The following is a 461,373-nucleotide window of genomic DNA, read 5'->3' as shown; positions in this document are numbered from 1 at the left end:
GTGCCGAAAAAGAGATGGTGGATCTATCAGGGCTGTGCGATGAATTGCAGGATGAGATCGATGGACTGCGCAACAAGATTGCACAACTCAAAAATGAGCGCTTATGCGAGTGTGGACATGTCGCTTCACTGGATGCCAACTTCTGTCCGAAATGCGGACGCAAGTTGGGTGAATTCAAACCCGCAGCAGCATCTGTAGGGGCGACAAACCCTGCGAGACAGGAAGCAGCCGTGGCCCAAAGCCCGGAGCGACCAATCTATGATGCACCAGTTGAAGAGGAACTGGAGGAAGCTGAGCCGTATCACACGGTAATTCCGTCCATTGCGGACCTGGAGACCGAATCCGAGTATAACAGTACGGAATTTACCCAAGAGGAAAAGGAAGCATTCGATGCCGAGTGGGAACGCCGTCGGGATGAAGAAATGCAACGGGAGCGCGAGCGCCAGCAGGAGCTGGATGAGCGCATTCGGTACTGGAAAGAAAATAATCCGATCGTGAACACGGTGGACGTACAGACCGAAGTGCCACGCGAAATGGTGAATTGTCAGATTTGTGCAGCAGAGCTGCCCAAGGGTTCGAAATGGTGCCCACGCTGCGGAGCAGAACAGATCTGATGCAGTAGACGCGCTGCCGAATCATTGTGTGGCAGCGCTGGTTGCTTACAGCATGGGGGGACGGGAATATGGACCAACTGCTGCATCATTTGCGTCATCTGGGGTTTACCGAGATGGAATCTAAAATAATGGTGGAACTCGCTCGTCAAGGCTCGGCCTCGGGATATGAGGTTGCGAAAAGGCTGGGTGTGTCCCGTTCCAATGTATATGCCACCCTGCAACGGTTGGAACAGCGGGGATTCCTGCGTTGCAGCGCAGGCGAGCCTGCAAAATACAGTGTCTTGAAGCCTGAGGAAATGACAAGCATGATTTCCGGTCAGATGCGTGCATCTCTTGAATATGTGCAGAGCAGCATGCCGCAGCATGAGCCAGAGAAGCCGGTCTTTTACAACATTGAAGGCGACAAAAATGTATTTGAGAATCTAAGCCGTGAACTGGCTGAGGCCAAACATGAGATTGTGGTGGACGTGTGGCGTGAGGAAGCGGAGTTGTTGCGTGCCGACTTGCAGCGTGCCGAAGACAGAGGCGTGCGCTTGTTATGGTCATGTGATGGTGGAGAGGGTATTATGGATCAGCCCGCTCCTTGGCCTGGTTTGCCTTCATACGGGGCAGGTAATGGCCGAAAGTTCTCTTTAGTGGTCGATCGTCGTTGGTGTATGTTAGGGATGCGCGGGGAGTCTTGCGCCACTCAAGCGATGGTAACAGAACATCCGGTCATGACTGGACTGCTGCTGAATCATTTTGCTCAGGAATTGGTGTTGTATGAACTGGAGCAGGATATGGGAGAGGAACTGGAATCACGATACGGGCCTCGATACCAAAACCTCTCGGCACGTTATTGGTCCGTACCTTCAGAGTGAGTATGAACTCCAAAATACATGCTTAAAGGAAGCAGGCGTTGCCATGAGGCAGACGCCTCTTCATGCTAGTTAACAGAAGCAGTGATGTTCATCACAGCAAATGTTCCCTGTTGAGCTAATGTAATAGGGTATGAATTCATGCTATTTTTGAGAAAATGAAGCTATGAACGTAACTTTGTTATAGGCAAAATTGGTTAGTTTTTGGGCAAGTGAACTAACGCTTCAAGTACATCGATATAATATTCCGTACCATGTGGCACGAACTCGGTTGCTCTAATCTCACGCAAATGACGTGTTTGAACGGGAAGAGGAACAGAGTTACTATTTGCCAGATCCACCTGATCGGACGCTGACTGCACGGCTTGAACTCCTGCGGCTTGAATCACATGGGTTTCGCCACGGAACAAGGCAATCAGGTCATCCAAGGGTACTTCGTATAGACTGTCGACTTCGCTTGCCTGCAAGGTATAGGCTTCGAGAGACTGGTTCAAGCACAGTCCAAAGACAGAGCTGAATTCCCGATCGATAAACGGTACACCGCGAACCTGCCCTTCAAGTTGCTGTCTTGCCGTCAACAGGTAGGTCAGCGTTTCAAAAGGCGCTTGAACGCCCAGTTCTTCCTCAAGCTCACGGCTGGCTTCATGCAGCTGTTCTCCGGCTGTGAGATGCCCTGCTGCGGTAATGTCGTAACATCCGGGGAAGGTATCCTTGATATCCCGTCTTCGCTGAAATAGAACCAACCGCTGTGAACCTTCGTCCCGCACGATCCAGCAGTGGAATGAACGGTGCCAGAATCCCTCGGCATGGACCACGCTGCGCAGCTCTGTACCTATCCAATTTTGCTGATCGTCGTAAATGTCGAAACGTTCTGGGGTCATGATACGTATCTCCTTATATAGCAAGTTTTAAAGTTCAAAATTTCACAAAGTGTGTTTTAAACGAAAGGGGAACCATCTTATGGAATGCATTGTACACTTTCAGGTAATTTATCCGCAACCTCAGGAACGTAAAAGTCTTAGAGGTCTTATATTTGTTGGACAGGGTCAGGAACCGGCGAATAGCCAGCTAACAACGATGTTTAAGGATATGGGATTCAACGTACGTCTGGAAGACGAGAGCCAATTGTTGTTTAAACCTGTGGATGCTTCGATGAATTTTGATTATATCCGGGTAACAGAGCTCGATACCGGGGAAGAGGTTTATAAGGAAGATCGGGATTTGAAGTCGATTTTGGAGCACTTGTTGCCGCGTCGATTCTAGTTTGTAAGTATAGTGAGCGTAAGATAATAATGACAGTAGAGCAACATACCTGCTTGTGAGATAAAGAAAGGCCCCACCTTTACGGTGAGACCTTTCATGTGGGAGCCGATTTGATTCCACCCGCCCCGTGCGGGATTGCAACAACACGGATGAAGAAGTATTGCTGACAGATCATGCAGGAGTTTTGTTTACATAAAGCTTTAATAAAAATGTACCTCTACTGACCTCTATATAGAGTTTGGGTACACTTTAAATTCTGATGAACTTGAAGCATGGAATCGATTAAGCTGTTGCGCTGTTACCTTCTGCTTCCAGCTCTGAAGTACAGTGCGAACAGCGAGTAGCCGCAGCCGGAATTTCGGACAGACAGTATTTGCAAGCCTTGGTCGTTTTTTGCGGCTCGGGCTTTTTGTGTTCCTTGCTTTTGATGTAATTGATACCCTTCACCAGCATGAAAATACAGAAAGCGACGATGAGAAAATCAATCATCACGTTGATGAACTGCCCATATGCAATCACCGTAGCGCCAGCCTCATTGGCTTGAGCGAGTGTTGTGATCTCCTGTCCGCTGGCAGTACGCATATCCCGATCCAGATTAATGATTTTTTGACTGAAATCAATGCCTCCAAGCAGTTTACCTACAGGTGGCATGATAATATCATTCACGAGGGACGTGACAATTTTACCAAAAGCAGCCCCGATAATGACACCGACTGCCAAATCGATGACGTTGCCACGTACAGCAAATTCTTTAAATTCCTTTAATACGCCTTTCATGTCTGCAAATCTCCTTTACCCAATAAATTCATAATACAGGCGGCGTTTCCATCGATTCTCCGTTCGGACACGCGCTTCCGTTCTCATATTGTACATAAAAAAACCGCAGCAATCATCCCTTTAATGCAAATTAAGACAAGTTTCCGCAACTTCCATGAAAATACTTCTTTATTTCACGGCGCCGATTCGGTATACTTCTAACATTATCAGTTCCGTTCATACTTTTACATTCAGGTTCGCGATCATACATTGTAACGAATCATGGAGCTCTAAAAATTTAATATGCCGACTCGTATATGTGCAGGAATAGGCCTGCATGTTTCTACCCGATCACCGGAATGATCGGACTACGGGAAAGATCCTGCAACGTTGTTAAGGTATGGAGAGAGATGATTCTCGGGCAGTGTGTCTGAAAAAGGATGTTCAGGTAGCTTCATATCCCTTCTTGAATAGGGAGTTTGAGGTTTGCTCTAGTTATCCTGTTATCATGCTCTTCCACTTCATTATACTTGCAGTATCCATGCGGCTTGTCCACATATGTACAAGTCCGTCTTTTCCCGTCTCCGGTTCTTCCGCAGCGTGTAAAAAGGCGGGCTTTTTGTTTTTTACAGCGGGGATCGAGGTCATGCAGGCTTCTGTACGGGAGGGCGCACAGGGGGAAGAATTACGATGCAATTGTTAAAAGACAAGGTAATACAGGAAGGCATTGTCCTGTCCGAGCAGGTACTCAAAGTGGATTCATTCCTGAACCACCAGATGGACCCGGTTCTGATGAAGGAAGTCGGTAAGGAGTTCATCCGCCGTTTTGAAGGGGAGAACATTACGCGTGTACTGACGATTGAATCCTCAGGGATCGCACCTGGCATCATGACTGCGCTGGAACTCAACGTTCCGCTTATTTTTGCACGGAAGCAGAAGTCACTTACACTCACGGAAGACATTCTGGTTGAGAAGGTGTACTCCTTTACGAAGCAGGAGACCAATGAAATTACCGTTGCGAAAAAGTTCATGCAGCCTGGTGACCGTGTACTGATCATTGATGACTTTCTAGCCAATGGTGAGGCAGCATTTGGTCTGGCCCGCATTGTGGAGCAAGTAGGCGCTGAAGTAGTTGGTATTGGCATTGTGATTGAAAAGGCGTTCCAACCAGGAGGCCGCTTGCTGAAAGAAGCAGGATACCGTGTGGAATCACTGGTTCGCATTGGGGCGCTGTCAGACGGGAAAGTTACGTTTGCGGACGAGGAGGTCACGATCTAATATGGCACGCGAACGTATTTTTCAGCGGCATCGACATCCGATCAAAACGTTCTCGCTAGGTCTCCAGCACGTACTGGCGATGTATGCAGGAGCTGTCGTTGTACCGATTATTGTCAGCAAGGCCCTTGGTTTTACAACGGAGCAGTTGACCTATCTGATTGCGATTGACCTGCTCGCCTGTGGTGTGGCAACACTGCTTCAGGTATGGGGCAATCGTTTCTTCGGAGTGGGGCTGCCCGTCATGCTTGGCTGTGCATTCCAGGCTGTATCACCGATGATTTTAATTGGGATGAAGAGCGGTGTGTCTGCCATTTATGGTGCGATCATTGCGTCAGGGATATTCGTTGTATTGTTCTCGGGCATTTTTGGCAAATTGATTCGGCTCTTTCCGCCAGTCGTTACCGGATCAGTAGTAACCATTATTGGTCTAACTCTGATTCCGGTTGCGTTCAACGATCTCGGCGGCGGTCAGGGCGCAGAGGACTTTGGCAGTGGGGTTCATCTTCTGCTCGGATTCGGCGTATTGGTGTTCATCATTCTGATGACACGGTTCACGACAGGATTCGTTCGTTCCATCTCGGTGCTGATTGGCCTTCTCGTAGGCACAGTGGCAGCAGGGCTTATGGGTGAAGTGAACTTTGCGCCAATTCGTGAAGCAAGCTGGTTCCATGTCGTGCAGCCATTCTACTTTGGTACGCCGACATTTGAGATTGTACCGATTCTGACCATGATTCTGGTGGCGATTGTCAGCGTAGCTGAATCCACTGGTGTATTTATGGCTCTTGGCAAAATTTTGGATAAAGACCTGTCTTCCAAAGATCTGGCCCGTGGCTATCGTGCAGAAGGTTTGGCGATTGTGCTGGGTGGTATCTTCAACTCATTCCCTTACACGACCTATTCACAAAACGTAGGGCTTGTACAGATGACTCGTGTCAAAACGCGTGATGTTATCGTTGTAGCGGGTGGACTACTTGTGGTCATCGGCTTTGTACCGAAGATTGCTGCATTGGCACAACTTGTTCCAGGTTCTGTTCTTGGCGGGGCCATGGTTGCTTTGTTCGGTATGGTAGTATCGTCTGGTATTCGTATTCTGGGCAGCCAGGTTGATCTGAACCGTCATGAGAACCTGTTCATCATCGCCTGCTCTGTAGGCATGGGGCTGGGAGTAACGGTTGTGCCTCAATTGTTTGCAGGTGCGCCGGACTGGGCACAGATTATGCTCGGTAACGGAATTATTGCAGGTAGCTTTACGGCCATTTTCATGAATTTACTCTTTAATGGTCTGGGTACTGAAGCAACGGCTGCCAAAATGGCTGAACGTCAAGCGGATGTGATCCTTGGAGATAACGGCAAGTCGGCGTAAAAAGTAAAGATCTTAAATCGTCGTTGTTATTACCCGATGCCTTCAACATGTATATTATGTTAACTTTAAATTCCTCATGGATTGAATAATAAATGTTGTGAATAAAAAAGTTAAACGGCCTGAACTATTCAGGGGATGAATCATCTATCCTGTGAATCGTTGTTGAAGGCATAATAAATGAAATAACGAAACACCGGAGACCTTGCTCGTTAGAGAGCAGGAGATCCGGTGTTTTTTCTTTTTTTTGCCGAAAACAAGATGGATTATTATGTAGACTCACGGGGTGAATTACTTTGGGAGGAAGCCGATAGAGCGTTACATACTACAGATGCCGCATCTGTTTCTCTGCAAAGTCTCCGACCCACGGCAGCTTAAGCCATTTGCCTTGCAGACTGGTCACCACCATGAGAAGCCAGACCACCACACCAAGCAGGGACAACAGTGATGCCAGCAATGGCCCAAACAGTGGGAGAAATGCACACAACACATGACCGACCATAATGAGGCCAAATACCGTGACGGATTGAAGGGCATGAAACAGAACGAATCGGCTTCGTTTCTCTACAGCCAGAAAGACGATTCCACCTACAAAAGTGAATAGATAACAGAGCATGCCGGCAATATTTTCATCCAGACCGCTTGATGATTTCATGGGGGACATTCGGTCCAGCCTCCTTTGTCCTTTTTAACTAGGTTATGAGAGAGGTGGACAGATCTGAACCGGTTTGATCAAGGAATGTTCCAGATGGACAAAGAAAATGTAACACTCAATATAGGTAAACACCACGTGAGACTATAGATTCATTTGAAAATAGAAGTGCGTATATACACATTCAATTTGAGACTTTCTACATATTCAAAATATTCCATAAAATTCCGAATTATATAAATACAATTATAAAGGGGAACCATTGATTCATTTGAGATACAAGGAGGCTTATTCATGAATATATCCGCAACAACATATGGTCAGGTTCGGGTAACAACTTACGAAATCGTTCGTCTTCAAACCCTTGAAGTGAATAAAACGATGAACGGACATGCACGAATGAGAATGACGGCAGTGATACCGGAAGCTCGAAAAGACAGCTATGTGCAAGCAACAACATCCCAAACCGATATTAAAGTGAAAATTACCGATGACGAAGGACATGAGAAGGTGTTCTTCTCCGGTGTGGTGCTGCATGTGAAAGTGAACGTCATTAATGATGTACATACACTAATGGTTGACGCTGTATCCCATACCTACTTATTGGATGTAAAGCTGCATAAGCGTTCCTTCCAAAATCCCAATCTGTCCTACAAGAATTTGGTGCGCAAGATTATTTCTCCCTATGAAGGTTCAGATGTCATTGATTTTGCTACAGATGGCCGTAAAATCGGAGATTTTGTGATGCAGTATGAGGAAACAGATTGGCAATTTATCAAAAGGATGGCTTCGCATTTCTACACTGGAGTTGTTCCGGATACATCTTCAGGAAAACCCAAGTTTTATTTTGGCTTACCGGAAGGCCAGTATAAGGGTGAATTGCAAGCATCCCATTACACAGCAACCAAACGAATTGCCGACTATCGATCTGCCAAGGAAAACAAGGTACCGGGTGTCAAAGATCCGGATTATATCGTATACGAAGCGGACAGCAGGCAATGGTTCGAAGTAGGGAATGAAGTAGAGTTTAAATCCAAAAAGTGGATTGTAGGTGAGGCGAAGACCCGATTCATCGATAGTTTGCTAAATCATACATATTCCTTATTTCCAGCGGAGGGGCTTCGTTATAAGAAGAGTTACAATACTTCCATTATTGGCGCTTCCATTCAGGCTTCGGTTCTTCAAGTCAAGGGGGACAAAGTTCGTGCGAAGCTCGATATGGATGAGCAGCAGGACGAGAGCACAGCCTATTTCTTTCCCTATTCAACGATTTATGCTTCCGAGAACAATACGGGCTGGTATTGCATGCCTGAAGTGAATGATAGCATCCGTATTTATTTTCCAAGCAAAAAAGAGGAAGACGGCATTGCCATAAGCTCTGTAAAAAGGCAAGATCCTGAGATTGTACCGGCTGCACCGAAGCAGGCTTCAACCGTATCACCAGCGATTGGAAAGGGTGGTGCTTCTGGACAGTCTGGGGGAAGTCCAAGTGGGAGCAATCGTAATAGTTCAGGCACGGCTGGAGGTGGAGGGACATCAAGCACGGGCGGCAGAGTAGCCCCGCCCCCGGTGCCGGAAGACCGAATGGGAAATCCAGACATCAAGACATTCCGAACCAAGTATGGGAAAGAGATCATGCTGGCTCCAGATAAAATTGTGATCTCGGCGGGTGGAATGTATATCACGGTTAGTGACGAGAATGGCATCGAGATTGTAAGCGATCAGAATGTCAGTATTACAGCTGGTCAGGATGTCGTCATGTCGGGGCAAACCATTCGCATCGCAGGCGAGAAGGTTGAGTTAACCGGAAAGGGCAATACCATCACTTTGGAAGAAGAGTTGAAGATGCACGGGGCGGAGATCAAGATGAATTAGCCAAGAGTGGTAGAAAGGAAGAGAAATGAACAAAGCGGAAGCAATTGTACATTTGCAGCAGGAAATATTGGAACCCATACTTCAGGATCATCTCTCCAGTCTGAGAGTGTACATTATGGAACATCAAAACTCGTTAATTCAATCTTTCGTAGAGTCTATACGGCAACTCTGTTTAAAAGCAGAGTTGGCACAACAGGAACTCGGGAAAGAACCAATCTCAATCCTTCATTGTTCCATGTTGAGAACATCTATATTGGAAAGGAGTTACACCTACTTATTGGAAGCTTACTCTGATCAATGGTATTGGGATGAGATAGAGTGTATGCACACATATGATGCGACGTGGGCACTCCAGTCGTTATCTTCGTTAGAAGAGCTTCTTCATATCGAAATGAGACGTTATGGAGGTGTACTTAATGCTTCTGACGTGGAACGAATGATATTGCATTCCGTGGGTCGATTCAATGCCTACGTCATTGCGCTTGCACGTCTGGCCGTTCCTCACGTTGTGAATTTGAAAGAGATGGAACACATCGACCGTGCAGATCAGTTTCAGATCAGGGTAGGTGAATATAAGGACTGGAGTGAACCCGTGTATATCAGGGACTATGGGTACAGGGACACGCAGAATATCCGCAAGAAATTATCAGTAGCGGAAGGGCTGGAATGTGCTTATGGAGACTATACTTCACTATCTTTGGCAGAGGGATTATACGACCACGTTGATATCAGATATTCCGATTTCAGTCATGCCGATCTGAACAAGAGTAACTTAAGAGGTGCTGTGATGATTGGGACCAAATGGGAACAGAGTGATCTGAGTGGAGCTGACCTCAGAGGGGCGTTACTTATGGATGCTGTGTTCCGGGAATGCAGTCTGCGTGGAGCCAACCTGTCTGATGTCAGTGACGGAGCAAGTATGGAATTCCAGGAAGGTGTTCTTGGTCTTCAGGGAATCTGTTTTGCCGGAGCCAATCTGGAAGGCGCCGACCTCAGGGGAGCACAGTTATTCCATGCTGATTTTCAGGGGGCTAGGCTGAGTCAGGCACAGATATGGATTCATGACCGTGAACGGTATACACATGTTTTGAATGAAGAGCAGATTGAATCGATACGCTGGGTTGTATCCCATGAGGAAGAGGAGGAGCTATGGTCCCACGATTTTATGAACTGACCGAAGATTATCGGATATTGAATCCGTTCAGGCCTCCCATATTACAAAAAAGTTTTGATGAGTTGCCCATTTCATCTGTCATGATGATTGAACGCAGACTGAATGAAGAGCCGACCGATTGGATAAGTAGGCCTTCATATTTTGTTAGTGATCGCATGAAGCGGCTGATGGAATTGGTCGATGAAGCAATGTTGTTCAAATCCGTCACCTTCATCGATCAGGGGAGTGGGGAACAGTTGAGCTACTGGGCGAGTCATATCCCTGCTGTGCTGGCTTCGTCTGACCATAGCCTGTTTTATCCGAATGGTTCAATACAGCAGCTTGTATTGCAGGGTGAGGCGGTTAAAGATCAACGCATATTTACATTGGAGGGTGTAAGAGGGAGTGGTGTAATCGTGCGTTTTGATGTAGCAGAGAGCATGCTTCGCAGAGGGTTAAGTGGCTTTGTTTTACGAAAGGTGGATCTGGAATGAACCGATATGGTGATGAGATGCTGCTGAAAATGGATCGGGATTTGCGTTTGGCAAAGCGCATTCAGGAAGCTGAAGCGGCAAGTGGGGAGCTGATGACGCAGGAAGAGGTTACATACGGAGTGCGCCAGGGTCTGATCGAGACCGAAGCAGATATCATCACGTTGAACAATCACCAAATCTGGGAGGGGATAATAACCCTTCCTTTACCGGATCATCTGGTCCAGGTTCCCCGAGGCAAACTACAGGAGGGCAGAAACAGCCATGGACGAGATGAGGTCATGTGGATTGATGAGCAAAAGGGTATCAGCTTAAGCCTATCTAGATCATCTCATCCATTGCACGTCAGCCAGATTGAGGGAATGGGCAGGATCATCACAGATCAGATGCGAATGCTCAAAAAGGATGCGCAATGGTTACATGAGGAGACGGTACAAGGAGATAGGCTGATTGTCTTCTATGGAGAATCCATTCAGCCCTCAACCTTGGGGATGGCTTACGATATTGTGATCGTTACATCGGTAAAAGGAAGAGCGGTCACAGGGAATGTCCGTTTTCCGGTTGAACAGCTTCATCTATGGCGACTTCTAACAAGGGCGATATTCACATGTTCCCAGATGAGTGAAAACAGAAATGAACCAATCGATTATTAACATAGGAGGAAATTAGAATGCTGCTACCCATGCTGTTCAAAGCTTTGATGTCAGGAGGTTTCGGTGGTGAATTTACCTATGTGGTCAGAGGTGCCGAGATTTCCTGTAGTCAGGGATCAGATCCGGGTGTGCTGAACCTGCCTCTTTCCCACGGCATCTATATCAAGGAACAGCCTGTATTAAACATTGCGGACGTGATTCCATTGGCTAACGTTGGACGATGCGGGTTTTGCAAAATGGACGGAGCATTGTGTGAACCGGATACGTTCTTCAACAAATGGAGCCAGGGCAAGGAGGACGTGCTGGTGGAAGGTGAGGCCGCTCTGCTCAGTCGATCAGAACTGATATGCCGAAAAGGCGGGATTATCAAGATTGAGGTCGATGGTCAGTTGTAAGATGCAGAAGGATAAGAAAGGGGGAACACTGTGCAGACCTTGGAAAAATCAACGCTAACCTATGGGGATATCCATGTCCATTGGCCGTATGGCAAGATACGCCTGGATAAGCTGGAATTGATCCAGCAAGCAGGGGCACATGGTCGGTTATCCTTCAGTGGATGGGTAGATGAAGAATGGGAAGAAACCATTATCCAGAAAGCTGGGAGTCACGATCGAGTCGGATTCATCCGGATGGATGAATCCGGAAGGGAGTTGCCCCTGTTCAAGGGACAACTCCATGAGATCAAAGTCGAAGCCACCAGGGGGATCGTATATGTGATGGCTGTAGTCATCTCACATACCTATGAACTGGATGCCTTACAGAGAACGAAATCCTATCAGAACGAGAATCTGCGTTATTTGGACATTGTTAATCGTGTTATGAAGGGTTATCCTGAAGGAGACTATATTGATTTTGCCTTTGATGAGACGAAGATGGGCGCTTTTATCATGCAATACCAGGAGACTGATTGGAGCTTTCTGAAACGGCTCGCTTCTCATCTGGGAGCAGATCTGGTGCCGGATGTGACTGCACACAAGCCCAGGTTCTGGATTGGTTATCCCGAAGGCAGAGGGGCATTTGAGCTGAAAGCCATCCCTTTCGAGAAGAGTCGTAATATTGAGCGTTTTTTACATACCGAAGCCCAGGGAAAACATTCGGTAACCGAGGCGGAGTATACAACGTATACCTTCGATCTGGGGCAGGAGCTTCAATTGGGGGATGAAGTATCCTCTGATGGACGTATCTACAACATAACCTCTCGCCAGGCGATGCTGGAACGGAGCTTGCTACAGTGGAAGTATACATGTGCATTGCCAGCATCGCATCCAATGCCCAGACAGCTTCAAACGATGATCACTGGTGCGGCTATCGAAGGGAAAATCATTGATGTGAAACGTAACCAGGTGAAGGTTCATCTGGATATGGATGAGGGTCAGCAGGCTGGGGAGGCACGCTGGTTCCCGTATGCTGCGGAAGGCAGTCAAGTATGGTACATGATGCCCGAACCCGGCGCGAAGGTGAAACTGTATTTCCCAAGTGCGGAAGAAGACGAAGCCATGGTGATGCAGTCGGTTCGTCAGGAACCGACGGAAGCGGGACATGTGGAGAAGAGCGGAAAAGTGATGCAAGACCCGGGTGTAAAGTCTTTCGGTAACCCGCAGGGAAAATCGTTCACCCTTGGCGACAGCGAACTTGTCATGAACGCCCAAGAGGGCGCCTTGTATATCTCGATGGCTGCGGGTAACGGGGTTACCTTGAATAGCACAACCCACGTGCAGATCCAATGCATGGGTGAACTGAACATCAGCGGAGCTAGCGTCAGTCTGGAGGGTACAGAAGGTCTGTATATTCAGACGATGACAGATCATGTGGAGCTCGTAGAAGAGGTTAATGGAAAGAGTGAGAATGTAGTCCTGGAAGCCGAGATCCATCGGTCCTTTGACATGATTCAGTCAGCGTTCGACCAGAGTCTGGCCAGTATGGGAGAGAGCGCGCTGAAGGAAGCGCGGCTGAAACGAAACTGGGAAGCACGTGAAAAGGGCAAATTGGACGGTGTGATCGAAGAGGGGAAAAGCCTGCTCAGTATGGTCGGTGATGTGGCTGACCTTGCATTTACAGGGATCGTCGGGGGTGACAATGCCCAGGGATTATACAGCTGGGTAAAGGGAAAAGAAGTAGGGTCATTAACGGAGCGGAATGCCACGGTACAAGGAACGATTACGGGCGTAAATAACGTCATTGATTATACAGGAGACTTGGTCACGGGTCAGAAATCAGGGAAAGAGATCTGGCAGGATGTATCCAGTGCGGGAGAAGCGTATGCCAAGCCGTTCATGGACCTGAAAGGCGAAGACTACCGTACCATGCTGACCCTGACGGAACAGGAGAGCCACGACGCAGGGTTAAACGATGTTGGTGCTACGATGCGAGTCGTGGATACAGCGGGGGCCATATTTGGCGGGGCATCCTTGGTCAAAAATGGCGTCAAGGTGCTCAAGGGTGGTGGTAAGAAGTCTGGCCATGCAGATGGAGATGGAGCCAAGGGCGGCGTTCCGCATGGTCATGGAGATGGGCCAGATGGAACCCCAGGTGGTGCTATGAAGGATGGCAAGCTCAAGACCAATGCAGCATTAATGCCTTCATCTCTCGCAGAACTGGGAGAACGAATCAACCAGGCTATGGGTAAAATGACCGCAGGCGCAGCAGCCAGTGTTCCATGGCGAGTTCAGCGGGTGAGGCTGAGTAACGGCCAGACCGTGCCTATGATTGTGAAGAATGACAGTCATAGATTCTCGGATACAGGTGGGAATCATGGGAAAGGCAGTGATTCTGGGAGTTCGAAGGGATCGCCGAGCACATCTCATGTGGATTCGAGAGAGAGTAGTGCGCCATCGAAAGGAACCGTTTCTAAAGAATCGTCTAAGACGTCTCCAAACGTTACGCCGGTTAAGCCGAAGGATGCATCTAAACCTAAAGATGCTCCGTCATCGAAAGATGGAACTAAGGCAAGGGATGGGAAAACTGAGGGGACGGGTAATGTTCCAAATGTAAGTCATGGAAAAGTATTCCCAACAAGGGTAATTGATTTAGAAACAGAAGGTTTTATTATTGATAAAGTTAAAGTGTTAAGAAGTAAGCTTTCTAATAGGATTAAAGGTGATCTAAATTTTGCGTATGCGAAGGTAGAAATTGAAGGAATTGACAAGGGTGAATTTTATTCCCACAGTAGTTTGAACGGGGATAATAAGGAAAAGACCTATGCTGATTATTCATTAAAACCAACAAAACCAAAGTACGAGGCTACTGAAGCACCAGATAGGAGTGGTAATGTAAGATTAAGAGACAATGATACTGAGTATAAAATTCTCAATGATTTGGCATCTAGACTTGATAAATTGCCAGATCCATCAAAAGCTCGTGGAAAAATTAAATTATTTACCGAATTAGATACATGTGGAAGTTGTAGTAGAATTATAGAAAAATTTCACAAAGATTATCCCAATATTGATATTGAGGTAATCCATAATGGTGATAAGATAGTTGAGCCATAAGAAATTTATTGGGAGGACATAAAGTGAAACGAAATTATGAGGCTTTATTTGGAGCTTTTTATGAAAACTATTTTTATTTTAAAAGTGAGGGAATGAGTGGTCCTGAAGCCCTTGCTTGCACATGTGAGGCATACTTCGGTATGGATAAAAGAGGTGAAATGGAAAAAGCAGTATTGTCTATTGCGGAAGGGAGAATTCATTTAACACATTCGAAAATTTTTGTTAAATCGAAACAAAAGATAATTGATGCATTAAATTCTCTAGATTTAAATAAGTTACAACATGAAATAGCTCCAGATGATTATCAGGACATATTAGAACGAAGAGATATGGTGCTTGATGGAATTGAAAGTATACCTGTAGATTATAGTCCGAATACAAGATATTACTACTTTGAAATAGAAAAGGAAGTTAAAAATTTCTTTGGGATTGTATTCAATGAGAAGAAAGATGCAGTTGAGCTTGTTGAGGAAATAATGGAACGATTCGAGCGTGAATGTAGGAGTACATTAAGTGAAAAAATAGTTGTTAGAACAACACTTGCAGAACTACTTATCAGATATAGAATTAATGCTAAAGGCGAGTTTTTGAAAATAAAAAATGAATTAGAGCAATTCGATATGAATGATTTGGGGGAACAATTGTCGGAAAATGAAAAGTTGGATCTTTCTATGCGAATTAAGGAAGTCTTAACTAAACTTCAAAATTTATAGGATCAATTTGTTTTTTCAACGATCTGTATTTAGAATGATACAAACAACAACGCCACAATACGAGCTAAACGCTGGGTTGTGGTTTTTTATCCGCCTTTATTATCCAAACAATCCAATCATACAAGCGGCGACTGTTTAAAAGCCCCACCTAGTGCCGAATGAATCCATCATTCAACCAATAACACATATGATTGATACAAGAATTTAGATTGGGTTTACATCGTAATAGTAAGATTGTACAATACAACCAACAAACCAAACAATAAATAATTCAAACACTTGATTAACTTTCAAAGCTCTTTCCCACTTGAATCATGAGTAGGAATGAGCTTTTTTTGCATGCCCAAAATCTATAACGTCATCGATTATACGGGAGACTTGGTCACGGTTCAAAAATCAGGGGAAGAGATCTGGCAAGATGTATCAGGCGCGGGAAAAGCGTATGCCAAACCGTTCATGGATCTGAAAGGTGAAGACAATCGCACAATGCTGACCCTGACGGAACAAGAGAGTTACGACGCTGGGTTAAACGATGTTGGTGCTACGATGCGAGTCGTGGATACGGTAACGGCTGTAGCTGGTGGAGCATCCCTGGTCAAAAATGGTGCCAAAGTGCTCAAGGGTGGTGGCAGAAGTCTGGCCATGCAGATGGAGATGGAGCCAAGGGCGGTGTTCCGCATGGTAATGGAGATGGGCCAGATGGAACCTCAGGTGGTGCCATGAAGGATGGCAAGCTCAAGACCAATGCCGCATTAATGCCTTCATCCTTGCGGAACTGGGGGAACGAATCAACCAGGCTATGGGTAAAATGACCGCAGGCGCAGCAGCCAGTGTTCCATGGCGGGTTCAGCGGGTGAGGCTGAGCAACGGCCAGACCGTGCCTGTGATTGTGATTGTGAAGAATGACAGTCACATGTTCTCGGATACAGGTGGAAATCGTGGGAAAGGCAATGATTCTGGAAGTTCGAAGGGATCGCCGAACACATCCCATGTGGATTCGAAGAAGACAGGGAAGCCACAAAATGTGGAGTCTGGTTCTTCATCAACTTCACCGAAGGTTGGGGCATCCAAACCCCAAAATACATGGGTTCCCAAAGATAGTCCATCCGAAAGCACCAAGCCGAAGACTAGAAATCACCATGAATACGATGATCCACATCTGAATCAACAGAGTATATCCAAACTAAGCAGCTGATGAAGGGATCATTACACCCAACCAATGGACCGGGAAATTGGAATGTAAGAGTGGGGATCTGGATCATCTAACACAACGTGAGTTACAAGAAATTAATAAGCTGCTCATCGCTGGGAAAAATGTGGATGCAGATCGGATTATGACATTGCGCAATCAGCTTTGAAGCTTGCAGAAGATTATTCTGATAAAGTTAAGGGAAGTAACGGATGGGAGCTCAGTAAGGAATATCCTGCATCAAGGCAGGACTCCGAGAGCTAATCGAGAAGTATGGGATTAACATCAATTCCTCGGCAAACGGAGTCTTTCTTCCTCAGAAAGCAATGTCGGATTGGCCAGGGCAAGTAACGCATTTCCCGTTTAACAACATAGATAAAAAAGGGAATCCTATGTTCAGGCATGGTCAGGAGTATATTGAATATATAGGAGAAAATTTTAAAAAAATAGACAAGTTACCTCTCAAGTCAAGAAGGAGCGTATACTATCATTTCTAGAAGAAACAAGAGAAGGCCTGCTAACAGGTAAACTGGAGATTTTATATCAAGATTAATGGAATGAGGGGAATGTCGTTGAAAATATGGAAAATGACTAATGCAGTTGATACTAAAGAGCTCGATGTTGTCAAAGAAAGAGGTTTTATAGATAATATTGGTAGTGGCGTCTCTCTCATTAATCAATGGACAACACTAGAAATGAAGCATACTTATGGAGAAAATAATACTGATATTTACGAAATCACTAGTCAGCTAGCAGATATGGTTATCAACGCTCGGGCAATAGAAGTGTTAAAAGATTATCTAGAAAATAAGGTAGAACTTTTACCAGTAAAATATAATAACGAAAAACATTATGTAATGAATGTTATAAATATTCTGGATTGCATTGATAAAAACAGTTCTATTGCCGACAAGTACGGGGGATTTAAAAATTATGTTTTTATAGAAGAGGAAATTAACAACGAACATATATTCAAGACAATATCATACGATTATGAGCTAACGGAGCTCCCAATTATTTCGAGTTAAACGTTTGTTTCCGATGAGTTCAAACAACGCGTCGAAGAGGGAGGGTTACAGGGATTTCGCTTCCGCCTAGCTTGGTCAAGCGAACCCGAAGCATACGTAGAACGTAATCCACGGATTCGAGTAACGGATCGTCAGGATGCGGAGGCACATATCAGCACATTCTATGGACCTATTCAGCATATGATTCCAGCCGATTCGAACGATGCAGGCGACCCGGAAATTTATATAACTGAACCGACTGCTGCCGTACCATATCAAACGCTGGTTTCATTTGGGAACAGTTACTTCCGGGGGATGACGCCAGCTTCACTGGATACCGGATATGCGGAAATTGTAATGCATCTACCAGTGGATGCGCAGTTGAAGGAAAAGAACTGGGAGAATCGGCCGCTCGGCTGGGTCGTACCTATGATGAGGCACTTTGTGAAAGAGATCATGCAGAGTGGATATTTTATAGGGCAGTGGCTTGTTTGCCCTAACCAAAGTGAGGAGGATTTGGCGGACACGTATCGGGAAATGTTTAGTGAGACAGGAGTACCTGCGCATACACAAATCCTGCCATATGACAAAAGTACTCCCTATTGTGGAGTTATGATTGTCCCGCCGCTACCTCAATGCGCAGAAGCGTTAAACATGCCGTACCGGGATGAAGGTAAGGAGATGGAGGGCGAATGGCCGATCTATTTCCATACATTGCTGCCTTTGTACCGGGAGGAGATCATACACTTTTTTGAGAAAGGCCGCGACTCGCTCATCAGCAAGCTGATGGCCCATGGCGTTGAGGCGGTGTACCAATGGGATCGGCAAAATAGTTGTCTGTAGATAAATGAAATACTTGAAGGATATAGAATATGAAGCTTTTAAATAAAACAGATTGATCTCGGTCAAAGGGATCAATCTGTTTTTTGTTGAAAACTTTGGTGATAAGAACATATTTGAAAAATAGAAGTGCGTATATACACATTCAATTTGAGACTTTCTACATATTCAAAATATTCCATAAAATTCCGATTTAGATTTAGATTTAGATTTTGATAAAAGGGAGGGGGATAGCAAGCTTCATTCGGAATTTAACATTACATAGTGTAGTTGAGGAGTGAAAGTAATTTTGCATTACACAGAGCAAGAGACTTGTCCGGAATGTGCAAACAAGATGAAAGTGAATCCGGGGTACAGCACCTGGTGTGAGAAGTGTAATTGGAATGTTTATGAGGATGAAAGAGGACGAGGAACTGATAAGGGGGTAAACGGAACGGACGGGAATGGTAATGAACGATCATCAGACCGATTGTTAGAGGAGTTTAAGTATAACGTCAATCGGGAACTTCCCTTCACTAAACAGAGGTTTTACACCTATTTGGTTGCTCTAATCGTGCATCTGTCAACGTTATCCATTTTAGGCGTAGCAATCTTTTTCTTTTCAACCAATTCAACATGGCTGGGTATATTTGGTATTTTGTTGCTTTTCCTCTGGATCACAATTATATTGCCATACCGGAAGCGGCTTCCAGGCAGGGTGATCTCTAGAGACGATTTTCCAGAACTGTATGGAATGATTGACGAGATTGGGGAGCGCTTGAATGTTCCACCTGTGGATATGGTCATCATTAGTGAAGAATATAACGCATACAACCTGTATCTCAAAAGAAAAAAGAGAGCACTTGTCCTGGGCATTCCCTTTTTTGCAGCTTTAACGTTACAGGAGAAGATAGCCGCCATCAGTCACCATATGAGTCAATTTGCACATCCGAACATTTCCAACAGCTCATTGGTCGAGAGAGCCATGCATGTACTGAATTCTTGGATTGACACCGTTGATCCACAAGATAGCGGCCTGTTATATTGGGTGGTGTTTCCACTTATAATACTACGTTTATTGTTATTTGCTGTTATAGGCGGTATCTATGTATTGTTAATCAAAAGCATGCGGAATGAGATGCAGCGAGTATTCTACATCGCAGATAATGAAGCATCGGAGACAGCTGGCAGTGAGGCAGTGTTATCTCTATTATTGAAGGCCGAGATGGAAGGTCTTTTTGCACAAACGGCTGAACAGGTTGCGGAATATCAATATAACAAAGAGCTGTATGAGGAGTTTAGAAAACGGATTTCTGCCGTTCCAACTCAGGAAATTCTTCGTATTCAGCGGATACAGGAAATGAATGATACTCAAAACCGTAGCTACCATCCTCCAATGAAGAATCGCATCGAATTGATACGTGAGCACTGGGCGATGATTCCTGCGTATCGGCCGGATGCTGCTAAAGAACGAAGAATCAATGAGGAGTTTCGACAGCTGGAACAGCGTTCCCAGAAAATTCTTCTTAACGATCTAAGGGATGCAAGCTAACCCTCTGTATTCTCAATTGCATATAGTATAGAAAACAGGGCAGCACCAACCAATGATTGGTATGATGCGCCCTAGTTTTAAAGTGATTTATTGCGTTCAGAACTTAACGGTCGCCACGCTGAAAGTGTCTTCGTGGGTGGGTGATCTTGCCGATTTTATCGGTGTCATTCTCTTTAGGAACCAAGCGCTCGTCAGTACGACCTTCGTGATGGTTGTCAAAAGCGAATTCTGTCAGTTCCCATTCTGTCTTGCCCAGAACGGGATCGGCCGGGAAGTGTTGTCCCCGATGCAGATGTTCTTCTTGTCCAGCCTCATTGGTGTATATTCCGTCCACTTCCACCTTTTCATGTGAAAGGGGAAGCATTTCTTTATCTTTCTCAGCCATGAAACAACGCCTCCTTAGATCCCAGTAATTTAACTGTATGGGTTGTCCGTGATAATATCCCCCGAATAGTACAGTGTTATGCTGGATATATTAATTCCGTATAGAAGCAACGTATTTATAACATATGATTCGGAATTAAACTTTTTGGGCATAAAAACCGTTATAAATATTAGGTAAAATCGTCAAGTCGTAAGATACTTCCGAATATGCTACAATAAGATTATGATTCATTCCGAATCATATCGGGTATTTATAGTGTCAGGTACTTGCTTAAGCAAGGGTTCCCGACCTAAAGCTTGCTTTGAGCCGCGCACACAACTTCATGGATGGCATTTAAGACTTATTCGGCATTCTCTAAACGGAGCATTCACTTTCAACGTTTTGGGAGGGAATTACAATGGCAACGAAAGGTCACAATGAGGTCAAAGAAAGTTTGAGGGAAATGACTCGGATTTTCCGTCCTAAAGATCCAAAAAAATTCGTGAAGGAGTACGTGAGAAAATACCGGATTACGGGTGGATACGAGGAAGAATTGACTTCTGTGGTTGAGCATGAGCTTGTCAAGATGGATTCTTCCGTGTCCTGAAACACACACAACTCTGATTATACTGTTCCGATATGAATAGAACCGTCTTCCGGGCGTTAAGCTCCGGCAGACGGTTTTTTTTGTTTAGAAAATTGTATATATATTTTTCCAAAGCTGAACCAGCTCGTCCAAAAAATAAACTCAATAAGCCGGTAAGCTTTCCCTCTACTTTTGGGGGCTTTGTTTCGATCCTACTGCATATAAATGGAAGTACAGATATGGCAGGAAGGATGAATGCAAGTGGACCCTATTTTAAAAACAAAAGAAGAGATTGGCTACATGCGGGAAGCGGGGCGAATCCTGCGAAGCTGTCACGAGCATATTGAAAAGTGGCTGGCCCCCGGTGTAACGACAGGAGATATTGATGAACGGGTGGAGGCTTTTCTAGCTGAAAGAGGAGCTACACCTGAGCAAAAAGGGTACAAAGGTTATCCTTACGCTACATGCGCTTCAGTTAATGAGGTGGTTTGCCACGGCTTCCCTAATGACCGGAAACTGGCCGAAGGGGATGTGGTGACTATTGATATGGTGGTAAACAAAGACGGCTGGCTTGCCGATTCTGCATGGACGTATGGGATCGGTGAACAACGCAGGTCCATACGCAAACTAATGAATCGAACCGAAAGGGCGCTTCATAAGGCGATAGCACAGGCTGTGCCAGGAAATACGCTGGGGGATATCGGTAACGCGATTGAACGGACAGCAAGGCTGTATCGCTACGGGATTGTGAAGCCTCTGATTGGCCATGGAATCGGTCAATACATCCATGAACCCCCGAACGTCCTCCCTTACGGGAAACGCAGGACGGGCATGATGCTGACAGAAGGTATGGTCATCACCATTGAACCCATATTTACAAAAGGCAGTTCAGGGGCGGTTGTATGGGATGAGGATGGCTGGACGGTGAGAACAGTGGATGGAAGCTGGGGCGTCCAGTATGAGCATACGATTGCCATCACAAGTGATGGTCCTCTTATACTAACTGACGGTACTTAGACGCTGTATCTATGGAAAGCTGGTAAGAAAGTTGGTTAATGGTGGCCGGGATGTTCAATAGGTCAGGCTCCATGCCGTTTGGTTCTAAAAGGGAGCGGTATGGGGCTTTACTACGGCTTCCAGTAGTTGTAAAAGAGACAACCTACTGCATGCTTTTCTTTTTTGCATAATACTGCATGTTTTCAATGTGAGAAATATCGGCAAAAAAATCAATTTCATCACCGAAATTTGGCAAAAATTTTCAAAAGTAGAGAGTAATATTTTTAACTGAAATCGGTTACAAATCAAGTTGTGGTGCGGTTTTTTACATATAGTGAACAATTTGTGAACATGTGTCCAAAGATTGACAAAATCATACCCTCAACTTATATTTAATAAGTGATTGAACCATATAGAATGAATTGGAAGAATGCGCAGACATGCCCTTAGCAGGAAATGACGGGAGTGGTGGAAGCGTTATTTTTGTAAGCATTCTGTATGTCGGACAGGATTACGTGTATCGTGCTGAAATGAACTGATTTGAGTTTTATTCGGGCGACAACGGCAATCTACGAAAATGTTAAAAAAGTGGGGTAGATCAATGATGAAACAGTGGCAGGTTGCAAAGCGAATTCTCCCCTTGCTGGCGGTGTTCTCTTTGCTGCTATCCGCATGCGGGCGGGAAGACTTGTCGGTAATGAAACCTCAGGGTCCTGTGGCGCAAGGCCAATATGATCTGATGAAGCTGTCCATTACGATTATGATCGTGGTGCTCATCATTGTATTTGCTATTGCTGCGTATGTGTTGATCCGGTTTCGCAGACGAGCCGGGCAGAATGAAGTGCCCGAACAGGTTGAAGGTAATTTCAAGCTGGAAGTAATATGGACAGCCATTCCGTTGTTGCTTGTTATCGTTCTGGCAGTACCGACGGTAAAAACGATTTTTGCCCAAGGCGAAGATCTGTCCAACGACAAAAATGCAATTCAGGTCAAAGTCACCTCGCATCAGTACTGGTGGGAATTCACTTATCCTCAATATGACGTAACCACCGCTCAAGATCTCATCATCCCGACCGGAAAGAAAATCGCATTCGAATTGAAAACCGCTGACGTGCTTCACTCCTTCTGGGTGCCGTCACTTGCGGGTAAAATGGACACAAACCCGGATGGAACGCTTAACAAGTTCAGCTTCTCGGCGCCAAATGAAGGCGTTTACCGAGGGAAATGTGCTGAATTATGCGGCAGGTCACATGCCTTCATGGAATTCAAGGTAAAAGCGGTCAGCCAGGAATCCTTTGACAAATGGGTCAATGAAATGAAAGCTCCGGCGGTACTTCCGGAAGATACCCAATTGGCTGAGAAGTTCAAAACGAACTGCCTTTCTTGCCATGCAGTTGGGGATCAGGGCGGACCAGTTGCGCCTAACCTTACAGGTATCGGTGGCAAGCAATCCGTAGCAGGTATTCTGCTGAACCAGGGCGAAGGCCAGGAAGACGGTAATCCGGTGCTGGACAACATGAAAGAATGGCTCCATGATCCACAATCCGTGAAGCCAGGCAATACGATGCCTAATCCGAAAGACCTTGGACTCACAGATGAAGAAATCGACGGAATTGCCGAATATTTGGCCAACTACAAATTGGACTATGAATAGAACAGCAAGGACGAAGAAGGGGGTACACAACCTTGGCTCATGCTCATAGCGTCAAGCGGTATAGGGGCTTGATGGACTGGATTACCACCGTCGATCACAAAAAAATCGCCGTGCTCTACTTAATTGCAGGTGGATTTTTCTTTGGAATCGGCGGCATTGAAGCCATTTTGATTCGGATTCAGCTCATGAAACCGATGAATGATTTTGTGTCGGCGCAGGTCTTCAACGAATTGATTACGATGCACGGAACAACAATGATATTCCTTGGTGTCATGCCTATTATTTTTGCCGTTATGAATGCCGTTGTGCCTTTGCAGATTGGGGCACGGGACGTTGCTTTCCCTTTTGTTAACGCGCTTGGTTTCTGGACGTTCCTGTTTGGCGGACTGCTCTTGAACCTGAGCTGGTTGATGGGAGGGGCACCGGATGCCGGCTGGACTTCGTATACGCCACTATCTGGCAGCGAGTACAGTGGCACGCACGGTGTGGACTTCTACACGATAGGTCTCCAGATCGCCGGTCTAGGGACACTCATCGGGGGCATTAACTTTCTCGCCACCATCATTACGATGCGTGCGCCGGGAATGTCCTATATGCGGATGCCGATGTTTACCTGGACCACATTTATTACATCAGCCATCATTCTTTTTGCATTCCCTGCCATTACGGTAGGACTTGTACTGTTAACGTTTGACCGTATACTGGGGGCGAATTTCTTCGATGTTGCAGGTGGCGGTAACCCGGTACTCTGGCAGCATATCTTCTGGATCTTCGGGCACCCTGAAGTATACATTCTCATTTTGCCGGCATTTGGTATTATCTCAGAGGTTATTCCAACCTTTGCACGTAAAAGATTGTTCGGATACAGCTCCATGGTATTTGCAACTATCCTGATTGCCTTTCTGGGATTCATGGTATGGGCGCATCACATGTTTACGACAGGTCTGGGGACAGTCGCCAATGCATTGTTCTCGATCTCAACCATGCTGATTGCTGTACCAACAGGGATCAAAATATTTAACTGGCTCTTCACGATGTGGGGCGGACAGATCCGTTTTACAGCGGCAAACCTGTTTGCTGTTGGATTCGTTCCAACCTTCGTTATGGGCGGGGTAACGGGTGTCATGCTGGCCTCTGCGCCTGCGGATTTCCAGTTCCATGATACGTACTTTGTTGTAGCTCACTTCCATTACGTTATCGTTGGTGGATTGGTGCTAGGTTTGTTCTCGGGTCTACATTACTGGTGGCCGAAGATGTTCGGTCGTGTCCTGAGCGAAACGCTCGGGAAGTGGACGTTCTGGACGTTTATGATCGGTTTCCAACTAACGTTCTTTGTACAGCATTTCCTTGGTTTGATGGGGATGCAGCGCCGGATCGTTACATATTTGCCGAATCAGGATTTCGACCTGCTTAACCTGGTCAGTTCCGTTGGTGCATTCCTGATGGGTGTTGGGGTAATTATGTTCCTCGTGAACATCGTGATCACAACGAGAAAACCAGCAGACGCACCGAATGATCCGTGGGAAGATGGCCGTACGTTGGAATGGTCAATTCCATCTCCACCGCCGGAATACAACTTTAAGCAGACGCCTCTGGTACGTGGAATCGATGCGTATTGGAAGGAAAAGATGGCAGGACATACGGAGATGACACCGGCTGAACCTGTAGGTTCGATCCATATGCCGTCAGCGACGCCGCTACCGTTTGTTATGTCTGTCGGTATATTCATTGCCGGACTTGGTCTAATGTTCAGCAAAGATGATTTTGGCAATGCGTTTATGAACGGACTGTTCAACAATTACATTGTGGTCATTATTGGCCTTCTGATTACATTTGGTGCGATGGCACTGCGGTCACTCTACGATGACCATGGCTGGCATATTGAACCGGAGGATCAGGATGAGAAGGGGGTTAGAACATGACAACTTCACATGCCGAACCGGCAAACGGCAAATTGCCGCATGAGCCGGAGAAAGCAACGCTGGAAGGACGCAACAAGCTTGTCGGCTTCTGGTTGTTCCTTGGCGGCGAGACCGTATTGTTCGGAACCCTCTTCGCAACCTTTTTGGCCCTCCGTGGCCAAACGAATGATGGACCGACGGCGAATGAATTGTTCCATTTGCCACTCGTGGCTGCCGCAACCTTTATTCTCTTGGTCAGCAGTTTGACAAGTGTATTTGCCATCCAGGCTATGCATAAGGGCAAGCGCAATGCTCTTGCTCTCTGGCTTGGCATTACCGTTGTACTGGGTCTCGGATTCCTCGGTCTGGAAATCTACGAGTTCTATGAATATGTGAAACATAAAGAGTTCGGCATGACCACAAGTGCATTCAGCTCAGCGTTCTATACGCTGGTTGGGTTCCACGGAGCGCACGTTGCATTTGGTATTATGTGGATCGGGCTCATTATTGGGCAACTGTTCAGAAAAGGATTAACGGTCGTAACTGCACCTAAAGTATACGTCTCCGCAATGTACTGGCACTTTATTGACGTGGTCTGGGTGTTTATCTTTACGGTCGTGTACCTGCTCGGAAAGGTGGGGTAACACATGTCGGTACAGGATAAGAGTGATCAGCAGCCTGTGAAGCATCGTCACCGGGCGGAAGGTCCACAGAAACACGTCGTTGTTTTTATCTTCTCGATCGTCCTGACGCTAATTGCGTTCGCGGCTGCTGCCGCGGGAGGAGTTAATACGACCTTTACCATTATTATATTGGTGGTTATGGCGATCCTGCAGGTGTTTGTACAGCTCGGTTACTGGATGCACTTGAAGGATAAAGGGCATTTGATGCCGATTCTGTTCATGTGCTTCGGATTTTTCGTAGCTTTTACGTGCATCATTATGGCACTCTATTGGGTTTGGTGGTAAAAGAGATGGCGGCGGCGCAGTGTCGCCGTCTTTTCCCCTTTTAGGCGAACCAATCCTTCAATGGATTCAGGCAACAACCAAATCAGGTCACGGGGAGGTCTCCCGTATGCTCGGGTTGCAATATTTTAGTTTCAACGATTTATGGAGTCCACTTATTCTGGCGTTGTTCCTGCTCATTGCCGCAGCTTACCTGGTGCTCGTTGGTCCTTTCAGTGAGCGGATCAAGGAGGCAGATCAGGCCACAGTTCCACAGAAAATGATGTTTATCACAGGGCTTACGGTGTTGTATCTTGCACAAGCAGGGCCATTCAATCTGCTGGGTCATGTGATGTTCAGCTTCCATATGGTGAGTATGGCTCTGTCCTATCTGGTAGCGCCACCGTTACTGATGAAGGGATTGCCCCTTTGGGTATGGCGTGGGATCATCCGGTGGCTGCCGACACGGCAGTTATCTTTTTTGGCGCATCCAATCGTGGCGGCTGTGCTGTTTAACGGATTGTTCTCGTTATATCATCTACCCGTGGTACATGATTACGTAATGTTAAATTTTACGATTCACCGTTTGTATTACATTGTACTTTTCATTACTTCCATGCTGATGTGGTGGACGCTGCTCAATCCGTTGCCGGAAGGTAGACAAGCGTCGGGATTGTCCAAGATTGGATTTATTTTTCTGAACATGGTGCTTCTGACACCAGCTTGTGGACTGATTATTTTTGCCTCCGAACCGTTGTATGCGACCTACAGCAATCCTGCCGTATGGGCTGAGGCCATGCGGTATTGTGTATCTGGCGATTCTACGGCATTGCTGCGTTCGTTCGGTGGACCGGCGTTCTTCAACTTCCTGTCTTCTGCCAAGGAGGATCAGCAGGTGGGCGGTATTTTGATGAAATTCATACAGGAAGGCATCTTTGTTTCCATGCTCGCGTATGTTTTTTTCCAATGGTACCGCAAGGAAAAACGGGAAGATGATGATGATCCTTACCCTGTAGAGAAAACGGGAGGACCGCTTAATCCTGCAGCGAAATAACACAAGTTTTGTATGGACAAGAGGGGGAAACACACGATGGATATGTATTTTCTGCTACCCACGATCAGTACTTCTTTCATTGTGATTAGCGCGGTGCTGGTTGGAATTGGCTGGGTGCTAATTATCCGTGGCAAACGGGAGGCGCACCAAACCGCGATGATTGCAGGGGCCATTGCTGCCCTTCTGTTCTTTGTCATTTATATGTCTCGTACCATCTTTGTCGGGAATACGGCTTGGGGTGGGGACCCGGAGATGGAGATTTTCTATCGAATATTTCTGATCTTTCATATTATCCTTGCCACGGTGGCAGCGGTCTTCGGCATTTCCACTTTGGTGCTTGGGTTCAAAAAGAAATTCAAGACACATCGCCGCTGGGGAAGATTTACGTCCATGATCTGGTTTAGCAGTGCTATCACAGGCGTTATTGTATACGTTCTGTTGTACCTGCTGTATCCTGGTGGGCACACACGCCCGGTATGGGAAGTCATCCTGGGGGTTTAATGTGATGAATTAAATTCTTTGAAAATATGAAAATGGATGAATCCACCCGTGGATTCGTCCAAGCTTCCTCTCGCATTCATTCATAGAATGAGATCGAGAGGGGGAAAACAAATGAAAAAAACAGTCCATGTTAGTCAAACGTATCCACGTCTCACGGTGTATTCAGAAGAGGGTTATCGCGGAAGAAGCAGAGTATATCGTGGTAACACGGGTCTCCGTAATCTGGATAACATTCTGGGTGGGGTAGAGAGCCTGCGTTTCTTCTCGACAAGTTCGAATGCAACGTTGGTTGTGTTTACGAGACCTAACTTTCAAGGCGGATTCCGCGTCTTTCGTGGGAACACCAACTTGAGAGATTTGGATGATCTGATTCGTGGCAATGATGTGGAATCTTTGATTTCCACCAATCAACGGCTTACTTTGGCCGAAATTCGTGCGATTCGCAGTAATCGCAGCCTGCCAAGTGGCTACAACCTCGTTTAAGGATTAAACCTCTTCAGTATTCAGGTGCCGGAAAAAAGAAAGAGCTGTTTCGAATTGTGTTCGCACAATATCGGATACAGCTCTTTTTTTGATTTGAGGAGTCATCTTAATCTCCACCGCCGCCGCTGTCGCCACCACCACTATCTCCACCACTGTCGTTGCTGCTTCCGCTATCATTGCTGTGATGATGATTAGATTCCAAAAAAGAATCACCATCATGATGCTTATGATCGTGTGTGTGTTTGGAATGTTGAGTATAGGAGTCATCATTGGTGGTAATGACCGGGTACGCAGGAGATGAGTCGGTGTAACCGTTGTTACGCCGCACACGATGTCTGCCTTTTTTGGCAGAATGTCGTTTGGGTTCGTCGCGAACAATGAGCCAGATGACCACGATAAGGAAGAGGAGCACAAACCCGATCTCAACTAACCAATCCATAGGTGAATCAATCCTTTCTATCTATCTCTGCAGTATCTCTATAAGTTGAACGAATGATTTTACAATGAATCATTGTATGTTCAGAATCAAGTTTTATTTTATCGTAACACTGACCTGAATCCCATCCATTCTTCCTGATTCAGGAAAATAAGGGGTTGACGGGAATAGGAAGTGGTCTATATACTGTGTATAATGATATATACAGTAGATACAGTGAGCAAGGAGTTCCAATGACAAGATGGAAAGGCAGGCAATGATATGAGCGCATGGAAGCAGGCGTGGTGGTTGACCCGCAGTGAGATGAAAAAGGATAAGCTCCAATGGCTGTGGACTGCAATTTTTATGATATACACGGGTGGCATGAGTGGTGTGATGTTATTAGGACAACAGAAGACCGATTTCATTAATCCTGTTGTAGATACTTTCTTTTTGATCATGGTGCCATTTCAGGGATTCGTGTTCAGCAGACGATCTTTCCGTTACATACAGGAGGATTCCTATACACAGATGTTGGCCTACTATCGCAGACTTCCTATTCCAAACGAGACAGTGATGTGGTCGAGACTTCAGCAGTCTCTGATGGCGTTTACGTATAATGGTATCTTTTTCTATGGATCACTGTACGTTGTCGGGTTGCAAGAGGAAGGGTTCCGGTGGGATCAGTACCTGGCCTTTGGTATAACTTGTACAGGTTACGGACTTCTCATGACAGGTTTATATATTTACGGAGAGTTTTTGCACAGTGGTAAAAAATATTTGCTTCTCAGTTCGCTGTTCTTGCCGCTTACAATCATCATATCCTTGCTGATTCGAACGTCGGGCCGTTACGGTTTTTCGATTGTAATTGATATGAGTAAATCATGGGGGTTGCTCTCCCCGATTATGTGGGTGGCTTTGGTGGCTGGCATAGCAGGATTATGGCTTTTCAGTCGGTTGACGCTGAAGAAACTTTCCACTCGGGATTTGAGTTAACGGTATGAGGGATGAACGTAAAAATGAATATAGGATGAAACCGGCACGAACAGGTAACAGACTGGAGTGTACCGGAGGGCGAGGTGCAAGATGTGAAAATACCCATTCAAATTAATGAAAATAGCGCTGAACCTTTATACCACCAAATTGAAAATCAGTTAAGATCGTTAATTGTTACGGGTCAGTTGGGGGAGGGGACACATTTACCGTCCATTCGCGAATTCGCCGGATCACTGAATTGCAGTGTTATAACGGTTAGACGGGTCTATCAGGATCTGGAGAATGAAGGTCTGCTTCGTACGAAGCAGGGGACAGGTACATTTGTGGCCCAGGTAGAAGCCGGCGACAGAGAACATTATCGATTGAAGGCCGCACAGGAAGCGATGCAGGCAGCGGTGCAGTCCGGAAAATCGGTAGGATGTACGGAAGAAGAACTGGAGAGTCTGTTCCGGGAAGTCCTGAGGGCTGTTTACTCGAATTGAGGGAGTGATTCATACATGGAACCTATCGCAGTTCAGTTGAACGGCGTATCCAAAATGCGAAAACGCAGAGTTATTGGCCCGATCGATCTGACCATCCCGGAAGGGTATGTAGTTGCTATTCTCGGTCATAACGGTTCAGGTAAAAGCACACTTCTTAACATGTTACAACAAGTGGTACTGCCTGATGCAGGGCAGATTATATGGTTTGGGAAGGAACATGAGGGGCCTCTTCCCATTGAACTGAGACAACAGATCGGTTTTGTGGCTGACAACGCTGGGCTCGAAGAGAACCGGATTACTGCACAGGAAGCAGCTGATTTTCGGGCCTACTGGTACCCGCGTTGGGATATGAAGTTGTTCAACCAACTGATTCACGATATGGAAGTACCTGTTGATGTGAAGCTGAACAAGATGTCCAAGGGAGAACGACGGAAATTCGAAATCGCTGCTGCAATCGCAGCTCGCCCAAGACTATTGCTTTTGGATGAGCCTTCATCAGGACTGGATCCCTTTGCCTGGAAAGTGATGGTCGAGCAGTTCCGTACTTTCATGGCTGAGGGAGACACCACGATTCTGATTGCCACACATATTGCGGATGAAGTCAAAAGGCTCGCAGATTACATCGTATTGATGCACCGTGGTCAGTCCCTGGGGATGGCCGAGAAAGATATGGTGCTCGATCAGTGGAAAGAAGTCTGGTATGAAGGAGATTTACGACCAGAGAGTATCCCTGGGGTTGTGGAATCTTCTTCTGAAGAGAGAGGACTGGTTCGCGTCATTACTACCCGGGTTAGCGAAGCGCAGGAAAGGCTGGAGCTGGCAAATAACCGGGTATTGAAGATCCGTAACTTGGAATTGGATGAAGTCTTGGCATTCTGGATTGCCGGGTATGCACCCGTACAGTGGAAATAACCGAAGGGAGACGATAAATGATGAACCGATTGGAATTGAAGCAGGTTGTCAAGCAATACGCAGACAAAACGGCAGTCAATGGTGTGACGCTTAATGTGAAAGAAGGGGAGATTTACGGTCTGCTCGGAGCCAACGGTGCTGGTAAAACAACAACGATGCGTATGGTGCTTGGGCTGATCCACCCGGATGGCGGAAATATCCAGTACAACGGCAAACCTTATAGCACAGAATTGCAGCAGATTATGGGATATCTACCAGAAGAGCGCGGTTTGTACCCAAAGGTAAAGGTCAGTGAACAGATCAACTATCTGGCCCGTCTGCGTGGCATGAATGGAAAGGATGCGGATCAGAGCCTGAAGTATTGGTTGGATCGATTCGAAGTGCCGGAGTATTACGACAAAAAGATTGAGGAACTATCCAAAGGGAATCAGCAAAAGATGGGCTTTATTGCCGCAGTGGTGCACAGACCGCAAATTCTCATTTTGGATGAAGCCTTTAGCGGACTCGATCCGGTCAACGTGGAATTACTGAAATCCACGGTGAAGGAATTGCGTGACGAAGGCACAGCCATTTTGTTCTCGACACACCGCATGGAGCACGTTGAAGAATTATGTCGTCAGATCACAATTCTGCATCGCTCCAATACCGTTGTGCAAGGAGAGATTAAAGAGATCAAGAGCCGTTATCCACGTGAGCATGTATTCCTGAGCACCACAGGTAATGTGGGTGGTCTGGAACAGCTGCCGGGTGTGAAAAAGGTAGAGCAAAATGAGCGTGGATACCTGATCCATATTGGTCAGATGGAAGCAGCTCAGGAAATTCTGAGAGCAGCCATGGCTCAGACGACCGTTGAACATTTTGAAATCAAGGAACCAACGCTTAACCAAATCTTTATTCGTGAGGTAGGTGAGTCGAATGAATAAAATGGGGACAATTATCGGATTTACGTTCAAAAACAAAGTAAAAACGAAGTCTTTCATGGTAACGACTATTGTACTTGCACTTTTAATTACGATTGGACTCAATATTCCATATTTCATTACCTTATTTAATGGTGGTCCCATCGGTGGAGGCTCGAGCACGAATCCGGTGAATATCGGTCTGCTGAGTACGGGACAAACGGAGGTAGCCGAGAAGCTGGAGACATACTCCTCCGCACAAGGTAACCAGACGTATCGTTTTGTTAACGACGCGAGTAAAGATGAAGCGGCCCTCAAAGCCGATGTGGAGTCGGAGGTTTTGGATGGGTACCTGAAGTTTGAACCCGTTGCTGGGCAAGATTTCCCACAGCCGGTCTTATATTCAAGCGATGATATCTCCCCGCAGGTTATAGCACCCATTGAAGCTGCACTGCAAATTGTGAAGCTGGATGTGGTGGTGAAGGATACACTCACGGCGGAACAAAAACAGCTCATCAGTACGCCAGTAAAACTGACAGAGCAAAGCCTGGATTCTGGCCAAAGCGGAGCTGCTGCGGAGTCGGAAGGTACCATGAGTGGCATCAACTACATTGTGGTATACCTGCTGATTATCCTGTTGTTCACATCAACGATGATGACAGGTAATATGATTGCTTCCGAGATTACGGCCGAGAAGAGCTCTCGTATCATGGAGATTTTGATTACGAGTGTATCCCCGCTCAGTCAGATGTTTGGTAAAATCATCGGTATTTTCATGGTAGGTTTGCTTCAAATCGGTATTTTCGGTGCAGTAGTTGCCGGCAATATGCTGTTACCGCATAACCGCGATGTATTGAGCGATTTCAATATGAATCTGAGTGATGTGAACATAGCAGTCATTGTATATGGACTCATCTTCTACATTCTGGGTTACTTCCTGTATGCCGTGATGTTTGCGGCCATTGGTTCCATGGTGAGTCGGACAGAAGAACTGGGTCAAGCCGTGCTGCCAATTACGATGTTGTCCCTGGTTTCCTTCTATATCGCGATCTTCAGTATTGCTACACCGAACATCTTGTTGTTGAAAGTAGCAAGCTTCATTCCGTTCACATCGCCAACGGCAATTCTGGTACGAATTGGGGCAGGCGTTGCACCAACCTGGCAGATCTGGACGTCCCTGGCCATTCTCGTTGTATCAATTATGATCTTCGGCTGGCTGGCAGCGAAAATCTATCGTACAGGTGTGCTGATGTATGGTAAACGCCCAACGTTTAAGGAATTGTTCAAAGCGATGAAGGCTTATAAGATCTGATCCAATTGAATAGGAGCAGGTGAGGTGGTGCTGCACTAAAGAAAGTCGGTGTGGCACCCATCTCTAACTTCTCTTCTAGTGAACATATCTTTTCATTATTTCATTCTTAAAGGAGAATACATAATATGAAAAACTGGAAACGCATGCTCTTGTCTCTGACGATCTCGGTAGGTTTGCTCGCATCCGCAGTACCGGCTATGGCCTCTCCGCAAGAGACATCGGTAAAGGTAAATGACGAAACGGTTGAATACACGGTGGGTGCACCGATTAACAATAAAGGAACAACACTTGTGCCGCTGCGCTCCACGCTGGACGCAATGGACGTGAAGCTGACGACAGCAACCGATGATACAATTACAGCTGTCGTTAACGGCAAAACGATTACTTTGAAAAGCAAGCTTACACGCATTAATGGCGTAACGTACGCGCCGATTCGCATTGTCGGGGATGCCGCTGGTTATGAAGTTCGCTGGGATGCTGCTACACGCACAGTGCTGCTGGTTTCCAAAGGTGGCGAAACAGAAACTGTTCAAACCGGTGGACGTGGCTTCATGTGGGAAGTCGAAAGCAACGGCAACACCGTGTACCTGGTAGGTTCTATGCATATTGCGGATGAAAGCTTTTATCCATTGCGTAAGGAGTTTGAAGAAGCCTTTGCCGAGGCGGATTACCTAGGCGTAGAGATCGATATCAGCAAAGCGGCTGAAGAAGCGCAGCAGAAGATTGTTCTGGATCTGGGCTCGTATCAGGATGGCACAACACTGAAAGATCACATTTCCAGCGAGACGTATACTCAACTGGGCAATATTTTGAAGCAAAGTGGATTGGAGCCTAATGCACTGGATACCTTTAAGCCTTGGGTAGTAGAGAGCACATTAGCCAGTCTCAAGTCTATGAAAGCGGGCTATGAAGCTTCTGCGGGGGTTGATCTGTACTTCATACAGAAGGCAATTGAGCGCAAACTTCCGGTGATCGAGTTGGAAACCTATGAATCTCAATTGGGAATGTTCAATGACTTCTCTAAGGAGCTGCAAGAGAAAACGTTGAAAGCGACTTTGGACAATTTCGATGTGTTGGATGACAGCGTGAATCAAATGGCCGAAATGTGGAAGACAGGGAATGACGAGCAACTACTGGAGCTGACGAACAGCTTCTCTGATGATGAAGAATACAACAAAGCAATGCTGATCGACCGTAATGTTGGAATGGCTGATAAGATCGATGGTTACCTGAAAAACGGCAAGGGTGAAGAATACTTCATCGTGGTTGGTGCAGCGCACTACTTGGGCGATCATGGGATCGTGAAGTTGCTGAAAGATAAAGGATATACAGTGGTACGAAAATAAAAGAATTATAGCTTCTTATATGGGAGTCTGGTATTCTCCCCAGATGGTAGACAATAGTGGAAAAAAAGATGTATAAAATCCCCCTCAAGCACTGGATACTTGAGGGGGATTTTTGTATGCATGCGAAGAAGCAAGTAGTCATCCATACGTGAGTGAATGGAGGCTTGATATTAATTACGGTAAGAAACCCCCGTGCATTGATTTCCGTTTTTTTACTGGCAAATGTCGAATCAGGACTTTAGATTCAATCTCAGAAATGTCTATTTACAAATATTAGAAGAACAATTAAAATAAATGTAAGCGTTTTAAAAGTTAAAGCGCTTTAACTTTTAGGTGGAGGTGATTGTGTCTCACAAGTCCAATAATGAATCATGGTTTTTTCCTCAAGATGCTGCATTGAATTTTCGGCTTAAAGGTTATGTCATGGATCAAGACCCATTTGGATCTAAAAGGAGCGTAAATTTATGAGAAAAAACAGGGGATTTTCGGTTAGCAGCAAGGCTGTTATGATGTGTTGTCTCGCTTTTCTTCTGATTCCAGCGGGCTTTGCTTTCGCAGCTCCAAACAAGCCGTTCCCGCAGCACACGACATATACCAGCGGCTCGATCAAGCCTAATCATGTTACGCAAAGTGCGATGGACAGCTCCGTTAAAGCGAAATGGGACAGCTGGAAATCAGCTTATCTGAAAACGGCGGGCACAGGCAAGTATTATGTGAAATATCAGTCCAACGGGGATACCGTATCTGAGGCACATGGGTACGGAATGCTGGCAACGGTTCTAATGGCTGGTTATGACGGCAATGCACAGACCTATTTCGACGGACTTTATCAATATTATAAAGCTCATCCGAGCGCCAACAATTCGAAACTGATGGCTTGGAAACAAAACAGCAGCTTCCAGAACATTGAAGGTGCTGACTCGGCCACGGATGGAGACATGGACATTGCTTATTCGCTCCTGCTTGCGGACAAGCAGTGGGGTAGCAGCGGCAGTATCAACTATCTTCAGGCCGGCAAGGACATCATCAATGCCATCATGCAAAGTGACGTGAATCAGTCCCAATGGACGCTGCGTCTTGGCGATTGGGCAACGGACAACACCTTCAAAAATGCTACCCGTCCATCGGACTTTATGCTGAATCACTTGAAGGCGTTCCAGACAGCAACGGGTGATGCCAAATGGGCGAACGTGATCGACAAAACCTATACCATTATCAACTCCTTATACAACGGGTACAGCTCATCAACCGGATTGCTTCCAGACTTCGTCGTTCTGTCTGGCTCGACATACAAGCCTGCTTCAGCCAATTTTCTAGAAGGGGCGAACGATGGCAGCTACGATTACAACTCATGTCGTACGCCTTGGCGGATTGCAACGGATTACCTGATGACTGGTGACAGCCGGGCACTCAATCAGCTCAATCAAATGAATAGCTGGATCTCAGCCAAAGTAAGCGGTAACCCTAGCAACGTAAAGGATGGTTATAAACTCAACGGCACGGTTACAGGTTCTGGCGGCAGCGGGGCGTTCTATGCACCGTTTGGTGTCAGCGCTATGACCTCGTCCGTGAATCAAAACTGGCTGAATTCCGTCTGGACCAAAACGGCCAGCAGCTCGAATGAAGGCTATTATGAAGACAGCATTAAGCTGTTCTCCATGATCGTGATGTCCGGCAACTGGTGGACATACTAAGCAACTCATCATCCGTTGGTTGCTCATATGCAAGTAGGCAGGGAAATTAGCTCCCTGCCTGCTTTTTAATATGGATGGAGCTAGCTAGGAGAATGATTTAATGATTGATTTGAGCAAGCGTTGTAGATGGGCAAATGCCTAGAAACGACAAACCGCCATACCTCAGGAAATCCTGGGATATGGCGGTTTCGTTTAATGTGAAATTACGTCGATAGGCGTTTTTCTAATGGCATCAGGACGAATGGATGACAGCCGAATTATGCATTAGCTGCAGATTCAGTAAAGAACTGCGGTAAATATTCCTTGTTGGCTTCGAGCATTTCATCCAGCATCTGAATCGCCACTTCGACCGAAGGGACCAAAGGATGATGGGCCAATGCCTGTATGGCCAATCCACGATCGCCGGTCACTGCAGCATCGATGGCGAGGCGCTCATAGGTTTTAACCGCATGGATCAGTCCAACTGCCATTGGAGGAACCTTGGTTAGCGGCAGGGGTAGGGGGCCGGTTTTGGTGACCACGCAGTTGACTTCAATGCTGGCATCGTCTGGCAGGAAATCAATGATACCTTGGTTGGCTACGTTCAACGTCTGAATGTCATTCGTTCCGTTGTACAGTGAGCGCATCAGGTTTACGGCTGCTTCGGAATAGAAGGCGCCACCCCGCTGTTCCAACTGTTTCGGTTTATCTTTCAGGTCCGGGTCATTGTAAAGCTCGAACAGTTCTTCTTCGACGCGTTTAACCACTTCCGCACGGTTGCCGCCTGTTTGTAAAGATTCCAACTGCTCTTCGAGCATGGCATCAGTCATATAGAAGTATTTTAAATAGTAGGAAGGCAGGGCATGCAGGGATTGCAGGAATTCCGGATTCCACTCCCGTGCAGGTACGTTCTTCGCGCTGTAACCGGCTGTATCAGCCAGCATGTCGTCCAGTTTGTCTTCTCCGTTCACATCAATACGCGTAATCCAGTGGAGATGGTTCAGGCCAACAAACTCGGCATAGATGCGGTCCGCTTCTACGCCGTATTTGACCGAGGTCTGCTTGATTAGGCCGATTGGTGCATTACAGAGACCAATGCTTTTAACGTTGGAGTACTTCAGAATGGCTTCCGTGACCATACCCGCCGGATTCGTAAAGTTCAGAAGCCAGGCATTAGGAGCGAGTTCTTCAATATCACGACAGATATCAAGCAGGACCGGAATCGTCCGTAGCGCCTTCATCATGCCTCCGGGTCCGGTGGTTTCCTGACCGATCACACCGTATTTCAGGGGGATGGATTCATCGCGGCCACGGGCGTCAAGCATACCGACACGCATTTGAGTGCTGACGAAGTCCGCACCCTTGATGGCTTCGCGGCGGTCGAACGTCAAATGTACTTCAATCGGCAGACCCGATTTCTCCACCATACGTTTGGCCAAGTTGCCGACAATATTTAGTTTGCGTTCTCCCGGCTCAATATCTACCAACCACAGCTCTCGTACAGGAAGCTCGGCATGATGGAGGATGAACCCCTCAACAAGCTCCGGAGTATAGGAAGATCCACCACCGATTACCGCTATTTTTAGCCCTTGTTCATATGCCATTTTGCACACTCCAGTCTTTTAAGAATTTATTATGATGACAGTGTTTATAGACGTTTATCTTGTTGTTTGCTTAATATGTTCGAAGTCACGGAAGGCCCTCATTTTGTCATATACATCATGGCTTACCGCATGTCCGCCTGCATCCATAGCAGACCATAAGGCACCGACAACGGGCTCGGTTGCCAAAGTTACAATGGTCGCATTTGGAGCAACGGTTGCAACAGTCTGTTCAACTTTTCTGCGAATCCAGCCGCGATCTCCCCTTGTTAGCAGACTTCCTGCCAGTATAACGTCAAACGTGTCCTTTTCCATTCCAAGTTTGTGGATCACCGCAGCCGCTGATTTGCCAAGCTCTACGCCTTGACGGTTCAGAATTTCCAGAGCTACAGCATCGTCCTCTACGGCAGCTTCAAACAGCAGCTTCGCTGCATGGACGGGCACATGCTTGCCATGATCCTGAAAGTCATCGAACATATCACTGACACTGTTATACCCAAGAAAGTTCAACAGCAGGGGAGTCAGGAGCGTTGGCTGCTCACGGCCGTCCCAAGAACGGATGACAGAGCGGAACACCTCAATATTGAGGGAACCGCCACCGCCGAAATCGCCATACATATAATCAAAACCACCGACTTGCACATGTTCTCCTGCCGGATTACGGCCTGCAGAGTTGGTGCCTGTGCCGCAGATCAGTGCGACCCCGTAAGGTCGGTTCGTGCCTGCGCGCAGGCTGATCATGGTGTCACAGTTAATCGAGTAATTCTGGGTGAATCCGATTCCCTGAACTAGAGGGTGCAGGATTCGGTAGTCTACTTCCCGATCTGCTCCTGCAAGTCCGAAATAGGTGTGCGAGATTTCATGAATCCGCAGTCCTGCCTCGTTCAGAGCTCCTTCTGCAGCTTCCCGTATGCTTTGTGCGGCCAAGGCGTGGTCAATCTGGTGATTGCCGTTGCCGCCCACGCCTTTGCCAAGCACATTGCCGAAGTCATCGGTCAGCAGGGCGTATGTTTTTGTTCCTCCCCCATCGATTCCCAAGTAGTAAGCCAATGGTCGTCACTCCTATATATAAGGTTATATTTTTTATCCGGTCGTACCTTTTGTTGGTGATCCAGTAGATTCTCGCACGATGAGTTCAGGATCGATCCTTACATTAGCCCCGCGTTTCATCGTACCGTCCATGCGTTTCAGCAGCATATCCGCAGCGGCAACCCCAATGCGGTCGGCAGGCTGCCGGACCGTTGTCAGATGGGGGTGCAATTTGGATGAAATATACTGATCGTCATAGCCGACGATAGCTACCTGTTCAGGCACCTTGATGCCTTCTTCCATGAGGGCGTTCACGACCCCAAGCGCGATATGGTCATCGCCCGCGAACACCGCGGAAGGAAGGCGTCCCTCGCGCAGCCATTTGCGGCTGATGTCATAACCAAAATCGATTTCGAAATCGCCCGTAATCATTTCAAACGGAGCCAGATTTTTTTCCTTTAGTGCCTGCAGGAAACCGCTGCGACGCTCTCTCGTACTGCGGAACATGTTTTGTCCGCTTAAGTGCGCGATGGAGGTATGGCCGAGATCAAGCAGATGCTTCGTAGCGGCATAGCCACCTTTGTAGTTGTCGATCGTTACCGAAAAAGTATCATTCTCCGGCTTTTGATTGTCGATGAGGACATAAGGAATATTGCGCCGCTTCAGTTCCACGATGTAGTTATCCTCTTCCATCGGCGAGAGCAGAATAAGTCCGTCTACCCGGTCCTCCTGGATCAGGTAATGGGTTTCATCGGAGCCGATGCCGGTAGAGACCGAAACGGCAAGAAAATAGCCGTGAAGTGCAAGCACTTCGTTCAGCTCTTTAACGACGGTATCAAAGAAGGAATCCTGAAGAGTGGTCATGATCAAGCCGACGATTCCTGTCTTACCGCGGGCTAAACTCCGCGCAGCAGCGTTGGGATGGTAATCGAGCTCCTTGATAGCCTCCAGAACCTTTTGCCTATTTTTCTCTCGTACGGATTCGGCACCGTTTAAGACGCGAGAGACCGTTACGACGGAGAGCCCTGATTTCTTTGCAACATCAAATATACTAACCTTCATTGTTTATTCTCCTTGCGGCAGATTTTCCGTACTTTATATTGACTTAACATTAGTATACATGTACGGAGGCTTAGCCGCGAAGCTAATTTGATAGATGCACCGCCCCTTGCGGGACGGCACAATGTTTAGCGTTAACGTTTGATAATTTCCATGACCTTTTTCTGAATCGTCGGCATTACTTCTTCAACGGTACTGTGCCCGGTATCGATCGGCTGCATCTCGTTGATGAACATGTCGTTGATCTGAGAATAGTGGGTGATCAGGTGGTTGTAGGATTCAAATCCGTATTCCACAGCGCCTTCGTAAACCTTCTTCACATCTGCCGCATCGATACCATCAAAATGCTTGTAATAGGTTTCGGCTGCCTTCGTATTTACAGGAGGGTTACCACCGCTCAGGTCGATGGATTTTTCCTGAATTTCGTCGCTGACGAGATACTTGATCCATTCAAAAGCTTCCTTCGGATGTTTGGAGCCCTTCAGAATCAAGAGTGGATCGACGAAAAGCACGCTGCGGACCTTGTCATTGCCGCCGGCAGGCACTGCGGCTACGCCAACCTTGAAAGGGAAGTCATTGGAGCCCGCAAGGCTCCATGAGCCGCTGACGGTCATACCGACCTTGCCGGTTACGAATGCATCGCCGTTTTGCCCCGCTACGCTTTTGCTCCATTCCGTTGTCGGAGACACTTTATCTTTTAAGATCAGGTTGAACAGCTTGTTATAGGCTGCGATGACTTCAGGCGAATCGAAATGAGTCTCAGATGGTACGCCGCCGTTGGTCCAGGTATCCTGGGAGTAGGGTTCGGCTCCGAAATAGAGCGGGCGCATATCGCGCTCGGACCATGTGAAGTCAACGCCATATTGAGTTTTGGCAATATCATTGGATACATGCGTCATTTTCTTCGCGTCTTCGACCATTTTGTCAAACGTCCAGCTCTTGTCCTCGTAATCGCTTGGAGGGTAAGGAACATTGGCAGCATCGAACATGTCTTTGTTGTAGAGCATCAGAGAGACGTACATGTTGACCGGAATACCGTAGACTTGGTCTTTGACGGTGTAGATTTTCATAAGATCATCCGGGATGTTGTAGTCGGACGCTTTAAATCCGTCTTCCTTAATAATGTCGTTCATGTCGAGCAGCATGTCTTTGTTGTAATACTCTGCAAAACCGCCGTATCCATAATGGCTTGTGACGTCAGGCGATTTGCCCCCGGCAATCAGTGTTTGGAGTTTACTGTCGAATTGCTCGTAAGGAGCTTTCTCGACTTTTACCTTAATATTTGGATGTTGGGCTTCAAAATCCGGAACGAGCTTTTCGATAAAGGTGCGATCCTCGGAATCGATGGTGTAGTGCGTTATGGTTACTTGCCCTCCTGAGTTAGCGCTATCGCCATCGTTACCAGGTACGACATCTCCTGCTGATTTGCCGCCGCTACAGCCGGACAATGCCAATACGACGAGCATGCTGGTCGCAAGCAAAAGTGTAAAAGACTTTTTGATCCTTATCGTTTTCATGAACTACAGTCCCCCATATATTCAAGTTTTTTTGCCGCCCCTGCGACGGAGTCTTTACTTGATGCCTGTAAGTACAATTCCTTCTACAAACCGCTTCTGGGCTATCGCAAACAGAGTCACGATCGGTAGCATGGCGAGCACGGAGGCAACCATGAGCAGATGCCACGGCGGAATTCGGAAACGCGAAGATGTGAAGGAAGACATACCGACCGGAAGCGTAAACTTATCCGATGAGCTTAAATAGAGTACAGGTGTCAAAAGATCGTTCCAGCTGTAGATGAAGGCAAAGATCGCAACGGTTGCAAGTGCCGGACCGGATAGAGGCAAAGCGATCTGTCGCCACATCCGGAACTCGCTGCAGCCATCGATGCGTCCGGCGTCAAACAGCTCATCCGGCAGCGTGGAGAAGAACTGTCGCAGCAAAAAGATGTTGTATGCCGAACCGAAAAACGCAGGGACAATCAGCGGCAGGAAAGTATCGATCCAGTTCAGCTTGGAAAAGAGAATGAACTGTGGGATCATAATCGCCGGATATGGAAGCATCATGGTGCTGAGCATGAGCATGAACCAGAGGTTGCTGCCTTTGCCCCGATATCTGGCGAAACCATAGCCTGCAAGCGCCGACGAAAACAGGGTGCCCACAACGGTCAAAATGCCGATAATGAGACTGTTCATATACATTTGACCGAAGTTAAGCGTGTCGAAAATTTCTCTGTAGTTACTCCACTGCCAGGACTCCGGCAGAAAGGTCGGAGGAAACGTCAGCAGTTCCTTCTTCGATTTCAGTGAGGTCGAGACCATGAAAAACAAAGGGAGGAGCATGAGAAAGGTGGTGACCACCAGGGCAATGAAGCTGGCAATGCTAACCGCATCGAGTTTGCGCCGGCGTTTATTCACAGAAGGTGAAGCCCCTGGTCCGGCAGTCGGAATCGTACTCATTTGCGTCCGCCTCCTTCATAGTGAACATAACGGTTCGAGAGTTTAATAATGAGCGCCGTAAACGCCATGACGACGATCAGCAGCACCCAAGCGAGTGCCGAGGAGTAGCCTGCCCTGTATTCCTTGAAGGCGCTGGTGTACAGGTTGTAAACATAGAACCAGGTCGAGTAGTTTGGACCCCCTTGGGTCATTACATATGCCTGTGTAAATACCTGGAAGGAATCAATGACGCCCATAATCAACTGGAACAAAAGTACGGGTGAAATCATGGGCAACGTCACGTTCAGGAAAATTCGGAAGCGTCCCGCACCGTCAAGTCTGGCGGCTTCCACGAGGCTTGAAGGAACGCCCTGAAGTCCCGCAAGGAACAAAATCATGCCTGAGCCCACCGTCCAGAAGGACATAATCATCAGAGCGTAAAGCGCATAATCGGGGCTCATGAGCCAGGCTGGGCCGCTAATGCCGAACCAGGACAGCACGTAATTGAACAGACCGATCGATGGGTTGAAAATCCAGTACCACAGCAAGGACATGGCAACGCCGGATACCATGCTCGGAAAATACATGGCCGTGCGGAAAAATCCGCGGAACGGTATTTTCGCATTGAGCAGGAGAGCAAATCCAAGTGCCAGCAGCAGCTGGATCGGTACACTGATAAAGGTATAGCGCACCGTTACGACAACAGATTTCCAAAACAGGTCATTTTGAAACATTTCTTTGTAATTCGCGAGTCCGACATATTTCGGCGGGTGGATAATGTCATAGTCCGTGAAGCTGTAATAAAGGGATGACAGAATCGGATACAAGGCAAACACGAAGAAACCGATAAGCCATGGAGAGATGAAGAGGTACATGTAAAATGTCTGCCGCCGGCTTTCGCGATGGGTCACATAAACACCAACCTTTCTATTTGATATAAAGTTATAACGCTTTAACTTTCAGATTTGAGTTTCCCCATAATAAAAAGGTTTCATATGATGTTATGTAGTTGAAAGTTAAAGTGCTTTAACTTTATTATCCGGACTGATGAGATTATCATAGTGGATGGTTTCTCAATTATCAACCCTTTTTTTGGATATTTGTAAGCGCTACCTTCGTTGAAGCTTCGTAAGTTCTGTCAAAACGCCTCGCAAAAGGCTGATATAGATAGGTTTGGGTGGAATTTTCCAGTCATCCGAAATTCACACAAAATTTCTTGGAAGAAATTTTCACGAAAGGACTGTATTTTTAGGCCAACTGTACTAGTAAGTCCGAATTGGCATTCGTATCATATGCTTCGACTCCGGTCAAGTCGAAGCGAAGTTGATTCCCTAACGCGTCAGTTACCGCATGATAGAATTCGTTCTTCTACTCAAGCAGGTGAGCGGGTCAAAGTAGACCGGTAATTTGTGCACTGCATTCCTTCAATTTTTTACTTAACGCACGGTCTCTCTTTCGACTTAATCGCGCGGCAGGGCCGGATATAGCCAATGCTGCAATCACTTTACCATTATAAAATATTGGAGCAGCAACGCAGCGTAAACCCACTTCTGTTTCTTCATCATCAACGGCGTATCCTTGTTGATGGATTACGTTTAGATGCTCTTTTAATAGATGGTTGTCGTCAAAGGTATGCTTTGTTGCTTTGTGCTGGGTAAGATGTGTAAGCATTTTTTTTAGTTGTTCATCACTTAGGTACGCTAGGATAACTTTCCCAAAGGCACTTAGATGGGCATAAGCTGAATCACCTACACGTGTATGGCTACGGATGGCATGATTGCCCTCCACCACTTGGACTGTCATGACTTTCATTCCATCTAAAACTCCGATATAGGCAGTTTCGCCAAGATCCTGTGCTAATTGATGCAGGGATGGAACAACTAACCAGTGAAGTCGAGTGTTAGCAGACGATGAATGGTGTCCCTTTAATTCAGAAGCTTTGTACGTGTGACCATCTTTTTGAATAAATCCTGTCATTTCCAGCGTATATAGCAGACGGAAAGTTGTAGACTTGTTAAGGTTAAACCGATGCATGATCTCAGTCAGTCTCATGGGTGCACCTTGTTGCAACGCGTCTAGAATGAGTAGTCCTTTTTTTAGGGTTGCAACCTCATATTGATCCATTGATTCACCTCTAAGCGGGAAATTATTATAATTGAATTATTGACATATAAACGGATTACATTCTTTATGCTGACCTCATTACAAATGAAAAAGAGAGGGAAGAGCTTTACGCCCAAACCCTCTCAGGTATATTTAAGTGGTTATGACCATAACCATGACACTTATTCTCCTTTTAAAAATAGGCGAATGCCCTCAACTGCGTAAGCATGATCCAACTCACCGGTTAATCCGCCAACCGTTACAGATCCGACTACGCCAACACCCTTGACACGGATGGGAATAGAACCGCCAACCGCTTGATATTCTGCAGTGGAAAGCAGGGAGTGTTCTGTATGAGAAGCACCGCTTTGGATAAAGCGCTGGTCGATGTAGGCAGAACTGCGGTTATAGTGATCGACAATCCGTTTTTTGCGAAATAACCATACGTAGTTTTCCTCCGAAGTACCATCCATGAGATGTGTAAACACGGGAACTCGGTTACGTTCAATATGCACGGCCACCGCTACGTTGTTTTCTTGAGCATACTGCACAATCTTGTTACCAATGACAAGAGCATCTTGATGGCTAAAACTTGTAAATTCCAATTCTTCCTCTAATAGTTCTAGTGATTTCAAATCCATTTATCCTCTCTCCTCAACAAAAAGATTCTGTTTCTTATCCATTCTGAAGTTTATAGCTGCCAGTAAAAAGGCGAACCCTGCCATAATTGCACCGATCCAAGCCGTGTCCATCATATGCAAGTGGTCTACTGCAAGCCCACCCAATGTTGAACCAGCAGCGATCCCAATATTAAATGCAGAGATGTTTAATGCAGAAGCGACATCCTTGGCAGAAGGAACCAGCTTTTCTGCGAGCATTAGAATGTAAGCCTGTACGCCGGGAGACATCATAAAAGCAAAGAAACCCATTAATATGAGAGACAAAATGGTGAGCGCCTTGTTGGGCAATAGCCATATTTGGAGCAGCAGAGCAATGCCCTGAAACAGAAATACGAATCGAAGTGACTTTACAGGATGTCCATTTGCTAATTTCCCACCGATAATATTCCCAACGGCTACAGCAACACCGTAAATCAACAGTAGCCATGAAATAGACGAAGATGAGTAGCCGCTAATCTCTTCAAGGATAGGAGAGATATACGTGAATAAAGCGAAGGTTCCGCCGAAACCTAAAATCGTCATTAACAAGGCAGTGATGATCCGAGGATTAACAATCAAACTTCCAACATCTCTTAAGGTCGGTGAGTGCATTGAACGTGGGACTTTTTCTACTGCCACAAGACTGACCAACAAGGCTATCAGCCCTAAAACTGCGACCACGGCAAATGACATTCGCCAACCAAATTCCTGCCCGATATAGGTTCCAAGGGGAACACCCAAAATGGTAGCGACGGTTAACCCAGTGAACATAATGGAGATGGCGGTGCCTTTCTTGTTAGCAGGCACCATATCTGCGGCCACTGTAGCTGCAACAGCGAAAAATACACCATGTGCAATAGCTGTAATTATCCTGGATAAAAGCAAAAGGAAATAGGTGGAAGATATTGCTGCTAGAGCATTCCCTAAAGTGAAGACGACCATGAGGAACATCAGGTATCCCTTTTTAGGCAATCTCCCGGTAATAACTACGACGATTGGGGTTCCGATAGCAAGGGCCACTGCATACCCTGACACCAGGGTCCCAGCTTGCGTTACCGATATGCCAAGATCGGTGGCTACCTCTTGCAGAATACCGACAATAACAAATTCTGTCGTTCCAATAGCAAAAGCACTTATTGCAAGTGACATTAGTGCTATAAAAATCTTTGAATTCATACGTTCACCTCCTTATGTAGGCCAATATTAAGTGAGAACTTAATTGAGTTCAAATAAAGAAAAAAAGTTTCTATAAAAGAAACTTTTCTCGGTGGATACAATAATAATACCAATTGGAGGATCGATTGATTTTTACATAAACGATAACAACGTACTTCGCTTTGACCTTATGTCTCAATGCTTTCCAAATGATACACATCCATGCTGTCAATTATGGTTTCTATATTTTTCTGGTATGTTTGATAATGCTCGGTATTCACATGTGCGATTATGGCATTTTCGTCAGCCCAAGACTCATAAAAAACATATGTGTCTTCTTTTTCAAGCGATTTATGCAGCTTGTACTGTATACAACCTTTCTCTGCACGAGACGGTTCAATAAGTTTGATCAATTCATCGCGTAGCCGTTCCTCTTGCCCAGGTTTTGCTTTTAGAATCGCACAAATGGTAATGACATTCATAAAATACACCTCTTAATAAAAATTTTGTTGATCTCTTGTTGATAAAACCTAAACAATAATTGAGTAACGATATTACTGTGTCTCTAAGCCGATATTTTTTCTGTACAGTGATTCTCCAAAGGGGTTAAAAGAAAGATCTGTTACTGAAATATGAAAAAAATGCATGCAGCATGGCCTATCATAGGTGAATCATAGGAGATTTTCAAAAAATGTTAGAAAGTTTCTAATAAAGAACCCATTCAGCAACCTTTCAGTTGATTTTAACGTTCCTTTCGTCTGGATTGGGTATAGTGGAACCAAGAAAGAGGAGGAGATCAACGATGAATATTTCTTCAGCAGCAAGTTCTACGACATCCTACATATCCACATCTTCATCGAGTTCGAACAGCACAAGCGAGTTGGAGAAACAAAAGACGAAGCTTGAGGCCGAATTGGAGAAAGTGCAATCCAGCAAGGACGATGATAAAACCAAGGAGACCAAAACGAAGCAGCTGCAGCAGCAAATCAAGCAAATCGAAGCTCAAATCTCGCAGCAAAGCTCCCAGAGCAGCGGGGCAACCGCCACCAAAGAAGCACCGCCAGCCAAACCGCCAACCAATGGCATACAAGCAGCGTCCCCGCAAGAAATTGCAAATGCAACGACGGACAGCAACGGTCGTTTTGATATACGGGTATAAGAGGGAATACAGGACTTAATTTAAGATATCTTAAAAAAACCTACTAATCGATAAGTTATAGCAGATTGGCTTAACCAAAAAGACCTGCCTTATCTCTATAGATCAAACAGGTCTTTTGAATTTTACATGTACATGCTTTATTCAAGCGTTAAACTGTTTATCCGTTCAGAGATGGATCTTTTTTTATAGTACATGCCGATAGTCACCAGAACCACCATCTCGGATAGCGGAACGGCAAGCCATACGCCGGTGACACCGAAGAATGAAGGGAGGATCGCAATCAGAGCAACCATAATAATCATCTCGCGTGCAGCTGTAATCCAGATGGCCATTTTGGCATTTCCGACAGATTGGAAGTACGTACTCATGACAAAGTTAATACCCATGAACAAGTATGCAAAAGTAAATATTCGCAGACCGTACACGGCGTTATCCGTCACGCTGGCACTGAAGTTCCCGAAGATTTGCACAAAATAAGGTGCGCCTAGTTGTACAACGAGTAACAGCAGGACCCCACATGCCAGAGCCGTTCTGGAGGCTAAACGAATGGTCTGTTTTTCCCGATCCATCTGTTTGGCTCCGTGATAATAACTGACCAAAGGTTGGGCAGCGGAGGCCAGACCGAGGAATGCCAGGAGAACAACACCATGAATATAGTTCAAGACTGTAAAGGATGCTACGCCATCCGTGCCCGCAATCCGATCCAGTGAAATGTTGTGAGAGATGGAGAAGACGGACATGCCCAGTTCAGCCAGGAAGCTGGGGAAACCAATGAGTACAATGGAAGCCAGCAGTTTGGAATTCCAGTTGAAACGGGTAAATTTAAGATTATTATTTTTTCTGAAAAAGTGAGTTAGCAACACAAGAAGCGCCAGAGATGCTGATACAATTGTACCAATCGCAACGCCACGTACGCCCCATTCGAGCACGTATAACGTTATATAGTTGAGCACAATATTGGCTACTGCAAACGTAATCTGAGCATACATGGATGTATTGGGATTTCCGTCGTTACGAACAAAAATCGTGAGTGCATTCTCAATGGTGAAGACAAAACCGAACAAGAGCATAATATTCATATAGTCCGCAGCAAACGGGAATGTTTCAGGATTGGCGCCAAGGGCAAAGACAAGCTTATCTCTGAAAGTATATGCGGTATATCCAATAACCATCGTAATCAGCAAAATAATCGTAATGGATTTGGTGAAGAGTTGTCTCGCTGTCGTGAGATCCTTCTTACCCATATAAGTGGAATACAAGGTTGCCCCGCCCATTCCAATCCATAGCGACATGGCTACAAAAAGCGTATAGACAGGAGAAGCAATTCCGATTCCGGCTAGCGCTGTAGAACCTAGTTTGTGTCCAACCATAATGCCATCGATAATAAAGTTGAAAGCGATAACGAGCATCCCTAATATGGAAGGCACGAGGTAGCTTACAAATGCCTTACCTACAGATTGCCTTTCTAATGGATGCGTCCAATTTGTGTTCATGATGACCTCCGTTAGTATACTGAATGTTCGTTCTATATGTTATTATACTGAACGTTCGTTCTGTATAATAACATGCCGAGAATTTGGTTGGCAACTTTTCCAAAAGATGACCGTTTATATGGTAGAGTTAATAGAGCATCTTTTTTGATACGGGAGGGAATCTCTTTATGAAGCAAAACAAATACGATGAAGCCGGGTTTTTCGGCAATTACAGTCAGATGGCCCGGTCAACCCAAGGGCTGGAGGCTGCTGGCGAGTGGCATGAACTGCAAACGATGCTGCCTGAATTAAAGGGCAAGAACGTACTGGATCTGGGGTGCGGCTTTGGTTGGCACTGTCGATATGTACGTGAGCAACAGGCGAGTTCTGTGGTTGGCGTGGATTTGTCTGAAAATATGTTGCAACGTGCACGCGAGATGACGGATGATCCTCATATCGAGTACCAGCGTATGGCGATTGAGGATATTGATTTTGCACCCGGACAATTTGATGTGGTGATTAGCTCACTGGCTTTGCATTATATCGAGCGTCTGGATCAGGTATACGCCAAAATCAATGCATGTCTTGTTCAAGGAGGTACGTTTGTCTTGTCTGCGGAACATCCCATCTTCACGGCACGAGCGGAGCAGGACTGGCATTATGGACCTCAGGGTGAAATACTGCATTGGCCTTTGGATCATTATCAAGAGGAAGGGCAGCGGGTAGCGAACTTTCTGAACCAAGACGTGGTGAAATATCATCGGACAGTGGCGACACATCTGAATGAATTGATTCAAGCTGGTTTTGTCATTCAACAGGTAGCCGAGTCCAAACCATCTCCTGAGATGATGGAGCAGGTTCCCGGTATGCGAGACGAGAATCGTCGACCGATGTTTCTGATGATTAATGCGGTTAAGGCTTGAGTAGCAGCTTCGGCATCAAAATGAAGTTTATGGGTTTTTATCATAGATAGACCAGCGCGTTCAGTACATGTGGACCTTGCTGGTTTATTTTATTTTGCAGGAGAAGGGTAAGAAATAAACCGATTGGGAACCAAACCCGATGGGATGCAGTCTTATTAAGTGAGGTGAACATCAGTTGGACTATCAATATCTGGCACACGCTCAGACGATCGACAATTACACACTTAGCTGCATGATGGATGAGTACGGGAACGACGTATGGAACTACGCGTACTTTCTGACCAAAAGTACCGAGCAGGCGGATGAATTATCACAAGAGGTGTTTATCCGGGCGTATTCCGGTATCGCCCATTTTCGAGGAGAATGCTCATTGAAGACATGGCTGCTGACCATTACTAGGAACACGACATTTACATACCGGAAGTCCAGATTTTTTCGCAGCAGCTTATGGGGAGAGACACTGCCAATCCACACGGAACAGAGGAATGCGAGCATGGGTGAGATGAAGCCTGAAAAATTTGTTCACCCTTCTGCCGAAGCCGAGGCGATCAGCAGGGAGCACGTTCATGAAATCTGGGACATCATCATGGCTCTGCCGGATAAATTCCGGGAATTACTTTTGCTGCATCTGAAGTATGAGCTTACGACGAGTGAAATTGCGGAAATGCTGGGCATCAGCGCGGGAACGGTCAAATCGAGACTGTCCCGGGCGAGGGCCAAAGTACGGAAACAGTGGGAGGAGTGGAGCGAATGAAACATAAGGACGACGAATGGGGAAAAGTAGTCAGACAGGAGCCGTTTGCGGCGTCTCCTTTTACCGAGGAGCATAAGCAGAACGTACTTCGCCAGGTAGCCTGGCTCAAATCGGGATCTGCACAGGAAATGAGTAATGCTGGGGTTAAGTCTGTCGAGCAAAAAAAACTGCCCAATCCACACAGACGTCGTTTTCGCTCCCGCAGAGCCGTTATGGCGTACACGACGATTGCAGCCGTGGCAGCGGCGGTCATTCTCTGGAACGGACAAATTGTGGAGCCTGTGATTGAAACAGTGTATCCCACAGCAGCGCTGCAATATACGGATGATGCAGGCATGAGCCTGCTCACAGACAAGATGAAAAAGAATGTAGCTGTAACGATGCGAGACTATCTTGGCAAACAATTACGTATAACCAAAGTGCAGGACCTTCCTGTTTCTGGAAGAGTATATGTCGAGGCTGGAAAAGAAGGTGACGAAGAATATGCGTTGATCTGGCTTGATGCGGCAACAGGCAATCTACGTGAGGTACAGATGAGACGGGAGATGGCAGCTAATGAGCTGGAGCATCGGTACTTGCGCCAGATTCCTTCACTTCTTGAAGGGATAAACAGTGACCCTACGCTAAAACCGATCTCAGCCAGACGTTATGTGAAAATGAAGCAGGGTCAGGAAAAACCGGTATGGTTCACTACATTGTTTTTGGAGAATAGTAGGGGCAGTGGCAGTATCGAATGGACAAGGGATGAAGCAGTATCCGTTTCTGGTAGTGTGAGTTCTGATACTGTATCACAAGAATTAATAACAGATGCCAGAATGTCGATTGAAGCCTTGTCTGGTGAGCCCGCACCTGATTTGAAAGATATAATATTTAAACAAAACGACAAGAAGCCTGAAGATACAACGTACCTATATTTTGGAGATCGGTACTTAGTGAGAGAAATTGGTGGGAGATTTAGTAACGAATACACTGTAATGGATTTCCAGAGGGGGATTCCAAATCTTGAAACTGAGGAAGAGTATGAGCATTACTTTGAGAAGTTACGTAACATGAAGGAAAGTGTAATCAGGCAGAATGCAGCACCAATAATCAAACAAATATTCAAAATCGACCTTGATCTATATAAACTTGAAAGAGATCCAAATACGCTTGGAATGGTCACATTCCGTTCAGCAGAGACAGAGGTTTACCATACTTTTAAGGTTCGATATGAAGAAGATGCAAGGATTACGATGATCACATTGGATACCAACCTCTAAGACTTGATTCCATATGGTACAATCAATTTAATAGATGATTGGAGCATAAGGAGCATAACGATGAAATATTTGGTGAGTTCATGTCTAGCTGGCGTAGCCTGCCGTTACAACGGAACAGCGAGTCTGGATGCAAAGATTCAGGAGCTTGTGGAGCAGGAACAGGCAAAGATGGTCTGTCCGGAGCTGCTTGGAGGATTTTCCACCCCGCGAGAACCAGCTGAAATTATCGGTGGTACGGGCAAGGATGTGCTGTCAGGTACAGCCAAGGTGATTGAGAAGAGTGGCAAGGACGTCACGGATCTGTACATTAAAGGGGCCTATCAGACACTTGAATGGGCGCAAAAACTGGATGTCACCTGTGTAGTGCTCAAAGAATTCAGTCCTTCCTGCGGTACACAGATGATCTACGATGGGAATTTTGCCAACCACAAAGTCGTGGGCGAAGGGGTTACGTCTGCTTTGCTGCGGCAAGAGGGATTTACGGTTATCTCGGAAAATGAGTTCATGGAACAGCTCTAAATTGTTGTAATTTTAATTATCTCTGACATGAATCACAGGTAAGTCGCCTTGGAGAGTAGCAGGTCCATGGCGACTTGTTTTTTGTTATAATAGGGCACCATTAATCACTGAAAACCTTGTTAGATAACAATAGTTACTTTTATGAACTAAGAAACATTATTGTGCGTACTTTTATATTTTGATTATAAAATCTAAAATAATACTCAGGTATTCAGGTTTAGACCATAAACTTGAACATAAACAAGAAAAGGATGTGCAGATCATATGGAATCCTCGGCAAAAGCCATTACGAAAGAAAATATTTTGAACGCTTACTATTTCCGGCATGCAACCAAACAGTTTGATGCTTCACGTATCATTTCGCCAGAAGATTTTGAGTTTATTCTAGAAACGGGACGGTTGTCGCCAAGCTCAATTGGTTTGGAACCTTGGAAATTTCTGATTGTGCAGAACACGGACTTGCGCAAGCGTCTGTCCGAAGTTTCTTCCGGGGCTCAGAAACAATTGGCGAAGGCCAGCCATTTTATTGTTATTTTGGCGCGGTCTGATGCGAGTTATAACTCGCCTTACGCGGAATATATGCTGAAAGAAATTAAGGGCATGCCAAATGACGTATTTGAGTTGACTCGTGAAGCTTATGGCAAATTTCAGAAGAACCAACGAATGCTTGAGAACCCGCGTACTTTATTTGACTGGGCGTCGAAACAGACTTATATCGCTCTCGGTAATATGATGACTGCTGCAGCGCTGATTGGTATCGATTCCTGCCCAATTGAAGGGTTTAACTATGAGGCCGTACATCGTATTCTGACAGAGGAAGGTTTACTGGAGGATGGACTATGGGATGTTTCCGTCATGGCAGCCTTTGGTTATCGGGCGGAAGATCCACCACGTGAGAAATCCCGTCAGCCTTTGGATAAAATCACGCAGTGGATTGATTAAGCTTATCAGTCCATGCTCGAACAAGTAAAAGAAACGGTCAGCACCAAGTTCTAAACGTATACACATGTATTTATTGGCAGGCCGGTTCCTTCGTCGAATCGGTCTGTTTGGTTTGCAAAATGAAAGAAAGGCGGTATAATCTTACCCATGGAACCTATACTCATATTCAAAGCATTATCCAACGAGACACGTCGACAGATTCTGTTGTGGCTCAAAAACCCGGAGCAACACTTTCCACCGCTGGAGTTATCCCAGCATCCGGATGCTGGAAAGAGCGGCATATGTGTTGGAACGATTCAGGTGAAGGCCGGACTGGCTCAATCCGTCATATCCAGCTATCTGCTGACCATGCTCAAAGCCGGGTTGCTGATCTCCGAGCGTAGGGGACAGTGGACGTATTATCGCCGCAACGAAGAAACCATTCGTCAATTTGCCGAGTACGTACAGCACGAGCTATAAGCCGGACGCCGAGACGGAAGCAAGAATGCAGGTGCAGGCGGGTATTCCGTCCGGATGTAAACGGCTAGAGGAGCAGCTCTGCCACATCATTTTTTTGTGCTTTTACATCTATATATCTGGATATACAAAAATAAAAATATAATCACAGAGGAGAACTTTCTATTATGTCTACCGAAAACACAGCTTCATCCTATAAAAAACATATTAACGACGTTAAATTGTCCATTCTGGATTTGGCTCCTGTCGTTGTGGGTGCCACGCCTGCGGATGCGCTTCGCAACAGTCTGGATCTTGCTCAGCACGCAGAGCGTTGGGGATATCACCGTTACTGGGTAGCGGAACACCACAACATGCCAGGCATCGCTTCTTCCGCGACCTCGGTTGTCATTGGTTACCTTGCAGGTGGAACGAAGACCATTCGTCTCGGATCAGGCGGAATCATGTTGCCTAACCATGCGCCGCTTGTTATAGCCGAGCAGTTTGGTACACTGGAATCTCTGTATCCAGGCCGTATTGACCTTGGGCTGGGCCGTGCACCGGGGAGTGATCGACGTACGTCTCTTGCTTTGCGTAAAGACCTGAACAGTGGTGAAGATTTCCCTGAATTGCTGGCTGAGCTTAGAGCATTCTTCGATGCTTCTGCTACATCGTACCATGCACCTGTTCGTGCTGTACCGGGTGAAGGATTGAACATCCCGATTTACCTGCTCGGCTCCAGTGATTTCAGTGCTCGTCTCGCCGGACAGCTGGGATTGCCGTTTGCTTTTGCCAGCCATTTCTCACCGGATTACACCCGGATTGCACTTGAAACGTATCGGAGCAGCTTCCAGCCATCCGATCACTTGAAAGAGCCCCATGTTATTGTGGGTGTAAATGCTGTCGTGGCGGATACCGACGAAGAAGCTGCATGGCTTGGTACAACGATGCAGCAGCAGTTCCTGAACATTATTCGTGGGACAACCGGATTGGTGCAGCCACCAGCGGATATGGAGGGCAAGTGGACAGATCGTGAGAAAGCTGGTGTAGAGCAGACGCTGAAAGCAGCTGTGAACGGTTCTCCAGAGACCGTGCGTGGTCAACTGGAATCATTTATTGCTCAGACCCAAGCGGATGAGCTGATTATTACGTCGATGATCTATGATCATCAGGCACGCTTACACTCGTATGAGCTGATTGCTCAACTTGCGGGAAAAGCATAAATAAAAAAGCAAAAATGCAATATCGGACGTGAACATAAGGCTCGAATGTTGCTTAGATATTAACGGTTTGTCTCTTCGGAGGCGAGCCGTTTTTTGGTAGGGATATTTTTCAAAGGAGACGTATGGGGCATAAGGTTCTTTTTAGGGTAAAATGAACTTACTGGTCTAATTTGAAACGGTTAAACAGCGCCATACGTATAAACTCAGTGTGTTATACATATGTTGGCTTGTACAAGCAACTTTATGCGCAGTCAAGAAACATGCAGGTTTACAGCTTATGCTTTTGATAAAGGATACATAAGAGAGGAAGACACGCCTATGGAGCAACCTGAGCAACCCCGCATTTGGCCGGATCGGTTTAAACGATTTTTTTTGAATAATAAGTTTGTCCTTTTTCTGTTAATTCTGCTGCTGGTAGGACTGAACGTGATGGTTCTTACCAAAGTATCCTTTGTTTTGCACCCGCTCGCGGTGCTGATCAAGACGATTGTACTTCCGATTATTCTGTCGGGTATTCTCTATTACCTGCTGAATCCGATTGTGGATGTTATGGAAAAGTGGAAGATCAAGCGCGGCTGGTCCATTTTGATCTTATATCTCGCTATCGGGGGGATTCTGACAGTCGTTGTGCTGGCGGTCATTCCGGTCGTACGTAACCAGATTGTGGGGCTGATTGAAAATTTCCCAACGTACAGTGAGACGGTCAAACAGCAGTTTGAGCAGCTTACGGGCAGCAAGCTGTTCGGTCAGTTCCAGGAGACAGTGAATCTGAATTCTCAGGACTGGTGGGGTACGATTTCCCAGAAAGCCACTGAAATTCTGAACTCGACCTGGAACAAATTGGGCGGATTCCTTGGAGCGTTCACCGAGACGGTGCTGTCCATTGTAACGGTTCCTTTTATTCTGTTCTATCTGTTGAAAGACGGCAAGAAGCTTCCGTCCAAAATCCTGTCTTTCCTGCCAATCAAGAGCCGTACAGGTGCAATGCATGTGCTGGAAGATATCAATCACCAGATCAGTTCGTTCATTCGTGGACAGATTATCGTCAGCTTCTGCATCGGCATTCTGCTCTACATCGGTTATATGATTATTGGTCTGGATTATGCGCTGATTCTTGCGATTATCGCATCTTTCACGAGTGTTGTACCGTACCTGGGACCTGCAATCGCGATCACGCCTGCGTTGATTGTGGCTCTGGTGACTTCCCCGGTGATGCTGCTGAAGATGGTAGCGGTGTGGACAATCGTGCAATTAATTGAGGGTAAATTCATCTCACCTCAGATTATGGGCAAAACGCTCAGGATTCACCCCATCACGATTATCTTTGTCATTCTGACCTCAGGTAATCTGTTCGGTGTAGTGGGCATTCTGTTAGCCGTTCCAGGATACGCGGTGTTGAAAGTGTGTGTGTCGCATATCTTCAACTGGTTCAAGGAAAGATCCGGCCTGTATGATCCGAAGAATAACAATCTACTGTAACTATAGCGGGCATATCCGTTGTTTGATCCCTGATAAACCTCTTTTCAGGCAAAACGGTGCCCTTATACAACAGAACCCCCGTCCATCGGCTAATAACCGAGAGACGGGGGTTCTGTTGTGTGAACAGGCAGGCTAATGCCTAGCTATGTTTAATATGCTGGAGCGTCTGCAGGAAAATCTGCTCAATGTGTGCATCATCCAGAGAATAATACACGGTCTTGCCTTCTTTGCGCCGCTTGACAATCCGCATGTTGCGGAGTGACCGCAGCTGGTGCGAAATGGCCGACTGTCCCATATCGAGCAGCACTGTCAGATCGTGCACACATAATTCCTTCTGTAACAGCGCATCAATAATACGAAGCCGTGTCGGGTCGCTGAAAGCCTTGAACCAATCAGCCATCTCGGAAGAGGTCTCGCGATCCATGAGAGAAGCACGAATGGTCTGCACGTCAGCCTCTGTTCCAGAGCAGGCCGCGTCGCATTCGGCTGGAGCTTTAACCGGTTGTTCCATTTCCTATCACCACCTATATTAACTCAACCTTTGATTTGATCAAATGTTCTTCGTTAAGCCTATTATATCCAAAAAACGTCTAAAGCGAAATGATTACTATTAGCATATTCTGTATGAAAAATCAACCGGAATTGTTGACACTCATGTTTAAGCGTGCATATAATAGGGTTAACAAAACATATGAATGGTTGCTCATATATTGATTTAAAATCAAAAAAATTACGGATAACTTTGTTTTACGTACTGCAAAGGGGAGAGTTCACATGGGAACCGGACAGGAACAGGTGAAAAGGGAACTGCTGCTGGATGGATTGGATTGCGCGAACTGCGCATTGAAGATTGAGAATGGCGTCAAAAAAATTAAAGGCATTTCCGATTGCTCGGTCAATTTTGTGACCAAAACCTTATCCATGCACACCACATCCGATATGGATGAGCAGGTGGTGGAAGAAGCGAAACGCAAAGTGCTTCGGCTGGAGCCGCATATTCGTATTTCGGAAAAAGGTAAATCATCGCAAGGCAGTCGCAGTTCTGCTGATTCAATAAACCACACTAATGATCATGTGCACGCCCATGCAGGTAGCGGGGCTCACACGCATGGGCATACTTCGAGTGGGCACGATCATGCTGGTCACTCCCATGATAATGCACATGATCACGGTCATGCAGATGGTCACGATCATGACGCGCATGCCGGACACTCACATGAACATGGCGCTGGGCAGACGAAGGTGCTGCTGGCACGTCTGGCGGCTGGATCTGTTCTGGTGGCAGCCGCGATCTGGTCTCCGCTGGAAGGATGGGCACAGCTTGCACTCTATGTTGTTGCTTATCTGATCGCAGGGGGAGATATCGTTCTCCAAGCGTTCAAAAATATAATTCGCGGTCAGGTATTCGATGAATACTTCCTGATGTCTGTCGCTACCATCGGTGCTTTTGCCATTGGCCAATATCCCGAAGGTGTTGCGGTTATGCTCTTCTATCAGCTCGGTGAGCTGTTTCAGGGGCTGGCGGTTAATCGCTCAAGGAAGTCGATCCAGTCGCTTATGGATATTCGCCCGGACTATGCCAACATGCTGATTGGCGCGGGAGAAGAGACCAAGCGAGTGTCGCCGGACGAGGTACGTATTGGAGATCGAATCGTGGTTAAAGCGGGTGAGCGAGTACCCCTGGACGGAATCGTTAAGGCAGGTCGTTCCATGGTGGATACTTCGGCTCTGACAGGTGAGTCCGTTCCGCGTGAATTAGAACCCGGTAGTAATGTACTGAGTGGATTTGTGAACAAAAACGGAATGTTAACTATTGAAGTAACAAAAACTTTTGGTGAATCCACGGTATCCAAAATTCTTGACTTGGTGCAGAATGCGAGCAGCCGCAAAGCCAAAACGGAACATTTTATTAGCAAATTCGCCCGTTATTATACACCGGTTGTCGTCATTCTTGCAGCTTTGATTGCGCTCGTTCCGCCACTGGTGCTCAGTGGTGCGACATTCGCCGATTGGATCTATCGTGCACTGGTCTTCCTCGTGATCTCTTGTCCGTGTGCGCTGGTCGTTTCCATTCCGCTTGGTTTTTTCGGCGGCATCGGAGCTGCATCACGTAACGGGATTCTCATCAAAGGAAGTAACTACCTTGAAGCATTGAACGATGTTAAAGTCGTTGTTTTTGATAAAACGGGTACACTAACCAAAGGTGTTTTCAAAGTAACAGCTGTTCGCCCTGAAGGTGGGCGTACGGAAGATGAATTGATGGAGCTTGCCGCAATTGCCGAGGCCCATTCCAATCATCCGATTGCTGAATCCATTCGCGCAGCCTGGGCAAAGGATATCCGGACTCAGGGTGTGGATGATTACGATGAGGTTGCGGGGCATGGCATCAAGGTCAGTGTGGATGGACGTGAAGTGCTTGCGGGTAACGCCAAATTGATGGAACAGTCAGGTATCTCGTATACGACTCCACAAACTGTGGGTACGGTGGTGCACGTTGCCGAATCGGGTTCTTACGTCGGTCATCTGATCATTGCCGATGAGGTGAAGGACGATGCAGCGGCAGCTATTCAGGCACTTAAGAAGCTCGGTATCCGCAAAACAGTCATGCTAACAGGGGATGCCAAGGCTGTTGGTGAAGCTGTAGGGCGTGAGCTGGGTGTCGATGAAGTATACGCTGAGCTGCTGCCACAGCATAAAGTCGAACAGTTGGAGCGTCTCGAAGCTGCCAAATCGCCGAAGGAGAAAATGGTGTTTGTCGGTGATGGCATTAACGATACACCTGTGCTCGCGCGTGCCGATGTAGGTGTAGCGATGGGGGGACTTGGTTCGGATGCTGCGATTGAGGCAGCAGACGTTGTTATCATGACGGATGAACCATCCAGACTGGCAAGTGCAATCCGGATTGCAAAACGGACACGAACCATTGTCTGGCAAAATATCGGTTTTGCGTTGGGTGTCAAAGCGATCTTCCTGCTGCTGGGTGTGTTCGGAATTGCCACCATGTGGGAAGCGGTATTCTCTGATGTAGGGGTGACCGTACTGGCTGTCCTGAACGCCATGCGTGTACTGCGCGTGAAGGACATCTAAGTTTTACGAAACGATCCGGACGGCTCTTCGTATATACGTAGAGCCGTTTTTTTGTTTTAATATCTTTGGTGTATTTTTAATGGAGTTAGGGGAGAACAATGTGGCAGGAGCAGTAGTTGGGATTATATGCGGAGTGTGCTATTTCATTCTGGGATTAATGGTGTACAAAAAGCCGCCGAAAAGGATTAACGGCATATATGGTTATCGTACTCCGCGAGCAATGAGTCATCCCGAGTTATGGGAAGAAGCGCAACGTTATAGCGCCAATCTGATGATGCAGTTTGGTGTGATTATCACGGTATTCGGCATAATCGGTTTTTGGCTTACGGATGTACGAGCTTTGGTTCTAAGTCTTGTGGCTACAGGATTCTATACATTCAGGCTGTTTACCAGAGTCGAAGGCCGTTTGAAGCAAATGCAGCGTGTCCAGCAACAGGAGCAGAAGGAGCAAGGCGCTTAGGGGCACAATGTGAAATTGCACCTGAACGAAGATCCGCGAGAGCGGATCTTTTTTGCATCTTATAGAGGCGAAGGATAACAGAGATCTGCTTTTAACAACGTATTGTAAAAATTAAAACTGCAATAATTTATTCTTGTTTGAGCCATACTACATATTCAAGTCCAAAATCTAACGTTGACGTTAACATTAATAATATATATAATTATGTACATAACATTATAGACATATGAAAGTGAGGTGAAGGAAATGAGTTTATATAAAATCGATGACGTAGCCAAGGAATGTGGTTTGACCAAGCGTACCATTCGGTATTACGAAGAGATCGGTGTTATGCCTTCACCTCAGCGGACGGACGGTGGCACACGATTATACACTCGGGAAGATATCGATTATCTCAAAAAGGTGGTTCGGGCGAAGGAAGTTCTTGGTTTCTCGCTTCAGGAGCTACATACCTATGTGGCAACGGCGGATGCGCTGAACGAACAGCGTTTTGACTACCAGCAGACCACTGAAGTGAGAGAACGGATCGAAAAACTCACCAAGATGGAAACGACATTGAATGACCAGCTGCAATTGATCGAGCAGAAACTTCAGAGCATTCACGCCGTTCAGGAGGAACTTGAGGAATTACGTGAACGGGTTCAGAACGGCATTCGACGATTAGAAGGGCACGAGAATGACACATAACTGATGAATGCATCGAATTATGCAAAATGCTAAATTAGTATTCCACGATAAGCACCGGGAGATCCGGTGTCATTTGTGCCGTTTTCTTTCCTATATTTCTGAAAATAAAGATGATATTTCATTGTTTTTCACAATTTGTTTCACAACATAAATCATGAACCAGGAGGAATTACGTATGAAAAGAGAACCCTCATTACCTGATGAATTGCCGTCATCCCGTGGAGGTCTATTATCCCAGCCTAGAGCGGTATGGGCAGTAGCTTTCGCCTGTATCATCTCCTTTATGGGGCTAGGATTGGTTGACCCGATTTTACCTGCGATTGCAGATCAACTGCATGCTTCCAAAAGCCAGGTATCTTTATTGTTTACAAGTTATAACGCGGTTACCGGGGTAGCCATGCTGATTACAGGTGTTGTATCCAGCCGGATTGGTGTGAAGTGGACACTGCTCAGCGGGATTTTGCTGATCATTGTTTTCTCTTTCCTCGGCGGGACCTCTGACACTGTAGGTGCGCTCGTCGGTTACCGTGGTGGTTGGGGGCTAGGGAATGCCCTGTTCATCGCAACTGCATTATCCGCTATTGTAGGACTGTCCACTTCCGGGACAGCCAAAGCGATTATTTTATACGAAGCAGCGCTTGGTCTGGGGATTGCCGTTGGTCCATTGCTCGGTGGTGAACTGGGTTCCATCTCATGGCGCGGCCCGTTCTATGGTGTAGCTGTTCTGATGGCGATAGCTTTTATCAGTATTACGTTTATGCTGCCTAAGATGGCCAAACCGAAAACGCGTAGTTCCTTGTCCGATCCGTTCAAGGCTCTGGGTTATCCTTCACTGAAAACATTGGCGATTACGGCCTTTCTGTATAACTTTGGATTCTTTACCTTGATGGCTTATTCACCTTATGTCATGAATCTGGATGAGCACGGACTCGGTTATGTATTCTTTGGTTGGGGTTTGATGCTGGCAATTACGTCTGTATTTGTTGCACCAAGATTGCAACGTCGATTCGGATCGGTTCCTTCCATGAGCGTTATGCTGACCCTGTTCGCCATTGATTTGCTGGTAATGGCTGTAGGTACGGTAATGGGATCATCCACAACGGTTATTGTGGCCGTTATCGTTGCCGGGATTTTCCTCGGGATCAACAACACATTAATTACGACGGCAGTTATGGAAGCAGCTCCAGTGGAACGTTCTGTGGCATCGGCTGCATATAGCTTTGTCCGGTTCCTTGGAGGTGCGCTGGCACCTTGGCTTGCTGGTAAATTGTCCGAGTGGTTCCTGCCGGAGACACCGTTTTATTTTGGCGCATTGATGGTTCTGATCGGGGTCGTTGTGCTTCTGGTACGCCGCAGACATCTGCGCGATATCGATGCTGCCATTACGCATTAATGAACAGGAGGAATGGAAAATGCTGAAACGAATATTGGTTGCTGTCGATGGGTCGGTTCATGCACACAAAGGTCTGGAGCAAGCTGTTGTTCTGGCAGAAAGTCTGAAACAACCGGCTTCTTTGATTATCGTACATGTTAATCCTTCGATCTCGCTAAATGAACCCGCGCTGGGTGTGGATCTTGAAGCGCGGATCGCAGAAGAAGGACAGCATATTATACAACCTGTTAATGAATTGTTAGCCGCTCGTTCTGTTCATTATGAAACTTTGCTGATTGCTGGTGATCCCGTGAATGAGATCTGTCGTGTAGCAAAGGATAAAGACTGTGATCTCATTGTGATGGGGACGGCCGGGAAAAGCATGCTCGCTGAAATCGTGGTGGGCAGTGTCAGCCACGGCGTCTTGAAACATGCAGGATGTCCGGTAATGACTGTAAAATAGTGGTATGACTTTCTTGTGTTGATGATGCTAAAGTGGTGTATAAATAGGTATGGGATAACGCTGTGTTAAACATGAATGGAGGATACAACCAATGAAAAAACAACATCTGTTCATCGGGGGCAAGCCCACCGAATCAGTAGACTATATAGCACTTCAGGCACCGTACTCGAAAGAAACACTGGCAGAAGTATCCTCGGCGTCAGCTGAGGAAGTCGAATCAGCGATTGCCGCAGCAGTTCAGGCAGGCAAAGAGATGCGCAGAATGCCTGCCCATCAGCGTGCAGACATCCTTTACAAGCTGTCCACCCTGCTGGAAGAACGGAAGGAAGAAGCAGCACGGATCATTGCGCTGGAGGCAGCGAAGCCGATTACTGCGGCGCTCGCCGAGGTTGATCGTACGGTGGAAACGTATCGTTTCGCCGCAGAAGAAGCCAAGCGGCTCACCGGAGAGACAGTTCCCATGGATGCAGCCAAAGGCGGCGAAGGACGCGTAGGCTACACGATGCGGCAGCCTTTGGGTGTTATTGGAGCCATTACGCCGTTTAATTTTCCGATGAACCTGGTGGCTCACAAAGTAGGACCGGCGCTGGCAGCAGGTAATACGATTGTGTTGAAACCTGCGGAGCAGACACCGTTGTCTTCGTATTATATTGCCAATTTGCTTCAGGAAGCGGGATTACCGGATGGCGCATTGAATGTGGTGAGCGGTGACGGCAAAACGATCGGTGATGTACTTGTAGAGCATCCTGACGTGGCCCATATTACGTTTACAGGCAGCCCTGCTGTAGGTACCAGCATTCGCAGCAAAGCCGGACTGAAACGCGTAACATTGGAGCTGGGGTCCAATGCAGCCGTCATTATAGATGCGGATGCCAATTTGGATAAGGTGGTACCGAGATGTGTGACCGGGGCTTTTACTTACCAAGGTCAGGTATGTATTTCACTGCAGCGAATCTATGTGCATAGCGCGATTGCGGATGAGTTCATTCGTCGTTTTGCAGAAGCAGCCCAAAAAGTCGTAGTTGGAGACCCGTTGAATCCGGATACCGTTGTCTCTGCGCTCATCACATCCAAAGATGTACAGCGTACGCTGGACTGGATCGATGAAGCGAAGCAGGCAGGCGCTGAGGTGGCAACAGGCGGCGAAGCAGAGGGAGGCGTATTACGTCCAACCGTGCTTGTTAACGTTCCGCGTGATGCCAAGGTGTCTTGTCAGGAGGTCTTTGCCCCGATCGTTATCATTAATACGGTAGAATCGGTTGAAGAAGGCATTGAGCATGTGAATGATTCAGTCTATGGGCTTCAGGCGGGTGTGTTCACCAATGATATTCATACTGCATTGCATGCAGCGGATCACATTGAAGCAGGCGGCGTAATGATTAACGATATTCCAACTTTCCGTGTGGATCATATGCCTTATGGTGGTGTGAAGCAGAGCGGGATGGGACGTGAAGGTGTTAAATATGCTTTAGAGGAAATGACGGAATTGAAGTTTGTCATGTTTAATAAGAACTAATTATTCACTCCTAAGACGAGCGGATATTCGAGATAGAATAGAACAAGATGATCCTGTGCCCGTTTTAGGGGGTGCGGGATTTTTTTCTTTTTTACATTCAGCCTTACCGTAAAAAAATACATAGCCTTTCTTTATTAACCCCAGGTTCACATCTGATGAGAAGGGTATAAATACTTATCATACCGCAAATCTACCAATTAGATGCCGTTCATATCACCGAAGCATTGTGTATCCATCCAGAGAAATGAACGGATTACTAGGGTACAGAATTGTTGGAAGTCTTATAATATCTCACTTAAATTTAAATAAAATGCAGTGTGAACAAGCCTGAACCTTGGAGTTACAGGCCAGACAGGAGGTGCATTCAAATGGCATATTCCATGGTTGATCTATCCGGGATGTCCGGTGTAAGTCTGAGTGAATTGGGACAGTACGCGGAGACAGGTCTGCTGAATCCAGCCTTCGTAGGTCAAGATGAAGATATCTATTACGAGAAGCCAGAGCTGCTGCGACTACAGCAGATACTCTTCTGTAAAGAAGTAGGCATGGAGGAGGAAGAGATCGGCCCCATGCTCAGGGATACTCCCCGGGATATGATTCGTATTATGCAGCAGCATCGGATCGAGATGCTTGAGAAGGCACTTCATTTGCATGGAATGATTCAGACACTGGACAAAACCATCTCTTACTTACGTGGTGAGCAGGAACTGGATGAATATGAACTTTACGCCGGGTTTTCTAGTAAGGGGCGTCACCAGCTTCTGAATGAACCGATTTCTGACCATGCGTCAAAGAATGACTATTCTGAACAGTTGAAGACAGAGGACAGTCAGAAATACAACGCCAATTCACCGGAGCAATCCACAATGCCTGATGGCCAGGCGATGAAGTCGAAGGAAGATTTTCTTGATTCACAGGCGAAGATTGACCGGATTCACTTGGACTTGCAGGGCGCTATTGAGGAAGGGTTAGAACCTGGCAGCACGGAAGTACAGCAGATTATCGGCAGACATCTCGATTGGATCAAGGACTATTACACCCCAACAGCAGAGATTTACCGGGATCTGGGCAATCTGTACGTCGAGCACAAAAATTTTCGCCAGATGTATGATGGCTACCACCCCAAGCTGGCCGAGTTCTTGCGAGACGGGATGATGATTAAAGCGGAACAGGATTTATCCTAGATGCATAAAGTATCTTGGGCGAGCAGAACATGGGTGTGAAGAAAAATAATCATAACAAAGAGCGCAGGTCCTCTAGGAGGAGTGCGCTCTTTGTTATTGCATATCATCGTAAGGCCCATGAACTCTGCATCGGCTTAAGACATTCAGGCAGTTAGGATAATTCCAGCTGCTCTGTAATCAGGCTTACCGCCTTTTCTAGGAAGATGCGGTCTTCATCGTCAAAACGGTTTTTGAGCGGGCTATCAATGTCGAGAACCCCGTACAATTCGCCGTTTTTGATAATGGGTACAACGATCTCACTGTTCGATGCGGCATCACAGGCGATATGGCCTGGAAAGGCATGGACATCTTCAACGACCATCGTACGTCGTTCCGCAGCAGAAGTGCCGCATACACCGCGTCCAAGTGGAATACGGATGCAGGCAGGCAGTCCCTGGAATGGACCGAGTACAAGTTCTTTTCCATCATACAGATAGAATCCGACCCAATTGGTGTCGGTCATAAATACATTGAGCAACGCCGCAGCGTTTGCCAGATTGGCAATAGCGCTAGGTTCATCGCGGATCAGAGCACTTAACTGTCCCAGGACGGCGGTTTGCTGCTCGCTTCGTGTTCCTTCATAAGAAACAGCTTGAAACATGATGAATCACCCTCCCGAGCAAAAATGGTACTTATTTTCAAGATAGTGCAGAGCCTGCGGTTAGTCAAGCGGAGGATTTCGGAAAGGGCAGGTCAGGCATGAATATTCCTCCTGTTTCTCATCTTCCTGGGTGGGGTAAATACTTAGCAACCACGGCGGGCTACAACCCGGGAAGGAGCTTGGCTTATGCATGCAGAGGTACAGAATCTTTTTGTACGAATTCATCTTCTATATTTAGCTCAAAATCAGGATTTAACTGTTAGCGACGCATTGCCTCTATTGGAAGAACGGGGGTATCGCGTTGGAGAACGGGAGATCAAGCAGGAGCTCGAGCATCTGACACAGGAAAACTTCCTGACCGCCCATGGAGATCAATGGAGCCTTACCGGGACTGGCATTGAGGAGTTTAAGGAAATCATAGCCGTGTTCGGCCGGGTTAGTGAGGAATTGCTGGGGACAGGCAAGAAGACGTCTACAGCCTGAACTTAAATTTGGATAAGGTATGTATCCCGAAATAGGATGCAAACTTGAGTTGATCCATATGTACAACAAGACCGGGAGCGGAAGTGGCCCGGTTTTTTGACGTGATCATGATGACTGAACAGTTGCCATTCGGTGCAGGTTATGGTTAGATGGCTATTGAATATGAGGTCTGTGGGATAGATCGGATCGGAGTGTCTTTTCATGTATAAATGCAAAGGGAGAATTCCCGAACTAGAGACAGGGCGGCTGCGACTGCGCAAAATGCGCCGCCGGGATGCGGCCCAGATGTTCACTTGCTGGTCCGACCGGGAAGTGACCCGTTATATGAATTTGGCGCCCATGATCGGGACAAGTGAGGCTGCGGATATGATTGGGCTGTTAAATCATATGGCAGGAGAAGAGGAGGCGATTCGCTGGGGTATTGAACTCAAGGAAACGGGCCGGCTCATCGGAAGTTGTGGATATAACACTTGGCAACTTGAAGGCGCATTTCGTGGTGAGATCGGCTATGAACTGGGGCGCGACTACTGGCGTCACGGTTATATGACGGAAGCATTTTCGGTTATGTTACCGTTTGGGTATGAGACGATGGGTCTCAATCGGATTGAGGCGCTGGTTGATCCGCGCAATCTCGCTTCGGGAGAGTTTTTGACGAACCGCGGTTTCACGCGGGAAGGCCTGCTGCGTCAAGTTCAACATACGTCTACCGGATATAAGGATATGGTGATGTATTCCCTGTTGTACGATGAGTTTTTACGTAAGAGAGATAAATAGAGAAAGCAATATATAATTTTTTCACATTGAAATTTACACAATAACGAAGGGGCAGAACAAAGCTGGAGAAGCGTAGCGTTCGTATTTATCACCGGATTTCTCCTTTGAAGGGGATGAAAAAAATCTGGGGATAACAGCGATCGAAAGGTTGTTCTGGTTCGTAGTGGGCTGTGTACATCAATGTTCCAATTATATAGAGAATTGAAGAGAGAAGGGTTTGTGTGAATACAACCGGAGGTTTAAACCGCAGTTTCATCCTGGCGGGATTGCTGCTGGCGACTTTTTTGTCTGCAATTGAAGGTACAGTCATCGGTCCGGCAGGGCCAACCATTGTCAGTGAGCTGGGAAGTGTGCAGCTGTTGAGCTGGATTTTCACTGCTTATCTGTTAACGATGGCTGTGAGCACGCCGATTTTCGGCAAAATCAGTGATCTATACGGAAGAAAGCCAGTATTCCTGATTGGCTGTGCCTTATTCTTACTAGGCTCGCTTCTGTGCTGCCTTTCGCAGAACATGGAGCAACTGATTATTTTTCGTGCGATTCAAGGGATTGGCGCAGGTGCGGTTGTGCCTGTTACGTTTACGATTATTGGTGACATCTACCGCCTTGAAGAACGGGGCAAAATACAGGGATGGATCAGCTCCGTGTGGGGCATTTCATCTCTGGCCGGACCGCTGCTTGGCGGGTATTTCGTAGACAATCTGGGCTGGCAGTGGATCTTTGGGTTCAATTTGCCGTTCGGACTGCTGGCGATGTGGTTTGTGTTCCGTTATTTGAAGGAAGAAATGTCTCCGCGTACCGCGAAAATTGACTATATGGGTGCGTTGACTTTTACCGTTGGGATCACAGCGTTGCTCTTTGTATTGTCCGCAGGTGGACAGTATTATGCATGGAGTTCTCCTATTATTGTGGGACTGAGTATCGTGGCTATTTTGTTTATGATTTTATTTTTTGTGGTGGAAAAAAGAGCTCAGGCCCCGATGGTACCTCTCCATCTATTCCGTATTCGGGACATCCGGGTGGCGAATATCGCCGGACTACTGACAAGTACCCTGATGATTGGCCTAACCAGTTATTTGCCACTATGGGTGCAGGGGGTTCGGGGCGGTAACGCGACTGAATCGGGATTACTGCTTGCACCGATGTCTGTTGGCTGGCTGATTGGTAGTGTACTTGCTGGCCGTCTGTTAATGAAAATCGGATCACGCTTAACAGCGGTGATTGGATTAACCGGGATTGCCATCGGGTCGGGTGGACTCTTCTTGGTTGGTGGAACATCCCCCCAAGCCGTACTGTTTATTTTGACCTTTATTTACGGACTCGGCTTCGGATTTGCTTTTACCATCTTCACGATCATTTCACAGTCATCTGTTGGGTATAAAGAACGTGGATCTTCCACGGCGTTACATACCTTTATGCGTACGCTTGGACAAACCATTGGCGCAGCAGCCTTCGGCACATGGTTGAACTACCGGATATCAACGTTGTCGAGCGAACAGCATCTGGCAGAGGCGGGCATCTCGGATGGGGACCTGAATCAACTGCTTGCTCCGCACACGGAAGCTGCTCTGTCGGATGACAAATGGGCTCTACTGCGTAACGTGTTGGAAGGAAGTCTGCATTCCTTGTTTGTCATCATGTTTGTTATTGCCATTATCTCATGGGTGACGACACTGGCTTTGCGCAAACGGCTAATCGTTCCCGAAGATGCAGATGCTCCGCCGCAAGCACAGGCTTCAGGAAATTAAACGAAGTGAAAAGAGTAATCATTGGATTAAAGCAGCTGTTTCTCAGCTGCTTTTTTTGTTATTATTTTCTAAAAGTAATTATCTATAATTTACAATAATGGAATGGGAGGAGAGTGAAGATGAGCAGGCAATCACTGCAATCGTTCTGGTTAATATCCTTTACAATCAAGCTGCTGGCAGTCCTTATGACCTGCATTTCGCTTTCCATCGTTGTCGGACTCATGAAATATGTTCCCTTGGCAGAACGAGCGGAACATACATATTACTATCCCTTCTGGTATACATTGATCATAAGCATTCTTATCAACTTGGCTCTTCTTCTATTTTTGACCCTGCCTCTATCCTTATTAGTGGACCAAGTGCTTGCTTCTCTGAAAATGAACAGACCTATATCCAAGGTGGTAAGTGCAATCGTAGCTTATTTTCTTCTTGGTGTAGGTAGTGCGCTGTTGTTCTCCATCTTTGTGTACAGAATGCATGCCTTTCAGAATGCTGGCCCTTATCAATACGTAGTAACAACAACGTTTGTTTTTTTACTGTGGCAATCAGGTCTGGGATGGATCTTGAATAAATTCCGTAAGCAGAAGCAGCAGACCAGCACAGGATAATATAGTTATCTCATTTGGAGTAGGGGTGAGGATGATGTTTCCCAATAATCTGAATTCGTCCAAGGAAGATGAAGCCAAAAGAAAGTACGAAGAGACTCAGAGGGAGATTGAGGGTCACAGCCGCTCAGGTCTGTCCAGCTACATTGTCGATTTGCTGATTGCAGGTGGATTGGTTGTCGCTGTCCTCACGGTGTTGATGTGGATTCTGTACCTTTGATTAGATTAATAAACAAATTCGAATAACCGGTACCGCCTATTAAGGCGAACCGGTTATTTTTAGTTTGGATCAGGTGATATGGCGCTGCCCTTAGCCGTTTGCGGATAAACGATCCGCACCGAGTGCAAGCCTTTCCAACAGCTCAGAGAGCAATGTCTTATCATCTTCGCTCAGACCGCTGACAGCACGATCTATTTTGTGTGCGTAGCCTGGATAGATCTCATCCATCGTACGCTGGCCTTCCTCAGTCAATTCTACGAAAATGATGCGTCTATCCTGCGGACAGTGTTTCCGATGTAAAAGCCCCTTTTGCTCCAGCTTGTCAATGACATAAGTGACATTCCCGCTCTGCAGCAGAAGCTGTGCACCGACTTGTTGAATGGGCTGTGCTCCTTTCATATATAACACTTCGAGCACCCCGTAAGCGGTGGGGTTGAAGCCATGCACTTTGCTTCCGGATACAGCGTGTTCATTCACGCTCTTAAATGTCTGGGCCAAGGTGCGGTACAGATGAAGAGAACGTTCGGTTCCGATTTCCTGTAATTCCAGCATACTGATCCCGCCTTTTCAGATTTATTGGAGTTGATGAATTTACATTTGACGATTCAGAGGTTCGCCATATTTCTATTGTAAGCATCTGTTTGCACGAAAAACATGCGATATGTCACAAGATTTGCATTTTTAGCAATTAAAATTTAATCATTTTTCGATTTGTCAGTGTACATAGAAAGTAGATAATAAGTTTTTCATTTTTAAATAAGTTATGGAAAAATCATCCTGAAGGCGCCGCGTCCTATCCGTCTCTGGCAGGAGGTGGGAGCTCAGCCTGCTCTCTATAATAAATTCATATCATGAATGGGTTGAGGGCGGAGGAGAAGAAGGATGACAAGTGGAGTAACGATGCAGGAACGAAGATCGCTGAAGCACAATCGATCTTTTACCACTTTGATGGCTGCGCAGGCCATCTCCAATTTGGGGGACTGGCTGCACCTGCTGGCGATCCTTACGCTGGTCGGCATTCGCTGGAATGCTACACCGTGGGAGATTACGTTTACCACGCTCTGTGCAGCATTGCCTGTCTTACTTACAGGTCCATTTGCAGGGGCTCTGGCGGACCGGTTCAATCGGAAGTGGCTGATGATCGGTGCAGACGGTGCGCGAATTGTGATCGTGGGAGGGCTTATTTTTGCCGATCAAATCTGGCATGTGTATGTATTGCTTATTCTCAAGTCTTTATTCGATGTGGTGTTCTCACCAGCCAAGAACGGCAAGCTTAAGGAGATTGTGCCGCAGGAGCAATTGGGGCAGGCGGTGTCGATCAGCTCGGTGATTGAACAGATGTCCAAAATCATCGGTCCGGCCCTTGGCGGGCTGTTGGTGGCTGCTTTTGGAATTATCTGGTGCTTCGTGTTGGATTCCGCTTCCTTTCTGATCTCAGGCATTATTTTGCTATGGATTCCTGGAGCGCGAGTGATCCAATCTTTGAATCAGAACGTAGAACAAGTAAGGGAAGACAGAGCAGATGTTGCTCAAGCAGGTAAAAAAGCTACGTTTATGAAAGATACAATGGAAGGCATCCGCATGCTCGTATCTCTTCCTCATGTGGGAACCTCGCTGGTCCTGCTTGCTTCAGCCCTTCTGTTTCTGCAATTTGCGGATTCCCAGACAGTAGTCCTGTTCAGGCAGCTTCCCGGTATTTCAAGTGATCTGCTCGGATGGTGCGTCGCAGCTAGCGGTGTTGGAACGTTAATTGCAGTGATGAGTGTTCAGAAGTGGAAAAAGGCAGGGTATGTAATCAAGATGGGTCTTGGAACATCATTGATGGGTCTTGTCATTGGTGGAGTAGGAATGATCGTAGGAGTATGGCCGCATGCTGGTCTTGGCGCCAATTTGCTGCTGATATCGTTATTTGCCTTGGCAGGTGTGGGGGTTGGGTTTGCCATTGTTCCGTTCCAAATTCTACTTCAGGAGCAAACGCCTGAATCCATGACGGGGCGTGTGTTTGGAACGGTTGGTAGCATCATGACAGCCAGTAACATCATGGGTCCGGTGGTAGGTGGCTTTTTGGTGACCTCATTCGGAGTTATTCCGGCTTTTATCAGTTCAGGCATTTTGCTAACGCTCCTTGGCGTGATTTATGTAGTGATTCGCAGGCAAAAAAAGAACGATATGGACGGGAGTCTTACAGCAAACTCCATCATTACAGGTGAGTGAAACGAGTATACAAATATGTGATTCTCACTGTAATATAAAGAAGGCAGGGGATCCAGATCCCCTGCTTCTTTTCGTTTATTATAAAATTATGTTACCGCACGACTGAATGGTACTTTAATATATTTGCTATGCTTTCAAATGAGTGCTTGCCCTCTGCAATATTGACCATGAACTCTACTGCATATTGATGTTCCATTTGGAGATGGTAACCATTCAGCATCAAAAACGATTTGGTTACGAGATAAGCTGTCCGTTTATTTCCATTATGAGAGCAGTGATTTTATCATTATACAAAAGCATAAAATGATCAAACATTTCCTCACGAACTCGATTACAATATCAATAAAGAACCGAACAAGCACCTGACAGGACAGGGAGTGAATGATATGGAAATCGAAAACGAAGATACAGGCGCACAGGAGTCCATATTGGACGTACATATTACGGAAGCAGGATATGAGGCGGGGCAATCCACGATTAGGAACATCCGATTACACGTGGCGCCAGGGGAACTGGTGGGTATTATCGGACCGAATGGGGCTGGCAAAAGCACGACCATCAAAACATTACTTGGTCTGCTTGAACATGCAAAGTATGAAGTAACCATTGGGGGAGACGGACGTTATGCCTATATCCCGGAACAACCTGTTTTTTACGAATACATGACCCTGTGGGAACATCTCGATCTGGCAGCGGCTGCCTATGAGATGGAGGAAGAGGTCTTTGTTGCCAGGGCGGAGGAGATGTTGGTTCGTTTCGGCATGGACCACGTTCGCAATGATCTTCCGGCTAGTTTCTCCAAGGGGATGCGGCAGAAAATGATGCTGATGATCGGCTTCCTGTCCTCGCCAGATGTATATATTGTGGACGAGCCTTTCATCGGACTGGACCCACGCGCAACCAAAGATTTTCTGAAGTTGTTGGACGATGAGCGCCGCCGTGGTGCGGGTGTTCTTATGTCAACGCATGTACTGGATACCGCTGAGCGAATCTGTGATCGGTTTATACTCATTCAATCCGGGCGCTCAGCTGCCGAAGGAACACTGGACGAAATCCGAGCAGCCGCAGATTTGCCGGACGCCTCGTTGTTTGATTGTTTTGACACACTGACATCCTAACCGGGAAGGGGGGGAGAAAGATGGAGACCTCTCGTGCATATACGCCACTTGGTTTATATAGACGCAGACGCAAGGAGCAATTCAATGAACAGTTAAAAAACCTGAAACTGGTAGTAGACTGGACGGTATGGGTATACCTGCTTATTCCGGGTCTGCTGTATTTCAGCGGATGGTACGTGAGTTTATGGTCCAAACCACTGCCCTCCTGGGCGACCGGATTAACGCTGCCTACGCTGACAGGGCTGATCGACATCATTATGCTTACAGGTGGAATTCTTATATTTATAGAGGAAGCGGATGTGTTGTTCCTGAAATCAAGGTCGCTGTGGATGCGTACATTGATGAGACAGGGGATCTATCGGGCTAGTTTGCAGCATTTGGGTAAAATGATTGCAATTACGGCGTTGACCTCACCACTATGGTCCCGTGTGTATGACATGTCATTTATCCATATCGCACTAATAGCGATTTGGTTTGGCGCAGTAGCTTCATTCCAGGTCATTGTACTCCATATGACGAAAGTACGTTATATCGGATGGAGACGCTGGATTCGCATGATCCCTTTAGCAGTTGCCATGGGCATTATCACGATTGGGGTAACATCCTGGATGCATGGACACATCTGGACACTGCTTGCAGGCATTGTGGCCGCAATCCTTCTTCTCATTATGGTTGGCCGAATGAGGCTGGAGATGAAGGGAACCTTTGAGGGCGATGTGCGTGAAGATTTAAGAGAAAGGCTAAAGTTCACAGCCCTTTTACTGAGTCGATCCGTGAACAAGCCGAAAGCGCCGCGCACCCGGACGATCATATTCCGCAAGCAGCGCAAGTTGCTGCGTCATCGAACGATCTCTAATCGGACAGCTGAGACGGCGTTCAAAGCATTTTTTCGTAACTCTTCGACCATGAAATTGTACTTGCAGCTTGGCGGCCTTTCGATTGCTGCTGTTGCTTTACCGCCTTTCCCGGTCAATGTAATCGTCTGTGGTTTGTTGGTCATCATGTTGAGCGTACTTTTCTATCGTTCCTGGGAGGTATTTGCAACCTCGGACTATGTTCAGCTCGTATCCTACGATTCGGAGGAGTTAAATCGTGCAGGTGTGACCATGGTACGGATGTTGTTTGTTCCGCTGGGGATTTTAATGGGGTTCTCACTGGGGGCAGCTTGGCTAGGCTGGTTGGAAGGTATCGTGACGGCTGCGGCTGTCGTAGCATTCGGGCTGTTCGTCCTGTCTATAACAGGCTGGATTCGGTACATCCGATCCGCCTAGTTGATATTCTTCCTTGTACAGTAGCATATCAGATGAAGTAACTGACCATGCTATAGGAGAAGGATCTTATGATTTTGAAGGTAAGGGATCAGCTCTCGCAAGGAGGAAAAAAATTATGATGGATGATAGTGAACTTCAGGTACATTTCGCAGACAATGCAGCGCTGCTGGCGGCGCAGGCAACACTGGAGGAACTGGGGTATAAGCCATACCAGTCAGGACCGCTTGAATTGTACATTCCTACAGATCGCCAGGATACGCAATCTGCCGTGGAAATCGTACAGTCACATGGTGGAAGTGCGGTGTTTCTCTCCGAAACAGATGGATTGGATCAGTTTCAGAATATATCCATTCCGGCTCATCTTGTGAATGAAGATTGGAATGAAGGTTATGCGAGCGGCGGCCAAGGGAGCAATCCCGAACAGGAGATGTCTAACCGGGATGAAGATCCGACATTCGATGATTCAGTGGATGGTTTCTCGGGCAGTGTGAAGGCGTAAATGCAACAGGGGCAACGATGATGCTTGCCTTGTTGGTGACAGTGATTCTGGATTGCATACATCTCAAAAAAACCTCGATACCCTGCCGATAGCGGGATGTCGAGGTTTTTTCATGCTCTTAATAACCATACGTGATGTGGAACCGGAATCGGTCCAAGAAGATCCTATGTTCAAATCATGAGCGAGCGTTTTTATACTCTGCTGCATGCATGCCAGCTGTGTACCCCGTAGAGAAGGCAGCGGTAATATTATAGCCTCCCGTGTAGCCATGAATATCCAAAACTTCACCGCAAAAGAATAGTCCTGGCAGCAGCTTGGATTCCATTGTTTTGGGGTATATTTCCTTTAAGTGGATTCCCCCGCCAGTAACAAAGGCTTCTTTGAGAGAACGAGTTCCGTCTACGCGGAAGGTAAAATCCTTCATTAACCCCACTAATGTATTTAACATACCTTTGGGGAAATGGTGGAAAGTAAGATCTTCGCTGATCTCTGCACGCTTCATCATCAATGGAATCATGCGCTCAGGAACCCATGTTTTGAGTATGTTTTTGACGGCCTTTCGGGATTCTTGCTCCAGCACCTGCTGAACCTGGGCTTCCAAAGCACCGGGGGACAGATCCGGGAACAGATCAATACTCATCATGACCTGAGGATTCCCAGATTTCATTTGCACCTTACGAATAAACTGGCTGCAACGAAGCGCGATCGGTCCTGATACACCGAAATGGGTGAAGATCATATCTCCGCGATGGGAGATAACCGATTTGCCTTTGGCATCTAGAACAGATAACCCGACATCCCGCAGGGACAAGCCTTGCAGTTCTTTGGATTGAATCCAGCTCTCACCAGATACAATCGGCACTTCCGTCGGATACAGCTCTGTAATCGTATGTCCAGCCGCTTCAGCCCAAGGATATCCATCCCCGGTTGATCCGGTTTGTGGGACTGATTTACCCCCGGTAGCGATAATAACAGAGCGTGCAAGTATCGTTGTGCCAGAAGCCAGCTTTACACCCTGCACGTGTTGACCGTTCTGAATTAATTCCTTAACCGGCTGTTTGGTGCGAATCTCTACCCCAAGGGAAACAATTTTGCCTACCAACGCATCAACGACTGTTTTGGCTTTATCGGTTACCGGGAACATTCTCCCGTTATCCTCCTCTTTCAGGGCAATACCGAGATTTTCAAAAAAACGCATAATTCCCTGATTGTCCAGATTCTGAAACGAACTATATAAAAAGCGTCCATTGCCCGGAATATGCCGGATCAATTCATCCGTCTCCTTGGCATTGGTCACATTGCAGCGACCGCCGCCAGAGATCCCGAGTTTACGGCCGAGTTGATCTCCTTTATCCAGCAGTAGCACCGAGGCTCCATGCTCAGCAGCGGAGACACAGGCCATGAGGCCCGCAGATCCACCGCCAATTACAATGACATCATACATGCGTTATTACCCTCTTTTTTCATTGATTTTGTCTGTTTTCCGAAAACCCTGTCTACTCCTGCCTGTTTATGAAACAATACAAATGTATTAGCAGTTCTATTATGCTGTCTTAAGGGATATATTGTAATATACTGTCGCCTATGTTTTAATCAGAAATACATGAGGGAATGTGCAGGCAGAGGAGGGAGATGGCATTGTGGTTGCGTTAAAGGACATTCTTTTACAAATACTGCTTGCAGGAGCTGCGGTATTCCTGATTCCATTATTGCACTTGGGGCTTTCCAGGCAAGCAGTCGCCAAGGCAGGATATCATAGGATGGTACAGACCAGTTTTGCCGCGACCAGTGTGGTGAGCATGTTGCTATGTCTGCTTTTTGCCCACTATGGCAACCCGGTAGCAGTCCCTATCTCCTTGGGCATTGTGCCCCTGACGCTCGTCATATTGTATTGCAGGCCTCGCATAGGCCTAACGCTGTCTCTTCTCCAGATACTCTTCTATTTTCTCTTTGCGCATCCCTATAATCTGTACGGATTTCTACTTCAAACGGGCATACTTCTCTATCCTATTGTATGGTTGTCAGCCAAACGATTCAAGCATAATACACGTTCACGCAAAATGGGGACAGTTATCGCCTTAATAACGGCAGAACTGGTTGTGTCCAATGTTCTGTATATTCCATTAATGGAAAGCCAACCAACATTCTCAACAGTACAGTGGGTATTACTAGCGCTGGGATATACAATCGGTGCAGTTCTTGCTGGAAGTCTTAGTATGCTCTGGATTGAACAGATACAACATCACCGGGGGCTTGAGCAACATTTGTCCGAAGTTCATCATAGATACATAGCCGAAACGGAAAAGCTTAACCAAATTCTGAATGCTGTTCCTTTATCTATCGCAACCGTAGATAAAGAGGGGACCGTGCAGTTCGTCAACGATACGATGGAGCAAACGGCGCGGGATCAATTGCCTTGCACGACAACACCTGATTTGATTGGGCAACCTGCGAGTCAGTTTGTCGAACAAGCCCAGGCAGACAAGATGGAGAGCAGTATTCGTAAAGCCATTGTTCATGGAGAAGTGAGTGGACTTACGGTGCGTTACGGTTCAAACGTATTTCAATCCCGGACCGTTCCCATCTACGCGTACTCGGCAGAACTGCCAAGAGAAGCTATCGGAGCCATGTTGATCATTCAGGATATTACTGAGCTTGAAATGCTGCGAAGCGAGCTCGATAATGTGGATCGCCTTAGTCTTGTAGGGCAAATGGCCGCAAGTATTACCCATGAAGTACGGAATCCGATGGCGGTTGTGCGTGGTTTTCTTCAATTAATGCAGGAAAAGAGTCCGGAGTCCCTGGATCACTATTACCGGATCGTTCTGGAGGAGCTTGATCGGGCGAACAGCATTATTAATGATTTTCTGTCATTGGCTCAGAATCGAATTGCCGAGAAGGAAGAATCCCAGCTGCATGATATCATCCATGAACTAAGTCCTTTGTTATGGGCTGATGCAAACCTGCGAGGTCAGAGTATTGAATTTATGCTGGCTCACAATGTGCCGAAACTGCATCTGAATTCAAAGGAAATTAAACAAGTGGTGCTTAATCTGGCTCGTAACGGGATGGAAGCCATGAATGAAAAAGGGGTACTTACACTTGAGACCCGGTTGGTGGATGACACCGTGGAGCTGTGTGTGCGAGATACTGGCCCGGGTATTCCTAGAGTGAAGCAGGAGAAGCTGTTCGAACCTTTTTTTACGACCAAGGCCAAAGGAACCGGACTGGGGTTATCCATGTGTCTGAGCATTGTCGAACGGCATAACGGAACTATTACCATTGAATCGGAGGAAGGGCAGGGTACAACTTTCAAAGTTGCATTTCAACGCTGAACTTCAAGCATGTTTTGCCAAGGAATGAGACATAATATTGAAGGAGAAGCCTTTCCGCAGGCGGTGTTTGAACCTTGCTTTCATTGATTAGGGATGTATAATAGGAATAGCACAAAAGCATTTAATTTTTTAAATAATAGAACTCACATGTTTAAGGAGTGAAACCGAATGTCTATGTCATTTGATCAATACATGAAAGATATGGTTCAACCGATGCGGGATGATCTGACTCGTTTGGGAATTCAGGAGTTGCGTACTCCAGAAGAAGTTGAAGCAAGTTTGCCGGATGCCAAAGGTACTGCTCTGGTTGTTATTAACTCGGTCTGCGGATGTGCCGCAGGTCAATGCCGCCCAGGTGTATCCCAAGCACTTCAGCATGATATTACACCAGACCACCTGTACACGGTATTTGCTGGTCAGGACAAAGAAGCTACAGCGAAAGCACGTGAATACTTTGCACCGTATCCTCCATCTTCACCTTCCATCGCTCTGATGAAAGACGGAGAACTCGTTCACTTTATTGAGCGTCATCAAGTGGAAGACCGTTCTGCGGAGGAAATTGCGGCTGAGCTCACAAGTGTGTTTGACCGTTACTGCCGTTAATTAGCTCAAGCAACGCCCCGCCTTTCGGATGACCGATGCCGGGGCGTTTCATTTTGAGCAAATAGGGTTATTGAACCATTCGGACCTTTCAAAATGGACATCAAATTTCATTAATTTAGAAACGGGGTGTGTGAACGATGAGTTTGCAACAACAGATCATCGCTGAATTGAAGGTTAAACCAAGCATTAATGAAGAAGAGGAAGTGCGCAAGCGCGTTGACTTTCTTAAAACCTATGTGAAAAATGCCAATTCCAAAGGATTGTTAATTGCAATCAGTGGCGGGATTGACAGTGCTGTAGCAACGGCGCTTTGCAAAAAAGCAACGGACGAGCTTACAGCAGAAGAGAATAAGGAATACAAAACGCTGGGTGTATTCCAGCCTTACGGTGAGCAATCGGACATTGACCATAGCTATGCCGTGGCCAAAGCTTATGACCTGAAGCATGTCGTTGAAACCAACATCGAAGATGCAGTTAACGAAATCGCACTGGAAGTGGAGCAAGGTTTCAAATCCATGGGCAGCCCGCGTCATATGACTCACCAAGGCAAAGGGAACGTGAAAGCGAGAACCCGTATGGTGATGCAATATGCTCTGTCCTTTGAGGAAAACCTGCTGGTTGTCGGAACAGACCATGCTTCTGAAGCCATCACGGGCTTTTACACCAAATGGGGCGACGGAGCCGTGGATATTACACCACTGAGCACCCTGAACAAACGTCAAGTGCGTCAGCTGGCTGCGTATTTGAACGTGCCACAGGCCATTTTGGACAAGGCTCCATCAGCAGGACTCTGGGAAGGCCAGACCGATGAAGATGAACTGGGCATTTCGTATGAAGCGAACAGTGACTATCTGGAAGGTAAACAGATTGATCCGGCTGCACAAGAGCGTCTGGAAGCATTCTACACACGTACCCATCACAAACGTAATGCCATTCCTGGCATCTAATATGGATTGCAAGCATGCCATGATATGGACAATGCAAGCATCTGAACAGCAAAGAGTCACTGCATAAGGCAGCGACTCTTTTTGTTATGCAAGATTAGTTAATCCAAGTTGCGATCTGACGAAGTGTTTCTGCGATCGCCTGCTCAAGCTGCGGCGTCGATTCCTTAAATGGATGCACAGTATTAAAAGTATGATTTCCGCCGGGAATCTGGTGCCACGGGATATCCGGGCGAGCCTGAACCAGTGCGGCCGAGCCGTTACGCAGCCGTGTTCCGTCCTCTGTTCCCTGAATAAGTGCCACACGCAGAGGGGAAGAACCCAAACGATCAATGATGGCGTAACGATCCTTATGCTTGTCCAGATCTTCCAGAATGGACACGTCCAGAGGCATCTGCTGGCCGGTTCGCCCGTTCGTGACATGGCTGCGGCCCTGTGTGCGCATTTCTTCTTTTTGTTCAGGGGTAAAGAGATCCAAGTTGGTTACACCGTTCCAGGAGAGTACGCCTGCAATCTGTTCGGGATGATCCAGTGCGTACACCAGGCTTACGCCTGCACCGCGGCTATGTCCAAGTAGAAATACCGGCAGGTCGCTAAATTCTGGCTGTGTGAACACATAATCAAGCAGTGTTGACAAGTCGGCAAGCTCTCGGCTGTACGTATTGATTGCAAACTTTTCAAGTTCAGAAAATTGCTCCAGATCTTCTCCAACTCCGTTGTGAGAGAAATTGAAGGTCAGGACGTGATAGTTCTCGCTTAGCTGGGATGCAGTGTAGGGGAACATGCCCCAGTCTTTGAAGCCTTTGTAACCGTGAGCTAGGATAATGATTCCTTGAGCGGGTTGCCGTGCGGTGAATATATTTCCGCGAATGACGGCATCTCCGCCAACAGGCAGTTCAAATGCTGTGGACATATCTTATTCCTCCTAAAGTTTCATCTATTTCTGATTCATATTTTAACATAAATGGTAATGTGGACGAAGGTGCTCGCATCCGTGCGCGCCTCCTGCTACAATAGAATACGTGTTCGGATAAGTTACGGATCAGATGACCGAATGGAGATCGTTTACAGCATAAAAGGTTAAGCGGGTGAAGCGTTGATGATATATGGCATTGGAAACGACGTGCTGGAGATTGGGCGTATGCGCAGGCTGTTGTCAGGTCAACACGCCGAAGCGTTTATGAAGCGGATTTTAACGCATGCAGAGCGAGAGATTGCGGATCATCGGGGCAAACGGATGGTAGAGTTTGTATCCGGTCGATTCGCAGCAAAGGAAGCGGTGTCCAAGGCGTTTGGCTGCGGCATTGGAAGCATGATGAGTTTTACCGACATTGAAGTGCTGCCTGACGCGAAAGGGCGTCCCGTTGCCACACTTTCTGCTGAAGCATGGGAACGACTGCAGCTGCCGTACGGCAAACAGTATGATATTCATTTGAGTATTACGCACCAGACGGAGCTGGCTGCGGCCTTTGCTATAGTAGAGCAGATGGGGAAGACGGTACCCGGATCTGAATAGTAACAATGTGGGAGAACGTGTGAAGAACGTAAGCATGGTAACAGGAGAGGACGGGAATATGGGTTTATTGGAACAGAAACGACATTTCAGCGTGAATTTGCTGGATTGGTATATGGTCAACAGACGAGATTTGCCGTGGCGTCGCCACAACAACCCTTATTTTACGTGGGTATCGGAAATTATGCTTCAACAGACTCGGGTGGATACGGTGATTCCGTATTTCAATCGTTTTATCGGGAATTTTCCGACCGTACAGGCTCTGGCTGAAGCACCGGAAGAAGATGTCTTGAAAAATTGGGAGGGACTCGGATATTATTCGCGTGCCCGCAATCTTCAGGCGGCTGCCAGACAAGTCATGGAGCTGCACGGTGGGGAGATGCCTCAGGACAAGCAAGCGGTCTTTGCGTTAAAAGGGGTGGGCCCGTATACAGCCGGGGCCATTCTCAGCATTGCCTTCAACCAGCCGCAGCCAGCGGTGGATGGCAATGTGATGCGGGTTCTGTCCCGATACTTCCTCATTGATGAGGACATTATGAAGGGCAGCACCCGGGTGTTGATGGAAGAGCTCGCAGGAGAGCTCATTCCGGAAGGGCGTGCGCGTGATTTCAATCAGGCGCTGATGGAACTTGGCGCGCTGGTGTGCACGCCCAAAGCGCCGCACTGCCTGACTTGCCCGGTCATGGAGCAATGTTCCGGCCGCATTGCCGGACGGGAGCTCACGCTGCCGGTCAAGACCAAGGCGAAGCCGCCGCGCCCTGAGCAGCGGCTGGTCGCCATTGTGGAGGGCCGCGGTGCTCATCGCGGCCGTGTGCTTGTGCGCCAGCGCACAGCGACGGGCCTATTGGCCCGCATGTGGGAGCTGCCGCATGTGCTGGCGGCACCCGCCGCAGCCGGCAAGAAGGCGGGGCCGCTGGCAGATGAGCCGGCCATGGCTTTGCTTGCCGGCAGTCTGTGGGCGGAAGGCTTCGCTGCCCGCCCGGAAGGGCTGGCTACCCATGCGGAGCATGTGTTCAGCCACATTGTCTGGAGCCTGCAGGTGTACAAGTGCACTGAGCAGGACCAGAGTAACGAGCTTCCGCTAATCGCTGCGGAAGCCAGAGCCGCCTACGATGCACAGGCAGCTGCCAAGGAAACCACTGCTCCAGCCCAAGCATCGGAGCCAAGCATGATTGATGAAGCCAATATCTCAGGCTCATTTGATGAGCAGGGGGAGCCGTTGTCGGCAATTGCCGCAAGTGACCCGGCGCATGATGTAATGAGTGGTAAAGGCGATGGCCTAATCTATCGCTGGATTGGTCCGGAAGATATGGACAAAATGGCATTCCCCAACATTTTTCTGAAGCTCATCAGCAGTTATTTTGCAGGAGCATATGACGATGTTAGTGAGTAATGGGTGCCTGCCATACCAATATTAAATCAACCAACGTGCAACAAACAAAAGCACACAAAAAAGAGCCTGATCCGGTCGCTTTGACCAAATCAGGCTCTTTAATTATGCTGGCAGTCTTATTTCGCTGCAGCGTAACGTTTGTTTACTTCATCCCAGTTGATTACATTCCAGAAAGCACCGATGTAGTCAGGGCGTTTGTTTTGATATTTCAGGTAGTAAGCGTGCTCCCATACATCCAGACCCAGAACCGGAGTCAGACCTTCGAAGAGAGGGCTGTCTTGGTTAGGTGTGCTAGTGATGGACAATTTGCCATCTTTACCAACTACGAGCCAAGCCCAACCAGAACCGAAACGAGTTGTAGCTGCTTTAGCGAAATCTTCTTTGAATTTGTCAAAGCCACCCAGTTCGCTATCAATTGCTGCTGCGATGTCGCCAGTTGGAGCGCCGCCGCCGTTAGGTCCGATGATTTCCCAGAACAGGCTGTGGTTAGCATGTCCGCCACCATTGTTGCGAACGGCTGTGCGGATACCTTCAGGTACGCTGTCAAGGTTAGCAATCAGATCTTCCAAGCTTTTACCTTGCAGTTCAGGAGCGCTTTCCAGAGCTGCGTTCAAGTTCGTTACGTAAGTATTGTGATGGCGATCGTGGTGAATTTCCATCGTTTGCGCATCAATATGTGGTTCCAGTGCGTCGTTAGCGTAAGGAAGTGCTGGTAATTGAAAAGTCATAATGAAATACCTCCTGAGATTTTTGAATTTTTGTTAAGGTCAGCATTTTGCATAATTCAATTCGAATCGCTTCCGATACAAGTTCTAGACGAATAGGTTCACTTCGATCTATATCTTGCTGAGTGAAAGTCGCTCACAGGATTTATGCAAATTGCTCAGGTACCTATGTAATAATACCCTTGTCACTAATATTAAACCGCATTCGGGCTAATTAAGCAACATTTTTGTTTATTAAGTCCCCCCCAGACGTTAATCCATTCATGGGTCAGAGATAACAAACATATTTTACCCATTATGAAACTATTTATGTGATTTTAGGGCTTTGAATAGAGGAAAAGTTTAATATTCGGATGTAAACGGTTACAATTAAGCGCTTTCAAAAGAAAATGCGTGTTTTATGGCGTAAAGTATGGTTTAATTGACGGAGAAGCGGTATTTTCTCGTTTTTTGTCATTATATGAACATTGGGTTTTTGGTAAAAAGGGGAGCCCCTTTTTGTAAAACCTCATCTAAGCTAACGAAAAGGGAGATTTAAGACATGCACGTTCGTTCCTTTCAGTTGAGTGATGCAAGCCAGATGACAGAGCTTCTCCAGGTTGCACTATCGGAAGAGTGTTATGAGAACACGATGGGCCCGTTTGCCCGTCAATTGTCATGGGATTCTGACCTGATCATGGTTGCGGAAGAAGAGGGAGACCTCGTCGGCGCTTTGATCGGTACGATTGACCACAACCAGGGATGCATCTATCGTATTGCGGTCCATCCAGACTATCGTCGCCGCGGAGTCGGCAAAAAACTTGTCGAGGCCATGGAACAAAGGTTCCAGCAGCGTAAAGTCAGTCAAATATGGGTGGCGGGTGATGAGCACAACAAAGTAGCCATGCCTCTTTATGAAGCAATGGGTTACGGTGCCAATCAGATTATGAGCGCTTTCCAGAAACTCAGTATTTTGTCCAAAGCTTAGTTTGCAGGGTTAAAAAAGAAATATAACAGATTTTCATTTCATATTAGGCGTATCTTTCAACGTGTAACAACGTGAGGGATATGCCTTTCTATTTATATGGGTGCTATTCACCGATTATTCCCCTTTTTTCGCCACTTCTGAACGCCATTCCATTTAAATTAATCCCTGGTTCAACTGTTTTAATCTCGTTGTTATTCACCCTTCAAGTTGTATTGGTGCTCATAACCAATTGTTTCACTCTTGCAAATGAAGTAGAATTGAAAGGATTATGATCACTCAATTTTGGTAATATCAGAACATATAAACGCGGAACGCCAGCTTCCTGATATTTTTAAGAAAAACGTTCACTATATACAATCTGTCTTCCTTGAAAGTTTGTCGATCGACGTTTTTTTTCACAAAATGGATAAACGAGGTGTCTCTTTGAACTCCAATAATCTTTCAACGGAGCATGTAGCTTCCAAGGAACGAAATGGTCCGGGAGTGCCTGATCCACCGGGGAAATCCTGGGGTGCAGAGCTTTGGGACTGGGTGAAAACCATAGTGATTGCTTTTGTAATCATGATGCTGTTGAACCTGTTTGTATTCAATCTTTCGATGGTCAAAGGTCAATCGATGCAGCCGACGCTGGTTGAGCGGGATCGTCTGTTTGTAAATAAAATTGTATATGATTTTGGGACACCGTCCCGATCAGATGTTATTGTGCTTCGTGATCCAAGCGAAGGTGTGGAGAAAAAAGATTTTCTGGTCAAACGGATTGTCGGACTTCCTGGAGACACAGTTGAAGTAAGGGACCATCATTTATTCGTGAATGGGGAGCAGCAAGCCGAAACGTACACGGATACGGAGGTTCAGGACCCTGATTTTGGACCGATTATGCTGGAAGCGGATCATTACTTTGTAATGGGAGATAATCGTCATGAAGGCAAGAGCAAGGATAGCCGTGTGTTTGGCAGCATTACTTCCAGTGAAATTGTAGGCAGGGCGGAGTTTATTTTTTGGCCGTTCTCAGAAATTAAAAAATTGTAAAATGTTAGCAGGACAAGGACAACAACTTCACGCTGCATTTTGCGTTAAACGATATAGACTCGGTTTCTTTTTAGCTCCGGTATGTCCGACTTGTATATCGAAATCAGCGCCTGTCCTCCCACCTGAGGCGGGCGTTCACTATTTGCGGAATTAGCGTGGAAGAAGAGAGGGAATAGATATGACGAGTGTACAGACCGGAGCAGCAAAGGAAGCAGCTGTATGGGAGAAGTTAAAACAAGAGATTAAGGCAGCTGCTCCCGAGATGGGTATTGATGATATAGGATTTGCTTCGGCAGAACCATTCGTGACCTTGAAGTCCATTCTGGAGCAACATCGGGCGAAAGGGTTCGAGTCCGGATTTGAGGAGCCTGATATTGAGAAAAGGATACGTCCAGAGTTGAAAGATGGCGAGCCTGCTTCGCTCATTGCGATTGCCGTGGCTTATCCATCGAAGATGGTTAATCCGCCGAAGTCGGAGCCGGGTGCATACCGTGGTATTCTTGCTCGTTCCGCCTGGGGTCAGGATTATCACCAAGTCCTGCGTGCAGCAATGGACAAGCTGGTTCATTTTATACGTGAACGCGTACCTGAAGCCATGATTGAAAGTATGGTAGACACGGGGGCGTTGGTGGACCGTGCTGTTTCCCAGCGTGCGGGGATTGGATTCAGTGCCAAGAACTGTGCCATTATATCGCCCAAATTCGGTTCATGGATCTTTCTCGGCGAACTGGTCACGAATATCCCGTTTCAGCCAGACAACCCGGTGACCGAGGATTGTGGTGAATGTACGAAGTGTATTGATGCCTGTCCAACTGGAGCACTGGTCGGGCCGGGACAACTGAATGCACAGCGCTGCATTTCGTTTGTGACCCAAACGAAAGGCTTCGTGGATGAAGAGTTTATGCTCAAAATTGGCAACCGTCTGTACGGTTGTGATACCTGTCAGATTGTTTGCCCGAAGAATCGGGGTAAAAACTGGGACCACCATCCTGAGTTTCATCCCGATCCGGAGATTGTAAAACCTTTGCTGATACCGTTGCTAGACATCGGTAACCGTGAATTCAAAGAGCGATTCGGCCAAAGTTCCGCCGCTTGGCGGGGCAAGAAGCCAATTCAGCGCAACGCCGTAATTGCCCTCGGCAATTTCAAAGACAAAACCGCTGTACCGAAACTAACGGAGGTACTGAAGCGTGATCCGCGTCCCGAGCTGCGGGGAACTGCAGCTTGGGCGCTGAGCAGAATTGGAGGAGAAGACGCAATGAGAGCCATTGGGGAAGCTGCCGCTAACGAACAAGATGGGAACGTGCTAAGCATGCTGCAGAAGGCCAAGGAACGACTGAGTTCATCCGAGACCTTACCCGATAAGCCTCAGGCAGAGCCAAAGAGCAACGATAAGCCTGAGGATCAGAAGGAACAGAATAAGACACCCGAACAGGAAAATGGGCAGACGACAGAGCCTGCCAAACCAGAAGCTGCAGCATGGAAACCATCAGCCGTAACAGGTCTGCATGGTACGCCGGTATATTACGATGAGGTGCTAACACCGATCGGTACACTTACGCTCTGTGCGACGGATAAAGGCCTGTGTCATATTGATTTTGGTGCATTCCATGTGCGCGAGGCGCATTTGCAACAATGGGCTCGTACATGGATTGGTGAATATCGATATGAGAAAAATGAAGAGAAGCTGAGCGAAGCTGCACAACAGTTGAAGCAGTATTTTGCAGGAGAACGAAAAGCGTTTGATCTGAAGCTCGATTTGTTTGGAACACCATTCCAGCTACAAGTATGGCAAGTCCTGTCCGATATATCTTATGGAGAGGCCTCAACACACCAACAGGTTGCGGAAATCATCGGCAGACCCAAAGCTGTTCGCGCAGTTCTGGATGCTATTAGTAAAAATCCGATTCCGATTATTATTCCCTGTCACCGCATCAGCGGTAAAGACGGAACCCTGGTGGGTTATGTAGGCGGGCTGCAAACCAAAGAGCAATTGCTCACCTTGGAGCAGCAATCGTAAGAGCGGGGGACGTTCATGAAGTATGTTAACGTGGAGAGCGTGGAGGCGGGGGAGCTTCTGGGCAAAACCATATATTCCGGCAACGGCACGGTGTTGCTGTCTGCCGGAGTCCAGCTCACCGTATTTATGGTTAATACGCTGAAGCGTATTGGCGTGACCATGCTGTACATCCAGGATGAAGCATATAAAGATGTGGATACAGAAGACATTCTGGATGAAGCCACGAAAAAGGCAGTAATTAATGAAATGAGTGTTACGCTCGATTCTATCCGTTCCGGCAAAGACTGGAGCCCGAAGAAGGTCGCCATCAGCATAGATAAATTGTTGAACGATGTTCTGAACGGGCGTGAACTGCTTGTTCAGCTCACAGACATTCGGACCAAAGATAACGCACAGTATGTTCACGCCATGAATGTATGTTTGCTGTCTTCTGTCATTGGTCTGAATCTGGGGCTTAACTATGTGCAGCTCAAGGATCTGGCCGTCGGAGCTCTATTGCATGACATCGGCAAAGTGGGGGAGCCACCTGGCAGCGGTTCAGCAGCAAACTCATCCCTGCATCACACGTGGAAAGGGTTCGAGTTGATCAAGTCCAAACGGGAGTTCAATCTGCTTGTGGCACATACGGCTCTGCAGCATCATGAGCATGTGGATGGTACGGGACTACCGAGGGGCATTCAGGGAAAAGACATTCATCTTTTCGCTAAAATCGTCAGTGCAGCTAACACGTATGATAATCTGATCAATGGCCTTTCGGGTAGAATTATGCTGCCACATGAAGCCTGTGAAGAGATGATGGCGATGTCTGGCACGAAGCTGGATCGTGACATTCTGATCGAATTCAACCGGAGTGTGTCCGTTTATCCGAATGGAACAGCAGTTCGATTGTCTACCAAAGAGACCGGAGTCATTGTGCGTCAGCACCGGGGTCTGCCTGGTAGGCCGGTCATTCGGGTGGCACGTGGCAGTACACGTTATGATCTGGATGTGATTGAAGTGGATCTGGCTCAGCATACAACCGTTTTCATAGAGGCGGTACTGATGTAACTTATACGGATGCTCCTGAGAGATTTACTGAATGTTTTCGATCTGTTTTCTGGATGTTAAATTCAGCGTATAGCTGGAAAATCCGTTTGCTCAAGGCGTGCGGAAATGCTATGATAACTTTCAGGAAATCCGGTGCGTGTCATGTTTGCATCGTGAGCGTATAACATCATGTGCTGACACGGATCATCAGGCTTTTTAGATTGCATACAGAGGTGTCTAAGAGATGGAAATAGCAATACCGATTATTACATTGATTGTTGGTCTGGTCGGAGGATTTTTTATTGGGGTATACTACTTGCGGAAACAGCTTGAGAAAATGCAAAGCGATCCCGACATGCTCCAGAAGATGGCGAAGCAAATGGGTTATAACCTGAACGGTAAGCAAATGCAGCGCGCCCAGCAGATGATGAAGAACCAGCAGCCAGGCGCGAAGATGCCTCAGCCGCAACAACATCCTGCGCGTAAAAACTCGGGCCGCCGAAAATAATAGCTGTGAGCGAGCATTTTGCAAAATGCTGGAGTGAATAGCTGCTTACAGTATGTGGTTCGAAAGGAGGCGTTCGGCAGTGGCTGGCGTTAAAGATTATTTGAATTCAAAAGTATCCGACAATCGGGAGAAGATCGAGTATCACATTGAGCAGATCTTGCAATTGATCGGTGAGGATAGTACGCGGGAAGGGCTGCTAGAAACGCCTGCACGCGTAACCCGGATGTATGAAGAGATTTTTGGCGGGTATGAAGTGGACCCGCGCGATGTACTTGGTGTGACGTTTGACGAGAATCATGAAGAACTGGTCATTGTGAAGGACATTGTCTATTACAGCCAATGTGAACACCATATGGCGCCTTTCTTCGGTAAGGTGCACATTGGATATGTGCCGAGTGGCAAAATTGTGGGATTGAGCAAAATGGCCCGTCTGGTGGAGGCAGTTACCCGCCGCCTGCAGGTTCAAGAGCGCATTACCTCACAGATTGCCGATATTCTGACTGAGGCGGTAGAGCCGAACGGTGTCATGGTTGTCGTGGAAGGCGAGCACTTGTGCATGTGTTCCCGCGGCGTGAAGAAGCCGGGCAGCAAGACGGTTACATCTGCTGTACGTGGTTCTTTCCGTGACAATCCGGCACAGCGTGCTGAATTCCTGTCGCTGGTAAAAGATTAAAAGTTCGGGCTCATTCCACACGTTGGACAAGCCAGAAGCGTTGAATCCTTCGGCACCATCATGTTGTTTCCATTTCATTCGGCATTTTGCTGAATCTGAAATGGCAGTATAGATGCTTGTGCCAATGGAAGCTTTCTTAAATAAGCCGTGTTCCCTGGGGAACCGGCTTATTTATATATTATTTTTGCATTCATGAGGATACATAAGGGTCATGTAACTATTTCAATTCATCCAGATTAGTTTAGTCGGAGGCTATCTTATATGAGTGTACCGTCCAATTCAGATCAACCCGGATCGCCGGGAGCAAAGCAGCAGATGCAGCTGGATCATTCATTGCGTCTGCAAATTTGGGAGACACCGTTGCTGCGGCACGGGAGCAGTGTGCTTGAAGCATTTGCTTGGGAAGAAGTCATGTGCCGCCGGGTGGGAGAGGGCCAATTGCCCGTTGCTCATATATGGCGGCATCCAGATGCCTTTGTAGCAGGATTGCGGGATCGGAGGCTACCACAGGCGGTAGAAGCGATGGAACGCATTAGAAGTCAGGGAACAGCGGTCTGCGTTCGTCCATCCGGTGGTGCAGCAGTTCCCCTGAATCCAGGGGTGGTTAACGTATCTTTAATTTTGCCTAACCCTGGACGCGCCATCAATATTCACGATGATTTTCGGGAGATGGCCTCACTGATTGCAGAATCGCTAACACCTTGGTCAAGTCAGGCACGTACGGGGGAGATCGAAGGCGCCTTCTGTCCTGGCGATTATGATGTCAGTGTGGGTGGACTGAAATTCTGTGGTATTGCCCAGCGCAGACAGGCCAAGGCTTATATCATTACGGCCTTTATCATCGTGGAAGGACAAGGGGACCAATTGGCAGCCGACGTGCGTAAGTTCTATCAGGATGCAGCAGACGATGCCAGTGAAGGATATCCGGATGTTCGGCCCGGAACGATGGCGAGTTTGCAGGAACTGGCAGGTGTCCCTTCTGCTGCGGCGTATACAGCCTCGCTGGTACGTACACTGCGTCAGCGTTTTCCCCTGGCGGAGACGAGCCGTGTGTTGAGCGTGGATCGGGAAGCCGTTAGACGGACGGCTGAGCAGATGAAACTGCGTTACGATTAGGTTCAGAAGCTTGGACTTGGAATTGGGTAATAGAGATGATATGATGTGATTTCGGAAGGAGAGTGTCTACATGGAAACTTTAAGATATACGTACTTATATGAGGTCATTTCAACAGGCGAAAAGTCTGAATTTAGCCAAATGGCTACAAGCAAGGAAGAAGCAGCTGCCCTGATCGTTGCGCGTATCGCTGATCTTGAATTTACAGGTGAAGAAGATATCAAGCTGGGCGATCTGATCGCAATTAGCAAACAAGTTGGCGACAACTATGTTGCCTGTGAGGGTTGCGCTTCCTAAGGTAAACGCTCTGCATAGTGGGCCTCAAATGATAAGCAAGTCTCTAGTATAGAGGCTTGCTTTTTTGTATCTGTATTCGATTTATTCGATTCAGGTGTGCCTCGCTGAATAATAATTGCACGGGAAGAAATATGTTCATTTGAAGGTGGTTTTGCGAAAATGCGAGAAAAGGCATATTTTCACGAAAAATGCAGATAAATGTTCAGAATCGGTTCAGAGCTGATAGGTATAATCTTCCTACACAGAAAGAGAAGGGAAGATTCGAACATGCGAAAAAAGGATCACCAGAAGCGCTCCAGGCTCCTGAGACGAATAGGGATTGTGATAGTAACATTTCTTATGGTCTTCGGAATGCTGCCAGTTGTATTTCAACAAGGTGTCGTACAGGCCAAGAGTTGCTATGATCTGACGGAAAAAGATTCTGATAATGTTGAATGGAAGCTCATTAGTACGCCTGAAGAGCTAGCTTGTGTGAGAGAAGATTTAAACGGTAATTACAAGCTGAAGAATGATATTTCTGAAGCAGCCATGAGCACGTTTTTGAATGGGGGATCTTGGTCACCGATTGCCATTGAAGTAGAAGATGAACTTATACCTTTTACAGGCAGGTTCGATGGGAATGGTTACTCGATCTCCGGTTTGAAAACGACGGATGAGAATCAGAACGATGTGGGGCTGTTCTCTGTATTACAAGGTGCTGAGGTTAAAAATCTTATATTAAACGATGTTTCTATAAAAGGAAATGTGATCGTAGGCGGACTTGCCGGACGGAGCATAGAGTCGCGTATTGAAGGGGTCCAAATCAGTGGAAATATACAAGGGAATATGAGAGTAGGCGGTATTTTAGGATTATCGGACGAAAGTGAATATATAAATAATAGCACTAATGTCGCGGTGACCGTCTTAGGTGAGGATGGCGACTCACTCGGGGGACTTGTTGGAGAAAGTAATAAGGGCATAATCATTGCAAATGTTGCTGAAGGTATAGTGAGTGGTTACGAGGCTATAGGTGGACTGATCGGAGAGTCGAATGATAATTTCATTCGTCAGAGCTACACTTCAGGACAGGTGACGGGTAACTACCAGGTAGGCGGCTTGATTGGCCAACTTAATTATGAATTTAGCCACACTATTGAGAATAACTATGTGGTTGGTTCAGTCAGATCTAATGCTACAGGGAATAATGATTTTTCTGCTGAAGCCATTGGCGGACTGATTGGTGAAGTGAAAAAGGGTGATGGACCAGCCTCCGCAAAAATCAATATTCAACATAATTATATGGCTGCGTCTATGGATATCGTTGTTCCTGATAATTCATCATCACCCATTGATGATCAGACGATAGGGTCAGTCATTGGTAATCTGAATGATCCAGAGAATCAAGTTATCTTTACTAATAACTACTATGATTTAGCCAAGAGTAGTACGAGCCAGCAGAATGGTTCTAATTATGCAACGGGTCTTACTATTGAGCAGATGAAACAACAATCTAATTTCAATGGATGGGATTTCGATGGAGTTTGGACAACTCGTAACAGGATCAATGATGGGTATCCGATCTTGCGTTCATCCAAGCTTATGAATGCACCAACTCCACCACTGCCCGATCCTACAATAGATTATCTGTATCCATATCCTATGAATGGAACAGTTACTCAGTCTACATCTAAAGTTAAAGTGAAGCTTAATGAAGCTGGTAGATTTTATTTTGACAATCAATTGTTTGATGAGGAAATCGTAGGACAGTCTGACGAAGATACTAAATTACATGCCTTAGCTAATCTATCTTATGTTGATTTAGAAGCCAATGAAGAGAAATCGTTCTTGTTCACAGGACTGGACGAGAACACGTTGTATCGCGTGTTCCTGGCGGTAGAAGATAAGAATGGTCAGCTTAAGAACATGGGAGATCGGGGATATTCAACACTTGCAAACTCAACGCCTCTTCCACAAAACGTAGTGGCTTCACCTGGTGATGGTCAGGTTGCCATTGAATGGACTACAGAGCCAGAATTAGATTATCGCGTGTATATGTACCAAGGAACAGCAGCGCCTGAGGATCCCGATCTGTGGACGGATGTGACGGACAGTTACAGTGATGGACATATCAGTGATCTGACAAATGGACAGTCCTATGTATTTGCAGTTAGATCGTATACTTCCGATGAAGAAAATTCAGATTATGTTGCATCTAACGTTTTGATCCCGCAAGAGGAGAATAATAGTGGTGGTGGATCTAATCCAGACCCAGACCCAGACCCGAACTTTCCTGTACCACAGCATGTAGTAGCAACAAAAGGTGAGAAAAAGGTTACGTTAACTTGGGATCCAATCATGAACGGATTAGCTTCGGTCTATATGTACGAAGGTTCATCAGCACCAGTAGATCCTTCACAATGGGTACTTGTTACTTCTAATATTTTGAATAGCAGTTGGGAAATTAATGATCTTAGAGAAGGAGAAAAATATATTTTCGCTGTTAGAGCTGTATATGAAGATGGCGTATCCGAATATGGAATTTCTAATTCAGTGAAGATTAACATAACTCCATCCAATCCAGAAACGCCAGGTAATGGGGGAGGTGGGGGAGTTATTACTCCAACTCCTGTAACGCCAACAATTCCACAAGCTCCACAGAAAGAAGTAATCAAAGTGGATGTAGCGAATGGGGATCAAGCTTCAACGATCGCTTCCTTGGAGATTAAACGTACTCGAGGAACAGATGGTACGGTTAAGGATGAACTTCTTCTTGATCAGAGCAAAACGCAAACCATTATCGACCAATTGAAACAGACAGGCTCCCGTACAGCGGTTGTCTTGATTCCAGACGCAAAAGATGAAGTATCACAGTGGGATCTGAGGCTCTCTCCACAAGCGTCAGCAATGCTGGCTGAGCAAGGAGTGAATCTGGTTATTTCCAATCCTAATGTAAAGATTACCATTCCGGCGAATTCCTTGAACGGACGCACAGATGATATTTATTTCCGTCTTGTACCGGTGAAGAAGGAATCCCAACGTTCAGAGATCCAAACGAGAGCACAGGAGAATGAGTCGATCATCCAATTCGTAGACACAACGGATATCCAGATCATTGGACGTCCAATGACGATCGAAACGAATCTACAGAGCAGACCTGTTACGCTCATATTGCCTTTAGATGCTAATCAGGTTGCAGGTGTGAAGTCTGAGGAGCTAGGTGTATATATTGAGCATAGTGATGGAACGAAGGAGCTTCTACACGGCAAACGGGTTACCCTAAACGGTGATAATCAGCAAGGCGTCGAGATTGAAGTAAACAAATTCAGTACTTTCTCCATTGTTAAGGTCAAAGACTGGACAGACAACACATTGAAAGCACAACCTTATATTCAGGGGTACACGGATGGCAGTTTCCGACCAGCACGTAATGTAACTCGTGCGGAAATGGCAACATTAATCACGCGTATTCTGGGAACATCTGCTCTTGAGGGAAGTCATGAATTTACAGATGTAACATCCAGCCACTGGGCACAGGCGTCTATATCAGCAGCAGCCCAATCCGGTTCTGTTAAAGGTTATACAGATGGCAGCTTTAAGCCGGATCAAGCGATTACCCGCGCGGAAATGGCTGTCGTGTTACAGCCGTTATTAACATCTGATCAGATGACTACTGCGCCGACAGCATTTAACGATATGAACGAGCATTGGGCGCAACAAGCAGTAGAACAATTAAGTTCGGCGGGAGTAGTTACCGGATACAAGGATGGAATGTTCCGTCCAAGTCAGCCGATAACCCGCGCTGAAGCTGTTACAATGCTGAATAAGCTGATCGGTCTACAAGCTGAAACGAATGCGGCAGGACATTGGTCGGATGTACCTGCCACACATTGGGCTTATGAAGCGATTGAGGCAGCTTCTATCCGCAAGTAAATAGTTGTATTCAAACTCAAAGAGATATCTTTCAGTCATTCGGCTGGAGATATCTCTTTTTTTACATCAACATATAGCACCATGGATTCAATGCGCTCCAGAGTACTCCCTGATGCTATGCTTAGCCCGAGAATCCTAATAAGGCGGCCATAACAGCTTGCGTGCAGTTTCATAACGTTCCGCCACAGCTGGCCAGTACACAACCTTCCACCAGTCCTCGATATATTTTTTGCGTTCATTCTGGTGTTTCAGATAGTAGGCATGCTCCCATACATCAAGCGGCAGGAGAGGCACAATGTCGGACTGAGATAAATTCTGGTGTTTCTCCGCTTGTAAAATTTCCAATCTATGCGCCCGCGGGCTCCATACCAGCATGGCCCATCCGCTGCCTTCTACTTTGTTGGCGGCTTCGGTAAATTGATTCTTGAACGCTTCATAGCTGCCAAAATCCCGCTTGATCTGCTCTGCGAGCATACCGGAAGGCTTGCCTCCGCCTTTAGGGTTCATGATCGTCCAGAAGATCGTATGCAGGTAGTGGCCTGCGCCATTAAATGCGAGTTCGCGTTCCCAATGTTTGACGAGTTCAAAATTATTCTTTTTCCGCGATTCTGCCAGCTTTTTCTCCGCGGTGTTCAGTCCGTCCACGTAGGATTGATGGTGCTTGTCATGGTGTATGCGCATCGTCATCTCGTCAATATGTGGTTCCAGCGCATTGTAGGCGTAGGGTAGGGGTGGCAGTGTGTGCCCTCCAATAGGCACGGGTTTCTCCTTGACCGGCGCAGCTGTAGAGTTGGTTGTGTCCTCTGCATTTACATCGGGAGACTGTACAGTCGCTGAAGATTGTGCCTGCAACGCTGGAGTGGAGTTATTGATTTTTCCCGCAACATTGGACGATTCTTCTACAGCTTCACGATAGGGCTGTTCGGAAACGGGCGTTGAAGCAACTTGTACTTGTACGTTGGGATCAGACACCAAATCTCGCAAAGCTCCAGATTGTTTCAGCGTTTCAAGTACCCCCAGGAAATACTCGGATTCACGTATAAAATGCAGAATAACCACTTTGGCAATCGGCACTTGCTGAACAGCAGTACTTTGCTCCAGCAGGACGTACAACTGTCTAATGAACTCTCGCGATTGTGTGCAGGCAGCCGCTACGAGTTGTTCAATGCAGCGGATGATGTAAGGAGCAGGCGGCTGGGTTCCAGGCAGTATTTGCTTCAACAGCTGATTCGCGACTCGTTCGCTATTCTCAAAGATCGCTTCCCATTCCGCAAGCCATTTAACATAAGAGGGTTCAAGATCAGGGACCAAGGCACGAATGACAATCGTATGTTCCTTCTCTTGCTCTTTCCAGAAACGGACTTCTTCGAGTATCCGCAGAGGAAGCAGATGCCCATATCCATACCAATTCATAAGCGGTAAACCTCCGTTCAGATGAATTTGAATTCAGATCCAGCAGCAGAAATGAATTTTGTTTCCCCGGTTCGCTCAATTTTGTAATGTACAAGGTAGAGCTGTCTTTAATTACATCCCAAAAGTATATTCTTCAGGTATATTGTCCTATGTACACAAAAAAAGAGCCCCCTAGGGGCTCTTGAATTATCGGATTTTCACGATTCTCCGGTATTGGTATTTTCCACATCATCGCTGCTCGTCTTCGTCACATGACTCAGGAATGTGGAGACACGGCGCAGATATTCCTTCGGATGCTCCCGAAAGATCAGCTCATGATGCGCACCGTCCACAATCCATTCATCGGAATTTGAATTGGTTTGGTTGCCGGCAAGCAGCTCAGCAATCGGGTAAGGAGCTTTCTCATCCTCGGTACCATGGATGAAGAAAATCGGGAAAGGATAATCTTCTTTTTTCACTTCTTGATACGGAATCTGCTGCAATCCGGTCCCGTTCAGAATAGGGAACAGCAGGTTCATAATCTCCAGCGTAGGCTGACGTGGAAGATCAATCTGATTATGGATGTTGTGATACAGCGTATCCGGCTCAAGCAGGAACGTGCTGTCCAGAATCATAGCATCCACATCTTTGGTAATCAGCCCAGTCTGCAGGGCTGTACCTGCACCCATGGAGAATCCCCATACGACAAGCTCCTGAGCTCCGCGCTGCTTCGCAAACTGGATAGCACCAAGCAACTGCTGGGACTCGGCTTTGCCGCCTGTAGCGACAGCTTTGTTCACCTGTGAAGCGAAACCGTAATCGAACATCACCACATTGAAGCCAAGTTGGTGAGCATAATGGGCCAGGTCATACATTGGTACCCAGGTTTCTTCACGATTCGCACCATATCCATGGCTGAATATGATGGTTTTGTTTGCATTATCATCAGCCGGAATATACCAACCCTGCATCGTTCGACTGCCGTCTGCTGCCGGGAACGTGATGTCTTGATACTTCATGTTCTTCGCCTGCATGGGATTGGAGAATACAGGCGCTACAGTTGGATTGGATAATACCCAAGCAATATAACCGTGTAGTGCAATGAAACAAAAGAGCAGAAAAAATACAACGGAGAGCAACAACGCCACGACAATATGTTTGAACCGGATCAGCCTCGGTGATAACGAAGAAGGCAGATCTGACACTTTCGTTTGCAGCGGGGCTTCGCTCTGGGATGTCGGATACATGATTGCCCCTCCTTTAAAAATCAAATGAAGATAACAACGAGACGAACAGAGCGGATAAATGATTTTTCTGACTACTTATGAAGCAAAATCTTAATTTAATATATCTTTATCGTATGTTCCAATATAGTCAAAGTCAATTGATTGAGGCCATTTGTTACGCAATTGTTATATAGTTCTGAAGATATATGGGTAACATTTCCTTAGGGTGCAAAATGCAGGGGATTCTAATTTATAAAAAGAAAATATTTACAAATATCCCTATTCCAAATGGCGCTTTTTGGTTTACAGATGAGACCGTTTCTCATATAATTTATGTAACCAAGTTTCATGTGATGAAACATGAGGAGGGCAACTTGCCATGGAAGACCGAAAGTTAACCGTCCGGGCTGTAGAACGGGCGCTGGATATATTATTGTGTTTTACAACCCGCAGTGATCTGGGACTCACGGAAATTGCCAGCCAGATCGGTCTGCACAAAAGTACAGTCCATCGTCTGATGGCTACTTTGGAGGACAAAGGGTTCGTAATCCGGGATGCTGCAACTGAGAAGTATCGACTCGGCATACGCATCTGGGAACTGTCTGCCCATATGTCTCGCAGCGATGATCCTGCCATTTTGCTCCTTCCTGCGATGGAGCGGCTCAGAGATCGACTGGGCGAAACCGTGAGTTTATATCTGCGTGATGGCAGTGAGCGGATTCGAATTCAAGCCGTGCAGAGTGATCAGGCGATTCGTCGTGTAGCTCCGGTGGGCGTCAGACTTCCGTTATCTGTGGGAGCATCCAGCAAAGTGCTGATGGCTTTTGCCACCGAAGAGGACCGCGAAGATCTGATGAATGGACCGGAATGGCCAGTATTTATCGATCCCAAAGTATATTTGGCACAGATGAAAGACATTCTGGAATACGGCTACGCAACAAGTTATGAGGAACGTGAACCGGGAGCCGCAGCAGTATCTGTACCCATAATGGATCGGAAAGGCAACATCGCTGCTGCCCTGTCGGTATCCGGGCCTGTTAGCCGTCTCTCGCAAGAAACGTTGCATGAATACGCACCTGTGTTGAAGGAAGCTGCTACGCAGATGGGGCTTATGCTATCCTGATCTTATTTTCTGGAATTTAAAGGTTGTTTTTATGATTCGGTTGCGCTACTCTGTAATGGATGGCCCAACAGGGTCAGCATAATTGAATATGAATCTGCGGCCTAGATGCTGCAACTTGTTAACGTTACTGGGGGAGTCCGAATTGTCCGGACTGAGACGGAATCGCATGAGATTCCGGACCCTTTGCACCTGATCTGGATCATACCAGCGTAGGGAAGTAATCGGCGATACGATCACGAACACCATATAATTTAACCTATAGATAGGCTCCACTAAGGAGTCTCTATAAGGTGTGTTATTGGTGATGGAGATAAGCCGGTTCCCTTGGGAACCGGCTTTTTTTATACAGTAAACAGGCGAAAGCTGGTGTCAGAGCTGCTTTTGGATAAAGAGCTGGGAGCATTGGCGAGCATTGGGTTCCGATATCTTTTGCCTCGTATGTCTGTATTACTTGAATTGTATGTCTCTATTTTGTGTTGTAGGGTCGCTCTTTCTTTTTCTATGTTGTGGATGGTTTGGAGCCGTGTGCAAGTATTTCAATCCAGGCAAACACTAATGAGGAGGAGACAAGAGCGATGAGTACAGGAAACCGAACGATGGGACAGGACAAGCAGGATCAGCAGTTGGCAAAGGGAAAAGGTACGGCAGGACGGGTTCAGCCCTTCCCGGGCAGCCGCAAAGTTTACATTCATGGCTCACGACCGGACATTGCAGTACCGGAGCGTGAAATTGCCCTTCATGACACCAATACTCCTCAAGGAGTGGAGTATAACGAACCGCTGCGTGTCTACGATACGAGCGGACCGATGACCGATCCCGGATTTCATGCCGATATCCGGGCAGGGCTGCCAGTGCTGCGTACCCGCTGGATTACGGAGCGTGAAGATGTTGAAGCCTACCAGGGACGAACGGTAAAACCGGAGGATAACGGATTGAAACCAGGAGGGAAGCGAACTGGAGCCGAGAAGTATCCAGGCTTGCGTGGTAAACCATTGCGGGCAAAGGCAGGGCGCTGCGTGACCCAGATGCATTATGCACGGCAGGGACTGATCACGCCGGAGATGGAGTTCGCCGCCATTCGTGAGGGTGTGGAACCGGAATTTGTACGGCAGGAGCTGGCGAGTGGCAGGGCCATCCTACCGTCGAACATTAATCACCCGGAGAGTGAGCCAATGCTGATCGGGCGTCATTTTCATGTGAAGATCAATGCGAACATCGGAAACTCTGCGGTATCCTCCTCCATCGAGGAAGAGGTGGAGAAGATGACTTGGGCCGTACGCTGGGGATCGGATACGGTGATGGATCTTTCCACAGGCAAGGACATTCATACGACCCGCGAATGGATTATCCGCAATTCACCTGTACCGATTGGAACAGTACCGCTCTATCAGGCGCTGGAGAAGGTCAATGGAGAAGCTGAAGCACTGACCTGGGAGTTGTATCGTGACACGCTCATTGAGCAGGCAGAGCAGGGTGTGGACTACTTTACGATCCATGCAGGCGTGCTGCTGCGTTATATTCCGATGACCGCCAAACGTATGACAGGCATTGTGTCACGGGGCGGGTCCATCATGGCAGCATGGTGCCTTGCACATCATCAGGAGAATTTTTTGTATACCCATTTTGAAGAAATCTGCGAGATTATGAAAAAGTATGACGTGGCGTTCTCGCTCGGAGACGGACTTCGCCCAGGAAGCATCTACGATGCCAATGATGAAGCTCAGATGGCTGAACTGGTTACGCTTGGAGAACTAACACAAATCGCCTGGAAGTATGATGTGCAGGTGATGATTGAAGGTCCAGGGCATGTGCCGATGCACAAGATCAAGGAGAATGTCGATCTGCAAATGGAGATATGTAAAGAGGCGCCGTTCTATACGCTGGGACCGCTGACGACCGATATTGCACCAGGATATGACCATATTACCTCGGCAATTGGAGCAGCGATGATCGGTTGGTTTGGTACCTCCATGCTCTGTTATGTTACGCCAAAAGAACATCTGGGCCTGCCCAATAAGGATGATGTGCGGGAAGGTGTTATCGCCTACAAGATCGCTGCTCATGCCGCTGATCTGGCGAAAGGTCACCCGCGTGCCCAGCGGCGGGACGATGCGCTGTCCAAAGCACGCTTTGAGTTCCGCTGGCGCGATCAGTTCAACCTTTCGCTGGATCCGGAACGTGCGCTATCCTACCACGATGAGACGTTGCCGGCGGAAGGGGCCAAGGAAGCCCATTTCTGCTCCATGTGTGGGCCGAAATTTTGCAGCATGCGCATTACGCAGGATATTCGTGCTTTTGCCGCAGACAAAGGTTTGTCCGAAAATGAGGCCGTGGCAGCGGGTATGCAGGAAAAGGCTGAGGAATACCGGACACGCTCTTAGGCGTCGTTACAGCGTAATCTGGGCAGCCTGACATGGCGAAAAGCTGTTCTTCTCCGTGATTGAGGAGAAGAGCGGCCTCTTACTTGGTATGTGTTGCAAACACTTAACTTTGAAGCACAAGGATAGCGACACAACATATTTTATCAGTTATAGGTTGATTGTCTGCCAGATGTTTAATAAAATGAATATAAGTGAAAAACAAATAAGAGTAGCCAGGCCAATGGCTACTCTTGCACAGCATTTGCGGTGGGTATTCCTCCAAGTGCAGCATAGTTCGGACGAAGTGACCCGTCAGGCCGTCAACCTGTGGCGGGTCACTTCTTTTTACGGTCGATGTATGTCAGGAGCGCAATAATTAACATTGCGAACACGATTACGTCGTTGAAAGAGAAGTTCATAGAATCACCTCCCACCGGAGGCAACCTATTTCCCACCACAAATTGGCTGTACAAAATGATTATACCATTCGGAAGTCTCTCATTCGAGAGTCTTTTTATTTTGCTTCATGAGTTCAACACCTAATGTTTGGCCAAGCTCAACTTCTTCTCCAAATACGATGCAAGCCTTGCCAGCGGGCTATAGATCAACAAGCCTGTGTCTGTTGTGACCCGTACTGCTGCGGGAGCCATCGACAGTTGAGCTGCGACTACCGTGTTATCCGGGAACTGCTCAGCAAGTTGTTGTAACCCGGTGCTCACTGCTGCAAGATAACCTTCCTTATCGCCTCGCATAATTAACTCGAATGTGCCCGGGATCAGTACTGCTTCAGTCTTTATGGTCACGGCCTCGTGTCGCTGCTCATCTTCATCATCTTGCTGCAAAGCTTGATTCACCCGCGCCATCGTTCCTTCAATCGTTGCAGGGTTAGTAAACGCTAGAATGTACTCGTCAGGATTCTGCTGCATTTCCTGAAGTAAGGGATCATCAATACCAACCACGGGTACGGGAACATGTTGTACCTCCTGCTCAAGTACGGCTGCAAACAGGGTACAGGTGACAAGGATGGCGTCGGCATGACAATGTGCGATCCATTGCAGCGTTTGTGATACTTTCTCATGTATAACTGCTTCGGTGAAATCAGCATCATGTTTGAGGCGATCCAGCCCCGGATCGACATAATGTACAAGTTCAACCTCATGAGGAGCGAGCGCTTCTTCAATCAGTGAAATGTTGGAATAGTGAGCGTGAAAACAGCCAATGGTCATCATCATACTTGCCCCCTGAAATGGATTATGTCTCATATAATTTCCGCAGATATTTAACCCATTATAGGGATGTGACAATAGACTGTACATATTTAAAATACGGAGGTAGCAACATTTATCGTGAAAACGCGAATAACCGTTCATCCACAACTTCGCAGAGGAACGGTGCAAACCACGTAAGCGATTCTCAATTCGCACGTCATTTCATTTATCGCATAGAAGGGGCAGCATTCTTTTTAGCCATTTTTTGTTGCAAAATTTCATGAAAGGATAGACCTTGAGTGTTCTCATTCTCCTTTTTGGGAGCAGTGGTCGCCGTGTTGCGCGGATATTGATGGTGGTACGGGATCATTTGCTGAATAGGCATGCGGATCATCTTGGTTCCTCCTTTAATGCATTTTTGAATATGCATATGTGATTATTAATAGGTTATGTATTCCGACGGGTTATCGTCTCTGTTACGCAAATAGGTATATGTGACTTGTTAGACGAATCAAGCAACTTTAAGGTGTAATTCCAATTGGATTGTAGTGATTTTACCCCGTATTCAGGAGATGTAAACGTTTTTAAGTAAATTCAGGAGAAAAGGACCGCATATGTGAGGTTTCGTATGGGAGGATAGAAGCGGTTGTTAAGTGAATAGACCCAGTTTTGGGAATGCCAATTGTGTCGAAATTAAGACATATTGTCTGGTTGTATAGGTACGGTGCAAGCTAGCTAACTTGGTACCATGGTCGGTTGTCGGGTGCATATTAGGGCATTTTTCGATGGATAGACAAAGGTGAAACGCCAAAAAGCCGTCAGGAAAACCTGACAGCCTAACAGCATTTTGTATAAATCCGTGAGCGTTATTCCATTGCTGGGATATAGATCGAAACGGTCCAATTGAAATTAAGAAATGACCATAATCACTTTTTTTCTTATTTTTCTTGGCGAACAGCGATATACAAGTCCACTTGTACGTTCTCAGGATCGAGGCTTCGTTCATCATACAATTCGAAATCTCCGGTAAACGTGCGCTCCCCCTGATTGTTCCAGGCCCACACCGCACCCCAGGCCTCACCTACAACCTCGCCCATCGGGCCCTTTCTGGAGGTGAACACCGCATATGTTGCAGGCGGCAGGTCAACGGAACTCACTCCCTCAGGCAACGCTTCATCCAGACCCACCTCATGACCCACCAGTATGGTGTATTCTCCATTTATGCCATCTGTATAATTAGCGTAACAGCCATAGCGGTTCGCTTCAGGGGCAGGCTGATGATCTGAGGCGAAGTAGCTGTTCCAGAGTCCCTGAATACAGCCTTTGCCACTCATCTCAACGGCATTGGTTGTTCTGGCGGACACACCTGCAAGGCGCTTTCCTGGCAATGTGACGTACCGAATGGGCTTTGTGGAAAGCCGATTGTCGCGAGTTTTTTGATTAAATTCAACGGAATCATCCGAATTTTCTGCCCCAAATGTCACGTTCCGTTCTGAGCCGGAGGCATTCCATCTTTTCAAAAAAGGAAGCTGGTTACGCAGCATCGCCCTTGCTGATTCCTCGTCCATACCTTCCTGATTCAAGATGGCAGTGCACATTTCAATCATGCCCTCCAGCGTAATATCGGGCTGCTCGAACTTGCCTTCTTTATAACAATAGATACAGTATTCGCGGGTTGTAGTACCATCCGTTTCTGTTCCGAATTGAGCAGGGGTAGTAAGTGGCATTCCGCAGCTTTGGCATACTGTGACGTTCATGATCAATTCCTCCTCGTTATGTACAACTTGAATATAGTAGAAGTATAACGTGAGGAACTGGACACCTGTCTGTCAGGTTAGGGGTGGGGCTTTATAATTTTGTACAATTTGTTCAGCAATTCTAAGAATCTCTTCCCGAATATGCAGAGGCTCCAGCACTTCGACATCCGCGCCAAATCCAAGAATGAACCCATACAACCAGTTGTCCTCCGGGAATGCGACTTGGCTCATATAATACCCCTCACCATCAGAAACGACGTTCTCTATGCCAAACCATTCCTCTGCGATGTGACGGATACGAGCATGGAATCTCAGGCTCAGGGCCACTTTATTATCTGGAGTTGCCCACTCTTGCTGCCAGGGCCTGTCCTGCAGGTTGATCGGCTTGCGTTCGAAGCTTCCTTGGGCAAGGACGACATCTCGCATGCGGACTAGCTTGAACATGCGGAAATTGTTGCGTTCGTGACAGAACGCATAGAGATACCAGGAATGCTTTTTGAGCACAAGGGTATGCGGATCGGTCGTTCTATGAGTTTGAGTACCTTCTGCACTACAATAGGTAAATGTAATGGGCCGCAGTTGATCCATGCCCTGTTCAATGAGTTGAAGTTTCATTTGCAGTTCTTCGGGATGGGTCCACATCGAATAATCTACAATGAAGCGGCTGGTATTGGCCTGGAAATCCTCATTTTTGGCTTCAGGCACGATACTGCTGAGTTTCTCCATTAACAGATCCCGTGCTACATTCGTATGGGAGGTGGAGACACTGCGCAGCGCAGTGACAATAGAGGCCAGATCCTTGTCGGTCAGTACGTTTCGATCAAGCCGGTAGCCCTCTGCCAGGCCAATACCACCGCTTGCGCCCTGATAGGTGACGACAGGGATACCTGCCTGGCCCAGCGTGTCTATATCTCGGTAGATAGTACGGATGGATACTTCAAACGTATCAGCCAGATCCTTTGCCTGTACCCGGCCACGATTGATTAACAGCACAACAATGGCTAATAAACGGTCGAGTTTCATATATTGGATTCCCTTCAATCATTTATAAGTTGGATTCAGATATGTTATATTGTTGAGCATCACATATAGGAGTGGAATAAGCAATGAAGCGTATTACGATTTTGATCGCAGATGATGAAGTTGAGATCGCTGATCTGGTTGCATTGCACTTGCAAAAAGAAGGTTATCACATCATCAAGGCATTTGATGGGAAAGCGGCGGTCCAAGCCGTTCAGACACAAGCAATAGATTTGGCCATCTTGGATATTATGATGCCTGGTATGGACGGATATGAGGTAACCCGCAAAATTCGGGAGCAGTATCACCTGCCTATCATTTTTCTAAGCGCCAAAACCTCGGATATGGACAAAATCACCGGGCTCGTGCTGGGCGCAGACGATTACATGACGAAACCTTTTAACCCGATGGAGCTGGTTGCGCGGGTCAATTCCCAGCTGCGTCGTTCACTTCAATTCAGCCAGTCTGTACCGATTCAGCGCTCCATTCTGGAGAAAGGCGGGCTCATTATTTCGCCAGATCAACATAGTGTCACTCTTTATGGCAAGCCAGTAGAGTTAACACCGAAGGAGTTTGACATCCTGTATCTGCTCGCAAGTCATCCCAAACAGGTGTTTAGTGCGGAGAGCATCTTTGAACAAGTGTGGGGAGAGGCTTATTATGAGAGCGGCAATACCGTAATGGTTCATATTCGGACCCTTCGCAAGAAACTGGGCGAAGATGTGGGCAAGAACAAGTTTATCAAAACGATCTGGGGTGTGGGGTACACGTTTAATGAATAAACGCAGAAGTTTTCGAACGACCATGATTCTGTTGCTTGGTTTAAGCATGTTGGCATCCGGTGCGATTACCTTTGGAGTATATAAAGTGATGCAATACTATTACACTGGTGTGCGTGCGGAAGATCAGTTAGCGGAATATCGTCACTTTATGAGAAGTATAGGAGATATTTACTTTTTCCTCATCTTGTTTATACCGCTTGCCATCCTGTTTTTCTTCTGGTTTACCAAGCCGTATGTTACCTACTTCAAAAATATCTCCACAGGTATCCGGCAACTCGCAAATGGTGATTTCCAGCACCGTGTGCAAATTTCGACGAAGGACGAGCTGGGCGCGATTGCTGAGGATATCAATCTGGCGAGCCTGAAACTGAGGGAAGCAGTAGAACGGGGAGATTTTGCGGAGAGCAGCAAGGACCAACTGGTTGTAAACCTGGCGCATGATTTACGTACCCCGCTAACATCAGTATTGGGTTATCTGGATCTATTGATGAAGGATGATCAGCTGACGGAGGAGCAGGTCAGACACTTTACAGCGATTGCTTTTGCCAAATCCCAGCGTCTTGAGAAACTGATCGATGATTTGTTTGAGATTACACGGATGAATTATGGTATGTTGTCGATTGAAAAAAAGAAACTTGATCTTAGTGAACTGCTAAGGCAGATGAACGAAGAGCTCTACCCTGTTTTTGAAAAGAACCACCTGGTCACCCGACTGCATATCGATTCCGAGTTAACCATTTTCGGCGATGGTGAGGTGCTTGCCCGCGTGTTTGAGAACCTGTTGATCAATGCAGCGCGTCATGGTACAGATGGTCTTTATGTGGATATCCATGGGCACCGTGATGCAGGACAGGTTATCATTCAGGTCATGAACTATGGGGGACATATTCATCCGGATGATCTGCCTCATATTTTTGATATGTACTATACCGGAGATAGTGCACGGACACCTCAGGAAGGTGGAACAGGACTGGGGCTATTTATCGCCAAAAATATTGTGGAGCAGCATGATGGGTCTATTTCGGTCCAAAGTGATATCGTACGGACCGTATTTGAAGTGCGGTTACCAGCACTAGAATGAAGTAAAAGACTGAATTTAAGAAAAACTTTAGAATTGCCCTGCTTTTTTTTAACTAGTTTTCTCTATCCTTGAATGACGAGGTAAAGGAGGAGCATGGAATGAAAAAGTGGGGATTTTTGATATGTATCATTGTACTGGGATATATCTTTTCCAAGTCACCCGCCCTGTTTGAACAGAAGGAAGAGGCGAATCTAGAAGTTCAGGATACGGGTGAAATTCGTGCAGGCTATACCAAAACAATTCATGTGGATATGCAGAATCAAGTACATAAAGGGAATTTATTGCTCGTCAATTCGGAGTATCCCGTTCATGCGGAGGGGATTAGAACCGATATTGTCAATCTGGCTGAACAACATGAACTAATCCGGGGATACGGATTGCTGGATCAGAATATTATGTTGTCAAAGTACGTAGCGCAAGCGTTCCAGAAGATGGTTGAAGCTGCTGGGAAAGATGACGTACGATACTTCATTATTAGCAGTGGCTATCGGGACTTTACGAAACAGGAGCAACTGTATGAGGAAAAGGGATCGGACTATGCGCTTCCCGCGGGACATAGTGAACATAACCTGGGCTTGTCCATGGATATTGGCTCTACGCTGGCTGCTATGAGTGAAGCACCAGAAGGAGCCTGGCTTGAAAAGAATGCATGGAAATTCGGATTCATCTTGCGTTACCCAAAGGATAAAGTGGACATCACCGGCATCCAATTCGAACCATGGCATTTCCGCTATGTGGGATTGCCGCACAGCGCCATTATGTATCATAATCATCTGGTATTGGAGCAATATTTGGAGCTGCTGCAGCAGAAAAAGAGCATTTCCGCTGAAGTCGGGGGCGAGCATTATTTTATACGTTATTACGATGCATCCAAAGATGAGACCATTAATATACCTGAGCATGGTCAATATGAGATATCGGGAGACAACATGAAGGGAGTTGTCGTGACGGTGGAGGAATAAACAACAAGAAATACGTGGAGGTTCATATATGAATCCAAAAGAGTTCAACATGAAGATGATCTGGGTCGCGGCATTGATCATCTATCTGTATCTGCTAACCAAGCTGATATTATTCAAGGGACACACGGTGGATTGGAACATTGTGAGGGTTCAACTTATGGCGATCGCGCAGCAGCCGGATCTGATTCATACGCGAACTGTTAATCTGACGCCATTTCAGGAAATCTCGAGAGACTGGCATAGCCTGTCGTTACATCGTCCAGGTACCGCAATTCATTTGTTAGGCAATGTCATGGCCTTTATCCCACTGGGTATTTTCATTCCAGTGCTGATGGGGAACAAGCTGTTGTCAGGGGCCAAAGTACTCGTACTTTCCTTGCTCTTAAGTTTTGTTTTTGAAGCGACACAGCTATTGACGGGCATGGGCATATTCGACGTGGATGATCTTATGTTGAACACTGTTGGTGGAATGGTTGGTTATGTCCTATATACCATGCTTATCGGTCTGAAACGTATGATTGTGGGAGGAACAGCAAGCACTGCGAAAAAAGATTATAATTCCAATCAGAGTCGGGTGTAAGGAGGGAAAGTATTTGATGATTTTCTTGGTTGTTCTAATGATTGGCACAGGAATGGTGTTTATCGTTCGTCCACGTTATGTTACTCATTCTTCGTCAGAGGATGGAACCAACAACAATCAAATTACCTCCAGATGGATTGGGTACACACTGATCATAATGTCCTGTCTGTTTGTGGTCATGGCCATACTGCAATCCCTGGATCAAGCATCTCATTACATTGGACATTAAAAGAAGGTGTAGAGGCATTACATAGCCTTTGGTATATTAATAAAAAAAAGCTCCCCGTCACCGTGCAGAGCGCACGTGGCGGGGAGCTTTCTGTATAACTTAATTGCATTAAATATCAATGCGATTAAGATTTTTTCATCATTTGACGCAATACGGTTTGCAGGATACCACCGTTATGGTAGTAGTCCACATCAACCATGCTGTCCAGACGAGCGATAACAGGGAAGTCGAACTTGGTGCCGTCCTCACGAGTTACGGTAACCGTCAGTTCTTGTCCTGGTTTCACATCATTGCTCAGACCTGTGATGTCATACGTTTCACGACCGTTCAGACCGAGGCTGGACCAGCCATGACCTTCCTGGAATTGCAATGGCATTACGCCCATGCCCACCAGGTTACTGCGGTGAATACGCTCGAAGCTTTCTGCGATAACGGCTTTGACGCCAAGCAGGAATGTTCCTTTTGCCGCCCAGTCACGCGAGCTTCCTGTACCATACTCTTTACCAGCGATAACGATCAGGTTCTGTCCCTCGTCCTGATACTTCATGGAAGCATCGTAGATGGACATTTCTTCGTCTGTTGGCAGGTATTTCGTAATACCACCCTCAGTACCTGGAGCCACTTGGTTACGAATACGAATGTTTGCAAACGTACCACGCATCATAACTTCATGGTTACCACGACGGGAGCCGTAAGAGTTGAAGTCTTTGCGTTCTACGCCATGTTCTTTCAGGTACAGTCCAGCTGGACTGGATGGTGCGATATTACCCGCTGGTGAGATGTGATCCGTTGTTACGGAGTCAGCAAGCAATGCCATAACACGTGCGGAACGAATATCTGCGATATCAGTCAACTTGTCGCCAAGCTCCTGGAAGAATGGTGGATTCTGAATGTATGTGGAGTTTGGATCCCACTCATACAATTCGCCTTCCGGTACTGGGATCGTATTCCAACGTTCGTTAGCTGTAAATACGTTCTCGTATTTGTTGCGGAACATCTGTGCATTCAGCGAGCTAGCGATGGTATCCTTGATTTCCTCGGAGCTAGGCCAGAGGTCTTTCAGGAATACAGGTTCGTTGTTGGTATCATAACCGATTGGATCGGTTGCAAAATCAATATTAACGGTACCCGCGAGAGCGTACGCCACAACGAGTGGCGGAGAAGCCAGATAGTTGGCTTTGACCTGCGCGTGCACACGACCTTCAAAGTTACGGTTACCGGACAATACAGCCGCTACCGTCATATCGTTCTCGGCAATTGCTTCACTTACTTCGTCTGGCAGTGGGCCAGAGTTACCGATGCAAGTTGCGCAACCATAGCCGGCAACGTTGAATCCGAGTTTGTCGAGATATTCAATCAGACCTGCTTTTTCCAGATACTCGGTAACAACGAGGGAACCTGGAGTCAAGCTGCTTTTCACGTAGCCAGGTTTAGTCAGACCACGTTCAACAGCTTTTTTCGCAAGCAGACCTGCTCCGACCATAACGCTAGGGTTGGATGTGTTGGTGCAGCTAGTGATTGCCGCGATAACGACAGCACCAGCACTCAGTTCGCTAGTTGAACCGTTAGGGTGTTTCACAGGCACTTTCTCAGCGATTTTCTCGTCGCTCAGACCATAGCCACCTTTGTCGATCGGCGTGCGGATAATGCTATTGAAACCTTCTTTCATTTGAGTCAGCTCGATGCGATCCTGTGGACGTTTTGGTCCGGCAAGACTTGGAACAACGGATGCCAGATCCAGTTCGATCACGTCTGTAAACTCAGGATCTACCGTATCCGCAGTACGGAACATGTTTTGAGCTTTGTAATAAGCTTCGACCAGATCCACCTGTTCGTCGGTACGGCCGGTATTACGCATATAGTTCAGTGTTTCGCTGTCAACAGGGAAGAAACCAATTGTTGCGCCGTACTCTGGAGCCATGTTGGCTACCGTTGCACGGTCAGCCAGGCTGATGTTGCCTAGACCAGGTCCGTAGAACTCGACAAATTTACCGACAACGCCTTTTTTACGCAGCATTTGGGTAACTGTGAGTGCCAGATCCGTTGCCGTTGCGCCTTCGCTCAGGCTGCCTGTCAATTTGAAACCGATAACGTCCGGTGTAACAAAATAAAGCGGTTGGCCCAGCATACCTGCTTCAGCCTCGATCCCGCCAACACCCCAACCAACAACGCCGAGTCCGTTGATCATGGTGGTGTGGGAGTCCGTTCCTACGAGGGAATCCGGGAATACAACAGTTTCACCGTCAATAGTTTTGGTTGCAGCCACGGAAGCCAGATACTCCAGGTTAACTTGGTGAACAATCCCTGTGGATGGTGGAACTGCACGGAAGTTGTTGAATGCCGTTTGCGCCCAGCGCAAGAAACGGTAACGCTCTTCGTTACGCTCGAACTCAACCTTGATGTTGTAGTCAAGTGCATCGTTCGTTCCGAAGGCATCAACCATAACAGAGTGGTCGATAACGAGATCGACGGGTACGAGTGGGTTGATCTGTTTTGGATCGCCGCCAGCTTTTTTCACGGTATCGCGCATTGCTGCGAGGTCAACGACCACGGGTACACCGGTGAAATCCTGCAGAACGATACGTGCAGGAATAAATGGAATTTCTTTGTTATTGTCACGGCCTTCTGCCCAGCCGGTCAGTTGTTTTACATGTTCTTCGGTAATAGCACGTCCGTCGAATTGACGAATAGCTGCTTCGAGCAGCACTTTAATGGAGAAAGGAAGCTTGGAAAGGTCGCCGTAGCCGCCTTCCTGAAGAGCATCTAAACTGTAGTAGCGATAAGACTTGCCTCCGACCTCAAGACTGCGGGCCGCGGAGAAATGATTCTTGGCTGACATACATGTACCTCCTTAAAATGTGTCGGTGAGATGAAGAAAACGTTCATTTAGGTGAAGAACAGGCCTTCATCGTTCCGTGTCCTTGTTCGATAGTTTCATTAGGTGAAACGTAATTTCATAATCGTAACTTTAGTTTTAAGTATAACGTTTTCAGCTCCGTACGTAAAGGGCTTTTTGCCTGTCCAGCCAAGCTATTGAGAGATTGAATGCGTTCTCAATTAATGGGAACGGACGCGATCTCTTCCGTACGCATTATCCCCCATAATAAGGCTTCAAAACAGAACCAGACACATACAACCGAAATTCTCTCATATAAATAAAAAAGAGTTTTCATGCAATGGATCATTCCGGACAGAACTCATGCCAAAGGGGGACACAGGCTTGGAACGCGAATGGAAGAGCGCCTTATATACCTACGTGAACCAGTATAATCGCTGTGAGATCGACTACCGCCCACAGACAAGCGAACGGATTGTCACCGATCCGGAATTTGTGATGGAACGGGGAGAGCGGATGGCCAGACTGGACCAATGGTACCGCAAGCGGCGGGCCGTGCCACTTCGCAGTGAGACCAGCGCCAAGCTTGTGCGGACACTTATGGATGGGGCAGATGAATCGATTGTCGATGTACAATTGTACAGCAGGCTGTTCTATGAGAAGAATGGTTTGACCCATCGGGAAGACCGGATTGAACGGGAACGCCTGACCTTTCTTAGGCAAGGTGGAGTTTGGACCATTGCACGTGTAGAACGTGAAGTGCCGGAGCGTCGTCCGGTAGGAGAGGGCCGTCCTTTTCAACAAGCCGATTTTGTACAGGCGATGAATCGGCCGCTGCTTAACCGAGAAGTATTGGGACAGGGGAGGAGATCGAGGCAGCAGCTGTACCGCAGAGATCTGGCTGTCGCCTACGCGGACCGGTGGTGGAATGCGGGAAACCCGGCATTTGAGGAATTCGAAGTAGATTGCACCAATTATGTGTCCCAATGTCTCTTTGCAGGGGAAGCACCCATCCACTATACTGGTAAAAGAGAAGCAGGATGGTGGTACAAAGGCTATGTAAATGGCTCTGAAATGTGGAGTTACAGTTGGGCCGTGTCCAATAGTTTGGAGCGTTATTTATCCGGCAGCAGCTGGGGATTGTCAGCAACCGAAGTGGATCGTCCAGAGCAGTTAATGCTGGGAGATGTAATCCTTTACGACTGGGACGGGGACGGCAGGTTTCAACACAGTACCGTTGTGACCGCTTTTGATGCGGGAGGTATGCCGCTTGTGAACGCACATACAGTCAGCAGTCGCCACCGTTTTTGGGATTACCGGGATTCTTACGCTTGGAACGAGCGGACGGTGTACCGGCTTTTTCACATTGCAGATGAGTTTTGATGGTCAAAGATTTTACGGGATTCGGTGACGTGGACATCCGGTTCCGTGTAAAATAAGTCTAGATAACAGAATAAAAAGTGGTGCTGAACATGACAGACATGGCAGTATCATTGCACAGATAATCGGAGGTTACGCATGAGTATGGATAAATTAACAGTAGGCGTCGTTTACGGCGGAAAGTCAGGCGAGCATGAGGTGTCGCTGCAAACGGCGTTTGCTGTAACGAACGCATTTGATTATGAGAAGTATGAACTGGTTCCTTTTTATATCTCCAAGCAGGGTACGTGGAAAAAAGGATCCGTCATGCACGCGCCATTCGCGCAGATTGAAGATTTGAAGCTGGAGCAGGCGGCGGGTGGAACTCAGGAAGCGCTGAACGCGCTGTTCGGTCGTTTATATGGTGGAGAAGAGGCGATGGACGTCATGTTCCCACTACTGCACGGTACGTTTGGTGAGGATGGCACGATTCAAGGGATGTTCGAGATGGCGGATATGCCTTATGTTGGCGCAGGTGTACTCGCTTCGGCAGGCGGCATGGACAAAGTGGTCATGAAGAAACTGTTCGCGCAGGCCGGAATCGACCAATGTGCCTTTACGTATTTTAACGCAACTCAATGGAAGCAGACCGAACATGAAATGATCTTGCAGGTGGAAGATCAACTGGGCTATCCGTGTTTCATTAAACCGGCCAATCTCGGTTCCAGCGTAGGGATCTCGAAGGCGCGTAACCGGGATGAACTGAAGAAAGCCGTGGAGTTCGCTCTCCGATACGATACAAAGGTAGTCATTGAGGAGTTTGTAGAGGCACGAGAAGTTGAAGTCAGTGTGCTCGGTAATGACGAACCGATGGCTTCCGTACCAGGAGAAATCGTATCTTCCGGTGAATATTATGATTATGCAGCCAAATACATCGATGGTCAGTCTCAGATGCTGATCCCTGCTCCGCTAGACCCGGAAGCCGCAGATCGCATCCGCGAGGCCGCATTGCAGGCATTCCGTGCGATTGAAGGCAATGGTATTTCCCGTGCAGACTTCTTCATTCGCAAATCGGATGGGGCATTGCTTATTAATGAAGTAAACACCATGCCTGGTTTCACACCATACAGCATGTACCCGCTCTTGTGGCGTGAGACGGGCGTATCGTATGCCGAACTGCTGGATCGTATGATTGAGCTGGCTTTGGAACGCTACAACCGCAAGCAGGCGCTGAACTACGAGAACGGCGTACACGCGTAGCCTAAGGACGACATTATAAGGAGGGGTATGAATGGGATTTCAGACCGAATTCAATTCCGTGTGCAAGTTCAAGAATGAACAAGAGCTGTTCGAATTGCTTGAGTACGGCCGTGGCAAAATGGTCAAACAAGGTTTTCGCGTATTTCCTACCGGACAGAAAGTCATTGCTTACACACCGGATAACGTGGCCGTAGCCATCGTAAAAATCGTAGTCTCCATTGCTGAGATTAACTTCCAGGGTCAAGAAGTGACCGAAGTGGAGATGCAATTGATCCGTAAACTGAACGAGGAAGAATCACGCATTCAGACTGCTCTCGCGGACGAGATGTTCTTTGGTGAACAGGCTCAGGGGTAGTTTGTTACATGTGTACCCGAACGAATGGACGGATTTGTCCTAACACGATTATGGTCACTCTTTTAGGGTAAAACTTGGTTATATAAAGTGAAGGGAAGACTGCCGGCTTCATATGCCGGGAAGGAATCCCGCCCTAATAGAGAGGAAGAAATTCATGCTCGTACGTTTTGGCTATGTGGCAATGTCTGTGCTTGTGGAGAATGCTTCACCTTCCCGGACGATGACTATGTCCAGCTTTAAGAAAATTGATGATAGGGAAGCGGCAATTCGCAAGCTTGAACGGATTGCGGCCGAGAATTTGCATAATACATTACGTTTGCTCAGACACAACAAAGGAAGCCATATTCATGTATATCGTTTCTCTTCCAAATTAATTCCGCTGGCAACGCATGAGGATCTCAGTGATTGGGACCCGTTTCCCGCACTTAAGCAGGATTTTGCCGCGATTGGCGATTTTGTGAAGGAGAACGAGATGCGTGTGTCTTTCCACCCGGATCATTTTACGGTCCTCAGTACGCCTCGGGAGGAAGTGCTGCGGAACTCCATGCGCGACCTTCGTCATCATGTACGTATGCTGGATGCCATGGGGCTGAATGCTACTGCCAAGAACAATATACATATTGGTGGTGCATACGGGGACAAGCCTAGTGCAGCGCTACGTTTTGAAGAAAATTTTCTAAAGCTGGATCGGGATATTCAGGAACGGCTGACGCTCGAAAATGATGACAAAACGTTCAATGCTCCCGAGACCCTTGCGGTATGTCAACGTATGGGGCTGCCCATGGTGCTGGATATCCACCATCAATGGGTGAACAATGAAGGCGAACATCCGTGGGATCTTTGGCCGGATATATTGAAGACGTGGGAGTCCCCGCTTGCTCAAGCGGATTCACCGGCAGACAAGCCTTTACCGCCCAAAATTCACGTCTCCAGTCCAAAGAGTGAGAAGGACCTGCGAGGACATGCGGATGGGGTTGAGGTGGAACCATTGCTCGCTTTTTTACGTCATATTGCAGCAGATACGCCTGCCCTTGATGTGATGATTGAGGCCAAACGCAAGGATGAAGCTCTGGTGCAGTTGATGCAGAAACTAGCATTCTATCACGAAGAGGGTGTGGAGTGGGTGGACGAGTCAACGGTTATCATTCATCTGTAGCGCCAAAAGGGGCCTGGGCAACGAGAAACTTTACGACCCTCGGGGCGTATACTTTTAACAAGTATTTTAATTTTTCGTAGATTGATATAGAAAGTAGAGTGAACGCTTTGAATGAGAAGGAAAAAACACCTTATGTCGTGACAAGCAAAAGCTATACTGCCGTCGCCATTAATGCAGCTTCCAAAGCTGGAGAGTGGATCAAGAGTCGTCTCGGAACTGTGGGGGAGCCTGGAACCAAGTATTCGCCGCAGGATCTTGTTACTGAAGTCGATAAAGGTGCAGAACAGATGATCCGCCGCCTGATTCTGACGCATTTCCCCGATCATGCCATTCTGGGTGAAGAAGGCGTGGAACCAGGACCGGAAGCATCAGCGAAGGCACTGAAAGAAGCTGAGGAAGAAGAGTTTCTCTGGATTGTGGACCCTGTGGACGGGACGACGAACTTTGTACACGGTTTTCCGTTCTATTCGGTATCCATTGCCTTGGCTCATAACGGGGAAGTGATTGTGGGGGTAATCTACGATCCTTCCCGTGACGAGATGTTTGTTGCGGAAAAAGGAAAAGGTGCTTACGTGCACGGAAACCGGATGCTTGTATCGGGTGAACAGGAGCTGGCACAGAGCCTGATTGCGGTTGGCTTCCCAGCGGATACAACCTACGCGTTGCCGATCAATATGGCTGCTGTTCAGGCACTTGCACCGCAAGTACGCAGTCTGCGTGCGGGTGGTTCTGCGGCTCTACATTTGGCATATGTTGCGGCAGGTCGCCTCAGCGCTTATACCGAAGTCGGACTGAAGCCATGGGATATTGCCGCAGGTGCGCTGCTGGTTGAGGAATCCGGCGGTCAGGTTACTGATACCGTAGGAACGCCATACCAACTGTCGGTGAGTCATGTGGTTGCCAGCAATGGCAAGATTCATGATGCATTGACAGATGTGCTGAAGAAAGCAAACGCAACAGGTCTGGAGTAAAATTTTAATTCAAAACAGACCACATTGTTTAGGTGGTCTGTTTTTGAATTTTTAAAATAGTAGTCTAAGTCATATCATTAGATTTATAGAAAATTAATCTAATGATATGTGTTTATAGTTTATGAAGCAATCTAATGTGGGCTGAGAGAGAAAAGTTAATAGAACTAGAACATTCAAACCGAGGCTTGATATCATTTTTGTAATAAAAATTCTAAGCAGCTTAAAAGTTCTGATTTATCATCTAATGAGAGTAAATCATCCTTATTTTCATTAACTTTATAGTAAAAGAAAACAGGAAAGTTACCTTGATTTATTCTACTTATTTTAGCATTTGCATACCCTAGATTTTTAAGGTTATTTTTAAAGCTATTTTGCTCTTCTAAAGAGGAAGCATTGTTTTTGCTTCTTAATAGGATATAGATGTGACTAATTTTGTTTTTATTAAAGTATATGAAGATATCATCTTCTATCTCTTCAAATGTAACTGATATATTATTTCTAAGGTGAAGTCTTTTTTTATTTATAAATCTTCTTAATACTTTAGATTCTCTAATTTTCTGGATTTTATCAATTATCTGTGTCTCAATAATTTGTTCATTATTTGTCAGAGTAGTTGTAGTGATTAATTCTGAACTGTAAAGGTTATTTTTATAAAAAGTGTGTTTGAAATTATTCTTCCATATATCTTTTTGTACTTTTATTAGTTGTCTATCAATCTCTTTCATTAATTCTTTACTGTCGATTATTGAGTTTGTAATAAATTTACTTAAACTCGAAAATCCTGTTGTAGCCCCAAGGAAACTGTAAGTTAAATAGGCATCGGATATATTGTTCTCATTTAAAATCATCTCTAATTCTTCTAATTTATTTCCCCTCATAATGTATATGAGATAATTTTTTAAAACAGATGACTGTACATCCTCGAAACTTAAATTATAATTTTTCTCGATAATTCTATCACTTATTTTATTGATATCTTCTGTAAAACTTTCTTTGTATTTTGTGGAATCACTAACAATATCTTTTATATAACTTAATGAACTTATTATTTCATGTTTACTTAGAGGATTATCATTTTGATGATTATTAATTAGATAATTAATAATCATATTGAAAAGGTTATATTCCTGTTTATTTTCAAAGATATTAGATACACGTATATTACCATTTGATAAATTATCAATTATTTCAACAAAATTTGAGCTTTCTTTGTTTTTTTCTTGGAAATTAAGTCCTTTTTCATAATTTTTCATTGCACCATTTAATTGCTCATAAGCTATTTCGAAGTAAGGATTATTTTTAGTATTAATTTGTTTAAGAAGCTTATTAATTTCATCAATTATTGGTGATGAGGAATTTAAGTTTCTCATTTCCGTATATTTAATGAGGTAAGCATAAATAAGTCCTTTGATTTTATTAAAAAATTTATCGTTATTTATTTCATTATTTGTATTAGTATCTGAATAATTAGGGTAAATCAGATAATCTAAGTTAATCTTTGTAAGAGATGCTTTATTTATTAAGCGGAAATTCTCTTTATACTTAAAGACAAGTTTTGTTTCCTCGACTAATCTTGATTTAGCAATTACCTGTTTTAAGTGATTCTCTGAAATGAAATGGAATCTCACTTTATCAGGATGGAAATATATTGTCTTGTCTACAATATATACATTTTCAGAAGCTTGAAATGGAGATATAGAACTTAAATCATTAAATTCTATAATTATTGGAAACTCCTCAAGTTCAGAATTAGAGTTTTCAATTAATTCAAAAAAAGGAGGGGTTGAAAAGAATGTTAAATAGTTATCATCAAATGATAACTCTGTAGTAAAGTTCCTCATAGTCCCATAATTTCTTTCACTGTAATAACATTTGGGAGAGATACTCTCTGTTGCAAACATATCATTAAAATTGAGAGAAGTGGTGGGAAAGTATAATTTCAAAAAGATTACCCCCTTAAAATATTGCTTGAATCTATCTGCTTTCCTAAATTTCGTGGTATTTTTGCGATAAACGGAGAAAGATTATTGCTATAAAGTATATCAAGTGTTTCGCTAGCTCTAGTAGTTGCGACATAAACTGCCTGTTGATAATTTAGTTGACTTGTATTTATTTCACAACTTGGCATGAATACATGTTCGAATTCAAGACCTTTAGAACTGTGATAAGTCATTAATTTGGGTATAGGTGAATAAAAATCTAATGAACTATCATTGTTTTTCCCATTATTCACTTTGTATTCAACTTCGAGCCCTAACTTTTTCAATTCATCTGCTATTTTTAGTAATTGTTTGTTAGTATCAACAAGTATACCTACATCTCTCCAATACTCGGATTCAATTATTTTTTTTATACATTTTAGTTCTTGGGAAAGAGAACTACATTTTATTATTCGGGGCAGCTCCCCCTCATCTTTAACACAACTATTTACCAAATCTGTATCATTTTTAATGTGACTTGCGAAACGAGCAATCGCTTTTGGAAGTCGATAATTCTTCAATAGTTTTTTATGATTGTTCGAGGGAATACCAGATAAAATGCCCACATCCACTAGATTCAAGCCTTTCTTATATAGTTGTTGAGCATCATCACCAAACAAAATTAAATTTTTCTTGAACATTGAAGTTAGCTTTCTCAGTTCATCTTCAGAAAAGTCTTGAACTTCATCAATAATAAGATAATCAACTGTTGTAAACCCACTATTGTCTAATTGGGCATAAATACAAACCCTGCTCGGATCGAGTTTTAATTTTGTCAAACCACCCTCAACAAAAGATTTGAGAGCAACCGTATAAAGAACAATTAAATAATCTGATTCTCCCATTTCTTCCAACTCTTTAGCCTTGTGCAGTGCTAAAACGGTTTTCCCACTTCCAGCGCCTCCGTCAATAATGTAATTACCACTTTTCAAATTTCTGATTTTATATTGTTCATCATCTAGGGAAGATTCTTGAACTAACCAACGTCGATCTACCACATCGTCAATATCAAAATTCACATTACTCCCCCTCTAATATACTAGAAGTATTTTTTTGTTTATGATAACATATAATTAACCAAATTGGTTAATCTAATTATGTCAAGGGGAATAAAAGTGTGGACATTTTATTCAAAGACGAAGATCAGAAAGAAGTTTTTAATAATGAAAGATTATTAAAGTCAAGGTATGGACAGATGGCAAAAGTTATTACAAAAAGAGTGGACCAATTAAAGGCAGCTAATTCCGTTGGTGAATATATGTCTTTTAAGATAGGAAATCCACATTTTTTAAAAGGCCCATATAAACATTGTATAGGAATAACCTTAACAGGGAATTATCGATTAATAATTGAACCTATTTATGAAGAGGGTACAGATTTTTCAAACTTGAATTTGTATACTTTAAGAGTAGTAACCATTATGGAGGTGGAAGACTATCATGGGAGATAACCAATATTTCGCGGGAATAGCTATACCACCAGGCGAGACTCTACAAGAAGTTCTAGACGAGAACATGATGTCGCAAAAAGAATTGTCTCTAAGACTTGGGTGTAGTAAAAAACATGTAAACTTAGTTATAAAAGGTAAGGCGGCTATAACTTCAGATTTTGCTGTTAAATTAGAAGATGTCTTGAAAATCCCAGCAAACTTTTGGATGCAACTTGAATCGAATTATCAAGAAACCTTATCAAGATTAAGTGAGATTCCTCAGATTCAAGAAGAAGAGGCTTTTTTGAGTAAGTTATCCTATTCAGAATTAGCGAAACATGGATGGGTTGAGGAATCAAAATCAGTTTTTGAACAGATAAAAAATTTAAGAGCTTTCTTTGGGGTTGCTTCCCTAGAGTCTGTACCATTAGTACAACCTGTGGCTTTTAGAAAATCTAACCAATATACAGCTGAGGATTATGCAATTGCAGCTTGGATTACACAGGCTGAGAATAAAGCCAAAGAAATAGATGCATCCCCATTTGATAGTACTAAATTAAAAAAATCTTTAGAGTCTTTAAGAACTTTGACAATAAGACCCTTAAAAGCTTCTTTCGTTGAATTACAATCGCGTTGTGCTGAATTTGGTCTAATTGTTGTAGTTGTGGATCATATTTCTAAAACTTATATTAATGGAGTAACTAAATGGTTGCCTAATAATAGACCATTAATTGCACTAAGTATACGTGGTGGGTATGAAGATATCTTTTGGTTTACATTTTTTCATGAAGTGGGGCATGTTTTACAGAATAAAAAGAGTGAGACGTTTATTGATATGGAAGACCACGATTTAAATGAACTGGAAAAAGAAGCTGATCTATTCGCTCTGGAAACATTACTCTCCTCAGAATTGTACGAAGAATTTGTAAATTCCGGAAAATATAAAGATATAGGTACTGTGAGGGAATTCTCTAGAAAACAAGGTGTCCATCCAGGGATTATAGTGGGGAGACTAATGAAAGAAAAATATGTGGCCTACAGCGATACAAAGTTCCAAAAAATTAGAGTCAAAATATCCAAATAGGCTAAAAATCTCTATATTATCTCTTTCTTTGTTATGTGCAACTATTTTCCAAATTGAGAATCTTTTTTATTGGGAGATATTGTTTCAATTCAATTCTAGATAAGGAGCGAACAACAATGGATGAATCCAAAGAACTGGAACGACGTTTGAGTGATATGCTGACTGAAGGGGACATGGAGGAGTCCGGTGATGCTGACAAACGTGAACGTCAGCTGATTCCCCCCAAGTACGAGGTGCGCATTCAGACAGAACGGGACCCGATTGTTGAAGAAACGTTGAAGTACCGGGACATGGCACGTGAGGTGGACGATCGCTACGATCGTTACCTAGAGCGTTCTGCCGGGAACAAACCGGATACCGACCCGAATGGTTCTGATTCTGGAGACGCGAATAAATCAAAGTTTTAACGAGTGGACATCTTGCTTATACTCAACGGATAACAGACTTGCCTAATTAGGGGAGTCTGTTTTTCGTGCGGGTAGGGGTGCAGACGACAACACCCCTTTAATAATGTTAGAATAGAGTTACACGAACTTCTGTCATCGGAGTGAACAGTGTAATATGTAATTATATCTTATTATATAGATACGAGAAAAAAGGAGTGTTCTAAGAATGAAGCGTAGACGCATATGGAGAAGTACCGCCGCGGGATTAACGGCAAGTATGCTGGCAGGGATGCTGATTTTGGCATCATCCGCACAGTCTGCTCATGCTGCAGATAGCAATACGTTACCAGCGGGAAGCGTAACATCATCGTTGCCTTTACAGAAAGATGCGGTAGCGGTAACCAAGGATTTCCGCCTCGTCACATTGGGGGATTCCATCACTGTAGGGTATGAGCCGAACCTGAAAGAACTGCCATACGGTTATGTAGAACGGTTGCAGGAACAAGGTCTGTTACACGGACGTACTCAGGTGGACAACTATGGTATTGCCGGTTTGAAGAGCAGTGGTTTGAAAAACTTTGCAGATGCGATTAAAGAAGGGAAAGCGCTCACTTCCGAAGCTATTCAGCCGAGCCTTCCTGATCCAAGAGCGGTACAAGTTGGAGCCAATATTGCTGCCATCCGGGAGAGTGTAGCTGGAGCTAATCTCGTTGCCATCACAATTGGCGGGAACGATGTATCCGAGTTGCTCGGTTCAGCAGATAAGTTGAGTGATGCAGAACTGGAAGCCAAAGTAAAGGAATTGCTATCTTCTTATACAGCCAATGTTAGCGCAGTTATCAATGATATTCATGAGATTAATCCTAATGCCAAAATCGTAATCGCAGACCAGTACCAACCTATGCCTGAAGTAGCTGGCAAAGCGCTCTATGCGAAACTGATGGAAGCTTCCCAAGGGTTTACTGCGACCATTGATGGAATTGCGACTGAATTTTCCGCTAAAGGGATTGATGTAAAAGTAGCTCATGTCGCCAAGGAGTTTGTTGGCGGTGAAGGCACGATGACTCATATGATTAAGGACCGCGATTTCCACCCGAATCAGTTCGGATATGAAGCGATTGCCCAAGTATTCGCAGAAACAATCTGGGGCGATTACACCAAACTGACGGCTCCTGCTGCAGGCCAACCGATGAATATCATCGTCAGTGGTAAAACGCTGGATACACCGTACAAACCAATTAACCGCAATGGTAAGAACTTTGTGGCGATCCAGGATATCGTGAATGCCGTTGGCGCAACCACGGTATGGGATAACAAAACCTCAACCGCAACGATTACATACGGAGATCGGAAGGTTGCTGTTAAGATTGGTGCAACGGCTGTTCAGGTGAATGGTGCATCCGTAGCCGTGGATACACCCGCATTCCTGAGCAAGGTGGGTACAGAATCCAAAACGTATGTACCTCTCGCCATGGTAGCCGAGGGTCTTGGCTTTGATGTCCAGTATGTAGCCAAGTTAAAAACGGTATTTGTAAATCCATAACAATAAGTAGTACTTTTATACACTATTTAGCATGATATCGAACAGCCAGATTCCTTGATCCTTTCAGGGAAACTGGCTGTTTTTGCGTCTGTTTTCATGCAAGTACAAAGAGACACACCTTCGAAAATGACCTAAAATGTTGCATAAATATGACTTGTCATCTGACCATGGATGTGTAAATATGAAAATAACTTACAGTAGATCGAAAACAGTTTCGAAAAACAGCACCCTTCGCGAGCCAAAGGAGCGCTTTGGATGAGTAGAATTAAAAACGCTTTCACGAAATTACCAATTCATCATAAAACCATTCTCCTCATTGGATTACTGATGATGATCAGCTTCACGTTCTATGTATCTGTCTTGGGGTATGTGTTCGGTATTTATGACCGACAAATCTATGAGAAATCTTCACAGGTGCTTAATATGTCTTCGGTGGGCATCGAGAACCAACTGCGTGAGATCTCTAATCTATCCTTCAAGGTTATGTCTGACGAGCCTCTTCAGCAATATCTACTTCAGTTGGATAAGGCTGAATCAGGATATGAGAAAAATGGCTTGCGCAAAAAAATTACCAACAGACTGGTGGCATATGCAGGTTCAGAGAAATACGTCTATTCCATGATCTTTATCGATAATGATAATAATATTATGGCAGCTGGAAACCGTGAAGGGATCTCCGAGAAGAAGCAAAAAGAATTGGTTGCTTTGGGACAGCAATATTCAGGCTCCAATGCCTGGTACACAGGCGGGGACCAACAAGCCAGATTACTGTCGGTTAGACAGGTAAAGTCTTTTACCGGTGGAGCATTCACGCTGGAGAAGCTGGGTACTCTGGTTATTCGTGTACGACTGGATCGAATTGTTCAGGATCAGATGCAGCACCCGGCAGAGGATTCACAGCTATTAATTACAGATGGCCGGGAAGTAATCTACCCAACAGAGTCGACGGTCAGTAAATCTGAAATTGAGTCTGAGCTAAAGCGCACTCAGCCTTATGGGATAGCCATGTTTGAGCAGGGAAGAAATTTCGTCGCCCGTGCGAATTCTCCGTATACCAATTGGGTGTATCTGTACATGACGCCCTTTGACCAAATGTTTAAGCAGATCCAGTTTGTCAAACAGCTGGTGACTGTTATTTTTATCATGATATTCCTGGCGGCGCTTATATTTGGAGCCAAGTTTTCTCGCAGCATTACACAGCCCATCGCCCAGTTGATCAAGAAGATGCGCAATATTGAAAAAGGCGATCTGGATAAGCTGGAGGAAGCAGCGCTGGGCAATGTCCCAGCATCTTCGCAGAACGAGGTGGGGTTGCTGCATCGCACGTTCAAGATGATGGTACAGCGTATACGCGAACTCATTGACGAGAATTATGCGAAGCAACTCGTGATCCGAGAGACCGAATTGAAAGCGCTTCAGGCTCAGATTAATCCACATTTTCTATATAACACACTGGAATCAATCAACTGGCTTGCCAAAGTGCAGAAGCAGCATCAAATCTCCGAAATGGTTGAGGCTCTCGGATTTCTGCTGCGAAGCTCAGTGAACATGTCCGAGAAGTGGATTACTTTGGAAAGGGAACTGGATATTGTCCGCAGTTATGTGACGATCCAGCACACGCGATTCGAGGAAAGACTTGATTTTGACATGGATATTGCGCCTGAAGTGGGCACTGCACGCATTCCGAAGTTAACCCTGCAGCCATTGGTAGAGAACGCCATTCATTATGCATTGGAGCCAAGCATAGAACCTTGCCGTATTCGGATTCGGGCGAGAGCAGACGGAGACAACGTTGTAATTGAGGTGGAGGACGATGGTCCGGGTATGACTCCCGAATTTCTGGAGCAATTGCAAGAGGGACGCGTACAGACGAGGGGACAGGGGATCGGACTGTCGAACATCAAAGAACGGATCAGATTGACCTTCGGCGAAGAAGGCGAAATGATCATGAGCAGCAATCCCGGATCAGGGACCGTAGTATCGATCAGAATACCTTGGATTAGAGAGGACGATGACGATGTACAAAGTGATGCTCGTAGATGATGAACGTGTCATTCTGGAGGGGATTTCGCAAGTCGTGGATTGGGCTGCAGCGGGAACGGAACTGGTGGATACCGCGAGAAACGGAATTGAAGCACTGGATAAAATCGGTCATTCCAGACCGGATATTATCATTACAGATATTTCAATGCCGGGCCTGGATGGTCTTGGACTCATTGAAAAAGCTTCCGAAGCTTATCCTGGACTTCGCTTTATCATGTTGTCTGGCTACAAAGAGTTCGAATACGCTCGCCGGGCCATGCAATATGGAGTGAAACATTATCTGCTCAAACCGTGTAACGAGAACCAGATTCACGATGCCTTGTCCGAGTTGCTTCAAGAACACCAGGATGCCCAGGTAAAGGAACATGTCGCCGGAGAGATGAAACAGCGGCTGCAGCGAGTGCTACCACATGTCAAGGAGCAGTTCCTGCTGGAGTTTATGACGAACCAAACCTATGGTCCGGTTGATTTGGAGTATTATCAGGAGCTGTTTGATCTGGAGCTGGAGGATAACGAAGTTCGGCTGCTGCTGTTCCGGATTGCGGATGAACATGATTATAGTCATCTATTTGCAATCAAAAACATTGCCAGTGATCTGCTGCCACATGTTCTGTTAAGCACTACCATTGAAGGCAAACTGTTAATTTTGCTGGGGGATTCTGCCGATCCGGTTGGTCTGAAGGAGAGCATTGAGGAAGTGCGGGCTGCTTTCACCAGATTATATAAATTGGAAGTTACGGCTGCCCTAAGCGAAGCAGATCGAATGATTCAGTCCCGGCGTTTGTTCCGTGAGGCACTGCAATGCCTGAACCACCGCTTCTTTATCGGCGAAGGCAAGCTGATTACCAAAAGTGATCTGGAGCTGGCCGGGGAATGTGATGGGGTACATGTTGAACAAGACGCAGAGCAGCTCTGTCAGTTGATTAAGTCAGGCAATACGGAAGAAGCTGCAGCTGAAGTGGATCGCCTGTTCGAGCTTTTGTCCGGTCAGCAGCTTGAGATTGGGATTACTCGTTCGTATGTGGTGCAGTTGTACTCCGCAATGATTCATGTCTGTCCTCCCGAGGAGGCGACGGAATTTACCCAGCGTATGGCAGAACTGCCCCATATCGACACATTGTCTGGCTTAAAATCCTTTGTTGCCAGCAGCGCAGCCCGGTTAACCTCCGGTTACTACAAAAATCATATTAGCCGTCAGTCTTCTGCCGTAGAGAAGATGATGGATATTGTGGATAGTCACTATGGCGAAGCTGATCTCTCTCTTAATGGGGTTGCCCATCAGATGTTATATATGAATCCGGATTATCTCGGCAAGATATTCAAAAAAGTGACGGGAGAAAACTTCTCCAATTATGTGAATCGTTTACGCATTGAGCGTGCCTGCGACCATATTCGTAGAGGTGGAGATGTGAAGGTTTTTGAGCTTGCCGAATTGTTTGGCTTTGGGGGGAACTCACAATATTTTAGTCAGGTGTTCAAGAAGTGGACCGGCATGACACCTACCGAATTCCGCAGAACTGGCTTATAACAATTGACTGACGATCATCTATTCGATATATGAGGGGGACTAACGGTGCCGATAGAGGTGCAGTTGTCCTCCTCTGTTTTTTGAACCAACAAGACGGTTTTGTGTATTCAACTCTGGTCCGACATTTGCGAAAATGACAATATAAAGTTCGTGAAAGCGTTATCAGAAAGTGGAAGATAACTCGTTCACACAACCATTTCAACATAAAAGGGGAGATTGGCATGGTGAAAAAGGCGATATTCCTGATGATGGCGGCATTGCTGGTATTAACAACGGCATGCAGCAGCAGCGGAGGATCGGGCGAATCATCTGGGGATGGTTCGGTAACACTTCGTATCGCATGGTGGGGATCGGATGCACGTCACGAATATACACAGAAGGTCATTGACTTGTACAAAGAGAAAAACCCGAACGTCAAAATTGATGTGGAATACGCTTCATTCGATGACTACTGGAAAAAGCTCGCTCCACAAGCTGCAGCGAACCAACTGCCGGACATTGTTCAGATGGATATTTCCTACATCAGCCAATATGCACAGAATGGACAGCTCGAAGATCTGTCCCCGTACCTCGGAAACCAGATTAAAGTGGACGATGTATCCGAGAACGTTATCAGCACAGGCGTTATCAACAGCAAACAATATGGAGTACCTGCCGGTGTTAACGTACTGGGTTTCCAGTATGATCCGGCTCTGCTCAAAAAAGCGGGTGTGGATGCCATTCCCGAAAATATGACTTGGGAATCGTATGAAGAGCTTGGCAAACAAACGGCTGCCAAAGGACTCTTTTTGGACGGGGGCGTAGCGCCGGATATCTTCTTCCACTATTTCTTGCGTACCAAAGGATTGTCTCTCTACAATGCTGAAGGAACGGGGCTTGGATATGATGACGACAAACTATTCGTTGAGTTCTTCGGACTCATGCGCCGGATGATCGAGCAGGGTGCAGCGCCTTCCCCGGATCTGGCTAACCAGACGAAAGGTATCATCGAGGAATCCGATTTGGTCAAGGAAAAAGGAGTTGGTATTTGGCAATGGTCCAACCAATTCGTAGCCGTACAACAGGTTGCCAATCGTCCACTGGAATTCGCTCCTATGCCTGGACCTGATATGGAAAAAGGACTTTACATGCAACCAAGTATGTACTGGGCTGTTACTTCGAATTCAAAAGTGAAGGAAGAAGCAGCAAAATTCATCGATTTCTGGGTGAACGATGTGGAAGCTAACAAACTGATCAAAGGCGAGCGCGGTGTGCCGATCTCGGGCAAAATCAAGGAGGCTATCGCTCCTGAGCTGAGTGATGCAACGAAACAGGTATTTGAATTCGTAGCGTCCATGGAGCCTAAGGCTTCCCCAATGAGCCCGCCTCCACCAGTTGGTTCACCTGAAGTAATCGCATCTCTTGCGGATGTCGTAGAGGAACTGAACTTTGGTAAGGTTACACCGGAACAAGCAGCCGCGACATTCCGCAAAAATGCCGAGGCGGTTCTTGCCAACAATAAATAACAGTTGAATGATCGCTTGCTCATCCCAATACCGGGATGGACGGGAACAGGGCTACTCGCATAACGCGAGGGCCTTTCCCCGTCCAGTAGCCCGAAGTAAGGCTGTGGTAAGCAAGCAGATCAATAAAGGAGGTTCGTTCCGTTGAGGCAATATTCGTCGTTGCGCAGAAACTTAACCGGGTATGCTTTTATTAGTCCTTTCATCATCGGTTTTCTGGGCTTTACGCTGATTCCGATGTTTGTATCCCTATACATGTCGTTTACGAGTTATAACCTGTTCACCTCTCCGCGGTGGATTGGGCTGGACAACTACACCAAAATGTTCTTTGATGATCCGAAGTACTGGAATTCGGTTAAAGTAACGTTCCTGTATGTGTTTATTGGTGTCCCTCTAAGGCTGGTCTTCGCGCTTTTCGTAGCCATGATCCTGAATACGGGATCCCGTATGGTCGGAACGTATCGTACCTTGTACTACCTGCCGTCCATTATCGGTGGTAGTGTGGCCGTGTCGATTATGTGGCGTAACCTTTTCAGTAATGAGGGTGTCATCAACAGTGCACTAACAGCAATCGGAATCGGGCCTATCAGCTGGTTCGGTGACCCAAATGCGTCTCTGGTTATGCTGATTTCGCTGTCTGTTTGGCAGTTTGGATCTTCCATGCTTATTTTCCTCGCCGGTCTGAAAAATATCTCTCCCGAGATGTACGAAGCAGCAGGTGTGGATGGTGCCAACCCGGTACGCAAATTTTTTGGTATCACCTTACCGCTACTCAGTCCAATCATTCTGTTCAACCTGATTATGCAAACGATCGGTGCATTTATGACCTTTGTACCTGCATATATCATCTCTAAAGGCGAGGGTGGTCCAATGGACGGTACGATGCTTTACTCGTTGTATCTGTTCCGTCAGGCGTTTATGTTTAACAACATGGGGTATGCTTCGGCCATGGCCTGGATCATGCTTATTATGATCGGTATACTCACAGTCGCGGTGTTCCTGACATCCAAGTTCTGGGTGTTTTATGAATCCGAAGGAGGGAAGTAACGATGGTTTGGAGAAATGTGAAATGGCCCATCTATCACCTGTTCGTTGCAGCTTTGGCCCTCCTGATGCTATATCCCGTTCTATGGATGCTTTTCAGCTCATTCAAAGAAAGTCGTACCATCTTCGTAACTGCCGAGTCCTTGTTCCCTACGGAATGGATCTGGAGTAACTATGCGGATGGCTGGAAAGGCGCAGGCGGAAGACCGTTTATGGATTACATCACCAATTCACTTGTTATTGTGGTCATCTCTACGATTGGTGCCGTGTTATCCTCATCGCTGATCGCCTTTGGTTTTGCCAGACTCAACTTCAAAGGACGTAACTTTTGGTTCTCTCTGATGATGTTGACTCTGATGTTGCCGCATGACGTTGTACTTGTACCCCAATATATTATCTTCACGAAGCTTGGCTGGTTGAATACCATTCTGCCGATCGTTGTACCTACGTTCTTCGGGATGCCATTCTTTATCTTCCTGATGGTTCAGTTCATTCGTACAATTCCGAAAGAGTTGGATGAGGCGGCTACCATTGATGGATGTAACAAGTTCAGACTGTATGTACAGATTATTATGCCGCTCATCAAGTCATCACTCGCAACGGCTGCGATCTTCTCCTTCTACTGGAGATGGGAGGATCTGCTCGGTCCAGTACTGTATCTGAACTCGCCGGATAAATATACGGTCTCCATGGCGCTGAAAATGTTCCTGGACAGTGAGTCTGCCTCCAATTGGGGAGCGATGTTCGCGATGTCCATTGTGAGTCTCGTACCTGTTGTAGCCGTGTTCTTTATTTTCCAGAAACAAATTGTACAGGGCATGAGCACCAGTGGACTGAAAGGATAAACGGTATTCATTCTGGATCCAAACCTGGATTAGCATGTTGAACAAGGAGGTTGTTCTTATTGAATAATGCCCAGGGTAGTCAGGCCGTTGCCAAGGAGGTAACGGTAGAGGGCGGTAAAGAGGCCGTTACCCATTGGAAGTTCAATTTTGGACCGGACTCTGGCAGTGCAGGTGAGATTGATGGTTATTTGAAAGTATCTGCCAGCACCACATATGAAAAACAGGGGGAATACGGTTTTGAATCCGGCTCCCTTGTGTATGAGAAGCAACGGATAAGTGAAGACGGAGTATCGGATACCAGTCGGACAAACAACGGCAAACAAGGGCAGGCCAATGTGTCTGCCCGATTGCGTTCAAGCTTTTGTATTCCACTCAAGGCATCTTTCATCATTGAAGTTCCCGATGGAACCTATCAGGTTTTGTTAACTGCAGGGGATGACTTGGCGGAGACGATCACCCGAGTCAAAGCCGGAGAGGGAAGATTGATGCTGCCAACCATACGTACACTTCCTGGGCAATGTGCAGAGGTTCGATTCTCGGTTGTGGTTCGTGGCGGGAAGCTCCGACTATCCTTCTCCGGTCCTGCACCACGGATTAATGCATTGGAGATCACGCTTGCCAATCAAACGATGACAGTATTTCTCGCTGGTGATTCTACAGTGACAGATCAGCCGGAAAGTGGATATCCATACTGTGGCTGGGGGCAGCTGTTGCCCGCACAGTTCAAACATGATGTTGCTGTGGATAATCATGCCCAGTCTGGACGCAGTTCCCGAAGCTTTATCAATGAAGGCAGATTGGATGCCATTCTGGAGAAGATGAAACCAGAAGATTTTCTGTTTATTCAATTTGGACATAACGATGAGAAGCCGGACCCTGACCGGGGAACGGAGCCTTTCACAACATATAAGGAATATCTGAAAAAGTATATCGATGCCGCCCGCGAAGCTAAGGCTCGTCCGGTGCTCGTGACACCCGTGCATCGGCGCTATTTCGCTGATGACGGAACATTGACCGACACCCATGGCGATTATATCGTCGCCGTGCGTGAGCTGGCACAAGAGGAAGGGGTACCGCTGATCGATCTGGCTGAGCGAAGCCGCATCCTGTTCGAGCAAGCGGGCATTGAAGGCAGCAAGGAGGACTTCATGTGGGTGCTGCCGGGTGAGTACGTGAACTTCCCAGCAGGCGTGGAGGATAACACGCATTTTCAGGAGCGCGGTGCCCGTCGCCTCGCCATGCAGGTAGCGGAAGCCATCCGCGAGCTGCGCCTGCAGCCGCTGCAAATGTATTTGAGGTGAGGGAGCAGCGGAGGAGGGCGGAATCGGAGCAGAGGGAGCGAAGCGTCCGCCTTTGGAGCGGGATTTCCCCTGCTGAGGGGGAATGAGGAAGAAATCCCGAACCAACAGCGGCCCACAGCCCGATCCGCCCACCGCAGCGCCTGCACGCGAGCAGCAATTTTATTAAGCGAGTTAACGAAGTAACGAGCAAAGTTGCTCTTAAGTTGCCCCGCGAGCATAGCGAAGGCAATAAGCCTTTAAATTAGCCAGGGCGAGCGTTGCAGCGGAGGAGGGCGGAATCGGAGCAGAGGGAGCGAAGCGTCCGCCTTTGGAGCGGGATTTCCCCTGCTGAGGGGGAATGAGGAAGAAATCCCGAACCAACAGCGGCCCACAGCCCGATCCGCCCACCGCAGCGCCTGCACGCGAGCAGCAATTTTATTAAGCGAGTTAACGAAGTAACGAGCAAAGTTGCTCTTAAGTTGCCCCGCGAGCATAGCGAAGGCAATAAGCCTTTAAATTAGCCAGGGCGAGCGTTGCAGCGGAGGAGGGCGGAATCGGAGCAGAGGGAGCGAAGCGTCCGCCTTTGGAGCGGGATTTCCCCTGCTGAGGGGGGAATGAGGAAGAAATCCCGAACCAACAGCGGCCCACAGCCCGATCCGCCCACCGAAGCGTCTGCCTCGCGAGTTAGCCTTGCTTTTATTCAGCGAGTTAACGAAGTAACGAGCAAGGATGCTTTTTAAGTTGCCCAGCGAGCATAGCGAAGGCAATAAGCCTTTAAAAAGCCAAGCGAGCGATGCAGCGGAGGAGGGCGGAATCGGAGCAGAGGGAGCGAAGCGTCCGCCTTTGGAGCGGGATTTCCCCTGCTGAAGTGGAAATGAGAAGAAATCCCGAGCCAACAGCGGCCCACAGCCCGATTCGCCCGCCGAAGCGTCTGCCTCGCGAGCCTCCCGTGCGTTTAACTAATTATTGCATTAGCAAAGGAGGAATTATTAATGGCACAGGATCAGACAAACACTTCAGCACATAAAATATCTTCCACTGCGACAGGTCACACCTATTGGGTGATTCCCGATGGTTACATTCCACCGGACAGCTCGGGCTCACTGGAGAGTCACGAGAGCATCTGTGTATTAAATACAGGCACAGTGGATGCACAGCTACAAATAACGATCTATTTTGAAGATAGGGAACCGCTCGAAGACATCGTGGCTGAAGTACCTGCGCGGAGAACAAAGCATATTCGGACGGCTTCGTTGAGATCGGGTGAACAACTTGTTCCTCCGGGAGTACCCTATGCCATTACCGTCGCCAGCAATGTTCCTGTTATCGTACAGTACAGTCGTTTGGATACCACTCAGCCTGAACTGGCACTCATGAGTGTTATGGCGTTTCCACTGGGATAACATGTGAATCATAAAATGAAAAGACGATAAGTAACCTTGCATGGACTGCAGGCTACTGATCGTCTTTTTGCGTTACTCATCGTATTTATACGTACTGGCATTGAGGATTTTCACATGAACCTCCACCTTACCGAGTTTAAACCCCTCCAGTGGATTGGTCCTTTTATATACCGCTTGTCTCCATAAAGGGAGATCATGACGATATAGATGTTCCACAAAACCGTAGGAATCAACTTTGCGTGATTTGGTTTTTTCAAACGTATTGCGGATTTCGGACTCAATCTGTTTCTCCGCTGCCTTTTCCATGACATGGGGAGAACGATGAGAGTCATGATCCTCGATGATGGCGCCTTTAACCGAAGTAATCAAGTCAAATGTAACACCGTTTCCTTCTTTCCTCGCCTTAATCTTGGTCTTTGGGTTATTAAGCCTAAGCGTCAGCTCCGGCATTTTGCTCCCGTTGCTGTATACGTACAATGGATATTGATAGACGCGGTCATAATTCACGAATCGTGTGCCATCAGCGTCCTTACCCGTAACCCTGCCTTGATTTTTACCGTTTGAAATGACGTAAAACCCATCCATTCTAATCAGCGGGGGTGTTTCATCCCCGTTATACCAGGTCTGGTTCTGATTGGTAATGGACGGCAAAAGAATAACGGAAGCAGGCTCCCGAAATCCGTCAAGGAGCTGATGTAGCCGGATGGGTTCATAACCGGAATGTTGCTTGTACAGCTTCATAGGTTCAAACAGCTCGATCGTCTGGGCGGATTGGTTCAGCAGGGCAGAGGGAGAGAGTACATCTGTAATGTTATGCTCTGTACCGTAGAGCCAAGGGGTATATCTCAGTTGGCCTGAATGCAACAGTGTATTGAAGACATCCTCCAGTCGTCCATTCAACACATTTTTGGATAAAACAATCGCTTTTACATGGGTCCACAGCGTTTGTTGCTGAGAAGTTTGATATAGGTCATCAATAGCCATACTCAGCGTAGAACCCTCACCCCGTCCGATCCAGATATCACTTGCTTGCCTTGAAGTTGGCCCTTCCTGTTTGGCAATACTGGAGAAATCAATGAGTTGAGCGTAAGCAACGTATTGGTTGTCTACATAATCTATTCCTACAGCCGTGATAAAGTTAATGCTCTGAACCTCTTTGGAATCCCAGCACCCGGTCAACAGGATAAAGCAGCTTATAAGCAAGCTAACCTTAGCCATCCATCTTGTCACGAGCGTTTCCTCCGGCGAGTGGAATCCTGGGTATGGAGTACGGCTGGGCGTTTGGTTCGTTTCATGGAAGGGGGCATGGATACGGCTTGGGTGAAGTCACCGGGTATATAAGGAGAGACGGGTGACAGGTATGAGACACCATAACACTCCAAGGATACGAGGTGCACCAGCAGACCAAGCAGTCCAATCATGAAACCGAATAACCCAAGAATGGAAGAAATGACTAGCATCCCAATCCGGACTTGAGCAGTAGCCCCACTGAGCACGGTATTCACCAGAATATAACTGGAGATCACCGAGATAGCGACCGTGACTATGATTGTGGGAGAAGTAATTCCTGCTCGAATAGCTGCATCTCCAATAATAAGTCCACCTACGACGCTGACGGTTTGTCCCAAGGCACGTGGGAGTCGGCGGCCAGCTTCATTAAATAGCTCGAACATAAATATCATTAAAAATGCTTCCAGCGTGACTGGCATAGGTAGACCCATCCGCGTACCTGAAATGGTTGCCAGCAGGGGCAAGGGGATCTGCTCCACATTGAAACTGGTCAGGCCAATATAAAAGGCAGGAAAGAAACAAGCAATCAATAATCCGGAAATGCGCAAAATTCGCTCAAAAGTAACGATGAAAAAGGGGGTACTCTCGTCTTCCGGCGATTTTAGCTGATTAAACAGAGTGGTTGGAGCGATAATGGCTACCGGTGAACCTTCAATGAGAACCACAAATCGCCCATTTAAAAGAGAGTCCACGACATAATCGGGTCGCTCCGTATTATCCGTGAGTGGGAAGATACTGCGAATTCCCCCCATAATTGCACGTTCCATAATAGAGGTACCGAGAATGCCATCGATTTCAATTTGGTCGAGATTCTTGCGTGCTTCTTTCAGAATATCCGGGTTAATGATGTCTTTGACATACAACAGACCAATAGAGGTCTGGGTACGCCCACCTTTAACATATTTCTCATAACACATGGAAGAGGTTTTCATTCGTTTGCGAATGAGGCCGATATTTACGGACAGCTCTTCAGTAAATCCGTCCCGAGGTCCTTTAATCGATGACTCGATTGCTGACTCCTCAGGGTTTCTTCCTGGTATACTCGCGATATCTAGACTGCAGGACTGATCACCATTTCCGAAAATAAGCAGTAATTGTCCGCTAAAAATCAGCAGATTTAAATTCTCTGTATCTGTAAGATCTTCTATCGGATTCAAGGTTAATCCCAATTCTTTGGGGTGTGCTTCTTCTATGAACAGAGAATGCTGTTCCAGCCGTGGGATAATAAACTGGTTGATTTGTTTACCGTCCACCAAACCATCGCAATAAAGCATAATTACCGACATATCGGTTTCATCTTTGGCTGGAAAGGTCTGAATAACAACATCTGCGCAGGGATCAAACTGCTCTTCGAAAGAGGCAAGCAGTGTTTCATGGGACGTGGTGTCAATCGTTTGGTGCTCCATGATGTTTCCTCCTCTGATGGCGTGAACTGATGTATGCAACTGCTGTTGCAACTACCGCTAGTCCGCTCAGATACATGAGATTGAACGGGAATATGTACTGGACAAGCAGCTTTTCGAATGTCATATCATCCAGAGGATACAGCATGGAAAGAATAAATAAGACGCCAAGAGTGGCACAACATATGATCCTTCTGGAGGCGCTCTTAATATTCCAAATTTCTACTACAATATACATGGCCAGACTAATCCGGGTGAAAGAACCGGCGAGCCATTGGTAAATGGAAAAGAAATCAGTCTGGGCAATATATTTGCCCAAGGAGGCAATTCGCCATTCTTCAAAGGCCGGATAACGCATTTTGGCAGCTTCGAAAGGGTCGAATTCCACGATTGCCCCAATAAGTGGGCCAAGGGTTAGACCAAGAATAATTGATGCGAGCATCAGGTATTGCCATACACGTATCCGCTTGGAGAGGTGGGGCTGCAAGTACCAGATGAACAGCAACTCAAACATGCCTGAAAGGCTGTAGACTGTGCCATGAAATACGGGATGCCAGCCATGTTCAAGCACAGGCAACAGACGACTGTAATCCTTGTATTGTGTATTAACGATAGCGACATAGAAGCCAAGCAACACAACCAAAGGCAGGATCAAGCCTGCTGTAAATGCCAGAGAGCGTACTCCTTTATAGGCCGCATAGGCACAGAGAGACATCAGGGCAATGCTTGTAACCAATATTGGCGTCTCCGTCAGATAATTGGTTTTGGCCCAAGTGGTGGTATCATGCAGAGTGAAGTAGATCACGGACAGAAAAAAGAGGCTGTTTCCCATCCGAAACAGCATGCCAAGAGGCTTGCCAAGATGGGAAGTCAGCCATTCATGCAGGGTTTGGTGCTGGAGAAAACGAGAAACATACGCAAGCATTAGAGTGAATATAAGATAAGGTCCTGCGGACAACAGAACGGATATCCATGCATCCCTTTTGGCTGAAGACAAAAGGGCAGGGATGATCAGGACGTGGCTGATCAGGCCGACAGATAACATCATTAACATCATGGCTTGCAAAAAAGAAGGCTGTGTTGGTTTCATGCTGAGGGGACCTCTTTTCCCAATATACTGTTCTCAGCAGTGTTAACGTGAACAAGCCTTCTCATACCGTCAGTCGAAATAACGTATTCCCATCGCTTCACGAACCTCTAGCATTGTCTCACGTGCAGCTTGACGTGCCTGACGTGTACCTTCCACGAGGATTTCTTTCACTTCATGCCCACGGTGTTCATAGTAATTTCGCCGTTCACGGAAAGGGGAGAGCAGTTCGTTAATCGCAGTACCTGCAATCTTTTTGCAATCCTTGCAACCAATGGTGCCATTACTACAGTTCGCATGAATCTCAGCAGCCTCATCCTTTCGAAACAGCTGGTGATAGGCAAACACCGGACAAATATCCGGATGTCCCGGATCAGAACGATGAATGCGTGCAGGGTCGGTTTTCGCCTTGGACAGCTTGGCATACACATCATCAGGATGAGCATTCAAAGAGATGGCGTTGCCCATACTTTTGCTCATTTTGCCCACGCCATCCAGTCCGCCCAGCCGTTCTCCGGTCAGAATACGTGGTTCAGGCAGAACTGGGGAATATAATTCATTGAACCTCCGTACCAGTTTCCGCGCTGTTTCGATATGTGGGATCTGGTCTTCTCCCGCTGGAACAAGGGTTGCTTTGCAGAACGCAATATCCGCAGCTTGGCTGACGGGATATCCAAGAAATCCGTAATAGAGATCCTTATAACCACGGTCACGCGCCTCGTTTTTTATCGTAGGATTATGCCGAAGACTGTTCACCGTGACAAACATGGAGAAAATGACAGTTAGCTCGGCAATTTCCGGAATCATCGACTGGATGAACAGAGTGGCTTTATTGGGATCGATACCTACGGCAAGATAATCAAGTGTCACTTGATGCACGCTGTCTGCAATCAGCCCCGGTTGGTCATAGTGGGTCGTGAGCGCCTGTACATCAGCCAGTAAAATATACGTTTTGTACTCATCCTGCAATTGCACCCGACTGCGCAGGCTGCCCACGTAATGGCCGAGATGAAGCTGTCCGGTTGTCCGGTCTCCGGTTAAAATAATGTCTTTGTTCTTGTTCATGGTTTATTCTCCTTTGATGTTGTGATTTTGCGATCCATAATTGCTGACGCCACCAGCCGTCTTCCACGACCATCACCTCCTTTCAGCCTGCATCTTTCTCAGTCGAACTAAAGATTATTTACACTTGTCACTTCGATGACAGAACAACCTTCCGATCGCTGTTATCCCCTGATTTTTTGATACACTTTTACAAAGGTGAAATCTGGGGATAAAGGCGAACACTCCGCTTCTTCAGGTTATTTCTGTCCTCTCCGTTCTTGTGTAAATGTTGAGTTGTACTAATAAAGAAATTAAATCAAAAAAAGCCTCGTCCTTCATCCTGTTTCCCAGACGGGAACAGAATAGAAGGACGAAGCTTATGCTTCGCGGTGCCACCTTAATTGGCCGCTGGTTGCGGCCCACTTGAGGGATACGGATAAATATATGCGGAAAGCTCACATATGCCTTATCGATATCCTGTCCATGGATAACGGCTGAACATGCCGCCTTGCCTACTGACGATCCGCGCTCCTGAGTACAGGTGGCAGAACGGGTTCAACTCGGAACTCCGAAGCCCATTTCCACATGACCGATACACCTGCTCACACCATCCGCCGGCTCTCTGAGGTATCCTGTCCTGTGTACTTCTCTTCATCATTGTTGATAACGTCCGTTTACAATTTTTCACATTGTATCATGCTTTATCTGGATTGACCAGCCCACGTTTTCTTCCGCTCATATTGGTGCCAAGTACACCAGCGATGATCAGCAGGGCTCCAACAAAGTGGTATCCATACACTGGTTCATGCAATATCCAGGCTCCGCCAGCAATCGAAATGAGCGTGGACAAATTACTGAATACACTCATTTTGGAAGCTTCCAGATGAGTCAGGGCATAACTCGCCAGCAGCGTGGAGAACATGGTGGAGAGGACGGCCAGATAGGCCAGTGCTCCTAGGTAAGATGCATCTCCGAGTGGCTTCACATAATCCACCATGGTTCCGCTCGACGCGTGACGAATCAGGGAAGCTGCGTTGAAGACGATAAATCCAACCATCAGGGTCACCCAGGTCAATTCCATCGGTTTATATTTCTGCGCCAAGGGTCTTGCCAATACACCATAACCTGCAAAACACACTGTGGAGAGCAGCAATAAAGCAATACCTTTAAAATTGCCTGCCGACATCCCGCTTCCTTTCATCAAGAAAATAAAGATCACACCCGCCACGGACAACAGTAGAAACAGTTTTTGCAAAAGGGATGTACGTTCTTTTAGAAAGATAGAGGCCAACACAAGTGTGAAAACGGGGGCCATCGCCTGGATAATCCCTGCTTCCGATGAGTTGGACGAGACTAACCCGAATGCCTGAAAGGCAAAAAACAAAACAGGAGAGAGCAGCCCGAGCGGAATGATACGCCACAGATCACGAAGGGTTAGCTTGATCTTGATCCATCCAAAAATAACAGGAATGCTGACTACAAGTAACGACAAGGCAAAACGGTGTGCCAATACATCAATTGGATGTGCGACACTTACCGTCATTTTAACGAATAAAAAGGATAAACCAATAATGGCTGCATATAAAACAGCTGCTACATATGCATATGTTCTAGTCTGGCTATTGTTCATAGGGTTTCCTCCAATAATACGGTTTTTCTTTATTAATTCAACGGCGCATATGTTGCTGCGTACGCTGTCTGACCTTATTCAATATACTGCCAGACCAATAGTGGTACAATAGACAAAAACGTATACTGTACCGGTACACTTAAAGTAATGCTGAAGTCGGAGGAGAGGCAGAATCCAATGAGAAAATACGAAATTATTGCTGAATCACTTAAGCAATGGATTCAGGACCAATTGCGCCAGCAGAACAGTGGACAATGGCAGGATAAAGGCATCAAACTGCCGGCTGTGCGTGTTCTGGCTGAGCAATATCAATGTAGCGTAAGTACAGCCATACGCGCGTACGAGTGGCTGGAAGAACGCCATCTGGTCTACGCGGTGCCTCAGTCCGGATATTATGCGGTACAGAATGGAGCCGAAGTGGAGGATGGGGAATGGCAGGGTCCAATGGATTTTGCCTCCGCAGCTCCTGATCCGCGAGTATTCCCTTATTCCGATTTTCGCCATTGTGTGGATCAGGCTATGGAGAAGAAACAGGCGGATTTGTTTTTGTATGGAACTGAGAGAGGCTTACCTTCATTAATTGATCTGCTGCAGAAGCAATTCGCCGATTATCAGGTGTTTGCCCGGAATGAGCAGTTCTTTATTACGTCAGGGGTGCAGCAGGCCCTTGCTGTGCTGGCGCTAATGCCTTTTCCGAATGGGAAAAAGCAGGTGATGCTGGAACTGCCGGGTTATCATAATATGCCTTCGCTTCTACAAGGTCTGAATGTACCGATTGCTGGGGTCAGACGCTCTCTGGGTGGCCTAGATTGGGACACGCTCGAACGACAGTTTCGCGAAGAAGACATCAAATTTTTTTATGTTATGCCGCGTTTTCACAACCCGATTGGGACTTCCCTGACGTCAGCTGAGAAGAAAAAATTGATCAGGTTGGCGCAGCGTTATGATGTCTATCTGGTAGAGGATGATTTCTTGGCTGATCTGGAAGAGAACACGAAGCAGGACCCGTTATGGTCATATGATACGGAAGGGCGAGTCATTTATCTGAAAAGTTACTCCAAAATCCTGTTTCCCGGCCTGCGGATTGGCGTGGCTATTTTGCCTGCAAGTCTTACTGCATCGTTTAGTAAATACAAAAAAATGCTCGACATTGACACCGCGGTACTATCCCAGGCAGCACTTGAGGTCTATATCCGTAACGGGATGTTTGCCCACCATGGCAAAGTCATCCGCAGCCGCTATGCTGCCCGGATGAACAAATTGTATCAACAACTTAATGCCTTCCCAGACTTCGGCCCATTTGCGAATGCACCGCGTACTGGAGGGGAGCATACGGTTCTGCCGCTGCCTAAGGATATGCCGCTCAGGGTCTTGCTGTCCCGGTTGGACCAACGGGGAGTCATTGCCGATACAACAGAACGATATTATCCGGAAGGCGCACAGGAAATATATCAGGATAAAATGCTGCGGTTAAATATATCCAATGTTCCAAAGCAGCGGATCAAGGAAGGGCTGCGGATTATCCGTGAGGAAATAGTGAAACTGCAAAAGGCGTCCACACAAGCGGATTAATCGCTTGTGGGACGCCTTATTTCATGTGAATGTGATTAATTTCAGTAACATGCTATGCTGCGACGTGTGAATTGTTCTTGTTAGATAACGGTCTACGCCTGAGCCATAGCTTTGAAGGAAGCTTCTGCGGCTTCGAGTGTTTCCGCAACATCCTTGTCCGTATGTGCAGTAGTCAGGAACCAGGCTTCATATTTGGAAGGAGCCAGATTAATGCCACGATTCAGCATATGACGGAAGAAGGAAGCGAACTGTTCACCGTCGGTATCCTGGGCTTGATCATAGTTCGTAATCGGGTGGTCACAGAAGTGGGTGGAAAATGCACCACGAATTCGGTTAATGGTTAATGCAATGCCATGACGATCCGCAGAAGCCTGAAGGCCTGTTGTCAGATCAATCGCAAGACGTTCCATCTCCGCATATACACCTTCGCCTTGCAGGACTTCCAGACAAGCGATACCCGCAGAGATAGACGCAGGGTTACCAGCCATCGTTCCGGCTTGATAGGCAGGGCCGAGTGGAGCAACCTGCTCCATAACCTGTTTACGACCGCCGTAAGCACCGATTGGCAGACCGCCGCCGATAATTTTACCAAGTGCAGTCAGATCCGGTTCGATCTCCGAATGATTGTCCAGTCCAGCGTAAGTCTGTGTAGAGCCATAGTGGAAACGGAAGGCTGTAATGACCTCATCGTAAATGACGAGCGAGCCGTTGTCCCGAGTCATGGCACAGAGTCCTTCCAGGAATCCAGGTTCTGGCATAACCATACCGAAGTTGCCGACAATCGGTTCAACCATGACTGCGGCGACATCATCGCCCCAACGCTCCAGAGCTGCTTTCAGGCTGTCCAGATCGTTGAAAGGTACCGTGATGACTTCGTGCGCAATGCTCGTTGGAATGCCTGCACTGTCGGGAATACCCAGCGTGGAAGGCCCCGAACCTGCTGCCACAAGGACCAAGTCAGAGTGACCGTGGTAACATCCAGCAAATTTCACAATTTTATTACGTTTGGTGTAGGCGCGGGCAACCCGGATGGTAGTCATGACTGCTTCTGTACCGGAGTTTACAAAACGAACCTTGTCCATTGAAGGAATGGCTTCTTTCAGCATTTTAGCGAGCTTGATCTCAAGTTCCGTAGGCGTACCGTACAGCACACCATTTGCTGCTGCCTCGGTAATCGCCTGGGTAATATGAGGGTGAGCATGTCCTGTAACAATCGGGCCGTAGGCCGCGAGATAATCGATATATCGGTTGTCGTCGACATCCCAGAAGTGCGCTCCTTGCGCCTTTTTCATAAAGACAGGTGCACCGCCACCCACTGCTTTGAATGAACGGGAGGGGCTGTTGACACCTCCGACAATATGTTGAAGTGCTTCTTCGTATAAAAGCTCGGAACGGGAACGTGATGGATTCATAAGATAACTTCCTTTCATATTAGATAAACAAAACACAGCGAGAGGGCAGCATATGGGCTGCCCTCTTCGTGTGCACTTCATTATTGTGCAGGTTGCTTGGAATCTTGTTCGTCACCACTTGCCGTTTTGTCTTCGGCTCCGGTAGTACTGTCTTCTTCTTGAACAGGAGGGTGAATGATATCTTGAATATATTGCTTGAGTTTTTCCTCATTGGTTACCGACAGCACTTCAGCTCCGCCTGGGGTACGTTCTTCCTTGAGCATTTTCATTGGCGGAATTTGCTCGCTGCCGTTCATGCTACTCTGATATCCAAGTCCGCCCAGCTTCCACATGTCGGAGAGGGTCAGATTGGTATCTACATAAGGATTTACTTCTTCCAGAATTGAAGGTAGTTTGGCAATCGTTGTTGTTGACTGCATTTTCGCTGCTACTGCTTTCAGGAATTCGCGCTGCCGTTCGGAACGAGCATAATCCGACATGGCATCATGACGGAAACGAACGTACATGAGAGCTGTGTTGCCATCCAAATGCTGGTAGCCTTTTTTCAAATCAATATCATACTCATTATTGTCCGCTTTACTTGTATAGTGCATGTCCTTCTCTACGTCAAAATCCACACCGCCAACGGCATCCACCAATTTGATGAATCCTTGGAAATCGGTATACACATAATACTGTACAGGGATACCCAAGAGGTCTCCGGCAGCTTTCATTGCCACGTTGGGACCATGGGTAATAGCAGTATTGATGCGTTCCTTGCCATACCCGTCAATGTTGACGTATGTGTCGCGCAGAATGGAGAATAGATTGATTTTTTTGGTAAGTGGGTCTAGCGAAACGACCATCATGCTGTCAGAACGAGGAACTTCCCCCTTCTCCAGCCCGCGGGCATCAACACCCATAACGAGAATATTTACCGTTTCGGTGCCTTCCCATTTCGGAGGATCCGGTGTACTTACTTTTTCAACATTTTCGATACCGGCAAACGGCGATTCATCGCCTTCCTTTTGCAAGCCATTCAACTGATTGAGAATAGAACCGAAATAAAATGCCGCAGCGCCTCCAACAATCAGCACGAAGGCGGCAAGAGAAATCCATATGGTTCTCTTCGTCTTTCTGGTCATGCTAGCTCTCCTTTGTATTCAAAATAAATGAAGATGAGTCCAATTTGATCTAGCCTAGGCTTTCCGTACACGACATATCTGTGAGATGCAACAGAGGACGCGGCCTCAGACTATTTTTTAAAGCTTGCTGAATTTTGACTGATACTATTATAATTTCTTTTTGGGCTACAAGCAATTTCAACAAAATCCAAGTGAGGTATAATCATGCTGGCGATTGATGTCAAAGATTTACGCAAGTCGTTTAGCGTCCAGAAAAGTCGAGGAGGACTTAAGGGCGCATTCCAGGATCTGTTTGCACGTCAATACCAGGAGGTCTTGGCTGTAAATGATATTTCATTTCAAATTCCGCAAGGCGAAATATGCGGATATATTGGGGAGAACGGTGCCGGTAAATCAACAACGATTAAGATGTTGACCGGCATTTTGGTGCCTACATCAGGGCAAATATCGGTTGGTGGATATGTTCCGTATCAGGAACGTGAGAAGTTTGTACAGAATATTGGTGTCGTTTTTGGTCAACGCAGCCAACTCTGGTGGGATATCGGTGTCATTGAGTCCTTCCATCTGCTGCGCAAGGTGTATCGAGTAGGTGAGGTCGATTTCCGCAAACGTCTGGATGAATTGGTTGAGCGGTTACAGCTTCAGGATCTGCTGAACCGTCCGGTACGCAAGCTCAGTCTTGGACAGCGTATGCGCTGTGAGCTGGTTGCTGCGCTGCTGCATAATCCGGATATTGTGTTTCTGGATGAGCCAACCATAGGTCTGGATATTGTTGTGAAGTCGGAAATCCGCGAATTCCTGAAAGACATGAATAAGGAACACGGAACAACCATTTTGCTGACAACCCACGATCTGCAGGACATCGAAGCTTTATGTTCAAGAGTTATTATGCTCGATGCGGGCAATATCATCTATGATGGCGGGTTGGATCATCTAAAATCCCAGTGGGGTAAAGAACGGGAAATCCGGTTCAAGTTTGGTACGGCTCACCCCATGGAACAAATGCTGGAATGGACAGCTGCTCTTCCTGTTCGCTGGACGGTGGAGAACGAACTGTCCGCTTCGGTCTGGATTCCACTTGAACTCAACGTATCGGATGTGCTGGGACGTGTCGTTGGACAGGCAGATATTACCGATATTCAGATTATTGAGATTAACACGGATGAGATCGTGCGCAGTATTTACCAATCCGGTTCAGCCGAGCGTCCCGAGATTGTGGGAGCAAAGAATGAAGCGGTGGGTGTATCCTAACATGAATAGTGCATTTTTTGATTTTATGCGCATCCGGTTCCTGACGATGCTTGCATACCGGGTGAATTATTATTCCGGCATTTTGATATATACGCTGAATATCGGCGTGTATTACTTTACGTGGCAAGCCATTTACGGCAGTAGTGGTGAATTGGGTGGTTTTACGGCAGCTCAGATGACGACATATGTGGCTGTATCGTGGATGGCGCGTGCGTTTTATTTTAACAACCTGGATCGGGAAATAGCTGCAGACATTCGGGATGGCTCCATTGCCATTCAATTCATAAGACCGATCAACTATGTCATGGTCAAAATGATGCAGGGGCTGGGCGAAGGTATTTTCCGTTTCCTGCTGCTCATGATTCCTGGAATGCTCATTGCCATTCTGTTGTTTCCGGTTGAACTGCCTACGGCGCCGTCCGCGTGGGTTGGCTTTCTGGTTATGCTGTTCTTCAGTTTCCTCATTAACTCCCAGATTAATGTCATTACGGGACTGGCCGCATTTTTTGTGGAAAACAATGAAGGTATGATGCGCATGAAACGCGTTGTGGTTGATCTGTTTTCAGGTCTGATCATTCCAATCAGCCTCTATCCGGGCTGGATGTCTTCAGTAATGAAAGTATTGCCTTTTCAGGCCATAACGTATCTGCCCGGTTCGGTTTTCACCGGAAGAGTGGAAGGCACAGGCATCTGGAGCGTACTCGGTATTCAGGTGTTCTGGTTTGTCATACTGCTCATTCCGATGATGCTGATCTGGCGTCAGGCGCGCAAGCGTCTGTTCGTGCAAGGAGGATAACAGAGTGTACTACATGGGTCTGATCTGGGAATATTTAAAAAATTATATGAAAACACGTCTCACGTACCGCGCCGACTTTTGGGTCGAAATCCTTTCGGATTTGCTGTTCCAGGCAACCAATTTGATTTTTATCTTTGTGGTATTCCGACATACGGATAATTTGGGCGGCTGGAGTGAGAGTGAAGTCCTTTTTGTTTATGGATATTTTATGGTGCCTTACGGCATTTTCAGTTGTTTTATCAATCTGTGGGGGTTCAGTGAACGGTATATTGTCAAAGGCGAGATGGATCGCATATTAACACGACCTGCGCATAACCTGTTCCAAATTTTACTCGAAAATGTGGACCCGCCTGCACTCGTTGGTTCGTTTATCGGTCTGATCATTATGGTCATCAGTGGTGCAGAGATGGGACTTGTGCTGGAGTGGTGGCATATTCCGGCCCTCATTATTCTTACACTTAGCTCCGTGTTAATCTATGCAGGAATCTATATCACTTTGACGTCGTTGTCTTTCTATTCGGACGCGCCTACAGGCATCCTGCCATTAATGTACAACATTCAGGGATATGGACGTTATCCCGTAACTATCTATAACCGTGCGATTCAGGTCCTGTTAACGTGGGTCATTCCATTTGCCTTCGTTGGCATTTATCCGGCAGCCCTGTTCCTGGAACGATCCGAGATGCATCGTATGGCGATGCTAACACCTGTGATGGGATTGGTGTTTGGCTCTATCGGCCTTCTGCTATGGAATTATGGCGTGAAGAAATATCGCGGAGCAGGATCATAACAGAAGTCCGTTGTGAAGGGATGGACGAGATAAAGGAGGAAATGAGATGACATTAACCGAAGGCAAGCTGGCACCAGACTTTGAACTTCCGTCCAGTACGGGAGAGACGGTGAAGCTCTCGGATTATCGCGGACAGCGGGTGTTGATATATTTTTACCCGAAGGATATGACCTCTTCCTGTACACAGCAGGCATGCGATTTCCGTGATCGTCATGAGGAGTTTAAGGGGTTAAATACAGTTATTCTGGGGATTAGTATTGATCCGATGAAGCAGCACGACAAATTCATAGCGAAATACGGCTTGCCATTCATCCTGTTATCCGACGAAGAACATAAGGTTGCCGAGCAATACGGCGTATGGCAGCTCAAAAAGATGTATGGCAAGGAATACATGGGGATGGTACGCTCCACATTTCTCATTGATGAAGAGGGTTTACTTCTGAAGTCGTGGTTGAAAGTGCGGGTTAAAGGCCATATTGAAGCAGCACTTGAGGCTGTACAGCAACTTTAGGAAGTTAACTCGTCTGTTCTCTACACATCGACAAAATGTTTACTTCATAAATAAAGGCTGTGTTCGCGGTGTATACCGTGAAGCACAGCCTTTTTATGTGGGCAAGCGTTCTGGAGGGGGCTGATTTTTTCTGTTCTTGCCAAAGCGAATGCGATGAACAAGTAAAAGCAGCAGAGGAATAATAAAACTGCAAGTCATGTCCCAATCCACCCATGCAGGCATAATGGTTTCGATATAAAAAATGACATTGGGGGAGATCAGGATGGCCAATGCAAACATGAGCAAGGATGAAGGGAGAATAAGCGGTTTGTAGGTTTTCAACTGAAACAGCTGAGCTAATCCGATAACAAAAGCGAACATGTACAGCAGACTTTTGAAATAGGTCGCAATTAACCAGGCAGTAGCCATGAAGGCTTCAATACGCTCAAAGAAGTTACCGATATTAATTTTTTGAGACAGGGTATACGAAATAAAAATGTTATGTTGGGTTAGGAAAGGACCCACAACCATAAGGGAAAACAATAACAGTATACACAGGAGCAGACCTCCGCAGAAAGTGGCAAGCAACAGGTCTCGTTTAAGGTGCGGCCCTGACACTACATAAGGAAGAATCATCGTAAGCACGAGCAACTCCCCGAAGGATGTAAATGCTCCACGTACAACGGTTTCAATTAAATGAACCCGGCTGATGTTAAAGATAGGCTGCAGATGTGAAACTTTTATGTTGGGCAGCAACCCCACGAACAGGAGTGCCATGAAGACAACAACAATAGGGGTCAATAGTTCACTGGTTGCTCCCATGGTTTGCAATCCTTTCATTAGGCCCCAGATCAGTGAACACATGAGCATAATCAAAATGACACGGATGGGGGTCTCGAGGTAGATTTGAGTCGTCATAAAGTCTCCAACTTCGCGGATACAAATGGCAGCGCCTATTGCAAAATAGAATAGGTAACCAATAGACAAGACCGATCCAATCCATGTACCAAGAAATTTCTTGCAAATTTCTATTAAAGATAGTTCAGGGGAGGTTTGTTGTAGTTTGTACAAAATCCAAATGATAAATAGACCGATGGGCTGACTGAGGAATGAGCATATCCATGCATCCTGTTTACCCAAGGTAGTGACCAACGATGGATAGATCAAAATCATATCCCCAACCATGACAAGAAAGGTAAGCAAGGTGAATTGCCTAATGGTAATTTTATCTTTAATTATCATGGTCTCCAGCCTCCTTACTGACATAGTAGAACTCCAGCATTACCTTATCCCGAAGGTTTGTTTTTCCAGCCCTTTTTGAACATATGCACCAACAGTAATAGTCCCGGCAAAATAATGCTCAATGTGGTGTCCCAATCTACCCAATATGGGACGACCGTAATGACAATGAAGGTCAAATTGGGCGAAACCAGATTGGCAAGGCCGAATATAAGCAATGATGCAGGAAGGATGAGTATCCGATACTGCTTGAGCTTAAATAGTTCGGCGCATCCGACGATAAATGCGTACATATACACCATCGCTTTAACATACGTGGAGATCAGCCAGGAAGAGGCCATGATGGCTTCAATACGCTCAAAGAAACCACCGATGTTAATCTTCTGAGATAAAATAAAGGAAGCATAGATGTTGTGCTGTGTAAGGAAAGCACCTAGAACAAGCAGAGAGATGGTAACCAATATAGCCAGCAACAAGTTGCCAAGTCCTGCCGCCATAAGAACATCCCGAGTTCGATGAGCCTGTTTAAGCGTGTAGGGAATAATCATCATAATGGGGACCAGTTCACCTACCGGATATATGATACTTACGAGAATGCCCTGCAGGATGGGCACGACACCGGTATCCGTTATAGGTTTCAAGTTGCTGGGATCAACTTGGGGCAGTAAACAGAATGCAAGCACGAGAATAAACACAATCAGGATAGGCATCAGCAATTCACTGCTTCTCCCCATCGTTTCCAGACCATGATATAACCCCCAACCAACCGTAATGACAAACATTAGAATGATGACGCGAATTGGGGTGTACTGAAAGATTTGGGAGGTAAGGAAATCTCCAACCTCTCGGGTGTGTGTTGAGGCACCTATAACAAAAAAGAAAAGATAAAATCCGGATACCAGAGTGCCTGGCCAAAATCCCAGAATGCTCCGTGCAATCTGTATCAGATTTTTCTCGGGATACAGGTTGCACAGCTTTAAAAACATAAGGATGAGGGCCATTCCCAATGGAACCCCGATAAGAGCACATATCCAGGCATTTTGTTTGGCATAGGATGTGATGACCGAGGGATAGATGAGCATCATATCCCCGACCACCATCATGAAAATGAGGATGGACAATTGTCTTGTTCCGATGCGACCCTTCTCAAGCATAATGTCCCCTCCTTTTTCCTAAGTTCCAGTCAAATGTGCCAGAAATTGATTTACAGGTTCATAGATCCATATGATGAGATAAAGTGGGCTTGGGATTTCCCACAGGTTGGCCGCAAAGACACTGAGAATGGTAGCCAAGAGCAGTAAGACACTGTAAACAGCCGTTTCTTTCCATTCCTTACGACGTATGAGCCCAGGCAGATCGTACCATCCAATGATCCCTGCAGTCACAACTACACTAAGTGTAAGCAACACCTGTCTCACTCCCTAATTTGATCTTTGAATGAATCATCCAACGTGCCTACACGTTTGATTTGCACATTAACTTTGTAATCGACATCCAGATCTTCTAGATAGTGATCCCAATCCTTCTCCACCTTTTTGAAGAACTTGGGATCAGCGTGATAAACCTCCTGCCCGAATCCGAAAATATCGACGTGAAATTTACGCTGTACCGACTTGACGGATTTTTGCATCAGCTCTACGAGCCGTTCCTCACTGTCTCGTTCCAATTGCTTGAGTACTTCCATTGATCCTATTTTGATTCCACATTCCACGGCACCTATAGACGATACATTTTTCATTTTGATATTGATTACAGGATGTCCGGCAACGACTTTTGCACTCCGTTTCGTCGTTGTGCGGAGTGCTTTGAAGGTGACATATCCGTCTTTGCGACAAGGTAGATGACTGATGGTGGATACTACATTGTTTCGAATGTAGTTATACCCCTTGGATTCATCCTCCGTTAGCCAGCCAATCAGCTTATCTTCTCTGAATACGGACAGCCCGGTTGAATTCAGTCGGGCAGGAGCCTTAATAGTTGCAATATTTTCCTGATGTCCGCTTTTCTCCGGATTGCCAACGACCTCTACACCGGTAATCACAGGCTGTATTCCGGGAGACAAAATATATTCCATTAACTGATCGCCGGTTACAGTTGTTGTCGGTGACCATGTCTTGGTGGAGACATCCAATGAATTGAACATTTTCTCCGCAGGTAAGTTTTCAAGAGGTGTCATCACGTCAAGCACTTTGGAAGCCGTTGTATTTCTGGCCACCATGACGTAATAGTCAGGCCGAACTGTAGGTTCCCGCATTAGAGCTTCGGTCACATCATAAATCCCGACTTTGCGGGCGTATTCTTCGCCATATACCAAAATACGTATGTGCGCCATAAAGATACGGCGTGGGCTTGACTCTGTCAGTTTCTGAATAGCTTCAAACAGCGTTGGGGCAGAAGCCTGATACTGAGTCACAGGGGTCCCTTTGCCTCCCCCTGATTTGGAGGAAACTTCATTAGGGACAACCACTTGAGCACTTACTTTAATCATGTCACCATCCTTGTCCACACCCAGTCCCAGCATAATACCGAGTTCATTAAGTTCCTGGCGATCCCAGCATCCGGTAAGGAGAGGGAGCAGAACGGCAAAGGACAGAATTAATTGTAGGCATTTGTTCATACACGTTCTCCTTACCGATTATCGCTTCGTTTTTTTGTCAGCTTGTCTGGTTTCATTCGCAGTCCCGGTAGAAAGCGGACGTGTCTTCATCCGGGCCCAAGGCACGCGGAAGATGGTATCTTTGAGATCTTTCCCAATGTAAGGTGCGAATGGGGACATATAAGACACACCGAAAGATCTTAAACTGCATAAATGGGTTACCGTAATCAGCAGAACCATCAGAATTCCGTAGAAACCAAAGGCGGCAGCCAGAATCATCAGTACAAATCGCAGAATCCGTACAGAAATGGATAATCCATTTTCTGGAATAACATAACTGGATATCGCTGTAATGGATACGATAATAACCATGGCAGCCGATACAACGCCTGCATCTACCGCAGCTTGACCAATAACAAGGGTACCCACAATGGAAACGGCCTGACCGACCGTTTTCGGAATCCGTATGCCAGCTTCCCGCAAAATTTCATAGGTCAACTCCATTAAGATGGCTTCAATAAATGCCGGGAATGGAACGCCTTCACGCTGTGCTGCTAAGCTGATAAGCAGGTTGGTAGGCAGCATCTCTTGATGAAAGGTTGTAATGGCAATATAAAAGGATGGAGCGAGCAGCGCGATAAAGAAGGCCAAGTAACGAATCATTCGAATTAATGAGCTAATATCGGCCCGTTGGTAGTAGTCTTCTGGAGACTGAAAGAAATGAACAAACAGGGCTGGGACAAGCAGTACGAATGGAGTGCCGTCTATAATGATCGCTACCCGTCCTTCGAGCAAAGCAGCACATACGGTGTCCGGTCGCTCGCTGTTATAGACCGTAGGGAAGATGGTACCTGTTTTGTCTTGCACAAGCTCTTCGATATATCCGCTTTCCAGAATAGCGTCAATATCAATCTCATCAAGTCTGCGCCGCAGTTCGTTTACAACCTCTTGATCGACGATATGCTCCAGATACACCACGGCAACCCTAGTGTTGGAAACTCGGCCAATCTCCCTTTCTTCAATCCAAAGATGGGGGTCTCGAATTCGTTTGCGTATCAAGCCTGTATTCGTACGCAAATTTTCATTAAAGCCTTCCATGGGTCCTCGTACAACCGTCTGGGAAATCGGTTCACCGACGGCACGATCTTCCCATCCTGCAGCTGCAATTTTCAGTCCCTGATCGGAACCTTCTAGGAGTACAACGGCAAAGCCCGCCAGAAGGGCGTCAAGAACGTCTTTTATCTCATTGATTAGTACTACATTGCTGGCGACCAAGACATCATTCTGGAGATAGCTCAAATGCTCGTTATCCGCCGAAAAGTCAGGCAGTTCACGGGTCTGTAACAAGGGTTCGAGAATGGAATGATTCACAATCTGCACGTCTACCATTCCATCGATGTACAACATGACAGAAGGCCATTTGTGCAAACACTGCAGAGGACGAATCATCAAGTCTTTGCTGTTCCCCATTACTTTCTTGCAATAATCCGTATTCTCCGTAAGATTCGGAGATATTCTCTGACCCTGTCTGCTCTGCGTTGCAGTACTCATTCCTTCACCCCTTATACACCCTATATTTGCAAATTAGTATGACCTGGATGAATCAGGATTATCACAAAATTGTTATTGAATATCCCATAAAATAAAAAGCATATTGTTAATTCTTTCATATTAGAATATTATCTAATTAGATTAATATCTAATGTAAAAGAAAAGAGGATTTGTCATGTTGTTTAGATCGTCCATTCTGATTTTGTTACAAAAAGAATCGGAATACCGCAAGTTCTTTATCGCGGGATTAGTGAACGGCATAGGTGACCGTTTCTGTCAGGTAGCCATGCTTTCGTTAATTCTCAGCACAACAGGATCTGGAATTGCTGTAGGACTGGCCCTTGGTCTGCGTGTGCTTCCATTTCTGTTGCTTGCTCCTGCAGGCGGCTTGTTAACCATGCGTTTCTCACGGCGGAAGATTATGCTGTTTACCAATTTGATAAGGGTGCCTCTTGCTCTGAGCTATTTACTCGTAGATAGTGCAGATGATTTGTGGATTCTATATACAGCGAGTACTTTACTAGCCTGTGCTGAGGCTCTCTATGCGCCGGTCCGCAAATCAGGTATACCACTGCTTGTACAGCCGGATCATTTGCTCAAAATTAACGGACTTGAACAGGTAATGAATGGTACGGTGCTGATCGTAGGTGCCTTTCTTGGGGGAATCACCTCATCAGTCATGGGGCCGCAGGCTGCGTTTATAACCAATGCGGTGTGCTTTTTGATGGCTGCTGTTTTGATCCGAAAAGTCTCGTTTCCATCCAGAATGGGTACGGAATCAAATGAGATATCACTTGAAAGTATGGAGAGATCAGCCACAGCAGCTTCTGGTAAATCTTCAGTGATTACTCGTACCAAAGGTGCAGATCATGTTCCTTCGGTGATATGGAGGCTGGTTCGATCCTCTGTAGCATTACAGATCATCATCCTATTCGAGTTATGGGTACCTGTCATCAACGGGATTGATAATGTATTGATCAGTGTTTATGCAATTGAAGTATTTTCCCTTGGGGATTGGGGTGTAGGTCTGTTCTATGCGGCGCTTGGGGCAGGGCTGGTATTAAGTAACTGGTACTCTCGTTATTTTCAGCATTGGCTGCTCCCGGGAGTAGTCCTGTGTCTACTTGTGGAAGGGGGATTACTTATGCTGCTTAGTGTGGTGACTCTGCCAGTGATCGCAGTGCTGATTTATATTCTGCTGGCCCTTATGTCAGGAGTAGGCAATGCTTGTCTGGATACATTGCTGATGAATGAAACACCTGAGAAATACCGAGGGCTCATCTATGGCTTGGTGACGGCTTGCAGTAGTACCATGCTGGGGTTATCCATGTTTGGTGCGGGTTTGTTATTAGAAGTGGTGGAGCCACGGAAGCTTGGTTTTGCAGGCGGATTGGGTTTTGCGGCCATTGCTGTTTTGCTTACAACCTATGGATGGTTAAGGGCGCGTGAGGTTTTTAACATTAGACGTATAAGCAAAAGAAGAACATAAAAAAGGAGCCGCGATATGCAGCTCCTTGCTATTATCAGAAACAGAAAATATAACCTGAGGTTCCACAGGGCACAAAAATCTCTGAGCTAAATGTGTCTGAATCCAACCATTGATATCATCGACTAATATGTGAGTGCTGTCGTTTATTTTTGTCTTTGCCGAATAGCGGCAGGTTTGCGCAACGATCGAGCTACCCACGCTTTTCGATAACGGTACAGTACGGCTGCAATCAGCAGCAGTCCGATCCCCGCCACGATGTATGGAGCATATTGATGAACAAGCTGAAACACAGCGTTCCATTGCGGTCCAAATATTTTGCCGATGCCTAGGAACAGCATGACCCAGAACAGTGCGCCTGAATAGGCATAGAGAGCAAATTTACGAAAGGGAACAGCGGCTATACCCGCGAAATATCCGGTGAAATGTCTCACTCCCGGAATGAAATAACCGATGAAGATCAGGGCATTACCGTACTTGGCAAACCACTTTTGCGTTTTATCCAGCTTGTCCTGTTTCATCAGAAACCATTTTCCATATCGTGTAATGAACGGTAGACCTGCTTTGGCCCCAATAAAATAAGTGATCGTCATGCCAATCGTCGTTCCCAGAAAAGCAAGGATGGCAAGTATTCCAAAGTCCAGATGACCCTTGTAGGACAGAAATCCTGCATAAGCCATAGTCGTTTCTCCCGGGAAGGGAAGGGCGATGAATTCCAGCAATAAACCAAAAAACAAAACGCTGTATCCGTAGGATCCAAACAGATGCTGGACCTTCTCAAGCAATTCCAATAGACTTCACTCTCCTGCAGACAGGGTGGGAGGAGATGCTTACTCTCCAAGGAGTTTTGTTCACGATCCTACCTGTCCATTATGCTACCTAATCCGAAGCCAAGAATCAATCACGAGCCATCCCAAATTGTGAAAAATTATAAAACAAAATCGCGTCTTTTTTCAGTGCGTCCTCCATATAATTCTAACAAATCTGCTGAAGTCTATCAGCAAATTCACTAGAGACGTTGGAGGTCGATTCGTACATGTTAACGCCAATACATACATTATTATCTGGAAAATGGTCTGTACTAATACTTCGCATAGTTGTACTGCTGTGTGTATTCGCTGCATCTGCAGGCACAACTTACGCTTCCTCTGTATCGGGGTCTGATGCACCTGCCCCTAAAGAAGAGAATCCTCAAGATAAGGTAGTCTATTTGAGTTTTGACGATGGACCGGGTAACCATACCCGTGAAGTATTGGATATTTTGCGCAAGGAACAGGTTTTGGCTACATTTTTTGTGCTTGGAGAGCAGGCAGAACGTTATCCTGAGATGATCCGTGCGGTTGTGGAAGATGGACATGCTTTGGGCAATCATACGTTTAATCATAATTATGAACAGCTATATAGTGATTTCAAAGTGTTCTGGAAGCAGATCAAACAGACAGAGTCAGTCGTAGAGCGAATTACCGGATTTAGACCGAATCTGGTCCGGGCACCGGGCGGTACCTACGGACATTTTGATAAGAGTTATTTTGATCTGCTGAAATTGGGCGGGTACACCGTTATGGACTGGAACGTAGACAGTGGTGATTCCAAACGGAAGGGTGTTCCAGCCAAAGAAATCTTACGCAATGCGACCAAGGTGCCTGCCGGAGCACGTTCGGTCATTGTATTGATGCATGATGGAGGCGCTCATGCCGAGACGGTAAAAGCACTACCTGGCATTATCAAGTATTACAGCGATCAGGGATTTCGTTTTGAAACGATGAAGGCCTCGGATGAGCCTGTTCAATTCCGAACCGATTCCAATGGTAAATACAAGTCTCGCAAAGCCCCGAGTAAGGAATGGATCGCAGAAAATGTACAAGAGAACAGCAACCTGTGGTTGGCCGGCAAGGAACTGAAGGTGGAAATTGGATTGGCAGCAGCCACATTGAAGCAAGGAGAATTTCGCGTGGAAGATCAGCGGATCATGGTGCCTTTGCGGACCTTTATGAAAAAGTTCGGTGGTAGCGCTCGTTGGAATGCAGAGACCCGAACAGCCACAGCCGTATGGAAAGACCGAACCATCCATGCAGACAGTGTCAGCGGGGATCTGACAACGAAACGTTCAGACCAGTTGAATGACAGAACGACAGAGGGAGTCGTGCAGAGTCAGGGGGGAACGATCTGGGTTCCGCTACGTGAATTGATGGAGCATATGGGAGTAACCGTTGATTCACTAAAGGCGAATGAAAAGGAATGGATGGTTAAAGCCAGCGTTCCTCTAGCAGCAGCTAACAGCATGTATTTGGATAAATTGATCTGAATAAAGTCGTTCGTACAGGACTATTCTCTCTACTTCCGGGCAACACTGAATCATAGATTAGTATGGTTCAGGAATGCCGATGGATGGAAGGAGATTAGAAGATATGTCTTATATCCGAATGGAACATGAACATGCTGTAGAATTGCTGAATAGAGTTATGAAGCGAGTTGAAAGTGTGATCATAGGCAAAAAACAAGAGATTCGTTATGTGTTAACTGCAATGCTGAGTGGAGGTCATGTACTTCTGGAAGATGTACCGGGTACCGGCAAAACGATGCTGGTTCGCGCCGTCGCTTCTGCACTGGATTGCTCCATGGGACGAATTCAGTTCACGTCGGATGTGATGCCGGCAGATGTGACGGGCACGTCGATGTATCATCCGCATACGGGAGAATTTAAGTTTCGACCAGGACCCGTCATGTCCAATATTGTGCTGGCCGATGAAATCAATCGCGCTTCCCCCCGCACTCAGTCAGCACTTCTGGAAGCGATGGAGGAACGGCGCGTTACGGTGGATGGCACAACCTATGCTTTGCCGCGCCCATTCTTTTTGCTGGCGACGCAGAATCCGTTGCAGTTTGAGGGCACTTATCGTTTGCCTGAAGCGCAGCTGGATCGTTTTATCATGAAGATTGGACTGGGGTATCCTGATCCGGAGCAGGAAGTCGAGCTATTAACCCGGATGCAAAGCAGAGAACTGCTTGATGAACTTCGCCCTGTCATGCTTGCTGAAGAAGTCGTAGCCATGCAGCGTGAAGTAAAACATGTACATGTGGACTCTGTTGTCAAACAGTATCTGGTTGCTGTTGCCGTTGCCTCCAGAAGTCACACTGCGGTAAGACTGGGTATCAGCCCGCGCGGAACATTGGCCTGGATGGCCGCTGCACAATCGTTTGCTTACCTGCAAGGGCGCAGTTATGTCATTCCCGATGATGTGAAAGAGATGGCTGTGCCTGTCCTATCCCATCGCGTTCAATTGAAATCCCAGAACAGAGCGGAAATCTGGGCACAGGCGCAGGTGATTCAGGAAGCTCTATCATCGGTTCCTGTACCTGTTCAGATGGCGGCACAGGGAAGGGGACGGCGTCAATGACTGCGCTGGGTCAACGGATGTTGGGTGCTGTCCTGGTCATAGCTTTTGCCTCTTTGTATGTATGGCATGGCGGCAAGGCCGCGCTTTTTCTATCCATTATGGCAGCCTTGATGCTCGCAAGCGCACTGATTATCCATTTTCTCGGTCCGCGCAATATTAACATTCGGCGGCAAATGCATGCGAATCGGGTTGTGGCAGGCGAAAGAACGCGAGTGGCCGTGGAACTGAAATTCGACTGCCCGATTCCACTGTTATGGATCATTCTGTGTGAGAATACACCTGCCGGTGTACACCGTAAGTTACTATTTCCGGGAACCCGTCGCCAGTTTACGTATCAATATGAATTATCGGGTTTGCGCAGAGGTGTATACAGATGGGAATCAAGCAGATTGTACTGGGGTGATGTTTTCGGATGGAATACGGTCTCCGCAGAGACTGTGAATCATACCTCGCTCATTGTTGTTCCCCAAGCAGCGGAATGGGGTGAGAATAATCCCGGAGAATACTCGGCAGTGGGAGAAGATACACTGTCTGAGCGAAGAAGTAGTCAAGGGAATCGCAGTCCTGAGTTCCGGGAATATCAGCAAGGAGACCCACTGGGGCGTGTTCATTGGAAAAGCACAGCCAAAACGGGTCGACTTCAGACATTTTTGCCTGAAACCTCTGATTCTGTCTCGCTGGGTATACTGGTGTATGAAGGCGCATCCGGTTATGAAGTGCGGCAGTCAGAGAAGAGAGATACGCCCGCTTTTGAACGTGTAGTCCGTGCAGCTGCCCGTTGGATTCATACCGCTGAACGTGACAATATTCCTTATCAACTGTGGACGGAAGGTGGTGGGTCAGGATCTGCTCATCAGGAGATATGGCAGCAAGAACTCCTGCCCTCGCCTGAAAATCATGCGCTGGACAAGCTGGCTCAGGCGCGAATTTCCGCGCCTCAAGCTGTATCTCCATCGCTTCGTACAGAGATGTTGGATAGAATGGCGATCGGCTCACGAATTGTGATCCTCACTGGCAAAATGGATGACGCTTTGGTGGAGTGGGTAATGTGTGCAATCGGGTTGGGATACAGGGTAGAGGTTCAGTTAACGGAGTTCATGGCCGGAGAAGGTTCATCACCTATATCGCGAGCGGAATCACTCAGCAGCCATATGGCTCAGAAGCGAGGACATCATGTTGATGCGGCAGATACCACTGTAGCTGTAGCAACAGCACAGTCCATTGCAACAGATCAAACTATTCGTGACATGGACAATGAAAGTGTGGAACAACTTCGTCAAAGTGGAGTACAGATCCATTGGATTACAGACGGCTCTTTACCTTCAATGAGAAAGGCGGAGGTAACGGATGTGGGAGCATAATGGAAACTCTCAAGCGAATTCCACTGTGGCTGACCGGAGGCACACCGCAAGTTTAGGGTTAGAGTCTGTGCATTCCATATATAAAGCTGAAACCAGGACATCTGGAGTAGATTTGAAGAGTCCCGGCTACAGTTCGGAGCCTCTCCTTTACAGAATCGGTCTTTCTGCCATTTTGCTTATATTGTCCATGGAGTGGATTTATCCGGTTACGTCAACGGGTCAGCAGGGCAGTGAACGATTCTTATCCGTGATGACAGGATTAACGGGGGCCTTGCTGCTCGCGGGGTTGCTTCGTACGGGTTGGATCACGGGAATACTGATTAGACTCTTCATTGCTCTAGCCGCATTATGTTGCATGTATGGAGGTAATGACCTTGCTGGATGGGCAGTTACCTATCCGACCACTCTTTCTGCCGATATGGGCAGTTTCATGAGTACGTGGCGTTTTCACTCGATTAGTGTGGAGACAAGAGGTCTGCTCATGATGTGCGGTTGGAGCATGCTGATGGCTTCCGTGCAGTCACTGGTACTGCTGCGACGAAGTGTGATGCTTTTTGGCAGTGCAACATTGGTCTATTTACTGCTGCTTGAATCCTTTGCCGGGCTGGATGTATATGCTTCCGTGATACGTTCTGTGTTGTGGATTCTACTCATTCAGGCCATGTTACAGTTGCTTCGCCTTAACGGCGGGGTCACCACACCGATCTTTAAGCATAGTCCTTATGGCCGTTGGTCTGCGGTAACGCTTGCGGTGTCGACAGGCATGGTACTTTTCTCAGCAATCCCTGGTCAGCTTGCCACTATTCCTCCACCGGAACGTATTTCACTTGAGCAGATGGGTGAGCGTTTGGCCCGCTGGGCAGGCTATACACAGCACGGAAGTATTCCTGCAACAACTGCCGTCACAGGATACAGTACAGCGGATGCACCAATGGGCGCACCTTTGGTGCAGGGAGACACGATTTTTTTTACGGCAAAAAGTCCGGAAGCTACGTATTGGCGGGGCGAGACCCGTTCATATTATAACGGAAGCACCTGGAGTGATCCTGTGCAGAGCTTTGAGACGACAAGTCCATCCGGATTGGTGCGTACCGACGGTTGGGAATACCCAGCCTATTGGCAACGTATTCGTCAAACGGTAACGATGAAGCGAGAGTGGAGAGGACCCAATCCCCTCTTCACAGGTGGAATGCCACTCAATCTGTCGTTCCAGGATAAGAATAGTGATAATCAGAAGAATAAACGTTTACTGCTATCAAATGAAGACTCCGCAACGTTATGGCTCGCGGCTAATTATGACAATCAAACTGTCAAAAGTTATACGGCAGATGTCATGATTCCCGTGGCAACACCTGAACAACTTCGCCTTCTGGGAAAGAAGTCCAACATGAAAGATCCGGCTGCAATTCGCAGAACGTATCTGCAGCTACCAACTACGCTTCCAGGACGCGTGCAGGCTCTTGCCAAGGATATCATTCAGGGGAGTGAGACCCGTTATGATGCCGTGCAGGCTGTAAAAACTTACCTTGCCGACCACGCCGAATATACGCTGGATACCCGTATGCCGCCACGCGGAACTGATTTTGTAGATGATTTTCTATTCGTTACACGGCAGGGATACTGCAATCATTTCTCGACAGCTATGATTGTGCTGCTACGTGCAGAGGGCATTCCGGCACGCTGGGTTAAGGGATTCGGACCCGGGGAAGCCGATGCGGACGTCTCGGGGCAATACATTGTGACCCAGGGAGATGCACACTCCTGGGTAGAAGTGTATTTTCCAGGCGCGGGTTGGATGCCGTTCGAGGCTACGCCAGGCTTCACCATGACGCAGGGTGAAGGCCAAGATGCCGCTGCACTCAGTGGGCAGCAGCCCGTTGCCTTAACCCCGCCGCAGACGGACGGCGGGGCAGCTCACGCGGGCGCATGGCTGCTCGCCCGCGCTCGGGCCATTGCCGCGCACCCATGGCTCGCGGCAGCCCTTGCGGCAGCGGCGCTGCTGTGCGCCGCTGGGGCCATCCGCATGCGGCGGCTACGCCCCGCGCTGCGGCTAAGGCTGCTGCTGGCGTGGCCGCGCAGCAGCTTTCCGGACCGCGAGCGGCTGCTCAACGCCGCCGCTCCGGTCTGGACCGCGCTCGCGCGCCGCTACGGCCCGCGGCCGCCGGGAATGACGCTGCGTGAATATGCAGCGTCTCCCGCCGTGGCCGCAGGCACGGACGGCGCGGACATCGCGCGGTTCGCAGCCGACTGGGAACGGCTGCTGTACGGGCCGGACCGTCCGCTGCGCGCGGACAGTCTGGACTTCCTGCGCCGGGCACTTCATCTGGCCCGGCGCATGCAGGCGCTGTAACACGAAGTACAGCGCAGCGCTAAACATAGGACGCCTTTCTCGCCCCTAAAGCGAACGAGGCGTCTTTCCACGATCATACACTATGAGACTCCGTGCGGAAGATCTCTTTTATGCTGAAAATAGTGCCTCAAAACTTTTCTTATATTTCCGATCGGAAAATATATAGAAAAGAGGCGAGAACATTCGACCGAATACCGTAATCTCAGGCGTTGAAAATGCCATGTTTTGAGATGTCGAAAAAAGGAGTTTCGCCTTTCCTTGACGGTATGTTTTGTCGTTGCGTATAATTAGTTTCATTAATTGAGGGAGGCTCGGTAATGAATAAGCAAAATGAAATAGTGGTTGTCCTTGACTTTGGGGGCCAATACAACCAGTTAATCGCCAGAAGAATCCGGGATCTGGGCGTATACAGCGAGCTTTTGCCGTATAACACACCGGCTGAGAAAATCGCAGAATTATCACCAAAGGGAATCGTGTTCTCGGGTGGACCATCTAGTGTTTACGCAGAAAATGCACCACACGTAGATCCGGCCGTTTATGATCTGGGATTGCCAATCTTCGGAATTTGTTATGGAATGCAGCTTATGGCGCAACAGCTTGATGGTAAAGTGGAGCGTTCTGAGAAGCGTGAGTACGGTAAAGCGGATATTGAGTTTGCACCAGGTGCTGCTCTTGCAAAAGGTATCGAAGGTGAACATACGGTATGGATGAGTCATGGTGACCACGTGGTTGCTCTTCCTGCTGGATTCAAACTGGATGCAGGCACGGAAAGTGCGCCAATCGCAGCAATGAGTAACGATGAGCGCAAATTGTATGCTGTTCAGTTCCATCCAGAAGTACGCCACTCTGTTCGCGGTAATGAAATGATCAAAAACTTCCTGTACGAAATCTGTGGTTGTGAAGGCAACTGGAGCATGGAGACGTTCATCGAAGATACGATCAAAGATATTCGTGAAAAAGTGGGCGACGGTAAAGTGTTGTGCGCACTTAGCGGCGGTGTAGATTCTTCCGTTGTGGCTGCATTGCTTCACAAAGCCATCGGTGACCAACTGACATGTATGTTTATCGACCATGGTCTGCTGCGCAAAGGCGAAGCGGAGAGCGTAATGGAGACGTTCGTCGGCAAATTCGACATGAAAGTTGTCAAAATCGATGCACAAGAGCGTTTCCTGTCCAAACTGGCAGGCGTGGATGATCCGGAACAAAAACGTAAAATCATCGGTAACGAGTTTATTTACGTATTTGACGAAGAATCCAAGCAGTTTGATGATTTTGAATTCCTGGCGCAAGGTACACTGTACACGGATATCGTGGAAAGTGGCACAGCGACAGCTCAAACCATCAAATCCCACCACAATGTGGGCGGATTGCCTGAGGACATGAACTTCAAGCTGATCGAACCACTGAGTGCCTTGTTCAAAGACGAAGTGCGTAAAGTCGGCGAAGAGTGCGGTCTGCCAGAAGCAATCGTATGGCGTCAGCCGTTCCCAGGTCCGGGTCTTGCGATCCGTGTACTTGGCGAAGTAACGGAGGACAAGCTCAAAATCGTTCGTGATTCGGACTACATCCTGCGCGAGGAGATTGCCAAAGCCGGTCTTGATCGTGAAATTTGGCAATACTTTACAGCCTTGCCTAACATGAAGAGTGTTGGGGTTATGGGTGACGCGCGTACGTATTCCTACACTGTAGGTATCCGTGCTGTAACATCCATCGACGGTATGACAGCTGACTGGGCGCGTATCCCTTGGGACGTATTGGAGAAAATCTCCGTGCGGATCGTTAACGAAGTGGACAACGTAAACCGTATCGTGTATGACGTAACTTCCAAACCACCAGCAACGATTGAGTGGGAATAGAAGTTATCTATACAGATTTAATAACAAGAGATCGGAGTTTCCGTCAAAGGAGCTTCGGTCTCTTTTTTTTAATTTTGTGTTTGCACCAGACGTTATTTATACTTTGATTTATGATAATGATGGACCATCCAATAGATTAACGAGGAAGAACACTCTGCAAGGAGGAACTATAGCGGATGAAGGAAAGAATCGAACTCAACCCAGGATGGACTCATGAAGAGGTTGCTGCACTTACGGCTCATCCTGAACTAAAGATTGTTCAATACAGCGAGCATAATATCCCGGATGTAAACCTGATGCAGATATTGAATGAGGAGCTGTTTGCCAACAGACCCGATGTTACTTTTCGTATATATGGCTTTCATTCGCAATCTGGCGACTTGTCTGTTCTAACATATATGAACCATGTAGAAAAGCTTGTGATTGATTGTAACAGACGCATTAATGGAATTGAGGGCATAGGCGAATTGCTAAGGCTAAAAGAGTTTGCTTTTGACGTATTTGAAGCGGAGTCTCTTGATGTATTGGCGCTTTTACCTACCACTTTACAGCAGCTCCGCATCGGTAAAACCAAAACGAAGAAAACGGATTTGTCCGTACTTAACCGCTTTACTGAGCTTGAAACGCTGAGTGTGAATGGTCATACAACTAACATCGAAACGATCGGAACGTTGTCATCACTCCGGTCCCTCTATATTTCGGGAATGCCATTAAAGGAATTGGGATACTTAAAAGATGTAACGGATTTGAGCGAACTTCATCTCAGTTTTGGTGGAGCAGAGAATCTGGATAGCCTTGCGGAAGTGAAATCCTTGCAATTGTTGAAGCTCCTAAGGGTGAAAGGATTATCAGATCTATCCGTATTGCCTGAATTGAAGGGATTGCGCTTATTAGGGATAGAGGACCAGCCGCATCTAACGAGTCTGCCTTCTCTTGAAAATCTGACTGAATTACAGCGTGTTTTCCTGAACAATGTGAATGTAGAGAGTATCGATTGGGCAAAGACTTCCAAAAGCCTGAAAGAGCTCGCTCTTCTGCAAATGAAACATATTACCGCCGAAGATATCGAATCCCTGATTCATCATAAATCATTGGAAAGAATGATCGTTCATTTGAAAAGTGCCAAACAGCAAAAAGTGGCGAAGCAGGCGATAATGGCAGCAGGCATGTGGGATGAGAGTGGATGGTGGTATAACGATAAATCTTTGAATATTTAATTCCTTTTTTAAGTTCATTTCAGATTGTTTTCATGTGAGGCTTGTACACTGAGTACAGAATACGGCTATATGGCAACTGAAAGGAGAATTGAATGTATGCGTAAAACCGACAATATGAGCAAATGGAAGATGGGCATTGGAAGTGCGTTTCTGATGGTGATGCTGGCAGGATGCGGCTCGGGTATGCAGGACTTGGCTCTTGGTGCGGGGGATTCTTCATTTGTGAATTTAGAGGCAGCAGATTCGTCTTCCGATCAAGCCCAGAATCAGGATTTGTCTGAAGGGTCAACGGCTAACACCGATCAGGAACAACAGCAGGTAAGGGATGGACTTCAGACAGAAATGTAAGGACGTAGGACTTATCGTGTAAAAAATGATCTGGTGATCGTCGCAGCTTGCTCCGTATACCTAAGCTAATGGATATTAAGCAACGTTATTCTCACCACATAACCATCTTCGAGAAGACCGAACAAGCTACCATAATCAAAGGGCACGTGCTTTGATTATGGTAGCTTTTTTAATGTTGTAGATGAAGAGAAAACTTGTGGCAAGATCGACATATACACATGTAAACGTAGTGTAAAACCAATTTTAATTTGGGTTGTAAACCGCTGAACTGGTTCATTTTGTTAAATAATACGAACGATTTATAAGTTGACTGAGGGTAATATTCGTTTTTATCATTGACAAACTAGAGGCATCCCTCCTAAAATAGTGATGGGAAACACACAAAAAACGCATACTACTTCGTATAATCCCGGGGATTGGCCTGGGAGTCTCTACGAGATCACCCTAATGATCTGGCTACGAAGAGGATAAGGCTGAGCACATGAATTCTACATGATTGCGTCGGGCATGACATCTCGCACATTAGAATTTTTTTGTTCTCCGTAATTGGCACCGTGCCACTCCTCGTTAGCTAAAACCCTGGGTGATATATTTCATCTTCAGGGGTATTTGTCGTTTTGTCGGTTTTTATATGGCTTCAACATCTCTAAGGGGGAGTTAGTGAATTATGGATCGTTTCTTTAAACTAAAAGAAAACGGAACGAACGTTAGAACGGAGATTGTTGCGGGTCTTACTACCTTTATGACAATGGCGTACATTCTTTTCGTAAACACGTTGTTCTTGGGATCGGCCGGAGCCGGTATGTCGGACAATGCAGTATTTTTTGCAACAGCCGTAGGTGCTGGTTTGATGACCATCATTATGGGATTGTTCGTTAACATTCCGATCGCCCTTGCACCAGGTATGGGTTTGAACGCTTACTTCATGACCGTGGTTCTGAGTTCCAACGGTGCGATTTCCTGGCAGGCAGCTCTCGGAGCCGTATTTATCTCTGGTATCGTGTTTATTATTTTGACAGTGACCAAAATCCGTCAAATGCTGCTCGTTGCAGTTCCGGACTCATTAAAAATGGCAATCACAGTTGGTATTGGTCTCTTTATTACCATTGTAGGTTTCAAACTGGCTAATCTGGTCGCTGTAACAGTTAATGTTGCACCTGATGCAGATCTGAGCCAACCGATTCCGGGCAGCAGTTTTAATCTGTCTTTGGGTAATTTCATCTCGCATCATGATGCATTACTGGCTCTGATTGGACTGTTCATTATCGCTATACTGATGGTTATGCGCGTCAAAGGTGCACTGCTAATCGGTATCATTGCCACAACGTTGATTGGTATCCCGATGGGAGTTACGAATCTCAGCGGTTTGTCCGGTGCAAGCTGGTTGCCTAACTTCAGCGATCTGGCGGTGGGACAACTGGACTTGAAGGGTGCAATTAGCCTTGGACTGTTTGAAATCATCTTCATCTTCACCTTTGTAGAGCTGTTTGACACATTCGGAACAATGGTGGGCACAGCAACACGAATGGGGATTATGAAGGATAAGAAAAAAGGCGAAAAAACAGTTGGTAAAGCAATGCTCGTCGATGCAGTGGGTGTAAGTGCAGGGGCTGCACTGGGTACAAGTACAATTACCGCTTTTGTTGAAAGTGCCTCTGGCGTCGAAGCTGGTGGACGTACAGGTCTGACCTCTGTAACGACAGGTATCCTGTTCATTCTGGCCTTGTTTATTGCTCCGCTGGCATTGGTTGTTCCGTCAGCTGCAACAGCTCCGGCATTGATTATCGTGGGTGTCTTGATGATGAGTCAGGTTCGCAGCATTGAATGGGATGACTTCCTGCAAGCTTTCCCGGCGTTCCTTACCATTGTATTGATGCCTTTCACTGGAGGAATTGCAAACGGCATTTCCGCAGGGATTGTATCCTATGTAATCTTGGCCGTGTTCGGTAATCTGGTTACGGAGCGCAAAGTAAAGGTCCACTGGCTTATGTGGATATTAGCTATCATTGTTATATGCCGATATGTATTTATCGGTGGAGAATAAAAGTTTGACTGAATGAATTGGGTCAAAGACTTATAATGTATTTCTTATTTATACAAATGAAAGAAGCGGAAGCCTTGGTACTTTAACGGGGCTTTCGCTTTTTTTGTTTCTTATATATGTAGCATGAAAATTAAAAGAAGGGACAGGAGACACTTTGAAATGTTCTACGTAGGGGATATTCTTGATCTGTGGGGGATCGGAATTGACTTTCTTCTATATATAAAGGAGGAACATACATGAGTTATGATTTGATGGTCTTTGATCCAGCCAAAGCTCCAGTTGATAAAACGTCGTTTATGAGATGGTATGGTGAGCAGACAAAATGGTCGGAGGATCATTCCTATTCAGACATTAAGGTGAGCTCAGAGCAGTTGCAACGCTTTTACGAAGAGCTTATTCTGACATTTCCTTCTATGAATGTAGACGACGATGTGTTTGAAGCGATGGAAGAAGCGGGAACAGATAATCGATTAACAGAATACTCGCTAGGAAAAGAAGTGATTTATGCTGCATTCGCGTGGTCTGTTGCGGAGGACGCCTATATAATGATGCGTGAGTTGGCAAGGAAGCATAACGTTGGTTTCTTTGATGTAAGCGGCTCGGATGGTGAGATCATCAGACCCTGATGTGTATACTTAAATAGCAAACTTGAAAAGATGCACTATGAGGATTACATAGCAACATCTACATTTTATGAAAACGGGAGCGGAAATAACCGATCCTGTTTTTTAGTTCTATAAATGATTATGAATTGGACAAATAGGCATATCTGAGCGGATTGAGGTGAGTTAACAGCAAGCTGGATATAACCGGTTTGAAAGATATTCTACTATATATAATAGAAACTATTGTAATGTGAGAGAGTTGCTATTCTCCCGAGTTTGGGAAGGTAGTTGCTGCTGCGGAATGAGTATCTTGTAAAGTATAATGGGAGTAGGGAGGAAGAAGTAAAGCAATCATTAATAATTTGAAAATAAAGCTTGCATTCCAAATCTGTACATGGTATATTCTAATTCCGGCCAAGAAAACACGAGAAACACGGTGCGGCAAGCAAATGAAATAAGCTTCGAAAGAAACTTAAAAAAAGAGCTTGCAAAGTTGGTTCGGATGTGATAAGATATAAAAGTTGCTGAGGTGAACAACACACGGCGATGAAACAAGTTTGATCTTTGAAAACTGAACAACGAGTGAGTAAACATTCTGCTTGCAGAATGAACGCGAAAGTTTGAGACAAGCCTTGGCTTGGATCGACTGGAGCGTAAAATGAGATTTTAATCTCGTCAGTTTCAAAATGAGCTTATCGCTCTTTTCAATACTTTATTGGAGAGTTTGATCCTGGCTCAGGACGAACGCTGGCGGCATGCCTAATACATGCAAGTCGAGCGGACTTGATGAGAAGCTTGCTTCTCTGATGGTTAGCGGCGGACGGGTGAGTAACACGTAGGCAACCTGCCCTCAAGCTTGGGACAACTACCGGAAACGGTAGCTAATACCGAATAGTTGTTTTCTTCTCCTGAAGAGAACTGGAAAGACGGAGCAATCTGTCACTTGGGGATGGGCCTGCGGCGCATTAGCTAGTTGGTGGGGTAACGGCTCACCAAGGCGACGATGCGTAGCCGACCTGAGAGGGTGATCGGCCACACTGGGACTGAGACACGGCCCAGACTCCTACGGGAGGCAGCAGTAGGGAATCTTCCGCAATGGGCGAAAGCCTGACGGAGCAATGCCGCGTGAGTGATGAAGGTTTTCGGATCGTAAAGCTCTGTTGCCAGGGAAGAACGCTTGGGAGAGTAACTGCTCTCAAGGTGACGGTACCTGAGAAGAAAGCCCCGGCTAACTACGTGCCAGCAGCCGCGGTAATACGTAGGGGGCAAGCGTTGTCCGGAATTATTGGGCGTAAAGCGCGCGCAGGCGGTCATTTAAGTCTGGTGTTTAATCCCGGGGCTCAACCCCGGATCGCACTGGAAACTGGGTGACTTGAGTGCAGAAGAGGAGAGTGGAATTCCACGTGTAGCGGTGAAATGCGTAGATATGTGGAGGAACACCAGTGGCGAAGGCGACTCTCTGGGCTGTAACTGACGCTGAGGCGCGAAAGCGTGGGGAGCAAACAGGATTAGATACCCTGGTAGTCCACGCCGTAAACGATGAGTGCTAGGTGTTAGGGGTTTCGATACCCTTGGTGCCGAAGTTAACACATTAAGCACTCCGCCTGGGGAGTACGGTCGCAAGACTGAAACTCAAAGGAATTGACGGGGACCCGCACAAGCAGTGGAGTATGTGGTTTAATTCGAAGCAACGCGAAGAACCTTACCAGGTCTTGACATCCCTCTGATCGGTACAGAGATGTATCTTTCCTTCGGGACAGAGGAGACAGGTGGTGCATGGTTGTCGTCAGCTCGTGTCGTGAGATGTTGGGTTAAGTCCCGCAACGAGCGCAACCCTTGATCTTAGTTGCCAGCATTTCGGATGGGCACTCTAAGGTGACTGCCGGTGACAAACCGGAGGAAGGTGGGGATGACGTCAAATCATCATGCCCCTTATGACCTGGGCTACACACGTACTACAATGGCCGGTACAACGGGCTGTGAAGCCGCGAGGTGGAACGAATCCTAAAAAGCCGGTCTCAGTTCGGATTGCAGGCTGCAACTCGCCTGCATGAAGTCGGAATTGCTAGTAATCGCGGATCAGCATGCCGCGGTGAATACGTTCCCGGGTCTTGTACACACCGCCCGTCACACCACGAGAGTTTATAACACCCGAAGTCGGTGGGGTAACCGCAAGGAGCCAGCCGCCGAAGGTGGGATAGATGATTGGGGTGAAGTCGTAACAAGGTAGCCGTATCGGAAGGTGCGGCTGGATCACCTCCTTTCTATGGAGAATCGTTTCCCGCGTGGAAACATTCAAATATGCAGCTTAGCTGCAAAACTACTCACTCGTTGCTCAGTTTTGAGAGCTCAAACTCTCAAACAGCTTGCTTTTGCATGGAGCTTGTTCTTTGAAAACTAGATATCGAAACGAAAATTGCGAATTAGAACATTCCTTTTTAAGCTGAACTTGTGTAAACAAGTTTCAATAAAAACGGTAGATTGCATTTGCTCCTTGGAGCAATTGGTTAAGCTACTAAGAGCACACGGAGGATGCCTAGGCGCTAGGAGCCGATGAAGGACGTGGCGAACAACGAAACTGCCTCGGGGAGCTGTAAGCAAGCTTTGATCCGGGGGTGTCCGAATGGGGAAACCCAGCTGGGGTAATTTCCAGTTACTCATAACTGAATACATAGGTTATGTAGAGGCATACCAGGGGAACTGAAACATCTAAGTACCTTGAGGAAGAGAAAACAATAGTGATTCCGTCAGTAGCGGCGAGCGAACGCGGAGAAGCCCAAACCAGAGAGCTTGCTCTTTGGGGTTGTGGGACATCTCACATGGAGTTACAAAGGAACCGGTTAAACGAAGAGGTCTGGAAAGGCCCGCCAAAGAAGGTAAAAGCCCTGTACTTGAAAGTCTGTTCTCTCCGAGATGTATCCCGAGTAGTGCGGGGCACGTGAAACCCCGTATGAATCCGGCAGGACCATCTGCCAAGGCTAAATACTTCCTAGCGACCGATAGTGAAGCAGTACCGTGAGGGAAAGGTGAAAAGCACCCCGGAAGGGGAGTGAAATAGAACCTGAAACCGTGTGCTTACAAAAAGTCAGAGCCCGTTTTAGGGGTGATGGCGTGCCTTTTGTAGAATGAACCGGCGAGTTACGTTCCCGTGCAAGGTTAAGGTGAAGAGCCGGAGCCGCAGCGAAAGCGAGTCTGAATAGGGCGAATTAGTACGTGGACGTAGACCCGAAACCGGGTGATCTACCCCTGTCCAGGGTGAAGGTGCGGTAACACGCACTGGAGGCCCGAACCCACGCACGTTGAAAAGTGCGGGGATGAGGTGGGGGTAGCGGAGAAATTCCAATCGAACTCGGAGATAGCTGGTTCTCCCCGAAATAGCTTTAGGGCTAGCCTCGGAAAACAGAGTCGTGGAGGTAGAGCACTGATTGGGTGCGGGGCCCGCAAGGGTTACCAAGCTCAGTCAAACTCCGAATGCCATAGACTTACTTCCGGGAGTCAGACAGTGAGTGCTAAGATCCATTGTCAAAAGGGAAACAGCCCAGACCATCAGCTAAGGTCCCCAAGTGTGTGTTAAGTGGGAAAGGATGTGGAGTTGCACAGACAACCAGGATGTTGGCTTAGAAGCAGCCACCATTGAAAGAGTGCGTAATAGCTCACTGGTCGAGTGACTCTGCGCCGAAAATGTAACGGGGCTAAACACACCACCGAAGCTATGGCTTGATGCTTTGCATCAGGGGTAGGGGAGCGTTGTATAAGGGTTGAAGGTGTACCGTAAGGAGCGCTGGACATTATACAAGTGAGAATGCCGGTATGAGTAACGAAAAGATCAGTGAGAATCTGATCCGCCGAAAGCCTAAGGGTTCCTGAGGAAGGCTCGTCCGCTCAGGGTAAGTCGGGACCTAAGGCGAGGCCGAAAGGCGTAGTCGAAGGACAACAGGTCGAAATTCCTGTACCACCGTAAGCCGTTATGAGCAATGGGGGGACGCAGCAGGGTAGTGACGCGGACTGATGGATGTCCGTCTAAGCAGTGAGGCTGATGTGTAGGCAAATCCGCACATCGTAAGGCTGGGCTGTAATGGGGAGCGAAAATTATAGTAGCGAAGGTCATGATCTCACACTGCCAAGAAAAGCCTCTAGCCAGGTGATGGTGCCCGTACCGCAAACCGACACAGGTAGGCGAGAAGAGAATTCTAAGGCGCGCGGAAGAACTCTCGTTAAGGAACTCGGCAAAATGACCCCGTAACTTCGGGAGAAGGGGTGCCCCGGTAGTGTGAATAGCACGAGGGGGCCGCAGTGAAAAGGCCCAAGCGACTGTTTAGCAAAAACACAGGTCTGTGCGAAGCCGTAAGGCGAAGTATACGGGCTGACGCCTGCCCGGTGCTGGAAGGTTAAGGGGAGCGGTTAGGAGCAATCCGAAGCTGTGAACCGAAGCCCCAGTAAACGGCGGCCGTAACTATAACGGTCCTAAGGTAGCGAAATTCCTTGTCAGGTAAATTCTGACCCGCACGAATGGCGTAACGACTTGGGCGCTGTCTCAACGAGAGATCCGGTGAAATTTTAATACCTGTGAAGATGCAGGTTACCCGCGACAAGACGGAAAGACCCCATGGAGCTTTACTGCAGCTTGATATTGAATTTGGGTACGATCTGTACAGGATAGGTGGGAGCCTTTGAAGCAGGAGCGCAAGCTTCTGTGGAGGCACCGTTGGGATACCACCCTGATCGTATCTAGGTTCTAACCTGGTACCGTAATCCGGTGCGGGGACAGTGTCAGGTGGGCAGTTTGACTGGGGCGGTCGCCTCCTAAAGAGTAACGGAGGCGCCCAAAGGTTCCCTCAGAATGGTTGGAAATCATTCGAAGAGTGCAAAGGCATAAGGGAGCTTGACTGCGAGACCTACAAGTCGAGCAGGGACGAAAGTCGGGCTTAGTGATCCGGTGGTACCGCATGGAAGGGCCATCGCTCAACGGATAAAAGCTACCCTGGGGATAACAGGCTTATCTCCCCCAAGAGTCCACATCGACGGGGAGGTTTGGCACCTCGATGTCGGCTCATCGCATCCTGGGGCTGAAGTAGGTCCCAAGGGTTGGGCTGTTCGCCCATTAAAGCGGTACGCGAGCTGGGTTCAGAACGTCGTGAGACAGTTCGGTCCCTATCTGTCGTGGGCGTAGGAAATTTGAGAGGAGCTGTCCTTAGTACGAGAGGACCGGGATGGACGTACCGCTGGTGTACCAGTTGTTCCGCCAGGAGCACCGCTGGGTAGCTATGTACGGAAGGGATAAGCGCTGAAAGCATCTAAGCGTGAAGCCCCCCTCAAGATGAGATTTCCCAGTATGTAAGACCCCTTGAAGACGACGAGGTAGATAGGCTGGGGGTGGAAGTGCAGCAATGCATGGAGCTGACCAGTACTAATCGGTCGAGGGCTTATCCAATATGCAAGTTGTAAATCGCACATTTCGTTTCGGATCTAGTTTTCAGAGAATGATCTCTGAGATGTAAGCTAAGCTATGCGTTTGGTGGCGATGGCGGAGGGGTTCCACACGTACCCATCCCGAACACGACCGTTAAGCCCTCTAGCGCCGATGGTACTTGGACCGCAGGGTCCTGGGAGAGTAGGACGCCGCCAAGCGAAGAACCACTGCCGATGTTATTCGGTGGTGGTTTTTAATTGTCTAATATTATATTTCTAATATAAACCGTAACAGCCCGGAGGAAATCCAGGGCTGTTTTTTTATTCCAATTTATGCGAAGTACTAAAACTTTTTAGGTTTTCCATTTCTTTATAGTCAGTTTAATTTAAGTAGACTGTCTGTCTATTTATCCATTTGGTTGCATGCATGCCCTAGGCATAAAAGGGAGTTTTCCAATGCATGCTGGGTTTCTGAATCAATGATGACTCCTTGTTTGTTCATCTTCAATGTAATATGAGGAATGGTTAGAGAAGCCTCATGTAAGATTTGGGCATTAATCATGTTTAACGTCAGCAATAGTGAAGCATGGGCTTTGTCACCGCCCATGGGGCTTGGAGAAGCAGTAATGGCAACGGTGGGTTTATTGAGCCATTCTCCAGAAGATACAATCCAATCTAATGCGTTTTTTAAGACTCCAGGAACTCCATTTCCATACTCCGGTGTGCAAATCAGAACTCCATCAGAATTCTTCAGTTGGGCTCTCAAATTCTGCACGGACTCAGGACCTTTCTCAATATCGAGGTCAGGGTTAAAATGCGGTAAATCATTTAATCCACCATATACTCCAAACTTAAGGTAAGAAGGAGCCAGCTTAATTATGGCATGCATTAGTAACGTATTGGAGGACTGATTGCGCAGACTGCCGGAAATCGCAAGGATATTATATTCTTTTTTCATAGGTATACATCATCTCTATTCTTTAGTAATGTAGGGCAATCTGTTTATTTTCCTCCTGTTGGAATGGACTGTCTATAGAAAACGCATTTAATTAAGGCATTCTTCATGTTACTCAGAGGATATCCACAATTCTTCATTAAAACTGCATGCGATAGTTTGTATGACTATGGGTAATAGGATGAATAGAGCGCTTAAAATAAACCACTGAGGAATGAATCATAATAAATATTTTTTAAAATTAGTACCAAGTACTAATACTTAGTGCTATAATGGTAAAAAACAAACGAGGTGACTACCGGTATGAATCAATCAATGTCAACCATTACCGCAATGGGTACGTATGTACCGGATCGAATATTAAGTAATGCTGATTTGGAGAAGTTGGTCGACACGAGTGATGAATGGATTGTACAGCGTACAGGAATGAGAGAACGGCGCATAGCAGCTGAGGATCAGTTTGTATCTGATCTGGCCACCAAGGCTGTAGAAGATATGATACGTCGGTATAAAGTTAGTGTAGAAGATGTGGATATGATTCTGGTTGCTACCAGCACACCTGAATATTCATTCCCGAGCACAGCATCCAGAGTACAGGCGAATCTCAAGATTCCATATACAGGAGTGCTTGATTTGAATGCGGCATGTGCGGGGTTTACGTATGGATTGCAGTTGGCTGACAGTCTGGTAACCAGTGGCATGTATCATAAAGTGTTGGTTATTGGAGCAGAGACGTTGTCCAAGATTACCGATTATACAGATCGTACGACATGTGTATTGTTTGGCGATGGAGCAGGAGCGTTTTTGGTAGAAAGAGCTGCTGAGAAAGGTGATTTTATGGCAGCCATCTCAGGTACGAGTGGAGAAGGCGGTATTCATCTCTATAAGAGTGGTCTTTCTTCTGAGATGAATGGCGTACCTCTACAGGGTGAGGGATGCCTTGTCCAGAATGGCAGAGAGATCTATAAGTGGGCAGTACGCACGATTCCAGAACAATTGAGTAGGCTTATAGCCAAAGCAGAGATGAAACCGGAGCAGATCGATTGGTTTATACCCCATAGTGCAAATCTAAGAATGATTGAAGCGGTGTGTGAACGCGGTCCTATTCCGCTGGAACGAACTTTAACAAGTGTGGAATACCGAGGTAATACATCCGCAGCTTCCATTCCTCTTGCTCTACAACTTGCAGTAGACGAAGGGAAATTAAAGAGTGGGCATCAAATAGCCCTATTTGGTTTTGGAGGCGGCTTGACCTACGCAGGTCTTGTGCTTAGATGGAGCGTACCTGATACCAATTAAAGAAACAGATAAAACTCTTTTCATGCATGAATTGAGATAACAGAAAAAAGTACACCCTTTCCATGAACGCATGAAAAGGGTGTACTTTTTTGTGTAGCAGAATGATTAAAGATAAGGTTATCTAGATCGATAGCGATTGGGCTTTGTATTTGATACCGCCAATCCCTACGAAGCAGACAATTTAGTATAAATGTTTGCGTTATTTTTATCGTAGTTTAAATTAATCTGATGAACAATTTATGGTGTGAGCTTTGGTGCTTGGCGGTGATGAGTCCCTTGCTCATAGCTGTAAGCCAGCTTGATCAAGGTTCCTTCATCAAAGGCGCGGCCCAGGAATTCCATACCTACTGGCAGACCTTCAGTTGTAAATCCAGCAGGTACAGTAATTGCCGGGAAGCCAGAGAATGGACTCAAGCGGTTGTTACCACCGGAGTTTTGTCCTTCGCCAATAACACCAGCGGCTTGTGTGGACGTCGGATAGATGATGGCATCCAGGTTGTTGTCCGCCATAACTTTCAGCAAGGACTCACGTGTGATTTGAGTGCGTTTCAGGACAATGTCCTTATATTCGGCAGTCTCCAACGTTTCCCGCGCATCACGAGTTTTCATCGACTGTTCTTGTGACTTGTCGAACTGCCCGGAAGCAATAATTTCGGACAAGCTGTGATAAGGGGCTTCGTCACCAAGAGACTCCAGATAGTCATTAAGTTGGAATTTGAACTCGTATCCACTCAAGCTTGGGTATTTGTTGATTTCAGCCAGGTTCGGAATGCTGATCGGGACTGCCGTAGCTCCCAGCGTTTTGAGTTCTTCTACAGCGTTGTTAATCACGTCAGCAACGGCTTTTTCCTCAGCTTTGGTGCTTGGGATGAGTTCGGTGGCCACACCGATCCGTGCACCTTTCAGACCGTTTACATCCAGGAAGTCTGTATAGCTGGAAGGGATTTTGCCTACAGCATAAGCGGTAGCGACATCGTTTTTGTCATAGCCGGCTGTAGCATCCAGCATGATTGCGGCATCACTCACGGTACGAGCCATAGGCCCTCCGACATCCTGTGTCAATGCAAGAGGAATGATCCCTTCACGGCTGGACAGTCCGATCGTTGGACGAATACCGACAAGGCTGTTGAAGCTGGAAGGGATACGAATTGATCCACCCGTGTCAGTACCCATGCCTGCAGCTGCGAAGTTTGAAGCGATAGCCGCACCCGTACCACCACTCGACCCGCCTGGATAGTGATCCAGCGCATAAGGATTCAGTGTTTGTCCACCCAGCGAGCTGGATGTGGTGATGCCGAATGCGAATTCATGCAGATTGGTTTTGCCCAAAATAATGGCCCCGGCTGCCTTGAGCTTCTTCACTTGTTCAGCATCGTGAGCAGGTACAGAATCTTTCAGACAGATACAGCCTGCGGTTGTAGGCATATCGTTGGTATCAAAGTTGTCTTTAACTAAAACCGGAATACCATGTAAAGGTCCGCGTGGGCCTTGAGCTGCACGTTCTTCGTCCAACGTTTCAGCGATTTTGAGGGCATCCGGATTCAAGGTCAGGACTGCGTTAATGCTCACACCCTGATCATCGTATTTTTCAATGCGATCCAGGTACTTCTGCACAAGTTCTTTGGATGTCAGCTTTCCTTGCGTCATGGCAGCCTGGAGATCCGTAATGGTGGCTTCCTCTAGAACAAATGGTTTTATGTAGTTATAAATGCGGTCTTTCAATATGGCGACATCATTTTGGGTAAGTACTGCATTAGGAAGGAAGAGGGCGTCGGTATATCCTTTCATCAACCCAGCGTTGTTCAGCGCACCAACGGCACCGGCATAGCTCGCCTGATCCGGCACATCCTTGAACGATTCTGGAGTGGACTCCAGCTTCAGCCAGGTTTGCAAAGCTAAAGCAGCATCCTTACGCTGTACTGTTGAGCCGGAAAGCTTGTCCATGGAAAAAGGAACACCTGCAAGTGTAGCCGCTTCTTCCATGGCTTGAACAAATGCAATTCCAGTGACAGGAGCCTTACCAGCTGTTACGGCTGCAACCGTAGTTTTGCTCGAAGGCGTTGCTGTTGCAGCTGACGCTGCGGGAATCGCTCCTCCCCATGTTGTGGCAACAACTGCTCCGGCCAACAACAAGGCCCCACTTTTTTTCAATACAGATCCATGATAAGTCATGCATCCACGCTCCCTTCCTGTGTATCAATGATGTGTGTTAGCGAATCTGATATAGTTGCTTTTGTCACATTCTAAATACATGTAAGGTATTCTTACAACACTCATATTTATCCAAAAAAACGTATACATACTACATTATCGCTATATATCCTATCGAATGCTCCTAATTCCATTCACAGAAGGAAATTGTCGAAGAATATCGTGTTAACTAATGTGACATACAAGTCGCGAGATAGACATTTCATGAGGGACATCGTTATTTGTGAAGCCAAAGCAAACCAATACCATGAAATGATATAATGAAAAGATAGAAGTGGAAGATTATCTTAATCATTGATGGAAGCAATAAAGTTATAGGTTTTATTAAGGAAAGGAAGAGATGGAGTGAAAACATTAGTACTCGCAGAAAAACCATCTGTGGCACGTGAAATAGCCAGAGTGATGGGGGCGCGTGATAAACATAAAAGTTATATGGAAGGCCCGAAATATATCGTGACCTGGGCGCTTGGGCATCTTGTTGGGTTGGCTGAACCAGAGGACTATGACAAAAAGTATGCAACCTGGAATCTGGAGGATCTGCCGATTCTGCCTGAACGGGCCAAGCTAAAGGTACTCAAAGAGACAAACCATCAATACAAAGCGGTTCAACAGTTGATGAAACGTCAGGATGTTGGTGAATTGGTCATTGCAACGGATGCAGCACGTGAGGGTGAATTGCTGGCTCGTTGGATTATGCAAATGGCGCAGTGGAAAAAGCCGTTCAAGCGGCTGTGGATATCATCCCAGACGGACAAGGCAATCAAGGATGGATTTGCATCACTGAAGCCAGGCAGCCAGTTTGATCGTCTTTATGAATCGGCACGTTGCCGGGCAGAAGCAGATTGGATGATCGGTCTTAACGTGACGCGTGCATTGACGGTTCGATTTAATGCACAATTGTCAGCTGGACGGGTACAGACCCCCACACTTGGCATGATTATGGACAGGGAAAATGAGATCAACGGTTTCCGTTCGCAGGAGTATGAGACGTTAACGGCCGATCTGGGAGGTTTCCAGGCGGTATGGCGCGCTGCAGGTGGGGATTCACGCATCTTCGATCCGCAAGAGACACAAGAATTGAAGAAACGTATAGAGGGTCGTAAGGGTACAATTGCCCAAGTGAAAAAAAGTGAAAAGGTTGAGCCGCATCCACTGGCCTATGACCTGACGGAATTACAACGGGATGCCAACCGGAAATACGGTTTTTCTGCCAAGCAAACATCGAATGTGCTTCAGCGCCTTTATGAACAGCACAAGCTGGTAACCTACCCACGTACAGACAGCCGTTACCTGACATCGGATATGACGGGAACGCTGAAAGAACGACTGGATAGTGTTGCGATTGGCCCCTATGCGTCTTTGGCTCGTCCGTTGTTGCGTAAAAATCTGAATATCACCAAACGTATCGTGGATGACAGCAAGGTAACCGATCACCACGCGATCATTCCAACAGAACAGACGGTTCTCCTCAATCAGCTGAATCCAGAGGAACGTAAGTTATACGATCTGATCGTACGCCGTTTTATCAGCTTGTTCTATCCGGCTGCGAAGTACGACTCTGTTGCGATTACTGTTCAGGTGGGTAACGATTCCTTCCATGTGAAAGGCACAACGGTGAAAGAAAGCGGTTGGCGGGAAGTGTACGGCGGAGATTATAGCGATGAGGATGATGATCGTGCTGAAGATTCCTCAGACCATGAGCGTGCGCTTTTGCCAGACGTTCAGCAAGGTCAGTCCGTGACGGTTCAACGTTGTCATATCAAAAGTGGACGGACGATGCCGCCCAAACGGTATACCGAGGCAGCTTTGCTTTCCCAAATGGAGAAGTATGGACTGGGTACTCCGGCTACCCGTGCGGATATTATCGAGAAGCTGGTAAGTTCCGACACCATCGATCGTCAAGGAAACAGCATGCATCCAACGGGAAAAGGAAAACAGTTAATTGAACTGGCTGCTCCTCAGCTGCGTACACCGGATTTAACAGCCCGCTGGGAAGCTGAACTCGAGCGCATTGCTCGTGGGCAAGGGAAGCCAGAGCCTTTCCTGGAAAGCATTCGTTCAATGGCGAAAGAGCTTGTGTCTACGGTAAAAGGAAGCAAAGCGGAGTATAAGCCGCATAATGTATCGAATAGTCACTGCCCGGATTGTAATGCACGCTTGCTTGAGAAGAAGGGTAAACGTGGCAAGTTCCTCGTATGTCCAACAGAGGATTGCGGATATCGTCGTTCGGCTGAAAAACGATTATCCAACCGTCGCTGTGCACAGTGTCACAAAAAGATGGAAATTAAAGAGGGTAAGGCAGGTTTATACGTGCAATGTCTGCCTTGCGGCATAACGGAAACATTGGATAAAGACAAACAGCATGTGAACAAACGTGATCAGCAAAAGCTGGTCAAACAATATGCGAAACAGGAGTCGATCGGCTCCAATCTGGGAGAACTGTTGAAGGCAGCCATGGAGAAAAAGGGAGAGTAAGACTGTCGTATAAGATTCTCCTTTTTCAGGCAACGTAAGCCTAGGAGGTGATACGTAGATGCCACATAACAAACCAGAAAAGATTCATAACCAACAGAACAAAGACAGCATTCAGGAAGAGAGTATCTCTGTACGTCCCGAAAAGGCAGCAAAAAGAGCACCAAACCTGAATGGTATTCCTAAACAGGAGTCATAGGTTCGGTATTCGAGATTCATTGCTTCTAAATATCTTTGCGGTTCCCTTCTCGCGTTGATCATGTTCCTTCAGAGGACTATAATGGAGGTACAGGGAGATGTCCCGGGACAGGGGGACCGCTAGAATTATATGCAAACTGGATTGATACTGTGGTTTTTATTTATCAACGTAGTAGGTTACCTGGTCATGTCAGATGACAAGAAACGTGCTCAGCGCCGTCGAGACCGTACACCCGAACGAACGCTGTTTCTGCTGGCCTTTATTGGTGGGGCATTGGGGGTATGGATTGCAATGTATCGTAAACGTCACAAGACCAAACATCCCAGTTTTACGATCGGCATTCCGTTGTTGTTATTCCTAAATGCGGTAATCTATGGGTATTTCCTGCAATAAGGTAAGGATTGAATGGTTAGGATCTGCTGTACTCCAGGTGAATGACTAGAATGATTATGTAAAATGTTTCTTATAAATGGTTCATTTAGACCTGGGGACGTTTAAGGAGTTACATGGTTCTTGTATTTTATGTCAGACCGAAGCTGGCTTCGAATGTTCTACATATAAAGGAAGGGACGGGATTTACATGTTATTCTCCAAAATACTAGTTGCTTATGATGGTTCGAAAGCTTCAAATAAAGCACTTGATCGTGCGATTGAGTTAGCCAAAGTTTCTCCGGGTGCTGTTTTGGATGTTATCCATGCCTTTGACTTTCCACGTGTATTCATCGGGGAAGGATTGGCACCTTTGCCACCTTCATTGAATAATGACTACTATAATCTGGCGGTGCAAACAACGGATGAAGCGAAAGAGCGGATTCAGGCTGCTGGCGTTACAGCGAACGTGGATCTGATTCAAGGAGCTGCTGCCGAGGTTCTTCTCGATTATGCCAAAGAAAACGGATCGGACATTATTATTATTGGTAGTCGTGGTCTTGGTGGAATCCGGGAATTTGTCTTGGGCAGCGTCAGTCACAACGTAGTTCAGCATGCTCAGGTTCCGGTACTTATCGTGAAATAATTATAGAATGTGTGTATACACATAATAGAGAAAAGCCGGCTGTCTTCGATAGGTTGAAGAGGGGTCGGCTTTCTTTTTTGGAATAAAAGGGTTGCTGTATCTTCGAATGATCGGTTATTTCCGAACATTACATTTGTCAATATGTTAAATGTTCGTCTTTAAGTTGACATTAGCTGTAGGGGATTGTTAGAATGTTAGATGTGTCGATCAGTTATATATAAGGTCGAGTAGGTTCGAAAGATGTGGAATCTTCAATATTAATGAATTAATTTGTTGAAATAGATATTTGCTCGTATAACGCCGGGAATAGGGCCCGGAAGTATCTACCCGGGAACCGTAAATTTCCGGACTACGAGGAGATACGGCTGAGAGACGCATGAAGATGCGGACAGCAAGCCTGCCTTTGGCATGCCCAAATGCGGGATACGTATTTCTTGGAGTCCGGTGTCCGGAGAAAATGTGATGTTTTCGCGGGTAGCGGATTTTTTCATTTCACAATAAACGAGATGCAACAGGATGAAACCAAAACGCTCAGACGGGAGTTGGATGTATTCATGTCAGTACAGGTAGCTGTAATTATGGGCAGTAAGTCGGATTGGGAAACGATGAAGTATACTTGTGAGGTGCTGGACGAGCTGGAGATTGGGTATGAAAAAAAGGTCGTATCTGCGCATCGCACACCAGATTTGATGTTTGAATATGCGGAGCAAGCGATTGACCGTGGATTCAAGGTCATCATTGCAGGTGCGGGCGGGGCGGCACATCTGCCCGGTATGGTCGCTTCCAAAACGATGCTTCCGGTCATTGGAGTTCCCGTGCAATCCAAGGCGCTAAATGGTCTCGATTCCTTGCTGTCCATTGTTCAGATGCCTGGTGGCATTCCCGTCGCAACGGTAGCGATTGGCAAGGCAGGTGCAACGAATGCCGGATTGCTTGCGGCTCAGATCATTGGTGCTTTTGACCAGGATGTCCAGCGTCGCAGCGAAGCCCGCAGAGAGCGAATCAAACAAGAAGTGCTCGAAAGCAGTGACGAAATATGACGAATACAAAAATTCAATCCGGATCAGCAGGCGAAGCAGAATGTGTCTTGCTCCCAGGAAAAACAACCATCGGTGTTCTTGGAGGTGGGCAGCTTGGACGGATGCTGACACTTGCCGGAACAGCGATGGGTTATCGGTTCGTTACACTTGATCCGGCAGCAGATGCTCCTTGCGGACAAATTGCCGATCAGATTGAAGCGGGATATGACGATGAAAAAGCTGCACTCGACCTGGCTCGGCAATGTGATGTAATTACTTATGAGTTCGAGAATGTAGATGCAGATGTTGCTTCTCTCCTAGAACGGGAATCCTATGTACCGCAAGGAAGTGCGTTATTGTACACAACCCAGCATCGTTTGCGTGAAAAACGAGCCATTGAGGCGGCTGGTGTACGTGTAGCTCCTTACCGGGAAATTACAAGCAAGGACACCATGAAGGCAGCAGTGAGTGAACTGGGTGTTCCTTGTGTACTGAAGACGGTGACCGGCGGATACGACGGCAAGGGGCAACGAGTTATTCGCGAAACCAATCAGGCGGTAGCTGCTTATGAAGAACTCGCAGCTACCGGTGCGGAACTGGTATTGGAGCAATTTATCAAGTTTGACTGCGAAATTTCAGTCGTTGTTGCACGCAGCACGAATGGAGAAATTAAGACGTTCCCGCCTGCGGAGAACATTCATGTGAACAACATTTTGCATGCTTCGATTGTACCCGCAAGAGTGGCGACTGAAATACAGATTGAGGCGCAGAAGTTGGCAGCAGCAGTGGCTCAATCCATACAAGCCGTTGGATTGCTCGCAGTGGAGTTGTTTGTTGCGGCAGATGGAAGACTGTATGTGAATGAGTTGGCACCTAGGCCGCATAATTCCGGCCACTATACGATGGAGGCCTGTGCCACATCACAATTTGAACAGCATATTCGTGCGATTTGCGGATTGCCGCTTGGAGATACTTCATTATTGAGCCCGGTTGTTATGGTCAATGTGCTTGGAGAACATCTGGAAGGTATAATTGCCAGAACGGGTCAGGCTGACGCGGAAGCGTTGGAACTCGGTGTGATTCCTAAGCTTCATATATATGGTAAATCCGAAGCGAAGAAAGGACGGAAAATGGGGCATGTCAATCTGCTCTGCCAGGATGTCGAAGAAGGATTACAATGGATTGAACAAACTAATCTTTGGAGGAATACAAATTTATGATCGAACGTTATAGCAGACCCGAAATGAGAGCTATTTGGACAGAGGAGAACAAATTCAAGTCATGGCTGGAAGTTGAAATTTGTGCATGTGAAGCTTGGGCAGAGCTTGGCGTCATTCCTAAGGAAGAAGCAGCATTGCTTCGTCAGAACGCTTCTTTTGACATCGACCGCATTTACGAGATTGAACAGGAAACACGTCATGACGTTATTGCTTTCACACGTACGGTATCGGAAAGTCTGGGAGCAGAGCGGAAATGGGTGCACTACGGACTGACTTCCACGGATGTCGTTGATACGGCTCTCGGATATGTACTTCGTCAGGCAAACGAAATCTTGGAACGAGACATCGTGAACTTTATCGAAATTTTACGTGACAAAGCGAAGACTTATCAGCACACGCCAATGATGGGACGTACACATGGGGTGCATGCGGAGCCAACGACATTTGGTCTGAAAATGGCACTCTGGCATGAAGAAATGAAACGGAATCTGGAGCGTTTCCGCCACGCGGCAGACAACGTACAGTACGGTAAAATCTCTGGAGCAGTTGGCACATACGCGAACATCGATCCATTTGTTGAAGAGTTTGTCTGCGAGAAGTTGGGTACGAAGCCTGCACCAATCTCAACTCAAACGCTGCAACGTGACCGTCATGCAGAATACATGGCTACACTGGCATTGATCGCAACATCTTTGGACAAGTTCGCTACAGAAGTACGTGCGCTGCAAAAGAGTGAGTTCCGTGAAGTGGAAGAAGCATTTGCGAAAGGTCAAAAAGGATCTTCGGCAATGCCGCACAAACGTAACCCAATCGGCAGTGAAAATATTTCCGGTCTGTCCCGCGTCATTCGTGGACATATGGTATCGGCATACGAGAACGTGACACTGTGGCATGAGCGTGATATCTCGCACTCTTCCGTAGAGCGTATCATTCTGCCGGATGCAACGATGCTGCTGAACTACATGCTGAACCGTTTTGGTAACATCGTGAAGAACCTGACGGTATTCCCTGAAAATATGAAACGCAATATGGAGCGTACCTTCGGTGTACCATTCTCCGGTCGCGTAATGACGAAGCTGATCGACAAAGGTTTCAGTCGCGAGCAAGCGTACGATACTGTTCAACCACGTGCGATGCAAGCATGGGAAGAACAACGCCAGTTCCAGGATATCGTGAAATCCACACCGGAAATCACGGAAGTGCTGAGCGAAGAGGAAATCGCAGATGCGTTCAACCCATCATGGCACCTGAAGCACGTAGACACCATCTTCAAAAAGCTTGGTTTGAACGACTAATTACTACTTAAATATAGGTTGATTATGTGATCACGCTTGGAACGAAGAAGGCAGAAAAAACCTGGAGAAGCGAAGCGCTCGCCTTTATTCCCGGATTTTCACTTTGGAAAAGTGGAATCAAAAAAATTCGGGAATAACAGCGATCGAAAGGTTGTTCTGCATTCGGAGTGGTTAGCGAGATTAGGGAAATGGAACTTATATTTTACATCTCTTGAAAGAAGGTGAGCCTCCATGGCGCTGTCCACTGCGGCAGATCTCGTTAAAGCTCCTTTGTTATATAAGGGAAAAGTACGTGAGTTGTACGATCTGGGTGAACATTTTCTCATCGTGGTTACGGACCGGATTTCGGCATTTGACTATGTGCTGGACCCAGCCGTTCCCGAAAAGGGCAATGTGCTTAATAAACTGAGTAGCTTCTGGTTTGAACTGACGGGCGACATGATGGATAACCACGTGGTGCATACGGATGTAAACCAATTGGGCGATATCATTACTGATTCTGGACTGCTCAAAGACCGCATCATGGTGACCCGCAAAGCCGAGCGCATTGATATTGAATGTGTGGTGCGTGGATACATTACCGGTGGTGGATGGAGACAATATGAGAAAAGCGGAGAGGTCAACGGCATCAAGCTGCCGGATGGACTTCGCAAAAACGCCAAGCTCGACGTTCCCATCTTCACCCCAGCAGCTAAAAACGATGTCGGTCATGACGAAGATATTTCGATGGATCGAATGAAAGAAATTGTGGGAGATACTCTCGCGATTGAGCTTCAGGAAAAGAGCCTGCGTCTCTACGAATTCGCTCGCGACTATTGCGATCAGCGGGGCATCATTCTCGCAGACTGCAAATTCGAGTTCGGCATGGTCGATGGCAAAGTCATTCTGATCGATGAAATCTTCACGCCAGACGCTTCTCGCTTCTGGGCCCAGGAGAATTATGCACTCGATATCGAGATCGACAGCATGGATAAAGAGCCAGTGCGCACCTATCTGTTAGGCAGCGATTGGGACAAGAACAGCAAACCTGACCCGCTGCCACAAGAGGTAGTGGAGGCCACAACCGCAAGATACGTCGATATTTATAATCGTCTAACGAAATAATAGGTTGTAACGTTTTCAGTGAGCTTCGGGAAAGTTTGAGGAGGCTAACGTTTGAGTGGGCTACGGGAAAGTTTGGCTTACGATCGCTGTTGCCCCCGGAATGTTTTGATTGGAATCCTTTTTTCAAAAGGAAACATTCCGGTTGCAAAGGCGAACGCTTACGCTTCTCCAGCTCAAATCTTTCCCTCCGCCAGTGTCAAACTGGGGGATGAGGCAATTAAGAGCGATGGCTTCCCACAGGTAGGGAAGCCTGAAAAGATTACGAGAATTAAATTCATTGATTACTAAAGTAACTTAAAAACCATTCACTGGTTTCACGTAATGGTCAGTCCCGACCATTACACACCGTGCAACGTAAAAGGTTTTGGCCTTTAAAAAACGTCGCATGGACTAGCGGAGGGGCGGAATTGTTCTTAAAGGAGCGATAGCGTTCGCCTTTGTCCCCGGGATTTGACCGCACAGCGGTTCAAAACAATCAAAAAAACCTGGGGACAACAGCGACCGGAAGAACAATCCGCCCCGGAGCAAGCTCCCAAGTCACTTTTTTTAACAGCGTAAAGCATTTATCCCGTTCATTACTGAGGAGGAACATAAGGATCATGATCAAAGCAACCGTCTATGTCACTATTAAGCAAAGCGTTCTCGACCCGCAAGGAGTAGCTGTTCAAGGTGCCCTGCACTCGATGGGATTCAATGAAGTGGAAAGTGTACGGATTGGTAAAGTCATGGAACTGACTCTGGATACAACAGACCGTGCGGAAGCGGAGAAACGATTGACAGTAATGTGTGAGAAGCTGCTGGCTAACACCGTTGTTGAAGATTACCGCTACGAATTGGAGGGTTAATCCCATGAAATTTGCAGTTCTTGTGTTTCCTGGCTCCAACTGCGACATCGACTGTTACAAAGCAGTAGAAGATGCGATTGGACAAGAGGTTGATTATGTATGGCACACGGCTACAGATCTATCGGCTTATGATTGTATCCTAGTTCCAGGTGGTTTCTCTTATGGAGACTATCTGCGCTGCGGAGCGATCTCCCGTTTTGCACCCGTAATGAACGAGGTAGCTAAGGCTGCTGAACAAGGTAAATATATTCTGGGCATTTGCAACGGATTCCAGATCTTGACTGAAGCAGGATTGCTTCCTGGTGCTTTGATCCGAAATATGTCGCTGAAATTCCGTTGTCACGATACGGTGTTGAAAGTAGCGAATGCAGATACTCCATTTACACGTGACTATGCACCTGGGGAAGAGATTGTTATTCCGATTGCTCACGGTGAAGGAAACTATTACTGTGACGAGGAAACGCTCGCGAGTTTGCAGGCTAATAACCAGATCGTCTTTACGTATGGCAGCAACCCGAACGGATCCCTGGGTGATATCGCGGGAATCTGTAATGAGGGTGGAAACGTGGTTGGTATGATGCCACATCCAGAGCGCGCGGTGGACTCACTACTGGGTTCGGAAGACGGCAAACGTATGTTTACATCTATTTTGAAAGCATGGAGGGATCGGCATGACGCAGCAGCTATCCGCTAAGGAACCGACGGCAGAACAGGTCGCAGAACATAAACTTTACGCACAAATGGGCGTGTCTGACAGCGAGTATGAGCTGATCTGTGAGTTCATGGGGCGTAAGCCGAACTACACGGAAATTGGTGTTTTCAGTGTAATGTGGTCCGAGCATTGCGCGTACAAAAACTCCAAGCCATTGCTGCGCCGTTTCCCAACAAGTGGGCCACGTGTCCTGATGGGACCTGGTGAAGGTGCCGGTATCGTGGATATCGGTGATAACCAGGCCGTTGTATTCAAAATTGAAAGCCATAACCATCCTTCCGCGGTTGAGCCTTACCAAGGTGCTGCAACAGGTGTAGGCGGAATTATCCGTGATATTTTCTCCATGGGCGCAAGACCGGTTGCATTGCTGAACTCCCTTCGTTTTGGCAAGCTGGAGAGCGATCGCGTTAAATATTTGTTCGAACATGTTGTAGCAGGTATTGCAGGATACGGGAACTGTATCGGTATTCCTACCGTTGCTGGTGAAGTGATGTTTGATGAGAGCTACGAAGGCAATCCGCTGGTTAACGCGATGTGTGTGGGACTGATTGATCATGACAAGATCCAGCGCGGTGTAGCTAAAGGTGTGGGGAACCCAGTGTATTATGTTGGGCCACCAACAGGCCGGGATGGTATTCATGGAGCAACCTTTGCATCGGTTGAACTGACGGAAGAATCCGAGTCCCAACGGACAGCGGTTCAGGTCGGTGACCCGTTTATGGAAAAACTGGTGATGGAATCTTGTCTGGAATTGATCGACACGGGAATCGTGCTGGGAATTCAAGATATGGGTGCCGCTGGTCTGACATGTTCGAGTGCAGAGATGGCAAGTAAAGCAGGTAATGGTCTGGAACTGTATCTGGATCAGGTGCCACAGCGTGAAGAAGGCATGACACCTTACGAGATGATGTTGTCCGAGTCCCAAGAACGGATGTTGTTCGTCGTTGAGCCGAAGGATGAGGCGCAGGCGATGGAAATCTTTGAACGTTGGGGCGTAATCTGTGCCAAAGTCGGCAAAGTAACGGATGATGGTCGTCTGAAATTGATTCACCACGGCGAAGTGGTTGGAGACATGCCGGTAACAGCACTGGTTGACGAGTGCCCTGTGTATGACAAACCTTCTTCTGTACCTGCCTACTACGAGCAAAGTGCTTCCATCGACACGCTTCGTTACGACGAAGTGTCGGATCTCGGCGGAGCGTTGAAACAAGTGCTGGCTTCACCAACAGTAGCGAGTAAAAAATGGGTTTATGATCAATATGACTACATGGTGCGTACAAGCACTGCCGTTCGTCCTGGTTCGGATGCAGCCGTAGTTACGATTCGTGGTACACGCAAAGGTCTCGCGATGACAACGGACTGTAATGGACGTTATGTTTATCTTGATCCTGAAGTAGGTGGACGGATTGCCGTAAGTGAAGCAGCGCGTAACATTGTATGTTCCGGTGCAGAGCCGCTGGCGATTACGGACAATCTGAACTTCGGTAACCCGGAGAAGCCGGATATTTTCTGGCAAATGGAGAAAGCGGTAGACGGTATGGCGGAAGCTTGTCGTGTGCTGGATACACCGGTCATCGGTGGTAACGTAAGTCTGTATAACGAAAACGCCAAAGGCTCCATCTATCCAACGCCAGTTGTCGGTATGGTAGGTCTCGTTCATGATACGGATCATATCACGACACAAGCATTCAAATCCGAAGGAGATGTTATCATCCTCCTCGGTGAAACAAAAGCTGAACTGGGTGGTAGCGAGCTGCAATACGCGGTTCATGGTCAGACGGAAGGTCGTCCACCAGAATTGAACTTGCAAACGGAAAAAGCATTGCTGGGAACCGTGCTGGAAGCTATTCAATCCGGTCTCGTTCGCTCTGCACATGACTTGTCTGAAGGCGGCTTGGCTGTTGCACTCGCAGAGTCTTGTATCAGCGGTAACGTAGGCGCACAGGTGAATGTGGAGACTGCATTGCGTGCAGATCACGCCCTGTTCAGTGAGAGCCAATCCCGTATCTTGTTGTCGGCTACGCCAGAGCAAGCGGGTAAACTTGAAGCATTTGTACGTGAGCGCGGTGTACCTGTAGCTGTGATTGGACGTGTAGAAGGAAGTAACCTGACGATTGAATTGAACGGAACATCAGCCGTGAGCGAACCTGTAGGAGGTTTGGCTCAGGTCTGGGAGGATGCGATTCCATGTCTCATGAACTGACGACAGGACCGTTGTGGACAGGCGATTATTATAATGAAGGGTCCGGCAAGGAAGGACTCGACAAATTGAAGGAAGAATGCGGCGTGTTCGGGGTGTTCAGACACCCTGACGCGGCTTCGCTCTCCTATTATGGACTGCATGCGCTGCAACATCGTGGCGAAGAAAGTGCAGGCATGTGTGTGAGTGATGGCAGCCAGTTTAACTATCATCGCGGCATGGGTCTGGTGAAGGAAGTCTTCACCAAAGACCTGATGCAAACGTTGACCGGGGATATCTCTATCGGACATGTTCGCTATTCTACAAGCGGTGACAGTAAGCTGACGAACGCACAACCATTGGTATTTAAATACCGTGATGGTGATCTTGCTGTAGCAACGAACGGAAACATTGTAAATGCGCCAACAATCCGGCGTGAGCTGGAGCAGAGCGGATCTATTTTTCAAACGACCAGTGATACCGAAGTTATTGCCCATCTAATCGCGAGATCTTCCAAAGGATTGGTAGAAGCCGCGAAGGATGCGTTCCAGCGTATTGTGGGTGGTTATGCATTTCTGATCATGACCAACGACAAATTGCTGGTTGCTTCTGATCCCCATGGTCTGCGTCCGCTCACAATGGGTAAATTGGGAGATGCGTATCTGTTCGCATCCGAGACATGTGCATTGGAGACGATTGGTGCAGAGTTGATTCGTGACATTGAACCGGGTGAACTGTTGGTGCTGGATGCGGATGGTCTTCACGAGGACCGCTTCGATCATCACAAACACCGCAAGGCACTGTGTGCGATGGAGTATATCTACTTTGCCCGTCCGGACAGTGACATGAATGGTGCAAACCAGCATGCTGCGCGTAAACGGATGGGTAGCCGGATGGCGATTGAGTCGTTTGTCGATGCAGATCTGGTAACAGGTGTACCGGACTCCAGTATTTCCGCGGCAATCGGCTACGCCGAGCAGACAGGGATTCCGTATGAGATGGGTATGATCAAAAACAAATACACCGGACGTACGTTTATCCAGCCAAGCCAGGAACTGCGGGAACAAGGCGTGAAGATGAAACTGAGTGCTGTGCGCCGTGTGGTAGAAGGCAAACGCGTGGTCATGATTGACGATTCCATCGTACGGGGAACAACTTCCCGACGGATCGTAAACATGCTGCGTGATGCCGGAGCAACGGAAGTACATGTACGCATTACATCACCACCATTCAAAAACCCGTGCTTCTACGGCATTGATACGCCTGACAGCCGTGAATTGATTGCCTCCCAGCTGTCAGTGGAAGAAATTTGCCGTGAAATCAACGCGGACTCCTTGTCGTTCCTCAGCCCCGATGGGCTGATTACGTCGATTCAGGGAGATAATCAGGATGATTACAAAGGCGGGCTATGCCTCGCTTGTTTTGATAATGATTACCCAACCCGCCTTGACTTCGGCGGCGAAGAGAAATTCGGCTGCAGCTGCTAGCCCTTAAGCTCCGCCTTGCGGAGCAACAGGGGCCAGGGCAGCGGTGCGAAGCGCCTGCCCCCGCGGGCGAACCCCGCAGCGCAGCCAAGCGGGGTTCGCCGACCGGTGGCCTGCGGCCAACGGAATCGGCGAACAACCACGCGAGCACACGAACGAACCAACCATAGCAAGATCATACCAGCCACCCCTGCACCGCTTGTTTGGCGGGTGTCCAGAGGGCCTGCCAAGGTCCTTTGGGGTCCTCCCGGGCGGGAGGATTTAGGAGGGGCGAAAAAAAAGGAGCTGATTCCACTTGTCCGAAGCATACAAAAACGCCGGCGTCGATATCGCGGCAGGCAACGAAGCGGTTGAACGGATGAAAAAACACGTGAAGCGTACCTTCCGTCCGGAAGTGATGACAGATCTGGGAGGCTTTGGCGCCCTGTTCGGTTTGAACAAAGATAAATATGATGAGCCGGTGCTTGTATCCGGTACAGACGGTGTAGGAACCAAGCTGAAAATCGCATTTGCCATGGACCGTCATGATACCATCGGAATCGACGCTGTAGCCATGTGTGTGAACGACATTGTGGTACAGGGCGCAGAGCCGCTGTTCTTCCTCGACTATCTGGCTTGTGACAAAGTCATCCCGGAGAAAATCGAAGCCATCGTTGCGGGAATCGCAGAAGGATGTCATCAGTCGGGCTGTGCTCTGATCGGTGGCGAAACGGCCGAAATGCCGGGTATGTACAGTGAAGGTGAATACGATATTGCCGGATTTACCGTAGGTATCGTGGACAAAGCGAAAATCATTAACGGTACAACGATTGCTCCTGGCGATACGGTCATCGGACTTGCATCCAGCGGTGTGCATAGTAACGGATTCTCCTTGGTACGCAAACTTTTGTTGGAACAAGCCGGATTGGACTTGCAGGATGAAGTCGCTGAACTGGGTGGAAAACTGGGTGACGCACTGCTGGAACCAACGAAAATCTATGTAAAACCACTCCTGTCCCTGCTTGAAAAGGTAAAAGTAAAAGGCATGGCCCACATTACTGGTGGTGGCTTCATCGAGAACATCCCGCGTATGCTGCCAAGCAGCGTGAATGTAGATATTGATTATGGTTCTTGGCCGATTCTTCCAATCTTCAGCCTGCTGCAAGAAAAAGGATCTGTCTCAAACCGCGACATGTTCACCACGTTTAATATGGGGATCGGACTTGTCCTGGTCGTGAACGAAGCAGATGCAGGTGAAGCATTGGAACAATTGAAAGCATCCGGTGAAGAAGCGTACATCATTGGACGTGTGACCGAAGGAGATGCGCGAGTAACCTTCACGGGAGCGGATGTTTAATGGCGAACTACCGTATTGCTGTATTTGCCTCTGGTGAAGGGTCGAACTTTCAGGCATTGGTTGATGCAGCACGGAATGGAGTGCTGGGGGCATCCATAGATCTGCTGGTATGTGACAAACCGGCTGCACGTGTGGTGCAACGGGCGCAGGATGCAGGTGTGGAATGCCATCTGTTTACTCCCAAAAGTTATGATTCCCGCGAAGCCTACGAGGCCGAGATCGTGGAAGTGCTTGAATCCAGAAACATTGATCTGGTTGTTCTTGCCGGATACATGAGATTGTTGACTTCAGTAGTCGTGGATCGCTATGCAGGACGACTGATTAACATTCATCCGTCCTTGTTGCCAGCGTTTGCAGGCAAAGATGCCATAGGGCAGGCACTGGAATATGGCGTTAAAATCACCGGTGTTACCGTCCACTTTGTGGATGGGGGAATGGATACAGGGCCGATTATTGCCCAGCATCCGGTTTCCATTTTGCCAGAGGACACGGCTGAATCCGTCAGTCGGTCCATCCATGCTGCCGAACAGCAGCTGTACCCTGAGGTTGTATCCTGGTTTGCTCAGGGATGGGTTCAACTCGAAGGTCGACAAGTTACGGTACGGAAACCGGTTTGATATAAGTTGGAATCTTTTATACGTTAATGGAGAGGCCAGAAATAAGCTGTAGAAGCGAAGCGCTCGCCTAAAAGCTTTCTGAAAGAAAGCTGCATCGGAAGCATATGCTTCGCTTTTATCACCGGATTTTCCCTTTAAGAAAAGGGAATCGAAAAATCTGGGAATAGCAGCGATCGAAAGATTATTCTGGACTCGTAGTGTTTTAGTGTAAACTCATTCGTTCAACTTATATAACAGAAGTCGAAAATTGGTACGCATTTTGTGATATTTCTCGGGAAATAAATCGGTTGTGTTTCGCCATGAAACGCGAAGCCATGGGACATTAAAGGAGGAGCATATTGTGAGTATCAAAAGAGCGCTGGTCAGCGTATGGGATAAAACAGGCATCGTGGACTTTTGCCGCGAGCTGTCGCAAATGGGTGTGGAGATTATTTCGACAGGAGGTACAAGCAGTCTGTTGTCGAAGGAAGGCGTACCTGTCATCGGAATTTCGGATGTGACCGGATTCCCGGAGATTATGGACGGACGTGTTAAAACATTACATCCGGCAGTGCATGGTGGTTTATTGGCTGTACGTGACAGCGAAGAGCACAAGCGCCAGATGGAAGAGAATGGACTGGATTATATCGACCTCGTTGTTGTAAACCTGTATCCGTTCCAGGACACCATCGCCAAACCGGACGTAACGTATGAGGACGCAATCGAGAACATCGATATTGGTGGTCCAACCATGCTTCGTTCTGCTGCCAAAAACCATGCTTATGTTAGTGTCGTTGTAGACACAGCAGATTATGGCAAGGTGCTTGAAGAGGTTCGCAGCAATGGGGACACCACACTCGAGACACGCAAACGGCTTGCGGCAAAAGTGTTCCGCCATACAGCGGCATACGATGCAGTTATTTCCGATTATCTCTCCAACCTGAACGGTGATCCACTGCCAGAGCGTCTGACGGTTACTTACGAAAAACTCCAGGATTTGCGCTACGGCGAAAATCCACATCAGCAGGCGGCATTCTATCGCAAACCGCTGGCAGCCCAAGATACGTTGACAACAGCCGAGCAATTGCATGGCAAAGAGTTGTCCTACAATAATATCAACGATGCGAACGCAGCATTGCAGATTGTGAAAGAATTTGAAGAACCGGCAGTTGTGGCGGTTAAACATATGAATCCTTGCGGCGTGGGTATTGGCGAAAGCATCTACGAAGCTTATGGAAAAGCTTATGCGGCTGATCCAACTTCTATCTTTGGTGGAATCGTGGCAGCCAACCGCATTATCGATAGCGATACAGCAGCTAAACTGAGTGAGATTTTCCTGGAAATCGTACTGGCTCCTGATTTTACACAAGAGGCACTCGACATCCTGACCAAAAAGAAAAATATTCGTTTGCTCAAAACGGGTGAACTGAACGCTGCCCGCAATCGGGAAAGTAACTTCGTAGTAACCTCCATCGACGGCGGCATGATCGTGCAACAAAGCGATGTGCATTCCATTGAAGCGAGCGAGCTCAAGGTAGTTACAGATCGTGCACCATCCGAAGAAGAACTGAAACAGTTGTTGTTTGGTTGGAAAGTGGTTAAGCACGTGAAATCCAATGCAATCGTGCTTGCAGCAAACGACATGACTGTAGGTGTAGGCGCAGGGCAAATGAACCGTGTGGGCGCAGCCAAGATTGCTATTGAACAAGCTGGAGAACTAGCCAAGGGAGCCATTCTGGCATCCGATGCGTTCTTCCCAATGGGCGATACACTGGAACTTGCAGCGAAAGCTGGAGTTACAGCCGTTATTCAACCAGGTGGTTCAATCAAGGACGAAGAGTCTATCAAAGTAGCGAATGAATACGGCATTGCCATGGTCTTCACAGGCGTTCGTCACTTCAAACACTAGAACGAAAAAGGTTTAATAAGGGGTGTCGCCTGTCATGCTTATGACTTATGGTACACCCCTTCTTTTTTAAGCTATTTCAATATGTAATAGTATAACAAAACCAGTTATGCACGAAGGGGGAACAACACTAATGGATATTCTGGTAGTGGGCGGCGGTGGCCGGGAACACGCAATCATATGGGCACTGGCGAAAAGTCCGAAGGCAGGCAAGATTCATTGTGCTCCGGGAAATGCAGGCATTGCACAGCTTGCCGAGTGTCATCCGATTGCGGTAAATGAATTCGATAAACTGACGGCGCTTGCCGTTGAGCTTAACGTGGGATTGGTTGTTATTGGGCCAGACGATCCGCTCGCTGATGGCATTGTAGACGCTTTTGATAAAACAGGCATTCCGGTATTTGGACCACGCCGCAATGCAGCAGAGATTGAAGGCAGCAAAACGTTTATGAAAGACTTACTGCACAAATACAATATTCCGACTGCAGCCTATGAGAAGTTCGACAATTACGAGCAAGCGCAGGTTTATCTGAATGAGCAGGCCATTCCTGTGGTAATCAAGGCCGATGGGCTGGCAGCTGGAAAAGGTGTTACCGTAGCCTATTCCCGTGATGAGGCTGACCAGGCACTCCGCAGCATTATGGTGGACAAAGTATTTGGTGAAGCAGGAGCCAAAGTCATTATCGAAGAATTCCTGGCAGGTCAGGAAATGTCGATTTTGGCGTTTGTCGATGGGGAGACAGTTCGTCCGATGGCTGCTGCACAGGATCACAAACCGGTATTCGACAATGATCAGGGGCCAAACACGGGCGGAATGGGTACATACTCGCCATTGCCACATATCCCGGCTTCGATTATTGAAGAAGCGGTAGAGACGATTATCAAACCAACAGCCAAAGCGATGGTATCCGAAGGGCGCCCGTTCCAAGGTGTATTGTTTGCGGGGCTGATGATTTCGCCAGATGGTAAACCCAAAACGATTGAGTTCAACGCTCGTTTCGGTGATCCTGAGACTCAGGTCGTATTGCCGCGTCTGAAGAGTGATCTGTTCGACATTTTCTGGGCAACTGTGCACGGGAAATTGGCGGATATCGAGATTGAGTGGAGCGACGAAGCCGCTGTATGTGTGGTGCTTGCATCTGGAGGCTATCCTGGTCCATATGCAAAAGGTGTAGTTATTGAAGGCCTGGATCAAGTCGACGAAGCAGTGGTATTCCATGCTGGAACGGCACGTAATGAATCTGGAGAATGGGTCACCAATGGTGGACGGATTCTAGGCGTTGTGGGTCTTGGTTCTGATATTGCCGAAGCCAGAAACAAAGCCTACGCTCAAGCGGAACGTATTCATTTTGACGGTAAACATCAACGTTCTGATATTGCTGCCAAAGCGTTGGTATAACTAATTCTAATTCATTGTAACTTGATAAAGTGAAACCAAAGGGCCCGTAAAGGTGTACACCGAAAAAGGTGTTTGCATCCTGCGGGCCCTTTTCAACGTATACATCATTATCGTTTCATTGCTGGACTTGTCATGGTCCGGATAAGGCAAAGAAGAATGGTTGTACTTAAAGGCCTGTAGTAGGTTTAATCGACTAAAGTAAAGGGTACCATTTCTATAAACTGTTCTATACTAATTATGTGAACCATATCACATAAAATAAAACTGTAGATCGAGAAAGACCACATACATAAAAGTTTATTTTGTGAACTCATTTTATTATCTATATTCCAAACCATAACGTGCAACTGGATGGTTTGGCGTAGAACATGTTATACTTTTCTGAAACAGGAATGAACAAGAGGGGAGGTGGATATCTATTGGGAAGGCGATATTGTAAACTGTCCAAATGGAGAATTTTGGTGGAGTAAATCGAGAAACAATGACAGCATGAGGGGGAACCCTGTCTCTAGTGAAGTAGTTTCTATAAGTGATTGACTTCATCCTGAATTCCTGTTTTGCAATTTTACAAGGTCAAAGTACTACCTATACACAATTTATCATTTATCGATTTCATATAAGGCATACGCCATATTGAACGTCAATCAGCTGTTGAATGGTTAACCAAGTTAACCGATGACGCTGTAACTATCTCTGGAGGTGAATCCCTGAGAAGCGGGGAAATCATTGGACATAATCACCATATTAAATATTGTATTACTCATTATCTTGATTGCGTTGACCGCATTTTTCGTTGCATCTGAGTTCGCTGTGGTTAAGATTCGTACATCAAGAGTGGATCAACTGGTTGCCGAGGGGAATAAAAAAGCCATATTGGCCAAAAAAGTAGTCTCGGACCTCGATTATTATCTGTCAGCCTGCCAGCTTGGTATTACCGTAACTGCCCTTGGATTGGGGGCGCTCGGTAAGCCAACCGTTGAAAGGTTGTTATACCCGGTATTTAATTATCTGGACGTTTCAGCTTCCATATCGGCGGTTGCTTCCTATGCGATTGCCTTTATCCTAGTCACGTTCCTGCACGTGGTGGTTGGGGAGATGGCTCCCAAAACGATGGCGATTCAATTTTCGGAAAAATTGACGCTGTTGCTCTCGCCGCCGCTATATTGGTTCGGAAAAATTATGTATCCCTTCATTTGGGCGCTGAATGGTGCATCCCGGGTAATTCTTCGGACATTTGGCGTGAAGCCTGCCGGACATGAACAGGCCTACTCGGAGGATGAGATCAAAATCATCATGAACCAGAGCTATGAAGGAGACGAGAACAACAAGACTAAGCTTTCGTATCTGGAAAACGTATTCGTGTTCGATGAGCGTGATGCCAAAGACATCATGGTTCCGAGGACAGAGCTTGTGACACTGAATCAGAATATGACTTATGACGATATCATTCCGATATTGGATGAGCATAATTATTCACGTTATCCCGTTATCGAGGATGGGGATAAGGACCGAATTGTTGGTGTAGTGAATGTGAAAAAGATTTTGCCTGACATGGTCGCCCTTAGGGAGCACCAACTTATCGATTTTGTTCGGGAGATTCCGTTCGTATCTGAAGTTACAAGTATCCAGGATGCCATGATCAAGATGCAGCAGGAACGCGTGCACATGGCTGTGGTGGTGGATGAGTACGGAGGTACTTCGGGAATCATTACAATGGAGGATATTCTGGAAGAGCTTGTCGGCGAGATTCGGGATGAGTTCGATGCTGATGAAGTTGCAGACATTCAGATAACCGGAGAGAACCAATATCTCATTAACGGCCGGGTGCTGCTGGATGAGTTGGAGCGACAGTTTGGGCTTGTATTTGAAGGTAATGAAGAAATGGATACCGTGGCTGGATGGATTCAGTTCCAGAAGGGTGTCGGTGTGGAACAAGGCGATACGGTAGAACACGGTGATTATGTCTGGACCGTTGTGGACGCAGAAAATTTTCACATTAAGCAGGTTCTGCTTGAACGTGTAAACGGTGCTCAGGTCGAGGAATCTGCCAGTGACCTGGCGTGATGTTGGTTCGATCATGACTGTAATCTAGGGTATGACTGCCCATTTGGCTACTGCCCTCAGAATTTAAATGTTTTGGTAACGTAGCAGTGTTGGGGACGGAATCGATTCTGAAGAAGCGTAGCGTTCGCGTTTGCAAACCAATTTTATACCTTTGAAAACAACAATCAGGGAAATTTGGAGGCAATGGCGATCGGAAGAACGAGCCGTCACCGGAACGTCACTCGTGCAACCTTAATATAAATTTTACTTGGAGGTGAATCCCTCAGATTGAGGGAAATCATTGGACGGAATAATAGCCTTAAACTTATTTTTAGTAGCCGTATTTATAGGGCTGACTGCCTTTTTCGTTGGAGCGGAATTTGCAATTCTGAAAGTACGGATGTCCCGAATAGATCAGTTGATCTTGGAAGGAAACAAAAAAGCGGTATTAGCCAAAAAAGTGGCTCACAATCTCGATTATTATCTATCTGCGTGTCAATTGGGTATCACGATCACAGCATTGGTATTGGGTGCGTTGGGTGAACCCACTGTTGAGAAAATGCTTCATCCGCTGTTTGAGCGACTGGAAGTCCCAGCGGCATTGTCTACGGTACTTTCGTACGGGATTGCCCTGGCAATCATCACGTTCCTGCATGTGGTTATCGGTGAATTGGCACCGAAAACACTGGCGATCCAGTTTGCAGAGAAGATGACATTATTGCTTGCACCACCGCTATACTGGTTTGGTAAGATCATGAATCCGTTCATCTACGCGCTGAATGGGGCTGCACGTCTATTGCTTGGCATCTTTGGTATAAAACCTGCCGGTCACGATACGGTTCACTCCGAAGAGGAACTGAAGCTGATTATGGCGCAGAGTTACGAGAGTGGAGAAATTAATCAGACAGAGCTGGACTATCTCAAAAACATTTTTGCTTTTGATGAACGTTTGCTTCAGGAGATTATGATCCGCAAAGAAAAAATCGTCACGCTGGACAAAGAAATGCCGCTGGAACGTATGATCGAGGTTCTAAAGCAGCATGAATATACACGTTTCCCGGTGATCGAAAAAGGAAATCAGGATCAATTCATTGGATTTATCCATACAAAGGAAATGCTTACGAGTGTTGCCGCAGGCCGGGAGTTCAACATGGATACGTTTGTACACGACATGTTGAAATTTTCTGAGTTATCGCCAATTAAGGATGTCTTGGTCCAGATGCAGCAAAGTCGTTCCCATATCGCAACAGTTCATAATGAAGATGGGGAAACAGTTGGTCTGGTTACGATGGAGGATATTCTTGAAGAAATTGTTGGAGATATTAAGGACGAGTATGATGGCAAAGATCTGGTTCAACCTCCTAAGCGATTAAAATTAACCTAAAACGTAATGCGAGATTGTAAGAATTGATGTTGTGCGGCGGAAATAAAATAGGATTGAAGGAAGACAGGTTTCCGAGTGATCGGGACCTGTTTTTTGTCCATTTCGGTATACTCTCAGGCGGCATTAGCAGGTTAAAGCCCAGTAATATCTTAACTTTAAAACAAAAGCTTGCTTATTTAGTCCTAATGGATTAATATAAATTTAAAGAATCTTAATTTAAAGATAAATAACAAAAAGCGATGCATAACGAAATTCTAAATATAACAATGAACCAAATAAAACCAAGGGAGTGGAGATTATGTTCAGAACTTCAGGAATCCATCACGTTACGGCTTTTGTAGATGATGCACAGAAAAATGTTGATTTTTACGCAGGTGTATTGGCACTGAGACTGGTGAAAAAAACGATTAACTTTGATGCACCGGATGTGTACCATCTGTATTATGGCAATGAGGACGGTGCACCGGGCACCATCATCACCTTCTTCCCTCAACAAAATGCCAGAAGAGGTGTCATCGGTGCAGGACAGACGGGCGTAACCGTATATGCGATTCCGGTGGGCAGTCTGCCATTCTGGAAAGAACGTCTGACCTCTTTCGATATTCCATTTGAAAATAAAACAAGATTTGGCGAGCAGTACATTCGCTTCTTCGATAAAGGCGGTCTGTTGCTCGAATTGGTCGAGCGAAAAGGAGGCCAGCCAAACCAGTGGGCATTCAACGGTGTACCGTCGGAACATGCCATCAAAGGTTTTGGTGGAGCTGTATTATTCAGCCATGTACCTGACAAAACAACGGAAGTGCTGACAACGATGCTCGGTCTGGAACAGGTAGGGGAAGAGGATGGAATCATTCGTCTACAGGCGAGCGGTGACATCGGTCAACTGATCGACATTCAATCAACTGGAATCCAGCGGGGAATTGGCGGAGCAGGTACGGTTCACCATATCGCATGGCGTGCAAAAGATTATGTCGAGCATGAACAAATGCAGCAGGAGCTCCAAAAAGCCGGTTATCATCCAACTTCGGTCATTGACCGTCAGTACTTCAACGCTGTGTATTTCCGGGAACCGGGAGGTATACTGTTTGAACTGGCTACTGATCCTCCAGGATTTGCACGGGATGAACCACAGGAAAGCATGGGTCAAAAGCTGATGTTGCCTGAATGGTATGAACCACAGCGTGAGCAGATTGAACAGCTGCTGCCACCTATTCAAGTACGTGAATGGAAAGGAGAGTCCAAATCATGACTACTACCAATACAATGAAACATATTTATAAAGCAGGTTCTCAGCCAGATGCACCCACCCTTTTGTTGCTGCACGGCACAGGTGGAACGGAGAACGATCTGGTAGGTCTGGCCGAGATGATTGCCCCAGGAGCAGGTATTCTGGGGGTGCGTGGTAATGTATCCGAAAATGGAATGCCCCGTTTCTTCCGCCGTTTGGCGGAAGGGGTGTTTGACGAAGAGGATCTCATTGCACGGACAGCGGAATTGGGTTCTTTTGTGGATGCAGCTGCTGTGGAGTATGGCTTTGATCGTGCCAATGTTTTCGCACTGGGCTACTCCAACGGAGCAAATATCGCAGCAAGTCTGATCTTCCACCAGGCTGACGTATTTAAAGGAGCGATTCTGCACCATCCGATGGTACCGCTTCGCGGTTTGGAATTGCCAGACCTGAAGGGGCTGCCTGTATTCATCGGCGCAGGAGAGAACGATCCAATTGTGCCGAAACGAGAAACGGATGAACTCGCTTCATTGCTTAGTGGAGCAGGTGCAGTCGTGCATATGCACTGGGAACGTCAGGGGCATCAGTTGACTCGTACCGAGGTGGAGGCTGCTGTGGTTTGGTTTAAGACTCAGGCTTGAGTCGAAGTGACTGTATGCAGAGGTAATATGTTATTGATAGCAAAAGAACACCGTTAACCGTACAGGTAATGGTGTTCTTTTTTATTGCTATAGTCTATACAAACTTAGATGTATCATTGATAATTTATTTGTAGCTACCAGTTACAAAAACGGACTGTGAATCAAATCCTATATTTGGTAGATCAGCAGTAAATTTAAGTTTTTTAACTCCTCCGATATCAAACGAAGCCGTTTGTTTTCCGCTAGAAGCATTTATTTCGAACTCTTTAAGAAGGGTATCTCCATCGAATACTTTTAGACTAACGGTATTATTCATTTTAACGGGAAATACAGAAAGTTCTATCGTTTGATATTTCCCTTCTGGAATTAAAGTGAATTCTTGACTTAAAAAAACTTCTTTGATAACTACTCCAGATTGATAATCTTTGTCTTGAACTGTAAATTGTTTGTCTTTTGTTACGAAGGAATCATGCTTCACTTCAATTTTTTCGGAAGTAATAGGTGTTGTATCTGTTTTCTCACCAAGCATAAGGGTCTGGCTACTGTTGTTATAATCTACGGCGACCCCAAGTGCTTCACCTACAGATCGAACAGGTAGATATGTCGTATTGTTATATGTAATTGCTGCTAGTTTTTTACCATTCTGATCTACTGGACTCCATGTTTTACCTGAAATGCTGTAGTTAATTCCCCAGTTAAGATTGGCAGTAATTTTCTCCAAGATAGGCGCGGCTCCTGCTCCGATAGCCATACCACCGAGAAGTGTAAAACTTGATAAAGCGATAATAAACTTTTTCTTCACAAATTATTCCTCCTAAAGTAAATATATGATTTCAATGTAATTATATTACTTTAGACATGGTGTGACAATGATTTTGTTGGTCTTAAAGACCTATGCCTTGTCCTAAAGTGTGGAATAATCTATAATCAAGTAATTGATAATCATTTTCAATTAGATTCGGTTTGTTATGACTATGCGTGTAATCAGGAGGGGAAGATGAAGCCTAACCATAGCTCACATTCTTTTGGTTCAAGTGCATTTATTCAGACCCGGGATGGTCGCAAACTACATTATATGTCCAGAGGAACAGGCGATCTGACCGTTGTATTTGAGTCCGGTATGGGCTTCTCACGATCGACTTGGGGGCTGGTAGCACCTGCTGTTGCTGAACATGCACGGGCTGTCGTGTACGATAGGTCGGGGACAGGGCGAAGTGAAGTCGATTCGTCTGCGCGCAATCTCCGTAGAATAGCAGAAGACCTGGACGATCTGCTGACTGCATTGGGGTCTGGTCCGTTCATATTGGTAGGGCACAGTTGGGGAGGCCCGATTGTACGAGCGGCTGCGGCCTCAAACCTATCAAGATTAAGGGGAATCATCCTGGTTGATCCTTCAGACGAGCATTGCCAATTGTACTTTTCCAAAGCAGCCAAATTCAATTTTGGCTTAAACAGTCTCCTAATTCCACTCATGGCACGTACAGGATTGTACAGATTATTAGGCAGCAGACCTGGAAGTGTACAGCCTGACGATGTTGTCAGGGATCACCGTTCCGAGGATTTCACTGTACGGGCGGCTAAGACAATGGTTGCAGAGTCGAACCCTTTTCTGACTGACTTGGCTTCCTTGCTGATTACTCCTCTCGATCTTGGTGATCTGGAGGTTAGCATTATATCAGGCACGAAAACAGGCATGGGAGAACGTAAAATAAGACCTGCTATTATCGAGGCACATCGCCGGACTGTGAGTACTTTAACGAATGCAAAATGGATCGGAGCCGATCGATCCAGCCATATGGTCATGTTTACAGATCCACAGGTCATTGTTGATGAAATATTGCGAATGGTAATTGATGCGAGCTCAGGCGCAAGAACAGAACAAAAGTGATACAATAAAAAGAAAAAGCAATGCTTGCATTGCCAACCAAGATAAGCGGAGTGTGGATAAGAGATGAAACCAGTGGAACAAGAACCAACGGGAACTGCCAATTCCGGCCGTACCGGTGTTGGCATGGAAGATATCGTGCGCGCACATCATGTACTGCGTGAAGTCATTGTAAGAACGCCATTGCAGCGGGATGCTGTATTGTCGGCCAAATATAACTGTAATGTGTATCTTAAACGGGAAGACCTACAGGTAGTCCGTTCGTTTAAAATTCGTGGAGCATACAACATGATTCGTAGTCTGACTCCAGCTGAACTGGAGAAAGGCATTGTCTGCGCGAGCGCGGGTAACCATGCGCAGGGAGTTGCTTTTTCCTGTAATGCGCTTAGCATCCACGGCAAAATCTTCATGCCGAGCACAACTCCAAACCAGAAGGTAAAACAGGTCCGTCGATTTGGTGGAGATAATGTTGAAGTGGTGCTGACAGGTGATACGTATGACGATGCTTATGAAGAAGCTATGCGTGCTTGTAATGAACAGGGCATGACGTTTATCCATCCGTTCGATCAACCGAAGATCATTGCGGGTAATGGTACGGTAGCGATGGAGATCATGGAGAGTCTGGATGAAAAAGCGGATTATGTTTTCGTAACTATTGGTGGCGGCGGTCTGGCTGCTGGTGTTGGAACTTACATGAAGACGGTTAGCCCGGAAACCCGCATTATTGGCGTAGAACCACTTGGCGCGGCTTCCATGAGTGAGGCGATGTTCCGCAAGCAGGTTGTGACGTTGGATGATATTGATAAATTCGTGGATGGTGCTGCGGTAAAACGCGTCGGTGATCTGACCTTCGACATCTGTAGCGGCACGTTGGATGACATCCTGAAGGTGCCTGAAGGCAAAGCCTGCACCACCATTTTGGAGCTATATAATGAAAATGCGATTGTTGTGGAGCCTGCCGGTTCTCTGGCGGTTGCTGCACTCGAGCAGTATCGCGAACAAATTGCGGGCAAGACGGTTGTCTGTGTGATTAGCGGCGGCAACAATGATATCGATCGGATGCAGGAAATCAAAGAACGTTCGTTGATCTACGAAGGTTTGAAATATTATTTCATGGTCAATTTCCCACAACGTGCGGGAGCTTTGCGTGAATTCCTTGTGGAAGTATTGGGACCCAATGACGACATTGCCCGTTTTGAATATACGAAGAAGCATGATAAGGAAAATGGACCTGCCTTGGTGGGCATCGAGTTGATGTACAAGGAAGACTACCAGCCGCTGATTGAACGTATGAATCGTAAAGGTCTCGCGTATACCGAACTGAACAAAAATCTCAATCTGTTCAACATGTTAATCTGATGAAACAATCCAATGTGAAGTCGGACCGTAGTGAGGCGCAGCCTCTGTTGAGACCTGCTCGCATAGAAGATGCGGCACAAGTCATTCCTCTGCTTTATCAGGCGATTGGTGATATTGCCTATGCTCTGGCGGGTGAAGGTGAGCATGAGAAAGCGATGCAGATATTGCAGCAATTTTACGTGCAGGAAGACAATCGGATCAGTTATCGCAATATAACGGTAATGGAGCAGAACGAACAGGTCGCTGGAATACTGGTGGCATATGATGGCGGTGAAGCAGATCGTCTGGATCAGCCGATTCTGGATCGGCCTGGTCGGAGTACAGATGAGAAATATACGTTGGTCAAAGAAACCCGTCCCGGGGAGTATTATCTGGATACTCTATCCGTAAGCGAAGCGTATCAGGGGCAGGGTATCGGCAAGGCATTGATGGCTGCTTTTGAGCAGCAGGGTAGGGAACTGGGACACTCCCAGGTATCCCTCATTGTTGAACGTGACAATGGGCGGGCCTTGATGTTGTACGAACGCCAAGGTTATATCAAGGATGAAGTGATTGTCATTGCTGGACATGAGTATAACCATATGGTCAAGCCAATTTTGTAGTTCTTGCATCTGAACCGGCCTGGTATAGGAGATTCAATTCATCGATAGAACCACAAAGAAAACCGACATGGGAGCGAATCCTATGTCGGTTTTCTTTGTGTTCTTTAAGTGCTTTAGGTGATTAATATCATGAATTATTTAATAGCCGGCATACGCCCCGGTCGGAACATTCTGTTCCAGCCATTTCTCCACCACAGCTGTTTTCTCATATCTCGCTTCCTTAACGACATCCATAAAGGCACCCAGCTTGGTGAGGAATTCACTATCGACGGATGCAAGACGCTGTAAGACGCCGTTGTATCCTCTTTGGGCGTTCGCAACCATTTTGTTCGTGTCATAATCAAACAGCGGTGTATTGTTCAGCCCATAAAAGGTATACAGCGTATAACTGTTCAACAGATCTTGCACCTGCTTGGCACGATTCGATTTCGGATGCAGCTCCAGGAATCTTTCCTGGCTGAGTGCCCGAAGGAGAATTTCCTGATAGCCAATGACCAGAGCTCCGTCATCCGCAGGCAAGTTTTTCGTTTCCTTCGTCATGATCATGATGTAGCTTGAGATATCCTCTGTAATATCAGAGGTATATTTCACGAGTGCCGCATAATTCATAATGGGATAGAGGGAGCCTTCGAGCATGACGAGGCGATAGCCGCTGTCACGGGCTTCTTTTAACAGCACACGCAGATCGGAGTCCTGAGTACGCCCCATGAGTTTGGTGAAGTTGTCGTTCGTTTGGTATGCCTTGAGCATCTTGTCCTGAACGTTAGGAACGAGCAAGCGGTCTGTCATGGAGGTTAGAGCCTTCAGACGTGCATTCTCCAATTGAAGCACCATTAGGGTAGCGTGATGCTTTGTTACTTTTTTGATATTGGAATCCAGAAAGGTGTCAGCGGCGGGTAAGCCGTTCTTTTTTTTGAGCATAGACTGAAATGTTTTATATATGGCGGTTGAACTGCTGGTGGTTACTTTGGTATCCGGGCTTAAAGGGGCGGCAGTAGCAGCTCCAGATGTAAATGCGGTTCCTGTAAAGATTGCAGCAAGGGTAAGGACTGTGATGAAGAATCGCACCCTTTTGCGTTGTCCAGATAAATACGATGATGTCATCTGTGTGAACCTCCCGTAATTTTAAAAATAATAGGTTGTTATTCACTATACATTAAACGAAATTGGGAAGGATGTTGTTGCGGAATAATGACAAATTCTTCTGTTATTTTTAACCTTTGGAGGGTAGATGGATGAAGGGCATTTCTGCGAAAATATTTTTTGTGGGATTGGAAACTTTTACTGATGTTCATACGTCTTAGATGTGCACAGGAAATTACAGGAATAAATTGAAATTCAAAAAAAGATCACATTTTAACTCAAACAATGAAGAGAATGGGGATATTGGATATGAAGAAAGCGGGAGGACGTCAAGTGAAAAAGGTGATGTCAGCACTGGCCGTATCGGCTATGTTGATGTCTGCACTACCAACGTCGGTTATGGATGCAGCTGCGAGAATTAGTATATATATCAACGATGCGGAGCTTTCGTCCGCACAGGCACCTGTCATGAAAGGTGGACGTGTACTGGTTCCGTTGCGGTCCATTTTTGAAGGATTAGATGCCACTGTACAGTACACCAACAAAACCAAAACGATCACGGCGAACCGGGGTGACCAAGAAGTATCGCTGACGCTGGGTTCCAAAACGGCTTACATCAACGGAGAAGCGGTAGCGCTAGATGTACCTGCAAATACCATCAAAGGAAATACGATGGTTCCGATTCGTTTTGTCAGTGAAGCTTTTGGGGAGAAAGTATTCTGGAATTCCCGCAATCAGCGGGTAGATATCAAAACAACGTCCACTCCTCCTGTGGATGATACGAAATATGCAGCATGGAACATTTATGGTTCTGTATCCGGGAGTAATGGGGATGGACGTGACCTAACTGTAAGCTTCACACGTCCGACGTCTGAGAAGGCTGTATCCCAATATCGTGTAATGCTCGTGAAAACAAGAGATGTGAACAGCTTCAATGAGTCTGCGGCATCAGTCGTTCCATCCAGCCATTATACATCCATTTCTCCAAATGGTACTGATCCAAGATTAACGCTGAACGCTCAGACACGCGACGTGAACGGGGATTTGTTAAATACAAGTGAAACCTATCGTCTATATGTACTTACGGTGGGGAACAGCAACAACAGCTACAAAAATCAGCTGGCGTGGTCTTCCCAGTCCTTGAAATTAAACAATGTGAAAACAACGGTGCAGCCTGTCACAGGTCTGAAGATCGCAGATATCAGTGACTATGGCGATGGACGTGACCTGGAAATTAACTTCACACAGCCGAGTACAACATCCAATATTACGTATTACCGTGCTTTTGTCGTTAAGGCGAAAGATGCTTCTTCATTCAATCTGACTACGGCAAATAATGTGTCCAGTTCGAATTCAACCATTATTTACAAAGGCAACAGCACAGCGGTTAAAACCCAGCTCAGTTCCTCGACGCGTGATACATCCGGGGAATTGATCAAAAACGGCACATCCTATGTCGTGTATATTGTATCCGTGAGCTCCAATGCGGCAACAGCAGACAATAAACTGTCCACAGTATCCTCTTCACTTACGCTGGGCGTAAACACAGCAACAGCACCAGTTATCACATCAGTGAGAGATAATTCGGATTATGGAGACGGGCGTGACATTCAGGTGAGCTTCAACCGTTCATCCGATGAATCCAAAGTTGCTAATTATCGAATTTTCGTAGTGCGGAACTCGGTATCCAGCAGCTTTAATCTGACTACGGCGAGCAATCTGTCTTCCAGCTTGTACTATAACGTGAACAAAACAGGCAACAACATTACAACAACACTGCCATCCTCCATGAAGGACACAAGTGGTTATAACGTAACGAATCTGCAAGATTATCGAATCTATGTTATGGCTGTAGGCAACCAGCAGAATGGATATACCAATGCGCTGTCTTCCTCGTCGACACTGTTGAGACTGACAACGAACAGTAATGCTGGCGTTGCAAGCAATATTGGGGTTGCTGATGTGAGTGACTATGGCGATGGACGCGATCTCCGGGTTTCGTTTAATAGAGCTTCGGATGAATCCAATGTTTCTGCGTATCGTGTATATGTTGTCCGTTCCGGCAATGCAGGCAGCTTCACACTGAGCGCGGCTAACGCATCGAACAATTATTATCAGGTGAACAAGACGGGTGGAAATCAGTCATTTACCCTCCCTAATTATATGGTGGATACCAACGGTTACACAGTTTCCAATAACAATAACTATCGCGTGTTTGTCCTGTCGGTAAGCACAAGTGGGAACTCCAGCCAGAATGCTCTATCATCTTATTCTTCACAGATTACGCTGACTGCCAATGCAGCTGTGACTGCACCGAGCAATGTGGTGGCAACGGATATTGGGGATAACGGCAATGGTAGTGATCTGCGTGTGACTTTCAATCGTTCAACGAATGAGACGAATGTGAATCATTATCGTGTGTTTGTGGTGAAATCGACAAATACGAGCTTTAATCTGACATCTGCGAACTCAGTTAGCAGTGCGTATTATACGTATGTAAGCAAAAACGGAAACAACCAAACTGTTAATCTTACAAGTAATACGAAAACGGTAGATGGCAGTGCTATTGTGAATGGTGTGGGTTATCGTCTGTATGTAATGGCAGTGAATAATAACGGCTCTCTTGCCAATGCACTGTCTTCAGGCTCGGGAGTGATCACATTATCTTCCAATACGGCTGTAGTCGCAGCGAGTAATGTAAGTGCAACTGTGAAAAAACAGGGGCAAGCGGGAGATGCTTCGGATGTATCTATAAGCTTCAGCAAGCCTTCCAGTGAGAATGGGATTTCGGGTTACAAAGCTTTTATAGTACCAGCAAATCAAGTGAGTGGTTTTAGTGTTTCTTCTGCACTTGGAATTTCTTATAATATTGATATCAACAAAAATGATGCTTCAAATCCTGTCGTTTTGAATAATGGTCACCGGGATATTAATAATAAGTCACTTGTTATAGGGCAGAACTATCGAGTCTTTGTGTTATCCGTATCGGACAGCAGTTCTCGTGCTTCCAATCTGTCCTCAGCTTCCAACGAATTCAGTATCCTTGCTCCAGCCGCACCTGTCCAAACAGGGATCATCACTAAAATTGAGAATAATAGCACTGCTGCGGATGCAGGCATCAAGGTTACTTTCAATAAAGCGGCAGACGAAAAAGGGATAGCCCAATATCGACTTTTTGTAGTAAGAGCCCAAGATGACTTTGTTGTAGCTCAGGCAACCCAGAATATTAGTTTTAAACAAGTTTCAGCTGGAGAAATTAACTTGACCAAAGATACGTTGGATTCTAATGGGAAGGCAATTGAAATTGGAGCAGAATACAAAATATATATCCTGTCAGTATCTAGTGATAATTCCTTGTATACAAGTTCGCTTTATGGTCCTTCGGCTACAGTTAAATTAGATGCGCCAGTTGCGCCTGTAACTTCTGCTCCAGATTCATCTCAAACGACAGACACAAATACTGGATCTTCCAATTCGAATCAATCTGGTACTACATCTCCACAGACTTAAAATCAAAATTAAATAATAATAAATTGTATCAAATAAGCTCCCTTTCCAAATGAGAAGGGGAGTTTTTTTATTGTGATCTTAAAATGTTGTGTCACCGCAATTGAAGTTTTGTGAATCACACATACTCCACTTGTAAATCTGCCACCAAAAAGGTTCCTTTGGCCGTTGCTGCAACAAGGCAAACCGATGGATAATAGGAGAAAGAAGAGCATGATCCGAAAGGAATGATGGAATGCTTGCATTTCGCTTGACCGGCCTGCCGGATTCAAGGTTGCCTCTGTATCTGTATTGTGTAGGAACACAAGAAGAGAAAGTTCAGTTTAGACCGGATGGCTTTCCGGTGTATCAGCTTTTTTTATTACGCAGCGGCAAAGGGGAATTTAAGGTTCCAGGTGAAGGAGCATGGACAGTATCGGCAGGTGAACTGTTCGTGATCGAACCGGGGGTGGCCCATGAGTATATTCCGCATTCCAAAACACACGGGGAGCTTGGATATATTGGCATTGGTGGAGAGGCGGCGGGGGCGGTGCTTCGGTCGGCGGGATTGTTGCCCATGGGGCCACGGCGCTTGTCCGAATTTGAACAGTTCTGGTCACGAGTGACGGACATCTGGCACTCGCTGGACGATGGGATGAGTGAAATGTGGAACAGTTCAACAATCATCTATCAGCTTATTCTGGATATTTCACAGTCCATCTTCCCGCTTCATGATGCGACAGAAGAGCGAGAAGCAAGAAGTAGGTCGTTAACACGTTCTGAGCGCGAGTCGGAATCGGCAAATGAAGCATTCACTCGAGCAGTGTCGCTGATGCATACACACTACCAGGATGATCTGCTGTTGAAGCATATAGCTGAAGCCGTTGGTTATTCGGTGCAGCACCTGAACCGATTATTTCACCAGAGACATGGGGTGACGGGGCATCAGTACATGCAGCGATTGCGTTTGCAGAAAGCTTCCGATTGGTTGGACAAACACCCACTCGCAAGTGTAAGAGAGGCCGCGGAGACGGTTGGTATGGAAGTGAACTACTTTATCCGGATGTATAAACGAGAATTCGGAGAGACCCCGGGCAAGGAGATCAAGCATCGCATTCAGCTCAAAATGGAGAAAGACTCTACGGGCCCTGTGGATCATCTATATGAAGTATGACAAGGTCATCCTTTCGGATATGGATTCAGTTTCAAACGAGCTACTGGCCGTAATATAAGGTTACTTATGAGTTGTGGTAAGTGATTATCTTTACCTATGCTAGATAAAAAGCATTATGAGGTTTCCTATACGTCTGTAAATAAAAAATAGCTGTCGAGAACTTCTCAACAGCTAGCTAGGGGCCATTAAGGCCCCTTTTTTGACATTCGATATTCTATCTCATCATCGAATTGTCGTACTTCACTCGTAATTCATCTTCGCACATTACATAACTGTACGATATACCCAATGCTGCTGCCCCACAAAGGGCACCAGCATCCTTACGCTTTCTTTTGTCCGAAGAGTGGTCTCAACGTAGCTAATCCTACAATCCCGATTACGAGACTAATCCACGGAGCCAGCGTAAATACGGGAAGGCTGTCACGCAGCGGATATCCTACAAATAAGACAAGCACAACGATAACGATATAGATGACGATTCCGCGAAGATTGACCTGTGGCCGGGCAGTCTTGTCTGCTCCCTGATCGTCTGGACGCTCAGCAAGGCGACGAAGCATTTCAACCAGTGCAATACCTCCAACCGCCGCAACGATCAGGGAGAACAGGCTGATATGGCTAAATGGTTCCGTATCTCCACCGGTCCAGCCAATAAATAGCCCAACCGCACCTTGAATCAGCATGACAAAAGACAAAGCTGCCCAGGAGATCATGAAGTACCATTTGGGCGTCCGTTTCACTTGATCCGGAGTCTCCACAGGTTCGGCTTCAACTGCTGCTGTCTTCTTGGATGACGTACTGGTTTTATTGGATTTGCTTCCGGAGCCCCGTACGGCCGTACTTGAAGCTCTGGATGAGTCCATATTTGATTCACCAGCAGTTGCGGACGGATTATTGTCTGCTACTCCTAGTTGTGAATAGATATCCTTTTGCATATCAGGTCCATATAACTCACGAGCAGGCTTGCCGTCACGCTGAGCTTGTACGATGGCTCTTCCAGCCGACAGAATCCACTCTTCCTGTGTTCTCTCATCGGCAGGTGCTTGACGCGCAATGGTGCTAATCTGATCGAACAGTTTTACATGTTCCGGTGTCATCTTACTCATTTCGGTCATTTGCCGATTCTGTATTTCTTTCAACTTCTTATAGGAAATCCCCAATGATTGCTCCCCCTGTCTACACACGTTCTGATCCCCGATGAATCTGGAGACCCTGACGGTATTTTAGTATACGGGAAGGGCTCTCGTTTCGCAAAGTCATTCCTTATAAAACAACTGTTTGCGATTCGACCATAGCCCTGCGCAGGCCAGAATGACACAGGTGCATAACAGCACCAGTTTTCCGTGACTACGAATCCATTCCAAGATGTGTTCCATGAATTCAACCCTTTCGCCAGAAGGAATCGGAGGTAAATGTTGGCTATGATATATTGCTTAGGTTCTCCGTGGTTCGCTGTTAATATGCGTAAGGGATCGTCCAGTTCTAACGATTGTGTGAAGAATGAATAAAGTACAGCCGATTCCACCACAATAGTAGCATTTCCAACAGAAACCAGGGATAGGAGTGTGGCAGGAATGGATCAACAAACGGAACAATTAACAAGGAAGCTGCTGCTGAACAGCAACTCCCGTGGAGTAACGGATGAGGTTGTGCCAATGGATGAGACGTTGGAGGATGCTGAGTATGCGGAAGAGTATTCACAAGGAACCTTTCAATCAGGGAGCTTCTGGGGGAATTCGAATTCGGCTCATGAACATGAATGGCAGGGTCGAGTGGAGACCCATGAGATGTTCCGTCGCAGTTATGAGTAGTGGCTTCAATTATTAGGAATGACTCGAGTCAGCTGTTGTCAGCTTGGCTCATTTTTTTTGCGAAATTGTCGATAAAATGTAGACCAGGTACGTCTGGAAATGGACGTTCCTTCACGTTGACTTGAGGTTCACAGGATGATAATATACTAATATCATCTTAATACACATTAAACTTATCGGATTTATATATAATTAACAAAATGAACATGAGCAGGGAAGAATGGAAAGGGGAAATGGGCATGGAGCGTCAGATCAGTATTCGTCATGGGCAGGAAGAATTAACAGCCACGATTCATTATCCGGTCGTCAAAGACATCAAGGAGGGAAATCACCAACAGCGCGTGCCTCTTGCTGTCATCTGCCATGGATTCGTAGGAAGTCGGATCGGTGTAGATCGTTTGTTTGTGAAGACCGCCCGTGAGCTGGCCGAAGATGGGTATTTGGTGCTGCGCTTCGATTACATCGGCTGCGGGGAGAGCAGTGGTGAGTACGGAGCTGAAGGACTTGAATCCATGATTACCCAAACACGTTCTGTGCTGGACTATGCGGTAAACTGCAGTGATGTAGATCCAACCCGTGTAACGCTGATCGGTCATAGTCTGGGTGGAGCTGTTGCTCTGCTGACTGCTGTTCGGGACAAACGTGTCAAGAATCTTGTTATGTGGTCATCCGTGGGATATCCGTTCAATGATATTGTGAAAATTACGGGACGTGATGTATACGATGAAGGGGTGAAACTGGGGTCTGCTGATTATCTCGGCTACAAGTTTACACCAGCATTTTTTGAATCACTGGCTGAACATCAGCCATTCCAGGAAGCCGTTAAATTTAATGGGGATGTTCTGGTGGTGCACGGCACGTCGGATGAGATCATTCCTGTCGATTACGCATTCCTATATCAAAAGGTATTCTGGATGCGTCAGGAAGGCCGCTGCGACAAGGAGATTATTTTCCAGGGCGATCATACCTTCTCTTCCGGTAAAGAGCGTGAACAGCTAATTACGCGTACGAGAGAATGGCTGGGAGAACGTCAGAAGATTGAACAGGATTGGCAGCACTGGATGATCTAAGAGAGGTTAAGTATCATTCTTTATCGTTAGGCTGGAACATTCAATATCCAACATGGATTGGTCCACAAGGCAACATGCGCGTCCAGATTGCATTTGATTGGGATGTTAGCTTGGAAAAGCGCCTTCTTCGGAGTAAAATAGAAGGGTAAGCATCCTATCCGTGTCTGGAGGTTGGCAGCAATGACATTACCCGCACTATTCATTGCGCATGGTTCTCCCGCTCTGGCGGTGGAGAGCAATGACTACACTCAATTTTTGAACCAGCTTGGAGACAGGCTGCCGGCTCCGAAAGCCATTGTTGTATTTACGGCGCATTGGGATCGTCCCGAACCGTCCGTGACAATGGATGATACACATCAGACCTTGCATGATTTTTACGGATTTCCCTCTAATATGTATACATTGAATTACCCTGCGCCTGGTCAGCCAGACCTTGCGAATGAGATCTGCGCTCTGTTCACCCGTAGTAATCTTCCACATCAACCGGTTCGAGGTCGGGGATTGGATCACGGGGTATGGGTACCGCTGTTACACATGTATCCAGAGGCCAATATTCCTGTTATTGCGGTATCTGTCGATTCGCTGCGTTCCCCGCAGGAACAGTATGATATTGGGCGGATGCTGGAGCAGCTGCGTCATGATAATGTGCTGATCATTGGCAGCGGCGGAACAGTTCATAACTTGCGTATGCTTGGCAGTAATGATGAACCGCAAGACTGGGCAGTGGAGTTCGATAACTGGATTGGCGAGCGGCTGGAGCAGTGGAATACGAGAGAGCTGTTTCAATATGACAAAAAAGCGCCTCATGCCCGCACGGCAGTTCCATCTTATGGAACGGAGCACATTGCGCCTTTGTTTTATGCCATGGGTACGGCTGATATGTCACGATCTGCAAAACGTCTATTCCAGTCGTATCCTTACGGTACGCTCAGTTTAAACTGCTGGCAGTTTGGTGACGGCGTATAACTTGGAACAGACAAGAGTATGTGAACAAGTCTTTGAGTTTTACTTTGCAAATAAACCTAGTTCATCGACCAGCCAGACTTAGGTTATGAATGAGCTGAACCAAAAAAGGTTTCTGCGGCCAGCGTAATGGGCCTCAGGAACCTTTTTCTATAACTTGAGCATTCTGCAAATTAGTATAATCACTTGCGAATCTCGAAAAGCTCACATGCTGTACGCGAGTGATATGCCAGTTCACTTACACTGGACTGAACCACAACGGTATTACTGTCAAAACGGATAATGACGCCACCGGAATCAATCTGGTGATTATCTTTGAAAACACGGACTTTATGCTTCATTTCCATAGCTTCCTGGAAGTCGGCATCGGTCTCAAGACGGCGCTGGGTTGGCATGTCATGTACTCCTTTAATTGTAGTCGATCGATATGTTCATCATAATACGTGTTTCTGTCGATGGGCAAGTCAGATGACCTACAAGCATATATAAAAAAACAAAAAAGTCCTGCTCTCCAGGGGGAGGGGAGCAGGACCGGAAATGTCTATTTACGATTTAGGCTGTTTTGTGCGTATGGTTTATCGTTGGTGTGTCTTTAGGCTGACTTCCTTTGTTGCGAGTGAACAATCCGCGAAGGTAAGGCATTACCCAATGATCCAAACCGATTTTACCAGCGTTCGCACCAGCGACTACAAGGAAGATTTCCATCAGAACTAATTGAGCATTCGTGCTTACTGTTCCCGAGAAGAGGAACGCGAAGTTCATGACCATCGCCATCAGTGCTGCAAGTGTTGTAAAGCATCCAAGAATGAGACCCAGACCTACAAGGAATTCACCCAGCGGGATGATGAAGTCGAACAGTCCTGCATTTGGTACCGCGAAGTTCTCAAGGAATGTTCCCCACCAAGCTTGAACGGTTGGGTTTTCACCCGTTGCTTTTCCTACAGCGCCTGCAAGGAATCCGCCAGCTTGGAATCCTCCTGTTAATTTGCCCCAGCCATGTGTCATCCAGTCGTAACCGATATACACCCGAAGTACTGTCAAAATCCACATTGCCACTTTGTTTTCTCTAAGCCATTGGTTGAAGCTGAACATATAAACCACTCCTTCATGGAATTTAGTGTGTGTTGTTTTTTTGTTTTTCTAAGTGATCACCTTTGATGTCTTTATTGTATAGTTCAAAAGTCATTCTGTTTGTGATTAAAATCACAATCTAGTTCAAATTTTAAGTAAGGTTTGAGAAGTTCACATTTAGGACATATTTTTCAGTCTGCCTCAAGTTTCAAACGTGAAATGAAGGGTAGAAAATGCTCTCCTTATCGAAGACAAATGGTGCTGTGTGTGATTAAATGGAAAGAAATACGTGAAATGGTCACTTACATAAGAGCAACTACAGCCTAGATTTCAACCATATCGTCCAGGAGGTACATATATTGAAGCAATTGAAATGGAACAAAACGACGTCAGCGGCGTCGCTGCTTATTCTGGCCCTGAGTCTGGTCGCTTGCCAGAATAAGGAGATGGTCCAGATTCCGAAGCCGGAGTCCGTTCCTACACCCATACAGGAAGAACAAGAGACGGAAGAACCTGCCACGTCGCTCTACACAGCACCGCTGACGGGTCTGCCTGTTGATGAAGCAATTACGCGTCGCCCACTGGCGGTTATGATTAACAATGCTCCTGCAGCGCGGCCCCAATCCGGTCTGAGTGCAGCAGATATTATTATTGAAGTGCTCGCTGAGGGAGGTATTACCCGTTTTATTGCCATCTTCCAAAGTGAAGGCGGGGCAGATACGGTTGGACCTGTGCGCAGTATCCGTCCGTATCTGATCGAGCTTGGTGAGAGTTACGATGGTGTATTGGTTCATGCGGGTGGCAGCCCGGATGCCTATTCCATTTTACAAAAGCAGCAGAAACAGCATATGGATGAGATATCGAATAGCGGCCCTTATTTCTGGCGTTCCTCGGATCGTAAAGCACCGCACAATCTATATACGTCGGCGGACAAGCTGAGAGAAGGCGCGGATACCAAAGGCTATAGTCACGACTTTAAGTCTCCAATATATACGTATAACGAAGAAGGTGCCACGTCTGCTGGAGAGTTGGCCAAGCAGTTCGATATTCATTATTTATTGGAGAGTTACCGGGTCACGTATGATTATGATGAAGTTAGCGGACGATATATGAGATTGGTGAACGGAAAGGCAGATCAGGATCTGGATAATGGCAATCCAATTGGAGCGGCAAATATTATTGTAGCGGGTGCGGATCACAAGGTGCTCGACAATGTGGGCAGACTTTCCGTTAATTTGGAACAGGGCGGTGAAGCCATGCTGTTTCAAAAAGGCAAGATGGTTCGAGGCCAGTGGATCAAAAAAACGGGTGATATTATTCGATTTGTGCAAAATGGGTCCGAAGTTGCGCTTGTTCCTGGCAAGACTTTTATCAGTATCGTTCCGAATCAGCCTGACTTTGCGGGGCACATCGAAATTGAAAATTAATCCATTTTGAAGAGAAATGTAAACGCAGTGTAAAATTTCATCATCATTTTTCCAGCCATTCCAAATAATTAAGATTCATTTCAGATTTATGTGATAAGAATATAAAAAAGGATCATGCCTTATGTACAAACCGTGAAACATTTATGATAAGATATCAAAGGTTGTCATTTCATGTTTCATCGGTTATCGGCAATTTCTCGTAAAGGGGATAGAGCTATGAAGCTTAAGAAGAAGAAGGATATATTTTTTGAGACACTAGAGAACATGGCAGATACGGTCGTGCAAGCGGCTGATTATTTCTCCCAACATGTTTCCAACCTTCAGGATGTGACTCTTTTTGCCAATGAAATGAAGAAGTACGAGTCCCAGTGTGATGATTATGTTCATACCATCATTACAGAGCTCAACAAGACATTTATCACGCCGATCGAACGCGATGATATTATGGAACTGACAACGACACTTGATGACGTATTGGACGGACTCGAAGCAACGGCTTCCCGTTTCTATATGTACCAACTGACTGACCCGGACGAATATATCGTTCAATTCGCTGAAATTTTGCGCCAATCGGCTTACGAAATTCAGAAGGCCATTCATTTGCTGTCTCAGAAAAAATTGCTGGCGATCCGCGAGTACACGATTCGTCTGAACGATCTGGAAAACCAGGGCGACGAAGTGCTGCGCAACTGTATCAAGAACCTTTTCGCTACTGTGCCTGATCCGATTGAACTGATCAAACGCAAAGAAATTTACGAACGTCTTGAGACGACGACGGATGCTTGTGAACACGTAGCGAATGTGCTCGAATCCATCATCATGCGTAATTCTTAAGGAGCCAGAGAATAATGGAAACAACGATTTGGGTATTGGGTATAGTCGTCTTCCTTGCACTGGCGTTTGACTTCATCAACGGATTCCACGATACGGCGAATGCCATTGCAACTTCGGTCTCGACACGAGCACTGACTCCTCGCCGGGCAATCCTTATGGCTGCCGTGATGAACTTTGTCGGTGCCATGATGTTTACTGGAGTAGCGAAGACGATCGGGGGGAGTGTAACAGACCCCACCAAGCTGGATAACGGGATTGAGGTCGTCATAGTCACCTTGATCGCCGCGATTATCTGGAATCTCGTTACATGGTGGTTCGGAATTCCTTCTTCATCCTCGCATGCACTGATTGGTGCTCTTGCTGGTGCTGTACTTGTTGGCGCAGGGGCTGATAAAGTCAAATGGAGTGGATTTATTGACATCGTCGGAGGATTGTTATTATCACCTCTGATCGCATTTGCCATCGGTTATGTGGTCATGACCATTCTCAAATATATTTTTGCCAAACGCAGTCCGCATAACGTGAACAAAGGTTTCCGTACGGTACAGATTTTCACAGCAGCGCTCCAGGCGTTTACGCACGGTACCAATGATGCGCAGAAGGCAATGGGGATCATTACCTTTGCATTGGTCGCAGCAGGCGTACAGGATCATCTGGATGTTCCGTTGTGGGTTAAAATCTCTGCGGCAACAGCGATGGCTCTCGGTACTTCCATCGGTGGTTGGAAAATCATCAAAACGATGGGAACCAAAATTTTCAAAATTGAACCGATTAACGGGTTTGCAGCTGATCTATCAGCCGCATCTGTTATTTTCTCGGCAACGTTGCTCCACCTGCCGGTGAGTACAACTCACGCTATCACATCTGCCATTCTGGGTGTTGGTTCCGCGAAACGTTTCTCAGCCGTTAAATGGGGACTAGCTGGACGTATCATTATTACGTGGTTCATTACGATTCCGATTACCGGGGCGCTGGCAGGATTGTTGTACTGGATCATTTTCTAATTCGAAAAACTGTTCATAACATTGTGAATATCGGGATATGTGGACAATTATACAACCAAAAAGAAGAGACGCCTGTGCATGAACGTGTGGACAGGCTGGATATGTGGATAGCCATCCGTGGAATGATAAACCAAAAGAAGATATTCCTGTGGATACAGGAGACTGTGGATAGGGAAATGAGAGAAGCCAACAGGGTTGGCTTTTTTTGTTGTCGCGTTTGCAGGATAACGTGTGTATAATGGGCTGTTGCAGGAGACGGTTCAATGGTTAAAGTTGTACAATAACGTAAAGGATACAAGACAAGGACGTGGTCTAATTTATGATTCGTACACTCGCCATCTCACGGGATCATCAGGTATCTGTAAATGTACCGCTTACACAGCTGGATCTGCAGGATTACGCCTGGGTATGGGCAGATTTCAATCAGCCTTCCGAAGAGGAAAGCCAGTTGCTGGATACATATTTTCATTTTCATCCATTAGCTATTGAGGATTGTATGCATGTATTGCAGCGACCCAAGCTCGATTATTATGACAATTTACAGTTTCTCGTGCTGCATGCACTGAATCCGAACACATTGGAAGCGGAAGAGGTGGACCTGTTTCTGGGTGCGAACTTCCTGGTATCCTTTCATCACGGGGCACTGGAGGAAGTCGATGAAGCTTGGGAGAGGTTGCTACATCATGCGCACGAACGAACCATCTGGGCCAGGGGCCCGGTGGCAGCGGCATATACGGTGATGGACAAGCTGGTCGATCATTATTTCCCGTCTCTGTTTACCATTGAGGATGAGCTGGCTGAACTGGAGAACCGGGGCGGCAGGGAGTCGGTGGAAGACCTGATGAATCAAGTGTTCGACTTGCGCAGTCGATTGCTGAAGCTTAGACGGACGGTAGTACCCATGCGGGATCTGCTCTATCGGGTAGTCAATTCTCAGCATGTGCAGCGAACAGGGGAGCATACCGTATATTTTACCGATATCTATGACCATTTGTTGAAGCTGACAGACATGATTGAAGCTGATCGGGAAATGACGGCAGACCTGCGCGACAGTTACATTTCGCTGAATTCCAACCGTATGAACCAGATTATGAAGACCCTCACCGTGATTACAACAGTCTTTATGCCATTGACGCTGATCGCGGGGATCTATGGCATGAACTTTGCTTATATGCCTGAGCTGCAATGGAAGTTTGGGTATGGAGCTGTACTGCTGTTGATGTTTGTTCTGGGCGGAAGCATGGTGGCCTGGTTTGTGAAGCGGGGCTGGTTTAAGTAAGGAAGAATAGAAACTATAGCAAGTGAAGAGTTAGCGATCTGCACAGATCGCTTCTTTAGCCTGTGTATGATGTGTATAAGAGGGCAAATAGGAGTACATATAGATTCATTTTCGGAATAGATGTCCACATGTGGATAAAATAAATGAAGAAGCATCATGTGCATAACTTTATTTGAGGAAATTTGGCTGTTACGAACAGGGTGGAAAAAGTAAAAGGCATCTTCAGTACTGAAGAGTACTGAAGATGCCTTGGGGAATTTCTCAAGGAATGGATTCCATGAGCTGAATTTTAACATGAGATTCTTATCATGAAATGAACCCTGCTACGTTTTCATAATAAGTTGGATGGCTCCATTCGAATTAGGTTACTCTGTTTGCTCCAATACAAATGTGGCTGTAGCGGTAGGTTGTCCATTAACGACAATCGTTAGCGTATGCAAACCGGCATAATGCTTTCTCGTCGTAATGACTTTGAACGATTGCTTCGTTGCAACCTTGGTTCTCCCGGTAGGGAAAGTTTTGTCAGAGCACTTGAACCGCTTGGGTGCCTGCTTGCCGTTTGCTTTCATATATCCGATCTCATATTCGATTCGAAGCATCTGTGACTGACCACTTTCATTAACGACATCAAAGGAAAAATGAAGATCTTCCCCGATGGCTACGGTATCTCTTGCAAGTTGAAGATGCTCGATATGTGTCGCATCCTGCTCGACATATCCAAAGAGACTCAGCGCTTTCGGATGTCCCTTTTTCAGCAAAGAGCGGCTTGCGTGACGAACGATCCAGTCCGTATGCTCATGTTGTCCGTACCAGCTTGAGGCCAAATCCAGGACCAGTTCTGGATGGTCTTTCGAGATGTCGTTCAGATGATTGGCTACACTTTTCCGGACATATAAGGACTCGTCCTGCTTCAATTCATGCAGAATAGGAAGTACTGGTGTTGGATCGGTGATGAATCCCCGAAGTTTGGAACCCCATGGAAGACGTGGACGGCTGCCTTCACTGGCAAGCCTGCGTATATGTTCATTGGGACTTCCCGTCCATTCCATCATGCGTTTCATCGTATCGATCGGGTAGCGTTCGATAAACGGGCGTACCGCGAACTCGGAACTGGAATAAGGTGTGAAGAGGGTCAAGTACTTCATGGATAGTTCGTAGTTTTCCGGCGCAAGTCCGTTGACTTCAATAAAATCAGGAACGAACAGGTACTCTACCCCTCGCATCTGCGGTGCTGCCTGTTCAATCACGTGTAATGCCTCTTCATAGTTGTCAGGGAGAACTTCGGTCAATGCCGACGTAATGCGGCGGATACGAGCTTTGAATTCCAGCTCTCCCCAGCCTTCGGCAAATACAAGTTCACGAAATTGCTGCTTGTCCAACTTGGGGTAGAATTGGTGTAACCATTCTCCTGTCCGGTCGATTAATGCGGGAGTATATTTGTCTTTAAATAGTTCCATAGTCCGCCTCCTTTATCTATAAACTCAGTATACCTCAATTCACGGGAATAAGAACATAGGTTCTTAAAAAAGGTTATTGAATATTCTCTTATATGAACCAATGAGTGAATTGAAAAGGAAGAAGATGAAAGTGGATTAAGGCACCCCCTTATGTAAGAGGGCGCCTGGGAAAAGTGTTAGAGCTTTTTGCTTTTTTTGGGACGACGTTTGGTGGTATTGGATTTATTCCGGCCAGTTTTACTACTCGTGTTCCGTTTGCGCGGAGTAGAGGTCGTTTTTTTACGACGTTTGCGTGAGCGAGGTGGCGAATACTCTTCATAATCTTTATCCGCAAGACTGCTACCTTTTTTTCCTTTTCCAAAAGGCAGAATCCCCATCACCAGCTTCATCATTGGGGCCATCTGCTGGAAGCCACCAACGACCTTTTGCATTTTGCCGATCCCGTTCACGATACCGTCGATTCCACCAAAACGGTCGATCATTCCTTTTAATTCCCCGAGATTGGCCAGGGAAAAGCCTGAGGAAGACGCAGGCGTTTCCACCGGAACAGGGGAAGCAACAGGAGCTCCCCCGCCGAAAAAGTTTCCACCAGGTCCCCCCGGACCACCTGGGCTATAAGGTACAAGTCCGGATGCTTCAACCTCTTGGAATTGGGGAGGATAATAAGGTTCTACACCAGGATACATGGGCTGAACCTGTGCCTCATTCAATGCCCGTGGCGGCATATAGGCAGAAGTATGGGCCTGCCGTTGCGTATGGGAAGACGGACGCTGCCGTGGAGCGGGCTGACGGTGATAATAATGCTGTGGCATGAACTATCACGTTCCTTCTATGTTGGATTTCGGAATTGCGTTCCTTCAGCGACTGGACGTGCATAACAGACTGAGTTGGAACTCCCTTTTGCTATACTGTATGTCATTAGCGGAGAGACGGCGTAGGCGAGTATCCCGCAAAACGGGATATTTGCGGATTTGGGCGCAGGAGAGGATGATAGCTTCGCAGTGGAATTATTTAGTTTGGACACAAATTTGTCACATTTTAAACAGGGTAATTCCTACATAATTAATCGGAAATATACGGTGAAAAATGGTATAAATCGTGAGATAGAGGGGGATTGTACGCGCAGGGAGGACATTAATGCTATATGAAAGCGGTAACATGTATTTTTATTCTGTAGTGCGTGAAATCGTTAACGCTTGAAATACCAACTCAGGCTGGGTACAATGAAGGTACACAGTAACCGCTAGGGGATGATGATGAAATGCAGCTGAAAAAGCTAAATGATAAAAGCATTGAACAATTATTTGAGGCTATTTTGACTCTGAAAGATATTGAAGAGTGTTATGTGTTTTTTGATGACCTCTGCACGGTAAACGAGATTCAATCCATGTCCCAGCGACTGGAAGTAGCACGTATGCTTGGCAAAGGAAATACCTATAACCAGATTGAAGCTGAGACAGGTGCAAGTACAGCCACGATCTCTCGTGTAAAACGCTGCCTGAACTACGGTAATGACGGTTATAAAATGACGCTGGAACGCCTGGGTCGTTAAGGATGAAGAAACCGGGTGTACTCATCATTAGTCACGGTTCTCAGGAGAAAACCTGGGTAGAATCCGTCGATGACGCGGTCTCCCGGTTGAATCTGCCTGAACCCTTGCCCGTTGAAGCCGGGTTTCTTGAACTTGTGGAAGGACGCCTGATCCAGGACGGTATCAACCGACTGGAAGCACAGGGCGTAACCGATTTGTTGGTCGTACCTCTGTTTGTTTCATCCGGTAGTACACATGTGGATGAGATCGAGTATGCCATCGGTGCCAAAGACGCTCCGGAGCGTGAGACGGATCTGGAACCCTTCGAGGTGAAAGCACAAGTCCACTTCGGCTATCCTGTGGATAACGACGCGGATATTGCGGTCATGGTCTGGGACAAGGTAAAGGCCTTGTCGCAGCAACCAGAACAGGAGACGATCCTGTTAATCGGACATGGGAGTATTCACGATGGATTCCGTCAGCGATGGGAAGTGGGCATTTCTTCACTCGCACAGCGGGTGCATGAAGTCAGCGGTGTTGCTCATACCGATTATGCGCTGCTAAATCCGGATAGTGTGTACGATAAGGCGAAATACTGGAGTGAAGAGCGGGGGAGCCGGGTTATTGTGGCGCCGCTGTTTTTGAGTGCCGGTTATTTCACCATGAAGGTGATCCCGGGCCGACTGAAGGAACTGGATTACGTATATAGTGGTGAGACGCTGCTTCCGCATCCGCTATTAGGAACGTGGCTGGAGCGCCAAATTCAACTTTTACTGGAAAGATGTAATGAGGTTAAGGTTTAATTCAGGGAAAACAGATCGCTGCTAGCGATTATTCCCGTTATCTCTAACAATAGCTTAAACACAAACGGCAGAGATGCCGTTTTTTTTGTTTTTATATGTACTTTAGACCAAACACGCCGAAGCAGGCGTGTTTTTTCTGTATTAGGCAAAACCCTATACGAAGCGGAATTTCGGGTTCAATCCGCGGAGACAGAGTGCAGGGTGAGGGTTCTAACTCTGAAATGATTCTCTTTACAGGAAAGTTTTTGTCTGATAAGATGTCAACATTCAATTGTTAACCTTAAAAAATATTTTGGTTAACAATTGAAATGATCTAACGGAAGGTGATATCTTGTGACACATTATGAACGGCTTGCGGCTATAAATAAGGCCCATTTATGGAACCCTTTTACGCAGATGAAAGATTACAATAACTCCGATCCTCTCATCATTGAACGAGGTGAAGGCGTCATGCTCTATGACGTCCAAGGACGTGCTTATTATGATGGCTTCTCCTCGGTTTGGCTTAATGTTCACGGACATAACATACCCGAGCTGAACCAAGCCATAACGGATCAGTTGGAACGTGTTGCACATTCTACGTTACTCGGTATGGCTAATGTGCCAGCTATTGAACTTGCTGAGAAACTGGTAGAGATTTCCCCAGAGGGATTAAATAAAGTATTTTATTCTGATTCAGGAGCAACCGGTGTCGAGATCGCAGTGAAAATGGCGTTTCAATACTGGAAGAACCGAGGAGAAACCGGTAAAACGAAGTTTATCACGATGAATCAAGCCTATCACGGAGATACGATTGGTGCGGTAAGTGTCGGTGCAATTCCGTTGTACCATGATGTGTTCCGTCCGATGCTGTTTCCTACTCATGTCATTCCGTATCCTTACGTTTATCGACATGAGGATGGCGAGCGGGAAGCCATGGAAGCTACGTTAACCGCATTACGTAATGTACTTGAAACTAGTGCAGATGAAATCGCGGCTATTATCGTGGAGCCAATTGTGCAAGGAGCTAGTGGCATCCTGATTATGCCAGAGGGCTGTCTACGCGAGATGGCAGCACTTTGCCGTACATATGGTGTACTGTTCATAGCCGATGAGGTGGCGACAGGCTTCGGTAGGACAGGTGCTATGTTTGCTTGTGATCTTGAAGAGGTGTCACCTGATTTGATGGTGATAGGCAAAGGCCTTACAGGCGGCTACTTACCTGTGGCAGCGACACTGGCAACAGATGAGGTGTACAGCGCATTTTATGCCGATTATGAGGAGCAAAAGACATTTTTCCACGGTCATTCCTTCACAGGTAATCCGCTCGGCTGCGCTGTTGCTTTGGCTAACTTGAAACTATTTGAAGAGCGCAACCTGGTGGAAGGTGTAAGAGCAAAGGCGGCTTTTGTTGAGCAGAAGCTCTCCGTACTTAAAGATTCTCCACACGTCGGGGATATCAGGCAGAAGGGATTGATGTTAGGAATTGAGCTTGTACGGGATAAAGCAACTCGGGAACCGTACGATTGGGCTGAACGAATCGGCGTTCGGGTAACGGAGCGGGCCAGAGAGCTTGGCATGCTTACGAGACCCCTTGGCAATGTTGTTGTGTTCATTCCTCCTCTTGCTAGCACAGAGGCTGAGCTTGAAGCAATGATTGATATCTTGATGCAATCCATTTATGACGTCACCGAGGGTGGTTTGGAATCATGAATGGTTTTCGTGGATTATTCGTAACAGGTACGGACACAGGGGTTGGGAAAACAATTGTTACAGGGGCTCTTGTTGCTGCGCTTCGTGCTGAAAAACGGAATATAGGCGTCTGGAAGCCCGTGCAATCCGGTGCACTTCTTGGCAGCGGAGAAACCGATGCAGAACGCCTGTTGCAATACACCGGAATTGATGAGCGTGCCGAGCATGTGGCGCCATTTACGTTCCAAGCTCCACTGACCCCGATGCTAGCTGCCAAGCAGGATGGGGTGAAAATTACGCTACAGGAAATAATCAGTGCGGGTCAGCCACTGGCAAATCGATACGAGTCGATACTCATTGAAGGGGCAGGCGGCGTCGCTGTTCCACTGACCGAAGACTCTCTTGTAGTAGATTTGATCTCGGAGCTTCGAACACCGGCCCTGATCGTTGCGCGGACAGGTCTAGGTACGATTAATCATACACTTCTTACAGTGTCATACCTGCAGCAGCATGGGATTAAAGTCGTAGGTTTTATTCTGAACGATGGTGAATCTGATGAGATTTATAACGACTCCAGCATCACAACAAACGCGGAGCTGATTGAACGTTATTGCGGCATACCCTTTCTTGGACGTTTCCCCCGCTTGATGGACGAAATGAATACGGAAATGTTGATCCAGGTCATTCGAGAGAAGATCCAGTTAACACCAATCAGACAGGCATTAACAGTTCAATCCATGGAGGAGGAATGAAGTTGAAAACAACGGTAACTAATCTAGAATGGTCGTCGCTTGCGAAACGATCGTTGAATGGCGAATGTTTATCAATTGAAGAGGGACTTGCCGTGCTTGAAGCAAACGACGATGAGGTACTGCCGCTAATGCACGCGGCTTTCCAAGTGAGGCAATATTTTTACGGCAAAAAAGTGAAGCTGAATATGATCATCAACGCCAAAAGCGGCTTTTGTCCCGAAGACTGCGGCTATTGCTCACAATCTATCGTATCCACCGCGCCCATCCAAAAATACAGCTTGCTCGACAAAGAAACGTTGCTTGCAGGTGCACATGAAGCTATGGCGCGTAAAGCAGGAACCTATTGCATTGTAGCTTCAGGCAAAGGTCCCACGAATAAGGAGCTGGATCAAGTGGTAGAAGCGGTAAAAGAAATCCGTGAAACGATGCCACTTAAAATCTGTGCGTGTCTAGGAATCTTGAAGGACGGTCAAGCAGAACGTTTGGCTGAGGCAGGTGTGCACCGATACAATCACAACTTGAACACAAGCAAGGCCAATTATCCATCGATAACCACAACGCATACCTATGACCAGCGAATTGAAACCGTGGAAAAGGTAAAAGCATACGGCATGTCCCCCTGTTCCGGTGTCATTATCGGTATGGGTGAAAGTAATCAGGAAATTGTCGAGATGGCTTTGGCACTCCGTAAGCTTGATGCAGATTCAATTCCAATTAATTTTCTCATTGCGATACCGGGGACCCCTCTGGAAGGAGCTGGACGCACTCCGGCTATGAAGGCGCTCAAGGTACTGGCACTATTTCGGCTCATCTGTCCGTCTAAAGAGATTCGTGTTGCGGGTGGACGCGAGATCAACCTCCGTACATTGCAACCTTTGTCGCTGTATGCTGCAAATTCACTCTTTGTAGGTGATTATTTAACGACAGCAGGTCAGGAAATATCGAATGATCATCAAATGATTGAAGATTTGGGTTTTGAGATTGAGTTAAATGCACTTTAAGGCGGTACGGACTATGAATTGGATGGAAAAAGAACTTGCGTTATTGGCTGATGCCTCCAATGAACGTTACTTGCGTGATAGTGCCGCGGTTCCAGATAGCCCTGGTTATACGTGGAGAGGAGACCGGGTGCTCCTCAACCTGGCCTCCAATGACTACCTGGGACTTGCTCGACATCCCGCTATCATCGATACAATTCGCGAGGCGCTTCTTACCGAAGGAGGAGGCTCGGGCGCATCTCGCCTTGTGACTGGGAATCGACCGCTTTATGGCCGTCTGGAAGAAGCGCTGGCCACTTGGCAGCATAGTGAAGCTGCGCTTGTTTTTGCAAATGGTTATATGGCTAATTCTGGTGTCATTCGCGCACTCGTGGGCCGGGGTGATGTCGTTTTTAGTGATCAATTAAACCATGCCAGCATCGTGGACGGTATTGTGCTGAGCCGCGCGGAACATGCCCGGTATCGACATAATGATATGGAACATCTGAAGCTATTAATGAACAAACATCGGGATAAACGGCGTAAGTTGATTGTTACGGATGCCGTCTTTTCAATGGATGGTGATCAAGCACACTTGGAAGAGCTCGTTGCGCTCAAACAAGAGTACGGGGCAATGCTGATGGTGGATGAGGCGCACAGTGGAGGCATCTACGGGAAACGGGGGGAAGGACTTTGCTTTAAGCTTGGTCTGCATCATGATGTGGATGTGCATATGGGGACGTTTAGCAAATCATTCGGTTTATATGGAGCTTATGTCTGCGGCAGCCGAACATTAATCCGCTTTCTCGTTAACAAAGCAAGACCACTTATCTATTCAACGGCATTGCCGCCTTCTCTCGTAGCTGGTATTTCAACAGCGTTAACTTTGGTAAAAGCGGATCATTGGCGCCGCGAACGCCTTTACTCGGCAAGTCAATTATTTCGTTCTTCGCTTAGTGATGCCGGATTTCACGTTGGGACCGGGGACTCCCCTATTGTGCCGATAATTGTCGGTGAGAACGAAAGGGCTCTTCGTTTCAGTGAGGCACTTGAAGCAGGCGGTATTGCTGGGATTGCCATCCGACCGCCTACCGTTCCTGATGGCACAGCGCGAATCCGCTTCTCCTTATCGGCCGACCATACCCCTCAGGAACTGAATGATGCCAGCGCACAAATCTGCAAAATCGGACTGCAGTTAGGAGTGCTGAGCTCATGAGTGCCTTGGATAATAATCCGCTTCAAATTGAGCAAGAGAAAAATGGAACTATATTATGGTTAACGGGATGGAGCATGCCTGATGCCGTGTTTGGCCGTCTTCGCCTGTTATTGCCTGATTTTCGTCATATGTCTGTAGATTATAGTGCTGCGGATTCTCCAGAGGAAATGCTGTGTTTAACTGAAACATCAGTTAGAGATATGTTGTGCATTGAAGGAATAGCTTGCAGGGAGAGAGTTTCCCAAGGTCCGCTTCTAATATCAGGTTGGTCGCTTGGAGGTTTACTGGCGCTCAGACTAGCAGCTAAAGGTTACGCCGATGGCCTTGTGCTGTTCGGTGCAACGGCTCGTTTTACCCGCTCAAAGGAAGAGTTTGACCGTGGCTTGGCAGATGCATACGTTAGGCAGATGATCAAAGGGATTTTAAAGGATCAACACGCAGTTGAAGCCAATTTTCGAAAGATTATGTTTACGGAGCAAGAATGGGAGGCGGGTCTTGCTGAACGTCTACCTCATACAGGTAGCTGGACAACGCAATCACTACTGGCAGGCCTTCAGATTTTACGAAGCGAGGAATGCTTGTCTCAATTGCCCAATATCGATTGTCCGGTTCTTCTTATTCATGGGACTGAGGATAGGATATGTCCTTACGGTGCTGGATTGGAACTTAGCACTCAAATACCTCAAGCCGAGTTAATTACATTAACAGGCTGCGGGCATGCACCCTTTTTGGGAAAGGAAGTACACATCGCTGATGAATGGAGGAGATGGTGGCATGACCATTGGAAGAAGTAGTGTTGTTCAACGCCAATTTAATCGTAGTGCCACTTCTTATGATGCACATGCTCATATTCAGCGTTCTATGGCTGAGCAGCTAGCAAGATCCCTCGCAGAATGGAAAAACAAAGGGGTCTTAAGTGATCCGAGCATTCTCGAAATCGGTTGTGGAACAGGGGCATTGACTCAAATCCTAGTAAATGAATGGCCTAGTGCAAATATTACTGCACTTGATATTGCAACCGAGATGATCGAAGTGGCTTCAAAACGGTTCCGATCAGCACAGCATCCAGGTACTGGAAATTGTACAACGGATCGTTTACGTTTTCTACAGGCAGATATCGAAATGTGGGCTGTAAATGCTCCGGAGTGCTCCGTGGATATCATCGTCTCTAACGCGTGTTTTCAATGGCTAAGTTCGCCACAGGAAACACTGGGTCACCTGCGGCGAATGCTGCGCCCGGGTGGCTTGCTCATATTTACGACCTTCGGGCCTGATACATTTCGTGAGATGCATGAGGCATTTGATGAAGTTTATCGAGCCAACGGGATGGAATCACAGCGGCATGGACTTTCGTTTCATTCACCTGTTCAATGGGAAATCATGCTTCAGGAATCCGGATATTCTAGTTTCCATTGTGAGCGTTCGATTCATATGGAAAAGTATGCTTCGGCAAGAGATTTTCTGTATTCGGTTAAAGGAATGGGAGCCAGCACTTCAGAAGCAGCAACGATTCCTGGGTACAGTTTACGACGTTTGTTCACCAACATGTATAAGGAGTATGAGGACAAGTTCAGCATAAAGGGAGGAGTCTCTGCAACATATGATCTCCTGTTCATTCAATCCGTAGCTCCTTATTAACCCTATACCTGAGAAGGAAGAATCAGATGAAGCTCCAGCAAAGACATCAGTTCTTCGACGATCTGGTCGGCTGGATAAGGCATGGAATTCATGATCCACCATTCCAGCAGCCCAGCGGAGGCACAGGCCAGAAATTGTACTTTAATCTCCCGATTGATTCCCTTGTGAATGCCGCACGCATCAACTTGCTCTTCCACTCCCTGAATCAGGATGTTCATCAGCCGGTTTCGAAAGGCAGGAATGCCTTTTTGGGTTAATAGCGTGGTATAAACGGGAGCATGCTGCTCCAGGTAACGGAAGGTTGAGAGCAACGCGTCCTTGACGGTCATGGGCGTTGTAGGACTTTCCACCATGCAGCTCTCCACCAGCTGCTGCAAATAAGTCTCAATGCTTTGATCCAACAGATCGAACTTGTCCGTGTAGTGCAAATAGACGGTACCACGGTTCACATTGGCCCGATCAGCAATCTCATTAATCGTAATTTGCTCGAAATCCTGCTCTTCTAACAACCCGATAAAGGCATGGGTTATGGCTTTTCTTGTTTTGACAACTCGTCTGTCCATGGCTCCTCCTTTGATGTTTTCAACAATATGGATCCATTCGTTGATTATTCAACAATAACGGATATTTTAGCGATTGAAGCGTTGCAGATGCTTTGTTACTCTTATTTTATCAACAAATGTTGATAAAGCAACGAATATCCATAAAAATTTGAAATAGAGGGATAACTAATGAATATATTAGTGTATGGCGCAGGCGTTCTGGGCAGTCAGTTGGCGCAGGTTCTGGTACGTGGGGGAAATGACGTCACCATTCTGGCTAGAGGGAAGAGGGCAGAGGAACTGGAGAGAGATGGTATTGTCATTCGTCATGTGTTCCAGTTTAAAACGACCATTGATCCGGTTCGGGTAACAAGAGCGCTGGAAGAAAATGATGAATATGATCTTATTTTCGTGGTTATGAAGTATAACGATTTTCCATCGGTATTGCCTATTTTGGCAGCTAATCAGAGCAGGAAATTGGTGATCGTCGGCAACAATGCAGATGCACGAAGCATGCAAATCTTTTTGGAGGAAAACAGCAAGGTGGAGAAAAAGGTCGCCTTTGGTTTTCAGGTCAGCGGTGGGCGGCGGCAAGAAGACCGTATGTTATCCATTGGTGGAGCAAGCGGGCAAATGGTGATTGGTGGGCTGGACGGTGAGATTGCCTTTAAATCTAGACTGGATCAAGCGTTTGAGAAGACGAAATACAAGTTGAATTATCTGGATGATATCGATGCCTGGCTGAAAAGCCATATTGTGCCCATTCTGATGCTTAATGCGGTGAGCTTTAATGAGAAGCATGAGATGATCAAGCTGGACGGGAACAGGAAGCAACTCCAGCATATGATTGGGGCGATGGATGAGGGCTTTAGCGTGCTTGAGGCTATGGGTATAACGATTATACCGAAGATTCAGGCCAAACTGATTCGCAAACATCAACGGATGTTTTACCTTCTACTGAAGATGTATAGTATGCTTCCGATCTATAAACTGGTTGCGGGTTCCTTTGGGGAGATTGAGGCGTTAGATAATGCATTTACTGATTGGAAAAAGGCTACCCGCACGCCCACTCCTCATTGGGATGTGCTCAAAAAAGAATATTCTAATCTCAAATGAGATGACTATTGCTCAAAGTCCCGATCCCGACTACAATTAAACCAACTAATAAAATAGGGATAAGGAGATATGCAGATGCGGGAAGTGCCTATGCGCTATGTCAAAGCGAACCAGATTGGGATTGTGCTATTTGTTGTCCTGTCATTTCTGTTCAACCAGCCGTTAATTCTGGGAGCATTATGGATCATCCAAGTCATTGGTTTGGCATCCGGAGGCAAGCTTAATCTGTTTGTGCAGATTGGGAAGGCTGTGTTAACGGGAAAAGGGACAGAGACACAGGCAGTGGAACTGCAACGCTTCAACAATGTTCTGGCCGTATTATTTCTCACGCTGGCACTTGTCTCATTCGGCCTTGGTTGGCAGGTAGCAGGTTATATTTTCTCGTCGATGCTTCTCCTGGCTGCAAGTGCTGCATTGCTCGGTTACTGTGTGGGCTGCACCGTATATTTTTGGTATAAACAGCTCCGAGCTGGCAGAAAGATTGGTTTTTAAACTATATGTGATTGCAAAACACTCCCCTCCAAGTTCTGTGTCTACTTGAAGGGGATTTTACTTTTTTTATCTAAACCTGGCCTTGTTTAAATTGTTTGTAAAATTGCTGTCGTTCAACGGAACATTAGCACTGCCAAAATCGGTTGTATTCAGTGCCGAGACCGGAGGAAGGGGAGTCTTTCGGGAAGTACCATGCGTACATAATAGCCCATACGCCATTGTGCCATGCCGTACGCGAGTACACTTGGCCTCTGCTTGAGCTGCAGTCCTCATGATTTGAGAGGGTATTAGACTATTTCCGGCCCAAGCGGGCAGAATGGTGATGGATGGTTATAAATGACAGGAAAATCGATAGGATTAGATTCAAGAGGAGTGCTAGAGGTTTATTTTGTAAAGGATAGACAAGTTCGGAAGTGAACAGAGCGCATGCTCGTCATTGCTGGAGTAGGATAGTTCTTTAGGTTTTATCGTTATTATTATCCAGATGTAAAATTTCGTTATAATCGATATGAAAATAATTACTTATGTATCACAGGCTAGGACATCTTTACATTTGATGATATGATAGTACATAAAGGCTTTGGAATGAGACGGAATTCCTTATGCATATATATAAGTAGAGAAAAGTGTTGGGGCAGGATTAACGGACGTGAGTCATTGTGTAAAATGATGCCCGACTACGGTCACTCTCAGATAGTAAGAATATGAGGTCGTTCAGACTCATGGATAATGTGGAATAGGTGGCGTATGAGATGAAAAAAGCTCGCTTGATATATAATCCGACCTCAGGCCGGGAAGAAATGAAGAAACGTCTGGCAGACATTTTGCAGCGTTTGGATCAAGGTGGTATCGAAGCCTCGTGTCACGCAACAACGGGTGAGGGAGATGCAACCCGAGAAGCGGAGCTGGCGATTGAACGGGGATATGACATGATTATTGCCGCTGGCGGCGACGGTACATTGTATGAAGTCATCAACGGCATGGCCGAGCGGGAGAATCGTCCTCCGCTTGGTGTATTCCCTCTGGGAACAACCAATGATTTTGCGCGTGCGCTTGGTATTCCAAGACAGTGGGAAGATTACGTCGATCTGGTCATTAACCAGCAGCTTCGTCCGCTCGATCTGGGCAAGGCGAATGATAAATATTTTATTAATATTGCAGGCGGGGGTTCGTTAACCGAACTGACCTATGAGGTGCCAAGCCGTCTGAAAACGATGATTGGGCAACTGGCCTACTATATGAAGGGTATTGAGAAAATGGCGAGCCTGTCTCCGCAGGAATTGGTTATCCGTGCCGCGGGTCAGGAAGAAATTCATGATGAATTCATGCTGTTCCTCATTGCCAATACGAACTCCGTTGGAGGCTTCGAGAAGCTGGCTCCGGGTGCGACCATTGATGATGGTCTGTTCGATGTGATCGGTGTCCGCAAATGTAATCTGGCTGACATGATTCGCCTCGTAACCCTTGCGCTGCGTGGTGAACATCTGAACGACAAGAAGGTCGTTCATTTCCAAACGGATTATATGGAAGTAACGTCGCCGGGCTATGTGCAGTTGAACCTGGATGGCGAGTTGGGCGGCACATTGCCTGCGACATTCAAGAACCTGCGTCATCACCTGATGTTGTATCGTTAAGCGTAGTATGGATCGGTGAGAAAATGTGATTTCCTGTTGCCGTGGGCAGTGGGATCACGTATAATCTCATGGTGCCTGAAAATGAATGGAATCTCCCTTGCACAAGGGATGAACATATATGAAGAAAGAAGTGAATGTACGTTGTCTAATACGAACCGCAGCGGTCGTGGAAAAAACCGCCGGAATTCGGCTACCTCTCAGGGGCAAGGGAATGCTTCAGCATCCCGTCAGCCGAGTAAATCATCTCGTCCATCTACACGTCAGCAAGGGAAAGAGGTGCGGCCACAAGGCGCATCTCTTTCTGCCGTTCGTCCGAAGGGACGGGAACGTGAATCTGCACCAATCGAAGGACTTCCTGTAAGTAAAAATGAAGAGACCGTCATCGACATCATTGGTATGAACCATGACGGTGAAGGTGTCGGCCGTGCCAATGGATACACGCTATTCGTGCAAGGTGCGCTTCCGGGCGAAACCGTACGCGTGAGAGTGATGAAAACCAAAAAGCAGTACGGCTATGCCAAACTGCTGGAGATTGTGAAGGCAAGCCCAGATCGTGTATCCGCACCTTGCCCGATCTACGATCAATGCGGTGGATGCCAGATCCAGCATATGAGTTACGCCGGACAGCTTGCGTGGAAACGCCAGCTGGTGGTGGACAATTTGCAGCGGATCGGCAAGCTGAATGTGTTGGTGGAGGGTGCAGAAGGTGGCGAGCAACAGGGCATTCGTATACTGCCTACCATGGGCATGGACGAGCCATGGCGCTATCGCAACAAGGCACAAGTGCCTATCGGTGCAGCTGAAGGTGGCTTGGTGGGTGGTTTTTACGCCAAAGGAAGTCATCGGATCATCGACATGGACACCTGCCTGATTCAGCATGAGCATAACGATGAAGTGGTTGCGAAGGTTAAGGAGATCGGCAGTCATTTGGGAATCAGCGCATATAACGAAGAAACAGGCCGCGGACTTCTGCGTCATGTGGTTGTGAAGAAGGCTTTCCGTACTGGTGAGATGATGCTCGTTCTCGTGACGAATGGAAGAGACATTCCACACAAGGATGCATGGATTGGCAGTATCCGTGAAGCGATTCCACATGTGGCGAGCATCTGCCAGAACGTGAACAAGAAACAGACCAACGTTATCTTCGGCGATGAGACCCGCGTTCTGTGGGGCCGTGATGTGATCTACGATTATATCGGGGATGTACAGTTTGCGATTTCGGCGCGGTCGTTCTATCAGGTGAATCCGGTGCAGACAGAAGTACTGTATGGGAAAACGGTAGAGTACGCTGGGCTGAGTGGTAAAGAAACGGTGATAGATGCCTATTGCGGCATCGGGACGATCTCTCTTTTCCTCGCGCAACATGCGGATCAGGTGTACGGGGTAGAGATCGTGCCTGAAGCGATTGAAGATGCGCGTAGTAATGCGATGTTGAACGACATGAAGAACGTGAAGTTCGAAGTGGGTGCATCCGAAGACGTTATTCCACGCTGGAAAGAACAAGGCATCGAAGCCGATGTCATCGTTGTTGATCCACCGCGGAAAGGCTGCGATCCGCGTTTGTTGGATACGATTCTGGAGATGAAGCCGGAGCGCGTGGTGTACGTGAGCTGTAATCCGAGTACGTTGGCACGTGATCTGCGTGTATTGGAGGATGGCGGGTATCGCACGGTTGAGGTGACGCCGGTGGACATGTTTCCACATACGGTGCATGTGGAGAGTGTAGCAGTATTGGTTAGAAGCTAAACATAAAGATAAGGGGTTCGAGAATTTATACATGATTCTCGGAACCCCTTTTTGTCTTTGTTTTAATACCCTCCTTCATTTGTGAGTAATTCTGGAGTGCCGACAAACAGATCATACAGTAGTCTAAAACTCCCCATCATGCCAGCCGGTAATTAATACACATGCACACCCGCACCAAGCACGGACTTATTTTGCACAGAATTACCGGATAGATATACCTTTTGCAGATTAGGCAGCTGGCTTAGGGTCTCGATATTGGAAATGGCATTGTTCTCGAGATGAAGCTCTTCTATGGCCTGCCAGTTACTCATAAATTCCAGTGAAGCCAAGTTGCTGTCTTGCAGAGTGAAGGAACGTAGAGCGGTCATTTTGGCAAAGTAAGGCATCATCTGGTCAACTTCATTAACAGAGGTATTGTTTATGCTGAAATATGGCTGCTCTAAGGTCAATTGTTCAAGCACGTTGTTCTCCGCGGCTGCCTTTTGTTCAAAGTTCAGCCTACACTCGGAGCACACCAAAGATTTCACCTGCTTCAAACGAAATAAGGCATCGCTTTCCTTGAACAGTGACGAGTCGTAAATGCTTAGGGTCTCTAGGCGGGACAAGCCGTCCAGTGCACCTAGACGTGTGATTTCACTGATCTCCCAGAGGGAGAGTTGCTCCAGTTTCGGGAATTTCCCCAGCGTAGCCAAGTTTAATTCCCCGCTTCCGCCTCGGAGCGTCAGGCTGGTTGCGGCGGGCGCCTTTAGCCCCGGGAGAAAGGAGCCTGGGACTTCCACTCGGCCTACATTAGGTAAAGATAACGCCTCTGCGTTCTCATAGTAACCGGACAACGTTAATTCCCGCAGTGAAGACAGGCTGTTTATGCTCTTTACCGAGCCAAGCTGACTTAGAGAAGCCAGGCGTAGTTTAGTAATGGAGGCCTTGCCGGTCAAGCGCTCCAGGCTTGAAAAGTTTACATTTTCGATATCTAAAGTTTGTAGAGCAGGCATATTTTGTACAAAGTCGATGGACTTTACGTTGGTTAAATAGGAAAGCTGAAGCTCTTGAAGCTGGGTTAAGGCATACAGCGGCTGTAGGTCTGTAGCTTCACTGTAATGTATGGACAAGGATGATAGCCCGGTCATGGACGACAGCCATCCCAGTTCATCGACAAAGGTGAGCGACAGGGACTTGAGCGGCAGTTTATTCAACAAAAAGAAATCCGTTACGGACTCATCCACATAGGTAATGGATAAAGAGCTCAGATTAGGAAATTCCAACAGTAGGGCCAATTCCTGATTGCTGCGAAGCTGAGTGGAAAGCTCCGTAATTTTAGTCTTGTCGCCAAAGTAGCCCGAAAATGTACTAAAGGATTCGTTAAAAGCGCCTCCATAACTTTTTAATCCGGACATATGGGCCAAAGTGGTTTGGTCCGTCTGGGAGATTTCATAGCTATTCGTCAGGTCCAATGCCGTCAGTCCTTTAAAAGCTTCAAAATCTCGCTGATCAATCCGCTGGCTATTCAGTTTCTTGTCCTGAGTAATATAAGTGATCTTCTCGGCCTGTTCATCGCTGAAGGGATCGGAGAGGCTATATGTAAACGTCCACTGATCATTCTCCGAATGCTCTACGGTTAAATAGCGAATACGAGCCAGTTCCTCCTCTGTCGGCAAGGCAGACCCTTTATCGAAGATATCTCGCAAAAATGAGAGCATAACCTCGCTTTCGGGCATCTTTCGCACAGACAGATTGGCTTCTGTTTTTGGATAGGTGGAGCTGTTGCTATAATAAAAATACGTACCGATGGCGCCAGTTAGGACTAACATCAGCATCAGCAGTAGCTTTACGGAGGCAGCCTGCTTCAGCGGTGCTTTAGGGGGCGTTCCGTGGTAATGATTAATGGTCTGGTCTACGTAATGGACATGATTTTGCTTCAATAAAAGCTCTGTTTCACAATAGGGACACTTTAAAATCTCACCTTCTTTGTATTCAATTCTTCCGTTGCAATTGGGACAGTTTAACGGGATAAACGCCACGAATGTCCCCTCCTTCATTATGATGGTCATAAGATCATGCTGAACGGTCATCTGACTTCATTATACCTTGTGAATTTACGTTTGATGAGAGAAAGAAGTTTCACATAGCGAAGGAGCAGGGAAATCCTGCCCCTTTTTGATCTTTTTTAAGTATGGCTGGTGGTAAGCATTATTAAGAGGGGATCTGTTGTGAGTGCTGCGACGAATTTATTGCCGCGACCTGATCATCGGAACGAAGAACATGTCCGTACCCGTATCAGAATTGGTATTGTTCTGTAAAAAACTAAGATTCCCCTTTAATTTGGAGTAAGAATTCTCTTCCATGAAGTGGTATTATCTGGGGTGAAAGGAGGCTGGTCACAACAAATTATGTAAGCGCTTTATATGTTTGGTAAAAAATTTGGTGTGGGGGGAATGCTTCGAATGAGGAAATCATTTAAGCAGGTCGTTTCCGGGTTACTCGCAGCGGCTCTGCTTCTTCCGGGCGGCTTGATAGCTCCGACAGTTAACGCTGCAGATCTAGTGGCAACTAATTCACAAATTGTGTATCAGGAAACATTCCAGAATGGTCAAGGCAAGGCAACTCAATCAGGTGGTGCCCAGCTGGACGCTGTAACAGACAAGCCGTTTGAAGGCAATAATGATGGAGCGGCTCTACATGTTAGTAACCGATCTAATAACTGGGATGGCGTGGACCTCGCTTTTGATGACCTTGGTTTGTCAGTTGGCAAAGAGTATTCTGTAACCGCTTCCGTATATGTCGATACTGATGCTAACCCACCTGCAGACGGGAAAGCCGTTCTGGAAATTGTAAGCAATAAGGGCGTTACTGGCTCAGAAGGATACACCGGAATTAGCTCTGCTGACTTTAAAGCAGGACAAGGCATTACGCTATCCGCCGTTATCTCCGTTACCAGTGTGGACAAGACAGCTCTGCGGATTAAATCTGATGAAGCAGGTAATGGTGTTCAATTCTATATCGGTGATATCACAATTACTCAAGCAGGAGCACCTGCTGAGCCTACTGTAGTCCTTAACCAAAGTTTTGAAGATGGCAGTACCGGTGGATGGGGCAAGCTGGGTTGGGGATCGAACGGGGATACTGCGGTCGTCGACAACGACGTAGCCTCCGAAGGCACGAAATCTCTGAAGTTCTTTAACCGGGCCGATGAGAAAGCCGTCCCTGCCCTCGTACTTACTGGCAAAATGAAATCCGACCGTAAGTATGATATTTCCCTCAAGGTTAGACTCGGTTCAGGTGAAGGCCAGTTCCATCTGGCTTCCAAAATAAATTCAGAAGTATTAGCAGATGATCAGAAGTATCCTTGGATTATAGGCAACAAGCTTGTAACCGCTTCTGACTGGACGCTCTTAGAAACCAAAGGCTATGAAATCCCTTCTAAAACGAATGAGGTCATCATCTATGTTGAACCATCGGACAATACGTTAACCTCGGATATTTACATTGATGAAGTCATCATCACCGATGTAACCCCTGATCAAACCGCACCGGAAAATGTAGATAAAACGGGCATCTCTGCCGATTTTGAGAATGGTATGGATGGATTCAAAGCACGGAACGGCCGTGAAACGGTAGTCCTTTCCGAAAACGATAATCATACATCTGGCGGCAAGCAAAGCTTGCTTGTGACGGCTACGACACAATATGATGCAGCCTTGGTTGATGCTACTGGCAAAATGGCGAAGAATCACGAATATGAGCTGTCTGCTTGGGTGAAAATGGCACCTGGCGAAGCGCCTACGACCCTTCGTATTAGTGTTCAATATGCTGACAGCGGCTTTGCGAACGTTTCACCAAATGCAATCGTTACAGATCAGGAATGGGTACACTTAACGGGTAAGTATACGCTCACCACTACTCCAAGCGTACTCAATGCTTATATTGAAACAGCAAACAATGACGGCGGCAACCGTACCTTCTTCTTGGATGACTTTGCTCTAAAATATCTGGGGCCTGTAACTGCCGCACCTCCGATTCAAGAAAACCTTCCTAACCTCAAGGATATTTACAAAGATGATTTCCTGATCGGGAACATTGTTAATCCGTCTACCTTTGACGAGACTCGGCTCAAGCTTCTGAAGAAACATCACAATGTCGTCACGTTTGAGAATGATATGAAACCGGATTATGCCTATAACGCGGACAGACAATTTGATTTCACCGCAGAAGATGCCCTTGTCCAAAAAGTACAGGATGCAGGCCTTGATTTGCACGGCCACGTGCTCGTATGGCATGCGCAGTCTCCTACATGGCTTCATACCGCAGACGGTGGTAAACCATTGAGCCGTGAAGAAGCTCTGAAAAACTTGAGAACACATGTTAAAACGGTCGTTGAGCATTTTGGTGACCAAGTCATTTCCTGGGATGTTGTCAACGAAGCCATGAACGATAACCCGGCTAATCCGGAAGACTGGAAAAATGCATTGCGTAATTCAGGCTGGTTACAAGCCATCGGCCCTGAATTTATAGAGGAGGCATTCCTTGCAGCCAAAGAAGTCATTGATGAAAATGGCTGGGATATCAAGCTATATTACAATGACTATAACGATGACAACCAGAATAAAGCTACAGCCATCTATAGCATGGTTAAAGAGATCAATGAGAATTACGCCGTAAATCACCCTGGCGAGAAACTGATTGATGGCATCGGCATGCAAGCCCACTACAATTTGGGTACGAGACTGGACAATGTCAAGATGTCGCTTGAGCGTTTCATTTCCTTGGGAGTAGAAGTCAGTGTCACCGAGTTGGACATTATGGCAGGCACCAATTCTACAATCACTGAAAAAGAAGCAAAGCAGCAGGCCTATCTGTATGCCCAATTGATGGATCTCTATAAGAAGAACAGCGAGCATATTGCGCGTGTCACCTTCTGGGGATTGAATGACAGCACCAGCTGGAGAGCCGAGCAGAATCCAACCTTGTTCGATAAGAATTTTCAAGCAAAACAGGCGTTCTACGCGGTAGTTGATCCGCAAAAGTATATGGCGGAAAATCCGCCTGAAGAGCTTGAATACAAGAAATCAAGTGCGCACTATGGGACACCAGCTATTGATGGCTCCGTAGACAGCATATGGAGCAAAGCTCCTGAATTGAAACTGGATACAAAGCAAATGGCATGGTCAGGTGCAACAGGAACGGCAAAAGCACTGTGGGATGACGACAATCTGTATGTATTGGTTCAAGTCAGAGATGATCAACTGAACAAGTCCAACCCGAATGTATGGGAGCAGGATTCCGTTGAAGTATTCGTCGATGAAAACAACGGGAAAACAGCTAACTTCCAAGACGATGATGGACAATACAGAGTGAACTTTGAGAACGCAGCTTCCTTTAATCCTGCGGAAATCGCTGCAGGCTTCGAATCCAAAGTCTCTGTTTCCGGTACCAACTACACGGTTGAAATGAAGATTCCGTTCAAAAAGGTTAAGCCTGCGAACAATGCCAAAATTGGCTTTGATGCGCAGATCAATGATGCGAAAGACGGCAACAGAATCAGTGTGAATGCATGGAACGATCCATCCGGTCAAGGTTACCAGGATACTTCCGTATTCGGTGAATTGACGCTCACTGGCAAACCCTCTTCTGGCGGAAACAATGGCGGAGGAAACGACGGTGGAGGCAACAACGGCGGGGGGAACAATGGTGGTAGCAGTGGCGGATCAAATTCCGGGACTACTCCGCAGCCCCAACCTCAACCACAGCTTCCAGACAATGACTCGAAGATAGTGCCGGTAATAAAAGTTGAAAATGGAACAGCCACAGCAACCATTTCAAGCGACAGCCTGAATAAAGCGATTGAAAAAGCTTCTCCAGGTGCAAATGGCAAGAAGCAGGTTACCATCGAAGTGCCGACGCAAGCAAATGTACAATCCTATGTTGTGCAATTGCCGACTTCAATCCTGCAAAGCAACAATAATGTTGAGTTTGTGCTTAGGACGGAGAATGCAACAATTCAAATTCCGTCCAACATGCTTTCTAATATTACGGAGCAAGCTAATCAAGTCTCTATTCAGATTAACAAAGTCTCGACAGATCGTCTGAGCGCAGATGTTCGCGCTATTGTGGGTAGCCGTCCGGTGATCGATCTAAGTGTAAAAGCTGGTGACCGTCTCCTTGCCTGGAACAATCCAGCGGCACCTGTAACGGTATCTGTTCCGTACACGCCTGCTGCACAGGAGCTTGTCAATGCACATCAGATCGTGATTATTTACATTGACAATCAAGGGCATGCAACAGCCGTGCCAAGCGGACGCTATGATGCTAAATCCGGTTCAATGGTGTTCAAAACAACTCATTTCAGCACTTATGCTGTAGCCTACGTAACCAAGACTTTTGCCGATGTGCAAAATGTCCTGTGGGCAAAACAAGCAGTTGAAGCGATGGCTGCACGCGATATTATTAAAGGAATCTCTGATGACAGCTTCGCGCCTGCAGCTTCCATCACGAGAGCCGACTTTATCACCTTGCTTGTCCGAGCACTTGAATTAAAGGGTCCGGGTACGAACACGGCAGCCTTCAGCGATGTTCAGCCAACCGCTCACTATGCAGAGGCCGTGGCTATTGCCAAAGAACTCGGAATTGCCTCTGGATTCGAAGACAACACATTCAAACCTGGCAACAGCATTTCCCGTCAAGATATGATGGTTCTTACGGCGAAAGCCCTGAAAGCAGCGGGTAAGCAATCTGCCGGAAACGGAAATCTAGATTCTTATTCCGATGCTGCAAGCATTTCCGCTTACGCGATGGATAGTGTAGCTTCTCTCGTAGGAAGCGGAATTGTCAACGGCAAAGATGGCAAAATCGCACCAGCCGACACATTGACTCGCGCTGAAGCAGCGATGGTTCTGTACCGCATCTGGGAAATGTAAATGTAAATGTAAAGTTTAATTAAACCAGCTGATAAAAAAAGACTACCCCCGTTATTCCAGACGGGGGTAGTTCTACTATTTCATATCGAAGTGAAAAAAAAGCTCGTCCATCACTCTGCAGAAAAATGAACAACTGCACTATATAACATCTTGTTGCGAAACGGGTCGAACGTGACTTGATGCTGAACCTGCTTCACCCGGAGCAGCAATGCCTTGTTCATTCCAATTCGGTCTTCGATCGCTCGTTCTAGTTCCTTGAAGTCATAAGCCTGCAAGCATTCAACTTTGTCTTTGATAATATCGAGTGAAATTTCCATGTTTGATTCAGGCCTCCTCCATGTCACGATTTGCAGGTACAAAAGCCTGCCGAACTTTTATTGTAGAGGAGCTAGTCCCGTTCGGCAAGAGCGAACAAAGCCAATCATTAGAACGATGGAGGCGGTCTGAATTCTATACCGGGGGGCCAAAACGAGAAGGTAAAGTTATGCTTCAAATAATCACTAATAAACTCGTGCTGAAAATCAACTAAAGACGTGGTAAAATTGGTGGAGTAATAAATGGAGAAAAGGGAAATCCGGACCCATACGGTAACTAGCAAAGGGGGGCGTCGCCCCTCTTTTTCATGCGAGTCTATTGAAGAGTACGCTTCTCTTCGGGGTAGGATATATTCATCTTGATGTGATTAACAGATACTGATGTTTGAACGAAGTTACATTTGCATGGTATAAGTGAAGAAGAAGCAAGGACATCAAAATGTAAATTGCAACGAATCTGCTAATGTAAATGATACGATTGCAGATGTATGGCTTACGATTTTAACATTAATGAGGACAAAGGTTGTCCTGGTATATATAGAGGAGTTTCTAATATGAAAGAAAATTTTTGGCGTGATTTGCCACGACCATTTTTTATACTGGCGCCGATGGAAGATGTGACGGATGTTGTGTTTCGTCATGTCGTAAGTGAAGCGGGCAGACCGGATGTGTTTTTTACGGAGTTTGCGAATACAGAGAGTTATTGTCACCCGGAGGGGAACAAAAGTGTACGCGGGCGTCTGACTTTTACAGAAGATGAACAGCCGATTGTGGCACATATTTGGGGAGACAAGCCGGAGTTCTTCCGCGAGATGAGCATCGGGATGGCGAAGGAAGGTTTCAAAGGCATCGATATTAATATGGGCTGTCCTGTCGCCAATGTGGCGGAGAATGGAAAAGGAAGCGGTCTGATCTGCCGTCCTGCGCTTGCAGCGGAGATTATTCAGGCGGCCAAAGCCGGTGGCTTGCCCGTCAGTGTCAAAACTCGCCTCGGGTTCACCGAGGTGGACGAATGGCGCGACTGGTTGACTCATATTTTGCAGCAAGACATTGTGAATCTGTCCATTCATCTGCGTACAAGAGAGGAAATGAGCAAGGTCGATGCGCACTGGGAGCTGATTCCGGAGATCAAGAAACTTCGGGACGAGATTGCACCGAATACGCTGCTGACCATTAATGGGGATATCCCTGATCGTGCGACGGGACTCAAACTAGCCGAGCAGTATGGTGTGGATGGCATTATGATTGGACGAGGCATTTTCCAAAATCCGTTTGCTTTTGAAAAAGAGCCAAGGGAGCATACCACAGAGGAGTTCCTTCATTTGCTGCGACTGCACCTGGACCTGCACGATCAATATTCAGAGCTTGAACTGCGTTCGTTCAGCCCACTGGCCCGCTTTTTCAAAATCTACGTCCGTGGATTCCGCGGGGCAAGTGAGCTGAGAAACAGCTTGATGAACGCCAAAACAACGACTAGAGTACGCGAATTGCTCGATGAATTTGGAAGTAAGGAGCATGCGGAGACAGAGTAGGACGAAGAACACGAATGGTTGTAATCATGGATACGGAGTATGATTCAGGTAAATTAGATTTAACAGCAAAAAAGAAGCGGTAGCTCTTCCGCTTCTTTTTTGCTGTTAATGTGGTTTTAGCGGTAAAAGTCTACTGCACTTCATCCATTTACGCGATTTAGGGAACATCGGAGCCGTTTCCGATTCTACTGAAGATGTTAACGCGTATACTCCGGCTTCTCCATAGCAATGGGTTGAGGATTATCCAGCACCCATAACACCGCCAGCTCACTTAATCGGGCAGGCGCATCATAATTCGATCCATGGCGAAGCCTGTGGGCCAAGTCTGTTGCTTCTTGAAGAAGTGCTGGGGCTAATGGCGTACCAGATCCCAGATGGCGAATCAGAGCATCCAGCATGTTGCGATACGGCTCATCCCAGTTTCCACCGCCATTATCCAATACTTCATGGGACACACGTCCTGTGATGCGGATGACTTCTCCCTGAACCGTTTGGGCATGTCCCTGGGCCGGGATGAGATACTCCCACAGCTCCTGATGCTGTTTCGGCCAAGTGGTTGCTTTTACCTGAATGGGAGCTGTTCCATCGTGCATCATTCGACTCGCTACCGGCTCGACATCAAATTGTTGATAGAGCTTGCTCAGTGCGTCTGAAACTTCATCTACCTTGTCCTTATTGAACTTCTCACGGACAAATTCAAAATCCTTGCCAATTCGCTTCACGGACTCTTTCATTTCCGGAGTGACTTTTGCTCCGGCATCCAGCAGAATCGCGGAAATCTTCGACATACTGACAATATCGCTATTTCGGCTATTCATTAATCCTTTGGCTAACGGAGTATTACCTCTTTCATTGACTACATTGATATCAGCACCTCGGGCTACCAATTCTTGTACCACTTCGGTTCTATACGCATTGACCGCTGCGTGTAATGGTGTTTCATTTTGGTAGTCCACAGCTTCCAGATCCGCACCTAATTCAAGGAACAAGGCTACATTTCCTGACCAGTGCGAAGCATGGGCATGTAATGGCGTGCGTTGATAATTGTCACGTGCGTTGATATCTGCCCCTTGTTCTACCAGCCAGCGAACCAATTCATCGGAAATATGCCGAAAGCTGAGGGCCGTACCTTTGCTGTAGCCCCCGCGGGCATCCCATTCGCATTGCTCGAAGACCTCTTTTACGGCAACGATATCATTATCTTTAACGAGTTTTTCCATATGCGCAGGTAATGTCGTTTCCTTAATCATTAAACTCTTCCTCTCCTTTGTGGATAGCATCATCGACTTCTGAAGGCAGGTGAAGATCTTCTCCATTGACAGACAAATGATAGTTTAATAGATTACAGATAATTTCCAGCAAGTTTATCATATCCAGAAGTGGAAAACCAATAATAGGAGTTTTGACTTTAAGGGCTGGGTAGATCAATCCAGGATGTCTGTTCGTTGTGCTATGTTATAATTTAAATCAATATCGTTTTGAACTGATTGCCTTAGATGAGGCAGGAGGCTTTTGAGAATAGGAGGATCTATGTCCTGGAGTAAATTAAAGCAACAGCTAGAAAGTTTTCTTAGTCCTGCGCTGGTTGGAAAAGTAGATTACCGGGCGACCAGCTATCGCTATTCACCTGATAAATCAGGTAGTTGTTATCTGACCGTGGATCAGAAGAATATCCTCAATATGGGAGACACAACTTCACCAATCCGTTGGTATCATTCCGATCAGGAGATTAAGAATGATCCCAATATCGTGATATCTGTAAGTGATGAAGAGATTGAAGCTATTCGAAACGAAACCAAAGGGAACGTTCCGGAGGACCGTCTTCAAGTCATGGCAAGAAGCAGAAAAGTCTCCGTACATGCCAAAGAGCTGTTGCTGGCACAAACCGCGTTAAGTAAAACGAATTTTACAGCAGCAGCGACTACGTTTTTGTCCACTTCCATAGAGGATAATCTGGAGAGCAAGGAGATTCTGTTCAATATTCTGGCTTTGGTGGACAGACGTGTTGGCAAGAAACGAATTCTGAACATGTCTGATTCGATTAAAATGAAGCATCCGGCTGTGCAGTATTTTTATGAAATACGGCGCAGGACGGTGTGAAATTGATATATTGCTATAGCTTTTAACTATAACTAGTTATGGCATTTAAGTATCTCAGCCAACCTCGTTCTGCATGATATGATAATGGTATACAACGAGGGGGTTTTTGACATGACTGATAAGTTCCAGATCGTAGGTAGTTTGTTGCGTCCTGATGAGCTGCTGACATATAAAACGCAAATTGAACATCGTGATGATATCAAATATCCATTCTATGAAAGTTTTGAAGGTTATGAAAAATGCGAGACTGAGGCCATCAAACAAGTGGTGAAAAAAGAAATCGAGCATGACCTGTCGATTATTACAGATGGAGAGTTCTCCAAATCGATGTGGCATCTGGATTTTGTTTGGGGCTTTGGTGGAGTTGAGCGTTATATTGCAGATCATGGATATTTTTTCCGTGATGTCGATGGATCTTCAAAATATGAAACACGTAAAGATATTGGCCTGCGCATAACGGGCGAATTGAGCGGTAAAAATCATCATTTCATTCAACTGTTTAAACAATTGCAAGACACGGCGGGTGACCAGCAAACGAAACTTTGCGTTCCATCGCCATCCCATATTTTTGGTGAACTCTCCTGGTCGGATAATATCGGCGGTACGGACGCTGTTTATCAGAATATTCAGGAGCTCAAAGCGGGTCTTGTGAAAGCTTATAAGGAATTTGTGGAAGAATTCGCTGCGGTAGGCGGTAAAATCCTGCAAATGGATGATTGCTTGTGGGAGCTGTTTGCAGACGATAACCCGAACTCTCCGTTTACAGGGGAGCATATTAACCAAGAGGAAGTACAGGGTCTCGCTACCGAATTTATTGATATTAACAATACCGTGATTGACTTCGGTCATAGCCTGGGCTTGAAAATGTGGACACATAATTGCCGCGGCAACTATGATTCTCGCAACATGGGCGGTGGATCTTATGCGAAAATCGCTAACCTGTTCCTGAAGCAATTGAAATATGATCGTTTCTTCCTGGAGTGGGATGATGATCGTGCGGGTTCGCTTGAGGCGTTGGAAGTGTTCAAGGACAGACCTGAAACAGAAGTCGTATTAGGTTTGCTTTCCTCCAAAACGAGTACACTCGATGATGAAGCGCGTGTTGTTCGTTTGCTGGACGAAGCATCCAAAATCATCGATAAAGATCGACTGCTGCTGTCTCACCAATGCGGCTTTGCATCCTGCGATGGTGGTAACGAATTAAGCGAAGCTCAGCAATGGGCGAAGATTGATCAGGGTCAGAAGATCGCCAAGAAATACTGGAACAACTAAATTAGAATTGCACCATCTTGAATGAATAGGGATGACTCGTAGGGCCATTGGTGGACCTGCGAGTCATCTTTTTGCATATAGTCGAAGACACGCTTGGCTTTTATAGCATAGGTGGAGATCGATTCCACGGACTATGCCCACCCCGGAAACATCTATCCAAAAGGAAAAGCTCTTGCCCACGCAGAAGTTATATACTTTCAAACTCCTGCGATGAGAAACAATGGCATGGATGCATTGAGTGGTTATATAGAGTGAAAGGGAGAGGGGACAAGATAATAATGAATCAAACACCGTTAGAAAAAGACCGGGTTCTTAAGAAACTGGATTCGCTTGGATACTCGGACCGGATGAAGCAAATAGCTCAACTGGGTCACCAGCATTCGGATCAGGCAGGGTATTCTGCGTTACTTATAGCTTTACTCGATAGCGGTACTGCCTATGAAGCACATCTGGCATTGACTGGTGCGAGTGTAATAAATGATGTAAATGCCGTATTGCTTGCTTTGAAGCATCCCAAGGCAGGGGTCAGAGGTCGGGCAGCCGGACTGTTGACTACAGTGGTGACAGATCCAGATTATTCAATTGAATCCGAAATCATTTCTATGTCCTATCATTCCCGCCGTCAATTATTGCAAAGCATTGTGAACCATCGTAGACAGGATTGGGCGGAGCGTCTGTTACCACTTGTGCTGGTTCGCTGGGGGGCACAGGAAGCGGCTTTGGTACTGTCCGTGTGCGGTGAAGAGACGGTTCGCGGCAGACTTCCGGAACTCGGCTATGCGCTCCGCAATTGGCGGGTAATTACGAAGCGTTTTCCTGATCTGGTCGCAACATATCTGGAGCATGCTCTGCAAAGTGCGACACAACGTGGAAGAAATAGCGTATGGTGGACACTTTCTTCGGCGGTGGAGAAGCTGAGTGAATCCAGACCAGCGATCGTGCTGGAATATGCGCTCAAATATGGACCATTCGATACGATACATCCTGTGATTAAGCAGCAATTGGGTGTCCTGATCCAGACGAGCCCTGAAAGTGTCTTCGAACTGCTGACACGGGAGGAGACACGAGGTTATCTCTTAGAGGAGGGGGTACCAGCCGGTGTTCTGAAAAAAAGAAAATGGTTCACTACAGCCCAGTGGACCACGCTGGTTACCCTACTCATTGACGAACCCATACACCTTGCCAAAGCATTGGATACACTTGCACCGTCAAGTCGTGGAGCGATATTTGATAAGGCATATAAGGAAAATGAGCGGAGGACACGTATTTTTCCTACGTCGTTATTGGACGTTCTACCGCACCAACTGCGTGACAAGGAAGCAACGCGCATGCTCGAATTGCGCGACATCCGGGATGATCGGAAACAGACGCTTGAGATTACAGCCCGCCGTTTGATCATTCATGCGAGGGAAAAGCTGGAGCAAGCAGTTCAGGTATCGAATGCGGATGAACGTGCTGCGGCGTATGGTCGGCTTATTCGAAGCACGGCGATATCCCGCCGGGGGATGGATGAGACATTGCGTTTCCTGACACGAGTCAAGAACGATCAGGACCCGGTACGTTGGACGGTGATGTCCGAACTGTCGAACTGTCCTGTTCCCATGTTCACCGAGCAGCATGTGGACGACCTAACTGTGCTGGCAGACAGCGTGGTCGAAGCCAGAGATACCTCATATGGGACGAAGAATGCGACAGAGAGACTGGCCTTCTCCATACTACGTGAGCATGCGCAATCGCCGGATAGCAGGCTTTTCAGGTTTGGTTTGAGAACGTTGAAGAGAATGGTCGTGCGGGATGGGCAGTTCGTGTTGTATGAGAGAGATTGGAATAGCATACCTGATCATGCGCTTGAGGTTTTGTTCGATGAGTTGTATGCATTGGGTATAGAAGCGAACAAGCGAGAGAACGATGTTGTGGTCTTGCGTATGGCCGAATCTTTCGGTAAGGCGATTGATCGTTTGCCTAAGCTACAACACTTGCTGGAGGAACTGGTGAAGACAAAGAAGGCTCCTGCTCAGGCGATCCGATATTGGCTGACTCCTTACGAAACGCGGGATGAAAGAGTCAGAGAGTTGCTCGACAGAGACCCGTCCTTCATCTCGTTCCATGAGGTGTTTTGGCATTTGCACCTGAAGCGACAGGAGTGGCTGGATCCGTTCATCGCGGGAACAGTCATTAAGGGCAAGCATTTGTCGGGAAAAACCATTTATGTTGTGCCTGCTAGTGACGGATTTTATAGGTGGCTGCCACGTCAACAGAAAGCACTGGCCTCCCTGCTGGAACAAGTCGCACTCGATACCAATCGAACTTCCTATGAACGCGCTGCAGTGATCCGAAGGCTGGCGAGCATGCCCGACCACTGGTCCGAACAATTGGAGGTGCTGTTGCAGGATTCGGAAGTGCATGTCGTGGAGGCGGCACTGTATGCCTATTCGTTAGGTGAAGAACCGGAGAAGGCACTTCCTGTTCTACTGGACAATCTGGATGGAGACCGTGCTCGTGTTGCCATGTATTCAATCCCTAGATGCGCGCGCAGGGTGAGTCCAGTTTTGCTAACGTCGATGCTTTCGGAGTTGCTAAATCGGGAGAAACTGAAGATTACGGTCAGAAAAGAGGCCATTCGGCTGCTTGGTGCTTATAAAAGCAATGACAGCATGACCCTCCTCGTTCGGGAATACGAGAAGCCCAATACTCACAAAGACGTCATTATCGCCATTGGACATGCGGCAAGGCAATGTCTGGATGATGAGCGAAGCTGGACCATGATGAGTACGATGGCTTCCTCTTCGGAGCGGGATATTGCCCAAAGCTTGTTGAACCAGCGGCCCAGCGAACTTCCGCTGGAATCGCGTCCAAGGTATTTGAGATGGATTACAGGGATCGCAGGCCATGCAGATCCGATTGTAGCCAGAGAGGCTTTTCGCTCCATGATCTCGTGGTTGAACGGGAATGAAGAAGTAATCGCCACTTGTGCCAGTAGCACACTGCTTGATTTTCAGGATAGTACCCGATGGAAGGCAGCGCTGGACACCCTTATTGCAGCTTGCTCGGAAGGCAAAACAAACGAACAGGTGATCGAGGTTTGCAGACAACTGGCTGCCACAGAAACGATAGACGAATGGAATGCGGGGAATGAGAGAGATCTGCCGCAACGGCAGCGTTTGCTCGCACTGATCGACAAGTTAACCTCGTTGTCTCCTACGGAAAGGAAAATGCTTGTTCCTTTGTATGCGGGTATCATTACATGTCTCAATTCTGATGAAACCATGAAGCTGGCGGTAATCCGGTTGCATCTGGCTATGATAGACTGGAGCAAGGCGGACCTGGCGATAGGCGGCTTGGACCCTGTCATTGGCATAGTGAACAGACAGCCGTATGTTTTGGATTTTGTGAACCGGAAGGTCAGTCGTGTCGTGAATGCAAGCAAAGGGTACTGGAAGCCGGAAGACCTCCTTCAGATGGTGGATCAGTTGAATGCTCGGCCTCACATGGCCGCTTTCCGTATAGGGCTATGTCTGTTGAAGATCGCCGGTGAGGCATTATTATGGAATGAGGACTGTACGGATCGTTTAAGAGTATATCGAACCCATGAGCAGGAAGCTGTCCGTCTGATGGCTTTGGATATATGGACAACTCTTGAATAAGCATAATTGAACAGTGCGGTACAGAAAGTATTCTGTACCGCCATTTTATTACTCGATAATTAGCTCATTGCAGATCTGCGATTATGGCACTTTAGGAGAATCTGGATGAGAAGCACGGGAAGAAGCTGTGATACAATGAGAGCGAATTTGTTGTACGGATCATCTGGCGAGTAAGTAATATAAAAAGGGGTGTTATTCATGAACGTGGAAGAAGTGATTCAGGAGCTTGAGGCGCTCGGTAAAGAACGAACGAAAAAAATTTACATCTCCAACGGTGCGCATGAACCGCTATTTGGCGTGGCAACCGGGGCGATGAAACCGATGGCGAAGCAGATCAAAAAGGATCAACCTTTGGCGGAGCAATTATACGCTACGGGGAATTATGATGCGATGTACTTTGCGGGAGTGATTGCCGATCCCCAAGCGATGACGCCAGCTGATTTCGATCGTTGGATCGATGCCGCTTATTTTTTCATGATCTCCGATTATATCGTTGCTGTGACGTTGGCCGAGACAGATATTGCGCAAGAGGTCGCTGACGCATGGATTGCTAGTGGTGATGAACTGAGAATGTCAGCGGGATGGAGCTGTTATTGCTGGCTGCTCGGAAGCCGGAAGGATGCTGAATTTTCGGAGAATAAAATGATGGAGATGCTCGAACTGGTGAAAAACACGATTCACGAATCTCCGGAACGAACGAAATATTCGATGAACAACTTCCTGTATACCGTCGCGACCTCCTATCAACCGTTGCATGATCAGGCGGTGGAAACAGCCAAGGCTGTGGGACCTGTCGAAGTGAACAAGAACATGCCCAAGAGCAAGCTGCTGAATGCCTCTGAAAATATCCAAAAGGCAGTGGATAAAGGGCGGACGGGGTTCAAGCGTAAATATGTAAGATGCTGAAATTATCGCCGTATTGTCATTTCTATCATATGGAGCATATCTCTCTAATGAAATAGCCGCTTTTAAGGGCGGTAGGCTTAACAAAAGGATATACGATCAAGTAGACCGCAACCTTCACAAAGGTGGGCGGTCTACTTGTGTTTTCAGCTTGAAAACAAAATGAAACAACCTCAAAGCTACGTATCGTATAAAAGCCCGAAACCTCTACATATCGTTCCGTTTAACCATTTCTTTCGCTTGCTGCCTGCCCGCCGAGAGAAAGCTGTCGCTAAGCTCAGGATCACTAACGGAGCGTGAAAGTACAAGTGAGCCAACCATTGTACTGAACAATGCACGACCTTTGGACACATCGATCTCAGCCAGATTGGAGATAAAAGAGATCATCCGCTCCAGTTCATGAGTGAATACCTGCCGAACCTCTTCAGAGGAGCGGGATATTTCGCCGGAAAGGGCAGGGAATATGCAGCTCATTTCCGTTTTGTCGCGGTGATAGGGACTGAGATAATAATCGATGACTGTATTAATTTTGGGATTCTGCTCTTCCTGATCCGCGACTTTTTGAAGAAGTGCGATGGTATCGCTAATGGCATATTCACAGGCTTCGGCGACCAACTGTTCCTTGTTGTCAAAGTGTGAATAAAATCCTCCATGAGTTAATCCAGCACCCTTCATAATGAACGGTACACTGACATCTTGAATACCGTTGGTGCGAAAAGCCCGAGCAGCACTTTCAACAATTTTACCTCGTACTTTTATTTTATGGCCTTTGGGATAGGGCATTATTATTCACTCCATAGCTTCATCATTCTGCTTTATCAAAATATTATAGTCATCATAATAAAACCTGTCAATTTGGCGACTAGATATCTGTTCATTTACAAAAGGGCCAAATACGGTTGTTGACTGCCTCAAAATATGATGGTTATAATATATTACGATCATCATATTTTAAATCGGCTTCAAATCGGGAGGTATCAGGATATGAGTAAGCTTGAATCTGTAGATACGTTAGTTATTGGATCAGGTCCGGGAGGATATGTGGCGGCGCTTCGTTCTTCGCAACTGGGAATGAAGACGGCAATCGTCGAACGTCAACAGCTAGGCGGGGTTTGCACGCATGTGGGTTGTATACCATCCAAAGCATTAATTGCGGAATCACATCGCTATGATTTGTTCAGACAGTTCAATCAAGCTGACGCGGCAGCGATATTTAAGATTGCTCAGCATTTTAAGCAGGGGGTTGTGAATAAACAGGCAGGTGGCGTCCACTATTTGTTAAAGACTGCGAATGTGACCATTCTTGAGGGCGAGGCCAGTCTGGTGGATGAGCACACAGCGATGATCCAGCAAACTGGACAGGAGCAAAGCATTTCTTTTAAAAACCTCATACTGGCAACGGGGTCTCGTCCAATTGAGCTGCCAGCATTTCCAGTTGGAGGTCGTATCTTATCTTCCACTGAAGCATTATCTCTACAGGAGGTTCCGAGTAGTCTGGTTGTGATCGGCGGAGGGTATATTGGTGTGGAGCTTGGACAGATGTATGCCAAATTCGGAACAAAGGTGACGATTCTGGAGGGAGGAGCACAAGTATTGCCCGGATTCGAGGCGGAACTTGCTGCCCCTGTAGTCAAACAATTGAGGGCGGATGGCATCCACATCGTAACTGGAGCGATTGCTGAAAAGGTGGAGCAGAAGGGTGATTCCATTACACTGCATTATTCCAAAAATCAAGAGCAGCACCAGGTTACAGCGGAATATGTATTGGTCACAATCGGCAGGAAACCCAATACAAACGGCCAGTTAGGACTGGAACCCATAGGTTTGCCCGTAACAAACAAGGGGCTGGTTGAGACGGATGAACAGTGCAGAACGGTTATCCCGCACATTTATGCCATTGGAGATATTACAGCTGGTCCGGCACTCGCTCACAAGGCCTCCTATGAAGCCAAAGTAGCAGCAGAGGCCATTGCAGGTCTTACCTCCAAAGTGGATTACAAGGTGATTCCGCTTGTCGTCTTTTCGGATCCGGAGCTCTCCAGTGTTGGAGTAAGTGAGACGGAAGCCAAAGCACAGGCTAATCCGGTGATTATCGGAAAATCTTCTTTTGGGATCAACGGAAGAGCATTGGCATTAAGGGAAACCGAAGGATTTGTGAAAATAGTGGCTAGTCCTACCTCAGGAATTGTTATTGGTGCGCAAATTGTTGGCGTGGAGGCATCCACACTGATATCGGAGCTTGCGCTTGCAATTGAGATGGGTGCAACCGTAGAAGATCTGGCCATGACGATTCACCCTCATCCCACGTTGGGAGAAGTGATTATGGAGGCTGCCGAGAACGTGGTCACCCAAGTGATAATGAAAAGCAAAAATACGCAGCAAATTTGACCATATAAATTGAACTAAACTTTTACACAATAACGGAGAGGACAGAAAGAACCTGAAGAAGCGAAGCGCTCGCCTTTATCCCCGGATATTACCATTAAAAAAAGGAATCAAAAAAATCTGGGGATAACAGCGATCGAAAGGTTGTTCTGTCATCGGAGTGTCCAGTGTAAATATTTTTAGTTCAACTTATATACACGAGGATTGGGAATGGGAGAGATAAAAGGATGAAGTTAAAAGCAGGTTTGTATATCGGAATTGCGATGGTGCTCATTGTTGGAGGTTCACTTCTGGCTGTTAAAGGGAAGGATGCTGTAAGTCAGGCCGAGAGCAGGAAACAAGGCATGCTTGAGGCAGAGCAAACGACATTGTTTTATCAGAATAGTCCGGGGGCGATTTTAGAGGCGGGTGCGTCTGCAGGTGACTCCGTGAAAGAGGGAGAGGTGCTTTTCAAAGTGAAATCAGCTGGGGAAGGAGATGTGGATGTACTCGCACCGTATGATGGTTTGGTCGACCGAGTTGCTGTAAAGCAGGGAGATCAAGTACAAGCAGGTGTGCCGCTGGCAGTTCTGCAAAAGAATAATTACTATACGGACATTTACATACAGGAGAGTGAAATTCAAAAGATTGAAGTAAATCAAAGCATTGATGTTCATTTTCCGTATTTGGACCAGCCAACACAGGTGAGCGGGGTTGTTACGTCCATCTCATCTGCCCCGCAATTCGCGAGCTTGCGCATGTCACGGGAAAAGGGGCAAGCCGATTTAAGTATGTTTCTGGTCCGAATATCGATGGATTCGAATGCTGATTTACTTCCCGGGATGACAGCAGAGGTGAAACTTGATGAAATCACTGATTGACGAGTGGAAGTACGTATCGGGAAGTAAGTATGTTCGATTGATTTTTATCGGCCCGCTTATTGCAGCCCTATTCTTTGGTTTAATGTTCTCGCAGAATCAAATTAGCAAATCGCCAGTTGTGATCATTGATGAGGACCATAGCGAATATTCACGGCAGTTGATCTCCAAAATAAATGCCTCGCAATATATGAGCGTCAAAAGCATATATGCGAGCCGAATGAGTCCGGAAACATTACTTGTCAATGAGCAGGCAGTAGCTGTCATTATGCTTCCCAATCAATTGGGATTACGTCAACAACAGGGAAAATCGACGAATATCGGCATCTTGATGGATAACACAATGCCCTCGGGGCTAACCGGAATCCGGACCGCGATTCAGGAGATCATCCAGACGGAAAATATGACCCTTTCCATGACACGACTGATCCAGAAAGGGATGGATGCAGAAACGGCTAAAGGAATCGTGTCGCCGATCTCGCTTCAGCAAAGGATGCTGTTTAATCCAACCTCCAGTTATGTCGGTTTTATGGTGCTTGGATTTGTGAATATCGTAGTATTGATGATTACAACAAGTGCAGCGGGCTCGATTGCACCTCGGCTTCGCCGGGAAGGGAAGCTATTTTCAAACGGAAAGTCACCTTTCCAACTATGGGTTAGGAGTGTGCCGTACGCTGTGTTGAGCTCCCTATCGCTGCTTCTATCCTATGGATTGTTAAAGCAGGTGGGGGGAATGCGCTTTGAAGCGGAGCCTTATCTTTTTATCATCCCATTGGTTATTTATGCCTTCGCCTTATCACTTCTGGGTATGTTGATTGGATACACAGCCAAAGACATATCCAAAGTCAGCCTACGAACCAGTTTTGTATTGTATCCCTCCTTTCTGGCTACGGGAATTCAACTAACGCCGCTGGCGTTTCCAGAACCGTTCCAAATTTTCGCATGGGCACTACCCATGAACTGGCTTAACCGCCTGATTCGTGGAATGGCTTTTCGGGACGGAGCGCTTACAGCTTACAGTCAGGAGTTGGGGGCATTGTTAATTATTATTGGTGTCGTGTCCTTGTTCATGGGGTTACTGTTCCTGCGGGAAACGAGGAAAGCTTCTACCAGCCGGGAATCCCTATTGAATGCAGATATGTTGCCGAGCAGCAGTTAATTGAAAAGATAAGCAGTGAAACGAAAAACAGACGCACGGGAATCATTCCTGATGCGTCTTTCTGTTTAGTTACCGCAGATGACATATAACGATAAAGGTCCTTTTATATAAGTTCAATTAACATTTTCACGATAACGGAGAGGACAGAAATAACCTGAAGAAGCGAAGCGTTCGCCTTTATCCCCGGATTTTACCATTAAAAAAAAATCAAAAAAATCTGGGGATAACAGTGATCGGAAGGTTGTTCTGTCATCGGCGGAGTACCCGTGGAAATATTCTTTAGTTGAACTTATATAGCGAAGGTTTTTTATATCGTTTATACTTGTAAGGCCAATTTACTTGAGGAGTTGTCTAACGAATCATGAATAAAAAAGAAGTCGCGCATATACGCAAACAGTTTAAGATGGATCATGATTTACTGAATATTTACGATATTCTCAACGTGTATATTACGAAAGAAACGAACGAGATTTATCATTGGGAGCGCCATCCGTTTGAGCTGGTGGATAGAGAGAAACAGGAACTGTACATGGGCAATTTCAAAAAATTGCTGACTGGCGAACTGGATCAGAAATTATTCGAGTTGAAGTTTCAGGAGCAAGCGGAGGAGCCGGCTCAGGTGATGCTTCACCAAGCACTGGTAACAGGAGATCCGGAGGAATGGCAGGACCTGATGCTCCTGTTGGTAGAAAGAATGTTGGTGGATGCCAAGTATGAACGGGATATGGTAATCACGTTTGTTCGTGGTCAGTATTACTTGCCAACCAAGGCTCGGAACGATGAAGCGGAAGAGAGCGAGAAAAATGAAGTGTTCGCACATCCATTCATTCTGTGCAGTGTGAATTCCACGGAGAAGCAGCGGAAGACGCTCTTGTTTGATTATGTGGAGAGAGAATTTAAGTACAATGTCATTGTAGATCCGGTTGTCAAATTAAGCACCCCGGAGCAGGGTTTCCTGTACCCGAGCGTAACGGACAACTACTCCGATGTGAATCGTGTTCTATATTGCACAGGGAAATCCAATTTCCCGGATCCGCATTTTGTTGAAAATGTTTTGAATGGAGAAAGGTCTGTGACAGCGCTGGAAGAACGAGCGATCTTCGAAGATATCGTGAAGGAAGTGGCCGGTGAACAACTGGACTCAGCCACAATCGCACATGTGTATGAAGAAATCAACCGGGTCATCGAAATTAACGAAGAGTCACATGAGGAAGAACCTCCGAAGCTGGATTATAAAGATCTGGAACGTGTACTGACTGCAAGCGGTGTAGAGGACCTGACGTCGGAAAAAGTGGAACGTGCATTTGAAACCATCGTCGACAACAAGAATTATGAAATGAAAGCGACCAGTGTTATGCCGAAGTTTACGTCCAAGTCCATTAAGATTGAAACTAAAGTTGCTACGATTTCGGTTAGCCCACAAGACTTGAGATATGTGAAACAAGTGAATTTTCAAGGCAGACGGTGTATCATGATTGAAGTGGACGAAGATGTCGTGATTGAAGGGTTCACGCTTACAACAGAGGTACTGTAGTTAGCATAGTAATTAAACTAAACATTTCAGTTCAAAGAAGACGCTCGAGACTCGCTCCCGAAGCGTCTTTAATTTGCCTATAAACTCTATCGCAGATATCCCTTCCCTACACCCACCCCGTAAACTCCAAAATGGAGGCTTTCGCAGATTGCACTTCGGACTGTGCGCCTTTGCGCCATTCTTTCGGCGATTTCCCCATAAGTTTGGAGAAGCAGCGATTAAAGCTGGAAATGGACTGAAAACCGACTTGTTCAGAGATCGAAAGAATGGAAGCGTCTGTGCTTTTTAATTGTTTGCAGGCTTCTTCAATCCGGGTGCTGTTCAGGAAATCCAGAGGCGCAGTTCCCATAATGTCATGAAATTTTCTTCGAAAATGAGTGGTGCTTAGGTGGCACAGATCAGCGAGAAAATCGATGGTAATGGGCGACATATAGTTTTTGGTGATATACTCCAGAACCGGAGAAATAACAAGGTCACCTTTTAGATTATGCTGCGTTTCTTGATCTGCCAAGGGTTCATTCCGAGAATGGATTCGCAGGAGTTCGATATAAAGGGATAACAATAAGCCATAGGCACTTTCCTGATAAAAAGGATTTTTCTGCTTCAATTCCTCTACAACGGATGTCGCAAGGGTATAAATTCTCGGATGTTCCTCCCTGTTTAAAATGCAGTTCAATCCCTTAATGGCCCTCAAATTGGGTTCAAAGTTACTGTAGGCACTGCTCTTAAACGATTGTTGAAAGAGGTCTTCGGGCGAGAAAAAGAGATAAGACCATAGGCTGGCTTCATTGGGTGAACTATACGTTGTATGAGGAAGATATCTGGGGATAAAGGTCACGTCACCGGCTTTAAAAGGTACCGATTCACCTTTGATCTCCATAATGCCGCTATCTGAATGACAAATACCAATCTCCAGATGGTTGTGAAAATGAAGATGTTCACTTTTGATATCGGATATTTTCCAGCGTTCACCGCTTAACAGCAGAATAGGAAAATGGATCGGCAAGCTATAGTGGCGGTATTCAATAATAGGCTGCTTTTTTCTGGGCACATTCGATAACTCCCATTCATAAATGATTGAAATTGCGCAGTTTTGTTGCGAATATGCTTAGATTGACACTATTTTACTGCGTACAATGGAATAAGTAAAGCGTTTTCAAACCAAGGACGGACAGCTCTCAAGCGCATTTGGGGGCATGTGCGCCACGAGAGGGGAATCACCGATGCTTCAAGTGAAATATGACAGGGAAGAAATTTTAAACGTTATTGATAACGTTACGAAAAAAACACTGGCAATGGATTTGACGTGGGATTGGCCTTGCGGTGTGGCGTATTATGGTGTTTCCAGAGCTTATCAAACGACAGGCAACCAAGAGTACTTGGATAGGCTTGTCCAATGGGCGGATGAATACATCGAGCTGGGCTTGCCAGACTGGACCGTAAATACATGTGCCATGGGCCATATGCTGATTACTTTATATGAAGAAACAGGGAACCAAAAATATTGGGATATTGTGATGAGCAAGGTGGATTATCTACAAAATCATGCGCTCAGATTCGGAGATAACGTGCTGCAGCATACCGTATCCATTTCCAATGATTTTCCCGAGCAGGCATGGGCGGATACCTTATTTATGGCGGCATTTTTCCTGCTCCGTGTGGGCAGCAAATTAAAGGATCAGGACATGATCCAGGATGCTCTGAATCAATATTACTGGCATATCAAATACCTTCAAGATCCGAGCAGTGGTTTCTGGTACCACGGCTACAATAACGTTAACAAGGACCATATGTCCGGATTGTATTGGGGAAGAGCAAACGCTTGGGGTGCTTACACCATGTCCCAAGTAAAACCACAGTTGAAGGACTGGTATCTATATCCACAGTGCATGGACGTGGAGTGCTCGCTCCGGGATCAACTGGCAGCTCTGAAGCTCGTGCAGACAGAGAATGGCTTGTGGCGGACAGTTCTGGATGACGAGCAGTCGTATGAAGAGGTGTCGGCTTCCGCTGGTATTGCAGCAGCCATGATCAATAACGGTAATCCGCTACATACCAAATACGTGCAAAAGGCATTGGAAGGCATCCTGAACAACATTAGCGAAGATGGGCGTGTGCTTGGTGTATCGGGTGGTACAGCAGTGATGAAGGATCGGGAAGGATATCGCAATATTCCAAAAGACTGGATTCAGGGCTGGGGTCAGGGCCTGGCACTCGCTTTCCTGTCTGACATGTTGAAATAGGGAGGGAACCAAGTTGTCCAAACCAATCAAAGGCTCCTTTACACTACCCGGCGAATCCGGTTATGAGGCACTGACTTTGGAACTTGCCGAACGGTGGGGTGCCGATGTCATTCGAGACAGTGACGGTACACAATTATCCGATGAAATTATCAACGCGGGGTATGGCATTTATTCGACCATCTGCATCATCCGGGATCATAACGAATGGGCATCCCAAAATCAAGATAAGCTCCAGCAATGTTTTCTTATTACGAATCCGAAGGTAGCTGTACAAGATTATGTATCGTTTTATCTGATGGAGGATTTTTTTGCTGAACAATTCAAGGTGAATGATTCCAAAGAGGCCTTTAAGTATTGGCAGGTCTTTGACCGGACAACCGGGGAGGAAGTGCCAAGAGGACAGTGGAATTATGAGAGGGAATCCGGCCATGTAGTCATTACCGGCATTGTTCCTTGGCATAAATACACAGTAAGCTTCATGGCCTATCGGATCTGGGAAGAAATCTCGATGTACAATCACACCACGAACCATTGGGACAAGGAGCACTTGATGCAAATTGATCCGATCTATACGGAAACGCAGACATATCTGCTGGATTGGATGGAGGACTGGTGTCAGCAGCATCAGGAAACAACGGTAGTTCGTTTCACCTCATTGTTTTATAATTTCGCCTGGATCTGGGGCAGCGACGAGCGTAATCGACATCTCTTCTCGGATTGGGGTTCATACGATTTCACGGTAAGTTCGAGAGCGTTGGATCTGTTTGCTCAAAAATATGGGTATTCACTCTCGGCTGAGGATTTTGTGAATGGCGGCAAATATCGCGTGAGTCATATTCCGGCGCAGCAGCGCAAGCTGGACTGGATGGCGTTTATCAATGATTTTGTCATCGAATTTGGGAAGAAGTTAATTGATATGGTGCATAACCACGGCAAGCTGGCGTATGTCTTCTATGATGATAGCTGGGTTGGCATGGAGCCTTATAATGACCGCTTTCAGGAGTTTGGATTCGATGGGATGATTAAATGTGTGTTTTCCGGTTATGAGGCGAGGATGTGTTCAGGTGTTAACGTGGATATCCATGAAATTCGTCTGCATCCCTACTTGTTTCCAGTTGGTTTAGGCGGACTTCCTACCTTTAAGGAGGGCGGAGACCCTACGCTGGATGCCAAAAAGTATTGGATTAATATCAGGCGAGCTTTGCTCAGAGAGCCGATTGACCGGATTGGGTTGGGTGGATATCTGCATCTAGTAGAGCCTTACCCCGACTTTTGCGATTACATCGAGAAGATTGCGGACGAGTTCAGGGAAATAAAAGAACTTCATCATGAAGGCAAGCCCTATCAGATTAAGACGAGGGTAGCTGTTCTGCATAGCTGGGGCAAATTAAGATCGTGGACGTTGTCCGGCCATTTCCATGAAACGTATATGCATGACTTGATTCATGTAAATGAAGCCTTGTCAGGCTTACCGGTTGAAGTGCAGTTCATAGATTTTGAAGATATCCGTCAGGGCGTGCTGCAACATATAGATGTCTTGATCAATGCCGGCTCTGCCGGTTCAGCCTGGAGCGGCGGAGAACATTGGAATGACCACCATTGTGTGGACCTGCTGACCAAATGGGTGTATGAAGGCGGTACTTTTATTGGCATCAACCAGCCATCGGCGGTAGAAGGGTACGACAGCTTTTTCAGAATGGCACATGTTCTTGGGGTGGATGAGGATACTGGCGCCAGGGTGGTTCATGGAAAATGGACATATGAGACTCGCGATGAGCATGGTTTGTTGCCGGAAGGGGCAAAAATAGCACCGAAGAATAACATATACCTTACCGATGGAACAGCTGCTGTGGTGGATAAAACGGATGGCATGATTACATTGTCTACACATGACTTTGGTAAAGGAAAAGGAATCTACCTGCCTTCATTCGAATTCAGTTGGGAGAATACCAGATTGCTGCTGAATCTGATTCGCTTTGCAGGTCATGAATTCCATAATTCGAAGTACATTACGGATAACTTATTTACAGAGTGTACTTATTATCCGGAGAGTAAAATGTTGGTCGTCATTAACAATAGTGATCAGGTTCAAACCACGACAATTGATACGGACTACGGAAAACAAACGCTCGAACTGGCTCCGTATGATACGGTCATCACCAAGATTGGTTTAACCAAATCGATGTCCTCATAGAATATCTTCTGCATAGACCGTTTCCTGACCAGGGAGCGGTCTATTTGGGCTAAAAAGGAATTCTGCTCATGAATATTTTTATGATGTAAACCATAAAAGTAAATTTGTTCTATGACTCAATCACGAACATTTTCCACTCCGTCTATATTCACTAGGGAAGGTAATCTTTATTCAGTTGGGATGAGATTTTGTATAGAAAGGGTATTCGTCTTTTAAAAATACGGTTATTTCACAAAATATATGAAAATATCAAATAAATCATGTTAAAGTATATGGTGATTATGGGAATTGGAGGGTTGAAATGGAAATACATAATAAGTTGAATCAAATTAGAATTAGAAACAATTCAACAACTGAACAAAAAAAAATTTCCATTGTAAGTGCGATAGTGATCGGGGTAATTTTAGGTTTAGCAGCAAAGCTTGTAGATACTCAGGGGATTAACCCCATATTTGACGCTATTGGTGGACGTTTAGGTATATGGATTTTTGTTGCAACACTCTTATCGGTTTTTAGTTATTCTCCCAAATTAGCAGCTCTAAAGATATTCTCCTTTTTTGTATCGCTATTAACTGTTTACTATGTGTACACCGTGTTTTTTTTGCACTTTTTCCCCAAGAGAGAAATTATATTTTGGGGAATATGCGCGTTGATATCTCCGGTATGTGCTTATGTAATGTGGTATGCACGTGGCTATGGAATCATATCTAGTTTGATTTTATCCTTTCCGATTACAGCCTTACTGTCAGAAGGATTTCGATTGCGGCACGCTTACTTACCTGAGCACACTCACTACTATTTGATCCCTATACTTATGGGAATATATCTGATTATGGTCATTGTTTTACTTTTTATTGTTCCTAAAAGTCCGTTAAGATTTCTGATTGTTCTACCAATTTCTATAGTTCTCTCTTTCATTATGATATATTTTAATGTTTTAGGGCATATATTTGGTGGATTAAACGGCTTTTTGTGAGGCTAAAAGAAAAAAATGTAGAGCAATATTTGCTGGAAGTCATCCAATCTAACGAATCCGCAGTTTCGCTCTAGTGTGGAGAAGAACGATCTGGAGCAGTTCAAAGAATTTTGAAATGTGGAGCCCTCCTGCAAAATTCAATCGATTCCACCTACGCTGTGCCTGAAGCTTTTATCTATTTGGTTGCATGTCTGGATCACAGCATTGTTGGCTATGGCCTTGGGGTGGGTGAGGATTCAGGCGCCAGAGTCGTTCTTGGAAGATGGACATATGATAAAATCGGTATAGAAACATAAAAAGCAAGCAATAAGACGTTCGGGACTAATTCCTGAAGCGTCTTATTTTGCATGGTGTAATACACAGCCGATCCCCTGAATATGGACCGGCTATGGTTGTAATCAGAATCTTATAAGGACTTCTTTTTAACTAATCCTCCAGTCAATCCAGTTATTGCACCTGCCAGAGGGTTGGTGTTGCCGAAGGAATCCAATCCACTTGAGACGTGTGTGTAAGAAGGCATTTATACGTCAGGTTATTGTAGCTCACGATTGTGCCCACTGTGTATTGCGTGTTGGCTGCCCATGCAGGTGCAGTAGCAGCTGCGGCTGTTTTACCGCTGACTGTGCTAGCAGCAGATTGGTTGCCTGCTGCATCAACAGCATAAACCGAGAAGTTGTAGGTTGTGTTCGCTTCAAGATTGGTTACCGTATAAGACGTTGCCGTCCCGGATGTTGTTGTAACTAAAGTAGAGCCGTTATAAATTTTATACCCTGTCACGCCTACATTATCCGTAGATGCCGTCCACATCAGCTGAATGCTGGAGGCGGTTGGTGTTCCCATCACATGCAACCCGCCTGGAGATGTAGGTGCGGTAGTGTCGTTTGCAGGAGGCGCAGTTGTGGTAACGCTTACACTATTGCTGGCTGCAGATTCATTGCCTGCTGCGTCGACTGCTTTGACCGTAAAGGTATAAGCCGTGCTTGCTGTAAGCCCTGTTACGGTATAGCTTGTAGTTGTGCCAGATACATTGCCTATTAAGGTAGTCCCGTTGTAAATTTTATACCCCGTTACCCCTACATTATCTGAGGAAGCCTTCCACGATAAGGATGTACTGGTCGCAGCAGTTGCAGTTGCCACAAGTGCAGTTGGAGGTGTTGGTGCTACATTATCAACCGGGTTCGTCCCGGAGAAGTTTACATCGATGACATTATAGAAGGCATTAGGAGTATCCGCAACCTCCCAGACTGCTAGAATGACATGATAACCGCTGCGATCTGGTACGTTGCATGAGTTGGTGTAGCTAAATGGAGGCTGGCTGCCATTATAGGGAACCGAACAGAACGGTGTCAGGTCAAACGAATCACGGGATAGAGGTGCGTTCGGATTCCAGTTCGTTTTCGTAATATAATATTTCCAGCTTGCCGTTGAATGGTTAGCTGTCAGCTTCCAAGTAAACGTATTACTGCCACTAGACATATTCACTTTCGACCAACGTGTGGCGGATTGCTCATCGAGCTTAGGGAAGACGCCGTTAGCGCTTGCAATATGGCCGTCCGTAGGTCCTGCAGTAGGGAAGCCTTTAGGTGCTTCCAGGCTTTGGGGTTCATACACGATACTGCCGCAATCTTGATTGACTCCGGAAGCACAAAGTGCAGCTCGGCTCGCTGGCCCTTCTACGTAACCATGTGACAACGCCTTGGGACTGTTGAACAGCATGCTTACTGTTGTAAGCACCAGCAGACAGCAAATCATTACTAGCTTTGAAGACGGTAAAATGAATCTGAACATTCGATAGCCTCCTGTATCATTTTTTTTATATAAACTCAAGTAAGAGCTTATATCGTAATTAAGGAAGTGCTATTCCATATACCATATATGGATATTGTTCAATAAAGAAATCGATATACGGGAATTTCTAAAGTTATTGTAAAGGACCTACATTTGCTGAACAAGGATAAATTTGATAGATAATCCAGTTATTCAAGACTTAGGTAGGCATGCAAAAAGGCCTTTGCGGAGAGATCATCTCTTCACAAAAGCCTTTATTTCCGACAGGATTGATAAGTGAAGTGCGTATTATACATCGATTTTACAGAAAAGGCAAGGGGAAAAAGATTGCTTTTAAGAAAGGAATCGTTTATGCTAAAAAAAGGAAGTTTACTATAATTGAAAGGAGGAAGTTGAAATGGAAAATATGTGTATGAACATGATGATGAACATGTGCATGGAAGAAATGATGTCCAAGATGAAATCCATGAAGATGATGATGGAATGCATGGAAGACAAAAGCATGATGGAAGGCATGGACATGAATAAAATGATGTCCTGTATGCAAGAATGCGACGAAATGATGACCACAATGATGGGCATGATGAGCAACATGAAGAAAGCATCCATGTAATTATCGATCATTCATTTTATGTAAAGCTGGCGGGCTTTACATATGTGCGGAACAGTTGACTGTACGCATCAAAAGAATAGTAAGCCTTTAATCAAGGCGGGTTAAGCAGACGAACTGCAGACCGGCTTTTTTTCTTGTTTATTTTATTTATATTGAAGAATCTTCCTAGAGACATCAATCCGCATTAGCTTCAATTTGAACCATTGCTCCTGTAAAGACTCAGTCTGGTAACCCTCTGAAGCGACTCTCAGTTTGCTGAAAATGTCTATCAGTTGCTTGTTGATTCGGTCATAGCTTGTAAGCAACTCACGGAGCAGTATCGCTTTTCGTTCTTCCTCCAGCAACGCGTTCTTCTGATCTTGAAGCTTCCTGAGAATATCTTCAGCCCATTCCGAGTCTTCTATGGTACGGGCATAATTATATAAGTCCAAATAATCGTTAACCCAAGTTTGTGTCAAAGAATCCATGGCGTTATTCACTCCAGTCAGCTACTCTTTTCTATATACCGAGTATTATACCCGGAATAATACAATTTACAAGGGTTGAATGTTATTTTCCTGTTTTTTTTCAGTAGCAGTCTTATTTATGCGATTCCTGTGATACATGCTTAATAATATTTATGATTTTGCGCTCTGCATCCTTGGCTTCAGGAATAGGATAAAGCACAAAGACGTGATTCATTTTGGGATATACAAAGGTATTATGGTCAATATCCTGATCGGTAAGCAGTTTGTCGAGCTTCATGTTGTCGGGAAATAAACCTTCATGGGTTCCGATGAAAATGGTAATCTTTCCGAGTCCTTTGAAGTCTCCGTAGATTGGACTGATCAATGGATCATCCAGATTTTTATCTGCCGCCCATATTCTCCGAATTACATCATAGCCTTCCACAGCCAGCATCGGATCTCGGGTCTCATAGTCGAATATGACCGGATTGTCCAGAACCATATCCACACATGGCGATAACAAAATGATATCTTTGGGTTGAGGAAGAAGATTCATCTTAATGTAATGTGCGAAACTTAGCGAAATATTTCCACCCGCTGAATCTCCCATAATAGTAAGTTGTGCAGGACTCTTTATCGATTCAATGATTTCCCGGTATAAGTTTAAGAGTCTTGGATATGTATGCTGGTAGTTGAAATGAGGCACTTTGGGATAGATGGGGGCTATAACTTTGGCATTCAACGATTGTGCGATGCGGTCCATGAACTTCCAATGAAAGGTTAGAGGCTGGTGTGTATGAGCGCCGCCATGTATATATAGAATCACTTTTTGATCAGCAGACATTTGGTTATTTAATGTGAATACCTGCATGTCTTCAAAGGAACGTTTGTTGACTGAGGAGATTAATTTAACCTTACCCAGCTCATAAGGCTTAGTGTTCTCTACACCCATGTGTTCCAAGTGCTTCAGGGTGTTTTCTCGCGTGGATAAATTCTTCTTGCTATCTAAAGTACCGATGTATTTTTCTAGTAAATAGCTCTTGATAGAGCGTTTTTTGTTATATATATTTACACTCATTTGGGCGCCGCCTCTCATCCATAAAGTATGATATCCACAGTATAAAGCCTGAAGTATACTTCAAGGTCAAGGCTGGGAAAGTGATTGGTGCACATAAAAGAGGCGAAATGAATTCAGCTATGCATTCACCTGATTAAATATATATTCTGGAAAATAAATTAAAAATATACTATGTTATAGATTGATAGATGAAGGAATCATTTATCTGTAACCAAAGTGATGATTATATCAAACTGAAGGAGCATACATATGTTCAATCAACCGACTGCTTTACGTTCAGTGCTTAACCCTAAATATCTGGAGCATGTATTGAGTGATCAATACGACATCGGATCGTGGGAAGAATGTTTATTTTGGCTGAGAGGGTTAAATGATACTTACCGGGTACGTACTTCTTCTGGCATGTATATTCTTCGTGTCTACCGTACTGAAATTACGGAGGTTGATGTTCAGTACGAACTCTCCCTGTTATCTCAATTAAAGGGCATTTTAGGTTCATCTGTACATACCGATATTGGAGAACACATCGAGAAGAAAGATCATACTGAATATACGGTGCTGGAGGCCGCGGAAGGCAAGCGGGTTGCTGTGATGTTTCGCTATATAGAGGGTATCGAGAACAACCTTGAAGATGAAGAGTCGTGTTACGCTTTTGGTCAGTCTGCGGCTGAGCTGCATAAAGCGATGGACCAAGTGGTATTGGAGCAGCCGCGATATGAGTTGGATACGAAGTTTCTCATTGACGAACCTCTTGAGCGAATCATCAACTACATCGGTGAAAAAAATGAAGCATCATCATTTCTACATACGTTTGCTAGAGCGTTAAAAGAACGCATCGGCGTCGCATCCAAACTAGGTTTGGACAATGGGCTGTGCCATGGCGATATGCATGGGAATAATAATGCTTTTCAACAGGGCAGTCAGTTCATCCATTATGACTTTGAGTGGGCTGCTAATGGTTGGCGTGCCTACGATCTGGCGCAGGTGAAGGCTCGAAAGAGACAGTCTGGTGAGCAAAAAGAAGTGTTATGGAGTGCGCTCATAGCGGGATATCGTTCGGTTAGAAGCTTCTCTGCCGAAGATGAACAGGCTGTTGACCTTTTTATTATTGCTCGCCGATTCTGGGTTATGGGTCTGGATGTTGCTTTTATCGAAAGTGATATGGGCGCGCTGGATTATGGTTCGGATTGGCTCAATAGTTTCGTGGAAGAGTTCCGGGATAAGGGGATTGTTTAGCGGTGATGACTAACAGCAATGATGAATTCAAATGAAGATGGCCTTCTGGATGGTTCCAGAGGGCCTCTTTTTTTTGTAAGATGCATTTCATGACCTTTACTTAGTTCGATGAAGTCGAAGCTACGACGGCAGCCGATGTTGCAGCAGCGGCCATGGCGGCCTGTTGGGCAATGATAATGTTGGCGATGCTAGTGGAGACCGTCGTGGTCAGGACGCCGTTTCGAAGATCCTCCACATATTGCACTGCCACCAGCGAGGACGAGAGCAGCAGCAATTCCTGTTTGTTGATTGACCAGGCACCAAAGCCCTTCTGTGTACGCAACCACTCATACGTTTCCTCAACTTGCTCTACCAACGTATCTCTGTCAGCGGGCAGTAGGGAGAGGATTCCCAGAGCCGGCAGGGTGTACATTTTGTCTAATCGTATTCCCCGTCTACGGAATGCCTCATTTAACGCTATCACATGAGCGCCTGCCTCCGGATTATCATCACCTAGGACCAGTACCTGCGTTAATGCCTGCACACTATTGCCTGGTGAGAACTCAGGTTTTAATTCTACATAGAGCTGCTCCATACGGGTCACACCGGATTCCACGTCGAGATCGGATAGGGCCAGCATAGCTGCAAAAATATAGTCGTCCTGTCCGGTAAGAAAGCGGTGTTGGGCTTTCATGTGATCATAAAATGCTTTGGCTCGTTCGACCTTATGCTCGAATTGGTCAGTCGTCGCGTGAGCTGCAATCTGATAGGCGGCAATAACCAGAAAATCGGACGTACGAAATTTGATTTTTTTCATCAGATCATAGATAAGCAGGGTGTCTTCCAGTTTCTTTTCCTGATCTGTTGTAAGTGAGAGCAAGGTGGCGACGCTGATCGCCGAATTTCCCCTGAAGGCCGAGAAGAGATTGGTGTTTTGCTTAATCAATTCATGACTGTGGCGAATGGCCTCGCCATCGGCTTGTTTATTTTCCGCTGCATATAAAAGAGCTGCCAGACGGTGCATCATCACATTTTGCCACTTGAATGATTTTTTGATGATCTGAGTGTTGGTAACGAATAATTCGACTCGTGCAGCATGTTGCTCTTGCATAAGCAGACCTCCCGAGTGATTGGACCTTTTCTCCAGTTTACTATAAATGGGGCCTCCCCGTTCACAGAAAAAAGCACCCCAACAGAAGTTTATGGAATCCTTGGCAGGCTCCAATTTGTACTTCTAAGAGGTGCATTTTTGATTAAAACTGAAAGAGTTCATGTATTTGAATCTGTATATAAGAATGGATACTATGTGTTAGAGATTGTACTGTTAATTGAAAGATATGGTATAGGATACGGAAGGGTACAACGTCGTGGACGCTGGTACGCGTTCTACCACAGTGACCAGAGTGCCGGGATTGTAGTAAGCTGAACCGCCGTTGTAATTGTTGTTGTTTACAATGGCTGTCCCCAGGTCGATTGTCGTATTATTATAGCTCCAGTAGTAGTGCAGTTGAAGTGCATTGGCTGCGGAAGCAGTAATTTTTACGCTTGTACCGGTGGTTTTGGCATTAGGGAGAATGTAGGCGTATCCTTGACCAGCAGTGAGTGTATTGGAATAGCTGCCTCCATAACTTACGATGGCGGGATTCGCTGATGCGGTCAGGCCGAACATAAGGGATATGCCCATAAAAAATACAAATAATGTGGTGCTTAGTTTTTTCATCGATACCTCATCCTTTCAAAATGAAATGTTTTAAAGTGTAAGCTCACTAAAACGAAAACCTTTTCGAAAGTGGATTGAGACATCCTCCTTTTTTCAGTTTATGTTAGCGTTAACATTCCTGACGGCTATAATATATACCAATAAAATACAGTTGTAAATAGCGATTAAATGACAGGATAGATTGTACGAACTGTAACCCTTCACGGACGACATAGAGCGTTACATTTCCTTTCTAATTCCTTTCAATATGTTATATGTTATGATATTTGCATCTTCAAAAGTTTGGTTGAAGGGGCATAGCGTATGAATCAGAGCATACAACAGTTTAAAGCGGATTTTTTCAAAGCGTTGGCGCATCCGATGCGAATTCAGATTCTGGAACTGCTGAGCGATGGGGCGAAAAATGTAAATGAACTGCAAAGCATTCTGGGATCGGAAGGTTCCGCCGTCTCGCAGCAGTTGGCTGTATTGCGCAGCAAAAACGTTGTCCAGGGATTAAAAGAAGGAACAACAGTTACGTATTCGCTTCGTGACCCTTTGATTAAAGACCTGCTGGCCGTTGCTAAAAAGATTTTTGACAATCATTTGGTTGATGCCATTTCCATGCTGGAAGACATTCGAAAAGATACTTAAACACATTAAACAAGAGGAACCGGAAGCAAGTTCAGGTAACTTCTTGTTTTTTGCGTTTTATGAGGGTAACTGTTGTGAACATTACGATTGACAGAGAGCACAGACCGGAGTAGTCTTTTTGTTATATTCAAATATTCAAATATATAAAGAAAAGAAGGTTAAGACAGATGAAATGGATGGGGAGATTTGCAGGATACAATGCTTCCGCTTTTCGCAAGGATCTGTTATCCGGACTGATTGTGGGCATTATTGCGATCCCGCTCGGAATGGCGTTTGCGATAGCTTCCGGAGTCAAACCTGAGTATGGTCTGTATACAACGATAATCGCGGGCGTTCTCATTTCCTTGCTGGGGGGATCCAAATTCCAGATTGGTGGTCCAACGGGTGCATTTATTCCGATCCTCTTCGCCATTGTCATGCAGTATGGATACGAAAATCTGCTGATTGCCGGGATGATGGCGGGATTGATGCTTGTACTTATGGGCGTTTTCAAGCTTGGCGCGTTGATCAAATTTATTCCAAGACCCGTGACCATTGGATTTACGGCGGGTATTGCTGTGATTATTTTTAGTGGGCAAATTGCGAATTTTCTGGGGCTGAGCGGCATCGAGAAGCACGAGGATTTCTGGTCCAATATGAAAGAAATCGGTGTGCATATCTCGACGGTTAATATATACAGTTTGTGGACAGCTGGAATTTGTCTGGTTGTTCTTTTGCTTGTGCCAAAGTTTGCACCAAAGGTACCAGCCTCGCTGCTTGGTCTTTTTCTATCCACCGTCGTGGCTGCACTCTTTTTCAAGGATCATGTGGCTACGATTGGCTCGACCTTCGGTGTTATTCCAGGAGCGCTACCCCAGTTTCATATTCCAGAGATCACATGGGCTCGTGTGGTGAGTTTGCTGCAGCCCGCTTTTGTCATCGCCATGCTGGGCGGTATCGAATCGCTTTTATCAGCTGTTGTTGCGGATGGCATGACCGGGAGCCGTCATAACAGCAATCGGGAGCTGATTGGGCAGGGAATCGCGAATATGGTGACACCGCTATTCGGCGGCATTCCAGCAACAGGGGCCATTGCGCGTACGGCAACGAATATTAAATCCGGTGCAGTATCGCCATTTTCTGGCGTTATTCACGGCGTTGTTGTGTTGCTGGTGCTTGTTCTCTTCGCACCATATGCGTCCCACATCCCTCTTGCCAGTATGGCCCCGGTGCTGATGCTGGTTGCCTGGAATATGAGTGAGCGGAGATCGTTCATACATGTAATGAAAACCAAAACGAGTGATTCACTCGTACTACTCATTACCTTTTTGCTCACCGTTTTTACGAGTCTAACCACCGCTGTGGAGGTGGGATTGATCCTTGCGGTCCTTCTATTCGTGAAGCGCATGAGCGAGATGCTGAAGGTTGCCAAAGTGCTGCCTGACCCCGATCACAAGCATGAGAAGGTTATGGCGCATATGGTTCATGAAGGGCATGATTGTCCACAGATCAGTATGTATACGATTGAAGGCCCTTTGTTTTTTGGAGCTGCAGATCTGTTTGAGAAATCGGTGATGGATTCAATTCATCAAAGACCAGGTATTCTGCTGCTGCGTATGGGGAAGGTTCCTTTTATGGATACAACAGGTGAAGCCAACCTTGCCAGTTTGGTAAAGCATTTTGAGCGATATGGTGGCATGATACTGTTTTCAGGCGTTCAGGCACAGCCCTTGGAGATGATGAGGAAAACGGGTTTAATGGAGTGCATTCATCCGGATCACATGTTTGAGCATACCGGTGAAGCCATCAATTATGCATTACAGCATCTAAATCACCAGAAATGCCTAGGCTGCAAGCATTTTGCTTTTCGTGAATGTGCTGTGTTGTCGCGAGAGGATAATGTTGCTGAACGGCAAAGTTTGCTGGAGTCTACCTCCATATAATCTGGAATTATCGTTCTGATCGAAGCTTCTTCACACGGAGGGAATTGGACGAGTACTTGCGTCTATATTTGATGGGGATGCTACTTTGTTGTACGGCTTGATTGAGAACACTAAGTCAAATGTGTAAGTCCGGTGACAAGCATTGAATGCTCTGGTTATTCTGGTTTTGCATGGCCTGCTGCCCATTTATTCGATGAATCCGCTTCCTTACATTCCTTGTTGTATTTCTGCGGAACATCTCGTACAATTTGGTGAAGTAATTCTGCATTGCGTTAATGTGAATATGATAATGTAATCTTACAACAAGAAGCTGTACACCAGAAAAGGGGAGAATCGTTTGGAATCAAAGCAACTATCTAGAGGGCTAAAGCCCCGCCATGTAGAGCTGATTGCACTCGGAGGTACGATCGGGGTCGGATTGTTCATGGGATCGGCAAGTACGATCAAATGGGCAGGTCCTTCAGTGCTGCTGGCCTATTTGCTGGCCGGGATCATTATCTTTTTTGTCATGCGTATTATGGGGGAAATGTTGATTCAGGAGCCTGTCACCGGTTCATTTGCCACATTTGCTCATAAGTATATCAGTCCACTCGCCGGGTTCCTTACTGCCTGGAGTTATTGGTTCCTCTGGGTCACAGTTGGTATGGCAGAAGTCACCGCGATTGGGATTTATGTAGGCTACTGGTTCCCGGATATCCCACAATGGCTGCCTGCCTTGGCTGGCGTGCTCATTATTGCGGCAGCGAATCTGGCAGCGGTAAAGTACTATGGAGAATTCGAATTCTGGTTTGCACTGATCAAGGTGACGGCGATTGTCTTCATGATCGTGATTGGAACCGGACTGATCTTCTTCGGCTGGGGGAACGGAGGGCAGCCCATTGGGCTATCGAATCTGGTGAGCCATGGCGGATTTTTCCCAGGAGGCATCAAAGGTTTCCTCTTTGCCCTGTGTATCGTAACAGCTGCTTATCAAGGCGTTGAAATGGTAGGGATTACGGCAGGTGAAGCAGAAAATCCGAAGATCACGCTGCGTAAAGCGATCAAAAACATCGTGTGGCGTATTCTCATTTTTTACGTTGGGGCCATCTTTGTCATCGTGACATTGTACCCTTGGAATGAAGTGGGAGAGACGGGAAGTCCGTTTGTTCTGACGTTTGCCAAAGTCGGGATTGTCGCTGCAGCGGGAATTATCAACTTTGTCGTGCTTACCGCCGCGATGTCGGGATGTAACAGTGGGATCTATAGTGCAGGACGTATGCTTTACACGCTTGCGGAGAATGGACAGGCACCAGCCTTTTTCAAAAAGCTGTCCAGAGGCGGGGTTCCCCGCAACAGTATTATCATCACGATTTCCTTGCTGCTGGTGGGTGTGGTACTCAATTATCTGATGCCGGACTCCAAACTGTTCCTGTACATCTATAGCGCAAGTGTTCTTCCGGGGATGGTTCCATGGTTCGCGCTGGCCTTCAGCCAATTCAGGTTCAGAAGGCGTTGGGGTAATGAGATGGGAGACCACAATTTTAAGTCCAAATGGTTCCCCATCAGCAACTATATCATCATCGTATATCTGACGCTCGTCATTATCGGTATGGCATTTAACCCGGATACGCGGTTACCCCTGATTGTCGGGGCGACATTTATGGCGATCGTTGTGATTGGATATTTCGTATTTGGCATAGGAAAAAGACAGCGGGTAGATGCAGGCGAAGATCACTAACCTCTTATTATCAAATCGTTGATGTTAATATGTTTAGAAGTTGTGCCTGAATTTTACACTGGAACGGAGAGGGCAGAACCAATCTGAAGAAGCGAAGCGTGCGCCTTTATCCCCGGATTTTCACTTTTTAAAAAGGTGAATCAAAAAATCTGGGGATAAGAGCGATCGGAAGATGGTACTGCACTCGTAGTGGCAAGGTGTATAATTTCCCTAATCAACTTAATATCATAATATCATACGTGCATTCCTTGAATACATGGGAGAACCTTCGGGAGATCCAATGTCATACAGGGGGTGCATTTTTTTGTTTTCAAAATTCATGCTTGAATCTCCTGTAACTGGAGGTTTTATGATTGGAAATAGAAGAGCTGCTGCACGATATTTTAATTTTAATTGTGGCAGAGAAGGGGGCAAGGAATAATGAGAACACTAGAATGGATTTATCTTATTTTCAATGTAGTGATGCTGGTGTGGTTGATTGGGGGCCGAAATCAACCTCGGAAAATGGTGTGGGGAGGATTGATCATATCGGTTGTATTATTGTTGGTACATGGGGTGATTGAGGGATTGCGTTGGCCCATGATTCCGGCGTATCTGCTCACACTGGTTCCGCTGATTGTGTTAATCGCTAAGAGGTCAAAATCAGCCGACGTGCGGAAATTCGGACGTGTTCGAATCATCGTGACATCGCTGTTGGTATTAGTATACGCTGCCGTGACGATGGGGCTGCCACTTCTGTTCCCGGTATTTTCGTTTGATAAACCAACAGGACCTTACGGAATTGGTACGGTATCCTACGATTGGACGGATGAGAGCCGGGAGGAATTGCTGACGAGTACTGCCGGAGATAAACGGGAACTGATGGTGCAGATCTGGTATCCAACGGATAATGACACCAAGGGAACAACGGCTCCTTATGTGAATGATCCGAAAGTGTATGCAACAGCCTTTAATGATGTACTGACGCTGCCAAAGCTTCTATTTTCAAGCCTGAGCCAAGTCAAAACCCATGCTATTCAGGAGGCATCATTGTCTGATGCGGAAGCCAAGTATCCAGTCATTCTTTTCTCTCATGGCCTACATGGATATGAAAACCAAAATACGTTCCAGGTGGAGCAATTGGTCAGCCAAGGTTATATTGTTGTGGGCATTAATCATACGTACAGCAGTCTGGTCTCGGTGTTCCCGGATGGGCGTGTGGCGCAATTTGAATCGGAGGGCAAGGAAGGATTCGATCAACTGCAGTTCAAGTATATGGACAAGCTCAACGAGACATGGGTGAAGGATGCGCAATTTGTGCTGGATCAAGTGGAGAAGCTGTCTGCCAATGATGCAAACGGGCGTTTTAACGGTCATATGGATCTGGACAACATCGGCATGTTTGGACATTCATTTGGCGGGGCAACAACCGTACAGATGCTGATGGATGATCCTCGTGTCAAAGCAGGTATGAACATGGATGGTGTATTGTTTGGAGAAAAGCGCATTCCTGCTGAAGGTGTAGGCAAACCGTTTCTCATGATGAGCGCGGACACAACCGTTGCAGGTACAAGTGTCATGAGTGACGACGAGATTGCAGATATGGGCACCACTCGTCCGAAAGCCGAGAAATACTACGAAGAAGTGTATGCACGTTATGAACCGGTGACCGCGGGAGGGAACTACTGGTTGGAGCTGAGTAATACCAAACATTTAAGCTTCTCGGACCTCTATCTGGTATCTCCCATTCTGGAATGGTCACAGGGTGTAGATGCAAGGAAAGCACACCAAACCGTAAATGATACAACTATCGACTTCTTTAACCACTATCTGAAAGGGCAACCGCTCCAGTTGGACAGTGAAGTGGGAGAACACACATCCTATTCATTGAAAAAAGGTTGAATCTAATAATGGAAGAGGACTGAAATTCAGTCTTCTTTCATTTGTTTTAACCGCAGTCGCATGCCTTCTTGCAACAGATTAATGCCGTCTACGATCTGGCTCCATTCAGGATTCAGGATCTTGCAGAGCTTGTTAAAACGAAGGATGCGCTCTGTTACGGAGTCGAGCATATATCGAGCTTGTTTACGGAAAAATGCTTCCGGATCTCCAGCATGTTCAATACTGGCGTACATCATCACAAAATCCCACACCATGCTTTGCACTGCGGGGCTATCTAACGGCCAACATTTGTCCAGAGCTTCGGTGGCACGAATGCGGATGGTCTCCATTTTTTTCACCCATGCGCCTGCTTCAAGCTGTGGATGATTCGCCATGGTGAAGAAGGGAAGTTCGAGGCGGGCCAGATCTGCGATATAGACCGGATCGTTGATGATTTCCTGGATTTCCTTCCATGCCAGTGTTTGTTGGGCGGACAGCTTTGTATCTTTCATCATGTATTTATCGAAAAAATGCAGAAACGAAACTCTCCATTCATGCGGAATACCATCCAGCAGCTGAGATTCTTCCATTTTGGCCGAAACGAATTGTTTTCTTTTTTGGGCATTGGCGGTCAGCGAATCCACTAAGCTTGAAACATAGGTTAGAGAATGTCCGGAATGGAGTGTATTTTCCTTTTCATGTTGTTTCGCTTGTTGCAGAATGGAGAGCATGGAATTCATGGTCCCGATCTGAGTTTCCAGGGCTTCAATCTGTAGATCCAGCGCCTGTGACACGCCAAGTTCACCGGACATCAGCTTGCGAATATCCGATATGCCAAAATTCAAATAGCGAAGCGTTGTGATGAGTTCCAGCCGCCAAACGTCTTGCGGTGTATAAAGGCGGTGACCACCTTCCGTATGAAAAGAGGGCCGCAGCAACTCGATTTCATCGTAATATCGAATCGTTTTGACAGTTGAGCCGATCATTTTAGCAGCTTCACCGATCGAATAGGTATCTTTGTTTTGGTTCAATGAAATCACCTCAGGATCTATTATACAACCTCCAGTAACTGGAGATTCAAAGTCGGAAGGTTTGCCATGGAAATGTTTAGAGCCAGTTTAAATTCCATTCATCTCGGTTACAAAGGAAAGAGTGCAACTTTTATGAAATCAACATAATAAATAAATTTAAATTTACATGATAACGAAGAGCGCAGAAATAACCTGTAGAAACGAAGTGTTCGCCTTTATCCCCGGATTTTCCCCTTATAAAAGGAGAAAAAAAAATCTGGGGATAACAGCGATCGTAAGGTTATTCTGTGATCGTAGTGATCATTGTAAATTAATCCGAGGAGGAATTGTACATGGCTAATCAAGACCAGCACACCATGCAAGATCCGACGACACAATATCCGAAGGCAACATCAGATTGGAAGCAGCAGCAGGAGGAGCCGGGGCTTCAGCGTGAAATGACTCCTGTACCTGATGCAGGTGAGAAAAGCTATAAAGGCAGCGGCCGTCTGACCGGACGTAAAGCTGTTGTAACCGGAGCAGACAGCGGTATTGGTCGGGCAGCCGCCATCGCTTTTGCCCGTGAAGGTGCGGATGTCGTTCTGGCTTACCTTCCTGAGGAAGAAGCCGATGCGAAGGAAGTGGTCAAGCTGATTGAAGAAGCAGGCCGCAAGGCTGTTGCGATTCCAGGCGACCTCAAGGATGAGAAATACTGCGAAGAACTCATTGAATCTGCTGTAAAAGAGCTCGGTGGAATCGATATCCTCGCCAATGTGGCAGGTAAACAGCAGTTTGTTGAGCAGATCGCCGATCTGACCACAGAACAATTTGATGCAACATTCAAAACCAATGTCTATTCGATGTTCTGGCTCTGTAAAGCAGCTGTGAAACACATGAAACCAGGCAGCTCCATCATTAACACGTCTTCTATTCAGGCATATAAGCCGTCTCCAATCCTACTGGATTATGCGACAACAAAGGCTGCAATCAACACCTTCAGCAAAGCACTGGCGCAGCAAGTCGGCAGCAAAGGCATCCGTGTGAACGTTGTCGCACCAGGCCCAGTATGGACACCGCTTCAGGTCGTTGGTGGACAGCCCGTAGAGAAGCTTGCTGATTTTGGATCGAATACTCCGCTTGGCCGTGCAGGACAGCCTGCTGAAATGGCGCCGGCGTTTGTGTTCCTGGCGAGCCAGGAATCGAGCTATGTGAGCGGTGAGACACTGAACGCCAATGGCGGTACAGTTAGTCCGTAATTTTGGATATAAAATGGGCCTATGAATCTTAGGTCAGTGATCATAAGCAAGTAAAGCAAAGAACTCCAATCCCGATAAAGGTGAATGGAGTTCTTTGTTGTTATGGACTTTTTCCTGATTATTGCATTACTTCTGATCCGGGTTAGGCTCCAAAATGGCGTAGCTGCCGAGCGTGGCCAATTGAGCTGTATTCAGCAGGGCTTCATCTACCGCAGCGAGGGCTTCGCCTGCAGCTGTCATCAGCTCATCAGAGTCCACAGGTGAGGCAAAACGGAGAATTACCCGATTTTCTCCATTTTTCAGTTCACTCTCAGCCTTCGTTTTGTATTCACTAATCGAAGCAACTTCGAGATCGTTCTGTACATAATAATCGTTCGCATCACTTTCGCCATTAAACAGGGCGAGTTCGGCATCAAGCCAGTAATCCTTATCGGCTATCGTTTTCTGGCTTGCAGCCGTTTCATCATTTGCATTGTACAGGAAGTAAGGAATACCGGAATTGGTCAGATTGTTGGTGGCATCTACATGGAACCATTCATTTCCGATTTTCACCTTATTCCACGCATGAGGAACACCACTAGATGCTCCCGTTACGACGATGCTTTCCAGTCCAGACAGATCGGAGAGCAGTTTGTAGACGGAAGCATAGCTGGCACATACGCCAACACCTTTGACAAGAATACCATAAGTGGTAAACGAATCATTGAACTGTGCATCCACATTTTTAAAGTTGTTCTGTTCTGCATTTTCTAATGCTGCATCGTCATACTTCGCGTTATCGTTCAGATAATCGTAGATGGCTTTCCGTTTCTCATCATCCTTCATGCCATCCTTGATGATGGAAGCAACAACCTCGTTTGCTTTGGCGATAATCTCGCTCTGCTTCTTCTGGATGACATCTGCCGACTCATTGTAATGGATCGAAAGGGTAAGTGTACCGTAATTGTATTCAAAACCTTCCACACCAAGAATCAATGGATTCTGGTACATTACTTTCAGGACAACATCCGAGAGCGTTGTGAAATTTTGGGCCTCTGGAAAAGCTTTTAATGAGATCTTGTCTTGGGCAGCAACCATGTTTTTAGCCAAAACTTCCTCCAATGCAGAATCTGCATTGATCATTGCATCGCCTGTAGCCGGCTCAGGCACCGTTTCCTGATTGCCTTGTTCTACATTCTGCTGTGTATTGGATTTCTGCTCATCTACCAGATTATCCTCTTCAATTTCGGAAGCTGGATCAGGAGATTCATCGCCAGCCTCGGTGGATGCAGAATCAGTTTTATCTTCTGACGTTCCAGTATCGGTTGTGGACTCCGTAGATGGAGCTTCTTCAACCGTAGGTCCTGTTTCTGTTTCTGTGTCTGCTTCTGTTTCCGTTGCCAGCTCAGTCGCAGGCGTATCATGATTGTTGATAATGGTTGGCACATCAGGTGCAGGTACGTAAGGTGTGTCGTTCTTCGGTTCCACCAGTCCGTTACTGGACTCAGCAACCGTTTGATTATTCAATTTGTCGAGATCTTCTTGGGTGATATTTTCTACGCGTACGTAACTTTTCAGAACTGTTCCTTTGATATGAAACGGAATATTCGTTTCGTTGAACTCTGAAATTTCTACACCAGTCGTGTCATAGACAATCGTTTCTTGGGAAAACGAACCATCAATGTACTCAATACTTGTTGTTTTAGGCAATTCATTCATGTTCTTCAATTTCTTCATATACAGTTGTTCTTTTAAAGCCATCGGTAGCTGATTAGAGAGGGGGGCAGTGGCAACACCGTTGCTGAAATTGGATTCCTTATCTCCGCTGACCGCTGTGACGTAATATTCACCCTTCATACCATGGTTCTGATAGGAAGTCATCTGTTCATTAATAGTGCCAAGACCGCCTTTTCCGTCTTCCATAAAGTCATTAAAGGATGTTTCCGTTGTTGTGGTTAAAACCAATGGATTGCTTCCATTGAAGGCTTTCTCCGCTCCTTGCAAGGGTACGTTGTTTGTTTCAAAAATAACCGTTCGATCTGCACGATTATAAATTTTATATTCGGTTGCACCTTCGACCTTATCCCAAGTCAGTTTAAAGCGCTTATCCTTGTCGATTTCATATTTGAGATTGGGAACAGGCAGCTCGGATTTTACTGTGAAAGGAATGATCATTGGTTGATCCAGTAGCGTGAGCTTCTCGGCATCCAGATCATAATTAATACGAATGTAATAAATGGGGGCACCACCCCAAGTGCTTTGCGCCTGTGTCCGTAACTTATCTGAGGTTAAAACACCCCATCCAAGAGGCTTAATGGAGACACTATTGTCATTGATTTCTGGTATGGCGTAAACTTTGCTGGCCTCAAGGGCCTTAATATCGGTATGTACACTAATCATATCACTTGCTTGTATACGGCTATTTTTCAGATCTGCTTTGAATTTAAACTTGAATTCTTCATCTTGAGCTACGTTATACATCGGCATAATCGCTTTATTCGATTCAGAGCCGTACTTCTGCTTCAAACTTAATACGCTAGAACCTTCTACTATTTCTGTGGGGTTATTCTCGGACGGACTACTCTCCTTGTCATTGCTCTGGCATCCAGCCAATAACAGGGTGAGCGTAAACATAATCAAAAATAAACGTTTCATGATACACCGCTTTCTCGTTTTTCTCAGTTGTTGCAAAGGCTAATTTCTAAAAAAAATCAAAACACCGAAGATTATCATTTCTGGTTAAAAACTATTTTCAAACCTCTTATCAGCAAGACCTCCTATTAATTCCCTAATGTCTTTTGCTAGTCTATGGTCATATAGACTTATTGTCAAGATATGTAATGGTATATTATGACTATATACAATAGAGTGATAATCGTGTATTAGAGTTAGTCAAATTGATCTTTGCGAGAGAGTGAGAATTGTCGAGACTTCTGGTACAATGCATGATAAAACGAAAAATGGAGTGGATCGGATGACGCCAGAACAGATTGTCAGAACTTTTTTTGAAGAAGTGCGCTCGGGTCGCAATCTTGATTATGCCAATACACTGATGGCCGAGCAGGTACTGGCTCATCAGGTGATCTCGGAAGAGGAAGTGACAGTCACAAGAACGCCTTCCGTCTATGCGGATCATGTGAGGGAAATGATTGAGGCGTATGGAGATTTTTCGCTGCAGATTCAGGAGTTGCTTGCACAGGGAGATAAAGTATATGTACGCTGGAGACAAGTGGGTACTCATGTTGGAGAAGTAGATGGATATGCACCGACCAACCTGCCCGTGATTGAAATGGCGAGTGCGGTATATCGAGTGGAGAATGAGAGAATTGCAGAATACTGGATTCAGATTGACAGGCTGGGAATCGAAAAACAATTGGAGCGCAATCAGAGCTGAGAACCAGCTCTTTCACAGGAGAGATTTCTCAAATTATATAATAAAGATATAACAGGTGGAGGTGACATCATGAAACACATCACAAAAATAGCAATGGCTGTCCTAGCCGCCACCGCTATCATTACTACAGTAATAATAACTGAATCAATGAATAATAAATCTGTTGTCACTACTTCTACCCCATCCACGACATTATCAGTAATTAATAATGAGGATTTTGCAGGCACTGCGACTACGAAACAGTTTAATATCCCTGAGGGATTTGAATATGTGAAAGTGAGCTTTAAAAATACAGGTTCCAAAGCGTTCACGTTTACGATTAACCAAGAATCTACTGCTGGGACCGCAAAAATGTCTTATACTGTCCCAGCAGATGGAAAAGAGCATACGTATTGGAGCGACCAAGCTTGGTCAACGGGTTTGTTGTATGTGAGCATGTCTTCTGCACAAGGGATGTCCGGCAGATTGAGTGTGCGTCTGGGTACCGATCTCAATAAACTGAAAAGTTTGTAAAAAGCCATCGGCTCATGCTGGTGGAGTGATTGTAGAAAAGCCTAGACTTTTTTGACCCTATACCAGTATGAATAGATTTCCGAGAATCCAAGTTTGGCATACAGTTTTAATGCAGGAGCATTATTAGCAACTACTTGCAGGTAACTGGAGGTAGCGCCATTCTCTTTTCCCCAATGCAATAGATGAAGGATCATCTGCTCAGCCAATCCCCGATTCCGAAAGTTAGCGTCCGTAATGATGTCATACAATCCAATATAACCTCGTTCCACCACACCGAATCCACAAGCAACGACTTGTCCGTCAATGAACAGTGAGATGAAACCTGTGCGTGTACGGATGTTGGTCAACATTTGTTCCATCGTTCCCCGATGCAGATCATTTACCTGATTCAGCCTGCAAAAGTGATCCAGCCACTCTCCGGTTAACTGTTCGTCCATTTTTACATCAGAGTGCTCAGGCTCCTTAATAGTTTCCAGGCTCCGAGTCTGGACCCGGCTCAGATCCACAACATCATACCCCTTTTCATGCAAAAGCTGGTCGAGATGATCCGGCTGGATAAACGGTGTAATCTTAAATATGGTACTTAACTGATTGGAAGTATACATGAGCTCGCATTGCTCGATCTTTTCATACACATCTTGGGTAGAGAAGTGAAGGGGTTGAATGGAGTTGGCTCGCTTCGTATATCCCTGTGCAAAACGCAGTACCCATCCGTCAAAAAGCAAGCTGGATAAGGGCTGCCAATGGTTGAGTGATAGTTCCTCAATGGTTTTGTAATCCGGATTCGATGTAGGGGTCATATCTATCCTCCTATTTTATAATTTATAATAATACATATTAATGAATAAAAATTCAATACGAGATATGTAATGTCGCTGAACATTATGCATAGAGCTACTGAATAGGTTACAATCTGAATGAATAAATCCAAATTTCGAAATTGAAATATCGGAAGAAGCGGAGCAGGTTATGCTAACTATTGAAATAAACAATCACATCATTAACTGTCATATCGAATATGGGAAACGGAAGAAAGCTTCCATTACGATGGATTTACCCTATATGGTCACAATCAAGGCTCCCAATGGTACCAGCGAAGACATGATCCGGCAGCTTGTTACGCAACATGGGGAAGTGATTTTGACAAAATCAGCTCTGATGCAACAGGCGTTGGACGGTCCTCAAGCGAAAGAATATGAAGAGGAGGGCAAAGGGAAGTTTCTGCTCTTTGGCAAAGAACATGCGCTGCATGAGTTAATTGACGTAGAGGGACGTTCGGAAGAGGAATTGCGTGCGAATCTGAAGAAGTTTTATTTTGCCGAGTGTAAGAGAATGATCGGTGAGCGCATCGGCCGTTACCAGCAGGAGTTGAAGGTGAAGCCGAAGTCTGTGGACATCGTCGAATCGGCGACCAAATGGGGAAGCTGCAGTTGGGATAAAAAGCTGACGTTTAACTACCGCTTGGCGATGGCTCCACTAGAGGTGATTGATTACGTGATCATTCATGAGTTATGCCATATCCATCATATGAATCATGATCGCTCGTTCTGGCGCCGTGTGGGCAGTGTTATGCCTGACTACAAAGCCAAAGAGGATTATCTGATGCGAAATGGCAGAGCCATGACGTTGTAAAAATACGCGTACCACGAATGGACGTGGTGGAAGGAGTTCAAGATGTCAGAGAGTACTTCTTTTGATGTGCTGGTAGATGAATATATCGCGCAATTTCCTTCAGATGTACAGGTCAAATTACAATCATTAAGACAGATTATTCGCGATTCCGCTCCCAATGCCGTGGAGAAGATCAGTTACAAGATGCCAACGTATGCAGAGCACGGGAACTTGGTTCATTTTGCAGCGTACTCCAAGCATATTGGATTTTACCCGGGTGCCAGTGGGATCGAAGCGTTTAAGGAAGAACTCTCACGGTATAAAGGAGCCAAAGGATCGGTGCAATTTCCCTTGGAACAACCATTGCCAGAAGAATTGATCCGCCGGATCGTGGAATTTCGGGTGCAGGCCAATGTGGAAAAGGCTAAGGAAAAGAAGCGAAAGAAGTAGTGGATGGTACCGTAAATATATGCATGAATATAAGAGAATGTACGATGATTAACACGGTTTATATGTGACTTCAAAGATTTGAGTATGGAATAATTAGAGCAGATTAGACGTAAAATGCAAAGAGAGCCGTGCTGGTAACACGACTCCTCTGAGCAATAGCCGCTTTTAAGGGCGGTGGGCTTCGGTAACATAAGGGCACGATGAAATAGACCGCGATCCTTTGCTATGGGGGCGGTCTATTTGCGTTTATCGGACAGAATGGCAATGATGAGCGTACCGAAGGTAAGCATCAACATGATTGCTTCAAACACTGTCACAGGGCATCCCGAAAAAAAATAGCTATGTTAAATTCTAATATTGATTTGTGACCATAAGAAAACCGCCTTTGTGAAAAGGCGGTTATTTAGCGATTGTCTCCCCTTAAGTGACAAGGTCATCTTACCGTCTGGTAAACGAGACCTATGGCTCCAGAATCAAAGGTCTTATTTTCAATTAGCTTAAGATTGATCTTCTCCTTGATGCCATGGAATAATGGCAATCCCTTACCGATCAGTACGGGAGAAACCGTAATTTTATACTCATCAATTAAATCAAGCTGCATAAGGTGGTGTGCGAACCTAGGACTGCCGAGGATGACCATATCTTTGCCTGGCTGCTGTTTGAGGTTATTGATCTCTTCCTCGATATCTTCTTTCACGAGTCTTGAATTATTCCATTCGACTTTCTCCAACGTCGTGGAAAAAACGATTTTGGCTGTCTTTTCGATCCACTCAGCATGATCCCGTTCATGTTGCGAAGCTGACGGGTCCGAAGGCACAGATGGCCAGTAACTGTGCATCATCTGATAAGTCCCACGCCCCCAAAGGACAGTGTCGGCAGTACTCAGAATTTCTTTCGCGTGTTTCTCCAAATCAGCATCGTAGGAAACCCAGCCAATGTCCATTTCACCATTCGGCCCTTCTACAAAACCGTCAAGCGATGCGTGAAGAAATAGAACGAGTTTTCTCATTTTCAGTTCTCCTTTGTGCATGAGGGATATCTAACTATGAACATATTTTTCTTATTCGATGAGGTATCCTCATATTCCTTGTTGTCTATATGAGCATTTTTGAGCACAACTCTGAATTCAGCCTTTTTTCAGGTAGAGACATTATACTATTCCCGAATCCTGTACTGGAAAAGGAGTTTTGGCATGTCTAAGGTGATCCATAAGTCGCTTTATCTCATTCTGCTTGTTTTAGTCGGCGTGTTTATCGTTTCATCCCTGTTTGTCCGGGCGCAGTACAACTACACCTTGTATGGGGATAATCCGATTCTGGATACGCAGCAGTGGAGTATTTTTATCCCGGTGATTGCTTTGCTTCTAGGATCGGGTGTCGTGTTATACCGCCTTTGCCTGAAGCTGAACCAATACAGTCCAAAGGTTGTCATTCCGGTGGTGCTGCTATGTTCTCTGGCCATTCAAATTATAATTATCTTCGTGTTTCCACGAGTGCCTACGGATGATTCACAGACCGTGCTTTCACTCGCGATGAACATGCTTTACGATCAGGATTATTCCTCGTTCGAAACGGGTGGATATCTGCACATGTTCCCGTTCAACTTTTCTACCGTTTTGTACCTAAAGACATTGCTGTACCTGTTCCCGGATAATTATCTGGTAATCAAGCTGTTCAATATTTTGTTTGCAACGGTAACGACATTAATGATTTATCTCATTTATAAACAGTTAAATCATAAGTCCGAAGAACGTGATTACGGGGTTCTAATCTTTGCAGCCACGTATCTTCCAACTCTGTTCCTGAACAACCTGATCTATAACGATGTAATTGCTACGGCATTTCTGACGTCTTGTTTATACTTTTTGATTCGGTTTATACGTGAAAAGTCTTGGCAGACGATCGTCATTGCCGCCATTCTGCTCGCGATTGGCAACTACTTCCGAAGTATTGGCGTAATTGTCCTGATTGCTGCTATATTAACCATCCTGCTGAATATGCGAAGTATTGGATTCAAGAAAATGATTGTCTCCATCTTCGTACTGGCTATGTTGTTTAACGTCCCAGGGTGGACTCAGAATTCGGTCTTGAAATCTTCAGGTGCTGTAAGTGAGCCTGTTGGGGGAAATTCAGCACCGGTCTATATGTGGTTGAACATGGGTATTAATTTGGAACGATTCGGCTTCTGGGACAACATGGAGAGCTACCAGATTTATCAAAGAGAAGCCAACTATAATAAAGCTGAAAGTACAGCACTGTACAAACAGGAGATTGAACGCAAGCTGTCGGAAGCTAGCTTAAGTGACTTGGCCCAGATGTATTACAAAAAGATCATTTGGGCCTGGACCGAAGGGACCTACCAAATGGATAGATATGGCATCGGCAACGAAAGCTCCTCGGGTATGGGAGGAGGAAGAGGTGGCGGAATTGCCGGCTCCTACAGTTATACCAATGCGGTAACAGACTTATTCAAGGGAGATTCCGTCTACCGGACGGGGGTGCTTTGGATCGTTTATGTGATGAATTTCATGATGTACTGTTTTATTTTCATTCGTTTGGTCGGTGCAATTCGTGGAAAGCGGTATGACGAAGTCTCTTTGATTCTAGTTATTCTCGGATTTATCGGGTTCTATATTCTGTGGGAGATTAAATCGAGGTATATCTACCCCGTATATCCGCTGCTGATTGTATTGTCGTACACGGGATTTAAAGATGCGTATAATTTCATGTTTCATAGAAAACTTGGCTGGGAACGTCCTTCCCTGAGAAAAGGGTGATCCGTATGCGAAAAAATGGTTATCTCATATCGGCTATGCTCTTGCTGCTGACCTGCTCAGTTTTGCTCTCTGCTTGTGATGTTATTACTGCCCAGAACATTACGAATACCGGTTCTGCACAAGGCATGAACGGTGGCGGAATGATGAATGGCGGTGGCCCGGGCATGAATGGAGGAGCACAGAGGGGCGGAGGGCAAGGGATGAATGGCAGAACAGGCGGTCAGGACGATATGCGGGGGATGATGAATGCCGATCTTACAGGCAAAGTGATTTCTGCCACAGGGAGTACCGTCACGATCTCGTTGCTTGAGGTGGAGGATAACTCTTCCACAGGCTCGACTAATGGAAATGGAAGACAACCAGGCGCCTCCAGAGGCGGAAGCATGGAAATGAAAGATACGGGCATTGAAATGAAGTTGGACATCAATGAGGATGTGGATATCACGGAAGGCATGGGTGCCCCAGGCAACAACCAAAATGCTAATTCATCCCTTCAGGTGTCTGACCTGAAGGAGGGAGATGTCGTTATGGTTTGGTATAAGGAGAATACCGAGACCGTAGAACGAATGGTTGTTACACAGTCTTGATATTCATTGCCTATCATCACTTGATGGAGTATTATGGAAATAACTTGTTTCTCGGAAGGAGTGAGCGTCATGAAACGACGGGCTAAGATGATGCAAAGCGTTACTACAACAATTAAGGTGATTACGAACTGAATAGATCCGGCAGAGCAACGGACACATGGCGAAGCATTTGGAGTCTGCTAATGTGACGATCTGAAGTCTGCCGACATATAGGGATATAACTGCTCATTTTTCCTGGTATGCACGAGGTTTATTTGCTTATGCAAGTAAACCCGTGTATCCAGAATTTTTAAAGCCGCAGGCATAGCCTGCGGCTTTTTGCGCGCAAAAATAGGATTCGGAACGCTTAAAGCGTTCTATATTAAACGACCACTAAGGAGATATGCCCATGTTAAAACTTAAATATTTATTCCACAATAACGATCTCGCCGAGATGATTTTGAAAAACTGGAGTTACGATCCGGAGTCACTGGACATGTTCCAGTATTATCGTATATCCTCCAATGCCGTGTACCCGTTCCGGGATCAAGGAAAGGTTCACTTACTTCGTTTTGCCCCTGTAGAGGAGAAAAATCAAACCAATCTTGCAGCGGACCTGGAGTTCCTGACCTATCTTAAACTAAACCAATATGGTGTCATGGAAGCTGTACCTTCTCATGCGGGAAAAGAGCTGGTAGAGGCTCATACGCCTTGGGGAACGTATTATGCCTCCGTATTCAAACGAGTTCCTGGTAACCAGATGGGCAGTATCGATATAAATGACCAGATCGTGTACAGCTTGGGTGAGGCATTGGGTAAGCTGCATCGTTTATCTCGTGAATACACACACACACAGGCAAAACGCTGGACGTATACCGATGTACTGGATTGGATGAAGGACGTTCTGGGGGAGTTCCCTGGCGAGAATGCGGCGCTCAATGAGGTGGAAGTTCTCCGGAATTATTTTGCAAATTGGCCCGTTACACAGCAGAACTTCGGGTTAATTCATTATGATTTTGAACTGGATAATGTCTTCTATGACGAGGAGAGTCATTCCTGTTACGCCATTGACTTCGATGACGCCATGTACCACTGGTACGCAATGGATGTGGAGCAGAGTCTGGATAGTTTACGGGATGAAATTCAGCCGGATGAATGGGAGCAGAAGAAGCGAATATTCTTGCAAGGGTACTGGAAGGAAGCAGGAGACGCCTATGATATGGAGTCGATGTTTCCGGCATGTCGTCGTTTTGCCAATCTGTACGGTTATGTACGTGTGCTTCGATCTGGGGCAGAACAATGGGCAAATGAGCCGGAGTGGATGAGTGGATTAAGAGCAAGGCTGGATAAAGCGATGACAGTGAAAGCAAAGCAGTTTGGTCACCAGCAGCCCCTCCAACTACCGGCCAAATGATCCTCATTACTTTATCAGCAAAGATGATTGAGCTTAAATCAGGCCTCTGCATAAGCGCAACGAAATAATGATTGATTTTTTATTCATCTCCATTGTAACATTAGATTAAGCGCTATACCTTTTATTAAAACATCAATGTTGGATTACATGGTCAAGTGGAAACCGGCAATTCGTTTCACCAATTGAATGAAGAGGACGGTCATAACGAACATGGACGACAAAAAGTTAATTATCTTTTTTGACAGCGGCGATACCATTGTTGATGAATCGACCGAGATTCGGGACGAAGAGGGAATTGTTCTGAGTGCGGATTTGATTCCGGGTGCGGACATCACGATTCAGAAGCTTCATGAAAGAGGGTACACGCTGGCCCTGGTTGCTGACGGCGATGCACAATCCTTCAAGAACGTATTTAAGCAGCATGGACTTCATGATTATTTTAGCGCAATGATTATTTCGGAAAACATTAAAGCCAGCAAGCCAAGCCCGCGGATGTTTAAGGCAGCCATTGGTGCCCTTGATTTGTCCGAAGGGGATTTTTCAAGAACAGTGATGATTGGCAATAACCTGAGTCGTGATATGAAGGGAGCCAACGCACTTGGCATCACCAGCATCTTTCAGAGTTGGACGCCGCGTTATCCCCATGAGCCGGTGGATGAGACAGAACGTCCGACTCACACAGTCGGTGAACCGCTGGAGCTGCTTGAACTTATTGAACGGCTAAATGCCGAAGTCAAATAAATAAAATGTTTGCTTGTATGCCCGTGAGCAGAAGGATAGAATGTCATTCAACCTTCTGCTCACGGGTTATTTTTACTTTTTTACATGAGAAAATGATAGAATGATCGTAAAATCCGGAACTGGGGTAGGTGTTCATATGGAGGAACCACATCGGAAGCCGTTGTTGTACTTGCAAACTGCCGATTTGGTGATGGAAGAAATCCGTAACCGGAAATTGCAGCCACATGATCCCGTGCCATCAGAAGGTGAGCTCGCCAAACTGTATTCTGTCAGCCGTATGACAGCCAAGCTTGCGCTGCAAATTTTGGAGAAACAAGGCATTGTCTATCGGTTGGCGCGGCGGGGGACATTTGTGTCGGGTGATTATTTGGGCGGCCCGGGTAAGGAGTCATTATCGGGGAATGTAACTACAGACAAGAAGCTTATGAAGCGAAAAATTGCTCTGTTGTTCCCCAATATGGATGATTATGTAGCCAGAATTATAGCATCCGTTGAGCAGGAAGCACGTAAATCCGGGTGCCAGCTGCTCATTCGGATCACTACGGATAAAGAGGATGAGAGTTTCTGCCTACAAGAATTGTACGAGGAAGGAATCGATGGAATTATTCTGTTTCCAAGGGGACGAACACGCTGCAGTGAAAAGGTGTTGGAGCTTAATCTGCTGAATTATCCATTGGTGATCATCGATCGAATCTTTCGTGAGGTCAATATTGATTGTGTGTATCATGACCATTATCAGGGAGCCTACAACTTGACGGAATATTTGATCAATAGAGGACATCGGGAAATTGGGTATATCTCTATGCCGTTTGATGGAGTGACGAGCCGCGAGGACCGCTATAAAGGCTATGTACAGGCCATGCTGGACTATGCACTTCCCGTCAACGGTCGTAATATTTGCCTGGATTGCGCAGAGGATTACATGCTCAACCTGAATGGAGCGAATCTGCAACTCAAGGATTTCATTCAAAGTAATCCTGCAATGACAGCCGTAGTTTGTGCGGATGATTATATCGCGACTTCTTGTTTGTACACGGCCTTATCCATCCAAAAGCAGGTACCCGAGGAACTGTCCATCATTGGTTTTTCCGACATCCAGTTGGCGAGTCTACTGCCCGTGCCACTGACTACGGCAAGGCAAACCACAGAGAAGCTTGGACAGGCAGCAGTGAATTTGCTGTGCAAACGTATGGAGAATTCCCGAGAAGGGGCGTTATCCATCAAGGTAAACACAACCATCATCGAACGAAGCTCCGTACGTAATCTTAATCAATAAATGTCGATCTGGTTCCGCGTTATTTAAGCCAATTCAAGCCTTCCTTATCTCGTTTTAATGATAAGGAAGGTTTTTTTATATGTCAGTGACATACGATGGTTGTTATCCAATTCAAACTCTATAATACACAATTTGTTATGTATCTCACCGTTTTATGAAAAAATATTGTAAATAATAGTAGTTATATGAAGTTTATTTGGAGAAAAATTTACATTTATATCATTGTATATGTCAATGACATATATTAGTGTGAAGGTATGCCACATATCTTTCAAGGATGAAGGGAGGATTTTCCGGAAAGCGCTACCATACATCCTGGGAAATGACCTGCAGAGCCAAAAGAAATGAACGTACGAACGTTGGCAATAAACGAAATCATTATTCGAAGAGGAGCCCGAATATGACAATCAAATCCTTGCTTGCAGCTTCGTTCTTGGCAGTATCTCTTTTCTTTCCACTGGCGCAGCCCGCGCAGGCGGCAGAGGACAATGCCGTAACGGTTTACCAGGATGGAGATTTTGGAGGCAGCTCCCAACCGTTTGGGGTTGGCCAGTTCAATGTGAATCAGCTTAATGTGGTTGGTAACGACAAAATATCTTCGGTAAAGGTAGCTCCGGGATATCGATTGACCCTGTATCGTGACAAGGATTTCTCCGGTGACACCAAAACGCTGACCGGCGATGCGGGATGGCTTGATGATTTTAACGACGCGACCTCCAGTCTGAAAGTAGAGAAGATCGGAGGCCCCAATAAACCAGTTATCGCATACTCCAATTCACCTTATGGAGGTTTTGAGCAGCAGTTTGATATTGGCAGCTATAATGTGGATGAACTGAAGGCTGGAGTAGGCAATGATGCCATCTCTGCACTTCGGATAGCCCCAGGGTATAAGGTCACATTGTACAAAGACTACAATTTCGCTGGATACTCCAAGGTTCTGACTGCAGATGCGATCTATGTTGGTGGGGATATCAATGATTCGGTTTCTAGCCTGAAGGTTGAAGCCATCTCGCCGCTCGACACCACCTCGGTTGCCGTTCCGGGTAACGATTACAGTGACACAGCCAAGCGTGAAATATTGCAAACCTTTGCTCCTAAAATCTGGTTTGCCCAAGGCGAAGTTTATTTTCCATCCTCGGTAGAACACACCCTGCCTTATGTGGATCGTTATGTGAATCCAGGTTCAGGTTTGTATGAATTCAAGACCAAAACGGAGTTGAATCCATATACCCTGAAACTACCGTATTTTACGGGCGATCTGGCTAATGCACCAATCTATGCGTTTTGGGTGGAGAAGGAGTATAACAATGTCGATCTGGTATATTTCCAGTTCAGTCCCTATGATCTCGGGAAAACAGTGTTTGGCACGGAAGTGGGAGATCATGTCGGAGATTGGGAGCGGGTCACGGTCAGATTGGCCAAGTTCACTGATCAGAACAGTAACTATGTGAAGCCGGTTCAAGTTTACTATGGCGCGCATTCTTTCGGTACAACCTACTCTTGGGGTGAAGTGGACAAAGTAAACAATACACATCCTGTCGCTTATTCAGCGTTTGGTTCCCATGGGATGTGGAAAGATCCTGGCAATCATGTCTATCAGGAACTCGTCGTGACCCAATTGATTGATGTGACGAATCAGGGAACGGCATGGGATACCTGGAACAATATCCAGGCTTTTCAGTATTATCCGAATACTCGAACAGGCAATGGCCTGGGAAATGCTTGGCCATCATGGCTGGACAGGGATTACAGTAATCCGAACAGCTTGTCTGTCTATAAATTTGGAAATCCGTCCCAAGGCTCCTTCTTTGGTCAACCTTTGCTTGCAGGAGGACCAACAGGACCGCAGGAAAAAGGCGCATTAACGAATGATGTTATTTTAGATTAGGCGATGATTAACGAGGGGACTCGCTTTCACATGAAGCGGGTCTCCAATGCTTATTGTTCAAGTAAACAGTACTAACTGTGAATCTAACAACGGAGGCTCAGACAACGATGACTAACCGTAAAAAAGTACATGTTGTTTTTAAAACTCACCTGGATATCGGATTTACGCATTTGGCGGAAAACGTCGTAAAACAGTACATGGAAGAGTATGTACCCAAAGCTATCGCTTTGTCCGCGCAGTTGGAAGCAGAGGGAGGGCGAGAGCAATTCATATGGACCACGGGTTCCTGGCTGATCCGTCATTATCTGAATCATGCGTCCGAAGAGGGTAAACAGGCCATGGAACAGGCGATCCGCAAAGGTCATATCGTATGGCATGGATTACCGTTCACAACGCATACCGAACTGATGGACCCCTCATTATTTCGCTACGGATTGTCCATCGGATTGGACCTGGATAAACAATTTGGCAAAACGACCATTGCAGCAAAAATGACGGATGTACCCGGGCATACCCTGTCCATGGTGCCTTTGATGAGTGAAGCGGGTCTCCGGTATATGCATCTTGGAGTTAATCCAGCTTCCATGCGCCCGGATGTGCCTAAACTGTTCAGATGGCAGGCAGCGGATGGCAGTGAGATCATTGTCAATTATGCGGACACCTACGGAGAGGCAGTCGAAATTGAAGGTATCGATCATATCTTGTTGTTTGCCCATACGGGCGACAATTGCGGACCGCCAAGCGCAGAAGAGATTCGTGAACAATTTCAGCATATCCAGGAAAGATACCCCGATGCAGAGATTATGGCTTCGTCTCTTGATGCATTTGCAGTGCACCTTGATCAGGTGCGGGACCAATTGCCTGTTGTACGTGAAGAGCTCGGGGATACTTGGATTCACGGAGGCGGTACCGACCCGCTTAAAATAGCCCGATTCCGCCAGTTGCAGCGGTTAAGAGACAAGTGGCTGACCGAAGGCCGGATCGATTCGGCAAGCGCAGAATATAAAGGCATGAGTGATGCCATGTTGCTGGTTGTGGAGCATACGTGGGGACTTGATGTGAAGAAATGGCTTCCGGATTTCCGGAATTATGCCAAGCCTGACTTCAACCGGGCGCGGGAAATGAACGACGTCGATGTGGAGGATATTCCTGCAAAATTTCAATATATCGGTGCCTTCGCCATGGATGAGTTCGACAGTCATTCCAGCGGACTGTTCTCTTCGGAGACGAGCCGTCGTACCTATTCCATGATAGAGAGCTCTTGGGCGGAACAGCGGGGATATTTGGACACGGCTGTGGCGTGCCTGAGTGAAGACAAGCAGAAGGAAGCGCTGCAAGCTTTTGAACAACTAAATCCAGTTAAAAGTGTTTCTTCCGACATCGTATCTGCGGCAAGTCATCAAGTTTATAGCAGTGGCGGATACCAGCTGGCCTTCAATAACAATGGTGCACTGATTCAGCTGACGGACGAGATGGAAAAGAATTGGGTGGACGCGAAGCATCCGTTCGGAGCCTATGCCTATGAAACCTTTGGGACGGAGGATTACGCCAGGTATTTCCGTACCTATATGCAGAACCTGCCTGTGACACATCCTTGGGCGGATGCCGACTTCAGCAAACCTGGCTTTGAATTTGTGCGCCCGCTGCCAAGCCATCAGGTGTACTTGCCAATCGTGACCGATATGCACAAGTCAGGCAATGCTCATGGCGATACGTATTGGTTCCGGTTGTCCATGCCAGCAGAAAGTCATGAATTGTACGGAGCACCCAAGGAACTGGAACTGGTATATACGTTTTCACAGGCAGGAGTGGTAGAGGTTAGCTTGCAATGGTTTGGAAAAGAAGCGAATCGTCTTCCAGAGGCAAGTTGGTTAGGATGCGGACTTAAGGTGGATAACCCCAATCTGTGGATGATGGACAAGCTTGGAGGACGAATCTCTCCGTTGAATGTTGTAAAAGACGGCAACCGCAATCTGCATGCTGTAGACAAGGGAGTATTCTATGAAGGCACAGATGGTCAGGCCTCTATTGAAGCATTGGATTCCGCTTTGGTCGCACCTGGACAGAGAAGGCTACTGCAATTCGACAATTCGTTTGTTTCGCTTGAATCTGGATGGCAGTTTAATCTGCATAACAATATTTGGGGCACCAATTTCCCAATGTGGTACGGCGAGGATGCCAAATTCCGCTTTCGACTAAATACAGCTGCAAATCGCAAATAAGAGAAATTGATGTTGAATTTTACCAAAAATTGATGATCGCATAATAATCCTAGTACAATTGGAACCTATACTTGGATTTGTGAGTAAGGGCTGTTTGAGCAGACTTGGACTGTTCGGAACTGTTTCTGAAATGAATTTAAAAAAAACAGAATTTTTTTGTAAAATCCCTATTGCTTGAATGTAGTCATCCATGTATTATATACAAATAAAGCGTTTACATTTTCTTATATGTCAATTAAACCGGTTTAATTCTATGAGATGTTTTCCCGATTGAGAACCTCTGTTACATAAAAATTAAACCGGTTTAATTGTATCTACATATGTACATAAAGGGTTTATTTCGTTAGGGAGGTGAGCGCCAACCAGAGCATATTTAGGCAAGTTAATGGCAAATCCAAACGTGGAGGGGTTTAGCTTGAAAAGGAAAAGCAACTTGTTAATTGTTCTTGTCCTAATCACGACAATACTAGGGGGATGCTCTGCATCTTCGTCTAACAACGAAAATGAGGAATCAACAGTGAAAGAACCTGTTGTTACGGACAACAGTGCCAAAGAAGCCCCGATGCTGGCAAAGCTTGTCGATGAAGGTAAATTGCCTGCCCTGGCTGAGCGCCTACCAGCTTCCAAAGACATTATGGTTGAAGAGGTCGTCGAGGAAATCGGGCAATATGGCGGAGATTGGAACATGCCTTGGACTGGTGTTCCTGATAAGTGGGGGATAGGCCAACCGACAGAGGAAGCGCTGTTTCGTTTCAACAAGGAAGGAAACAAGGTTGAGCCAAACGTAGCCAAGAGCTATGAAGTGAATGATGATTCCACCGTGTTCACCATCCATTTGCGAGAAGGCATGAAATGGTCCGACGGTGTTCCTTTCACAGCGGATGATGTTCTCTTTTATTGGGAGCATATGTTGACCAAAGAGACCTTTGGCAAAAAGATCTATGACGCTTATTATTCCGTTGACCCTGTTACCGGGGATAGAGCGTTGGCTGAAGTGAAGAAGGTGGATGACTACACGTTTACCGTAACTCACAAATATCCAAGTGTGCTCTTCCTGGAACGTGTGGCCATTGATAACAAGTGGTTCTTTGCTCCTGCACACTTTCACAAAACCATCCTTCCCGAGTTCGTAGGGGATGCCAAAACATTGGAGATTACGAAGCAATGGGGTTATGAAGATCCCAAAGTATTCTTGATGGAAACCGGGTATACGGATTGGCTGCACTACCAGATTCCTACACTTCGGGCTTGGGTGCCAACCAATGATCCTAACGGCGATCAGTTTGTCATGGAGCGCAACCCGTACTACTGGAAAACAGATAAAGAAGGCAAACAGCTTCCGTATATTGACCGGATTGTAGCGACTAAGATTCAAGATCCGAGCCAAAAGGTCCTTGGAACGCTTGCCGGTGATTACAACCTGGTGATCTTTGATTCCAAAGACTTCACGGTACTGAAAGAGAATGAGAAAAAAGGTGACTACCGTATCATCCCTTGGACACAACCAGCTTGGTCCAGCGCGGGAGTACAGTTAAACCAGACTACGGAAGATCCAAATCTCCGCAAACTCTTCCAGGACATCAAGTTCAGGGAAGCACTCTCCATTGGGGTGGATCGTAACCAGGTGTCTGAGATTGTCACCAGTGGACTGGGAGAACCGATTCAAGCTTCCGTACCTGAAGGCGTAATGGGCTATCAGGAAGGATGGGCTCAGCAATGGGCGGAATACGATCCTGAACGCGCTAACCAAATTCTTGACGAGTTAGGCTTGAACAAGCGGGATAAAGACAACTTCCGTCTGAACCCTGATGGTTCCGAGTTGACACTCACGGTGATTGAGAGCACGACCGATACAGCACCATTCCTTGAATTGCTTAAGAAATACTACGAGGATATGGGGCTGCGAACGAACCTGAAAGTGGTTGACGGAGGCACTCATTTTGATATGAAATATGCCAACAAAATTCCGATGACTACCGAGAATATTTCCGTCGTCAACGTAGCCTTCAGACCGGATACCATGGTTCCGCTCCGTGTTATCACACCATGGTTCGGCCATTACGGCCTATACAGCCAATCTGGCGGCAAGGAAGGTGTCAAGCCTGAAGGGGATGTTGCTAAAATCCTTGAGTATTGGGAAAAAGTGAAAGCAAGCAAGACACTGGATGAAATCAATCAGTATAGCAATGAGATCGTGAAGCTGCACCAGAAGAATCAGTGGGTAATCGGATATGCGGGACCAACTCCGGTGCTGATTACAGCCTCGAATAAAATTCATAACATCCCTACGGATCTTATCTGGTCCGATGAGTATCGCTCGCTGGGTCAAGGCCATCCGGCACAATTTTTCATCAAGCAATAGCTGGTGAAGCATTCAGGTAAACAATAGTGAGGAGGGGACTTATCCTTGCTATTGTTTCCTTTTGTATCATTCACGCGGTGCAGAGGAGAGGAATAGATGTTTGAATACATTTTAAAACGAATCCTGTTGGCCATTCCTGTTGTTGTTGTGATCTCCTTTATCGTCTTCTACATTATTCAATTGCCACCTGGCGATTATGTATCCTCATACTCGGCCAAAATGTCCGCTTCCGGCGATATCATGACCCAGGCTGAGATGGATGACATGCGGGCGAATCTGGGGCTCGACCGGCCAATCTATGAACAATACTTCGTTTGGGTAAAGAAAATCATTCTGCATGGCGACTTTGGTTTCTCGTTCAACTATAACAAACCGGTGATGGCGGTGATCCAGCAGTATATGGGATTGACTCTGGTCGTCTCGCTGGTGACAATGGCCTTCCATTATATAATCGCGATTCCGGTTGGGATCTACACGGCAGTAAAGCAGTATTCTGCGGGGGATTATTTCTTCTCCGGTCTGAGCTTTATCGGAATGGCCACGCCCAACTTTTTGTTAGCCATTATTCTCATGTTCTTTTCCTATAAGTGGTTCGGTAATCCATTGCTCGGCTTATTCTCCAACGAATACGTGAATGCGCCGTGGTCCATGGACAAGGTAAAAGACTTAATGCAGCATATGGTGATTCCGGTTATTGTTATCGGACTTTCGGGTACTGCGGATCTGATTCGGATCATGCGCGGACAAATGCTCGATGAGTTGAACAAACCGAATGTCATTACAGCCCGTGCCAAGGGCTTATCAGAGATGCAAATCCTGTTCAAGTATCCGACACGTGCAGCCTTGAATCCTATTGTGAGTACCTTTGGCTGGTCACTGTCCTCCATCTTTACCGGCGCTACCATTACAGCAATCGTATTGAACCTGCCGATTCAAGGGCCAGTTATGCATAATGCATTGCTCGGTCAGGACATGTATCTTGCTGGAACCTTTTTATTGATCATGGCTTTGCTGACGGTTCTCGGAACACTGATTTCCGATATTTTGCTGGCTTGGCTTGATCCCAAAATACGTACAGAGTTCAGAGGATCCTAATGATGAGACCATTACCGTTATTTAAAGGTCAAAGGCCGGCAGTCCCTGTTACAGCACCACCCAAAGATACTGTATACAGCTCGCAGTGGCGGCTGATATATCAGAAATTTAAGAAACATAAGTTGGCCCGGATCAGCATGTACATTCTGGGCGCATTTTACATCATCGCACTGTTCGCACAGTTTATCGCGCCGTATGGGCTGCAAAGCTATGACAGCAAATACGTGAATGCTCCACCAATGGGACTTCGATTCGTTGATGCGGAAGGCAAATTTCACATCAAGCCGTTTGTATATGAATTGAAGAGCGAGCGTGACCCCGAAACATTGCGTAAAATGTTTGTCCCGGATACCGAAAAAAAGCATTTCTTCAAGTTCTTTGTGAAGGGAGAAGAATATAAGTTTCTTGGTCTGATCCCCATGTCGACGCATTTGTTCGCTGTAGATGAGCCAGGGCGGATATTCCTGCTGGGTACGGACGGTATGGGGCGTGACCTGTTCTCCCGGATCGTGCTGGGCAGTCAAATCTCACTGAGCATTCCGCTGGTCGGCGTAGGCATTAGCTTTATTCTGGGTTTGATTATTGGAGGCATCTCCGGTTATTTTGGCGGCTGGATTGATTCCATGATACAGCGCATCATCGAAATCATCCGTTCCTTTCCGACGCTGCCGTTGTGGATGGCACTATCCGCTGCAATTCCGCCACGTATACCGGTCGTGACCATGTATTTATACATCGTGATCATCTTCGCTTTTATTGGCTGGACGGATCTGGCACGGGTGGTCAGAGGCAAGTTCATTTCATTGAAGAATGAAGATTATGTAATCGCTGCAAAGATCGCTGGTGTAGGAGACGCAAAGATTATCGTTAAACACCTGCTGCCAGGATTCATGAGTTATTTAGTCGTGGCGACAACCCTGGCGATTCCGAGCATGATTCTGGGTGAGACAGCTATGAGCTTTCTCGGTCTTGGCGTACGTTCGCCGGCAACCAGTTGGGGTGTGCTGCTTCAGGAGGCGCAAAAAATTGAAAATGTGGCCCTTTATCCTTGGAAGCTCATTCCGCTCGCTTTTGTCATTCTGACTGTATTGACCTATAACTTCATCGGCGATGGCTTGCGCGACGCGGCTGATCCGTACAAAAAATAATTGTCCAAATACTAGGCAAGCGAGGGGATCGCATGGCAACTCAAACTGTTGATAAGGAGCAACCTTTACTGTCCGTTCAAGACCTGAAGATTCGGATTCAGATGGAAAATGGCGTCATGAATGCCGTGGATGGAGTCGACTTCAATATATACAAAGGCAAAACCCTTGGGCTTGTGGGGGAATCGGGCTGCGGCAAAAGCCTGACAAGTCGATCGATCATCAGCATCAATCCCAAGGAATGTGAAACGAGTGGAACAATCACTTACAATTCCGACTCGGAATCGACTCTCCATGGCCTGAACCTTTTGTCTCTTAAGCCGACAGGCAAGCAGATCCGCTCCATACGTGGCCGCAAAATCTCGATGATCTTTCAGGAGCCGATGACGGCCTTCTCTCCGATGTATACCATCGGGAATCAAATCATGGAAGCGATTCGAATTCATCAGACGAGGAATAAGAAAGAGGCCAAAAAAATCGCGTTAGAGATGCTAAGCAAAGTTGGGATTTCCGATCAGGCCAAGCGTTTCGATCAATATCCGCATGAATTCTCGGGAGGTATGCGTCAGCGGGCGATGATCTCCATGGCATTGTCCTGTAACCCCGAAATTCTGATTGCGGATGAGCCCACGACGGCGCTCGATGTGACCATTCAGGCTCAGGTATTGGAACTTATGAAAAGTCTGCAGGCGGAATTTGGCATGGCCATTCTGCTGGTGACCCATGATCTGGGTATTATCGCCGAGATGTGTGATGAGGTTGCGGTGATGTATCTCGGGAGAATAGTTGAGCAGGCCCCAATGAGAGAAATCTTCAACAATCCGAAGCATCCCTACACGAAAGGCTTACTTAAATCGATGCCTAGACTGGGAGGAAACAAAAGCAAACGGCTGGATTCCATCGAAGGTTCTGTTCCGATGCCGATCAACATGCCTCCGATGTGCGGATTCTATGATCGCTGCAAGGACAGGATTGAAGGTGTATGTAATCAACAAGCTGTACCGAAAACCGCGATTTCCGACCAGCATATGGTCAGATGTTTCTTGTACGCGGACCAGAGAGAAGGAGAAGCATAATGACCAAACCCATTCTTGAAGTCCTCAACCTGAACAAAAGCTTCCAGGTCAAATCCAAAAAAGCCCTGTTCAAAAAGCCAAAACCCATTCATATTCTGAACGAAATTTCATTTGAACTCCTTGAAGGGGAGACGCTCAGCATTGTCGGGGAATCCGGATGTGGAAAAACGACGCTCGGACGCTGCATCGTCAGAGGTGTGGATGCTTCTTCAGGCAGTGTAGTCTATCATGCGGAAGATGGAAAAGAAGTGAATTACCTAAACTTGAAGGGCAAAGAGATCAAAGCATATCGCAAGGATATCCAGATGATTTTTCAAGACCCGTATTCCTCACTGAGCCCCCGGATGAGCGTATTCGATATTATCGCCGAACCGCTGATTGCGAACTTTAAGCTGAGCAGAGCTGAAGTGGAGACGAAGGTGATGGAAATTGCCGAGAAAACAGGTCTGAATGTGAGTTATCTGAAACGTTACCCACATGCATTTTCGGGGGGACAGCGGCAGCGGATAGCCATTGCACGTGCGCTGATTACACAACCCAGACTGATTGTCTGTGATGAAGCAGTCTCTGCGCTGGATGTATCGATTCAGGCTCAGATTATCAATCTGCTCAAAGATTTGCAGGAGCAATTCAAGATCACGTATATCTTCATCTCGCATGATCTTTCCATCGTACAGAACATTTCCGACCGAGTAGCGGTTATGCATCTGGGCAGAATTGTGGAACTGGCAACAACGGAATCATTGTTCTCGAATCCTCAGCATCCCTATACGGAGGCGCTAATGTCAGCCGTGCCCCAACCGAATCCGGATTTTAAAAAAGAACGAATTATACTGGAGGGGGAAGTACCGAATCCGGCCAATCCGCCAAGCGGCTGTCATTTTCATCCCCGATGCTCGTATAAGACAGATAAATGCATCCAGCACGTTCCTGAACTCCGTGAAGTAGGATATAATCATTTTGCTGCCTGTCATTATGCAGAGCAGCTTCAGCTTCGCGGCGTTCCAATCGAGACTGAGGATGAGATGCAATCCAGGACATCCTAACCATCGACATGAACCTGACGGTACCATCAGTCATCTTTGAACTCGCGAGGACGAAATCGAACTAGTGTTGAGGAGAGGTTGTTCCTAATGGCAAAGATTGATGATGTAGCCCGTCTGGCGGGTGTATCCAAGGGAACGGTATCCAACGTATTCAGCCAGAAAAGGCCAACGAGCAAAAGAGTAACCGAGAAAGTACTGCAAATTTCGAAGGAATTGAATTACGTGCCGAATCACATTGCAAGAAGCTTGGTCACCAAGAAAACAATGGCGATCGGGCTTACCATTCCGCACGGAAAATTCTTTTTCAGCGTGTTCCATAATCAGTTTATCAATGGTGTCATTCTGGAAGCTTCCAATTACGGATATCGGGTGCTTCTGGACATGATTGCTGCCGAAGAGGTGAAGACACCTTCACTTGCGAGTTATCCTATTGACGGGGCCATTGTGCTGGGACCAACAGAAGAGGATGACCGGATCAATCTGCTGTATCAGCATGACATTCCGTTCGTCACGATCGGCAAAATCATTAACAAGGGACTTCAGGGTGTATCTACCGTCAATAATGATAATAAACAGGTCATGCGCGATATTTGCGATTATTTGCTTGGACTGGGGCATCGGAACATCATGTTTCTGAACGCCGGGGAGCAGATGACTGTTTCCATTGAGCGGTCGGAAGAGTTCGTCCGGGTACTGCAGGAGCATGGTGTGACGATCCAGCCCGGAATGATCCATTACAAACCAGGTATTCATTCAGACAAGTATATTAAATACGGCTATGATGAGACATTTCATAATGTGAAGAACCCCATGGGCAGGGTTACGGCCATTATTGCAGATGACGACCGTACTGCATTTAGCGCTCTTAATGCCATTAACGATGCGGGTCTTCGTGTGCCGGAAGATATCTCATTGTTTGTAATCTGCGGTGATCAGTCCATGATGCATCAGGTAAGACCTTCGTTGACGGGAATGGATTTGCAACCATCGGAGCTGGGTGTTCAGTCGGTAAGGCTGCTTATGCATAAGCTGGGTATTTTGGAGGGATCGTACGAGAATAACAGGATCGTGCCTAGCAAAATAATAGAAAGAAACTCTTGTTCCTCGATCAAGAATTAGCAAGAATGAGTTTCGGATGTTGTGAGGTTAAATATGATAACGTTTACATCCTGGATGGGCAACTCTGTACCTTTTGAATATTATGTCCGAATTCTGATCAGTGCTGTGCTCGGGCTGTTAATCGGATTCGATCGGACCCATAAGAACAAACCGGCGGGCGTAAAGACGTATACATTTGTCACGGTCGCTTCTGCACTCATTACAATCGTATCCATTGAGAGTGTTGAAGTGTACGGACAGCTGCATAACCGAACGATGATGGACCCGATGCGTCTGGCGGCTCAAATCGTCTCGGGCCTTGGTTTTCTCGGAGCAGGACTCATTATGAAGGCCGGATTTGAAGTGAAAGGTTTGACATCGGCAGCGATGATCCTATTTGCAGGTGGGGTCGGTATTGGTACGGGAGCCGGTTTCTACGGAATTGTGACCTTTTCGATGGCGGTAGCTTTCTTTTTCATCCGGGTTGGGGGTTGGATTGAGAAGTGGGAGCACAAGAAGCTGGTGGCAAAGGGAGAAAAGAAAGACTTGAGTGCTTAAATGGTTGAGTATTTTCTGCAAACGAATAAGCGTATTCAATGGAAAGCTTTGAATACGCTTATTTATTCACATAGCGAAGAATGCATAGTTATCCCAATCCTTATTTAGGATACTAATTTATAAATTACATACCCTAGTACCAATAATATAATGAGGATTCCAGTGCCTTTCCATCCCAAACCTCCAACTAAATCTGCGAAGCTTCCAAATTGAGCACGATTTACGCCATCACCCAACGTACCCATGGGGTTTCCCTTTAATTCTTCTTGTCTCAGACGTTCTCTTTTTTCTTCAGGTGTTTCTTCTCGAAAATCCATGTAACCACCCCTGAAATATGTTTTTTTGGTAAACAGAACCTATATTCAAAAAGAGCACAGGTGATCCGAAGTAAGTCAGGAACGCTTTGTGCTCTTGTTGTATTCAAATGATGTAGGAGTTATGGTTCGATACTAAGATCGAAATTGGGTTCGCACATATACCCCTTTTTATCCACATCAATCGTAAATTCCACATCATAGCTTACGTGAAACTCTTCCTTGTACGTTCCCTTCATCATCTTCATCGCATCAAAGTATGATCCGAATTCGGGATCTTCCATATAGGGAATGGCAATGAGTTCAGCGTTAATGTGATGAGTAATCTCGCTGTTGCTGGAAACACCCGTATTAAAATTGGTAGGCTGAAGGTCAATTGACCCAATCATGCTCCCGGGGAAACCGGGACTGCAACTTATTCGCATAGTCATCTCCTTCGTCGTTAGTTAATCATTAGACGAAAAAATGAAGGTAAAGTTGCTCCAGAATTAGGAAATTAAGGCTGGATATGAATGAAGCTATTTCCAATCGTCTTGCTCTTTTGATACAGTATTTATAGTAAAACCCGTGGGGATATATTGTTTATGCAACAATCACTTCAGGAACTCCTGCGGAATGCGCGTGCGTAGGCACGTTTCGGTTAGATACTAATAATTCGTTCATTCTGAAAGGAGCCGATCCCATGAATGTGAAAGATAACTTAATTGAACAGCAGTCTCTAACTTTCGTAGGCATTAAAAGAACGTTCTCTTGTGTGGATGGCGAGAATTTGAGAGAGATTCCAAAGATGTGGCAGGAAGCTTTGGCGGACGGAATAGAAGATCGTTTAAACGAATTTAATAACGGGGCCGTGTCCGGTTTGGTCGGCATTTGTATAGATCAGAGGGAATTACACAGAGGTCAAATGGAATATTGGATCGCAACTTCACACTCCGGGGAAGTGCCAGAGGGTTTGTTCTCAATAGAGATTCCCGCGTCCCACTGGATGGTATTTGAAGCTGATGAATTGGCGCCAGAAGCGATACAGCGGTTGTGGAAGTATATTATGAGCGAATGGTTCGGAGCCACCCCTTACAAGCACGCAGGAATTCCGGAACTTGAGGTTTACCCTGGTCAGGGTCTTCCTCCTCAAGTATGGATACCTGTTAAACCGTTATCGTGATTTAATGCATAACAGGCTAGGTTATATCGTTATATAGGTAAAGATCAACTATATCAATTGAACTAAACTTTTATACGATAACGGAGAGGACAGAAATAACCTGAAGAAGCGGAGCTAAAAGCATTCTGAAAGAAAGCTGCATCGGAAGCATACGCTTCGCCTTTATCCCCGGATTTTCCCCTTTAAAAAGGGAATCCAAAAAATCTGGGGATAACAGCGATCGGAAGGTTGTTCTGTCATCGGAGTGCCACGTGTAAATAATCTTTAGTTCAATTTATATTGTACCAGAGGGTTTATTCATCATGGCTACATCATGTTCGATTCATTAGGAGGCTTAATATGTTATCCAATAAAGTGATTGATTATTGTCAAAATCAGGGCTGGTGGCATGAAGATGTGCCAGCAGAGTACGAAGAAGCTTTACGTAAACTGGGTATTGATCTTGCATCTGATTTTGCACATTTTTATTTGCATGCTGATGATGGTCCGACCTTTTACAGCAGACATCAGGAAATCTATCAGATCTGCTGGGTTATGGAAAACACCGTATATCTGGAGGACATGACGGTGGCTCAACTTACGTTGGGATTGCCAGAAGCCTACATCCCGCTGGACAGCTTTGAGGGCGAGGGTGGATTCTTTTATAACCGCCAAACGGGAGATGTGGCTCTGGTGGAGCTTGGTGAATCGATCGAACGTTTCCTGAGCGGTGAAAGCACACCGCAGTGGGCGAACTTCAATAACTTTCTGGAATGGTATTTCGAACTGGAGGAGGAGGTTACGGAGTGAAAGATTTGACGCCGGAGCATCCCGAACTGGAGAGACAAATTATTGAAACGGTAGAAGCAGGCAATGTTCTGGATGAAACGCAGCAGCATGAGCAAGCCCTGATCTATTATGATCAGGCTTGGGGGATGCTGCCCGAGCCGAAGACCGACTGGGAAATGGCAAGCTGGATCGCTTCCTGTCACGTGAATGCACATATGGACATGGGGCAGTACGCGCTGGCGAAGCCTTGGGCAGAAATAGCACTGCAAACACGAAGTTCGGATATTAATACCGGGCCGTGGATTGAGCTGGGTATAGTCTGCATGAAGCTAGAGCAGCATGATGAAGCTTTTGCAAATTTGGACCTGGCGTATGCATATGGCAAGGAAAGAGCATTTCAAGGAAGCCCGCGTGATGTCTTGCAATATTATAAGGAACAGAAGGCGAAGCGTGAACGAAACTGATTCTATTGGTTTAAAAAAGGGTACCCTGTCTGCCAGCTCATTGGCTGTGGGGTACCCTTTCTTTCGAATTTATATAGATGAATGAACCTCCACCGAGTTAATCTTTCGATCCGTAAGGGAAAAATTCATCTACGAGATCCTGCGGCGATATGGACACAAAGACGTGATCCAATTCGGTTTTGCTGGCGAAATCTACGATGTCTCCCGTATAATAACGTGGATCAATCAGGTAAATCTCGGACACGACGGTCGACAGGAAGGAGATCATCGGCACTGCGAGAGAGTCCTTGATGAACAGTACCTTGAGTCCGTTCGGTTTGTCTTTGTTCACCACATGAACGATTCCCTGATTTCCGTACAGGTACGTAAAGTACTTGTCAGCGGTTAGATCATAGGTAGCTCCTTGCACATTCAGCGGATAGGTTGTAAGCAGCGCATCCTCAAAGCGGCCGTTCAGTGTGGCTTCCGTCTCTCCGGTTTTGAAATAGAAGGAATAGTCCGTTTTGAACTTCGGATAAATCAGGTCAAAGTCATCGTCACCAGCAAAGTATTTCCCGGCTTTTCGACCCTGTGATCCAATGAAAATATCCTGATATGGAACCACATTATAGTTATTTAAGTCCGTGAAATAATGATCCGGGTCCAGCGGCTTGTCGTACATGCCGTCCAGATGATTCACCAGCTGGCCAAAGGCCCAGAACGCGGTCTTGATTTTCCAGTGGTGATCTGTGGTGAAAAAGAGATCCTTTGCCGGAATACCACTCTCCAACAGACCTTCGCGCAGATCCACCGTATCGATGCCATCCTGCTTAAGATTGGTCAGAAAGCCGTCGGCTGTTTCGTTGTTATAATTGTAAGGAATGCCTTCCGGGAACTGGGTATACCCACGTACGTATTTGTCTGGTGTCATCACATAGGTCAGTTTAGTTTTGGGGTCCAAATGTGCTCCCAGCGCTGCAACCCGATCCGACAGATCTTTCGTATCCGTTGGCCCTGTAGCGAAGTAGGTATAGTGCAGCTTGCCTTCCATGTCTTTTACGACTTCGAAGTTGTTCTCCTCGTTCTTCCACATGAGTGACTGCATATATCCGTACGCTTCCACGAAGCCGAACTTATCGAAGACATGTTCATTAATGTCGTTATCCAGTTCGTGAATCAGTTCTTTGGCTTCAGAAAAATGGAAGTCCGCTGAAGCCAGCGTCTTTTGGATCGGCCCGAAGGATTGAATAATGTTCAGAACAGAGAATGTCACGAGCACGAGAATGAAGAGGAAAGCCGTGATTCTCTTTTTGGCAAAAAAGTTGTGCATGGTTGTGCCTTCTCTCAGAAATTGAAATAAATAAACGGATTGTATGTACCTTTGACCAGATACGATACACAGACCAGAAATAAAACGATGATCGTGACCGGGTACACCAGTTCCAATGGTTTGCTGAAACGTGCGCCGTCGACCATCAGTTTGTTCATTCTCGTGGCAATCGGCATGCAGAACAGAATACCGAGGATGAAGAAGAGTGCATACTCTTTCAGAAACATCCAGGTTGTATCACTCCAGAATCCATTGCCGTACAGTCCGAACATGTTGCCCAGATAGTTGCCAGCTTGCAGCAGATCCGGTGAACGGAAGATCACCCACCCGATGACCACAATAAACATGGCATAGAGATGCCGCAGCGGGTTGAAGCGGGTACCTTTATCAAAGTTAGAGATTTTCTCCAGCGCAATGAACGCGAAGTTAATTAATCCCCAAACTACAAATGTCCACTCCGCACCATGCCACACGCCAGTCAATCCCCAGACGATGAGCAGATTGCGAATCATTTTATCCTTGTTAGTGACACGTGATCCACCGAGTGGGAAATAGACATATTCCTTGAACCAAGTGCCGAGCGAGATATGCCAGCGGCGCCAAAATTCAGTGATGGACCGGGAGATATACGGATATCTGAAGTTCTCTTCGAACTTGAATCCGAACATGAGGGCGAGACCAATGGCCATATCGGAGTATCCTGAGAAATCAAAATAAATCTGCAACGTATAGGCGATGGCTCCAAGCCATGCCAGACTTGCTGGAATTTCTGAGGTCCCACCCATGCTGAAGATATGATCCGCGACAATCGCCATGCTGTTGGATAACAGCACCTTTTTACCCAGACCCACAATGAAACGGCAGCAGCCCAGTGCGAACTTGTCCCAACTTTCCTTACGGTTGACCATCTGATCTGCAATCGTGTTATAGCGCAGAATCGGTCCGGCAACGAGCTGAGGGAAGAAGGAGATATATAGCGCCACATAAAAGAGATTCTTTTGCACGGCACCATGTCCGCGATACACGTCAATGACGTAGGAAATTCCGTGGAAGGTGAAGAACGAGATCCCTAGCGGTAACGCAATATTCGGGATATTTAGGCCAAAGCTTGTATTCTCATTCACAATACGAAGTGCAAAAGCCATGTATTTAAAGACGAACAGCATACCCAGATTGACGATAAGCATCAACGTAATGATGGTGTACGCGGCATTCCTTCGTTCCCTGAACTTGTCCACAAGCAGGGCGAAGATATAGTTGAAACAGATGGAGGCCAGCATGATGAGGACAAACCACGGTTCACCCCATGCATAGAAGAACAGGCTGGCAACCAGCAGCAGCATGTTTTTGGCCGTAACCGAGAATCTCAGTATGTAATACAGCCCCAGAACAAGCGGCAGGAAATAAAATAGAAAGATTACACTGGAAAAGAGCACTGCCTTTCCTCCTTGAGGATCATATAAGGGAGCACGTTGTATCAATTGATGCAACATGCTCAATTAAAAATAGACAGACACCCGCATCTTAGGATGCGAGTTGGTCTGCAAGGTTCGTTTACATGCGAAAAGGTCGCCGTGCTTGTCGATCATTGCGGGAACGTCGCTTTCTGGCACCCTGGGCATTCCGTTGTCTTCTCCACATCCAGTAGAGGACGAGTCCATGGATTCCGGCAGCTGTTAACAAGAGACGAATAAACCATCCCACCGATGTTTTCATCAGTGGGTCGGCAGGGCTGAGCACCTTGGTCACTTCAGATGGGTCAGGAATAGAACGTGGCGTCCCGTCTTTCTCCTGAACATTCATCGCTGAAGAGCGATCCAGCATGACGGTCTTTGTCAGATTCCATTTGCCATTCACAAGTGCACGTATGGTGGCCTGCTCAGCATCGACATCGGTATGCAGCGTCAGCAGTCCATCCGGTGTAATGGATGCTCCCTGAACGGGGGTGTTGAGCTGGAATTTTACATCGGGCGTTTCTTCTGAGGAAGATTGAACACCGTATTGGACAATGGATTCACCAGCTACGGGCTTCACCACACGTTCGTCACCAGTCATTTGCAAGGTGGTGAGCCCATTCTCCACAACAGCTTGCTTCTTGGACAATGGCTTGATGTTGCCGATGCGGAAGCTCAGCTTGGCGTTTTCGGGAGTTGTGGTTGTAATGCCCCAGCCAATGACTTTACCCAAGTTCACCTGACCTGCCGTGCTGGCCTTGTCCTGGACCATTAGGCTGGAAAAGGGGATGCGGATTTGTCCGACAAATCCCGGTTCCAATGCAATCAGGCCAGATAACGGACGAACCAGTTCAGCGTGTCCGGTTGATTTCTCGACTACGATGACGTTTCGATCATCAGACACAGTAAGGGAGGTTTTATCCGCTCGGGTCAGTACGATATTAAGAGGCAACCTTCGGTCCGATTCATTGCGGATGGAGAAGGTCAAAGCCCCATATCCTGACCAGTCTCGATTCTGCAGCTCATAAACGTAGGCCGAATAGTATCCTTTTTTGAGCCCCTGCGTGGAGGTCTTAATCTGAATACTGCCTTGGTTATCAACGCTGGCGTCTACCTTGGCTCCATTGTTCCATTCATGGAGTGTACTCCCACTGACCTTAAGCTGCTCTGCCTGAACAGCCTGGATGGGATACATGTTCCATAACACAACAAGACTAGCAACAAGTGTAAGTTGTTTCCACTTCTTGATCATGCTTTCTTGCCTCCCCTCTATAAATAAGCCATCTCGTTCAGTTCGTCTGGAGAGATGTTGTTTTTGCCCTGGGATGCAGAGCCTGTTTTACCCAACTGAATATGTTCCTTATTCCACTGTTTCAGCAGAGCTTCCAAGGTTGGCATCTGATGGTTGCGAGCAATATCACGAATATTGGTCACACGGTACAAATTGCCTCGTTTGTTACGTAGGGACTGTACCCACATGCATTTCAGTGAGATGTCTTCGCTAAGCGAAAGTTGGATCTCATTGGCCAAATCATGATGCTCCATCTCCACCAGGACGAATTCATAGTTGAAATCCATCAATGTCACGATTCCATGATCTGCCGTTGGCAATTCGCGATTTAGCGCAATTCGTGCCAGCTTCCGGTTGGACATGAATTCACTCTGACCCCGACGTACAAAATTCAGGCGAATGTCTTCAAATGTACTGATATCCTTGTCCAGCTTCTGTGGCAGCGTAGGTTCGCGATCATAGATGATGTGCAGCAGCTGGCGCTGCTCTTGTTCCGTGATATCCTTAACGGTAAAAGCATATTTCCAACGGTTTCCGATCGAAGCGACATGTGCCACCTTGCCTGTAAACTCGCTTGAATACCGGTCATTTACCAGTTTAATGCCAATATCCATATCACTTGGAATGTACTTCGGTGTATCCAGCATGACGGAAATACCGCCTTCCGAAAGATCATGGGTGATGCAGGAGATGATCTCCCCTTCCGTTGTGAGCGTGCAATCCACGGCAGCCATTGAGCGCTCGTGATTGCGGAACACTTTGCGTCCAGCCAGGAAGAAGATCGACATCATGATGTTGTAGAGATTGATCAACAACCAATACAGCACAACGAGGAAACCAATCGTTCCTTGGCTAAATGTCCAGTGGATACAATTAACGATTCCGATAATGGATAGTACCGCCAGAATCAGATGAGGAATCATCTGTTTAATCTGATAGTTCCGATCATCATTTTGCGCACCGTCTTTGCGGGTAACGACGAATTTGTTCATCGTGATGCCCAGAGTTTCCAGAATGACGGCGGGCAGAAGGGAAGGGAACAGAATGGTCTCATATACATTGGTCCATTTGGTGGTCCGAATATTGCCGGATAACATTCGCAGGCAGGTGTTGGTCAACAGATACATCGGCAACCAGAACACAAGAATCTCCAGAATGGTACATTTCACAACCAGAACGCCGAACATGGCAAACAGTATGGGTGACATGATGTACAGCAGTCGTTTTAACCCGGAGTACCAGTAGGTAATGGAAGAAATGTAGTTCAGTTTTTGAGCAAAACTAAGTCCCTTTTTGAAGAGAAGGTTCATTTTTTTACCTGTCTGAATACAACCGCGCGCCCAGCGCTGACGCTGTTTAATCAGACTTTTCAGATCACCGGGAGCAAGTCCGGAGGCCAGTACTTTATTGGTAGCGAAGCAGCGATACCCTTTGCTTTGCATTTCAATACCAGTGGCGAAATCCTCTGTAATGGAACCGGTATAGAAACCGCCGACGTCTTCCAGTGCCTGTCTGGAGAGTACGGTATTTGTTCCGCCATAGATGACGGAATTGGATTTGTTGCGACCTACTTGTACGTCCCGATAGAAATAATCCTGTTCATTCGGTATCCGGTTCTCGGAGTACAGATTGTACTGGAACTGATCCGGATTATAGAAACTCTGTGGTGTTTGCACAAAACCAATTTTTTCTCCGGTCAGAAAATAGGGAACGCACGACGTCAGAAAATCATGTTTTGGAATCATATCTGCATCAAAGGTGACGATTAGCGGGGAAGACGTATGCTTCATGGCATTGTTCAGGTTACCCGCCTTGGCATGTACATGCTCTGTTCGCGTAAGGTAGTTGATACCCAGGTGCGCAGCCAGGTCCCGCATCTCGGGACGGTTCGAGTCATCACACAGATGGATATGTACTTTGGAGCGATCAGGATAATCCATGTTCAGACAGCCATTAATCGTTTTGAACAGAAGCGAAGTGGGTTCATTATAAGTTGCGATAAATACATCCACATCCGGATATAAGGCTTCGTCAACAACGGGAAGTTCGGGATATTCGAGCCGGGTCATATTGTAAAAATGGACGGCGAGTTCGAACATACCTATAAGTTCGACAATGAGGAGGGCAAGACCTGCGGTTACAGCGAGAGGGCCATGTCCAAAAGGAATGGTGAAAAATGTACGCCAAATGACGTAAATACAAGACATAATCACAGTAGCTGTGACAAGTATCTTGTTGCGTGTACTTAAGTAGTTCAAGTGAATACCTCTTCCTGATTTTTCTGAGTAGTGCCGCCTATCGGAATAAAAAGAATGTGATCATTGTACTAAATGATTCTGAACAAATTCTGAAAAAAGAGATAGGACCTCGAAAAATATAGAACCTTAGGTTCAATTTTTGATGGTTAATTTTGTCGTATCATAATAATTATTGTAGTTATTTGTCGAAAATTGCGCAATATGTTTATTTGTTTTTTTCGCATAAATGAAAGTAGAGGCCGGATGTTATCTGAAAACACAAAAATGACGAGCTCAATGTGCAATATCATTAAGTTAAGTAACTTAATGATATTGCCCCAAGGACTCGTCATTTCTGTTTCAGTCTTCTGCCATTGTGATCAGCAAAAGGCATATATTCATTTCAAATTTAGTCGGAGATGTTGCGCGTATAATACTCAATAATATCCTTGCGACGGATAATACCGAGGAAGACACGGTCCACATCCACCACAGGCACAAAGTTTTGATCTGCTGCCAGCGTCAGCATATCTTCCATTTCTGCCTTAATAAAGACACATTCATTATATACACGGTTGTCGATCTCATGCACTTGGACCTGATCCATCGTCTCAAATGTCAGTCCAGGAGTGCTCCGCATTTTCCATAACAAATCGCCTTCGGACAGGGTGGCAACATATTTTCCATCCTGGTCAATCACGGGAATGGCGGTATAATGCTGCAATTCAAGCTGCTCGATCGCATCTTTCATGGAAGCGGAAGACTTGATATAGGCCACTTCGGCTTTGGGGAGTAAAAAATAGCTGATTTCCATCATCGGGCTCCTTTACTGTAATCTCACTCTCCTTATTTAAACATATTATGTGAGCTTTCGGCTATTTTTAATGATAAATTCGTCAGATTTGTTCCATTGTTTAATTGAGGCTGGAAATCTATAGTGTATATTAGAGGTGATATGATGAAATCGAAACGTAAAATTATTTATGGACTGCTTCCCATCTTATTTGCCGGTGGAATCGGAATGTACTTATACATGCAGAATAGCAAAACAGAGGAAGTAAAGCCCGAGGTAACCGCTAATCAGTACATAGAGCATTTGCAAAAGAAAGAATTTGATCAACTGTATACCTTGATGACACCTGCTTCATTGAAAGAATCCGGTATGAACCGTGAGCAATTTGTGGAAAAATACAATGCAATCTATTCGGGTATGGAGGTTTCTGCGATTAAAGCAGAATTGAAACCGAAAGTAATCGAAGAGACAACGGATGGCAAGGGTAATGAAAATAAAAACGAAAACCCGGATGCCTATGAAGTGGACTACAGTCTGCAGTTAACGACTTTCCTGGGGGAAGTGGATGAGACACATACACTGAAACTGGTGCGTGAAGAGCTTGAGGAGGGTGGCAAAGTCTGGCGGATCAACTGGAAGCCATCCATGATTCTGACTGACATGGTCAAGGGAAGCAAAGTTCGGGTGAGAACCCTTTTCCCGGAACGTGGAGACATTGTTGATCGTGAAGGGCTGCCCCTCGCAACAAAAGGAAATATATATGAATGGGGTATCATACCTGAGAAGTTGGGAGAAAATCCAGAGGCGATGATCGCCCGGATCGCGGAGCATTACAAAGTAACAGAAGCTATGATTAACACCGCGCTTGCACAGAAATGGGTGAAGCCAGAATATTTTGTCCCGATTGCTTCAACAGAAGACTCCCGGGTGCCTACAGCACTGGCTAGTGTGCAAGTTCAATCCAAGGAAATACGATATTATCCTCTTGGTGAGGCTGCTGCTCATCTAATCGGTTATGTGCGCAAGGCCACCAAGGAAGATTTGGAGAAAGATACGGAAGGCTATTATCGTGCGGAAGATTGGATTGGCAAAGCCGGACTGGAGCAATCCTTGGAGAAACAGCTTCGCGGCGAACGAGGTGGCCTGATCGAGATCACCGATGAATCTGGAAACACTCGCTCTGAGCTTATTCGCAAGGATGCAGTGGATGGAGAGAATATTCAACTGACGATAAGCTCTGAGCAACAGCGCAAGTTGTATAAGACATTATCGAGTGGCGGTGACGCCGGAGCAATGGTGCTGATGAACCCAACGGATGGTAATTTGCTGGCACTGGCAAGTGCGCCCGCCTATAATCCGAACAAGATGGTTACGGGACTGACACAGGCAGAGTGGGATGCCTATTCAGCAGATGAGAAGCTTCCTTTTATCAACAGGTTTATCAATCGTTATGCACCAGGTTCAACCTTCAAAGCCATTACGGCAGCTGCAGGTCTGATGGAGAAGGTTACCACCGCGGACAAATCGCATGATATCTCTGGTCTGCAATGGCGCAAGGATGAGAGCTGGGGCGGTTACTATGTGAAACGTGTGAAAAGTGTATCTCCGGTGAACATGGTTGATGCGCTGGTCTACTCGGACAATATTTATTTTGCGAAGGAAGCCGTAGAGATGGGCAGCGCCAAGTTCATAGATGGCATCCAGAAGTTCGGTTTTGGAGACAACTTTGGACTGGATGAACTGTATCTGAAACCAAGTCAGTATGCAAACGAGGCTCATCTCGATCTATCATCCGAGGTGCTGCTCGCTGACACGTCCTATGGACAGGGAGAAATGTTGATGTCACCAATCCATCTGGCGTCCTCCTTCACCCCTTTTGTTAATGAAGGAAAAATGGTGAAGCCCGTACTGATAGAGGAAAAGGAAACAGTCGAACCGGAAGTTGTGATTACGCCTGAAGTGGCAAATACGGTGAAGGATGCATTGAGCGAGGTTGTGACCCGATCGGGAGGAACGGCTCATTCCTTGAACTCACTCCCTGAAGGACTGGCGGCCAAGACAGGGACTGCCGAGCTGAAGGCCAAGAAGGGTGAAAAAGGACAGGAGAACGGATTTGTCGTGGTGTTCGATACCGAATCACCATCCTTCCTTATAGCCGCAGTCATTGAACAAGTGAACGGTAGAGGCGGCAGTCATTATGTTTTGGATAAATTAAAGCCTTTCCTGGAGAAAAAGGGAGTAATACAGTAATTGGATTGCGATTTACGATGTATCTTTGTATTTGAAGAGCCCATCCACCATTCATGTTACTAAAATGGCGAATGGGCTTTATTTTGCCTTTATGTTATAAGATTTATTTCCGAGCAGTCAGCATAAAACGTTCCGAGTTCGTTCGAATCCCTTTATCGCAGCGATTTTGCTCAACAAACTGTTGGAAACGCTTGAAGTCAGATTCCTTCTCTCCAAAACCGGGAATGATCGGTGCGTGGGTCAACAGGAAAAGCAGATCATCAGGCGTGGCGTAATATTCTGTTGCATTATATTCGTGTGTCTCAATGTCACGAAAACCCGCTTCGCGAAGCTCACGTTTGTATCGTTCCATTAATGTGCCAGGCTGAACATCTGAGGCTTGACCACGGCCAAAGGCATTTTTTACATTATATTTATCATGTTCACTGACTTGTTGGGTAAGGAATACACCGCCATCGTCCAATACCCTGAATACTTCTGTAGCGCAGAAGTCGCAGTGTCTGGAGGACACTACATTGAAGAATTGATCTGGAAATGTCAGTTGTTCTGCATTCATATGCACAAAACGGACATTCGAACGGGAACCAGATGCCTTGAGATTACGCTGGGCAGTCTCAATCATTCCACGGGAAAGGTCGATTCCAACCAATAATAGTGCGGCATCCGCGATGGAAAGAACAGCTTCTCCCCCACCTGTGCCAATATCAAGCAATAGATCAGACGGTTCGGTGCAGCGTATAACTTCCTCGTAGAAATTCCATTTGATTCCCTCTGAAGTCACTTTCAGGGAGCTGAAGTCCCAGCCATTCAATCGCCCAATACGTTCGTAAAAAGTAGTATAGTCCATCTTTTTCTTCATTATATGATTCCTCCAATGTGAGTTCTTGATTCTAGACAGATGTTGTGCCAAATCGTTACGATTAGATGCCGAACAGGCTCAAAAGGGCAGACGTATCCCATGTTAGCTGGTACGCGTTTTGACCCAGCCCGACGACTAATTACTTCGAACGATTCGGAATAACATCCGTTTCACCTCACAGTCTGGAATATCGTTATTATATTGAATTGACAGCGTATACGCGAGATGTTATTTTGAGGTGAAATCCATTCTATTAGATTGAGGTGATCGATGGTGGCTGTTCGCGCTAAGCAGATATTTGTTAATTTGCCCGTTAAGGATTTGAAGAGGTCCGTTGATTTTTTTACCAAAGTAGGGTTTGAGTTCAATGCGAACTTTACAGACGAATCTGCAACCTGCATGATCATTGGAGACAACATCTATGCGATGCTGCTGGTGGAGGATCGTTTTCAATCGTTTATTTCGAAAAAAATATCCAATGCAGCGGACACGGCAGAAGTCATCGTAGCCTTGTCGGTGGAGAGTCGTGAACAGGTCGATCTGATTGTACAAGCTGCCCTGGATGCTGGCGGCAAACCGTATAACGATCCTCAAGATCATGGGTTTATGTATGGGTGGAGTTTTCAGGACCCGGATGATCATCTGTGGGAAGTTTCCTATATGGATCTAAGCAGCTTTCCTACGCAAGAATAGAATACATTAGTTAATCAGTGCCTTCCTATGAACAGGGAGGTACTTTTTGCGTTCATATATCTGAATCATACATAATTACATAATCATTTCGATTTGGAGGAATAGACACCGGATTTATCCGAATAACTTATGGTGTAATTTACCTTTTTACTATATGATAAGTGTCGATTCATGTAAAAATAGCATAGTATACATACGTTCTTTTTGATGGAGGGATCAGGGTGTATTGTCACGTATGTGGGACTAAAAGCAATCCAGGGGACAGCACATGTAGAAAGTGTAGAACGAAATTAAAAGATTCAAGCTCTACCGATGAACAGATTTGGGCAGAAACAGCAGTTGGTCTGGAAAGTGGAACAGGAAAAGCGCTAGATCAGTTATCCAGACAGCAGCAGTCTGCACCGAAGCAGAGCAATACGGCACAAGGCCGAGCATTTAGCTGGATTATTCCACTGCTTCTGGCAGCGGTGATGGGGGCCTTGTTGACTTATTATTACAAACAGGAGATAGGGATCAATGCGGAGGTAAAATCACTGCATCAACAGGCGGAGCAGGCTGCCTTAGATGGTAAATATCAAGAGGCGCTTCAACTTCTGGATTCGGCTCTTGCGAAACGGCCCAATGTTGATGGCCTTGTGAAGGATCGCCAAATTACAGCCAAAGCCTTCAATCTGATGAATCAGCTGAACGAAGCTGCGACAAGTTTGAAAACGGGAAAACTTGCTGCCGGTGACAAGACACTTCAGGCTGTAGCAAAAGTGTTGAAAGAGCGAGAAGAACCGGTTTTTGCCAAGGTGCGTACGACTCTAAACAACAACAAGGTGACACTGGCTGTCCTGAAGGTGAAGAAAGAAATCGATAGTTTGACAACCGTACAGGCACTTGCTGAGAAATTGGACACGGTATCAAAATTGAAAGGCAAGGAAGCAGAGGCGGTTCAGAAACAAATCATCGACAAGCTGGCTGGACTTAGCTATAAGCAAGCTGAACAGCAAGTGAAGAAAAAGGATTTTACGGCTGCATTGCAAACTGTTGATCAGGGACTGTCCTACGCGCCCGAGGATGACAAACTGACAGCATATCGCGAAAGGGTGCTGAGCGAGAAGAAGGCTTTTGAAAAAGCAGAAGCTGAACGAATTCAACTTGCTGAGCAACAAGCGGCAGAAGAAGACTTGAAAAACCGCACAGCAGCGGTGAGCATTGTAGACGTAGAAGCGACGCTTGATATGTATGGCGACCTGTATATTAGCGGCTCAATCATGAATAATGCCACTCGGCCTATCTCTTCCGTGACGGTTATGTTGGACATCTACAGCTCAGACGGGGCATATCTCGGTCAAACCTATGCGGATGTGTACCCAAGCTGGCTGGATGTAGGGGATCAGGGATTTTTTGAAACGTATTATTACGGTGTGTACGAGGAAGCTGAAGTTTCTGTAGTGAACGCAACGTGGTATCTGGAATAGGAGGACAGGTTGGAATGGCCAAACGAACATGGAGTACGATTATATCCAGTGCAATCATTATTGGAGCAGGAGCAGGAGGGGTGTTCTGGATTCATCAGTATTCAGCAGATCAACTGCAGGATGGACCAAGACTGGCTGTTGTCACTACGAAGGAAACGGCAACTACAGCGTCTAAACCGTCCTCCCAGACAACCGTGAAGAAAACACGTAAACAGATTATTGAAGAGAGTCAGAAGAAAGTGGTTACGATTGAAAGCAGCAGCGGACTGGGTTCCGGTTTTCTCTACAATGATCAGGGGGATGTGGTAACCAATGCTCACGTGGTGGAGGGCTCGAAAGAAGTAACGATTCGAACCCTGAATCATGAGGAGTATAGAGGAACCGTTATCGGGATTGGAGAAGAGACGGATATTGCTGTCGTCAGGGTGCCTGATCTGAAAAAAGTTAAACCGCTGCCTATCGCCAAATCCAAAGCGGAGACGGGAGATGAGGTTCTCGCTCTGGGCAGTCCGCTAGGTCTGGAGAACACCGTAACTACAGGCATTATCAGCGGTGTTAGTCGCAGCTTCGAAATTGCCCCGTATATCTATAGTAATCTGTATCAAATCTCGGCGCCCATTACACACGGCAATAGTGGTGGCCCACTGATCAGTGCGGACACCGGTGAAGTATTGGGCATTAATTCAGCCGTTGTGGAGCAGGAAGGCGGAATCGGGTTCAGCATTCCGATCACCAGCGTATTGAAGCAGGTCCAGGCCTGGTCTGAGAAACCATCATCTAAAACGGCGGTTCAGACGAGTGGCAGTCAGGGAGCAGACTCAGCTTCTTTGGAAGCGGAGGGTCTGGTGACCGAATTTTATATGAACCTGAATCTGAATGACTATGTTACCGCCTATGCCTTGCTTGGCAGTGAGTGGCAGAGCGGTATAAGTTATGCCAAGTTCCGTGAAGGTTACATCAACACCAGTTATGTTACCATCGCCGAAGTTTCGTCCTCGGATAAGTCAAATGATGAAATAGAGGTCACTGCGGTTATTACAGCGGATGAACGAAAAGATGGTGAATTGGTCACCACGAAATATAAAGTTACGTATCAAGTCGGTTATGAAAATGGACAACTGAAAATACTTCATGGCCAAGGGAAAAAAGTGAAATAAAGATGTGAAGGGAGAATGGGCGCTAAGCCGATTCTCCTTTTTGATTGCTTAAGTTTGATGCTTCTGTTAAAATACAGAACGAACGTTCAGTATGCAAGAGGTGGAGTGAAATGTATGAGTATGAATAAAAAGCAAATTCAAACCGAGCAGACCAAGAAGAAACTTGCGGATGCCTCAAGAGCTCTTTTTGTGCAAAAAGGGTATAAAGCAACTTCCATTGAAGATATTGTGACTGCGACAGGCAGCAGCAAAGGCAATATCTATTACCATTTTAAAAGTAAGGAAGGCCTCTTTCTGTATCTGATTGATGAGTGGGATCGGGAATGGGAAGAAAATTGGGCGGCCAAGGAACATTTGTATAATACGTCTACAGAAAAGATCTACGGCTTGGCAGAACAATTAATCCTCGACGATATGAATCACCCGCTAACCAAGGCTGCAGATGAGTTCTTTACGGGGGAAAAGAAAGAAAATGATATTGAAGAACGCATAGCTTTGATGTTTGAGCGGCATATTCAATTTAACAAACAATTGGTGGAACAGGGGATAGAGAGCGGAGAGTTCAATGCGGACAACGCTGACAATCTTGCGCTCATTCTGGAAAGTACCATTATTGGACTTAGTCAGCTGTCGCGCGGAATGGAGCCAGAACAGGCTCTTGCCTTGTACCGCCAAGCGGCTAGCGTATTCTTGTATGGAATAGCAAAAGATAAAGCTTAAGGCAACATTTTGACAACTACGGAGGATGGAATCATGGCATTACTTACACGGAACAGGGGCGCATTGCTGCTGTTAATGTTTAATATTTTTCTCGTTTTTACAGGTATAGGTCTTGTGGTACCTATTATGCCTGCGTACATGGATCTACTGCATATCACCGGGTTCACGGTTGGTTTGCTGGTAGCAGCATTCTCCTTCACGCAGTTTCTATTTTCTCCAGTTGCGGGCCGTTGGTCTGACATCTTGGGACGTAAAAAAATTATTGTTGGCGGGATGTTAATCTTTGCTGTATCGGAGTTTATGTTTGGTGCTGTGAATGCACCATCGCTGCTCTTCGCAGCCCGGATGCTTGGAGGGATCGGTGCAGCGATGATCTTCCCAGCAGTAATGGCCTATACCGCAGATATTACGACAGAAGAAGAACGCGGTAAAGGCATGGGATTAATTAATGCCGCAATTACTACAGGATTTATCATTGGTCCGGGGATCGGCGGATATATCGCTGACTTTGGTATTCGGATTCCTTTCTATGCCGCAGGTATTGCGGGTTTGCTGGCATCTATCATTACGTTGATTATTTTGCCGGAATCGACCAGAATTACCGGAGAGCAAACCAAACCTGTTGCGGGTGCACCGAAGGTCAAAAGCCCGGGCATGGTTTCCCAGTTGCTGCATTCGTACCGGGAGCCTTACTTTTTCAGCTTGATTATCGTGTTTGTTATGGCATTTGGTCTGGCGAACTATGAGACGGTATTTTCACTGTTTGTGGATCACAAGTTTGGTTTCACGACAAAAGACATTGCATTCATTATTACGTTTGGTTCCATTGCGGGAGCCGTGGTGCAGGTCTCACTGATTGGCTGGCTGTTAAATCGGTTTGGTGAGAAAAAAGTCATTTCGGTCTGTTTGCTTTTTGTAGCCGTATTTGTACTGTTAACCTTGTTTGTGAACACCTACTGGATGATTCTTGTCGTAACGTTTATCGTGTTCCTAGGTATGGATATATTGCGTCCGGCAATCAGTACGCAGATGTCCAAACTGGCGGAAGAACAGCAAGGCTTTGTGGCCGGATTGAACTCAGCCTACACAAGTTTGGGCAATATCGCAGGTCCCATTGTAGCGGGAGCATTGTTTGATGTGAATATCAACTATCCTTACGTTTCAGCAGCTTTTGTTCTGGCAATCTGTTTCCTATTATCTCTGCGGGTGTTAAGAGGAGTTAACTCCACAGGCAACGCCAAAGCAGAAATGTAATCCTGATTTGAATAAGAATGCGTGAGTGAACCAACACAAAAAGCCAGTCGGCTACACATGAACGATGTGTAAACGACTGGCTTTTTAATTTACAGTATTAACGGACTTCTCCATTGGTTTCAATCAGTTTTTGATACCAGTGGAAGCTCTGTTTGCGGATACGTCTTAATTCCTTGATATCGAATTCTTCCCGATCCACGTAGATGAATCCATAACGTTTGCTTGATCCTTGATGTGTGCTGACCAGGTCAATCGCAGACCAAGGGCAGAAGCCGAATACATCTACACCGTCTGTAATAGCCAGTTGAATCTGTTCGATATGTTTATTGAAAAACTCGATGCGGTAAGGGTCGTTGACCACGTCGCCTTCCTCCAGTTTATCAAATGCACCCAGACCATTCTCGGTAACGATCAATGGCAGATGATAACGGGAGTAAATCTGACGAAGGGTAGAGCGGAAGCCGACCGGATCAATTTCCCAACCAAACTCCGTTTTTTGCAGGTTCGGATTCACAGATCCTCTATATGCACCCGGTTCTCCTACGATTTCGTGCTGATCTCCTGTATGGGAGAAGTCATTACCATCGTTTAGACTTTCACCAACGGTTTGGGAAGTATAGTAGTTGAACGCAATAAAGTCAGGGTTTCCTTGAGCCAGGATATCCATGTCTCCATCTTCAATGACAGGGGTATATCCTTTTTCTTCGAGATAACTCCAGGCAATATGATTGTAGCGTCCATATACCGCCATATCGAGATAGAGCCAGTTGCGAATGGCAGCATAGTTATCAGCAGCGAGCGTATCTTCCGGTTTGGAGCTCGCGGGATAGATTACACCGATATTGGGAGCCGGGCCGATTTTGGCTTCAGGCAGCATCTCATGACACAGGACCATGGCTTTGGCTTGAGCGACCAGCATGTGGTGATTTTGCTGATACAGTGTTTTTTGCGGATCAACAAGCGTTGTATCCAGTGTACCCAGAGAGCCAGGATGTAGGATCAACATATTTTGTTCGTTGATGGTCAGCCAATATTTGACCCGGTCACCGTAGTTCTCATAAAGCGTTTTGGCATATTGTTCAAAGGCATCTATCGTTGCGCGGTTGGACCAGCCCCCTTTTTCTTCAAGCGCATAAGGAAGATCAAAGTGATACATGGTCACGATGGGCTCAATGCCGTATTTAATCAACTCATCAATCAAGGAATCATAAAATGCCAGCCCTTTTGGATTTACTTCACCTGCGCCTTGCGGATAGATGCGAGTCCATGCAATGGAGAAACGGTAGGCTTTGAAGCCCATTTCGGCCATAAGGGCCACATCTTCTTTGTACATATGATAGTGATCACTGGTTACCTTGAAGTCGGTTACGCCTTCCACATGATTGCCCATGTCGATGACAGAAGGGCCTTTGCCATCTTCATTCCAGGCTCCCTCAATTTGATAGGCAGAGGTTGAACCTCCCCAGAAGAAATCTTTAGGAAATGGTTTAAGTTGAGTATGCTTCATTGTTAGTTCCTCCTAAATTGAATACATATGATATGAGTTGAGTTAGACAACCAAAGTCAACAGGACATCGTTTTTCTGTACATGCTCTTGAGTCGTTTCGAATACATCCACTTCCTGTTGCGTAAGAGTAACAATGACAGGAGTCACCGTTTCGTATCCGGCTTCTTTAATTTTATCGATTTCAAATTGGATCAACAGATCGCCTTGTCTAACGATATCGCCTTCCTGAACGACAGGATTGAAATGTTTTCCTTTCAGCGCCACTGTGTTAATACCAATGTGAATCAAAATCTCGGTACCTGCGTTGGTCGTTAATCCAATGGCATGTCCAGTTGGGAAGAGTGAAGTTACAACGCCATCCACGGGAGCGATGACTTCTCCAATCTCAGGAACAATCGCCAATCCTTTACCCATGGCACCTGTTGAGAAAGCAGGGTCGTTAATGGTGCTTAAGGCTACAACTTTACCTGTAAGAGGACTATAAATTTGTTCCTTTTTGATTTCTGTTGCTTTGGTCTCAGGTACTACAGGAAGATCTACCGGCGTACTTTCAACAGATGTGCTGGAGACAGATTCATTTTTCTCGGAAACTGTGTCTTTCGTTTTGCTTTCATAACCGAACATCACGGTCAATACCGCTGCTACAGCAAAGGAGCAGGCGATCGCAATCACGTATACAACCGTTGGTGTATAGACAGGAATGGCAAATATATTGTGGAACACATAAGCAGTCATTTTAACGCCGAAGTGACCATTAATGGCACCGCCGATCGCACCTGCAATGACAACGATAGGAATCACTCGTTTATAACGCAAGATCAGACCGTATACGATCGGTTCAGTGACACCTGCAAGTAAACCGGTGAGGCTGGTGGAGCCTGCAAGGGTTCTCAGGGTTTTGTTCTTTTTGGCTTTCAGGAAAATACCAAATGCTACACCAATTTGTGCAAACACGGCTGCAGCAGCCATAGCTTCAATTGGATCGCCGCCAACCCCGATATTCTGAATCGTGATTGGTGTGAAGCCCCAGTGGAGTCCGAAGACAACCATGAAGGTCATGAATCCACCCAGTACAATTCCTGACAAAATACCGCTGACGCCAATAAGCCAAGTTACGCCGGAGGAAATCCAGTCACCTACCGTGGTGCCAAATGGTCCGAAGGCCATTGCGGACAAAGGAACCATAATCATCAGTGCAATCATTGGTACCAGGAACAATTGCAGATCTTTCAAAATGATTTTCTTCAGTAGTTTGTCAAGTACAGCGTAGATGCTGATCGATATGAAGATCGGGAACACGCTGGCTGAATAATTCATCATGACAACCGGTATGCCGAGGAACGATACATCCGAGCCTTTATCCATCAGTCCGGTAAAGTTCGGCTCCATCAGGGCGGCACCAATTACCCCGGCTACATAAGGATTGGCTTTCAGTTTCATACCAAGTGTGATACCGAGGAAGATAGGTAAGAAATAAAAGACTGCGTTGCCGGCAGCAGATAGAATCAGGTACGTGTCACTTGTATCAGACATCCATCCAAGCATGGTCAGGACAGTCAGCAAAGCTTTTAACATACCTGATCCTGCCATGGCCGGGATTAACGGTGAGAAACTTCCGGATATAATTTCAAAGACTTTGGATAATACCGAGGTTTTTTCTCCTGTAGACTCAGCGGATGAGGAAGAATCTCCTCCAAAATCTCTGTTCTTCATGATCTCTGCATATACATGAGCCACATTGCTGCCAATGACGACCTGGAACTGTCCACCGCTTTCGACAACGGTAATGATACCATCGTGTTTCTCGAGCGTTTCTCGTTCTGCCTTTTTCGAATCCTTCAGATCGAATCTCAGCCGGGTTGCACAGTGGACAAGCCCGTTAATATTGGCTTCTCCGCCGACGAGGCGAACGATGTCATCCCCCATTTTTTTATGATCCATGTTCATTCTCCTTTGTTGTTAAGATTGCCTGAAAACAAAAAAATACCTAAACGAATGGCTATGATCATCAGAAAAATGACCCGTTGCCAATCATTTAGGTATCGCCTGCTTTACCAGTAACAATCCTTGTCGTTAAGTTGTGAGACCTACTATAAATGACGCCGAAATCGTTTGCAAGCTTTTTTTATTCAGCGTCCAGCATTTCGTTACGTGAAGTGACACGGTGGATGTGGATCGTCAAATACACTTTTTCATCAATGGACATGGCGCTTTCAAACTTCTCTTCAAGGTATTGATTAATCAATTGTGTACACTGAAAAGCCTTGGCATATTTGTCTTTAACCTGCTCATACAGGAAGTTATCACCCGATGCAAATTGCTCTTGTTCATTACTCAGCATTCTTTGTACAAAGTATTGCAGATGGGTAATAAACCGGGAATAATTAAATGAATTTTCATCCAGGGCAATGTGGTAATGATTGGTGACAATATTGAAAATATCATCAATAACCTCGGTAATTTCAACCGTTTGTTTCATACCCTGACCATCTTGCCGGGCGTTGACAAAGTGCATGGCAATAAAGCTGGCCTCATGCTCATCCATTTGGATGCCGAATTGTTCCTGAATCAGATTCACGGCATTCATGCCAATCCAAAATTCCTTTTTGTAAAATTTCTTGATTTGCCATAAAAGGGAATTCTTCAGCCCGACGGATTTACGGTACCGGGTAATGGCAAACTGAATATGATCGATCAATGATATATAGATATTATCACTAAAAATATCGCCCATTTCCTTTTTGGCATAGCCTACAATTTCGTCAGCCAATTTTAAATATTCAACCGATGTTTCACCGATCAGGTCAATCAATTTTTGCGGTATTTTATCCGATTTCAGCACAAAGGTTTTCTCGATTTTATCCTCATCCACGGGCTGTCCATTCTTCTTCTTGAAGCCCAGACCGTTGCCGATGACAACAAACTCTTGGCCTACCTGATTCTCGGCGCGAATGACGTTGTTGTTGAAAATCTGTCGGATGATCATGTATGTGTTCACCTCAATAGCTCGTAATAATAACAAAAAACCCAAACAAAGGCTTATTAGACAGCCTTTTGTTTGGGTATCGCCTGCTTACCAGTAACAATCCCGAAGAAGACACAGCTTCCTCTTTCAATTATGTCCACTATACCGCTTTCATAACAGAATAACAATACAATGATTTATGGAAATGAACGTAAAGACGTCAATTTTTGTTATAATAAGAAAGCTGGAAGTGAAGAAGATGGGCTGGGTTGCATAATAAGTTACCGAGGACGGTCATTTTTAAGCATATACAGGATTATTGGAGTGATAACATGAGCAAAGCAAAAGGAAAAGGTGGCACCGGCCGTGGTACTGGCAAAAAGGGCTGGAATCGTTGGCAAGCCGCCGCTAACCGGGCGAAAAGTGCCCCGAAGCCTTATAAAAGTAAAGGTACAAAGAATAAAACCGATGCCGAAACGCCAAGTGACAAGTCCCAGTAAGTGGGCACAAGATAAGTTGGAGAAGAGATCTGACCTGAAACAGGGCAGCTCTCTTTTTTTTGGGCTTGATGCGTTAAAAAAATTATGCTTAACAGAGCCTAATAAGTGATATCCAAATTGCCGATATAAATGGTAAATTACCCCTGTGTAGTGTCGACATACTACCTAGAACAAAGGAGATTTGTCATTGTCCAATAAAAGAATGATACTCACAATTAATCTGTTTATGGTTGTTACGCTTACTGCGTGCAGTTCTTCGTCTGGTATTCCCAATACTCCTGCGGTCTCCAAATCCATTTCTTCGGAAAAGACGGTTAATGAAACACCTGTAACAATGTTTTCTAAGAACAAGGAAGTGGAGATAACCCTCTCTTCGGATTGGAAGGTTTCAACAGAACTTACTAATCCATCACTATTGAAGTTAGCGACAGTGGATCGAACGAAGTCCATCCGAATCGACCGAGTGAACCGGGCAGACTACTTACCGGATACGTCATTGACTGATTACATGGCAATCCACAAGAAAAATATTGAATCCACACAAGGCCCAAAGAGAAAGAAAGATGAGATCATCAGAACCAGCAATCTAACTATTGATAAAAAGGAGGCTTACGTAAAAGAAGGAAGAACCAGTTATGAGAGGAATCAATTCGGGTACATTACAGCATACCTAGAAAGTAACCACCATTTTTATATCATTACATATACATCGATGTATGAATTTACGTTAGCAGACCGGGAATTTTTCGAAAAAATGTCTCAACAATTTCGGATATTGAATGATGAACCATCAGACCTTGTCCTTTCATCGACGGATCTTACATCGCATCAGGGAAAATATTCTCAATTCCAGATCCGTACTCCATCTAATTGGGAAGTTCAAGATTTTGAATTACGGGGTTCAGATCTGGATATCTCTCTCCAGGCAAACAATGATTACATGTCGATATATCTCGAACCAAAGGAAGAATCTGATTCCGATCTAACGTTAGAGGAGTATGGACGTTATGTCGCTGAAACGTATGCTGATCCAGAGAACTCCATTCTCGTTCCAGAACGCACGTCTGTTGAAATCAATGGTTTGAAGGGGATTCAGATGGAAGGGTACCAAGTAGTAAATAAACGTAAGATTGTCCAGCTACACACCATTTTAGAAGCTCAGGATCATTTTGTAGAGATCGTGTTCTATACGGGTGAGGGTCGATATAATCGGGTAAAGAATGAGTATCAGAGATATACAAGTACCTACAAGGAAAATAAAAGGTGAAGTTATAAAGGTATAAGAGATCTGCCCACCCGATATCTGGATAAGATCTCTTAAATCTGTAATACAGTCTATTATATAGCAGCTTGAATGAAAGAAGATGACTCCGAAACTTCAAGTGACAAGTCCGTTTAAATGGGCACGAGATAGAGTAGAGAAGGGAACTGGCCTGAATACAGGGAGGGTCTCTTTTTATTTTATCGCAAGCGCATCATATTAAACGAATAACAAAAAACCAAGACGCAGAGGTACCCTCAAGCATCTTGGTTTTTTGTTATTAACGTTCTTATTGTTTACTTGGTATTCAGCTCTAGTTGGCCCTTACTTTAAAGAAGGAGATCAGTTCTTGCAATTGGCCCGATACAGCCGAGAGTTCATCAGAGGCTGCAACAATGGAAGCCATGGATGATTCCTGTTCGGCAATGGATTGCTCAATCTGTTTGCTGCTATGTGCTGCTTTGCTGACGCTCGCAGACAACTCATCCGCAGTAGCGGACATTTCCTGTGTGCTGGCGGATATTTCTTCGGTGGAGCTGGAGATATCCTGAATTTGGTTAGCGACTTTGTTCGTAGCTGTCAGAATATCTTCAAAGAATTGCCCCGTCTCCATAGTGACCTGAGATCCCTTCTCCACTTCTTGGGAGCCAAGCTGCATGGCTTCGGAAGATTGAAGGATATCGCGCTGAATGCCATCAATTAAGGTACGGATTTGTTTGGCAGAATCCTGGGACTGTTCAGCGAGCTTGCGGACTTCCCCTGCGACAACCGCAAACCCTTTTCCTTCCTCACCTACACGAGCCGCCTCAATGGAAGCATTCAGGGCGAGCAAATTAGTCTGGTCTGCAATTTGTGTAATCATATTTACGATGCTGCTAATTTCGTTGGAGCGGCTTTCCAGAGACTGTATCGATTCCGACGTGTGCTTCACCGCACCAGAGATGAGTCTCATCTGCTCAACCACTTGTTGCATAATCTCATGACCTGTATTGGAACGTTGTTCCATGCTTAATGCTTCATCCGCTACATCTGCAGAACTGCTGGCAATCGTCTGCACAACGGTAGACATTTCTGTCATTGCTCGGGCACTTTCCACGCTGGCCTGATCCTGGGAGCGAAGGCCGTGAGAGATGTCCCGGATATTGCTGCTGATCATCTGGATATTATCATTATTTTTCTCGGAAATATCTAATAATTTCTTGGATGAGTCAGAGAGGTGATAGGATGTCGTTTGGACTTTGAACATCGTGTCATTGAATCGCTGAATCATCGTATTGAATTTTTCATTAATAATGCCCAGATCATCCCGTCCGGTTTGAATGGTTACATCCAGATTGCCTGCGCTTGCAGTCTCAATCCCCTTCATAAGGTCCCGGATTGGCTTAAGTGTTTTCTTCAATAGGATATACTGCAGTACCATAAACAGGATCAGGAAACCGATAAGGAAAATACTACTGTATGTAATCAGCTTATGAAGTCCTTTTGGAACTGCGTTTGCATCAACGTCGAAGTAAAGTGCAGCGTACATTTTTCCTTCGGCATTTTTAATAGGGTACATAATCGTAGTCCAAGTACCGTATTCGTCCGTATAAAAGCTGCTTAATGCAGGTTCCTCGTCGTTTTTCATACCTTCAAGAGCTATAACGTTTTTCTGTGGTAATGGATACATTGAACCTGCTGCCATATTGCTTTCTTCAAAAGGCCCCAACAAATTAGTAGGAATCGCAATGATGGACGTTTGATTTCCTTCCTTCAGTTCAGTTCCGAAGATATAGGCTTGTGCAATATTAGGATATAGCTCGTGGATGGAATCCAGGTAATCTCTTAATTCTTTCTGAACAGGTCCAGAATAACTTTTCTCTTTTACTGCTTCAAGTACTTTGTCTGTATCCAGATCTTCAAACCATTTCTGTGTTGTAACTTCAGCCTGCTCGTACAATTGTTGACTCAAAATATTCTTTTGCAGTTGATATCCCGCAGTAATCAGAATAACCCCAATCAACATAATGCTGCCGAATGAAATAACGAGATTTTTAGCAAAGAAGGGAAGAGTACTCCACCTTATCTTATTTAACAACATAGTTCACTCCTTTTTCTAATTGTGACCATCTGGATGCGTGTTCGCTCTACGTATGGTGCTTTGTATCCATGTGATATATCGTAATAGGGTTAGACTAATGTTAGTTTTTGAATGAAAATGATGCTTTAGTACCAAGGTTTTCAGAATTTCCCTCATTTCTTTCATTATTGTGTTCATTATTAAAAAAATGCGCAAATTCATAAGGGGAATTTCATTAAAGATTGTGGAAATTAAATGCCCCAAAGAATAAGACCCCTTCATTTTAAGAAGTGAATTGTGCCTAACATGTATATACATAAAGGAAAGAGGGATTTCTGTTGAAATTAAGATATGCGCATATATGAAATACATTAATACGCAAAAATGACTCTAAACGAGGCTTTACGAATATCGGAAAGATCACTGAACAATATCCTATTACTATAATGAAAGCAGCAGTAAATAGACGAAGCTAGCTTTATGAGTAATGACATTAATGAAGAGAAGTTTTCTCGGCACTACGAAACAAACTGTTCATTAGAGCTTAGGCGTTAGGATGACAACCAATAGAGGCTGTCCCATAAAACTCAAAGAGCGGTTCTGTAGATTCCGTTGGCTTAACAACTGCTGAAGTGCATTTATAATAGGAGAGTAGATCAACCCAATGTAGTGAATAAAAATAATTTAATAATATGGGTTGTAATTAGTATTAGAACATGATATATTATTAATCCGGCCAAGAAAACACGAGAAACACGGTGCGGCAAGCGAGTGAAATAAGCTTCGAAAGAAACTTAAAAAAATGCTTGCAAAGTTGGTTCGGACATGATATTATATAAGAGTTGCTGCGGTGAACAACACACAGCGATGAAACAAGTTTGATCTTTGAAAACTGAACAACGAGTGAGTAACGATCTTGCTTGCAAGGTCGACGCTGAGAAATCGGTACAAGTCTTCGGACTTTATGATTTCGAAGCAAAATAAATGAGATTTTTAATCTCGTCAGTTTCAAAATGAGCTTATCGCTCTTTTCAATACTTTATTGGAGAGTTTGATCCTGGCTCAGGACGAACGCTGGCGGCATGCCTAATACATGCAAGTCGAGCGGACTTGAAGAGAAGCTTGCTTCTCTGATAGTTAGCGGCGGACGGGTGAGTAACACGTAGGCAACCTGCCCTCAAGCTTGGGACAACTACCGGAAACGGTAGCTAATACCGAATAGTTGTTTTCTTCTCCTGAAGAGAACTGGAAAGACGGAGCAATCTGTCACTTGGGGATGGGCCTGCGGCGCATTAGCTAGTTGGTGGGGTAACGGCTCACCAAGGCGACGATGCGTAGCCGACCTGAGAGGGTGATCGGCCACACTGGGACTGAGACACGGCCCAGACTCCTACGGGAGGCAGCAGTAGGGAATCTTCCGCAATGGGCGAAAGCCTGACGGAGCAATGCCGCGTGAGTGATGAAGGTTTTCGGATCGTAAAGCTCTGTTGCCAGGGAAGAACGCTTGGGAGAGTAACTGCTCTCAAGGTGACGGTACCTGAGAAGAAAGCCCCGGCTAACTACGTGCCAGCAGCCGCGGTAATACGTAGGGGGCAAGCGTTGTCCGGAATTATTGGGCGTAAAGCGCGCGCAGGCGGTCATTTAAGTCTGGTGTTTAATCCCGGGGCTCAACCCCGGATCGCACTGGAAACTGGGTGACTTGAGTGCAGAAGAGGAGAGTGGAATTCCACGTGTAGCGGTGAAATGCGTAGATATGTGGAGGAACACCAGTGGCGAAGGCGACTCTCTGGGCTGTAACTGACGCTGAGGCGCGAAAGCGTGGGGAGCAAACAGGATTAGATACCCTGGTAGTCCACGCCGTAAACGATGAGTGCTAGGTGTTAGGGGTTTCGATACCCTTGGTGCCGAAGTTAACACATTAAGCACTCCGCCTGGGGAGTACGGTCGCAAGACTGAAACTCAAAGGAATTGACGGGGACCCGCACAAGCAGTGGAGTATGTGGTTTAATTCGAAGCAACGCGAAGAACCTTACCAGGTCTTGACATCCCTCTGACCGGTACAGAGATGTACCTTTCCTTCGGGACAGAGGAGACAGGTGGTGCATGGTTGTCGTCAGCTCGTGTCGTGAGATGTTGGGTTAAGTCCCGCAACGAGCGCAACCCTTGATCTTAGTTGCCAGCATTTCGGATGGGCACTCTAAGGTGACTGCCGGTGACAAACCGGAGGAAGGTGGGGATGACGTCAAATCATCATGCCCCTTATGACCTGGGCTACACACGTACTACAATGGCCGGTACAACGGGCTGTGAAGCCGCGAGGTGGAACGAATCCTAAAAAGCCGGTCTCAGTTCGGATTGCAGGCTGCAACTCGCCTGCATGAAGTCGGAATTGCTAGTAATCGCGGATCAGCATGCCGCGGTGAATACGTTCCCGGGTCTTGTACACACCGCCCGTCACACCACGAGAGTTTATAACACCCGAAGTCGGTGGGGTAACCGCAAGGAGCCAGCCGCCGAAGGTGGGATAGATGATTGGGGTGAAGTCGTAACAAGGTAGCCGTATCGGAAGGTGCGGCTGGATCACCTCCTTTCTATGGAGAATCGTTTCCCGAGTGGAAACATTCAAATACAAAATCTAGCCAGGTCGGCTAGTTACTCACTCGTTGCTCAGTTTTGAGAGCTCAAACTCTCAAACAGCTTGCTTTTGCATGGAGCTTGTTCTTTGAAAACTAGATATCGAAACGAAAATTGCGAATTAGAACATTCCTTTTTAAGCTGAACTTGTGTAAACAAGTTTCAATAAAAACGGTAGATTGCATTTGCTCATCTGAGCAATTGGTTAAGCTACTAAGAGCACACGGAGGATGCCTAGGCGCTAGGAGCCGATGAAGGACGTGGCGAACAACGAAACTGCCTCGGGGAGCTGTAAGCAAGCTTTGATCCGGGGGTGTCCGAATGGGGAAACCCAGCTGGGGTAATTTCCAGTTACTCATAACTGAATACATAGGTTATGTAGAGGCATACCAGGGGAACTGAAACATCTAAGTACCTTGAGGAAGAGAAAACAATAGTGATTCCGTCAGTAGCGGCGAGCGAACGCGGAGAAGCCCAAACCAGAGAGCTTGCTCTTTGGGGTTGTGGGACATCTCACATGGAGTTACAAAGGAACCGGTTAAACGAAGAGGTCTGGAAAGGCCCGCCAAAGAAGGTAAAAGCCCTGTACTTGAAAGTCTGTTCTCTCCGAGATGTATCCCGAGTAGTGCGGGGCACGTGAAACCCCGTATGAATCCGGCAGGACCATCTGCCAAGGCTAAATACTTCCTAGCGACCGATAGTGAAGCAGTACCGTGAGGGAAAGGTGAAAAGCACCCCGGAAGGGGAGTGAAATAGAACCTGAAACCGTGTGCTTACAAAAAGTCAGAGCCCGTTTTAGGGGTGATGGCGTGCCTTTTGTAGAATGAACCGGCGAGTTACGTTCCCGTGCAAGGTTAAGGTGAAGAGCCGGAGCCGCAGCGAAAGCGAGTCTGAATAGGGCGAATTAGTACGTGGACGTAGACCCGAAACCGGGTGATCTACCCCTGTCCAGGGTGAAGGTGCGGTAACACGCACTGGAGGCCCGAACCCACGCACGTTGAAAAGTGCGGGGATGAGGTGGGGGTAGCGGAGAAATTCCAATCGAACTCGGAGATAGCTGGTTCTCCCCGAAATAGCTTTAGGGCTAGCCTCGGAAAACAGAGTCGTGGAGGTAGAGCACTGATTGGGTGCGGGGCCCGCAAGGGTTACCAAGCTCAGTCAAACTCCGAATGCCATAGACTTACTTCCGGGAGTCAGACAGTGAGTGCTAAGATCCATTGTCAAAAGGGAAACAGCCCAGACCATCAGCTAAGGTCCCCAAGTGTGTGTTAAGTGGGAAAGGATGTGGAGTTGCACAGACAACCAGGATGTTGGCTTAGAAGCAGCCACCATTGAAAGAGTGCGTAATAGCTCACTGGTCGAGTGACTCTGCGCCGAAAATGTAACGGGGCTAAACACACCACCGAAGCTATGGCTTGATGCTTTGCATCAGGGGTAGGGGAGCGTTGTATAAGGGTTGAAGGTGTACCGTAAGGAGCGCTGGACATTATACAAGTGAGAATGCCGGTATGAGTAACGAAAAGATCAGTGAGAATCTGATCCGCCGAAAGCCTAAGGGTTCCTGAGGAAGGCTCGTCCGCTCAGGGTAAGTCGGGACCTAAGGCGAGGCCGAAAGGCGTAGTCGAAGGACAACAGGTCGAAATTCCTGTACCACCGTAAGCCGTTATGAGCAATGGGGGGACGCAGCAGGGTAGTGACGCGGACTGATGGATGTCCGTCTAAGCAGTGAGGCTGATGTGTAGGCAAATCCGCACATCGTAAGGCTGGACTGTGATGGGGAGCGAAAATTATAGTAGCGAAGGTCATGATCTCACACTGCCAAGAAAAGCCTCTAGCCAGGTGATGGTGCCCGTACCGCAAACCGACACAGGTAGGCGAGAAGAGAATTCTAAGGCGCGCGGAAGAACTCTCGTTAAGGAACTCGGCAAAATGACCCCGTAACTTCGGGAGAAGGGGTGCCCCGGTAGTGTGAATAGCACGAGGGGGCCGCAGTGAAAAGGCCCAAGCGACTGTTTAGCAAAAACACAGGTCTGTGCGAAGCCGTAAGGCGAAGTATACGGGCTGACGCCTGCCCGGTGCTGGAAGGTTAAGGGGAGCGGTTAGGAGCAATCCGAAGCTGTGAACCGAAGCCCCAGTAAACGGCGGCCGTAACTATAACGGTCCTAAGGTAGCGAAATTCCTTGTCAGGTAAATTCTGACCCGCACGAATGGCGTAACGACTTGGGCGCTGTCTCAACGAGAGATCCGGTGAAATTTTAATACCTGTGAAGATGCAGGTTACCCGCGACAAGACGGAAAGACCCCATGGAGCTTTACTGCAGCTTGATATTGAATTTGGGTACGATCTGTACAGGATAGGTGGGAGCCTTTGAAGCATGAGCGCCAGCTTGTGTGGAGGCACCGTTGGGATACCACCCTGATCGTATCTAGGTTCTAACCTGGTACCGTAATCCGGTGCGGGGACAGTGTCAGGTGGGCAGTTTGACTGGGGCGGTCGCCTCCTAAAGAGTAACGGAGGCGCCCAAAGGTTCCCTCAGAATGGTTGGAAATCATTCGAAGAGTGCAAAGGCATAAGGGAGCTTGACTGCGAGACCTACAAGTCGAGCAGGGACGAAAGTCGGGCTTAGTGATCCGGTGGTACCGCATGGAAGGGCCATCGCTCAACGGATAAAAGCTACCCTGGGGATAACAGGCTTATCTCCCCCAAGAGTCCACATCGACGGGGAGGTTTGGCACCTCGATGTCGGCTCATCGCATCCTGGGGCTGAAGTAGGTCCCAAGGGTTGGGCTGTTCGCCCATTAAAGCGGTACGCGAGCTGGGTTCAGAACGTCGTGAGACAGTTCGGTCCCTATCTGTCGTGGGCGTAGGAAATTTGAGAGGAGCTGTCCTTAGTACGAGAGGACCGGGATGGACGTACCGCTGGTGTACCAGTTGTTCCGCCAGGAGCACCGCTGGGTAGCTATGTACGGAAGGGATAAGCGCTGAAAGCATCTAAGCGTGAAGCCCCCCTCAAGATGAGATTTCCCAGTATGTAAGACCCCTTGAAGACGACGAGGTAGATAGGCTGGGGGTGGAAGTGCAGCAATGCATGGAGCTGACCAGTACTAATCGGTCGAGGGCTTATCCAAATATGCAAGTTTTAAATCGCACATTTCGTTTCGGATCTAGTTTTCAGAGAACAAACTCTGAGATGTAAGCTAAGCTATGCGTTTGGTGGCGATGGCGGAGGGGTTCCACACGTACCCATCCCGAACACGACCGTTAAGCCCTCTAGCGCCGATGGTACTTGGACCGCAGGGTCCTGGGAGAGTAGGACGCCGCCAAGCAATCAAAAGACACGATCGTAATTAAGCGATCGTGTCTTTTTCTGTTATTATGATCATGGGAATGAATATAACTCCTGTAGGCTGTTTTATATATCTTCGTCTTAGAGATAAAACTCATTTTATACATAAAATACTGGCCTTCCCATCATCCAAGCTGTGATACAATAGGTGGGGTCTATATAGAAACGGAAACACGCATGAGTACGAGGAGGAACTGAATTACGATGAAATCAGCCCCGTTTATTGCCGTGGAGGGTCCGATTGGTGCGGGGAAAACAACGTTAGCAACGATGCTTTCTCAGGAATTGAACCTTCCGCTGGTCAAGGAAATTGTAGAAGAGAATCCTTTTTTGGCTTCCTTCTATCAAGATATAGATGAGTGGAGCTTCCAGCTTGAAATGTTTTTTCTGTGTAACCGGTTTAAGCAACTGGAAGACACAGGCGTGCACTATATTAAGAAGAATACACCCGTCATTTCAGACTATCATATCTATAAAAATATGATTTTTGCTGAACGTACCTTAAAGGGAACGAAACGGGACAAATACCGTCAAATCTATCATCTCTTAACGGATGATCTGCCGAAACCCAATCTGGTGCTCTATATTGAGGCTGAACTCGATACATTGATGAACCGGATCAACAAACGTGGACGGTCTTTTGAGCAGGATATGGACCCGGCTTATATGGAGCAGTTAATTGCAGATTATAAAACAGGTATGGCTTACCTGGCCAGCAGCCCAAATCCGCCGATAATTATCAAGGTGAATGCGGAACAACTCGATTTTGTAGAACATCCCGAACATTTCAAACAGATTGTTAATCAGGTAAAGGAGTATATCACATGAATAACTATGGCATTCCGGCGAATGCATTAATTACGGTAGCAGGTACCGTTGGGGTGGGCAAATCCACTCTGACAGCCGCACTGGCTGAGCGTTTGAGCTTCAAGACTTCACTCGAGCAAGTCGACCACAATCCATATCTGGAGAAGTTCTATCATGACTTTGAACGTTGGAGCTTCCATTTGCAGATTTATTTCCTGGCAGAGCGTTTCAAGGAACAGAAGAAAATCTTTGAATTGGGCGGTGGATTTGTACAGGATCGTTCTATCTATGAGGATACAGGTATCTTTGCGCAAATGCATGCGGATCAGGGCACAATGTCTGCTACGGATTTCGAGACGTACAGCAGTTTGTTTGAAGCTATGGTGATGACACCGTATTTCCCTCATCCGGACGTACTGATTTACCTGGAAGGCAGCTTGCCATCCATTCTGAATCGAATTACGGAACGCGGACGGGAGATGGAGATTCAGACCGACCGTTCCTACTGGGAGCATATGCATGAGCGCTATTCGGTATGGATTAATCAATTTACGGCTTGTCCAGTGCTGCGTTTGAACATTGATGAGTATGATGTGAATGACCCAGCATCGGTGGATGCCATTTTGGCGCAGATTGCTGCTGTCATTAATCCTGCCAAGGGAGCTTGATTTATATAAAATGCCTTTTGACATGAGATAATTAGATCTATATAGTATTCCCCTCTACGCCAGCGAAAGCTACTAGAGGGGATTTTTTTCGTTATTTGGTAAGAGGAGAATTCTCAGAAGATGTTTTTGACTTATGCTTTGTTAAGTAATACAGGAACCAGACGGCATGTCTCTGTTCATCCGTTGCTGCACGTCGAAACGATTCCTTAATGTAAGGGTCATTTGCTTGATCTGCGACTTGTGAGTAAAACTCAACCGTGTTTTGCTCATCACTAAAAGCATAATCTATTCCCGCGAAATACTCTGATGGACAATCCGAAGAGATTTGGACCGTAGGTTGCGTACCTGTTAACGAAACATAAATGGCGGTGAATTTTTGAAGATGCTCTAATTCATCAAGACGTATCTCCAGAATACGAGCTTTTTCCACTTCTGAGGGTGCTAATTCTGCCAGTTTGGCGTAACAGGCAATTGCTGAGGATTCTCCATTAATAGCTTTGGAAATTTGCGCTAACAGCAAGTTGTCATTTCGGTAATAGGGAACATAGTACATGGGGAGTACTCCTTCCAAACACGTTTTAACCAGAATATGCGGTTATTAGGCGGATGTGCCTATTTCTTAAAGAGTGAGGGGACGAAACAAAAGCAGAGAGAATTTTGTTGAATAAAAGGAGTATTTGTGGTTTCATAGGAAAGGTGAATTCTGGAAAAGAAGCATAAGCATGACTCAGGAGGGAAAGACAACGTGGAAGAGAAACAAGGGATCAAGATCGGCATGCCAATCGTTGGTGGATTATTGGCAGCAATTGTAGGAGGAATTGTGTGGGCAGTAATCGCTGCCATGACGGAAAGGGAGCTAGGGCTCATTGCTATCGTCATTGGGGCGCTCGCAGGCTACGCAGTTGTATTGTTCTCGAACAAACGGATCGCGACGGCACATAAAGCCATTGCAGTTATCTTTGCCCTTATCGGCATTTTGCTTGGCAAGTATCTGACGGTGGTGTATTTTACTTCCGAGTTGTTCAGCGATGCAAGCATGTTGGATCTGGTGTTCGATGGTGAGATGGTTAGTGCATTTGTGGATACCTTTACGGATTATTTCAGCGAGCCGGTTGACCTGTTATTCATCGTACTGGCGATTGTATCGGCATGGCAGATTCCAGGACGGATGGCGAAGACCAGTCTGGCCTCGGATGCTTCTTCGTCTGATCACGCTCCTAGAGCTTAACCAATGGCTAGCAGGAAGCAAGACTTGTGTAATACAGGGACTGCCTCCATTAAAAAAGTACTCAGAGTGAATAACTGTAATGGCTTATTCACATTGCGGCTGAGATACTACAAGAGGGACGTGACGTCTTAGGGCGTACGTCCCTTTTTTGTGTAAACTGAGTAATGTTGAATCCCTCGGCTGTCCAGCACATTCCATGAACACGGATAAGATGTGGCAGAACGGGGTTCTATATAATACGAGCATATTGCCTATATCGAGAGAGCAGGTTTTCATTTGCAATAGAAAGATCGAAATGGAACTACTTGTCTACAACTTACACCTGATTGCGAGGGGCATCGGATAATACGGATAATGCTATAGGTGGAATCCATGTAGGCCTAGATTAACTGTTTCGATCAGCAAACACAGCCATGGCATCCCTCATAAATACAGCCAAGCCTTCGCCGAATTGATCAATATTACTTGTAAAACGTTCGTCATCTACGTACATTTGGCCCAACCCTCTGAAGGCTTCAGGAGAATAATTGCCCATGTTGTTCAGATAGCTGTACCATTCCGAGATTCCGGCTTGAGCTTCGGCAGAGTTTGGATCCGTGTGACGAATTGCTGCAAGACGAGTGTAGATTGAATTCATTTGATCGGATAGAGCTTTTTGCTCCCCAGTAGACTGTTTGTGTAACTTTTGATTAGCCTGATCCACCGCTTGATCTCCCCAACGTTCCCTCGCTTCCTGTTCATACGGATTATGACTGAAGTTAAACCCTTCAAATTGTTCTTTGGCTGTCATCTTAATTTCTCCTCTCACGTGTTGAACCGATTTATCAATGGTGGCGATCATTTGGTCCAACCGCTGGCGTTTCTCCAGTAAAATACGGCGATGCATATTCAGGGCTTCTTCTCGATCGAAAGATGGATTGTTTATAATCTCCTTGATATCTTTCAGAGAGAAATCGAGTTCTTTAAAAAATATAATCTGCTGAAGCATTTCCAGATTGGCATCTGAATACAGTCGATATCCGGCAGAAGTCACTTCGTCCGGTGTTAACAGTCCGATCTCATCATAATGATGCAGTGTGCGCACACTGATCCCGACAAGTTCGGCCACTTCTTTTACTTTCATGGCCATGATGGAAAACCTCCTTACACCACCGATTGTACAGCGTCACGTTACGTGAGAGTCAACTAGTAAAAATGAAAAAATAAGATGCAGGCACAGAGGCTGCATCTTGAGAATGATTGAATGTGCTGCACCATCTATCTGGTGCAGCACACGGCTGGCGGTGCAGGGAGCGCATGGCTACGCCTGCATCCCGCGCACCGCCGCAGCGAACTGCGCAGCCGCTGCGCGCACATCGGCCGCGCCCGCGATGGCGGAGATGACGGCTACGCCGTCGGCTCCTGCCGCCATCACGGCGGCCGTGGTATCGGGCGTAATGCCGCCGATACCCACCACCGGAACTGCGATGCCTGCGGCGCGCAGTTCGGCTACCCCGGCGGGGCCCAGCACAGCGTGGGCATCCGCTTTGGACCGCGTCGGGTACATTGGCCCGACGCCAAGATAGTTGGCGCCCGCCTGCACCGCACGGCGGGCTTCCAGCACGGAGTGGGCGGATACGCCAAGCATCCGCCCTTCTCCGATGCGGGCGCGTACCAGCACCGCGTCCGCATCGTCCTGGCCGACATGTATGCCGTCGGCCTCCACCGCCACAGCCAGCTCCACATCATCGTTCACGATGAACGGTATTCCGTGCTGGCTGCACATCTCGCGAAGCCGCCTCGCAAGCGTGATGCGTGCTTCGCCAACCAGAGCGCCAGTTCCTTTTTCCCGGAACTGGAACAGCGTAATGCCGCCAGCGATGGCTTGGCGCAGCACTTCCACCGGGTCACGCGTCGTATTCACGCTGCCCATGACCAAATACACCTGCAGCGCATGCCGTATTGCTACTGCATCCAGAGGGCGCATTACTGTTCACCCCGCAGTCTGCGCTGATACGCAAAATGATTCGTCGGCCCATGTCCGTCCCCAATCCCCAGCTCATCTTCGATGGCTGCCTGAATGAATGCTCGCGCGGTGGTGACGGCAGCCAGTACAGTTGAGCCCTTCGCCAATTCGGCAGTAATGGCCGCAGAATACGTACATCCCGTTCCATGAGTATGCCTTGTCACTACCCGAACGTTCTCCAAATAGTGAAAAGATTGCCCATCATAAAGCACATCGACAATCATGCCACTTCCCTCATCATGACCACCTTTCACCAAAGCATACGTGGAGCCCATCTGCACGATTCGTCTTGCGGCTTCTTCGCGCTGACTCAAATTCAAAATGGACATTCCAGTAAGAAGCTCGGCTTCCGGAATGTTCGGTGTCGTGATCAGTGCATGAGGCAGCAGCTCTGTAATTAACGCTTGAACGGCCTCCTGTTGCAGCAGAGGGGCGCCGCCTTTGGCAACCATAACCGGATCGATGACCAAATTGGACCATCCATATTGCTGCCATTTCTCGGCAACCAGTTTAATTATTTCAGCACTATAGAGCATGCCCGTCTTCACAGCTGTAGGCTGAAAATCATCACCGGTCGAATCCAACTGTTGAGCAATACCTTCATATGAAATTGGGAAGACGCCCTGCACACCTGTTGTATTTTGGGCAGCAATAGCTGTAATTATAGTCATGCCGTACACACCAAGCTCCTGAAAGGTCTTCAGATCAGCTTGAATTCCGGCGCCGCCACCATTATCGGAACCAGCAATCGTCAAAGCCTGCGCAATACTCATTACGCACCTCCATCAAACTGGCGAACCTGTGCCCGCTCTGCGAGAACGTCAGGTGTCACTTGGGCCAGTTGATTCAGCAATTCGATCTGGAAGCTGCCCGGTCCAAGGTCAGCGGTGCGTTCCGCCGCAATCTCTGCTGCAACGCCATAGAAAGCGAGTGCCTCCACAACACTGTTCAGCAAGTCTTCTCCCGGTTTAGCAATGGCTGCAAAAGCACCAATTACCGAGCTGAGCAAGCAGCCTGCACCAGTCACTTGGGTAAGCAAGGCATGTCCATTACTCGTCAGAAACGTCGTTTGTCCATCCGTAATGACATCCTCGCGTCCGGTAATGACGACCACACAGCCGAGTTTTAGTGCTGCCCGTTTCGCTATTCCGATTCGATCTCCTTCGCCTTGACCTGCATCCACACCTTTGATGCTCCAACGCTCACCGATGACATTGGCGACTTCTGCCACATTGCCCCGCAACACCGTGAGGCGAAGCTCACGAACGAGCATCTGAACGGTTTCCGTACGATAGGCGGTTGCGCCAGCTCCAACCGGATCGAGCACAACAGGTACGTTATTTGAATTAGCTGATCGACCAGCCAAACGGATCGCCTCAACCACCTTTTCGTCCAGTGTGCCAATGTTCAGTACAACTGCTCCTGACATCTTGGCAACATCAGCAACTTCTTCATGCGCATAAGCCATAAAGGGAGATGCACCTAGTGCGAGCAAACCGTTGGCCGTAAACGGAGCGACGACAATATTCGTAATGTTATGAACAAGCGGATTTTGCGTACGAACACGTTCCAGATAAGACATATAAGTTCCTCCTTATAAATAAGTAATTTGATCAATAAAAGCAGGGAAGGTTGCCATTATAATCAGTTGTTAGTTCTGCAACGTTGCTGGTTTCCAATTAATGACGGGTGTTAAACGTTATTCCCGGATAGCTGCAAAGTCCATATAGAAAATTCCTAATAGAAGGCCCTCATCCTCGTTAAAGATTCTATTCGTCCAAATGTAATCCCGAAACTACTCTTGTGGGCGACATCTTCCTTACTCACCCTGCAAGTTGATAAAAGCATCCTCAGCCTTTACGGAATCCGGAATCAGTTCACTTTGAACCAACCATGCACGTACATTTTCCCAAGAAGAGGCGTCCTGCCTGCCAAACGGCTGACCTTCTTCATTCATCAGTGGCAGTAAAATATTCAGACTTTTGGTTTCGATCTCCGGGTCAAGAGGAGACGTTTCGTTCTCATGTGCGAGCAGAATGTTCAGCGCGTCCTCGGGGTGCTCTGTTACATATTTCTGTCCTTCCTGTATCGCTTTGATGAAGCGGGTAAGCTGATCCTTTTTCGCTTCAATGCCCGCATCACTTGCAGTGAGGACCAGTTCATAATAATCAGGTACGCCGTAATCGACGGGATTGATCGATTTCATGGCATGACCTTCCTTTTCCAGAATCAATTGTTCATGGTTAATAAAACCACCCATAATGGCATCTGCCTGTCCGGAGGCCAGGGAAGGAATCAGGTCAAATCCTACATCGACCAGATTCATCTTGTCGGCATTACCGCCATCTTGGCTGATCATGGTACGCACCATCGCTTCATACAGAGGGATTGAGGAATAGCCAACCGTCAGCGTTTCAAGATCTTTTGGCGATTTCACTTTACCGTTGAGTTCGGTCAACAGATGCACGAGCGGATGACGAACGACCGCAGCAATTGAACGTACAGGAATGTTCTCCCCACGCGCGAGCAAAATTTGCGGCTGGTAGCTTAGTGCCAAATCGATTTTCCCGGCGGCAACAAGTTTGAGGGCATCATTCGTATCAGCAGGCATCTGGATTTCCACGTCCAGACCTTGATCCGCGAAGTAACCTTTTTCCTGAGCAACATAGATGAAGGAATGTACTGCATTTGGGTACCAATCGAGCATGATGGACAGCTTCTCTTTGGGTTCCGATGGCGTTTCTATCGCAGATGAGTCTGTATCGTTTGCATTGGAAGTTGAGCCTGTGGAGGGCGTATTGATGCCCGTTTTACCGCATCCGCTGATGATCAGCAACAGAGACATGAGCAGAATGGGGAGCAGGGAATAGATATGCTTTTTATTCATAACGTAAAGTTCCTCGTTTCTTTTGTTTTTTTGTTTTGAAATCCGAAAGTTATCCAGCTTTTCTTCTACCTGCATGACGTGGTGTACCAAATCTTCTCTCCATCCATGCAATGAGTACAAACAGGGCGATACCAAGTAGGGATAATAGCATAATGGCGGCGAACATCGCATCCGTGTTCATATTGCTCGACATTCTGCGGCTGAAGTAGCCAAGCCCCTTACTTCCACCGAGCCATTCACCGATCGTTGCACCGACCACACAATACACCACAGACATTTTCAGTCCCGAAAAGAAGGAGGGAAGGGCAAGTGGAATCTGGAGTTTGCGAAAAATATCCCACTTGGTGGCCCCCATCGTCAGCAGCAGTTCACGCTGCTCCGGATCACCCTTGCGCAGGCCATCGTAGGTGCTCACTACAATCGGGAAAAATGCGATCAGGAACACCACCGCCACTTTACTCCACAGCGTGTAGCCAAACCACAGGATGAAGACGGGGGACAGGGCAATCAGCGGAATCGTCTGACTGATCACGATGAAGGGATATAACGCTTTTTCAATCGACCGATTCATATGCATACCCGTTGCAAGTGCAGTCCCGGCACCAATGGACAAGCCAAAACCAACGACAACCTCTATCAAGGTGGCGGGCAGATGTGTAGCCAGCAGAAGGTGGTGATGTTCATACAGCGAACGGACAATCGCCGTCGGGGCTGGAATGATGAAGGAAGGCACCCATCCCATACACACAATCCACTCCCAGAGAGCAAGCAGCAAGATCATGAGCAAAAGAAACAGACCATAACGGGCAAGCCAACCTCTTACGCTATGCTTCATGCTATCTTTCAAGTTACCGTCTCGCATGCAATTGTTCCTCCAGTAGTCGTCTCATCTGAACGAGAGCCGGTTCGTAGATCATGTCTGAATGTCTTGGACGTGGCAAAGGTACCGTTAGATCCTGCAGCTGTTGGCCTTGGCCCACCGGAGTTAACAGGATAATCCGATCACTGAGCAGCAGGGCTTCTTCAATGTCATGTGTGATGAACAACACGGTTTTGCTCAGGCCCTCCCAGAGCTCCAGCAGCCACCGATGCATCTCACGTTTGGTCATGGCATCGAGTGCGCCGAATGGTTCATCCAGGAGCATGAGTTGGCCACCTGTCAGCAAAGTACGAAGCAGCGCGACACGCTGGCGCATGCCACCTGACAGCTCGTCCGGGTAAGCATGCGCGTGACCGGATAAGCCAAATCGTTCGAGACCGGCCAGAATGTCCGCTCGAATCCTTACCTTATCCTGCCGACCTGGAGCAAGTTCAGCGGGGAGCATGCAATTCTCCATGACGGTTCTCCAGGATAATAGGAGGTCCTTTTGTGGCATGTAGGCCACCTGCCCCAGTCGCTTACCTTCTTGAACCCAAGGAATGTCAATGGTTCCGTGTGTTGGCTCAAGCAAGCCTGCCAGCAGCTTGAAAAGGGTACTTTTACCGGAGCCGCTGGAACCGATGAGCGAAACGAATTCGCCTCTGGCTACACGCATCGACACATTGGAGAGCACGGGGGAATCCCTTTTTCCCGGGAAAGCGTAGCTCATGTTGTGAATGGTTATATCGTTATCCATCTCGTTCCGTCCCCCCTTGTTATTCAAAATTCGACCTCAAACCGCGGGATCTTTAATTACACCTTCTGATCTGCCCGCAGAACGCGAAAAAGACCCACCCATTTCCGGAGAAATGAGTGGGTCTGTAAGTCAATTCACATTAAATTTCATCATCAACATGAAAAAATCCGCTTACTGAGAGGCCGCTCCACTTCCCTCCGCTGGTATGATCCAGATCAGGTTCAAAGGGTCCGAATCGTTCGATTCGTCTCAGCCGCAAGGCTCCCCTAGTGCAATGTTCAAGATATGCAGTTGTGTGTTCAGCATATATCACATGCAAGTGGAATGTAAAGAGGGCGGCTTAAAAGAAGTGTGCTTAATGTGAGTTAGGAAAGTAACCTAGGATTCTAATCGTTGGAATGTAACAGTGAATCAAGCTCACCGATCAGCCGGGCAATCTGCTCAGGTGTGCCAATCGTAATCCGAAGCCAGGTAGGCATACCGAATTCGGCACCGCCGCGAACAGAGATGCCTCTGTTCAACAATTCTTGGGTAATCGGGCCACTATCCTGCAACAGATCCACCATGATGAAATTTGTTTCGGAAGGGATGAAGGGTAAGTTCCAATGATCAAAGGACTGCATTAACGTTTCCCGTCCCTGACGATTGTAGTGCAGGCAGTGAGAAACAAATTCATGATCATCCAGGCTGGCCGAAGCAGCGGCTTGGGATGTGGCTGTTAGACTGATGGGCAGCTTGACCCGGTTAATGCCTTCAATAATACTTTCATTCCCGATGCCATATCCAATACGCAGGCCTGCCAGTCCATATATTTTGGAGAAGGTCCGCAAAATAATCAGATTATTGTACTGCTCCAGCAGCTTAACCGTATCAGGATAATCTTCACTTTCCGCGAATTCATAATACGCTTCGTCCAGGACAACCACGACATGGGAGGGAACATGTTCGAGTAAACCAAGCAGGGCATCTGCCGTGAAAATGGTTCCGGTTGGATTATTCGGATTGCACAGCCAGATGATTCGGGTAGAAGCATTAATCCGGTGCCGGAATTGCTCCAGGTCCAGCGAATGGTTGACCAAAGGCACTTCATGAATAACCCCGCCTGCCAGCAGCGTAGCGCCCTTATACCAGTTAAAGGAGGGCACCGGAATGAGTGATTCCTCGCCGGGATTAAGATAGGCTTGGGCGGTAAGGGTTAGGAGCTCGAATGATCCACTGCCAAATACCAGTTGGGAGGTACGCACACCTAGACGTTCCGCAAGTTTGTCACGGAGCAGTTGGCTGGAACCGTCGGGGTATTGAGCCAAAAGATCGGAACCCAGCGATCTGACCGCTTCTGCTGCCAGGGGAGAAGAACCAAACGGATTTTCGTTCGCTGCAAGTCGATCTACACTTTCCAGTCCCAACTCCCTCCGGATCTGTTCCATGGATTTGGCAGGCGTATAAGCCGGAATTCGATTTAACAAGTCTTTAACAGGTGGAGAGGGAACGGATGAAAGGGATTGCATAATCATGCCTTCTTTCCAGTGGAATTAGATCGAGAATGATATCTGTTTCTGGGCAATCTGCTGTGGTGTCTCTTGTGGAGGAGTCAACAATCGATTCAGAATCAGGTTTTCAAAATGAGCAAACCCGCTGTCCCGAACGCGAGGCCGCTCCAGCGTAATTCGGGTATCCATCGTTATATGACCATCCTCGATTAAAAGCACCCTGTCTGCCAGCGCAACCGCCTCGCTGACATCATGCGTGACCAGAATGACGGTCAGATCTTCTTCAGCCCACAAGCGTTCGATTAACTGCTGCATCTCAATTCGGGTTAATGCATCCAATGCACCCAGCGGTTCATCCAGCAGCAGTAAGCGCGGATGACTTGCGAGTGCTCGTGCCAAGGCGACACGTTGTTTTTGTCCGCCAGATAATACCCCCGGCCAATCACCTTCACGCTCTTCAAGTCCTACATTGCGAAGCGACTGGCGTGCATCTTCCTTGTTCTTGTCGGGGATGCCCAGTCGTACATTGTCGAGCACGGATTTCCAAGGCAGCAGCCGGGCTTCCTGAAACAGAAATCGTGTCTCGGGTGCTGTACTGCCAAGCTTTCTGTTGCTCAGCATAATGCTCCCGGAAGAGGGGGGTTCCAGCCCGGCGATCAGACGCAGCAAAGTACTTTTGCCGCAGCCGCTTCGTCCAACGATGGCTACAAATTCCCCTTGTCTTACATTGACGTTAATGTCGGATAGAATTGTACGCTGATCATACGATTTCTGAACCCCATCTACTTGAAGAAAAGGACTGATCTGACTTGTGCTCATGGATCAATTCACGCTCCTTTGGCTTTACTTGCGGGATAGAGCCGGGTTCCAGCGCAGCCAGCGCCGTTCCAGCCATTTGGCGATGGTATCGGACAGCTTGCCCAGCAAGGCATACAGCAGAATGCTTAAGACGATTACGTCCATCTGCATGAATTCCCGCGCGTTCATTGCCATATATCCAATCCCCGCATCCGCCGCAACCGTCTCGGCTACGATGAGGGTCAGCCACATAATGCCAAGTGCATAACGAACACCCACCAGAATGGAAGGCAGTGCACCAGGCAGGATAATGTCTTTATAAAGGGACCAACGACTGAGGCCATATACTTTGCCCATTTCAATCAGACCGGGATCGACCGATCGTATGCCGTGGAACGTATTCAGATATACCGGAAAGAATACACCCAGAGAAACGAGGAATAATTTGGCTTCTTCACCGATCCCGAACCACACAATAACGAGGGGGATCAAGGACAGATGCGGAATGTTACGGATCATCTGTACCGAGGAGTCGGCGATCTTTTCCGCAAGGGAGGAGATGCCGTTCAGCACTCCCAGCAGAAAACCCAGACCCCCACCAATGAGGAATCCTCCCAAAGCCCGTCTGGCGCTAATACTGATATTGTTCAGTAGTTCACCGTTACCAAGCAGACGAATAAAGGCCTCCAGTACTTGAGCGGGACGGGGCAAAATATTGGCTGCAACAACTCCGGATGCAGTCAGCCATTGCCACAGAGCCAGAATGAGTAGTGGTACAACAAAAGGAATGAACTGGTTAAACCATGCCCGGTTAAAGGTTTTGGACCGCACGTTATGCCTACCTCCTTGCTTCCTTCGTTATTGACTACCTGGAGCTGGAAGTTGATCTTGAAGTGCATCACTCCAGAATGTGCTCACATCGACTGCCTGCCCAAAAATTCCCGCTTGCTGAAACGTATCTGCTACGTCCTGTTCGGACTTGATGGCCTCATCAGAAATGGCAACAATACGTGATGGGCGTTGTGCTTCTCCATCCGTGTAGGTTTTAAGGGCTTGTTCAACCGGCTGGTGGGTGTTGTCTGCTGTAATTTGAGCCCATGCATCCTTATTGGCACGAGCCCAATCATTGAATTTGTTGATTCGCTCTAGATAATCGGCAAGGGCCTCTTTCTGTTCCGCATTGGCAATAGCCTGATCGGAGGCGGCTACAAGGAAGCTGCCTGACAGGATATCTTTGGCGCTGGCGAGTGTTGTTGCTTCATTCTGATGTGCGGAGATGATGGCATTGCCGTAACTGGCAAGAGCATCCACTTTCCCGCTAATCAGGGCGCTGAGTCCATCGGCTGTTGAAAGTTCGACCGGACTGATGTCACTCCAGGTTAATCCGGCTTCCTCCAGCATTTTGAGCAGGAAATAGTGGGCCGTTGTATTTTTGACGAAAGCAACTTTCTTGCCTTTCAGGTCAGCAACCGATTTGATCGAAGAATCTTTGGGAACAACGACCTCCTGATTTAAGGTGCTGCCTTGTTGTACCGCTATAATTTTGAAGCTTCCACCATTGGCAGCCTGAGATGCAAAAATGGGCGGAATTTCACTGGTCACACCAAAGTCCAATTGATTTGCAGCCATCGCTTCGAGGATCAGGTTACCTCCCTGAAATACGTTATAAGTGACTTTATAGGGGGTGTCATCGAGTCCGGCGGCTTTTAGCCCCAATTCGAGATTGCCCCATCCGGTCTGACCAACCCGAATAGTAACGTCTTTATTCGAAGCAGCTGATGCTACTGTCGGTGTTGTGCCTGTACCGGTGGCCTGATTATCAGTTCCGGGAGAGCAGCCGGAAATCAGCAACAACAGAAGCGCACTCAGAAAGGCAGTTAAGGGAAGAGTGTACTGGCGGTTTGGACGGATCATAGGGAGGAAACCTCCTTGGTGTATATACTGCTTTCACTAGACTGACTGGATTCTATGAATGTTTGGCCGATACGGTCTGCCTGAAGAATGGCTTCGGTTACCTGCGCCGTGCTAACTCCGAAGGAGAGATGTGCCGCACTGCCTTCCCGCAGCTGTAGTCCTGCTGCAATGCGCGCAGCAGCTTCCTGAGGCTGTTGTTGTATCCCAAGTTGGGCAAGAGTGATGGGCAGATTCAGCTTATGTAACAGAGTGGTCAACTCATGAAGCTCATCCCCTGCTTTGCCTTCAAGAATCCACTGGGTGAAGAGTCCAAAGGCTACCTTTTCTCCATGTAGCGAAGCGTGTGTTTCGGGTAATTTGGTGAGGCTATCATGCAGCCCGTGAGCAATCGCAGCATGAAGTGATCCATCGCTAATGCTGCCTACAAGTCCTGCGAGCACAATGATGGCATCGGCAACATCACGGAATTGAGGTGTACTACCGGTTGTATCGGTGGATTCATAGACATCGATGGCGTGCGCTTCAAGAATATCGAGTGCAAGCTTGGCAGTGCTGACACTGTTTCGGAGAGTGAGGCTGGTGGCGTTGCCACTTAGATTAACGGCGAACTCATGCCATTTTACGAGTGTGTCACCGATCCCAGCGGCCAAATACCGCCTTGGTGCACTCGCCAGAATATGAGGATCAGCCAGAACGAGATTGGGCGAACGGCGCAGGGGACGATATCCTGCAGCTTGGCCCTGTTCATCATAGAGCACGGTTAAGGCGGACCAGGCAGCGCAGGTTGCGGCAATCGTTGGGACCGTTATAATGGGCAATTGGGCTTGCTCGGCTACCGCTTTGGACAGATCGAGCACTTTACCACCACCGACGCCGATAATCAGATCAACATCCAGATCGAAAGCTTGCTGCGTAAAAGTATCAATCTGGCCTGTCGTAACCTCACCGTAAAACAATTGCACATGGAACTTGATCTTATGCTCTTCCAGTGAAGGAAGAAGATAAGGTTTTACTGCTTTTAATGCAGACTCACCGGCGATGATCAGAACATGCTGCCCAAGCTGTGCAATCCGTGGACCACTTTGCTCAAGAATGTTAGCTTCGTGTACATATACTGCAGGTGCCTTAACAGTAATCATGAATACACTCTCCTCATAGCTTATTATTCTTACGTTTTAACTTGGTTTTAAATTGTTTAGATTCTAGCATTGCGTTTCAGCAACCACAATAACCCGGACAATCAATACATCCTATACTTCGATTGAAAGAATCTATAAGTAATAATAGAACGGGGGAACGAGGGGCAATCGACTCTTTACTTTGCTTACGTTACGGAGGCAGGTTTATTTAAGATGTAAGATACGGTACAATGTCTAATAATTTCTATAGGTTGCTTTCGGGATATGACCCATGGAGAGGGGAGTGCTTATGAAAACTATTGGCCTTATTGGCGGAATGAGTTGGGAGTCATCGTTAGAATATTATCGAATTATTAACGAAGAAGTAAAAACTAAATTGGGAGGATTGCATTCAGCCAAGTGCATTTTATATAGCGTGGATTTCGAAGAAATCGAGCGCTATCAAGCTGAAGGAGAATGGGAAAGCGCTGGGAAATTATTAGGCAATGCTGCTCAGTCTTTGGAAAAGGCAGGAGCTGAAATGATTGTAATTTGTACAAATACGATGCATAAAGTAATTAATCATATTGAAGAAAAAGTTAGCTTACCCGTTGTGCACATTGCTGATTCAACAGCCAATCAGATTCTAAAGTCCAAAATAAGTACAGTTGGTTTACTTGGCACTAAATATACGATGGAACAGGACTTCTATAAAAAACGAATTGAGTTTAATGGTATTAAGGTTTTGGTGCCGAATGAAGAGGATCGAACAGGCATAAATAAAGTAATATATGAGGAATTGTGTTTAGGGAAAATTCAACAAGAATCAAGGGATTATTATAAAGAGGTTATTAAGAGATTAGTTGATCATGGAGCCGAGGGGATAATATTAGGTTGCACCGAAATTGGTTTATTAGTAAAACCGGAGGATTCAGAAGTGCCCTTATTTGATACAACACGAATACATGCCATTGAATCTGTTAATCTGGCATTAGCCAAATAAAATGGACCTAACGGGATAAACCGGTTCTCGGATTTACCTTGGCACCTGAACCCGATATAATAGTGGTGGCACATATGGGCCGGATCACAAATGAGGGTGGGACTGTTCTCCCTCTAAGCAGAATGGGGACCCCGAGTTGAAAACGTTCAAGAAAGTATATATTGAGATCACAAGTATATGTAATCTGGCATGCAGCTTCTGTCCGCAGACCAAACGTGCCAAAAATTTCATTGACCCTGAAGTCTTCAACAATATATTGGATCAGATCAAACCCCATACCAAACATATTTATTTACATGTCAAAGGTGAGCCGCTGCTTCATCCCAAAATTGATCTGTTACTGGATTCAGCGCATGAAAAGGGATTCAAGGTTAACATTACGACAAACGGTACGCTGCTGCCCAAAACCCAGCACAAACTGCTCGGCAAACAGGCACTGCGTCAGATGAACTTCTCTCTGCACAGCTTTGATGGTCACGAAGGTTCTACAGACCGTGAGGGTTATCTGGGCAATGTGTTGTCTTTTGTCCGGGAAGCAGTGAAGCACAATGTCATTATTTCATTCCGACTTTGGAATCTGACACAGGATAACTTCACGAATGCGCAGATGAACCGAAACCGGGAGACGCTGGAGGTTCTTGAACGTGAGTTCAATCTGGATTTCCGTATTGAGGAGAAGGTGGTGCCGGGGAGCGGTGTCAAAATTGCCCCGAATGTGTATCTGAATCAGGACCATGAATTCCAGTGGCCGAGTCTGGATGCACCCGAAGATGATGGTAAAGGCTTCTGTCATGCGCTTCGCAGTCAGGCAGCCGTGCTTGTCGATGGAACTGTAGTTCCATGCTGCCTCGATGGTGAGGGTGTAATTAACTTGGGCAACGTTCATGAAAAATCGTTCTCGGAGATTGTGGATGGTGAACGAGCCAACAATCTGTTCTATGGTTTCTCCAAACGGGAAGCAGTGGAGGAATTATGTCGGAAGTGTGGATATCGTCAGCGGTTTGGCGCTTAAAGCGTAATTTAATAAATAAAATGAGATGCAAAATAATAGAGATCACGTTGTCTGGAAACAGATGAAGTGGTCTTTCGTTTTTTTTATAGGCCCATACAGGAACATATAGCCCTAAATTACAAGTTGTAAAAGAAGCATACCCGAAGTTGAGATCGGCACATTACACAATGGAGTACGATACAAAAAATGCCGAAATCACAGACATAATGCTGTCATTTTGATATCTAAGCTAATGATTATTATCGTAACACTCCTTTTTTGGTAGGATCAGGGTAGGTTCCGAGCCAGAGGTGCACCTCTGATCGGTTCCTTGAGGACAAGCTTATGCTTGTACGACAATTCATCTGAATAAGGGAGGATTTAAGTTATGAAAAAAATGTTGACGTTGTTGCTGTCCGCCGGTCTGGTTGCTTCATTGTTCGGTGCAATTCCAGCTTTTGCTGCACCTACTGTTGTGAACTCAACGATTATTGTAGCCAAGGGAGAAACTTTTGATGGCAAAGGCCAAACGTATGTAGCCAACCCTTCCACCCTGGGAGATGGATCTCAAGCGGAGGATCAGAAGCCGGTATTTCGGTTGGAGGCAGGAGCCACACTCAAAAATGTAATTATCGGTTCACCTGCAGCTGACGGTGTTCATTGTTACGGTAACTGTTCTATTTCGAATGTGGTATGGCAAGACGTGGGCGAGGATGCGCTGACGCTGAAGTCTTCCGGAACCGTAAACATCACTGGTGGGGCAGCTTACAAGGCCTATGATAAAGTATTTCAAATGAATGCAGCCGGAACGATTAACATTAAAAATTTCCGTGCAGACGATATTGGCAAGCTGGTGCGTCAGAATGGCGGAACAACCTTCGCCGTGAACATGACGCTCGACAACTCGGACATTTCCAATGTCAAAGATTCCATTATGCGTACGGATAGCAGTACATCGCAAGGCAAAATTACAAATACCCGTTATTCCAAAGTACCGACCTTGTTTAAAGGCTTTGCATCGGGCAAAACAAGTCAATCCGGGAATACACAATATTAAAACGGAGCTTACCGGTTCGCAAGAATTTTCCTCTAAACAATATGATGCATAAACAATTAAAGGGGCTGTCCCATCAGTCATGAATATGACGGAGGACAGCCCTTGTTTGCGTTATTTGGTTTAATGAACCTGACACACGTTATTCACTCACATTTGCACCTTTCTGAGATGTAACGAATCACAGAGACGTTACTTCTTGAAGCAGAAGCATATTTGTACAAAGAAGAACATATAGTTAATCAATCTTTCTTCTAGGTTAAACTGATTTTTCCTTATCGGTATTGTCACAAATACCCATGTGTTGTACAGTAGAAGCAATGAAATAAGTGAACCGGGAGCTCAATGAAGTTGGGCTGAGAGAGCGGCCTTGTGCCGCTGACCGTATATCTGATCTGGGTAATGCCAGCGTAGAGAACATGAATTTGCGATGAGCAATGGTAAGCGATAAGGGATAGAACATAAATGTCAGCGTTTCTTGGTTGCAACGGAATTTTTCTGATGTAACGGGGATGGTGTCGTTTGTTGTCTTCTTTCTCTATATCTGCCTAATGCGTAGCATCGTGAGAATTGTAAACTGTGCGTATGGCCTGCCTGGGAACCGGGGAGGCTTTTTTGTTTGTTTTATTATTTATTTTAAATCAAGGGAAACAGAGGAAGGAAGTAGAGAACATGTCAACAGCAGTGGGTAGCAACAGATTGAAGTTAACCGATATTTTGGTAACGATTGTGATTGCAGTGGTCTTCGGGGTGATCTACAAAATATGGGGACCTACATATGATCTGATGAAGCCATTCGGCGTTCATGCGGAGCAGATGATTTACGGCATGTGGTTCATGGCGGGCACCTTTGCCTTTGTAATCATTCGGAAGCCAGGTGTAGCCATTCTGGCAGAAGTTGCGGCATCCACGGTGAGTGCTTTTCTCGGAAGTGAGTGGGGCATGTCCACACTGGTATATGGGCTGCTGCAAGGGCTGGGTGCAGAGATTTTCTTCGCCGCATTTCTGTATCGGAAAAGCAATCTGCTCGTCACTTGCCTTGCGGCTATTGGTGCAGCGGCGGCGTCGCTTGTACTGGATTATCAGTACGGGTACATTGATTCCCTCTCGGCTTGGAACTATACACTGTTTATCGGGTTCCGCTTCATTGGCAGTATTCTGATTGCAGGTGTATTCGCCTATTATCTCGCCAAAGCGCTGGAGCTTACAGGTGTAACACGATCCCTTAGACCGGTGTCGAAGCAGGATTATGAGGCGCTGGACTAGATGAATGAAGTGGAGAATGTGCAAGCGGTAGGTGTTACGAATCTAAGATGCAAGTTCCCGGGAGAGAAGGCCTTGGTGTTTCAAGGCTTGTCTCTCTCTGTGTGTCAAGGGGAGAAAGTGTTGTTGCTTGGACCAAGTGGCTCTGGCAAATCAACCTTGCTGCAAATTCTGAGCGGTCTGATTCCGCGATCTGTGGAGATTCCGATGAAATGTGATGATATTCAGGTTCCTGAGCAGCCCGGCATTGTTTTTCAAGATCCGGATACCCAGTTCTGTATGTCGTATACGGATGAAGAGATTGCTTTTGTACTGGAAAACCGGAATATTCCACGCGAGCAGATGCCTGCTCTTATTCATCGATACCTGGAAAAGGTCGGGTTATGCTTTGAGCATAATCGCACACTCATTCAATCCATGTCACAGGGTATGAAGCAGCGTCTTGCGATGGCCTCGATTCTGGCCATGGAGCCAGACGTACTCTTTTTGGATGAACCAACGGCACTGCTGGATGACGAAGGAACCTCTCAGGTGTGGGATACGGTGAAACAGATTGCACAGGACAAAACACTCATTATCGTGGAACATAAAATTAATGAAATTGTCGAGTGGGTGGACCGAATCATCGTATTGTCGCCTGAAGGAAAGATTGTGGCAGATGGTCCGGCGAATCAGGTGTTTACAGATGAGCGGAATATGCTCAGGGAATACGGAATCTGGTATCCAGGGGTTTGGGAAGAACGAGGGCAGACGAAAGCACAGACGTTGGTCACAGGAGAGTTTATTCGTTATGGGGCAACAGAAACTGAAAGTATAGATTATAAGGAGAGGGAAACTTCTGCGCTGCCCCAACCAGCACTGGAAATGCAACACTTCACCGGATGGCGCGGAAAAACACCGTTCATTCAGGTGGAGCAGGCCAAGGTATGGCACGGAGATTGGGTGGGGATTGTCGGGGCTAACGGGGCAGGTAAAAGTTCATTATTACTGTCCATGATGAATATTCTAAAAACGACAGGTCATTATGTTGTGGAAGGACAATCAGCCGGAAAAACCGAGCAGCTTGCAGATCAGATTGCATTTGTATTCCAGAATCCTGAATTCCAATTCGTGACGAATACGGTCCGGGATGAAGTGGGATTCTCCTTGCTGAGCGGTAAGTTAACTGCCGCAGAAAGAGGTATTCGAACCGATCACATGCTGGAGCAATTCGGACTGACTGAGCTGTCGGGGAGACATCCATATCAATTGTCGATGGGACAGAAACGACGGCTGAGTGTAGCATCAGCGCTGGTACGGGAACAGCGTATTTTGTTACTGGATGAACCTACCTTTGGACAGGATGCGCGGAATACCTTTGCCATGTTATCACAGCTGGAGCGGCTGCGGCGTGAAGGGACAGCTATTGTGATGGTTACGCATGATCGTGAAATCGTGAAACGTTATTGCAACCGGATCTGGACGGTGGATGAGGGGAGGTTAACGGATGCAGCTCTCGTTTCCTCATCGTGAGACCTGGCTTCACGCGGTGAATCCGGGGTTGAAAATGATTTTCCTGACATTGCTGTTTGTTTTCGTCATCCTTATTCACAACCTGAATGTAATGGCGAATGTGGCAGTTGTCATGCTGTTACTGCTGGGCTGGACAGGTCACCCATGGCCCCGATTATTGCTGTATGCGTCTCCGTTCATTTTGGTATTTATATCAACTTCCACAGGGATGATCATGTTTGGTAAAGGCGAGACCACCTGGTTTCAGTGGGGATTGATTCATATTACCGAAGAGAGCTTCTATCGCGGGTTGCACCTGGGATTTCGTTCCCTAAGTATGGCGGCAGCTGGATTGTTGTTCGGCCTGACGACCAAGCCTGTGCGTCTCTTTTATTCCCTCATGCAGCAGTGGAGGCTCCCACCCAAGTATGCTTATAGCTTTCTGGCGGCGATGCGCATGATTCCGATTTTACTGGATGAATTCCAGACGTTGCGGTATGCCATCCGCATTCGGGGAACGAGGCAGCGCGGCTCCCGTTGGAATGTGTACGGCATATTGAAACGATATGCTATTCCACTACTTGCACAGAGTATTCGCCGTGCGCAGCGTATGGCGGTGGCGATGGAAGCAAAAGGATTCAAGGAAGGTGGGAGCCGGACCTATTACGTCCAGATCGGGTATTCCCGAGCGGATGTATGGTTTGTGGGATATTTTATCATCATGTTAACCGCTGCTTATATATTGGGAACCACATTTCCTTATAATTCAACCCTATTGGATGTAAGGTGAGACCTGTAATTATTTGCACCTTGTAAATATATTTGGGAGTAACAGTAACTTTTCCTTGTTCAAAACGTCTTTAATGGAAATAACTTCAAATAGATGAGGTGAACGAGTGTGAAGACAGGGTCGAAGTGGCAAAAGACGGGGTACCTATGGATCACTGTAAGCGGAATATCGGCCGTGCTGTTTACAGGATTCATGCTGCTGGATACGAATACGGAAATACAGGCAGGACAGGGCTCCGGTTCGACAACTCAATCCTTATCTGCGCAAACGAAAACGACCTATAAACCGGGTGATACATTGAATTTGGAGGCAGGTATACCCCTACACACCCAAGTTATAGGTAACAAAATGCCCGTTGATTTGATGGGAATACAGTACTACACTTCCAGCAACGAGAAAATCAAAGTACAAGCCGTTCGCGGCGAATGGATCCAATTCCAGGATTACAACAGAGGTGAACTCTGGATTCCCGCCTGGTATGCATCCAAGGAAAGCCGAAGCCTGAAGACTGTAACTCCCCAGACGTTCAGTCTTCGTCCCGGAAGTAAGCTGTATCTGGCTCCTGGAAGTACGACAAGTTGGACTCCAAGTCCAACGCTGACAGACCAGGCTTTGATTGTTGCAGCGACGAAGGATTGGTATGGCGTTTCTATTGCCCCGCGCGTCTGGAATAAGGAATCATTCACCTATCGTCCTGCATTGCTGTGGGTTAAAGCACAGGCTGTAGAGCAGCAAGCCATTGTAGCGGATGGTTGGTTTCAACAGGATGCATCGCAGTCCGCTTTGGCTGTACGTCATTTGACGGATATCACGTTGAACAAAAAAACAACCTCCAAACAAGTCAAACAATGGCTCGGCGAACCGGATTGGAAAGAGAATTCGGCCAATTTGAATGACACCGGTTATACGATGAGTATTGGACAGACTTGGCGATATGAGCGAGCAGACGCGCAATTTTTGGTGACATTCAATAAGAACGGCAAACTTGCTAGAACACGCTGGAATATACCGCAAGATGATCGGAACCATGTGGTGACGGATTGGAGCTTCAGTCGTTCGGATGAATATGAATTCACAACCAAAATCACAGGCAAGTCATTGCCGATAACGCTACCTTGGAAACCAATATGGACAAATCAAGGCGATATCAACTATACCTTTTTGAAAGCAGCGACAGATGATGTGCTCCTGATGAAAGGGGATGACGGTGGATTTAGTGGTTTTCATTATGAGAGTTCAATGTATGCTCTTGACCGACATTCCGGTAAGAAATTATGGGAGATCAATGCGGGGTATGGGAGACAGCAGGTAGAAGTAGATGCAGGACGCCAATACGTTACAATGTATACAGATTATGACCCTGACAAGAAAGAATACGTAGATCGTATACGCCACCTCCAATTGAAGAGCGGTGATGTCGTATGGGAGTATGCTCCCAAGCAAAAATTCAGATTGAACGGCATCACTGCCGCAAAGAATGTAGTTGTTGTGAGTAGTCCAGTTGTCGAAGGCTCAAGTAATAGCTGGTTAACGGTGTTGGACAGTGCAAATGGAAAAACATTATGGACAAGAAAACTTAGTACAGGATATCAACTGTTAAACAAAGGTTCAGATGACCCTTGTGTGATGTATTGGGAGAAAAACCAACTGGTCGCAGCGGACCCTCTGTCTGGCCGAACCGTATGGAGCATTAAGGTTGGTAAACCGACTGTGGATCATCCTGAGAACAATTCATACTTTGATGGAATATACCGTCTTGATCCCTTTGCGTCAACTCAGCCAGAACGCTGGATGTTGTTGAGAGATCAGTGGGCGTTGCTTGATCTGAATACTGGCAAGAAGCTTGCACAATTCCCTGCTCGGAATGGACAGCAATTTGAGGTGCTGAGCGACGGCAAGCTGCTCATTCGTGAAAACAAGAAAGGGGATATATACGGCGATTGCGCAGATTTCACAACCACTCTGTACGATGCCAAGAGCGGCACAAAACGTTGGACGCAAAAGGGCAAGATCGAACGAGGATTTGTGGAGGACGATCAATTATATGTAGTCAAAAACGGTTATCCGGCAGCCCTTGCATATGATACAGGAGAGACACGTTGGAATACACAAAACACGATTTCGTCACTTCGATACCCTACCAATCAGGGGAGTTACGTGGTGATTGAAGATCAGCTTTTGCTGCCGATGGGAGAGGATCTACTGGTTATGGATAAAAATAACGGTACCTTGATTGGCCGTGTGCATGATGTTGTGATGGGCACACCGGAGCACCGGGATCGGGATGCGAAGAATGGAACCATGAATCGATTTGGAAATGAAGTCTATATTGGGTCGTCCAACGGACGGTTTAGTATATATGATGCAAATGATTTGCACACAGATATCTCACGTTAAAGCTTGTTTCATGTGGGATGATGATTTATTATAAATAAACAGGATTGCTCGCGCTCCGGTTATCGGCTGTGCGGGCTTTCTTCATGTGTTCTTGAAGGACCATGTACGATTAATCGCAGGAGGAATCTCCCATGATTTCATTATACGGGGTAAGCAAGCGTTATAACGAGCGTGGGTCCCGTGAAGATCAGGGATTCGAAGCGTTAAGCTCGGTTTCCCTGGAAGTAGGCCAGGGAGAGATCCACGGCATTATCGGCTCTAGTGGTGCAGGGAAATCCACACTTCTGCGCATGCTCAATGGATTGGAGAAGCCGGATGACGGCGAAGTCATTGTGAATGGGCAGCATCTGACCAGGATGAGTGAGAATAGTCTGCGTCAGGCACGGAGGTCCATTGGCATGATTTTTCAGCACTTCAATCTGGTCAGCAATCGGACCGTAAGTGGCAATGTCTGCATGCCTCTGGAACTCGCTGGCGTATCCCGTACCGAGCGGGTTGCACGGGGACTTGAAGTGTTGAGATTTGTCGGACTTGAAGATAAGGCCAACCAGTATCCTGCACAGTTAAGTGGAGGGCAAAAGCAACGTGTTGCCATTGCCAGAGCACTAGCCAGCCGCCCGGATGTGCTGCTCTGTGATGAACCAACATCTTCGCTTGATCCGCAGACCACGAGTGGAATTCTGGATGTGTTGCGTCATGTCAATGAAACGCTGGGGGTAACTATTGTACTCGTTACACATGAGATGGAGGTTGCCCGAAAGCTCTGCAACCGGATATCGGTGATGAAAGAGGGAAGGATCATCAAAACGCTGTCGGAAGCGGAAGTACGCAGCATACCGGCACCGAAGCCTGATCTTCTAACATCCTTGTTGATGGGCGAAGATGTATCCATGAGTGGACGAAATACATCTCTTCATGGCGGTCAGGAGGACCAAAACGATGATACCTGAGTCCGTTGTGAAGTATCAGCATGAAATTTGGCAGGCCATCGGAGAGACGTTTGTCATGGTGGGGATCTCCATCACGGCAGCCGTGTTAATCGGGTTGCCTCTGGGTACACTGCTGTATCTGTTCAGAAAAGGGCAACGTTATCAGAATCGACCTCTGTTCACGATTCTGGGAAGTCTCGTCAACATCATTCGTTCCTTCCCGTTTCTGCTGCTAGTGGTATTTATGATTCCGTTCACACGTCTGCTCGTTGGAACATCCATCGGGACGCTCGCGGCAACCGTGCCGCTCTCGGTCATCGCCATTGCTTATTACGCCAGACTGGTAGAACAGGCATTGCTTGATGTCCCGAAAGGGGTGGTTGAAGCTGCTTCTTCTATGGGTGCATCGACCATACAGCTTGTGGTGAAATTCCTGTATGTGGAGGCTCGCTCAAGTCTTGTACTCGGCTTAACTACGGCAACCATTAGCTTTATCTCTTACTCTACGGTCATGGGTATTGTCGGTGGTGGCGGTGTTGGGGACTTTGCGATTCGTTACGGTTATCAGCGATTCGAGACGGAGATTATGGTATTTACGATTATCATTATGATTATCCTGGTACAGATGATCCAATTTACTGGCAGCAGACTGTCCCGCTGGCTCGATCGCAGATCCTGAAGAAGGACAAGCATTGCAGAAAGATTGAATTACAGCATGAACAATACAGATTACATGATGAAGGGGTTTATATCAGATGAAAGCAAAACTAATGCTCATGCTGCTGGCAGTGACGCTGGTAGCAGCCGGATGCGGCAAAAAAGAAGAAACACCTGCGGCAGAAGGAAATAAGGAAAGCACTCAAGCCGGACAAGAAGTGACGTTGAAAGTAGCTACTTTGATTCCGCCAATGACGGATGTGCTGGATATTGTGAAACCATTGCTGAAAGAAGATGGCGTTAATCTGGAAGTTGTTGTACTTTCCGATAACGTTCAACCGAATACTGCACTGGCGAACAAAGAAGTAGACGCAAACTTCTTCCAGCACGTACCTTACATGAATCAGTACAATGAAGCAAATAACGCTAACTTGGTGGCTGTTCAACCGATCTACAATGCCATCTACGGAGCATATTCCAAGAAGTATAAATCCATTGAAGAATTGCCTGAAGGTGCAACGGTAGCGATTGCCAACGATCCGTCCAACATTGGACGCTCGCTGGTGATGATGGAACAGAACGGCCTGATCAAGCTGAAAGAAGGCGTCGGTTTTAATGCGACGCAAGCAGACATCACGGAAAACACGAAGAATTTCAAGTTCAAAGAAGTGGATCTGTTGATGCTCGCCCGTATGTTGGATGATGCGGATCTGGTTGCCATGACGCCAGCCTATGCGAGTCCGCTTGGACTTACACCGAAGAAGGATGCGCTGTTCACTGAGAAGGATGATTCCCATTTTGCCATTACCTTGGTTGCCCGGGAAGATAACAAGGATTCGGAAGCTATTCAGAAGCTGGCGAAGCGTATGGCTGGTCCAGAAGTGAAAGCCTTCTTTGAAGAGAAGTATGCAGATATTGCAATCCCGGCTTTTAAATAACATCCGTTAATCTGCAACTGAAATGATTGTACAGATAGGATTCAGGACAAACATGAAGACCCAGGCCTCATTGCCTGGGTCTTTTTTTGTTAACTTGTATTACGGAGTAAAGGAGAAGAGCAGCATCAGCTTTTGTCAGAGTCAGGTTCTACCTTTGGCTCCATGAGGCGGATCAATTTACGCTCGGTAGCAGTGTCCGTTGCAGGTGTGTAGATACTGCACCGCAAATCGGCATTTCCCTGAACCAGAAGTGAAGTAAGATCAAAAAGCATTTTGCCAGCTTTGGAATGTCTAAATTCAATCAACACGTCCGGGGCGCTGCTAACACTGCTTTGTTTCCAAAGGGGTTGAAAATCGGGATATCTGTCCATCATGTCATCCAAAAACAAGTTGTACCATTCATCATCGACATATTGACCATAATAAGCACGGAAAATAGCCAGAAATCCGCTGACAAAATCCTCCCAATTGACGGCCAGTCTTCGAAATTCTTTTCGTTCAAACAACAAGCTGATCATGTTCCGCTGTTCAGCCGGAATCTGTTCAAAGTCCATAAACACATGCCGCGCTGCGTCATTCCAGCCCACAATGTGGCAGCGTCGGTCTGAGATGATTGTGGGACAATTGCGAAGTTCCTGCAATATTTTTTGCAAAGAGGGATGTATTTGGAGTGGCTTCTCATCCAGGATATGAAGTTCCGAATGGTAGTCCAGACCAAGGGAAAACAAATACTTCCGTTCATCCGCTGTCAGCCTGAGAGCTGAGGCGATGTTATCCAATACGGAATGAGATACCTGAATATCCCGGCCCTGTTCAAGCCAGGTGTACCATGTGGTGCTCACACCTGCCAATTGGGATACTTCTTCTCTTCTTAATCCAGGCGTTCTTCTCCGGGAGCCCGCGGGTAATCCGACAGATTCTGGCGAGATTTTGGAGCGCTGGTTTTTCAGAAAAGCGGACAGTGCCTGCAGCCTGACATCATGGTTCATTCCATCACCTTCGTTCCTGAGTTTATCATGGTAGTCATTATACTATTATAATTGACAACTTGTAATAGGATAATACGAATGGCAATATAAGTGCATAACTTAACTAAACAAGTATGGAAAGAGCACTAAAGGAGGATGCATTATGGAGCGTGTTGTTATTACAGGAATGGGGATTATCTCTCCTTTGGGGAATGATGTGCATACATTTTGGAATGGATTGGTGGAAGGCAAATCAGGAGTTTCGCCAATTGAAGCGTTTGATACAACGTCCTATAAAACGAAGATAGCAGGGGTGGTCCGTGATTTTGACGGAGAAGAACGGTTTGGACGGAAGGAAGCACGGCGTATGGACCGGTTCGTGCAATTTGCTGTTGCGGCAGCAGATCAGGCTTTATCTGACTCCGGTCTCGAGATGGAGCATGTGGACAGGGAGCGCGTTGGCGTGTATATCGGTTCCGGCATCGGCGGAATCCAGACCCTGATGGAACAAGGCAAACTCCTGTCTGAACGTGGGCCTTCAAGAGTCAGTCCAACACTGGTGCCCATGATGATATCCAATATGGCGGCGGCTATGGTGAGCATGAGATTTGGCTGTTGGGGACCTACTCTCTCGCCAGTGACAGCCTGTTCGATCGGCAACACCGCCATAGGTGAGGCTTTCCGGCTGATCCGTCACGGAGGAGCAGATGTGATTTTTGCTGGAGGGACGGAGGCAGCTGTTACCGAAGTATCACTGGCAAGCTTCGGCAATGCGACGGCGCTATCTACACGAAACGAAGCGTACGAAGGAGCGAGTCGACCATTTGATGCAGGCAGAGATGGTTTTGTCATGGCTGAGGGTGCCGGGGTCTTGGTTGTAGAGTCTTTGTCCCACGCCCTTGCGAGAGGTGCAAACATCCTTGCAGAGATCGTAGGTTATGGTGCCAGTTCAGACGCGTATCATATGGTAGCAACCCATCCGGAAGGACGTGGTGCATACTTGGCCATGAAAGCCGCTCTGGCGGATGCACAGCTTCAGCCGAAAGACATTGATGTCATTAATGCTCATGCTACCAGTACGGAAGCGGGTGATCTTTCCGAGACACGAGCAATTAAGCAGCTGTTTGGTGCGGAATCCTATCATATTCCGGTAACGGCAAACAAATCGATGACCGGACATATGCTGGGGGCGGCTGGTGGTGCGGAAGCTATATCGCTCATTCAAAGCTTGCGTAGCGGCATCATTCCACCGACAATCAATCAAGAGCAGAGCGATCCGGAATGTGATCTCGATTATGTCCCCAATGTTGCAAGAGAAGCTGACCTGAAGATTGGCATGTCTAACTCATTTGGCTTCGGTGGTCATAATGCGGTCATTATTTTGCAGAAATATCTATCGTAAACTTACAGAGAGCAGTGACTGCCCGAAGGCGCACTGTTCTCTTTTTATTTGCAGTGCGAAGACTGTTCCGGCTACGAAAGTGCAATAAAGGTCATTAGTTCGCTAGTTGCATGTAAACATGAGAAATGGCCCATGAATATGGTCGGGATATTCGTTAGAATATTCAATAGGGGCACATATGTACGTATATTTGAATGGATAACGAAATAGGCCGAAGCTTAAGTTTGGTCCATTTTCCATGGTGGTATAGATATAAGGGCTGATAGAGGCTTCTTCTAACATAAAGCTATACATAGGAGGTTAAGCAGTGAACGTATGGATTACGGTGAAAAGTCTGGGCAAACGCAAGCCGGCACTTGCCAAACAAGCTGCCGAACTTCCGGAAACAACCGATACGCTGAGAAAGCTTATTAAGAACATGGTGGCTGAGCAGCTCAAGGCTCTTCAGGACAAGAAGAGTGAAGCGGAATGGCTTGCCTACCTGATGCCCGAAGACATTCAAGAGCAGGGAGCAGCAGGAAAAGTAGGCTTTGGCACAATATATAACGAAGGGGTTCCCGATGTAGAAGGCGCCATGGATACAGCTGTAACCGCATATGAAGATGGGTTATTTAAGGTATTTCTCAATGATGAAGAGTTGCAGGCATTGGATGAGCCGTTGATTATACAGGAAGACGATAATGTGGTGTTTATCCGCTTTACAATGCTTGCCGGACGTATGTGGTAGAGAGTGACGAGGAGGAGAATGGAATGAATCAGGAAGATAAAGTTCAACAGTATCAACAAGAGTTGCAGGAAAAAGTGAAATCGCTGAAGGGTGTGGAGCAGGAACTCGCAGGCTATGTTGCAGAGATGGCTGGATTCACCTATTTGCGCGAAGACGAAAAGGCCTATTTGGATGCAGTGCAGCAATTGCAAGGTATGTCCGCTGAGACGAAAACTCCATTGTTCCGTCCATTGCTGGATGTGCTGGAGCAACTGGTCAGTGGATCCTTCCTGGCTCGATTCCGTTACATTGCAGAACGTGCCGTGAATTTTCCTTATAGCAAACATTATGAGCGCAGACCATTTCGTACGATCGATCCCGAACAGCATATAGGACAGGTTCTTCGTAAAATGATTGCCTTGTTCCGTATGGAGATGCATGACTTTTCTCTGAACGAATATGTATCCATTCGGGAGTACAAGTTTGATTATCTTCATGAGGTTAGAGCCGTTATACCGGATTGCATTGCCTTTGAACTGGATCATGAAACCGGGGATATGAAGCAGGCGCTGCATGATATTATTTATGGCGACAATCAGAATGCATTGCTGACCAATGAAATGATCAAGGGTATCTTCATGAGCAATCAGGTGGATGCTTATCAAATGGTTGGGGAATTGCTGGTAGCAGCCAGACTGCAGGAGGGGTTGCGCCAGAGCATTGTAGAACGGATGGATGAAGGAACGCTTGAGGCGTATATATACATATTAAAAATAATCATCGACAACAACCTGATTCGGTTCAGTTCAGTGGTGAGAGCGCTCGCCGTATGGACAGGTATTGGAATTGAAGCGGCGAATCAGCGTGTTGCTGCACAATTAATTACTCAAGCACATCAAGCATTGACTGATTCTGCGGTGCGAGAGGAATGGCAGCAAAGTGCCAATGCAAACCAATTATTCATTAGTCTTTGGGCAACCGCAGTCATCGAAGAGAATGAATTGGAACGAAAAGTCACCCAGATCATGGATCACGGGCAAGTATATCAGCAGATTGTTGCACAATACGTACTTGCTAACAGTCAGAACAGAGGGCTGCGCTTAAACATGGCACGTCAGTATCTTGAAGTACAGGATCTGGAGTTGCTGCATTGGGTGATTGAGAATTATGATGCCATGTACATGTTTAACTGGAGCTTTGAAAATGGGGAGAATCAACGTAGTGTTCACGTCTGGCCCCTGCCTGTTTTTGGAGATAAAGCCGTGCGTCGTCGTGACTTTGATCTGTTTAAACAAATGCTGGCCTACATTCCACAGGGAGGGACAGGTGGACCATCCGGTGTTCTTGAATTTGTTCAATATCGGATCGATCCGGATGATGTAGTGAAAAAAATGCTGTACCTTGCTGCATATGACATGGACCCGGAATGGATTGGCGAGGTCATTGCACTCAAGGACAAACTAAGCCCGGATTTGCGAGGAGAATTGTTGTCCCAATTTGTCCATCATCCCGAGAACGAAGTACAAAGACAGTTTATTTTTGATAGTCTGTCGGATAAGAGCATGAACAATCGTGAGAATGCTCTGCTCAAAGCCAAGCTGCTGACGCTTACGCTCGAAGAGATGCTGCAAATGGAGGCGTTACTCAAACTGAAAACGGGATCTTTGCGTCAGAAGACCATTCAGGTGTTACTGCTTCAGCCAACCGATCAGCTGATGGTATCCCTGAAACGACTTGTACAATCCAAAACTGAATTGCAACGATTGGGTGCGCTGGAACTGTTGACCGAGATCTCCGCAGATTCACAACGCATGGAGCAGCAGGAGCAGATGCAGCCAATCATAGCGTTAATCAAGACACCAACAGCCAAGGAGCAGAAGCTGCTGGACAAGCTTACAGAGCAGAGCAGCAGGTATACGGCGGCTAATGGATTCGGTTTGTATGATCCTTCATGGAAAAATCCATTGCTTCAGGAAGAACGTGATCTCGGCAGCTTCAAGCCGAAGGACATGTTTACCCTTTCCCTGGAAAAAGCGAAGCAGTTTCTTGATGGTTTGGATGCGTTGTTACATGAGCACAGAGACCATGAATATGAGGCAGAATATTATGCCGGTTACAAAGAAACCTTGCTTGTAGGTGCGACATTGCGTGCCATGGTCTTCATTCCTTATGATCAGCGGCAGGATATAGCATTATTGGAGCAGTTCCCTCTCCATAACATATGGGGAGAATATGTTCAGAAGAGTGGTCTGGATAGTAAAGAACTGCTGCAAATTTTGTTTGTGATTCGTTTGGAGGATCTGAACAAGAAGCTGGATAGTTATTACCGTTACTATTCCAACATATATGAATATAGTGAATTGGAGAAACACTGGCTGCTGGAAGGATGGCGCAAGGAATTTGCCGAAGAGGTCTATCCGGTTCAGTATATCCAGGACATGAAAAAGATGGTCAGTGAGCTTCGTTACACAGATCAGGTGAAAACGCTGATTGAGGCCGTTTATGAGGACAGTGATAAGTCAGATACATTTGAAATCGCTGAGCGGACATTGTATGCGCTGATGAAAATGATGCCTGAGGAACAAATGGAAAAGGAATCGGGCATACTTGCTCTCTTGTCTGGTCCATGGTTCTATATTGTCCGGGATCGTGTATATGACGATGAGAGTTTCATGCGATACTTCCAGACGATAAGCCAATTCGACCGATTAAATAAGGAAAGTAACCGAGGCTCCTTCCTCACTCTGGACGATTACCTGCGTGCTTATGAATTGGACTTCATTGATGCACAGGAAGTCTACAAGCAGCTGCTTGTGGGAGATTCTCGTGCCCAGTTTATTCGGGAATTGACATCAAGCCGGTCCGACTGGATTACGGAGAAACCGGTATTGGCAGAACTGCGAAGAACAGTTGTTGAACGGATTTTGGAGATTGAGTTAACCCGAGGAGAGCTCTCAACAGAAGTAAGTACGCTGGCCATGAAGCTTGAACGCATTGAAGGTATGGAGCATTGGGTGCATCTTGTTGCAGCCATGGATCAGGATACCTTTGTCCGTGGATATATCTACAGCTACGGTGACAATACGACACGTAAAGAAACGTTCAGCCATCTGATCCAGGTTTGCCATCCACGTGATGGAGAGGACGAAGTACTGTTGGGACAATTGCTGGCGAAGCATCCCATCCAGGAGAAGAAGCTCCTGGAAGCCGCAATGTACGCACCGCAATGGATGGAGATTGTTGCGAAGCATCTCGGATGGGAAGGACTGCGCAGTGCAGCCTGGTACTTCCATGCTCATATCAATGAACGGTTCACTGCTGAAAAGGAAACCATTGTGGCGCATTATTCTCCAATTTCACCTCAGGACTTTAACGAAGGTGCATTTGATATCGCCTGGTTCGAGGAGGCATATGAAGCCGTCGGTGAGGAACGGTTCAGTCTGTTGTACGATTGTGCCAAATATATCTCCGGGGGAGCCAATCATCGCAGATCACAGTTGTTCGCGGATGCGGCACTTGGGAAGCTGAAGCTTGAAGATATGCGTCAGTCCGTGGAAGATAAGCGTAATAAAGATCATTTGTTGACCTACAGCCTGATTCCATTTGCAGAAGAACGGGAACAGGACCTGCGTGAGCGGTACGACTTCATTCAGAAGTTTCTGATGCAGAGCAAACAGTTTGGTGCACAGCGCCGTGCCAGTGAAGGTCTGGTATCCCAGATAGCGCTGGGTAACCTTGCCCGTAATGCAGGATATGCCGATGTTACCCGGCTGATGTGGGATATGGAAGCTCGCAAGCTGGATGAGATGAGATCCTATTTTGAGCCGCATGAACTGGATGAGGCTACTACAGCCCAATTGGTCATTGATGAAGAAGGCCAGCCGGAACTGCTCATCGTAAGCAAAGGGAAAACACTCAAATCTGTACCTGCTCGGTTCAAGAAAGATGGATACATCACCGAATTGAAGGAATTAAAAACAGATCTGGTTGATCAGTATCGCCGGGCAAGACAGGAATTGGAGCGTTCCATGACGGCAGGAACATCCTTTACGAGTGAGGAAGTTTCAAGCCTGCTGCAGAATCCGGTTCTTCGTCCACTGGTTCGCACGCTTGTGTTCCAAGCAGATGACAAGCTTGGAAGATTCGATGTAACGTCCGGTGGGTTGGTTACTCCAGCTTCGGATGATTCGACAAGCACGATACAAACCTTGGCGGCACATGATCGCCTACTGATTGCGCATCCATTGCATCTGTTCCAGAGTGGAAGCTGGAGTGAATTCCAACGGGATCTGTTCAACCGTCAGGAACGTCAGCCATTCAAGCAGGTATTCCGTGAACTCTATCTTCCAAATGAGGATGAGCTGGCTAATGGAACGGTATCCCGTCGGTATGCAGGTTATCAGATTCAGCCGAAAAAAGCAGTTGCTCTGCTTAAAGGACGTCAATGGACCGTCAGCTATGAGGAAGGACTGCAAAAGGTAAGCTATGAGCATAATCTGATTGCCAATCTCTATGCTATGGCAGACTGGTTCTCACCCGCAGATACAGAAGCGCCTACCCTGGAGACGTTGCAGTTCTATGATCGGAAAACTTATAAACCTGTCGCGTTAAAAGATGTACCGCCAGTCTTCTTCTCGGAAGTCATGCGTGACATTGATTTGGTGGTTAGCGTTGCGCATGTTGGCGGAGTAGATCCGGAAGCCAGCTTGACCACGATTGAGATGCGTCATGTGATTGTGAATGAGTCACTGCGTCTGTTGAAGGTCGATAACGTACGGCTCGATGGAAATTACGCACGAATTAATGGTGAACTGGGCGAGTATGCCGTTCATCTTGGTAGCGGCAATGTGTTCAAACAGGCGACAGGCGCGCTTCATATCGTACCTGTGCACAGTCAGCATCGAGGTAGGATCTTCTTGCCATTCCTTGATGAAGATCCGAGAACGGCTGAGATTTTATCGAAAGTGATGTTATTGGCTGAAGACAAGAAGATCAAGGATCCGCAAATCCTTGCACAATTGCAGCAATGATTAGCAATGTTGAAATGATGCCGTAGCCAAGTGGCATTAGTTGACGAAGCAGAATGAACCTATCGAATATCAGGCAGCTGAAGCACCGGTCCAAGGTGTCTTTGGCTGTCTTTTGCTTTCTTTTTTTTTGGTAAGGGATCCTTAAAAGTAGTGGCGAGTTGACTCAAGATTGGCAATGGTGGGTACAGATTGAGTGTTGGGCATGGTAAAATATGCGTAGAATGATATAAAAATTGATGTATTAACCAAATCCAATCGCAGGATCGGATGGTTACATAATCGTTATATGGAAAAGGAAAAGGAGAATACATTGGACATGTTAATCGCTTCATATCGTGAACAGGATCATGACAAGTTGGTCGAGATTTGGGAGAGGGCCGTTCGGGCAACACACACGTTTTTGGAAGAACATCACATCCAGTTTTATAAAAAAGTAGTGAGCGATGTGTTGCAGCAAAGACAAGTTGAGGTATGGGAAGCGCTGAATGCTGACAATGAACCTGTCGGGTTTATCGGTTTGGATGATAACTTTATTGAGATGTTGTTTATAGATGTCAGTCAGCACGGACAGGGTCTGGGACGTCTTCTGATCAACCATACCCTTAACATCAAAGGCCGTAACCTCAAGGTGGATGTCAATGAGCAGAATGCTGGAGCGGCCCGATTCTACGAGAAAATGGGATTTGTACAAATTGGTCGTTCTGAGTTGGATGGTTCCGGTAATCCGTTTCCGCTGCTGCATCTGGAGATTAAGGCAGATCAGGCTGCAAGATAATCATCGATGGACCACGAAACAGGAGGAATATGACGAAGAGGAGTGTGCAGGATGACACAGATTAAGGTCACACCGGAACAACTGGATACAGTTAGTGGGCAATTCGCCCAGGCACATCAGCAATTGTCGGGGTTCATGTCCACATTGGATAGCCAGATCCGTGTCATGCGCAGCAATTGGGACGGAATGGAGCGGGAACGCTTTTATAACGATTATGCAACGGCTCAAGGTACAATGAAGTCTGTCCTTGAGCTGGTCTTGTCCATTCAGTCGGAACTCAAGAAAATTGCTGAGCGTTTCCGCACCACAGATGAAGATGTTGTGAACAAGGCTCTTATGGTGGCTTTGGCTGCGGCACAGACTCTTACGTCCCTCGGTAAACATAAAGGTGATGGCCCGGGCAAAATGTCAGGTCCTCCGGAGAATATGGAGGATTGGGATAAGAAGGACGCCGAGGATTACAAAAACTATGAGGAAATGTTAAAGAAAGCCGAGGAGATGGGTGACGAGAAACTGGCGCAGCAGCTTCAGGCCAGCATGAATGTTATTCGGCTTCAATATGAGGACGAAATCTACCAGATTGATCCGAACACGGGCAAGACGGTGAAGATTACCGAGGATTCGATTGTAGGTACGTATCAGGTTAAAAGCGACAAGGGTGAAACGACTAGTATCAGCTTGGATAAACAGGGTAACGTCGTGGATTACAACAAGGATACGAAAAAATACGAGTATTGGGAACAAACCCATACGACCAGTCAAGGGGAGCATCTCTTTGGCAAAGGAGCACAAACGGCTACAGCTTATGGAATCGGCCTGCTGTTGACCAGCAAAAGCGGATCTGCCTTTACAGAACATGCGACAGGGCTCGGTTCCTCCTTTGTTGCGGACAAGTTCCTGTTCTCCGTGCCGGAAGAAGGCGAGACGCGTACGATGATTTACCGAACCAACAAGGATACGGGCAAAATCGAGAATATGATCGTGGTCACGCGTGGCGACAACGATATTGAATATATTCCGTGGCGTGAGTATAACTAAGCCACGGAGCAAGCCTTGTAGCCTCCATTCGGATACAAGGCAGATATAACCGAGGGCAGGCACATAGTGAGCCTGCCCATAAACAAACACCCGCACAACCTTCATCACAGGATCGAAAGGTTGCGCGGGTGTTTGTGGTTTGGCTTAACGTCCAGCCACGGTCAGTTGACCGGACCAGTAAGGGGGCTTTTCTTGCCAAAAAATTAGTGTGTCTCTTCGTCCAGAAACGGTTTGTTCACCGCATAATACATAAAGCCCATCAACAGCACGCCGCCCACCAGATTGCCAAGCGTGACCGGAATCAGGTTATGAATAACCCCGCCGAATGAGATCGTCCCCGGATGGTTCAGTACCAGCGCAATGGCGAATGTACACATATTGGCGACGCTGTGCTCATATCCCGAGATGAAGAAACAGAAGACAAAGAGCATCATGGCGAACATTTTTGCACCATTCTCCTTCATGAACATTGGCACAAAGAACGCCAGACATACAAGCCAGTTACACAGAATGCCCCGGAAGAAGAGCTGCATGGCTGGTGCCTCCATCTTGTGCTCTACGACACTCAGCAGAAAACCATTCACCTGAGATGAATCGAACAGACCCGTCAGGTAGATTAACAAGGCAAATACCGCCGCACCCATCAGATTTCCACTGTAACTTGCAATCCACAGCTTCACCACTTCGAACCATTTCAGTTTCTTGCGTAAGGCTGCATAGGTGTAATAGAACGTATTTCCTGTGAACAAATCACCGCCACCATAGGCGATCAGAATAATTGCCGCGCCGAACGTGAGGGCCGCCATAGGGTATGTAAAAGGGGAATCCTCCATATAAAAGAAGTTACCCGTCTTGAACGCCACGATGACGCCAAACCCGATAAACATGCTGGCGAGCATGGAGCGTGCAAGGTACCTGATCAAGCTTTGTTTGTAAATCTTGTGTTTCTTCAGCGCCAGCTTCTCTACGTTGCGTAAACCTTCCGTTTCCATAATTCGCCTCCAATAGCTAAGTTGAATAATTGCATAAACTTACAAATCTCACCAAGTTCTTTTCATTATAACGAATTTTGAGGCAGATACACGTGATTTCAGAAAAAGAATGTAAGAAAGCGCAATGTGAGTTTTACGTAAATACGTATTATATGAACTGATATTATTTATTTTTTCATAATTTAATTGCACCTATTTCAATCCGATGGGCAATCCTTTTTGTATTTAACTTTTTGATCCAATGTTAAGTGAAGTGGGGGTGAAGGGATTATTAGTAAGCACCTTTTAATTGGATAATATGTTAGTTTTTTTGTTCAGAATTTGTTCAGAAAATCTTGATAAACTATGTGCCGAAAACGAAGTTTTTGGGGAGGAACAAGCATGAATCAGGATTGGAAAAAAATACTACTTACTTCAATTGTAGTGGGCATGCTGTGGGGAAATCAGATCGTCAACGCAGCCGATCAAACGGGAGGAGTAGCAAATCATATATCATCGGTGTTCACAGATCAAACCGATATCCGTTCCACTTCCTTGCAAGCGGTTCAGGAAGCGGTAAACCAAGGATTAATTGCGGGATATCCTGATGGCTCCTTTCATCCGAGCCAGCATTTGACTCGGAGAGAAATGGCCGTATTGCTGGCTAAAGCATCCCATTTAACACTTGATGAACCATCGCAATCGGTTCGGAATAATTCAGACTGGGCTGCACCTTATATTGATGCTATTCGAAAAGTAGGCTGGATGACTGGAGATGCATCCGGTAATTTCCGTGCCAACGATCCAATTCGACGGGAAGAACTCGCTTCCATCTTGGTTAGAGTTACAGGAGCACAAGGAATAAAGGGAGGTCAACAACAGACACTTTTAGATGAATCCATGGTGAGTAGTTGGGCCAAAGAGCAGGTACATACTGCATTAAAGCTTGGATTGTTGGAATCCAGTGAAGGAAGGTTCAGTTCCAAGGCTTTGGTGGAGCGGCAAGATATTGCTGGAATTCTAGTAGACGTTTTTCAAACGGGAGAGAGAACAGCTTCTCTGACTAAATTGGATGGAGATGTTGCCTACATCGACGGACGTCCTTTTGTAATTAGTAAAGAGCTTCAAAGTATTTTGAATGATGGGAATAAAGATGCATTACAGAACGCTGTGATCACTTATGATGCTCGAACACGTAATCTGTCTTCCTTGTCGGAAATTCAGATTGTTCAAGCAGGGACGGCTAAAGATCCAGTGACATTGGATCTGAAAGGTTCATCTTATAAGGGCGTGATTTCAGTCTCGGCGGACCATGTTGTTTTGAAAGCCGATACATTGCCACAGGTTGTCTTCAAACCAGGCTCGAGTGAAGTGACAATCGAAGGGGACATCGACGAAGTAATCATAAACACCACTAACAAAGTTAACGTTCAGGGAAGTGGGACGTGGAAACAGATTGTAATGAAAGATGCGAAGTCTGTTATTCAATTGCCTGAGACTGTAAAAACGGACAAGGTTATTCTTCCAAAGGGAGGAGCATCAACACAGATTATCCGCAGTACACCGACTGTAACGACACCATCCAGTAATACGTGGACTAGCAACTCTAATTCAGGTTCAGGTGGCTCATCAGGACCATCCACACCAACACCTGAACCAGAACCACCTGTTGTCATTGGACCTCCGTCTCCCGAGAATCAACCGCCGGTTGTTCAATCGACCATCCCCGACAAAATTGTATTTTTTGGAGAGGGTGCACAAGAGATTGATCTGAGCACTGTTTTTACGGATGCGGATGAAGATGAACTCAGTTATGAGATTTCAGAAATCGATCATAACATTGCTACTGTGGATATTCAGGGTTCAACATTGAGAATCCAGCCTATTGCTTTAGGTAATACGACGGTTACGGTGAAAGCTACGGACGGAAAGGGAGGAAGTATAACAACATCCTTTGGCTATTTTGTAAATCCGTTCGTTATAACCCCACCGATACCGCCAGTTATACCACCGATTGTACCGCCGCTACCTCCAATAAACCATGCTCCTGAAGTGGTGAAAACACTGCAAACTGTAGAAATTGAATTGGGTGCTGTAAGTGATCCGATAGATTTAAAAACTATTTTCTCAGACCCGGACGGAGATGAACTGACCTTCGTTGTATCCTCATCCGATAATCAAGTCGCGAGTGCTGATATTACAGACAGTATGATGACACTGAATATTTATTCTGTTGGAAGTGCCAAGTTGACTGTAACTGCCAAGGACAATTTCGGTGCAGCAGTGAAGAGCGAGTTCACTGTCGAGGTCAAAGCCCCTGTAGTTATTAATCATAAACCTACGGTAGCAGGGCAGATTTCTAAGTTGAATGTAACTTTGGGAAAGGTTAGCGATACGGTAAACCTGGCTGGCGTGTTCGAAGATTCAGATGGAGACATTCTGACGTATACGGCAGAATCTTCGGATTCCAATGTAGTAGATACCAGTGTGCAAGGAGAAACATTGTCATTGGGCTTCAAGAACGTTATTGGTTCAGCTACGGTTACGGTCAAAGCTACCGATCCTGATGGTGAAGAAGCTGAGACCACATTTACGGTTAACGTGGAAGACCCGGATGCAGGAAAGGGATTATTTATTTCTGAGGTAGTCTGGGGTGAGGAGTCCAATCAGGCAATTGAGTTGTATAATCCTACATCCAAACCGCTTAACGGAGGGGATATCACAATTGTACGCAGTGATTCCAATACTCCCATTACGCTGGACTCAGGCACAATTATTCCATCGAATAGTACGTTGGTTCTCGCAGAAGAGTTTAGTGAATTTTCAGATGAAGATTATTATTATCTGATTTTGGATCTGGTAGAGAATACGGAACCGGTAACGCTGACGCTATATTACAAAGGGGAAATCATGGATACGGCAGTTATTGTACCAACTCAATCTTTGACAAGAAAATGGGATACTGTTCAAGGCGACAAGGTTTCTTATGAGCCATCCGAATGGAGCAATATCGGAGAAAACAATTATGATAACTTGGGCAAATTCGATTCTTTAATTACTCCTTAATTTCGTTTAATTCAACAGCAGATACAGAAGGAGAATACTAATGCGAAAAATGAAAAGAACAGCACAATTAGCCATGATTGCATTGCTCTTAAGTAATACTGTTCCAGTTGCAGCACAGAGTCAGGATTCAGCAGATCAGAAGATAACCCCATCTAGCATATCTTCAGGCCCCAATGCTACAAATCAATTAAATGATTCGATGAATAAGGCTGTAGGCATGGGGTTTATCAAAGGAGATCCGGATGGGAACCTTCGGGCGACCGATCCGATCACCCGTCAGGAACTGGCGGTTGTTCTTGCGCAGGCTCTCGGACTAACAACAAGTAAGAAAGTTTCAGAGCCATTTGTAGATGTGAACTCAGCTAGTTGGTCAGCACCTTCCATTCAAGCGGTGAAGAAGGCTGGTCTTTTGCAGGGAGATGCAAAAGGGTATTTCCATCCACGAGCGGAGATTACCGGACAGGAATTGATCACCGTTTTGGTGAGAGCAACGGCTTATGCTAAACAAGGTAATCAAATAGAGTCACTTCCTTCGGAATGGAAAGGGGCAAGTGCGTGGGCGGCTCCTTATATCCAAGCTGCTGAGAAGGCTAATCTTCTAAGTGAATATCAGGGAGAGAATAAAGTTAAACAAGGTCTTGTTCGGGGCGAAGCCATAGGTATGATGTTGTCAGCCATCTTCCCAGAAACCCGCCTGTCTGTGGTTCAGTCAATCCATGGAAGCCAAGTTCAGATCAACGGAGTTGTCTATCAGATATCTGAACAAGTGGCAGGTCTTCTGAATGAACGCAACAAGGCTGTACTTGATCAGGCTGGTATACAGTTTAAGAGCCAAGATCATACAATTACCGAAATTAACGCCTTGGAAATTAGAAAAGGCGGAAAATCAGCACAGACAGGAGAGGCGGAATTCAGCCGTAATCTGTTATTGAATGCTGAGGAAACCACATTGAATGGAGATCTGACGATTAAGGCGGACTTCACTTCGGTACAAGGGCTTAAGATCAAAGGCAAACTGACGATAGCACCAGAGATGGAACATGATTTCTATGCCAAAAATATAAAAGTAGAACAATCTATTTCAGTTCAGGGTGGCGACAGCAATACCGTTGTGTTCGAAGACTCTGTTCTAAACAATGTGAATATAGATAAAAGTGATGTACATGTGGTGTTCTCGGGCAGTACGAATGCTCAAGAGGTTAGCGTTGAATCCGATAGTACTCTTGAAATTGCAAACACAGCTGAGCTGTCTTTGCTGAACATTGTAGATGGCGCAAGTAAGGTGGACTTGCAGGGAACTGTAGATAAAGTCAAGTTGAATACGTCACAGCCTCTGCAACTTAAGGGTAATGTCAGCCTGCAACAATTAACGGTAGATGGGGTTGGTGCTGTTAATCTTAATGTAGTGGGCGCCATTCAACAACTTCAGGTGAATAATGCAGCAGCACAGGTTAATATAACAGGGAATATTAAGGTTGCCGAGGTTTCTCTGGCTGCTGGAGTACCATCTTCGGCCGTAAGTGGAAACACCGGAACAGTAACTTCCAATGCGACATCTTCTTCGTCAGGTGGAACGGGAGCGAGCGAAACAACTCCTGTTGTTGCCAATCGATCACCTGAACTGCTGAAGCCATTTGAAAATCGCAAGTTTACGGCAAATGGTCAGGGTAAGACGTTAAACCTGAACGACTATGTGACTGATCCGGATGGTGATTCAATAACGTATACGGTTGCTTCGTCCAAATCCTCAGTAGCTAAGGTTGTGCTTAGTGGATCAAATCTCGAAATTATACCCTTGGAACATGGTACCGCCACAATAACTGTGTCCTCGAATGATGGTCGCGGCAAAAGGCTGAGGTCCACATTTGACGTCAACGTGAATGCACCACCTCTTCCATCACCGATCCCGGATCAAGAGCTTGTAGTCGGGTCAGGCAGCACAGATGTCCATCTCATGGTCTATGTTATGGATGATGAGAAATATGAATCGGAGCTGCTTTACAGTGTATTGAATAGTGCCCCGGAAATCGTGGATACAGAGATCGTAAAATCGGAATATGGGCAATCTGTATTGAGGTTAACGCCTAAAAAGGCGGGAGAGGTTGTTCTTAAAATCAAAGTGGATGATGGGCAAATCGCAGATGATGGCAGTACAGGTGTTACAGAACTCGACATGAGGGTTGTTGTTCTTCCACCACTAAATCGTGCGCCTATGGGAGAAGCTCCATCGAAAATAGACGTCTATCTGGGTGATGACATCCCTGTAGTGAAACTGAACGAGCTATATACCGATCCAGATGGTGATGCTTTAATGTATTCAGCAGCTTCATCCAATTCAGATGGGGTTACTGTGGAGGAAAATGCAGGTGAGTTGAAGTTAACTGCTCTTCAACTTGGAACGTATACCATATCGTATTCCGTAAATGACGGCAAGGGTGGAGTAACAAGTGGAACATTTGATATTAATGTAGATCCTATACCGAATTTGAATCCGGTAGGACAGTCACCTAGTTCGATTAACGTATACTTGGGTTTCCTACCAGATCGAATTCCATCTGTTAACTTAAATGATTATTATAGTGATCCGGACGGTGACCCACTTACATTCAGCGCCAGTTCATCTGATCCGGATGGATTAATAGTGGAGGAAGTTTCCGGAGTACTGAATTTGACTGCTTTGAAATTTGGAGAATATACCATTAACTATTCGGTGGAAGATGGTAGGGGAGGTTTCGTTTCCACTGGATTTCCAATAAGCGTTAATCCTAAGCCTAATGCTTCTCCAGTTCTTACGAGTGATCTACCTGCTCAAACGTTGTTTCTGGGTAAGGAGGATATTGTCATTGATCTCTCACAATATTTTAGTGATCCGGACGGAGATGTGTTAGAGTTTCAAACGCCAATTGACTTTAATAATTTCCTGATAGCAGAGATGAGCATTCAAGAAAACAAGCTGATTATTCATCCCAAGCGAGTTGGTCAATTTCAAGCTAACATTATAGCAAAAGATGTATATGGAAAAGAGGCAACAGCCTCTATTGATGTGGAGGTCTTAGAATCAGGAAGTATTGGTTCAATCCCAGATCAAACAATCATGTGGCCTTGGTCGACTTTGGATATAGATCTTACTCCTTACCTGTTGAATTTTGATATAAGTACTTTAACGGTTGATGCCTCTTCTGGAGACGTCAATATTGCGGAAGTTTCTACCGCTGGTCCAAAGGTATCTGTCGCTCCAGTTGCGGAAGGACAGACCACCGTGACGTTGTCGGTTTATGATCAGTCTGGACGAAGGGAGCAAGTATCCTTTGGCATGACCATACAAGGCGAGCCTGCTGGCCCTAATATATCACCAGAGGTTGTAAGCAACATTTACGAACAAGTGTTAACGCCAACGGTAACGAATGATCGTACGTTTGATCTGAGTCAATTGTTTAGTGATCCCGATGGAGATTCGTTACAATTTGCAATTAGCAGCAGTTCGAGCGTAGCAGTTAATGCAAGCATTAATGGTAGCCTGTTAACCTTGAAGCCGGGAACAGGTAATGCAGTAGCCCCATTAACCCTGACGGCGAAGGATGGAAAAGGTGGAGAGGCAGAGTATTCCTTTAATGTTCGTACCGCTTCTCTGGTGAATGCTGGAGTGATGCAGATCAATACAAAATCAGGGGTGCAGGATGCTCTAACCTATTCAACCTCGAATTTGTTCCCGGGACAGACAAGTTTCAAACTATATAGTGGCACACCAGATTCGACGTTTACGGGACCGGATACGATAAATACGACTCAAATTACTTTAACCGCATCTCCGTTGTACTTCTGGATTATTGGAAATGATGGTAGAGCCGTGGTCGTTCAGGTCAATTCGCTTCCACAAGGCTCACCCGAGTTGTTTTTCTCTCAATACATGGATGCAGGAGATGGACGTAGTGTTGTCCAACTGTACTATACTGGTGACGGTAATCCGTCTCACAAGGCAACAGGTTATCAAGTGGATGTGTATCAGTGGATGAAAAAGACGTCAACAATGAAGGTGACGACGAAAAATGTATTTGATGTTGTTCCAGGAATGCCTTTCATTTATATAAATTATATATTTTATGATTTTTTTGACATCACTTCAGCCACGTACTACAATGATGAACTGGAATTGTATAACCCGAATGAGTATAACGTCGTTGCTTTGGTTCTCAAAAAGGACGGAAGAATTGTCGATGTACTGGGAGACCCATCCTCGCATGATCAATTTATGCCTGCTGGTGGGACATTTATTCGCAAACGTGGGATTTACACGGGTTCACAACAGTTCTCATTAACAGGTGAGTGGAACGAGTTCCCTAAAGGAAACTTACAATACGTGGGTAAACATACACCGTAGAGTTAAGGGTAATAAACCAAGAAATACAGTTTACTAGGTAGTATGTTTCATGAATGATATTAAAAATCCTCCATGCTCTGAACTTGAGTATGGAGGATTTTAATATTTAACCGGAGATGGATACATACGGGGTCTGAGAATCTCAATCTTCGGTTCCTCTGTTCGTTCGGACAGATTTCGTAGCAGCTTCTCCTGGTTTTGATTCAGTTTTCGTAAAATTCGTGTTTATTTGAAGTGACTCTAATGCGGACTTTGCACCAGAAACATGTTGATGTGCAACAAGAACAGCAAAGGCTGCACTTTTAACCAAAATATACGCATCCCCCTCCAATACCTCCTGAGCCAACTTGATCTCGGTTTCTGTAATGGGCAGAAGAGCGAGAGTTTGAAAGACATAATTTTGTACATCCTCATCTTCTTCAGGATCACGAACAAGTTGCACGGCAGCATGAAGGATCTTATCCAGAAAAGCAGAGGAGCCCGCCATACCAAGAGCACGCCACGCTTCGATGCGTACCAGATCTTCTTCGTTCGTATCCATGCTAATAGCAAGAACTTGCTGAGTAAGGTGGTTATCCGTCAGCTCGATCAGATCACGAAGTGCTTGTAGTTTTTCTTCTCCACTGATAGCGTTAAAATCAGTTTGTTCATTGTTGTTATGATTCATGTCAGACATATCCGATCATTCACCTCCTAAAGTATGTTAGGGCTGGGGCGGAAGAATGATTGGACGAGCAGACAGCGCCTCTTCCACAATCTGTTCGGGTGTCAGGTCTCGATTATCCCAGAAAATCAGATTACTGATCTCAGCATAAGGCATCTGTTGCTGTAGCTCGTTTAGCATCTCATCCAGTTCATTTCCTGTTCCTTCGGCATTCATCAACTTTCGAACTAATTCTACCAAGTGCAAATGGTTGGACATGTCGATACCTCCTGAATGATTCATAGAGTAAATAATTTAGTCTTTCATGGGTTGATCCAATGGATCATACGTAACGATCACCGGTAAAAATTCGGGCTCTAGCATCAGGCTTATGAGTTGCTCGTCTTGATTAGCATAAGAAATGAAATAGCTTCCAAAATGAGATTCAAAGATGAAATCCCTGTATTGATAGGAGCGTTCCGGATACTTTATGTTCAAATATAGCGTAGTTATCCCTCGAGCAAAGGTTGCTTTCAACATCGGAATTTGGGACAAAAGTATAATTGCGACCAGAACAATGGCTGTACGTTTAGCGAGACGGGTCAGATGGATTCCCCCATTATCGTAAAATGATTTGTACCAATTAAGGAAGGTCCATCTAAACCAGATGTCACTCCACGAGTATAGCAAGATTGCCAAACTGCTCTCCCTTTTCCATACGTTCGAAAGCTTTCGCTGTGTCCTGTAGCTGATATATGCTATCGATCACAGGATGTAAATTATGTTCTTCCACCCATTGCAGCATCTGGACAAACTCTTCACGGCTGCCCATGGAGGTGCCAATCAGGCTAACTTGCGGGAAAAAGATGGAGCGGATTGGAACATTCAGATCATCTCCCGAGCTTGCGCCATACATCACGATACGACCACCTGGTCTGATTATATCAAAATATTTGGGGAACATGGCTTGTCCGATGCTATCCAAGATGAAATCAACAGGATCAAGACCGTTCTGCACACTCCAGTCTGCATGACTGTCCAGAGCTTGGAAAGCGCCCAGACGCAGAGCCTCATGTCTCTTGGCTTCTCTTCTGGATGTAACAGTTACCTTGGCACCAGCAGTTACGGCCATGAGCAGGGCATAGGTCGCTACACCGCCGCCAATACCGGGAATAAGGATATGTTCACCCTGCTTAAGTCCGCCACGAGTGAATAAGGCGCGGTATGCTGTCAAAGCCGAAAGGGACAACACTCCTGCTTCCGCCCAGGATAGATGAGAGGGTTTGGGCAAGGCATTTCTAGCAGACAGCGTAATATATTGTGCGAGAGTTCCATCCGTAGGGCCTCCTACAATATCGGGCACAATGGGCACGTCTACTGCGTGGTCCCAACCGAGAGTAGGGTGGATAATGACCTCATCACCTACGGATAAGTCCTCTACACCTTCTCCAATCGCTATGATTACACCTGCTCCATCGGAACCAAGAATGAGTGGTGAGTCTTGGAATGTACGTCCTGCCATGATGAACAGATCACGATGATTAATTCCAGCAGATTTCAGTTGGATCTGTACTTCACCGGCTTCCGGTGCCCGAGATGTTGACTTTGTATATTGAAGACCTTCAAGTCCGCTCTGGCCGGAGTGTATAACAGCTTTCATTTACAAAATTCCTCCTTGTGTATATAAAAACTTCACTACTGAGCCTCATTGTACAGATGGGGCAGATTCACGTAAAATGAACAAAAATGAATGTCAGTATCAATTCAGATAATAGATAACAAGCAGGTGATCAGGGCATGGATGCAGGAGATTTAAAAGTATTTCAGGCGGTTGCCCGCGAAGGCAGTATCAGCAAAGCAGCATTAGCGCTGAATTATGTGCAATCTAATGTAACAACACGAATTAAACAGTTGGAAGATCAGCTGCAAGTACCACTGTTTTATCGCTCCAACCGAGGCATGTCGCTCACACCAGCGGGTGAGAATTTGCTGGGATATGCGGATAAAATATTACATTTATTATATGAAGCGGAGCAGGCAACGCAGATCGGAAATCCACCTGTAGGGATACTTCGTCTTGGTGCGATTGAGACCGCTGCCTCCAGTTATCTGACGCCGCTGCTCGCTGAATATCGTTTATGTTACCCCGAGGTTCAGCATTCGTTAATTACAGGGGGGACACATGAACTCAATCGGAAGGTCATTCAACATGAGCTGCATGGAGCTTTGGTATATGGCCCGATCGACCACCCTGAGCTGAACTATATGAAAGTGTACGACGAAGAGTTGGTACTGATTGCAGAACCCGGAACCTATGAAATGCATGCTCTATTGTGCAAACCGATGTTGTTTTTTGAAGTAGGCTGTACCCATCGCGCGCAGGCAGAAGCCTTTTTGAAAGATCAAGGCGTACACACCCTCAACGTTACGGAATATGGAACACTGGACACCATTATGAATGGCGTATCTGCGGGAATAGGTGTGTCATTGCTCCCACGATCCTCGGTTACGAAAGCCGAAAGGAGAGGCGAGGTTACAGTGTTATCTTTGCCTGATCCGTATCGCAGGTTGGAAATAGGATTTGTGCATTCCCGGAGTGAGCATCAATACGGAGCGCTGGGTGCACTGGTGCAGATGATAACGAACCAAAAAACCAGAACAATAAAGGAGTAAATAACCTTGAAGAATACAGAGTTAACATTAGCCGAAGCTTTTAATCAGGCAGAGTTTATTATAGGTGGTCATGGAAGTCGTAAAGTCAAAGTACTTCAGGAAGCGCTGGAGCAGGTGGATGGGGAACAGTATAGTGATCATTATGGCAACGGTAAAATCATTGATCAATTCCAGCAGCAGATGGCTGACGTTCTGGGCAAGGAATCAGCTGTATTTTTCCCCAGTGGTACGATGGCACAGCAAATCGCCTTACGTATCTGGTGTGACCGCAAAGGCATCAAGCGGGTAGCTTATCATCCTTTATCTCATCTGGAAATCCATGAGGAAGACGGACTGAAAGAGTTACATCAGATTGAATCCATTTTGCTGGCGGACGAGAACCGACTGATTCGATTGGAAGATGTAGAGGGGATGAATGAGGAAATTTCCTGCCTACTGCTTGAACTGCCACAACGCGAGATTGGTGGACAATTGCCTGCCTATGAAGAGTTGGAGGCAATCTCAGCCTATTGCCGTGAACGTGGAATCAAGCTTCATCTGGACGGGGCACGTTTGTTCGAAATCACGCCTTATTATCAGAAGACACCCGCCGAGATTTGCAGTCTGTTCGATAGTGTCTACGTGTCTTTTTACAAAGGCATTGGAGGAATTGCTGGGGCTATATTGGCAGGAGATACGGATGTTATGCAAGAATCGAAAATATGGAAGCGTCGGCACGGCGGCGATCTGATCGGCCTATATCCATATATTCTTAGTTCTCAATATTATTTCAATGAACGGTTTGGCAAAATGGGGCTTTATTATGAGCAGGCGAAGGAACTTGCTTCCTTGTTAAATGCGTGTCACGGTATACGTACATTGCCGGAAGTACCCGTCTCCAATATGTTTCACGTACATTTTCCCTTGGCTCAAGCCGAGGTGGAGCGTATTCTGGCATCCATGACTCAGCAATTCGGGTTGGGGATTACTTCATACTTGCAGCAGACCAGTGCTCATAGTTGTGCCTTTGAATTGTCAACGGGGGATCGATATCAGAATGTACCCAAGGACAAGCTGCATTCAGCGCTACAATGGCTGGATGGAGAACTACGGAAACATGTGAACTAAAATAAAGCTATGCTTATTCTGCCTTATCCACTTGCTGGATAGGGCATTTTTGTTGCAGGAAAAGAAGGATAGCTGACGAAAGGTACTTTAATGCAGCAATAACAGCAATAATGCAGCTTCTGGTATCATCGCGTCGTTAATAGTGAACATATTCGTGGACCACAATTTCATTGATTTTCATTTATAGAGGAGGAGTTCAAGTGGAGTCGATAGGTTTGGAACCCATTCGTGATCTTTTGGTTGAAGCTTACAATACAACAATGGGAGAAGGGTGTACTCCTGAAACGCAACAGAGCATTGAGGATTTTGAGCAAAAGTATAACGTGAAATTGCCCGCAGTGTATCGTGAGCTCTTGCTTGAATTTGGTGCATGCAACTTCGGCGATCCTGCCTTGTATTCGGTGAAAGAATTGAATTGGGCATATCCCGAGTTCCTGGAAGTATACCGTGAATATGAGAAGGAATACGAGTTGCCCGCTGAGCTGCAACCATTTCCAATTGGTGGGTTTGGCGAAGGAAGCATTGCTATACTGGATCAAAATTCTGGCAAGGTTCTGATGTTAATCCACGATGCGGGAGAACTACCTCTTCGTGAGATAGCCGTGGACTTTAATGAATTAATGACGATGCTGGCTGAATCAGCCGTTTGGGTTCAGGAACAGATGAAGTAAGAGGTCAGACAGAAGGGAAGTACATCAGGCGAATGGATATTCGAAAATTACGATACTTTATCACCGTGGCGGAGGAGCTTCATTTCCACCGTGCGGCTGAGAAATTAAATATGACGCAGCCGCCGCTGAGCCAGCAGATTCAGAATCTGGAGGAAGAGCTCGGCGTGAAGTTATTGGAACGCACGAAAAAAATGGTTCGTCTCACGGCAGCCGGTGCCGTATTTCTGGAACAGGCGAGGCTGATCATGGCCCAACTTGAGCGATCCATCCAGCTTACGCAGAAGGCTGACCAGGGCATCATTGGACATTTAACGGTTGCTTTTGTGGATTCGGCTTCGGGGAGTATTATGGTCAATGTGTTGAGGAAATTTCGTGCGGCGTACCCGCAGATTGAACTTACGTTGCGTGAGATGACCTCGTCCCAACAATTGCAGGCACTAGCAGATGGACAGATCCATATTGGATTTTTGCGGTATCAGGATCACAACGGAGATTTGTCGTTCCGGGTCTGTCAGACGGAAACATTACTCGCAGTGCTGCCAGACCATCACCCTTTAGCTGCACAGACTCAGGTGTCAATAACCGAGCTGGAGGAAGAAGATTTTATTTTATTCCCGCGGCATCTGGGCTCTCCGTTCCATCGTCTTATCCTGGATTATTGCAGGGAGCATGGTGTAGATCCTCGTATTACACAGGAAGCCATTCAGATGTACACGATTGTGAATCTCGTTGCAGCGGGCATGGGGATATCCATCGTTCCTTCTTCAGTAGATGTGTTCGAGCGGAGGGGTGTGGTATTTCTACCACTAATAGAAAGTCCGCCCTCCGTACCGTTATACACGGCATGGCGGACGGACATGAATCAGGAAGTGATTTCCCGTTTTATGAATATTGTAGATGAAATTGTTGAAGGGTTGTCGTGAAAATGATTAGTTCAACTTATAGAGTATGGTTAGAGTAGTTTAAGAAGAGCTACTAACCCGTCTTGGCAGGGTTTCTCTCAATCCATTCACCTAATATTTCATCAATGCGGGACAGGATGTCCCGATCCAGTTGAACACCAGAGGCTTTCACATTCTCAAGGACTTGCTCTGGACGGGATGCCCCAATAATGACGGATGACACATACGGATGCTGAAGAACCCAGGCGACGGCAAGTTGAGGGAGCGTCAGCCCGATCTCTTTCGCGAGTGGAATAAGCTGCTGAACAGCAGTCAGAACGTCGTCACGTAACCACCGACCAGCAAGATTATTGAAAAAGGGTGCTCCAGCCTCGGCAGCTGCACGTGATCCGGCTGGCAGTGCTTCGTGCGGAATATATTTACCAGATAGTATGCCCTGAGCCAAGGGAGACCATGTAATGTGGCCAAGACCTGCTTGTGTACTTGCTGGTACAACTTCCTGCTCAATAACCCGCCATAACATGGAATACTGTGGCTGGCTCGCAATAAAAGGCACGCGAAGCTCCTTAGCTAATGCGGAACCTTCTTCGATCTGAGCCGCAGTCCATTCGCTAACTCCGATATAGTGAACCTTGCCCTGGCGAACCAGATCGGCAAACGCAAGGAATGTTTCCTCCAGCGGCGTATTTGGATCATAACGATGAGCATAATAGACATCGATATAATCGGTTTGCAATCTTTGCAATGAAGCGTTGCAGGCCTCCATGATATGTTTGCGGGAAAGTCCTCTGTCGTTGCGACCTGAGCCAGTTGGATGACAGACTTTGGTACACAGCTCAATACTTTCTCTTCGAGTCTCCTTTAGAGCATGTCCTAACACAGTTTCTGCCTTGGTGTTGGAATAGACGTCTGCCGTATCAAATGTCGTGATGCCTGCCTCCAAAGCAGCTCGGACACAAGCTTTTGCGGTTCCATCTTCCACTTGTGCTCCATGTGTAATCCAGTTGCCCAGTGAAATCTCACTGACGGTTAGACCGCTGTTTCCCAATTTGCGATATTCCATGCGTGACGCCTCCCTAAGTAATCTGGACTCCATTGTAGCAATGGCAGATTAATAGGTGAAATATCTTTTAACCCCATCTTTAATATGAAAAAGATATCATTGAGTTTTCTCTTGTAACGAAAACGTATGGCTAAACGTGCTCATTGTTTCTGCATGTATTTGCGATATAAGGCTGGCGTAATCTCCTCGAATTTCTTAAATATTTTGATGAAATAACCCGATTCATTGAACCCCAGTTCATCACTGATCTGTGACACGGGCATGTCCGTAACTTCCAGCAATTGCTTGGCCCATTTGATTTTGAGTCGTGCAATATAAGTCGTGAAGTTCTCACCTGTTTCCTTAGCAAACAGCCTGCTGAAATAACTTGGACTCAGGTGGCACAGATCGGCCATTTGTTTAAGCGAGACTTGCTCACTCTTGTGACTGTGGATATATTCAAAGGCAGGTTGGAGCACCGGGCTGGAGCTCTCTGTATCACTTGGACTGTTTTTAAGATAGGCATCTGCAATCGCATTGGTCATTTCTTTTTTGATCGACTCAATATTACGGATGGAGTATCCAGGCAAAATAGTGGACAGATTCAGAGACTCCTGATGACCCGAAGCTTTCTCGAACATTTCCACCAGCAAATTTTTGTTCAGTGCTTCCTCCACGATGTAATTACAGAGTAAAGAAAGCATGTTGGAAATTTTCACAACCTCTTCATAGGTCATGACAGGCAACTGGTCGTAATCGTCCTGTAATTCCTTTAGCTTTGCAGCATGCATAGGCACGTTCTTGGACGTGACGATCTGTTCCAGTTCCGTCCCTTTCTCCGGGTCAGCGAGCTTCACCTGTCCTGCCATTACCGCACCAATATATTTTCCATCAATGGTGATTGGAATCGCGATATCCACGATATTAAAATGACACAGATATACATAAGGTTCGTTCAATCGAACGGCTTCCAGACCACCACGAGAATCACATTTCTGGCAGTAGGGGAGCAGTTCGGGATCTTTGCGAACATTTTGGCAAAAGGCCTGACAGCTGCTATGGCTGGTTACGGGAATGCCTTTATAATCAACGGTTAGAATAGCCAGCTTGGTCACAGTGGCAAGAGAATCCTGTAGACGCTTCCATTTATTCAGGTCGAGGATTTTATTGATGTGCAAATACTCTTTAATCATGGGTGGAACCCTCCATAGCTAACCTGATGAATGATTTCGTTCGTTAAAAGTTAGCAAGTTGTACATATTAAGATGAGTTAATGACGGGTAATGTATAGATGATGTCAAAAATTAACCTATCGCATGACAATAAGATACCATGATTCCATTGAAAAGCAAAAAATTACGATTGCAAATTATAATAATTTGTTATCAAAGTCCACTGTAAACCTCATATGCATGGTATATATTTAGGTTAATTGTGAGTATTTAAAATTTAATGTTTAAGTTCATCTAAGAATTACATCAGATAGCCTTGTTGAAGGTATGCAGGACATTTATGCAGTAAACGAAAACGAACTTATATCATCCATAGGAGGTTTATATCATTATGAGAAAAGCATTTATTAGTCCAACGAAATATGTGCAAGGCGAAGACGAATTGTTGAACCTCGGTTACTTTGTGAAATCCTTTGGTGAATCTGCATTGCTTATCGCACATCCGGATGATGTACAGCGTGTAAAGGCGAAGCTCGATGCAACGGCACAAAAATTCAATATTACGTTTGTTGAAAGCGGTTTTAGAGGGGAATGTTCCCGCGAGGAAGTTGCTCGTCTCCAGGAAATTGCGAAAGAAAAAGGATGCACATGTACAATTGGCCTCGGTGGCGGTAAAGCGATCGATGCAGCCAAATGTGTGGCAGAAGGCGAAGCGCTAATCATCTGTCCTACCATCGCAGCAACGGATGCGCCAACAAGTCACTCTGCTGTGTTGTATACGCCGGAAGGTGCTTTTGATGACTATGCGTATTTCAAACAAAGCCCTAGTGTTGTTCTCGTGGACACAACGGTTATTGCAAACGCACCAACACGTTTCCTTGTATCGGGTATGGGTGACGCGTTGTCTACGTACTTCGAAGCAAGAGCTACAGCAAAGTCGTACTCTCGTGTTAACGCAAGTCTGCCGATGGGTTCCCGTGAAGGATACACGCCATCCGCAGTAGGTACGAATGCAGCACTTGCTCTTGCAAAACTGTGTTATGAAATGCTGCTGACGGATGGATTAAAAGCGAAAGTAGCCAGTGACAGCAACGTCGTGACTCAAGCGCTGGAAAACATCGTTGAGACAAACATTCTGTTGTCTGGTCTTGGATTTGAGAGTGGAGGTCTGGCTGCAGCCCATGCGATCCACAATGGTTTGACTGTTCTGGAGGGTACACATCACTTCTTCCACGGTGAAAAAGTATCATTCGGTACGATTGCACAACTCGTCCTTGAAAATGCACCAACCGAAGAGCTGCATGAAGTCATGGACTTCTGTCTCGCAGTGGGACTGCCTATAAGCTTGGCGGATATCGGTGTAGATACCATTACTCAGGAAGAGTTGTTGAAGGTGGCCGAGATCGCATGTATTCCGGAAGAATCCATTCACGCCATGCCGTTCCCGATTACTGTTCCTGAAGTGGCCGCTGCCATTGCAGCGGCTGACCGTATGGGACGGGACTACAAAGCAGCTCGCCGGGAGGTGAAATCATGAAGAAAATCATCAATCAGGCTGAAAATGTCGTCATGGAAATGTGCAACGGGATTGCGCTGGCGCACCCGGAGCTTGAATTTTTGAAAAAATATAAGGTCATTAAACGCAGAGAAATTAATGGGGATAAAGTCAGCCTCATCAGCGGCGGTGGCAGTGGACACGAACCGGCTCATGCGGGTTATGTAGGCAAAGGCATGCTGGATGCTGCGGTCTGTGGAGATGTATTCGCATCCCCTTCCCAGATTCAGGTATACCAGGCGATCAAGGCCACAGCCAGTAATAAGGGTACGCTGCTAATCATCAAAAACTATAGCGGCGACATGATGAACTTCAAAAACGCAGCGCATCTTGCCGAGGAAGATGGCATTGACGTGCAATATGTACGGGTTGAGGATGACATTGCTGTTCAAGACAGTCTGTATACGGTAGGACGCCGCGGCGTTGCCGGAACCGTACTGGTGCACAAAATCGCTGGAGCCGCAGCCGAAGAAGGCCGCAGTCTGGCAGAGGTGAAAACTGTTGCTGAGAAAGCAGCCCAGAACGTTCGCAGCATCGGATTTGGATTCACATCCTGTACCGTGCCTGCCAAAGGAACACCGACATTTGAAATCGCTGAAGATGAGATGGAATTCGGTGTGGGAATTCATGGTGAGCCCGGAATTCGCCGCGAGAAATTGGTATCTGCGGATGAGCTTGCAGGACGCATGGTTGAAGCACTGCTTGCAGACATGAAGCTGGACAACGATGCTTCCGCTGAGATTGCAGTGCTTGTCAATGGATTTGGTGCGACACCTTTACAGGAGCTCTATCTGCTCAACAACTCGGTTCAACGTGAGCTGGCACAGCGTTCAGGACTGGGTGTAGCCACTACGTTTGTTGGCAATTACATGACGAGCATCGATATGGCAGGCGCATCGGTAACCATCCTGAAACTGGACGATGAACTGAAAACGTTGTTGTTTAAGGAAAGTGATACACCTGCTTTCAAAGTGTCTGGTCCTCCAGTAGCACAAGTGACATATTCCGAAGCACTGGAAGCCGTCGTGACTGAAGATGCGCCAGTATCCTATGAAGTGGAGACACCTGCAACGTCTGCGGTGATCAACAACAATCAATTCTCCGTGGATAATATCGTCTACCTGATCGATAAGATGAGTGAGATCATCATCAAGAACGAAGTACCATTCTGTGAACTGGATTCCCATGCAGGTGACGGCGATTTTGGCATGAGTGTAGCGAAGGGCTTTAGACAGCTCAAACGCGAATGGAACCATATCGTGAACGAAGAGAAAAAGAATATCGGTTCATTCCTCGATGCATGCTCTCTTGTCATTATGGAATACTGCGGTGGTGCATCCGGCCCAATCTGGGGTTCGGCATTCCGGGCAGCAGGCAAAGCCGTTGGTGACAAGCAGCAATTGAACGTTGCAGAGTTCGCTGATATGATGCAGGCGGCAGTGCAGGGGATTCAGTCTACTGGCGAACGGTCCTTCGGACGTGGTGCCGTTGTAGGTGACAAGACATTAATTGACGCACTTGTCCCTTGTGCAGACGCATGGACGCAAAGTGCGAAGTCTGGAGATGACTTCAAAACGGCGTTTGCCAAAGGTGCCGAAGCGGCAGTAGAAGGTGCGAAGAAAACAGAAGACATCGTGGCACGTATGGGCCGCGCGGGTGCTGTTGGCGATCGCAGTCTCGGATACCCGGATGCTGGCGCATATGCGCTGGGTGTTATATTTACAGAGCTATCCGAGTCAATGAAATAAATATGGAGTGCAACGGGATTACACGTGGCCACTCCGATTGCAGACCATACTTGATTTAGACACTCAGGAACTACACAGACAGAAAACCATTCGATCTCTCTTACCCCCGGATTTCAATGATTTTCCCCTGAAGGGAGAAATCCGGTGATAAAGGAGCACGCTCCGCTTCTTCAGGTTCTTTCTGTCTGTTTCGCTCTTGTGTCTATACCAAATTAATATGACTGCATCTCGCTTTGGTGTAATCATAGGTACAATCCATATCCAACGTTTCATTAAACGGGGATAGTGGATATAAGTAAGGAGACCGCTCTGTAGCTTGGCTTACAGAGTGGTCTTTTTGATATGGAAAACGGAGAAGTGAGGCGGAAAATTTGGCTTGGCGGTTCCAGATAGTGTAATCTGGAGAGTATGGATAGCCATTTGAACGAGAAGGGATCGGGATGATTCGATGACGCAAAAAATCTATTATGACTCCGCGTACACACGGGAGTGGCATACACAAATTACAGGCAGAGTGGACAAGGAAGACGGTATATATGTCACGCTGGCAGAGACTGCTTTTTATCCGCATGGGGGTGGACAGCCTTGTGATCTGGGGCAAATCGGCGGCATTGAAGTGTTGGATGTAATTAGTGAAGACGGTGAGGTGCTGCATAAGCTGGAGCGTGCGCCGGAGCAGAACGATGTGGATTGCCACATCGATTGGCAGCGCAGGTTCGATCATATGCAGCAGCATAGCGGGCAGCATTTGCTGTCGGCTATTACGTTGAAGATGGCAGATGCGATGACGCTCAGTTTTCATCTGGGGACAGATTATATCTCGATTGATGTGGCTGCAGCCGAACTGGGAGCGAATCAACTGGCTGCAATTGAAATGGAGGTCAATCAGCAGATTTACCGGAATGCCAAAATCAGCAGTTCATGGGTCACTGCGGAAGAGGCGGCTCGTCTGCCGCTGGTGAAGCAACCTTCCGTAACCGAAGATATTCGAATCGTGGAGATCGAGGGCGTGGAATATAACGCTTGTGGTGGAACACATGTGTCAGCCACAGGAGAGATCGGGATTATTAAACTGTTGAAAACCGAGAAAGTGAAGGGCGGTACCCGGATCTATTTTAAATGCGGATACCGAGCACTGAATGAGTTCAACGCCGCACAAAGCGTGCTGACCGGAATTACAGCCAAATTGAAGACCAGCCGGGAAGAGCTGGCGGATCGGATCGACAAAATGGAAGCAGAACAAAAGCAGCTGCAAGCAGAGTTGAACGCTGTTAAATCTTCCAATGACGCTTATTATGCGCAAGAGCTTTTATCTGCACGGGAAGGGCTTGTCATTGCTCAAATCTTTGAGGACAAATCGCTCAAGGATATGCAGAGTCTGGCGACCAAGCTGACATCAGAACATGAGGGCCTTGTACTCTTTGCGAGCATCTCGGAGGCCAAAGTTGTATTGGCGCAGAACGGGCAGCCGCCGGAGTGGGCTTGTGGACCTTTCTTCAAGGGCAATCTCGGTGCTTACCAGGGCAAAGGTGGCGGCAGCGACAAGATGGCTCAGGCGGGTTTTGCCAGCAGCGAAGATGCGATCGCATTTTATGAATTTACGAAGGACCAACTGGGACATCATTAATCTACCTTCCCGCTGATTGATATCGATTGGACTCGATGGATCGTGAAGCGTGATCAATAGCAGAGGAGGTACCCATAGATGACAGAACGTATTCCGTGCATACGAGAGGAGTGCCCAAATACAATTTTGCCAGCAACGGCTGCCAGAACAGGTGGGTACTGCATGCCTTGCAAGCAGGAGATGGAACGCGAGGCACATCAGAGATACATTGAAGCCAATCGGCGCGACGTGGATTTGTATGAGGGAATCACGGACCCTGTGGAGATTTTGAAAATTATGCATACACGCCAGGTTCATGATCCACTAATCCGTTATGTGGCATACGCGCATTCCAAAGAAGAAGTATATCTATCCTTGTCTACGGAGCAGCAAGCCCTCATGATCGATTATGCGATGCAACTGATTCGTATGGGGGATGACGATACAGGTAAAGATATTTTGGTGTATCTGGTCTGCTACCATGATACGTCGTTGTCTGCACAGATTCCTGAGCTGTTGGAGCGCGAAATCTACTACCCTGCCATTTTGTATACGAGTGCCTCACCGGAAGTACGTGACCAACTGTTGCAGCGGGTGAACACCGATGATGAGAATCGGAATAATTTGTTGCTCATGCTCGCCTATATTGGAGATGACGTTGTCGTACGTCAGTTCCAGCAATGGAGGCAGTCGCCACCTCGTTGGGCAGATCAGCTGCATGTCGCACCAGAGCACTATACAACCGAAGCCGGTTGGGAGTTAACGAATGAAGGCCAGCGCAAGGATTTATTTATCACCCCAAGTTATTCACTCTATAAAGTAAAAGAGAATGAAGGGGCTGACGACACATCAATTGGCGACCCGATCTCCATGCTGTTGACCAGTACCGATAACTGTGAGTGGTGTGGCAGTCAGTTAACAACCTTAATTGATCTGGATGTACGGCATCCAGCATTGCAGGACGTTGCTTGGAACAGTGAGTGGCTTCAAGTGCAGACTTGCGTTATGTGTAGCTGTTATGGCGTCGTTTATATGGAGATGGATTCAGCAGGTGAACCGTTCTGGAGTACGCATAATGTGATGCCGATGGGAGCGGATGATCTTGACCCGGACGACAATATTCAGCTTGCACCGGATGCAGGCCGGCAGTTTCGGATTGCGACTGCTCCACGTCATGCGTTCCATGGCAGTGAGTGGGCGATGGAGCCTTCTACATCCCAGATCGGGGGCCACCCCGGATGGGTTCAGGACGCGGAGTACCCGAACTGTCCATGCTGCTCTTCTAGGATGAGGGCCGTTGGACAAATGGACTGGAGCGAGGTTGAGGAGTACGGGGATGGCATGTATTACATGTTCATTTGCGAGCCGTGTCAGATGACCGCGGTATCTTATCAACAATCCTGATGAGTGATCTCTAATGATCTGTTATTGCATAGATGCGATTTAAATTGTATTGACAGCTGCATACCCAAAAGGGGCTATTCCATATGTGTTCAACAGTATAGGAAGCCCCTTCGTATGATCAGGTCAACCAGATATGCTGGTTGGCCTTTTTAATAGTTGCTATAGTCGGTTAGAAAATCTATGACACGTTATATCCTCTATACCAGCTTAAAGTTCTGCCGATGCCTGTGTAAGAAGTGCAGCCAACCACTCATAGTCAGGCGTATCTTTTTCCTTGATCTTGATTGTTTTACGTTCCGCTGGGCCTTCAAATATCCCATCTGGCAGCTCAAGTTCGGTTGCATTGAAGATCGTGAAGGATACTGCTGGCTTGGAAGGGGAGATGACCGCTGCATATTTACCGTTTTTCAGGAAATGAGGTTTCTTGTATTGCACACGCTCCTCTACTTCAGGGATGGACTCATGTACCAACTCCCGTAGTTTACTTGCAACCGGGGCTTGCCAGGGAACCGGGATCTGTTCGATAAATTCAGTAACTTCCGCATTCATATTCATGCTTGTCCACCCTCCACATTGATCTGATTGTGTACTTCCCATTCTGGTCTTAGAATTCCCATCAATAAGCGATCATAGCGTTTTCCATCACGATAGACGGCTGATCTAGCACGACCTTCCAACTGAAAGCCGACCTTCTCATAGGCACGGATGCCCTTGGCATTATAGGCGATGACATCCAGACCTACCCGGTCCAGATTCAATTCATGGAAGGCATACCGCAAAATAAGGTTCAACGCTTCCGTTCCGTATCCCTTGTTGCGATGCTCTGCGAGTCCAATGCCAATGGCAAGTTGTCCGCAGCGGTTGTTCCATTCAATGCTGTGAATGACAACGAATCCGATCAGTTGTTCATCCTCAAGCGTTCGAAGCCGAAAGTAAACTTCCTTGTCCTTTGTCTCGCCCTCATCTTCAAGCTGCTTTTCCGAAAATGGAATGGCAATATCCGTATCCACATTTCGCAAATACTCAGGATCTTCATTCCATTGCAGCATGGTCTGCACGTCTTCAGCACGGGGCGGAGTCATTTTCAAGCGTTTGCTATAAAACAGATTTTCAGTCGATAATGTCATGATAGTCTCCTTTTCACAAATTAAGTTCGCTTCACCTCGGTACGACAATTAGCTATATGACTGCTACGCAGTATTCTTCGCTCCTTTTGGTTTCAGATAGCCTCACTATAATGGAAATTTAAGGGTATCACAATAGACATTTCATTCGTGTTTCTGAAGTTGTTGTCAGGAAACCTATCATGGTAGTACTATATAAACAATAGACATGTATTCAGTGATACAACACACAACAAAATGTCGGCAGGAGTGGTAGATATGGAGATCAAAGTAGACGATTTGAGCGGTCATCAAGTCATTGGATTAATTGCAGAACATCTGCAGGGAATGGCAGCAGATTCTCCGCCGGAAAGCATTCATGCCCTGGATCTCGATGGGTTAAAGAAACCTGAGATAACATTCTGGTGTGCATGGGAAGCGGAGGAGCTGCTTGGTTGCGGGGCCATGAAGGAATTGAATTCGGAGCATGCAGAATTGAAATCGATGCGTACAGCATCAGCCCACCTGAGAAAAGGCGTAGCAAGACAAATTCTTGCCCATATTATTGAGGTTGCCAAGAATCGGGGATATAAACGAATCAGTCTGGAGACAGGTTCGATGGATTCTTTTATTCCGGCGCGTAAGCTGTATGAGGACTTTGGGTTTCTATACTGTGAGCCATTCGCAGATTATAGTTTGGACCCGAACAGCGCTTTTATGACGAAGGAATTATAAATTACATGATAGGAAGTAAAACATAGCATGGACAAAGGAAACCAGTATTCTGTTGCATACAGACGGCTGGTTTTTTACGTTTATTAATTGTTTTGCGAAGTGATGGACTGCAACAAATCATACATATTGGAGATCGCAAGAAGAGTAGAATGTATTCAAATGAACGAGTTGGACTGCATACAGATTGCTTTGTCTCACTGTGGGGTATAAAACATAGGTTATGTCAGCATTCGTTTGGGATGAATTGGCCGTACGGAACTGCTGGGCTGAGGCATGGACAATAGGGTATACTGGACATTATGTTTATATAAACATGAAACAGAAATGCAGACGTTTTTTACATCAGGAGGACTTGAATTGGCTCAGACAGAAGGAACATTGCAGAAGAAACTTAAACCAAGGCATATTAGCTTTATGGCTATGGGCGGTGTCATTGGAACCGGAATTTTCAAAGGAAGCGCCGAAACAATTGGACTTGCAGGTCCAGGAGTTATTGTAACGTACATTTTTGCAGGATTATTGTTACTGGTTGTCATGGCTGCGATGGCGGAGATGGCTACGGTATACAAGAATAAAAATATGAAAGACTTTGTGCAGGAAGCGTTCGGCAGCAGAGTCTCCTTTATCATGGGATGGATGTATTGTTTCCTCTGGTTGTCGGTATGTGTGATTGAGGTGATTGCAGCAGGGAGCTTTTTGCAGTATTGGTTCACGGAAGTGCCGCTGTGGGCGTTGAGCCTTGCGTGTGCGGTGTTTATTATACTGATTAATCTGCTGAGTGTGGGCGTATTTGGGGAATTTGAATTTTGGCTGGCGGGCATTAAAATCGCCATGATTATTATTTTTATTATCCTCGGGGCTGGTCTGATCTTCGGGATCATTCCAAGTGATAACACGCCTTATCTGCATAATTACACGCAAGCAGGCGGTTTCTTCCCTAATGGATGGTCATCGATCTTTTCGGCATTATTGGTCGTCATGTTCTCTTATGGAGGATCTGAGCTTATTGGCTTAACCTTAACGGAGACGGAAAATGCGGACAAGGTGATGCCCAAAATTGTAGGGAACTTTATGCTGAGAATCATTTTATTTTTCACGCTGCCGATTCTCATCATCTGTGGGCTCATTCCGTGGAATGAATTAGGGCCCGAGAGCAGTCCTTTTGTACAGGTGCTGGCTTCCACGGGACTTCCGGGTGCAGCACATATTATGAACTTTATTTTGGTGACCGCCGTTCTGTCTGCTGCAAATTCCGGCATTTATGGCGCATCCCGTATGATGCATTCTATGGCGGTAGGTGGTGAAGCTCCCAAGGCTTTATCACATACGAATCGCAACGGCAGTCCGGTAAATACACTGCTGGTATGTGCTGTGATTCTACTTGGGGGCTCCATGCTGGGGCTATTCGCACAAGATCAGCTCTTCCGCGTGCTGCTGGCGGTTCCGGGGTTTGTCGTGATGCTTGTGTGGATTTGTATCGCCACATCACAGATGAAGCTGCGCAAGAGATATCCAGTACAACCGACATTTAAGGTGTGGGGATTTCCTTACGTTACTGGAGCTGCTGTGCTGTGTCTCGGTGTCATTGCAGTCATGTTTGTATTTGATGAAGGCAATCGTTTTAGCATCAGCATCTGTCTAACTGTACTCGTGTTACTGATTCTCTGGTCACTGATTCGATTCAGGAAGAATCAAAGGTAAGAAGTTTAGTGTTGTAAAAGCATCAATAGCTATGCAGTAACAAGACATCTCAGCGTTCACGCTGGGGTGTTTTTTTTTGAGAAAGCAAAGTATTAATGGGGACTGATTTGAAGTTTGATGTTATATTATGGAAAAATAGGGGTAATGCGAACTAGATAAATAAATCGCCAGTAGCTACGACATGACATGAGCTGCTTTTATAATAAAGGACCAGAAGTGTGTTTGAATCTTACATAAATCAGACTCCTCCCTTGGATTCATATAACAACGAATATATTTTGAACGAGGTACCACATGACGACGATAAAAGTAACCCCGGAACAGCTGTTATCAGTCTCCAGACAGTTTGAAGCAGCCCAAAGCCAGGTTTTTCAGATGAAGCGTTTAAAAGCGGAAGGGCCTTTGAACTATATAATCTTGATGATGCAACGTATGCACGAAATTTTGCTTTGGACGAAGCACAAGCCAGCATAAGAGCAGCGAGGTTTGCACCAGAATTAACTTCAGTAGAGAGAATGACACTACTTAGAGATGTAGTATGAGATTAAAAAACGCAGATCTCCGTGTACAAGATGTGAAGAATGAACTTTATATTCAACACAGATAGAAAGGATGATAAATATGCATAAATTGATGAAGGTTGGAGATATTTTTGAATCATCCGAATATGGCACTATTTTAGTGGGTATCAATCCTGTTCTTGATGACCTAAGCCATGATCAGATCAAAAAGCGAATCCATAATCATATTGTTGTTCGAACACCTGACAATAAGGAATTTCCAATAGATGTGGTTTCTGTACAAATCTCAAGTTCATTAATGAATAAGAAGAGCATTGGTATATGCGTTGGTAAGTCAATAAACCAATCTGAAATCCCTATTAACTCAGTGGTGTATACAGATATCTCTTAATGGGTTTGATTGGTGATGTATCTGTGAGATCACTTACGAAAACCAGGTTTAACCTACCCATGTTGACTAAACTCTGACGCATACGTCGGAGTTTTTCTTTGTATAAAAGCATAACAGTTTCATCGAAACAAAGATGGATATACTTCTATAAAAATAAAGCTAACACAGTGATGATAGTGTTCTAATCTCTATCCAATATTTTCTTGCCTAATTCGACAACTTCATATACTATTTTCACATTACATAGTGCTTCAAGCATGTAGTTTTTGGGTAGGGCGTAGTCGAAAAGGCTTACATACAGGTGTGAGAGGAAGAGGATTGGATGGTCGGTTTTTTCAAGAAACGTTTGGTTGTTCGCATTGTTGCCATTGTTACCTTGGTCATTGTGATTATATCTGCGGGAAGCATGCTGCTTCAGCTGGCGAATATGAAGCTAGCCGCGCAGGAGGCCATATCGAGTTACAATATTCAAATTGCCGAGAGTTATGTGAAACAGCTGGATACAGGACCGTATGTGGAATTTGCCAAAGACCCCAAGGAAAATGACGTGTTCTTGAAGATTCGTGATGAGCTGGATGATTTTCGTGTGAGCATCGGTGCGATGTATGTGTATTTTGTAAAAATAGACGATACAGGCACACCTCTCATTATGGTGGACGGCATGAAAGATGCAGATAAAGCATCACCGATCAATGAAGTGACGGATATCCCAGGTGATGCAGTCCAAAAGCTCTTGCAAGGGAAAACAGCCAGTTCCCCTATCATTAATAATGAGGAGTATGGTGAATATATTTCCTCATACGCTCCGATTCTGGACAGTAATGGGGCCTTAACGGGTGTGTTAGGAATCGATACAGCTGTGTCGGTCATTGGAAGTATTGAGTCAGATATTATGAAATCCAGCATTCCGTTGTATGCCCTGTTGTTGTTCATCACGGTTGCAGGCATCGCAGTTGTATTGTGGTTCATCGTAAGAGGCCTGCGACCGCTGAAACCGTTGAAGGCAAGCGTCGAACAAATGGCGCAAGGTGAGCTGGCGGAAGCCAATCGAATCCTGACCGCGTATCGGCTGCAAAGTGAGGATGAGATTGGCAGCACATTCAAGGCGATGATTCATATGTCTGGGGACTTAAATAAAATGATTGGCGACATGGTCGCGGGTGTTTCGGTAACCACGGATATTCTCGCGGAATCAACGGAGCAATTCAATCGTGATGCAGAAGATATGCTTGAGATGAATAAGAGTGTTGACCAATCCGTGCAGCAGATCAGACAGGGAGCGCATACCCAGAAGCAAGGTGCTAGCGACAGCGCCAATGCGATGGAAGAAATCGCTAAAGGGATTACCGATATTTCAGAGTCATCTACAGCCGTGTCCGACGCTGCAACAACTGCGCTTGCTACGGCACAATCGGGTAAGCAGAGCATGACGCAAATGAAGAAACAGATGGAGAGCATTTCGGCTGTATCTGCTGAAGTTGTAGCCATGGTCCAGGTGCTTAACAACTTCTCACAGCAAATCGGCGGTGCACTTCATACGGTGCGGGATTTTGCGAGTCAGACCAAGCTGCTGGCGCTGAATGCTTCAATTGAAGCCGCTCATGCAGGAGAGCATGGGAAGGGATTTGCCGTTGTAGCGGATGAAGTACGAAAATTGGCTGAGGCTTCAGGCACATCTGTGCAGACGATATCGGATTTGTTGCTCGGTATTCAGAAGGAGTCCCAGCATATCGGATCACAGATGGATGTTACCTCGCAAGAGATCGGCCAGGGGGTGACGAGCACAGCAGAAGCAGAGCTTGCCTTTACGCATATGGTTGAGGCGTTTCGTGTGGTAACATATCGTATCCAGGAGGTATCCGCAGCAGCGGAGGAAATATCGGCGGGTTCCGAGGAAGCGGCAGCATCGGTCAATACGATCTCGCAAATTTCATCCGGCGTTTCAGATCATTCGGATGACATTTATCGTTTGACAGGGGAGCAGTCGAGCATGTTCCAGAAGGTGGCACAAACGTCCACCCTGCTGAGGCAGCATACGATTGAGTTGAGCGAAGCTGTAAGAAAAGTAAAGGTATAAAGGAAGCAAGCAGTAAGCAGTAAGTTGAATCCTTATCAAATGTGGAACACTCTGGTGCAAACACCGGAGTGTTTTTTTTGACATCCCAATTATGACTTAGACTCTGCCATCATAACTGATCCAGCTCAATTGCCTGTCTGAAGCGTTGAGCAAATCGCTCTGCGGCCACAGCAACCTCCTTGGATTCGGTCTGTACGAAGCCGATTTGCATTTTAGGTTGGTCGATCGAGGCGATCTCTACCATTTTTGCAATGCCTTCTTTCCATAGCGGATGTTGGTAGAAGGAAAAGTCATGACCAATGGTGGCGGCAATATTGTTTCTTAGAACGGTGCTGATCGCTTCCGAGTTGTTCGTTTTGAACAGGATGGACAGAGGGCCATAATCATACGTGAACTCCTGCAGGAAATCTTCGATAAATCCATCACGATACAGAGCAAGCTTATGTTCTTTTAATTGTTCGGGAGTAACCCGGTTAAGCTTGGCTAGTTCGGATTGGTGATGAGTGCATACAACCAGTTTGCCTGAATACATAGGACTGAAGTGCAGTCCATCGAATTCCCTCAATTGTTTGGCGTAGATGGCGATGAAGCCCAGGTGGGTTCTGTTGTTACGGATGTCCTCGATAATTTCCATGGAACCTTTCTCTTCAATGGCAATATTCAATTGAGGGTGCTCGCGTTTCATATCTGCAGTAGTCTGAACAAGGTAAGGCATCACACTTGGAAAAGTAGCAACATGCAGGTCTCCGGTTAACGAGGATGTCTCGGCATTCAGTGATTTCAATTCATCAATTCGCTGCAAAATATCGAGTGCCTTGGCAATAAACTGTTTGCCTTCAGGGGTGGGGAACGTCCCATGGCGCGAGCGTTCGAACAGGATCATACCCAGCTCATTTTCAAGTCGATGTACAGATTGGCTGATTGCCGACTGAGTGACATGCAGGTGCTCCGAGGCAGCCGAGAACGATTGGGTTTTGGCAATTTCAACGACATATTCAAGTTGTTCCAGATTCATGGTTTCATCTCCGTTTTAGCATTAGTACAAGTAATATTAACATTAGTATCTATAAATATGAATAATACGTGAACAGCGATATAATTAATAGACAGTAGTTGAATCTCAGGTAGACAAGATAAACCAAAGGGGATGTATCTCATGAAAGCAGCAGTATGGTATGCCAAAAAAGATGTCCGGGTCGAAGAACGGGAAATACCGGTAGCCCAATCAGGACAAGTGAAAATTAAAGTCGAGTACGCAGGAATCTGCGGTAGTGACTTACATGCTTACCATCATGGCGTAGGCATTCAGGAAGGGCAGAACCACCCGCTTTCAGGACAGAAAGCGCCGCTGACACTTGGTCATGAGTTTGCAGGAACCGTCAGTGAATTGGGAAGTGATGTAAGCGGTATCAGTATAGGGGACCGTGTCGTTGTTGAACCGCTGTATCATTGCGGAAAGTGTGAGTACTGTATTCAGGGACGCTATAACCAATGTACCGAGTTCGGATTTGTGGGACTGAACGGTGACGGAGGCTTTGCTGAATACGTTGTGGTTGAGGCGTATATGGTGCACAAATTGCAAGATAACGTCTCCTTTGAAGAGGGCGCACTGGTTGAGCCTACAGCGGTAGCTTTCCATGCGGTTCGCCATAGCAAATTAAAAGTGGGTCAGAAGGTTGCCGTATATGGTGCAGGTCCGATTGGACTGCTGACGATCCTTTCAGCCAAAGCTGCTGGAGCTTCCACGATCTATGCAGTCGATGTATTTGAAGAACGCTTGAATTTGGCTGCCAAGCTGGGAGCCATTCCGGTGAATAGTGCCAAAGTTAATGCCACTGAAGTGATTTTGCAGCAGTCTGGCGGAATAGATGTAGCATATGAAGCGGCAGGTGTACAGCCAACCATGGATAGCGCCGTAGCTGTGATCAAAAAAGGTGGAGAAGTTGTTGTCATCGCAGCAATTCCGAATCCACTACAGGTGAATTTCTTCGATCTGTTAGTGAAAGAAGCGAACCTGACAGCAACGCTGGCCTACCGTCATATCTTCCCTGAAGTCATCTCTTTGATTGCTGAGGGAGCACTTGATGTGAAACAGGTGATCACCAGAAAAATCAAGCTGGACGACATCGTTCAGGAAGGACTTGAACTGCTCATGACCGACAAGAGCCATGCGAAAATTCTGGTGGAAATCGGCGGTTAATAGTGTGGAAAATGGAGCGAATAGCATTTGCGGCTCTATTCCGATTCTTTAGCTCAGAATAACCGCTAAAAAGGGATACCCTCTGTCATGTTAATGACTTATGGGCATCCCTTTTTGTGTTATCCGCGCTTATTACCATTTGCGAGAATTATGAATCATAACGGTAGCAGATCGCTTTGCCTCCACCACTCTCGGAACTGAATTCCGGGTCTTCTACAAAACCGAAACGTTCGTATAATCGGATCGCGTTGACCATCTGGCCGCCCGTATATAAATACACCGTATTTTTGCCCATGTCTTTAGCAGACTCAACACATTGTTGAAGCAATTCTCTGGCAATACCGTGACCTCTCCACTTGGGATCAACGCCCAGCAGTCGAATAAACGGATAATCAATAGGCAACTCGAAGCTCGGATAAGCCTTATGCGCAGTCTCAAACAATTGGACCGTTCCAACAATCTGATTATCTATTTTGGCAATCCATAATTGCTTGATATAAGGATTGCTCGGCGATTCCCGAATGTCCTTCAAATAATGTTCCCATTGTTCCTGTGTTTGGAACGTGTCCCGGTACTCGGAGTAACTTTCAATGAGAATATGTACAATTTCTTCATGGTCAGCTTCTGTAGCGGGATGAATCGTTACTGCCGTTGTCATCTCAAGTTCTCCTTCTGATTTAATCTTGGTTTGATAAGAGATATAGTTGACTTGAATTGTATCACACCTAATGGTACTGGATTAATTCAAATTTTCTATATATGACTCATGAAATTCTATGAGTTGGTACTTCCGCACAAGACATCCAAGGTTCGCACGTATAAGGTTCATTATAGGCGATTGAGCTGTGTGGAATACAAATTATTGCGATATTCGGTGGGAGTATTGCCTTCGTATTGTTTGAACATGCGCAGGAAGAGTTTGTAATCCGAAAAACCGCATTGCCCCGCAATTTCTTTCACACTGGCATTGGTATTGAGCAGCATCTGCTTAGCCCGGCGAATCCGTTCCGTGAGGATATAGGTTTTGAGTCCAATGCCTTTCTCACGTTTTACCATTTTGGAGATATAATCTTTGTTAAAATTAAAAGTCTCGGCAATCTTGCCAACCGTAATGTCGGTATGCAGATGAATATCCACCCACTTGCAGATGTGGTCAACGATCGCATTGTGAGGCCGATAACCCGCCTGTGTGTTGCGTTCCAGTTCTTTGAGCAGCAGCAGCAATGCGGCGTCTGCTTCTTCCGGTGAGAACGATGAACTATGCAGCAATTGCTTGAACAGCTGATTGGCGGTGGACGGAACCTGAATAGTCGCATGGGTGGGATACTGGTCGAACTCTTTCTCAATTGAATCATAATGAACCCAATAAAAGCTGACGGGAGCATCGCTGACCTGATAGCCAGAATGGGTGCGTCCAGCTCTCAGAAACAGCAGATCATTTGCACGAACCACAAACTGCTCGTCCTCCTCGGCAATGTACATCTCGCCTTCTAACATCAAAATGACCTCGTGAACAGGCATGCTGCGCTTCATATGGCTCCAATTGCCTTCGGTTATGAACTTGCCGCACAAGTAATGTTCCAATGGCTTTTGCATAGGACGGATTTCTCCACCTTTTCTTGGATTATGAGTCTGATGTAGTTGTATTTTATTTGATAATATGAGGATATTCAAGGCCTGTATGAAGAAAGTTCGTAAGGGACACATGAATTTAAAAACGGATTTTACCCTTTGTACACTTATATAAATACTTCTAAATATCCACTACATACCGAGGAGGAGCGAGCAGAATGATTGAAACCAAAAAGGGATTTCTGGGACCTGAGCATGTAGATCTGTTAAATGGCGTTTTTCAAACGTCACAGGAAGTTGGAGAAAAGTATTTGTTATCACTGGACATTGATCGTTTTCTGGCACCGTGTTTTGAGGCCCATGGGTTACCGGCGAAAAAGGAACGATACGCGGGTTGGGAGGCACGCTCGATTAGCGGGCATTCCCTTGGACACTATCTGTCTGCCCTGGCTGTGACCTATCAGGCGACAGGTAATGAAACGTTAAAGCAAACGCTGGATTATGCCGTCAGTGAGCTTGCATCTATTCAGCTGACAACGGGCAGCGGGTATGTCGGCGGCTTATCCGAAGAAGCTTTCCGCATTGCATTTCGGGCAGAACACATTGGTGGTTTTAACATCGGTGAATATTGGGTTCCATGGTACAGCGTGCACAAGATCTATCGCGGACTAATTGATGCATACAAATTAACGGGCAACGGGCAGGCTCTTGACGTGGTAACGCGGTTTGCAGATTGGGCGGTAGAAGGTCTAAGCCCGATGACCGAGGAACAGATGCAGATCATGCTTCAATGTGAACACGGTGGAATGAATGAAGTGTTTGCCCATTTGTATGGAATCACCGGGAAGTCTGTATACCTTGAGATAGCCAACAAATTCACACATCAATTAATCCTCGAACCGTTGGAGCACAAGCAGGATGATCTTCAGGGCAAACATGCGAATACGCAGATTCCGAAAGTCATCGGTGCAGCTGAAATATACAATCAGGATCATAATCACGAGAGCTACCGGACAGCGGCGGAGTTTTTCTGGGACACTACGATTCATCATCGGGCTTATGTATTTGGTGCTACGAGCATTTCGGAGCATTATGAAGCGAAAGGCATGGAGAGTCTCGGCATCAAAACCGGAGAGAGCTGCTGTACACACAACATGATGCATCTGACGAAGCAGCTCTACACCTGGAATCCCGACAGTGCCTACATGGACTATTATGAAAATGCGATCTTCAACCATATCCTGGGCACACAGGACCCGGACACAGGCAACAAAACGTATTTTGCATCAACACTGCAAGGCCACTACAAAATCTACGGTACTCACGATACTGCCTGGTGGTGCTGCACAGGATCTGGCATGGAGAACCCGGGCAAATACGCCGAGGCAATCTACTTCGAGGATGAGCAGGATCTGTACGTAAATCTATATATCGCTTCCCAATTGGACTGGAAATCCCAAGACATATCACTGAAGCTCGAAACCGACTTTCCTTATTCGGAAAAGGTAACCCTTACGATCACCGAAGGCAGCGCCTCGGCCAATCTTAGACTACGTGTGCCCTTATGGCTGCAGGAGCCCATGACGGCAACAGTCAACGGGGATACGGCCCATCCGCATACCCGGATGGAAGCCGGATACCTCAACATCGAGCGCACATGGACCGCTGGTGATGTCATCACCATCACGCTGCCGATGTCGCTTCACCAATACACATCCCGGGATGATGCACACAAGGTGGCATTCCTGTACGGCCCGATTGTACTGGCAGGGGCTCTGGGAAGCGAAGGGCTGCCCGAGGATACCATCGTGGACGAAACGGCACTGAATCCCAAAACGGCACCTGTACCTGTGATCTGGACAGAGCAGGAGGATGTACGCGAGTGGATCAAGGCCGTAGACGCAAGTACGTTGACGTTTGAGATCAGCAAGGATGTCACATCAGACGGTAACCCGGTGAAACTGATTCCGTTCTATGATGTGCATCATGAGTTCTATACAATCTATTGGCCGTTTAACGATGAAGGGGATGCACTGGAGAAGGAATTGAATGATATCACCATCGACAGGGTGCAGCCTGACGGTCAGCAGGATGAGATTGGACATCATCTGGATAGCAATTGCCGCGCAGAACATCATAACGGTTCATATACAGACAGCCGCAACAAGCTGCATATGTGGCGGGAAGCATTTGGTGTCAGCGGAGCTTACTTCAGCTACCAGCTGGCGGTGGATGGTTCTGCGCCGAACTATGTATGCGTGGCATACTGGGGCGGGGATCATTCTCCTTTTGAACGGGAAGGAACGATGCATGAAAGAATCTTTAGTATCGCCGTCGATGGACATGTGGTCGGTGAACAGCGAATTCATATGAACAAGATCGGTGAAGTATTCTACGTAACCTATGATATCCCCCAGACGGTTACGTCAGGCAAAGACAGTGTGCGAGTTGCATTCCAGGCGTTGGACGATAACGGATGTGCCGGGAAAGTGGTGGAGGTGCGTACAACGCGAAGTAAACCGGAATCCATCTTTTCGTAAAATAAAATGAGCACACACATCATCATCACTCCGGCGCTGGCGTCGGGGTGTTTTTTTGATTTTTATCGTATCGAATAAGCCCTATATAAAAAATGACACGCACAGCAAATTTCCACGTATTACCTGATAACATTTCTTTTTCCGCCACCGATTGTTCAAGGGTATCAGGCTCATTTTCCAAAGGTTACAAAATCTTATCCAGTTGTCCCTCTAAAGATGAAATGGGATAAGCCCAAGCCACGTATATTATGAATATCCATATTAATCCACCCGAATGCGGCAACATCATGTACAATGAAATAAAGTTCCAATGGTAAATATCGACATAAAGGTCCAACACATAGCGCGAAAGGAGGTCTGATGATTTACATGATAAAGTACATAAAACTGCTGGGGCTGATCTTCGGCGTTGTGGTCATGAATGTTCTATTGTTCTCACCAGGATTCATCGGACTGGAGTTTGGCGGGGGAGCATTTACAACAGCGCTCTCGGTGACATTTCTGTTCGGTAGCGTGATGGCTCTCTTCTATGGAAGCTACACTTTATTGTTCAGACAGCCGGTAGTCTTGCCTGTGAAGAATATCGAAACACATGAAGATTATGTGGAAGCGTTATCCTTCTATCGACGCATTAAAGTGCTTGAGGAAGATATCACATTGGGATTATCTCAACTAAGCCGCATGAAGAAAAAGAAAGAAACCCTCCTGAACGTGCTGAATCAGCGATTTGATCCAGGGGAACTGAGTTACAAGAAATTTGCTTCGGTCACCCTCGAAGTGGAGAAGCTGTTATACCTCAACATCCGAAGTGTACTTAACCGACTCAATGTGTTCGATGAAGCGGAGTACGCCAGCCTGATGAAGTCCAAATCCGCAACACTTCCCCAGAAGCTTTTTCAAGAAAAGACCAAAGTATATAACGACTATCTAAGCTATGTGAAAAACTCGCTTCATACCAATGAGGAAATTCTTTTGAAGCTTGACCAATTGATGCTGGAAATCTCCCGCCTGGACAGCTTTGAAGCAGGAGATATTGAACAAATGCCATGTATGCAAGAAATTGACCAATTAATCAAGCACACCAAATTATACAGACAGTGAGGGGTTGTACGTATGGCTAAGAAGGGAAAGTTTTTTTTCATATCGATCGTGATGCTGGTACTCGTGTTTGGCCTCGTATATGCAGGGATTACGCTGACGTCGAACGTTGGTAAATCCAGCACACAGGTAACGACAGAGAATGCAGGCAAAGAGTTAGGCAAGCTGTATGCGGACATTGCGCCGGCAACGGCTGAACCCGTGAAGGGACAGATTGATCTCGACCCGGTGGATGTGGCTGAATCACTGCCGGACATCTCCAAATTTCCGATCACGGTCGAGAATACAACGAATGATTATGTAGAGATCTTTTCTTCCATTGAAAAGGCGGGAACCGGAGCGGATGGCTGGTTAACCGAAGTAACCGAAGAGTTCAACAAGGCTAACATTACCGTTGGCGGCAAACAGGTTTCGGTAAAATTACGCAATATCGCATCCGGTACGGCGGCTGATTATATTAAGTCTGGTAAATATGTGCCTGATGCGTTTACCCCTTCGAATGAGTTATGGGGCGAGATGGTAGCTGCAAGCGGAGTAAAGACAGACCTGGTATCCAAAAGACTGGTGGGGAACGTTCCTGGTATCGTCATCTCGAAAGCCAAATATGATGCGCTGGTCGACACGTACGGATCGGTTAATGTAAAAACCGTGACCGAAGCGATTGCCAACAATGAGCTCGCGATGGGGTACACCGATCCATTTGCCAGTTCCACGGGCCTAAACTTTCTCGTGACGGCACTCAACACATACGACAGCTCCAATCCGCTTGGTGAGAAAGCGATTGAGGGTTTTGAGAAGTTCCAAGCGAACGTACCGTTTACGGCGTCCACAACCATTCAGATGCGTGAGGCAGCCAAGTCAGGCCGACTGGACGCATTTGTACTGGAGTACCAGACTTACGTAAACACCGCAGATCTGAAAAGCGGATACGTCTTTACCCCTTTTGGCGTAAGACATGACAGCCCGCTGTATGCACTGGGGCAACTGCCGCAGAACAAGCAAGAGATCATTAAGAAGTATGCAGAATTCGTAACCCAAGCGAAGTATCAGCAATCGGCTGAGGAATTTGGCTTCAACGGCTTGCAGGACTACAAGTCTGAATTGAACACAGTGGATGGTGGCACCTTGTTGTCCGCTCAGAAAGTATGGAAAGAGAAAAAGAACGGCAGTAAACCGATTGCCGCCGTATTTGTAACCGACGTATCCGGGAGTATGGACGGCGAACCGCTGAACCGACTCAAGGAATCATTGCGCAAAGGCCAGAAGTTCCTTGGCACAGATAACAGCATCGGCCTCGTCTCCTACTCTAGTGGAGTAACGGTGAATCTGCCAATTGCCAAGTATGATACGAATCAGCAGTCGATGTTTGTTGGTACGGTGGATAGCCTGCAAGCGGGTGGCGGTACGGCAACCTTTGATGGGATCGTCGTGGCGATGAAGATGCTGGAAGATTATATGGCTACCAATCCTAATGTGAAACCACTGATCTTTGTCCTAAGTGATGGAGAGACCAATGAGGGTCATACACTGAAGGATATTCGTGATCTGGTTGAGACGTACAAAGTGCCAATCTACACGATCGGTTATAACGCGGACATCAAAGCTTTGGAGAGTATCTCCAGCATTAACGAAGCAGCTAGCATTAACGCGGATACCGACGATGTGGTGTACAAAATCGGTAACCTGTTCAACGTGCAGATGTAGCACGGGGACTACACTTGAAGTGACCTAATGTAAGGTTCATTATTCCATTTTAAATAGCACGTAATTGAAGGGGGAACTTGGATGTCGTTTTCGATGGAGATACCAAGCCAGAAGGAAATTCAGAAGGTAATAGAGGAGGAAATAAAGCCCGTACCTGCCGAGGTGGCGGAACTGCAGCAAGTCGCAAATGCCAATGTGGAGATGATCATGACACTCGATCTCGAATCGTTGGAGAAACGTAAGGAGATTCTGCAATCCATTGACGGCTTTGGCATGAACACGATGAGATCTTCTTCTGAGAAAAACGCGTTGCTTCAAGTCTCCGTTGGACATCTGTCCAAGACAGGAGACGAGGGCGGTCAGGTCGCCAAAGGCTTGACCGAGCTGCATATGCAACTGAAGGATCTCGACCCTAGCGTGGTCGACTTTGCCAAGACCGGATTCCTCGGTAAATTGTTCAATCCGCTCCGGGCCTATTTCCTGAAATACCAGAAGGCTGACGCGGTTATCGCCGATATCGTGACTTCGCTGGATAAAGGCAGAGCGACCCTGAGAAACGACAATACAACACTGGAGATTGAACAGCAAAATCTGCGGGAACTCACCAAACGACTGCAAAAGGAAATTCAGCTTGGCGTGCTGATGGATGAGTCGATTGACGCACAGATCGAAGCCGCCAAAGTACGTAATGAGGACCCGGAGAAAGTCCGTTTTATCACGGAAGAAGTGCTGTTCCCACTTCGTCAGCGGGTCATGGATTTACAGCAAATGCTGGTGGTGAACCAACAGGGCATCATGGCAATTGAAGTTGTCATCCGCAACAACAAGGAATTGATCCGCGGTGTGGATCGCGCCAAAAATGTAACGATCTCGGCATTGAAAATTGCCGTCACCGTCGCGAGTGCACTTTACAATCAGAAGATTGTATTGCAGAAGATTGAACTGCTTAACCGGACGACCAACGACCTGATCGCAGGTACGTCCAAAATGCTGAAAGATCAGGGCATTGCCATCCAGAAGCAAGCTTATGAGGCCAGCATTTCCGTTGATACGATGAAGCAGGCCTTCACGGATGTGCTTTCCGCACTCGACTCCATCAGTCTCTATAAGCAGGAGGCCTTGCCACGGATGCGGGAGACGATTAATCAGTTCCGTGAACTGGCGGATACCGGAGAGCAACAGATTCAGCGGTTGGAGAAAGGGCAGAAGCTGGGGCTGTAGTTTGAAAGGCAGTTAGAAGAACACAAGAAAGTTACATGCATGACCTCAAAAAACGGTTGAACTCAGATAAGATCTGGTTCAACCGTTTTTTTTGCTTTCCTGCTGTTTAGGTCAAATCACGTTGAACGTGGAGGACGTAGGGGATCAGCAGAAGAAGCAGAGCCAGTGAAGCTATCAGGGTAAGCAGCAGGCTTCCTTGGGTTAATAACAGTGCTCCCAGAGCTGCACCGATCACAAAAATAACCCAGAACAGGGCGAGTACTGCCCATTCGGAAGCAGGAGCCTTACCCCGAACGGCTTTGGCCAGTGCCTGTCCAATACCGAATAATGTGCCTGTTACAAATCCTTTGCCCACATCAGCATGAGCAACCATCTGGTGCATAGTGTTTTGCATACCCATGGCAACGGCAATCGGGAAAAGCACGCTCTGGGTATGGAGGAACAGCAAGAATGCAATAGCACCGGCAAACAGCAGGGATTCAAAGCCCAAGATGCCCGCCAGGCGCCATTTTCCCGCTCGATCTGTGATTAACGTACCGATAAAGGCGCCTACAACGAATAAAAAGATGACTAGACCTATATTCGTTAATACAGCGGAGTCTCCTTCAAATAGCGCGATGCCAAGCTTGGTACTGTTACCACTCATGAAAGACAGATATATTTTCCCCAGCTGCAGATATCCGACCGCATCAATGAAACCAGAGATCAGCACAAGCACACATGACAGTAGAAGCCGGGAAAGACCCGGCTCCAGTCGTTCTACGGTATGCCCCACATGTTTGCGATCACTGGTCGAATCGGAAGCAGAAGCCATGATGTCCAACCCCTTTTCCATGATAATGGATTGGTTCCGTGAAATAAGACAGAAGGATTTAATAACTCAGCCCTATGTTCAATAGGTACCGGGTAGTTGAACTATGACTTCGATTTATTCGGGTCAGGTGCGATAAAAAGAGTATCATTCGGAAGCTGTTCGGCTTCCTCTTTGGACATTTCCAGATTTGTGGATAGCACATCATCCGGATTGCCTGCGAGCCACTCGCTTAGATCAATAGCTTCATAATGTCCGCTGTTGAACCCGATTAACACAAGGCAGACCTCATTTCCCGTATTTTTGATATAGTGACCTGCACCCATCGGGGCATAACCCACATCACCTGCTTCGAATTGCTCTGTCACCGCATGACCTTCTGCCAGAAATACGGTCATTTCGGCAGTGCCGCTAATGTAATACTGCCATTCGTCGGCGTTTGGATGCCAATGCATCTCTCGTAATGCGCCTGGTTGCAGCTCGATCAGTGATCCGGCCATCGTGGTGGAGATGGGGAAATCTTCGACAGTAACCGTACGCTGTGTTCCACCGCCTGGGGCACGTCTGGGCTGCTTGGCATGCAGCGGGTATCGGTGGGGAGTCGTCAGCTCTGAATTGCGGCGATAGGTTCCAGAAGAGGAGCTGTCATTAGGGACAGGTCCTTTGACGAAGTAGGCTTCGCCCTGAGGCAATTTCGCTGCTCGCTCCGGGGGAATCCCAAGATTCTGGGCAACAATGTTGTTTGGTGTATGAGACAGGAAATCGGTAATGCTGAACGTGTGATCTTCCGAGAAATCACCATTATCAAATATCAGAATAAAATGGCATTCGTCCGGTCCCAATCCCTGAATGGAGTGTCCGTAACCACGTGGGAAATACCACACATCTCCTGGCTCAAATGTATCGGTGTACGCATGTCCGTCCGGATGAATGACAGTGGTGCGACAGGAGCCGCTGATCACATAAGCCCATTCCGCCGCATTGGCATGCCAGTGCAATTCACGCATGCCTCCCGGTTCCAGGCGCATGGATACGCCAGCTATTCCAATGGACGCAGGAAAATCCCGAACGGAAGCACCGCGGGTAATACCGCCTGGGCCTGTACGGGGTTCTTTTTGTTCAAGTCGATATTTGAAAGATGTCATCATGATTCCTCCTCATATTATATTAGGTACACATGTAAATAGTTAAATATGGCGTTCATACCTTTTACCCATATTTTGAGAAACTATTCAATTGATTCCTGATTAATATGAGGAAAAAGAGAGACTTTCATTCAAAACTTATGCTGGTTTGTCTGTACGTGTTGTACTTAGGGCGACTTATACGAGGTATGGTACACGACATTACCAGGTTTGAAATTAATGATTTTAAATAACTCATCTGCCATATAAGCCGGAGTATGTTTGAATTCTTGTCGAATCCATTCAATAATCATGCCGAATATCGCATGGGATTGATAACTTGCCAGCAGCTCGCGATTGATGTGGGACGGAAATATTTCGTTGAGGTCCTGAAGGGCAAGGTCACGCAGAACATCGCAAATCATTTGCTGAAAATTGGATGATGCCTCCGATTTCACAACAAGGGTGTAGAATTGCGCATGCTGATGCACATGTTCGAATATTTTGATTGCCGAAGAGGGCATATGACTTACTTCAAATATTTCTTTATCCAGATAAGGTTCACGATAGGAGAAGACCAGATCCTTAATGATGTCATCGATGATCTCATTGAACAGGTCTTCTTTGTATTGATAGTGCCTGTAAAAGGTGCCCCGATTCAGATCCGCCAGCTGTACGATATCGGTAATGGATATTTCTTTGAACGGCTGCTTTTGCATCAATTGGATGAGGGCATCCTTTAGTGCCGCTTTGGATTTCTTAATTCTTCGATCCATGGAACTCGGAAGTTCGGTCATATGCAGTACTCCTCGTAAACAGGTATTTTAAGATAAAGTACATTTGGAATTAGAAGTGTTGATTAACGTACAATTGGACAAGCTTTTACTGATTGAACAGGAATGCTATGACTTATTATACTAATGATAAGAGTTAATGAACATTTGTTTGTTAACTTATTGTAAACGAATACATGGAGGTTGATACAATTATGAGACTTCAAGATAAAGTAGCTGTAGTAACAGGTGCGGGTTCTGGCATGGGCAAAGCAATTGCAACACTTTACGCGCAAGAAGGTGCTAAGGTGGTTGTATCGGATATCAATGAAGCTTCAGCGAAGGCAGTTGCTGAGGATATCAAGGCAAATGGTGGAGAAGCGACGTTTGTGGTTGCGAATGTGGCGAAGGAAGAGGATATTCAGAACCTGATCGATACGACGGTTAACACCTATGGAACCGTGGACATTCTGGTCAATAATGCAGGCATTATGGACGGCATGGAGCCAGTTGCTGATGTTCTGGATGACAAGTGGGAAAGAGTATTTGCAATCAACACGACCAGTGTCATGCGTGCAACACGCAAAGTGTTGCCAATCTTCCTGGAGAAACAAAAAGGAGTCATTGTGAATATCGCCTCAGCAGGTGGGTTAAACGGTGGACGAGCAGGTGCAGCCTACACGGCCTCCAAACATGCAGTGGTAGGATTAACGAAAAACACTGGCTTCATGTATGCCGAACAAGGCATTCGTTGTAATGCCATTGCTCCAGGCGGGGTGGCAACCAACATCAGTTCGTCCATGGACGGGATAAGCCCATTTGGTGCAGGGCGACAACAGCTGGGCATGGCGATCAATCCACGTGTGGGGACGAGTGAAGAAATTGCACAGGTGGCGCTGTTCCTTGGTTCCGATGAATCCAGCTTCGTGAACGGAACAGTTGTAACGGCAGATGCAGGATGGAGCTCTTACTAATCCATCGTTTATAACTGAAATATGGAAAGAAGCTCATACCAATGTATGGGCTTCTTTTTGCATGTCCACAACAGGCGTGAATGTGGAACATTAGGCCAGTAGGACAAACGTTTGCACAAACATGTCTACGCATTCCCGGATAACGTAAATAGGGACGAATCCCGAACAATCAAGCGGTGCGGAATAATAACAGGATTCTGAGGCAGGTGTTCACCGTTTAGAATTTTTAACAATACCTGAACCGCAGTATAGCCCAGCTGATAAGTTCCGATATCAATCGAACTAAGCGGCGGCGAAGCAAGTTCCGACAAGGCGATGTTGTTAAAGCTCACAACACTTATATCTTCAGGAACGTTGTATCCCAGCTCGGCCAGAGCGCGAAGCACGCCAAACGCAACATTGTCGTCGATGACAACGAGAGCGGTAGGCCTGTCGGGTAGCGACATGAACAGGGACATCGACCGGAAGCCGCTTTCCTGCAGGAATTCTCCCTCCACGATCCAGTCATTGTTAGCATCAAGACCCGCTTCTTCAAGCGCATTTTTGTATCCAAGCAGGCGATCATGAGACAACGTCAAATCTGGTGGTCCGCTAACAAATCCGACTCGTTTATGCCCTTGGGCAATCAGATGTGTGGTTGCATCGAAAGCTGTCTGTACATTGTTGTTGTCCACCATCGGAGCATCAGGATGCGTTTCGCTGCGGCCGATCAGTACAAAAGGAAACTTTTCCGCCTCCAAGAACGAAATAATCGGATCTTCCCGTTTGGAGCCAAGCAGCAAAATGCCATCCACGCGCCGCCCATGTACCAGGCGAGATATGGCATTCAATTCATCGCTGGAAGACGTTTCGGTGGAGAGAAGAAGTTCATAATTCATACGGGTGGCATGGGTAATGATTCCCCGAAGCAATTCTCCGAAAAAGTAGTTCTGAAACAGCTCTTCAGCAGGTCGGGGCAGCATGATACCCAGGGTTTGAGTCGTTTTGGAAACAAGGCTTTTGGCCATCATATTGGGATGATAATTCATTTCTTTCATGATTTGCTTCACTTTGAGTGATGTTTCCGAACTGATTCTGGGATGGTTGGAAATAACCCGTGAGACCGTAGAAGGGGATACACCCGCCAATTTGGCAATATCTTTGATTGTAATCATGTGAAAAATCCCTTCTGTACAAGCATTTCAACATGTCTCCTATGTTAATTCAAAGACTTCGATAAATCAATTGCTAACTACTTCATGGTAAAGAGGAGAAACGAAAAATAAAGGAAGATGGTGGGAGATCAAGCAAATAGGAAATTACAGAAAGAAACACCACAAAAGTGACGGAAAATGAGCGAAAATGACTTGTGCAAACGTTTGTACAAACAAAGTTTGCTGTTGTATGATGTTATTGTTATTATAGCGCTTACATGAATTAAATCAACATACTTCCTAGAATATTCATCCCGATTACATAAGGATTGGACCAGTCTGAGGTTAATATGAGCAAACGTTTGTATTACTTTCAAACGGAACCACGGCGAACTTCGGAGTACAGGAACAGTACACAGAAAAACGGGTGAAAAGCGCGAGTACAGCATCGATCAAGACTACGAAAAGGGGGAAATTCAATGAGAAAATGGCAGCAAGCAGCACTTGCAGGTTTCATGGCACTTGCACTTACCGCATGTTCAAGCGGAGGTGGAGGCGCTGCGCCGACCACAACAGACAGCGGTGAGACTGGGGAAACCATAGTGACCGCGGAAAATATTCAGCCAGAAGAGGGCGCGAGCCTTGTCATATGGGAGGATAAAAATCAGCGCAGCTTTATCGAGGAGCGTGCGAAGAAATTTGAAGAGGAGTACGGCGTTACTGTAAAGATCGAGGAATTACCGCCGACCGATCAAGTGACCAAGCTCACTACGGACGGACCCGCAGGATTGGCTGCGGATGTAGTCGTTTTCCCGCATGACAAGATTGGTAGCGCTTCAGAAGCCGGACTGATCTTGCCGAACGATATTTTTGAGCAACAGACCACACAATCTACCAGTGACAATGCGGTTAAAGCCGTAACTTTCAAAGACATCTTATACGGATATCCCTACAGCGTAGAAACCTATGCGTTGTTTTATAACAAAAAGCTTTATCCCGAAGCACCGAAATCATTTGATGACATTATCAGCTTTGCCAAAACCTTTAATGATACCAAAAACAACAAATACACCTTGATGTGGGAGCTTCAGCAGTTTTATTACAACTTTGCTTATCTGGCTTCCCAGGGCGGATATATCTTTGGTGATGAAGGCATGAACAGCGAGGATATTGGTCTTAACAATGAGGGAGCCATCAAGGGCGGTCAGTTCTTGCAAACGCTGAAATCGGAAGTACTGCCTGTGAAGATGGGTGATGTGAACTATGACATCAAGAAAGGCCTCTTTTCAAGCGGGAAACTGGCTATGGATATTAACGGACCTTGGTCCATCGCCGATTATCGCAATGCTGGCATTGACTTCGGTGTGGCTCCACTCCCGGCAATTGAAGGCAAACCGATGACCTCCTTCTCTGGAGTCAAGGCATATTACGTCAATGCATTTACAACCTATCCGAATGCTGCCAAGCTGTTTGCGGCCTATCTCTCCAGTGCCGAATCCCAGATGGTCAACTTTGAGATGAACGGAACTCTCCCGGCCAATAAAGACGTGGCGGCAGATCCGAAGATTCAAGGAGATGAAATCACGAAGGCATTCCTTGAGCAATTCAACAACTCCACCCCAATGCCTTCGCTTCCTGCCATGGATAGCGTGTGGGGTCCCATCAGCGCGGCGATTACCGACATATGGGATGGAGGCAAGGATGTAAAAACCTCTCTGGATAACGCAGTCAAACAAGTCAAGGAGAGCCTTGCAACCACCCAATAAAATAAAAAATGAGCAGGTGCAGAGGAAGCTAACATGTCCTCTGCACTCTGCTATAACTGATCGGTAACTTCGCTTGCCGGGAAGGAGTAGGAATGAATGAAACAACAGCATGTTCCGGTCACTGTTAAGCCGAATCGAGAAAGACAGCATCGTATGACAGCGGCTGTGTTGTCCGTTGTCCTGCAAGGACTTGGACAGTTGTATAACCGTCAATGGATCAAGGGAATTTGTTTTCTGATCCTAGAGGGAGTGGGACTCGCATATCTGATACCCCGTTTGAATCATGCTGTATGGGGGGTATGGACGCTGGGCGAGCAGACGCAGCGTTTCGTCAAGGTCAATGGATCAACGGTGCTGCAGCAGGGCGACCACTCCATCTTTTTGCTGCTCAACGGAATCATAGTACTTTTGGTATTTTTCGTTTTTCTTCTTCTGTATATATTCAATATCCGGGATGCGTACATCACGGGAAAATTAAGAGAGGAAGGCAAGCAGGCCACCAGAGCTTCTGCTTCCCTGAGATATCTGCTCGATAAACAATTCCCGTATCTTTTCTTATCCATCCCTGCGCTCGGCATCCTGTTTTTCACCATTATGCCGATTTTGTTTACGATTACCCTGGCCTTCACCAATTACTCGGCACCGGATCATATTCCGCCTGCCAAGCTGGTGGACTGGGTCGGCTTCAAGACATTCACGGATCTGGTCCAGCTTAAATCGTGGAGCCATACCTTCTTTGGCGTATTAACGTGGACCGTAATCTGGGCCATCCTGGCAACGGTCACTACGTATTTCGGCGGGGTGCTGGTTGCACTTCTCATCGAGCAGAAAGGTATTCGTTTCAAAAAGGTATGGCGGACGATATTCATTCTTCCTTATGCCATTCCACAGATTATCTCACTGCTTCTGATGCGTAACCTGTTCAACGGACAGTTTGGTCCGATTAATACGTATATGAAGGCTTTTGGCCTTGAGGGGTTGCCATGGTTAACCGATCCATTCTGGGCAAAAGTTACAGTCGTCATTGTAAACATGTGGATTGGAATTCCAGTCAGCATGGTTCTCATACTGGGCGTGCTGACGGCGATTCCACGGGATTTGTATGAAGCGGCTGAGGTAGACGGTGCGTCCGGCTTTCAGAAGTTCCGCATCATTACGCTTCCTTTTATCATGTTCGCTACGACACCGGTGCTCATTATGCAATTTGCCGGGAATTTCAACAACTTCAACGTCATCTTCCTGCTGACGAACGGTAATCCGCTGCGTGGTGATTATCAATATGCGGGATCAACCGATCTTCTCGTGACCTGGTTGTATAAATTAACGTTGGATAACAACAAGTTCAATATGGCTTCGGCGGTAGGCATCATTATTTTCCTGATTATTGCGTCGTTCTCCATCTGGAATTTCCGTCGTTCCAAATCGTTCAAAGAGGAGGACATGATTCAATGAAAAAGCGCAATAATCCCATGCGTCTGGCGATCAGTTATGTGCTGCTGGTCATCATTGCAATCGTATCGGTGTATCCTGTCTTGTGGATATTTCTCTCGTCACTGCGTCCAGGGGCGGCGCTGTACAGCGAACGTCTGTGGCCTGAAGCGTTCACGCTGGCCCATTACGGGGAATTGTTTACCAACCCGTCGTTCATGTATGGCACATGGTATCTGAACACGTTGAAAATCGCCTTTTTCACGATGATTTTCTCAACGCTTATGGTCACTTTGGGCATGTATGCCTTGTCCCGTTTCCGTTTTCGCGGTCGTAAGACCATTCTATCCACGATGCTGATTCTGGGAATGTTCCCTAGCTTCATGAGCATGATTGCCATTTATATTATTTTGCTTCAGATCAAATTGCTGGACACCCATGCCGCGTTGATTCTGGTTTATTCGTCCGGAGCCGTTTTGGGTGGATTTATTGTCAAAGGGTTCTTTGATACCATCCCGCGCAGTTTGGATGAAGCAGCACGAATTGATGGTGCCAGTCATCTGCGTGTGTTCACCAGTATCATTCTGCCGTTGTCCCGGCCGATGCTGACCTATGTAGCCTTAACCAGCTTCACTGGTGCGTGGATGGACTTTATTTTTGCCCGACTGGTACTTCGGACAAAAGAGAACTGGACACTTGCAGTTGGCATGTGGGATCTGGTTAGCCGTTATCAGGACAGTAACTTTACGATGTTTGCTGCCGGGGCGGTACTGATCGCCATTCCCATTACGTTATTGTTTGTATTCCTGCAACGCTTCCTGGTGCAGGGGCTGACCTCTGGCGCTTCCAAAGGATAAAAGGTTAAGAGGATAAACACCCAAATCGCATAGACAGCCTGTAGAACATATTCAGGCCACCAATCAGGCGCTTCTGAGAGGTTCCATTCATCGCTGGAACTGCTCCGGAAGCGCCTGCCTGCTGTTTGAGATCCGAATGACAAGAGGAGGAAAAGATCGATGGGAACGCTACAGTCCCCAGAACCGGAATTGGGACCGAACGGGGCTCTTGCGGCTGCGGAAAGTCAGAAAATGGCCAACAGGGCGCTTTGGCGCAATGTTGCTTATCGCAGAATTTTGTGTGGCTATGGCATCTCGGTATTTGGTGATTGTTTCAACGGCATTGCCATCAGTCTGTGGGTATTGCAGACCACGGGAAGTGCGAAGAGCATGGCAGCTGTACAAGTATGTAATATGGTCGTCAGTTTTCTGTTCGGATCATTCGCGGGTACGTTTGCCGACAGGCTGGATCGCAGAACATTGATGTTGTCATCGGATTTGTTTCGTGGGGCTATGGCGTTTATCATCGCGGTGAGTCTGTTTGTGCTGCATGCTCCTTTTCCAATCGTACTGCTCATGCTTTCCCTTTCGATGTTCTCCAGCCTGTTTCAGGCGCCTGCATTTCATGCTTCGGTAACCAGTCTGGTGGGGAGGGAGCATCTGCAGCAAGCTACAGGAACCATTCATCTTGTCGATAATATTGCACGTATAAGTGGACTGGCAGCAGCGGGGATTGCGGTTTCTGCATTTGGAGGGTTTACGGCTATTATGATTACGGGTGTGACCTTTCTGCTATCTGCGATATGTGTAATGTTGGCCGGGCGTTTTCCGGATGTACAACGCTCTTCGATGCATAGAGGATCGTTTGTAAAGGAGTGGGGTGGTTCATTTTCCTACATCTTTGCACATCCACTGATTCGCTCCATCGTTATTCTTAATCCGCTGTTGATTCTCTTCTTCATGTCAGCCATCATGCTTGTTCAGGTCATGGCCGTCAAAGTATGGCAGGCGAATCCTGTCCAGTTCGGACTGATCGAGACATGTATTCCACTGGGGTACATGCTGGGTTCCGGAATTCTGATCGCCTCAGGCAATCGGCTGAAACGAAGGGGACGATGGGTGTTCATCGGTCTGCTGGTTCTCGGCCCACTGTATATGCTGTTAGCCAATGTATCTTCTCCTTTGGTGGCCTTGCCGCTGATCATTGCTGGGGGAGCTATGTTTGCGTGCTGTACGATGTTAACCCAGATCATGATGCGTGCCGAGGTTCCCGATGAGCTGCAGGGGAGAATCTACGGGGTGCTCGGAACCATAACAAGTACAGCCCCAATCTTGGGATTAACGGTGGTTTCCGTTTTGGCTGATCAGTGGGGTGCCCAAACCGTGCTGGAGAGCCTCGGAGCATTGCTGTTGGTGGTAGGAATTATTGCCGTAGCAGGATTAAAATCCATTCGGACCTATCGATAGTTAATGCATGCCATAGATAAGGACGAGCCTAATCAAAGAACCCGGAAGCAGACGCTCATCGCGTCTGACTCCGGGTTGAATGATAGGACGGTGAAGGAATTAAGGTTGCCAGTCCACTGTAACGGTTGCCGTTCCACTGGTTGGTGTGGTGAAAGTATGATTATTGCCATTTTCCCACGTAATCGTAGAGCCGTTCTTTTTGAAGAACTTGAATTCCAGATTCGTTCCGGCTGGCACACTCACGTCATAATACCAGGTTGGATAGGAATAGATCACCTGATTGAACGCCGGACCAATGGCAAGAGGGCCTGTGGACCAGTTACCCAGTTCCGCGACATTGCCCGTCAGATAGAGATTCTGACCGAGTGTCGTGGATGCATTGTTGATGACAAACCGCACGGAAACCTGGTTGCCACTAAGAATCGTGAAATTGTTATAAGTGTTGCTGTTGACTCCGCTCGCCGCGACTTTGACTGCATAGTTGCCGGCAGCAACTGCAGGGATGGTCACTTTGATCTGAGTATCTTCCCATGATGTAATGGCTGAACCGGTAACAGCGGTTGTTCCGAAATAGACAGTGCCTTTGGTAGTACCAAATCCACGACCATCAATGGTAACGGTATTACCCGCTTTACCCATTACAGGGCCCACATGTCCGATGGTTGGTGTAGTGGTATTGGCTGTATACTGCCAGACTGCTGTAGCTCCTGCTGCCAAAGTGAAGTTAGCGACGTTACCTCCTGTAGAGGTAATGTTATTACCACTTAATGCACCTGCAAGAACATCGTTGTATGTACCCGAAGGAAGCGAAGTGGTCAGACCACTGATGGATGTGGGAGTCGAAAGATTACGGTTAACCGCTACGACGGCCACGTTGTTGCCGAATTTACGTTCATACACATACACATCGTTGTTAATCCAGCGCTGCTGGGTTGTTCCATAGGCGATGGCTGGATTGGTTTTGCGCAATGGAGCGAGCTTGCTGATGACGTTAAAAGCAGTTGTTGTTTTGGAAAACGAAGGCATTTTGGCACGGTTATCAGGGTCACCGTTACCTGTCATATACTGCTCAGTGCCATAATAGATGGCTGGTACGCCCCGTGAGGTAAGTGTAAATGCAAGAGCTTGTTCCAAGCGACGGTTGTTAACGGCACTTGTTTTGAAGCGATCCATGTCATGGTTATCAATAAAAGTCACTTGGTCATTTACCTGTGCATAATCAGCGGCAGTGCTGGTGATCATGGAATCCAGGGCAACCATCGTGGATGTGTTATCACGGAACACGTTACGTACTTCATTGTTGAAACGGAAGTCGAGTAGACTCATGCCGGACTGGTTGGCGAAGTTGGTATTGTCCGCATCGGATGCGGATGAACCCAGGAACCATTCACCAAACGTGAATACCGGTTTGTAGCCATAGATGGAGGACATCCAGTTCTTTTGCCATCCCATCGGCATATGCTTCACCGCATCCACCCGGATTCCGTCAATACCCATATCCAGCCAGAGCTTGATCGCATCCTTGAAGTAGGTGTCAATGGTGCTGTTATTGTGATTCAGGTCAGCAAGATCATAGAGGTTTTTGTAGATACCGTTCTCCAGTGTGGAGAAGTCGGAACCGCCATTGTGGTGGAAAAGTTTGTTCGTATCATTGGTGTAGCCACCAAGCAGCGTACCGTTATTGTACAACTTTCCATTCTCTGCGAACGAGGTGTCGGTTTCCATGGCAGGAGAGGTATGGTTGGGAGCAAAATCAATGATGACTTTAATGCCTTTGGCATGTGCCGTATTGATCAGATTCTGGAAATCGGTCATCGTACCGAAAGCAGGATTGGTCTTCTTGAAGTCACGTGCCCAATAGCCGTGATAAGCCGTATTGTTAACACCGGAATAGTTAATCAGCGAGTAAATGTTCTCCACAGGCTGGGAAATCCAGAGTGCCGTAATGCCGAGATCGGAAAAATAGTTGTCGTTGATCTTGTTGATCAGTCCTTGCCAGTCGCCCCCGCAATAGAGCTTCAGGTTAGAACAGGAGGCGTCATAGGCTCCCCCGGTAGGGTTGTTGGAGGGATTGCCGTCCAGAAAGCGGTCGGTAAATACCTGATAAATAACATCGGTGCTGAAGTTCTGCTTGTTGCTTACAGCCGTATCAGCATCTGCGAATACGGAGGCCGCCGGGAATAATGGCAGTGCACTTCCGGCCAGCAAGCTGAAGCTCAACGTGGTACTGAGGATGATTCGCTTGGTCCATTTGAACATTGGTAATCCACCCTTCGTTTATTATATAAATTGAACTAAAGAATATTTACACTTACCACTCCGATGACAGAACAACCTTCCGATCGCTGTTATCCCCAGATTTTTTTGATGCCCTTTTCAAAGGGGGAAATCTGGGGATAAAGGCCAAGCGTATGCTTCCGATGGAGCTTTCCTTCAGAAAGCTTTTAGCTTCACTTCTTCAGGTTATTTCTGTCCTCTCCGTTCTCGTGCAAATGTGTAGTTCAATTTATATAGATTTGTGATCTCTTTGTTTGATTAGAAAAGCGCTTTCAACATTGGACGTTGGTAGGTTATTCTTAACGATATCCCCCCTTTATGAACGCCAACAACCCCGGCACCTCCTGCTGGAGTTACCGGGGTTGTCCTAAACCGATTGGGTTTAAAAGCATGGCCCTCTAGTTATAATCACAACGTTATGATAATTAAATAATGGTTTGGTTGTCAATAACTTTTTCTTGAGCATTTTTTTTCTATTTCTATATTTACAAATCAGGCTCAACAGATTTAAACTATTCGCAGACCCACCAATATAAGGGCTATGCATTTTAGAACATTTCGGTGTTTTAAAACAACCCCGTCTCTTCAGAGACGGGGTTGTTTGTCGATGTAGCCGAGGGAAGAACGAAGCAGGACTAACAAAACAGGGAAACCCTGGTAGTGTAAAAGCGAAATCTATAGGAGAGGCGGTTGATGGATCAGTGAACACTCATTCTGTTATCGAATGTGTGGAAGGTTTCAAGGCGTCCAGGCTGGACAACACAAGAAAGATTTTTATCTATTTGCCACCAGGATATAAGGAGCATGTGGATGAACGCTATCCAGTGTTATATATGCATGCGGGTCAGAGAGCCTTCGGCTCTTCGACTGCGGGAAATGAAACGTGGCACGTCGATCAGGCGGCAGACCAACTGATTGATCAAGGCTTGATGGATGGATTGATCATTGTCGGAATTGCCCATGTTCGTCCAGTTACACACAATGAATTCTATCATTTCATTGCGCCTGCAAGAGAAGCGTTGAGTGTGGGCTGCTCAGGCCTGGATTATGAACACTTTATCATTCATGAACTGAAACCATTCATTGACGAGCATTACCGCACACTTCCAGACAAGGACAATACGGGACTGCTTGGTTCTTCCGCAGCGGCACTCAGCACCTTCCATATAGGAACACGTCATCCTGATATTTTTGGCAAACTGATCATGCTCTCTCCCTTTTTCGTGGATGTGCAGCTGGATGAAACGTCGGAGAGCAGGTTACAGGAGAAGGATATGTACCTCTTGCCTGAGGGCAGTGCTCCGATTCGAATGTGGATGGATATAGGAGATGCAGAAGGATTATTTCTTCCTTCCCAGGTAAGGAATGTAGTCCATCAGATGCTCGAACTTGGATATAAGTCTGGCAAGGACATCGCATTTCTGGAACAGCCGGATGCAGGTCATCAGGAAGCGGATTGGGGAGAGCGAGTTCATATTCCGCTACTGTATATGTTCGGCCGAATCGGCAATCCAGTCTCTCTGGAGCTGATGGGAAGGGACGTTATTGGATTGAAAGGCGGCATGAGCGGGCAGATCAATGCGCTGCTTCATTACGACAGCGGGTTCACCATGAGTGTGCTTGAAGGGGAATATCATTCCGATCAACCCGATGTTCTTGAGGTTCGACCCAATGGGGAACTGGTTCCTGTCAAGATGGGACATGCAATTGTTACCCTGACGGTGGGAGAGTTGACGGCATCACGGATGTACACGGTTGTGGAAGAATTATCGGGTCACGTGACAGTCTGCATGAGTGCCGAGGTACCCTTTCAAGACATGTATGATGACTCGATCTACGGAGGCATGGGCATGAAGCTTCTGCACACCGGAGGTGGCGATTATGAGGGCTGCTTCGAGGTTCCACGTGACAGCGGATTTCGGTTCAGGTTCACGCGAGGTTTCCGGCAGTTTGAAACCGATGCAGATGGCAAGGCACTGCCCAATCGGGTGTTTCGTGCCCATGATAACCTGTCTCTTCATTACATAATCCAGTCTTGGGGCAGTACGGCTGCCAAAGCCGGGAACAGGAGGTAGCCATGATTAGTCAACCATTTCAACCAACGATGGATATTCCGTATTATTATCCCTGCAATTTTCCTTTGATTCACGAAATCCTTCAGCGTCAGGGCTCGATAAGCAGTCTCGGCCTGTTGGCTTCCAGCCGCTTGTATAGTCTGACTTCCTGTTCGGATCGTGGCCTGATCAAGCCTTACTTTCATAAGCTGGATTATGAGGAGCCGATGTGGGAAGTGTTTGGAGAACGGGAGTTTGACAGCTTCGAACAAGGAAAGGCATATATTCGGGAACGGCTTGAAAATGAGGGGCCTTTGGTCGTTACAGGCACAAGTTATTGCTTGCCTTATGGGGATGATTATCGAAATCCCGAGTATATTCATAAACTCGTTAAACAAGACTCACGCCTGCATCTGGTCGATCATTGGCTGGCTGTGTACGGAATGGATGAGGAGCATTTCTATGTCTATGACCCCGTTCCCTCCAAATACATGGGAGCTGTGTCATCACCTGATTTCCAAGAGTTCTGGAAAGGAAACAAAAATATCTCCGAGCTCGAAATAGCCCGGCGCAAAGAAACATTACGAACATATGGCACGATGGAGATCCGTGCTGTGGAAACACTCGACTCCGCAGGCTATCGGAACATGTTGCGCTCTGCGCTGGCGACACAGGCCTATGAATTCATCGCGGGCAGAACGATCTGGGAGGGCAATCGAAGCTATTATTTTGGACAGGCTGTCACATCACAATTGTTACAAAGATTGCACCCGGATGCCGAGGTGGATCGGGAACAGGAGAAAGCCATCTCCGCGTTCCTGTTCGACATGCGCTGGAGCCGCTACTTTTTCCGCGATTTGCTGGAGGAAGCAGCCAAATGGCTCAATTCCCCTCATGATCAATATGTTGCAGAATTCGGTGCAATGATAGCCCGGTGGGAACAGGCGCATAAGCTGCTGCAGATCGCAAGAATGAAACGAAGCCCTGAATGGCGTGAGCAGTTAACGGATATTATTGAACAATTGGCGGCGGACGAATTACGCTGGTACGAAGCGCTAATGACGACACATCAGCATGCCGATCGCTTCAGACAGATCCCATCGACTGTGGAAAATCCCGCGCCTACGCCTTCACATCGGGAAGTCATTGAGCGGATTGTGCTGGACAGCTGCGATGAGCTTAATCGGTACCATAACGCGCCCATTCCACTAGAGCATGGCTTGCAGGCACCCCTATATGGAAGTCGTGGAAGACTGGACTCCCTTGAACTTGTAACTCTACTTGCGGTTATCGAGCAAAGTGTTGAAGATACGTTCGGTGTAGGGATAACCCTCGCTGAATTGGCGGCTGCTTCCATGCCAGAAAGTCCTTATCGAACGGTGGAATCTCTGGTTGAATATCTGGAGGCGCAATTGAAACCTTGCCCAAAGGATGATGAGGGATGAATATCACTTTTCTTCTGGAACGGTTCGCCGCGTATGACCATCGTTCTGCGTTGATATGGAAGGGCGAACATTATAGTTATAACTGGTTATTGGATCAGGTTCACACCTTTAGCCAATGGATTTCCAGTGAAGGGCTCGAAGGGGCGATCGTTGTGCTGGAAGAGGATTATTCTCCTTATGCCGCAGCAGCATTGATCGCTCTTCTGGAGCAAAATTGTATTGTGGTTCCGATGGATCGACACTTGGTTGAGGCTAAACGGAATGAGTATACAGCGCTCGCTCAGGCAGAATGGCGCATGAGTGTTGGGGAAGGGGAAGCTATAGCCAGACGTTGCTCCGTGCAAGGCAGTCGGTCCCCGATATTGGCAAGGCTGAGTCAGGAAAAGAACGCAGGTCTGGTGATTTTCTCATCCGGATCGACAGGACAAAGCAAAGCTGCTGTTCACAGCGCGGATCGTCTGTTGCACGGGTTCAGGCGGCAAGTCCGGCCGCTCTGTACCATTCCGTTCATGATGTTTGATCACATTGGCGGATTGAATACGATGCTGCAATCCCTGTCCAGCGGCGGCTGTTTATGCGTCATACCGGATCGCTCCCCCCTGGAAGTATGCAAAACCATTGAAAAGTACCGTGTTCAGGCCTTGCCAGTCTCACCAACGTTCATGAATTTGCTGCTCCTTAGTGGAGTCTATCGGGAGTTCGATCTATCCAGTCTCGAAGTGGTCTCCTATGGTTCAGAGGTCATGCCAGAGGCGCTGCTTACCGCATGGAATAGACAGTTTCCGAATGTACGTACGGTGCAGGCTTACGGCATGTCGGAGCTTGGCATTCTGCCGACACGCTCCAAAGATTCCGGTTCATTGCAATTTACGGTTCGTGATGGGGAAGTCCATTATCGGATTGTGGACGGGCTGCTTGAGATCCAAACGAAAACGGCCATGATCGGGTATCTGAACGCTCCGTCTCCGTTCACGGAAGATGGCTGGCTCCAGACCGGGGATGAAGCGGAGATGGAGGATGGATACATTCGCATTTTGGGTCGCCGCTCCGAGATCATTAATGTAGGCGGACGTAAGGTTTATCCTGCGGAAGTGGAGAGTATTCTGGAACAAATGGAATTCATTGAAACGGCAGTCGTGAGTGGCGAGCCAAGTGGGATCATGGGACAGATGGTAAAGGCCACGGTCAGACTTACAGGTGAGCAGCCTCTTATGGAACTACGCAGACAAATCTGGGATTTTTGCCGAGACAAGCTGCCTCAGTACAAAATTCCACAAAAGATTGTGATTACTCAGGAGACATTAACAAGCCCAAGAATGAAGAAAATAAGAAATTCCGGTCCAAACTGCTCCGTTCGGGATGAGGTTGCGGCAAGCCAGGAGGAAGAGTTGAAGGGACACAGCACTGATTGAACGAATGAATAAAGTGACTCCATGAATGCCAATACAGCAGGGGACATCATGAGTTGTAATAGGAGAGGGGAACCTTCGGATGCATGACGCACCGATGGTTCCCCTTTTGTTGAACAGAGTCGAAGTGATTCGTACGAGAGATTTCCTTTCACACAATTTAATGGGAGATAGCCTCATACGACGTACCAAGAGTCTCATCGGAGAAAGGATTTAGAATGAAGCAAGATGTTATGCCTTCACGTGTGATTTGACATCCAACTGCAACAGGGAGAAACCGTACGCTTCCAAGTCCAGCTTCAGCTTGTTCTGCTGAGTTTCACGAGTTGTGGCTGAGAATACATTACGCCAAGTTCCTTGGTGTAGTGGCAACTCCATACTGCATGGTTCTTCACTTGCATTCAGGACAAGCACGAATTGTTCCCCGGTATCTTGATCCTTGCGTCCGATGGCAATGCACGGGTCTCCGGCTTCCGCGTAAATCATGGAGATGTCCGCACTGCGCAATGCAGCGTGTTGTTTACGCAGGGCAATGGCTTGGGTGAAGAAATCGAGCAGATCCTTGTTCTGCTTCTGTTCGTCCCACTCCATACATTTGCGACAACCTGGATCATAGCCACCATCCAGCCCTACCTCGTCACCATAGTAAATACAAGGAGCACCTGGGTACGTAAGCAGCAGAATGACCGCCAGCTTCATCTTGCGTACATCCCCTTCACATAGGGTGAGCAGTCTTGGCGTATCATGACTTCCGAGCAGGTTGAAAGCTGCTTCGGTTACAGGCTGTGAATACGCAGCAAGCAGTTTGCCAACCTCGTTGGCAAATCCGAGGCCGTCCAGCTTGCCAAGCACAGCGTAATCCATGACTGAATTCGTGAAAGGGTAGTTCATGACTGCATCAAACTGATCCCCCTGCAGCCACATGATGGAATCATGCCAGATTTCGCCTAGTAGATAGGCATCCGGGTTAAGTGATTTGACCGTTTGCCGGAATTCACGCCAGAATTGATGGTCTACCTCATTGGCAACATCCAGCCTCCAACCGTCGATACCCATATCCTGAATCCAGTAACGGGCCACCTCCAGCAAATATTCCTTAACCTCGGGATGCTCTGTGTTCAGTTTAGGCATAAGAGGTTCAAAGGCAAAGGTATCATATGTGGGAATACCATCCTCGATACGTGCCGGCCATTCTCTGACATGGAACCAATCCGCATAACGGGAAGCAGCCCCTTTGTCAAGCACATCCGCGAATGGAAGGAACTCTCTGCCTGAATGGTTAAACACTGCGTCCAGAACTACCCGTATGCCGCGTTCATGACATGCATCCACAAGTTCCTTCAATTTCTCATTGGTGCCAAAGTGCGGGTCGACCCTGAGGTAGTCTGCGGTATTGTACTTATGGTTGGTTGTAGCCTGGAACACTGGGCAGAAATAAATGGCGTTAATGCCAAGTGTACTCAGATGATCGAGGTGGTCCAGAACGCCTTGAAGGTCACCTCCGAAAAAATTGACAGGCGTCGGTTCACCGCCCCAAGGTTCAGCATTCTTTGGACTGATCGACGGATCACCATTGGCAAAACGTTCAGGGAAGATCTGATAGAACACCGCATCCTTAACCCAAGCAGGTGCCTCGAAGAAATCCACCGGATTCATAAATGGAAAATCGAAAAATTCCAACGGATGATCAGGCAGAGCCTGTTCGAATCCCCGTTCCGTCATCCAGACCGATTCTTCTCCCTCGATCAGTTGGAAGCCGTAGCGTAATCTGCGGTAAGGTGGTTGCGCTTCCACTTCCCAATAATCGAACAGGGCATCACGGGCAAAGATTCGCATTGGAATGTGGAGGACCGTACGATCCCATGCATATTTATCCCCGATGATGGCGATAACAGCATCCAGGTCGCCCCGCTTGGAACGGAGCCTCAGGTGCATGGTGGAACGGTCATATACGTAGGACCAATTCATTTTGGGACGATGATAAATAGCTTCAAGTAACATAGCATTCACTCCTTATCTGGGATGGATCATATGGCTATAAACGCAAAAAAGGCACAACCCCAATGTTCACGAGGTTGTACCTTTCGGCAGCATAGCCTTTTGATTATAGTGCTATTATACGAACTAAATTGGAAAAAGAAAACACTTTTTTTTCCTGAAATCTCAATTTGTTTATTGTGGAACAAATGGTGTGTCCTGCTTCATGTGTGAGGTAGAATGATTCACAATCAACACACATTTTGGTGGACTATTATTTAAAAATCATACCCAAGCTTATTGGCATAAGCAGAGATTTCTTTATGATATTTCTCGATACTTTTCTTGCCGGTATCAATTTTGGCATTGGCTTGTTTCAGGACAGCGCTGTTTACCGTTGTTTTGGAGACAGCCTTTTTAGCGAGTTGGAATCCTTCCAGCTGTGCATAACTACCTTTAATCAAGTTGGCATGGATTTTTTGCAGTTCCGCATTTTGCGGTTTAATCAGCTTCAGCTTGGATACATATTTGGTGTAGTTAGGAATCGCTGTGTTGGTCAATTTCAGGAAAACGGACTTGCGATTGGAAGATGTAATGTAAAATCCTCCTCCAAGAGCGTTGAAGGCTTTCTCTTCATATACCGATGCGATATCCAACTGATCCAGGTAGTTGAGGAAATCTTCTTCTTCGGCTGTGGGGATCGGTTCTTGTTCTGACGTGTCAACTTCTTCATAGTATTCGTCTTCCGAATATGTAGTAGTTGAGTCATCCGCAGCAGCGGCATAGGACCCTGCAGGTGCGAATACTCCGCCGAGCAAAACAAAACTCATAATGATTGATAGTACCCATGATTTCTTCACGTTCTAATTTCCCCTATCTATATATGTGATATTATTCCAATGGATAATCTAACATAGCACGACAAGAAATTACAGGAATCGATTGACAGAGATGGAATCTATGAATAGCAATAAAAGGATATAATAACGTTGTGAATCAACAAAAAGGGAGGAAATCTTGATGACTGTTGAACGTTTTCATATTCATGTCTCCGATGAGATTCTGGACGATTTGCAATATCGGCTGCATCACATCCGTTGGCCAGATCAATTGGCAGACTCCGGCTGGGGGCGAGGAACAGATATTAGTTATTTAAAATCACTCGTTTCCTATTGGAGAGATTATTATGACTGGCGAGCACAAGAGTCCAGGATGAATCAATTTCCCCAGTTTCATTGCCAGTTGGATGGGGTGGATGTGCACTTCGTACATGAGCATGGTAAAGGGCCTAATCCTCTGCCGATTATTCTTACCCATGGCTGGCCTGATAGCTATCTTCGTTATCAAAAGATTATCCCTCTCCTGACCGATCCCGCGAGTCATGGAGGTAATCCGGAGGACTCTTTTGATGTCATTGTGCCTTCACTGCCTGGATTTGGATTCTCTAGCCGCCCGGACCAACCTGGCTTCAACAATTCTCGTGTCTCCCAGATGTGGGTCAAACTAATGACCAAAGAATTAGGCTACAACAAATTCGCTGCTGCAGGTGGGGATATTGGCTCTGGCGTTACACGTTATTTGGCATCGAATAATCCTGAACTTCTAGTTGGAATCCACTTAACGGATATTGGTATCATAAGAGATCTCTTATCTTCCCAGGATGAGGCAGAACGCTCAGAGGAAGAACGAGAGTACAAGGAAAATGCTTCAACATGGATTTCACAAGAGGGGGGTTATATGTCCATTCAATCAACCAAACCTCAGACACTTGCGTATGGACTTTCCGATTCCCCAGTAGGTTTGGCCGCTTGGATCATTGAGAAATTTCGTGCTTGGAGCGACTGTAAAGGTGACCTCAATCAACTATTTAGCAAGGATGAGTTGCTGACTCATATTATGATCTATTGGGTTACGAACACCATAGGATCATCCACACGTATGTACTACGAAAATTCACATTCCTTGCCACCATTGGGACGTATAGAAGTTCCGACAGGCATTGCCATATTTCCTGCGGATATCGTGCTGCCGCCCAAGTCTTGGGCGATGCAAAACCTGAACGTAACGCGTTGGACCTCCATGCCTAGTGGAGGGCATTTTACGGCTTTGGAAGAACCGGAGTTGCTGGCTGATGATATTCGGGCATTCTACAGACCGATTCGAGCAATGAACGATTAATGTAGTTATATATATGGTGGAATTCGTAAGGTCCCGACTTGGATATCTAAAGCGGGCCCTTTTTTTTCTTCAATCTGCTCAAAAAGTGACGTACAAAGGTGGTCAGATGGTATAATCGGGTAAAGTGTTATTGTCTCACCAAGTTATTTTCGAAAAGGTTTTCGGAAAATGGTCTGTTTTTGTTTGTAACCGCAATCATAATACACACAGAAAGTGAGAGCTGAGATGAATCAGAAAAAGCTTTTTACGGATGGATGGCAATTTGCGAAAAGTAAGCTGGAGGTTACGGAGTCTGCGGGGTTAACGTTTGAACCGGTTGAGCTTCCTCATGATTGGCTGATCTATAATACGCTTGAACTGTATGAGGACAGCATCGGATGGTATCGCAAGACATTCCCATATACGAAGGATGAGCAGCAGCTTCTGCTTTGCTTTGACGGGGTGTATATGGATTCTTCCGTATATGTGAACGGTCAGCTTGTGGGGGAATGGAAGTACGGTTATTCGGCTTTTGAGCATGAGATCACGAGTGCTTTGGTGGAAGGTGACAACGAAATTGTAGTCAAAGTTGTGCATCAGAGTCCCAACAGCAGATGGTATTCGGGGGCCGGAATTTATCGGAATGTGTGGCTCAAAACGAGAGATCGGAATCATATCGTCACAGACGGTACCTATGTATCGATTCAGCAGCAGCCAGAAGGCTGGCAGGTTGAGGTGGATACGGAGCTGAGTCTCAATCAGAACGCACAGCTTGTGCACACGATTTGGTATGAGGGTAATCAGATCGTATCCAGCAAAGAGGACGTTATATCTACGGCGGGTAAAGACGCCGGACATGGAGAGATACAAACCAACAGCCAACAGCTGACGGTCGATCTTCCGAAGTTATGGAGCCCGGATGAACCGAATCTGTATGATCTGGTAACGGAACTGCAAGTAGCTACAGGTGAGCAGGGCTATGAGACGATCGAGACCGCCACACAGCGGATTGGTTTCAGGGATATCAAGCTGGATGCAAACGAAGGATTCCACCTGAATGGGGTCAAGATGAAGCTGAACGGCGTGTGTGAACACCATGATCTCGGAGCGCTGGGGGCTGCTTTTAACCTGACTGCGCTACGTAGAAGATTTGTGCTGTTGAAGGAAATGGGCGTTAACGCTATCCGGACCGCTCATAACATGCCTGCCAAAGAGTTCATGGAACTTGCGGATGAGATGGGTATGCTGATCGTTTCGGAAGCGTTCGATATGTGGGAGAGAGCCAAGACACCTTACGACTATGCGAGATTTTTTCCGGAATGGGCACACACCGATGTGAAGAGCTGGGTGAAGCGTGACCGTAACCATGCAAGTCTGATCATGTGGAGTATCGGGAACGAAATTTATGATACACATGCAGATGAGCGGGGGCAGAAAGTGACTCGCATGCTGATGGATTATGTACTGGAATTTGATCCAAAAGGGAATGCAGGCGTGACGATCGGTTCGAACTACATGCCATGGGAAAACGCACAAAAATGTGCAGACATCGTGAAGCTCGCAGGTTATAACTACGCGGAGAAATACTACGACAAACATCACGAAGAACATCCGGACTGGATTATCTATGGTAGTGAAACGTCGTCTGTAGTGCAGAGCCGTGGGATCTATCACTTCCCGTTCGAGCAGTCCATTCTGGCGGATGATGACGAGCAGTGCTCGGCTTTGGGTAACAGTACAACAAGTTGGGGCGCGAAGTCCGCAGAATATTGCATTTTGGCAGAACGAGATACGCCGTATTCCTTGGGGCAGTTCCTGTGGACCGGATTCGATTATATTGGAGAACCAACACCGTATCATACAAAGAATTCGTATTTTGGACAGCTGGATACAGCAACGTTCCCGAAAGATTCCTACTATATCTACCAAGCAGCCTGGACGGATTACAAGAAAAGTCCGATGGTTCACCTGTTCCCTTACTGGGATTTCAGTCCTGGTCAGCTGATCGATGTACGCGTGTGCAGTAATGCGCCGAAGATTGAATTGCAGCTGAATGGCAAGACAATCGGCACGTATGATATCGACCATGCAAAGGGAACCCAGTTGGCAGGCTGGTGGAAAGTGCCATATGAAGAAGGCGAGCTCAAAGCGATCGCTTATGATGAACACGGCAACGTTATTGCAACGGATGTGCAAAGATCCTATACAGATGCGAAGAAGATTCGTCTGCAAACCGATCGGGAGCAGCTGCAAGCGGACGGTACGGATCTTATTTTCGTGGAAATCCAAGTGGAAGATGAAGCGGGCAATCCCGTGCAAAATGCAAACAACCGTGTGCAGGTCCAAGTGACAGGTGCAGGTCGTCTATTGGGTCTGGATAATGGAGATAGCACGGACTATGATCCATACAAAGGACTGAGCAGAAGACTGTTCAGCGGCAAGCTGATGGCCATCATCGGGGCAACGAACGAATCGGGAACGGTACGGATCGAGGTGACATCGGAAGGATTGGAAAGTGCAGCTGCCGAGTTCGAATCACGAGCTGTTGCAGGCGCAGTAGATCGTACCTTAGGTGATTCCGGTGCCGCTGCAAGTCAGGAGCATATCGTACTCATGAGTAATACAGAACGTCCGGTTCTGACGGGACGTCTGCAGGAGATTCCTTTGCGGAAAATCGAGATTATCAGCGAAGGTGGGCAGTTATTCGATCCATCGAAACAGCAGATGACGGTGAGCGCCAAGCTGTATCCGGAGAACACATCCTATCGGGATATTGAGTGGGCAGTTGTGAACGATGCGGGTATCGAATCCAACATTGCCAAGGTCGAAGCCAACGGTCTGGAAGTCAACGTATCCGCTCTGGGCGATGGGGAATTCCGTCTTCGTGCGACGAGCAGTAATGGTACCGATAAAACGAAACTGATCTCCCAACTGGAGTTCAAAGCAACGGGTCTGGGTACGGCTTACAAAGATCCATACGGCTTTATTACTGGCGGGCTGTACGATTACACCAAAGGGGATGTCGGTAACGGCAATGAGCGAGGGGTAGCGACAAGCCGGGACGGGGAGACACATGTGGGCTTCCGCAATATTGACTTCGGGCCGTACGGCTCCGATACCATTACGATTCCAATCTTTGCGTTGTCCAGTGAAGAGTACTTCATTCAGATCTGGGAAGGTATGCCAGATGAAGAGGGAAGTACACTGCTGGCAGATGTGGTGTATGACAAAGAATCCAGATGGAATGTGTATCAGAAAGAGACGTATCAACTGTCCAAGCGGCTGAGCGGGATTACGTCGATCTGTTTTGTACTGAAGCAGAAGATTCATATCAAAGGCTTCTCATTCGAGCGCCAAAGCCGGGCATTTGAACAGAATACGGCTGCATCATGCGATCATCTCTACGGGGATACGTTCAAGATCGAGGGTAATCATGTCGAGGGGATCGGAAACAATGTGTCGTTGGAGTTTGAAAATATGGACTTCACGGCAGAAGGCACGTCCAAGTTTGTGATCTATGGACGTTCAACAATCGATAAAAACACGATCCATATCCGCTTTGCAGGTGAGGACGGACAGAGCAATCAGCTGGTCGAATTCACACAGTCCGATGGATATGAGGAGCGAGTGTTTGAGCTTGAGCAGGTTAAAGGTGTGCAGAAGGTGACCTTTATTTTCCTGCCGGGTAGTCAGTTTGACTTTGGCTGGTTCCGGTTCGAGAAGTAGAGTAACAGATATAGTAGTTCAGGGATAGAGATGATTTATATCAATCCTCTTCAAGTAAACGGTGTTCTTTAAGAACAGGACGTTTACCTGAAGGGGATTTTTTCTAAGCTATGCGATTCGTTTAGCTTCCTGAATCTTTCTTATCAGCATCGTCAATGGTCAGCATCGCTTTCTCTGAATCCCAGGACACGTTCAATCCCAAACCACGCAATACCTCAAAAGGCACTGTAGTTGCTCCCGAGTAGTTATTTATGGGTTCAGGTATCTGCACGACTCGCTCCCCAGAGGAATCGGCGGAGGTTATAACATACTGTGTCTCGTTAGGTCGGATTGTGATTGTCCGATTGTCATAATTCAACGTATAGTGGTTCGGGCTACCTTTCACCTGATGAATCTCAAATTTTGCTCCAAGTGCTGTGGCGATGGCTTTGATTGGCAGTTGCACGGTCTTAGGCGTTTCAACAGCGGCATACATTGACTGGAACAGCTCACCGTTAAGATATACATCTGTACCAATTTTGGCTTGAACGGGTTTGTAGACCATTCCTCCAGATGACGTTGCAGGTGCACCCGCTTCCTCGTATTTATCACTTCCCCAGCCCCAGACGGTTCCATCCGAGGATAAGGCAAGACTGTGGTAATATCCTGCTGAAATATCAGTAATACCGGATAAATGGTTTACTTTTCCTTCTTTACCGTTCACACTTCTTCCGTAGCTGTACACCTCACCGGATGTCGTGAGTATTAACATATATTGCGTATTTCCATCCATCTTCTTCACCTTGAAGTCGTAATGAAAGGCGAATACTTTCCCTGTCTCGTCCACACCCCAGACTTTCCCGTTCTTATCCAGTGCAAGCAGGGACGTATCTGTTCTTGTGATCGAAGATATGTTGGTCAGACCTTTTATCTTGGTAGGTTTGGACAGGACATTCCCGGATTCGTCGGGCTCGTTCCACGTCCATACGGAGCCATCTTTCTTCAAAGCATATCCATGCAGACCTGCGGATCCAACCTGGATAACATCTTTCAGTCCGCTAATCGCATGTGGTTTACGTATGAGATCATCTGAATTGATTCCTTGAGCGTTAGGGCGCTGCCATGACCAGACTGTCCCGTTCTGGAGAAGGGCGACAGTGAAAGAACCAGTCACTACATCCTTCGCAGAGTTGATGCTTTCGACTTTGCTTGGTAGTTTGCCAGCACCCCACTCCCAGACCGTTCCATCTGCCTGAACTGCTGCGTTGATTCCACCACCGGCGGCTGAAATAGCTATTACATTAGATAGTTCCGGTACGCGGATGGGACTAAATGTATGACGATATCGAATGTTCTCGCTCACACCCAGCTCTCCCAACAAATTGCGGCCCCAGGTCCAGACCGAACCATCACTTCTCAAGGCGACTGTGTAATAATAAGCTCCCTCTACAGCGGTATAGTGGAGTTTCTTCTCTGTATTTACTGCATTCGATTGAACAGAAGTGTTACTGGCGGAATGCTGTACGTTAGGGGCTGCGTGAGTAATTGGCTCAGCTGTCATCTCCAACAACAAGCTGGACGCAACTAGTGCTGCAGCCATTGCAATGGCGAATCGTCGGGACGATTTACTTTTACTATTAGGTCTATGATTCAAGCGTGAAGTGGGGCGTTGTTTTTCTTTTGCTATGTCATCGGATGGGTTAACCGAACGCATGTGTATCGCCTCTTTTTCGGATGAGATGGACGTAAATAATGCATTGTTATATAAACACTCTATGGAAGGATGAAGTTACATACAAATAATAAAAATTCCTTTATATTGAAGATCCGTACTGAGTGTTTTAAGCTATTTCTAACAGCACATAGGTAACATGTACGGAGAATTTAGCGTCTTAATTCATGAGGTGATTGGATGAAAAGAGTACTGCTCACGCTTTTGTTAGCGTTAATAATGTTAACAGCCTGTGAGGCAAATGATCCGACAGTGGATTCTCCAGTGGTTTTGAATTCATTTCCGGAAATTATTGAGCCACATAACCCTGAGCAAGCGGAGCAAAGCGGGGATGTCGTTGTGCTTCTCGAAGGCATGCGAAACAAGGATAAGTGGAATACTTTTGTGAAGAATGTGAAGAACAAACAGCAGGATCAGGTTCGTGTGACGATGTATACCATCGAAGGTGGGGCCGTCATCTATGAATTGATATACGATGGCTCAGTCATTCAATCGACTTATGATAACTCAAGGGATGCCTATGGCTCCAAACAGGGGATCACGACCAACACTGCGAAGGGATCGGTACGATGAAGAGTGAGCAACGTGTTTTTAACGTGTTAATCGGTTGTGAGAAGGCAGGCAGTACCTTTTCGATTCCCAAGTGATGAGAGCGGTATCTAACCGTAAATAGTTGAGCTATGTAATTATTCATGCTGTAAATCAAAAAAGATCCTGCGAAGCCGAGGCTTTTCAGGATCTTTTTGCTGCTATCTGGAGAGCGAGAGCTGGTGGTTTATGCATACAAAGCATTGGATAGTTCGATCAGATTACCGTCAGGATCACGTATATACACCGAACAGATTGGCCCCAGTGCACCTGTTCTTTTGACTGGTCCTTCTTCGATCTTCGTGTTCTGGTGTGTTAAATGTGTAATGACTTCCTCCAGAGGTGTGCTGACCAGAAAACAAAGATCTGCTGAACCCGGTGTGGGGATATGGGCTTTGGGTTCAAACTCTTTGCCACGTTCATGCAGATTGATTTTTTGCTGTCCAAACTGTAACGCTTTTCGGCCTTGGCCGAATTCGACTACCTGCATGCCTAATACATTCGTATAAAATGCAATCGTTGCTTCCAGATTTTCCACGGTTAACACGAGATGATCAAGTCGTTCTATTTTCATGGATGAGCCTCCTTTGAATTGGATCATTAGCTCCTGTGAGACGATATTAGTATTATACCTTAGAGATTGGTGTGGGTAATCGGTTTAGGCAACGCCGAGCCTTCGGATATTTTAGTGGAAAAGTAGAATATGAAGGGGAGAGCGAGCAAGATTAGACCGATGATCACAGCGACGATGATACTCTTTTTATTCAATTTATAGCTCCTTTCGGAAAAATATATTCTAGCACAATGGGTATATAACCTATATATTAACCAATTGATCGAATTTTGGAGTAACATGCACGAATGCGCAATATATCTGCCTAAGGATCTTTACCAACTTCCAGTTAGACTATGTGAAAATGAATCCTCCGTTTGATTCCAATCCTCCTTCTAACTTGTTAAAATTTAGGTACATATACTACGGTCAGGTTGGCGGTGAAGATAGAATGCAGCGTATTCAGGTACATCCCGATGTATTAGAGGAAAAAGCCCGGCTCGTCCAGCAGAAGAAGCTGGAACTGGAGCGAATGGTACGGGAACTGGAAAAGTCAATTTACCTGTTGCAGTCCGAATGGTCGGGTATGACAGGGGAACGTTTCTTTTGGGATTTTATGCAGGTGAAAGAAGTTTTTCCTGCTACACTGGGTCTTTTGGATAAAATTCAGAACGAATTTATTTTTATAGCGAAGAATTTCAGAACAGCCGATGGTTCAGGTGAGGTTGCTCTATATATACCTGAAGAACTGAAACGAAATTTCGGTGTTGGACTGCTGGACAAGTCGGTGGGAGAAACAGTAACCGGAATGGGACAGACGGCGGAGGCGCTCTTTTATGATCCATTCGGCACGGTCGCTAGTGTGGCCTATGGGCTGACTTTGGGTAAGGTGGTCGATGTTGGGCGAGGCATTAAGTTTGCTTGGGATGCAGCCTGGGGAAACGGAACAGCCAGGGATGATGTAAGCCAATTTGTGGATGAGCAGAAGAACCAGGTGAATGAGAGTGGGGCCGGGTATTATAGTGGTTCTGTGATGGGTCAGGTATTGGCCTATGCCTTTGTTGGCAAGGCGCTTCGTACTGTTGAAAATAAGCATAGCGATCTGGGAGGATCAGGTGGGGGGAAGGTAGAGCCGGGGAAAGGTAGCGGTTTAACTAATGACTCAAGGTTAAGAATGGAAGGAAATAAAACTATATACCCTAATCAATTCGGTAATGAGATATCTTGGACCAAACAAGGTTCAAAAGATATAGATGCTATTATCGAGAAGAATTTAAAAAGTTCAAAAGCTGGTGATGTTTTAGAGGGTGAAGTAGCGCATACTGTAAAAGGTACAGGAAGATTGCAGGGGACTGGAATACAGTTGAAATTGCAAGATGATACAATAGCAGGGGATATTGATGTGTTAACAGATTCACATCTTATTGAAGTGAAGAAGTCTTTAAGTGCAGTAAGTAAAAAACAATTTGATAAATTGACTGATCCTTTAAATGAGAAATACTTTAACTACGATAACAAGGAAATCATATATTATATTGAAGATATTACTGTAAATAATCGAACGCAGGAAAATCTAGTTAAAATGATTCAGAATAAAGGAATAAAAATAATAAGTTCTACTAACGAATTAGAGGAGGTCTTGAAGAAGTGAGTTCTTTAATTTTTTTGAAAAAGATAGAAAATTACGTTCCTGAAAAAGCCATTGAGGATTTTAAGAAAGCAGCGCGAAAAGCGAATATGTTTTGCATTTTGATAAAAGATAAATACCGTGATGATCTCTTCATATCAGCTGAAGGAACACTATCAGAAGTTGATGAATTTACTTTTAAAAACATGGATAATAAGGACAACTTAAAGTACTTCACATTTAATGTTAATCAAGTAGAAGAAGACTCAGTTGATAGTTTCACTTGGCTTACTCAAGACGAAAATTACTTCTGGGCTTTAGATATTGAAAATATAAATCATGAGTACAAGTTTATTTTTAGATTCGTTGTAGAGTACTTCAAAGATAATATTCAGGATTGTCTATGGTTTGATGATGCTGAATGGTATTACACCGCTGACGATATTTTAAAATTAAGTCAGATGCCATATGATCCGAAGTGGTGCAGTGAAAAGATTGTCTAGTTTTATACATTTGAAAATAACGAGATTTTAATAGGGATTAGACATAGTCGAGGAGTATTGAAATAATGGGAATGTCATCTTTTTTATTATTTAAACGTGGAGAAAGCACGTCAGCAAGTAATTTATTGAGTACTATTAATAATATATGTATAAAAGAGAAACTATTCTTTGATAAGGATGAAGAAACTTACAATAGCGAAGGTGCATTAAAATATACTCGACTATATATAAGTGACACGCCATTCAAGGAGAATTACTCAAGGACGCTTAGCTTTAGTGTATATGATGAACCTTATGAATTTCAAACCGTTACTTATGACTGGGATGATACGCAAAATGAATATTTTAAAGCAGTAGTATCTGATGATTTTGATGATAATGAGGATTTATTATTTAAATTCCTTTTTGCTTTTCTGAATGAATTCCCCGATGCAAGAGTATGGATTGAAGAAGATTGGTTTTACAATCTAGAAGATATGAAACAGATAAAGGCATCCTACAATAATGATTGGTGTTATATTGATCGCAAGAACATGTAAAAAACCAACATGTCCATTAATTGATAATGCTTACAGGCACTTCTACCAGACAAAAAGTAGAGGTGCATTTTTATGGAATTTAATAATGGATGGTGTTTTCTGGATGATACTTTGTATGGGAGCTTAAAGTTAATGTCTGTGGATATTAAGTCCAATTACAGTTCCTACAGAAATATACATATGGAGAAATTGAGTAGCCCTGCCGTTCAGATGCAATAGAGAGTGCGCCACCCTTTTCAGGTTTTGGACTTACTAAGGATACTAGCAAGTACTACGATTATGAGATTGATTACTAAATGTTGAGGTGAAACAGAATGTTATTGGAAAATGCAGTATCCAAACTAAATAGTATAAATTGGGGCTCAGTAGGTACTGTTATCTCTGAGGAGGATACTAACCTCGGCTATGAATTTCTGAGAAGAATGGCTCAGTTTTTTAAAGCGGAGCAGCTGAAGCCTATGCCACCTGCATTTACAAACGTGGCGAAACTGTTAGGAGATCAAGAAGAGGAATTAGATATTTCAGCTTATTGTAGTTCAGAGGCTGTTGCTTATTTGAATCAAAACTCATACGTGAAAAGAATATTTGAATACTATCTACAGTTGGCGAAGTACGCAGTGGTTATCCCGGGTATTAGTCAATATCTAGACATATATGAACCGTTAATTAAACTTTTTGAACGGGGCGGCTCTTTTTGCATCAAACCACTCTCTCTAGAAATTATACAAGTCTCACATTTCCCACTAAACAATTGGTATGAAAAATTTGTTGTGAAAGATCCGATTGATATTAATAATCTGTAGATCATATTTAATGTAATTATATTCATCCAAACAGCACTCCTACCAAATTACAATAGAGGGCTGTTTGGATGAAACAGTAGGAGGAGTTTAAATGGCAACTGATTGCTCCTTGAAATTTGAAGGAGTTGTGTTACAAAAGAAACTCTCTAGTCCTTTTGATTACGCTTCAGAGTTTCTTGCCAATGATTTTAAATATAATCAGGGTTTAAATTTTCGAATAGATAATGACTGGGATAGTATAGAAGCAATTACCCTCATTTTTGTTCTGGTCTTTGAAATAATCGATTCGATGCAAAGTAACCTTTTGTTTCTTCTTAATGATTAATAACGAAGACGGTTTTTGGGATTGAGTAGAGTACAGAAGGTTAATTGAAACTAGAGAATACCAAAATATGTAGAAGATTTTTTTAGTTAAATCAATTCAACAGGATTCTACTCATCTAATAGAGGAGATCAATAAATGGAATATGAATTATTTTTGAAAACTAATATGGATGTTAATTCTCTAGGAGAACTGATAAGGAGATATACTGTTGAATTTGTTAATGAGGAAGTATCCTTTCATAGTAATGAAGAGGAAATAGTTATCGGTGTTACGTTTTTTTCGCTTTTTCTTGAGATAGAGGATATTTCTAATATCGCTTTTGTTAAAAAGCATTATAACTTAGATGTTAATGTATGTATTAGGGTTCAATTGTATGGGAGTACTTTTTATAAAGGTATTGAGAAATTATTTAAAGTCATAGGGAAGCTCATAAGACATATAAACGGAAATCTATTATTCTTGGAAGATGGTTCAGCTCAGTTACTTAGAATGGAAAGTGGTCAGTTGATGGTTAATAATTCTTTAAATCAGTATCAAGTGAAGTACTTAACTTCAAGCCTACTTTGTTTACTTAACTGTTCTTATATTGAAAGGACACTGGAACAATAAGAAAAATTATCCGGAATTATACTAATCTAAACATTCCACAAATTAAAGTAAAGGCGAAAAGGTTATGGAATATTCATTGAGGTTGAATGGAAAACAAGATGCGTTATGGTTGGAGAAATTAATTGAAAGTAAGAACTTTGAAGTGAATTATATAACCAGACAACACAATTTATTGTTCATCCATGAGTTTGATCTAAGCGGTGGTTTGAAAATAACTGCTTATGATAATAATTTTCCGCCTGATCATCCAGCAGTATCTTATGAAACGATGTTTCAAGAAGAGGATTTTAATTATCAACAAACAATATCTTATGAATTGGAGAATAACCAGCAATATGAATTTTGGTATAAAACAATGTATGAAATTTCTTTCGCTATATTAGAATCACTTAAAGTAAATGGCGTATTCTATCACACTTCTGGAGAAGAGATATTTTTCTTTGAAAACGGAAAGTATACGTTCAACGGAACATACCTTGAATTGATCCAGACGCATTATGGAGAACTTCTTGAAAATATCGAGTATTCGGTTTTTACGAAACCTCACAACTGAATTACAGATAATGCATAAAGGCACTTCTACCAAACAACGTAGAGGTCCTTCTTACTATAAAATCTTAGGAGAAAAATGGCGATGATACTAAAAAAACGACTTTTAATAATCGGATGTTGTATTGCCTTGGTGATCTTACTTGTTCTAACTTATAGCCTCTATAAAGAAAAAAGAATGTATGAGCAGTATCTAACGATGAATGTACGACAAGATATGGTTGATATGAAGAGTGCGATTATAAATAATGATATTTTATTTAACCGAATACTTAAGAATGAAATAATAACAAACGAGATGGTTGAGGATGGAGAACAAGCCAGCCAGCTCTATTACAACTTTACAGATATGACGCAGATTATAGATAAGTATAACTTGATGAATCTAAGTTTCAGCGAAGAAGCCAACTGGCTGGTAAAACCCGCAGCATTATATACTAACGACTTAGGCCAAGATGACATTTTGCCACCTACACTTCACCGCATGCGAATGACGTTCGAGAGGCTGGATATAACCAGTTATCCTGTAAAAGCTGAACTTAAAGCCAGAATCGAGGAGTACCAGCAGTTAAATCATCGATGGCTGAACATTGTTGGGGACTTTGAATCCAAGGAAATTAATGAGAATGATTGGCCCCAAATCTTGAATGATCTGGAGCAAGTGACCCGAGCTTATTTTAGTGAGAAAAAGGTTAATTTCGTGGATGATGACGTTTGGAGAGATGCTTTGAATCCAAGGTACGAATGATAATTATGAGTGTGATTGATGTCTAATAAAATTCAAGAGGTTCTTTGGTATGAAAGGAGATGAGGAGCATATCCATCCTAGAAAAAATTAATGAATTAGCAGTGATTCTTTTACTCATTGGTACCTTCTTTTACTTTCTAGAGATACGTAAAATCAAAAGGCAAAGGAAACTAACGGTTATAGAATACATCATGTATGTCACGATTCAATTTGGGTACTTACTTTGGGCAGGAAGCCGATTACTAATGTTAATTTCATAATAGCTTACATCCAAAGTGTAGCACTACAACCGTTCAGAATGGGTAGAAAGTGCTCTTTTTTTATAAAGATCTGGGGGGATCGAGTGGGGTAAGGCGGAGAGTGCTTCTACACTCAAAGAACCTATAAAGATTAAAACAAATAAGGGGATAGAAGTTGAATTCACCAATCCATCAGGAAATAAGATTAGCTGGATTGAACAAAATCCTAAAAATATATCAAAAGCAATCGAAAGTTCGTTAAAAAGCCCTAATCCAGGTAGAGCCCTTGAGGGGAAGGTTGGGGATTATGTTCAACAAAGAATTGAAGTAGTTGGGTTTGCATTGAAAGCAAACAATGTTACAAAGAATGAGATTGCAGGGGATCTAGATGTTGTTACGAGTAAACAAATTATTGAAGTAAAGAAGTCTACATCTGCTTTAGACATGGAGCAGATCGATAAATATATCAATTCAGGTAATCCTAAGTTTTTCAATCATGACATGAAGGAAGTTATTGTCTATATTGACAAGCCCATAGATTTGTAAAATAAATACGTAAAAGAGAATATAAATCATTTAAGAGACTCGGGTGTTATCGTTGTGAATTCACTAGACGATTTAGGAGGAGTATTGAAATAATGGGGACATCAGCAGTTATTCTATTCAAAAGTGGGGAAAGTGTTGAAATAAATATATTATTACCCCGCTTAAATGAGTTATATAATAGAGAAGGTTTATTTCATAGTCATGATCTGAAAAAGATTGATGAAACCGAAAAGTTGAAATATTGCGAATTTTGCATTAGCGATGTACCAATGAAAGATAGCTATGACAGGCAGCTATGTTTTGGGATAGCAGATGAACCATACCCGTATAAACTTGTTAATTTTGATTGGGATTCTTCTGAAGAAGATTATTTCAAAACAGTGGTATCTGGTGATTTTGATGGTAATGAGGATATATTATTTAAATTCCTTTTTGCATTTTTGAATGAATTCCCGGTTGCAAAAGTATGGATCGAGGAAGATTGGTTTTATACCTTGGATGACCTGAAAAAGATAAAAGCTTCGTATAATAATAGCTGGTGCTATATGAGTCCCAAGGACATCATTTAAATGAAATAACAACATTACAACAAAGATAAAGTTAACATTGTACAGGCACTTCTACCTGATCACAAGTAGAGGTGCTTTTTCTATGGAATCAAAACAACTAATGAAATTTCCCTCATGCTGGACGATAATATAAAAGAAAGTTATTTATCAGCTATACCATTAGTTTCACCAAGTATTTATTTGAACTACTTACATATCCACAACCATCCTACACCCACACGAGGTACATTCATGAAACAAGGCATATATGAACAGCTTATCAACACAATCACCAGGCAGGAGATTTCGGCGTTGGACCCGGATGTGTATAACATTGGGACCGAGAAGTTGGATGCAGAGGAAGCGCGCAAGCTGCTGTCCACGTATTTGGCGGCGGTGACTCGGCGAGCGCTCAAGATTGTACGGGAACAGACGGAAGATAAGACAGTAGTGTTGGCGCAGATTCGAACGTGTAATGAGATTATTGCTACCCTGAAAGGCACACTGGGGGAAGAAGAATACAACGAATTACAACTGGATGAGCAGGGGGAAGTGCTGACCCATGTGTACTCCAAGCTGAACAGCATTCGTGCGGTCCGGGATACCAAAATCGTTCGTCCAGATACGCCGATCTCCCAAAGCTCTTTGTTCACAGGTGCCAAGTCCGAGCCGAGTATGTTACTGGAGCTGCAAAAGGAGATCGTGACCGCCGATCGGATCGACTGGTTGGTGTCATTTATCAAATTCAGCGGGCTTCGCCTACTTCTGGAACAGCTTCAACAATTCACGATGAGCGGTGGCAAGCTGCGTATCATCACAACTACATACATGGAAGCAACCGACCTGAAGGCCATCACTGAACTTAGCAAATTACCTAACACAGAGATCCAGATTTCGTATGATACCAAAGTGACTCGGCTGCACGCCAAAACGTACATTTTCCACCGTGATACTGGATTCACGACAGCCTATGTCGGCTCCTCTAACCTGTCCAACCCGGCGCTGACCAGTGGTATGGAGTGGAACCTCAAGGTGACGGAGAAGGATTCACTCGATGTGCTGCGCAAGATTGAAGCGACCTTCGAGAGTTACTGGAATGACCGCGAATTTACGCGATATGTTGCTGAGGATGAAGGACATGAGGCACAGCTGAAGGCGGCTCTGAATCGTAAAAAAGATCAGTCCAACTACTTTCACCTCGACATCCAGCCTTATGATTATCAGAAAGAAGTGCTGGAGCAGCTGGACGCCGAGCGTACGCTGTATGGACGAACCCGCAACCTGATCGTTGCCGCCACAGGCGTTGGCAAAACGGTCATCTCTGCCTTCGACTATAAGCGATTCCGGGCAAGCCATGCGGGAGCCAAGCTGCTTTTTGTCGCCCATCGGGAAGAAATCTTGAAGCAAAGCAGGGACACGTTCCGGTATATCCTGAAGGATATGAACTTTGGTGAGCTGCATGTCGGGAATCACCGAGCAGAGGCGCTGGATCACCTGTTTGTTAGCATTCAGAGCCTTAACGCTATGAAGCTGACGGAGATCACCAGCCCAGACAATTACGATTACATCATTGTGGATGAATTCCACCATGCCGCTGCACCTTCATACCAGAAACTATTGTCCCACTATGAACCGAAGATTTTGCTAGGACTTACTGCAACACCGGAACGGATGGATGGCAAAGACATTACCGCCTACTTCGATCATACGATTGCCGCCGAGATCCGACTAACCGATGCCATTGACCGGAAGCTACTGAGTCCGTTTCAATATTTTGGCGTCACCGATACTGTCGATCTATCTCAGGTGAAGTGGTCGCGTAAAGGCTACGATCTGAATGAACTGGAGAAGCTCTATACCCATAACAAAATCCGTGCCAACCAGATCATCCAAAGTCTGAACAAATACGTAACTGATCTGGACGATGTGAAGGGGCTTGGTTTCTGCGTAGGGGTGGATCATGCAATGTATATGGCAAAAATATTTAAAGAAGCCGGCATTCCATCCATGGCCCTGCATGGTGGGTCGAGCGAACAGGAGCGTCATTCTGCGAAAGGACAGCTGGTGAACGGGGAACTGCGCATGATCTTTGTCGTGGATCTGTACAATGAGGGCGTGGATATCCCTGAGGTGAACACGATTCTGTTCCTGCGTCCTACTGAGAGTCTGACCGTATTCCTGCAGCAGTTGGGACGTGGACTACGGATGGCGGATGGCAAAGAGTGCCTGACCGTGCTCGACTTCATCGGACAAGCGCATCAGGAATACAGGTTCCAGGATAAATTCCGCGCCCTGATCGGCGCTACCAAACATTCCATCTCGTACTACGTCGAGAATGGTTTTTCGAACTTACCGCGCGGCACGTTCATTCAATTGGAAAAACAAGCGAAGGAATACGTCATGCGCAACCTCAAGCAGATGAGTCGTAATCGCAGAGCGTTGATCCAGAAGCTGCAAACGTTCCAGCAAGACACTGAACTGCCGCTGACACTGGCTCATTTTGTGGAGCATCACGGGATGACTCTCTATGAATTGTATGGTGGACGCATAGGGAAAAGATATTTCCGCGGCATGTTGGCCGAAGCCGGACTAATCGCGCCAATCGAGGGGGAGCAAGAGGAATATATCCGCAGACTGCAATCTGTGCTGACGATTAACTCCCGAAGCTGGCTGACGTTCTTGATCGACTTTATTGAAAAAGGGAAAGAACCGACCAACGCTGATGAACAGCGCATGTTGATTATGTTCTATTACACTTTCCACAGGGCCGCACCTGAGAAATTAGGATTGAGCAGTATCGAGGAGGGAGTACAGCGTGTGCTGTCTTGTGAGGCATTCCGAGCAGAACTTGTGGATATTTTTAAATATAATCTGGCTCATCTGCGATTTGTGGATAAAAGCAATCCGTTCCCGTACACTTGTCCACTGGATATCCACTGTGCGTACTCGATCGACCAAGTGCTTTCCGCCTTCGGTTACTGGAATGCCCAGCAATCACCCGCCTTCCGTGAAGGCGTGAAGTATTTTGCCGATGAGAAGACGGATATCTTCTTCATAACACTGAACAAATCGGACAAAGACTTTTCTCCATCTACTCTGTATGAGGATTATGCGATCAACGAGCGTTTATTCCACTGGCAGACTCAAAGCAGGGTGTCGGAGCATACAGCTACCGCACAGCGGTATATTCATCATCGAGAGACAGGCAACCGGATCGCGCTGTTCGTACGAGAGTATAAGGAAGAGCATGGCTATACGTCTCCATTTGTCTTCTTGGGCGAAGCGGATTATGTGAGTCACGAGGGGAACAAACCGATGAGCTTTGTGTGGCGGCTGCGGGAAGAAATGCCCGCGAAGATGGTGGCGGTGGCGAATAAGTGTATTGTTTGAGGAGGTTAATACCAAAAGACACAACGGAATCTCCTCAAATTCAGAGAGATTATGTTGTATCTTTCAAACGAGAGTTTACATAAAAGCAGTTTTTTCATTTTTTAAATTGAGGTTATTAAGTCTATTTTATATATGGAATGGGACACGAACAAAATATCTCATAGTTAATGTTTTTGTATAATTTATTTTCCATAATAAAATTGTGATTAAAAGCTGCATCAAAAGGGGTTTCAAAAAAACATTAAAATTTATTCCTTTTGTTGGATAAGCGAATCATATACCAGGGATGACTTTCACTCCCTTGCTGAATCAAATTTAAAAAATGTACGGGGTGACTAGAATCGAATGATTGTTCTATAATTAATTGACTAAAAATTATAAACTCTTAAAAGAAGGTGCACTGCATTGGACGATCAGAGACCAACCGCTTTTATAAGGTACAGCTGGGATGGAGAGGAGCATGAGGCGTGGGTTCATGCAATTGTTAATCGCTTGCGATCTGATGGCAGCGGAATTGAAGCCAGTTTTGATAAATTTGAGGTTTATCATAAAAACTGTAAACTTGAATCAAATGATGGTTAATGCAATAAAGAATAACGATTATGTGATTGTTGTTTTGACTGAAAATTATAGGAATCGAGCAGATAGTTTTCAAGAAGGAGTAGGTTTCGAAGCCGAGATTCTTTTGGGACAAAATCATATCGTTATGCGGCACAGCGGCGATTTCGATAACGTATTCCCTACGTACTTTCGTAACTATTATGCAATTGATTTTTCTGATGACAATCAATTTGAAAAAAGATTCGATGAACTTGTTCACCGGATTTATCGTCACAATTCATATAAAAAAGCTCCGCTTGGATCGATGACAGGTTTTTTAGCTGAAAATTTGCAACCATCATCTTTAATTGAAGAGCCGATACACCATCCGATCAAGAAATATATATTTAATTATTTATGAAAGCTTCATTTCGAGATTGTCGGGGTTAATCCCATCAATAATTCCACAAGATAGCGAAGGGGTTTTTGTATCGTCTGAACGACATAATACGGAACCAATTCGTTTTATCATTGTAAATAATGAGAAATTGTTGACTGGCTAGGCGAAGAGAAGATAGGTATCTTTTACTTCATACAGTAAAAAAGACATTACCTGATTTATAATTAAATAATTCTAAGAGATCAAATAAATCCTTGTATATTCCCCAAAATGTTGGAATTATGAAATAATACATTTAACTTTAAGTATAACCACTCAGAAAAGTAAGGGAGATACAACATTGAATTTTTCAGATAAAGTGAGTTTGATTTGGAACATTGCGGAGCTTTTGCGCGGTGATTATAAACAATCCGATTACGGTAAGGTAATTCTACCTTTTACGGTACTAAGACGTTTGGACTGCGCACTTGAAGATAGCAAAGAAAAGGTATTGGATACCTACAAAACTATGAACGAGCCACTATCCACGATCCAGAAGCGTATGCTTGAGCGAGCGTCTGGTTCCACATTTTATAATACTAGTCCCTTCACTCTACGTTCTATGCGAGATTTTCCGGGAATGCTTGCTGATAATATTAAGCAGTATATTCAAGGCTTTTCCGAAAACGCTCGTGAGATTATTCGATATTTTGACTTTGAAGCGCAAATTAACAAGCTTCAAGACGCCAATATTTTGTTCAACGTTCTTGAAGAGATGTTAAAAATAGATTTGCACCCAGATGTCGTTACAAATATCGAAATGGGCTATATCTTTGAAGAACTCATTCGCCGTTTCTCAGAGCAATCCAACGAAACTGCCGGGGAGCACTTTACACCTCGCGAAGTCATTCAGCTCATGGTTAATATTTTGTTTGATGCTGAAAAAACGGCTCTTACCGGTGCGAAGGTTGTACGTAAGATTTACGACCCAGCTTGCGGCACAGGTGGAATGCTTGCAGTGGCTTATGAATATCTTCGTAAATTCAATCCCACGATGAATGTTGAAGTGTTTGGACAAGAGCTTAACGGTGAATCATATGCGATTTGTAAATCGGACATGTTGCTCAAGGGACTCAATGTATCAAACATCAAATATGGCAACAGCTTTACTCAAGACGGACTCGAGAATGAAGAGTTTCATTACTTCCTCTCTAATCCACCGTTTGGTGTAGACTGGAAAAAGACCCAAAAGGATATTACAGAGGAACATAACAAAAAAGGATTCAACGGTCGTTTTGGGGCGGGTCTTCCACGCGTAAGTGATGGATCTCTTTTGTTCCTTCAACATATGATTTCCAAAATGAAGCCTGGTGAAGGTCGAATTGCCATAGTTTTAAATGGTAGTCCTCTCTTTACAGGTGGTGCCGGATCAGGTGAAAGCGAAATTCGCCGTTGGATCATTGAAAATGACCTGCTCGAAGCGATTATTGCACTACCGACGGATCTTTTTTATAACACGGGGATATCGACATATATTTGGGTGCTCAGCAACCATAAACCAGCTAATCGCCTAGGCAAAGTTCAACTGATAAATGCAGTTGATTTCTATCAAAAGATGCGTAAAAGCCTTGGCAGCAAGCGAAATGAACTCGGACAAGAGCATATTGATGATATCTTGAATTTATATAGCTATTTTGAGGAAAGTGAGCACAGCAAAGTTTTCGATAATGAGGACTTCGGTTATCGCCGGATCACCATCGAGCGCCCGCTACGTTTGAATTTCCAGACCACGTCCGAAAGAATTGGAAAATTAAATGATCAAAACGCTTTTACTAAACTTTCTGCAGCAGAGCAAGAAGCGATAAAAGATGTGATTACCGGTATTCCGTCTGATTCTGTATATATGAATCGCGATGAATTTGAAAAAGTGCTAAAGAAGCAAATTAAACAAGCTGGAATTCCAATGAAAGCTCCAGTTTATAAAGCAATCATAGCCGCTTTAGCCGAGCGAGATGAAAATGCTGAAATTTGCTATGACGCCAAAGGTAATAAAGAAGCGGATACTGAACTGCGCGATTTCGAAAATGTACCGCTCAAACAAAGCATCTACGATTACTTCGATGCCGAAGTTCATCCACATGTGGAAGATGCTTGGATCAATATAGAAGTCCGAGATGATCGGGATGGTCTGGTAGGAAAAGTCGGATATGAAATACCTTTTACTCGCCATTTTTATAAGTATCAAGAGTTGCGCTCTTCGAAAGCAATAAATGCTGAAATACAAGTACTGGAGGGCGAAATCCTTGAATTGCTTAAGGGGGTAACATCTTGAATGTTAAGAGAACAAAATCAGTGAAGGAAGTGTATTTAAAAGAGATTTCAAATTCTTGGTCAATAGTTTCAACTAAATACGTTTACAAAATTCAGCTTGGTAAAATGCTTCAAAATGAAGCAAACAGTGACGAGGATGTTCAAATTAGTTATTTCAAAGCCGCTGATGTTCAATGGGAAAATGTTAACACTGATAATCTCCCTGTTATGTGGGCATCCATGAAAGATCTTAATAAATTTTCAGTATTTAATGGTGATTTGCTCGTTTGTGAAGGCGGTGAGGTTGGCAGAGCTGGTATGGTTTACAACCTAGAGAAAGATTGTATAATACAAAATGCTCTTCATCGTGTACGCTCAACTAATAAAGCAGAAGTGAAGTATTTGATGTACATGTTACGCCATATAGCAGCAACATCATGGATGGATGTACTTTGTAATAAAGCCACCATTGCCCACTTTACAAGTGAAAAGTTTGGTGATCTAAGAATACCTTTGCCGTCAGTTGAAGAGCAGAAAATGATTATCCAGTTATTAGATAATCAAACAACTAAGATAGATACTTTAATTTCAAAAAAACAGAAGCTCATCGAGCTTTTACAAGAAAAACGTCAAGCGATTATTTACGAAGCCGTCACGAAAGGTCTCGATCCAAAGGTCTCGAAGAAAGATTCGGGAATCGAATGGCTTGGCAATGTGCCAGCACATTGGAAGCTTCAAAAATTTAAAAATATTGTTTCGATGGTTGGTGGCGGAACTCCTTCTAAAGATAACCTTGAATATTGGAACGGCGAAATACCGTGGGTTTCTCCAAAGGATATGAAAGTCGATTATATTGATTCCAGCGAAGATCGTATAACCCATCTAGGATTAATGAATAGCTCAACAACTTTGATTGATAAACCGTCGGTCTTAATGGTTGTACGATCTGGAATACTTAAACATACTTTACCGGTTGCTGTGAATATCGTACCAGTTTCTCTAAACCAAGATATGAAAGCTTTAGTTCCGAAAAAAATTATTGACGTCACTTTTTTATTTTGGATGCTAAAAGGTATTGGTTCGTACATTCTATTTTCCTGCACGAAGATTGGCGCAACTGTTGATAGCATTGAAACTGAAGATTTAAATAAATTGATGATCCCAGTTCCTCCGATTAAAGAACAGCTGGTCATTATAGAAAAAATTAAGGCTAAAGCTGAAAAAATTGATTTATTAGTAAATAAAATAAAGGAGCAAATTGAAAAACTTAAAGAATACCGTCAATCGCTCATAAGCGAAGCTGTTACCGGCAAGATAAATGTCCGCAACTATGGAGAGGAGATACAAGAATGACCATCGATTATCGTGAAATCGTATTTGAATCAGCTATCGAATATTCCCTTCTTCGCCAAGGTTTCCTAAAAGGGTTCCCTGGCGAGTTCGATGCTAAACTTGGTTTATTCCGCTCACGACTCATTTCATTTTTACAAGAAACGCAGCCTAAACATTGGGCTGCGCTTCAAACCATTTATGGGGCGTCTGTCGAAAATAGCGTGATTCAGTCTATCACGCGAGCTATTCAAACTCATCCTAAGGGACTTATTGGATTCCTTCGCGATAGTGCACAAGGAAAATACAAAGATCGTGGAATAGAGCTACGTATGTTTTTCATGAAGCCAGATAACGATTTCAATCCTGACGCAGTATCAAATTACGAAAAAAATCGACTTTCCGTGACGCGTCAAGTCCACTATAGTATAAAAAATAATAACTCCCTTGATGTGGTCATCGATTTAAATGGATTTCCACTCATCACAATGGAGCTAAAAAATCCATTAACAGATCAAACCTTTGAACATGCAATCCTTCAATATAAAAAGGATCGGGATCCGGCTGAGCCTATTTTCAAGTTTAATGAACGTTCCCTCGTACATTTCGCGCTTGATCCAGATGAAATACATATGACCACAGAGCTTAAAAAAGAAAAGACGTACTTCTTACCCTTTAATAAAGGTGATGGTTTTGGTAAAGGTAACCCCATTCATGAATCAGGTTACAAGACGACCTACCTCTGGGAAGAAATTCTTGCAAAAGATAGTCTTTTTGATATCTTGCAGCGGTTTATAGAACTTAAAATAGAAGAAAACAAAAAAGATAAAAAAAAGAAAAAGAAACAGCTTATTTTTCCACGCTATCATCAGCTTGATGCTGTTCGAAAAATCGCGGATCACGTATTTATCAACGGGGCAGGAAATCGTTATTTGATTCAACATTCCGCAGGTAGCGGAAAAAGTAACACCATTGCATGGACAGCCCACCGACTGGCTTCGCTCGCGGATCGAACTGGAAAAGCGATCTTTAATACAGTGGTTGTGATAACAGACCGCATTGTACTGGATTCGCAAATCCAAGATACCATTCGCCAGTTTGATTCTACACCTGGTTTTGTTGCTTATATCCATAAAGGCTCGCAGCAACTCGCAGATGCACTTAGTCGTGGTGCCAAAGTAATCGTAACTACTCTTCAAAAGTTTCCGTTTGTGATGGGAAAATTGAATGAAATGCCCAAAGGATCTAAATATGCGATTATCATGGACGAGGCTCATAGCTCACAAACCGGTATGACTTCGACCAAAATGAAAGATATGCTTACGTACAAGTCACTTGAAGAAGCCGAAAGCGTGGACGAGCGTGGCGAAGATCTTCTTGATGTAGATGATCAAATCGCCGAAGTGCTTGCTGCCTATGAGAGACGTCAAAACTTGAGTCTTTTCGCTTTTACGGCAACACCGAAGAAGAAAACGATGCAAACATTTGGTAGTAAAGACGAAGATGGTGAATATCACGCATTCCATCTTTATTCCATGCGTCAAGCAATTGAAGAAGGATTTATTCACGATGTCCTCAAACACTATACGACGTATGATACGTACTTTAAAATTACTAAATCGGCAATCGACGATCCCGAAGTGGATTCAAAAAAAACAAAACGAGCTATTGCCCGTTTTGTCTCCCTTCATCCGACCAATTTATCACAGAAAGCCGAAATCATTATTGAACATTTCCGTACGTTCACGAAAGATAAAATTGGCGGACAAGCCAAAGCGATGGTTGTTACATCTTCTAGGCTTCATGCGAAGCGTTATATGGACGCATTTAAAGTATATCTGTCTCAAAAAGCATATACTGACCTCCGTGTGCTCGTCGCTTTCTCCGGAAATGTTGAAGATCAAGAAATGGATGAAGTCGTCACGGAAGCTGGCATGAATGGTTTCCCAGACACGCAAACCGCCGAAGTATTTGAAGAAGATGAGTTCAAAATTATGATTGTAGCGGATAAATATCAAACGGGATTTGACCAACCACTGCTACATACGATGTACGTCGATAAAAAGTTAACAGGTATCAAAGCCGTTCAAACACTGTCACGTCTTAATCGAACGCACCCAGAGAAAAGTGATACATTTGTACTGGACTTTGTTAATGATCGTGAAACGATTCAGAAGGCGTTTCAACCGTATTATGAGCAGACTACGATCGACGAAGAAACGGATCCAAATTTGCTTTACGAATACCGAAGACAACTTGATGAAACGCGTGTATATGAGGAAAACGAGGTTCATGCACTCTGTGACGTATTCTTTCAACCTAAAATGAAGCAATCTGCGACGGATCAAGCCAAGATCTATAAAATACTGCAGACGCCGGAAAAACGGTTCAGGGCGCTCTCACAGGACCAGCAAGAAGATGTAAAGTCCATGATGAAGAAATTCGTATCGATGTACTTATTTCTCTCACAGATGGTGGAGTACGAAGAAGATATGAAACGCTATTTTACATTCATTCGTTTGCTTTATAAAAAAATAAGTGATCCAATGGGACAAACAGGTTGGGATTTTGACGGTGACCTTGTTGAACTTGAGTACTACCGTATCAAAAAAATTGAAGAAGCACACATTGAGCTTGAAAAGGGAGCTGACGCACCTCTTACAGGAGGCTCAGGTGTCGGTGGTAAAAAGAAAGAGGACTACAAATACTTATCTGAAATCGTCAGACAGATCAATGATCTTTTTGGTACGGAGCTCGATGGCGAAATTATAAGTGGACAACTCTATGAAGTGGCTGAAAAGTTCGTAAGCACACCTGGTATGGAAGAACAGGTAATTAACAATTCATACGAAGATTTCAAATATCCATTTGAAAATCAGTTTATTGATGGTATCGTCGATTCATTCGAAGAGCAACGAGAACAACTTGAAAATGAGAATGATCAGCTTAATAAACTGGTTCAATTTGTGTCCTCAAGTGATGAAGGTTGTAAAATGATCAGTGATGCTGTTGGGAAAATTGTATATAACTTGCTTAAAAAGTGATATTGAAAGACGCATTTGATCATAAATGCGTCTTTTTCGTAGTGATATTCGTTTCAGAAAGGTAGAAGTGGCTATAGTTGTCTGATCTTATGATAAAAATTGGTACGATGTACAGCAAAAAGATCGGAATATTTTTTGCTTGTATCACTTTTTTTTCTATATTAGGAAATTTTTAAAATTTTATATTTATCATTCGCTGAGTTGATTAATTCCAACGATTTTGTTGTAAACCACGCAAATAATAATGATGTCTCGAAAATGTTTTTATAATACATTAAATCTTTTTATTATTACTTTTTGTTTGCATTTTGCTGTCCCAATTCATTCAATGGGATTTTATAGTATCCTCATTTAAAAGTATTATAATTTTTACATTATACAAAAAATAAACTTGTTGAATTAACATTATTTGCAGTTATAGAGGGTCAGGTATCAAATGCCCTTGAACTTGGACTATAAATAGTAAAGAAAATATAAATAAGGCAGTTGAGAATTCTCTATAATTTTACCTTTATAAATAGTTTTCTGTTTTTTCATTTACAGTGTTGATGTGGAGAAATTGCCTCTCAATAAAAAAGCGAAACATATGTTAGATACATTGCTTTTTATGTTGTTAGTCTCCGTTGGATTCGCTTAGTAACTCTCTTATAATATTTCTGGATAAACGAATTTTATTTGGAGAGGTTTCTCTCAACATATCCACTATCTCTTGAATCATTATATCTGTCTCAGTAAACTCAATTTCATCACTTACATAAGCAAAAAGTTGAGAGACATTGACCTCCAACGCCTCTGCTATTTTACCAAGATTAATTAAAGAAACATTCTTTTCTCCGCGTTCAACTTGTCCAATGTATGTAAAATGGAACCCGCCTTTTTCTCCAAGTGCCTCCTGGGATAGTCCTTTCTCTTTCCTTAAAACCTTGATTCGAGCGCCGACTAAATTTAAAATTTCTCTGTCTTCCACTTTATGCACCCCCTCTATGTAAAAGTGTAGACAAGATTTTGGGGGCTAAACATGACTATTTGAATCGTATAAATTCAATAAAATTATATCTTTAAGTATGTATATTGCTGTATAATACTGGTATTAACTCTTTGGAGGGATGACAATGGCAAGAAATTGGTCCATAACCGAAGCACATTGTAATCACCAAGTAGATTTTACTCCACGTTTGCAAGACCATGATAGCTCCACACAACCTAGATCCAAACAAACTCCTGCTTACCACATGCTACATACTACAATATTGGACTATCACCAACATGCTAAGTATCATCTCAAACTTGCCACCATCATGCGTAATCACAATCAGTACAAAGCCTCCCTCATTCTCTGCGATTGGGCTCTTGCCTCCATGATCAAGGCGCTATATATCTATAAGTATCACTCAGTACATCCACCCAAGGAACTCACCATGAACGAAATCTTGCCTTTAGTGCATACGGACACTGAACCCGGATTGGATATCGCTTTGTTCATCGGCACGATACAACATATTTCTTCCCTAGCAGATTACCCGAACGACCAGCCAATAGAACTGGACAACATCGAAAAGCTTCTTCAACGAACAGAAGAGATATTGGATGAGTTAGCCACTCGAATGAAGGATGATTCATCAGAGTAAGATATTTTTTTAATTGATCATTTCGGTTAAATGTTTGATTTATCTGTGTTACGCTTACAAGATGATATCATCCAAATAAAGGATATATGTTGCAGAGAATACAAAGGATTTTCTTTGCTTTGCATCGGGAAAGTAGGTGTACATCTTGAAAAGAGTAATTGCTATCGCGTTTTTTATATTATCTATAATGGAATTGGTTACTCTAATCCTAATTGGTAAAAGCATGATTACTGGGTATATGGAACCTAGTACGTTTAGCGGGATAATTTCATTCCCACTAGGCGCTACGTACCTCTCGATCTGGATGTTCTTTTCACGGCAAGAGTTTACCGGAGGACGAGTCGCGGCACAGATCAGTTTTACAGCGGCATTGTTGACGGCGTGCCCGTTGGTGTGTTTGTTGATTATTTTCTATTAAATCAACTCATCCCTCCCCATAGCAAATGGTATAATGGCAAAAAGGGAGATTCTGGCGCGAGGCTTGAAGGCTCTCACAGCAGAAAGGATGTTATACCACATGCCTACATACAACAAATTGGTACGGGACAAGATTCCGCATATTATCACATCCAGTGGTAAGGAATGCCGCACACGCATTCTCGACCCGGAGGAGTATAAGCAAGAACTAAGAACAAAGCTGCAAGAAGAGTCGGAGGAGTACGTGAGTGCAGCAAGCGATCAGGAGGCATTGGAAGAACTAGCTGACATGCTGGAGGTCATCCGGGCGCTGGCAGAGGTGCATGGTGCGAATGCGGCACAGCTAGACAAGCTGCGGGCAGACAAAGCCGAGGCGCGCGGTGGATTCCAGGAACGGGTGTATCTGATCGATGTCGACGAAGCTTAACGTTAAACTCATTACAGATAACTTGGCAGACGAACTGATTGCCCGGATGCAGCATGCATCCGGGATTATTTTGTCACTGTGAAACAGCTTCCCTTGCCGGAAATAATAGTGAGTTCATCAATTCTTACATAATAGTTCCAGTGAAATGGGGTGTTATCTGGATAGACGATAATATATTGAGGATCATTATAGGAATAACTTTGTTGCAAAGAATAACTTATTATTGCATTAGAGATTCCCAAGCTTACAACAAATGAAGCCGCTAGTACTAATAGAACTGTTGCAAGTGGTTTAACCTTTTTATAAATGAATGTGATTGCAGTGGCAATGGCTAACAAAGCAGAAATGATGAGTTCATTATTTGATCCCAAGATCGCGAAATTCTGTTCTTGGTTCGTAAAAGGATAGAACAAATTAATTCCATTACCAAGAAAGTCTATAAGAAGATGCCCGATGAATAATGTGGCCATCGTACTTATCCATGCCCAGAAGAACCGAACGTTTAAGGTTTTATAGATGATCCAGCCATATGCAGCTCCAATTAAGGGAACCGTAGCAAGAGAATGTAACAATATATCACCAAAGTACTTAGTGATGTCAGGAGTGATAGCAATAATAGATCCCAAAAAAATAGTAATTATATAGTCTTTAGTAAGAGATAACCGCTTATTTAGAAAAAGTAATAGAATTGTTCCGCCCGTAATCAAGTGTATAGCCATATGAAGAAACATTTGCATCAAGTTACCTCCTGAGCCTAGTTCATACATTTAGTTCTTTTAGTGATGAATTCTCACTTCACATAAAATCACTTTTCCCCACCCTCCACAAAAACCATAATCGCTTGATACAAAAACTTCAAAAATTCC

General features: G+C 46.1%; 398 protein-coding genes, 6 rRNA genes, 1 pseudogene, 5 riboswitches and 1 other annotated feature (2 of these 411 cut by a window edge). Of the genes and pseudogenes, 283 read left to right on the top strand and 122 right to left on the bottom strand.

Going from position 1 to position 461,373, the window contains the following annotated elements; all coding sequences use genetic code 11:
* Both MHB84_RS10215 and MHB84_RS10210 read left to right on the top strand, forming a co-directional pair.
* Positions 1-614: the 3' portion of a zinc ribbon domain-containing protein gene (locus MHB84_RS10215; RefSeq protein WP_076290558.1), read on the top strand. Its footprint begins 178 nt before the window's first position; only the last 614 of its 792 coding nucleotides appear in the window; its start codon lies off the left edge, out of view; it ends in the stop codon at positions 612-614.
* 68 nt (positions 615-682) lie between these two features.
* Positions 683-1,474 (top strand): TrmB family transcriptional regulator, encoded by a 792-nt coding sequence (locus MHB84_RS10210; protein WP_076290557.1) that lies wholly within the window; start codon positions 683-685, stop codon positions 1,472-1,474.
* Between the two features lie 194 nt (positions 1,475-1,668).
* Here MHB84_RS10210 and MHB84_RS10205 read toward each other — a convergent pair whose 3' ends face one another.
* Positions 1,669-2,352, bottom strand: a complete 684-nt coding sequence (locus tag MHB84_RS10205) for an NUDIX hydrolase (protein ID WP_076290556.1) — start codon at positions 2,350-2,352, stop codon at positions 1,669-1,671.
* Positions 2,353-2,431: 79 nt separating this feature from the next.
* Here MHB84_RS10205 and MHB84_RS10200 point away from each other — a divergent pair, with 79 nt between their 5' ends.
* Positions 2,432-2,734: a hypothetical protein gene (locus MHB84_RS10200; protein WP_076290555.1), complete on the top strand. Its 303-nt coding sequence runs from the start codon at positions 2,432-2,434 to the stop codon at positions 2,732-2,734.
* A gap of 282 nt (positions 2,735-3,016) precedes the next feature.
* On the opposite strand, the gene mscL is transcribed toward MHB84_RS10200, so the two are convergent.
* Positions 3,017-3,511, bottom strand: coding sequence for a large conductance mechanosensitive channel protein MscL (mscL, locus tag MHB84_RS10195; RefSeq protein WP_076290554.1), 495 nt, complete (start codon positions 3,509-3,511; stop codon positions 3,017-3,019).
* 270 nt (positions 3,512-3,781) lie between these two features.
* A riboswitch (purine riboswitch) is annotated at positions 3,782-3,881 on the top strand.
* A 299-nt stretch (positions 3,882-4,180) separates the two neighbouring features.
* On the opposite strand from mscL, the gene MHB84_RS10190 reads away from it, so the two are divergent.
* Both MHB84_RS10190 and MHB84_RS10185 read left to right on the top strand, forming a co-directional pair.
* Positions 4,181-4,768, top strand: a complete 588-nt coding sequence (locus tag MHB84_RS10190; protein ID WP_063567892.1) for a xanthine phosphoribosyltransferase — start codon at positions 4,181-4,183, stop codon at positions 4,766-4,768.
* Position 4,769: 1 nt separating this feature from the next.
* Positions 4,770-6,131, top strand: a complete 1,362-nt coding sequence (locus tag MHB84_RS10185; RefSeq protein WP_076290553.1) for a nucleobase:cation symporter-2 family protein — start codon at positions 4,770-4,772, stop codon at positions 6,129-6,131.
* A 322-nt stretch (positions 6,132-6,453) separates the two neighbouring features.
* On the opposite strand, the gene MHB84_RS10180 is transcribed toward MHB84_RS10185, so the two are convergent.
* Complete coding sequence (locus MHB84_RS10180; RefSeq protein WP_063567894.1) at positions 6,454-6,792, bottom strand: DUF4870 domain-containing protein; 339 nt, start codon at positions 6,790-6,792, stop codon at positions 6,454-6,456.
* A gap of 282 nt (positions 6,793-7,074) precedes the next feature.
* Here MHB84_RS10180 and MHB84_RS10175 point away from each other — a divergent pair, with 282 nt between their 5' ends.
* The 13 genes from MHB84_RS10175 (at position 7,075) to MHB84_RS10120 (ending at position 19,723) form a co-directional block, all read left to right on the top strand.
* Complete coding sequence (locus MHB84_RS10175; protein ID WP_076290552.1) at positions 7,075-8,655, top strand: hypothetical protein; 1,581 nt, start codon at positions 7,075-7,077, stop codon at positions 8,653-8,655.
* A gap of 322 nt (positions 8,656-8,977) precedes the next feature.
* Positions 8,978-9,829 carry a pentapeptide repeat-containing protein gene (locus MHB84_RS10170; protein ID WP_179087195.1) on the top strand — a complete coding sequence of 284 codons (852 nt, stop codon included), beginning with the start codon at positions 8,978-8,980 and terminating at the stop codon, positions 9,827-9,829.
* Positions 9,805-10,302 (top strand): imm11 family protein, encoded by a 498-nt coding sequence (locus MHB84_RS10165; RefSeq protein ID WP_076290550.1) that lies wholly within the window; start codon positions 9,805-9,807, stop codon positions 10,300-10,302. The genes MHB84_RS10170 and MHB84_RS10165 overlap by 25 nt, the downstream gene beginning before the upstream one ends.
* The gene (locus MHB84_RS10160; protein WP_076290549.1) at positions 10,299-10,952 is read left to right on the top strand and encodes a hypothetical protein; all 654 of its coding nucleotides are present in this window, start codon (positions 10,299-10,301) and stop codon (positions 10,950-10,952) included. The genes MHB84_RS10165 and MHB84_RS10160 overlap by 4 nt, the downstream gene beginning before the upstream one ends.
* Positions 10,953-10,969: 17 nt before the next feature.
* A complete protein-coding gene (locus tag MHB84_RS10155; protein WP_064642503.1) occupies positions 10,970-11,347 on the top strand; it encodes a DUF4280 domain-containing protein in 378 nt (125 codons plus the stop codon).
* Positions 11,348-11,377: 30 nt separating this feature from the next.
* Entirely contained in the window at positions 11,378-14,443 is a 3,066-nt protein-coding gene (locus MHB84_RS10150) for a deaminase domain-containing protein (RefSeq protein WP_076290548.1), read from the top strand.
* Positions 14,444-14,466: 23 nt separating this feature from the next.
* Positions 14,467-15,156, top strand: coding sequence for an Imm3 family immunity protein (locus MHB84_RS10145; protein ID WP_076290547.1), 690 nt, complete (start codon positions 14,467-14,469; stop codon positions 15,154-15,156).
* A 339-nt stretch (positions 15,157-15,495) separates the two neighbouring features.
* Positions 15,496-15,879: a hypothetical protein gene (locus tag MHB84_RS10140; RefSeq protein WP_076290546.1), complete on the top strand. Its 384-nt coding sequence runs from the start codon at positions 15,496-15,498 to the stop codon at positions 15,877-15,879.
* 76 nt (positions 15,880-15,955) lie between these two features.
* Entirely contained in the window at positions 15,956-16,351 is a 396-nt protein-coding gene (locus tag MHB84_RS10135) for a hypothetical protein (protein WP_076290545.1), read from the top strand.
* Positions 16,352-16,575: 224 nt separating this feature from the next.
* Entirely contained in the window at positions 16,576-16,842 is a 267-nt protein-coding gene (locus MHB84_RS31375; RefSeq protein WP_083679011.1) for an AHH domain-containing protein, read from the top strand.
* A 75-nt stretch (positions 16,843-16,917) separates the two neighbouring features.
* On the top strand, positions 16,918-17,373 hold the full coding sequence (locus MHB84_RS10130; protein WP_076290544.1) for an imm11 family protein: 456 nt from the start codon (positions 16,918-16,920) through the stop codon (positions 17,371-17,373).
* A gap of 180 nt (positions 17,374-17,553) precedes the next feature.
* On the top strand, positions 17,554-18,195 hold the full coding sequence (locus MHB84_RS10125) for a suppressor of fused domain protein (RefSeq protein WP_076290543.1): 642 nt from the start codon (positions 17,554-17,556) through the stop codon (positions 18,193-18,195).
* Between the two features lie 274 nt (positions 18,196-18,469).
* Positions 18,470-19,723: a M48 family metallopeptidase gene (locus tag MHB84_RS10120; RefSeq protein WP_143764778.1), complete on the top strand. Its 1,254-nt coding sequence runs from the start codon at positions 18,470-18,472 to the stop codon at positions 19,721-19,723.
* 103 nt (positions 19,724-19,826) lie between these two features.
* Here the strand turns inward: MHB84_RS10120 and MHB84_RS10115 are convergent, their stop codons facing one another.
* On the bottom strand, positions 19,827-20,108 hold the full coding sequence (locus MHB84_RS10115) for a transposase (RefSeq protein WP_076290541.1): 282 nt from the start codon (positions 20,106-20,108) through the stop codon (positions 19,827-19,829).
* Positions 20,109-20,505: 397 nt separating this feature from the next.
* Between MHB84_RS10115 and MHB84_RS10110 the strand changes: the two genes are divergently transcribed.
* From MHB84_RS10110 to MHB84_RS10070, 9 genes are all read left to right on the top strand, one after another.
* Positions 20,506-20,694 (top strand): hypothetical protein, encoded by a 189-nt coding sequence (locus MHB84_RS10110; protein WP_017690840.1) that lies wholly within the window; start codon positions 20,506-20,508, stop codon positions 20,692-20,694.
* 234 nt (positions 20,695-20,928) lie between these two features.
* The gene (gene map, locus MHB84_RS10105; protein ID WP_076290540.1) at positions 20,929-21,690 is read left to right on the top strand and encodes a type I methionyl aminopeptidase; all 762 of its coding nucleotides are present in this window, start codon (positions 20,929-20,931) and stop codon (positions 21,688-21,690) included.
* A gap of 580 nt (positions 21,691-22,270) precedes the next feature.
* Positions 22,271-23,323, top strand: a complete 1,053-nt coding sequence (coxB, locus tag MHB84_RS10100; protein WP_076290539.1) for a cytochrome c oxidase subunit II — start codon at positions 22,271-22,273, stop codon at positions 23,321-23,323.
* Between the two features lie 71 nt (positions 23,324-23,394).
* Positions 23,395-25,245 carry a cytochrome c oxidase subunit I gene (ctaD, locus tag MHB84_RS10095; RefSeq protein ID WP_373561767.1) on the top strand — a complete coding sequence of 617 codons (1,851 nt, stop codon included), beginning with the start codon at positions 23,395-23,397 and terminating at the stop codon, positions 25,243-25,245.
* On the top strand, positions 25,242-25,868 hold the full coding sequence (locus MHB84_RS10090; protein ID WP_076290537.1) for a cytochrome (ubi)quinol oxidase subunit III: 627 nt from the start codon (positions 25,242-25,244) through the stop codon (positions 25,866-25,868). The genes ctaD and MHB84_RS10090 overlap by 4 nt, the downstream gene beginning before the upstream one ends.
* 3 nt (positions 25,869-25,871) lie before the next feature.
* Positions 25,872-26,192, top strand: coding sequence for a cytochrome C oxidase subunit IV family protein (locus tag MHB84_RS10085; protein ID WP_076290536.1), 321 nt, complete (start codon positions 25,872-25,874; stop codon positions 26,190-26,192).
* A 106-nt stretch (positions 26,193-26,298) separates the two neighbouring features.
* Complete coding sequence (gene ctaG / locus MHB84_RS10080; RefSeq protein WP_076290535.1) at positions 26,299-27,222, top strand: cytochrome c oxidase assembly factor CtaG; 924 nt, start codon at positions 26,299-26,301, stop codon at positions 27,220-27,222.
* A gap of 36 nt (positions 27,223-27,258) precedes the next feature.
* A complete protein-coding gene (locus tag MHB84_RS10075; RefSeq protein WP_024632131.1) occupies positions 27,259-27,723 on the top strand; it encodes a DUF420 domain-containing protein in 465 nt (154 codons plus the stop codon).
* Positions 27,724-27,834: 111 nt separating this feature from the next.
* Positions 27,835-28,206 (top strand): hypothetical protein, encoded by a 372-nt coding sequence (locus tag MHB84_RS10070; protein ID WP_076290534.1) that lies wholly within the window; start codon positions 27,835-27,837, stop codon positions 28,204-28,206.
* Positions 28,207-28,312: 106 nt separating this feature from the next.
* Here the strand turns inward: MHB84_RS10070 and MHB84_RS10065 are convergent, their stop codons facing one another.
* Positions 28,313-28,645, bottom strand: coding sequence for a hypothetical protein (locus tag MHB84_RS10065; RefSeq protein WP_076290533.1), 333 nt, complete (start codon positions 28,643-28,645; stop codon positions 28,313-28,315).
* Between the two features lie 258 nt (positions 28,646-28,903).
* Between MHB84_RS10065 and MHB84_RS10060 the strand changes: the two genes are divergently transcribed.
* The 7 genes from MHB84_RS10060 (at position 28,904) to MHB84_RS10030 (ending at position 36,262) form a co-directional block, all read left to right on the top strand.
* Positions 28,904-29,617: a hypothetical protein gene (locus MHB84_RS10060; RefSeq protein ID WP_076290532.1), complete on the top strand. Its 714-nt coding sequence runs from the start codon at positions 28,904-28,906 to the stop codon at positions 29,615-29,617.
* Between the two features lie 92 nt (positions 29,618-29,709).
* The gene (locus MHB84_RS10055; RefSeq protein ID WP_076290740.1) at positions 29,710-30,099 is read left to right on the top strand and encodes a GntR family transcriptional regulator; all 390 of its coding nucleotides are present in this window, start codon (positions 29,710-29,712) and stop codon (positions 30,097-30,099) included.
* A 15-nt stretch (positions 30,100-30,114) separates the two neighbouring features.
* A complete protein-coding gene (locus MHB84_RS10050) occupies positions 30,115-31,011 on the top strand; it encodes an ATP-binding cassette domain-containing protein (protein ID WP_063567903.1) in 897 nt (298 codons plus the stop codon).
* Between the two features lie 20 nt (positions 31,012-31,031).
* The gene (locus MHB84_RS10045; RefSeq protein WP_024632126.1) at positions 31,032-31,934 is read left to right on the top strand and encodes an ABC transporter ATP-binding protein; all 903 of its coding nucleotides are present in this window, start codon (positions 31,032-31,034) and stop codon (positions 31,932-31,934) included.
* On the top strand, positions 31,927-33,222 hold the full coding sequence (locus tag MHB84_RS10040; RefSeq protein WP_076290531.1) for an ABC transporter permease: 1,296 nt from the start codon (positions 31,927-31,929) through the stop codon (positions 33,220-33,222). Before MHB84_RS10045 ends, MHB84_RS10040 begins: the two co-directional genes overlap by 8 nt.
* Positions 33,223-33,347: 125 nt before the next feature.
* Positions 33,348-34,568 (top strand): TraB/GumN family protein, encoded by a 1,221-nt coding sequence (locus MHB84_RS10035; protein ID WP_076290530.1) that lies wholly within the window; start codon positions 33,348-33,350, stop codon positions 34,566-34,568.
* A 464-nt stretch (positions 34,569-35,032) separates the two neighbouring features.
* The gene (locus MHB84_RS10030) at positions 35,033-36,262 is read left to right on the top strand and encodes a glycosyl hydrolase family 8 (RefSeq protein WP_076290529.1); all 1,230 of its coding nucleotides are present in this window, start codon (positions 35,033-35,035) and stop codon (positions 36,260-36,262) included.
* A gap of 257 nt (positions 36,263-36,519) precedes the next feature.
* Here MHB84_RS10030 and MHB84_RS10025 read toward each other — a convergent pair whose 3' ends face one another.
* The 10 genes from MHB84_RS10025 to MHB84_RS09980 form a co-directional block, all read right to left on the bottom strand.
* Complete coding sequence (locus tag MHB84_RS10025) at positions 36,520-37,845, bottom strand: 6-phospho-beta-glucosidase (protein ID WP_076290528.1); 1,326 nt, start codon at positions 37,843-37,845, stop codon at positions 36,520-36,522.
* 54 nt (positions 37,846-37,899) lie between these two features.
* On the bottom strand, positions 37,900-38,892 hold the full coding sequence (locus tag MHB84_RS10020) for an N-acetylglucosamine kinase (protein WP_076290527.1): 993 nt from the start codon (positions 38,890-38,892) through the stop codon (positions 37,900-37,902).
* A gap of 33 nt (positions 38,893-38,925) precedes the next feature.
* Positions 38,926-39,933: a LacI family DNA-binding transcriptional regulator gene (locus MHB84_RS10015; RefSeq protein ID WP_076290526.1), complete on the bottom strand. Its 1,008-nt coding sequence runs from the start codon at positions 39,931-39,933 to the stop codon at positions 38,926-38,928.
* A gap of 131 nt (positions 39,934-40,064) precedes the next feature.
* On the bottom strand, positions 40,065-41,447 hold the full coding sequence (locus MHB84_RS10010) for an ABC transporter substrate-binding protein (protein WP_076290525.1): 1,383 nt from the start codon (positions 41,445-41,447) through the stop codon (positions 40,065-40,067).
* A 54-nt stretch (positions 41,448-41,501) separates the two neighbouring features.
* The gene (locus MHB84_RS10005) at positions 41,502-42,386 is read right to left on the bottom strand and encodes a carbohydrate ABC transporter permease (RefSeq protein ID WP_076290524.1); all 885 of its coding nucleotides are present in this window, start codon (positions 42,384-42,386) and stop codon (positions 41,502-41,504) included.
* A complete protein-coding gene (locus tag MHB84_RS10000) occupies positions 42,383-43,240 on the bottom strand; it encodes a carbohydrate ABC transporter permease (protein WP_053779693.1) in 858 nt (285 codons plus the stop codon). The genes MHB84_RS10005 and MHB84_RS10000 overlap by 4 nt, the downstream gene beginning before the upstream one ends.
* A gap of 514 nt (positions 43,241-43,754) precedes the next feature.
* On the bottom strand, positions 43,755-44,489 hold the full coding sequence (locus MHB84_RS09995) for an IclR family transcriptional regulator (RefSeq protein ID WP_076290523.1): 735 nt from the start codon (positions 44,487-44,489) through the stop codon (positions 43,755-43,757).
* Positions 44,490-44,650: 161 nt separating this feature from the next.
* A complete protein-coding gene (locus tag MHB84_RS09990) occupies positions 44,651-45,109 on the bottom strand; it encodes a heme-binding protein (RefSeq protein WP_076290522.1) in 459 nt (152 codons plus the stop codon).
* Positions 45,110-46,303, bottom strand: a complete 1,194-nt coding sequence (locus MHB84_RS09985) for an MFS transporter (RefSeq protein ID WP_076290521.1) — start codon at positions 46,301-46,303, stop codon at positions 45,110-45,112. It lies immediately after the preceding gene.
* A 167-nt stretch (positions 46,304-46,470) separates the two neighbouring features.
* Positions 46,471-46,764 carry a putative quinol monooxygenase gene (locus tag MHB84_RS09980; protein WP_076290520.1) on the bottom strand — a complete coding sequence of 98 codons (294 nt, stop codon included), beginning with the start codon at positions 46,762-46,764 and terminating at the stop codon, positions 46,471-46,473.
* A gap of 320 nt (positions 46,765-47,084) precedes the next feature.
* Between MHB84_RS09980 and MHB84_RS09975 the strand changes: the two genes are divergently transcribed.
* Positions 47,085-47,441, top strand: coding sequence for a FlxA-like family protein (locus MHB84_RS09975; protein ID WP_076290519.1), 357 nt, complete (start codon positions 47,085-47,087; stop codon positions 47,439-47,441).
* Positions 47,442-47,578: 137 nt separating this feature from the next.
* On the opposite strand, the gene MHB84_RS09970 is transcribed toward MHB84_RS09975, so the two are convergent.
* On the bottom strand, positions 47,579-48,934 hold the full coding sequence (locus MHB84_RS09970; RefSeq protein ID WP_076290518.1) for an MATE family efflux transporter: 1,356 nt from the start codon (positions 48,932-48,934) through the stop codon (positions 47,579-47,581).
* Between the two features lie 167 nt (positions 48,935-49,101).
* Between MHB84_RS09970 and MHB84_RS09965 the strand changes: the two genes are divergently transcribed.
* From MHB84_RS09965 to MHB84_RS09930, 8 genes are all read left to right on the top strand, one after another.
* Complete coding sequence (locus MHB84_RS09965) at positions 49,102-49,836, top strand: class I SAM-dependent methyltransferase (RefSeq protein ID WP_076290517.1); 735 nt, start codon at positions 49,102-49,104, stop codon at positions 49,834-49,836.
* Between the two features lie 175 nt (positions 49,837-50,011).
* Entirely contained in the window at positions 50,012-50,590 is a 579-nt protein-coding gene (locus MHB84_RS09960; protein ID WP_083679010.1) for a sigma-70 family RNA polymerase sigma factor, read from the top strand.
* A complete protein-coding gene (locus MHB84_RS09955) occupies positions 50,587-51,849 on the top strand; it encodes a hypothetical protein (protein WP_076290516.1) in 1,263 nt (420 codons plus the stop codon). Before MHB84_RS09960 ends, MHB84_RS09955 begins: the two co-directional genes overlap by 4 nt.
* A 60-nt stretch (positions 51,850-51,909) precedes the next feature.
* Positions 51,910-52,368 carry a DUF523 domain-containing protein gene (locus MHB84_RS09950; protein WP_076290515.1) on the top strand — a complete coding sequence of 153 codons (459 nt, stop codon included), beginning with the start codon at positions 51,910-51,912 and terminating at the stop codon, positions 52,366-52,368.
* Between the two features lie 264 nt (positions 52,369-52,632).
* Positions 52,633-53,310 (top strand): NAD(P)H-dependent oxidoreductase, encoded by a 678-nt coding sequence (locus tag MHB84_RS09945; RefSeq protein WP_076290514.1) that lies wholly within the window; start codon positions 52,633-52,635, stop codon positions 53,308-53,310.
* 147 nt (positions 53,311-53,457) lie between these two features.
* On the top strand, positions 53,458-53,769 hold the full coding sequence (locus MHB84_RS09940) for an ArsR/SmtB family transcription factor (RefSeq protein ID WP_063567799.1): 312 nt from the start codon (positions 53,458-53,460) through the stop codon (positions 53,767-53,769).
* 164 nt (positions 53,770-53,933) lie between these two features.
* Positions 53,934-54,968: an LLM class flavin-dependent oxidoreductase gene (locus MHB84_RS09935; RefSeq protein WP_076290513.1), complete on the top strand. Its 1,035-nt coding sequence runs from the start codon at positions 53,934-53,936 to the stop codon at positions 54,966-54,968.
* Positions 54,969-55,286: 318 nt separating this feature from the next.
* Positions 55,287-56,447, top strand: coding sequence for an AI-2E family transporter (locus MHB84_RS09930; RefSeq protein WP_076290512.1), 1,161 nt, complete (start codon positions 55,287-55,289; stop codon positions 56,445-56,447).
* A gap of 139 nt (positions 56,448-56,586) precedes the next feature.
* Here MHB84_RS09930 and MHB84_RS09925 read toward each other — a convergent pair whose 3' ends face one another.
* The gene (locus MHB84_RS09925) at positions 56,587-56,958 is read right to left on the bottom strand and encodes an ArsR/SmtB family transcription factor (protein ID WP_076290511.1); all 372 of its coding nucleotides are present in this window, start codon (positions 56,956-56,958) and stop codon (positions 56,587-56,589) included.
* Positions 56,959-57,221: 263 nt separating this feature from the next.
* On the opposite strand from MHB84_RS09925, the gene MHB84_RS09920 reads away from it, so the two are divergent.
* The 7 genes from MHB84_RS09920 (at position 57,222) to MHB84_RS09890 (ending at position 65,216) form a co-directional block, all read left to right on the top strand.
* Positions 57,222-59,534: a heavy metal translocating P-type ATPase gene (locus MHB84_RS09920; protein WP_076290510.1), complete on the top strand. Its 2,313-nt coding sequence runs from the start codon at positions 57,222-57,224 to the stop codon at positions 59,532-59,534.
* A 100-nt stretch (positions 59,535-59,634) separates the two neighbouring features.
* Entirely contained in the window at positions 59,635-59,994 is a 360-nt protein-coding gene (locus MHB84_RS09915) for an SdpI family protein (protein WP_163758849.1), read from the top strand.
* 246 nt (positions 59,995-60,240) lie between these two features.
* Entirely contained in the window at positions 60,241-60,681 is a 441-nt protein-coding gene (locus tag MHB84_RS09910) for a MerR family transcriptional regulator (protein WP_076290508.1), read from the top strand.
* A gap of 175 nt (positions 60,682-60,856) precedes the next feature.
* Positions 60,857-62,074 carry an MFS transporter gene (locus MHB84_RS09905; protein WP_072734865.1) on the top strand — a complete coding sequence of 406 codons (1,218 nt, stop codon included), beginning with the start codon at positions 60,857-60,859 and terminating at the stop codon, positions 62,072-62,074.
* Positions 62,075-62,093: 19 nt separating this feature from the next.
* Positions 62,094-62,516: a universal stress protein gene (locus MHB84_RS09900; protein WP_076290507.1), complete on the top strand. Its 423-nt coding sequence runs from the start codon at positions 62,094-62,096 to the stop codon at positions 62,514-62,516.
* A gap of 91 nt (positions 62,517-62,607) precedes the next feature.
* Positions 62,608-64,032, top strand: a complete 1,425-nt coding sequence (locus MHB84_RS09895; RefSeq protein WP_076290506.1) for an aldehyde dehydrogenase family protein — start codon at positions 62,608-62,610, stop codon at positions 64,030-64,032.
* 368 nt (positions 64,033-64,400) lie between these two features.
* Entirely contained in the window at positions 64,401-65,216 is an 816-nt protein-coding gene (locus MHB84_RS09890) for a MerR family transcriptional regulator (protein ID WP_076290505.1), read from the top strand.
* Positions 65,217-65,367: 151 nt separating this feature from the next.
* Here MHB84_RS09890 and MHB84_RS09885 read toward each other — a convergent pair whose 3' ends face one another.
* On the bottom strand, positions 65,368-65,856 hold the full coding sequence (locus tag MHB84_RS09885) for a GAF domain-containing protein (RefSeq protein ID WP_076290504.1): 489 nt from the start codon (positions 65,854-65,856) through the stop codon (positions 65,368-65,370).
* A gap of 186 nt (positions 65,857-66,042) precedes the next feature.
* Here MHB84_RS09885 and MHB84_RS09880 point away from each other — a divergent pair, with 186 nt between their 5' ends.
* The 5 genes from MHB84_RS09880 (at position 66,043) to MHB84_RS09860 (ending at position 69,686) form a co-directional block, all read left to right on the top strand.
* Positions 66,043-66,339 (top strand): hypothetical protein, encoded by a 297-nt coding sequence (locus MHB84_RS09880; protein ID WP_063567811.1) that lies wholly within the window; start codon positions 66,043-66,045, stop codon positions 66,337-66,339.
* A 201-nt stretch (positions 66,340-66,540) separates the two neighbouring features.
* Positions 66,541-67,113 carry a GNAT family N-acetyltransferase gene (locus tag MHB84_RS09875; protein WP_076290503.1) on the top strand — a complete coding sequence of 191 codons (573 nt, stop codon included), beginning with the start codon at positions 66,541-66,543 and terminating at the stop codon, positions 67,111-67,113.
* 221 nt (positions 67,114-67,334) lie between these two features.
* A complete protein-coding gene (locus MHB84_RS09870; protein ID WP_076290502.1) occupies positions 67,335-68,861 on the top strand; it encodes an MDR family MFS transporter in 1,527 nt (508 codons plus the stop codon).
* A gap of 119 nt (positions 68,862-68,980) precedes the next feature.
* A complete protein-coding gene (locus tag MHB84_RS09865) occupies positions 68,981-69,469 on the top strand; it encodes a hypothetical protein (protein WP_076290501.1) in 489 nt (162 codons plus the stop codon).
* A 34-nt stretch (positions 69,470-69,503) separates the two neighbouring features.
* The gene (locus MHB84_RS09860) at positions 69,504-69,686 is read left to right on the top strand and encodes a hypothetical protein (protein ID WP_063567815.1); all 183 of its coding nucleotides are present in this window, start codon (positions 69,504-69,506) and stop codon (positions 69,684-69,686) included.
* 90 nt (positions 69,687-69,776) lie between these two features.
* Here the strand turns inward: MHB84_RS09860 and MHB84_RS09855 are convergent, their stop codons facing one another.
* Positions 69,777-70,238, bottom strand: a complete 462-nt coding sequence (locus MHB84_RS09855) for a MarR family winged helix-turn-helix transcriptional regulator (RefSeq protein WP_024632985.1) — start codon at positions 70,236-70,238, stop codon at positions 69,777-69,779.
* A gap of 330 nt (positions 70,239-70,568) precedes the next feature.
* Here MHB84_RS09855 and MHB84_RS09850 point away from each other — a divergent pair, with 330 nt between their 5' ends.
* From MHB84_RS09850 to MHB84_RS09835, 4 genes are all read left to right on the top strand, one after another.
* A complete protein-coding gene (locus tag MHB84_RS09850; protein WP_076290500.1) occupies positions 70,569-71,900 on the top strand; it encodes an MFS transporter in 1,332 nt (443 codons plus the stop codon).
* 386 nt (positions 71,901-72,286) lie between these two features.
* Complete coding sequence (locus MHB84_RS09845; protein WP_076290499.1) at positions 72,287-73,018, top strand: ABC transporter ATP-binding protein; 732 nt, start codon at positions 72,287-72,289, stop codon at positions 73,016-73,018.
* A 20-nt stretch (positions 73,019-73,038) separates the two neighbouring features.
* Positions 73,039-74,289 (top strand): ABC transporter permease, encoded by a 1,251-nt coding sequence (locus tag MHB84_RS09840; RefSeq protein ID WP_076290498.1) that lies wholly within the window; start codon positions 73,039-73,041, stop codon positions 74,287-74,289.
* Between the two features lie 115 nt (positions 74,290-74,404).
* Positions 74,405-74,788: a hypothetical protein gene (locus tag MHB84_RS09835; protein WP_083679009.1), complete on the top strand. Its 384-nt coding sequence runs from the start codon at positions 74,405-74,407 to the stop codon at positions 74,786-74,788.
* Between the two features lie 175 nt (positions 74,789-74,963).
* Here MHB84_RS09835 and MHB84_RS09830 read toward each other — a convergent pair whose 3' ends face one another.
* Complete coding sequence (locus MHB84_RS09830; protein ID WP_076290497.1) at positions 74,964-76,232, bottom strand: BaiN/RdsA family NAD(P)/FAD-dependent oxidoreductase; 1,269 nt, start codon at positions 76,230-76,232, stop codon at positions 74,964-74,966.
* A 196-nt stretch (positions 76,233-76,428) separates the two neighbouring features.
* Here MHB84_RS09830 and MHB84_RS09825 point away from each other — a divergent pair, with 196 nt between their 5' ends.
* The 3 genes from MHB84_RS09825 to nadE all read left to right on the top strand — a co-directional run bounded on the left by MHB84_RS09825 (position 76,429) and on the right by nadE (position 79,673).
* Positions 76,429-78,123 carry an ATP-binding protein gene (locus MHB84_RS09825; RefSeq protein ID WP_143764777.1) on the top strand — a complete coding sequence of 565 codons (1,695 nt, stop codon included), beginning with the start codon at positions 76,429-76,431 and terminating at the stop codon, positions 78,121-78,123.
* A 168-nt stretch (positions 78,124-78,291) separates the two neighbouring features.
* On the top strand, positions 78,292-78,726 hold the full coding sequence (locus MHB84_RS09820) for a BrxA/BrxB family bacilliredoxin (RefSeq protein WP_053779648.1): 435 nt from the start codon (positions 78,292-78,294) through the stop codon (positions 78,724-78,726).
* 137 nt (positions 78,727-78,863) lie between these two features.
* The gene (gene nadE / locus MHB84_RS09815; protein ID WP_076290496.1) at positions 78,864-79,673 is read left to right on the top strand and encodes an ammonia-dependent NAD(+) synthetase; all 810 of its coding nucleotides are present in this window, start codon (positions 78,864-78,866) and stop codon (positions 79,671-79,673) included.
* A 94-nt stretch (positions 79,674-79,767) separates the two neighbouring features.
* Here the strand turns inward: nadE and MHB84_RS09810 are convergent, their stop codons facing one another.
* Entirely contained in the window at positions 79,768-80,583 is an 816-nt protein-coding gene (locus tag MHB84_RS09810; protein WP_076290495.1) for an alpha/beta hydrolase, read from the bottom strand.
* A 186-nt stretch (positions 80,584-80,769) separates the two neighbouring features.
* Between MHB84_RS09810 and acpS the strand changes: the two genes are divergently transcribed.
* Together acpS and mutY are read left to right on the top strand one after the other, a co-directional pair.
* A complete protein-coding gene (gene acpS, locus MHB84_RS09805) occupies positions 80,770-81,186 on the top strand; it encodes a holo-ACP synthase (RefSeq protein ID WP_076290494.1) in 417 nt (138 codons plus the stop codon).
* Between the two features lie 58 nt (positions 81,187-81,244).
* The gene (gene mutY, locus MHB84_RS09800) at positions 81,245-82,576 is read left to right on the top strand and encodes an A/G-specific adenine glycosylase (RefSeq protein WP_076290493.1); all 1,332 of its coding nucleotides are present in this window, start codon (positions 81,245-81,247) and stop codon (positions 82,574-82,576) included.
* Between the two features lie 116 nt (positions 82,577-82,692).
* On the opposite strand, the gene MHB84_RS09795 is transcribed toward mutY, so the two are convergent.
* Positions 82,693-83,304: a superoxide dismutase gene (locus tag MHB84_RS09795; RefSeq protein WP_024632995.1), complete on the bottom strand. Its 612-nt coding sequence runs from the start codon at positions 83,302-83,304 to the stop codon at positions 82,693-82,695.
* Positions 83,305-83,842: 538 nt separating this feature from the next.
* On the opposite strand from MHB84_RS09795, the gene MHB84_RS09790 reads away from it, so the two are divergent.
* From MHB84_RS09790 to MHB84_RS09750, 9 genes are all read left to right on the top strand, one after another.
* On the top strand, positions 83,843-84,268 hold the full coding sequence (locus MHB84_RS09790) for a GNAT family N-acetyltransferase (protein ID WP_024632996.1): 426 nt from the start codon (positions 83,843-83,845) through the stop codon (positions 84,266-84,268).
* Positions 84,269-84,691: 423 nt separating this feature from the next.
* Entirely contained in the window at positions 84,692-85,297 is a 606-nt protein-coding gene (gene lepB, locus MHB84_RS09785; protein ID WP_256716869.1) for a signal peptidase I, read from the top strand.
* Between the two features lie 178 nt (positions 85,298-85,475).
* A complete protein-coding gene (gene queG, locus MHB84_RS09780) occupies positions 85,476-87,317 on the top strand; it encodes a tRNA epoxyqueuosine(34) reductase QueG (RefSeq protein WP_076290492.1) in 1,842 nt (613 codons plus the stop codon).
* Between the two features lie 15 nt (positions 87,318-87,332).
* Positions 87,333-88,364 carry an HD-GYP domain-containing protein gene (locus tag MHB84_RS09775; protein ID WP_076290491.1) on the top strand — a complete coding sequence of 344 codons (1,032 nt, stop codon included), beginning with the start codon at positions 87,333-87,335 and terminating at the stop codon, positions 88,362-88,364.
* Between the two features lie 223 nt (positions 88,365-88,587).
* Entirely contained in the window at positions 88,588-88,851 is a 264-nt protein-coding gene (locus MHB84_RS09770) for a YneF family protein (protein ID WP_076290490.1), read from the top strand.
* Positions 88,852-88,930: 79 nt separating this feature from the next.
* Positions 88,931-89,524, top strand: a complete 594-nt coding sequence (gene folE, locus MHB84_RS09765) for a GTP cyclohydrolase I FolE (RefSeq protein WP_076290489.1) — start codon at positions 88,931-88,933, stop codon at positions 89,522-89,524.
* Between the two features lie 261 nt (positions 89,525-89,785).
* A complete protein-coding gene (locus tag MHB84_RS09760) occupies positions 89,786-90,640 on the top strand; it encodes a lipoyl protein ligase domain-containing protein (protein WP_083679007.1) in 855 nt (284 codons plus the stop codon).
* A 70-nt stretch (positions 90,641-90,710) separates the two neighbouring features.
* A complete protein-coding gene (locus MHB84_RS09755; protein ID WP_053779639.1) occupies positions 90,711-90,935 on the top strand; it encodes a hypothetical protein in 225 nt (74 codons plus the stop codon).
* 267 nt (positions 90,936-91,202) lie between these two features.
* Entirely contained in the window at positions 91,203-94,844 is a 3,642-nt protein-coding gene (locus MHB84_RS09750) for an S-layer homology domain-containing protein (RefSeq protein WP_076290488.1), read from the top strand.
* 135 nt (positions 94,845-94,979) lie between these two features.
* Here MHB84_RS09750 and MHB84_RS09745 read toward each other — a convergent pair whose 3' ends face one another.
* Both MHB84_RS09745 and MHB84_RS09740 read right to left on the bottom strand, forming a co-directional pair.
* Positions 94,980-96,257, bottom strand: coding sequence for a Fe-Mn family superoxide dismutase (locus tag MHB84_RS09745; RefSeq protein ID WP_076290487.1), 1,278 nt, complete (start codon positions 96,255-96,257; stop codon positions 94,980-94,982).
* A 197-nt stretch (positions 96,258-96,454) separates the two neighbouring features.
* Positions 96,455-97,483, bottom strand: a complete 1,029-nt coding sequence (locus MHB84_RS09740) for an alpha/beta hydrolase (RefSeq protein WP_076290486.1) — start codon at positions 97,481-97,483, stop codon at positions 96,455-96,457.
* 358 nt (positions 97,484-97,841) lie between these two features.
* On the opposite strand from MHB84_RS09740, the gene MHB84_RS09735 reads away from it, so the two are divergent.
* The 3 genes from MHB84_RS09735 (at position 97,842) to MHB84_RS09725 (ending at position 101,321) form a co-directional block, all read left to right on the top strand.
* Positions 97,842-98,585, top strand: coding sequence for an IclR family transcriptional regulator (locus MHB84_RS09735; RefSeq protein ID WP_063568040.1), 744 nt, complete (start codon positions 97,842-97,844; stop codon positions 98,583-98,585).
* Positions 98,586-98,704: 119 nt separating this feature from the next.
* A riboswitch (TPP riboswitch) is annotated at positions 98,705-98,818 on the top strand.
* A gap of 363 nt (positions 98,819-99,181) precedes the next feature.
* Positions 99,182-100,966: a phosphomethylpyrimidine synthase ThiC gene (thiC, locus tag MHB84_RS09730; RefSeq protein ID WP_076290734.1), complete on the top strand. Its 1,785-nt coding sequence runs from the start codon at positions 99,182-99,184 to the stop codon at positions 100,964-100,966.
* A gap of 181 nt (positions 100,967-101,147) precedes the next feature.
* A complete protein-coding gene (locus MHB84_RS09725) occupies positions 101,148-101,321 on the top strand; it encodes a hypothetical protein (protein WP_341143033.1) in 174 nt (57 codons plus the stop codon).
* A 163-nt stretch (positions 101,322-101,484) separates the two neighbouring features.
* On the opposite strand, the gene MHB84_RS09720 is transcribed toward MHB84_RS09725, so the two are convergent.
* The 4 genes from MHB84_RS09720 to MHB84_RS09705 form a co-directional block, all read right to left on the bottom strand.
* A complete protein-coding gene (locus MHB84_RS09720; protein WP_083679004.1) occupies positions 101,485-102,174 on the bottom strand; it encodes a hypothetical protein in 690 nt (229 codons plus the stop codon).
* Positions 102,175-102,379: 205 nt separating this feature from the next.
* Positions 102,380-102,547 carry a hypothetical protein gene (locus tag MHB84_RS09715; RefSeq protein WP_161490662.1) on the bottom strand — a complete coding sequence of 56 codons (168 nt, stop codon included), beginning with the start codon at positions 102,545-102,547 and terminating at the stop codon, positions 102,380-102,382.
* A 544-nt stretch (positions 102,548-103,091) separates the two neighbouring features.
* A complete protein-coding gene (locus tag MHB84_RS09710) occupies positions 103,092-103,910 on the bottom strand; it encodes a zinc ribbon domain-containing protein (RefSeq protein ID WP_076290484.1) in 819 nt (272 codons plus the stop codon).
* 72 nt (positions 103,911-103,982) lie between these two features.
* Positions 103,983-104,933, bottom strand: coding sequence for a helix-turn-helix transcriptional regulator (locus MHB84_RS09705; RefSeq protein WP_076290483.1), 951 nt, complete (start codon positions 104,931-104,933; stop codon positions 103,983-103,985).
* A gap of 83 nt (positions 104,934-105,016) precedes the next feature.
* On the opposite strand from MHB84_RS09705, the gene MHB84_RS09700 reads away from it, so the two are divergent.
* The 5 genes and pseudogenes from MHB84_RS09700 to MHB84_RS09680 all read left to right on the top strand — a co-directional run bounded on the left by MHB84_RS09700 (position 105,017) and on the right by MHB84_RS09680 (position 108,564).
* The gene (locus tag MHB84_RS09700; RefSeq protein ID WP_076290482.1) at positions 105,017-105,712 is read left to right on the top strand and encodes a response regulator transcription factor; all 696 of its coding nucleotides are present in this window, start codon (positions 105,017-105,019) and stop codon (positions 105,710-105,712) included.
* Positions 105,705-106,793: a HAMP domain-containing sensor histidine kinase gene (locus MHB84_RS09695; protein WP_076290481.1), complete on the top strand. Its 1,089-nt coding sequence runs from the start codon at positions 105,705-105,707 to the stop codon at positions 106,791-106,793. The genes MHB84_RS09700 and MHB84_RS09695 overlap by 8 nt, the downstream gene beginning before the upstream one ends.
* Positions 106,794-106,891: 98 nt before the next feature.
* Positions 106,892-107,552: pseudogene (locus MHB84_RS09690) on the top strand (M15 family metallopeptidase); the annotation flags it as partial.
* A gap of 231 nt (positions 107,553-107,783) precedes the next feature.
* Positions 107,784-108,335, top strand: a complete 552-nt coding sequence (locus tag MHB84_RS09685) for a VanZ family protein (protein WP_076290479.1) — start codon at positions 107,784-107,786, stop codon at positions 108,333-108,335.
* A gap of 13 nt (positions 108,336-108,348) precedes the next feature.
* The gene (locus MHB84_RS09680; protein ID WP_143764776.1) at positions 108,349-108,564 is read left to right on the top strand and encodes a hypothetical protein; all 216 of its coding nucleotides are present in this window, start codon (positions 108,349-108,351) and stop codon (positions 108,562-108,564) included.
* Positions 108,565-108,688: 124 nt separating this feature from the next.
* Here MHB84_RS09680 and acnA read toward each other — a convergent pair whose 3' ends face one another.
* The gene (acnA, locus tag MHB84_RS09675) at positions 108,689-111,403 is read right to left on the bottom strand and encodes an aconitate hydratase AcnA (protein WP_076290477.1); all 2,715 of its coding nucleotides are present in this window, start codon (positions 111,401-111,403) and stop codon (positions 108,689-108,691) included.
* A 381-nt stretch (positions 111,404-111,784) separates the two neighbouring features.
* On the opposite strand from acnA, the gene MHB84_RS09670 reads away from it, so the two are divergent.
* The 5 genes from MHB84_RS09670 to MHB84_RS09650 all read left to right on the top strand — a co-directional run bounded on the left by MHB84_RS09670 (position 111,785) and on the right by MHB84_RS09650 (position 116,501).
* Complete coding sequence (locus MHB84_RS09670; protein ID WP_373561765.1) at positions 111,785-112,783, top strand: amidase domain-containing protein; 999 nt, start codon at positions 111,785-111,787, stop codon at positions 112,781-112,783.
* Positions 112,784-112,918: 135 nt separating this feature from the next.
* Positions 112,919-114,019, top strand: coding sequence for a D-alanine--D-alanine ligase (locus tag MHB84_RS09665; protein ID WP_076290475.1), 1,101 nt, complete (start codon positions 112,919-112,921; stop codon positions 114,017-114,019).
* Positions 114,020-114,050: 31 nt separating this feature from the next.
* Positions 114,051-114,374: a hypothetical protein gene (locus MHB84_RS09660; RefSeq protein ID WP_053779624.1), complete on the top strand. Its 324-nt coding sequence runs from the start codon at positions 114,051-114,053 to the stop codon at positions 114,372-114,374.
* 154 nt (positions 114,375-114,528) lie between these two features.
* Complete coding sequence (uvsE, locus tag MHB84_RS09655) at positions 114,529-115,530, top strand: UV DNA damage repair endonuclease UvsE (protein ID WP_076290474.1); 1,002 nt, start codon at positions 114,529-114,531, stop codon at positions 115,528-115,530.
* Between the two features lie 107 nt (positions 115,531-115,637).
* Complete coding sequence (locus tag MHB84_RS09650; RefSeq protein ID WP_445322125.1) at positions 115,638-116,501, top strand: inositol monophosphatase family protein; 864 nt, start codon at positions 115,638-115,640, stop codon at positions 116,499-116,501.
* Between the two features lie 191 nt (positions 116,502-116,692).
* Here MHB84_RS09650 and MHB84_RS09645 read toward each other — a convergent pair whose 3' ends face one another.
* Positions 116,693-118,444 (bottom strand): hypothetical protein, encoded by a 1,752-nt coding sequence (locus MHB84_RS09645; protein ID WP_341143032.1) that lies wholly within the window; start codon positions 118,442-118,444, stop codon positions 116,693-116,695.
* Between the two features lie 5 nt (positions 118,445-118,449).
* Positions 118,450-119,499, bottom strand: a complete 1,050-nt coding sequence (locus MHB84_RS09640) for a 3'-5' exonuclease (protein WP_076292274.1) — start codon at positions 119,497-119,499, stop codon at positions 118,450-118,452.
* Between the two features lie 98 nt (positions 119,500-119,597).
* On the opposite strand from MHB84_RS09640, the gene MHB84_RS09635 reads away from it, so the two are divergent.
* The 12 genes from MHB84_RS09635 (at position 119,598) to MHB84_RS09580 (ending at position 132,567) form a co-directional block, all read left to right on the top strand.
* Complete coding sequence (locus MHB84_RS09635; protein WP_076292273.1) at positions 119,598-119,930, top strand: hypothetical protein; 333 nt, start codon at positions 119,598-119,600, stop codon at positions 119,928-119,930.
* Positions 119,920-120,993, top strand: a complete 1,074-nt coding sequence (locus MHB84_RS09630; protein ID WP_076292272.1) for a helix-turn-helix domain-containing protein — start codon at positions 119,920-119,922, stop codon at positions 120,991-120,993. Before MHB84_RS09635 ends, MHB84_RS09630 begins: the two co-directional genes overlap by 11 nt.
* Positions 120,994-121,109: 116 nt before the next feature.
* Positions 121,110-121,400: a hypothetical protein gene (locus MHB84_RS09625; protein WP_076292271.1), complete on the top strand. Its 291-nt coding sequence runs from the start codon at positions 121,110-121,112 to the stop codon at positions 121,398-121,400.
* Between the two features lie 205 nt (positions 121,401-121,605).
* Positions 121,606-122,922 carry a stalk domain-containing protein gene (locus tag MHB84_RS09620; RefSeq protein ID WP_076292270.1) on the top strand — a complete coding sequence of 439 codons (1,317 nt, stop codon included), beginning with the start codon at positions 121,606-121,608 and terminating at the stop codon, positions 122,920-122,922.
* Positions 122,923-123,177: 255 nt separating this feature from the next.
* Complete coding sequence (locus tag MHB84_RS09615) at positions 123,178-124,965, top strand: cache domain-containing sensor histidine kinase (protein ID WP_076292269.1); 1,788 nt, start codon at positions 123,178-123,180, stop codon at positions 124,963-124,965.
* A complete protein-coding gene (locus MHB84_RS09610; protein ID WP_076292268.1) occupies positions 124,940-126,493 on the top strand; it encodes a response regulator transcription factor in 1,554 nt (517 codons plus the stop codon). The genes MHB84_RS09615 and MHB84_RS09610 overlap by 26 nt, the downstream gene beginning before the upstream one ends.
* Positions 126,494-126,714: 221 nt before the next feature.
* Entirely contained in the window at positions 126,715-127,998 is a 1,284-nt protein-coding gene (locus tag MHB84_RS09605) for an ABC transporter substrate-binding protein (protein WP_076292267.1), read from the top strand.
* A 141-nt stretch (positions 127,999-128,139) separates the two neighbouring features.
* A complete protein-coding gene (locus MHB84_RS09600; RefSeq protein ID WP_076292266.1) occupies positions 128,140-129,042 on the top strand; it encodes a carbohydrate ABC transporter permease in 903 nt (300 codons plus the stop codon).
* A 2-nt stretch (positions 129,043-129,044) separates the two neighbouring features.
* Entirely contained in the window at positions 129,045-129,884 is an 840-nt protein-coding gene (locus MHB84_RS09595) for a carbohydrate ABC transporter permease (protein WP_024633028.1), read from the top strand.
* Between the two features lie 176 nt (positions 129,885-130,060).
* The gene (locus MHB84_RS09590; protein ID WP_076292276.1) at positions 130,061-131,185 is read left to right on the top strand and encodes a rhamnogalacturonan acetylesterase; all 1,125 of its coding nucleotides are present in this window, start codon (positions 130,061-130,063) and stop codon (positions 131,183-131,185) included.
* A gap of 593 nt (positions 131,186-131,778) precedes the next feature.
* Positions 131,779-131,904 (top strand): hypothetical protein, encoded by a 126-nt coding sequence (locus tag MHB84_RS09585; RefSeq protein ID WP_341143031.1) that lies wholly within the window; start codon positions 131,779-131,781, stop codon positions 131,902-131,904.
* Positions 131,905-132,156: 252 nt separating this feature from the next.
* Positions 132,157-132,567: a sensory rhodopsin transducer gene (locus MHB84_RS09580; RefSeq protein ID WP_076292213.1), complete on the top strand. Its 411-nt coding sequence runs from the start codon at positions 132,157-132,159 to the stop codon at positions 132,565-132,567.
* Between the two features lie 72 nt (positions 132,568-132,639).
* Here the strand turns inward: MHB84_RS09580 and MHB84_RS09575 are convergent, their stop codons facing one another.
* The 5 genes from MHB84_RS09575 to MHB84_RS09555 all read right to left on the bottom strand — a co-directional run bounded on the left by MHB84_RS09575 (position 132,640) and on the right by MHB84_RS09555 (position 139,021).
* On the bottom strand, positions 132,640-133,797 hold the full coding sequence (locus MHB84_RS09575; protein ID WP_076292214.1) for a Ger(x)C family spore germination protein: 1,158 nt from the start codon (positions 133,795-133,797) through the stop codon (positions 132,640-132,642).
* Positions 133,794-135,263, bottom strand: coding sequence for a spore germination protein (locus MHB84_RS09570; RefSeq protein ID WP_076292215.1), 1,470 nt, complete (start codon positions 135,261-135,263; stop codon positions 133,794-133,796). The genes MHB84_RS09575 and MHB84_RS09570 overlap by 4 nt, the downstream gene beginning before the upstream one ends.
* Positions 135,244-136,350 carry a GerAB/ArcD/ProY family transporter gene (locus MHB84_RS09565; RefSeq protein WP_076292216.1) on the bottom strand — a complete coding sequence of 369 codons (1,107 nt, stop codon included), beginning with the start codon at positions 136,348-136,350 and terminating at the stop codon, positions 135,244-135,246. Before MHB84_RS09565 ends, MHB84_RS09570 begins: the two co-directional genes overlap by 20 nt.
* Before the next feature lie 69 nt (positions 136,351-136,419).
* Positions 136,420-137,412: a tryptophan--tRNA ligase gene (gene trpS / locus MHB84_RS09560; RefSeq protein ID WP_076292217.1), complete on the bottom strand. Its 993-nt coding sequence runs from the start codon at positions 137,410-137,412 to the stop codon at positions 136,420-136,422.
* Between the two features lie 342 nt (positions 137,413-137,754).
* Positions 137,755-138,058, bottom strand: a binding site (T-box leader).
* Positions 138,059-138,085: 27 nt separating this feature from the next.
* Complete coding sequence (locus tag MHB84_RS09555) at positions 138,086-139,021, bottom strand: DMT family transporter (protein WP_076292218.1); 936 nt, start codon at positions 139,019-139,021, stop codon at positions 138,086-138,088.
* 177 nt (positions 139,022-139,198) lie between these two features.
* Between MHB84_RS09555 and MHB84_RS09550 the strand changes: the two genes are divergently transcribed.
* Positions 139,199-140,593 (top strand): aminotransferase-like domain-containing protein, encoded by a 1,395-nt coding sequence (locus tag MHB84_RS09550; protein WP_076292219.1) that lies wholly within the window; start codon positions 139,199-139,201, stop codon positions 140,591-140,593.
* A gap of 92 nt (positions 140,594-140,685) precedes the next feature.
* Here MHB84_RS09550 and MHB84_RS09545 read toward each other — a convergent pair whose 3' ends face one another.
* On the bottom strand, positions 140,686-142,005 hold the full coding sequence (locus MHB84_RS09545; protein WP_076292220.1) for a glutamate-1-semialdehyde 2,1-aminomutase: 1,320 nt from the start codon (positions 142,003-142,005) through the stop codon (positions 140,686-140,688).
* Positions 142,006-142,085: 80 nt separating this feature from the next.
* Positions 142,086-143,129, bottom strand: coding sequence for an LCP family protein (locus MHB84_RS09540; RefSeq protein ID WP_076292221.1), 1,044 nt, complete (start codon positions 143,127-143,129; stop codon positions 142,086-142,088).
* Between the two features lie 204 nt (positions 143,130-143,333).
* On the opposite strand from MHB84_RS09540, the gene MHB84_RS09535 reads away from it, so the two are divergent.
* The 4 genes from MHB84_RS09535 to bcp are packed head-to-tail and all read left to right on the top strand — an operon-like array spanning position 143,334 to position 146,477.
* Complete coding sequence (locus MHB84_RS09535) at positions 143,334-144,380, top strand: ABC transporter ATP-binding protein (protein ID WP_063568167.1); 1,047 nt, start codon at positions 143,334-143,336, stop codon at positions 144,378-144,380.
* A 1-nt stretch (position 144,381) separates the two neighbouring features.
* Positions 144,382-145,176, top strand: a complete 795-nt coding sequence (locus MHB84_RS09530) for an ABC transporter permease (RefSeq protein WP_076292222.1) — start codon at positions 144,382-144,384, stop codon at positions 145,174-145,176.
* A 13-nt stretch (positions 145,177-145,189) separates the two neighbouring features.
* A complete protein-coding gene (locus tag MHB84_RS09525) occupies positions 145,190-145,966 on the top strand; it encodes an ABC transporter permease (RefSeq protein WP_175382219.1) in 777 nt (258 codons plus the stop codon).
* Between the two features lie 46 nt (positions 145,967-146,012).
* Positions 146,013-146,477 carry a thioredoxin-dependent thiol peroxidase gene (gene bcp / locus MHB84_RS09520; protein ID WP_076292223.1) on the top strand — a complete coding sequence of 155 codons (465 nt, stop codon included), beginning with the start codon at positions 146,013-146,015 and terminating at the stop codon, positions 146,475-146,477.
* A gap of 93 nt (positions 146,478-146,570) precedes the next feature.
* On the opposite strand, the gene MHB84_RS09515 is transcribed toward bcp, so the two are convergent.
* Genes MHB84_RS09515 through MHB84_RS09495 form a run of 5 tightly spaced genes read right to left on the bottom strand, consistent with a single transcriptional unit; the run spans position 146,571 to position 151,842 of the window.
* Complete coding sequence (locus MHB84_RS09515) at positions 146,571-147,698, bottom strand: GerAB/ArcD/ProY family transporter (RefSeq protein WP_076292224.1); 1,128 nt, start codon at positions 147,696-147,698, stop codon at positions 146,571-146,573.
* Between the two features lie 44 nt (positions 147,699-147,742).
* Positions 147,743-148,849, bottom strand: a complete 1,107-nt coding sequence (locus tag MHB84_RS09510) for a GerAB/ArcD/ProY family transporter (RefSeq protein ID WP_076292225.1) — start codon at positions 148,847-148,849, stop codon at positions 147,743-147,745.
* Positions 148,850-148,867: 18 nt separating this feature from the next.
* A complete protein-coding gene (locus MHB84_RS09505; protein WP_083679151.1) occupies positions 148,868-149,104 on the bottom strand; it encodes a hypothetical protein in 237 nt (78 codons plus the stop codon).
* A 5-nt stretch (positions 149,105-149,109) separates the two neighbouring features.
* Positions 149,110-150,312, bottom strand: coding sequence for a Ger(x)C family spore germination protein (locus tag MHB84_RS09500; protein WP_076292226.1), 1,203 nt, complete (start codon positions 150,310-150,312; stop codon positions 149,110-149,112).
* A gap of 18 nt (positions 150,313-150,330) precedes the next feature.
* Complete coding sequence (locus MHB84_RS09495) at positions 150,331-151,842, bottom strand: spore germination protein (RefSeq protein WP_076292227.1); 1,512 nt, start codon at positions 151,840-151,842, stop codon at positions 150,331-150,333.
* A 175-nt stretch (positions 151,843-152,017) separates the two neighbouring features.
* On the opposite strand from MHB84_RS09495, the gene MHB84_RS09490 reads away from it, so the two are divergent.
* Positions 152,018-153,331 (top strand): MFS transporter, encoded by a 1,314-nt coding sequence (locus MHB84_RS09490; protein WP_076292228.1) that lies wholly within the window; start codon positions 152,018-152,020, stop codon positions 153,329-153,331.
* Between the two features lie 143 nt (positions 153,332-153,474).
* Here MHB84_RS09490 and MHB84_RS09485 read toward each other — a convergent pair whose 3' ends face one another.
* Positions 153,475-154,119, bottom strand: coding sequence for a DedA family protein (locus MHB84_RS09485; RefSeq protein WP_076292229.1), 645 nt, complete (start codon positions 154,117-154,119; stop codon positions 153,475-153,477).
* A 245-nt stretch (positions 154,120-154,364) separates the two neighbouring features.
* Between MHB84_RS09485 and MHB84_RS09480 the strand changes: the two genes are divergently transcribed.
* From MHB84_RS09480 to rrf (MHB84_RS09425), 12 genes are all read left to right on the top strand, one after another.
* On the top strand, positions 154,365-155,633 hold the full coding sequence (locus MHB84_RS09480; protein ID WP_076292230.1) for a polysaccharide deacetylase: 1,269 nt from the start codon (positions 154,365-154,367) through the stop codon (positions 155,631-155,633).
* A 103-nt stretch (positions 155,634-155,736) separates the two neighbouring features.
* Positions 155,737-156,726, top strand: coding sequence for an AAA family ATPase (locus MHB84_RS09475; protein WP_076292231.1), 990 nt, complete (start codon positions 155,737-155,739; stop codon positions 156,724-156,726).
* Positions 156,723-158,087 carry a DUF58 domain-containing protein gene (locus MHB84_RS09470; RefSeq protein ID WP_076292232.1) on the top strand — a complete coding sequence of 455 codons (1,365 nt, stop codon included), beginning with the start codon at positions 156,723-156,725 and terminating at the stop codon, positions 158,085-158,087. The genes MHB84_RS09475 and MHB84_RS09470 overlap by 4 nt, the downstream gene beginning before the upstream one ends.
* Before the next feature lie 112 nt (positions 158,088-158,199).
* The gene (locus tag MHB84_RS09465) at positions 158,200-160,437 is read left to right on the top strand and encodes a transglutaminase domain-containing protein (protein WP_341143030.1); all 2,238 of its coding nucleotides are present in this window, start codon (positions 158,200-158,202) and stop codon (positions 160,435-160,437) included.
* 317 nt (positions 160,438-160,754) lie between these two features.
* A complete protein-coding gene (guaA, locus tag MHB84_RS09460) occupies positions 160,755-162,293 on the top strand; it encodes a glutamine-hydrolyzing GMP synthase (RefSeq protein WP_076292234.1) in 1,539 nt (512 codons plus the stop codon).
* A gap of 176 nt (positions 162,294-162,469) precedes the next feature.
* Entirely contained in the window at positions 162,470-163,510 is a 1,041-nt protein-coding gene (locus MHB84_RS09455) for a leucine-rich repeat domain-containing protein (RefSeq protein ID WP_076292235.1), read from the top strand.
* 96 nt (positions 163,511-163,606) lie between these two features.
* Positions 163,607-163,858: a hypothetical protein gene (locus MHB84_RS09450; RefSeq protein WP_076292236.1), complete on the top strand. Its 252-nt coding sequence runs from the start codon at positions 163,607-163,609 to the stop codon at positions 163,856-163,858.
* Positions 163,859-164,237: 379 nt separating this feature from the next.
* Positions 164,238-164,337, top strand: a riboswitch (purine riboswitch).
* Between the two features lie 188 nt (positions 164,338-164,525).
* Positions 164,526-165,902 (top strand): NCS2 family permease, encoded by a 1,377-nt coding sequence (locus tag MHB84_RS09445; protein ID WP_076292237.1) that lies wholly within the window; start codon positions 164,526-164,528, stop codon positions 165,900-165,902.
* A gap of 236 nt (positions 165,903-166,138) precedes the next feature.
* Positions 166,139-166,528: a hypothetical protein gene (locus tag MHB84_RS09440; protein WP_076292238.1), complete on the top strand. Its 390-nt coding sequence runs from the start codon at positions 166,139-166,141 to the stop codon at positions 166,526-166,528.
* Between the two features lie 691 nt (positions 166,529-167,219).
* Positions 167,220-168,771 (top strand): 16S ribosomal RNA (locus MHB84_RS09435).
* 241 nt (positions 168,772-169,012) lie between these two features.
* Positions 169,013-171,938: ribosomal RNA gene (locus tag MHB84_RS09430) — 23S ribosomal RNA — on the top strand.
* Positions 171,939-172,018: 80 nt separating this feature from the next.
* Positions 172,019-172,135, top strand: a 5S ribosomal RNA gene (gene rrf, locus MHB84_RS09425).
* Together the 16S, 23S and 5S rRNA genes form the textbook arrangement of a ribosomal RNA operon.
* A 184-nt stretch (positions 172,136-172,319) precedes the next feature.
* Here the strand turns inward: rrf (MHB84_RS09425) and MHB84_RS09420 are convergent.
* Entirely contained in the window at positions 172,320-172,874 is a 555-nt protein-coding gene (locus MHB84_RS09420; protein ID WP_076291576.1) for an NADPH-dependent FMN reductase, read from the bottom strand.
* 300 nt (positions 172,875-173,174) lie between these two features.
* Between MHB84_RS09420 and MHB84_RS09415 the strand changes: the two genes are divergently transcribed.
* Positions 173,175-174,170 carry a ketoacyl-ACP synthase III gene (locus MHB84_RS09415; RefSeq protein ID WP_076291577.1) on the top strand — a complete coding sequence of 332 codons (996 nt, stop codon included), beginning with the start codon at positions 173,175-173,177 and terminating at the stop codon, positions 174,168-174,170.
* Between the two features lie 237 nt (positions 174,171-174,407).
* Here MHB84_RS09415 and MHB84_RS09410 read toward each other — a convergent pair whose 3' ends face one another.
* Positions 174,408-176,342 (bottom strand): amidase family protein, encoded by a 1,935-nt coding sequence (locus tag MHB84_RS09410; RefSeq protein WP_076291578.1) that lies wholly within the window; start codon positions 176,340-176,342, stop codon positions 174,408-174,410.
* A 384-nt stretch (positions 176,343-176,726) separates the two neighbouring features.
* On the opposite strand from MHB84_RS09410, the gene MHB84_RS09405 reads away from it, so the two are divergent.
* The 21 genes from MHB84_RS09405 to MHB84_RS09305 all read left to right on the top strand — a co-directional run bounded on the left by MHB84_RS09405 (position 176,727) and on the right by MHB84_RS09305 (position 200,458).
* Entirely contained in the window at positions 176,727-178,856 is a 2,130-nt protein-coding gene (locus MHB84_RS09405) for a DNA topoisomerase III (protein ID WP_076291579.1), read from the top strand.
* A 58-nt stretch (positions 178,857-178,914) separates the two neighbouring features.
* A complete protein-coding gene (locus MHB84_RS09400; protein WP_162842470.1) occupies positions 178,915-179,052 on the top strand; it encodes a hypothetical protein in 138 nt (45 codons plus the stop codon).
* A gap of 129 nt (positions 179,053-179,181) precedes the next feature.
* Entirely contained in the window at positions 179,182-179,445 is a 264-nt protein-coding gene (locus MHB84_RS09395; RefSeq protein WP_063568208.1) for a DUF1294 domain-containing protein, read from the top strand.
* Positions 179,446-179,632: 187 nt separating this feature from the next.
* Positions 179,633-180,067: a universal stress protein gene (locus tag MHB84_RS09390; RefSeq protein ID WP_024633549.1), complete on the top strand. Its 435-nt coding sequence runs from the start codon at positions 179,633-179,635 to the stop codon at positions 180,065-180,067.
* 270 nt (positions 180,068-180,337) lie between these two features.
* A riboswitch (purine riboswitch) is annotated at positions 180,338-180,439 on the top strand.
* Positions 180,440-180,621: 182 nt separating this feature from the next.
* Entirely contained in the window at positions 180,622-181,107 is a 486-nt protein-coding gene (purE, locus tag MHB84_RS09385) for a 5-(carboxyamino)imidazole ribonucleotide mutase (protein ID WP_076291681.1), read from the top strand.
* A complete protein-coding gene (gene purK / locus MHB84_RS09380) occupies positions 181,104-182,306 on the top strand; it encodes a 5-(carboxyamino)imidazole ribonucleotide synthase (RefSeq protein WP_076291580.1) in 1,203 nt (400 codons plus the stop codon). The genes purE and purK overlap by 4 nt, the downstream gene beginning before the upstream one ends.
* Positions 182,303-183,601: an adenylosuccinate lyase gene (gene purB, locus MHB84_RS09375; protein WP_063568205.1), complete on the top strand. Its 1,299-nt coding sequence runs from the start codon at positions 182,303-182,305 to the stop codon at positions 183,599-183,601. Before purK ends, purB begins: the two co-directional genes overlap by 4 nt.
* Positions 183,602-183,832: 231 nt before the next feature.
* The gene (locus MHB84_RS09370) at positions 183,833-184,705 is read left to right on the top strand and encodes a phosphoribosylaminoimidazolesuccinocarboxamide synthase (protein WP_076291581.1); all 873 of its coding nucleotides are present in this window, start codon (positions 183,833-183,835) and stop codon (positions 184,703-184,705) included.
* A gap of 51 nt (positions 184,706-184,756) precedes the next feature.
* Positions 184,757-184,993: a hypothetical protein gene (locus tag MHB84_RS09365; protein ID WP_076291582.1), complete on the top strand. Its 237-nt coding sequence runs from the start codon at positions 184,757-184,759 to the stop codon at positions 184,991-184,993.
* Between the two features lie 311 nt (positions 184,994-185,304).
* The gene (purS, locus tag MHB84_RS09360; protein ID WP_024633544.1) at positions 185,305-185,550 is read left to right on the top strand and encodes a phosphoribosylformylglycinamidine synthase subunit PurS; all 246 of its coding nucleotides are present in this window, start codon (positions 185,305-185,307) and stop codon (positions 185,548-185,550) included.
* A gap of 4 nt (positions 185,551-185,554) precedes the next feature.
* Positions 185,555-186,244: a phosphoribosylformylglycinamidine synthase subunit PurQ gene (gene purQ / locus MHB84_RS09355; protein WP_024633543.1), complete on the top strand. Its 690-nt coding sequence runs from the start codon at positions 185,555-185,557 to the stop codon at positions 186,242-186,244.
* The gene (gene purL, locus MHB84_RS09350; RefSeq protein ID WP_076291583.1) at positions 186,222-188,465 is read left to right on the top strand and encodes a phosphoribosylformylglycinamidine synthase subunit PurL; all 2,244 of its coding nucleotides are present in this window, start codon (positions 186,222-186,224) and stop codon (positions 188,463-188,465) included. The genes purQ and purL overlap by 23 nt, the downstream gene beginning before the upstream one ends.
* Positions 188,450-189,928, top strand: coding sequence for an amidophosphoribosyltransferase (purF, locus tag MHB84_RS09345; RefSeq protein ID WP_076291584.1), 1,479 nt, complete (start codon positions 188,450-188,452; stop codon positions 189,926-189,928). Before purL ends, purF begins: the two co-directional genes overlap by 16 nt.
* A gap of 292 nt (positions 189,929-190,220) precedes the next feature.
* Positions 190,221-191,261, top strand: a complete 1,041-nt coding sequence (gene purM, locus MHB84_RS09340) for a phosphoribosylformylglycinamidine cyclo-ligase (protein WP_076291586.1) — start codon at positions 190,221-190,223, stop codon at positions 191,259-191,261.
* Entirely contained in the window at positions 191,261-191,878 is a 618-nt protein-coding gene (purN, locus tag MHB84_RS09335; RefSeq protein ID WP_076291587.1) for a phosphoribosylglycinamide formyltransferase, read from the top strand. The genes purM and purN overlap by 1 nt, the downstream gene beginning before the upstream one ends.
* A 340-nt stretch (positions 191,879-192,218) precedes the next feature.
* Complete coding sequence (gene purH / locus MHB84_RS09330) at positions 192,219-193,766, top strand: bifunctional phosphoribosylaminoimidazolecarboxamide formyltransferase/IMP cyclohydrolase (protein ID WP_076291588.1); 1,548 nt, start codon at positions 192,219-192,221, stop codon at positions 193,764-193,766.
* 130 nt (positions 193,767-193,896) lie between these two features.
* Positions 193,897-195,162, top strand: coding sequence for a phosphoribosylamine--glycine ligase (purD, locus tag MHB84_RS09325; protein ID WP_076291589.1), 1,266 nt, complete (start codon positions 193,897-193,899; stop codon positions 195,160-195,162).
* Positions 195,163-195,888: 726 nt separating this feature from the next.
* Positions 195,889-197,226, top strand: a complete 1,338-nt coding sequence (locus MHB84_RS09320; protein ID WP_076291590.1) for a hemolysin family protein — start codon at positions 195,889-195,891, stop codon at positions 197,224-197,226.
* A gap of 280 nt (positions 197,227-197,506) precedes the next feature.
* Entirely contained in the window at positions 197,507-198,589 is a 1,083-nt protein-coding gene (locus tag MHB84_RS09315) for a hemolysin family protein (protein WP_076291591.1), read from the top strand.
* A 298-nt stretch (positions 198,590-198,887) separates the two neighbouring features.
* Positions 198,888-199,838 (top strand): ring-cleaving dioxygenase, encoded by a 951-nt coding sequence (locus MHB84_RS09310; protein WP_076291592.1) that lies wholly within the window; start codon positions 198,888-198,890, stop codon positions 199,836-199,838.
* A 14-nt stretch (positions 199,839-199,852) separates the two neighbouring features.
* On the top strand, positions 199,853-200,458 hold the full coding sequence (locus MHB84_RS09305; protein ID WP_076291682.1) for an alpha/beta hydrolase: 606 nt from the start codon (positions 199,853-199,855) through the stop codon (positions 200,456-200,458).
* A gap of 124 nt (positions 200,459-200,582) precedes the next feature.
* Here MHB84_RS09305 and MHB84_RS09300 read toward each other — a convergent pair whose 3' ends face one another.
* Positions 200,583-201,260: a stalk domain-containing protein gene (locus MHB84_RS09300; RefSeq protein WP_076291593.1), complete on the bottom strand. Its 678-nt coding sequence runs from the start codon at positions 201,258-201,260 to the stop codon at positions 200,583-200,585.
* A 195-nt stretch (positions 201,261-201,455) separates the two neighbouring features.
* Between MHB84_RS09300 and MHB84_RS09295 the strand changes: the two genes are divergently transcribed.
* The 3 genes from MHB84_RS09295 (at position 201,456) to MHB84_RS09285 (ending at position 204,304) form a co-directional block, all read left to right on the top strand.
* On the top strand, positions 201,456-202,346 hold the full coding sequence (locus tag MHB84_RS09295; protein WP_076291594.1) for an alpha/beta fold hydrolase: 891 nt from the start codon (positions 201,456-201,458) through the stop codon (positions 202,344-202,346).
* A gap of 63 nt (positions 202,347-202,409) precedes the next feature.
* Positions 202,410-203,702, top strand: coding sequence for a threonine ammonia-lyase IlvA (gene ilvA, locus MHB84_RS09290; protein WP_076291595.1), 1,293 nt, complete (start codon positions 202,410-202,412; stop codon positions 203,700-203,702).
* On the top strand, positions 203,702-204,304 hold the full coding sequence (locus MHB84_RS09285) for a GNAT family N-acetyltransferase (protein WP_143764823.1): 603 nt from the start codon (positions 203,702-203,704) through the stop codon (positions 204,302-204,304). The genes ilvA and MHB84_RS09285 overlap by 1 nt, the downstream gene beginning before the upstream one ends.
* A gap of 138 nt (positions 204,305-204,442) precedes the next feature.
* Here MHB84_RS09285 and MHB84_RS09280 read toward each other — a convergent pair whose 3' ends face one another.
* Entirely contained in the window at positions 204,443-205,408 is a 966-nt protein-coding gene (locus tag MHB84_RS09280) for a hypothetical protein (protein ID WP_083679101.1), read from the bottom strand.
* Positions 205,409-205,696: 288 nt separating this feature from the next.
* Between MHB84_RS09280 and MHB84_RS09275 the strand changes: the two genes are divergently transcribed.
* Both MHB84_RS09275 and MHB84_RS09270 read left to right on the top strand, forming a co-directional pair.
* Complete coding sequence (locus MHB84_RS09275) at positions 205,697-208,897, top strand: copper amine oxidase N-terminal domain-containing protein (protein WP_076291596.1); 3,201 nt, start codon at positions 205,697-205,699, stop codon at positions 208,895-208,897.
* 232 nt (positions 208,898-209,129) lie between these two features.
* Positions 209,130-210,047, top strand: coding sequence for an AraC family transcriptional regulator (locus MHB84_RS09270; RefSeq protein ID WP_076291597.1), 918 nt, complete (start codon positions 209,130-209,132; stop codon positions 210,045-210,047).
* A 320-nt stretch (positions 210,048-210,367) separates the two neighbouring features.
* Here the strand turns inward: MHB84_RS09270 and MHB84_RS09265 are convergent, their stop codons facing one another.
* Positions 210,368-211,204 (bottom strand): DUF1129 family protein, encoded by an 837-nt coding sequence (locus MHB84_RS09265; RefSeq protein WP_083679103.1) that lies wholly within the window; start codon positions 211,202-211,204, stop codon positions 210,368-210,370.
* A gap of 414 nt (positions 211,205-211,618) precedes the next feature.
* Between MHB84_RS09265 and MHB84_RS09260 the strand changes: the two genes are divergently transcribed.
* The 3 genes from MHB84_RS09260 to MHB84_RS09250 all read left to right on the top strand — a co-directional run bounded on the left by MHB84_RS09260 (position 211,619) and on the right by MHB84_RS09250 (position 213,891).
* Positions 211,619-211,855, top strand: a complete 237-nt coding sequence (locus MHB84_RS09260) for a hypothetical protein (protein WP_076291598.1) — start codon at positions 211,619-211,621, stop codon at positions 211,853-211,855.
* A gap of 239 nt (positions 211,856-212,094) precedes the next feature.
* The gene (locus MHB84_RS09255) at positions 212,095-212,925 is read left to right on the top strand and encodes an alpha/beta hydrolase (RefSeq protein WP_076291599.1); all 831 of its coding nucleotides are present in this window, start codon (positions 212,095-212,097) and stop codon (positions 212,923-212,925) included.
* Positions 212,926-213,105: 180 nt separating this feature from the next.
* On the top strand, positions 213,106-213,891 hold the full coding sequence (locus MHB84_RS09250; RefSeq protein WP_076291600.1) for a DODA-type extradiol aromatic ring-opening family dioxygenase: 786 nt from the start codon (positions 213,106-213,108) through the stop codon (positions 213,889-213,891).
* Between the two features lie 179 nt (positions 213,892-214,070).
* On the opposite strand, the gene MHB84_RS09245 is transcribed toward MHB84_RS09250, so the two are convergent.
* On the bottom strand, positions 214,071-214,283 hold the full coding sequence (locus MHB84_RS09245) for a hypothetical protein (protein ID WP_076291601.1): 213 nt from the start codon (positions 214,281-214,283) through the stop codon (positions 214,071-214,073).
* Between the two features lie 157 nt (positions 214,284-214,440).
* Complete coding sequence (locus tag MHB84_RS09240) at positions 214,441-214,980, bottom strand: DoxX family protein (protein ID WP_064642274.1); 540 nt, start codon at positions 214,978-214,980, stop codon at positions 214,441-214,443.
* Between the two features lie 338 nt (positions 214,981-215,318).
* On the opposite strand from MHB84_RS09240, the gene MHB84_RS09235 reads away from it, so the two are divergent.
* From MHB84_RS09235 to corA, 4 genes are all read left to right on the top strand, one after another.
* Positions 215,319-216,386, top strand: a complete 1,068-nt coding sequence (locus tag MHB84_RS09235) for a DUF3048 domain-containing protein (protein WP_076291602.1) — start codon at positions 215,319-215,321, stop codon at positions 216,384-216,386.
* A gap of 216 nt (positions 216,387-216,602) precedes the next feature.
* Complete coding sequence (locus tag MHB84_RS09230; protein ID WP_062327047.1) at positions 216,603-217,220, top strand: DUF47 domain-containing protein; 618 nt, start codon at positions 216,603-216,605, stop codon at positions 217,218-217,220.
* A gap of 14 nt (positions 217,221-217,234) precedes the next feature.
* Positions 217,235-218,224, top strand: a complete 990-nt coding sequence (locus MHB84_RS09225; RefSeq protein ID WP_076291603.1) for an inorganic phosphate transporter — start codon at positions 217,235-217,237, stop codon at positions 218,222-218,224.
* 319 nt (positions 218,225-218,543) lie between these two features.
* Positions 218,544-219,503: a magnesium/cobalt transporter CorA gene (corA, locus tag MHB84_RS09220; protein ID WP_076291604.1), complete on the top strand. Its 960-nt coding sequence runs from the start codon at positions 218,544-218,546 to the stop codon at positions 219,501-219,503.
* A 365-nt stretch (positions 219,504-219,868) separates the two neighbouring features.
* Here the strand turns inward: corA and MHB84_RS09215 are convergent, their stop codons facing one another.
* Together MHB84_RS09215 and MHB84_RS09210 are read right to left on the bottom strand one after the other, a co-directional pair.
* The gene (locus MHB84_RS09215) at positions 219,869-220,960 is read right to left on the bottom strand and encodes a DNA alkylation repair protein (protein ID WP_076291605.1); all 1,092 of its coding nucleotides are present in this window, start codon (positions 220,958-220,960) and stop codon (positions 219,869-219,871) included.
* 176 nt (positions 220,961-221,136) lie between these two features.
* Positions 221,137-221,772, bottom strand: a complete 636-nt coding sequence (locus MHB84_RS09210; RefSeq protein ID WP_083679104.1) for a hypothetical protein — start codon at positions 221,770-221,772, stop codon at positions 221,137-221,139.
* A 449-nt stretch (positions 221,773-222,221) separates the two neighbouring features.
* Between MHB84_RS09210 and MHB84_RS09205 the strand changes: the two genes are divergently transcribed.
* From MHB84_RS09205 to bioC, 8 genes are all read left to right on the top strand, one after another.
* Positions 222,222-222,512: a YerC/YecD family TrpR-related protein gene (locus MHB84_RS09205; protein ID WP_017690665.1), complete on the top strand. Its 291-nt coding sequence runs from the start codon at positions 222,222-222,224 to the stop codon at positions 222,510-222,512.
* 2 nt (positions 222,513-222,514) lie between these two features.
* Complete coding sequence (locus MHB84_RS09200; protein ID WP_076291606.1) at positions 222,515-223,294, top strand: sirohydrochlorin chelatase; 780 nt, start codon at positions 222,515-222,517, stop codon at positions 223,292-223,294.
* 333 nt (positions 223,295-223,627) lie between these two features.
* Positions 223,628-224,986 carry an adenosylmethionine--8-amino-7-oxononanoate transaminase gene (bioA, locus tag MHB84_RS09195; RefSeq protein WP_076291607.1) on the top strand — a complete coding sequence of 453 codons (1,359 nt, stop codon included), beginning with the start codon at positions 223,628-223,630 and terminating at the stop codon, positions 224,984-224,986.
* Positions 224,983-225,717, top strand: a complete 735-nt coding sequence (bioD, locus tag MHB84_RS09190; protein ID WP_076291608.1) for a dethiobiotin synthase — start codon at positions 224,983-224,985, stop codon at positions 225,715-225,717. Before bioA ends, bioD begins: the two co-directional genes overlap by 4 nt.
* A 2-nt stretch (positions 225,718-225,719) precedes the next feature.
* Positions 225,720-226,718, top strand: coding sequence for a biotin synthase BioB (bioB, locus tag MHB84_RS09185; RefSeq protein ID WP_341143028.1), 999 nt, complete (start codon positions 225,720-225,722; stop codon positions 226,716-226,718).
* A gap of 13 nt (positions 226,719-226,731) precedes the next feature.
* Positions 226,732-227,910, top strand: coding sequence for an 8-amino-7-oxononanoate synthase (bioF, locus tag MHB84_RS09180; protein ID WP_076291610.1), 1,179 nt, complete (start codon positions 226,732-226,734; stop codon positions 227,908-227,910).
* On the top strand, positions 227,907-228,704 hold the full coding sequence (locus tag MHB84_RS09175; protein ID WP_076291611.1) for an alpha/beta hydrolase: 798 nt from the start codon (positions 227,907-227,909) through the stop codon (positions 228,702-228,704). The genes bioF and MHB84_RS09175 overlap by 4 nt, the downstream gene beginning before the upstream one ends.
* The gene (gene bioC / locus MHB84_RS09170) at positions 228,685-229,548 is read left to right on the top strand and encodes a malonyl-ACP O-methyltransferase BioC (protein WP_076291612.1); all 864 of its coding nucleotides are present in this window, start codon (positions 228,685-228,687) and stop codon (positions 229,546-229,548) included. Before MHB84_RS09175 ends, bioC begins: the two co-directional genes overlap by 20 nt.
* A gap of 2 nt (positions 229,549-229,550) precedes the next feature.
* Here bioC and MHB84_RS09165 read toward each other — a convergent pair whose 3' ends face one another.
* Positions 229,551-230,111, bottom strand: a complete 561-nt coding sequence (locus MHB84_RS09165) for a TetR/AcrR family transcriptional regulator (protein ID WP_076291613.1) — start codon at positions 230,109-230,111, stop codon at positions 229,551-229,553.
* A gap of 168 nt (positions 230,112-230,279) precedes the next feature.
* Here MHB84_RS09165 and MHB84_RS09160 point away from each other — a divergent pair, with 168 nt between their 5' ends.
* Together MHB84_RS09160 and MHB84_RS09155 are read left to right on the top strand one after the other, a co-directional pair.
* Positions 230,280-231,206, top strand: coding sequence for a ketopantoate reductase family protein (locus tag MHB84_RS09160; protein WP_076291614.1), 927 nt, complete (start codon positions 230,280-230,282; stop codon positions 231,204-231,206).
* A 75-nt stretch (positions 231,207-231,281) separates the two neighbouring features.
* Positions 231,282-231,698, top strand: a complete 417-nt coding sequence (locus MHB84_RS09155) for a DUF4395 domain-containing protein (RefSeq protein WP_076291615.1) — start codon at positions 231,282-231,284, stop codon at positions 231,696-231,698.
* Between the two features lie 66 nt (positions 231,699-231,764).
* Here MHB84_RS09155 and MHB84_RS31370 read toward each other — a convergent pair whose 3' ends face one another.
* The gene (locus tag MHB84_RS31370) at positions 231,765-231,851 is read right to left on the bottom strand and encodes an NPP1 family protein (protein ID WP_411836514.1); all 87 of its coding nucleotides are present in this window, start codon (positions 231,849-231,851) and stop codon (positions 231,765-231,767) included.
* Positions 231,823-231,942, bottom strand: a complete 120-nt coding sequence (locus MHB84_RS31365) for an NPP1 family protein (protein WP_375165365.1) — start codon at positions 231,940-231,942, stop codon at positions 231,823-231,825. The genes MHB84_RS31370 and MHB84_RS31365 overlap by 29 nt, the downstream gene beginning before the upstream one ends.
* Before the next feature lie 508 nt (positions 231,943-232,450).
* Between MHB84_RS31365 and MHB84_RS09145 the strand changes: the two genes are divergently transcribed.
* Together MHB84_RS09145 and rlmD are read left to right on the top strand one after the other, a co-directional pair.
* Positions 232,451-233,332 carry a diacylglycerol kinase gene (locus MHB84_RS09145; protein ID WP_063568189.1) on the top strand — a complete coding sequence of 294 codons (882 nt, stop codon included), beginning with the start codon at positions 232,451-232,453 and terminating at the stop codon, positions 233,330-233,332.
* A gap of 108 nt (positions 233,333-233,440) precedes the next feature.
* Entirely contained in the window at positions 233,441-235,078 is a 1,638-nt protein-coding gene (gene rlmD / locus MHB84_RS09140; protein ID WP_076291686.1) for a 23S rRNA (uracil(1939)-C(5))-methyltransferase RlmD, read from the top strand.
* Positions 235,079-235,230: 152 nt separating this feature from the next.
* Here rlmD and MHB84_RS09135 read toward each other — a convergent pair whose 3' ends face one another.
* Positions 235,231-236,892 carry a leucine-rich repeat domain-containing protein gene (locus tag MHB84_RS09135; RefSeq protein ID WP_341143027.1) on the bottom strand — a complete coding sequence of 554 codons (1,662 nt, stop codon included), beginning with the start codon at positions 236,890-236,892 and terminating at the stop codon, positions 235,231-235,233.
* A 627-nt stretch (positions 236,893-237,519) separates the two neighbouring features.
* On the opposite strand from MHB84_RS09135, the gene MHB84_RS09130 reads away from it, so the two are divergent.
* Entirely contained in the window at positions 237,520-241,989 is a 4,470-nt protein-coding gene (locus tag MHB84_RS09130) for an endo-1,4-beta-xylanase (protein ID WP_076291687.1), read from the top strand.
* A gap of 110 nt (positions 241,990-242,099) precedes the next feature.
* On the opposite strand, the gene MHB84_RS09125 is transcribed toward MHB84_RS09130, so the two are convergent.
* Positions 242,100-242,306, bottom strand: coding sequence for a DUF2536 family protein (locus tag MHB84_RS09125; protein WP_076291617.1), 207 nt, complete (start codon positions 242,304-242,306; stop codon positions 242,100-242,102).
* A gap of 551 nt (positions 242,307-242,857) precedes the next feature.
* Here MHB84_RS09125 and MHB84_RS09120 point away from each other — a divergent pair.
* Positions 242,858-243,835 carry a tRNA dihydrouridine synthase gene (locus MHB84_RS09120; RefSeq protein WP_076291618.1) on the top strand — a complete coding sequence of 326 codons (978 nt, stop codon included), beginning with the start codon at positions 242,858-242,860 and terminating at the stop codon, positions 243,833-243,835.
* 197 nt (positions 243,836-244,032) lie between these two features.
* Here MHB84_RS09120 and MHB84_RS09115 read toward each other — a convergent pair whose 3' ends face one another.
* Positions 244,033-245,085 carry an ankyrin repeat domain-containing protein gene (locus tag MHB84_RS09115; RefSeq protein ID WP_076291619.1) on the bottom strand — a complete coding sequence of 351 codons (1,053 nt, stop codon included), beginning with the start codon at positions 245,083-245,085 and terminating at the stop codon, positions 244,033-244,035.
* Positions 245,086-245,365: 280 nt separating this feature from the next.
* Here MHB84_RS09115 and MHB84_RS09110 point away from each other — a divergent pair, with 280 nt between their 5' ends.
* The 4 genes from MHB84_RS09110 (at position 245,366) to MHB84_RS09095 (ending at position 251,757) form a co-directional block, all read left to right on the top strand.
* On the top strand, positions 245,366-245,935 hold the full coding sequence (locus MHB84_RS09110) for an SF0329 family protein (RefSeq protein ID WP_076291621.1): 570 nt from the start codon (positions 245,366-245,368) through the stop codon (positions 245,933-245,935).
* 111 nt (positions 245,936-246,046) lie between these two features.
* Complete coding sequence (locus MHB84_RS09105; protein WP_076291622.1) at positions 246,047-247,207, top strand: cobalamin-independent methionine synthase II family protein; 1,161 nt, start codon at positions 246,047-246,049, stop codon at positions 247,205-247,207.
* Between the two features lie 278 nt (positions 247,208-247,485).
* Entirely contained in the window at positions 247,486-250,851 is a 3,366-nt protein-coding gene (locus tag MHB84_RS09100; protein WP_256716920.1) for a HEAT repeat domain-containing protein, read from the top strand.
* Between the two features lie 198 nt (positions 250,852-251,049).
* Complete coding sequence (locus tag MHB84_RS09095) at positions 251,050-251,757, top strand: DNA alkylation repair protein (RefSeq protein ID WP_076291623.1); 708 nt, start codon at positions 251,050-251,052, stop codon at positions 251,755-251,757.
* A gap of 204 nt (positions 251,758-251,961) precedes the next feature.
* On the opposite strand, the gene MHB84_RS09090 is transcribed toward MHB84_RS09095, so the two are convergent.
* The gene (locus MHB84_RS09090) at positions 251,962-252,537 is read right to left on the bottom strand and encodes a TetR/AcrR family transcriptional regulator (RefSeq protein WP_076291624.1); all 576 of its coding nucleotides are present in this window, start codon (positions 252,535-252,537) and stop codon (positions 251,962-251,964) included.
* Positions 252,538-252,738: 201 nt separating this feature from the next.
* On the opposite strand from MHB84_RS09090, the gene lpdA reads away from it, so the two are divergent.
* The 4 genes from lpdA (at position 252,739) to MHB84_RS09070 (ending at position 257,689) form a co-directional block, all read left to right on the top strand.
* Positions 252,739-254,142 carry a dihydrolipoyl dehydrogenase gene (gene lpdA / locus MHB84_RS09085; RefSeq protein ID WP_076291625.1) on the top strand — a complete coding sequence of 468 codons (1,404 nt, stop codon included), beginning with the start codon at positions 252,739-252,741 and terminating at the stop codon, positions 254,140-254,142.
* Between the two features lie 224 nt (positions 254,143-254,366).
* A complete protein-coding gene (locus MHB84_RS09080) occupies positions 254,367-254,999 on the top strand; it encodes an HlyD family efflux transporter periplasmic adaptor subunit (RefSeq protein ID WP_076291626.1) in 633 nt (210 codons plus the stop codon).
* Complete coding sequence (locus MHB84_RS09075; RefSeq protein WP_076291627.1) at positions 254,983-256,155, top strand: ABC transporter permease; 1,173 nt, start codon at positions 254,983-254,985, stop codon at positions 256,153-256,155. Before MHB84_RS09080 ends, MHB84_RS09075 begins: the two co-directional genes overlap by 17 nt.
* Positions 256,156-256,516: 361 nt before the next feature.
* A complete protein-coding gene (locus tag MHB84_RS09070) occupies positions 256,517-257,689 on the top strand; it encodes a DUF4317 domain-containing protein (protein ID WP_076291628.1) in 1,173 nt (390 codons plus the stop codon).
* A gap of 106 nt (positions 257,690-257,795) precedes the next feature.
* Here the strand turns inward: MHB84_RS09070 and MHB84_RS09065 are convergent, their stop codons facing one another.
* Entirely contained in the window at positions 257,796-258,740 is a 945-nt protein-coding gene (locus tag MHB84_RS09065; protein ID WP_076291629.1) for an AraC family transcriptional regulator, read from the bottom strand.
* A gap of 172 nt (positions 258,741-258,912) precedes the next feature.
* On the opposite strand from MHB84_RS09065, the gene MHB84_RS09060 reads away from it, so the two are divergent.
* From MHB84_RS09060 to MHB84_RS09045, 4 genes are all read left to right on the top strand, one after another.
* Positions 258,913-259,932, top strand: coding sequence for a glycoside hydrolase family 88/105 protein (locus tag MHB84_RS09060; protein ID WP_076291630.1), 1,020 nt, complete (start codon positions 258,913-258,915; stop codon positions 259,930-259,932).
* A 13-nt stretch (positions 259,933-259,945) separates the two neighbouring features.
* A complete protein-coding gene (gene gnpA, locus MHB84_RS09055) occupies positions 259,946-262,126 on the top strand; it encodes a 1,3-beta-galactosyl-N-acetylhexosamine phosphorylase (RefSeq protein WP_076291631.1) in 2,181 nt (726 codons plus the stop codon).
* A 301-nt stretch (positions 262,127-262,427) separates the two neighbouring features.
* Entirely contained in the window at positions 262,428-263,102 is a 675-nt protein-coding gene (locus MHB84_RS09050; protein ID WP_076291632.1) for a hypothetical protein, read from the top strand.
* Between the two features lie 110 nt (positions 263,103-263,212).
* Positions 263,213-263,398: a hypothetical protein gene (locus MHB84_RS09045; RefSeq protein ID WP_076291633.1), complete on the top strand. Its 186-nt coding sequence runs from the start codon at positions 263,213-263,215 to the stop codon at positions 263,396-263,398.
* Between the two features lie 151 nt (positions 263,399-263,549).
* Here MHB84_RS09045 and MHB84_RS09040 read toward each other — a convergent pair whose 3' ends face one another.
* Positions 263,550-264,890 carry a lytic polysaccharide monooxygenase gene (locus MHB84_RS09040; RefSeq protein WP_076291634.1) on the bottom strand — a complete coding sequence of 447 codons (1,341 nt, stop codon included), beginning with the start codon at positions 264,888-264,890 and terminating at the stop codon, positions 263,550-263,552.
* A 397-nt stretch (positions 264,891-265,287) separates the two neighbouring features.
* Here MHB84_RS09040 and MHB84_RS09035 point away from each other — a divergent pair, with 397 nt between their 5' ends.
* A complete protein-coding gene (locus MHB84_RS09035; protein ID WP_076291635.1) occupies positions 265,288-265,503 on the top strand; it encodes a hypothetical protein in 216 nt (71 codons plus the stop codon).
* A 143-nt stretch (positions 265,504-265,646) separates the two neighbouring features.
* On the opposite strand, the gene MHB84_RS09030 is transcribed toward MHB84_RS09035, so the two are convergent.
* Positions 265,647-265,970: a hypothetical protein gene (locus MHB84_RS09030; RefSeq protein ID WP_076291636.1), complete on the bottom strand. Its 324-nt coding sequence runs from the start codon at positions 265,968-265,970 to the stop codon at positions 265,647-265,649.
* Positions 265,971-266,082: 112 nt separating this feature from the next.
* Entirely contained in the window at positions 266,083-267,027 is a 945-nt protein-coding gene (locus tag MHB84_RS09025) for an alpha/beta hydrolase fold domain-containing protein (protein ID WP_076291637.1), read from the bottom strand.
* A gap of 249 nt (positions 267,028-267,276) precedes the next feature.
* Between MHB84_RS09025 and MHB84_RS09020 the strand changes: the two genes are divergently transcribed.
* Positions 267,277-268,263, top strand: a complete 987-nt coding sequence (locus MHB84_RS09020) for a phosphotransferase (RefSeq protein ID WP_076291638.1) — start codon at positions 267,277-267,279, stop codon at positions 268,261-268,263.
* Between the two features lie 100 nt (positions 268,264-268,363).
* Here MHB84_RS09020 and MHB84_RS09015 read toward each other — a convergent pair whose 3' ends face one another.
* Together MHB84_RS09015 and MHB84_RS09010 are read right to left on the bottom strand one after the other, a co-directional pair.
* Entirely contained in the window at positions 268,364-269,353 is a 990-nt protein-coding gene (locus MHB84_RS09015; RefSeq protein ID WP_076291639.1) for a DUF4003 family protein, read from the bottom strand.
* A 213-nt stretch (positions 269,354-269,566) separates the two neighbouring features.
* Positions 269,567-269,962: a hypothetical protein gene (locus MHB84_RS09010; protein ID WP_076291640.1), complete on the bottom strand. Its 396-nt coding sequence runs from the start codon at positions 269,960-269,962 to the stop codon at positions 269,567-269,569.
* 303 nt (positions 269,963-270,265) lie between these two features.
* Here MHB84_RS09010 and MHB84_RS09005 point away from each other — a divergent pair, with 303 nt between their 5' ends.
* The 4 genes from MHB84_RS09005 to MHB84_RS08990 all read left to right on the top strand — a co-directional run bounded on the left by MHB84_RS09005 (position 270,266) and on the right by MHB84_RS08990 (position 276,115).
* A complete protein-coding gene (locus MHB84_RS09005; RefSeq protein WP_076291641.1) occupies positions 270,266-270,595 on the top strand; it encodes an ArsR/SmtB family transcription factor in 330 nt (109 codons plus the stop codon).
* Positions 270,596-270,762: 167 nt separating this feature from the next.
* The gene (locus MHB84_RS09000) at positions 270,763-272,517 is read left to right on the top strand and encodes a SulP family inorganic anion transporter (RefSeq protein ID WP_076291642.1); all 1,755 of its coding nucleotides are present in this window, start codon (positions 270,763-270,765) and stop codon (positions 272,515-272,517) included.
* Positions 272,518-272,854: 337 nt separating this feature from the next.
* Positions 272,855-274,234, top strand: a complete 1,380-nt coding sequence (locus MHB84_RS08995) for an amino acid permease (RefSeq protein WP_076291643.1) — start codon at positions 272,855-272,857, stop codon at positions 274,232-274,234.
* Positions 274,235-274,654: 420 nt separating this feature from the next.
* Positions 274,655-276,115, top strand: a complete 1,461-nt coding sequence (locus tag MHB84_RS08990; RefSeq protein WP_076291644.1) for an alpha/beta hydrolase family protein — start codon at positions 274,655-274,657, stop codon at positions 276,113-276,115.
* Between the two features lie 26 nt (positions 276,116-276,141).
* On the opposite strand, the gene MHB84_RS08985 is transcribed toward MHB84_RS08990, so the two are convergent.
* Complete coding sequence (locus MHB84_RS08985) at positions 276,142-277,125, bottom strand: MerR family transcriptional regulator (protein WP_445322104.1); 984 nt, start codon at positions 277,123-277,125, stop codon at positions 276,142-276,144.
* A gap of 332 nt (positions 277,126-277,457) precedes the next feature.
* Between MHB84_RS08985 and MHB84_RS08980 the strand changes: the two genes are divergently transcribed.
* Positions 277,458-278,360 carry an SDR family oxidoreductase gene (locus MHB84_RS08980; RefSeq protein ID WP_024631293.1) on the top strand — a complete coding sequence of 301 codons (903 nt, stop codon included), beginning with the start codon at positions 277,458-277,460 and terminating at the stop codon, positions 278,358-278,360.
* Between the two features lie 126 nt (positions 278,361-278,486).
* On the opposite strand, the gene MHB84_RS08975 is transcribed toward MHB84_RS08980, so the two are convergent.
* Positions 278,487-280,994 (bottom strand): transglutaminase domain-containing protein, encoded by a 2,508-nt coding sequence (locus MHB84_RS08975; RefSeq protein ID WP_076291646.1) that lies wholly within the window; start codon positions 280,992-280,994, stop codon positions 278,487-278,489.
* A 319-nt stretch (positions 280,995-281,313) separates the two neighbouring features.
* Here MHB84_RS08975 and MHB84_RS08970 point away from each other — a divergent pair, with 319 nt between their 5' ends.
* Together MHB84_RS08970 and MHB84_RS08965 are read left to right on the top strand one after the other, a co-directional pair.
* On the top strand, positions 281,314-281,733 hold the full coding sequence (locus tag MHB84_RS08970) for an ester cyclase (RefSeq protein ID WP_063567144.1): 420 nt from the start codon (positions 281,314-281,316) through the stop codon (positions 281,731-281,733).
* 69 nt (positions 281,734-281,802) lie between these two features.
* Complete coding sequence (locus MHB84_RS08965; RefSeq protein WP_076291647.1) at positions 281,803-282,246, top strand: hypothetical protein; 444 nt, start codon at positions 281,803-281,805, stop codon at positions 282,244-282,246.
* Positions 282,247-282,287: 41 nt separating this feature from the next.
* On the opposite strand, the gene MHB84_RS08960 is transcribed toward MHB84_RS08965, so the two are convergent.
* Positions 282,288-283,046: a GNAT family N-acetyltransferase gene (locus tag MHB84_RS08960; protein ID WP_076291648.1), complete on the bottom strand. Its 759-nt coding sequence runs from the start codon at positions 283,044-283,046 to the stop codon at positions 282,288-282,290.
* Positions 283,047-283,215: 169 nt separating this feature from the next.
* Here MHB84_RS08960 and MHB84_RS08955 point away from each other — a divergent pair, with 169 nt between their 5' ends.
* Complete coding sequence (locus MHB84_RS08955; RefSeq protein WP_076291649.1) at positions 283,216-283,878, top strand: M48 family metallopeptidase; 663 nt, start codon at positions 283,216-283,218, stop codon at positions 283,876-283,878.
* A gap of 42 nt (positions 283,879-283,920) precedes the next feature.
* Positions 283,921-284,307, top strand: a complete 387-nt coding sequence (locus MHB84_RS08950; protein ID WP_076291650.1) for an iron chaperone — start codon at positions 283,921-283,923, stop codon at positions 284,305-284,307.
* A gap of 236 nt (positions 284,308-284,543) precedes the next feature.
* Here the strand turns inward: MHB84_RS08950 and MHB84_RS31360 are convergent, their stop codons facing one another.
* Both MHB84_RS31360 and MHB84_RS08945 read right to left on the bottom strand, forming a co-directional pair.
* Positions 284,544-284,618 (bottom strand): putative holin-like toxin, encoded by a 75-nt coding sequence (locus MHB84_RS31360; RefSeq protein WP_433956462.1) that lies wholly within the window; start codon positions 284,616-284,618, stop codon positions 284,544-284,546.
* A gap of 122 nt (positions 284,619-284,740) precedes the next feature.
* Entirely contained in the window at positions 284,741-285,316 is a 576-nt protein-coding gene (locus MHB84_RS08945) for a dihydrofolate reductase family protein (protein WP_076291651.1), read from the bottom strand.
* A 183-nt stretch (positions 285,317-285,499) separates the two neighbouring features.
* Here MHB84_RS08945 and MHB84_RS08940 point away from each other — a divergent pair, with 183 nt between their 5' ends.
* The 14 genes from MHB84_RS08940 (at position 285,500) to MHB84_RS08875 (ending at position 303,570) form a co-directional block, all read left to right on the top strand.
* Positions 285,500-287,083: a glycosyltransferase family 39 protein gene (locus MHB84_RS08940; protein WP_076291652.1), complete on the top strand. Its 1,584-nt coding sequence runs from the start codon at positions 285,500-285,502 to the stop codon at positions 287,081-287,083.
* 5 nt (positions 287,084-287,088) lie between these two features.
* Positions 287,089-287,670 (top strand): hypothetical protein, encoded by a 582-nt coding sequence (locus MHB84_RS08935; RefSeq protein WP_076291653.1) that lies wholly within the window; start codon positions 287,089-287,091, stop codon positions 287,668-287,670.
* A 388-nt stretch (positions 287,671-288,058) separates the two neighbouring features.
* Positions 288,059-289,063, top strand: coding sequence for a phosphotransferase enzyme family protein (locus MHB84_RS08930; RefSeq protein ID WP_076291654.1), 1,005 nt, complete (start codon positions 288,059-288,061; stop codon positions 289,061-289,063).
* 186 nt (positions 289,064-289,249) lie between these two features.
* Positions 289,250-289,804 carry an HAD-IA family hydrolase gene (locus tag MHB84_RS08925; protein WP_205524863.1) on the top strand — a complete coding sequence of 185 codons (555 nt, stop codon included), beginning with the start codon at positions 289,250-289,252 and terminating at the stop codon, positions 289,802-289,804.
* A gap of 100 nt (positions 289,805-289,904) precedes the next feature.
* A complete protein-coding gene (locus MHB84_RS08920; RefSeq protein ID WP_256716922.1) occupies positions 289,905-291,080 on the top strand; it encodes a GntR family transcriptional regulator in 1,176 nt (391 codons plus the stop codon).
* A 400-nt stretch (positions 291,081-291,480) separates the two neighbouring features.
* Positions 291,481-292,968, top strand: a complete 1,488-nt coding sequence (locus tag MHB84_RS08915) for a Vps62-related protein (RefSeq protein WP_076291656.1) — start codon at positions 291,481-291,483, stop codon at positions 292,966-292,968.
* Positions 292,969-293,075: 107 nt separating this feature from the next.
* Positions 293,076-295,190 (top strand): DUF5054 domain-containing protein, encoded by a 2,115-nt coding sequence (locus tag MHB84_RS08910; protein ID WP_076291657.1) that lies wholly within the window; start codon positions 293,076-293,078, stop codon positions 295,188-295,190.
* 415 nt (positions 295,191-295,605) lie between these two features.
* Positions 295,606-297,552, top strand: coding sequence for an ABC transporter substrate-binding protein (locus MHB84_RS08905; protein WP_240343067.1), 1,947 nt, complete (start codon positions 295,606-295,608; stop codon positions 297,550-297,552).
* Between the two features lie 96 nt (positions 297,553-297,648).
* Positions 297,649-298,647 (top strand): ABC transporter permease, encoded by a 999-nt coding sequence (locus MHB84_RS08900; RefSeq protein WP_024631276.1) that lies wholly within the window; start codon positions 297,649-297,651, stop codon positions 298,645-298,647.
* Positions 298,648-298,649: 2 nt separating this feature from the next.
* Complete coding sequence (locus tag MHB84_RS08895; RefSeq protein WP_076291659.1) at positions 298,650-299,795, top strand: ABC transporter permease; 1,146 nt, start codon at positions 298,650-298,652, stop codon at positions 299,793-299,795.
* A 32-nt stretch (positions 299,796-299,827) separates the two neighbouring features.
* Positions 299,828-300,868, top strand: a complete 1,041-nt coding sequence (locus MHB84_RS08890) for an ABC transporter ATP-binding protein (protein WP_076291660.1) — start codon at positions 299,828-299,830, stop codon at positions 300,866-300,868.
* Entirely contained in the window at positions 300,868-301,914 is a 1,047-nt protein-coding gene (locus MHB84_RS08885; protein WP_076291661.1) for an ABC transporter ATP-binding protein, read from the top strand. The genes MHB84_RS08890 and MHB84_RS08885 overlap by 1 nt, the downstream gene beginning before the upstream one ends.
* An 87-nt stretch (positions 301,915-302,001) precedes the next feature.
* Entirely contained in the window at positions 302,002-303,033 is a 1,032-nt protein-coding gene (locus MHB84_RS08880) for a LacI family DNA-binding transcriptional regulator (RefSeq protein ID WP_076291662.1), read from the top strand.
* Positions 303,034-303,066: 33 nt separating this feature from the next.
* The gene (locus MHB84_RS08875; protein WP_083679106.1) at positions 303,067-303,570 is read left to right on the top strand and encodes an MgtC/SapB family protein; all 504 of its coding nucleotides are present in this window, start codon (positions 303,067-303,069) and stop codon (positions 303,568-303,570) included.
* A 104-nt stretch (positions 303,571-303,674) separates the two neighbouring features.
* On the opposite strand, the gene MHB84_RS08870 is transcribed toward MHB84_RS08875, so the two are convergent.
* Together MHB84_RS08870 and MHB84_RS08865 are read right to left on the bottom strand one after the other, a co-directional pair.
* Entirely contained in the window at positions 303,675-303,887 is a 213-nt protein-coding gene (locus MHB84_RS08870) for a DUF6366 family protein (RefSeq protein ID WP_076291663.1), read from the bottom strand.
* A gap of 119 nt (positions 303,888-304,006) precedes the next feature.
* Positions 304,007-304,273 carry a hypothetical protein gene (locus MHB84_RS08865; protein ID WP_143764826.1) on the bottom strand — a complete coding sequence of 89 codons (267 nt, stop codon included), beginning with the start codon at positions 304,271-304,273 and terminating at the stop codon, positions 304,007-304,009.
* 293 nt (positions 304,274-304,566) lie between these two features.
* Here MHB84_RS08865 and MHB84_RS08860 point away from each other — a divergent pair, with 293 nt between their 5' ends.
* The 3 genes from MHB84_RS08860 (at position 304,567) to MHB84_RS08850 (ending at position 306,278) form a co-directional block, all read left to right on the top strand.
* Complete coding sequence (locus MHB84_RS08860) at positions 304,567-305,046, top strand: GyrI-like domain-containing protein (protein ID WP_076291665.1); 480 nt, start codon at positions 304,567-304,569, stop codon at positions 305,044-305,046.
* 339 nt (positions 305,047-305,385) lie between these two features.
* Positions 305,386-305,835, top strand: coding sequence for a hypothetical protein (locus MHB84_RS08855; RefSeq protein ID WP_076291666.1), 450 nt, complete (start codon positions 305,386-305,388; stop codon positions 305,833-305,835).
* Positions 305,832-306,278 (top strand): hypothetical protein, encoded by a 447-nt coding sequence (locus MHB84_RS08850; protein ID WP_076291667.1) that lies wholly within the window; start codon positions 305,832-305,834, stop codon positions 306,276-306,278. The genes MHB84_RS08855 and MHB84_RS08850 overlap by 4 nt, the downstream gene beginning before the upstream one ends.
* Before the next feature lie 97 nt (positions 306,279-306,375).
* Here MHB84_RS08850 and MHB84_RS08845 read toward each other — a convergent pair whose 3' ends face one another.
* The 5 genes from MHB84_RS08845 to MHB84_RS08825 all read right to left on the bottom strand — a co-directional run bounded on the left by MHB84_RS08845 (position 306,376) and on the right by MHB84_RS08825 (position 313,383).
* The gene (locus MHB84_RS08845; protein ID WP_076291668.1) at positions 306,376-307,587 is read right to left on the bottom strand and encodes an alginate O-acetyltransferase AlgX-related protein; all 1,212 of its coding nucleotides are present in this window, start codon (positions 307,585-307,587) and stop codon (positions 306,376-306,378) included.
* A gap of 14 nt (positions 307,588-307,601) precedes the next feature.
* Positions 307,602-309,023 (bottom strand): MBOAT family O-acyltransferase, encoded by a 1,422-nt coding sequence (locus MHB84_RS08840; protein WP_076291669.1) that lies wholly within the window; start codon positions 309,021-309,023, stop codon positions 307,602-307,604.
* Positions 309,024-309,141: 118 nt separating this feature from the next.
* Positions 309,142-310,293, bottom strand: a complete 1,152-nt coding sequence (locus MHB84_RS08835) for a hypothetical protein (protein ID WP_076291670.1) — start codon at positions 310,291-310,293, stop codon at positions 309,142-309,144.
* A gap of 17 nt (positions 310,294-310,310) precedes the next feature.
* On the bottom strand, positions 310,311-312,590 hold the full coding sequence (locus MHB84_RS08830) for a glycosyltransferase (protein ID WP_143764827.1): 2,280 nt from the start codon (positions 312,588-312,590) through the stop codon (positions 310,311-310,313).
* A gap of 388 nt (positions 312,591-312,978) precedes the next feature.
* Complete coding sequence (locus MHB84_RS08825) at positions 312,979-313,383, bottom strand: CBS domain-containing protein (protein WP_024631266.1); 405 nt, start codon at positions 313,381-313,383, stop codon at positions 312,979-312,981.
* A gap of 141 nt (positions 313,384-313,524) precedes the next feature.
* On the opposite strand from MHB84_RS08825, the gene pbp4 reads away from it, so the two are divergent.
* The gene (gene pbp4 / locus MHB84_RS08820) at positions 313,525-315,612 is read left to right on the top strand and encodes a penicillin-binding protein PBP4(5) (RefSeq protein WP_076291671.1); all 2,088 of its coding nucleotides are present in this window, start codon (positions 313,525-313,527) and stop codon (positions 315,610-315,612) included.
* 103 nt (positions 315,613-315,715) lie between these two features.
* Here pbp4 and MHB84_RS08815 read toward each other — a convergent pair whose 3' ends face one another.
* Positions 315,716-316,471, bottom strand: coding sequence for a class I SAM-dependent methyltransferase (locus tag MHB84_RS08815; protein ID WP_076291672.1), 756 nt, complete (start codon positions 316,469-316,471; stop codon positions 315,716-315,718).
* A gap of 273 nt (positions 316,472-316,744) precedes the next feature.
* Between MHB84_RS08815 and MHB84_RS08810 the strand changes: the two genes are divergently transcribed.
* The 5 genes from MHB84_RS08810 (at position 316,745) to MHB84_RS08790 (ending at position 321,761) form a co-directional block, all read left to right on the top strand.
* Positions 316,745-317,164 carry a VOC family protein gene (locus MHB84_RS08810; RefSeq protein ID WP_076291692.1) on the top strand — a complete coding sequence of 140 codons (420 nt, stop codon included), beginning with the start codon at positions 316,745-316,747 and terminating at the stop codon, positions 317,162-317,164.
* A 221-nt stretch (positions 317,165-317,385) separates the two neighbouring features.
* Positions 317,386-318,630 (top strand): FxLYD domain-containing protein, encoded by a 1,245-nt coding sequence (locus tag MHB84_RS08805; protein WP_076291673.1) that lies wholly within the window; start codon positions 317,386-317,388, stop codon positions 318,628-318,630.
* A 14-nt stretch (positions 318,631-318,644) separates the two neighbouring features.
* Positions 318,645-319,787, top strand: a complete 1,143-nt coding sequence (locus MHB84_RS08800) for a trypsin-like peptidase domain-containing protein (protein ID WP_076291674.1) — start codon at positions 318,645-318,647, stop codon at positions 319,785-319,787.
* Positions 319,788-319,907: 120 nt separating this feature from the next.
* The gene (locus MHB84_RS08795) at positions 319,908-320,507 is read left to right on the top strand and encodes a TetR/AcrR family transcriptional regulator (RefSeq protein ID WP_076291693.1); all 600 of its coding nucleotides are present in this window, start codon (positions 319,908-319,910) and stop codon (positions 320,505-320,507) included.
* A gap of 33 nt (positions 320,508-320,540) precedes the next feature.
* Positions 320,541-321,761 (top strand): MFS transporter, encoded by a 1,221-nt coding sequence (locus MHB84_RS08790; RefSeq protein WP_076291675.1) that lies wholly within the window; start codon positions 320,541-320,543, stop codon positions 321,759-321,761.
* A gap of 97 nt (positions 321,762-321,858) precedes the next feature.
* Here MHB84_RS08790 and MHB84_RS08785 read toward each other — a convergent pair whose 3' ends face one another.
* The 3 genes from MHB84_RS08785 to licT form a co-directional block, all read right to left on the bottom strand.
* Positions 321,859-323,268: a glycoside hydrolase family 1 protein gene (locus tag MHB84_RS08785; protein ID WP_076291676.1), complete on the bottom strand. Its 1,410-nt coding sequence runs from the start codon at positions 323,266-323,268 to the stop codon at positions 321,859-321,861.
* A gap of 42 nt (positions 323,269-323,310) precedes the next feature.
* Positions 323,311-325,209, bottom strand: coding sequence for a beta-glucoside-specific PTS transporter subunit IIABC (locus MHB84_RS08780; RefSeq protein WP_076291677.1), 1,899 nt, complete (start codon positions 325,207-325,209; stop codon positions 323,311-323,313).
* A 184-nt stretch (positions 325,210-325,393) separates the two neighbouring features.
* On the bottom strand, positions 325,394-326,254 hold the full coding sequence (licT, locus tag MHB84_RS08775) for a BglG family transcription antiterminator LicT (RefSeq protein ID WP_076291678.1): 861 nt from the start codon (positions 326,252-326,254) through the stop codon (positions 325,394-325,396).
* A 311-nt stretch (positions 326,255-326,565) separates the two neighbouring features.
* On the opposite strand from licT, the gene MHB84_RS08770 reads away from it, so the two are divergent.
* Entirely contained in the window at positions 326,566-326,733 is a 168-nt protein-coding gene (locus MHB84_RS08770) for a DUF3934 family protein (protein ID WP_064506465.1), read from the top strand.
* 187 nt (positions 326,734-326,920) lie between these two features.
* Positions 326,921-328,000 (top strand): hypothetical protein, encoded by a 1,080-nt coding sequence (locus tag MHB84_RS08765; RefSeq protein ID WP_076291679.1) that lies wholly within the window; start codon positions 326,921-326,923, stop codon positions 327,998-328,000.
* A 307-nt stretch (positions 328,001-328,307) separates the two neighbouring features.
* Here the strand turns inward: MHB84_RS08765 and MHB84_RS08760 are convergent, their stop codons facing one another.
* Positions 328,308-330,071 carry a methyl-accepting chemotaxis protein gene (locus tag MHB84_RS08760; RefSeq protein ID WP_445322103.1) on the bottom strand — a complete coding sequence of 588 codons (1,764 nt, stop codon included), beginning with the start codon at positions 330,069-330,071 and terminating at the stop codon, positions 328,308-328,310.
* Positions 330,072-331,092: 1,021 nt separating this feature from the next.
* Here MHB84_RS08760 and MHB84_RS08755 point away from each other — a divergent pair.
* The 5 genes from MHB84_RS08755 to MHB84_RS08735 all read left to right on the top strand — a co-directional run bounded on the left by MHB84_RS08755 (position 331,093) and on the right by MHB84_RS08735 (position 337,509).
* Positions 331,093-332,644, top strand: a 16S ribosomal RNA gene (locus MHB84_RS08755).
* Positions 332,645-332,890: 246 nt separating this feature from the next.
* Positions 332,891-335,816, top strand: a 23S ribosomal RNA gene (locus MHB84_RS08750).
* Between the two features lie 81 nt (positions 335,817-335,897).
* A 5S ribosomal RNA gene (rrf, locus tag MHB84_RS08745) occupies positions 335,898-336,014 on the top strand.
* Positions 336,015-336,238: 224 nt separating this feature from the next.
* A complete protein-coding gene (locus MHB84_RS08740; RefSeq protein ID WP_076290440.1) occupies positions 336,239-336,862 on the top strand; it encodes a deoxynucleoside kinase in 624 nt (207 codons plus the stop codon).
* Complete coding sequence (locus MHB84_RS08735; protein ID WP_076290439.1) at positions 336,859-337,509, top strand: deoxynucleoside kinase; 651 nt, start codon at positions 336,859-336,861, stop codon at positions 337,507-337,509. Before MHB84_RS08740 ends, MHB84_RS08735 begins: the two co-directional genes overlap by 4 nt.
* Positions 337,510-337,600: 91 nt before the next feature.
* Here the strand turns inward: MHB84_RS08735 and MHB84_RS08730 are convergent, their stop codons facing one another.
* Positions 337,601-338,062, bottom strand: a complete 462-nt coding sequence (locus MHB84_RS08730) for a ferritin-like domain-containing protein (protein ID WP_076290438.1) — start codon at positions 338,060-338,062, stop codon at positions 337,601-337,603.
* 192 nt (positions 338,063-338,254) lie between these two features.
* Between MHB84_RS08730 and MHB84_RS08725 the strand changes: the two genes are divergently transcribed.
* The gene (locus MHB84_RS08725) at positions 338,255-338,737 is read left to right on the top strand and encodes a hypothetical protein (RefSeq protein ID WP_256716863.1); all 483 of its coding nucleotides are present in this window, start codon (positions 338,255-338,257) and stop codon (positions 338,735-338,737) included.
* 385 nt (positions 338,738-339,122) lie between these two features.
* Here the strand turns inward: MHB84_RS08725 and MHB84_RS08720 are convergent, their stop codons facing one another.
* From MHB84_RS08720 to MHB84_RS08665, 12 genes are all read right to left on the bottom strand, one after another.
* Positions 339,123-339,866 carry a MerR family transcriptional regulator gene (locus MHB84_RS08720; RefSeq protein WP_076290437.1) on the bottom strand — a complete coding sequence of 248 codons (744 nt, stop codon included), beginning with the start codon at positions 339,864-339,866 and terminating at the stop codon, positions 339,123-339,125.
* 171 nt (positions 339,867-340,037) lie between these two features.
* On the bottom strand, positions 340,038-340,703 hold the full coding sequence (gene thiE / locus MHB84_RS08715; RefSeq protein ID WP_076290436.1) for a thiamine phosphate synthase: 666 nt from the start codon (positions 340,701-340,703) through the stop codon (positions 340,038-340,040).
* Positions 340,703-341,515, bottom strand: a complete 813-nt coding sequence (gene thiD / locus MHB84_RS08710; protein WP_076290435.1) for a bifunctional hydroxymethylpyrimidine kinase/phosphomethylpyrimidine kinase — start codon at positions 341,513-341,515, stop codon at positions 340,703-340,705. Before thiD ends, thiE begins: the two co-directional genes overlap by 1 nt.
* The gene (thiM, locus tag MHB84_RS08705; protein ID WP_076290434.1) at positions 341,515-342,324 is read right to left on the bottom strand and encodes a hydroxyethylthiazole kinase; all 810 of its coding nucleotides are present in this window, start codon (positions 342,322-342,324) and stop codon (positions 341,515-341,517) included. The genes thiD and thiM overlap by 1 nt, the downstream gene beginning before the upstream one ends.
* Before the next feature lie 237 nt (positions 342,325-342,561).
* Complete coding sequence (locus MHB84_RS08700) at positions 342,562-343,629, bottom strand: ABC transporter substrate-binding protein (protein WP_076290471.1); 1,068 nt, start codon at positions 343,627-343,629, stop codon at positions 342,562-342,564.
* A gap of 49 nt (positions 343,630-343,678) precedes the next feature.
* Positions 343,679-344,491: an ABC transporter permease gene (locus tag MHB84_RS08695; protein ID WP_445322102.1), complete on the bottom strand. Its 813-nt coding sequence runs from the start codon at positions 344,489-344,491 to the stop codon at positions 343,679-343,681.
* Positions 344,478-345,245 carry an ABC transporter ATP-binding protein gene (locus MHB84_RS08690; protein WP_076290433.1) on the bottom strand — a complete coding sequence of 256 codons (768 nt, stop codon included), beginning with the start codon at positions 345,243-345,245 and terminating at the stop codon, positions 344,478-344,480. Before MHB84_RS08690 ends, MHB84_RS08695 begins: the two co-directional genes overlap by 14 nt.
* Before the next feature lie 175 nt (positions 345,246-345,420).
* A riboswitch (TPP riboswitch) is annotated at positions 345,421-345,523 on the bottom strand.
* A gap of 108 nt (positions 345,524-345,631) precedes the next feature.
* Positions 345,632-346,759 (bottom strand): histidinol-phosphate transaminase, encoded by a 1,128-nt coding sequence (gene hisC / locus MHB84_RS08685; RefSeq protein WP_341143026.1) that lies wholly within the window; start codon positions 346,757-346,759, stop codon positions 345,632-345,634.
* An 18-nt stretch (positions 346,760-346,777) separates the two neighbouring features.
* Positions 346,778-347,554: an ATP-binding cassette domain-containing protein gene (locus MHB84_RS08680; RefSeq protein ID WP_076290431.1), complete on the bottom strand. Its 777-nt coding sequence runs from the start codon at positions 347,552-347,554 to the stop codon at positions 346,778-346,780.
* Between the two features lie 24 nt (positions 347,555-347,578).
* The gene (locus MHB84_RS08675; protein ID WP_076290430.1) at positions 347,579-348,364 is read right to left on the bottom strand and encodes an ABC transporter permease subunit; all 786 of its coding nucleotides are present in this window, start codon (positions 348,362-348,364) and stop codon (positions 347,579-347,581) included.
* A 27-nt stretch (positions 348,365-348,391) separates the two neighbouring features.
* Complete coding sequence (locus tag MHB84_RS08670) at positions 348,392-349,447, bottom strand: ABC transporter substrate-binding protein (RefSeq protein ID WP_076290429.1); 1,056 nt, start codon at positions 349,445-349,447, stop codon at positions 348,392-348,394.
* Positions 349,444-350,586 carry an iron-containing alcohol dehydrogenase family protein gene (locus tag MHB84_RS08665; RefSeq protein WP_076290428.1) on the bottom strand — a complete coding sequence of 381 codons (1,143 nt, stop codon included), beginning with the start codon at positions 350,584-350,586 and terminating at the stop codon, positions 349,444-349,446. Before MHB84_RS08665 ends, MHB84_RS08670 begins: the two co-directional genes overlap by 4 nt.
* 289 nt (positions 350,587-350,875) lie before the next feature.
* Between MHB84_RS08665 and MHB84_RS08660 the strand changes: the two genes are divergently transcribed.
* The 10 genes from MHB84_RS08660 to MHB84_RS08615 all read left to right on the top strand — a co-directional run bounded on the left by MHB84_RS08660 (position 350,876) and on the right by MHB84_RS08615 (position 362,078).
* A complete protein-coding gene (locus MHB84_RS08660) occupies positions 350,876-351,568 on the top strand; it encodes an aspartate/glutamate racemase family protein (RefSeq protein ID WP_076290427.1) in 693 nt (230 codons plus the stop codon).
* Positions 351,569-351,704: 136 nt separating this feature from the next.
* A complete protein-coding gene (locus MHB84_RS08655; protein ID WP_076290426.1) occupies positions 351,705-352,580 on the top strand; it encodes a radical SAM/SPASM domain-containing protein in 876 nt (291 codons plus the stop codon).
* A gap of 367 nt (positions 352,581-352,947) precedes the next feature.
* The gene (locus MHB84_RS08650; protein WP_076290425.1) at positions 352,948-353,616 is read left to right on the top strand and encodes a pectate lyase; all 669 of its coding nucleotides are present in this window, start codon (positions 352,948-352,950) and stop codon (positions 353,614-353,616) included.
* Between the two features lie 669 nt (positions 353,617-354,285).
* Positions 354,286-354,879: an ECF transporter S component gene (locus MHB84_RS08645; protein WP_076290424.1), complete on the top strand. Its 594-nt coding sequence runs from the start codon at positions 354,286-354,288 to the stop codon at positions 354,877-354,879.
* Positions 354,880-356,388: an ABC transporter ATP-binding protein gene (locus tag MHB84_RS08640; RefSeq protein WP_076290423.1), complete on the top strand. Its 1,509-nt coding sequence runs from the start codon at positions 354,880-354,882 to the stop codon at positions 356,386-356,388. It abuts the gene before it with no gap.
* A complete protein-coding gene (locus MHB84_RS08635; protein WP_076290422.1) occupies positions 356,363-357,157 on the top strand; it encodes an energy-coupling factor transporter transmembrane component T family protein in 795 nt (264 codons plus the stop codon). Before MHB84_RS08640 ends, MHB84_RS08635 begins: the two co-directional genes overlap by 26 nt.
* A gap of 108 nt (positions 357,158-357,265) precedes the next feature.
* Positions 357,266-359,554 carry an outer membrane protein assembly factor BamB family protein gene (locus MHB84_RS08630; RefSeq protein ID WP_076290421.1) on the top strand — a complete coding sequence of 763 codons (2,289 nt, stop codon included), beginning with the start codon at positions 357,266-357,268 and terminating at the stop codon, positions 359,552-359,554.
* 131 nt (positions 359,555-359,685) lie between these two features.
* Positions 359,686-360,504, top strand: coding sequence for a methionine ABC transporter ATP-binding protein (locus MHB84_RS08625; RefSeq protein WP_076290420.1), 819 nt, complete (start codon positions 359,686-359,688; stop codon positions 360,502-360,504).
* On the top strand, positions 360,494-361,162 hold the full coding sequence (locus MHB84_RS08620) for a methionine ABC transporter permease (RefSeq protein ID WP_083678999.1): 669 nt from the start codon (positions 360,494-360,496) through the stop codon (positions 361,160-361,162). The genes MHB84_RS08625 and MHB84_RS08620 overlap by 11 nt, the downstream gene beginning before the upstream one ends.
* A 76-nt stretch (positions 361,163-361,238) precedes the next feature.
* On the top strand, positions 361,239-362,078 hold the full coding sequence (locus MHB84_RS08615; protein ID WP_076290419.1) for a MetQ/NlpA family ABC transporter substrate-binding protein: 840 nt from the start codon (positions 361,239-361,241) through the stop codon (positions 362,076-362,078).
* A 125-nt stretch (positions 362,079-362,203) separates the two neighbouring features.
* Here MHB84_RS08615 and MHB84_RS08610 read toward each other — a convergent pair whose 3' ends face one another.
* Positions 362,204-363,067, bottom strand: coding sequence for a helix-turn-helix transcriptional regulator (locus MHB84_RS08610; RefSeq protein WP_076290418.1), 864 nt, complete (start codon positions 363,065-363,067; stop codon positions 362,204-362,206).
* A gap of 142 nt (positions 363,068-363,209) precedes the next feature.
* Between MHB84_RS08610 and fabF the strand changes: the two genes are divergently transcribed.
* The 5 genes from fabF (at position 363,210) to MHB84_RS08585 (ending at position 371,997) form a co-directional block, all read left to right on the top strand.
* Entirely contained in the window at positions 363,210-364,448 is a 1,239-nt protein-coding gene (gene fabF, locus MHB84_RS08605; RefSeq protein ID WP_076290417.1) for a beta-ketoacyl-ACP synthase II, read from the top strand.
* 307 nt (positions 364,449-364,755) lie between these two features.
* Positions 364,756-365,175, top strand: a complete 420-nt coding sequence (locus MHB84_RS08600; RefSeq protein ID WP_076290416.1) for a hypothetical protein — start codon at positions 364,756-364,758, stop codon at positions 365,173-365,175.
* Positions 365,176-365,198: 23 nt separating this feature from the next.
* Complete coding sequence (locus tag MHB84_RS08595; protein ID WP_076290415.1) at positions 365,199-370,184, top strand: DUF4132 domain-containing protein; 4,986 nt, start codon at positions 365,199-365,201, stop codon at positions 370,182-370,184.
* A 316-nt stretch (positions 370,185-370,500) separates the two neighbouring features.
* Entirely contained in the window at positions 370,501-370,959 is a 459-nt protein-coding gene (locus MHB84_RS08590; RefSeq protein ID WP_076290414.1) for an acetyltransferase, read from the top strand.
* 51 nt (positions 370,960-371,010) lie between these two features.
* Positions 371,011-371,997: a WXG100 family type VII secretion target gene (locus MHB84_RS08585; protein WP_076290413.1), complete on the top strand. Its 987-nt coding sequence runs from the start codon at positions 371,011-371,013 to the stop codon at positions 371,995-371,997.
* 203 nt (positions 371,998-372,200) lie between these two features.
* On the opposite strand, the gene MHB84_RS08580 is transcribed toward MHB84_RS08585, so the two are convergent.
* Complete coding sequence (locus tag MHB84_RS08580) at positions 372,201-372,989, bottom strand: formate/nitrite transporter family protein (RefSeq protein WP_053784134.1); 789 nt, start codon at positions 372,987-372,989, stop codon at positions 372,201-372,203.
* Between the two features lie 381 nt (positions 372,990-373,370).
* Between MHB84_RS08580 and MHB84_RS08575 the strand changes: the two genes are divergently transcribed.
* Together MHB84_RS08575 and MHB84_RS08570 are read left to right on the top strand one after the other, a co-directional pair.
* Positions 373,371-376,034, top strand: coding sequence for an S-layer homology domain-containing protein (locus MHB84_RS08575; RefSeq protein WP_076290412.1), 2,664 nt, complete (start codon positions 373,371-373,373; stop codon positions 376,032-376,034).
* A gap of 40 nt (positions 376,035-376,074) precedes the next feature.
* Positions 376,075-380,412, top strand: a complete 4,338-nt coding sequence (locus MHB84_RS08570; protein ID WP_076290411.1) for an S-layer homology domain-containing protein — start codon at positions 376,075-376,077, stop codon at positions 380,410-380,412.
* Positions 380,413-380,554: 142 nt separating this feature from the next.
* Here MHB84_RS08570 and MHB84_RS08565 read toward each other — a convergent pair whose 3' ends face one another.
* The 3 genes from MHB84_RS08565 to MHB84_RS08555 form a co-directional block, all read right to left on the bottom strand.
* Positions 380,555-381,088 (bottom strand): hypothetical protein, encoded by a 534-nt coding sequence (locus MHB84_RS08565; RefSeq protein WP_076290410.1) that lies wholly within the window; start codon positions 381,086-381,088, stop codon positions 380,555-380,557.
* A 27-nt stretch (positions 381,089-381,115) separates the two neighbouring features.
* Positions 381,116-381,334: a bacteriocin immunity protein gene (locus tag MHB84_RS08560; RefSeq protein ID WP_143764772.1), complete on the bottom strand. Its 219-nt coding sequence runs from the start codon at positions 381,332-381,334 to the stop codon at positions 381,116-381,118.
* A 391-nt stretch (positions 381,335-381,725) separates the two neighbouring features.
* Entirely contained in the window at positions 381,726-382,715 is a 990-nt protein-coding gene (locus tag MHB84_RS08555) for a zinc-binding dehydrogenase (RefSeq protein WP_076290407.1), read from the bottom strand.
* A gap of 137 nt (positions 382,716-382,852) precedes the next feature.
* Here MHB84_RS08555 and MHB84_RS08550 point away from each other — a divergent pair, with 137 nt between their 5' ends.
* The 4 genes from MHB84_RS08550 (at position 382,853) to MHB84_RS08535 (ending at position 386,429) form a co-directional block, all read left to right on the top strand.
* A complete protein-coding gene (locus tag MHB84_RS08550) occupies positions 382,853-383,728 on the top strand; it encodes a LysR family transcriptional regulator (RefSeq protein ID WP_076290406.1) in 876 nt (291 codons plus the stop codon).
* Positions 383,729-383,734: 6 nt separating this feature from the next.
* Positions 383,735-384,835 (top strand): threonine aldolase family protein, encoded by a 1,101-nt coding sequence (locus tag MHB84_RS08545; RefSeq protein ID WP_076290405.1) that lies wholly within the window; start codon positions 383,735-383,737, stop codon positions 384,833-384,835.
* A 200-nt stretch (positions 384,836-385,035) separates the two neighbouring features.
* Positions 385,036-385,506 (top strand): SMI1/KNR4 family protein, encoded by a 471-nt coding sequence (locus tag MHB84_RS08540; RefSeq protein WP_076290404.1) that lies wholly within the window; start codon positions 385,036-385,038, stop codon positions 385,504-385,506.
* Between the two features lie 32 nt (positions 385,507-385,538).
* On the top strand, positions 385,539-386,429 hold the full coding sequence (locus tag MHB84_RS08535; RefSeq protein WP_076290403.1) for a LysR substrate-binding domain-containing protein: 891 nt from the start codon (positions 385,539-385,541) through the stop codon (positions 386,427-386,429).
* 52 nt (positions 386,430-386,481) lie between these two features.
* Here the strand turns inward: MHB84_RS08535 and MHB84_RS08530 are convergent, their stop codons facing one another.
* Together MHB84_RS08530 and MHB84_RS08525 are read right to left on the bottom strand one after the other, a co-directional pair.
* Positions 386,482-387,471: an aldo/keto reductase family protein gene (locus MHB84_RS08530; RefSeq protein ID WP_076290402.1), complete on the bottom strand. Its 990-nt coding sequence runs from the start codon at positions 387,469-387,471 to the stop codon at positions 386,482-386,484.
* Between the two features lie 140 nt (positions 387,472-387,611).
* A complete protein-coding gene (locus tag MHB84_RS08525) occupies positions 387,612-388,643 on the bottom strand; it encodes a PocR ligand-binding domain-containing protein (protein WP_076290401.1) in 1,032 nt (343 codons plus the stop codon).
* A 370-nt stretch (positions 388,644-389,013) separates the two neighbouring features.
* On the opposite strand from MHB84_RS08525, the gene MHB84_RS08520 reads away from it, so the two are divergent.
* The 4 genes from MHB84_RS08520 to MHB84_RS08505 all read left to right on the top strand — a co-directional run bounded on the left by MHB84_RS08520 (position 389,014) and on the right by MHB84_RS08505 (position 394,935).
* Positions 389,014-390,159: a glycerol dehydrogenase gene (locus MHB84_RS08520; RefSeq protein WP_076290400.1), complete on the top strand. Its 1,146-nt coding sequence runs from the start codon at positions 389,014-389,016 to the stop codon at positions 390,157-390,159.
* Positions 390,156-391,925, top strand: coding sequence for a dihydroxyacetone kinase subunit DhaK (gene dhaK / locus MHB84_RS08515; protein ID WP_076290399.1), 1,770 nt, complete (start codon positions 390,156-390,158; stop codon positions 391,923-391,925). Before MHB84_RS08520 ends, dhaK begins: the two co-directional genes overlap by 4 nt.
* 448 nt (positions 391,926-392,373) lie before the next feature.
* On the top strand, positions 392,374-393,552 hold the full coding sequence (locus MHB84_RS08510) for an alanyl-tRNA editing protein (RefSeq protein WP_076290398.1): 1,179 nt from the start codon (positions 392,374-392,376) through the stop codon (positions 393,550-393,552).
* Positions 393,553-393,630: 78 nt separating this feature from the next.
* Positions 393,631-394,935, top strand: coding sequence for a DUF1963 domain-containing protein (locus tag MHB84_RS08505; protein WP_076290397.1), 1,305 nt, complete (start codon positions 393,631-393,633; stop codon positions 394,933-394,935).
* 207 nt (positions 394,936-395,142) lie between these two features.
* Here MHB84_RS08505 and MHB84_RS08500 read toward each other — a convergent pair whose 3' ends face one another.
* Together MHB84_RS08500 and MHB84_RS08495 are read right to left on the bottom strand one after the other, a co-directional pair.
* Positions 395,143-395,484 carry a DUF1801 domain-containing protein gene (locus MHB84_RS08500; protein WP_076290468.1) on the bottom strand — a complete coding sequence of 114 codons (342 nt, stop codon included), beginning with the start codon at positions 395,482-395,484 and terminating at the stop codon, positions 395,143-395,145.
* 2 nt (positions 395,485-395,486) lie between these two features.
* Entirely contained in the window at positions 395,487-396,062 is a 576-nt protein-coding gene (locus tag MHB84_RS08495) for a GNAT family N-acetyltransferase (protein ID WP_083678997.1), read from the bottom strand.
* Positions 396,063-396,317: 255 nt separating this feature from the next.
* On the opposite strand from MHB84_RS08495, the gene MHB84_RS08490 reads away from it, so the two are divergent.
* From MHB84_RS08490 to MHB84_RS08470, 5 genes are all read left to right on the top strand, one after another.
* Positions 396,318-396,773, top strand: coding sequence for a GNAT family N-acetyltransferase (locus tag MHB84_RS08490; RefSeq protein ID WP_076290396.1), 456 nt, complete (start codon positions 396,318-396,320; stop codon positions 396,771-396,773).
* Between the two features lie 357 nt (positions 396,774-397,130).
* Positions 397,131-398,474, top strand: a complete 1,344-nt coding sequence (locus MHB84_RS08485) for an amino acid permease (RefSeq protein ID WP_256716862.1) — start codon at positions 397,131-397,133, stop codon at positions 398,472-398,474.
* A gap of 294 nt (positions 398,475-398,768) precedes the next feature.
* On the top strand, positions 398,769-398,948 hold the full coding sequence (locus MHB84_RS08480) for a hypothetical protein (protein ID WP_076290395.1): 180 nt from the start codon (positions 398,769-398,771) through the stop codon (positions 398,946-398,948).
* Positions 398,949-399,095: 147 nt separating this feature from the next.
* Complete coding sequence (locus tag MHB84_RS08475; protein WP_076290394.1) at positions 399,096-399,386, top strand: hypothetical protein; 291 nt, start codon at positions 399,096-399,098, stop codon at positions 399,384-399,386.
* A 322-nt stretch (positions 399,387-399,708) separates the two neighbouring features.
* Entirely contained in the window at positions 399,709-401,463 is a 1,755-nt protein-coding gene (locus tag MHB84_RS08470) for a methyl-accepting chemotaxis protein (protein WP_076290393.1), read from the top strand.
* Positions 401,464-401,572: 109 nt separating this feature from the next.
* Here MHB84_RS08470 and MHB84_RS08465 read toward each other — a convergent pair whose 3' ends face one another.
* Positions 401,573-402,478, bottom strand: a complete 906-nt coding sequence (locus MHB84_RS08465) for a LysR family transcriptional regulator (RefSeq protein ID WP_076290392.1) — start codon at positions 402,476-402,478, stop codon at positions 401,573-401,575.
* Positions 402,479-402,619: 141 nt separating this feature from the next.
* On the opposite strand from MHB84_RS08465, the gene MHB84_RS08460 reads away from it, so the two are divergent.
* Positions 402,620-403,663: a 2,3-butanediol dehydrogenase gene (locus tag MHB84_RS08460; protein WP_076290391.1), complete on the top strand. Its 1,044-nt coding sequence runs from the start codon at positions 402,620-402,622 to the stop codon at positions 403,661-403,663.
* Positions 403,664-403,811: 148 nt separating this feature from the next.
* Here the strand turns inward: MHB84_RS08460 and MHB84_RS08455 are convergent, their stop codons facing one another.
* On the bottom strand, positions 403,812-404,321 hold the full coding sequence (locus MHB84_RS08455; protein ID WP_063566024.1) for a GNAT family N-acetyltransferase: 510 nt from the start codon (positions 404,319-404,321) through the stop codon (positions 403,812-403,814).
* A gap of 170 nt (positions 404,322-404,491) precedes the next feature.
* A complete protein-coding gene (locus MHB84_RS08450; protein WP_143764771.1) occupies positions 404,492-405,259 on the bottom strand; it encodes a helix-turn-helix domain-containing protein in 768 nt (255 codons plus the stop codon).
* Between the two features lie 194 nt (positions 405,260-405,453).
* Here MHB84_RS08450 and MHB84_RS08445 point away from each other — a divergent pair, with 194 nt between their 5' ends.
* Positions 405,454-407,775, top strand: coding sequence for a beta-L-arabinofuranosidase domain-containing protein (locus tag MHB84_RS08445; protein ID WP_076290390.1), 2,322 nt, complete (start codon positions 405,454-405,456; stop codon positions 407,773-407,775).
* Positions 407,776-407,800: 25 nt separating this feature from the next.
* On the opposite strand, the gene MHB84_RS08440 is transcribed toward MHB84_RS08445, so the two are convergent.
* A complete protein-coding gene (locus MHB84_RS08440) occupies positions 407,801-407,956 on the bottom strand; it encodes a hypothetical protein (protein ID WP_341143025.1) in 156 nt (51 codons plus the stop codon).
* Positions 407,957-408,144: 188 nt separating this feature from the next.
* On the opposite strand from MHB84_RS08440, the gene MHB84_RS08435 reads away from it, so the two are divergent.
* The 3 genes from MHB84_RS08435 (at position 408,145) to MHB84_RS08425 (ending at position 411,798) form a co-directional block, all read left to right on the top strand.
* Positions 408,145-408,876 (top strand): hypothetical protein, encoded by a 732-nt coding sequence (locus MHB84_RS08435; protein WP_063566066.1) that lies wholly within the window; start codon positions 408,145-408,147, stop codon positions 408,874-408,876.
* Between the two features lie 12 nt (positions 408,877-408,888).
* The gene (locus MHB84_RS08430; RefSeq protein WP_076290389.1) at positions 408,889-410,577 is read left to right on the top strand and encodes a vWA domain-containing protein; all 1,689 of its coding nucleotides are present in this window, start codon (positions 408,889-408,891) and stop codon (positions 410,575-410,577) included.
* Positions 410,578-410,658: 81 nt separating this feature from the next.
* The gene (locus tag MHB84_RS08425; protein ID WP_063566020.1) at positions 410,659-411,798 is read left to right on the top strand and encodes a toxic anion resistance protein; all 1,140 of its coding nucleotides are present in this window, start codon (positions 410,659-410,661) and stop codon (positions 411,796-411,798) included.
* A gap of 106 nt (positions 411,799-411,904) precedes the next feature.
* Here the strand turns inward: MHB84_RS08425 and MHB84_RS08420 are convergent, their stop codons facing one another.
* The 3 genes from MHB84_RS08420 to MHB84_RS08410 all read right to left on the bottom strand — a co-directional run bounded on the left by MHB84_RS08420 (position 411,905) and on the right by MHB84_RS08410 (position 414,530).
* Complete coding sequence (locus MHB84_RS08420; RefSeq protein ID WP_076290388.1) at positions 411,905-412,612, bottom strand: YoaK family protein; 708 nt, start codon at positions 412,610-412,612, stop codon at positions 411,905-411,907.
* A gap of 101 nt (positions 412,613-412,713) precedes the next feature.
* Positions 412,714-413,754: a cupin domain-containing protein gene (locus MHB84_RS08415; protein ID WP_076290387.1), complete on the bottom strand. Its 1,041-nt coding sequence runs from the start codon at positions 413,752-413,754 to the stop codon at positions 412,714-412,716.
* A 167-nt stretch (positions 413,755-413,921) separates the two neighbouring features.
* Positions 413,922-414,530 (bottom strand): TetR/AcrR family transcriptional regulator, encoded by a 609-nt coding sequence (locus MHB84_RS08410; RefSeq protein ID WP_076290386.1) that lies wholly within the window; start codon positions 414,528-414,530, stop codon positions 413,922-413,924.
* 191 nt (positions 414,531-414,721) lie between these two features.
* Between MHB84_RS08410 and MHB84_RS08405 the strand changes: the two genes are divergently transcribed.
* Complete coding sequence (locus MHB84_RS08405) at positions 414,722-415,480, top strand: SDR family oxidoreductase (RefSeq protein ID WP_076290385.1); 759 nt, start codon at positions 414,722-414,724, stop codon at positions 415,478-415,480.
* Between the two features lie 125 nt (positions 415,481-415,605).
* Here MHB84_RS08405 and MHB84_RS08400 read toward each other — a convergent pair whose 3' ends face one another.
* Positions 415,606-416,634, bottom strand: coding sequence for a LacI family DNA-binding transcriptional regulator (locus tag MHB84_RS08400; RefSeq protein ID WP_064640517.1), 1,029 nt, complete (start codon positions 416,632-416,634; stop codon positions 415,606-415,608).
* Between the two features lie 458 nt (positions 416,635-417,092).
* Between MHB84_RS08400 and MHB84_RS08395 the strand changes: the two genes are divergently transcribed.
* The 4 genes from MHB84_RS08395 (at position 417,093) to MHB84_RS08380 (ending at position 422,110) form a co-directional block, all read left to right on the top strand.
* On the top strand, positions 417,093-418,379 hold the full coding sequence (locus tag MHB84_RS08395) for a sugar ABC transporter substrate-binding protein (protein ID WP_076290384.1): 1,287 nt from the start codon (positions 417,093-417,095) through the stop codon (positions 418,377-418,379).
* A gap of 96 nt (positions 418,380-418,475) precedes the next feature.
* Positions 418,476-419,831 (top strand): carbohydrate ABC transporter permease, encoded by a 1,356-nt coding sequence (locus MHB84_RS08390; protein ID WP_076290383.1) that lies wholly within the window; start codon positions 418,476-418,478, stop codon positions 419,829-419,831.
* Positions 419,828-420,664: a sugar ABC transporter permease gene (locus MHB84_RS08385; RefSeq protein WP_076290382.1), complete on the top strand. Its 837-nt coding sequence runs from the start codon at positions 419,828-419,830 to the stop codon at positions 420,662-420,664. Before MHB84_RS08390 ends, MHB84_RS08385 begins: the two co-directional genes overlap by 4 nt.
* A 159-nt stretch (positions 420,665-420,823) precedes the next feature.
* Positions 420,824-422,110 (top strand): MFS transporter, encoded by a 1,287-nt coding sequence (locus MHB84_RS08380; RefSeq protein ID WP_076290381.1) that lies wholly within the window; start codon positions 420,824-420,826, stop codon positions 422,108-422,110.
* A 99-nt stretch (positions 422,111-422,209) separates the two neighbouring features.
* Here the strand turns inward: MHB84_RS08380 and MHB84_RS08375 are convergent, their stop codons facing one another.
* Positions 422,210-424,369 carry an alpha-amylase family glycosyl hydrolase gene (locus tag MHB84_RS08375; protein ID WP_076290380.1) on the bottom strand — a complete coding sequence of 720 codons (2,160 nt, stop codon included), beginning with the start codon at positions 424,367-424,369 and terminating at the stop codon, positions 422,210-422,212.
* A gap of 719 nt (positions 424,370-425,088) precedes the next feature.
* Between MHB84_RS08375 and MHB84_RS08370 the strand changes: the two genes are divergently transcribed.
* Genes MHB84_RS08370 through MHB84_RS08360 form a run of 3 tightly spaced genes read left to right on the top strand, consistent with a single transcriptional unit; the run spans position 425,089 to position 429,298 of the window.
* The gene (locus tag MHB84_RS08370) at positions 425,089-426,462 is read left to right on the top strand and encodes an alpha/beta hydrolase (RefSeq protein WP_076290379.1); all 1,374 of its coding nucleotides are present in this window, start codon (positions 425,089-425,091) and stop codon (positions 426,460-426,462) included.
* Between the two features lie 2 nt (positions 426,463-426,464).
* Positions 426,465-427,886 (top strand): hypothetical protein, encoded by a 1,422-nt coding sequence (locus MHB84_RS08365; RefSeq protein ID WP_076290378.1) that lies wholly within the window; start codon positions 426,465-426,467, stop codon positions 427,884-427,886.
* Positions 427,883-429,298 (top strand): AMP-binding protein, encoded by a 1,416-nt coding sequence (locus tag MHB84_RS08360; protein WP_083678995.1) that lies wholly within the window; start codon positions 427,883-427,885, stop codon positions 429,296-429,298. Before MHB84_RS08365 ends, MHB84_RS08360 begins: the two co-directional genes overlap by 4 nt.
* 228 nt (positions 429,299-429,526) lie before the next feature.
* On the opposite strand, the gene MHB84_RS08355 is transcribed toward MHB84_RS08360, so the two are convergent.
* Complete coding sequence (locus MHB84_RS08355) at positions 429,527-431,296, bottom strand: alpha-glycosidase (protein WP_076290377.1); 1,770 nt, start codon at positions 431,294-431,296, stop codon at positions 429,527-429,529.
* Positions 431,297-431,550: 254 nt separating this feature from the next.
* Positions 431,551-432,132, bottom strand: a complete 582-nt coding sequence (locus MHB84_RS08350) for a hypothetical protein (protein WP_076290376.1) — start codon at positions 432,130-432,132, stop codon at positions 431,551-431,553.
* A gap of 160 nt (positions 432,133-432,292) precedes the next feature.
* Between MHB84_RS08350 and MHB84_RS08345 the strand changes: the two genes are divergently transcribed.
* Together MHB84_RS08345 and MHB84_RS08340 are read left to right on the top strand one after the other, a co-directional pair.
* On the top strand, positions 432,293-433,450 hold the full coding sequence (locus MHB84_RS08345) for an epoxide hydrolase family protein (protein ID WP_076290375.1): 1,158 nt from the start codon (positions 432,293-432,295) through the stop codon (positions 433,448-433,450).
* A 225-nt stretch (positions 433,451-433,675) separates the two neighbouring features.
* Positions 433,676-437,155 (top strand): glycoside hydrolase family 2, encoded by a 3,480-nt coding sequence (locus MHB84_RS08340; RefSeq protein ID WP_076290374.1) that lies wholly within the window; start codon positions 433,676-433,678, stop codon positions 437,153-437,155.
* Between the two features lie 121 nt (positions 437,156-437,276).
* Here the strand turns inward: MHB84_RS08340 and MHB84_RS08335 are convergent, their stop codons facing one another.
* Positions 437,277-438,848, bottom strand: coding sequence for a stalk domain-containing protein (locus tag MHB84_RS08335; protein ID WP_076290373.1), 1,572 nt, complete (start codon positions 438,846-438,848; stop codon positions 437,277-437,279).
* Positions 438,849-439,046: 198 nt separating this feature from the next.
* On the opposite strand from MHB84_RS08335, the gene MHB84_RS08330 reads away from it, so the two are divergent.
* Positions 439,047-439,439 (top strand): DUF4362 domain-containing protein, encoded by a 393-nt coding sequence (locus MHB84_RS08330; RefSeq protein WP_076290372.1) that lies wholly within the window; start codon positions 439,047-439,049, stop codon positions 439,437-439,439.
* A 202-nt stretch (positions 439,440-439,641) separates the two neighbouring features.
* Here MHB84_RS08330 and MHB84_RS08325 read toward each other — a convergent pair whose 3' ends face one another.
* Complete coding sequence (locus MHB84_RS08325; RefSeq protein WP_076290371.1) at positions 439,642-440,028, bottom strand: VOC family protein; 387 nt, start codon at positions 440,026-440,028, stop codon at positions 439,642-439,644.
* A gap of 59 nt (positions 440,029-440,087) precedes the next feature.
* Complete coding sequence (locus MHB84_RS08320) at positions 440,088-440,222, bottom strand: hypothetical protein (protein ID WP_256716861.1); 135 nt, start codon at positions 440,220-440,222, stop codon at positions 440,088-440,090.
* A 236-nt stretch (positions 440,223-440,458) separates the two neighbouring features.
* On the opposite strand from MHB84_RS08320, the gene MHB84_RS08315 reads away from it, so the two are divergent.
* The 16 genes from MHB84_RS08315 (at position 440,459) to MHB84_RS08245 (ending at position 458,035) form a co-directional block, all read left to right on the top strand.
* Positions 440,459-441,658: a WXG100 family type VII secretion target gene (locus MHB84_RS08315; protein ID WP_076290370.1), complete on the top strand. Its 1,200-nt coding sequence runs from the start codon at positions 440,459-440,461 to the stop codon at positions 441,656-441,658.
* Complete coding sequence (locus tag MHB84_RS08310) at positions 441,655-442,137, top strand: hypothetical protein (RefSeq protein WP_076290369.1); 483 nt, start codon at positions 441,655-441,657, stop codon at positions 442,135-442,137. The genes MHB84_RS08315 and MHB84_RS08310 overlap by 4 nt, the downstream gene beginning before the upstream one ends.
* Before the next feature lie 65 nt (positions 442,138-442,202).
* Positions 442,203-442,676, top strand: a complete 474-nt coding sequence (locus tag MHB84_RS08305; RefSeq protein ID WP_076290368.1) for a hypothetical protein — start codon at positions 442,203-442,205, stop codon at positions 442,674-442,676.
* Between the two features lie 314 nt (positions 442,677-442,990).
* The gene (locus tag MHB84_RS08300; protein ID WP_076290367.1) at positions 442,991-443,479 is read left to right on the top strand and encodes a hypothetical protein; all 489 of its coding nucleotides are present in this window, start codon (positions 442,991-442,993) and stop codon (positions 443,477-443,479) included.
* Between the two features lie 91 nt (positions 443,480-443,570).
* On the top strand, positions 443,571-443,804 hold the full coding sequence (locus MHB84_RS08295; RefSeq protein WP_076290366.1) for a hypothetical protein: 234 nt from the start codon (positions 443,571-443,573) through the stop codon (positions 443,802-443,804).
* Between the two features lie 135 nt (positions 443,805-443,939).
* Entirely contained in the window at positions 443,940-444,413 is a 474-nt protein-coding gene (locus MHB84_RS08290; RefSeq protein ID WP_076290365.1) for a hypothetical protein, read from the top strand.
* 64 nt (positions 444,414-444,477) lie between these two features.
* Positions 444,478-444,966, top strand: coding sequence for a hypothetical protein (locus MHB84_RS08285; protein WP_076290364.1), 489 nt, complete (start codon positions 444,478-444,480; stop codon positions 444,964-444,966).
* 81 nt (positions 444,967-445,047) lie between these two features.
* A complete protein-coding gene (locus MHB84_RS08280) occupies positions 445,048-445,710 on the top strand; it encodes a hypothetical protein (protein WP_076290363.1) in 663 nt (220 codons plus the stop codon).
* Between the two features lie 581 nt (positions 445,711-446,291).
* Positions 446,292-446,495, top strand: coding sequence for a hypothetical protein (locus MHB84_RS08275; protein WP_083678993.1), 204 nt, complete (start codon positions 446,292-446,294; stop codon positions 446,493-446,495).
* A gap of 92 nt (positions 446,496-446,587) precedes the next feature.
* Positions 446,588-447,064 (top strand): hypothetical protein, encoded by a 477-nt coding sequence (locus MHB84_RS08270; RefSeq protein WP_076290362.1) that lies wholly within the window; start codon positions 446,588-446,590, stop codon positions 447,062-447,064.
* A 231-nt stretch (positions 447,065-447,295) separates the two neighbouring features.
* Positions 447,296-450,433, top strand: a complete 3,138-nt coding sequence (locus MHB84_RS08265) for a DEAD/DEAH box helicase (protein WP_076290361.1) — start codon at positions 447,296-447,298, stop codon at positions 450,431-450,433.
* Positions 450,434-450,838: 405 nt separating this feature from the next.
* The gene (locus MHB84_RS31355; protein WP_083678992.1) at positions 450,839-451,015 is read left to right on the top strand and encodes an SEFIR domain-containing protein; all 177 of its coding nucleotides are present in this window, start codon (positions 450,839-450,841) and stop codon (positions 451,013-451,015) included.
* A complete protein-coding gene (locus MHB84_RS08260) occupies positions 450,933-451,394 on the top strand; it encodes a hypothetical protein (protein WP_445322124.1) in 462 nt (153 codons plus the stop codon). Before MHB84_RS31355 ends, MHB84_RS08260 begins: the two co-directional genes overlap by 83 nt.
* A 319-nt stretch (positions 451,395-451,713) precedes the next feature.
* Entirely contained in the window at positions 451,714-453,684 is a 1,971-nt protein-coding gene (locus MHB84_RS08255) for a type I restriction-modification system subunit M (protein WP_076290359.1), read from the top strand.
* Positions 453,681-455,015, top strand: coding sequence for a restriction endonuclease subunit S (locus MHB84_RS08250; protein ID WP_076290358.1), 1,335 nt, complete (start codon positions 453,681-453,683; stop codon positions 455,013-455,015). Before MHB84_RS08255 ends, MHB84_RS08250 begins: the two co-directional genes overlap by 4 nt.
* The gene (locus MHB84_RS08245; RefSeq protein ID WP_076290357.1) at positions 455,012-458,035 is read left to right on the top strand and encodes a type I restriction endonuclease subunit R; all 3,024 of its coding nucleotides are present in this window, start codon (positions 455,012-455,014) and stop codon (positions 458,033-458,035) included. Before MHB84_RS08250 ends, MHB84_RS08245 begins: the two co-directional genes overlap by 4 nt.
* 613 nt (positions 458,036-458,648) lie before the next feature.
* Here MHB84_RS08245 and MHB84_RS08240 read toward each other — a convergent pair.
* Positions 458,649-459,002, bottom strand: coding sequence for a helix-turn-helix domain-containing protein (locus MHB84_RS08240; protein ID WP_076290356.1), 354 nt, complete (start codon positions 459,000-459,002; stop codon positions 458,649-458,651).
* A 145-nt stretch (positions 459,003-459,147) separates the two neighbouring features.
* Between MHB84_RS08240 and MHB84_RS08235 the strand changes: the two genes are divergently transcribed.
* The 3 genes from MHB84_RS08235 (at position 459,148) to MHB84_RS08225 (ending at position 460,507) form a co-directional block, all read left to right on the top strand.
* Entirely contained in the window at positions 459,148-459,663 is a 516-nt protein-coding gene (locus MHB84_RS08235; protein ID WP_179087191.1) for a HEPN domain-containing protein, read from the top strand.
* 187 nt (positions 459,664-459,850) lie between these two features.
* Positions 459,851-460,081, top strand: a complete 231-nt coding sequence (locus MHB84_RS08230; protein ID WP_341143024.1) for a hypothetical protein — start codon at positions 459,851-459,853, stop codon at positions 460,079-460,081.
* 99 nt (positions 460,082-460,180) lie between these two features.
* Positions 460,181-460,507: a nucleoside triphosphate pyrophosphohydrolase gene (locus MHB84_RS08225; protein ID WP_076290355.1), complete on the top strand. Its 327-nt coding sequence runs from the start codon at positions 460,181-460,183 to the stop codon at positions 460,505-460,507.
* Positions 460,508-460,572: 65 nt separating this feature from the next.
* On the opposite strand, the gene MHB84_RS08220 is transcribed toward MHB84_RS08225, so the two are convergent.
* Complete coding sequence (locus MHB84_RS08220; protein WP_076290354.1) at positions 460,573-461,244, bottom strand: metal-dependent hydrolase; 672 nt, start codon at positions 461,242-461,244, stop codon at positions 460,573-460,575.
* Positions 461,245-461,312: 68 nt separating this feature from the next.
* A protein-coding gene (locus MHB84_RS08215; RefSeq protein WP_076290353.1) for a MerR family transcriptional regulator crosses the window boundary here: on the bottom strand, positions 461,313-461,373 show its final stretch. Its footprint extends 707 nt past the window's final position; the window shows 61 of its 768 coding nt (coding positions 708-768); its start codon lies beyond the right edge, outside the window; the stop codon is at positions 461,313-461,315.

The organism is Paenibacillus sp. FSL F4-0087, assembly GCF_038020215.1.
Taxonomy (GTDB): domain Bacteria; phylum Bacillota; class Bacilli; order Paenibacillales; family Paenibacillaceae; genus Paenibacillus; species Paenibacillus taichungensis.
The sequence above is the reverse complement of the archived record's forward strand: the minus strand, read 5'-3'. Positions and strand labels throughout refer to the sequence as shown.

What these genes read in the sequence shown, in the direction of transcription:
- MHB84_RS10210 (WP_076290557.1), top strand. Translation starts at nt 683, where the DNA reads ATGGACCAACTGCTGCATCATTTGCGTCATCTGGGGTTTACCGAGATG.
- MHB84_RS10205 (WP_076290556.1), bottom strand. Translation starts at nt 2,352, where the DNA reads ATGACCCCAGAACGTTTCGACATTTACGACGATCAGCAAAATTGGATA.
- MHB84_RS10200 (WP_076290555.1), top strand. Translation starts at nt 2,432, where the DNA reads ATGGAATGCATTGTACACTTTCAGGTAATTTATCCGCAACCTCAGGAA.
- mscL (WP_076290554.1), bottom strand. Translation starts at nt 3,511, where the DNA reads ATGAAAGGCGTATTAAAGGAATTTAAAGAATTTGCTGTACGTGGCAAC.
- MHB84_RS10190 (WP_063567892.1), top strand. Translation starts at nt 4,181, where the DNA reads ATGCAATTGTTAAAAGACAAGGTAATACAGGAAGGCATTGTCCTGTCC.
- MHB84_RS10185 (WP_076290553.1), top strand. Translation starts at nt 4,770, where the DNA reads ATGGCACGCGAACGTATTTTTCAGCGGCATCGACATCCGATCAAAACG.
- MHB84_RS10180 (WP_063567894.1), bottom strand. Translation starts at nt 6,792, where the DNA reads ATGTCCCCCATGAAATCATCAAGCGGTCTGGATGAAAATATTGCCGGC.
- MHB84_RS10175 (WP_076290552.1), top strand. Translation starts at nt 7,075, where the DNA reads ATGAATATATCCGCAACAACATATGGTCAGGTTCGGGTAACAACTTAC.
- MHB84_RS10170 (WP_179087195.1), top strand. Translation starts at nt 8,978, where the DNA reads ATGCACACATATGATGCGACGTGGGCACTCCAGTCGTTATCTTCGTTA.
- MHB84_RS10165 (WP_076290550.1), top strand. Translation starts at nt 9,805, where the DNA reads ATGGTCCCACGATTTTATGAACTGACCGAAGATTATCGGATATTGAAT.
- MHB84_RS10160 (WP_076290549.1), top strand. Translation starts at nt 10,299, where the DNA reads ATGAACCGATATGGTGATGAGATGCTGCTGAAAATGGATCGGGATTTG.
- MHB84_RS10155 (WP_064642503.1), top strand. Translation starts at nt 10,970, where the DNA reads ATGCTGCTACCCATGCTGTTCAAAGCTTTGATGTCAGGAGGTTTCGGT.
- MHB84_RS10140 (WP_076290546.1), top strand. Translation starts at nt 15,496, where the DNA reads ATGCCCAAAATCTATAACGTCATCGATTATACGGGAGACTTGGTCACG.
- MHB84_RS10135 (WP_076290545.1), top strand. Translation starts at nt 15,956, where the DNA reads ATGGGTAAAATGACCGCAGGCGCAGCAGCCAGTGTTCCATGGCGGGTT.
- MHB84_RS10125 (WP_076290543.1), top strand. Translation starts at nt 17,554, where the DNA reads ATGATTCCAGCCGATTCGAACGATGCAGGCGACCCGGAAATTTATATA.
- MHB84_RS10115 (WP_076290541.1), bottom strand. Translation starts at nt 20,108, where the DNA reads ATGGCTGAGAAAGATAAAGAAATGCTTCCCCTTTCACATGAAAAGGTG.
- MHB84_RS10110 (WP_017690840.1), top strand. Translation starts at nt 20,506, where the DNA reads ATGGCAACGAAAGGTCACAATGAGGTCAAAGAAAGTTTGAGGGAAATG.
- map (WP_076290540.1), top strand. Translation starts at nt 20,929, where the DNA reads ATGCAAGTGGACCCTATTTTAAAAACAAAAGAAGAGATTGGCTACATG.
- coxB (WP_076290539.1), top strand. Translation starts at nt 22,271, where the DNA reads ATGATGAAACAGTGGCAGGTTGCAAAGCGAATTCTCCCCTTGCTGGCG.
- ctaD (WP_373561767.1), top strand. Translation starts at nt 23,395, where the DNA reads ATGGACTGGATTACCACCGTCGATCACAAAAAAATCGCCGTGCTCTAC.
- MHB84_RS10090 (WP_076290537.1), top strand. Translation starts at nt 25,242, where the DNA reads ATGACAACTTCACATGCCGAACCGGCAAACGGCAAATTGCCGCATGAG.
- MHB84_RS10085 (WP_076290536.1), top strand. Translation starts at nt 25,872, where the DNA reads ATGTCGGTACAGGATAAGAGTGATCAGCAGCCTGTGAAGCATCGTCAC.
- ctaG (WP_076290535.1), top strand. Translation starts at nt 26,299, where the DNA reads ATGCTCGGGTTGCAATATTTTAGTTTCAACGATTTATGGAGTCCACTT.
- MHB84_RS10075 (WP_024632131.1), top strand. Translation starts at nt 27,259, where the DNA reads ATGGATATGTATTTTCTGCTACCCACGATCAGTACTTCTTTCATTGTG.
- MHB84_RS10070 (WP_076290534.1), top strand. Translation starts at nt 27,835, where the DNA reads ATGAAAAAAACAGTCCATGTTAGTCAAACGTATCCACGTCTCACGGTG.
- MHB84_RS10065 (WP_076290533.1), bottom strand. Translation starts at nt 28,645, where the DNA reads ATGGATTGGTTAGTTGAGATCGGGTTTGTGCTCCTCTTCCTTATCGTG.
- MHB84_RS10060 (WP_076290532.1), top strand. Translation starts at nt 28,904, where the DNA reads ATGAGCGCATGGAAGCAGGCGTGGTGGTTGACCCGCAGTGAGATGAAA.
- MHB84_RS10050 (WP_063567903.1), top strand. Translation starts at nt 30,115, where the DNA reads ATGGAACCTATCGCAGTTCAGTTGAACGGCGTATCCAAAATGCGAAAA.
- MHB84_RS10045 (WP_024632126.1), top strand. Translation starts at nt 31,032, where the DNA reads ATGAACCGATTGGAATTGAAGCAGGTTGTCAAGCAATACGCAGACAAA.
- MHB84_RS10040 (WP_076290531.1), top strand. Translation starts at nt 31,927, where the DNA reads ATGAATAAAATGGGGACAATTATCGGATTTACGTTCAAAAACAAAGTA.
- MHB84_RS10035 (WP_076290530.1), top strand. Translation starts at nt 33,348, where the DNA reads ATGAAAAACTGGAAACGCATGCTCTTGTCTCTGACGATCTCGGTAGGT.
- MHB84_RS10030 (WP_076290529.1), top strand. Translation starts at nt 35,033, where the DNA reads ATGAGAAAAAACAGGGGATTTTCGGTTAGCAGCAAGGCTGTTATGATG.
- MHB84_RS10025 (WP_076290528.1), bottom strand. Translation starts at nt 37,845, where the DNA reads ATGGCATATGAACAAGGGCTAAAAATAGCGGTAATCGGTGGTGGATCT.
- MHB84_RS10015 (WP_076290526.1), bottom strand. Translation starts at nt 39,933, where the DNA reads ATGAAGGTTAGTATATTTGATGTTGCAAAGAAATCAGGGCTCTCCGTC.
- MHB84_RS10010 (WP_076290525.1), bottom strand. Translation starts at nt 41,447, where the DNA reads ATGAAAACGATAAGGATCAAAAAGTCTTTTACACTTTTGCTTGCGACC.
- MHB84_RS10005 (WP_076290524.1), bottom strand. Translation starts at nt 42,386, where the DNA reads ATGAGTACGATTCCGACTGCCGGACCAGGGGCTTCACCTTCTGTGAAT.
- MHB84_RS10000 (WP_053779693.1), bottom strand. Translation starts at nt 43,240, where the DNA reads ATGTACCTCTTCATCTCTCCATGGCTTATCGGTTTCTTCGTGTTTGCC.
- MHB84_RS09995 (WP_076290523.1), bottom strand. Translation starts at nt 44,489, where the DNA reads ATGGATCAATATGAGGTTGCAACCCTAAAAAAAGGACTACTCATTCTA.
- MHB84_RS09990 (WP_076290522.1), bottom strand. Translation starts at nt 45,109, where the DNA reads ATGGATTTGAAATCACTAGAACTATTAGAGGAAGAATTGGAATTTACA.
- MHB84_RS09985 (WP_076290521.1), bottom strand. Translation starts at nt 46,303, where the DNA reads ATGAATTCAAAGATTTTTATAGCACTAATGTCACTTGCAATAAGTGCT.
- MHB84_RS09980 (WP_076290520.1), bottom strand. Translation starts at nt 46,764, where the DNA reads ATGAATGTCATTACCATTTGTGCGATTCTAAAAGCAAAACCTGGGCAA.
- MHB84_RS09975 (WP_076290519.1), top strand. Translation starts at nt 47,085, where the DNA reads ATGAATATTTCTTCAGCAGCAAGTTCTACGACATCCTACATATCCACA.
- MHB84_RS09970 (WP_076290518.1), bottom strand. Translation starts at nt 48,934, where the DNA reads ATGAACACAAATTGGACGCATCCATTAGAAAGGCAATCTGTAGGTAAG.
- MHB84_RS09965 (WP_076290517.1), top strand. Translation starts at nt 49,102, where the DNA reads ATGAAGCAAAACAAATACGATGAAGCCGGGTTTTTCGGCAATTACAGT.
- MHB84_RS09955 (WP_076290516.1), top strand. Translation starts at nt 50,587, where the DNA reads ATGAAACATAAGGACGACGAATGGGGAAAAGTAGTCAGACAGGAGCCG.
- MHB84_RS09950 (WP_076290515.1), top strand. Translation starts at nt 51,910, where the DNA reads ATGAAATATTTGGTGAGTTCATGTCTAGCTGGCGTAGCCTGCCGTTAC.
- MHB84_RS09945 (WP_076290514.1), top strand. Translation starts at nt 52,633, where the DNA reads ATGGAATCCTCGGCAAAAGCCATTACGAAAGAAAATATTTTGAACGCT.
- MHB84_RS09940 (WP_063567799.1), top strand. Translation starts at nt 53,458, where the DNA reads ATGGAACCTATACTCATATTCAAAGCATTATCCAACGAGACACGTCGA.
- MHB84_RS09935 (WP_076290513.1), top strand. Translation starts at nt 53,934, where the DNA reads ATGTCTACCGAAAACACAGCTTCATCCTATAAAAAACATATTAACGAC.
- MHB84_RS09930 (WP_076290512.1), top strand. Translation starts at nt 55,287, where the DNA reads ATGGAGCAACCTGAGCAACCCCGCATTTGGCCGGATCGGTTTAAACGA.
- MHB84_RS09925 (WP_076290511.1), bottom strand. Translation starts at nt 56,958, where the DNA reads ATGGAACAACCGGTTAAAGCTCCAGCCGAATGCGACGCGGCCTGCTCT.
- MHB84_RS09920 (WP_076290510.1), top strand. Translation starts at nt 57,222, where the DNA reads ATGGGAACCGGACAGGAACAGGTGAAAAGGGAACTGCTGCTGGATGGA.
- MHB84_RS09910 (WP_076290508.1), top strand. Translation starts at nt 60,241, where the DNA reads ATGAGTTTATATAAAATCGATGACGTAGCCAAGGAATGTGGTTTGACC.
- MHB84_RS09905 (WP_072734865.1), top strand. Translation starts at nt 60,857, where the DNA reads ATGAAAAGAGAACCCTCATTACCTGATGAATTGCCGTCATCCCGTGGA.
- MHB84_RS09900 (WP_076290507.1), top strand. Translation starts at nt 62,094, where the DNA reads ATGCTGAAACGAATATTGGTTGCTGTCGATGGGTCGGTTCATGCACAC.
- MHB84_RS09895 (WP_076290506.1), top strand. Translation starts at nt 62,608, where the DNA reads ATGAAAAAACAACATCTGTTCATCGGGGGCAAGCCCACCGAATCAGTA.
- MHB84_RS09890 (WP_076290505.1), top strand. Translation starts at nt 64,401, where the DNA reads ATGGCATATTCCATGGTTGATCTATCCGGGATGTCCGGTGTAAGTCTG.
- MHB84_RS09885 (WP_076290504.1), bottom strand. Translation starts at nt 65,856, where the DNA reads ATGTTTCAAGCTGTTTCTTATGAAGGAACACGAAGCGAGCAGCAAACC.
- MHB84_RS09880 (WP_063567811.1), top strand. Translation starts at nt 66,043, where the DNA reads ATGCATGCAGAGGTACAGAATCTTTTTGTACGAATTCATCTTCTATAT.
- MHB84_RS09875 (WP_076290503.1), top strand. Translation starts at nt 66,541, where the DNA reads ATGTATAAATGCAAAGGGAGAATTCCCGAACTAGAGACAGGGCGGCTG.
- MHB84_RS09865 (WP_076290501.1), top strand. Translation starts at nt 68,981, where the DNA reads ATGAGCAGGCAATCACTGCAATCGTTCTGGTTAATATCCTTTACAATC.
- MHB84_RS09860 (WP_063567815.1), top strand. Translation starts at nt 69,504, where the DNA reads ATGTTTCCCAATAATCTGAATTCGTCCAAGGAAGATGAAGCCAAAAGA.
- MHB84_RS09855 (WP_024632985.1), bottom strand. Translation starts at nt 70,238, where the DNA reads ATGCTGGAATTACAGGAAATCGGAACCGAACGTTCTCTTCATCTGTAC.
- MHB84_RS09850 (WP_076290500.1), top strand. Translation starts at nt 70,569, where the DNA reads ATGACAAGTGGAGTAACGATGCAGGAACGAAGATCGCTGAAGCACAAT.
- MHB84_RS09845 (WP_076290499.1), top strand. Translation starts at nt 72,287, where the DNA reads ATGGAAATCGAAAACGAAGATACAGGCGCACAGGAGTCCATATTGGAC.
- MHB84_RS09840 (WP_076290498.1), top strand. Translation starts at nt 73,039, where the DNA reads ATGGAGACCTCTCGTGCATATACGCCACTTGGTTTATATAGACGCAGA.
- MHB84_RS09835 (WP_083679009.1), top strand. Translation starts at nt 74,405, where the DNA reads ATGATGGATGATAGTGAACTTCAGGTACATTTCGCAGACAATGCAGCG.
- MHB84_RS09830 (WP_076290497.1), bottom strand. Translation starts at nt 76,232, where the DNA reads ATGTATGATGTCATTGTAATTGGCGGTGGATCTGCGGGCCTCATGGCC.
- MHB84_RS09820 (WP_053779648.1), top strand. Translation starts at nt 78,292, where the DNA reads ATGTCTATGTCATTTGATCAATACATGAAAGATATGGTTCAACCGATG.
- nadE (WP_076290496.1), top strand. Translation starts at nt 78,864, where the DNA reads ATGAGTTTGCAACAACAGATCATCGCTGAATTGAAGGTTAAACCAAGC.
- MHB84_RS09810 (WP_076290495.1), bottom strand. Translation starts at nt 80,583, where the DNA reads ATGTCCACAGCATTTGAACTGCCTGTTGGCGGAGATGCCGTCATTCGC.
- acpS (WP_076290494.1), top strand. Translation starts at nt 80,770, where the DNA reads ATGATATATGGCATTGGAAACGACGTGCTGGAGATTGGGCGTATGCGC.
- mutY (WP_076290493.1), top strand. Translation starts at nt 81,245, where the DNA reads ATGGGTTTATTGGAACAGAAACGACATTTCAGCGTGAATTTGCTGGAT.
- MHB84_RS09795 (WP_024632995.1), bottom strand. Translation starts at nt 83,304, where the DNA reads ATGACTTTTCAATTACCAGCACTTCCTTACGCTAACGACGCACTGGAA.
- MHB84_RS09790 (WP_024632996.1), top strand. Translation starts at nt 83,843, where the DNA reads ATGCACGTTCGTTCCTTTCAGTTGAGTGATGCAAGCCAGATGACAGAG.
- queG (WP_076290492.1), top strand. Translation starts at nt 85,476, where the DNA reads ATGACGAGTGTACAGACCGGAGCAGCAAAGGAAGCAGCTGTATGGGAG.
- MHB84_RS09775 (WP_076290491.1), top strand. Translation starts at nt 87,333, where the DNA reads ATGAAGTATGTTAACGTGGAGAGCGTGGAGGCGGGGGAGCTTCTGGGC.
- MHB84_RS09770 (WP_076290490.1), top strand. Translation starts at nt 88,588, where the DNA reads ATGGAAATAGCAATACCGATTATTACATTGATTGTTGGTCTGGTCGGA.
- MHB84_RS09760 (WP_083679007.1), top strand. Translation starts at nt 89,786, where the DNA reads ATGAGTGTACCGTCCAATTCAGATCAACCCGGATCGCCGGGAGCAAAG.
- MHB84_RS09755 (WP_053779639.1), top strand. Translation starts at nt 90,711, where the DNA reads ATGGAAACTTTAAGATATACGTACTTATATGAGGTCATTTCAACAGGC.
- MHB84_RS09750 (WP_076290488.1), top strand. Translation starts at nt 91,203, where the DNA reads ATGCGAAAAAAGGATCACCAGAAGCGCTCCAGGCTCCTGAGACGAATA.
- MHB84_RS09745 (WP_076290487.1), bottom strand. Translation starts at nt 96,257, where the DNA reads ATGAATTGGTATGGATATGGGCATCTGCTTCCTCTGCGGATACTCGAA.
- MHB84_RS09740 (WP_076290486.1), bottom strand. Translation starts at nt 97,483, where the DNA reads ATGTATCCGACATCCCAGAGCGAAGCCCCGCTGCAAACGAAAGTGTCA.
- MHB84_RS09735 (WP_063568040.1), top strand. Translation starts at nt 97,842, where the DNA reads ATGGAAGACCGAAAGTTAACCGTCCGGGCTGTAGAACGGGCGCTGGAT.
- thiC (WP_076290734.1), top strand. Translation starts at nt 99,182, where the DNA reads ATGGGACAGGACAAGCAGGATCAGCAGTTGGCAAAGGGAAAAGGTACG.
- MHB84_RS09725 (WP_341143033.1), top strand. Translation starts at nt 101,148, where the DNA reads ATGAATATAAGTGAAAAACAAATAAGAGTAGCCAGGCCAATGGCTACT.
- MHB84_RS09720 (WP_083679004.1), bottom strand. Translation starts at nt 102,174, where the DNA reads ATGATGACCATTGGCTGTTTTCACGCTCACTATTCCAACATTTCACTG.
- MHB84_RS09715 (WP_161490662.1), bottom strand. Translation starts at nt 102,547, where the DNA reads ATGATCCGCATGCCTATTCAGCAAATGATCCCGTACCACCATCAATAT.
- MHB84_RS09710 (WP_076290484.1), bottom strand. Translation starts at nt 103,910, where the DNA reads ATGAACGTCACAGTATGCCAAAGCTGCGGAATGCCACTTACTACCCCT.
- MHB84_RS09705 (WP_076290483.1), bottom strand. Translation starts at nt 104,933, where the DNA reads ATGAAACTCGACCGTTTATTAGCCATTGTTGTGCTGTTAATCAATCGT.
- MHB84_RS09700 (WP_076290482.1), top strand. Translation starts at nt 105,017, where the DNA reads ATGAAGCGTATTACGATTTTGATCGCAGATGATGAAGTTGAGATCGCT.
- MHB84_RS09695 (WP_076290481.1), top strand. Translation starts at nt 105,705, where the DNA reads ATGAATAAACGCAGAAGTTTTCGAACGACCATGATTCTGTTGCTTGGT.
- MHB84_RS09685 (WP_076290479.1), top strand. Translation starts at nt 107,784, where the DNA reads ATGAATCCAAAAGAGTTCAACATGAAGATGATCTGGGTCGCGGCATTG.
- acnA (WP_076290477.1), bottom strand. Translation starts at nt 111,403, where the DNA reads ATGTCAGCCAAGAATCATTTCTCCGCGGCCCGCAGTCTTGAGGTCGGA.
- MHB84_RS09665 (WP_076290475.1), top strand. Translation starts at nt 112,919, where the DNA reads ATGAGTATGGATAAATTAACAGTAGGCGTCGTTTACGGCGGAAAGTCA.
- MHB84_RS09660 (WP_053779624.1), top strand. Translation starts at nt 114,051, where the DNA reads ATGGGATTTCAGACCGAATTCAATTCCGTGTGCAAGTTCAAGAATGAA.
- uvsE (WP_076290474.1), top strand. Translation starts at nt 114,529, where the DNA reads ATGCTCGTACGTTTTGGCTATGTGGCAATGTCTGTGCTTGTGGAGAAT.
- MHB84_RS09630 (WP_076292272.1), top strand. Translation starts at nt 119,920, where the DNA reads ATGGGAGATAACCAATATTTCGCGGGAATAGCTATACCACCAGGCGAG.
- MHB84_RS09625 (WP_076292271.1), top strand. Translation starts at nt 121,110, where the DNA reads ATGGATGAATCCAAAGAACTGGAACGACGTTTGAGTGATATGCTGACT.
- MHB84_RS09620 (WP_076292270.1), top strand. Translation starts at nt 121,606, where the DNA reads ATGAAGCGTAGACGCATATGGAGAAGTACCGCCGCGGGATTAACGGCA.
- MHB84_RS09615 (WP_076292269.1), top strand. Translation starts at nt 123,178, where the DNA reads ATGAGTAGAATTAAAAACGCTTTCACGAAATTACCAATTCATCATAAA.
- MHB84_RS09610 (WP_076292268.1), top strand. Translation starts at nt 124,940, where the DNA reads ATGTACAAAGTGATGCTCGTAGATGATGAACGTGTCATTCTGGAGGGG.
- MHB84_RS09605 (WP_076292267.1), top strand. Translation starts at nt 126,715, where the DNA reads ATGGTGAAAAAGGCGATATTCCTGATGATGGCGGCATTGCTGGTATTA.
- MHB84_RS09595 (WP_024633028.1), top strand. Translation starts at nt 129,045, where the DNA reads ATGGTTTGGAGAAATGTGAAATGGCCCATCTATCACCTGTTCGTTGCA.
- MHB84_RS09585 (WP_341143031.1), top strand. Translation starts at nt 131,779, where the DNA reads ATGAGGAAGAAATCCCGAACCAACAGCGGCCCACAGCCCGATCCGCCC.
- MHB84_RS09580 (WP_076292213.1), top strand. Translation starts at nt 132,157, where the DNA reads ATGGCACAGGATCAGACAAACACTTCAGCACATAAAATATCTTCCACT.
- MHB84_RS09570 (WP_076292215.1), bottom strand. Translation starts at nt 135,263, where the DNA reads ATGGAGCACCAAACGATTGACACCACGTCCCATGAAACACTGCTTGCC.
- MHB84_RS09565 (WP_076292216.1), bottom strand. Translation starts at nt 136,350, where the DNA reads ATGAAACCAACACAGCCTTCTTTTTTGCAAGCCATGATGTTAATGATG.
- trpS (WP_076292217.1), bottom strand. Translation starts at nt 137,412, where the DNA reads ATGAACAAGAACAAAGACATTATTTTAACCGGAGACCGGACAACCGGA.
- MHB84_RS09555 (WP_076292218.1), bottom strand. Translation starts at nt 139,021, where the DNA reads ATGAACAATAGCCAGACTAGAACATATGCATATGTAGCAGCTGTTTTA.
- MHB84_RS09550 (WP_076292219.1), top strand. Translation starts at nt 139,199, where the DNA reads ATGAGAAAATACGAAATTATTGCTGAATCACTTAAGCAATGGATTCAG.
- MHB84_RS09545 (WP_076292220.1), bottom strand. Translation starts at nt 142,005, where the DNA reads ATGAATCCATCACGTTCCCGTTCCGAGCTTTTATACGAAGAAGCACTT.
- MHB84_RS09540 (WP_076292221.1), bottom strand. Translation starts at nt 143,129, where the DNA reads ATGACCAGAAAGACGAAGAGAACCATATGGATTTCTCTTGCCGCCTTC.
- MHB84_RS09535 (WP_063568167.1), top strand. Translation starts at nt 143,334, where the DNA reads ATGCTGGCGATTGATGTCAAAGATTTACGCAAGTCGTTTAGCGTCCAG.
- MHB84_RS09530 (WP_076292222.1), top strand. Translation starts at nt 144,382, where the DNA reads ATGAATAGTGCATTTTTTGATTTTATGCGCATCCGGTTCCTGACGATG.
- MHB84_RS09525 (WP_175382219.1), top strand. Translation starts at nt 145,190, where the DNA reads ATGGGTCTGATCTGGGAATATTTAAAAAATTATATGAAAACACGTCTC.
- bcp (WP_076292223.1), top strand. Translation starts at nt 146,013, where the DNA reads ATGACATTAACCGAAGGCAAGCTGGCACCAGACTTTGAACTTCCGTCC.
- MHB84_RS09515 (WP_076292224.1), bottom strand. Translation starts at nt 147,698, where the DNA reads ATGATAATTAAAGATAAAATTACCATTAGGCAATTCACCTTGCTTACC.
- MHB84_RS09510 (WP_076292225.1), bottom strand. Translation starts at nt 148,849, where the DNA reads ATGCTTGAGAAGGGTCGCATCGGAACAAGACAATTGTCCATCCTCATT.
- MHB84_RS09500 (WP_076292226.1), bottom strand. Translation starts at nt 150,312, where the DNA reads ATGAACAAATGCCTACAATTAATTCTGTCCTTTGCCGTTCTGCTCCCT.
- MHB84_RS09495 (WP_076292227.1), bottom strand. Translation starts at nt 151,842, where the DNA reads ATGAGTACTGCAACGCAGAGCAGACAGGGTCAGAGAATATCTCCGAAT.
- MHB84_RS09490 (WP_076292228.1), top strand. Translation starts at nt 152,018, where the DNA reads ATGTTGTTTAGATCGTCCATTCTGATTTTGTTACAAAAAGAATCGGAA.
- MHB84_RS09480 (WP_076292230.1), top strand. Translation starts at nt 154,365, where the DNA reads ATGTTAACGCCAATACATACATTATTATCTGGAAAATGGTCTGTACTA.
- MHB84_RS09475 (WP_076292231.1), top strand. Translation starts at nt 155,737, where the DNA reads ATGTCTTATATCCGAATGGAACATGAACATGCTGTAGAATTGCTGAAT.
- MHB84_RS09470 (WP_076292232.1), top strand. Translation starts at nt 156,723, where the DNA reads ATGACTGCGCTGGGTCAACGGATGTTGGGTGCTGTCCTGGTCATAGCT.
- guaA (WP_076292234.1), top strand. Translation starts at nt 160,755, where the DNA reads ATGAATAAGCAAAATGAAATAGTGGTTGTCCTTGACTTTGGGGGCCAA.
- MHB84_RS09455 (WP_076292235.1), top strand. Translation starts at nt 162,470, where the DNA reads ATGAAGGAAAGAATCGAACTCAACCCAGGATGGACTCATGAAGAGGTT.
- MHB84_RS09450 (WP_076292236.1), top strand. Translation starts at nt 163,607, where the DNA reads ATGCGTAAAACCGACAATATGAGCAAATGGAAGATGGGCATTGGAAGT.
- MHB84_RS09445 (WP_076292237.1), top strand. Translation starts at nt 164,526, where the DNA reads ATGGATCGTTTCTTTAAACTAAAAGAAAACGGAACGAACGTTAGAACG.
- MHB84_RS09440 (WP_076292238.1), top strand. Translation starts at nt 166,139, where the DNA reads ATGAGTTATGATTTGATGGTCTTTGATCCAGCCAAAGCTCCAGTTGAT.
- MHB84_RS09420 (WP_076291576.1), bottom strand. Translation starts at nt 172,874, where the DNA reads ATGAAAAAAGAATATAATATCCTTGCGATTTCCGGCAGTCTGCGCAAT.
- MHB84_RS09415 (WP_076291577.1), top strand. Translation starts at nt 173,175, where the DNA reads ATGAATCAATCAATGTCAACCATTACCGCAATGGGTACGTATGTACCG.
- MHB84_RS09410 (WP_076291578.1), bottom strand. Translation starts at nt 176,342, where the DNA reads ATGACTTATCATGGATCTGTATTGAAAAAAAGTGGGGCCTTGTTGTTG.
- MHB84_RS09400 (WP_162842470.1), top strand. Translation starts at nt 178,915, where the DNA reads ATGCCACATAACAAACCAGAAAAGATTCATAACCAACAGAACAAAGAC.
- MHB84_RS09395 (WP_063568208.1), top strand. Translation starts at nt 179,182, where the DNA reads ATGCAAACTGGATTGATACTGTGGTTTTTATTTATCAACGTAGTAGGT.
- MHB84_RS09390 (WP_024633549.1), top strand. Translation starts at nt 179,633, where the DNA reads ATGTTATTCTCCAAAATACTAGTTGCTTATGATGGTTCGAAAGCTTCA.
- purE (WP_076291681.1), top strand. Translation starts at nt 180,622, where the DNA reads ATGTCAGTACAGGTAGCTGTAATTATGGGCAGTAAGTCGGATTGGGAA.
- purK (WP_076291580.1), top strand. Translation starts at nt 181,104, where the DNA reads ATGACGAATACAAAAATTCAATCCGGATCAGCAGGCGAAGCAGAATGT.
- purB (WP_063568205.1), top strand. Translation starts at nt 182,303, where the DNA reads ATGATCGAACGTTATAGCAGACCCGAAATGAGAGCTATTTGGACAGAG.
- MHB84_RS09370 (WP_076291581.1), top strand. Translation starts at nt 183,833, where the DNA reads ATGGCGCTGTCCACTGCGGCAGATCTCGTTAAAGCTCCTTTGTTATAT.
- purS (WP_024633544.1), top strand. Translation starts at nt 185,305, where the DNA reads ATGATCAAAGCAACCGTCTATGTCACTATTAAGCAAAGCGTTCTCGAC.
- purQ (WP_024633543.1), top strand. Translation starts at nt 185,555, where the DNA reads ATGAAATTTGCAGTTCTTGTGTTTCCTGGCTCCAACTGCGACATCGAC.
- purL (WP_076291583.1), top strand. Translation starts at nt 186,222, where the DNA reads ATGACGCAGCAGCTATCCGCTAAGGAACCGACGGCAGAACAGGTCGCA.
- purF (WP_076291584.1), top strand. Translation starts at nt 188,450, where the DNA reads ATGTCTCATGAACTGACGACAGGACCGTTGTGGACAGGCGATTATTAT.
- purN (WP_076291587.1), top strand. Translation starts at nt 191,261, where the DNA reads ATGGCGAACTACCGTATTGCTGTATTTGCCTCTGGTGAAGGGTCGAAC.
- purD (WP_076291589.1), top strand. Translation starts at nt 193,897, where the DNA reads ATGGATATTCTGGTAGTGGGCGGCGGTGGCCGGGAACACGCAATCATA.
- MHB84_RS09310 (WP_076291592.1), top strand. Translation starts at nt 198,888, where the DNA reads ATGTTCAGAACTTCAGGAATCCATCACGTTACGGCTTTTGTAGATGAT.
- MHB84_RS09305 (WP_076291682.1), top strand. Translation starts at nt 199,853, where the DNA reads ATGAAACATATTTATAAAGCAGGTTCTCAGCCAGATGCACCCACCCTT.
- MHB84_RS09295 (WP_076291594.1), top strand. Translation starts at nt 201,456, where the DNA reads ATGAAGCCTAACCATAGCTCACATTCTTTTGGTTCAAGTGCATTTATT.
- ilvA (WP_076291595.1), top strand. Translation starts at nt 202,410, where the DNA reads ATGAAACCAGTGGAACAAGAACCAACGGGAACTGCCAATTCCGGCCGT.
- MHB84_RS09285 (WP_143764823.1), top strand. Translation starts at nt 203,702, where the DNA reads ATGAAACAATCCAATGTGAAGTCGGACCGTAGTGAGGCGCAGCCTCTG.
- MHB84_RS09280 (WP_083679101.1), bottom strand. Translation starts at nt 205,408, where the DNA reads ATGACATCATCGTATTTATCTGGACAACGCAAAAGGGTGCGATTCTTC.
- MHB84_RS09275 (WP_076291596.1), top strand. Translation starts at nt 205,697, where the DNA reads ATGAAGAAAGCGGGAGGACGTCAAGTGAAAAAGGTGATGTCAGCACTG.
- MHB84_RS09270 (WP_076291597.1), top strand. Translation starts at nt 209,130, where the DNA reads ATGCTTGCATTTCGCTTGACCGGCCTGCCGGATTCAAGGTTGCCTCTG.
- MHB84_RS09260 (WP_076291598.1), top strand. Translation starts at nt 211,619, where the DNA reads ATGGATCAACAAACGGAACAATTAACAAGGAAGCTGCTGCTGAACAGC.
- MHB84_RS09255 (WP_076291599.1), top strand. Translation starts at nt 212,095, where the DNA reads ATGGAGCGTCAGATCAGTATTCGTCATGGGCAGGAAGAATTAACAGCC.
- MHB84_RS09250 (WP_076291600.1), top strand. Translation starts at nt 213,106, where the DNA reads ATGACATTACCCGCACTATTCATTGCGCATGGTTCTCCCGCTCTGGCG.
- MHB84_RS09245 (WP_076291601.1), bottom strand. Translation starts at nt 214,283, where the DNA reads ATGCCAACCCAGCGCCGTCTTGAGACCGATGCCGACTTCCAGGAAGCT.
- MHB84_RS09240 (WP_064642274.1), bottom strand. Translation starts at nt 214,980, where the DNA reads ATGTTCAGCTTCAACCAATGGCTTAGAGAAAACAAAGTGGCAATGTGG.
- MHB84_RS09230 (WP_062327047.1), top strand. Translation starts at nt 216,603, where the DNA reads ATGAAGCTTAAGAAGAAGAAGGATATATTTTTTGAGACACTAGAGAAC.
- MHB84_RS09225 (WP_076291603.1), top strand. Translation starts at nt 217,235, where the DNA reads ATGGAAACAACGATTTGGGTATTGGGTATAGTCGTCTTCCTTGCACTG.
- corA (WP_076291604.1), top strand. Translation starts at nt 218,544, where the DNA reads ATGATTCGTACACTCGCCATCTCACGGGATCATCAGGTATCTGTAAAT.
- MHB84_RS09215 (WP_076291605.1), bottom strand. Translation starts at nt 220,960, where the DNA reads ATGGAACTATTTAAAGACAAATATACTCCCGCATTAATCGACCGGACA.
- MHB84_RS09210 (WP_083679104.1), bottom strand. Translation starts at nt 221,772, where the DNA reads ATGCCACAGCATTATTATCACCGTCAGCCCGCTCCACGGCAGCGTCCG.
- MHB84_RS09205 (WP_017690665.1), top strand. Translation starts at nt 222,222, where the DNA reads ATGCAGCTGAAAAAGCTAAATGATAAAAGCATTGAACAATTATTTGAG.
- MHB84_RS09200 (WP_076291606.1), top strand. Translation starts at nt 222,515, where the DNA reads ATGAAGAAACCGGGTGTACTCATCATTAGTCACGGTTCTCAGGAGAAA.
- bioD (WP_076291608.1), top strand. Translation starts at nt 224,983, where the DNA reads ATGAATGGTTTTCGTGGATTATTCGTAACAGGTACGGACACAGGGGTT.
- bioF (WP_076291610.1), top strand. Translation starts at nt 226,732, where the DNA reads ATGAATTGGATGGAAAAAGAACTTGCGTTATTGGCTGATGCCTCCAAT.
- MHB84_RS09175 (WP_076291611.1), top strand. Translation starts at nt 227,907, where the DNA reads ATGAGTGCCTTGGATAATAATCCGCTTCAAATTGAGCAAGAGAAAAAT.
- bioC (WP_076291612.1), top strand. Translation starts at nt 228,685, where the DNA reads ATGACCATTGGAAGAAGTAGTGTTGTTCAACGCCAATTTAATCGTAGT.
- MHB84_RS09165 (WP_076291613.1), bottom strand. Translation starts at nt 230,111, where the DNA reads ATGGACAGACGAGTTGTCAAAACAAGAAAAGCCATAACCCATGCCTTT.
- MHB84_RS09160 (WP_076291614.1), top strand. Translation starts at nt 230,280, where the DNA reads ATGAATATATTAGTGTATGGCGCAGGCGTTCTGGGCAGTCAGTTGGCG.
- MHB84_RS09155 (WP_076291615.1), top strand. Translation starts at nt 231,282, where the DNA reads ATGCGGGAAGTGCCTATGCGCTATGTCAAAGCGAACCAGATTGGGATT.
- MHB84_RS09145 (WP_063568189.1), top strand. Translation starts at nt 232,451, where the DNA reads ATGAAAAAAGCTCGCTTGATATATAATCCGACCTCAGGCCGGGAAGAA.
- rlmD (WP_076291686.1), top strand. Translation starts at nt 233,441, where the DNA reads ATGAACATATATGAAGAAAGAAGTGAATGTACGTTGTCTAATACGAAC.
- MHB84_RS09135 (WP_341143027.1), bottom strand. Translation starts at nt 236,892, where the DNA reads ATGCTGATGTTAGTCCTAACTGGCGCCATCGGTACGTATTTTTATTAT.
- MHB84_RS09130 (WP_076291687.1), top strand. Translation starts at nt 237,520, where the DNA reads ATGAGGAAATCATTTAAGCAGGTCGTTTCCGGGTTACTCGCAGCGGCT.
- MHB84_RS09125 (WP_076291617.1), bottom strand. Translation starts at nt 242,306, where the DNA reads ATGGAAATTTCACTCGATATTATCAAAGACAAAGTTGAATGCTTGCAG.
- MHB84_RS09120 (WP_076291618.1), top strand. Translation starts at nt 242,858, where the DNA reads ATGAAAGAAAATTTTTGGCGTGATTTGCCACGACCATTTTTTATACTG.
- MHB84_RS09115 (WP_076291619.1), bottom strand. Translation starts at nt 245,085, where the DNA reads ATGATTAAGGAAACGACATTACCTGCGCATATGGAAAAACTCGTTAAA.
- MHB84_RS09110 (WP_076291621.1), top strand. Translation starts at nt 245,366, where the DNA reads ATGTCCTGGAGTAAATTAAAGCAACAGCTAGAAAGTTTTCTTAGTCCT.
- MHB84_RS09105 (WP_076291622.1), top strand. Translation starts at nt 246,047, where the DNA reads ATGACTGATAAGTTCCAGATCGTAGGTAGTTTGTTGCGTCCTGATGAG.
- MHB84_RS09100 (WP_256716920.1), top strand. Translation starts at nt 247,486, where the DNA reads ATGAATCAAACACCGTTAGAAAAAGACCGGGTTCTTAAGAAACTGGAT.
- MHB84_RS09095 (WP_076291623.1), top strand. Translation starts at nt 251,050, where the DNA reads ATGAACGTGGAAGAAGTGATTCAGGAGCTTGAGGCGCTCGGTAAAGAA.
- MHB84_RS09090 (WP_076291624.1), bottom strand. Translation starts at nt 252,537, where the DNA reads ATGCCCTATCCCAAAGGCCATAAAATAAAAGTACGAGGTAAAATTGTT.
- lpdA (WP_076291625.1), top strand. Translation starts at nt 252,739, where the DNA reads ATGAGTAAGCTTGAATCTGTAGATACGTTAGTTATTGGATCAGGTCCG.
- MHB84_RS09080 (WP_076291626.1), top strand. Translation starts at nt 254,367, where the DNA reads ATGAAGTTAAAAGCAGGTTTGTATATCGGAATTGCGATGGTGCTCATT.
- MHB84_RS09075 (WP_076291627.1), top strand. Translation starts at nt 254,983, where the DNA reads ATGAAATCACTGATTGACGAGTGGAAGTACGTATCGGGAAGTAAGTAT.
- MHB84_RS09070 (WP_076291628.1), top strand. Translation starts at nt 256,517, where the DNA reads ATGAATAAAAAAGAAGTCGCGCATATACGCAAACAGTTTAAGATGGAT.
- MHB84_RS09060 (WP_076291630.1), top strand. Translation starts at nt 258,913, where the DNA reads ATGCTTCAAGTGAAATATGACAGGGAAGAAATTTTAAACGTTATTGAT.
- MHB84_RS09050 (WP_076291632.1), top strand. Translation starts at nt 262,428, where the DNA reads ATGGAAATACATAATAAGTTGAATCAAATTAGAATTAGAAACAATTCA.
- MHB84_RS09040 (WP_076291634.1), bottom strand. Translation starts at nt 264,890, where the DNA reads ATGTTCAGATTCATTTTACCGTCTTCAAAGCTAGTAATGATTTGCTGT.
- MHB84_RS09035 (WP_076291635.1), top strand. Translation starts at nt 265,288, where the DNA reads ATGGAAAATATGTGTATGAACATGATGATGAACATGTGCATGGAAGAA.
- MHB84_RS09030 (WP_076291636.1), bottom strand. Translation starts at nt 265,970, where the DNA reads ATGGATTCTTTGACACAAACTTGGGTTAACGATTATTTGGACTTATAT.
- MHB84_RS09025 (WP_076291637.1), bottom strand. Translation starts at nt 267,027, where the DNA reads ATGAGTGTAAATATATATAACAAAAAACGCTCTATCAAGAGCTATTTA.
- MHB84_RS09020 (WP_076291638.1), top strand. Translation starts at nt 267,277, where the DNA reads ATGTTCAATCAACCGACTGCTTTACGTTCAGTGCTTAACCCTAAATAT.
- MHB84_RS09015 (WP_076291639.1), bottom strand. Translation starts at nt 269,353, where the DNA reads ATGCAAGAGCAACATGCTGCACGAGTCGAATTATTCGTTACCAACACT.
- MHB84_RS09010 (WP_076291640.1), bottom strand. Translation starts at nt 269,962, where the DNA reads ATGAAAAAACTAAGCACCACATTATTTGTATTTTTTATGGGCATATCC.
- MHB84_RS09005 (WP_076291641.1), top strand. Translation starts at nt 270,266, where the DNA reads ATGAATCAGAGCATACAACAGTTTAAAGCGGATTTTTTCAAAGCGTTG.
- MHB84_RS09000 (WP_076291642.1), top strand. Translation starts at nt 270,763, where the DNA reads ATGAAATGGATGGGGAGATTTGCAGGATACAATGCTTCCGCTTTTCGC.
- MHB84_RS08990 (WP_076291644.1), top strand. Translation starts at nt 274,655, where the DNA reads ATGAGAACACTAGAATGGATTTATCTTATTTTCAATGTAGTGATGCTG.
- MHB84_RS08980 (WP_024631293.1), top strand. Translation starts at nt 277,458, where the DNA reads ATGGCTAATCAAGACCAGCACACCATGCAAGATCCGACGACACAATAT.
- MHB84_RS08975 (WP_076291646.1), bottom strand. Translation starts at nt 280,994, where the DNA reads ATGAAACGTTTATTTTTGATTATGTTTACGCTCACCCTGTTATTGGCT.
- MHB84_RS08970 (WP_063567144.1), top strand. Translation starts at nt 281,314, where the DNA reads ATGACGCCAGAACAGATTGTCAGAACTTTTTTTGAAGAAGTGCGCTCG.
- MHB84_RS08965 (WP_076291647.1), top strand. Translation starts at nt 281,803, where the DNA reads ATGAAACACATCACAAAAATAGCAATGGCTGTCCTAGCCGCCACCGCT.
- MHB84_RS08960 (WP_076291648.1), bottom strand. Translation starts at nt 283,046, where the DNA reads ATGACCCCTACATCGAATCCGGATTACAAAACCATTGAGGAACTATCA.
- MHB84_RS08955 (WP_076291649.1), top strand. Translation starts at nt 283,216, where the DNA reads ATGCTAACTATTGAAATAAACAATCACATCATTAACTGTCATATCGAA.
- MHB84_RS08950 (WP_076291650.1), top strand. Translation starts at nt 283,921, where the DNA reads ATGTCAGAGAGTACTTCTTTTGATGTGCTGGTAGATGAATATATCGCG.
- MHB84_RS08945 (WP_076291651.1), bottom strand. Translation starts at nt 285,316, where the DNA reads ATGAGAAAACTCGTTCTATTTCTTCACGCATCGCTTGACGGTTTTGTA.
- MHB84_RS08940 (WP_076291652.1), top strand. Translation starts at nt 285,500, where the DNA reads ATGTCTAAGGTGATCCATAAGTCGCTTTATCTCATTCTGCTTGTTTTA.
- MHB84_RS08935 (WP_076291653.1), top strand. Translation starts at nt 287,089, where the DNA reads ATGCGAAAAAATGGTTATCTCATATCGGCTATGCTCTTGCTGCTGACC.
- MHB84_RS08930 (WP_076291654.1), top strand. Translation starts at nt 288,059, where the DNA reads ATGTTAAAACTTAAATATTTATTCCACAATAACGATCTCGCCGAGATG.
- MHB84_RS08925 (WP_205524863.1), top strand. Translation starts at nt 289,250, where the DNA reads ATGAAGAGGACGGTCATAACGAACATGGACGACAAAAAGTTAATTATC.
- MHB84_RS08920 (WP_256716922.1), top strand. Translation starts at nt 289,905, where the DNA reads ATGATCGTAAAATCCGGAACTGGGGTAGGTGTTCATATGGAGGAACCA.
- MHB84_RS08915 (WP_076291656.1), top strand. Translation starts at nt 291,481, where the DNA reads ATGACAATCAAATCCTTGCTTGCAGCTTCGTTCTTGGCAGTATCTCTT.
- MHB84_RS08910 (WP_076291657.1), top strand. Translation starts at nt 293,076, where the DNA reads ATGACTAACCGTAAAAAAGTACATGTTGTTTTTAAAACTCACCTGGAT.
- MHB84_RS08900 (WP_024631276.1), top strand. Translation starts at nt 297,649, where the DNA reads ATGTTTGAATACATTTTAAAACGAATCCTGTTGGCCATTCCTGTTGTT.
- MHB84_RS08895 (WP_076291659.1), top strand. Translation starts at nt 298,650, where the DNA reads ATGAGACCATTACCGTTATTTAAAGGTCAAAGGCCGGCAGTCCCTGTT.
- MHB84_RS08890 (WP_076291660.1), top strand. Translation starts at nt 299,828, where the DNA reads ATGGCAACTCAAACTGTTGATAAGGAGCAACCTTTACTGTCCGTTCAA.
- MHB84_RS08885 (WP_076291661.1), top strand. Translation starts at nt 300,868, where the DNA reads ATGACCAAACCCATTCTTGAAGTCCTCAACCTGAACAAAAGCTTCCAG.
- MHB84_RS08880 (WP_076291662.1), top strand. Translation starts at nt 302,002, where the DNA reads ATGGCAAAGATTGATGATGTAGCCCGTCTGGCGGGTGTATCCAAGGGA.
- MHB84_RS08875 (WP_083679106.1), top strand. Translation starts at nt 303,067, where the DNA reads ATGATAACGTTTACATCCTGGATGGGCAACTCTGTACCTTTTGAATAT.
- MHB84_RS08870 (WP_076291663.1), bottom strand. Translation starts at nt 303,887, where the DNA reads ATGGATTTTCGAGAAGAAACACCTGAAGAAAAAAGAGAACGTCTGAGA.
- MHB84_RS08865 (WP_143764826.1), bottom strand. Translation starts at nt 304,273, where the DNA reads ATGATTGGGTCAATTGACCTTCAGCCTACCAATTTTAATACGGGTGTT.
- MHB84_RS08860 (WP_076291665.1), top strand. Translation starts at nt 304,567, where the DNA reads ATGAATGTGAAAGATAACTTAATTGAACAGCAGTCTCTAACTTTCGTA.
- MHB84_RS08855 (WP_076291666.1), top strand. Translation starts at nt 305,386, where the DNA reads ATGTTATCCAATAAAGTGATTGATTATTGTCAAAATCAGGGCTGGTGG.
- MHB84_RS08845 (WP_076291668.1), bottom strand. Translation starts at nt 307,587, where the DNA reads ATGCACAACTTTTTTGCCAAAAAGAGAATCACGGCTTTCCTCTTCATT.
- MHB84_RS08835 (WP_076291670.1), bottom strand. Translation starts at nt 310,293, where the DNA reads ATGATCAAGAAGTGGAAACAACTTACACTTGTTGCTAGTCTTGTTGTG.
- MHB84_RS08825 (WP_024631266.1), bottom strand. Translation starts at nt 313,383, where the DNA reads ATGGAAATCAGCTATTTTTTACTCCCCAAAGCCGAAGTGGCCTATATC.
- pbp4 (WP_076291671.1), top strand. Translation starts at nt 313,525, where the DNA reads ATGATGAAATCGAAACGTAAAATTATTTATGGACTGCTTCCCATCTTA.
- MHB84_RS08815 (WP_076291672.1), bottom strand. Translation starts at nt 316,471, where the DNA reads ATGAAGAAAAAGATGGACTATACTACTTTTTACGAACGTATTGGGCGA.
- MHB84_RS08800 (WP_076291674.1), top strand. Translation starts at nt 318,645, where the DNA reads ATGGCCAAACGAACATGGAGTACGATTATATCCAGTGCAATCATTATT.
- MHB84_RS08795 (WP_076291693.1), top strand. Translation starts at nt 319,908, where the DNA reads ATGAATAAAAAGCAAATTCAAACCGAGCAGACCAAGAAGAAACTTGCG.
- MHB84_RS08790 (WP_076291675.1), top strand. Translation starts at nt 320,541, where the DNA reads ATGGCATTACTTACACGGAACAGGGGCGCATTGCTGCTGTTAATGTTT.
- MHB84_RS08785 (WP_076291676.1), bottom strand. Translation starts at nt 323,268, where the DNA reads ATGAAGCATACTCAACTTAAACCATTTCCTAAAGATTTCTTCTGGGGA.
- MHB84_RS08780 (WP_076291677.1), bottom strand. Translation starts at nt 325,209, where the DNA reads ATGGATCATAAAAAAATGGGGGATGACATCGTTCGCCTCGTCGGCGGA.
- licT (WP_076291678.1), bottom strand. Translation starts at nt 326,254, where the DNA reads ATGATCATCCGACAGATTTTCAACAACAACGTCATTCGCGCCGAGAAT.
- MHB84_RS08770 (WP_064506465.1), top strand. Translation starts at nt 326,566, where the DNA reads ATGAGCAAAGCAAAAGGAAAAGGTGGCACCGGCCGTGGTACTGGCAAA.
- MHB84_RS08740 (WP_076290440.1), top strand. Translation starts at nt 336,239, where the DNA reads ATGAAATCAGCCCCGTTTATTGCCGTGGAGGGTCCGATTGGTGCGGGG.
- MHB84_RS08735 (WP_076290439.1), top strand. Translation starts at nt 336,859, where the DNA reads ATGAATAACTATGGCATTCCGGCGAATGCATTAATTACGGTAGCAGGT.
- MHB84_RS08730 (WP_076290438.1), bottom strand. Translation starts at nt 338,062, where the DNA reads ATGTACTATGTTCCCTATTACCGAAATGACAACTTGCTGTTAGCGCAA.
- MHB84_RS08720 (WP_076290437.1), bottom strand. Translation starts at nt 339,866, where the DNA reads ATGGCCATGAAAGTAAAAGAAGTGGCCGAACTTGTCGGGATCAGTGTG.
- thiE (WP_076290436.1), bottom strand. Translation starts at nt 340,703, where the DNA reads ATGCGCCCTCTGGATGCAGTAGCAATACGGCATGCGCTGCAGGTGTAT.
- thiD (WP_076290435.1), bottom strand. Translation starts at nt 341,515, where the DNA reads ATGAGTATTGCGCAGGCTTTGACGATTGCTGGTTCCGATAATGGTGGC.
- thiM (WP_076290434.1), bottom strand. Translation starts at nt 342,324, where the DNA reads ATGTCTTATCTGGAACGTGTTCGTACGCAAAATCCGCTTGTTCATAAC.
- MHB84_RS08700 (WP_076290471.1), bottom strand. Translation starts at nt 343,629, where the DNA reads ATGAATAAAAAGCATATCTATTCCCTGCTCCCCATTCTGCTCATGTCT.
- MHB84_RS08695 (WP_445322102.1), bottom strand. Translation starts at nt 344,491, where the DNA reads ATGCGAGACGGTAACTTGAAAGATAGCATGAAGCATAGCGTAAGAGGT.
- MHB84_RS08690 (WP_076290433.1), bottom strand. Translation starts at nt 345,245, where the DNA reads ATGGATAACGATATAACCATTCACAACATGAGCTACGCTTTCCCGGGA.
- hisC (WP_341143026.1), bottom strand. Translation starts at nt 346,759, where the DNA reads ATGATTATGCAATCCCTTTCATCCGTTCCCTCTCCACCTGTTAAAGAC.
- MHB84_RS08680 (WP_076290431.1), bottom strand. Translation starts at nt 347,554, where the DNA reads ATGAGCACAAGTCAGATCAGTCCTTTTCTTCAAGTAGATGGGGTTCAG.
- MHB84_RS08670 (WP_076290429.1), bottom strand. Translation starts at nt 349,447, where the DNA reads ATGATCCGTCCAAACCGCCAGTACACTCTTCCCTTAACTGCCTTTCTG.
- MHB84_RS08665 (WP_076290428.1), bottom strand. Translation starts at nt 350,586, where the DNA reads ATGATTACTGTTAAGGCACCTGCAGTATATGTACACGAAGCTAACATT.
- MHB84_RS08660 (WP_076290427.1), top strand. Translation starts at nt 350,876, where the DNA reads ATGAAAACTATTGGCCTTATTGGCGGAATGAGTTGGGAGTCATCGTTA.
- MHB84_RS08650 (WP_076290425.1), top strand. Translation starts at nt 352,948, where the DNA reads ATGAAAAAAATGTTGACGTTGTTGCTGTCCGCCGGTCTGGTTGCTTCA.
- MHB84_RS08645 (WP_076290424.1), top strand. Translation starts at nt 354,286, where the DNA reads ATGTCAACAGCAGTGGGTAGCAACAGATTGAAGTTAACCGATATTTTG.
- MHB84_RS08640 (WP_076290423.1), top strand. Translation starts at nt 354,880, where the DNA reads ATGAATGAAGTGGAGAATGTGCAAGCGGTAGGTGTTACGAATCTAAGA.
- MHB84_RS08635 (WP_076290422.1), top strand. Translation starts at nt 356,363, where the DNA reads ATGCAGCTCTCGTTTCCTCATCGTGAGACCTGGCTTCACGCGGTGAAT.
- MHB84_RS08625 (WP_076290420.1), top strand. Translation starts at nt 359,686, where the DNA reads ATGATTTCATTATACGGGGTAAGCAAGCGTTATAACGAGCGTGGGTCC.
- MHB84_RS08620 (WP_083678999.1), top strand. Translation starts at nt 360,494, where the DNA reads ATGATACCTGAGTCCGTTGTGAAGTATCAGCATGAAATTTGGCAGGCC.
- MHB84_RS08615 (WP_076290419.1), top strand. Translation starts at nt 361,239, where the DNA reads ATGAAAGCAAAACTAATGCTCATGCTGCTGGCAGTGACGCTGGTAGCA.
- MHB84_RS08610 (WP_076290418.1), bottom strand. Translation starts at nt 363,067, where the DNA reads ATGAACCATGATGTCAGGCTGCAGGCACTGTCCGCTTTTCTGAAAAAC.
- fabF (WP_076290417.1), top strand. Translation starts at nt 363,210, where the DNA reads ATGGAGCGTGTTGTTATTACAGGAATGGGGATTATCTCTCCTTTGGGG.
- MHB84_RS08595 (WP_076290415.1), top strand. Translation starts at nt 365,199, where the DNA reads ATGAATCAGGAAGATAAAGTTCAACAGTATCAACAAGAGTTGCAGGAA.
- MHB84_RS08590 (WP_076290414.1), top strand. Translation starts at nt 370,501, where the DNA reads ATGTTAATCGCTTCATATCGTGAACAGGATCATGACAAGTTGGTCGAG.
- MHB84_RS08585 (WP_076290413.1), top strand. Translation starts at nt 371,011, where the DNA reads ATGACACAGATTAAGGTCACACCGGAACAACTGGATACAGTTAGTGGG.
- MHB84_RS08580 (WP_053784134.1), bottom strand. Translation starts at nt 372,989, where the DNA reads ATGGAAACGGAAGGTTTACGCAACGTAGAGAAGCTGGCGCTGAAGAAA.
- MHB84_RS08575 (WP_076290412.1), top strand. Translation starts at nt 373,371, where the DNA reads ATGAATCAGGATTGGAAAAAAATACTACTTACTTCAATTGTAGTGGGC.
- MHB84_RS08570 (WP_076290411.1), top strand. Translation starts at nt 376,075, where the DNA reads ATGCGAAAAATGAAAAGAACAGCACAATTAGCCATGATTGCATTGCTC.
- MHB84_RS08565 (WP_076290410.1), bottom strand. Translation starts at nt 381,088, where the DNA reads ATGTCTGACATGAATCATAACAACAATGAACAAACTGATTTTAACGCT.
- MHB84_RS08560 (WP_143764772.1), bottom strand. Translation starts at nt 381,334, where the DNA reads ATGTCCAACCATTTGCACTTGGTAGAATTAGTTCGAAAGTTGATGAAT.
- MHB84_RS08555 (WP_076290407.1), bottom strand. Translation starts at nt 382,715, where the DNA reads ATGAAAGCTGTTATACACTCCGGCCAGAGCGGACTTGAAGGTCTTCAA.
- MHB84_RS08550 (WP_076290406.1), top strand. Translation starts at nt 382,853, where the DNA reads ATGGATGCAGGAGATTTAAAAGTATTTCAGGCGGTTGCCCGCGAAGGC.
- MHB84_RS08535 (WP_076290403.1), top strand. Translation starts at nt 385,539, where the DNA reads ATGGATATTCGAAAATTACGATACTTTATCACCGTGGCGGAGGAGCTT.
- MHB84_RS08530 (WP_076290402.1), bottom strand. Translation starts at nt 387,471, where the DNA reads ATGGAATATCGCAAATTGGGAAACAGCGGTCTAACCGTCAGTGAGATT.
- MHB84_RS08525 (WP_076290401.1), bottom strand. Translation starts at nt 388,643, where the DNA reads ATGATTAAAGAGTATTTGCACATCAATAAAATCCTCGACCTGAATAAA.
- MHB84_RS08520 (WP_076290400.1), top strand. Translation starts at nt 389,014, where the DNA reads ATGAGAAAAGCATTTATTAGTCCAACGAAATATGTGCAAGGCGAAGAC.
- dhaK (WP_076290399.1), top strand. Translation starts at nt 390,156, where the DNA reads ATGAAGAAAATCATCAATCAGGCTGAAAATGTCGTCATGGAAATGTGC.
- MHB84_RS08510 (WP_076290398.1), top strand. Translation starts at nt 392,374, where the DNA reads ATGACGCAAAAAATCTATTATGACTCCGCGTACACACGGGAGTGGCAT.
- MHB84_RS08505 (WP_076290397.1), top strand. Translation starts at nt 393,631, where the DNA reads ATGACAGAACGTATTCCGTGCATACGAGAGGAGTGCCCAAATACAATT.
- MHB84_RS08500 (WP_076290468.1), bottom strand. Translation starts at nt 395,484, where the DNA reads ATGAATGCGGAAGTTACTGAATTTATCGAACAGATCCCGGTTCCCTGG.
- MHB84_RS08495 (WP_083678997.1), bottom strand. Translation starts at nt 396,062, where the DNA reads ATGACATTATCGACTGAAAATCTGTTTTATAGCAAACGCTTGAAAATG.
- MHB84_RS08490 (WP_076290396.1), top strand. Translation starts at nt 396,318, where the DNA reads ATGGAGATCAAAGTAGACGATTTGAGCGGTCATCAAGTCATTGGATTA.
- MHB84_RS08480 (WP_076290395.1), top strand. Translation starts at nt 398,769, where the DNA reads ATGACGACGATAAAAGTAACCCCGGAACAGCTGTTATCAGTCTCCAGA.
- MHB84_RS08475 (WP_076290394.1), top strand. Translation starts at nt 399,096, where the DNA reads ATGCATAAATTGATGAAGGTTGGAGATATTTTTGAATCATCCGAATAT.
- MHB84_RS08470 (WP_076290393.1), top strand. Translation starts at nt 399,709, where the DNA reads ATGGTCGGTTTTTTCAAGAAACGTTTGGTTGTTCGCATTGTTGCCATT.
- MHB84_RS08465 (WP_076290392.1), bottom strand. Translation starts at nt 402,478, where the DNA reads ATGAATCTGGAACAACTTGAATATGTCGTTGAAATTGCCAAAACCCAA.
- MHB84_RS08460 (WP_076290391.1), top strand. Translation starts at nt 402,620, where the DNA reads ATGAAAGCAGCAGTATGGTATGCCAAAAAAGATGTCCGGGTCGAAGAA.
- MHB84_RS08455 (WP_063566024.1), bottom strand. Translation starts at nt 404,321, where the DNA reads ATGACAACGGCAGTAACGATTCATCCCGCTACAGAAGCTGACCATGAA.
- MHB84_RS08450 (WP_143764771.1), bottom strand. Translation starts at nt 405,259, where the DNA reads ATGCAAAAGCCATTGGAACATTACTTGTGCGGCAAGTTCATAACCGAA.
- MHB84_RS08445 (WP_076290390.1), top strand. Translation starts at nt 405,454, where the DNA reads ATGATTGAAACCAAAAAGGGATTTCTGGGACCTGAGCATGTAGATCTG.
- MHB84_RS08435 (WP_063566066.1), top strand. Translation starts at nt 408,145, where the DNA reads ATGATAAAGTACATAAAACTGCTGGGGCTGATCTTCGGCGTTGTGGTC.
- MHB84_RS08430 (WP_076290389.1), top strand. Translation starts at nt 408,889, where the DNA reads ATGGCTAAGAAGGGAAAGTTTTTTTTCATATCGATCGTGATGCTGGTA.
- MHB84_RS08425 (WP_063566020.1), top strand. Translation starts at nt 410,659, where the DNA reads ATGTCGTTTTCGATGGAGATACCAAGCCAGAAGGAAATTCAGAAGGTA.
- MHB84_RS08420 (WP_076290388.1), bottom strand. Translation starts at nt 412,612, where the DNA reads ATGGCTTCTGCTTCCGATTCGACCAGTGATCGCAAACATGTGGGGCAT.
- MHB84_RS08415 (WP_076290387.1), bottom strand. Translation starts at nt 413,754, where the DNA reads ATGACATCTTTCAAATATCGACTTGAACAAAAAGAACCCCGTACAGGC.
- MHB84_RS08410 (WP_076290386.1), bottom strand. Translation starts at nt 414,530, where the DNA reads ATGACCGAACTTCCGAGTTCCATGGATCGAAGAATTAAGAAATCCAAA.
- MHB84_RS08405 (WP_076290385.1), top strand. Translation starts at nt 414,722, where the DNA reads ATGAGACTTCAAGATAAAGTAGCTGTAGTAACAGGTGCGGGTTCTGGC.
- MHB84_RS08400 (WP_064640517.1), bottom strand. Translation starts at nt 416,634, where the DNA reads ATGATTACAATCAAAGATATTGCCAAATTGGCGGGTGTATCCCCTTCT.
- MHB84_RS08395 (WP_076290384.1), top strand. Translation starts at nt 417,093, where the DNA reads ATGAGAAAATGGCAGCAAGCAGCACTTGCAGGTTTCATGGCACTTGCA.
- MHB84_RS08390 (WP_076290383.1), top strand. Translation starts at nt 418,476, where the DNA reads ATGAAACAACAGCATGTTCCGGTCACTGTTAAGCCGAATCGAGAAAGA.
- MHB84_RS08385 (WP_076290382.1), top strand. Translation starts at nt 419,828, where the DNA reads ATGAAAAAGCGCAATAATCCCATGCGTCTGGCGATCAGTTATGTGCTG.
- MHB84_RS08380 (WP_076290381.1), top strand. Translation starts at nt 420,824, where the DNA reads ATGGGAACGCTACAGTCCCCAGAACCGGAATTGGGACCGAACGGGGCT.
- MHB84_RS08375 (WP_076290380.1), bottom strand. Translation starts at nt 424,369, where the DNA reads ATGTTCAAATGGACCAAGCGAATCATCCTCAGTACCACGTTGAGCTTC.
- MHB84_RS08365 (WP_076290378.1), top strand. Translation starts at nt 426,465, where the DNA reads ATGATTAGTCAACCATTTCAACCAACGATGGATATTCCGTATTATTAT.
- MHB84_RS08360 (WP_083678995.1), top strand. Translation starts at nt 427,883, where the DNA reads ATGAATATCACTTTTCTTCTGGAACGGTTCGCCGCGTATGACCATCGT.
- MHB84_RS08355 (WP_076290377.1), bottom strand. Translation starts at nt 431,296, where the DNA reads ATGTTACTTGAAGCTATTTATCATCGTCCCAAAATGAATTGGTCCTAC.
- MHB84_RS08345 (WP_076290375.1), top strand. Translation starts at nt 432,293, where the DNA reads ATGACTGTTGAACGTTTTCATATTCATGTCTCCGATGAGATTCTGGAC.
- MHB84_RS08340 (WP_076290374.1), top strand. Translation starts at nt 433,676, where the DNA reads ATGAATCAGAAAAAGCTTTTTACGGATGGATGGCAATTTGCGAAAAGT.
- MHB84_RS08335 (WP_076290373.1), bottom strand. Translation starts at nt 438,848, where the DNA reads ATGCGTTCGGTTAACCCATCCGATGACATAGCAAAAGAAAAACAACGC.
- MHB84_RS08330 (WP_076290372.1), top strand. Translation starts at nt 439,047, where the DNA reads ATGAAAAGAGTACTGCTCACGCTTTTGTTAGCGTTAATAATGTTAACA.
- MHB84_RS08325 (WP_076290371.1), bottom strand. Translation starts at nt 440,028, where the DNA reads ATGAAAATAGAACGACTTGATCATCTCGTGTTAACCGTGGAAAATCTG.
- MHB84_RS08315 (WP_076290370.1), top strand. Translation starts at nt 440,459, where the DNA reads ATGCAGCGTATTCAGGTACATCCCGATGTATTAGAGGAAAAAGCCCGG.
- MHB84_RS08305 (WP_076290368.1), top strand. Translation starts at nt 442,203, where the DNA reads ATGGGAATGTCATCTTTTTTATTATTTAAACGTGGAGAAAGCACGTCA.
- MHB84_RS08300 (WP_076290367.1), top strand. Translation starts at nt 442,991, where the DNA reads ATGTTATTGGAAAATGCAGTATCCAAACTAAATAGTATAAATTGGGGC.
- MHB84_RS08295 (WP_076290366.1), top strand. Translation starts at nt 443,571, where the DNA reads ATGGCAACTGATTGCTCCTTGAAATTTGAAGGAGTTGTGTTACAAAAG.
- MHB84_RS08290 (WP_076290365.1), top strand. Translation starts at nt 443,940, where the DNA reads ATGGAATATGAATTATTTTTGAAAACTAATATGGATGTTAATTCTCTA.
- MHB84_RS08285 (WP_076290364.1), top strand. Translation starts at nt 444,478, where the DNA reads ATGGAATATTCATTGAGGTTGAATGGAAAACAAGATGCGTTATGGTTG.
- MHB84_RS08280 (WP_076290363.1), top strand. Translation starts at nt 445,048, where the DNA reads ATGATACTAAAAAAACGACTTTTAATAATCGGATGTTGTATTGCCTTG.
- MHB84_RS08270 (WP_076290362.1), top strand. Translation starts at nt 446,588, where the DNA reads ATGGGGACATCAGCAGTTATTCTATTCAAAAGTGGGGAAAGTGTTGAA.
- MHB84_RS08265 (WP_076290361.1), top strand. Translation starts at nt 447,296, where the DNA reads ATGAAACAAGGCATATATGAACAGCTTATCAACACAATCACCAGGCAG.
- MHB84_RS08245 (WP_076290357.1), top strand. Translation starts at nt 455,012, where the DNA reads ATGACCATCGATTATCGTGAAATCGTATTTGAATCAGCTATCGAATAT.
- MHB84_RS08235 (WP_179087191.1), top strand. Translation starts at nt 459,148, where the DNA reads ATGGCAAGAAATTGGTCCATAACCGAAGCACATTGTAATCACCAAGTA.
- MHB84_RS08230 (WP_341143024.1), top strand. Translation starts at nt 459,851, where the DNA reads ATGGAATTGGTTACTCTAATCCTAATTGGTAAAAGCATGATTACTGGG.
- MHB84_RS08225 (WP_076290355.1), top strand. Translation starts at nt 460,181, where the DNA reads ATGCCTACATACAACAAATTGGTACGGGACAAGATTCCGCATATTATC.
- MHB84_RS08220 (WP_076290354.1), bottom strand. Translation starts at nt 461,244, where the DNA reads ATGCAAATGTTTCTTCATATGGCTATACACTTGATTACGGGCGGAACA.